300 protein-coding genes, 3 tRNA genes and 2 pseudogenes are annotated in these 326,490 nt (G+C 44.3%); 176 read left to right on the top strand and 129 right to left on the bottom strand.

The window, feature by feature from the left end; translation table 11 throughout:
* Both NX845_RS07420 and galM read left to right on the top strand, forming a co-directional pair.
* A pseudogene (locus NX845_RS07420) lies at nt 1-465 on the top strand (galactokinase); the annotation flags it as partial.
* A 111-nt stretch (nt 466-576) separates the two neighbouring features.
* On the top strand, nt 577-1,656 hold the full coding sequence (gene galM, locus NX845_RS07425) for a galactose-1-epimerase (protein WP_260256749.1): 1,080 nt from the start codon (nt 577-579) through the stop codon (nt 1,654-1,656).
* Nucleotides 1,657-1,875: 219 nt separating this feature from the next.
* Here the strand turns inward: galM and NX845_RS07430 are convergent, their stop codons facing one another.
* Entirely contained in the window at nt 1,876-2,874 is a 999-nt protein-coding gene (locus tag NX845_RS07430; protein ID WP_017080052.1) for a substrate-binding domain-containing protein, read from the bottom strand.
* A gap of 197 nt (nt 2,875-3,071) precedes the next feature.
* On the opposite strand from NX845_RS07430, the gene NX845_RS07435 reads away from it, so the two are divergent.
* The gene (locus tag NX845_RS07435) at nt 3,072-3,404 is read left to right on the top strand and encodes a tRNA-binding protein (RefSeq protein WP_004734420.1); all 333 of its coding nucleotides are present in this window, start codon (nt 3,072-3,074) and stop codon (nt 3,402-3,404) included.
* Nucleotides 3,405-3,450: 46 nt separating this feature from the next.
* On the opposite strand, the gene NX845_RS07440 is transcribed toward NX845_RS07435, so the two are convergent.
* Entirely contained in the window at nt 3,451-4,005 is a 555-nt protein-coding gene (locus tag NX845_RS07440) for a gamma-glutamylcyclotransferase family protein (RefSeq protein ID WP_017080053.1), read from the bottom strand.
* Between the two features lie 308 nt (nt 4,006-4,313).
* On the opposite strand from NX845_RS07440, the gene NX845_RS07445 reads away from it, so the two are divergent.
* A complete protein-coding gene (locus NX845_RS07445; RefSeq protein WP_102447361.1) occupies nt 4,314-5,498 on the top strand; it encodes an NnrS family protein in 1,185 nt (394 codons plus the stop codon).
* A gap of 91 nt (nt 5,499-5,589) precedes the next feature.
* Here the strand turns inward: NX845_RS07445 and NX845_RS07450 are convergent, their stop codons facing one another.
* Complete coding sequence (locus tag NX845_RS07450) at nt 5,590-6,600, bottom strand: adenosine deaminase (RefSeq protein WP_215514804.1); 1,011 nt, start codon at nt 6,598-6,600, stop codon at nt 5,590-5,592.
* Between the two features lie 354 nt (nt 6,601-6,954).
* Between NX845_RS07450 and NX845_RS07455 the strand changes: the two genes are divergently transcribed.
* A complete protein-coding gene (locus NX845_RS07455) occupies nt 6,955-7,272 on the top strand; it encodes a DUF3622 domain-containing protein (protein ID WP_004734416.1) in 318 nt (105 codons plus the stop codon).
* 193 nt (nt 7,273-7,465) lie between these two features.
* Here NX845_RS07455 and NX845_RS07460 read toward each other — a convergent pair whose 3' ends face one another.
* Nucleotides 7,466-8,512: a succinylglutamate desuccinylase/aspartoacylase family protein gene (locus tag NX845_RS07460; protein WP_004734415.1), complete on the bottom strand. Its 1,047-nt coding sequence runs from the start codon at nt 8,510-8,512 to the stop codon at nt 7,466-7,468.
* Nucleotides 8,513-8,783: 271 nt separating this feature from the next.
* Between NX845_RS07460 and NX845_RS07465 the strand changes: the two genes are divergently transcribed.
* On the top strand, nt 8,784-9,323 hold the full coding sequence (locus NX845_RS07465; protein WP_004734414.1) for a DUF3332 family protein: 540 nt from the start codon (nt 8,784-8,786) through the stop codon (nt 9,321-9,323).
* A gap of 171 nt (nt 9,324-9,494) precedes the next feature.
* On the opposite strand, the gene NX845_RS07470 is transcribed toward NX845_RS07465, so the two are convergent.
* Nucleotides 9,495-10,967: an aminoacyl-histidine dipeptidase gene (locus NX845_RS07470; protein WP_108187733.1), complete on the bottom strand. Its 1,473-nt coding sequence runs from the start codon at nt 10,965-10,967 to the stop codon at nt 9,495-9,497.
* A 1,051-nt stretch (nt 10,968-12,018) separates the two neighbouring features.
* On the opposite strand from NX845_RS07470, the gene NX845_RS07475 reads away from it, so the two are divergent.
* The 15 genes from NX845_RS07475 (at nt 12,019) to NX845_RS07545 (ending at nt 25,359) form a co-directional block, all read left to right on the top strand.
* Nucleotides 12,019-13,308, top strand: a complete 1,290-nt coding sequence (locus tag NX845_RS07475; protein WP_017080057.1) for an NCS2 family permease — start codon at nt 12,019-12,021, stop codon at nt 13,306-13,308.
* Between the two features lie 84 nt (nt 13,309-13,392).
* A complete protein-coding gene (gene tet(34), locus NX845_RS07480) occupies nt 13,393-13,857 on the top strand; it encodes an oxytetracycline resistance phosphoribosyltransferase domain-containing protein Tet(34) (RefSeq protein ID WP_017084190.1) in 465 nt (154 codons plus the stop codon).
* Nucleotides 13,858-13,946: 89 nt separating this feature from the next.
* Nucleotides 13,947-15,200 carry an esterase FrsA gene (gene frsA / locus NX845_RS07485; RefSeq protein ID WP_029222300.1) on the top strand — a complete coding sequence of 418 codons (1,254 nt, stop codon included), beginning with the start codon at nt 13,947-13,949 and terminating at the stop codon, nt 15,198-15,200.
* Nucleotides 15,201-15,343: 143 nt separating this feature from the next.
* A complete protein-coding gene (gene crl, locus NX845_RS07490; protein ID WP_004734391.1) occupies nt 15,344-15,733 on the top strand; it encodes a sigma factor-binding protein Crl in 390 nt (129 codons plus the stop codon).
* Between the two features lie 76 nt (nt 15,734-15,809).
* Complete coding sequence (proB, locus tag NX845_RS07495) at nt 15,810-16,994, top strand: glutamate 5-kinase (RefSeq protein ID WP_215514803.1); 1,185 nt, start codon at nt 15,810-15,812, stop codon at nt 16,992-16,994.
* Between the two features lie 160 nt (nt 16,995-17,154).
* Nucleotides 17,155-18,405 (top strand): glutamate-5-semialdehyde dehydrogenase, encoded by a 1,251-nt coding sequence (locus tag NX845_RS07500; RefSeq protein ID WP_108185034.1) that lies wholly within the window; start codon nt 17,155-17,157, stop codon nt 18,403-18,405.
* A gap of 156 nt (nt 18,406-18,561) precedes the next feature.
* Nucleotides 18,562-19,011, top strand: coding sequence for a transcriptional regulator NrdR (nrdR, locus tag NX845_RS07505; RefSeq protein ID WP_004734394.1), 450 nt, complete (start codon nt 18,562-18,564; stop codon nt 19,009-19,011).
* Nucleotides 19,012-19,051: 40 nt separating this feature from the next.
* Nucleotides 19,052-20,176 carry a bifunctional diaminohydroxyphosphoribosylaminopyrimidine deaminase/5-amino-6-(5-phosphoribosylamino)uracil reductase RibD gene (ribD, locus tag NX845_RS07510; protein WP_215514802.1) on the top strand — a complete coding sequence of 375 codons (1,125 nt, stop codon included), beginning with the start codon at nt 19,052-19,054 and terminating at the stop codon, nt 20,174-20,176.
* An 84-nt stretch (nt 20,177-20,260) separates the two neighbouring features.
* Entirely contained in the window at nt 20,261-20,917 is a 657-nt protein-coding gene (locus tag NX845_RS07515) for a riboflavin synthase (protein WP_102291179.1), read from the top strand.
* Between the two features lie 108 nt (nt 20,918-21,025).
* Nucleotides 21,026-22,135: a bifunctional 3,4-dihydroxy-2-butanone-4-phosphate synthase/GTP cyclohydrolase II gene (gene ribBA / locus NX845_RS07520; RefSeq protein WP_004734397.1), complete on the top strand. Its 1,110-nt coding sequence runs from the start codon at nt 21,026-21,028 to the stop codon at nt 22,133-22,135.
* A gap of 280 nt (nt 22,136-22,415) precedes the next feature.
* Entirely contained in the window at nt 22,416-22,886 is a 471-nt protein-coding gene (gene ribE / locus NX845_RS07525; RefSeq protein WP_004734398.1) for a 6,7-dimethyl-8-ribityllumazine synthase, read from the top strand.
* Complete coding sequence (nusB, locus tag NX845_RS07530; RefSeq protein WP_004734399.1) at nt 22,886-23,353, top strand: transcription antitermination factor NusB; 468 nt, start codon at nt 22,886-22,888, stop codon at nt 23,351-23,353. The genes ribE and nusB overlap by 1 nt, the downstream gene beginning before the upstream one ends.
* Before the next feature lie 115 nt (nt 23,354-23,468).
* Nucleotides 23,469-24,443 carry a thiamine-phosphate kinase gene (thiL, locus tag NX845_RS07535; RefSeq protein WP_102455953.1) on the top strand — a complete coding sequence of 325 codons (975 nt, stop codon included), beginning with the start codon at nt 23,469-23,471 and terminating at the stop codon, nt 24,441-24,443.
* Complete coding sequence (pgpA, locus tag NX845_RS07540) at nt 24,443-24,949, top strand: phosphatidylglycerophosphatase A (RefSeq protein ID WP_029222743.1); 507 nt, start codon at nt 24,443-24,445, stop codon at nt 24,947-24,949. Before thiL ends, pgpA begins: the two co-directional genes overlap by 1 nt.
* Before the next feature lie 50 nt (nt 24,950-24,999).
* Nucleotides 25,000-25,359 carry a putative quinol monooxygenase gene (locus NX845_RS07545; protein ID WP_004734402.1) on the top strand — a complete coding sequence of 120 codons (360 nt, stop codon included), beginning with the start codon at nt 25,000-25,002 and terminating at the stop codon, nt 25,357-25,359.
* Between the two features lie 133 nt (nt 25,360-25,492).
* Here the strand turns inward: NX845_RS07545 and dxs are convergent, their stop codons facing one another.
* The 3 genes from dxs to xseB are packed head-to-tail and all read right to left on the bottom strand — an operon-like array spanning nt 25,493 to nt 28,545.
* Nucleotides 25,493-27,376 (bottom strand): 1-deoxy-D-xylulose-5-phosphate synthase, encoded by a 1,884-nt coding sequence (gene dxs, locus NX845_RS07550; RefSeq protein WP_102575305.1) that lies wholly within the window; start codon nt 27,374-27,376, stop codon nt 25,493-25,495.
* A 21-nt stretch (nt 27,377-27,397) separates the two neighbouring features.
* Nucleotides 27,398-28,282 carry a (2E,6E)-farnesyl diphosphate synthase gene (ispA, locus tag NX845_RS07555; RefSeq protein ID WP_004734404.1) on the bottom strand — a complete coding sequence of 295 codons (885 nt, stop codon included), beginning with the start codon at nt 28,280-28,282 and terminating at the stop codon, nt 27,398-27,400.
* A 20-nt stretch (nt 28,283-28,302) separates the two neighbouring features.
* Nucleotides 28,303-28,545 (bottom strand): exodeoxyribonuclease VII small subunit, encoded by a 243-nt coding sequence (gene xseB / locus NX845_RS07560; protein WP_004734405.1) that lies wholly within the window; start codon nt 28,543-28,545, stop codon nt 28,303-28,305.
* A gap of 298 nt (nt 28,546-28,843) precedes the next feature.
* On the opposite strand from xseB, the gene pomA reads away from it, so the two are divergent.
* From pomA to rlmM, 7 genes are all read left to right on the top strand, one after another.
* Complete coding sequence (gene pomA, locus NX845_RS07565; RefSeq protein WP_004734406.1) at nt 28,844-29,608, top strand: flagellar motor protein PomA; 765 nt, start codon at nt 28,844-28,846, stop codon at nt 29,606-29,608.
* A 12-nt stretch (nt 29,609-29,620) separates the two neighbouring features.
* Complete coding sequence (locus NX845_RS07570; protein ID WP_004734407.1) at nt 29,621-30,568, top strand: flagellar motor protein MotB; 948 nt, start codon at nt 29,621-29,623, stop codon at nt 30,566-30,568.
* Between the two features lie 373 nt (nt 30,569-30,941).
* Nucleotides 30,942-32,390 carry a tRNA uracil 4-sulfurtransferase ThiI gene (gene thiI / locus NX845_RS07575; RefSeq protein ID WP_102503209.1) on the top strand — a complete coding sequence of 483 codons (1,449 nt, stop codon included), beginning with the start codon at nt 30,942-30,944 and terminating at the stop codon, nt 32,388-32,390.
* Between the two features lie 663 nt (nt 32,391-33,053).
* The gene (locus NX845_RS07580; RefSeq protein WP_017080068.1) at nt 33,054-33,962 is read left to right on the top strand and encodes a transcriptional regulator GcvA; all 909 of its coding nucleotides are present in this window, start codon (nt 33,054-33,056) and stop codon (nt 33,960-33,962) included.
* On the top strand, nt 33,955-34,578 hold the full coding sequence (locus NX845_RS07585) for an alpha/beta fold hydrolase (RefSeq protein ID WP_102500943.1): 624 nt from the start codon (nt 33,955-33,957) through the stop codon (nt 34,576-34,578). The genes NX845_RS07580 and NX845_RS07585 overlap by 8 nt, the downstream gene beginning before the upstream one ends.
* Nucleotides 34,568-34,966, top strand: coding sequence for a DUF423 domain-containing protein (locus tag NX845_RS07590; RefSeq protein ID WP_004734382.1), 399 nt, complete (start codon nt 34,568-34,570; stop codon nt 34,964-34,966). The genes NX845_RS07585 and NX845_RS07590 overlap by 11 nt, the downstream gene beginning before the upstream one ends.
* Nucleotides 34,963-36,054, top strand: a complete 1,092-nt coding sequence (gene rlmM / locus NX845_RS07595) for a 23S rRNA (cytidine(2498)-2'-O)-methyltransferase RlmM (protein ID WP_004734383.1) — start codon at nt 34,963-34,965, stop codon at nt 36,052-36,054. The genes NX845_RS07590 and rlmM overlap by 4 nt, the downstream gene beginning before the upstream one ends.
* Nucleotides 36,055-36,115: 61 nt before the next feature.
* Here rlmM and NX845_RS07600 read toward each other — a convergent pair whose 3' ends face one another.
* The 6 genes from NX845_RS07600 to queF all read right to left on the bottom strand — a co-directional run bounded on the left by NX845_RS07600 (nt 36,116) and on the right by queF (nt 44,547).
* Entirely contained in the window at nt 36,116-36,877 is a 762-nt protein-coding gene (locus NX845_RS07600) for a DNA/RNA non-specific endonuclease (RefSeq protein WP_061022380.1), read from the bottom strand.
* A gap of 161 nt (nt 36,878-37,038) precedes the next feature.
* Entirely contained in the window at nt 37,039-37,815 is a 777-nt protein-coding gene (gene xni, locus NX845_RS07605; RefSeq protein WP_017080072.1) for a flap endonuclease Xni, read from the bottom strand.
* 141 nt (nt 37,816-37,956) lie between these two features.
* On the bottom strand, nt 37,957-39,324 hold the full coding sequence (gene ppnN, locus NX845_RS07610; RefSeq protein ID WP_004734386.1) for a nucleotide 5'-monophosphate nucleosidase PpnN: 1,368 nt from the start codon (nt 39,322-39,324) through the stop codon (nt 37,957-37,959).
* Between the two features lie 376 nt (nt 39,325-39,700).
* On the bottom strand, nt 39,701-41,266 hold the full coding sequence (locus tag NX845_RS07615; RefSeq protein ID WP_004734387.1) for a GGDEF domain-containing protein: 1,566 nt from the start codon (nt 41,264-41,266) through the stop codon (nt 39,701-39,703).
* A 118-nt stretch (nt 41,267-41,384) separates the two neighbouring features.
* The gene (locus NX845_RS07620) at nt 41,385-43,643 is read right to left on the bottom strand and encodes a lipopolysaccharide assembly protein LapB (RefSeq protein WP_260256750.1); all 2,259 of its coding nucleotides are present in this window, start codon (nt 43,641-43,643) and stop codon (nt 41,385-41,387) included.
* 58 nt (nt 43,644-43,701) lie between these two features.
* On the bottom strand, nt 43,702-44,547 hold the full coding sequence (gene queF, locus NX845_RS07625; RefSeq protein WP_102450315.1) for an NADPH-dependent 7-cyano-7-deazaguanine reductase QueF: 846 nt from the start codon (nt 44,545-44,547) through the stop codon (nt 43,702-43,704).
* A 131-nt stretch (nt 44,548-44,678) separates the two neighbouring features.
* Here queF and syd point away from each other — a divergent pair, with 131 nt between their 5' ends.
* The 3 genes from syd (at nt 44,679) to NX845_RS07640 (ending at nt 47,615) form a co-directional block, all read left to right on the top strand.
* Nucleotides 44,679-45,224 (top strand): SecY-interacting protein, encoded by a 546-nt coding sequence (syd, locus tag NX845_RS07630; RefSeq protein WP_102450314.1) that lies wholly within the window; start codon nt 44,679-44,681, stop codon nt 45,222-45,224.
* 4 nt (nt 45,225-45,228) lie between these two features.
* Entirely contained in the window at nt 45,229-46,005 is a 777-nt protein-coding gene (locus NX845_RS07635) for a Zn-ribbon-containing protein (protein ID WP_004734369.1), read from the top strand.
* A gap of 404 nt (nt 46,006-46,409) precedes the next feature.
* On the top strand, nt 46,410-47,615 hold the full coding sequence (locus NX845_RS07640) for a carbohydrate porin (RefSeq protein WP_260256751.1): 1,206 nt from the start codon (nt 46,410-46,412) through the stop codon (nt 47,613-47,615).
* Nucleotides 47,616-47,706: 91 nt separating this feature from the next.
* On the opposite strand, the gene NX845_RS07645 is transcribed toward NX845_RS07640, so the two are convergent.
* The 3 genes from NX845_RS07645 to metN form a co-directional block, all read right to left on the bottom strand.
* Nucleotides 47,707-48,516 (bottom strand): MetQ/NlpA family lipoprotein, encoded by an 810-nt coding sequence (locus tag NX845_RS07645; protein WP_102444495.1) that lies wholly within the window; start codon nt 48,514-48,516, stop codon nt 47,707-47,709.
* A gap of 81 nt (nt 48,517-48,597) precedes the next feature.
* Nucleotides 48,598-49,281: a methionine ABC transporter permease gene (locus NX845_RS07650; RefSeq protein WP_004734372.1), complete on the bottom strand. Its 684-nt coding sequence runs from the start codon at nt 49,279-49,281 to the stop codon at nt 48,598-48,600.
* The gene (gene metN, locus NX845_RS07655; protein WP_004734373.1) at nt 49,271-50,305 is read right to left on the bottom strand and encodes a methionine ABC transporter ATP-binding protein MetN; all 1,035 of its coding nucleotides are present in this window, start codon (nt 50,303-50,305) and stop codon (nt 49,271-49,273) included. Before metN ends, NX845_RS07650 begins: the two co-directional genes overlap by 11 nt.
* Before the next feature lie 240 nt (nt 50,306-50,545).
* Between metN and gmhB the strand changes: the two genes are divergently transcribed.
* From gmhB to treC, 5 genes are all read left to right on the top strand, one after another.
* Complete coding sequence (gene gmhB / locus NX845_RS07660; protein WP_260256752.1) at nt 50,546-51,097, top strand: D-glycero-beta-D-manno-heptose 1,7-bisphosphate 7-phosphatase; 552 nt, start codon at nt 50,546-50,548, stop codon at nt 51,095-51,097.
* 77 nt (nt 51,098-51,174) lie between these two features.
* The gene (locus NX845_RS07665; protein ID WP_260256753.1) at nt 51,175-51,516 is read left to right on the top strand and encodes an MliC family protein; all 342 of its coding nucleotides are present in this window, start codon (nt 51,175-51,177) and stop codon (nt 51,514-51,516) included.
* Nucleotides 51,517-51,605: 89 nt separating this feature from the next.
* Nucleotides 51,606-52,550, top strand: a complete 945-nt coding sequence (gene treR / locus NX845_RS07670) for a trehalose operon repressor TreR (RefSeq protein ID WP_004734376.1) — start codon at nt 51,606-51,608, stop codon at nt 52,548-52,550.
* A gap of 203 nt (nt 52,551-52,753) precedes the next feature.
* The gene (gene treB / locus NX845_RS07675; protein ID WP_016791314.1) at nt 52,754-54,178 is read left to right on the top strand and encodes a PTS trehalose transporter subunit IIBC; all 1,425 of its coding nucleotides are present in this window, start codon (nt 52,754-52,756) and stop codon (nt 54,176-54,178) included.
* A 139-nt stretch (nt 54,179-54,317) separates the two neighbouring features.
* Nucleotides 54,318-56,003, top strand: coding sequence for an alpha,alpha-phosphotrehalase (gene treC / locus NX845_RS07680; protein ID WP_102482491.1), 1,686 nt, complete (start codon nt 54,318-54,320; stop codon nt 56,001-56,003).
* A gap of 144 nt (nt 56,004-56,147) precedes the next feature.
* On the opposite strand, the gene NX845_RS07685 is transcribed toward treC, so the two are convergent.
* The 3 genes from NX845_RS07685 to NX845_RS07695 all read right to left on the bottom strand — a co-directional run bounded on the left by NX845_RS07685 (nt 56,148) and on the right by NX845_RS07695 (nt 59,409).
* Entirely contained in the window at nt 56,148-57,056 is a 909-nt protein-coding gene (locus NX845_RS07685; protein WP_260256754.1) for a hypothetical protein, read from the bottom strand.
* A gap of 102 nt (nt 57,057-57,158) precedes the next feature.
* A complete protein-coding gene (locus NX845_RS07690; protein ID WP_065681354.1) occupies nt 57,159-58,724 on the bottom strand; it encodes a winged helix-turn-helix domain-containing protein in 1,566 nt (521 codons plus the stop codon).
* A gap of 82 nt (nt 58,725-58,806) precedes the next feature.
* On the bottom strand, nt 58,807-59,409 hold the full coding sequence (locus NX845_RS07695; protein ID WP_016784986.1) for a YitT family protein: 603 nt from the start codon (nt 59,407-59,409) through the stop codon (nt 58,807-58,809).
* Nucleotides 59,410-59,756: 347 nt separating this feature from the next.
* Between NX845_RS07695 and glyA the strand changes: the two genes are divergently transcribed.
* Nucleotides 59,757-61,007 (top strand): serine hydroxymethyltransferase, encoded by a 1,251-nt coding sequence (gene glyA, locus NX845_RS07700; protein ID WP_017095533.1) that lies wholly within the window; start codon nt 59,757-59,759, stop codon nt 61,005-61,007.
* A 358-nt stretch (nt 61,008-61,365) separates the two neighbouring features.
* On the opposite strand, the gene NX845_RS07705 is transcribed toward glyA, so the two are convergent.
* From NX845_RS07705 to tsaA, 6 genes are all read right to left on the bottom strand, one after another.
* Complete coding sequence (locus tag NX845_RS07705) at nt 61,366-61,692, bottom strand: hypothetical protein (protein WP_004736794.1); 327 nt, start codon at nt 61,690-61,692, stop codon at nt 61,366-61,368.
* 232 nt (nt 61,693-61,924) lie between these two features.
* The gene (locus tag NX845_RS07710; protein WP_017095534.1) at nt 61,925-62,116 is read right to left on the bottom strand and encodes a DUF4250 domain-containing protein; all 192 of its coding nucleotides are present in this window, start codon (nt 62,114-62,116) and stop codon (nt 61,925-61,927) included.
* A 1-nt stretch (nt 62,117) separates the two neighbouring features.
* The gene (locus tag NX845_RS07715; protein ID WP_009847436.1) at nt 62,118-62,321 is read right to left on the bottom strand and encodes a YaeP family protein; all 204 of its coding nucleotides are present in this window, start codon (nt 62,319-62,321) and stop codon (nt 62,118-62,120) included.
* Between the two features lie 205 nt (nt 62,322-62,526).
* The gene (locus tag NX845_RS07720) at nt 62,527-63,216 is read right to left on the bottom strand and encodes a tellurite resistance TerB family protein (protein ID WP_065681353.1); all 690 of its coding nucleotides are present in this window, start codon (nt 63,214-63,216) and stop codon (nt 62,527-62,529) included.
* A 224-nt stretch (nt 63,217-63,440) separates the two neighbouring features.
* The gene (locus NX845_RS07725; protein WP_017079392.1) at nt 63,441-65,156 is read right to left on the bottom strand and encodes a proline--tRNA ligase; all 1,716 of its coding nucleotides are present in this window, start codon (nt 65,154-65,156) and stop codon (nt 63,441-63,443) included.
* A gap of 101 nt (nt 65,157-65,257) precedes the next feature.
* Nucleotides 65,258-65,953 carry a tRNA (N6-threonylcarbamoyladenosine(37)-N6)-methyltransferase TrmO gene (gene tsaA / locus NX845_RS07730; RefSeq protein ID WP_065681352.1) on the bottom strand — a complete coding sequence of 232 codons (696 nt, stop codon included), beginning with the start codon at nt 65,951-65,953 and terminating at the stop codon, nt 65,258-65,260.
* Nucleotides 65,954-66,076: 123 nt separating this feature from the next.
* Here tsaA and NX845_RS07735 point away from each other — a divergent pair, with 123 nt between their 5' ends.
* The 3 genes from NX845_RS07735 to NX845_RS07745 all read left to right on the top strand — a co-directional run bounded on the left by NX845_RS07735 (nt 66,077) and on the right by NX845_RS07745 (nt 68,438).
* The gene (locus NX845_RS07735; RefSeq protein ID WP_065681351.1) at nt 66,077-66,337 is read left to right on the top strand and encodes a type B 50S ribosomal protein L31; all 261 of its coding nucleotides are present in this window, start codon (nt 66,077-66,079) and stop codon (nt 66,335-66,337) included.
* 1 nt (nt 66,338) lies between these two features.
* Nucleotides 66,339-66,464, top strand: a complete 126-nt coding sequence (gene ykgO, locus NX845_RS07740; RefSeq protein ID WP_081008126.1) for a type B 50S ribosomal protein L36 — start codon at nt 66,339-66,341, stop codon at nt 66,462-66,464.
* Between the two features lie 387 nt (nt 66,465-66,851).
* A complete protein-coding gene (locus NX845_RS07745; RefSeq protein ID WP_004734363.1) occupies nt 66,852-68,438 on the top strand; it encodes an AbgT family transporter in 1,587 nt (528 codons plus the stop codon).
* Nucleotides 68,439-68,543: 105 nt separating this feature from the next.
* On the opposite strand, the gene NX845_RS07750 is transcribed toward NX845_RS07745, so the two are convergent.
* The 3 genes from NX845_RS07750 to NX845_RS07760 form a co-directional block, all read right to left on the bottom strand.
* Nucleotides 68,544-69,299, bottom strand: coding sequence for a MipA/OmpV family protein (locus tag NX845_RS07750; protein ID WP_017088920.1), 756 nt, complete (start codon nt 69,297-69,299; stop codon nt 68,544-68,546).
* Between the two features lie 117 nt (nt 69,300-69,416).
* On the bottom strand, nt 69,417-69,860 hold the full coding sequence (locus NX845_RS07755; RefSeq protein WP_004734361.1) for a YaiI/YqxD family protein: 444 nt from the start codon (nt 69,858-69,860) through the stop codon (nt 69,417-69,419).
* Between the two features lie 89 nt (nt 69,861-69,949).
* A complete protein-coding gene (locus NX845_RS07760; RefSeq protein ID WP_016800689.1) occupies nt 69,950-70,234 on the bottom strand; it encodes a hypothetical protein in 285 nt (94 codons plus the stop codon).
* A 769-nt stretch (nt 70,235-71,003) separates the two neighbouring features.
* Here NX845_RS07760 and NX845_RS07765 point away from each other — a divergent pair.
* Nucleotides 71,004-71,522 (top strand): GNAT family N-acetyltransferase, encoded by a 519-nt coding sequence (locus tag NX845_RS07765; protein ID WP_004734359.1) that lies wholly within the window; start codon nt 71,004-71,006, stop codon nt 71,520-71,522.
* Here the strand turns inward: NX845_RS07765 and NX845_RS07770 are convergent.
* Together NX845_RS07770 and NX845_RS07775 are read right to left on the bottom strand one after the other, a co-directional pair.
* Entirely contained in the window at nt 71,488-71,796 is a 309-nt protein-coding gene (locus tag NX845_RS07770; protein ID WP_004734358.1) for a DUF3301 domain-containing protein, read from the bottom strand. The two genes, NX845_RS07765 and NX845_RS07770, sit on opposite strands and share 35 nt — an antisense overlap.
* Before the next feature lie 147 nt (nt 71,797-71,943).
* A complete protein-coding gene (locus tag NX845_RS07775; RefSeq protein ID WP_065681350.1) occupies nt 71,944-72,984 on the bottom strand; it encodes a DUF3549 family protein in 1,041 nt (346 codons plus the stop codon).
* A gap of 87 nt (nt 72,985-73,071) precedes the next feature.
* On the opposite strand from NX845_RS07775, the gene NX845_RS07780 reads away from it, so the two are divergent.
* Nucleotides 73,072-73,386: a YqcC family protein gene (locus NX845_RS07780; RefSeq protein WP_065605779.1), complete on the top strand. Its 315-nt coding sequence runs from the start codon at nt 73,072-73,074 to the stop codon at nt 73,384-73,386.
* Nucleotides 73,386-74,135 (top strand): tRNA pseudouridine(65) synthase TruC, encoded by a 750-nt coding sequence (gene truC / locus NX845_RS07785; RefSeq protein ID WP_065605781.1) that lies wholly within the window; start codon nt 73,386-73,388, stop codon nt 74,133-74,135. Before NX845_RS07780 ends, truC begins: the two co-directional genes overlap by 1 nt.
* 125 nt (nt 74,136-74,260) lie before the next feature.
* Here truC and NX845_RS07790 read toward each other — a convergent pair whose 3' ends face one another.
* The 3 genes from NX845_RS07790 to map all read right to left on the bottom strand — a co-directional run bounded on the left by NX845_RS07790 (nt 74,261) and on the right by map (nt 78,501).
* Nucleotides 74,261-74,644: a DUF3461 family protein gene (locus NX845_RS07790; RefSeq protein WP_004734354.1), complete on the bottom strand. Its 384-nt coding sequence runs from the start codon at nt 74,642-74,644 to the stop codon at nt 74,261-74,263.
* A gap of 218 nt (nt 74,645-74,862) precedes the next feature.
* The gene (gene glnD / locus NX845_RS07795) at nt 74,863-77,484 is read right to left on the bottom strand and encodes a bifunctional uridylyltransferase/uridylyl-removing protein GlnD (RefSeq protein WP_004734353.1); all 2,622 of its coding nucleotides are present in this window, start codon (nt 77,482-77,484) and stop codon (nt 74,863-74,865) included.
* Nucleotides 77,485-77,622: 138 nt separating this feature from the next.
* The gene (gene map / locus NX845_RS07800; protein ID WP_004734352.1) at nt 77,623-78,501 is read right to left on the bottom strand and encodes a type I methionyl aminopeptidase; all 879 of its coding nucleotides are present in this window, start codon (nt 78,499-78,501) and stop codon (nt 77,623-77,625) included.
* A 458-nt stretch (nt 78,502-78,959) separates the two neighbouring features.
* On the opposite strand from map, the gene rpsB reads away from it, so the two are divergent.
* From rpsB to NX845_RS07905, 21 genes are all read left to right on the top strand, one after another.
* A complete protein-coding gene (rpsB, locus tag NX845_RS07805) occupies nt 78,960-79,694 on the top strand; it encodes a 30S ribosomal protein S2 (RefSeq protein ID WP_004734351.1) in 735 nt (244 codons plus the stop codon).
* Nucleotides 79,695-79,832: 138 nt separating this feature from the next.
* Nucleotides 79,833-80,678 carry a translation elongation factor Ts gene (gene tsf, locus NX845_RS07810; RefSeq protein ID WP_017072670.1) on the top strand — a complete coding sequence of 282 codons (846 nt, stop codon included), beginning with the start codon at nt 79,833-79,835 and terminating at the stop codon, nt 80,676-80,678.
* Nucleotides 80,679-80,834: 156 nt separating this feature from the next.
* On the top strand, nt 80,835-81,566 hold the full coding sequence (gene pyrH, locus NX845_RS07815) for a UMP kinase (RefSeq protein ID WP_017072669.1): 732 nt from the start codon (nt 80,835-80,837) through the stop codon (nt 81,564-81,566).
* A gap of 98 nt (nt 81,567-81,664) precedes the next feature.
* On the top strand, nt 81,665-82,222 hold the full coding sequence (gene frr / locus NX845_RS07820; protein ID WP_004734349.1) for a ribosome recycling factor: 558 nt from the start codon (nt 81,665-81,667) through the stop codon (nt 82,220-82,222).
* A 98-nt stretch (nt 82,223-82,320) separates the two neighbouring features.
* The gene (locus NX845_RS07825; protein ID WP_029222668.1) at nt 82,321-83,073 is read left to right on the top strand and encodes an isoprenyl transferase; all 753 of its coding nucleotides are present in this window, start codon (nt 82,321-82,323) and stop codon (nt 83,071-83,073) included.
* A gap of 15 nt (nt 83,074-83,088) precedes the next feature.
* Complete coding sequence (locus NX845_RS07830; RefSeq protein WP_017084153.1) at nt 83,089-83,931, top strand: phosphatidate cytidylyltransferase; 843 nt, start codon at nt 83,089-83,091, stop codon at nt 83,929-83,931.
* Nucleotides 83,932-83,982: 51 nt separating this feature from the next.
* Complete coding sequence (ispC, locus tag NX845_RS07835) at nt 83,983-85,191, top strand: 1-deoxy-D-xylulose-5-phosphate reductoisomerase (RefSeq protein ID WP_017086231.1); 1,209 nt, start codon at nt 83,983-83,985, stop codon at nt 85,189-85,191.
* Complete coding sequence (rseP, locus tag NX845_RS07840) at nt 85,188-86,546, top strand: sigma E protease regulator RseP (protein ID WP_017079406.1); 1,359 nt, start codon at nt 85,188-85,190, stop codon at nt 86,544-86,546. The genes ispC and rseP overlap by 4 nt, the downstream gene beginning before the upstream one ends.
* A gap of 48 nt (nt 86,547-86,594) precedes the next feature.
* Nucleotides 86,595-89,000 (top strand): outer membrane protein assembly factor BamA, encoded by a 2,406-nt coding sequence (bamA, locus tag NX845_RS07845; protein WP_017084150.1) that lies wholly within the window; start codon nt 86,595-86,597, stop codon nt 88,998-89,000.
* 27 nt (nt 89,001-89,027) lie between these two features.
* Complete coding sequence (locus NX845_RS07850; RefSeq protein ID WP_004734343.1) at nt 89,028-89,528, top strand: OmpH family outer membrane protein; 501 nt, start codon at nt 89,028-89,030, stop codon at nt 89,526-89,528.
* A 4-nt stretch (nt 89,529-89,532) separates the two neighbouring features.
* The gene (gene lpxD, locus NX845_RS07855) at nt 89,533-90,564 is read left to right on the top strand and encodes a UDP-3-O-(3-hydroxymyristoyl)glucosamine N-acyltransferase (protein WP_017079409.1); all 1,032 of its coding nucleotides are present in this window, start codon (nt 89,533-89,535) and stop codon (nt 90,562-90,564) included.
* A 93-nt stretch (nt 90,565-90,657) separates the two neighbouring features.
* Complete coding sequence (gene fabZ, locus NX845_RS07860; protein ID WP_004734341.1) at nt 90,658-91,110, top strand: 3-hydroxyacyl-ACP dehydratase FabZ; 453 nt, start codon at nt 90,658-90,660, stop codon at nt 91,108-91,110.
* 1 nt (nt 91,111) lies between these two features.
* On the top strand, nt 91,112-91,900 hold the full coding sequence (lpxA, locus tag NX845_RS07865) for an acyl-ACP--UDP-N-acetylglucosamine O-acyltransferase (RefSeq protein WP_004734340.1): 789 nt from the start codon (nt 91,112-91,114) through the stop codon (nt 91,898-91,900).
* Nucleotides 91,901-92,031: 131 nt separating this feature from the next.
* On the top strand, nt 92,032-93,228 hold the full coding sequence (lpxB, locus tag NX845_RS07870; protein WP_004734339.1) for a lipid-A-disaccharide synthase: 1,197 nt from the start codon (nt 92,032-92,034) through the stop codon (nt 93,226-93,228).
* 33 nt (nt 93,229-93,261) lie between these two features.
* Entirely contained in the window at nt 93,262-93,882 is a 621-nt protein-coding gene (gene rnhB, locus NX845_RS07875) for a ribonuclease HII (RefSeq protein WP_102490549.1), read from the top strand.
* A gap of 193 nt (nt 93,883-94,075) precedes the next feature.
* A complete protein-coding gene (gene dnaE, locus NX845_RS07880; protein WP_065681349.1) occupies nt 94,076-97,555 on the top strand; it encodes a DNA polymerase III subunit alpha in 3,480 nt (1,159 codons plus the stop codon).
* 45 nt (nt 97,556-97,600) lie between these two features.
* Nucleotides 97,601-98,560 carry an acetyl-CoA carboxylase carboxyl transferase subunit alpha gene (gene accA, locus NX845_RS07885; RefSeq protein ID WP_004734336.1) on the top strand — a complete coding sequence of 320 codons (960 nt, stop codon included), beginning with the start codon at nt 97,601-97,603 and terminating at the stop codon, nt 98,558-98,560.
* Nucleotides 98,561-98,684: 124 nt separating this feature from the next.
* A complete protein-coding gene (gene tilS, locus NX845_RS07890; RefSeq protein ID WP_065681348.1) occupies nt 98,685-100,019 on the top strand; it encodes a tRNA lysidine(34) synthetase TilS in 1,335 nt (444 codons plus the stop codon).
* Between the two features lie 58 nt (nt 100,020-100,077).
* Nucleotides 100,078-100,389: a cytochrome c gene (locus tag NX845_RS07895; RefSeq protein ID WP_029222103.1), complete on the top strand. Its 312-nt coding sequence runs from the start codon at nt 100,078-100,080 to the stop codon at nt 100,387-100,389.
* A 130-nt stretch (nt 100,390-100,519) separates the two neighbouring features.
* Nucleotides 100,520-100,858: a nitrogen regulatory protein P-II gene (gene glnB / locus NX845_RS07900; protein WP_004738609.1), complete on the top strand. Its 339-nt coding sequence runs from the start codon at nt 100,520-100,522 to the stop codon at nt 100,856-100,858.
* Between the two features lie 61 nt (nt 100,859-100,919).
* Nucleotides 100,920-101,762 carry an endonuclease/exonuclease/phosphatase family protein gene (locus tag NX845_RS07905; protein WP_054541646.1) on the top strand — a complete coding sequence of 281 codons (843 nt, stop codon included), beginning with the start codon at nt 100,920-100,922 and terminating at the stop codon, nt 101,760-101,762.
* Nucleotides 101,763-101,954: 192 nt separating this feature from the next.
* Here NX845_RS07905 and NX845_RS07910 read toward each other — a convergent pair whose 3' ends face one another.
* The 3 genes from NX845_RS07910 to gloB all read right to left on the bottom strand — a co-directional run bounded on the left by NX845_RS07910 (nt 101,955) and on the right by gloB (nt 105,041).
* Nucleotides 101,955-102,641, bottom strand: coding sequence for a YIP1 family protein (locus NX845_RS07910; protein WP_004734331.1), 687 nt, complete (start codon nt 102,639-102,641; stop codon nt 101,955-101,957).
* Nucleotides 102,638-104,212: a LysM peptidoglycan-binding domain-containing protein gene (locus tag NX845_RS07915; protein ID WP_065681347.1), complete on the bottom strand. Its 1,575-nt coding sequence runs from the start codon at nt 104,210-104,212 to the stop codon at nt 102,638-102,640. The genes NX845_RS07910 and NX845_RS07915 overlap by 4 nt, the downstream gene beginning before the upstream one ends.
* Nucleotides 104,213-104,282: 70 nt before the next feature.
* Nucleotides 104,283-105,041: a hydroxyacylglutathione hydrolase gene (gene gloB, locus NX845_RS07920; RefSeq protein WP_004734329.1), complete on the bottom strand. Its 759-nt coding sequence runs from the start codon at nt 105,039-105,041 to the stop codon at nt 104,283-104,285.
* Nucleotides 105,042-105,094: 53 nt separating this feature from the next.
* Between gloB and NX845_RS07925 the strand changes: the two genes are divergently transcribed.
* Nucleotides 105,095-105,877 (top strand): class I SAM-dependent methyltransferase, encoded by a 783-nt coding sequence (locus NX845_RS07925; protein WP_029222670.1) that lies wholly within the window; start codon nt 105,095-105,097, stop codon nt 105,875-105,877.
* Nucleotides 105,878-105,919: 42 nt separating this feature from the next.
* Here the strand turns inward: NX845_RS07925 and rnhA are convergent, their stop codons facing one another.
* Nucleotides 105,920-106,384 carry a ribonuclease HI gene (gene rnhA, locus NX845_RS07930; RefSeq protein ID WP_004734327.1) on the bottom strand — a complete coding sequence of 155 codons (465 nt, stop codon included), beginning with the start codon at nt 106,382-106,384 and terminating at the stop codon, nt 105,920-105,922.
* A gap of 56 nt (nt 106,385-106,440) precedes the next feature.
* Here rnhA and dnaQ point away from each other — a divergent pair, with 56 nt between their 5' ends.
* Both dnaQ and NX845_RS07940 read left to right on the top strand, forming a co-directional pair.
* A complete protein-coding gene (gene dnaQ / locus NX845_RS07935) occupies nt 106,441-107,208 on the top strand; it encodes a DNA polymerase III subunit epsilon (protein ID WP_017084141.1) in 768 nt (255 codons plus the stop codon).
* A 9-nt stretch (nt 107,209-107,217) separates the two neighbouring features.
* Entirely contained in the window at nt 107,218-108,465 is a 1,248-nt protein-coding gene (locus NX845_RS07940; protein ID WP_065681346.1) for a TIGR03503 family protein, read from the top strand.
* A 162-nt stretch (nt 108,466-108,627) separates the two neighbouring features.
* Here the strand turns inward: NX845_RS07940 and fadE are convergent, their stop codons facing one another.
* Complete coding sequence (fadE, locus tag NX845_RS07945) at nt 108,628-111,093, bottom strand: acyl-CoA dehydrogenase FadE (protein ID WP_065681345.1); 2,466 nt, start codon at nt 111,091-111,093, stop codon at nt 108,628-108,630.
* A gap of 327 nt (nt 111,094-111,420) precedes the next feature.
* Between fadE and lpcA the strand changes: the two genes are divergently transcribed.
* Together lpcA and NX845_RS07955 are read left to right on the top strand one after the other, a co-directional pair.
* Nucleotides 111,421-111,996 carry a D-sedoheptulose 7-phosphate isomerase gene (lpcA, locus tag NX845_RS07950; RefSeq protein WP_004734322.1) on the top strand — a complete coding sequence of 192 codons (576 nt, stop codon included), beginning with the start codon at nt 111,421-111,423 and terminating at the stop codon, nt 111,994-111,996.
* Nucleotides 111,997-112,061: 65 nt separating this feature from the next.
* Entirely contained in the window at nt 112,062-112,907 is an 846-nt protein-coding gene (locus NX845_RS07955) for a class II glutamine amidotransferase (protein ID WP_017080724.1), read from the top strand.
* Between the two features lie 140 nt (nt 112,908-113,047).
* On the opposite strand, the gene purN is transcribed toward NX845_RS07955, so the two are convergent.
* Both purN and purM read right to left on the bottom strand, forming a co-directional pair.
* Nucleotides 113,048-113,734, bottom strand: coding sequence for a phosphoribosylglycinamide formyltransferase (gene purN / locus NX845_RS07960; protein ID WP_089024932.1), 687 nt, complete (start codon nt 113,732-113,734; stop codon nt 113,048-113,050).
* Between the two features lie 120 nt (nt 113,735-113,854).
* Complete coding sequence (gene purM / locus NX845_RS07965) at nt 113,855-114,895, bottom strand: phosphoribosylformylglycinamidine cyclo-ligase (protein WP_004734319.1); 1,041 nt, start codon at nt 114,893-114,895, stop codon at nt 113,855-113,857.
* Between the two features lie 169 nt (nt 114,896-115,064).
* Here purM and upp point away from each other — a divergent pair, with 169 nt between their 5' ends.
* Entirely contained in the window at nt 115,065-115,691 is a 627-nt protein-coding gene (upp, locus tag NX845_RS07970; RefSeq protein ID WP_004734318.1) for a uracil phosphoribosyltransferase, read from the top strand.
* A gap of 150 nt (nt 115,692-115,841) precedes the next feature.
* Here the strand turns inward: upp and NX845_RS07975 are convergent, their stop codons facing one another.
* Nucleotides 115,842-117,080: a uracil-xanthine permease family protein gene (locus NX845_RS07975; RefSeq protein WP_004734317.1), complete on the bottom strand. Its 1,239-nt coding sequence runs from the start codon at nt 117,078-117,080 to the stop codon at nt 115,842-115,844.
* A 278-nt stretch (nt 117,081-117,358) separates the two neighbouring features.
* Here NX845_RS07975 and NX845_RS07980 point away from each other — a divergent pair, with 278 nt between their 5' ends.
* Entirely contained in the window at nt 117,359-118,624 is a 1,266-nt protein-coding gene (locus tag NX845_RS07980; protein WP_260256755.1) for a DUF2066 domain-containing protein, read from the top strand.
* 127 nt (nt 118,625-118,751) lie between these two features.
* Here NX845_RS07980 and NX845_RS07985 read toward each other — a convergent pair whose 3' ends face one another.
* The 4 genes from NX845_RS07985 to NX845_RS08000 form a co-directional block, all read right to left on the bottom strand.
* A complete protein-coding gene (locus NX845_RS07985) occupies nt 118,752-119,189 on the bottom strand; it encodes a DUF2069 domain-containing protein (RefSeq protein WP_004734315.1) in 438 nt (145 codons plus the stop codon).
* Nucleotides 119,186-119,779: an NAD(P)H:quinone oxidoreductase gene (gene wrbA / locus NX845_RS07990; protein WP_260256756.1), complete on the bottom strand. Its 594-nt coding sequence runs from the start codon at nt 119,777-119,779 to the stop codon at nt 119,186-119,188. The genes NX845_RS07985 and wrbA overlap by 4 nt, the downstream gene beginning before the upstream one ends.
* 6 nt (nt 119,780-119,785) lie before the next feature.
* Nucleotides 119,786-120,136 carry an arsenate reductase (glutaredoxin) gene (gene arsC, locus NX845_RS07995; protein WP_004734313.1) on the bottom strand — a complete coding sequence of 117 codons (351 nt, stop codon included), beginning with the start codon at nt 120,134-120,136 and terminating at the stop codon, nt 119,786-119,788.
* Between the two features lie 139 nt (nt 120,137-120,275).
* Nucleotides 120,276-121,730 carry a M48 family metallopeptidase gene (locus NX845_RS08000; protein WP_004734312.1) on the bottom strand — a complete coding sequence of 485 codons (1,455 nt, stop codon included), beginning with the start codon at nt 121,728-121,730 and terminating at the stop codon, nt 120,276-120,278.
* A gap of 178 nt (nt 121,731-121,908) precedes the next feature.
* Here NX845_RS08000 and NX845_RS08005 point away from each other — a divergent pair, with 178 nt between their 5' ends.
* Nucleotides 121,909-122,148 carry a sulfurtransferase TusA family protein gene (locus NX845_RS08005; protein ID WP_004734311.1) on the top strand — a complete coding sequence of 80 codons (240 nt, stop codon included), beginning with the start codon at nt 121,909-121,911 and terminating at the stop codon, nt 122,146-122,148.
* Complete coding sequence (locus NX845_RS08010; RefSeq protein WP_017084129.1) at nt 122,141-123,217, top strand: AI-2E family transporter; 1,077 nt, start codon at nt 122,141-122,143, stop codon at nt 123,215-123,217. Before NX845_RS08005 ends, NX845_RS08010 begins: the two co-directional genes overlap by 8 nt.
* 138 nt (nt 123,218-123,355) lie before the next feature.
* On the opposite strand, the gene bcp is transcribed toward NX845_RS08010, so the two are convergent.
* Nucleotides 123,356-123,826, bottom strand: coding sequence for a thioredoxin-dependent thiol peroxidase (gene bcp, locus NX845_RS08015; protein WP_017079430.1), 471 nt, complete (start codon nt 123,824-123,826; stop codon nt 123,356-123,358).
* Nucleotides 123,827-123,838: 12 nt separating this feature from the next.
* Entirely contained in the window at nt 123,839-124,381 is a 543-nt protein-coding gene (locus NX845_RS08020) for a glycine cleavage system protein R (protein WP_260256757.1), read from the bottom strand.
* 374 nt (nt 124,382-124,755) lie between these two features.
* On the opposite strand from NX845_RS08020, the gene dapA reads away from it, so the two are divergent.
* Complete coding sequence (gene dapA, locus NX845_RS08025; RefSeq protein ID WP_004734279.1) at nt 124,756-125,634, top strand: 4-hydroxy-tetrahydrodipicolinate synthase; 879 nt, start codon at nt 124,756-124,758, stop codon at nt 125,632-125,634.
* Nucleotides 125,635-125,683: 49 nt separating this feature from the next.
* A complete protein-coding gene (gene bamC, locus NX845_RS08030; protein ID WP_017084128.1) occupies nt 125,684-126,730 on the top strand; it encodes an outer membrane protein assembly factor BamC in 1,047 nt (348 codons plus the stop codon).
* 168 nt (nt 126,731-126,898) lie between these two features.
* Here the strand turns inward: bamC and NX845_RS08035 are convergent, their stop codons facing one another.
* The 4 genes from NX845_RS08035 to NX845_RS08050 form a co-directional block, all read right to left on the bottom strand.
* Nucleotides 126,899-127,108, bottom strand: a complete 210-nt coding sequence (locus NX845_RS08035; RefSeq protein WP_004734277.1) for a DUF2897 family protein — start codon at nt 127,106-127,108, stop codon at nt 126,899-126,901.
* A gap of 8 nt (nt 127,109-127,116) precedes the next feature.
* The gene (locus NX845_RS08040) at nt 127,117-127,791 is read right to left on the bottom strand and encodes a M15 family metallopeptidase (RefSeq protein WP_017093257.1); all 675 of its coding nucleotides are present in this window, start codon (nt 127,789-127,791) and stop codon (nt 127,117-127,119) included.
* A gap of 46 nt (nt 127,792-127,837) precedes the next feature.
* Nucleotides 127,838-128,974 (bottom strand): succinyl-diaminopimelate desuccinylase, encoded by a 1,137-nt coding sequence (dapE, locus tag NX845_RS08045; RefSeq protein WP_017093258.1) that lies wholly within the window; start codon nt 128,972-128,974, stop codon nt 127,838-127,840.
* A 99-nt stretch (nt 128,975-129,073) separates the two neighbouring features.
* Nucleotides 129,074-129,421, bottom strand: coding sequence for an ArsC family reductase (locus tag NX845_RS08050; protein WP_017079437.1), 348 nt, complete (start codon nt 129,419-129,421; stop codon nt 129,074-129,076).
* 205 nt (nt 129,422-129,626) lie between these two features.
* Here NX845_RS08050 and NX845_RS08055 point away from each other — a divergent pair, with 205 nt between their 5' ends.
* The gene (locus NX845_RS08055) at nt 129,627-129,914 is read left to right on the top strand and encodes a helix-turn-helix domain-containing protein (RefSeq protein WP_029224613.1); all 288 of its coding nucleotides are present in this window, start codon (nt 129,627-129,629) and stop codon (nt 129,912-129,914) included.
* 105 nt (nt 129,915-130,019) lie between these two features.
* Here the strand turns inward: NX845_RS08055 and NX845_RS08060 are convergent, their stop codons facing one another.
* Both NX845_RS08060 and NX845_RS08065 read right to left on the bottom strand, forming a co-directional pair.
* Nucleotides 130,020-130,352, bottom strand: coding sequence for a DUF4156 domain-containing protein (locus NX845_RS08060; protein WP_017093259.1), 333 nt, complete (start codon nt 130,350-130,352; stop codon nt 130,020-130,022).
* A 12-nt stretch (nt 130,353-130,364) separates the two neighbouring features.
* Complete coding sequence (locus tag NX845_RS08065) at nt 130,365-130,709, bottom strand: DUF2956 domain-containing protein (protein WP_017084123.1); 345 nt, start codon at nt 130,707-130,709, stop codon at nt 130,365-130,367.
* Between the two features lie 109 nt (nt 130,710-130,818).
* Between NX845_RS08065 and NX845_RS08070 the strand changes: the two genes are divergently transcribed.
* The 4 genes from NX845_RS08070 to NX845_RS08085 all read left to right on the top strand — a co-directional run bounded on the left by NX845_RS08070 (nt 130,819) and on the right by NX845_RS08085 (nt 134,956).
* A complete protein-coding gene (locus NX845_RS08070) occupies nt 130,819-131,280 on the top strand; it encodes a DUF2919 domain-containing protein (RefSeq protein WP_029222110.1) in 462 nt (153 codons plus the stop codon).
* 65 nt (nt 131,281-131,345) lie between these two features.
* Nucleotides 131,346-132,269, top strand: coding sequence for a Dyp-type peroxidase (locus NX845_RS08075; RefSeq protein ID WP_004734269.1), 924 nt, complete (start codon nt 131,346-131,348; stop codon nt 132,267-132,269).
* Nucleotides 132,270-132,391: 122 nt separating this feature from the next.
* Nucleotides 132,392-133,525 carry a flagellin gene (locus tag NX845_RS08080; protein ID WP_065681338.1) on the top strand — a complete coding sequence of 378 codons (1,134 nt, stop codon included), beginning with the start codon at nt 132,392-132,394 and terminating at the stop codon, nt 133,523-133,525.
* 297 nt (nt 133,526-133,822) lie between these two features.
* On the top strand, nt 133,823-134,956 hold the full coding sequence (locus NX845_RS08085) for a flagellin (protein WP_004736189.1): 1,134 nt from the start codon (nt 133,823-133,825) through the stop codon (nt 134,954-134,956).
* A 578-nt stretch (nt 134,957-135,534) separates the two neighbouring features.
* On the opposite strand, the gene crr is transcribed toward NX845_RS08085, so the two are convergent.
* The 5 genes from crr to cysZ all read right to left on the bottom strand — a co-directional run bounded on the left by crr (nt 135,535) and on the right by cysZ (nt 140,522).
* Nucleotides 135,535-136,044, bottom strand: coding sequence for a PTS glucose transporter subunit IIA (crr, locus tag NX845_RS08090; RefSeq protein WP_004737851.1), 510 nt, complete (start codon nt 136,042-136,044; stop codon nt 135,535-135,537).
* Between the two features lie 106 nt (nt 136,045-136,150).
* Nucleotides 136,151-137,875, bottom strand: a complete 1,725-nt coding sequence (gene ptsI / locus NX845_RS08095; protein ID WP_017079443.1) for a phosphoenolpyruvate-protein phosphotransferase PtsI — start codon at nt 137,873-137,875, stop codon at nt 136,151-136,153.
* Nucleotides 137,876-138,011: 136 nt separating this feature from the next.
* The gene (locus tag NX845_RS08100; RefSeq protein ID WP_004734263.1) at nt 138,012-138,269 is read right to left on the bottom strand and encodes an HPr family phosphocarrier protein; all 258 of its coding nucleotides are present in this window, start codon (nt 138,267-138,269) and stop codon (nt 138,012-138,014) included.
* A gap of 302 nt (nt 138,270-138,571) precedes the next feature.
* Nucleotides 138,572-139,540, bottom strand: a complete 969-nt coding sequence (gene cysK, locus NX845_RS08105; protein ID WP_017079444.1) for a cysteine synthase A — start codon at nt 139,538-139,540, stop codon at nt 138,572-138,574.
* Between the two features lie 223 nt (nt 139,541-139,763).
* On the bottom strand, nt 139,764-140,522 hold the full coding sequence (gene cysZ, locus NX845_RS08110) for a sulfate transporter CysZ (protein WP_004734260.1): 759 nt from the start codon (nt 140,520-140,522) through the stop codon (nt 139,764-139,766).
* A 229-nt stretch (nt 140,523-140,751) separates the two neighbouring features.
* Between cysZ and zipA the strand changes: the two genes are divergently transcribed.
* The 5 genes from zipA to NX845_RS08135 all read left to right on the top strand — a co-directional run bounded on the left by zipA (nt 140,752) and on the right by NX845_RS08135 (nt 146,246).
* Nucleotides 140,752-141,795 carry a cell division protein ZipA gene (zipA, locus tag NX845_RS08115; RefSeq protein ID WP_004734259.1) on the top strand — a complete coding sequence of 348 codons (1,044 nt, stop codon included), beginning with the start codon at nt 140,752-140,754 and terminating at the stop codon, nt 141,793-141,795.
* A 92-nt stretch (nt 141,796-141,887) separates the two neighbouring features.
* Nucleotides 141,888-143,900: an NAD-dependent DNA ligase LigA gene (ligA, locus tag NX845_RS08120; protein WP_065681337.1), complete on the top strand. Its 2,013-nt coding sequence runs from the start codon at nt 141,888-141,890 to the stop codon at nt 143,898-143,900.
* A gap of 389 nt (nt 143,901-144,289) precedes the next feature.
* Complete coding sequence (locus tag NX845_RS08125; RefSeq protein ID WP_017093856.1) at nt 144,290-144,445, top strand: hypothetical protein; 156 nt, start codon at nt 144,290-144,292, stop codon at nt 144,443-144,445.
* Nucleotides 144,426-145,817 carry a hypothetical protein gene (locus tag NX845_RS08130; RefSeq protein WP_004734256.1) on the top strand — a complete coding sequence of 464 codons (1,392 nt, stop codon included), beginning with the start codon at nt 144,426-144,428 and terminating at the stop codon, nt 145,815-145,817. Before NX845_RS08125 ends, NX845_RS08130 begins: the two co-directional genes overlap by 20 nt.
* A gap of 63 nt (nt 145,818-145,880) precedes the next feature.
* Nucleotides 145,881-146,246, top strand: a complete 366-nt coding sequence (locus tag NX845_RS08135; protein ID WP_004734255.1) for a DUF2799 domain-containing protein — start codon at nt 145,881-145,883, stop codon at nt 146,244-146,246.
* Nucleotides 146,247-146,283: 37 nt separating this feature from the next.
* Here NX845_RS08135 and NX845_RS08140 read toward each other — a convergent pair whose 3' ends face one another.
* The gene (locus NX845_RS08140) at nt 146,284-146,460 is read right to left on the bottom strand and encodes a hypothetical protein (RefSeq protein ID WP_004734254.1); all 177 of its coding nucleotides are present in this window, start codon (nt 146,458-146,460) and stop codon (nt 146,284-146,286) included.
* A 360-nt stretch (nt 146,461-146,820) separates the two neighbouring features.
* Between NX845_RS08140 and cueR the strand changes: the two genes are divergently transcribed.
* Nucleotides 146,821-147,216 (top strand): Cu(I)-responsive transcriptional regulator, encoded by a 396-nt coding sequence (cueR, locus tag NX845_RS08145; protein WP_017085964.1) that lies wholly within the window; start codon nt 146,821-146,823, stop codon nt 147,214-147,216.
* A 36-nt stretch (nt 147,217-147,252) separates the two neighbouring features.
* On the opposite strand, the gene NX845_RS08150 is transcribed toward cueR, so the two are convergent.
* From NX845_RS08150 to NX845_RS08170, 5 genes are all read right to left on the bottom strand, one after another.
* A complete protein-coding gene (locus NX845_RS08150; protein WP_004734252.1) occupies nt 147,253-147,708 on the bottom strand; it encodes an NfeD family protein in 456 nt (151 codons plus the stop codon).
* A 3-nt stretch (nt 147,709-147,711) separates the two neighbouring features.
* Nucleotides 147,712-148,641: an SPFH domain-containing protein gene (locus NX845_RS08155; protein ID WP_004734251.1), complete on the bottom strand. Its 930-nt coding sequence runs from the start codon at nt 148,639-148,641 to the stop codon at nt 147,712-147,714.
* A gap of 197 nt (nt 148,642-148,838) precedes the next feature.
* Complete coding sequence (locus NX845_RS08160) at nt 148,839-149,693, bottom strand: co-chaperone YbbN (RefSeq protein WP_065681336.1); 855 nt, start codon at nt 149,691-149,693, stop codon at nt 148,839-148,841.
* 396 nt (nt 149,694-150,089) lie between these two features.
* A complete protein-coding gene (locus tag NX845_RS08165; protein ID WP_065681335.1) occupies nt 150,090-150,917 on the bottom strand; it encodes an SDR family oxidoreductase in 828 nt (275 codons plus the stop codon).
* A gap of 43 nt (nt 150,918-150,960) precedes the next feature.
* Nucleotides 150,961-151,875: a TIGR01777 family oxidoreductase gene (locus NX845_RS08170; RefSeq protein ID WP_017106102.1), complete on the bottom strand. Its 915-nt coding sequence runs from the start codon at nt 151,873-151,875 to the stop codon at nt 150,961-150,963.
* 350 nt (nt 151,876-152,225) lie between these two features.
* On the opposite strand from NX845_RS08170, the gene NX845_RS08175 reads away from it, so the two are divergent.
* Genes NX845_RS08175 through yfcE form a run of 5 tightly spaced genes read left to right on the top strand, consistent with a single transcriptional unit; the run spans nt 152,226 to nt 155,088 of the window.
* Nucleotides 152,226-152,960, top strand: coding sequence for a DUF1538 domain-containing protein (locus NX845_RS08175; protein WP_017079455.1), 735 nt, complete (start codon nt 152,226-152,228; stop codon nt 152,958-152,960).
* A complete protein-coding gene (locus tag NX845_RS08180; RefSeq protein WP_004734246.1) occupies nt 152,957-153,751 on the top strand; it encodes a DUF1538 domain-containing protein in 795 nt (264 codons plus the stop codon). Before NX845_RS08175 ends, NX845_RS08180 begins: the two co-directional genes overlap by 4 nt.
* A complete protein-coding gene (locus NX845_RS08185) occupies nt 153,741-154,091 on the top strand; it encodes a P-II family nitrogen regulator (protein WP_065681334.1) in 351 nt (116 codons plus the stop codon). The genes NX845_RS08180 and NX845_RS08185 overlap by 11 nt, the downstream gene beginning before the upstream one ends.
* Entirely contained in the window at nt 154,088-154,495 is a 408-nt protein-coding gene (locus tag NX845_RS08190; protein ID WP_065681333.1) for a CBS domain-containing protein, read from the top strand. The genes NX845_RS08185 and NX845_RS08190 overlap by 4 nt, the downstream gene beginning before the upstream one ends.
* 47 nt (nt 154,496-154,542) lie before the next feature.
* Nucleotides 154,543-155,088 (top strand): phosphodiesterase, encoded by a 546-nt coding sequence (gene yfcE / locus NX845_RS08195; RefSeq protein WP_065681332.1) that lies wholly within the window; start codon nt 154,543-154,545, stop codon nt 155,086-155,088.
* Nucleotides 155,089-155,118: 30 nt separating this feature from the next.
* On the opposite strand, the gene NX845_RS08200 is transcribed toward yfcE, so the two are convergent.
* The 3 genes from NX845_RS08200 to NX845_RS08210 form a co-directional block, all read right to left on the bottom strand.
* Nucleotides 155,119-155,439 carry a SelT/SelW/SelH family protein gene (locus NX845_RS08200; protein ID WP_004734242.1) on the bottom strand — a complete coding sequence of 107 codons (321 nt, stop codon included), beginning with the start codon at nt 155,437-155,439 and terminating at the stop codon, nt 155,119-155,121.
* 133 nt (nt 155,440-155,572) lie between these two features.
* Nucleotides 155,573-156,088 carry a regulatory protein ToxS gene (locus tag NX845_RS08205; RefSeq protein ID WP_260256758.1) on the bottom strand — a complete coding sequence of 172 codons (516 nt, stop codon included), beginning with the start codon at nt 156,086-156,088 and terminating at the stop codon, nt 155,573-155,575.
* Between the two features lies 1 nt (nt 156,089).
* The gene (locus tag NX845_RS08210) at nt 156,090-157,001 is read right to left on the bottom strand and encodes a transcriptional regulator (protein WP_017084093.1); all 912 of its coding nucleotides are present in this window, start codon (nt 156,999-157,001) and stop codon (nt 156,090-156,092) included.
* Between the two features lie 269 nt (nt 157,002-157,270).
* Here NX845_RS08210 and htpG point away from each other — a divergent pair, with 269 nt between their 5' ends.
* The 3 genes from htpG to hemH all read left to right on the top strand — a co-directional run bounded on the left by htpG (nt 157,271) and on the right by hemH (nt 161,448).
* A complete protein-coding gene (htpG, locus tag NX845_RS08215; protein ID WP_061024464.1) occupies nt 157,271-159,175 on the top strand; it encodes a molecular chaperone HtpG in 1,905 nt (634 codons plus the stop codon).
* Between the two features lie 388 nt (nt 159,176-159,563).
* Nucleotides 159,564-160,208, top strand: a complete 645-nt coding sequence (adk, locus tag NX845_RS08220) for an adenylate kinase (RefSeq protein WP_004734238.1) — start codon at nt 159,564-159,566, stop codon at nt 160,206-160,208.
* A 277-nt stretch (nt 160,209-160,485) separates the two neighbouring features.
* Nucleotides 160,486-161,448 carry a ferrochelatase gene (gene hemH / locus NX845_RS08225; RefSeq protein ID WP_065681331.1) on the top strand — a complete coding sequence of 321 codons (963 nt, stop codon included), beginning with the start codon at nt 160,486-160,488 and terminating at the stop codon, nt 161,446-161,448.
* Between the two features lie 89 nt (nt 161,449-161,537).
* On the opposite strand, the gene NX845_RS08230 is transcribed toward hemH, so the two are convergent.
* Complete coding sequence (locus NX845_RS08230; RefSeq protein ID WP_004734236.1) at nt 161,538-162,923, bottom strand: peptide MFS transporter; 1,386 nt, start codon at nt 162,921-162,923, stop codon at nt 161,538-161,540.
* 502 nt (nt 162,924-163,425) lie between these two features.
* On the opposite strand from NX845_RS08230, the gene rfaH reads away from it, so the two are divergent.
* On the top strand, nt 163,426-163,932 hold the full coding sequence (gene rfaH / locus NX845_RS08235; protein WP_004734235.1) for a transcription/translation regulatory transformer protein RfaH: 507 nt from the start codon (nt 163,426-163,428) through the stop codon (nt 163,930-163,932).
* 87 nt (nt 163,933-164,019) lie between these two features.
* Here the strand turns inward: rfaH and asnB are convergent, their stop codons facing one another.
* The 4 genes from asnB to nagA form a co-directional block, all read right to left on the bottom strand.
* Nucleotides 164,020-165,690 (bottom strand): asparagine synthase B, encoded by a 1,671-nt coding sequence (gene asnB, locus NX845_RS08240; RefSeq protein WP_004734234.1) that lies wholly within the window; start codon nt 165,688-165,690, stop codon nt 164,020-164,022.
* A 234-nt stretch (nt 165,691-165,924) separates the two neighbouring features.
* Nucleotides 165,925-167,511, bottom strand: coding sequence for a cation:proton antiporter family protein (locus NX845_RS08245; RefSeq protein WP_017079462.1), 1,587 nt, complete (start codon nt 167,509-167,511; stop codon nt 165,925-165,927).
* A gap of 84 nt (nt 167,512-167,595) precedes the next feature.
* Nucleotides 167,596-168,810 carry an ROK family protein gene (locus tag NX845_RS08250; RefSeq protein WP_004734232.1) on the bottom strand — a complete coding sequence of 405 codons (1,215 nt, stop codon included), beginning with the start codon at nt 168,808-168,810 and terminating at the stop codon, nt 167,596-167,598.
* Nucleotides 168,811-168,812: 2 nt separating this feature from the next.
* Nucleotides 168,813-169,949: an N-acetylglucosamine-6-phosphate deacetylase gene (gene nagA / locus NX845_RS08255; protein WP_017079464.1), complete on the bottom strand. Its 1,137-nt coding sequence runs from the start codon at nt 169,947-169,949 to the stop codon at nt 168,813-168,815.
* Between the two features lie 475 nt (nt 169,950-170,424).
* Here nagA and nagE point away from each other — a divergent pair, with 475 nt between their 5' ends.
* On the top strand, nt 170,425-171,984 hold the full coding sequence (gene nagE, locus NX845_RS08260; protein ID WP_017079465.1) for an N-acetylglucosamine-specific PTS transporter subunit IIBC: 1,560 nt from the start codon (nt 170,425-170,427) through the stop codon (nt 171,982-171,984).
* Between the two features lie 302 nt (nt 171,985-172,286).
* Entirely contained in the window at nt 172,287-173,954 is a 1,668-nt protein-coding gene (gene glnS, locus NX845_RS08265; protein WP_017084091.1) for a glutamine--tRNA ligase, read from the top strand.
* A 119-nt stretch (nt 173,955-174,073) separates the two neighbouring features.
* Here the strand turns inward: glnS and NX845_RS08270 are convergent, their stop codons facing one another.
* Together NX845_RS08270 and fcrX are read right to left on the bottom strand one after the other, a co-directional pair.
* Nucleotides 174,074-174,691, bottom strand: coding sequence for a prepilin-type N-terminal cleavage/methylation domain-containing protein (locus NX845_RS08270; RefSeq protein WP_065681330.1), 618 nt, complete (start codon nt 174,689-174,691; stop codon nt 174,074-174,076).
* Nucleotides 174,692-174,745: 54 nt separating this feature from the next.
* Nucleotides 174,746-175,195, bottom strand: a complete 450-nt coding sequence (gene fcrX, locus NX845_RS08275; RefSeq protein ID WP_004734226.1) for a ferric iron uptake transcriptional regulator FcrX — start codon at nt 175,193-175,195, stop codon at nt 174,746-174,748.
* 207 nt (nt 175,196-175,402) lie between these two features.
* Here fcrX and NX845_RS08280 point away from each other — a divergent pair, with 207 nt between their 5' ends.
* Nucleotides 175,403-175,909 carry a DUF4442 domain-containing protein gene (locus NX845_RS08280; RefSeq protein WP_017092672.1) on the top strand — a complete coding sequence of 169 codons (507 nt, stop codon included), beginning with the start codon at nt 175,403-175,405 and terminating at the stop codon, nt 175,907-175,909.
* Between the two features lie 96 nt (nt 175,910-176,005).
* Here NX845_RS08280 and fldA read toward each other — a convergent pair whose 3' ends face one another.
* The 3 genes from fldA to NX845_RS08295 form a co-directional block, all read right to left on the bottom strand.
* On the bottom strand, nt 176,006-176,539 hold the full coding sequence (fldA, locus tag NX845_RS08285; RefSeq protein WP_004734224.1) for a flavodoxin FldA: 534 nt from the start codon (nt 176,537-176,539) through the stop codon (nt 176,006-176,008).
* Between the two features lie 57 nt (nt 176,540-176,596).
* Nucleotides 176,597-176,815 (bottom strand): DUF2788 domain-containing protein, encoded by a 219-nt coding sequence (locus NX845_RS08290; RefSeq protein WP_004734223.1) that lies wholly within the window; start codon nt 176,813-176,815, stop codon nt 176,597-176,599.
* Between the two features lie 108 nt (nt 176,816-176,923).
* Entirely contained in the window at nt 176,924-177,685 is a 762-nt protein-coding gene (locus NX845_RS08295) for an alpha/beta fold hydrolase (protein WP_065681329.1), read from the bottom strand.
* 93 nt (nt 177,686-177,778) lie between these two features.
* Here NX845_RS08295 and seqA point away from each other — a divergent pair, with 93 nt between their 5' ends.
* Both seqA and pgm read left to right on the top strand, forming a co-directional pair.
* Nucleotides 177,779-178,318, top strand: a complete 540-nt coding sequence (seqA, locus tag NX845_RS08300) for a replication initiation negative regulator SeqA (protein ID WP_004734221.1) — start codon at nt 177,779-177,781, stop codon at nt 178,316-178,318.
* A gap of 92 nt (nt 178,319-178,410) precedes the next feature.
* Nucleotides 178,411-180,057 carry a phosphoglucomutase (alpha-D-glucose-1,6-bisphosphate-dependent) gene (gene pgm / locus NX845_RS08305; protein ID WP_017080717.1) on the top strand — a complete coding sequence of 549 codons (1,647 nt, stop codon included), beginning with the start codon at nt 178,411-178,413 and terminating at the stop codon, nt 180,055-180,057.
* A 127-nt stretch (nt 180,058-180,184) separates the two neighbouring features.
* Here pgm and NX845_RS08310 read toward each other — a convergent pair whose 3' ends face one another.
* The gene (locus NX845_RS08310; RefSeq protein WP_065681328.1) at nt 180,185-180,943 is read right to left on the bottom strand and encodes a DUF1853 family protein; all 759 of its coding nucleotides are present in this window, start codon (nt 180,941-180,943) and stop codon (nt 180,185-180,187) included.
* 167 nt (nt 180,944-181,110) lie between these two features.
* On the opposite strand from NX845_RS08310, the gene NX845_RS08315 reads away from it, so the two are divergent.
* Entirely contained in the window at nt 181,111-181,869 is a 759-nt protein-coding gene (locus NX845_RS08315; RefSeq protein WP_017084087.1) for a Nif3-like dinuclear metal center hexameric protein, read from the top strand.
* Nucleotides 181,870-182,197: 328 nt separating this feature from the next.
* Here the strand turns inward: NX845_RS08315 and NX845_RS08320 are convergent, their stop codons facing one another.
* Nucleotides 182,198-183,487: a citrate synthase gene (locus NX845_RS08320; protein WP_004734217.1), complete on the bottom strand. Its 1,290-nt coding sequence runs from the start codon at nt 183,485-183,487 to the stop codon at nt 182,198-182,200.
* A gap of 414 nt (nt 183,488-183,901) precedes the next feature.
* On the opposite strand from NX845_RS08320, the gene sdhC reads away from it, so the two are divergent.
* From sdhC to sucD, 8 genes are all read left to right on the top strand, one after another.
* Nucleotides 183,902-184,294, top strand: a complete 393-nt coding sequence (gene sdhC, locus NX845_RS08325; RefSeq protein ID WP_012604532.1) for a succinate dehydrogenase cytochrome b556 subunit — start codon at nt 183,902-183,904, stop codon at nt 184,292-184,294.
* Nucleotides 184,288-184,635: a succinate dehydrogenase, hydrophobic membrane anchor protein gene (gene sdhD / locus NX845_RS08330; RefSeq protein ID WP_004734215.1), complete on the top strand. Its 348-nt coding sequence runs from the start codon at nt 184,288-184,290 to the stop codon at nt 184,633-184,635. The genes sdhC and sdhD overlap by 7 nt, the downstream gene beginning before the upstream one ends.
* Nucleotides 184,636-186,402, top strand: a complete 1,767-nt coding sequence (gene sdhA / locus NX845_RS08335; protein WP_009847321.1) for a succinate dehydrogenase flavoprotein subunit — start codon at nt 184,636-184,638, stop codon at nt 186,400-186,402.
* A gap of 12 nt (nt 186,403-186,414) precedes the next feature.
* Complete coding sequence (locus NX845_RS08340) at nt 186,415-187,128, top strand: succinate dehydrogenase iron-sulfur subunit (protein WP_004734213.1); 714 nt, start codon at nt 186,415-186,417, stop codon at nt 187,126-187,128.
* Between the two features lie 97 nt (nt 187,129-187,225).
* Entirely contained in the window at nt 187,226-190,045 is a 2,820-nt protein-coding gene (gene sucA, locus NX845_RS08345) for a 2-oxoglutarate dehydrogenase E1 component (RefSeq protein WP_017079473.1), read from the top strand.
* A gap of 21 nt (nt 190,046-190,066) precedes the next feature.
* Entirely contained in the window at nt 190,067-191,275 is a 1,209-nt protein-coding gene (gene odhB, locus NX845_RS08350; protein ID WP_004734211.1) for a 2-oxoglutarate dehydrogenase complex dihydrolipoyllysine-residue succinyltransferase, read from the top strand.
* Nucleotides 191,276-191,481: 206 nt separating this feature from the next.
* Nucleotides 191,482-192,648: an ADP-forming succinate--CoA ligase subunit beta gene (gene sucC / locus NX845_RS08355; protein ID WP_004734210.1), complete on the top strand. Its 1,167-nt coding sequence runs from the start codon at nt 191,482-191,484 to the stop codon at nt 192,646-192,648.
* The gene (gene sucD, locus NX845_RS08360) at nt 192,648-193,520 is read left to right on the top strand and encodes a succinate--CoA ligase subunit alpha (protein WP_004734209.1); all 873 of its coding nucleotides are present in this window, start codon (nt 192,648-192,650) and stop codon (nt 193,518-193,520) included. The genes sucC and sucD overlap by 1 nt, the downstream gene beginning before the upstream one ends.
* A 169-nt stretch (nt 193,521-193,689) precedes the next feature.
* On the opposite strand, the gene znuB is transcribed toward sucD, so the two are convergent.
* Nucleotides 193,690-194,475, bottom strand: coding sequence for a zinc ABC transporter permease subunit ZnuB (gene znuB, locus NX845_RS08365; RefSeq protein ID WP_260256759.1), 786 nt, complete (start codon nt 194,473-194,475; stop codon nt 193,690-193,692).
* Nucleotides 194,475-195,254, bottom strand: coding sequence for a zinc ABC transporter ATP-binding protein ZnuC (gene znuC / locus NX845_RS08370; RefSeq protein WP_102445058.1), 780 nt, complete (start codon nt 195,252-195,254; stop codon nt 194,475-194,477). Before znuC ends, znuB begins: the two co-directional genes overlap by 1 nt.
* 83 nt (nt 195,255-195,337) lie before the next feature.
* Here znuC and znuA point away from each other — a divergent pair, with 83 nt between their 5' ends.
* The 5 genes from znuA (at nt 195,338) to NX845_RS08395 (ending at nt 203,202) form a co-directional block, all read left to right on the top strand.
* Nucleotides 195,338-196,222, top strand: a complete 885-nt coding sequence (gene znuA / locus NX845_RS08375) for a zinc ABC transporter substrate-binding protein ZnuA (protein ID WP_017079474.1) — start codon at nt 195,338-195,340, stop codon at nt 196,220-196,222.
* Nucleotides 196,223-196,469: 247 nt separating this feature from the next.
* The gene (locus tag NX845_RS08380) at nt 196,470-199,853 is read left to right on the top strand and encodes an AraC family transcriptional regulator (RefSeq protein ID WP_260256760.1); all 3,384 of its coding nucleotides are present in this window, start codon (nt 196,470-196,472) and stop codon (nt 199,851-199,853) included.
* Between the two features lie 626 nt (nt 199,854-200,479).
* Nucleotides 200,480-200,701: a FeoA family protein gene (locus NX845_RS08385; protein WP_004734203.1), complete on the top strand. Its 222-nt coding sequence runs from the start codon at nt 200,480-200,482 to the stop codon at nt 200,699-200,701.
* Nucleotides 200,702-202,975, top strand: coding sequence for a Fe(2+) transporter permease subunit FeoB (feoB, locus tag NX845_RS08390; RefSeq protein WP_017095143.1), 2,274 nt, complete (start codon nt 200,702-200,704; stop codon nt 202,973-202,975). It begins immediately after the preceding gene.
* Nucleotides 202,972-203,202: a FeoC-like transcriptional regulator gene (locus NX845_RS08395; RefSeq protein ID WP_004734201.1), complete on the top strand. Its 231-nt coding sequence runs from the start codon at nt 202,972-202,974 to the stop codon at nt 203,200-203,202. Before feoB ends, NX845_RS08395 begins: the two co-directional genes overlap by 4 nt.
* A 137-nt stretch (nt 203,203-203,339) precedes the next feature.
* On the opposite strand, the gene NX845_RS08400 is transcribed toward NX845_RS08395, so the two are convergent.
* Complete coding sequence (locus tag NX845_RS08400) at nt 203,340-203,768, bottom strand: HIT domain-containing protein (protein WP_065681325.1); 429 nt, start codon at nt 203,766-203,768, stop codon at nt 203,340-203,342.
* A gap of 269 nt (nt 203,769-204,037) precedes the next feature.
* A complete protein-coding gene (gene argS, locus NX845_RS08405; protein WP_065681324.1) occupies nt 204,038-205,771 on the bottom strand; it encodes an arginine--tRNA ligase in 1,734 nt (577 codons plus the stop codon).
* Nucleotides 205,772-206,121: 350 nt separating this feature from the next.
* Here argS and NX845_RS08410 point away from each other — a divergent pair, with 350 nt between their 5' ends.
* The gene (locus NX845_RS08410) at nt 206,122-206,718 is read left to right on the top strand and encodes a VOC family protein (protein WP_017095142.1); all 597 of its coding nucleotides are present in this window, start codon (nt 206,122-206,124) and stop codon (nt 206,716-206,718) included.
* Nucleotides 206,719-207,002: 284 nt separating this feature from the next.
* Here the strand turns inward: NX845_RS08410 and purU are convergent, their stop codons facing one another.
* On the bottom strand, nt 207,003-207,836 hold the full coding sequence (gene purU, locus NX845_RS08415; protein ID WP_065681364.1) for a formyltetrahydrofolate deformylase: 834 nt from the start codon (nt 207,834-207,836) through the stop codon (nt 207,003-207,005).
* Nucleotides 207,837-208,119: 283 nt separating this feature from the next.
* Between purU and NX845_RS08420 the strand changes: the two genes are divergently transcribed.
* The 8 genes from NX845_RS08420 (at nt 208,120) to rnd (ending at nt 216,241) form a co-directional block, all read left to right on the top strand.
* Entirely contained in the window at nt 208,120-208,320 is a 201-nt protein-coding gene (locus tag NX845_RS08420; RefSeq protein ID WP_017088027.1) for a hypothetical protein, read from the top strand.
* 160 nt (nt 208,321-208,480) lie between these two features.
* Nucleotides 208,481-210,409, top strand: a complete 1,929-nt coding sequence (locus NX845_RS08425) for an ATP-dependent DNA helicase (RefSeq protein ID WP_017079482.1) — start codon at nt 208,481-208,483, stop codon at nt 210,407-210,409.
* Nucleotides 210,410-210,468: 59 nt separating this feature from the next.
* Nucleotides 210,469-211,170 carry a tRNA (adenosine(37)-N6)-threonylcarbamoyltransferase complex dimerization subunit type 1 TsaB gene (gene tsaB, locus NX845_RS08430; protein WP_004734194.1) on the top strand — a complete coding sequence of 234 codons (702 nt, stop codon included), beginning with the start codon at nt 210,469-210,471 and terminating at the stop codon, nt 211,168-211,170.
* Between the two features lie 97 nt (nt 211,171-211,267).
* Nucleotides 211,268-211,573, top strand: a complete 306-nt coding sequence (locus NX845_RS08435) for a hypothetical protein (RefSeq protein WP_004734193.1) — start codon at nt 211,268-211,270, stop codon at nt 211,571-211,573.
* 39 nt (nt 211,574-211,612) lie between these two features.
* Nucleotides 211,613-212,173: a Slp family lipoprotein gene (locus tag NX845_RS08440; RefSeq protein WP_017079484.1), complete on the top strand. Its 561-nt coding sequence runs from the start codon at nt 211,613-211,615 to the stop codon at nt 212,171-212,173.
* A gap of 47 nt (nt 212,174-212,220) precedes the next feature.
* The gene (locus NX845_RS08445; RefSeq protein ID WP_065681323.1) at nt 212,221-213,177 is read left to right on the top strand and encodes an alpha/beta fold hydrolase; all 957 of its coding nucleotides are present in this window, start codon (nt 212,221-212,223) and stop codon (nt 213,175-213,177) included.
* 106 nt (nt 213,178-213,283) lie between these two features.
* Nucleotides 213,284-214,978: a long-chain-fatty-acid--CoA ligase FadD gene (gene fadD, locus NX845_RS08450; RefSeq protein ID WP_004734190.1), complete on the top strand. Its 1,695-nt coding sequence runs from the start codon at nt 213,284-213,286 to the stop codon at nt 214,976-214,978.
* Nucleotides 214,979-215,122: 144 nt separating this feature from the next.
* Nucleotides 215,123-216,241 carry a ribonuclease D gene (gene rnd, locus NX845_RS08455; RefSeq protein ID WP_032500282.1) on the top strand — a complete coding sequence of 373 codons (1,119 nt, stop codon included), beginning with the start codon at nt 215,123-215,125 and terminating at the stop codon, nt 216,239-216,241.
* A 119-nt stretch (nt 216,242-216,360) separates the two neighbouring features.
* On the opposite strand, the gene minE is transcribed toward rnd, so the two are convergent.
* Genes minE through minC form a run of 3 tightly spaced genes read right to left on the bottom strand, consistent with a single transcriptional unit; the run spans nt 216,361 to nt 218,127 of the window.
* On the bottom strand, nt 216,361-216,624 hold the full coding sequence (minE, locus tag NX845_RS08460) for a cell division topological specificity factor MinE (RefSeq protein WP_010436847.1): 264 nt from the start codon (nt 216,622-216,624) through the stop codon (nt 216,361-216,363).
* A gap of 6 nt (nt 216,625-216,630) precedes the next feature.
* Nucleotides 216,631-217,443, bottom strand: coding sequence for a septum site-determining protein MinD (minD, locus tag NX845_RS08465; protein WP_009848498.1), 813 nt, complete (start codon nt 217,441-217,443; stop codon nt 216,631-216,633).
* Nucleotides 217,444-217,464: 21 nt separating this feature from the next.
* Nucleotides 217,465-218,127: a septum site-determining protein MinC gene (gene minC, locus NX845_RS08470; RefSeq protein WP_017084080.1), complete on the bottom strand. Its 663-nt coding sequence runs from the start codon at nt 218,125-218,127 to the stop codon at nt 217,465-217,467.
* Nucleotides 218,128-218,348: 221 nt separating this feature from the next.
* Between minC and NX845_RS08475 the strand changes: the two genes are divergently transcribed.
* The 5 genes from NX845_RS08475 (at nt 218,349) to NX845_RS08495 (ending at nt 224,194) form a co-directional block, all read left to right on the top strand.
* Entirely contained in the window at nt 218,349-218,639 is a 291-nt protein-coding gene (locus NX845_RS08475) for a YcgL domain-containing protein (RefSeq protein ID WP_017084079.1), read from the top strand.
* Nucleotides 218,640-218,669: 30 nt separating this feature from the next.
* Complete coding sequence (locus NX845_RS08480) at nt 218,670-219,668, top strand: lytic transglycosylase domain-containing protein (RefSeq protein WP_017079489.1); 999 nt, start codon at nt 218,670-218,672, stop codon at nt 219,666-219,668.
* A gap of 170 nt (nt 219,669-219,838) precedes the next feature.
* Nucleotides 219,839-220,759: a LysR family transcriptional regulator gene (locus NX845_RS08485; RefSeq protein WP_004734177.1), complete on the top strand. Its 921-nt coding sequence runs from the start codon at nt 219,839-219,841 to the stop codon at nt 220,757-220,759.
* 205 nt (nt 220,760-220,964) lie between these two features.
* Nucleotides 220,965-222,164, top strand: coding sequence for a NupC/NupG family nucleoside CNT transporter (locus NX845_RS08490; protein WP_004734178.1), 1,200 nt, complete (start codon nt 220,965-220,967; stop codon nt 222,162-222,164).
* Nucleotides 222,165-222,379: 215 nt separating this feature from the next.
* A complete protein-coding gene (locus NX845_RS08495; protein WP_260256761.1) occupies nt 222,380-224,194 on the top strand; it encodes a sodium:proton antiporter in 1,815 nt (604 codons plus the stop codon).
* A 157-nt stretch (nt 224,195-224,351) separates the two neighbouring features.
* On the opposite strand, the gene folD is transcribed toward NX845_RS08495, so the two are convergent.
* Nucleotides 224,352-225,209 carry a bifunctional methylenetetrahydrofolate dehydrogenase/methenyltetrahydrofolate cyclohydrolase FolD gene (gene folD / locus NX845_RS08500; RefSeq protein WP_004734180.1) on the bottom strand — a complete coding sequence of 286 codons (858 nt, stop codon included), beginning with the start codon at nt 225,207-225,209 and terminating at the stop codon, nt 224,352-224,354.
* A 210-nt stretch (nt 225,210-225,419) separates the two neighbouring features.
* On the opposite strand from folD, the gene NX845_RS08505 reads away from it, so the two are divergent.
* The 6 genes and pseudogenes from NX845_RS08505 to aroC all read left to right on the top strand — a co-directional run bounded on the left by NX845_RS08505 (nt 225,420) and on the right by aroC (nt 231,973).
* Nucleotides 225,420-225,496 (top strand) — tRNA-Arg (locus NX845_RS08505).
* A gap of 230 nt (nt 225,497-225,726) precedes the next feature.
* The gene (locus NX845_RS08510) at nt 225,727-226,998 is read left to right on the top strand and encodes a serine/threonine-protein kinase (protein ID WP_069595456.1); all 1,272 of its coding nucleotides are present in this window, start codon (nt 225,727-225,729) and stop codon (nt 226,996-226,998) included.
* A gap of 106 nt (nt 226,999-227,104) precedes the next feature.
* Nucleotides 227,105-227,540, top strand: a pseudogene (gene tnpA, locus NX845_RS08515) (IS200/IS605 family transposase).
* A 166-nt stretch (nt 227,541-227,706) separates the two neighbouring features.
* Nucleotides 227,707-228,300: an ECF-type sigma factor gene (locus NX845_RS08520; RefSeq protein WP_017095020.1), complete on the top strand. Its 594-nt coding sequence runs from the start codon at nt 227,707-227,709 to the stop codon at nt 228,298-228,300.
* Nucleotides 228,301-228,466: 166 nt separating this feature from the next.
* A complete protein-coding gene (locus tag NX845_RS08525) occupies nt 228,467-230,647 on the top strand; it encodes an Ig domain-containing protein (RefSeq protein ID WP_017095021.1) in 2,181 nt (726 codons plus the stop codon).
* A gap of 240 nt (nt 230,648-230,887) precedes the next feature.
* Nucleotides 230,888-231,973, top strand: a complete 1,086-nt coding sequence (gene aroC / locus NX845_RS08530) for a chorismate synthase (protein WP_004734182.1) — start codon at nt 230,888-230,890, stop codon at nt 231,971-231,973.
* 108 nt (nt 231,974-232,081) lie between these two features.
* On the opposite strand, the gene NX845_RS08535 is transcribed toward aroC, so the two are convergent.
* Nucleotides 232,082-232,705, bottom strand: a complete 624-nt coding sequence (locus tag NX845_RS08535; RefSeq protein WP_004734183.1) for a trimeric intracellular cation channel family protein — start codon at nt 232,703-232,705, stop codon at nt 232,082-232,084.
* 299 nt (nt 232,706-233,004) lie between these two features.
* Here NX845_RS08535 and NX845_RS08540 point away from each other — a divergent pair, with 299 nt between their 5' ends.
* From NX845_RS08540 to NX845_RS08550, 3 genes are all read left to right on the top strand, one after another.
* A complete protein-coding gene (locus tag NX845_RS08540; RefSeq protein WP_065606275.1) occupies nt 233,005-233,535 on the top strand; it encodes an elongation factor P hydroxylase in 531 nt (176 codons plus the stop codon).
* A 9-nt stretch (nt 233,536-233,544) separates the two neighbouring features.
* The gene (locus NX845_RS08545; protein ID WP_004734185.1) at nt 233,545-233,808 is read left to right on the top strand and encodes a YfcL family protein; all 264 of its coding nucleotides are present in this window, start codon (nt 233,545-233,547) and stop codon (nt 233,806-233,808) included.
* Between the two features lie 188 nt (nt 233,809-233,996).
* On the top strand, nt 233,997-234,518 hold the full coding sequence (locus NX845_RS08550; RefSeq protein WP_017079496.1) for an NADPH-dependent FMN reductase: 522 nt from the start codon (nt 233,997-233,999) through the stop codon (nt 234,516-234,518).
* A gap of 168 nt (nt 234,519-234,686) precedes the next feature.
* On the opposite strand, the gene mnmC is transcribed toward NX845_RS08550, so the two are convergent.
* Nucleotides 234,687-236,834: a bifunctional tRNA (5-methylaminomethyl-2-thiouridine)(34)-methyltransferase MnmD/FAD-dependent 5-carboxymethylaminomethyl-2-thiouridine(34) oxidoreductase MnmC gene (mnmC, locus tag NX845_RS08555; protein WP_065681321.1), complete on the bottom strand. Its 2,148-nt coding sequence runs from the start codon at nt 236,832-236,834 to the stop codon at nt 234,687-234,689.
* A 56-nt stretch (nt 236,835-236,890) separates the two neighbouring features.
* On the opposite strand from mnmC, the gene fabB reads away from it, so the two are divergent.
* From fabB to purF, 10 genes are all read left to right on the top strand, one after another.
* Entirely contained in the window at nt 236,891-238,102 is a 1,212-nt protein-coding gene (gene fabB, locus NX845_RS08560; RefSeq protein WP_010436883.1) for a beta-ketoacyl-ACP synthase I, read from the top strand.
* A gap of 487 nt (nt 238,103-238,589) precedes the next feature.
* The gene (locus tag NX845_RS08565) at nt 238,590-239,723 is read left to right on the top strand and encodes a 4-phosphoerythronate dehydrogenase (RefSeq protein ID WP_054542235.1); all 1,134 of its coding nucleotides are present in this window, start codon (nt 238,590-238,592) and stop codon (nt 239,721-239,723) included.
* Between the two features lie 12 nt (nt 239,724-239,735).
* Nucleotides 239,736-240,749: an aspartate-semialdehyde dehydrogenase gene (locus NX845_RS08570; RefSeq protein ID WP_004734159.1), complete on the top strand. Its 1,014-nt coding sequence runs from the start codon at nt 239,736-239,738 to the stop codon at nt 240,747-240,749.
* Between the two features lie 207 nt (nt 240,750-240,956).
* Nucleotides 240,957-246,284, top strand: coding sequence for a FimV/HubP family polar landmark protein (locus NX845_RS08575; RefSeq protein ID WP_260256762.1), 5,328 nt, complete (start codon nt 240,957-240,959; stop codon nt 246,282-246,284).
* Nucleotides 246,285-246,480: 196 nt separating this feature from the next.
* Nucleotides 246,481-247,275: a tRNA pseudouridine(38-40) synthase TruA gene (truA, locus tag NX845_RS08580; RefSeq protein ID WP_004734161.1), complete on the top strand. Its 795-nt coding sequence runs from the start codon at nt 246,481-246,483 to the stop codon at nt 247,273-247,275.
* Between the two features lie 176 nt (nt 247,276-247,451).
* Nucleotides 247,452-248,378, top strand: a complete 927-nt coding sequence (accD, locus tag NX845_RS08585) for an acetyl-CoA carboxylase, carboxyltransferase subunit beta (RefSeq protein ID WP_004734162.1) — start codon at nt 247,452-247,454, stop codon at nt 248,376-248,378.
* 42 nt (nt 248,379-248,420) lie between these two features.
* Nucleotides 248,421-249,683, top strand: a complete 1,263-nt coding sequence (folC, locus tag NX845_RS08590) for a bifunctional tetrahydrofolate synthase/dihydrofolate synthase (RefSeq protein WP_017095027.1) — start codon at nt 248,421-248,423, stop codon at nt 249,681-249,683.
* The gene (locus NX845_RS08595; RefSeq protein ID WP_017084069.1) at nt 249,684-250,256 is read left to right on the top strand and encodes an SPOR domain-containing protein; all 573 of its coding nucleotides are present in this window, start codon (nt 249,684-249,686) and stop codon (nt 250,254-250,256) included. It begins immediately after the preceding gene.
* 61 nt (nt 250,257-250,317) lie between these two features.
* Nucleotides 250,318-250,809 carry a CvpA family protein gene (locus NX845_RS08600; RefSeq protein WP_004734165.1) on the top strand — a complete coding sequence of 164 codons (492 nt, stop codon included), beginning with the start codon at nt 250,318-250,320 and terminating at the stop codon, nt 250,807-250,809.
* Nucleotides 250,810-250,842: 33 nt separating this feature from the next.
* Nucleotides 250,843-252,357 (top strand): amidophosphoribosyltransferase, encoded by a 1,515-nt coding sequence (gene purF, locus NX845_RS08605; RefSeq protein WP_004734166.1) that lies wholly within the window; start codon nt 250,843-250,845, stop codon nt 252,355-252,357.
* A gap of 78 nt (nt 252,358-252,435) precedes the next feature.
* Here the strand turns inward: purF and NX845_RS08610 are convergent, their stop codons facing one another.
* Entirely contained in the window at nt 252,436-253,311 is an 876-nt protein-coding gene (locus tag NX845_RS08610; RefSeq protein ID WP_004734167.1) for a LysR family transcriptional regulator, read from the bottom strand.
* Nucleotides 253,312-253,539: 228 nt separating this feature from the next.
* Between NX845_RS08610 and NX845_RS08615 the strand changes: the two genes are divergently transcribed.
* From NX845_RS08615 to recR, 7 genes are all read left to right on the top strand, one after another.
* Nucleotides 253,540-254,643, top strand: a complete 1,104-nt coding sequence (locus tag NX845_RS08615; RefSeq protein WP_004734168.1) for a response regulator — start codon at nt 253,540-253,542, stop codon at nt 254,641-254,643.
* Nucleotides 254,644-254,791: 148 nt separating this feature from the next.
* On the top strand, nt 254,792-254,929 hold the full coding sequence (locus NX845_RS08620; protein WP_004734169.1) for a hypothetical protein: 138 nt from the start codon (nt 254,792-254,794) through the stop codon (nt 254,927-254,929).
* 73 nt (nt 254,930-255,002) lie between these two features.
* Entirely contained in the window at nt 255,003-255,374 is a 372-nt protein-coding gene (locus NX845_RS08625) for a YbaN family protein (RefSeq protein ID WP_029222189.1), read from the top strand.
* Nucleotides 255,375-255,535: 161 nt separating this feature from the next.
* Nucleotides 255,536-256,081, top strand: coding sequence for an adenine phosphoribosyltransferase (gene apt / locus NX845_RS08630; protein ID WP_004734171.1), 546 nt, complete (start codon nt 255,536-255,538; stop codon nt 256,079-256,081).
* Nucleotides 256,082-256,099: 18 nt separating this feature from the next.
* Nucleotides 256,100-258,382, top strand: coding sequence for a DNA polymerase III subunit gamma/tau (dnaX, locus tag NX845_RS08635; RefSeq protein WP_260256763.1), 2,283 nt, complete (start codon nt 256,100-256,102; stop codon nt 258,380-258,382).
* 168 nt (nt 258,383-258,550) lie between these two features.
* Nucleotides 258,551-258,880 (top strand): YbaB/EbfC family nucleoid-associated protein, encoded by a 330-nt coding sequence (locus NX845_RS08640; RefSeq protein ID WP_004734156.1) that lies wholly within the window; start codon nt 258,551-258,553, stop codon nt 258,878-258,880.
* Between the two features lie 80 nt (nt 258,881-258,960).
* Entirely contained in the window at nt 258,961-259,560 is a 600-nt protein-coding gene (gene recR, locus NX845_RS08645) for a recombination mediator RecR (protein ID WP_017079504.1), read from the top strand.
* A gap of 94 nt (nt 259,561-259,654) precedes the next feature.
* Here recR and aqpZ read toward each other — a convergent pair whose 3' ends face one another.
* Entirely contained in the window at nt 259,655-260,344 is a 690-nt protein-coding gene (aqpZ, locus tag NX845_RS08650) for an aquaporin Z (RefSeq protein ID WP_017084067.1), read from the bottom strand.
* A 93-nt stretch (nt 260,345-260,437) separates the two neighbouring features.
* Nucleotides 260,438-260,686, bottom strand: a complete 249-nt coding sequence (locus NX845_RS08655; protein WP_004734153.1) for a YkgJ family cysteine cluster protein — start codon at nt 260,684-260,686, stop codon at nt 260,438-260,440.
* Between the two features lie 159 nt (nt 260,687-260,845).
* On the opposite strand from NX845_RS08655, the gene NX845_RS08660 reads away from it, so the two are divergent.
* Nucleotides 260,846-261,283, top strand: a complete 438-nt coding sequence (locus NX845_RS08660; protein ID WP_017067609.1) for a YcgN family cysteine cluster protein — start codon at nt 260,846-260,848, stop codon at nt 261,281-261,283.
* 169 nt (nt 261,284-261,452) lie between these two features.
* On the opposite strand, the gene NX845_RS08665 is transcribed toward NX845_RS08660, so the two are convergent.
* The 8 genes from NX845_RS08665 to gap all read right to left on the bottom strand — a co-directional run bounded on the left by NX845_RS08665 (nt 261,453) and on the right by gap (nt 272,462).
* The gene (locus NX845_RS08665) at nt 261,453-263,030 is read right to left on the bottom strand and encodes an alkaline phosphatase (protein WP_102458365.1); all 1,578 of its coding nucleotides are present in this window, start codon (nt 263,028-263,030) and stop codon (nt 261,453-261,455) included.
* A 193-nt stretch (nt 263,031-263,223) separates the two neighbouring features.
* Complete coding sequence (locus tag NX845_RS08670) at nt 263,224-265,110, bottom strand: BCCT family transporter (RefSeq protein ID WP_017079506.1); 1,887 nt, start codon at nt 265,108-265,110, stop codon at nt 263,224-263,226.
* Between the two features lie 193 nt (nt 265,111-265,303).
* The gene (locus NX845_RS08675) at nt 265,304-265,657 is read right to left on the bottom strand and encodes a hypothetical protein (RefSeq protein WP_004734101.1); all 354 of its coding nucleotides are present in this window, start codon (nt 265,655-265,657) and stop codon (nt 265,304-265,306) included.
* 252 nt (nt 265,658-265,909) lie between these two features.
* Nucleotides 265,910-266,869 (bottom strand): ChaN family lipoprotein, encoded by a 960-nt coding sequence (locus NX845_RS08680; RefSeq protein WP_260256764.1) that lies wholly within the window; start codon nt 266,867-266,869, stop codon nt 265,910-265,912.
* Between the two features lie 71 nt (nt 266,870-266,940).
* Nucleotides 266,941-267,759, bottom strand: a complete 819-nt coding sequence (gene rlmA, locus NX845_RS08685; protein ID WP_102501246.1) for a 23S rRNA (guanine(745)-N(1))-methyltransferase — start codon at nt 267,757-267,759, stop codon at nt 266,941-266,943.
* 193 nt (nt 267,760-267,952) lie between these two features.
* The gene (locus NX845_RS08690; RefSeq protein WP_260256765.1) at nt 267,953-269,989 is read right to left on the bottom strand and encodes a methyl-accepting chemotaxis protein; all 2,037 of its coding nucleotides are present in this window, start codon (nt 269,987-269,989) and stop codon (nt 267,953-267,955) included.
* 298 nt (nt 269,990-270,287) lie between these two features.
* On the bottom strand, nt 270,288-271,172 hold the full coding sequence (locus NX845_RS08695; RefSeq protein ID WP_108175992.1) for a D-hexose-6-phosphate mutarotase: 885 nt from the start codon (nt 271,170-271,172) through the stop codon (nt 270,288-270,290).
* Between the two features lie 294 nt (nt 271,173-271,466).
* The gene (gene gap / locus NX845_RS08700; protein ID WP_026012234.1) at nt 271,467-272,462 is read right to left on the bottom strand and encodes a type I glyceraldehyde-3-phosphate dehydrogenase; all 996 of its coding nucleotides are present in this window, start codon (nt 272,460-272,462) and stop codon (nt 271,467-271,469) included.
* A 319-nt stretch (nt 272,463-272,781) separates the two neighbouring features.
* Here gap and msrB point away from each other — a divergent pair, with 319 nt between their 5' ends.
* Nucleotides 272,782-273,219 carry a peptide-methionine (R)-S-oxide reductase MsrB gene (gene msrB, locus NX845_RS08705; protein ID WP_017079511.1) on the top strand — a complete coding sequence of 146 codons (438 nt, stop codon included), beginning with the start codon at nt 272,782-272,784 and terminating at the stop codon, nt 273,217-273,219.
* Between the two features lie 143 nt (nt 273,220-273,362).
* Here the strand turns inward: msrB and NX845_RS08710 are convergent, their stop codons facing one another.
* Nucleotides 273,363-274,169, bottom strand: coding sequence for a DUF2989 domain-containing protein (locus NX845_RS08710; protein WP_260256766.1), 807 nt, complete (start codon nt 274,167-274,169; stop codon nt 273,363-273,365).
* 113 nt (nt 274,170-274,282) lie between these two features.
* Between NX845_RS08710 and NX845_RS08715 the strand changes: the two genes are divergently transcribed.
* Nucleotides 274,283-274,564 (top strand): YeaC family protein, encoded by a 282-nt coding sequence (locus NX845_RS08715; RefSeq protein ID WP_017089848.1) that lies wholly within the window; start codon nt 274,283-274,285, stop codon nt 274,562-274,564.
* Between the two features lie 215 nt (nt 274,565-274,779).
* Here NX845_RS08715 and ansA read toward each other — a convergent pair whose 3' ends face one another.
* Nucleotides 274,780-275,796: an asparaginase gene (ansA, locus tag NX845_RS08720; RefSeq protein WP_017084059.1), complete on the bottom strand. Its 1,017-nt coding sequence runs from the start codon at nt 275,794-275,796 to the stop codon at nt 274,780-274,782.
* Nucleotides 275,797-275,914: 118 nt separating this feature from the next.
* Entirely contained in the window at nt 275,915-277,765 is a 1,851-nt protein-coding gene (gene sppA / locus NX845_RS08725; protein WP_017079514.1) for a signal peptide peptidase SppA, read from the bottom strand.
* Between the two features lie 279 nt (nt 277,766-278,044).
* Here sppA and NX845_RS08730 point away from each other — a divergent pair, with 279 nt between their 5' ends.
* The 3 genes from NX845_RS08730 to NX845_RS08740 all read left to right on the top strand — a co-directional run bounded on the left by NX845_RS08730 (nt 278,045) and on the right by NX845_RS08740 (nt 282,912).
* Nucleotides 278,045-280,054: an NADPH-dependent 2,4-dienoyl-CoA reductase gene (locus NX845_RS08730; RefSeq protein WP_004734088.1), complete on the top strand. Its 2,010-nt coding sequence runs from the start codon at nt 278,045-278,047 to the stop codon at nt 280,052-280,054.
* Between the two features lie 232 nt (nt 280,055-280,286).
* Nucleotides 280,287-280,835, top strand: coding sequence for an NAD(P)H nitroreductase (locus NX845_RS08735; protein WP_004734087.1), 549 nt, complete (start codon nt 280,287-280,289; stop codon nt 280,833-280,835).
* A 115-nt stretch (nt 280,836-280,950) separates the two neighbouring features.
* Nucleotides 280,951-282,912 carry a DNA topoisomerase III gene (locus tag NX845_RS08740; RefSeq protein ID WP_017080912.1) on the top strand — a complete coding sequence of 654 codons (1,962 nt, stop codon included), beginning with the start codon at nt 280,951-280,953 and terminating at the stop codon, nt 282,910-282,912.
* Between the two features lie 53 nt (nt 282,913-282,965).
* Here the strand turns inward: NX845_RS08740 and NX845_RS08745 are convergent, their stop codons facing one another.
* From NX845_RS08745 to NX845_RS08755, 3 genes are read right to left on the bottom strand one after another with little or no spacing between them, the layout of a single operon-like run.
* A complete protein-coding gene (locus tag NX845_RS08745; RefSeq protein ID WP_102534319.1) occupies nt 282,966-283,967 on the bottom strand; it encodes a DUF3080 domain-containing protein in 1,002 nt (333 codons plus the stop codon).
* Nucleotides 283,968-283,974: 7 nt separating this feature from the next.
* Nucleotides 283,975-284,661: an SDR family oxidoreductase gene (locus NX845_RS08750; RefSeq protein WP_004734083.1), complete on the bottom strand. Its 687-nt coding sequence runs from the start codon at nt 284,659-284,661 to the stop codon at nt 283,975-283,977.
* A gap of 25 nt (nt 284,662-284,686) precedes the next feature.
* Nucleotides 284,687-284,812, bottom strand: coding sequence for a hypothetical protein (locus tag NX845_RS08755; RefSeq protein WP_017063447.1), 126 nt, complete (start codon nt 284,810-284,812; stop codon nt 284,687-284,689).
* Between the two features lie 110 nt (nt 284,813-284,922).
* Between NX845_RS08755 and NX845_RS08760 the strand changes: the two genes are divergently transcribed.
* Complete coding sequence (locus tag NX845_RS08760) at nt 284,923-285,843, top strand: histone deacetylase (protein WP_065681308.1); 921 nt, start codon at nt 284,923-284,925, stop codon at nt 285,841-285,843.
* A 194-nt stretch (nt 285,844-286,037) separates the two neighbouring features.
* Nucleotides 286,038-288,164, top strand: a complete 2,127-nt coding sequence (locus tag NX845_RS08765) for a methyl-accepting chemotaxis protein (RefSeq protein WP_017079520.1) — start codon at nt 286,038-286,040, stop codon at nt 288,162-288,164.
* Nucleotides 288,165-288,239: 75 nt separating this feature from the next.
* On the opposite strand, the gene NX845_RS08770 is transcribed toward NX845_RS08765, so the two are convergent.
* Nucleotides 288,240-288,330 (bottom strand) — tRNA-Ser (locus tag NX845_RS08770).
* Between the two features lie 325 nt (nt 288,331-288,655).
* Between NX845_RS08770 and NX845_RS08775 the strand changes: the two genes are divergently transcribed.
* The 5 genes from NX845_RS08775 (at nt 288,656) to NX845_RS08795 (ending at nt 294,839) form a co-directional block, all read left to right on the top strand.
* Complete coding sequence (locus NX845_RS08775) at nt 288,656-289,099, top strand: Rrf2 family transcriptional regulator (protein ID WP_004734067.1); 444 nt, start codon at nt 288,656-288,658, stop codon at nt 289,097-289,099.
* 38 nt (nt 289,100-289,137) lie between these two features.
* Nucleotides 289,138-290,322 carry an NnrS family protein gene (locus NX845_RS08780; RefSeq protein WP_065681307.1) on the top strand — a complete coding sequence of 395 codons (1,185 nt, stop codon included), beginning with the start codon at nt 289,138-289,140 and terminating at the stop codon, nt 290,320-290,322.
* 974 nt (nt 290,323-291,296) lie between these two features.
* Nucleotides 291,297-291,803 carry a general stress protein gene (locus NX845_RS08785; protein ID WP_065681306.1) on the top strand — a complete coding sequence of 169 codons (507 nt, stop codon included), beginning with the start codon at nt 291,297-291,299 and terminating at the stop codon, nt 291,801-291,803.
* A 108-nt stretch (nt 291,804-291,911) separates the two neighbouring features.
* Complete coding sequence (gene dnaK / locus NX845_RS08790) at nt 291,912-293,801, top strand: molecular chaperone DnaK (RefSeq protein WP_029222009.1); 1,890 nt, start codon at nt 291,912-291,914, stop codon at nt 293,799-293,801.
* Nucleotides 293,802-293,936: 135 nt separating this feature from the next.
* A complete protein-coding gene (locus NX845_RS08795) occupies nt 293,937-294,839 on the top strand; it encodes a DnaJ C-terminal domain-containing protein (RefSeq protein ID WP_017084048.1) in 903 nt (300 codons plus the stop codon).
* Between the two features lie 534 nt (nt 294,840-295,373).
* Here the strand turns inward: NX845_RS08795 and NX845_RS08800 are convergent.
* The 3 genes from NX845_RS08800 to NX845_RS08810 all read right to left on the bottom strand — a co-directional run bounded on the left by NX845_RS08800 (nt 295,374) and on the right by NX845_RS08810 (nt 297,667).
* Nucleotides 295,374-295,464, bottom strand: a tRNA-Ser gene (locus NX845_RS08800).
* Between the two features lie 138 nt (nt 295,465-295,602).
* Nucleotides 295,603-297,411: a DUF3413 domain-containing protein gene (locus tag NX845_RS08805; protein WP_004734064.1), complete on the bottom strand. Its 1,809-nt coding sequence runs from the start codon at nt 297,409-297,411 to the stop codon at nt 295,603-295,605.
* A 28-nt stretch (nt 297,412-297,439) separates the two neighbouring features.
* Complete coding sequence (locus tag NX845_RS08810) at nt 297,440-297,667, bottom strand: YejL family protein (RefSeq protein ID WP_065681305.1); 228 nt, start codon at nt 297,665-297,667, stop codon at nt 297,440-297,442.
* Between the two features lie 84 nt (nt 297,668-297,751).
* Between NX845_RS08810 and yejK the strand changes: the two genes are divergently transcribed.
* From yejK to NX845_RS08825, 3 genes are all read left to right on the top strand, one after another.
* Nucleotides 297,752-298,756 (top strand): nucleoid-associated protein YejK, encoded by a 1,005-nt coding sequence (yejK, locus tag NX845_RS08815; protein ID WP_017079528.1) that lies wholly within the window; start codon nt 297,752-297,754, stop codon nt 298,754-298,756.
* Nucleotides 298,757-298,861: 105 nt separating this feature from the next.
* On the top strand, nt 298,862-300,232 hold the full coding sequence (locus NX845_RS08820) for an Hpt domain-containing protein (protein WP_065681304.1): 1,371 nt from the start codon (nt 298,862-298,864) through the stop codon (nt 300,230-300,232).
* Nucleotides 300,233-300,308: 76 nt separating this feature from the next.
* On the top strand, nt 300,309-301,487 hold the full coding sequence (locus NX845_RS08825; protein ID WP_017085646.1) for a hypothetical protein: 1,179 nt from the start codon (nt 300,309-300,311) through the stop codon (nt 301,485-301,487).
* Between the two features lie 104 nt (nt 301,488-301,591).
* Here the strand turns inward: NX845_RS08825 and nhaC are convergent, their stop codons facing one another.
* Nucleotides 301,592-303,028: a Na+/H+ antiporter NhaC gene (nhaC, locus tag NX845_RS08830; RefSeq protein WP_017079531.1), complete on the bottom strand. Its 1,437-nt coding sequence runs from the start codon at nt 303,026-303,028 to the stop codon at nt 301,592-301,594.
* A gap of 500 nt (nt 303,029-303,528) precedes the next feature.
* On the opposite strand from nhaC, the gene asd reads away from it, so the two are divergent.
* Both asd and NX845_RS08840 read left to right on the top strand, forming a co-directional pair.
* A complete protein-coding gene (gene asd, locus NX845_RS08835; RefSeq protein ID WP_017079532.1) occupies nt 303,529-304,647 on the top strand; it encodes an aspartate-semialdehyde dehydrogenase in 1,119 nt (372 codons plus the stop codon).
* Nucleotides 304,648-304,767: 120 nt separating this feature from the next.
* The gene (locus NX845_RS08840) at nt 304,768-305,289 is read left to right on the top strand and encodes a type II secretion system protein (RefSeq protein ID WP_065681303.1); all 522 of its coding nucleotides are present in this window, start codon (nt 304,768-304,770) and stop codon (nt 305,287-305,289) included.
* 59 nt (nt 305,290-305,348) lie between these two features.
* On the opposite strand, the gene NX845_RS08845 is transcribed toward NX845_RS08840, so the two are convergent.
* Nucleotides 305,349-306,194: an ion transporter gene (locus tag NX845_RS08845; protein ID WP_029224605.1), complete on the bottom strand. Its 846-nt coding sequence runs from the start codon at nt 306,192-306,194 to the stop codon at nt 305,349-305,351.
* A 149-nt stretch (nt 306,195-306,343) separates the two neighbouring features.
* Entirely contained in the window at nt 306,344-306,982 is a 639-nt protein-coding gene (locus tag NX845_RS08850) for a YchE family NAAT transporter (protein WP_004734056.1), read from the bottom strand.
* A gap of 638 nt (nt 306,983-307,620) precedes the next feature.
* Here NX845_RS08850 and adhE point away from each other — a divergent pair.
* Nucleotides 307,621-310,326: a bifunctional acetaldehyde-CoA/alcohol dehydrogenase gene (gene adhE / locus NX845_RS08855; protein WP_017079534.1), complete on the top strand. Its 2,706-nt coding sequence runs from the start codon at nt 307,621-307,623 to the stop codon at nt 310,324-310,326.
* Between the two features lie 190 nt (nt 310,327-310,516).
* On the opposite strand, the gene NX845_RS08860 is transcribed toward adhE, so the two are convergent.
* The 3 genes from NX845_RS08860 to sodB form a co-directional block, all read right to left on the bottom strand.
* Nucleotides 310,517-311,200, bottom strand: coding sequence for an SDR family oxidoreductase (locus NX845_RS08860; protein ID WP_004734052.1), 684 nt, complete (start codon nt 311,198-311,200; stop codon nt 310,517-310,519).
* A 278-nt stretch (nt 311,201-311,478) separates the two neighbouring features.
* The gene (locus NX845_RS08865; RefSeq protein ID WP_302622110.1) at nt 311,479-311,982 is read right to left on the bottom strand and encodes a VC2046/SO_2500 family protein; all 504 of its coding nucleotides are present in this window, start codon (nt 311,980-311,982) and stop codon (nt 311,479-311,481) included.
* A 311-nt stretch (nt 311,983-312,293) separates the two neighbouring features.
* Nucleotides 312,294-312,878: a superoxide dismutase [Fe] gene (sodB, locus tag NX845_RS08870; protein WP_004734050.1), complete on the bottom strand. Its 585-nt coding sequence runs from the start codon at nt 312,876-312,878 to the stop codon at nt 312,294-312,296.
* A 269-nt stretch (nt 312,879-313,147) separates the two neighbouring features.
* On the opposite strand from sodB, the gene NX845_RS08875 reads away from it, so the two are divergent.
* Entirely contained in the window at nt 313,148-313,486 is a 339-nt protein-coding gene (locus NX845_RS08875) for a Grx4 family monothiol glutaredoxin (RefSeq protein WP_017076187.1), read from the top strand.
* A 97-nt stretch (nt 313,487-313,583) separates the two neighbouring features.
* Entirely contained in the window at nt 313,584-314,213 is a 630-nt protein-coding gene (locus NX845_RS08880) for a DsbA family protein (RefSeq protein WP_017079304.1), read from the top strand.
* A gap of 229 nt (nt 314,214-314,442) precedes the next feature.
* On the opposite strand, the gene NX845_RS08885 is transcribed toward NX845_RS08880, so the two are convergent.
* Nucleotides 314,443-315,768 (bottom strand): Na+/H+ antiporter family protein, encoded by a 1,326-nt coding sequence (locus tag NX845_RS08885; RefSeq protein ID WP_017079305.1) that lies wholly within the window; start codon nt 315,766-315,768, stop codon nt 314,443-314,445.
* Nucleotides 315,769-315,833: 65 nt separating this feature from the next.
* Nucleotides 315,834-316,478: a ribonuclease T gene (gene rnt / locus NX845_RS08890; protein ID WP_017061178.1), complete on the bottom strand. Its 645-nt coding sequence runs from the start codon at nt 316,476-316,478 to the stop codon at nt 315,834-315,836.
* A 188-nt stretch (nt 316,479-316,666) separates the two neighbouring features.
* Between rnt and motY the strand changes: the two genes are divergently transcribed.
* Nucleotides 316,667-317,548: a flagellar protein MotY gene (gene motY / locus NX845_RS08895; RefSeq protein ID WP_017080932.1), complete on the top strand. Its 882-nt coding sequence runs from the start codon at nt 316,667-316,669 to the stop codon at nt 317,546-317,548.
* Nucleotides 317,549-317,643: 95 nt separating this feature from the next.
* On the opposite strand, the gene NX845_RS08900 is transcribed toward motY, so the two are convergent.
* The 9 genes from NX845_RS08900 to rsxA form a co-directional block, all read right to left on the bottom strand.
* Nucleotides 317,644-318,078, bottom strand: a complete 435-nt coding sequence (locus tag NX845_RS08900; RefSeq protein ID WP_004734047.1) for a DUF2753 domain-containing protein — start codon at nt 318,076-318,078, stop codon at nt 317,644-317,646.
* 201 nt (nt 318,079-318,279) lie between these two features.
* Nucleotides 318,280-318,696 (bottom strand): lactoylglutathione lyase, encoded by a 417-nt coding sequence (gene gloA, locus NX845_RS08905; protein WP_004734046.1) that lies wholly within the window; start codon nt 318,694-318,696, stop codon nt 318,280-318,282.
* Between the two features lie 125 nt (nt 318,697-318,821).
* Nucleotides 318,822-319,457 carry an endonuclease III gene (gene nth, locus NX845_RS08910; RefSeq protein WP_010437137.1) on the bottom strand — a complete coding sequence of 212 codons (636 nt, stop codon included), beginning with the start codon at nt 319,455-319,457 and terminating at the stop codon, nt 318,822-318,824.
* 206 nt (nt 319,458-319,663) lie between these two features.
* Nucleotides 319,664-320,356: an electron transport complex subunit E gene (locus NX845_RS08915; RefSeq protein WP_017079307.1), complete on the bottom strand. Its 693-nt coding sequence runs from the start codon at nt 320,354-320,356 to the stop codon at nt 319,664-319,666.
* Nucleotides 320,356-320,985, bottom strand: a complete 630-nt coding sequence (gene rsxG / locus NX845_RS08920; RefSeq protein WP_065681301.1) for an electron transport complex subunit RsxG — start codon at nt 320,983-320,985, stop codon at nt 320,356-320,358. Before rsxG ends, NX845_RS08915 begins: the two co-directional genes overlap by 1 nt.
* A 12-nt stretch (nt 320,986-320,997) precedes the next feature.
* Entirely contained in the window at nt 320,998-322,044 is a 1,047-nt protein-coding gene (gene rsxD, locus NX845_RS08925; protein ID WP_060982282.1) for an electron transport complex subunit RsxD, read from the bottom strand.
* Nucleotides 322,044-324,881 (bottom strand): electron transport complex subunit RsxC, encoded by a 2,838-nt coding sequence (gene rsxC, locus NX845_RS08930; RefSeq protein WP_065681300.1) that lies wholly within the window; start codon nt 324,879-324,881, stop codon nt 322,044-322,046. Before rsxC ends, rsxD begins: the two co-directional genes overlap by 1 nt.
* 7 nt (nt 324,882-324,888) lie before the next feature.
* Nucleotides 324,889-325,482 carry an electron transport complex subunit RsxB gene (gene rsxB, locus NX845_RS08935; protein ID WP_004734040.1) on the bottom strand — a complete coding sequence of 198 codons (594 nt, stop codon included), beginning with the start codon at nt 325,480-325,482 and terminating at the stop codon, nt 324,889-324,891.
* Between the two features lie 2 nt (nt 325,483-325,484).
* Complete coding sequence (gene rsxA, locus NX845_RS08940; RefSeq protein ID WP_004734039.1) at nt 325,485-326,063, bottom strand: electron transport complex subunit RsxA; 579 nt, start codon at nt 326,061-326,063, stop codon at nt 325,485-325,487.
* Between the last annotated feature and the right edge of the window lie 427 nt (nt 326,064-326,490).

Here is a 326,490-nt window from a genome sequence, read left to right on the forward strand (position 1 = left end):
GAAGCGGCGCGCATCTTTGGTGTTCCTGCACTTCGTGATGTGACTATTGAACAATTCAAAGCGAAAGAGTCTGAGTTGGATGAAATGGTCGCGAAACGCGCTCGTCACGTGATCACTGAAAATGACCGTACCGTTGAAGCGGCTCAAGCTCTGCGTACTCATGATATGAAACGCATGGGTGAATTGATGGCTGAATCACATGCGTCAATGCGTGATGACTTTGAAATCACAGTCAAAGAAGTCGACACCTTAGTTGAGCTAGTAAAACACGTGATTGGTGATCAAGGTGGCGTGCGTATGACTGGCGGTGGTTTCGGTGGTTGTATTGTGGCATTGGTTCCACCTGCATTGGTTGATGAAATTAAAACAACCGTTGAGCAGAAATATCAAGCGGCGACGGGTCTAAAAGAATCTATTTATGTGTGCCAAGCGAAAGACGGAGCAGGCTTAGTTGAAGTAATCTAAACGCTTCGAGACTTAATATAGAGCTTACCAACTAAAAAGATCATGGTAGGCCAAATGCTAAAGCCTTTATTTCAGGTAGAGGCTTTTTACTGGCACTAGAAGGAATTTAGAATGACACAAGAGCAAAACCTGCATCAATCCATGACACAAACTCCAGCCTATGATGGCCAACCCGCTCAGTTAGTGACGCTATCAAATACGCGTGGCATGGAAGTGACATTCATGGACATTGGTGCAACATGGTTGAGCTGTATCCTGCCAGTAAAGGGAAATAAAAGAGAGGTTTTGTTGGGTGTTAACTCAATGGAGAACTTCGATAAACAAGCCAGCTATATGGGCACAACCGTTGGTCGTTATGCTAACCGCATAGCCAATGGTCGTTTCAAAATTGATGGTCAGAACTACAAGCTGGAAACCAACCAAGCGGGCAATACTTTACATGGTGGTCCGAACGGTTTTGATAAACGTCGTTGGAATATTGCCGAGCAGACTGATACATCTGTATCGTTTACTTTAGAGTCGGCTGATGGCGATCAAGGGTTTCCGGGGAATTTGAATGTGTCGGTGCGTTATGACATTACCGAAGACAATCGAGTTTCCATTCATTACTCTGCGACCACAGACAAGCCAACCGTGGTCAACTTAACGAATCATGCGTACTTCAACCTACTTGGTGCAGAAGCCGGGCACGATTGTTTGTCACACATTGTGAGCATCAACGCCAATCAGTTCTTACCGACCAACTCGGTAGGTATTCCACTAGGCAATCTTAAATCGGTGAAATCGACCAGCTTCGACTTCAATCAGCCTATGATGATCTCAGAGCGTTTGTTGGGTGATGAACAGCAGAAAGCAGCAAAGGGTTACGACCACTCTTTCCTATTGGCTGATGGCTGTAAGCGCACTCAATGCGCTGCGACTGTAACGTCACCGGACGCGCTAGTCTCACTAAAAGTATTTTCAACCAAACCTGCAATGCAGCTATACACCGGAAACTGGCTTGGTGGTACACCAAACCGAAGTGGTGGCAGCTATGAAGACTACGCTGGTTTGGCGTTAGAAACCCAGTTCTTACCTGACTCTCCTAACCACCCAGAGTGGAAGCAGGACAGTTGTATTCTCAAGCCTGAACAAGAATATAACTACCGTACCTGTTACCAGTTTGAATTTTCGGGGGATTCTTCAAACTAGTACGCTCTAGCTCAAAACGGTTATGCCAATTGCTTTTGTTTGTGAATAGAACGATGTGAGTTATCGCGTTGTTCTTGGGGGATGAGCAAAAGTGGCGCTCAACAAGTGTGTGATTTATTAAGCGCGATTGTTGGGTATCCGAGTAAGGTAGGAAAGCCCTAACAGAAGCGATTCTGTTAGGGCTTTTTTTTGTTTGTTGTTTGGTTAGTTGACCAGAACTTAGATTTTCTCTACCGAATTACGGCGCACCAAAGTCGGAGAGAACATCATTGGCTCCGTTGAGGTGTTTTCACCTTTGGCTAAGTGCAACGCGAGTCGTGTCGCTTTCTCTGCCATCATCTGAATCGGGTAGCGAATGGTGGTTAGCTTTGGATGAACATAGCGTGCAATCAAGCCATCATCGAAGCCGATGATCGACATTTTGTCCGGCGCTTGAATACCGTTTTCATCTAGGACAGACAAAGCACCTGCCGCCATGTAATCGTTGTACGCAACAATGCCTGTGATTGGCAGTGATTTAGTCAAAAGGTTAGTCATGGCGTATTCACCCCCTTCACTGGTGGGAGCTGAGTACTCAATATAGCTGTCAGATAACGCTATTTTGTAATCCGAGAGTGCTGACAAGTAACCTTGTACACGCTCATCGGCATCTTCAATGCTGTGCGATGAAGCGATACAGGCAATATTTTTATGACCATGACGAATCAGATATTCAGTCGCAAGATACGCGCCTTTCTTGTTGTCCAAGAAAATACAACGGTTGGCAATCTCAGCAATATAGCGATTGATCAGCACTAAGCCTTTGACTTCTTTTGCATAGGCAATCAGTTCTTCGTCTGTCAGGCCTTTTGAATGGATCACTAGGGCGTCGCAACGGCTATTGATCAGTAACTCAATCGCTTGTCTTTCTTCTTCACGATCGTGTGAGCCATTACCGACGAGGATATGCTTTCCGTTCTCACGAGCGACATTATCGACAGCCTTAACCAGCGTGCCAAAAAAAGGATCGGAGATATCACCAACCAACACACCGACGGTATTGGTGCTCTGGCTTACCAGCGCACGAGCATTGGCATTCGGGCGATAGCCGAGTTTAGACATCGCTTTGGTGACGGATTCAATTGAGTTCGCACTTGCCTTCGGAGACTTATTTACGACTCGAGATACGGTTGCAACAGAAACACCAGCTTCCCTTGCGACATCTTTAATTGTTGCCATTTTTAACCTCTATACATTGCTGCATCTATTTAACACCGACAATGAGTGCAAGGCAACGAAACTCTCATTTTACTTCCAGTAATGAGATCTTTACCGCTTGTAATTATTAGGCTTAATGCTAGTGTAAACATTTACATTTTACTTAATTTTAGTAAATGATTTAATGAGTGAAAATAAATCAATATAGGAAGTGAGAAATGGATACTGTCTCTTATGGTGACTTTGCTAAGTTAGAAATGCGTGTCGGTAAGATCATTGAGGTTGTGCGTCATGAAAACGCAGACAAGCTTTACATCGTGCAAGTGGATATCGGTGAGAAGACGCTACAAACGGTGACCAGCCTAGTGCCTTACTACACCGAAGAAGAGTTGATGGGTAAGCAGGTTGTTGTTTTGTGTAATCTAGCGAAGGCGAAGATGAGAGGCCACACTTCTGAGTGCATGTTGTTATGTGCCGAAACGGAAGATGAATCTGAAAGTGTATTGCTGACCCCGGAACGTGCGATGCCTGCAGGTATTCGTGTCGTTTAAGATCGCTTTAGGTTGGTGAGTCAATGTGTTCACCAACCTAAATCAACTAGCTTCGAACAGTCAGTATCAAGCCATCAATCACACTGTGGTGGTGATCTGAAACCCCAGCAAGATTGCCGTATTTAGGTTGGTGGCGATCATTCTCTAATGGGTGATGCCAACCTTGTGTGTGTTGAACAAAGTGCGCCGCAAAGCTTTCAGACACTTCTAAACATCCTGCTAATACCGTATCGACATAGGTTTGAACGATAGGGCTGTTTTCGCAAGGTGCTTCAATCTCGTCTTTGATGTAAACCCAGATCGATTGATCCTGTTTAAACTCATTTTGGCTTTCTATCTGAGAGGCCTTTAATTCGATTCGGTGATAACCACGCTCACGGCGATCAAACTCAGTCAGCGCAATATCATCCACTTCAAGTAAAACTCCATTCACTTGTCCCTCACCGAGATTGACGATCAAAGGTGACAAAACATAGCTGTCATCGATCTTACTCCAATGACGAACTAGGCCATGCACTATCGCAGGAATCGCTTGTCCTGTTTGACCTGTGAGTTGACGAGAAGAGGAGTTGATCAAGCTACCATAACCAAAAATATACATCGCGTTCCCTGTCTGTTCTTTTGTATTTGAGACTAGTCTTACTATATGTTTGGCTTCATCAAATGTCAGTAGTTTTTTACTTTGCACACTTATGAGTCTAAATGACTTTTATGGGGTGTGTTTAATTGACACTTTTTTGAAGCCTAAAGACTCCTTGTTGCTTGTTTTTATTGGCTTTATACCTTTGGCGCGTTTCATGCATTACGTTAGGTCATATTGCAGTGATGATTACTGCATCATGAATTTGACTATGAAATAGCAATTCCCAGAAGCCACTCTTGGCTTGTTATCTGAAATAAGGAATGAGTTTGTTAAATATCACAGATAAAAGTGTAGAAGATGCGATTCCTGCATATCTTCGATTAGGTTTTAGACCTTTCTTCTTTTTAGGCAGTCTCTATGCTGTGATCGCGATTGTCGCTTGGGTCATCATGTTCCAAAACGGTCAGCCAGAAATGCTAAAAGTACCGGCGCTTTGGTGGCACGTACATGAAATGCTATTTGGCTTTGCCATGGCGATTGTGGTCGGTTTTGTGTTAACTGCGGTGCAAACGTGGACGGGCGTCAATGGAACCAAACACTATCGATTAGCGGTACTGGTTGGTTTGTGGTTAGCACCTCGTATTCTGTTTTGGACCCCCGCACCGTTATGGCTGATCTCATCGGTTGAGGCGTTGTTCTTAATCTTCGCCGCTTACGAAATTGGTTTCCGAGTTGTTAAATCGAAAGGCTGGAAGAATCTATTCTTTGTGCCGCTGTTTATATTGGCTATCGTGGCGAACTTTGCTAGTTACGCAACTATTAAGGGGATGCCTCCATTCCCGTCGTCTGCAGTTTGGCAAGCGATGTTGTGGTGGTTTACCTTGCTGCTATCAGTGATGGGTGGGCGAGTTATTCCGTTCTTCACGGCACGTCGCTTCGATTTTGAAAAAGCACAACCACTGGTTTGGTTAGAATGGTTAGCGAATCTACCTTTGGTTGGCTTATTTGTATTGAGCTTCTTCCCATTGACCTTTGCTCAAGTCGGCAATGAGTTGATGGTATTTGCAGGTGTGACTCAGTTGGTGCGCTTTATCCGCTGGAAGCCTTGGACTACGTTATCTGAGCCCTTGGTGTGGTCGCTGCATGCGGCTTACCTATGCATCCCTTTAAGCTTGCTGCTACGAGGTTTATTAGACAACCCGTTCGCGAGCCACAACATGCTGCACTTGTTTGCGATTGGCGGTTTGAGTGGGTTAATTCTTGCGATGATTACGCGTGTGACAATGGGGCACACGGGTCGTGCAATCTATAAAGGGCCAAGTATGGCGTTAGCGTTCTCGGCTATTTTTATCGCGGCTTTGGTTCGCAGCGTAGGTGTGACTTTCTTCCCTGCGTATTTATTTGAGATGGTGAATATCAGCGCGGGTTTATGGACGTTAGCATTCGGGTTGTTTATCTGGAAGTTCGGCATGATGCTTTTAACGCCAAGAGTGGATGGTCACCCAGGCTAAGCCTATTGATTTTCGAACCCATTTAGAAAGGGAAGCACTGAGCTTCCCTTTTTTGATCGCAGCAAAGCTCCATTCTTAAAGGTCCATTCTCTTAGTGAGTATTTTCGGCAAGATATTGGCGCACTTGTGCAATGAGATCTTCTTTGGCGTGAGGCGAGATGAAACTCGCTTCGACAGCATTAATACTGAATTGCGCTAATTCGTTTTTCGTCAGTGGATGAGCATTGGCGACGGCGAGGAAGTTATCATTCATATAGCCGCCGAAGTAAGCCGGATCATCGGAATTGATGGTGACGCACAGCCCTTTTCTCAGTAACTCGACGATATTGTGTTCTTGCATGGTGTCGAAGACCTTTAGCTTGGTATTCGATAGCGGGCACACGGTTAGCGGTGTGCGTTTAGCGATTAGCTGTTCCATCAAGTCTTCATCTTCAACACAGCGAACGCCATGATCAATACGGGTGATGCCTAACAAGCTCAGTGCGTCACTAATATTTTGCGCTGGGCCTTCTTCTCCGGCGTGCGCGACGGTCAGGAACCCTTGGTTGATCGCCTCTTGAAACACATGCTTAAACTTCTCCGGCGGGTTTCCTTTTTCCGACGAATCCAGCCCGACGGCAATGATCTTATCTTTGTAGGGCAGGGCTTGTTTGAGTGTTTCAAAAGCGCTGTCTTCATCAAGATGGCGCAGAAAGCACATGATCAGCTGGCTGCTGATCCCTAGTTCTTGCGCGGCTTGATTCAAAGCTTGAGTAATCCCACCTATGATGACTTCAAAGGCAATGCCACGTTCGGTGTGGGTTTGAGGGTCAAAAAAGATCTCAGTATGAACCACATTATCTTGTTTGCACTTGAGTAGATAAGCCCAAGTCAGGTCATAGAAATCCTGTTCATGAATCAGTACGTTAGCGCCTTGATAATAGATATCGAGAAAAGACTGAAGATTGTGGAATTGGTACGCGTCTCTTACTTGGTCTGGGTTATCAAAGGGAATCGACACGTTATTGCGCTTGGCCAGTTGGAACATCAGCTCAGGTTCTAGCGTGCCTTCAATATGTAAATGCAGCTCAACCTTGGGTAAATGTTTGATGAAGCTATCCATAGCAACTCCTTAGCTATTTTAATTATGGGCGGAGTAGGCGAGACAGTAGAGTCTGTAAACCTGTGCCTGCAGGTTATCTCTTTCATTTATCTCTGTTTGAGCATAGTTCATTTCATTGTTGTCGATAAAATTGCACAGAAGTTGATGATGAATCGAGAGTTACGAACCCATTGAAATCCGGCGCAAACGATTTGCAGCATGGGAGTGTGATCCGCTGCAAATATTTGCAGCAATATTCATTGATTTGTGCTCTAATACCGCGCTTACCAAGGGATGGTGTTAAAAGATGCTCACTTAGATGGAGTTATCAAAGTGACCGATCCCTTAATGATCTCCCTTAGGAAAAAATAGAACATGTCTAAGAACAAAAAATTTGATATCCGCCTTACAGAAAAACGCAACGGTTGGTGTGCAGAGATTACTCGTCAAGTAACGTCTCGCAGCACAACAGTATCTAAGCGTGAGTCTGGTTTCGAAACTGAAGCTCTAGCACAAGAGTGGGCAGAGAAAGAGCTAGCATCTTTCATCTCAAACCAAGCTGAACGTAACGAGCGTAAATCAGAGCAGCGTAAAGAGCGTGACGAACTACGTCACACTAAAGAGCTTAAAGCTGAGCAAGCACGTGAAGCACGCGCAAAAGCTCGTGAAGAAGAGCAAGAAGACGCTGAGTAATCCAGTGCACAATTAATTTACAGGTCCCTTAATTTTAAGATAAGGGACAAGTAAAAAAAGCCCCGATATAGCTTTTCTCTTTCTAGTTAAAAGTTTATCGGGGCTTTTTCATTTGTGGCGTATTAGTCTGGATCACGTAACCACTCATGGCTGGTGGCTAAGTATCTGATTCACTAATTACCCGAATTCGGTCCTAGTTGTTTAGCGCTGTCAGCCAATCGTCTTCCGCGACTTCTTCAATGTAACTCTCTACAGACTGTCCCACTTCATCATCATCTTGCTTGAAGTAAGCAATGTGGAATACTGCGTCACCTTCGTTTACCAACGGTAGAGTTTGTTGACCAATCACGATACCGCCTTTAGTGGTGATTACTTGGCCTTCTTGGTGACCCAATGGAGAACTGATGTAAGCCAGGGTTTGTCCTGCTTCAACTTGTTCGCCAAGCCTTACCATATTACGCAAAATGCCGTCTGATTCAGCGCGGATCCAACTGGTCGATTTACTCAATACTGGCTCTGGTAACTTCTTACGGTTAGGGCGCAGCATGCCGATTTCTTTCATCACTTGATGTACGCCAAGGTAACCCGCACGAATCGCTAGGTGATCAAAACGCAGCGCTTCACCACCTTCGTAAGTTAATACAGGAATACCTAGCTTTTCCGCTTCGCTGCGCAATGAACCATCACGCAGTGGAGAATCTATGATCACGGGTGTTGCGAACGCTTTTGCGATGCGCAGTGTTTCAGGGTTCGACAGGTTTGCACGGATCTGTGGCAAGTTAGTACGGTGAATCGCACCCGTGTGAAGATCCAGAATGTAATCACAGTGCTTCGCTACGTTCTCAAAGAAGGTGTGAGCGATGCGTGATGTCAGTGATCCTTTCTCACTTCCAGGGAAGCAACGGTTCAGGTCACGACGGTCTGGTAGGTAACGAGACTTATGGATAAAACCAAATACGTTAACGATAGGCACAACAAGTAGTGTTCCTTTCAGTTTTTTTGGATCAATCGCATTGGTCAGTTGTCGTGCAATCTCAACACCGTTTAGTTCATCTCCGTGGATCGCCGCGTTTACCATCAGTGTTGGGCCCGCTTGGCGACCATGAATAATTTCAATCGGGATTGAAAGTGGAGAATGCGTGTAAAGCTGAGCCGCTTGCAGTTCAATCTCCATTCTCTGTCCTGGCTGAACAGTATAACCAAGTAATTCGAAGGGTTGATTAGGTTTTAGTCTTGCCATTTAGGTTGTTCTCAACATGGTGATAATTCGTTAACACGGAATGTATCAATCGTTGATTTTTAGTACGAATCAATCGCTTTACGGTGACGACAAAACTTTTTTATGGAGGCGTTTCTTAATTGGTTTCTGTTTTTGATTTGGCTAGTTAGAAGGGGTTTAGAATTGTGAATTTCCTGACAATACATTGATTTAACGCTGATATTTATTGTTCGGTTGGTTGGTATTATCCATCGCCATTTTTTGGCGGCCAAATTCAAATATCGAGATCAAAATGAAAAAAACAATTTCAAAAGTTGTAGCACTAGCAGTGGTATCTGTTGCTCTATCTGGCTGTGTGGGTAGTAATGCAGTAACCGGTTATCTAATGAAGTTTAACGTGAAGGCTGTTGATAACCGTTACGCTCGTGGTGGTTTGAACATACTACTTGCACCTGCGTATGGTCTAACGGTTGCTGCCGATTACCTAGTATTCAACTCACTAGAGTTCTGGACGGGTAGCAACCCATTAACAGGTGCTCCGCACATCTTTGATACTAAGACTGATACTTACCTTGATATCAACGATCAGCTTGATAAGTCACTGACTGAGGCGCCAGTAGGCCCGATCACGAGTGCCGATATGATTGAGAAAGGTCAAATGCAGCAGATCGACGAAAACACTATCCAAATGGACATCACTTACCAATCTGGTGAGCGTGCGACGTTAATCGGTGTTCGTGAAGGCGAGATGGTGACGTACTTCATCGACGGCGAAGTAGTGGCACAAACTTCAATTGATGAGCTAGAAAGCTACGCGGCTTCACGCGCTTAATTATTTATTTAGTCACAAGTAGCAGTGACAAAGATTAGATACAAAAACAGGTACTCATTGAGTACCTGTTTTATTTTGTTCTTAATAAACGGTGTTTACTGAAAAGTGCTATTTATTGAAGAGCCCATTTCTTGGAAAACACCATTTACTGAAAAACACTAGCGAATCGATTTATGCTTTTTCTGGGATCGCAGCAAGTAATGCAACCATTTGGTTCCAGAACAGCTCAACTGTGTCGATCTTCACTTTCTCATCAGGAGAGTGTGGGAACTTGATCGTTGGGCCGAAAGAAACCATATCCATGTTCGGGTAAGGTTCTTTGAACAGACCACACTCAAGGCCAGCATGGATAACCATGATGTTTGGCTTGTGACCGTAGATACCTTCGTACATGTCGCGGAAGATATGCATGATCTCTGAATCTGCGTCTGGTTTCCAACCTGGGTAAGCACCAGAGAACGCGATGTTAGCGCCTGCTAGTTCAGCAACAGAATGAAGCATACTTTCTACTTGGCTACGACCAGAGTCGATAAGAGAACGGATCAAGCAAAGTACTGTGATTGAATCTTCTTCCGTTGTGATAACACCTACGTTTAGAGACGTTTCAACAACGCCTTCAATCTCGTCACTCATACGAATCACGCCGTTTGGACATGCGTTAAGTGCCGCGATAAAGCGAGCTTGGTCTGCTGACGCTAGTGCGCCCATTTCTACAGAAGCTTCTTCATTGAAAGTCACGATGCTGTCTTCTACTTTACCTAACTCTGTTGAAAGCAGCTCAGTGTAGTAGTTGTATAGCGAAGCTAATTTTTCTTGGTTTGCAGCAGGAACCGCAACCGTTACGAAGCCCTCACGAGGGATCGCATTACGAAGGCTACCACCTTTGAATTCTACGATGCGAAGGTCTAGCTCTTTTGCGTGACCCGCTAGGAAGCGAGCAATCAGTTTGTTTGCGTTTGCACGACCGGTGTGGATGTCACAACCAGAGTGACCGCCTTTTAGGCCTTTTAGCGTTAGCTTGCGTGTTACGAAGTCAGCTGGAATCGCATTACGTGTAATTTCAAATGTCATTGCGCCGTCGATACCGCCCGCACAACCCATGTACACTTCGCCTTCTTGCTCTGAGTCAGTATTAAGAAGGATATCGCCTTCTAACCAACCCGCTTCAAGACCGAACGCGCCAGTCATGCCTGCTTCTTCATCTACAGTGAGTAGAACTTCGATAGGGCCATGTTGGATTTCGTTTGAAGCAAGAACGGCTAAGCAAGAAGCCATACCCATGCCGTTATCAGCACCAAGCGTTGTGCCTTTTGCTGTAACCCATTCGCCATCGATGTATGGCTGGATTGGATCTTTTGTAAAGTCGTGATCAGTGTCTTCGTTCTTTTGTGGAACCATATCGATGTGAGCTTGTAGCACGACACCTTTTTTGTTTTCCATACCCGGCGTTGCTGGCTTTTTGATGAATACGTTGCCCGTTGGGTCGCGACGTACATCTAGGCCTTGCTCTGTTGCCCACGCAATAATGTATTGAGCAAGCTCCTCTTCATGTTTCGAAGGGTGCGGGATTGAACAAATTTTATCGAAAAACTGCCAAATAGGGGCAGGGGACAATTTACTGATCTCAGAATGGAATTCAGACACGGATGACTCCTTTTTTATTTGATAACCATATATTTAGGATTTCTATAGGTAAAAACTTAGAATAAAAATCTAAAATATGGGTCTGTTTTGATGGCAACAGCATACCACTTGAGCGTTTTGACGAGTAGCGGTTATAAACCTCAAATACCTCAAATTTTGAAAGCGATCTTGTCCATCTGATCATAATTAAGAGACTTGATGCTTATAAATGGCGCAAGCAAACGTTTGTTTAATTCCATTTTGTAATTTAATTACAGAAATAAGTTTTCAAAATAACCATAATTGACCAAAAGTGTGACGTATAGCAAATAATGCTTGTAATCTTTTTTCTTTAGGGTATATTAATAACCAACTTCTGAGATGAAGAGTAAATGCTCAAAGGATGAGTCCGTTTTATCGCCTCCAAGGAACCGAGAAATCAAATTCGTTTTTTATTGATTTATTAAGGTGATAGTTATGAAAGGTTTACCATCTGCAATGTTCTGGATTAACAGCTCTGTTTACACTAGCAACTTTGCATACCCTACAAGCTTTGGTTACTAATACCGTAAGCATGTAACTCGAACAGTTTTGTTCACCCCTATATATTGGAATTCTTTTACAGCCCTTTTGGTTGACAGATTCTACCGCCACTCAGTTTTGAGTGGCGTTTTTTTTGCCTGCTACTTTTCCAAACCGCTTTCTTTGCTGTTCTGAGTGGTTGTTTTTTAAACGCCAAAATATCAATTTGCGTCTTATTACTGATCCTGTTGAAAAATACACAACTCTTGTGGGTTTAAATTGAGAATATGATGGCTACATTCTCAATGGAAATAACCGACGGTTGAAAAAACAACCAAGTAATCTCATCGCCTTTATTTCATTTAATCTATTGTTTTTAATAGTTATTATTCTTTTTGTTCCTCATTTGTAATCGCTTTGTTTCATACGGCATTCTGATAAATATCGATTAGAGCCTTAATTCTATCTGGAATTTGTTATTTGATAACTTTATAATCCACAGCCAATCGTTTACGCAACCGTTTACTTTTTACCCTTATAGGATTCGATAATGTTCGAAAAGCTATTCAAACTCAGTGAAAATGGCACCAATGTGCGCACTGAAATCATCGCAGGTCTAACCACCTTCCTAACAATGGCTTACATCATTTTTGTAAACCCAATGATTCTAGCTGATGCTGGTATGGACCATGGCGCTGTATTTGTAGCAACCTGTTTAGCGGCTGCTATTGGCTGTTTCATCATGGGCTTTGTTGCTAACTACCCAATTGCTCAAGCACCAGGTATGGGCTTGAACGCATTCTTTACCTACGCTGTTGTAATGGGTATGGGTTATACGTGGCAAGTTGCTCTGGCAGCGGTTTTCGTATCCGGCGTAATCTTCATCTTCTTAAGTATCTTTAAGATCCGTGAATGGATTATCAACTCGATCCCTATGTCTCTGCGTGTTGGTATCTCTGCGGGTATCGGTCTTTTCCTAGCATTTATCGCGCTTAGCAATGCAGGCATCGTTGTTTCTAATCCAGCGACTAAAGTTTCACTGGGCGATATCACTGCGATTGCGCCAATGTTAGGTGCGCTTGGTTTCTTCATTACTATTGCTCTTGTACACCGTGGTGTGAAAGGCGCAGTAATGATCGCGATTCTCGCTATCACAGCGATTGGCATTGCGATCGGTGACGTTCAATACGGCGGCATCATGTCGACACCACCAAGCCTTGCTCCTACATTCATGCAGCTTGATTTCTCGGCTGTATTTGAAATCGGTATGATTTCAGTGGTATTCGCATTCTTGTTCGTCGATTTGTTCGATACCGCGGGTACCCTGGTTGGTGTTGCAACGAAAGCAAACCTAATCAAAGAAGACGGTAAACTACCGCGCTTGAACAAAGCACTGCTTGCTGACTCTACAGCAACATCTATTGGTGCATTGCTAGGTACATCAAACACAACTTCTTATGTTGAGAGTGTTGCGGGTGTTGCTGAAGGCGGTCGTACCGGTCTAACTGCTGTTGTTGTTGGTATCTTATTCCTACTGGCTCTTTTCTTCTCGCCACTTGCAGGTATGATTCCGGCTTACGCAACATCAGGTGCACTTTTCTATGTAGCAATTCTGATGATGTCTGGCCTAGTTGGCATTGATTGGCGTGATCTTACGGAAGCCGCACCAGTCGTGGTAACATGTCTGCTTATGCCGCTGACGTACTCTATCGCTGAGGGTATCTCACTAGGTTTCATCGCTTACGCTGCAATTAAGCTGCTAAGTGGTAAAGGTCGCGACGTTTCACCTGCTGTGTGGGTAATGTCGGTTATCTTTATTCTTAAATACATTTTCGCTTAATCGTCTAGATTTCTGCTTAATCGCTGAAGAGGCTATGTAAGGCATAGCCTCTAATAACATGACAAAATTATTAGGTTTTATACTATGAGCAACAAATTCGTTATCACTTGGGACAACATGCAGACTTACTGCCGTCAACTTGCTGAAAAGCAAATGCCAGCAGAGCAGTGGAAAGGCATCTGGGCAGTAAGCCGTGGTGGTTTGGTTCCTGGTGCAATCTTGGCTCGCGAACTGGGTATTCGTCACGTAGATACGATTTGTATTTCTAGCTACGACCACGATCACCAACGTGATATGACAGTCGTTAAAGCACCTGAAGGTGACGGCGAAGGCTTCCTAATCGTTGAAGATCTTGTTGATAGTGGTGACACTGCACGCAAGCTTCGCGAAATGTACCCTAAAGCGAAACTGATCGCTGTATGTGCTAAGCCATCTGGTGCTGATTTACTAGACGAGTACATCGTTGATATCGCTCAAGACACATGGATTGAGCAACCTTGGGATACTAGCCTAAGCTTCGTTGAGCCGGTAAATCGCAAGTCAAAATAAGTGTAAACTTAGTTTTTTGAGAAATGACCCTTTATAGGGTCATTTTTTTTTATATGATTAGTAACAACCATTTCTTATTAAGTATCCCAATGTCTGAATCAGAAGAAACGAGCTCGAACCTTTCGGAAACCTTGTTTGTAAAGCACAAGCAGGCCAAAGAGACCTCAATGCTTACTCGCTACATGCCAAGTTCTGAAGAACTGCTGGATAAAAAGCGTGAAGAGCAGAACTCATCTTGGTATCGAAACCTAAGACGTCTTCAGTGGGTATGGCAAGGCGTTAACCCGATAGAGCAAGAAGCGGTATTGGCACGCATCGCGTCATCCGATAATTCTCGTACCACTGATGAGTGGTTAGATACCGTGATGGGCTACCGCAGCGGTAACTGGGCATACGAGTGGACCAAGCTGGGCATGCAGCACCAGAATCGCTCGAATGAAAAGAGCGGCGAAGAGATGGCTGAAGAGTTGTTTTCAGCATCGCTGTGTTTCAGCATTGCGGGCTACCCACATCTAAAGAACGATAACCTTGCTGCTCAGGCACAGGTATTAGCGAATGCGGCGTATTCTGAAGCGATCAAACACACTAAATTGATCGTCAAACAAATCGAAGTGCCGTATCAAAACAAAAAGATTAAGGCGAACTTACATCTAACCAAAACAGACAAACCACAACCTGTCGTGATCGTGAGTGCAGGTTTAGATAGCCTGCAAACTGACATGTGGCGTTTGTTTAGAGATTACCTAGCACCGAAAAATATTGCGATGCTAACGATTGATATGCCGTCGATAGGGCACAGTTCGCACTGGCCACTAACCGAAGACTCTTCTTGCCTGCATCAAGCCGTGTTGAATGAACTGCCTAACATTCCATGGGTGGACCATCATAAAGTCGGTCTGTTTGGGTTCCGATTCGGTGGTAACGCGATGGTGAGGTTGTCCTTCCTTGAGCAACATAAACTCAAAGCCTGTATCTCTTTAGGGGCTCCGATCCACGATATCTTTGTTCATGCCGACAAACTAAAGCAGATGCCTAAGATGCACTTGGATGTATTGGCTTCGCGTCTTGGTAAAGGGGCGGTGGATATCAATAGCCTTTCTGGACAACTGATGGCTTGGTCATTGAAGGTGCAAGGCTTGCTGGCTAACAGTAAAACCAGTGTTCCTATTTTGGCATTGGCTTTGGAAGGTGACCCTGTTTCACCGCATCTGGATAATCAACTGGTTGCTATTTACAGTGATTACGGCAAAGCGAAGAAAATCAAAACCAAATCAATTACACAGGGGTATGAGCAATCCCTCGAATTAGCGATAAAGTGGCTTGAGGATGAATTATTTAGATGACATTTCTCCGAAATTAGTTAAGCATGAAAAGTGTACAAAGTAAGTACCTGATACTCAGAGAAAATTTATAAAATCCAACTGCGTGCTTTCTACGTATTGCAGTCTGAGTAACGTCATTCTTAACATTGAAATGGAGATTCAATATGTCAGAAGTGACACAACAACCTACGCATTATCGCTTGTTAAACGTTTTAAAGGCTATTGGGCCTTACTTGAGGGAGCCGCAATCAGAAGATGGTCACTACATTTTTGATTGCTTGTCTGTGTGTGTGAACGATAAAAAGTCACCAGAAGAGCGTGAGTTCTGGGGCTGGTGGTTAGAGTTGGATAAGTCGGAAGAAGGATTCTCGGCGAAGTACAACACGGGTAAATACAACATTGATGGTAACTGGGATCCTTTGCCATTACCTAAAAAGGCGGTCGCTGAGGTGTCTCGAACTCAAGAAGCCTTTCACCAAAAGCTGGTTGACGAACTTCAAAAGAAATTTGAAATCGGCGTTCAGTTAGACGAAGAGTCTGTCGAATTCGTCTGATTTTGAAGGTTACTCTTCTCTATAAAGCAAAAAGGTGCGATTTCGCACCTTTTCTGCTTGTGAATTCCCCTGTTGATTGCTAAAACATCACCTCTTATTTGTTTTATTCATAAAAGACTTCATGACAACAAATCATCAAAGCGGGACAACAACACAGCGTAAAACTGTCGTTGTTAAACTGGGTACCAGTGTCTTAACTGGTGGAACATTGGCATTAGACCGCGCTCACATGGTTGAGCTGGTTCGTCAATGTGCTGAATTAAAAAAACAAGGCCACTCTGTGGTTATGGTTTCGTCTGGTGCAATTGCGGCCGGACGTGAGCACCTTGGTTACCCCGCACTTCCCAACTCAATGGCGAGCAAACAATTGCTTGCGGCAGTTGGGCAAAGTCAGTTGATTCAAGTTTGGGAGTCTTTGTTTGCTATCTATGGCCTTAAGATTGGCCAGATGCTACTGACTCGTGCTGATCTCGATGATCGCGAGCGTTTTCTGAATGCACGTGACACGATCAACGCGCTCGTTGAGCACGATATTATTCCGGTAGTAAACGAAAACGACGCAGTAGCCACGAATGAAATTAAAGTGGGCGACAACGATAACTTGTCGGCATTGGTTGGTATTTTATGCGGCGCTGATAAGCTTTTGCTATTAACCGACCAAAAAGGCCTGTTTACCGCAGACCCTCGTAAAGACCCAAATGCTGAGCTCATCAAAGAAGTGAAAACTATTGATGACACACTGCGTAAGATCGCAGGCGGCAGCGGTACTACGTTAGGTACTGGCGGCATGGCGACAAAACTGCAGGCAGCTGATATTGCTCGTCGTGCGGGTATTGAAGTGATTATTGCTGCGGGCAGTGCTGAAAATGTGGTGTTTGATTCATTGAGTGACAACCCACAAGGCACACGTTTCTTGCCTTTAGCTGAAGCGCTTGAAAACCGTAAACGTTGGATTCTAGCAGGCCCAGCTTCTGCTGGTGACATCGTAGTCGACGATGGAGCGGTGAACGCAGTTAACACTAAAGGCAGCAGCTTGTTGGCAAAAGGGGTCATTCGAGTTCAAGGCGAATTTTCTCGTGGTGAAGTCACCCAAGTTACCAACAGCAAAGGCAAAGTCATTGCGCGTGGTATCGCCAGTTATTCAAGCCAAGACCTAGCAAAAATCGCAGGCAAGCACAGTAAAGATATTGGCGATATTCTTGGTTACGATTACGGGGCAGAGGTCATTCACCGTGACGACATGGTAGTGATTCAAGAGTAGTTCGTGATGATAAGGCGATTAACTGCGCATCTACTTCTAGCATCTAGCGTTAGTTTCTAGCATTTAGTATCTAGCTTTAGTGCTTAGCATTTAGTTTTAGTAGGTAGTGCGAATCGCTTTTTTACATCCAAAGACAGACAGAATTTAGGGAGAGTTAAACGTGGATTTAACTAATATGGGTATCGCAGCAAAAGACGCTGCTTTTCACCTAGCGACCGCATCAACGGCGCAGAAGAACAAAGCATTGGCGATCATCGCTGATGAGCTAGAAGCAAACGCAGCTACGATTTTAGAAGCGAACGCAAAAGACATCGAACTTGGTCGTGAAGCGGGTCTGACTGATGCACTTTTAGATCGCCTGTTGCTCAACGAAGAGCGCTTAACCGGTATCGCTAACGATGTGCGTAACGTGATTAGCCTTAACGACCCTGTGGGCAGCGAAATGGACAGTAAGGTACTGGAAAACGGTATGTCACTGTCTCGCCGCCGTGTGCCACTTGGTGTGGTTGGTGTTATCTATGAAGCGCGTCCGAACGTAACCATCGATATTGCAGCTCTGTGTTTGAAGACAGGTAACGCAAGTATTCTACGTGGTGGTAAAGAGACGTTCTTCTCGAACATGGAACTGGTTAAAGTTATCCAGTCTGCATTAGAGAAAGCTGAGCTTCCTGCCGCTTCAGTTCAGTACATTGAGAAACCTGATCGTGAACTTGTCTCTCAACTGCTTAAACTGGATGACTACGTGGATATGATTATTCCTCGTGGCGGCGCTGGCCTGCACAAGATGTGTAAAGAGAACAGTACTATTCCAGTTATCATCGGTGGTTTCGGTATCAGCCATATCTTTGTTGATGAGAGCGCTGATCTTGAGAAGTCTGTTGATGTGGTTGAAAACTCGAAAGTTCAACGTCCATCTGCATGTAACTCATTGGATACGCTGCTAGTGCATGAAGCGGTTGCTGAAGCTTTCTTAGCGCAGCTAACACAGCGTTTAGCAGGTAAGGTAACCTTGGTTGCTGACGCCAGTGCAAAATCACTGCTAGCAGGTTTTGAAGACCAACGTGATGCGGTTGAAGGTGACTTTGACACTGAATGGCTAAGCTACACGTTAGGCGTGAAAGTGGTAGCGGATGTGGCAGAAGCGATTGACCACATGCGCGTACATAACGCGAGTCACTCAGATGCGATCATGACTAATAGTCTAGAGAGCTCAGAGCGTTTCATTAACTCTGTCGGTTCTGCGGCGGTTTATGTGAATGCATCAACACGTTTTACTGATGGCGCACAGTTTGGTTTAGGCGCTGAAGTCGCAGTATCAACTCAGAAGCTGCACGCTCGCGGCCCAATGGGCTTAGAAGAACTGACAAGCTACAAATGGGTGGGTAAAGCGAACTATTTGATTCGCGGTTAACGCTGGTCGTTAATTTTACTCCTCAGCTCATTTTTGAAATGGCGATCGAGTAGCAATAATCAATAAATCACCACACAAAAGGGCCTTAATTGGCCCTTTTTCTTTCCTAACGTTTGGCAATTCCGTTACACTGATATTCAATTATTTGGAGGTGATATGCATTGTCCTTTTTGTTCAGAGAACGACACTAAAGTAATCGATTCAAGACTGGTAGCCGATGGCCATCAGGTTCGTCGTCGCCGTCAATGCCTTGCATGTAGTGAACGTTTTACGACTTTCGAATCGGCAGAACTTGTGATGCCGAAAGTCATAAAGTCGAATGGAAACCGCGAACCATTTAATGAAGATAAAATGGTGGGTGGTGTACAGCGCGCCCTAGAAAAACGGCCAGTGAGTGCTGATGCGATTGAACTTGCGATCAGTACGATTAAGTCACAACTCCGTGCAACTGGTGAGCGTGAAGTACCAAGCGAGATGATTGGTAATCTTGTGATGGGTCAATTGAAAGAATTGGATAAAGTGGCGTACATTCGTTTTGCCTCTGTTTACCGCAGCTTTGAAGACATCCGAGAGTTTGGCGAAGAAATCGCTAAATTAGAGGATTAACGCCTCAATCATGTCAAACTTTACTCCCCTAGATTTTCAAATGATGTCGCGTGCTATTCAGTTAGCCAAACGCGGCATTTACACCACTGCGCCAAACCCGAATGTGGGCTGTGTCATTGTACAAACCGATGGTCAGATCGTTGGTGAAGGTTTTCATGCCAAAGCCGGTGAACCTCATGCTGAAGTACATGCCATGCGAATGGCGGGCGACAAAGCAAAAGGTGCGACTGCTTATGTCACGCTAGAACCTTGTTCTCATTACGGTCGAACGCCACCTTGTGCTGAAGGTTTGATTAAGGCTCAAGTAGCCAAAGTGATTTGTGCCATGCAGGACCCAAACCCAAAAGTTGCAGGTCGTGGTATCAAAATGCTACGCGACGCAGGCATTGAGGTTGAAATCGGTTTGCTAGAGCAAGATGCTCTAGACTTGAACCCTGCATTTATCAAGCGTATGCAAACGGGCATGCCATTCGTTCAGTTAAAGATGGCGGCTAGCCTTGATGGGCAAACGGCATTGGAAAATGGTCAAAGCCAGTGGATCACATCGCCAGAAGCGCGTCGTGATGTTCAGAACTACCGAGCAAAGTCAGGCGCTGTGCTATCAACTAGCCAGACGGTGATTGAAGACAACGCGTCGTTGAATGTTCGTTGGACAGAGTTGCCAAGCAGTATCAAAGATCATTACGCTGAAGACGAGCTGCGTCAGCCGATTCGCGTGATTCTTGATCGTCAAAATCAACTGCGTCCTGAGCTCAAGTTATTCCAAACTCCAACATCGGTATTGAGAGTCGCTGAAGCGTCTGCTGATATTGAAGTCGGAACCACAGAGGCAGGTCAGCTCGATTTACACGATCTAATGCGTCAATTGCCTGCGAACCATATTGATCATATTTGGGTAGAAGCGGGCGCGACATTGGCAAAAAGCTTGATTGAAGAACAGCTGGTGGATGAGCTAATCCTCTATTTAGCACCTAAACTTATGGGCAGTGACGGACGAGGTTTGATGGGCGCATTAGGGCTCACTTCAATGTCTGATGTGATTGACCTAGAAATCAAAGATGTTCGACAGGTTGGCGTGGATATTCGCATCGTTGCGAAGCCTATTATTGCGAAATCAATTGTTACGAAACCTACTGTCGCGAAACCAATTGCGGCTAACCAATAGTCGCCAAATAAATCGTGACGAAACCACAGTAGAAATAGTTACTCCAACTGCATACGTGTCGTTGACAACAAAAAGAGTTTTAAAATGTTTACAGGAATTGTAGAAGCCGTAGGTACATTGAGTGCAATCACTCCCCGCGGAGAAGACATCACCGTAACGGTTAATGTTGGTAATCTTGATATGGCTGACGTTAAGTTAGGCGACAGTATCGCAACCAATGGTGTGTGTTTGACGGTCGTTGAGTTCAATGACCACAGCTACAGTGCAGACCTTTCGCTTGAGACCCTGAAAAAAACGGGTTTTGTCGATTACCAAGCGGGCGACAAGGTCAACCTAGAGAAAGCAATGTTACCGACCACGCGTTTCGGTGGTCATATCGTATCGGGTCACGTTGATGGTGTGGGTGAGATTGTTGAGCGTAACCAAGTTGGTCGTGCGATTGAGTTCTGGGTTGAAATGCCTGCAGAGATCTCAAAGTACGTAGCTCAAAAAGGTTCAGTCACTGTTGATGGTATTAGCCTGACTGTGAATGATTTACGCAAGAATGCCTTTAAGTTGACTATCGTTCCTCACACCTCTTCAGAAACCACCATTGATCAATTCAATGTTGGTCGTAAAGTGAATCTAGAAGTCGATGTATTAGCGCGTTATATGGAGCGTCTACTGCAAGGCCAGCAGCAAGAGTCTGAGCCTGAATCTCGATTAACGATGGAATTCTTACAGCAGAATGGTTTTGCCTAATCGTTGGTACAAAGTGTGTTAAGCGAGACTTTGTAAAGCGAAGCAATATCATCAGGTTTAAATAGTGTCGGTTCTAGGAAGCAGAACCATTTCAAAGGATATAGAACAATGCCAATTAGTACTCCTCAAGAAATTATTGAAGACATTCGCCTAGGAAAAATGGTTATCCTGATGGATGATGAAGATCGCGAGAATGAAGGCGATTTGATCATGGCAGCAGAACATGTCACGCCAGAAGCGATTAACTTCATGGCGATGTATGGCCGTGGCTTAATTTGCCTAACGTTGACCAAAGAGCGTTCAAATCGCATGGGTCTAGCGCCTATGGTTCAAGACAACAACGCTCAGTACACGACGAACTTTACGGTTTCAATTGAAGCTGCTGAGGGCGTAACAACGGGTATTTCTGCATCAGACCGCGCTGTTACCGTTCAAGCGGCTGTGGCAAAAGATGCGAAAGCGGCTGACTTAGTTCAACCTGGTCATATCTTCCCACTGACAGCTCAAGAAGGTGGTGTTCTAACACGCGCAGGCCACACTGAAGCAGGCTGTGATCTAGCTCGTCTAGCAGGCTGTGAGCCAGCATCTGTTATCGTTGAGATCCTAAATGACGACGGCACCATGGCACGTCGCCCTGATCTTGAAGTCTTCGCTGAAAAACACGATATCAAACTAGGCACCATTGCTGACTTGATTGAATACCGTAACAACACAGAAACGACGATTGAACGTGTAGCACAATGCCATCTTCCAACAGAGTTTGGTGATTTCGAGCTTGTGACTTACCGTGACACGATCGATAACCAGATCCACTACGCAATGCAAAAGGGCGACTTGTCTGTAGGCGCTCCTTTAGTGCGTGTTCACCTGCATGATACGTTTACCGATCTGCTTCATTCTGATCGCGGTACCGAGCGTAGTTGGTCGCTAGATAAAGCGATGAAGCGCATTGGCGACGAAGGCGGTGTGTTGGTTATTCTGGGTAACGAGGAGTCGTCTGATTCTTTGATCCACAAAGTGAAGACATTCGAAGCTCAAGATAAGAATGAGCAACCAACCATGGCTAAGAAACAAGGTACTTCTCGTCGTGTTGGTGTGGGTTCTCAGATTCTTCAAGACCTAGGCGTTCACGATATGCGTCTGCTTTCTTCAAGCACTAAGCGTTACCACGCATTGGGTGGTTTTGGCCTTAACGTTGTTGAATATGTTTGCGAGTAAGCCGACGTCTGTCCGTTTATAGCGGCATAATTTACCGATGATTTCAGTAGCTCTTTTAGAGGTTAATTTCGATAAAAGAGCAAAGTAGCCAAGCCCGATTCAAAACGTGTTGAATACACAAGCTTGGCTACTTGCTGCTCCAGTAAGGTTGGCAGCAGCGCTGCGTTATCATCTTTACATCTCCGGTGCCTGTTCTTCTAAATTAGCATTAGATATTGCTCACAGTTTTGTGCTAGAATCCGGCGATTCTCACTTGATGAAAATAGTTAAAGGAAGGCTTATGAAAGTGATCGAGGGTGGCTTCCCAGCGCCAAATGCAAAAATTGCTATCGTTATTGCTCGTTTCAACAGTTTTATTAACGAAAGTTTACTTTCTGGTGCAATCGATACTTTAAAGCGTCATGGACAAGTAAGCGAAGACAACATCACTGTTGTTCGTTGCCCTGGTGCAGTAGAACTTCCACTTGTAGCGCAACGCGTTGCAAAAACAGGTAAGTTCGATGCGATTGTATCTCTTGGTACAGTAATCCGTGGCGGTACACCTCACTTTGACTATGTTTGTAGTGAATGTAATAAAGGTTTGGCACAAGTGTCTCTGGAATTTTCTCTTCCAGTAGCGTTTGGTGTTCTTACTGTTGATACGATCGATCAAGCTATTGAACGCGCAGGAACCAAGGCTGGTAATAAGGGTGCAGAAGCCGCACTTAGCGCACTTGAGATGATCAACGTTCTTTCTGAAATCGATTCCTAATGGGGGCCAGTGTGAAACCAGCCGCACGTCGTAACGCACGTCAATTTGCTCTACAAGCAATTTATTCTTGGCAAATTACTAAAGAAAATATTGCTACCGTTGAAGAACAGTTCTTATCTGGTGGTAAGTATGATGAAGAAGAGCATCATGCCGCAGAACCTGCTCTAGCTATGCCAGAAACAGACGTTGCATACTTCCGCGACTTACTAACTGGTGTTGCTCTTAGCCACATGGAACTTGATAGCAAGCTTCGTCCATTCGTATCTCGCCCTATGCAAGATCTGGATTTGATGGAACTAGCGCTTCTACGTTTAGCTATGTACGAGATGACTCGTCGCGAAGATGTACCATACAAAGTGGTTATCAACGAAGCTATCGAGCTTGCAAAAGTATTTGCAGCAGAAGACAGCCATAAGTTTGTTAACGGTGTGCTTGATAAAGCTGCACCACACGTTCGTAAGAAATAAGACGTTCGTATATTGAATCTAAAGGTCAGCTTTTATGCTGGCCTTTTTTGTAACTAAATTTCTGTAATCTCAATAATTACGGTGATTTGTATGAAGACTAAAGATAGGGCATGTGATGTCTGGCGAATTTAACCTGATTGAAAAATATTTTGTAAATCGACAACCACAACGTAAAGACGTACATCTGGCTGCTGGCGATGACTGTGCTTTGGTCAAAGCGCCGGGCAATGTTGAGATAGCGATCAGTACGGACACCTTAGTGGCGGGCACTCACTTCCTAGCGGAAGCAAACCCAGCTTGGGTGGCACACAAAGCCTTGGCTTCGAACATCAGTGATCTTGCGGCTATGGGCGCGACACCTGCTTGGGTTTCATTTGCGTTAACTATGCCAGAAGTCGATGAAGAATGGCTTGCTCCCTTCTGTGATTCCTTCTTCAAGCTCGCTGACTACTTTGGCATTCAGTTAATTGGTGGTGACACAACCAAGGGGCCACTAAGTCTGACATTGACTGTACAAGGCTTTGTACCAGAAGGTCGAGCACTGCGTAGAGATGGCGCTAAAGTGGGCGACTGGATTTACGTCACGGGTAACCTAGGTGATAGCAAAGCCGGCCTAGAGGTATTGCTTGAGCCAGAACAGAACAAAGTCAAACCTTATGCTCTTGAGCTTGAAGAAAGGCACTATATGAGCGTTCCTCGAGTATTGGCTGGTCAAGCGCTCGTGAACCTTGCTTCGTCTGCTATTGATATCTCTGACGGTGTTATTGCTGATTTAAAACATATCCTTAAGCGCTCTCAGGTTGGTGCGAGCATTGATGTGAGTACGCTGCCAATTTCTCCAGAACTACGCCAGTTCGCATCTGATATTGCTTCGGCTCAACAGTATGCGTTGACCAGTGGTGAAGAGTACGAACTGTGTTTTACTGTGCCGGAAGAGAATAAAGGTTCATTGGAAAGTGCTTTGTCACACACTGGAACAAAAGTCACCTGCATTGGCCAGATAAGACCTGTAGAATATTTTGAATTACACAATAATGGTGAACCACTGAGTTGGAACTTAACTGGTTACGATCACTTTAAGGTTAATTGATGACAAACCCACTTTCTCTTATTTCTCTTAAAAATCCTTGGCACTTATTGGCAACGGGTTTTGGTAGTGGCTTATCGCCGATTATTCCCGGCACCATGGGCACGCTTGCGTCGATCCCATTTTATCTATTGCTGGTTCAGTTACCTTTCCCTATTTATGTCATTCTTGTGGTTGTGAGCTGCATTATTGGTATCAAAATATGCCAAGTGACGTCTGATGACATGGGCGTGCACGATCACGGCTCTATTGTATGGGATGAGTTTGCAGGCTTTTGGATCACAATGGGCCTAGTGCCGCTGTTGGGTATTCCTGTTAATGATTGGAAATGGCTATTCGCTGGCTTTGTTCTGTTTCGTTTTTTCGATATGGTAAAGCCTTGGCCAATTGGTTGGTTAGACAAGCGAGTTCACGGCGGCTTAGGTATCATGATTGATGATATCGTGGCGGGTATTATGGCGGCGATTTCGCTGTATGCAGTGGCTCATTTTTCAGGTTGGCTCGTTTAAGAATCAATATCCAAAGAACGAACAATAATAGATAAAAACAAGGAATTACAATGTCTAAGAAGGTTTACTGTGTTGCTCAATTTCAGCCTAAAGAAGGCAAATTGAACGAGTTGTTTGAAGTTCTGAAATCACTAGAGCCAAACACAATGCGTGAAGACGGTTGTATCCAATATACAGTGACTCGTCACATTCAGAGCCCATTTGCAGAGGGTGAGAGTTTCCCTATTGCATTCAATGAGATCTGGGCGGACAACGAAGCATTCGAAGCACACTGTCAACGTCGTGAGATTCAGCAGTTCTTCCAAGAGCAGTGTGTTGAAGAGACAGGCTTGGTTGAGAACTTCAACGTTGCTATCTACTCTGATGAACCAGAGAACTATGATGCACCTGTGCTTAAGCCTTGTTGCTAAGCAGGCTTAATTGCTAATAACTAACAGCTAAACAGCTAAACAGCGAATAGTTTATCAGTTAGCAGATACTAAAAAGGTTGACCCTAGGGCCAACCTTTTTTGTTTTGTCGCTTATGCTGTTTGCTTGTGAAAGCTATTTGGCAAGGTAGTCGGAGATAGACTTCTCAATACCTTTCGCATCTAAGCCAAGCTCTTCATGCAGCTCACCTTGAGTACCTTGAGCAATAAACTTGTCTGGTAGGCCAAGGTTCAATACAGGCATTAGCAGCTTCTCTTGCATCAAGAATTCAATCACACCCGCACCCGCACCACCTGCAATCGCGTTTTCTTCGATAGTCACTAGTACATCGTGGTCAGCAGCAAGTTGCTTGATCAGAGCTTCATCTAGCGGTTTCACAAAACGCATGTCTGCAACTGTCGCATCGATAGCGTCTGCGGTTTGAAGTGCACTTTCAAGGAAAGTACCGAAGCTTAGGATAGCGACCTTCGAGCCATCTTTTGCTTTTTCGCTTTCGCGAACGATACGACCTTTACCAATCTCAAGAGCGGTAAACTTACTTTGAATCTCAGTACCCATGCCATTACCGCGAGGGTAACGAACGGCACTTGGGCCTGTGTGCTGGTGGCCAGTGTATAGCATTTGGCGACATTCGTTTTCGTCGCTTGGTGCCATGATCACCATGTTTGGAATGCAGCGCATAAAGCTTAAGTCGAACGCACCTTGGTGTGTTTGACCATCGGCACCGACAAGACCTGCACGGTCAATAGCGAACATAACTGGTAGATCCATGATTGCAACATCGTGGATCAATTGATCGTAGCCACGTTGTAGGAAAGTTGAGTAGATAGCCACAATCGGTTTATCACCCGCAATCGCCATACCAGTTGCTAGTGTCACAGCGTGTTGCTCAGCAATTGCTACATCGAAGTACTGTTCTGGATATTCTTTAGAGAAACGTACCATGCCAGAACCTTCACGCATTGCTGGCGTGATCGCCATTAGCTTAGGATCTTGAGCGGCCATATCACACAGGAAGTCGCCAAAAATCTTAGAGAAAGTTGGTTTAGAGCTGGTGCTCTTAGGCAGACTTGAATGTGCAGGATCGAATTTCGGTACGCCATGGTAGCCAATTGGATCTTTCTCAGCTGGCTCGTAGCCTTTGCCTTTCTTCGTCATGATATGCAGGAACTGAGGGCCTTTAAGATCTCTCATGTTCTTCAGCGTTTTAATCAGCTCATTGACATCGTGACCATCAATTGGACCAATGTAGTTAAAACCTAACTCTTCAAACATGGTGCCAGGGACAACCATGCCTTTTAAATGTTCTTCTGTACGACGAACGAGCTCTTTAATTGGCGGAACGCCTGATAGCACTTTCTTACCACCCTCACGAATTGACGTGTAAAGACTGCCAGAAAGAACTTGAGCGAGGTGGTTGTTTAGAGCACCGACGTTTTCAGAGATCGACATCTCGTTATCGTTAAGGATAACCAGCATGTCATTGTGAATATCGCCCGCGTGGTTCATGGCTTCGAAGGCCATACCTGCGGTAATCGCGCCATCACCAATCACACTCACGACTTTACGGTTCTTACCTTCTTTCTTCGCACTGATCGCCATACCAAGTCCGGCGCTGATCGATGTTGAAGAGTGACCAACAGATAGAGTGTCGTATTCGCTCTCTTGACGCCATGGGAATGGGTGCAGTCCATCTTTTTGACGGATAGTCGACAAGCGGTCGCGACGACCCGTAAGAATCTTGTGTGGATAGGCTTGGTGGCCAACATCCCAAACCAATTGGTCAAAAGGCGTGTTGTACACATAGTGCAGAGCAACGGTTAGCTCTACTGTACCTAAGCCTGACGCTAAGTGACCACTTGACTGGCTCACCGAGTTAAGAAGATAGGTACGTAATTCATCACAAAGCTGTGTAAGCGTCTCTTTTGGAAGTAGACGCAAATCCTCTGGCTTATCAGCCAAAGCAAGAGTTGGGTACTTTGATATATCAAGAGTCATAGGTAATGCGCGCTTATTGTCTTAGTTCTTGCGCTCGATGACGTATCGGGCGAACTCTTCGAGTGACTGGGTATTGTATGGGATTGCAGCCAAAGCTTGAAGCGCTTCCTGTAGCAGAGTTTGCGCTTTTTCTTGAGCGCCCTCTAAACCTAACAAAGAAGGGTAGGTGCTTTTGTTCAAATCTTGGTCAGAGCCCTGTGGTTTACCCAAAGTTTCGGTATCGCTAATGATATCTAAAATATCATCCTGAACTTGGAAGGCTAACCCGATTGCATCGGCGTACTTATCTAATTGAGGCATCACTTCAAACGCTTTTTCGCCAGCAGCCAGAGCACCCAAACGAATCGCACTCTTCATTAGAGCGCCAGTCTTGTTACGGTGAACTTCTTCTAACTCTTCTAGCGTGACAGAGCGGTTTTCAGCTTCAATATCAAGAGCTTGTCCAATGCACATACCTTGTGCACCAGATGCTTCTGCTAGGCGTTGAATCATTCGAACGCGATTGCTTTCCCCGTCAGCACTTAATGTGCCTTCCGCAAGTATAGTAAACGCGAGAGTTTGTAGGGCATCGCCAGTTAAAATTGCCGTTGCTTCATCGTATTTGATGTGACAAGTCTGATGGCCACGACGAAGTTCATCGTCATCCATTGCTGGAAGGTCGTCGTGAATCAGAGAATAGGCATGAATACATTCGATTGCAGAAGCTGGAGTATCGAGTTCTTCAGCGGTACAGCCGAGCATTTCCCCTGTAATGTAGACAAGAAATGGACGTGCGCGTTTGCCGCCTAAAAGTAACCCATAACGCATCGCGTTGATAAGGTTCTGATTTTGGTGTGGCAGGCGATCAAGCCAAAGGTTCAGCTGCTCGTTATTACGTGCTTGATAAGACAATAAAGTCTCGATCATAGGGGATCTCATACAATTCGTTATTCTGGTTGTGGGTTAAAGTCACTAAGTTCTGCATTTTCATCATTTTGCAGTAAGATGCTAACACGCTGTTCAGCATCGTTTAGTTTACTTTGACCAGCACGAGCGAGGGAGATGCCTCGTTCGAACTTTTTCAGCGCATCATCTAAAGCTAGATCACCATTTTCTAGTTGATCAACCAAGCCATCAAGCTCTTCGATAGCCGCTTCAAAGCTCATATTTTCAGGTTTCTTAGTAGCCATAATAAATCTGCGTTTGGAAATATGAACGAACGTTACCCTAGGCCGCTGAGATGGTCAAATGTAACCAAGAAATTTTGCTAGAAAGTTCGTTTTTAAGGGGCTTGAACTCACTTTGGTTGAATAACCTTAGCTTTATCGAGTTTATGCGCTAAGGATAAGAGCAAAGTAAGCCAATAATTGTGATTCAAAAACGAAAAGTGTGATATTTAGGCCAAGAATTTACTAAAAGATCTTATAGTCTGGCCGATAAAAAGATTATCGTCGACGTAGAGCTACAAAAAAGCATGAGGAGTGCTCAGTGGATTTAGCAACCCTAATAGGTTTGATTGGTGGATTTGCCTTTGTAATCATGGCAATGATCCTAGGTGGAAGCCTCGGGATGTTCTATGACACGACATCCATTTTGATCGTGGTGGGTGGTTCAACGTTTGTTGTTCTAATGAAGTTCACCATGGGACAATTCTTTGGAGCAACCAAAATCGCTGGCAAAGCATTTATGTTTAAGGCCGATGAGCCTGAAGATCTTATCGCTAAAGTGGTAGAGATGGCGGATGCAGCACGTAAGGGTGGCTTCTTGGCACTTGAAGAAATGGAAATCAGCAACAGTTTCATGCAAAAGGGCATCGACCTATTAGTAGATGGCCATGATGGTGATGTGGTGCGTGCTGCACTGCAAAAAGACATCGCATTAACCACAGAGCGTCATGAGCAGGGCGCGAAGGTGTTCTCTGCATTTGGTGATGTAGCACCCGCTATGGGTATGATTGGTACCTTGGTTGGCTTGGTTGCCATGCTTTCTAACATGGATGATCCAAAAGCGATCGGCCCTGCGATGGCGGTAGCACTTTTAACGACCCTGTACGGTGCAATTCTTTCGAACATGGTGTTCTTTCCAATTGCGGACAAGCTTGCGCTGCGTCGTGACCAAGAGACACTCAACCGTCGTTTGGTTATGGATGGTGTATTAGCGATTCAAGATGGCCAGAACCCACGAGTTATCGATGGTTACCTCAAGAGCTACCTCAATGAAGGTAAGCGCACGATTGATGGTGAACCCGCGTAAGAGGATTTGAAGATGGATGAAGAAAATCCATGCAAATGTCCTCCTCCGGGGTTACCTCAATGGATGGGGACATTTGCTGACTTGATGTCACTGCTGATGTGTTTCTTCGTATTGCTGCTCTCATTCTCTGAGATGGACGTACTGAAGTTCAAACAGATCGCTGGCTCGATGAAATTTGCGTTTGGTGTACAAAACCGCTTGGAAGTGAAAGATATTCCTAAAGGGACTAGCATCATTGCACAAGAGTTTCGCCCTGGTCGCCCAGAGCCGACTCCTATCGATGTGATCATGCAGCAGACCATTGATATTACACAGCAAACGCTTGAGTTTCATGAAGGTGAATCTGAGCGTGCTGGCGGCACAATGCGTGACCAAGGCAAGATGACGGGAGGCAAGTCGCCAGAGGTTTCAACTCACGACAATCAAAACTCTGAGTCAGACCAACAGCAACAGCAAGCTGAAGCTCAATCGCAAGAGATGGAAACCTTGATGGAAAGTATCAAGAAAGCGTTGGAGCGAGAGATCGACCAAGGCGCGATTGAGGTGGAAAACCTTGGCCAGCAGATCGTCATTCGAATTCGTGAGAAAGGCGCGTTCCCGTCGGGTTCTGCTTTCCTACAACCTAAGTTTCGACCATTGGTTAGACAGGTGGCTGAATTGGTAAAAGATGTACCAGGTATTGTTCGTATTTCTGGCCACACCGATAATCAGAGACTTGATTCAGAGCTTTATCGTTCTAATTGGGACCTATCATCGCAGCGTGCGGTGTCTGTGGCTCAAGAGATGGAAAAGGTGCGTGGCTTCTCTCATCAACGCTTGAGAGTGCGCGGTATGGCCGACACAGAGCCAGTAGAGCCGAACGATACTGAATGGCAGCGTAGCCTCAACCGCCGTGTTGAAATCAGCATAATGCAGGGTGAGCCGCTTTACAGTGATGAAGTACCTGTTATTGGTCAGTAGTAGGCGGAGAGACAGCGATTAGTCTTCAGGTACACATACGTAAGATATACAGACGTTAGATAGATATACATACATTAGTCAGCAGATAGCATCGAAAGCCCAACCTTATGATGAGGTTGGGCTTTTTGTTTTTTGGTCTTCAATGATGCTCTCAGCGGTATTTATGTCGTTTTGAAACCTGCTACTTTTAGTAACAGGCGGTTTAATTATCGGGTTAAAGCAACCACTCTTTTCCTTGCTTCACTTTCTCATGTATAATTCGCGCCCTTAGATTTAATATTGATCTATTATTGCTTCAATAACTATGTGAAATGACCTTTTACGTGGTGATGAACCTACTAAAATTTGTGAACCTTATTGGCGTGAAAGTACTATGAAATTTATTGTTAAGCCTCATCCGGAAATTTTTATTAAAAGTGAATCGGTGCGTAAGCGCTTCACAAAGATTCTAGAACGTAATATTCGTACTATTCTTCAGCGTCGTACTGAGTCTGTGGCTGTCTTCAACCGCCGTGACTACATCGAAGTGACGTCTGAGAGCGACAAGTACTTTAAAGAAACACTCGAAGTATTGACGCAAACTCCGGGTATTCATCACTCCCTTGAGGTTCAGCAATCAGAATTTAAAGACCTGCACAATATTTACGAGCAAGTTCTTGAACGAAGCGGTGCTCTTATTGAAGGCAAGACTTTCTCTGTGCGAGCCAAGCGTCGTGGTAAACATGACTTTACTTCTATCGAGCTAGAACGCTACGTAGGTGGTGGTTTAAACCAAGCGGTTGAATCAGCAAAAGTAAAACTGAAAAATCCAGATATTACCGTTAAAGTTGAAGTCGAGAACGAAAAGCTAAACCAAGTTATTGAACGTCATAAAGGCCTAGGCGGATTCCCTCTAGGTACTCAAGAAGATCTGCTTAGCTTGATCTCTGGCGGTTTCGATTCTGGCGTTTCAAGCTACTTGCACATCAAACGTGGCTCTAAAGTGCATTACTGCTTCTTTAACCTAGGTGGCCCTGCGCACGAAATTGGTGTTAAGCAAGTTTCTCACTATCTATGGGATAAATACGGCTCATCGGCAAAGGTGAAGTTCATCTCTATCGATTTTGAACCGGTAGTCGCAGAGATTCTTGAGAACGTTGAAGATGGCCAAATGGGCGTGGTTCTTAAGCGTATGTTCATGCGTGCTGGTGGTATGGTTGCAGAACGCTTCGGTATCGAAGCCCTAGTAACCGGTGAAGCATTAGGTCAGGTTTCTAGCCAAACGTTAACTAACCTTCGCCACATTGACAACGTGACCGATACTTTGATCCTTCGTCCGCTTATTAACTGGGACAAAGAAGACATCATCGACCTGTCTCGTAAGATTGGCACCGAAGACTTCGCGAAAGTAATGCCTGAGTACTGTGGTGTTATTTCTAAGAAGCCAACAGTGAAAGCGAAGAAAGGCAAATTAGAAGCAGAAGAAGCTAGGTTTAACTTTGAAGTGCTGGAGCAAGTGATCGAGAACGCTCGAGTTATGGATATCCGTGACATCGAGAAAGAGAGCCAAGAGCAAGCGCCTGAAGTTGAACAAGTTCAAGCTGTTGCTGAGCACGCTATCGTTCTTGATATCCGTAGCCCAGACGAAGAAGACGAAAGCCCACTAGAGATCGATGGTGTTGAAATTAAACATATCCCGTTCTTCAAGCTTTCGACTCAGTTTGGTGACTTGGACCAAGCAAAAGAGTACTTGCTGTACTGTGACCGTGGTGTAATGAGCCGTCTACAGGCACTTTATCTAAAAGAGCAAGGCTTCCATAACGTGAAGGTTTACCGCCCATAGTGGTATAGAGTAGCCGAATATTTTGCAAAGCCGTTTACTGAAAAGTAAGCGGCTTTTTTATTTTCTATTGTGAATGTTTTACAGTAGGCAGTAAGAGGCGTGAGTTTGTCGAGTTATCATCATGCTCTGTCTTGAGGTTCTGAGATTGAAATGATGGGGTTTGAGTTGGCTTGTAGGTGACCGAAGAAGTGTGAGTATCTGAGGAACTCTGTTACTTTTTAGTGCTATTCAATGGTTCTATTTGTATGTGTTCAGTTGATTATTTGAGTGGGTGTCTAATTCTGTGATTAACGATGAAAAATAACAAGGATTAATTAGCACAGCTATTGATAAACTTGTTGTTATTTTTCTTTGCACATAAAAAAACACCGCCCATAAGGCGGTGTAAACAAATTTGACAGACAGGTCAAAATAAATACAGGAAGTACATGTCTCGTTTCAGTATAGAACTGCAACAAAACATTTGGTAGAACTCTACCCAACTCGAAAAGAACGAGTTTGCAAACACAACATCGCAGGAGCTAAACCAATTGATTCTAGAGAGAATCAAGCCGTTCAGGCTAGCTGCTGCGGGATGAAATATAGAATTTCTCTGGCCGCTAGGCAATGGACAAATTATAATGTTTCAGATAAAAAAAACTAATGCTTATTTAGAGAGTACCTATGTCTCGTCGATTACCCCCATTAAACTCGCTAAGAGTGTTTGAAGCCGCTGCTCGACACTTGAGTTTTACGCGCGCTGCAGAAGAGTTGTTTGTTACTCAAGCTGCAGTGAGTCATCAGATTAAAGCGCTTGAAGAATTCTTGTCTTTGAAGCTGTTTCGTCGAAGAAATCGCTCTTTGCTGCTGACTGAAGAAGGTCAGAGCTACTTCTTAGACATCAAAGATATTTTTACATCACTGGCAGAAGCGACGGATAAAGTGCTTGAGCGAAGTGAGAAGGGCGCATTGACCATCAGCTTACCGCCAAGCTTTGCCATTCAATGGTTAGTGCCAAGGCTTGCAGACTTTAATCAGCAAGAGCCTGATATCGACGTACGAATTAAAGCCGTTGATATGGATGAAGGCTCGCTGACCGATGACGTAGACGTAGCTATTTATTATGGTCGAGGCAACTGGTCGGGGCTTAGAGCCGATAAGCTTTATCAAGAATACTTGATCCCTCTTTGCTCACCTTCAGTGTTGCTTGGTACCAAACCATTAGAATCTCTAAGCGATTTAGCATGCCATACGCTATTGCATGATACTTCTCGAAAGGATTGGAAGCAGTTCGCTAAGCAAAATGGGATCGATGGGGTAAACGTCAATCACGGTCCTATCTTTAGCCACTCAACCATGGTGTTGCAGGCGGCAGCTCACGGCCAAGGCATTGCACTGGGTAACAACGTGTTGGCGCAACCTGAAATCGAAGCGGGTCGTTTGATTGCGCCTTTTGATGAAGTGTTGGTGAGCAAGAATGCCTTCTATGTGGTTTGTCATGAAAAACAAGCCGATATGGGCCGTATCGCCACCTTCCGCGATTGGATGCTGGCGAAAGCGCAAAGTGAACAAGAGGATTTACTCGATGAATAACGTCATCATTGATGGTGAAGACAATCCAATCACCTTTGTCTTTGCACATGGTGCTGGCGCAGGTATGGATCATGAATTCATGCAGTCGGTGGCAAAAGGGTTAGCCTTTAAAGGGATACGAGTGATTCGTTTTAATTTCCCTTACATGATTAAACGTGCTGAAGATGGCAAGCGTCGTCCACCTGACAGAGCCCCTAAGCTGCTTGAAGCTTACCAAGACATCATTAAGCAGTGCGATGCCGATAAGCTTGTGATTGGCGGTAAATCGATGGGAGGGCGTATGGCGAGCCATTTGTCTGAAGTTGATAAGGTGGCAGCGATGGCCTGTTTAGGCTTTCCTTTCCACCCTCCAGGTAAGCCAGAGAAGTACAAAGGTGAGCACTTAGCTGAGTTACAAAAGCCATGTCTTATTTTGCAGGGTGAGCGCGATACCTTTGGTAAGCGTGAAGAGTTTACCGATTTCGACCTGTCGGATTCTATTCGTGTTGAATTTATCCCAGACGGTGATCACAGCTTTAAGCCTCGTAAGAGCTCTGGTTACACAGAGCAGCAGAATATTGCCTTAACCGTTGAGAAGCTGTCAGCGTTTATCAAAGAGGTACTCAATGAGAAGTAAGTATTTACTCACGTTTGCAGGTATCTCTGGTGCGATTGCTGTGATGCTTGGTGCCTTCGCGGCTCACGGGTTGAAAGCTATCTTGCCAGAATATCTGCTAGGCGTGTTTGAGACGGGTGTTCAGTATCAGTTTATCCATACTTTGGCGATATTGGCGTGTGGCGCTCTGCTGCAGATGAAACTTGGCGCTAAATCACAAAAATATTTTTTCATTGCGGCAATTTGCTTTATCATCGGCATCCTTTGTTTTAGTGGCAGCCTTTATGGCTTGGCACTGACAGGAATAAAGTGGTTTGGCCCTATCACTCCGTTTGGTGGTCTACTATTTATCATTGGTTGGGGAGTCTTCTCCTTCGCTGCTTTGAATATAAAAGAGGTAACTCAGTGAAACACGTACTACTTTATTGTCGCTCTGGTTTTGAAAAAGAATGTGCTGGCGAAATTCAAGACAAGGCAACACAACTGGAAGTGTTTGGTTTTCCTCGCTTAAAGAACAATACAGGCTTTGTATTGTTTGAATGTTATCAAGCAGGCGAAGCCGATAAATTGGTTAAAGAGATCGACTTCCAATCGCTGATCTTTGCTCGTCAAATGATCGCGGTAGCAGCTGAAATCAAAGATCTTCCGACTGATGATCGTATCTCTCCAATTCTTGAGGCGCTTTCTGAGAAAGAAGGTTTCCCACGTTGTGGCGATATCCGTATTGAAACGCCAGACACCAATGAAGCGAAAGAGCTTTTGAAGTTCTGCCGTAAGTTTACCGTGCCAATGCGTCAAGCTATGCGTGGTAAAGGCCTGATGACTGCGAAAGACAATGTTAAGAAGCCTGTGCTTCACTTATGTTTTATCGCTCCGGGTCATTGCTTGGTCGGTTACTCTTACCCAACCAATAACTCACAGTTCTTTATGGGCATTCCTCGTTTGAAGTTCCCATCAGATGCGCCAAGCCGTTCTACATTGAAGCTAGAAGAAGCGTTCCACGTATTCATCCCTCGTGATGAGTGGGATGAGCGTCTTGCTCCAGGTATGTGGGGCGTAGATTTAGGTGCGTGTCCAGGTGGTTGGACTTACCAGCTGGTTAAGCGTTCTATGTTCGTTCACTGTGTTGACAACGGCATGATGGCGGACAGCCTAATGGAAACGGGTCAAATCAAGCACCATATGGTGGATGGCTTTAAATTTGAACCTGACCGTAAGAACGTGACTTGGATTATCTGTGACATGGTTGAGAAGCCAGCTCGTGTTGCTCACTTAATGGGTGAGTGGATCATCAAAGGCTGGGCGAAAGAAGCATTGTTCAACCTTAAACTGCCAATGAAAGGCCGTTACGATGAAGTACTGCAGGATATCGAGAACCTGAAACAGTTCCTGATTGATAACAAAGTTAAATTCAAGATGCAGGCGAAGCACCTATACCATGATCGCGAAGAGATCACGGTGCATATTCAGTCGCTTTCGAATATCTCACCGTACTAATACGCGGTTAATGAACATACAAAACGCTCCTCATAAGGAGCGTTTTTTTGTTATGAGAGGTTTACTCTGAGGTAGGCCACATTTCCCAAAGCATTGCTTCCATATTGCTTTCGACATCATCGCTAGTGTTTGAGAAAAAATCCAAGTTAGTGCGAGCTTCTACTTCATCAATGGTTGTGACAAAGCTTTCGAGTTCACTGCTTGATACATCACGGTGCGGCACAATAAAAGCAATCGCATCGTTGTAATACGGGTCGAGAATCACTTTGTAGAATGCACTTGGAATCATAACGCCATTGCCAATAAAGGTTTCATTCCCGTCATAAATTGGGCCTGTCACCACATAGAGCTCTTGATATTCATTGGCAAGGTCACGTACATGCTCTTCTAGCAATCGCCAACCAACTCGATTAAACCCTGGAAGCTGTGGTGACATATTGCTTAGTAAGAAACTTTCTTGCATCGATATTTCGCTGAAGTCCATTGCTGCAGACGGAGCAAGGTGGCCACGGTCATAACCGGATTTGGAGTAGTCGCTTAGTGTTGATTGGGCGTATTCGGGGAGTTCTGAATCGGCTTTAAAGCGGTTACTTCGTTTGAACTGTCCATTGACGCTTTCTGCGGTGACATGATAGGCGACCCAATCAGCATTCTTCATGGAATAGTTGTAGCCAATGGCATAACCGGTTCGACAAAGCATTTGATCAGAGAATTCTGAAGGCAAACCTTTGACTAGATGTTCACCACAGGCTTCGGTTGCGACAGCAAGAGGCGCGATATTAAGTAAGAGGGTAGTTAATGATAGTAATAGTATGTTTTTCATTGTGTTTCTCCTTATTGGAGCAATGAAATTAAATACTTATATCAATAAGACTGTGATGAAGGCTAGATGTTAATCAATACTCGATAAGGTATTGATTAACATTATGATTAGGTTGTGAATGTAACGGAGAACACAACAGAAAAGATGAACATCCAGAAGTGTTAAGTTTGGCTGCCAGAGAAGCGAATATCTTGAAGATTGAAGCCCAAATCGATGTCTGTTTTGAGTGCTGAAACGAGCTTGCATACACGAGCCGATTCAATATGCTCATCGAATTTCTTGCGATACTTTTTCGGTAAGTCTTCAGCTAGGAATGCCGTTTCTATATCTGGATACGTGGTTAATATCTCTTTAGCCGCTTTTGGCCCAACTCCAGGAATCCCCGGCACTTGGCTTGAGCTAACGCCCGTTAATCCCCAGTAATCTGCAAGCTGTTCAGGTTTTACGCCAAATTCCGCTTCGATAAAGGGTTTATCTAACCAACGGTGCTGAAAGTAATCACGGATCTGTAGCGTTGGTGATAACAGTTGGCAGTAGCCCTTATCCGTCGAGATGATGGTGACCGTTTCTCCGTGATCGGCCACTTTCTTAGCGAGAGTAGCGACTAGATCATCCGCTTCATCACCATCAGATAGCAGTGAATCAATCCCTAATTCCCACCAAGCTTGTTGGATAGCATCAAGGCCTTTCATTAATGGTTCAGGCATCGGCTTGCGGTTTTGCTTGTAGGCAGGAAGGACTTCAGCGCGCCAGCCTCGATCTTGTAAATGATGATCAAATACTGCAATGATATGGGTTGGCTTTGATTCTTTTAGGATGCGATTAAGAGTACGAGCAGTGGTGGTGATGGTTCTTGCAATATCGGTTGGGTCCGGCTGAACAGAGTGAACGCGTCGGATGAGATTCAAAGCATCGATAATAACAAGATGGATAGACATAAGTTTCCACTAAATAGGCAATAAATAAGGGGCTGCTAGCCCCTTATAGTAACGTATCACTTGGTGAGTTGAAACGTTGGCGACGTAAACGTCATGAGTTGTTTAGCTTTATGCTTGTGGCCTGTTATCAGTCACTTGTCGTTATTCGCTGCTAGGCATAATTTTATAGCAAGGAACGTAGTCAGTGCCACCCGGTAGTTTCATGCGATGTTGTTCAACAAAGTCATTCAGCAGTTGGTCCATTTTGGTCATCAGCTCTTTGTCGCCATCAATCAGGAATGGGCCGTGTTTCTCTATCTCTAGAATACCTTCGGCTTTGACGTTTCCGGCCACAATGCCAGAAAACGCTTTGCGTAAATTAGCCGCAAGGCTTTCTGTTTTCTGGTCCATATGAAGATCAAGTGCCGCCATAGACTCATGTGTCGGATCGAAGGGTAGTTGGAACTCAGGCTCAATATGCAGTGACCAGTTATAGCTATAAGCATCGCCGGTCTCTTTACGGTGAGAGCGTACATCTGGCATCGCTTGTTTCATGATTTTCGCTGCGCGTGCTGGATCATCAATCACGATTTCGTAGTGTTTCTGAGCCTCTTCCCCGAGGGTTTCCCCGATGAACTTATCGATAGAGCGGAAGTAAGCTTCACTCTCTTTTGAACCCGTTAATACAATCGGCATGGGTTGGTCGACGTTATTTGGGTGCATCATGATCCCTAAGATATACAGCAACTCTTCAGCCGTACCGGGGCCACCAGGGAAAATAATGATGCCATGCGCCATACGAACGAATGCCTCAAGACGCTTCTCGATATCTGGCATGATCACCAATTCGTTCACTATCGGATTTGGTGGCTCAGCAGCAATGATTGAAGGCTCGGTAAGCCCTAAGTAACGATGATCAGTATAGCGCTGCTTAGCGTGACCAATCGCAGCGCCTTTCATTGGCCCTTCCATCGCACCTGGTCCACAACCCGTACAGATGTTGAGTTCACGTAGGCCAAGTTCATTACCTACTTCACGAGTGTATTGGTATTCAGTGGCGTTAATTGAGTGGCCACCCCAACACACGATCAGGTTAGGTTCGATGCCCGGCGTAAGTGCGCCTGCATTTCTCAAAATACCAAATACGAGGTTGGTAATATGAGTGGCATTAGTCAGGTTGAGCCTTTGGTTGTCTGCAAGATGCATGTTGACGTAGACAATGTCACGCAGTACTGAGAATAGGTGCTCTTGGATACCCTTGATGATTTCACCATCGACAAAGGCATGCTCTGGTGGGTTGCTCAGTTCGAGCTTGATACCACGCTCACGTCGCACGACTTCAACATCAAACGATTGATACTTGTCGAGCAACTCTTTGGAGTTGTCGGTGTGGCTTCCCGAGTTAAGTACCGCTAACGTACAGTTACGATACAGTTGGTACAGATCACTAGACGCGGTTTTCTTAAGACGCTCAACTTCAAGTTGAGAGAGTAAATCCATGCTACCGGCAGGGCTGATATGAGTGATCATAGTGCCTCCTTGTTGAAAAGAGCAGGGGGACGTTGAAGTGACCCTCTGGCTCGAGAGTGAGAAGCAAACGTTGAAAGTGTTTGGTTAAAGGTGAGAGAGTTAACCAGACGAAACGGTTACGACAGCGTTGCTTAATGGATTATATAATCTTGCTTAACAGTCTATATACAGGTGCTTAACGGTATATACATGGGTGCTTAATAGCAGATGTATAGATGCTTAAGAGCTAATATAAAATAAATTAAGAGCGTATATACAGCATTGCTTGCCAAGAATGCTTGTTAAGCGAATGTTAATCATTAGCTTAGCAAACATTGAGGGAAATGGTATGTGATAAGTATTTGAAAAAATGAAATAAATTAAATCTAAGGCTGGCTTAGTTCCAAACAAGTTGGTTGGTACCGCGTTGCTTTGCTTTGTTTAGCGTCTTATTAAGTCTCTCTAATACTTCTTCAGGCGTATCAGACTCTTTAAACTGAGTACTTGCCGCACACAAGGTAATTGTGATTTGTTGGTCACGGAACTTAAAGGGTAGGCGGCTTACTTGAGCTTGGATGTTTTGAATCACTTGGTGGCAATATTCATCGGTTTGTTCTGGCAACAGCAAGACAAACTCTTCTCCAGAAAAGCGAGCCACGGTATCGGTTGTGCCTGCTTCTTTAGTAATTGTTCTCGCGATGATTTTAAGTGCCTTATCACCCGCGGTATAACCAAAGCTGTCGTTGATGGCTTTGAAGTTGTCGATGTCGAGCAGCACTACGCGCAGTGAGTGTTGTGCTCGAATCCAACGGCGATACTCAAGCTCTAAGCGATCAGTAAAGGCGGTGCGATTGTAAACTTTTGTGAGCGGGTCAAGTAGCATACGCTGAGCCTGATCTTCTAAGCGCTTGCGGTAATCTTGGGTGACTTCATAGAGTGAATCTAACTGAGTCTTCCCATAACTCATTCTCTCTATTAGAGCTTGTTCTTTCTGTTCTGCGTGATTCAGTCTTTCTGAAAGAGAGGCGATTTCAGTGAGTAGCGGATTAATCGTTCGCTTTAAACTATCAATTTCCTTCGCTTTCTCTACAGAGTTCTGGCTCTTAATGACAAGTTCACTTAACTCAGAGTTAAGGCCTTGGCGGTGCTCAAAGTAACTTTGGCTCTGATCGGCATTTTGGTCTGCCGTTTTGATACTGGAGGCCAGCGAAGAGTTTAGCTGATCGATAAATTGTTCAGACTTCTTACGCTCTAGGTTGGTGCCTTCAATTACCAGTTTGAGGATCTGAAGTGTCAGCTCAAGCAGATTTTGTGTGGAAACACCCAGTAGCAGTTTCGCTCGAATATCGGTAAGCAAATCACCCGATTCACCCTCGAAATCGAGTTCAGTGATCAGATGTTGTAATTCGTTTGATAGGTCGGAAAGGAGTTCTTGTTCCGGAGAATGCGTAACGTCGGCAAAATGAGTGCGTGAGTTATTCGCCATAATCTTAATGGCACGCTCATAAATACCGAGAAGTTTCATGGCATGGTCGACTTTCTGACTGCCATTGCATTCGGAGAAGCTAAGTAAGTTTCGTAGGTCGCGTTTAAGCTGTGCTGGAAGGCCTGTTATGCGTTGCAGCGTTTCCCCACTGTGCTTAATGCTATCGTCCAGATATCCGTTCTGTTTATCCATAGCCAACGTTTTCTGCTTAAGCATCCTTTCTAATACTGCCAGCTTTGGGATCATCGAGCTAATGTCTTTTTGCTTTTCTAGCTCTTCCCGAAGGGCAATGAGGTTTTCATCTAAATGGCTGTTACTGCCAACACATGCGTCACTTAAAGATGTGACGATACGCTTTAGAACTTTTTGTTCTCTAATAAATTTGAACGAGGTGTCTCTTTGCGTCAAACGGACCTGCTCCAACTGAAGTTTCAGCTGGTGGAGTTGCGCCTGAATGTCTTTTTCAAGAATGCCCATAGATGTATTAATTAGCGCCGCGTAGACCGAGCTCGATCATTTTGATGAAATTCCGTTGCATCGATAATAACAAAACTAAAAATAAGGTCACGGCTTGCCGCTCTTAACCGCTCGCAAATCAGTCATCTTTTAGCATTTTTTTGATGTTGTCCTCATTCTGGTATGACGATTGTATCTTTATTAACCCTTGATTAATCGCATGTTTACACGCTTCTCTTATGTTACCAGTTGCAAGGCTCGCTGCGGGCGCATTATCGATAGCTTTTAAATATACCCATTGGCTGCTGCGCTCTTTGAGACTGATCTCACGCGCTAGATTGGTCGACATCAATAACACGTCGAGCAGTTCTTGGTCGTTAATTGCAGTGTAAGCACGTGGCAGGAACGGGTAGTCAGCGATGCCCATACGGACTGTTCGGTTGATGTTTCGCTCGGGTTCGAAGTTATTAACCCAAGATTGAATCTTTCTGAACAGGGCTTCAGGTGATAAATCACGGTCAGCGTTGGGCTCGATATAAAGCAGGTTCGCATCCGAGAAATGGTAGACACGAGCTGGGCCTTCAAGCTTAGATTTGAGGAATTCGCCAAAAGCATCTTCAAGTTCTAGACCCGCTTTGTAACCGTTCTGCGTGTACATATTACGTAGGAAAGGTAAGTCAATCATCACGAAGCGTAAACGGTCGTTGAGCGGTTCATGAATCAGTTCACCAAGCTGCCACTGCTCAAAGGTTTGGCTGGTTTGTTCCAATGAATTTGAGAGTTTCGCATTCAGCATTCTTAGATTAGGAAGCTTAGAACGCGAATGCGTAAAGAGGTCGGTACGCAGTGAATCGACCTCTTTGGCTAAGGTTTGAATGAGGTAGCCTCGGCGTAGCACAAAGAAGAATAAGACAATACTGAACAAGAATAGGGCAAACGAAATCTTTTGGAACTTACGATGTTCTAGTTTGTATTTCTCTAGCTCTTGTTCTTGGCCTGCATAGTGCAGGGTTTGTTCGGCAAACTCTTTTTGTTGGCGGAATGCGTCTTCTCCAACACGGTTGAGTTTTTGCTGCTCTAAAGAGACAAGGCTGTTGTATTGCTTGAGATTTGCCAATGCTTGCTGTGGACGACCTGCCTGTTCATAACCCAAAGATAGTAAATAGTATGAGCGTTGCGACAGGCGCATATTTTCTACCTGACGCGATATTTCAAGTGCACGTGTCGCATGCTTGATCACATGTTCGCTCTCTTGCAGGTGGTAAGCCAATCCTGCTGATAATAGCGCAGCACGACCTTCCAGTTTTGGAATGTCGGTGTACTCAAGCAGTTCAAGGGCACGGGTTAAGTACTGCTCAGCTAGAGGGTAGTTATAGAGGCGTAAGTAAGTTGCCGATAGACTTAGACGAATATCGATGACTTGGTGGATATCTCTGTCGGTACTTTCGTGGTCAAGGACGTTGAAAAAATGCACAAGAGCAAGGTTATATTTACCTTGTAAGAAGTACACATCACCCATCTTTTTAAGTACTTGAGCTAATATGGGAGAGTTTTCAAAGTTATCGTAAAAATCAGCAGCTTGAGATAGATGTTCTAATGCCTTGTCTAAGACTTGGCGCTCAAAGAAAAGCTGTGCAAGCAGGCGATTGACCTTAGCTAAGCGTGAACTCAGGTTACCTTCTACTGATTTCCAGTAGCCATACAACAACTCAGAGAGTGCGTGGTTGTACTCTTTATGTGTTAGATAAAATTCACCGACCGAGATGTGGTAGTCGATGGTAACTTTTTCTGAGTAACGCTGATCGAGGTAGGTTTTCGCTTCTTGGTAGAACTTCTCGGCTTCGTCGACCTTATTGTCATAAGAGGCGATATCAGCTTTCAGCATGATCAAACGATAGGTAATACCTTCTGTTAAACGTAAGGTTTTATTCACCGATTCTAGGTTTGCTTCAATACTTGTCAGCTCTGCTGTTGCTGTGGCTGACTTTCTGTCACTTAGCCAAAGTAAGCGAACTTTTAGGATCTGAAGGTCCAACTTTAAGTAATTAAGCTTATAGGTTTTTGCGAGCTCAGAGGCTTTGTCGATGTTTTTAATCGCAATACGAATGTTGCCTAGGTTGTATTCCGCCTTCGCTAAGATTTTGTAGGCATCGATGCTGCTGTTTGGCGTTCGAATAGAAGAGTCCGTCTCTTCGCGAGAAATCGCCGATGGGCTTTTCTCGCGTTGATCAGAAAGGACACGCAGCGTTAGGTAACTGTTGGCCATTTTTTTTGCTTGGCTCGGCTCGATCTCAACCAAGTTATTGGCTTCATTGAGTAGCGCCGACGAATAAACCGACGCATTGACCGATGTGCTTAAGCTTAAAATAAATAGACTAACAACGTATAACCAACGCATTTCAATGTCCCTTTAAAGATTTGGTAGGTTCAAATAAGTGTGGGTGGTTCACGCCTGATTATTGGCGAGCCATACGCTTATTGTGGCTTGGTCTATCTTGCTCTGTTGAACGGTATGGATTGATATCCAGACCACCACGACGCGTGTAACGTGCAAACACGGTTAGCTTCGATGGCGCACAGTATTTCATGATATCAGTGAAGATACGCTCAACGCATTGTTCGTGGAATTCATTGTGCTCACGGAAAGAAACTAAATAGCGTAGCAGAGCTTCACGGTCAATTTGCTTGCCTGAATATGAGATCTCAACGCTGCCCCAATCGGGTTGGTTGGTGATCAAGCAGTTCGACTTCAATAAGTGGCTATGCAGAGTTTCTTCTACTTCTTGTTCGCCAGCAGCACCTTCAAGCAGTGACGCTTCAAAATCATAGCTGGTGATTTGGATATCTTGGTTGTCGATACAGTCACCTTCCATCGTCACGATAGGTTGGTTCGTGTAGTCGGTTACTGAGTTTACATTCACAACCACAGGTTCGCCTGCACATGCAGACAAATCTTGGGTCAGGCGCTCAGTGACTTGAGCCCAGTTTTCAAATTGAGTCTGGTTATAGCTGTTTAGGTACAGCTTGAAAGATTTTGATTCAATTAAATTTTGGCTGGTGGCTGGGATGAAAACTTCGCCCACCGCTACTTGTGGTAGGCCGTTGGTGTTTAGCCACGAAAGCTCGTACATCGTCCAAATATCATGACCAACAAAAGGCAGCTCGCCGTTTAGCGCAAGATCATCGCGATTAAGGCTACGAGGCACTGGTTGCAATAAACTTGCATCGTATTGGTTAGAGTACTCAGTTTTTTGGCCAAGGGTTAAACCCACTAGCTCTTTTGCGTCAGAATATTTGCTCATACTTTCGTTTCAAATTCGATTAGAATGGGGTCGATTTTACTGAATCCCCATTACCCTGTCATTAAGTCATCGCTTAATCGGTGTTGAAAGGGCTCGGATTCTATTTATTATTTTGTGTTTAGGAGATTTTCATGACTCAACGTGCTCAAGACGCACTACTTTCTTTTAGTCAGCGATACGTTGACGCGTGGCAGCAGCAACACCAAAGCTTACCTCGTAATGAGGAGTTGGTGGACATCGTATCGCCATGCGTAGAAGAAAAGAGTGGCGACGCCGTGTTGTGGAAGCACTATCCACGTGAGCAATTCGCGGATTTCACCAACGTTGAAACCGGTATTGAGTTGACTCTGCATGAAGACATTAAGACTTTCTACGGTGCACAATTCAGCGCAGATATGAACGCGACCTTCGATGGTAACGAATTGACTCTGTTACAGATTTGGGGTGATGAAGACTTCGAATGCCTGCAAGAAAATATTTTAGGTCACTTAGTCACTCAGCGTCGTTTAAAGCTAAAGCCAACGGTTTTCATTGCCGCGACCGATGCAGAGCTTGATGTTATCTCTATCTGTAATCTGACGGGTAACGTGATCCTAGAGCGCTTAGGCACCAAAAATCGTGATGTACTAGCCGAGACATTGGCAGAATTTTTAGAAAAGCTACAACCAGCGGTATAAATAGATGTACGTACTAGAGCTTCAATTTGAGTGTTTTGATAACACAACGGTCAGCGCTGTCGATAAGGCAGTTAATGGCTTGATGGATGCACTTCGTTACAACGGACAAGTGCTAGGCCGTGAGTTTCCAATCGTGATGGGCGACGGCGAATTCTATGTTCGCGTTGTGTGCCCAGAGCAAGACAGCTTACACCCACGTAATCATTCAGATTTCGTAAAGGTCTGTTTTGAACGCTTATCAGCTGCGAGTTTATTAGCACCTAAGATGCGTCTGCTTGGTCGAGATCTTAATTCCGAAGAAGTGGCAGAAGATGAAACGCCAAGTTGGCAGGTGTTATACACGACATTCGTGCATACCTGTTCGCCGTTGCGTAGTGGCGATAGCTTGCTACCAATCCCTTTGTATCGCAACCCGCCAACCTTCAATGGTGACCATAAAGCCGTGTTGAAATGGCAGACTGAATGGCAAGCCTGTGATGAAGTACAAATGGGCGGGGGTTGCCGTGCTGAACATGCAACGCTGACCGAGATTAGCGATACCAAAAGCGTATTGTTCAAACGCGGCTGGGGCTTGAGAGGGCGCATTGAGTACCTCACTAAGATCCCAACGTATTACTACTTATACCGTGTGGGCGGCATTAGCTTAAAAGCTGAAAAAGAGCGTAAATGCCCACAATGTGGTGGCGAATGGCTGCTTGATGCGCCTATTCACGATATTTTCTATTTCAAGTGTGATGACTGTCGATTGGTGTCAAACATCTCTTGGGATCACCTGAAGTAACCCTTCTGTGGTTATTTAAACGTCATATTTTAGATATCGGAGTATTGCTTAAGTGCTCCGATATCGATTTCCCCTTTTATATTAATCGTTTACCATCTTTTTTTTACTCGATTTCGCGACTCACAAGCTATCTTTCCCCAATCTTTATTACTCCCTAATTGTTAGCTACTGTTCCCCCTCAAGTAGGTACAGAACGTGATATACCCCTCTTTTTGTAGCTCCAACGTATTCATAGAAATAATCCAACACCCATCAACTTTTAGTTACCTCAATAGTTAGCCTGATCACAATAATCAATCAGTTCTCTTTCAATTTATATTCTTCTCAATATAAATGGGATCGATCCCATGGGAATGTTCCCATATATAAAAATAACCTGATTCTAGATCTGAAAGGAATGGACGATGAAACTGTTACCTATTGCTGCTGCACTCTCTACTGCTTTACTTGCCTCTAATTTATACGCTGATGAAACCACGCCATTGGAGTTCAATGGTTACATGCGCGGAGGCGTTGGCCTGAGTAATGAAGGCGGCTCAAACAGCAAGTGGGAGGTGAGTAAAGTTGGCCGACTCGGCAACGAAAATGACCTGTATGGTGAGTTTGGTTTTAAGAAAGAGGTGTATGCTGAGGACGACGTTTCATTTTTAGTTGATTCCATGTTGTCGTACTGGCAAGGCCAAGATGAAAACGCGGCGGATAAAAGCGTTGATGTGGTGCAATTGAATGTTCAGGCTGTGGGGCTTTTTGAAGATAAGGACATTGGAATTTGGGCGGGTGAACGTTACTACCAGCGTCATGATGTACACATCGTTGACAACTACTACTGGGACGTAAGTGGTATTGGTGCTGGTGTTGAACACATCAATATGGGCCCAGGTAAATTATCGGTAGCTTTGATTCAAGACACCGTTACGGGTGATGTATTTGATGGCAAAGAAACCACAGCCATGATTGCAGACGTGCGCTATGCCGGGATTCCATTGTGGAAAAATGCGGATCTTGAGGTCGGCATTGATATGAACTTCGCCAATGAAAAACAAGGTCAAACGATCGACGCGGATGACAGCGTAATGTTAACGGCAAGTTTGAATCAAAACCTTTCTGGTGGCTTCAACAAAACGATTCTACAGGTTGCTAACTCTGGCTATGCCGAGCAGATGACAACGTTTGGTACCGGTAAGGGCATCGTACGTGATGCAAACAATAATGACGCCGAGGGTTTCCGATTGATTAACTGGGGCGTGCTTGCGGTTGGCGAGAACATCGAGTTTGGCCACACAGTACGTTATGCAGTATCAACCGGTGTTGGCGCCAATAATAGCGATGATGATTCTTTCAGTGCGGTAATTCGCCCGCTTTACAAGTGGGACAAGCGTATGCGCACCATTCTTGAAATTGGTGGCTTTGTTGAAACTATCGATAACAAAGATGGGGCGGGTGGTAAATTCACAATCGCTCAGGCCTGGGTTCCACAAGTGGGCTTCTGGTCTCGTCCTGAATTCCGTATCTTTGCGACTTACCTAAACGATGCTGAAAACGACAATGCCTTCGGTGAAGGTAAAAACAGTGAAGTGAGTGTTGGTATGCAAGTGGAAGCTTGGTGGTAAGTCGAACTTTCTTGTAAATCATAACCAATAAAAAGGGGCTGACGTTATGTCAGCCCCTTCGGGTATCTATACAGTGCTGTCGTTTAGTTGATTACCAACCTTTAACTACGCCACCTTGGAAGATATCAGAAGCTGCGTTGTACACTTCTTCAGTTTGGTAAGCTTTTACGAAGTTCTGTACATTTTCAGCGTTTAGATTGTCTTCACGAGAAACGATTAGGTTTACATATGGAGAGTCTTTGTCTTCAACGAAGATGCCGTCTTTTTGCGGAGTCAGGTTGATAGAGCTCGCATAAGTTGTGTTGATGATAGACAGTGCAACATCATCAAGAGAACGTGGCAGTTGAGCTGCGTCTAGTTCAACAATCGTTAGGTTCTTAGGGTTACCCACAATGTCACGAACGGTTGCTAGAAGACCAGCGCCTTCACGAAGTTCAAGTAGACCTTGTTGCTCAAGAAGCAGTAGAGAACGACCTAGGTTAGTTGGATCGTTTGGTACAGCAATACGAGCACCGTCTTGGATTTCGTCTACCGATTTAACTTCTTTAGAGTAACCCGCAATTGGGTAAACAAACGTGTTACCAGCGATTGTTAGCTTATAACCACGGTCAGCCACTTGCTGATCTAGGTACGGTGCGTGTTGGAATGCATTGATATCGATAGAACCGTCATCTAGCGCTGCGTTTGGTGTTACGTAATCTGTGAACGTCACTAACTCAACATCTAGGCCGTACTGCTCTTTTGCTACTTTAGCTGCTACTTCTGCAACTTGTGCTTCAGCACCTGCCATTACGCCAACTTTGATTTTAGAAGTATCCACTTCTTTCTCGCCACAACCTGCTAGTACTAGCGCTGAAGCTGCCGCTGCGATAGTCAGTAAACCTTTAAGGCTAAATTTCATAATAATCTCCTTTTAATAAATCTATTTAATTTGGTTCAGACGACTCTTGTCTTAGATAGTTTGCGTTTTAACGCTGAGTCTTTATCTGTGGTCAACGCGGCGAACCAATGAATCACCGATTGATTGAATAATTTGTACAAGCACAATCAACATTACTACTGTCACAGCCATGATGGTCACATCGTAGCGGTGGAATCCGTAACGAATCGCGACATCACCTAGGCCACCGCCGCCTACAGTTCCGGCCATTGCTGAGTAGCTCACCAGAGTCACTAACGTAATCGTTACTGAGTTGATGATAGTCGGAAGTGCTTCAGGAAGCAGAACCTTATTGATGATTTGTGTTGGTGTTGCGCCCATTGATTGAGCTGCTTCTACTAGACCTGTTGGTACTTCAAGTAGCGCACTTTCGATAAGTCGAGCCACGAATGGGATAGCGCCAATCGTTAGTGGAACAATCGCTGCGGTTGTACCGATGAAGGTACCAATCAACATCTTAGTCAGTGGGATGATTGCAACCATCAGTACTAAGAAGGGCACGGAACGGCCTACGTTGACAACCGCACCAAGAATTTTGTTTAGCTTGGTGTTCTCTAACAGACCACCTTTTTTAGTCGTGTGTAGAATCACGCCTAATGGGATTCCGACAGCGAAACCAACGATGCCTGCAACAGCAACCATGTAAAGAGTTTCACCTGTTGCGCCTAATAGAAGGTTACCGTTAAGGCTGATCCAGTCAGCAATCTCGTTGAAACTAAAGGACATAGCCAAGCACCTCTACTTTTACATTGTTGTCGCGTAGGAATTGGATAGCAGCATTATCATCTGCTTCATTACCGAACAATTCAGCAACCATCATGCCGAACTTCACGCCGCCGGCGTAATCAAGGTCAGAGCTTAAGATGCTAACGTCGATGTTGAATTTGCGTGCGATTTGCGTCATCAACGGAGCATCGACCGTTGCACCTGTAAACTCAAGGCGTACCAGTGGATAGCTGCTGTTTACGCGAGTATCTTGCAAACGTGCTTGGTAATCTTCAGGAATCGTTAGATCGAGCGTTGAACGAATGAACTGATGTGCCAGCTCTGTTTTAGGGTGTGCGAATATTTCACCCACAGTGCCTTTCTCTACTAGCTCACCATCACCAATGATCGCTACTTCGTGACAGATGCTTTTAACCACATCCATTTCATGAGTAATCAGTAGGATAGTGATACTCAACTTACGGTTAATTTCACGTAGCAGCTCAAGAATAGATTGAGTCGTTGCTGGATCCAACGCACTGGTCGCTTCATCACATAGCAGTACTTTTGGGTCTGACGCTAGCGCACGAGCAATCGCGACACGCTGCTTTTGACCACCACTTAAGTTCGCAGGGTAGGTATCACGCTTATCCGATAGACCAACAAGCTCAAGTAGTTCACTCACTTTCGCTTCAATCGCAGCTTTATCTCTACCAGCAAGCTCTAAAGGCAGTGCTACGTTGTTAAATACAGTACGAGAAGACAGCAGATTGAAGTGTTGGAAGATCATGCCGATGTTACGGCGAGCTTCGCTGAGTTCTGATTTGCTGAGCTTTGTCAGGTCAATACCGTCAACAATCACTTCACCTGAGGTCGGGGCTTCCAACATATTTACACAACGGATCAGGGTACTTTTTCCTGCACCTGAAGAGCCGATAACTCCAAAGATTTGACCTTGAGGTATGTGAAGGTTGATATCGATTAAGGCATTGATTTCTTTAGTGCCTTGATAAAAAACCTTGTTGACTTGATTCACTTTAATCATAGAGAAACCCGTGCAGGTGGAACAGAATAATATGTCGATAGCTCGCTCGATTTACAGACGATGCTATGGTGTTCTATGATCTAAGTCAATAGATATTTTTACGTCTAGACGGCTAAACGTCGATTGTGTTGCTAAGGTAGAAACAAATCGTTAACGAACGCAAAACTAAATAGATAGTGATGAAGCAAATAAAGCGTGTAATAATTAATGATTAATAGAGAGTTGATAGAGAACTGAATTTTGTCTAAACCGGCTGTTTTTTTAGATCGTGATGGTGTGATTAACGTTGATCATGGCTACGTACATGATGAGCATGACTTTGAATACATCGATGGTGTGTTTGAAGCGGCAAAAGCGTTTAAAGATATGGGCTATTTATTGGTACTTGTGACCAACCAATCTGGTATTGCTCGTGGCAAGTTTAGCGAAGATCGTTTTCTTTCTTTGACGCAGTGGATGGATTGGAACTTTGTCGATAATGGTGTTGAGTTAGATGGTATCTATTACTGTCCTCATCACCCTGAACACGGCATTGGCGACTATAAGCAAGATTGTGAATGTCGCAAGCCTAAACCTGGTATGTTCATTTCAGCGCGTGACTTTCTCAAAATTGATATGGCTAACTCTGTCATGATTGGTGATAAAGCTGAAGACATGATGGCCGCAGAAGCCGCTGGTGTTGGTACCAGAGTATTGGTGAGAACCGGTAAACCCGTGACTGAAAAGGGTGAGGTACTTGCCAGTGTCGTGCTAGATAGCATTAAAGATGTACCTGCATATTTAAAAGGCTAAACACAGACCTATCGCTCAGTATGCAAATGAGTGTTGTCCACCATATTTGCCCACTATATAAAGATGAGGAACGAAGTATGAAAGCTATGTTAGTAGCATCTCTATGTTCAGTTGCATTAGTCGGGTGCTCTAAATCAGCAGCTCCTGAGACTGAGAGCGCAGCATCGGATAATCAATTCGTGACTTATCAATGTGAGTCTGACGTTTCGTTTGAAGTGGCTTACCTTGATAATGAAAAAGCGGTATTACGTCTCCCTGAGAATGAATACCGTCTGACTCAAGTTCCAGCAGGTTCAGGAACGAAATACATCTTAGATGATGGAACCTCTGAACTGATTAACAGCGTCACTTTACGCACTAAAGGTGACAACGCACGTCTAGAACTTGGTCGTGTCGTCTATAAAAATTGCCGAAAGTAAGTCATAGTTAACTTCTAGGATTTACAAACAGTTAAGTGAGGGAATATGCCCTCGCTTTTTCCTATCTTCCCTTTAACGTTAGACTTTTTATGAGCAAAAAACTCACTATTCTCGATATTGCTAAGCTGTCCGGTGTTGGTAAGTCAACCGTATCTCGCGTTCTGACCAATGATCCAAAAGTGAAACCTGAAACCCGTGAAAGGGTGGAAAGAGTAATTCAAGAATCTGGGTACTCGCCTTCAAAGTCTGCACAGTCTATGCGCGGTGGCAGTCAAAAAGTCATCGGCGTAATCATTTCTCGTCTGGACTCTCCTTCTGAAAACAAAGCGGTAAGTACGATGCTGGCCGAATTGTATCGAGCGGATTACGATGTGGTGATCATGGAAAGTCAGCTTGATAGAGAAAAAGCCAATGAGCATCTGCAGGTTCTCAAGCGTCGCAATGTAGACGGCATCATTGTATTCGGTTTTACTGACTGTGATATTCCTGCGATTGAAGCTTGGGAACACAAAGCGGTGGTGATTGCTCTGGATACCGAGAACGTGACGTCGATTAACTATGATAACCAACAGGTGATCAATAGTGCGTTAACGCATTTAGCAGATCAGGGGATCTCTGAGGTTGGCTTCATTGGCGTTGATCCTAGTGACAAATCAACCGGTGAACTGCGTCTTAAGGCTTATCTCGAGTGGTGTGAAAATACAGGTTCAATTGCGAACTATCGTACTGGTCAACTTCATCATGAAAGCGCTTATCAGTTGGTGGATGAGGTGCTTGCTCCTGCGACTCAAGCGATTGTCTGTGCGAGTGATACACTGGCTCTTGGCGTAATCAAACGTCTGCAAGAGTTACAACGTGAAGATGTGGTGGTGACTGGCGTTGGTGGCAATGATCTTCTCTCCTTCTTGTTCCCTCGAGTATTTAGCATTGATCCTGGATATCAATCTGCGGGGAAGTTAGCCGCTAATCTATTGATCTCTCAGCTTTTAGGCAATGCAGAGATCTCTCATCACACTCAATCTCCTATCCTATAATCCACTCAATCAAGCGAAATTGAACCGCTTAGATTAAAATTAGAGTGTGATCTCTTTCAATTAATGGGACTGTTCCCATTTTAATTTATTATTCATGAGGGCATTATAATATCCGTAATTGGGAATGTTCCCATTAATCTGAATCGAGTGGTTATAGCTGCATGGTTTAGAAGAGTAATTGAATGAAACCAGGGTGGGGTAGTATGAGTAAGATAGCGAAGCAAGACGTTGCGCGTCTTATCGAGTTAGTCGGTGGCAAAGAGAATATTGCGAGTGTCAGCCATTGTCTAACTCGACTGCGTTTTGTATTGAACGATACGGAACAAGCGAACAAAGCAGAATTAGAGAAGCTTAAACTGGTAAAAGGCTGCTTTACGAACGCAGGTCAATTCCAAGTCGTGATTGGCACCGAGGTTGATGAGGTGTACGCACTTCTGATTGAGCAAACGGGTAAAGATGCATCATCAAAAGATGAGGCGAAGTTGGCTGCTCGTCAAAACATGAATTTCCTTGAGCGTGGTATCTCCCATTTAGCCGAAATTTTCGTACCACTGCTGCCTGCCATTATTACGGGTGGTTTGATTCTTGGTTTCCGTAATGTGATTGGCGACATTCGCATGTTCGACGGCAAAACCTTAGTTGAGATCAGCCAGTTCTGGGCAACCGTTCACTCTTTCTTATGGTTGATTGGCGAAGCGATTTTCTTCTTCCTACCAGTTGGTGTGTGTTGGGCAACGGTTAAGAAACTTGGTGGAACCCCTATTTTGGGCATCACGCTCGGTGTGACCTTGGTTTCCCCACAGTTGATGAACGCTTACATGATAGGTAAATCGGTACCTGAGGTGTGGGACTTTGGCTTGTTCGTGATTGAGAAGGTCGGTTATCAGGCTCAGGTGATCCCTGCGATGTTAGCGGGTGTGGCTCTGGCTTTTATTGAGACCAACCTTAAGCGCATTGTTCCTTCTTATCTGTACCTTGTTGTCGTGCCATTTGTCTCGATCATCTTATCTGTGATTCTAGCGCACGCTTTCATTGGCCCATTCGGTCGTATGTTAGGTGATGGTGTGGCATTCGCTGCCAAAGTGGCAATGACCGGCGACTTCGCGATTCTTGGGTCAGTAGTATTTGGCTTTTTATACGCACCTTTGGTTATCACAGGTATTCACCACACAACCAACGCTGTGGACTTACAACTGATGCAAGACTTAGGTGGCACACCAATCTGGCCTTTGATTGCGCTATCAAACATTGCACAAGCATCTGCTGTAGTTGGCATTATTATTTTGAGTAAGCGTGAAGGCGAGCGAGACATCTCAGTACCAGCTGCAATCTCAGCGTACCTAGGTGTGACGGAACCAGCGATGTACGGCATCAACCTTAAATATAAATTCCCAATGTTGAGCGCAATGATAGGTAGTGCTGCGGCCGCCGCGATTTGTGGCAGCGCAGGGGTGATGGCGAATGGTATCGGTGTCGGCGGCTTGCCGGGCATCCTATCGATTCAACCTCAATATTGGTCGATTTACTTAGTCGCGATGCTGGTGGCGGTTGTACTGCCGATAACGCTGACATTGTTCTTCTATAAACGAGCACAGATGAAAGGCGAGCTAGAAACCGCCAACGCGTAATGCATTTAACAAGCGATGACTTCAAGTAAGTCATCGCTTTTTCTCTTATTTATAGCTTTTTCTTTTAGTTATAACGGCTATTCGACCATGTAAGCATGGTGATTTTTATTTTATATTTTCAGGTAAGTGAGTGTTAGAGATGGCGATGACTGAACATGATGAAAGCTGGTGGAAAACCGCAACCATCTATCAAATCTACCCAAAGAGCTTTTGTGACAGTGGCAGTAAAGGTACTGGCGATATCAAAGGGATCATTTCGAAACTGGATTACCTCAAAAACTTGAGCGTGGATGCGATTTGGCTAACCCCTGTTTACGCATCTCCTATGATCGATAATGGCTACGATATTTCAGACTACTACGCGATTAATCCTCAATTCGGCACCATGGAAGACTTCGACTTATTGCTGTCTGAAGCGCACCAACGTGGCATCCGTATCGTGATGGATATCGTGGTAAACCACACTTCGACAGAGCATGCATGGTTTCAATCTGCTTTGGGCGACAAAAACAGTCCGTACCGCGATTATTACATCTGGAAAGATCCAGTAGCTGGCCAAGCACCAACGAACTGGCAGTCTAAGTTCGGTGGTAATGCATGGGAATTAGATGAGGCGACTGGACAATACTTCCTACACTTATTCGCCAAAGAACAGGCTGACCTTAATTGGGAGAACCCGGTTGTACGTGAAGAAGTGAAAGACGTTATCAGCTTCTGGGCTGAAAAGGGCGTCGATGGTTTCCGCCTTGATGTCATTAACCTGATTTCGAAGCAGCAAGACTTCCCTAATGATGATATCGGTGATGGTCGTCGTTTTTATACCGATGGCCCACGTGTGCACGAATATCTAAAAGAGATCAGCGAAGCGGTATTCGAGAAATACGGTAGCGTGACCGTCGGCGAGATGTCTTCAACCACGTTGGAGCATTGTCAGCAATATTCAAACGTTGATAACAGCGAGCTATCGATGGTGTTTAATTTCCACCACCTTAAGGTCGATTACACCAATGGTGAGAAATGGACCAACGCTCCCTTCGATTTCTTACAGCTCAAGTCGATCTTTAACCACTGGCAAACTGGCTTGAACGGAAAAGGTTGGGGTGCACTATTCTGGTGTAACCACGACCAACCAAGAGTCGTGAGCCGCTTAGGTAACGATCAACAATATCGCGTTGAATCAGCCAAGATGCTTGCTGCGTCAGTCCATATGATGCAAGGCACGCCGTATATCTATCAAGGTGAAGAGATTGGCATGACCAACCCGGGTTACACCGAGATCAGCCAGTATCGTGATGTAGAGAGTACCAATATGTACGACATCATGGTGAATCGTGACGGTGTTACTCATCAAGATATGATGGCGATTTTAGCGCAGAAATCTCGTGATAACTCTCGTACACCAATGCAATGGAACAGTGAGCCTTACGCTGGCTTTTCGCTATCACAGCCATGGTTAGATGTTGCGAATAACTACACTGAGATCAACGCTGAGCAAGCGCTTGAAAATAAAGACTCGGTCTTCTATTTCTATAAGAGTTTGATTGAATTGCGTAAAGAAGTGCCGGTGATTACTCATGGTAGCTATCAAGACCTACTGCCTGAGCATCCATCCATTTTTGCGTATGTTCGTGAGAGTGAAGGACAAACTCTGCTGTGCATTAACAACTATTATGGTGAAGAGGCTGAATGCGTTTTACCTGAACATTTTGAGATGGCGAAGGCTAAGAGCTTGTTGTCTAATTATCAAGTGAGCGAGAGTTTAGTGGCGTCTCATCATCAAGTTTTGCAACCTTACGAGACTCGTATTCTCTTGATCGAAGGTTAGCCTTGTTTTTATTTCAATCGGCTTGATTCTCATTCCCCTTAAAGGATTCGGCTGCTAAAAGGCTTTGGAGTGCTCCCCAAAGCCTTTTTTATTGTTTGCGGTTAGCACACGGTTAAGCTTAGGTTTAGTGAATCTAAGTCAAGGCTAGCTAATTGAGGTCAGTATCGCTGCTGATTCTTCAATAGTAGATTGCTCTACAGATATCAATTCAATCTGTTCAATTAAGCCGATGCTTGGGTTGAACCAGCGCTCTGATGATGTGCCAAATTCTGCGGAATCCATGCCTTCACAGTTGATGTTGTAGGTGTTTTTCTCTGTTAGGTTCGCAGCTTCGATCGATTTATCAGAGATCTTGAAACTCTTACGTACACCTGTTTCTTCAATCTGTTGTTGCCATGTGACTCGGCACGAGGCGTCGGTTGGAAGGCTTGTTACCCACGAGTGATCTTCAAAGTCATTCAGCATGTTAGCGACTGCTTCGCCATCTAACGTGACTTGTAACGAAACGGTTTCCTCACTGATGTCAATGATCGGGTTGCTCTCTCTTACGTCTGTTCCTTTCAAACGGAACATTGGGCTGCTGTACATCATTCTCGTGATGTATTGGCTACCAATGAAGTAAGCGTTGGTGATTTCGTGTAACCCACGGTCGGGGCCTGCAAAATAAATGCTGCCGTCTTCTTGTGTACCTTCAGCATTCGTCATGATGTCTTCAGAAACATAAAATTCGGTGATGCCGTAATTGATCAGGTCATTGATAACTTGAACGACCTCTTCATTGCCGGCCTCTTCTTTTAACCCTGCAATAATGAGTTCACCGCTTACAGGTGTGAAGCTCATTGTCATCACGCCTTCAGCCTGATCATCTTTGGTAAATGAGTAGCCTAATGTTGTTTCTGATTTAGGGGCAAATGCAGAGCTCTCAATAGGGTAATCAACCTGATTGTTTGGACCTTTGCTATCACCTGTTGAACCAGAAGAAGAACCACCCCCGCCGCCACAACCATAGAGAGCAAAGAGAGAGGTCGCTAGCAGCGTCATTGTTTTTTTCATGTTGAACATTCCTAAAGTTGGAAGCCCTTGATGGGCCCTATGTTTTTAGGAATGTTATTGTTCGAAGAGTAAATAGGGCAAAAAACGAAGTCACATAAGATCTTAATTTATGTTTAAGTTGTTTATTTTAAATGGTTTTTTGTTTTGATTTGAGATCTGTTGCCCAACAGCTGTGCAGTAATTCAGCATTAAGCTTTCCCACTGTTTTATGATAAGTGGGTCTTTAACGCTTAGCTTCAAGCTCTTCCAAGGTTGCAGGCAGGTCGATTTTGATTCTGGTTTGGATAGCCGGGCGAATAGATCTTCGGATGGAACCACTCTCAATAAGGCAACTAGAGACTCCATGTAGTTCAGGCGAAACTTCTCCATGTTGTCTTGCTTATAAGCGATATGAGAAACCATCATATAAACCAACGCATTTTCGATCTTAGAGTTGCCTGAGGTATTGGTCAGAAGCTCTTTTGCGGTTTGCAGGTCTCTTAGTTTGAAATGAATGATACCAAGCCACAGCTTCAGTTCGTCTGGTAGTCGGTTAAAACGAGTTTGAACAAGGTTAGTGAACGCGACGAGCTTCTTCTGATCTGTTTCAAATAGCGCAAGTTGACGCGCAATCAGAGTCGACGTCATGGTATTGAGCTTGATGCCATCCAGCGCTATGGCTTTTCCACTTAGCAATTCGCTGACTTCGGCATTGTCGACTGACCATTCTGGTGGTAATGGTGCTGGCAGTGCAAAGTAGTTAGCTAGCTCTCGGTTGATCTCCATAAGGCTGCTGCTGATGTTATTGACATCAATAGAGTAAACACCACCAAATGCGAGCTTCCCTGAGTTTGGGTAAATCAGGCTTATCTTTGTGATAAGGCGTTTGTCCACTTCTTGATCTTTGAGCTGAATGTTAAGCAGGTAATCACTGGTACGCATGTTCTTTGCGCCCGGAAAGAAGGGAGAGCTATCAATAGGGTCAAGGAAGTAGCTTGGCGCATCTTGGTTAGCAAGATCGGTGTAGGCGTATTCAATCTGTTGTTGAAGTAATAGTGCTTTTACGACTTTTCGGTATTTTCTGGAATTCTCACCAATGGCATCCAATCGGTTTAGGAGAAGCTCAACCTTAGGAATCAATCGTTGGTCACGTTCAATTTCTGAAGCGCGAGTGGGAGATTGCCAAAGCATGTAACTCATTACCGCAGTGCTGATCAGTAAAGCCAAAGACACCACGACTAACCAAGGGTTAACTGGATTAGATCTATTCCTTTCTTGACTGACTGGAGATTCCAGTTCTGCATCATTCGTTGCAGTTTCAGGGGAGGTCGCGGCAAAACTAACCGAGTTTGGGTTTAGAAAATAGCCTTTACGTGGGTAAGTCACTAGTATTTTGGTTGCGTCGCTATCAGGCAGGTGTTTTTGAAGTACTGAACGTAAGGTACTGATTCGGTTGGTCAGAACATTTTTGGAAATGAAGTTGCTTTGCCAGACAGATTCAATGATGTGCTCGGCGGCGAGCGGTTGACCAACGCTGGTAAGAAATAACTCTAAGAGCTCGATAGAACGAGGCTCTAAATCAATGACCTGCTCGTCGCAGCTTAAGACTCGTGTGTTGGGGTTGAACTCCAAGCCTTCAATATAAATAGAGGCTTGTTGGTCTTTGGCGCTGGAGAGGTAATCTTGCATAGAAAAGGCAACGGTTTATAAAACCTAAATTCTAGCTGTTTTTGTTACTAAAAACAGCTAGTAATTCATAGGGGGATGGGTATTAAGACGCGTAATTCACCGAGTAACGAGTAGGCTTGTGGTTCATTGCTAATACGATGTTCAATACTGCGGTGCCCAATACCGAAACGGCAATTACCCAAGGCGATACGAAGAAGCAAGACGCAAACAGAATACAGGCATCAATGCCCATCTGAGTTTTACCTACAGAGATGCCATAGCGGTCTTGGATGAACAAACATAATACGTTGAAGCCACCCAAGCTTGAGCGGTGACGGAATAGGATTAACATACCTAAGCCCATTAATAAGCCACCGGCAACAGCACAGTAGATCTCGTTATGAACTTCTAGTGAGATAACGAGGTATAAATGATCGGCAAACACAGAAACTAACGCACCAGCAATTGCACTGCTAATGGCAAAGCTACGGCCAAATCGTTTCCACGCTAATAAATAGAATGGACAGTTGGCCACAAAGTACAAAATACCGAAGGTTACAGGTAAGAATTGACTCAAAAGCAGAGCCAAGCCAGTAGTACCACCGGTAAGCAGGTTCGCTGACTGTAAAAAGAAGACGCCTAACGCCACTAAAAACGTGCCAGTGAGAATAGCTACCCAATCTTCTTTACGTGAGTGTTTTTCCATCGTTTTAATAATTACCTAACCAATAAAGGCGTGCATAGTAGAGAAAAACCTTAGCTTTCGGTAGCTTGAGGGGCAAAATTAAGGTAAACCTATGTAATCTGCGTTTTACAGGGTGTAAAGCGTAAAATTGACAGTAAGCGTCATCTTTGGTTGGATAAGCTTAATAACCATGATGAATCTTATATGTGATTATGAAAAAACTGCATGATAAAATTGCAATTAGCTCTTTATGACCTAGATCAAATTATGTAGAATGCGTCACATCAAAACGGTGACGGAAACGTTTGCTTTCTGTCGTTGTGTGGTTTTTTTGAAACTTTCAGTACAATCTGAGTCAGGAGATACAGATGCTTAAGCGTGACATGAACATTGCTGATTACGATGCGGACCTATTCGCAGCTATCCAAGAAGAAACTCTTCGTCAGGAAGAGCACATCGAACTTATCGCTTCAGAAAACTACACAAGCCCACGTGTAATGGAAGCTCAAGGTTCTCAACTTACAAACAAATACGCTGAAGGCTACCCTGGTAAGCGTTACTACGGTGGTTGTGAGTTCGTAGATAAAGTTGAAACTCTAGCAATCGAACGTGCATGTGAACTGTTTGGCGCTCAATACGCGAACGTACAACCTCACTCAGGTTCTCAAGCAAACAACGCTGTATACATGGCACTACTGAATGCTGGCGATACTGTTCTAGGTATGAGCCTAGCGCACGGTGGTCACCTAACTCACGGTTCTCCAGTAAACTTCTCTGGTAAGCTTTACAACATCATCCCTTACGGTATCGATGAAGCAGGTCAAATCGATTACGAAGAGATGGAAGCGCTAGCTATCGAGCACAAACCTAAGATGATCATCGGTGGTTTCTCAGCTTACTCTCAAGTTTGTGATTGGAAGCGCATGCGTGAAATCGCTGACAAAGTAGGTGCTTACTTCTTCGTAGATATGGCTCACGTTGCCGGTCTAATCGCTGCAGGCGTTTACCCGAACCCAGTTCCACACGCTCACGTTGTAACAACGACAACGCACAAAACGCTTGCTGGTCCTCGTGGTGGTCTTATTCTTTCTAACGAAGGTGAAGATCTTTACAAAAAGCTAAACTCAGCAGTATTCCCTGGCGGCCAAGGCGGTCCTCTAATGCACGTTATCGCTGGTAAAGCAGTAGCGTTCAAAGAAGCTCTAGAGCCAGAGTTCAAGGAATACCAAGCTCGCGTTGTTGCTAACGCAAAAGCAATGGTGGCTGAATTCCTAGCACGCGGTTACAACATCGTTTCAGGTTCTACAGAGAACCACCTGTTCCTAGTTGACCTAATCGACAAAGACATCACAGGTAAAGAAGCAGATGCAGCACTAGGTTCAGCTAACATCACAGTGAACAAGAACTCAGTACCAAACGATCCACGTAGCCCGTTCGTTACTTCAGGTATCCGTATCGGTTCTCCTTCTATTACTCGTCGTGGTTTCTCAGAAGCAGACGCGAAAGAGCTAGCAGGTTGGATGTGTGACATCCTAGATAACATGGGTGATGAGTCTGTTATCGAAGCAACTAAAGCAAAAGTATTAAATATCTGTAAGCGTCTACCGGTTTACGCATAATTTTTTCTGCGTAGAGTGAACGAATTTCTGTGTCGCACATACTTATTTGCTAGCGCAAACTCCGTGTGAGCTCCTTAAACTTCGTTCATCTACTTTGAAAAGAGTTTAAAAGGTCCCTTTGGGGCCTTTTTTGTATACGTAAGTAATAAAGTCGTTGTTGAGCATGCTCACTTACATTCGTAAGCTCCGCGTGCTCTCCTAGAATTTCAAACGACTACTTTGAAAAATACGATTTGAAAGGCTCCTCGATAGGAGCCTTTTTTACGTTTGAAGATTAGCTGTCTGAGTAATAAGGAGCGGGTACTAAAAAAGGGCTGATGTTTGCACATCAACCCTTTGTTGTTTGCTGGTATCGGTTTTACTTTTTGATGCTCAGTAAAGTACCTGACTTACATCTAAACGAGTAGTAGCTACGGCTCTCGTTGAATTTGCCTAAGCCTTCGCCATCACAATAGTCGATGTTGATATCACGCATTACTTCTAGCGTATCTTCGCTGTTCAAAGCGAATTTAGAACCATCAGAACAGACGATACGAATTCGCTCATCATGGCTTACTGAGTAGATATCGACTTCGGTATTACACAGCTCAAAAGAGGCTTCACGAAAGTTGTCTTGCTGAGTATTTGAAGCGCAACCTGCAGTCAGTGTTGCAGCGAAAACTGCCAAAAGTCCGAGTCTTTTCATTGTTAATCCTTCGGTATCATCAGATTGGATGATGAGTTTTATAAGCTATTTGAGGTAGCCTATACAACAATACGCTTAGGTTCAAGGAGCGTTCGTTGACTCTAAGATATAAAAGTATAGATGTAGACAGATAATTTATAACTGACTAACTACATGTTTATCCAATACGTATCACCAATAAAAAAGACCAACACTGAGGTTGGCCTTTCAAAATCAAGCTTGTTCTAAATGACTATCGAAATTGTTTGGCTTCTGGAAGGTACTCAAAACCAGCAGACGCAAGTTTTGCGATCAATGCTGCTTTGTCGATTTCGTAGAAGTTGATTACTCGATCCAAATCACCGCCGAAGTCGTCACGTAGCTTCATGTTGACGATGCTCATCAACATCACTGGATCCATCTTTTCAAAATTAGCGAGGTTCATATTAGTCCTCGAAATCTGAGATCAGCAGATTGGCTGCGGCAAATGCAGCGCGATCACGTGCTTCTTTAGGAAGAGATTCATCTGCAGCAAGGTCATTCAATGTTTTTACCGCGCAGGTGATCGCTTTAGGGATATAGCCTTGGTCGCCACTGCCAATTTGAGAATACAGTTCACGCACCAAATCACAACAATCGTATACTTTCATTTTTATACCTAACCAAATGATAACTGATCTCAATATACACATAGAGATAAGCAAAAACAAAGTGGATCTGATTAAGTTCAGAGTTAGTTTGTTCTTGCTCAATATCTCATTCTGTTAATGCTCAGCGTATCACTTTGCTAGTCTGCTACTTAGCGTGTATTTGCGGCTTAGCATGATATTTATTGATTAGCCTAATATTGACCGCTTAACCAGATATCTGCTGTTCAAGTTGATAAGTAACTTCATCTGCAAGGTTGAGTTGCTTAGCTAACTCTTTGAGGTAGGCCTTCTCCATAAAGTTCTGCTCGTCAGCCACAATCAAAGAGGCTAAGTAGATCTCACTTGCTTGTTGAGGTGAAGTTGCGAGCTGAGCAATCTCACTTGGGTCGAGTGGTTTGTGCAGCTCTTCAGAGACCAATTTAGTCAGTTGATAGTCCGCGCCCATATTTTCGACCGTTTGCTCGATCTTTGCCATCTCCTCCTCATCGACATGACCATCGGCTTTGGACGCAGCAATCATCGATCTTAGAATCAGCACACTATGGTTTGAGTCGTTCTCATCAAATTGAGCTTGTTCGGTATTCGGTGTTTGGCCTTGTTTAGACTGGTAATCGTTATAGACTTTGTAAGCGAGAGCGCCAAGTGCTGCTGCGCCACCAATACCAGCGGCTTTCTTACCCATTTTCTTGGTTTTCTTCGAGCCCATTAACGAACCTAAGAGTCCTCCGCCAACTGCGCCTGCACCGAAGGCTCCGAGCGTGCTTTTGTTGATACTCTTGCCATTGCTGCCTTGAGTTAGGCCACTTAAACTTGAAGACCCTTGTGAAAGTTTCTGAGTGCCTTGTTTAACGAGATCTGATTTAAGTGCTTGGTTCAGTAAGCTTTTGATATCCATCGATACCTCCAATGGTGAGCATGTCCAAAAAGTTGATGACACCAATATACGGATTTAAAGATGAACAGGGGATTAACTTACGTTATTTACTCTACTAATAAATAGAAGGGAGTTTGAAGCGAAATGACAGGCACAAAAAAGGCCACCTAATGGCAGCCTTTCAATGTTTATCTAGCGAGTAACCAATTATTTAGTCAATACAGACTTATTCAGTTACTTAATTACTAAGCTAGTTGAGCTTTAAGGTGCTCGATAACCGTGTCCATTGCGATAACTTCTTTATCACCAGTACGACGGTTTTTGTATTCGAAGTTACCTTCGTCCATGCTGCGATCACCGATAACGATAGTGTGAGGGATACCCACAAGCTCGATATCTTTAAACATAACACCAGGGCGCTCTTTACGGTCATCGAATAAAACTTCGATACCCATAGCTGTTAATTCAGCGTATAGCTTCTCAGCGGCTTCTTTAACGCGCTCAGATTTGTGCATGTTCATTGGTACGATAGCAACTTGGAACGGTGCTAGTGCGTCTGGCCAAGTGATACCGAATTTATCGTGGTTTTGCTCGATAGCCGATGCAACAACACGTGAAACACCGATACCGTAACAACCCATTTCTAGGATTACGCTCTTACCATCAGGACCAAGCACGTTACAGTTCATTGCTTTAGAGTAAGTATTACCTAGTTGGAAGATGTGACCAACTTCGATACCACGCTTAAGTTGGATAGTACCTTGACCACATGGGCTTAGGTCGCCTTCAATAACGTTACGTAGGTCTTCAACTTGAGCAAGCTCTACGTCACGACCCCAGTTGATGCCGAAGTAGTGCTTACCATCTACGTTTGCGCCAGCGCCGAAGTCACTCATTACTGCTACAGAGCGGTCAACGATGAATGGTAGCTCTAGGCCAACAGGACCTAGTGAACCAGGGCCTGCACCAACAAGTGCACGGATTTCTTCTTCAGAAGCCATCTCTAGCGGAGAAGCTACTTGTGGAAGATTTTCAGCTTTCACTTCGTTCAGTTCGTGATCACCACGGATGATCAGTGCGATGATGTCTGCATCTACTTCATCAGAAGCTTTAACGAATAGAGTCTTAACTGTCTTCTCGATTGCTAGACCGTGTTGCTCTACAAGCTCTGCGATTGTTTTTGCGTTTGGCGTATCAACCAGCTCCATCTCTTGAGTAGGCGCTGCAACTTCTTCAGTAGGAGCTAGTGCTTCTGCTTTCTCGATGTTCGCTGCGTAATCAGATTCAGAAGAGAATGCGATTAGGTCTTCGCCGCTTTCGGCAAGAACGTGGAACTCTTGAGAGCCGCTGCCGCCGATTGCGCCAGAGTCTGCTAATACTGGACGGTATTCAAGGCCCATGCGGTCGAATGCTTTACAGTAAGCATCGTGCATCGCTTGGTAAGACTTTTCTAAGCCTTCTTTGTCGATATCAAAGCTGTACGCATCCATCATAGAGAATTCACGTGCACGCATTACGCCAAAACGAGGGCGGCGTTCATCACGGAATTTAGTCTGGATTTGGTACAGGTTTAGAGGTAGCTGTTTGTAAGAGCTGATCTCGTTACGTACTAGGCTCGTCACTACTTCTTCAGCTGTTGGGCTAAGAACAAACGGACGAGAGTGACGGTCTGTGAAACGAAGTAGCTCAGGGCCCATCTTTTCAGAACGGCCAGTCTCTTCCCAAAGCTCAAACGGTTGAACTACGGGCATCAAGATTTCAACGGCACCTGCATTATCGATCTCTTGGCGAACGATATTTTCGACTTTACGCAGTACACGTAGACCAGTAGGTAGCCAAGTATATAAACCTGAAGCTAGCTTACGGATCATACCTGCACGTAGCATCAGCTGGTGGCTGATAACTTCTGCGTCGTTTGGAGTCTCTTTCAGAGTAGAAAGAAGGTAGTTACTGGTACGCATTCTATGGTATCCGTTTCATCATTGATAAAAGAAAATTTGCTGCAGTGAGTGACGACAGCAAATCTGATATAGCCGCATATAATATCAGCCTATTTGGGATCTCAAAAGCGTTCAATGTCAGTTACATTGATGAAAAGCGTTTCAACCACGAATTTCACGTTAAGATCGAACAAATTTACCGCATATTCCTTGTTGTCAGGCTTACCTTTCTTATAGGCAGGGCGAGGATCTTGGCCTAATACTTCTTTGATCACCTGAATGATATGGCGCGCTTGTGGATGGCTTGCGAGCTTACTTTGCGCTTGCTGCGAAAAGTTAACGTCGAGCACTTCTGGTTCATCGGCGGCAAACCCTCCCAATGCATCCGGGATCGAATCTGAGTAGGGGATATAAGGCTTGATGTCGATGATCGGTGTGCCGTCTACTAAGTCGACGCTGCCAAGATCCAACCAAGTCTGCCCTTTCTCTTGAGATACACCTTTGAGTTCAACCGCAGACATGCCAATTCCATTGGGTCTGAATGTGGCACGAGACGCGAAGACACCAATACGTTCATTGCCGCCAAGGCGAGGTGGCCTCACGGTTGGTTTCCAGCCTGCTTCAAGGTTCTTATCGAACAAAAACAACAACCACACATGGCTAAATTGCTCAATATCTCGAACAGACTCAAGGCAGTTTGCTGCGTCAACCAACCTGACTCTTGAGGTGGATGTTGGTACTAACCTAGGCTGTCTTGGCACAGCGAACTTCTCTTTATAAGGAGACTCAATAAAGCCAACAGGTTTAATGGTGTACATAGCAAGGTGTTCTCTGGTTTCAGTTAAGACGGAAAAATATCATAAAATCGCTTGTTTTTCTTTTGATAATAATTATCATTTGATATGTTATAACGTATCAATTTAATTATTTAGGGAAATACAATGAAACCGAATATCCACCCTGACTACCGCACAGTGGTGTTCCATGACACCAGCGTTGATGAGTACTTCTTAATAGGCTCTACGCTGAAAACAGACCGCGCTATCGAATGGGAAGATGGCAATACTTACCCTTATTTCACGATTGAAGTGTCTGCAAAGTCGCACCCTTTCTATACGGGTAAACAGCGAGTGCTACATAAAGAGGGACGTGTTGCTAACTTTACTCGTCGCTTTGGTCAATTAGGTAAGGGAGCGAAATAGAATGAAAGTTATAAAATCACTTAAAAGTGCGAAAAGCCGTCATCCAGATTGCCAAATAGTAAAGCGCAGAGGCCGTCACTATGTCATCTGTAAATCCAACCCGAGATTCAAAGCGGTTCAAAAATAGTCAGTCAAATTGATGTGACACGAGTGTAAAAACGAGGGGAAAGTCAAACTTCATTCATTTGTCTGTTTTTCTTTTCCTTCGAGAGGAACCTTGCAAAATATTGCGTGTTAAATTAGCGTATGCTGTGTTTTATTTTTAAATGAATCAATGAGTTACATCGCCAGTTATTTTTGTAGTGAATGTGTTCCTGTGAATTATAAATCTAGTTTTTGTATTTAATGTAGATTTATTTGCTAATTAATTGTTCTTATAGAGTTAAAAGTAGTCATTTGTTACACATTTTGTAACATTTTGAATTTCTAATTGATAATTTTGTCGCGTACTCTGCGCTGGCAATTTGAACATTTTTGTCACAATTGCACAGGAATCACTACAAGGAGGGAACTGATGAGTTCATCAGCTTCAATAAAAAACAACTCGCCAAAGAAACCAATTTTTACCCGCTTTCTCGATGGCGTTGAATATTTGGGGAACCTTTTACCCCACCCAATCACTCTTTTTGCAATCTTCTGTGTCGCAATCCTAGTATCTTCAGGAATTGCTGGTTACTTCGAAGTATCTGTAATGGATCCTCGCCCAGAAGGTGCTAGCGGTCGTGCTGCTGATGGCATGATCCACGTTGTAAGCTTACTTAATGCTGAAGGCTTACAACTCATCGTAACGAATCTAGTTTCGAACTTTGTTGGCTTTGCGCCACTTGGTACTGTGCTTGTTGCAATGCTAGGTGTTGCGATTGCTGAACACTCAGGTCTATTATCTGCGGCAATGCGCGGCATGGTAATGGGCGCATCTCAGCGCATGGTTACTGTAACCGTGGTATTTGCCGGTATTATCTCTAACACGGCATCTGAGCTGGGTTACGTAGTTCTTATCCCTCTTGCAGCAATGCTTTTCCACTCATTGGGTCGTCACCCATTAGCAGGTCTAGCGGCAGCATTTGCTGGTGTATCTGGTGGTTATTCTGCAAACCTACTTATCGGTACGGTTGATCCACTGCTTTCTGGTATTACAGAAACAGCGGCACAAATGCTTGATCCTTCTTACTCTGTTGGCCCTGAATCAAACTGGTACTTCATGTTTGTTTCGACCTTCTTTATCTCGATTGCAGGTGCATTGGTAACAGAGAAGATTGTTGAACCTAAGTTAGGTAAATACAACGATGAAGACGCATCTGAAGATCTTTCAAATGACTCGATGGGTAAACTTACTGCTATTGAGAAGAAAGGCCTTAAGCTAGCGGGTGTTGCTGTATTAATCGTGAGTGCACTTTTAGCTTGGACTGTGGTTCCTGCTGACGGTGTTCTGCGTTCAGAGGCCGGTACGATTTCAGGTTCTCCATTCCTGAAAAGTATCGTTGCGTTTATCTTTGTATTCTTTGCTATTCCTGGCTTTGTTTACGGCAAAGTTACGGGTTCAATGAAGAATGACCGTGATGTGATTAATGCAATGGCAACGTCTATGTCTTCAATGGGCATGTACATCGTTCTTGTATTCTTTGCTGCACAGTTTGTTGCTTTCTTTAAGTGGACGAACTTCGGTCAAGTGGTCGCTGTAGGCGGCGCAACATTCCTTCAGGATATTGGCCTAACGGGTCCAATGTTGTTCTTCGCATTCATCCTAATGTGTGGCTTCATTAACCTGATGATCGGTTCAGCTTCTGCACAGTGGGCAGTAACAGCGCCAATCTTCGTTCCAATGCTAATGCTAGTAGGCTACGCACCTGAAACGATTCAAGCGGCTTACCGTATCGGTGATTCAACAACGAACATCATTACACCAATGATGAGCTACTTCGGTCTTATCCTTGCCGTAGCAACTCGCTACATGAAGAACCTAGGTATCGGTACACTGATCGCGACCATGTTGCCTTACTCAATGGTATTCATGTTCGGTTGGAGCATCTTGTTCTACTTATGGGTATTCGTATTTGGTCTACCAGTAGGTCCAGGCGCTGCAACGTACTACACGCCTTAGTGAACGGTGATAGGCGAACATTTCGATTCGCTTATCAACTGAATAAAAGACGAGATACCAAAGAGCCTGCATTGATGTAGGCTCTTTTTGTTTGAGTCAGTAAACTTACAATCCCGCAAACCGATAGGTAACGCCTAGTTCGAATGACCAGCCCAAGTCTCGTTGTATCAACGCGCTGTCGCTGTCGTGATGAATCAAGTCTGCGCGTGCGATACCAATCCAAGTTGGCGTAAACTCATAAAGCCCGATTAACCCTGCTTGATAAACAAACGTCGAACCCGCATCAAACTGATTTAACCCTGAGGCAGAAGATTCGGTGTTAGAAATACCATACAGGTGATTGGACAGTTTCTTGTCACGATAATCGACTTCTAGGTAGGGCGTAATGGTGAATTGCTGTGTCCAGGTTTCTAACGTTCTGCCTAAGTGAAGCTGAACTTCGTAGCCGTTATGTTCTGAAGTCACATCGTGTAAGTAGGTGAGGCGTGCGCCTACCGTTCCTAAGGTTATCCCCAGCTCTCCATTGCCATCTCTGTCTTGAATGCCGTTAGGTAGGTCAACGAAGGTGTCTGACACTTCAGCAAAGCGCCAATTTCCAGATAACCCTACGTAAGGCAGCAGTTGCCAATTGGCTAAGCTACCATCGATAAAGCCTTTCGGTCCTGAATAGAATAGGTTGGGTGTCGCGCCAAATTGAGGGGCACTTTTAGTCGAGAAAACACTTTCACCATAGGTGATGCTGCCTCCGATGATTCCGTACTCTTGATCAGTAAAGTGCTCATCGGCAAAGCTTTCATCAGCAAAAGAAAGTTGGGTGTTACCAAAAAGAATGGATAGCGAGAGGGCTATTTGGCGAATCATAAGCAATACTCCGTTATTGTAATAAATATTAAGAACGGAGTATGTCGATTAAAATTTCATCTGGGCTACAGCAGTTAAGAGACGACTTCTAAAGTTGTCGTCATTCAAATACTGCGGTTAGCGTTTAGCTAGCAGGCGATCGAGGTGGTTTGCGAACTCACGACGGTCGGTTTGAGAAAGGGTGCTTGGTCCGCCAGTTTGGATGCCACTTGAACGCATAGTGTCCATAAAGTCTCGAATATTGAGACGCGCTTTGATGGTTTCTTTGGTGTAAAGCTCGCCGCGAGAACTTAAAGCAAGAGCACCTTTGGTGATCACTTCATCCGCTAGAGGAATGTCAGAGGTAATCACCAGATCGCCGGGTTCAGTGCGTTTTACGATTTCATCATCTGCAATATCAAATCCGCTTGGAACTTGAATTGAGTGAATGTTATTACGCTTGGGTACGGGAACCAAATGGTTCGCGACAAAGGTACATTCGACCCCTGTGCGTTCAGCTGCGCGTACGATTGTTTCACGGATAACCTTTGGACAAGCGTCCGCATCAACCCATATCTTCATAGTGTTCTATTTCTCTGTTAGCTTATTTATCGGTCAACTTATTGCTCAGTTGCCTTATTGGCCAGTTAACTTATTGCTCAGTTAACTTATTACTCAGTTAATTTGGCTTCAAGCGTGGCAACGCGAGCGGTAAGTTCAAGGATTTGCTTTTCCAGTTGGCTAACACGATCAAGTGTCGGCTCTTCTTGTGTCGCGACTTCAACTTTAGGGACGCGATTGGCGCTTTTCCAGCTTTTGATAGTCATGATTAAAGCTGGCATCGGAACGGATGTGCTCATACGAGCTTTAACTAAAGCAACTGTCGGCTCTTTCCCTTGTGCTTGCAGTCCTTCAAGCACTGATTTCAACTCTTCAGACACATCTTTTGTCAGCATGTTGACCTCCATTTTTAGTCTTTGGTCATTTTACTCGCTCCGGTGAATGATAGCGAATCATAAAACCGCCCATAGCTTGTGAGAGATCTCTTACAAAGGCTGTGAGATAACACGAATACATCACTAGAGAGATTTAAGTGCATATGGTTAAGCTTTTGAATTTTAATTGTTTTATATAATTAACAACTTTATTGAATTGAAAGTGTGATGCAAATCTATTGTCCAAAATCCTAAATCGCGTAAATTAAACCTTGTCGGAAGGATTCTGACACGGAACAGGAAAGCACCAAGGATTTGGTTATCTTCAGGATGAAGATTTGGTTACTTAGGATTGAGTAGTCAAGCATGGAGCGTAAGGACATTGTAGGGATACAGCCAGTTAACAGGAAGTTAGCTGCAACGGAATGACAATGGACACCTTTAGGATTTAAAGGGTTGGATTAGCATCAGGACGATGTAAAGGACACCGCTCACGGAACAAGTGATGTGCGCTAACTAGGATTGTTAGCTTTCAGGATGATTGGACACCGCTAGGACGGCGAAGTAAAGGAAAGAGCTGAAGGATTACAGCCACTATTATGGATGATGCATGGAGCATTTATTAGTAGCCGGACTGCTGCGAGTAAGACCCTAGCCCTGACACTTCGGTGTCGGGGCTTTTCTTTATCTGAGGCTTTTCTCTATCTAGGGGCTCTTTTTAATCGAGAGCTTTTTCATCTAAGAGCGCAACATCTGCTTTTCTGCTAATGGTCAACACAAGGAGTGTTTTATGACGATAGCAACCTCAAGAACGCTGTTGGTACCTTATACCGAACAGCTACAACACGACTTTATCAAGTTGAATTGCTGCCCCATTAATCGTGCTGAAATGAATGGGCCGCACTCTATCGCCTCTGCAAAACACCTATTTCAAGAAATACTGAACGATAACGTCGGTTTTTGCCGTGCCATTATCCACAACCAAACCCGTGAATACCTTGGGCATTTGTTTGTTTCGTCTGAAGAAGGGAAGCATGAACTAGGATTTATTCTAGACAAGGAGTTTTGGAATCAAGGTCTTGCTAGCGAAGTGCTAAAACCTTTCTTCAGTTTGGTGTGTTTTGAAGAGCACCTAACGAATGTTGTTGCGACCGTTAATGTCGGTCATAACCCATCGATTAAGTTACTCGAAAAGTTAGGCTTTGCATTTAAAGAGACCAAACAAGATCAGTTTGGCCCTTATCATGAATATCGTTATACCGAGTTTTGCGACGTTACATTCTATGAGGCTGTAGCTCAAACCGCATAGAGCGGAAGCCGACCATAGTCAGTTTTCCTTGGTACAGATCATCACCCAATGCTGAAAACTCAAATTGGTACACAGTGTGCCAGCGCCAAATGGTGGTTAGCTCATGGCGCATCTTAAATTTATGACCACTGAAGGCAACGCTTAGTAGCTGCAAGTCGAGCTCTTTACATTTTCTCGCAATGGCAGTTTTCGCAAGCTCTGATTGCCTGCGCTGCTGCCAAAAGAAAAAGCAAAAGAAGCACAGCATCAAAATAGCCAATAAGTTATCTATCATTTAATCCATACTTCCTTTTATCTCTCTATTCCAATCGTGTTTTGAGCATGCTCTTACGAGCTATTGGGCTTGTTTTTACGAGCTATTGAACTGGTCCGTTACTTGAGCCAGCATGTGCTTCAGTTAATCCGGTATTGATTTACCCTACTATTGAGACTTAGCCGCTTGTTGTAACTCAATCAATGCGTTGGCGAGCTCAGGTGATGGGTTCGAATTCAACAAGGGTAAAAATACCATTCTTAGTGTCGGAATCATCACTAAATCTGCAAATAACTGATTGAACAGGTTTTGATTGCCCGTTTGTGCGAGACGTAGCAAGAATTGCTCAGCAATCGCAGGGTCTTGTAGTGCATGCCAGCTGCGACCCGCTAAACCAATCAACACTTCTTGGTGGCTCAAGCGTGGACTAGCCAGAACTTGGTTAATGGTGTTATTCGCGATCCCTTGTTCTGCACCAGAAAGGGCACGAACCAAAGCTGAAAGTAAGAACAAATCAGGCTCTTTGCTTGCGATCTCATTCTCCGCAAGCTCTTGTAAGCGTTGCGCGAGTTTGTCATTGATTTGTGTATGCTCAAGCGCGCCTAACGTGGCGTATAGCGGTTCTGATGGCAGCTTATTGATGGCTTTGCGAATAGAGACACCGTTTTGTTGGCTGCCTAAACGCGCGCACATATCGGTGATGCCTTGTAGTCCAACCGTTTTCCAGTTATCCCAACCAAGCTCACCTGTGAAGTAATGCTGAGCGTGCTCGTAATATTGGCTCGTCGCAAGGTCTAAACCTGCTCTTACTTGGCTATGAAATACAGCCATTTTGTCTTCAGAAGGCTTGAAGGTATAAGGGTTGTTTGACAGCTTTTGCTGTTGCTCTTCGCTGATATCGCCGTTCAAACGCGTGCCCATTGCTTCGATAACAAACTTAAGAAAATTACCCACATCGCCTTGATGCAGTAGGCCTCTTTCGTCTAGCTTGAATTTTAGAAACCAAATCCATGGCTGTTTGTGTTCGTTCCAGTAGCTAATGGCTAAGTGAGCTTGTTTCTGAAGTGGAAACGGGTATGGCTGTTTCCCCTGCTCAACATCAGAGAATAGGGTGTTGTCGATCTTCTGGATACGACGACCTAGGTCGTAGATGTCGTATTGGCAACCGCTATTCTTTAGCAACTGAGTGAGCGTGTGAATGGTTTCCATAGTAATAAAGCTCCTAACTTTCTTTCCTAAATAGATGGTACTCTATGCCCCAATTTCAAGGTCACTAGATAAATAACTTGGTGAAAAATGACAACAGCCACAAAGTTACCTCTTTTACTTCAACAATTAGAACAACAAATGCGCCAATGTTCCCTATGGAGCGATGTTTCACCTTCGGATGAAGCTCTGGCGAGCGTTGAGCCTTTTGCGATTGACTCGCTACAGCCAGAAGAGTGGTTGCAGTGGATCTTTATCGTAAAGATCAACGCAATGATGGATGCACAAATGAGCCTACCGAGAGGCTTTGCGATTCATCCTTATTTTGGTGAAGTATGGAAAAATGAGGCAGAAAAAGCTGAACTGCTAGTGACGATTCAGAGTATTGATGAGGTATGTGCGTAATGTTAGAGATCATTTATCATGATGAGTACTTTGTCGCGGTGAATAAGCCAGCCGGCATGCTAGTACACCGCTCATGGCTCGATAAACACGAGACTCAATTTGTTATGCAGACACTGCGAGATCAAATTGGTCAGCATGTATTTCCATTGCATCGCTTAGACAGACCGACATCTGGTGTGTTGGTGTTTGCGTTGTCGAGCGAGGTTGCTTCACAGGTGATGCCGATGTTCGCTAACCATGAGATGCAAAAAACCTATCATGCGATTGTTCGTGGTTGGATAGAAGAAGGTGATACGCTCGACTACGCACTCAAGGTCGAGTTGGATAAGATCGCAGACAAGTTTGCAAAAGAAGACAAAGAACCACAAGAAGCCGTCACCGTTTACGAGCCGTTAGCGAAAGTCGAAGTGCCGTATTCAACAGGCCGTTTTCCTACCAGTCGTTATTGCTTAGTTGAGATGATGCCTAAGACAGGACGTAAACATCAGCTGCGTCGTCACATGGCTCATCTAAGACATCCAATCGTTGGCGATACTTCACATGGTGATGGTAAGCACAACCGACTGTTCCGCGATGATTTAGACTCACACCGTCTGTTGTTGCACGCTTCTGAGTTGCGTTTCATTCATCCTTTTACAAAGAAAGAATTAGTAATGAAAGCCAGCCTAGATGAAACGTGGCTAAGGTTGTTTGAAACCTTTGAGTGGGATACCAGCTTGGTGAATGCTGAAGCACGGTCGTCTAAGTAAAGACCAGGCGTCTAGTAAACATAGAGAATAGAATAAAAATAAAGGGCTGATAGTGATATCAGCCCTTTTTGTGTCTATGCAATCTTAGCGGTAAAACTAATGTTAGTTAGTCGCTCATCGCGGGATCATTTCAGCTTTTCTAGATCGGCTTCGATCTCTGCGATCTTACTTGATACAACCTTCTCTAAGTGGCGTAAGTCGGTAAGGATCTTCTGCTTCACATCGACCTCAGCGGTTGGCGTCGGTTTGGTGATCTTATTGAGCTCATCAATCACAAGAGTGAGGTTGCGGTTAATCTCAGTCACTTCTTTGTATTGATTATTGCCACCGCTAACAAGCACACTTTTTACTTGTCGTGGGTACTTAAACTTAACGCTTTTCGCGAACAGTTCACCTTTCTGCTTACGAAAGTAAATCTTCAGGATATCTTTATGAGCTTCTTGGCGAAGGGAGTAACGTTCAATCTGTTTAGGTTCGTGGATACCTAAGCCAGTGAGGTTTGGATACATAAGCGACCTCTAGGTTATGAATGTAATACTTTTATGTAATTGACTTGATCAATGTAGCAGCCTAACGACGAGCTAGATAGTTGATATCTGTGAATTGATTGTAAGTTGTGGGCAAGATCGCTCTCTATCTTTGCCCACACTTATTTGGTTATTAAAGCTGTTCCTAGAGCTAAACTTGTTTCCTAGTCATAACTTACTTCTAGCACTAAATTAGCTTTCTAAGGTGCGAGTTCTGAAACATGCTCAGTTAACCTTTCTCTTAGCGCTTGTTCCTGTTCTTCAGACAGTCTGCCTCCCGCGTCACTGGTCAGAATAAACAAATCTTCAGCTCTCTCACCTATGGTGGTGATTTTCGCACCGTGCAAGTTGATGTCTAATTCTGCAAAGGTTGCACCGACTTGAGCCAACAACCCTGGCGTATCAAGAGCTCTTAACTCCATCAAGGTGCGTTTCTTACTCTTGGTTGGTAGGAACTCAACTAAGGTTTTCACCTTGAAATGCTGCAAGTTACGTGGCGTACGACGAGTCTTAATCTTAGTTGGGCGGCCATCAGCCAGAACATGAGTTAGATGCTTAGCGACGGCTTTGTGTCTTGCTTCATCGATCGCTTCGCCGTGCTGATCCAGTACGATAAAGGTATCCAAAACGTGGCCATCTTTACTGACCATGACTTGTGCGTCGTGAACGTTAAAGTTGCGTCTGTCGAGCTCGGCAACGACGGTCGCAAAAAGTGCCGCTTGGTCTTTACAGTAAACGAATACCTCTGTGCCGCCACGTGTCGCTTTTTGGCTGATAAGCACTAAAGGTTGACTCGGATCTTCTAAGCGAAGTAAGTGTTCACAGTGCCATGCGATTTGAGTGTGTGTATGACGCAAGAAATAGTCAGCCTTGAAACGCTGCCACAACACCTCAATCTCACGAGCCGTGAAGCCTTCTTTACGCAGCAGTGCAGATGCCATTTGCTGGTTATGACGAATACGGTCTCTGACATCGACTGGGTTTTCCAAGCCGCGACGCAGTGCGCGCTGCGTAGAATGGAACAGTTCTGCGAGTAGGGTACGTTTCCAGCTGTTCCATAGTTCTGGGTTGGTTGCACAGATATCGGCTACCGTTAGGCACACCAGCAGTTCTAACGACTCTTCGTCGCGAACTTTCTTGGCGAACTCTGTGATTACGTCCGGATCGTAGATATCACGGCGTTGAGCGGTCACTGACATTAACAGGTGGTTTTGTACTAGCCACGCGACTTGTTTGGCTTCTGGCTTTGATAGCCCGTGTTCAATACAGAAAGAGTAAGCTTCTACAGCGCCAATTTCTGAGTGGTCTCCGCCGCGGCCTTTACCGATGTCGTGGAAGATAGCCGCCAGAATCAACAGCTCTTTCTTTTGAACTCGTGGATACACTTCACAACAGATAGGGTGCTTATCGTGGTTCTCGATTTGGCCAAAGCGGTTGATGTGTTTGAGTAGGCGAATACTGTGTTCATCTACGGTGTAAACGTGAAAAAGATCAAACTGCATTTGACCAACAATTTGGCTCCACTGTGGCAAATAGGCCGATAGCACGCCCAATTTGTGCATCAAACTAAAGGCTTTGTGCAGTGCATTTGGGTGGCGAACCAAATCCATGAACTTGTCACGAGCTTCAGGAATGGTATGCAAGAAGCGATTCAATCGGCGACGTGCGGTTCGCAGTTGTCGCAATGTTGGTGGGCTTACCCCTTCGATAGAAGAGTCATTCGCGATATGGATAAACATATCGAGAATCGTTTCTGGTCTCGCTTGGAATAGAGCCGGCTTACGCGCTTCGATCAATGAACCTCGACGTTGGAAGTCGTTGTCGAGAATCTCGGCTTCTTGTGTTTGACCGCCATTGATGATCGCTTGATCGAACAACTTAAGCAGCATCTTATTGAGCTCAGCTACGCGGCGAAGTGTTCGATAGAACTCTTTCATCATCATCTCGACGCCACGGTTGCCTTCACCACTGTAACCTAGGTGTTCCGCTACCTGAGCTTGATGGGCAAATGTGAGACGGTTGTCGTAACGGCGCAGTTCAATGTGTAGTGCAAAGCGAACACGCCACAAGAAATCTTGGCACTCGACCAACTCACGATATTCAGCATCGGTTAGAAAGCCGTATTTGCTCATCTCCAATAAAGACGTTGCACCAAAATGTCGACGCGCAACCCAGCTCAGGGTGTGGATGTCTCTGAGCCCTCCCGGAGTCGATTTGATGTCCGGTTCTAAATTATAGGTTGTGTCGTGGTAGCGAGCATGACGCTCTCTCTGTTCTTGAATCTTGGCTTTGTAAAACGTCTCACTTGGCCAAAATGAATCGGAATGAATCTTTAGCTTCAGCTCTTGGAAGGTGTCTTCACTGCCACACAGTAAGCGCGATTCTTGCAGGTTAGTGGCAACGGTTAAATCATCGGTGCCGATCTCAAGACACTCTGCAATGGTACGCACCGCGTGGCCGACTTCGAGTTTCAAGTCCCAGAGTAGTGTAATGAATTGACTGACTTTTTCACCCAGTGCGGGTGGCAGTGTTTTTTGTGAGACGATGAGGATGTCAATATCGGACAAAGGGTGTAGTTCACCACGGCCATAGCCTCCCACCGCAACAAGTGAAATATGAGGCAGTTTGTTGAATCCAAAATGCTCCCATAAACGATTGAGAAGCAAATCCATGTATTCGGAACGAAGCAGCACCAAATCGGTGACTGGATGATGATTCAGAAATTCATTTTTTTGATACTGCGTGAAGATTTCGAGCTGATTTTTTATTTCGCAGATTTCAATTTGTTCTTCATTGAACGTAAGGGGACATTGATAAGGCATAGTCTGCTATCCGTGCAAGCAAATGAGAATAGTAAACAATTTAACAGAAGCTGATGGAAAATCGAAATTGAGCGGATAAAAAAATATCCTCGATAGGCGAGGATATTTTTAAAAGTCTGAGGTATTCAGCTTGTTGAACTAAGCGTTCTTCATGATACGTGGAATCGTATCGTCGCTGCGTAGTGTTAGTACCTCACAACCAGTATCCGTTACAACCAGAGTGTGTTCCCACTGAGCTGAGTTCTTGCTGTCTGCTGTGTACACTGTCCAGCTATCTTCGTCATCTAGACGACAGCCAAACTTACCCGCATTGATCATTGGCTCGATTGTGAAACACATGCCTGCTTTCAGTACGGTACGGTCGCTGTTTTTGTAGTGAACGACTTGTGGATCTTCGTGGAACTCAGAACCAATACCGTGGCCACAGTAATCTTTAACAATAGAGAATTTAGCGCGTGGGTTGTTCTTGTTGTTTGTTTTGATGTACTTCTCAATAGCAGTACCGATTTGGCCAAGTTGAACACCTGGTTTAACCTGACGCATGCCTTCGTAAAGTGCTTCTTGAGCAACCATACACAGACGTTTGTTTGCTGGAGAAACTTCACCCACAAGGAACATCTTAGATGTGTCACCGTGGTAGCCTTGTGGACGAACACTTAGATCAGCATTTTCGTCATCAGGAACAATCACAGTGATATCAACGTTTAGAATGTCGCCATCTTTTAGTACTGCAGGTTTGAATTGACCTGTGCTACCCGTCTCATCTTGTGATGCTGGAATACCGTGACACACGATGTGGTTGATAGAAGTACAGATTGACTTAGGGAAACCGTGGTAATCAAGTGGTGCTGAGTATGCGCCTCTTTCTAGAGCGTACTCATGACAGATTTGGTTTAGTTCCTCTGTCGTTGTACCCACTTGGATGTGAGGTTCAATCATCTCTAGAATTTCTGAAGCCAGCTTGCCGGCAACGCGCATTTTTTCAATTTCTTCAGCAGTTTTAATTTTTACAGCCATTGCATATCTCTTAAATTTGGTAGCACCTAAGTGTGCATATTGGGGCTATTCTAGCAGTGCAGTATTTTAGCGCAACATTCTGATACCCATATAATGCTGGTGGACATTACTAAGCATGATTGAATAGTGTTCAAATTTAGACAGTTTGTCTCTTGTGTTATTGATACTCTTTATAAGAGAAATACAGTGTCAAAGATCAGTATAGCAGTCGCCATTTTTAGATTTTTTTCTAGCCATAGATAGACAAAATATGGTATAAAGCGCGCCGGACATCAGGACTGTTTTCTCCATTTGGCGAAACAAGCTTTGTGTCCATTAACTTATTTCTTTAAATCACACACATTCCGACACATGTTCCGGGGTGCCTCAACAACACAGATAACGGCTGAAAAGTGGTTAGTTGTTAGGGGTCGGATTCATGGGGAGTGTGGAGGCCTAACCCCATAGAGGATTTTAAAATGGCAACTGTATCAATGCGCGATATGCTTAAAGCTGGTGTTCACTTCGGTCACCAAACTCGTTACTGGAACCCAAAAATGAAGCCATTCATCTTTGGTGCTCGTAGCAAAGTTCATATCATCAACTTAGAAAAAACTGTACCAATGTTCAACGAAGCTCTAGCTGAAATTGCTAAAGTTGGCGAGAAGAAAGGTAAAGTTCTTTTTGTTGGTACTAAGCGTGCTGCATCTGAAGCTGTTAAAGAAGCTGCTATCAACAGCAACCAGTTCTACGTTAACAACCGCTGGTTAGGCGGTATGCTAACGAACTACAAAACTGTTCGTCAGTCTATCAAGCGTCTGAAAGAACTTGAAGCGCAAGCTCAAGACGGTACTTTCGACAAGCTTACTAAGAAAGAAGCTCTAATGCGTACTCGCGAAATGGAGAAGCTAGAGAAATCTCTTGGTGGTATCAAGAACATGGGCGGCCTACCTGACGCTCTATTCGTAATCGATGCTGATCACGAACACATCGCAGTTAAAGAAGCTAACAACCTAGGTATCCCAGTTTACGCTGTAGTTGATACTAACTCTAACCCAGACGGCATTGACTTCATCATTCCTGGTAATGACGATGCAATCCGTGCAGTACAGCTTTACCTTAACGCTGCTGCTGACGCGGTTAAAGAAGGCCGTAACAAAGACGTTGTTATCGCTGCTGCTGCTGAAAAAGACGGTTTCGTAGAAGCTGAATAATAGCGGCTCTGAGCCATATTTAGTTCATATTCAGGTGTCATATTGATATTTGAAGCAAGCTAAATACAGTCAATATCAGGGGCCATTTAATGAGGCCCCTGTTTTTTATCTTTTTTAGAATTTACTGAGGAATAGAGAATGGCAACTGTAACTGCAGCTCTAGTTAAAGAACTTCGTGAACGCACAGCTGCGGGCATGATGGAATGTAAAAAAGCGCTTGTTGCTGCTGAAGGCGACATCGAGCTAGCAATTGAAAATATGCGTAAATCTGGCGCAGCGAAAGCAGCTAAAAAAGCTGGTAACGTTGCTGCAGAAGGCACAATCGTTATTAAAGAAGACGCTGGCGTTGCTGCTCTTCTTGAAGTTAACTGCCAAACTGATTTCGTAGCTAAAGATGCAGGTTTCCTTGCATTCGCTAACGAAGTTGCTGAAGCTGCTCTAGCAGAGCGTTTAGATATCGTTGCACTTCAAGCTAAGTTTGAAGACGCACGTATTGCGCTAGTAACTAAAATCGGTGAAAACATCAGCATCCGTCGCGTTGAGCTAATCGAAGGTGTTGCACTTGCTTCTTACCGTCACGGCGAGAAAATCGGTGTTGTTGTTGCTGGTGAAGGCGAAGCTGAAACGCTTAAGCACATCGCTATGCACGTTGCTGCTTCTAAGCCTGAGTACGTTAACCCATCTGACGTACCTGCAGACGTAGTAGAAAAAGAAAAAGCTGTTCAAGTTGAAATCGCTATGAACGAAGGCAAACCACAAGAGATCGCTGAGAAAATGGTTATCGGCCGTATGAAGAAATTCACGGGCGAAGTATCTCTTACTGGTCAAGCTTTCATCATGGAACCTAAGAAAACTGTTGCTGACATTCTTAAAGAGAAAGGCGCATCAGTTACTACCTTCGTTCGTTTAGAAGTTGGTGAAGGTATCGAGAAAGCGGCTGAAATGAGCTTCGCAGACGAAGTTGCAGCGGTACAACAAGGTTAATCCTTAGTGTATTGATTAAAAAAGACCGTGGCAAATGCTGCGGTCTTTTTATGAATAATGAATTATTTTTCGGCTGTTAGCTGTTATGAATGCAAACTGAGCTCTTCAGTTTTTATCCATGACTGTTAATCATCAACTCTTTGGAAGGTAAACTCCATGACTACGAACCCTAAACCGGCGTATCAACGTATTCTGTTAAAACTTAGCGGCGAAGCACTACAAGGCGAAGAAGGTTTTGGTATTGACGCGACGGTCCTTGATCGTATGGCTCAAGAAGTAAAAGAATTGGTTGAACTAGGTGTTCAAGTAGGCGTTGTTATCGGTGGCGGTAACCTTTTCCGTGGTGCAGGCCTTGCTGAAGCAGGTATGAACCGCGTTGTTGGTGACCACATGGGTATGCTAGCAACGGTAATGAACGGCCTTGCAATGCGTGACGCCCTGCACCGTGCTTACGTAAATGCACGTGTAATGTCAGCTATCCCTCTTAAAGGTGTGTGTGACGACTACAACTGGGCAGATGCAATCAGCCAACTACGTCAAGGTCGTGTTGTGATCTTCTCTGCTGGTACTGGTAACCCATTCTTCACTACAGATTCTGCTGCGTGTCTACGTGGTATCGAAATTGAAGCTGACGTAGTTCTAAAAGCGACAAAGGTAGATGGCGTATTTACTGCTGACCCAGTAGCAAACCCAGACGCAGAGCTGTATGATACGTTGTCTTACAACACTATTCTTGAAAAAGAACTTAAAGTGATGGATTTGGCTGCATTTACGCTAGCACGTGATCACAAAATGCCAATCCGTGTATTTAACATGAATAAACCAGGCGCATTACGTCGCGTGGTTATGGGTGAAACTGAAGGTACATTAATCAGCGACGCTGACTAATTTTTCGGGCTTACTGAGGTGTTATGCTTTGGTAAGCTTATCCTTATCACTCCAAATAAAAAGCTTTCTTGAAGAAAGAACATAATCAAGGTGAAATTGTGATTAACGAAATCAAAAAAGACGCTCAAGAGCGTATGGATAAAAGTGTAGATGCACTTAAAAATAGCCTGCAAAAGATTCGTACAGGCCGTGCTCACCCAAGCCTACTGTCTGGTCTTACTGTAGAGTACTACGGTGCACCAACGCCTTTGGCTCAAGTTGCTAACGTTATTGCAGAAGATGCACGTACACTAGCAATTACAGTGTTTGATAAAACACTGACTCCTTTAGTTGAAAAAGCAATCCTGACATCTGACCTAGGCCTAAACCCTATGTCTGCTGGCACGGTTATTCGTGTACCACTTCCAGCGTTAACGGAAGAGCGTCGTAAAGACCTAGTTAAAATCGTTCGTGGTGAAGCTGAAGGTGGCCGTGTTGCTATCCGTAACATCCGTCGTGACGCGAATGGCGATCTAAAAGCACTACTGAAAGACAAAGAAATCTCTGAAGATGAAGATCGTAGAGCACAAGACGAAATTCAAAAGCTAACTGACATTGCGGTTAAGAACGTAGATGAAGTTCTAGCAACTAAAGAAAAAGAGTTGATGGAAGTTTAATTTTCCATATTCTTTTCTTTCCGGAAAAACGCTGTACTCACGGTTCAGCGTTTTTTTATGCTACTCTGTTCGACTATTAGAATTTGATTCACTCTTTTATGCATAATTCTCAAGCGTTCACAGACTCTCTTCCTAAACACATTGCTATCATTATGGATGGTAATGGCCGCTGGGCAAAAGCTCAGGGCAAGCCTCGCGTCTTTGGTCATAAAAACGGTGTTCAAGCCGTTCGTAAAACCATCTCTTCATCTGCCAGACTTGGCATTAAGGCCGTTACACTTTTTGCGTTTAGTAGCGAAAACTGGCGTCGTCCTGAAGAAGAAGTCGGTATCTTGATGGAACTGTTTATTTCAGTGCTGTCGAGTGAAGTAAAAAAACTTCATAAAAATAATCTACAATTGCGTGTTATTGGTGATAAAAGTCGTTTCAATGATCGACTCCAAAAGAAGATAGAAGAAGCAGAAGCTTTGACTAGCACCAATACGGGTATGGTTATTAATATTGCTGCTAACTATGGCGGCAAGTGGGATATCCAGCAGGCAATGACCTCAATTGCTCAACAGGTAAAGTCTGGCGATATTAATGTAGATGACATTGATGAAGCTATGATTACACAGCACCTGACTATGGCAGATATTCCTGAAGTTGACCTACTTATCCGCACCAGTGGCGAGTGCCGCATTAGTAACTTTATGCTTTGGCAATTGGCTTACGCCGAAATGTATTTCACTGAACAATTCTGGCCAGACTTTAATGAAGACAGCTTAGTAGAAGCTGTGACTTGGTTTGTAAACCGCGAGCGTCGTTTTGGATGCACTGGTGAGCAAATTAAAGCTCTGATGGACAGTTAATAAGGATTTTTTGGTTTGAAACAACGAATTATTACGGCGTTGATTTTAGCTCCCCTAGTTATTCTAGGTATTTTCGAGTTATCACTTCCCACGTTTATTCTTTCACTAGCAGTAATCTCGCTATTGGGCTTTTGGGAGTGGACTCAGTTTGTTGAAAGCAAATCGCGTTATTTAGCGCTGATTCCAACGGTTGTAGTCAGTGCTGCAAGTTTTGCTTTTATCCCTTTTGATGCATTTAGCCTTAATCATTTATCTAGCGCTCACTACACCATTCTAACGATTGGCTCTATTTGGTGGGTAATAGCGAGTGGTATGGCGGTGACTTACCCTAAGTCTATGCCCGCATGGAAAGATTCTTCTCTCCTTCGTCACGCATTTGGCGTGCTGACTCTGCTGCCATTTTTTTGGAGTGTGGTTATTCTGCGCGCTAACGGTATCGATGTTGATCCTTACCACGGTGCAAAATTGGTGATGTTTGTTTGTTTGCTCGTTTGGGCAGCTGACAGCGGTGCTTATTTTTCAGGAAAGAGTTTTGGTAAGCGTAAAATGGCACCAGCGGTAAGCCCTAATAAGACGATTGAAGGTCTTATTGGTGGCATTATTACAGCAGTGATCATAGCTTGGATTTTTGCTGACTTATTTGATATCCAATTCACAAGTCCTCTTCACATGATTGTAATTACCCTTGTGACTGTCGTTATCTCTGTTCTTGGTGACCTTGTTGAAAGCATGTTTAAGCGTGTTTCAGGGGTGAAAGACAGCAGTAATCTGATTCCTGGTCATGGTGGTATACTTGATAGAATAGATAGCTTAACGGCTGCATTCCCTGTCTTTGCTTTGCTTTATTTAGCATTCTAATAATAAAGGGCAGTGATTCTGCCCTTTATTTCATTTCTACGGTCATATGTGATGCGAAATCTAACTATCCTTGGCGCTACCGGCTCAATTGGTGCAAGTACACTAAAAGTCGTTGAACAAAACCCAGATCTCTATTCGGTCGTGGCACTGGCTGCCGGGTCGAATGTCGAAAAGATGTTGGCGTTAGTTGAAAAGTGGCAACCAAGCTATATTGCTATGGCTTGCCCTGATGCAGCATCTCAGCTGACTGAAATACTGTCCGCTAATTACCCTAACGTTACAGTACTTTCAGGCCCAGAAGGCATGTGTCAGGTTGCTTCTCTAGAGGAAGTGGACACGGTAATGGCTGCGATTGTGGGAGCGGCAGGTTTACTTCCTACGATGGCTGCGGTTAAGGCTGGTAAGCGTATTTTGCTTGCTAATAAAGAAGCCTTGGTGATGTCAGGGCAGTTGTTTATAGACGCCGTGGAAAAGTACGGTGCTGAACTACTTCCTGTAGACAGTGAGCATAATGCTATCTTCCAATGCCTACCGCAAAATGTACAAACCCATCTAGGTCGTTGTAATCTGGAAGAGAACGGTATCAACCATATTCTCTTGACGGGTTCTGGCGGTCCTTTCCGCTATACGGATGTTGCTGAGTTAGATTCGGTAACACCAGCTCGCGCTATTGCACACCCTAACTGGTCTATGGGCCCTAAGATCTCTGTTGACTCTGCGACCATGATGAATAAAGGTCTTGAGTATATTGAAGCTAAGTGGCTATTTAATGCTTCTCAAGAACAGTTAAAAGTCATTATTCATCCTCAGTCTGTGATTCATTCTATGGTCCAGTACAAGGATGGCTCGGTGCTTGCTCAAATGGGCGAACCCGATATGGCGACGCCAATCGCTTTAACGATGTCTTATCCTGAGCGTACAGAAGCCGGCGTTAAGCCTCTGGATTTCACCAAAGTGGGCGAGCTTACTTTTCTAGAACCCGATTTTAGCCGTTACCCATGTTTAAGATTAGCAATTGAAGCGTGCTACCTAGGGCAGCATGCAACAACAGCAATTAATGCTGCCAATGAAATTGCAGTCGATGCCTTTTTGAACAATCGGGTTAAGTTTACCGATATTGCTGTCATTAACGAGCATGTTATGAGCAAAGTATGTGAACAATATAGCTCTGAGGGTTTAGATAGCTTGGAAAGCCTTCTTGAGCTAGATAATATGTCTCGTCAAATAGCCATTCAATTTATTAAAGAGCAGCTAGCATGAGTGGAATTCTGTGGAACTTCGCATCTTTTATTGTAGCGCTTGGTATCCTGGTTGCTGTTCATGAGTTTGGACACTTCTGGGTTGCTCGTCGTTGTGGTGTGAAAGTAGAAAAATTCTCGATTGGTTTTGGTAAATCAATCTGGAGCAAGATCGGCCGTGATGGTACTGAATACAGCTTGTCAGTGATTCCGCTGGGCGGCTACGTTAAGATGCTCGATGGGCGTGTTGACGACCTTTCTGAAGAAGAGCAGCAATACGCTTTTGACAAGAAGCCATTGTGGAAACGCACGGCGATAGTCGGTGCAGGCCCAGCATTTAACTTTATCTTTGCGGTGTTTGCGTATTGGCTGGTATTTTTGATTGGCGTGCCTGCGGTTAAACCGGTGATCGGTGAGGTCACCCCGCAATCTATTGTTGCACAAGCCGGAATTGAAACTGGAATGGAACTTAAATCTATTTCAGGAATCAAAACCGCAGATTGGGAATCAGTCAATATGGGTTTGATATCACATATTGGTGACCAATCCATGACAGTAACGGTTTCTTCTCAAGACGATATTGGCTTTGAGCAACAGATGACATTGGATATTTCAGACTGGTCGTTCAACCCAGAAACTGAGTCTGCAATGACAACGCTTGGTTTTAGACCGTACTCTCCAGAGATATCAACAGTGCTTGCTCAAGTTATTGATGATGGCGCTGCATACTCTGCGGGGCTAGAAGCTGGTGACAAAATTGTTGAAATTAATGGGCAGCCAATTGAACAGTGGCAGTCGGTTGTTGAGTTGATTCGCTCGAACCCGATGAAATCCATGAACCTTATTGTACTGCGTAATGGTTTTGAACAGTCGTTGTCTATGACGCCAAAAAGTCGAGAGCTTTCTGATGGTTCAATAATCGGCTATGCGGGTATTGCTCCAGAAGTCGCAGAATGGCCAGAAGATTATCGCTTTGAGTTACAATTTGGTGTAATTGAGTCTGTAGGAAAAGCATTTGATAAAACAGGTCAAATCATTAGTTTGACGCTGACAATGCTCAAGAAGCTCATCGTTGGCGATGTCGGCTTAAACAACTTGAGTGGCCCGATTTCAATTGCTAAAGGCGCAGGTACAACCGCCGATTACGGTTTGGTTTACTTCTTAGGCTTTTTGGCTCTGATTAGTGTCAATTTGGGTATTATTAATTTGGTTCCGCTGCCTATGCTTGATGGCGGACATTTGCTCTTTTTCGCTATTGAGGCCATTACTCGTAAACCTGTCCCTGAAAAAATTCAGGAAATGGGATACAGAGTAGGAGGTGCAATCCTCTTCTCTTTGATGGCTCTGGCAATATTTAATGATTTTACTCGTCTGTGAATGGTTTCTCACAGGCATTGGTAGTAGCAAGGAATAATTAGAATAAGTATGGCGATTAAGCAAATTCTGTTCGCAAGTCTATTGGCCACTAGTGTGGCTGCGAACGGAGCACAAAACTTTGTAGTTCAAGATATCAAGATCGAAGGTTTACAGCGTGTTGCACTTGGTGCAGCTCTACTGAAAATGCCAGTGCGTATTGGCGATGAAGTGGATGAAGGCGATGTATCTGAGATCATTCGTGCACTGTATGCTTCAGGTAACTTTGAGGATGTTAAGGTCCTTCGCGATGAAGGTGTTTTAGTTGTTCAAGTAAAAGAACGACCGACCATCGCAAGCATTTCATTTTCAGGGAACAAAGCGATCAAAGAAGAGCAACTTCAGCAGAACCTAGATGCATCTGGTGTTCGTGAAGGTGAAGCCCTTGACCGCACAACGCTGAGTAACATCGAGAAAGGCCTTGAAGATTTTTACTACAGTGTTGGTAAGTACAACGCGACAGTAAAAGCGGTTGTGACACCTTTGCCACGTAACCGTTCTGACCTTAAGTTTGTATTTACTGAAGGCGTATCCGCTAAGATTCAGCAAATCAACTTTATTGGTAATGAAGTCTTCTCTGATGCTGAGCTACTGAGCCGTTTCAACCTGAATGTTGATGTTGCATGGTGGAATTTCCTTGCGGATGAAAAATACCAGAAGCAAGTATTAGCGGGTGATATCGAAGCGTTGAAATCGTACTACCTTGACCGTGGTTACCTTAAATTTAAGGTGGATTCTACACAAGTAGCGATCTCTCCAGATAAGAAAGGCGTTTACATCACGCTTGGTATTGATGAAGGCGAAGCCTACACCGTTAAAGATGTCGCGTTTCGCGGTGAGCTGATTGGCCGTGAGGCTGATTTTGAAGCATTAGTTCCATTTGAAGACGGCGATACGTACAACGGCTCTTCTGTTACATCACTAGAAGAGGGCGTAAAGCGTATTCTTGGTGAGTCTGGTTATGCGTACCCACAAGTACGTACTATTCCTGAATTTGACGATGAGACCAAAGAAGTATCATTGGTGATTAATGTAGAAGCAGGCAGCCGTATCTACGTTCGTGATATTCGATTTACGGGTAATAACTCGACCAAAGATGAAGTACTACGTCGTGAAATGCGTCAAATGGAAGGCAGCTGGCTTAACTCTAAGTCAATTGACACCGGTAAGAGCCGCCTTAACCGTTTAGGTTTCTTTGAAACGGTTGATGTACAAACAGTGCGTGTTCCTGGCAGTGAAGACCAAGTTGACTTGGTTTACAACGTTAAGGAAGCGAACTCAGGCAGTATCAACTTTGGTGTTGGTTACGGTACCGAATCAGGTGTCAGCTTCCAAGTTGGTTTGCAACAAGATAACTTTGCGGGTTCAGGTAACCGTGTTGGCGTAAGTGCCATGATGAACGATTACCAAAAGAACGTGAGCTTAGACTACCGTGACCCATACTGGAACCTTGATGGTGTGAGCTTAGGCGGTAAGATCTTCTACAACGAATTCGAAGCCTCTGAAGCGGGTATTGTCGACTATACCAACCAAAGTTACGGTACCAGCCTGACATGGGGCTTCCCTATGGATGAGCTGAATCGTATCGAATTTGGTGTTGGCTATACGCACAACAAGATCGGTAACGTTCCGACTTATATCCAAGTGGAACAGTTCGCGAGAAGTATTAACCAATATGGTGACGAAAACATCTTAACCGATGACTTCGATATCAATATCTCTTGGACTCGTAACAACCTTAACCGTGGTTTCTTCCCAACCGAGGGTAACCACCAACGTGCTTTCGCTAAAATGACTGTACCAGGCTCTGACGCTAAGTACTTCAAAGCTCAGTACGATGTAAAACATTACATCCCGCTGACCAAAAAGCATGAGTTCACACTTTTGATGCGTGGCCGATTAGGCTATGGTAATGGTTACGGTCAAACGGATGGTAATGATAACTTGTTCCCATTCTACGAGAACTACTACGCAGGTGGCTTTACAACGTTGCGTGGCTTTGGCTCTAACTCAGCGGGTCCAAAAGCCGTTTACGGGAGCAGTACGGGTAACAACCCAACGTACAGCTCTGCAACCGATGATTCGGTTGGTGGTAATGCGGTTGCCTTGGCAAGTTTAGAGTTAATTGTACCTACGCCGTTTGCTTCTGATGAAGCACGTAGCCAGATTCGAACCAGTGTCTTCTTTGACATGGCAAGTGTATGGGATACCGAGTTCGTAGACCGTGGTGCACCTAACAGTGGCAGCCAGTATTACTACGATTACTCTGATCCAACAAATTACCGTTCATCTTATGGTGCAGCCCTTCAATGGATGTCGCCGATGGGCCCATTGGTTTTCTCTCTAGCGAAACCCGTTAAAATTTACGAAGGTGATGATGAAGAATTCTTCACATTTACCATTGGTAGAACTTTCTAATATTTAAAGGACAATATTTTGAAAAATATGATTAAAGCAGCAGGTTTAGGCCTTGTAGTTCTTAGCTCTTCTTTCTTTGCAACAGCTGCTGAAGCTGCGCAAAAAGTGGGTTATGTAAACACTGCACAAGTATTCCAGGCTCTACCTCAGCGCGAAGTTGTTCTTCAAAAAATGCAGGAAGAGTTCAAAGATAAAGCTGCTGAGCTGCAGAGCATTCAAGCAGAAGCAAAAACTAAGATTGAAAAGCTTAAGCGTGATGGTGAACTACTAGGTCCTGACGAAGTTGAGAAGCTTCGTATCGAAGTCGGTCAACTAGACAGTAAGTACAAAATCAAAGCTCAAGCACTAGAAAAAGCAAGCCAACGTCGTGAAGCACAAGAGAAGCAGAAGCTATTCAAAGTGATTCAAGATGCTGTAACTAAAGTTGCAGAGAAAGAAGGCTACGACATGATTGTTGATATTCAAGCTCTGCAGTACGGCAAGCCGGAATACAACATCTCTGAGCAAGTAATTAAATCACTGAAATAAGTTTATGAAGAACCTGACTTTAGCCGAATTGGCAACGATTACCGGGGGAGAGCTACACGGAGACGGTACGGTTACCGTTTCAGCAGTTGCTCCTATGGATAAAGCGCAAGAAGGAAACATTACGTTCCTTTCGAACGTGAAGTACAGCAAGCACCTTGGTGACTGTAAAGCATCCGCTATTATGGTTAAAGAGAGTGAGCGCGAACTGTGTAAGACCAACGTGATTGTGGTCAGCGACCCTTACGTTGCTTTTGCTAAAGTTGCTCAAGCGCTTGATACTACTCCTGCACCCGCAGCGGCTATCGCTGATTCTGCTTCAATTTCAAGCGATGCAACCATTGGACAAAATGTGTCTATCGGTGCGAACGCTGTGATTGAGTCTGGTGTGGTACTTGGTGATGATGTGATCATCGGAGCTGGTTGTTTTATTGGTAAAAATGCAAATATTGGCACAGGCACTAAGCTATGGGCTAATGTAAGTGTTTACCATGAAGTCGTGATTGGTGACGCGTGTTTGATTCAATCAAGCACTGTCATTGGCTCTGATGGCTTTGGTTATGCGAACGAGAAAGGTGAGTGGGTTAAGATTCCACAAGTCGGTTCAGTTCGCATTGGTAACCGTGTAGAAATTGGCGCGTGTACAACCATCGACCGTGGCGCATTAGATGACACAATCATTGAAGATAACGTTATCTTAGATAACCAGCTTCAAATTGCTCACAATGTTCACATCGGATATGGTTCTGCTATTGCCGGTGGTACTATTATCGCAGGCAGCACGACGATAGGTAAGTACTGTATTATTGGTGGCGGTTGTGTGATTAATGGTCATATTGAAATCGTTGGCGGCGTTACAATCACCGGTATGGGGATGGTAATGCGCAGTATCACTGAGAAAGGCATGTACTCTTCGGGTATTCCTTTACAGCCAAACAAAGATTGGCGTAAAACAGCAACGCGTGTACATCGTATTGATGAAATGAACAAGCGTTTGAAAACCGTTGAAAAACTTATCGAGAAGAGCGCGGAATCATAATTCCAGCATTTCTAATAAAAGGCTCGCGTACAGCGAGTCTTTTTCGTTTATAATCCTTCTAATTAAATAAAGAATATACATAGGAATACGACTTTGACTACTGAACAGACAACGATGAACATTACTGAAATTCAGGAACTATTACCTCATCGCTACCCATTCTTAATGGTTGATCGTGTGACTAGCTTTGAAAAAGAAAAAACACTGACTGCGATTAAGAATGTCTCTGTTAACGAACCTCAGTTCACAGGCCACTTCCCTCAACTGCCTGTATTCCCAGGCGTGTTGATCTTAGAAGCAATGGCGCAAGCAACAGGTCTTCTAGCATTTAAATCATTTGGTGCCCCTTCTGGTAACGAGCTTTACTACTTTGCAAGTGTAGATAAAGCTAAATTCCGCAAGCCAGTAGTGCCAGGTGACCAACTGATTATCGAAGTTGAATTCTTAAAAGAGCGTCGTGGTATTGCATCGTTTAACGGCGTTGCTAAAGTTGACGGCGTAGTTGTATGTTCAGCTGAACTTAAATGTGCTCGTAGAGAGTTTTAATATGATTCATGAAACAGCGAAAATTCACCCGGCAGCAGTAATCGAAGGTGATGTAACTATCGGTGCTAACGTGACGGTTGGGCCTTTCACTTACATTGCTGGTAACGTGACAATTGGTGACGACACTGAAGTGATGTCGCATGTGGTGATCAAAGGTCACACAACCATTGGTAAAGAAAACCGCATCTTCCCACACGCTGTTATCGGTGAAGAGAACCAAGATAAGAAGTACGGTGGCGAAGAGACAACAGTTGTGATCGGTGATCGCAACGTGATTCGTGAGGCGGTTCAAATCCACCGTGGTACAACTCAAGACAAAGCAACCACAGTGATCGGTGATGACAACTTACTTTGTGTTAATGCTCATGTAGCACACGATGTTATTGTTGGTAACCACACTCATATTGGTAACAACGCTATTCTTGGCGGTCACGTAACAGTGGGTGACTACGCTGGTGTAATGGCGCTATCTGCGATTCACCCGTTCTGTTCAATAGGTGCTTACGCCTACATTGGCGGCTGTTCTGCTGTTGTTCAAGATGTACTGCCGTACGTGCTTGCACAGGGTAACCATGCGGCTCCATTTGGTCTTAACCTAGTGGGCCTGAAGCGTAACGGATTTGAGAAACCAGAAATTCGTGCACTACAGAAAGCGTACAAAGAGTTATACCGTTCAGGTAAAACACTTGAAGAAGCGAAAGCGGCTTTAGTTGAAATGGCGAAAGAGTTTACTTCGGTTACTCCTATGCTAGAAATGCTAGAGAACTCTGAGCGCGGTATTATTCGTTAATACTTGATATGATTGTTTACCAATCAGCGCAAGTACGACAATAATGACTTAATCAGATTGGTATAACAAAAAGACCGCTACTCTCATTGGGCGGTCTTTTTTGTTTTAGGCAACAAGGGAATTGGAAAACTATGGCACAGCAAGAAGCAGCAACCAATAGCTCGGACTTTGTTTCGAATGAACCTCTACGCGTAGGTATCGTCGTCGGAGAACTCTCGGGTGACACGCTTGGCGAGGGTTTTATTAAAGCGGTCAAATCACAATATCCGAATGCTGAATTCGTGGGTATTGGCGGACCAAAAATGAAAGCGCTTGGTTGTGAGTCTCTTTTCGAAATGGAAGAGCTTGCCGTGATGGGGCTTGTAGAAGTGCTTGGTCGTTTACCTCGTTTGTTAAAAGTGAAAGCGGAACTGGTTAAGTATTTCACTCAAAACCCGCCAGATGTCTTCGTTGGTATCGATGCGCCAGACTTCAACCTAAGACTTGAATTGGATCTTAAGAACGCGGGTATTAAGACCGTTCATTATGTCAGCCCTTCAGTATGGGCATGGCGTCCAAAGCGTATCTTTAAAATCGACAAAGCAACCGACTTGGTACTGGCTTTCTTGCCGTTCGAAAAGGCATTCTACGATAAATATAATGTTGCTTGTGAATTTGTTGGCCATACATTGGCAGACACCATTCCACTAGAACCGAATAAAAAAGAAGCTCGCGAGCTTTTAGGTTTAGATCAAGATAAGCCTTGGTTAGCCGTATTACCGGGTAGTCGCGGTGGTGAGATGAGTTTGATTGCTCAACCCTTTATTGAGACTTGCCAGCGTATTAAGCAAAAATACCCTGATATCAACTTTGTTGTTGCGCTCGTTAATGAGCAACGTAAAAAGCAGTTCACTGAAATTTGGCAATCGACGGCACCTGAACTTGAATTTACATTGGTAGAAGATACCGCCACCAACGTGATCACCGCTGCTGATTCTGTTCTGTTAGCTTCGGGTACTGTTGCTCTCGAATGCATGTTGTTGAAACGCCCAATGGTCGTTGGCTACAAAGTAAATAAACTGACGGGTTATATTGTTAAGAAATTATCGATTACTGAGTTCGTATCGTTGCCGAACATTTTGGCTGGCGAAGAGATTGTGAAAGAGCATATTCTTGAAGAGTGTCACCCAGACTTCTTGTTTCCGTCTGTCGATAAGATGCTATCCGCTGATAACAGTGCATTAATCGAACGCTTTACCGAGATGCATCATTGGATTCGTAAAGACGCGGATAAACAAGCCGCTAATGCGGTATTGAAATTGATAGATCGACCATGTGTTGAGTCATAAAGTGCTTGTTTACAGAACATTAAGAGAAGAATTATGGCAGTAAAAGAGAAAAAAGAGCTTCCTCCTTTTGAGTATCCTCAAGGCTACCAGTTATTTTCTGGTGTTGATGAGGTAGGGCGCGGGCCGTTAGTTGGCGATGTTGTTACTGCTGCGGTTATCCTCGATCCTAATAATCCAATCGAAGGTTTGAACGACTCAAAGAAACTGTCTGAGAAGAAGCGTCTGGCTCTGTTTCCTGAAATCAAAGAGAAAGCCTTGGCTTGGTCGGTTGGCCGTTGTTCTCCGCAAGAAATTGATGAGTGGAATATTCTGCAAGCGACCATGGTTGCTATGCAGCGAGCTATCGCAGGGCTAAGCGTTCAACCTGATATGGCACTAATCGATGGAAACCGCGTTCCTGAACTGCCGATGGATGGTCTTGCGATTGTAAAAGGGGACTTGCGAGTTGCTGAAATCAGTGCGGCATCTATCATCGCTAAAGTTGTTCGTGACCAAGAGATGGAAGAACTTGATAAACTTCATCCAGAGTTTGGTTTTGCTCAACATAAAGGTTATCCGACCAAAGCGCATTTCGAAGCGATTGAAAAACATGGTGTAACCGAGCATTACCGCAAAAGCTTTAAGCCAGTAAAGCGCATTTTAGGTCTCGATTAAAACTCGTCGGCTAAGGCTGTATATTGATTAGGGCTTAGTATTGGTTAGAGCTTTATAATAATTAGATCTTTATATTGCTTAGACTCATGTTGACCGGAGCAAGGCATCGAATAAAGTTGCTTATTTGCGGTAGAAAAAAATAGAATACACACAGTTGTAATCCTAGGCCTAAACCTAGAACTCAGGAAAAATAATGTCAGATCCAAAATTTGTTCACCTACGCGTACACAGTGATTTTTCGATGGTGGATGGCCTATCTAAGGTGCCACCATTAGTTAAGAAAGTCGCTGAAATGGGTATGCCCGCTCTAGCATTGACCGACTTTACTAACCTATGTGGCTTGGTGAAATTTTACGGTACTGCCCATGGGTGTGGGGTTAAGCCAATTATTGGTGCTGACTTCTTGATGCAGTCTCAGGATTTTGGCGATGAATTGACCAAACTCACTGTTATTGCAACGAATAATAAAGGTTACAACAACCTAACATTATTGATTTCAAAAGCTTACCTTCGTGGTCATGTACAACATCAGCCTGTTATTGATAAAGAGTGGCTGATTGAACATGCCGAAGGCCTGATTCTTCTATCGGGAGCAAAAGAGGGTGAGATTGGTAAGGCGTTGCTGAAAGGCAATCGAGAGTTGGTTGCAAGCAGCGTTGAGTTTTACAAAACACATTTCGCAGACCGTTTTTATCTGGAGCTCATTCGTACTGGGCGCCCGGATGAAGAGTCTTATCTGCACTTTGCGCTAGAGCTTGCTGAACAAGAAGACCTGCCTGTTGTCGCGACCAACGAAGTGGTTTTCATTTCTGAAGACTTATTTGACGCCCATGAAATTCGTGTGGCGATTCACGACGGTTTTACAATGGTTGATCCACGTCGACCGAAAAACTACAGCTCACAACAATACTTGCGTAGTGAAGAAGAGATGTGTGAGTTGTTCTCTGATATCCCTGAAGCACTGGAAAACAGTGTCGAGATTGCTAAGCGTTGTAACGTAACAGTTCGACTGGGCGAATACTTCTTACCTAACTTCCCAACGGAAGGTTTAGCGATTGAAGACTTCCTGATCAAAAAATCAGAAGAAGGCCTTGAGCGTCGTTTAGCGTTTCTATTCCCTGATGAGAAAGTTCGAACTGAACGCAGACCTGAATACGATGAGCGACTTAAGATTGAACTTGAAGTTGTCAACAACATGGGGTTCCCGGGTTACTTCTTGATCGTAATGGAGTTCATCCAGTGGTCAAAAGATAACGACGTACCAGTAGGCCCAGGCCGTGGTTCTGGTGCCGGTTCTTTGGTGGCTTACGCATTGGATATCACCGATCTTGATCCACTTGAATATGACTTGCTGTTCGAACGTTTCTTGAACCCAGAACGTGTATCTATGCCCGATTTCGATATCGACTTCTGCATGGATAAACGCGACCAAGTTATTGATCACGTAGCCGAGATGTACGGTCGTGATGCCGTTTCTCAGATCATCACCTTTGGTACTATGGCGGCAAAAGCGGTAATTCGTGACGTTGGCCGTGTATTGGGCCACCCGTTTGGTTTCGTTGACCGTATTTCTAAGCTGGTTCCGCCAGATCCGGGCATGACGCTAGAGAAGGCCTTCCTTGCTGAGCCAGCATTGCCAGAACTCTACGACGGTGATGAAGAAGTACGCGAACTGATTGATAAGTGTCGTATTCTTGAGGGGTGTACGCGAAATGCCGGTAAGCACGCGGGTGGTGTTGTTATCTCACCCACCACGATTACCGACTTTGCACCTATTTATGCCGATGCAGAAGGTAACTTCCCAGTAACGCAATTCGATAAGAATGACGTTGAAACCGCCGGTTTGGTTAAATTCGACTTCTTGGGTCTACGTACCCTGACTATCATCGATTGGGCGTTAGGCCTCGTAAACCCACGCTTGAAGAAAGAGGGTAAAGAGCCGGTTCGTATTGAATCGATTCCTCTAGATGACCAAGCGTCATTTAACCTATTACAAAATTCTGAAACGACGGCGGTATTCCAACTGGAATCACGCGGTATGAAAGATCTGATCAAGCGTCTACAACCCGACTCTTTTGAAGATATCATCGCATTGGTAGCTTTGTTCCGTCCGGGCCCTCTGCAATCAGGCATGGTAGATAACTTTATCGACCGTAAACACGGCCGAGAAGCTGTATCTTATCCTGATGAAACGTGGCAACACGAATCGTTAAAAGAAACACTAGAACCGACTTACGGCATCATCCTGTATCAAGAACAGGTAATGCAAATCGCTCAGATCCTTGCGGGTTATACGCTTGGTGGAGCCGATATGTTGCGTCGTGCGATGGGTAAGAAAAAGCCTGAAGAGATGGCAAAACAGCGCGGTACCTTTAAAGAAGGTGCTGAAGCCAATGGTGTTGATGGCGAACTGTCCATGAAGATCTTTGACTTGGTAGAGAAGTTTGCGGGCTACGGCTTTAACAAATCTCACTCGGCTGCATACGCACTGGTTTCTTATCAAACGCTGTGGCTGAAAACCCACTACCCAGCGGAGTTTATGGCAGCGGTAATGACCGCAGATATGGATAACACCGAAAAGGTTATTGGCCTTGTCGATGAGTGTTTCCGTATGAAGCTCAAGCTCCTTCCACCCGATATCAACTCGGGTCTATACCGCTTTAATGTCGATGAAGACGGCGCGATTGTTTATGGCATTGGTGCGATTAAAGGGGTGGGTGAAGGCCCTATCGAAGCCATCATTGAAGCGCGAAATAAAGGCGGTTACTTTAAAGATTTATTCGACTTCTGTGCACGTCTTGATCTGAAGAAGGTCAACAAACGTGTTATTGAAAAGTTGATTCTATCCGGCGCGTTAGATAGATTAGGTCCTCACCGAGCGGCGATGATGGCATCATTGAAAGATGCGGTTAAGGCGGCAAGCCAACATCACCACGCTGAGTCTTTTGGTCAATCGGATATGTTTGGCGTGTTGACTGACGCTCCGGAAGAGGTTGAACACAAGTATACCCAAGTACCTAAATGGCCTGAAAAAGTTTGGCTTGAAGGTGAACGTGAAACGCTGGGCTTGTATTTAACAGGTCACCCGGTTAATGCTTACATTAAAGAGTTAGCCAAATACACTAGCTGTCGTTTGAAAGACGCTACGCCAACTCGTCGTGATCAGTCTTTAACGATTGCAGGTTTGGTCATTGCTGCTAGGGTAATGACCACGAAGCGCGGAACTCGAATTGGTTTGATGACCCTCGACGACCGATCGGGACGAATGGAAGTAATGTTGTTCTCGGATGCACTTGATCGTTACGCTGAATTGCTCGAAAAAGATAAAATAGTGGTCGTTTCTGGACAGGTCAGCTTTGATGATTTCAATGGTGGGCTTAAAATGTCCGCGCGCGAGGTCATGGACTTAGGAAGCGCCCGTGAGAAATATGCTCGTGGGGTGTCGATATCTATCGACCAATCCCAAATTAATGGTCAATTTTTTGAACGCTTTAGTCAAATCTTAGAACCTTATAGAGCCGGAACGGTCCCAGTCAATGTATACTACCAGCGTGCCGACGCTAGAGCGCGGTTAACATTGGGCACAGAATGGCGTGTGACGCCAAGTGATACATTACTAGACGAATTAAAACAGCTGCTTGGAAATAGCCAAGTAGAACTCGAATTTAACTAAAATTTAGCTCCATGATTGTGGAGCTGAATCAACAAGGATTCATAGATGAGCCTGAACTTTCTAGAATTTGAAAAGCCTATCGCTGAACTTGAAGCAAAAATCGAAGCGCTACGTGACGTTTCACGTCACGGTGGTGACACAGCGGTAGATCTAGACAAAGAAATTGAACAACTAGAGAAAAAAAGCTTAGAGCTTAAACAGAAAATCTTTAGTGACCTAGGTGCATGGCAAGTAGCTCAACTTGCTCGTCACCCGCAACGTCCGTACACCAAAGATTACCTGGAGCATGCCTTCACAGAATTTGAAGAGATGGCGGGCGATCGCGCTTTCGCTGACGACAAAGCAATTGTGGGTGGTATGGCTCGTCTAAATGGTCGTCCTGTTATGGTTATTGGTCACCAGAAAGGTCGTGAGACTAAAGAAAAAGTGATTCGTAACTTTGGTATGCCAAAGCCAGAAGGCTACCGTAAGGCACTTCGCCTAATGGAAACGGCAGAGCGTTTCAACATGCCAATCATTACTTTCATCGACACCGCAGGTGCATACCCAGGTGTTGGTGCTGAAGAACGTGGTCAATCTGAAGCTATCGCAAAGAACCTTAAAGTTATGGCTGGACTATCTGTGCCAGTTATCTGTAACGTTGTGGGTGAAGGCGGTTCAGGTGGTGCACTGGCGATTGGTGTTGGTGACTACGTGAACATGCTTCAGTACTCTACGTACTCAGTAATATCTCCAGAAGGTTGTGCTTCAATCTTGTGGCGTGATTCAGATAAAGCACCACAAGCTGCTGAAGCGATGGGCCTAGTTGCTCCTCGTCTGAAAGATCTTGAGCTTATCGATGAAATCATTCCTGAGCCTCTAGGTGGCGCGCACCGCGATCCAGTACAAACGGCTCAGAACATGAAAGACATGCTAGTTAAACAGCTAGAAGAGCTAGAGCAGTTTGATAACGAAGCACTACTTGAGCGTCGTTACCAACGCCTAATGAGCTACGGTTACTGCTGATAAGCGTGCCTTGAAATGAGGCAGCTTCAAGTAACAAGATGATGAAAGGGTTGGACTCAGTGCCAACCCTTTTTTATTATTAAAATATTCTCCCTTCAAACCTACTCTTATGGTTCACTCGCTCATGACTCACTTAATCGAAACCTTCACATCTGTACTTCATCAAAGCGCACTCAAGCCTAGTCGATTGATCGTGGCTTTCAGTGGCGGTGTTGATTCTCGAGTCTTATTGGAGTTAGCAGCACAGTACGCACAAACTTATGACATTGAGTGCTGCGCGGTGCACGTTCACCACGGTTTAAGCCAGAATGCTGATCACTGGGCAGAGCAGTGCCAGACATGGTGTGATGCTTTGTCAGTTTCGTTAGCTGTAGAGCGAGTCTCTTTGGATATCAACAGTGGTGAAAGCGTTGAAAAGCTGGCTAGAGATGCTCGATACCAAGCTTTTCAGCAGCACACCAGACAGGGCGATGTGCTTGTTACAGGTCAGCACATTGACGATCAACTTGAGACATTCTTGTTAGCGTTGAAGCGGGGAAGTGGTCCGAAAGGACTCTCTTCAATGGCGAAAGTGATGTCGTTTGGCGAAGCGTTTATCGTTCGACCTCTACTTTCAGTGACTCGATCAGACATTGAAGCGTCGGCGCACGACATGGGTTTAACTTGGGTGGAAGATGAGAGTAATCAGGATCTGCGTTTTGACCGTAACTTTATTCGCCATCAAGTAACGCCAACGCTGACTGAGCGATGGCCTAGTTTCCGAGAGTCGGTCAGTCGTAGTGCTCAGCTATGTGCAGAGCAAGAGTTGCTGCTCGATGAGTTGCTTGAATCACACTTTCAGCAAGCTTTAGGGGATAGCAAAAACTTAAGCATTGAGACGTTATCTCAACACTCAGACTTGTTACGAGCACGCCTGCTAAGAATGTGGCTGAGTCATTGCAATCAACCGATGCCGAGTCAAAAGCAGCTCAAGCTTATTTGGGATGAAGTCGCATGCGCTCAGGCGGACGCCAACCCTAAGCTGGTGTTGAATGATGCCGAAGTTCGACGCTTTAATCATCAGCTCTATTTGGTGAGAGAGACTAAAGACCTATCCGACTGGCAAAGCCATCTTTCAATGGGAGAGAGTGTGACGCTACCCGATGGCTTAGGGGAGCTACGCTTAAATTCAGCACTGAGTGATGACGCATCGAACAACCGTGATGTGCAAAGCTTTAGTTTGTCGGATACAAACGCAACACTAAGAGTGATCTTTAGCCCTGAGGGATTGTCTGCACATCCTGTTGGGCGCGGTCATAGCAGGAAGCTCAAGAAGTTGTTTCAAGAGTACCAAGTACCCAGTTGGTTAAGACGCAGAACGCCGATATTAATGGATGGCGATCGAGTGATCGCTGTTTTAGGCTTATTCGTAGATAAAAACTACGAAGGTCAAGATTGTGAAGCGCTTTGGAGCAAGTAGAAAAAGTTTGTGTCACAATTCACCGTCACTTTAATAAAAATAATTAATGGAATATGCAATGAAGAAAATTACACTAGGATTAGTTCTCGGACTTGGACTATTGAGTGGTAACGCTCTGGCGGGTGATGTTGCTGCGGGCCAAGCTAAAGCAGCAATCTGTGCGGCTTGTCATGGCGCCGATGGTATCGCTATGATCCCAGGTTACCCAAACCTGAAAGGACAAAACGAGCAGTACATCGTTTCATCGATCAACGCTTACAAAACAAAACAGCGTAATGGTGGCTTGGCCGCTGTGATGCAGGCTCAAGCTTCTATGCTGAGTGATGAAGATATCGCGAATCTAGCCGCTTACTACGCAAGCCTTAAGTAAAACCTTCTCAAAGCGCTGATTAAACAAGATGATAAATTTCGAGCCAGAGCTTTAAAGCTCTGGCTTTTTTCATTGAATGTTTACTATAGCTAACCGATAATGAGCTATTCGCACAGTTTAAGGGATGAACATGAAAAAGATTGAAGCCATTATCAAGCCATTCAAACTTGATGATGTACGTGAAGCACTTGCAGAAGTGGGTATTACGGGTATGACAGTATCTGAAGTTAAAGGCTTTGGACGCCAGAAAGGTCATACTGAGCTATATCGCGGCGCAGAGTACATGGTCGACTTTTTACCTAAAGTGAAATTGGAAATCGTTGTGACCGACGAAGTGGCTGACCAGTGTGTTGATACCATTATCGAAACGGCTCAAACCGGTAAAATCGGCGACGGTAAGATCTTCATTACTGACGTTGAACGTGTGGTACGTATTCGTACTGGCGAAGAAGACGAAGACGCCGTATAAAAAAACTATTACCCTAAAAGGAGCGTTTATCGCTCCTTTTTCATTTCTGGTAGGGTGCTGTATGTTTAAGAAAACCATCATTGTTATCGCCGCATTGATAACGCTTGCTGTCGTTAGTTTTCACTTTATCTTCGTGATCCCGAATAAACCCAACCTGATCACTTCCTCTCAAAGTACCAGTAACGACATCTACAGTTGTTACCAAAACTCTGCACCGAAAGCGATTGATGTGTCTGATGGTTTAGACATTACGGTGTGGAATATCTACAAGCAAAACCGAAATAATTGGCAGAGTGAGTTAAATAAGCTGTCGGCAGGTAGCGATTTAGTCTTGCTGCAAGAAGCGAGTATGACAGTAGAGCTTCGCCAATGGGTAACGAGCGGCCAGTGGGGAAGCACTCGTGTGAATGCGTTTGAAGCCTTTGAACAAAGTGCTGGCGTACTTAACTTAGCGACGCATTTACCGATCGAAGCTTGTGCGTATACTCATGAAGAACCTTGGCTTCAATTGCCTAAATCGGCGCTTTGGTCTCGTTACCAACTTAGTAACGGCGAACAACTGGCGGTTATTAATATCCATGCTGTGAACTTTACCTTTGGTACGGAAGATTACGAGGCTCAGCTCAAGAGCTTAACTGACAATCTGCAACAGTATCGTGGGCCTGTTATTTTTGCTGGGGATTTTAATAGCTGGAGTGAGGCTCGCTTTGCGGTATTGAAAGGCGCGTTGGAACAGGTCGGTTTGACGGAGGTTGCCTTTGAACCGGATAACCGAACTCAGTTTATGACAGGATTGGTGCTCGACCATGTGTTCTATCGAGGGCTAGAGGTAGAAAATGCAAAAGCGCCTATTACGGACGCTTCTGATCATAACCCTATGCGAGTGACCTTTAAGGCTAAATAGTTATTAGTCATTGGATCTTAACCATTCACCATTCACACTGTAGTTACTGTAGTTACTGTAGTTACTGTAGTTACTGTAGTTACTGTAGTTACTGTAGTTACTGTAGTTACTGTAGTTACTGTAGTTACTGTAGTTACTGTAGTTACTGTAGGTAATAAGCTAGAGAGTTTTCGCTAGCCTTACCTCTTCAACTTAAAAGATTAAAATGTAGAGCGCCCAGATTAGGTAGTAGCCAACCCATGGTAAGCCTGAAATCACAAGCGCTTGCCCACGTTCAAACTCAGTCCACGTTAATACGGCTGCATAACCCAACACGATATACCATGGTAATAACAGTGGTAAAGAGCTGGCAAACTGCGACCAATCATTGGTCAGTGGTAACTTGATTAAGCCGTTTAAGCTGTTCAAGTCAGCAGCGTAGCTCATCACTTGTCCATGCTTGAGTATCAGGCTTGCGTAGCTTGCTACATCACCTAAAACAGCCGGGAATATCACAACCGATGCCGCTGCAAACCATCGCCAAAAGCTATGTTGATGCTGGCTTGGTTTGGTTGCTAGATTAAACCAGAATGCCAACAGAATGATGGTTAACGTACGGCCAAACACATCGCTGATGATTTCACTCGCGAGTAAGGTATTACTGTCAAGTAACGCCAATTGGTCAGGGTTCGTTTGAGCCAGTTGTTGTGACAATTCTGCACTTAACCATGCAAAATCTACATTCGAAAAATAAGCACCCCAGAATAAAAACGGGCTGAGCATTAATACGACGTAGGGTTGCCACCCCCAAGCACTTCGCTGATAAAGCGCTAAGAAACAAGCTGTTGGTGAACGGAATATATCCAACAGCATGACGAGTGGGTTGCTTGACGGGTTCATACACTTACCTTAGTTACATCAACATACAGCTTCAGTTTTTGTCCTGGCTGTAGGTATTTCTTGTTCTGCAAAGCGTTCCATTTTACAACATCTGCGCTTTTTACTTTGAACTTTGATGCAATACCGCTGACTGTGTCACCTGATCTTACGTTATAAAAGACAGTTCGGATGATGGCACCGTCGGAACTATTCTTCCAAATGACCAGTTCTTGACCAATTCGAAGCGTGTCGCGTGGCCCCATACCATTCCACTTAGCCAGTGATTGGTGAGATACCTTATTTGCGCGTGCAATCGTCCATAGGCTGTCACCACTTTTTACGGTATGACTAAGCTTATATTGACCACGACTCTTCGACTGTGTGCTTGCTAGGCGATTTGAAGCGCTTAGTGCGTATGTCTTGTCGTCTTTGGTGGATGTTGGGATAAGTAAGTGCTGTCCAATACGAATATTGTTGTTGCTCAAACCGTTTGCAGAGCGGATCACTTTGCTGGTGGTGTTATATTTACTTGCTAGCACGCTAATGCTGTCACCAGACTGAACTTTGTAACGCACCAACTTCATGCCTTTGCCTTTATTGGCCGCCACTTCTTTGTTGAACTTTTCAACAGAGCCTAGGGGAAGCAATAATTGCTGATGCTTTTCAGGTGCCGTCGCCCATTGGTTATAAGCGGGGTTGTAGCCTTGCAGTTCTTTGACTGGAATACCTGCGTAGCTTGCAGCAATCGCTAAATCAAGCTGTTCGTTTGGGTTAACCAGGGCCAGTACTGGCTTATTTGGAATCGCAGGGATATCGATGCCATACTTTTCTTGGTTGGCAATCACATCAGCTAGAGCAAGCAGTTTAGGTACGTAGCTGCTGGTCTCTCTTGGTAAGTCCAAAGAGAAGAAGTCGATTGGCTTACCCAGCTTCTTGTTCTTGCGGATAGCACTGTTTACACGACCGCCACCACTATTATAGGCAGCAATGGCATGGTTCCAATCGCCATCGAAACGTCGGTTAAGGTCTGAGAGGAAATCCAATGCGGCGTCAGTAGAGGCAGCCACATCACGACGACCGTCGTACCAGAAGTTCTGTTCAAGCCCGTAGTCTTTGCCTGTGCCAGAAATGAATTGCCATAGACCTGCTGCGCTGCCATGAGAGTAGGCAAACGCATCGAAAGAACTTTCTACAACGGGTAATAGTGCCAATTCTAGTGGTAAGCCTTTTTCTTCAATCTTAGTTGTGATCAGATAAAGGAAAGGTTCAGCACGTTGTGAGACGGTTTTTAGATGACTAGGGTGCTTTAAATACCAAGTTCGGTAGTAATCAACCTTCTTTTGGTCGGGTACTTCCATTTCAAGTTGCATCGCAATACGTTTCCAAACATCTTCTTGTGTTTGTGGAGTAACGACAGGTGCTTCAACTTTTTGATCTTCTTTGGCTGTTGCTTCTGATGAAGCGTTCGCTTGAGAAACTTCTTTAGTAGGAGATGTGTTGGTTTGCTCGGAAGCTTGGTCTGGATTCTCTGACTGAGTTAATTGGCAACCAGAAAGTAGTAATACCAAAGCCCAGCTGTACTTAACTCGCATGTTACAGCCTTTTTAATTAACGGCCGGTGATAATACTTGCCACCCCCTATGAGTGACAAGTCTGTATTTGTTAAAATTCGTTCTTCCACGCACGTAAAGCGGTAAATACCGATAAAGGATCGGTCTGCTCAGTACGATTAGATACTGATTTCACTACACTTGGCTCGGTATAGCGCAAGAAAGGGTTCACAAACTTCTCTTGTCTCAAATTTGTGGGGATGGTCGACTTATTCTGAGCTCGCAGTCGGTTCACTTGGTCGCGATATTGCTGCAAATGTTGGTTGTCAGGCTCAACCGCTAATGCGAAAGCGATGTTCGCGGCGGTGTATTCATGAGCACAGTAAACCTCGGTTTCTTGAGGAAGTGCTGTGATCTTGTTCAGTGCATCAAACATTTGCTGTGGCGTGCCTTCCATGATTCGACCGCAGCCTGCTGAAAACAGCACATCGCCACAAAATAGTTTGGCATCGCCCACATAACCAATGTGACCAGCTGTGTGGCCACTGAGCCCGAGTACTAAAAAGACTTCACCAAACAATTCTAATTGGTCACCATCATCAACGGGGTGAGTTAAGGTCGGGATCGGTTCATTCCTTGGGCCCACAACATCTATGCTTGGAAATTGTCTGACTAGTTCTGGAACGCCACCAATGTGATCATGGTGGTGGTGTGTAATCAAGATTGCATCTAAAGTTAGCTCATGATGTGCTAAGTACTCTAATACTGGAGCCGCATCACCAGGGTCGACGACAGCACAACGACGATCGCTATTTTGAATCAGCCAGATGTAATTGTCGTTAAATGCAGGTATGCTTTTGATATGTAACATTATTGATTCTCCAGTCACTTTTAGTGAGACAGAATAAGTGAGACAGGTTATTGATGAAGCCAGCACGTAGCAGAAAGAAGTTTGAGCGTCCTTACACTTGGGCACAATTGCACAATGGGGACTGGTTGAGAGAATCTATTCAAACTCGACTCGATGAGTGGTGCCCAAAGCTATTTGGTTACCATATGCTCAAGCTTGGCGGTCTCAGTAGTGAGATTTCTAGCTGCACATGCAACATTCAACATCAAGTAAACCTAGATATCCAGAACCCATTACATAATGTGATAGCGGATGTCTATAATTTACCCTTTTTGGAGAAAAGCTTTGATGTTGTGGTGCTGAGTCATCAGTTAGATTATAGCAATGACCCGCATCGATTATTGAGAGAAGTCGACCGAGTGATGATGGACGATGGTTATATCATCATTACTGGCTTCAATCCGTTTAGTATTACCGGACTCGCAAGTTTACTGCCTTGGCGAAAGAACAGCTTGCCTTGGAGTGGACGTATGTACACGCCAAACCGAATTAAAGACTGGTTAGGTGTATTGAACTACGAAGTGATTCATTGCGATACCTATGCACTATTTCCGATGAGTAAGTATCAGGCGATGTGGACGTGGTTGGAGAATAGTTTAGGCGGCTGTGCTTCCTTTGCTGGCAGCCAATACTTTATTGTTGCTCGTAAACGAACTTACCCACTTAAGCCTATCAAGCCACATTGGCACCTTAAGCGACGTTTCTCTCCGGTTGGAGCAAGCTTTAGGACCAATAGCCGTCGCACGCAGCATTCAAACAAGGCTTCATATCCGCTAAAAACAGAAAAAGCCGACTAGTCGTTGGCTTTTCATCTATTAATTAGGCTAAGAAATTATCAATTAGCTTGGTTGATAGCCAGTATCTTCTTGAGTCGGATTCTCCGCTGCATTTCGCGCTAAATCATCACACATTTCATTTTCTCGGTGCCCAGCGTGTCCTTTAACCCAGCGCCAATCAACACTATGACGAGCAGTTTCTTTATCGAGCCTTTGCCACAGGTCTGCGTTTTTAACCGGTTTCTTGTCGGCGGTTTTCCAGTCACGCTTTTTCCAGTTGTGGATCCACTGTGTGATGCCTTGGCGAACGTATTGGCTATCCGTGGTCAGAATCACAGAGCAAGGTTCCTTGAGTGCTTGGAGAGCGATGACAGCTGCGAGCATTTCCATACGGTTGTTGGTCGTTAGTGTAAAGCCTTCTGCTAGTGTCTTTTCTACTTTTTTATAGCGAAGTACGATGCCATAGCCACCAGGACCTGGGTTGCCTAAACAAGAACCGTCAGTGAAAATTTCAACTTGTTTCGTCATGATTTGATACTATTACCTCAAGCACATTATCGGCATAGTCTGACACAGTTATCCTTATGAATACCAGTAGCACTCCAGAACAAAACACGAACGAAAAAAACAGTTCGGACGAAAATAAGCGCATCATTGTACTCGATACCGAAACCACCGGTATGAATACAGAAGGTGGCCCTCACTATATGGGGCATCGCATCGTTGAAATTGGTGCGGTAGAGATCATCAACCGTAGGCTGACCGGGCGTCACTTCCACGTCTATATAAAGCCCGATCGTGCGATTCAAGAAGAGGCGATTGGCGTTCACGGTATTACCGATGAATTCTTGATTGATAAGCCAGAATACCAAGACATACATAAAGAATTTCTCGACTTTATCAAAGGTGCTGAGCTGGTAGCTCATAACGCGCCCTTCGATACGGGCTTTATGGACTATGAATTTGAGAAGCTCAACCCTGCGATAGGTAAAACGGATGACTACTGTAAAGTTACCGATACCTTGGCCATGGCGAAGAAGATATTTCCAGGCAAAAGAAACAACCTAGATATCTTATGTGATCGTTACGGTATTGATAACTCGCACCGTACTCTCCACGGCGCATTGCTCGATGCGGAGATCCTAGCCGACGTCTATTTATTGATGACGGGTGGGCAAACTTCGCTGCAATTTAACGCCGGCCAAAAGGAAGGTGAAGGTGAAAGTATACGAAGAGCAGAAAGTGGTCGAAAATCCCTAAAGGTTTTACGAGCTACGGCCGATGAAGTAGAAGCGCATCAAAGTCGTTTAGATCTCGTCGAGAAAAGCGGAAGCTGCCTCTGGCGTCAGTAGGGAGAAAGTATGTTAAGGGTATTGGCTACCGGTTGCTTATTGTTGTTAAGCTTTAGCTTACATGCGGCAACAGAATCCGTAATGAGTTTATTGGACAACCGTTTTCGAGTTGATCCCAGTATTGAACAAGTCACCTTTGTGATTTATCGAGCCGATAACTCTAAACCTGTCGTTTTGGTTCGTCCGGATGGCAAGAAATACTACTCTTGGCGCAATGCTGATAATGTCCGTTGGTACGAAGAATCGTCCATGGACATTATCTCTATCGACAAACCGATGCCAGGACCTTGGCAAGCGGTTGGTAAAGTCTCACCTAAGAACAATATCAAATTACTATCTCATCTTGTTTTGGATGCCAATGACTTCCCAGACAAACTGTATCAAACCGAACACATTAAATTTACGGCTCGTTTGACCTCTGACGGCAAGCCTCTTGTGCTGCGTGATTTTTTAGATCGCGTGAAACTTAAGGTCACTTTTACTAAGTTCGTTGAAAATGAAGAGTCTTTAGTGAGAGAGGCGCGCCCAATTCCGGTTGTGATGGGCGAGTTTGCCGACGATGGCAGTGGTCTTGATGAACAAGCCGGAGATGGCGTTTTCACTGTGTCGTTGCCGATTGATATTGAGCCCGGTAAATACCGCGCGCGTATTACTTCTGGCAATGGTGTGTTCCTGCGAGCGCAAGAGCAAGAAGTTTTGGTGTACCCAACACCGATCACTACAACCTTCATTCAGTCTCGAAAAGAGGGGCAGCCTCATACGATTGTCGTTTCAGGGGAGCCGGGCATGATTGCGCCTAGTTCGTTAGCGGTTCATGTTCAACACAAGACTCCGGATGAATACCAAATGTATAAGCAGGGCCAAGCTGAGGTCGATGCAATGAAAGTCGCTTTAGAGCTGCCTTATAATGGCGATTTGGGGATTTATAACTGGTCGGGGATGGTTTACGCCACTGATGCCTCAAGCCAACGTCCATTGATCTTTCCCATTACTGAGCACTCGTACAGCGTTGTTGAAGATATCGACTTAGCGGAGTCACGACGCCTGCAAGAACAAGCGCTTGCTGAGCAAAAGCGTATCGCAGCAGAGTTGATGATACTTCAGAAGCGAGAAGATGACAGACAGCGCAGTATGATCATTATTGCGGTGGGTAATGTGGTCGCGATTCTATTAGGTTTATTGATTTGGTTTGTGGTTCGTCGGGTAAAGGCGAAGAAAAAAGCTCAACCAGAGATGCAGCTTAAGGCTCCTAAGTAACTCGCCTATATCATTAGAGTTGTCTTGAGAGAGCAAACTTCGAGAGAACAAATCTCGAGAAAGTAAGCCTCGAGAATGTAAGCATTAAAATTTGTGACAACGATGTCATGACCAAAAAAAACGGGACTCATAGGAGTCCCGTTTTTGTTTCTTTTTCTAACCTTAAGCGACGTTATCAATCGATTGGTCTGGGTACTGAGACTTTGCTGCAAGCTCCTCTGGAGAGAAGTCGTCAACGTTAATCGTGTACAGTCTATGTTCCTCGGCGCTAGTCAGCAGATCTGCCTCTTCTTGCGTTAAGATGCCTTTCTCTAACCCTAATTGAGCAACAAGGTCTAGTCGTAAGAAAGCGCGCTTTTGGTGCGTCTCTTTGCAGACTTTGTTGAATAGAGGTTCTGCTTGAAGAATCACTTCTAACGCTTTTTCAATCTTACCTACTGGGTTGTATTCAGTCGCTTCCAAGTATTGGCCACGGCCGATACGAGAACGTGTTTCGCTTGGCGTTTGTAGAATGTGCGCGACTTGGCTATCCAGTTTGTCGTTTGGTGCACGACGAATGCGACCGAATGGCATCAACACAACACGAAGTAAACGGCCAATCACAGGATTAGGGAAGTTCGCTAGGAACTCATCAATCGCAACTTCAGTCTGACGTAAACTATCTTGCATACCCCAATGTACTAACGGTAAGTCTTCAGCGTGGCTGCCTTCACTTTCGAAGCGCTTAAGTGTTGCGGAACCTAGGTACAGTTGGCTTAGGATATCGCCTAATCTTGCTGATAGGCGCTCTCTGCGTTTCAGTGAACCACCCAAAACGGCCATTGAAATGTCAGAAAGTAGCGCTAAGTTGGCACTGTAGCGGTTCAATTTTTGGTAGTAGCGTTGAGTTTGTTTGTCCGCTTTATTAGATGGTGTTGGCGTGTCTGAGCCTCGACCATCAGTTAAACCAAACCACACACTGCGGACTAGGTTGCTCATCGTAAAGCTAACGTGTCCTGCTAACGCCGAATCAAACTTATCAAGTGCATCGCTGCTTTCAGAATAAGCGGCTTCCATTTCATTCAGTACGTAAGGATGACAACGAATTGCACCTTGACCATAGATGATCATCGAACGAGTTAGGATGTTGGCACCTTCCACGGTAATCGCGATTGGCGCGCCTTGGTAGCTACGAGCTAAGAAGTTTGATGGGCCTAAGCAAATACCTTTACCACCGACTATATCCATCGCATCGATGATGCTGCGTTGGCCACGGTGAGTACAGTGGTACTTCACAATTGCTGAGATAACCGAAGGCTTTTCGCCAAGATCGATACCTGCAACCGTTAGGTTACTCGCCGCATCCATTACGTAGGCATTACCTGCTAGGCGTGCAAGCGGCTCTTCAACCCCTTCCATACGACCAATAGGTTGTTTGAACTGGCGACGAATACGAGCGTAAGCACCGGTTGCAAGCGCGGCCGATTTAATGCCGCCCGTTGAGTTTGAAGGCAGTGTGATACCACGACCAACAGATAGACACTCAACCAGCATACGCCAGCCTTGGCCGGCCATTTTCTGGCCACCAATGATGAAATCGATAGGAACGAAGAGATCATCACCTTGGGTTGGGCCATTTTGGAACGGTACGTTAAGTGGGGAGTGACGATTACCAATCTTCACGCCTTTTAAATCTGTAGGGATAAGCGCGCAAGTGATACCGAGCTCTTGCTTGTCACCAAGTAGGCCGTCTGGATCTCGTAATTTAAACGCAAGTCCCAATACTGTTGCGACAGGTGCAAGGGTAATGTAGCGTTTGTTCCAAGTGAGGCGCATACCTAGAACTTCTTCGCCTTGCCATTGACCTTTGCATACGATGCCGTAATCGGGGATTGAGCCGGCATCTGAGCCTGCTTCTGGGCTGGTTAGGGCAAAACAAGGGATCTCTTTACCTTCCGCTAAGCGGGGTAGGTAGTGGTTTCTTTGTTCTTCTGTACCATAGTGCTGTAATAGCTCACCGGGGCCTAACGAGTTAGGTACGCCAACGGTTGATGACAATACGCTAGAAACGCCCGTTAGCTTCTGTAGCACTAAAGACTGAGCGTAAGCCGAGAACTCTAAACCGCCATACTTTTTCTTGATGATCATTGCGAAGAATTTATGGTCTTTCAGGTATTGCCATACTTCTGGTGGCAAATCAGCCAGCTCATGCGTTACTTGGTAATCATTGACCATTTCACACACTGTATTTACTGGACCATCTAAAAATGCTTGCTCAGCTTCAGACAGCTTAGGGTCAGCGATGTTTTGAAGTTTCTTCCATTCAGGCTTGCCTTTGAACAGCTCTGCTTCCCACCACACAGTACCAGCTTCTAATGCTTCCTTTTCTGTCTGAGACATTGCAGGCAGTACTTTTTTAAACAAAGAAAGTGCTTTTTGACTGATGATGGTCTGACGAATTGCCGGTACAGCAAAAATCGCAATGGCTAAGAGATAGCAAAGCCAGCCAGTGACAGCTACGCCGCCAAACAGTGTTAATGCTACCATTGTGCCGGTTAATACGATTAATGCGCGTACTAGGCTAACTCTATGGTAAAGACAGACGCTTAAGACTGCTGTCATGCCGAGTAGGGAGAGCAATATGTTCATGATCGATTTCCTTTTCAGAGATCACTTATTGTTATTAAGTTTAGGTAAGAGGTCTAACCAGTCAAGTGTAAACAAAATATTAAATATTTGTAAAACTCTAAAGTGGATAAAAAGTGATCTCAATAGAGTTAAAGTTCTAATTGTGAGAGGTTGGTGGCGAATATTTGGGCGGATCGGCAGCGACAGGCTAATAAAGGTGGCAATCTTTGGGCTTAAGTGTCGACACTATTTCATGTTTGTGGGTAAACTCAGTGATAAAGAGGGGGAAACCCCCAGTTCTCATTTCGCGCACTTTAAGTTGCATCAAAAAAATAAGAGATAAGCCTTATGTACCATGACCTAATCAAAAGTGAATTGAACGAAGCTGCTGACGTTCTTAACAAGTTCTTGAGTGATGACCATAACATTGCTCAAATTGAAGCTGCTGCAAAACTGATTGCAGATTCATTTAAGCAAGAGGGTAAAGTACTTTCTTGTGGTAACGGTGGCTCACACTGTGATGCGATGCACTTCGCGGAAGAGCTTACTGGCCGATACCGTGAAAATCGTCCAGGTTACGCTGGTATTGCGATTTCAGATCCTAGCCATTTATCTTGTGTAAGTAACGACTTTGGCTACGACCACGTATTTTCTCGTTATGTAGAAGCGGTAGGTCGTAAGGGGGACGTGTTGTTTGGTTTATCGACTTCAGGTAACTCTGCCAACATTTTGAAAGCGATTGAAGCTGCTCAAGCTAAAGGCATGAAAACCATCGCGCTAACCGGTAAAGATGGCGGTAAAATGGCAGGTTGTGCCGATATCGAAATTCGAGTTCCACATTTTGGTTACGCTGACCGCATCCAAGAGATTCACATTAAGATCATCCACATTGTGATTCAGCTTGTTGAAAAAGAAATGGAATAATAGTTTTAAAGACATTTGGGGCCCAACTTAGGTTCCATTGGTTTTGATAGGGAGTAGATTAAACCATGTGTGAATTGCTCGGTATGAGCGCGAATGTGCCAACTGATATTTGTTTTAGCTTTACTGGTCTTATGCAGCGTGGAGGCAATACTGGCCCGCACCGCGATGGCTGGGGTATTACTTTCTATGAAGGAAAGGGTTTTCGTACGTTTAAAGATCCTAACCCTAGTTGTGAATCCAAGATCGCTGAGTTGGTTCAAAACTACCCAATTAAAAGTCAAGCTGTTGTCAGTCATATCCGTCAAGCCAATCGTGGTGGCGTTAATCTAGAAAATACTCACCCATTTACCCGTGAGCTTTGGGGACGATACTGGACCTTCGCCCATAATGGCCAATTAACGGATTACGATGATCTGGTTAGTGGTCGTTTCAGACCGGTCGGTGAGACGGACAGTGAACTGTCTTTCTGTTGGTTAGTGAAACAACTAGAAGATCGTTTTCCTGAGCCACCTCAAGACATGGAAGGTATGTTTCGCTTTGTCGCTGAGTGTTGTGACCAGCTAAGAGAGAAAGGCGTCTTCAACATGTTACTCAGTGATGGCGAGTACGTGATGACCTACTGTACGAATCATTTGTACTGGATAACAAGACGCGCGCCTTTTGGTAATGCGAGCCTGATTGATGAAGATGTTGAGATAAACTTCCAAGAAGAGACCACGCCGAATGATGTGGTCACGGTGGTAGCAACTCAGCCTCTAACATGCAATGAAGAGTGGTTTAGAATGAAGCCGGGCGAATACGCGTTGTTTCATTTTGGTGAGCTGATCGGCAATAACCACAAAGCATTGGAAGGTGTTGCTTATGCACCTAAAAAGGTTGCAAGCCAAGCACCAACTGAGCCATTGAGCTAAACGTTCCGAATAGTATCATTTTTGATCCGAACAAAAGTAAGGCAGCTTACTGAACTAATAAGTCAGTAAGCGGCCTTTTTGTTTTCTGATTTTTAAGGGCTGCTCTTCAGTGATTTACTTTGCGAGAACCGTTATACGAATTACTCTTCTGCGTAACCGTGATTGCCTAATACTTTACCGTCTAAGACAGCTTGCCCGTTTACCATCGATAAGCGATCTTCGGCAAACCATTTACAGACCATAGGGTAAATGCAGTGTTCTTGAGTCAGCACTCGACTTGCTAACATGTCAGCATCATCATCTCCAAATACTGGCACCTTAGCCTGTAAGATCACAGGGCCACCATCGAGTTCTTCGGTAACAAAGTGAACGCTGGTGCCGTGTTCTTTGTCTTGCGCATCAATGGCACGCTGGTGGGTGTGTAGGCCTGGGTACTTAGGTAACAGAGAAGGGTGGATATTGATCATTTTCCCCGCGTAATGGCGAACAAACTCTGAACTCAGAATACGCATATAGCCAGCGAGTACGATTAGATCGGGTTGGTACGCATCGATCTGAACCATCAATTCATGATCAAACTCTTCACGGGAGTTAAATTCTTTTGGATTCACCGAGTGAGCGTCAACACCTGCTGATTTTGCACGCTCTAGACCAAAAGCATCCGCTTTATTTGAGAAAACGGCCTTAACAGAGGCGTCAATCGTGTGGCTGTTACAGGCATCCAAAATGGCTTGCAAGTTACTTCCGCTTCCTGAGGCTAAAACGACGATGTTTTTCTTAGAGTGACTGTTATTCATAGAATGGCTGTTCTTCATAGAGTGGGTCATGCGATTGGTTAACCGAAGTATTTACAATGTACCTACATAAACTAAGGTTTTCTGCGGGCTAAATAGCAAAATGAGGACCATAAGGTCCTCATTGATTAACTAAGTAAGTGAGCGTATCACTTATTTGATTTCTACTTGCTCTTCGCCAGCTTCAGAGTTTGCGATCTCACCGATAACCCAAGCGTTTTCGCCTTCAGCTTTCAGTAGTTCAACAGCAGCGTCTGCTTGATCTTTAGGTAGAGCAACAACTAGGCCTACACCACAGTTGAAAGTGCGGTACATTTCAAATGTTTCCACGTTCCCTTTCTCTTGTAGCCAGTTGAAGATAGCAGGCCATTCCCAGCTTTTTCCGTCAATCACTGCTTTAGTGCCTTCAGGAAGTACGCGTGGGATGTTTTCCCAGAAACCACCACCTGTGATGTGCGAGATAGCATGAATGTCATGCTCAGCAATCATCTTAAGTGCCGATTTGATGTAAATCTTAGTCGGTTCTAGTAGGTGCTCACCAATAGTACGACCTTCTAGCTCTTCACTTTTATCAGCACCAGAAACTTCTAGAACTTTACGAATTAAAGAGTAACCGTTTGAGTGTGGACCACTTGAACCAACAGCGATAAGTGCGTCACCTGCAGCTACTTTAGTGCCATCGATGATGTCAGCTTTTTCTACGACACCAACACAGAAGCCAGCAACATCGTAGTCATCGCCTTCGTACATGCCAGGCATTTCAGCCGTTTCACCACCGATTAGTGCACAACCTGCTTGAACACAACCTTCAGCAATACCTGAAACAACGTCTGCAGCTGTATCTACATCTAGCTTACCTGTTGCGTAGTAGTCTAGGAAGAATAACGGCTCACCACCTTGAACGATTAAGTCGTTCACACACATTGCCACTAGATCGATACCAATGGTGTCGTGTTTTTTCAGATCCAAAGCAAGGCGAAGTTTAGTACCAACACCATCAGTACCTGAAACAAGTACTGGCTCTTTGTATTTCGTTGGAAGTTCACATAGGGCGCCAAAGCCACCAATACCGCCCATTACTTCAGGGCGACGAGTGCGTTTAACAGCACCTTTGATACGGTCTACTAGTGCATTACCTGCGTCGATATCAACACCAGCGTCTTTGTAGCTTAGAGAAGAAGTATTACCACTCACGGGATAGTCCTCGAACTTAAGTTGGATGTGAAAACGGCGCTATTCTAACAGGGCTTGATTACCAAGAGCAAACGTTTGCGCGGTTTTTTTTATTAGAATAAAGATTCTGAAATAACCCCACAGTTCGTGTATAATCTACAGGTTTGTTTAAATATTGCCGGAGTTGGAAATGAAAGTTGTTGAAGTGAAACACCCGCTAGTAAAACATAAAATTGGCCTGATGCGTGAAGGTGACATTAGCACTAAGCGTTTTCGTGAGCTAGCGACAGAAGTGGGTAGCCTTCTAACATACGAAGCGACATCAGATTTTGAAACTGAGCGTGTGACGATTAACGGTTGGAACGGTCCAGTAGAAGTTGACCAAATTAAAGGTAAAAAAGTAACTGTAGTGCCAATCCTACGTGCTGGTCTAGGCATGATGGACGGCGTTCTTGAGCACATCCCAAGTGCACGTATCAGCGTTGTGGGTATCTACCGTGACGAAGAAACGCTTGAGCCAGTACCATACTTCAACAAGCTTGCATCTAACATCGACGAGCGTATTGCTCTAGTGGTAGATCCAATGCTTGCGACGGGTGGTTCTATGATCGCGACTATCGACCTTATGAAAGAGAAAGGTTGTAAGCACTTTAAGATTCTTGTGCTTGTTGCTGCTCCTGAAGGTATCGCTGCTCTAGAAAAAGCGCACCCAGATGTTGAGCTGTACACGGCTGCAATCGATGAGAAGCTAAACGACAAGGGCTACATTGTTCCTGGTCTTGGCGATGCTGGTGATAAGATCTTCGGTACTAAGTAATTCAGTTTCGGTTTAAGTTAATTTAAAGAGTTTTTAAACTTAACTGAACCTGCTTAATTAGCCGTATAAATAAAAGGGAAAGCATTCGATGCTCTCCCTTTTTTGATCTTGTTAGGTTGTGATTCTTTTGAATCTAGCCTTACCGATAAATTAATCGATTTGAGCTTTGTCTACTACGGTGTTGTCGCCTAATTCTTCTGGAAGGACTAGGTTAAGTAGGATTGCCACGATACCGCATAAGCTTACGCCCTGTAGGCTAAAGTCACCGATGCCAAATGCCATGCCGCCAATACCGAAGACTAACGTAATACCCACAATCACAAGGTTGCGTGATTTATGTAGGTCTACTTTATTCTGAATTAGAGTATTCAAGCCTACGGTTGCGATAGAACCAAACAGTAGAATCATGATGCCGCCCATCACAGGAACTGGGATCGTTTGCAGAAGAGCGCCTAGCTTACCTACTAGAGCCAGAACAATCGCTGTCACTGCTGCCCAAGTCATGATCACTGGGTTGAATGCTTTAGTCAGCATTACAGCACCCGTTACTTCACTGTAGGTTGTATTGGGTGGCGCGCCCAGCATAGAAGCGGCAATCGTTGCCACACCATCACCAGTAATGGTGCGGTGTAAGCCTGGTTTCTTAAGGTAGTCTTTACCGGTTACGTTCGAGATAGCAAGCATGTCGCCCACGTGCTCAACAGCAGGTGCAATTGCCACAAACACCATAAAGAAGATAGCGTTGATGTTGAATTCTGGTGCCGTGAAGTTTGGTAGTGCTAACCAAGCTGCTTGAGCTACGGGGGTAAAATCAACTACGCCGTATACCAAGCTCGTTACGTAACCCGCAACAATGCCACCAAAGATAGGCAATAATTTAAGGAAGCCTTTCGAGAAAACACTGATGACAATCGTCACTAGCAATGAAATAGACGAGATCCATAACGCGGCGTCTGCATCGATAAGTTGAACCGCACCATCGCCGGTTTTGCCTAGCGCCATGTTTACTGCAACAGGCGCAAGACCTAAGCCGATAACCATGATCACAGGGCCAACCACCACGGGTGGAAGCAGTTTATGGATGAAGGCTACGCCACGCACTTTAATTAACGCGCCCATTAAGACATACACAACACCTGCTGCCATTAGGCCGCCCATGGTTGCACCGACACCCCAAGTTTGAATACCAAACATGATAGGCGCGATGAATGCAAAAGAAGACGCTAAGAAGATTGGCACTGAACGGCGTGTAATAAGTTGGAATAAAAGGGTACCGATACCCGCGCCAAAGAGTGCAACGTTGGGATCGAGTCCAGTCAGTAGCGGCACTAATACAAGCGCACCAAAAGCTACAAACAGCATTTGTGCACCTTGCAGAGCATTCTTCATGTTATGTCCTTAAAAATGGTCGTTATATGAAAAGTGAAAAATAAAATTCGCGGGATTCTATCACTTAGCAATCGATTGCCACACCAAATAGATCAAATTTATTTATCTTAGTGATATTTTATAGTCGTCAAAGCTCGAAAAATTCAGTTTATAAGTGAGCGATTTATCATGGCCAGGTGATATTTTGTGGTTATTAAACACAGTGGGCGCTATCGACCTTGCCCCTCAATCCATAGTTGCTTATCATCTAGGCACAAGATTTGAATATTAGGATCAGTATGCGCTACATAGCATTGTTGTTGATGGGACTATTAGCCTCTCCGAGTTATGCATTAACTCAAGTAGATATCTTTAGTGCTGAAGTTGCGATTAACGCTGAAAACAAACAGCCAGAACAAGTGGCAAGAAATACCGGCATGGAGCAGGTTTTGGTACGTGCGACTGGCCAAACTGATGTCGCTTCGAATGAGACGATTCAAAAGGCGATGCGTAAGAGTTCGCAGTACATGTCTCAAATGAGTTTTGGTGAAAGCAATGACCAATCAACATTGCGCATGCGTTTTAACGGCGCTCAAATCCGTTCGCTACTGACTCAAGCGCAACTGCCGTACTGGCCTGATACTCGCTCAAATATCCTTGTTTGGCTGGTGGAAGAACAGAACTACGACAAGAACATTGTGTGGGAACACTCCAACTCACAATTAGCGGCAGGTTTACAAGCCAACGCAAAAGAGCGCGGTTTGCCTCTAACGCTACCAGTGGGTGATTTTGATGACATTACGGGTATTGCGACCTCTGATCTTTGGGGTAGCTTTGTTACACCGATCAGTAAAGCGAGTCAGCGTTACCCGGTTGATGCTGTTCTGGTGATAAAAGCTCAATCTTCAGGTCTACGTTGGACGCTATACGATCAAAAGCCAAACCAATTGACGAGCGCACTAAAATCGCCAGTCAGTGGTTCGCTATCGGGCAACAGCGCGACGACTTCTAAGAAACTTGTCGACCAAATCAGTAACTACTACGCAGGTAAAAGTGCGGTTACAGTAGCAAGTGAATCATCAGAGTCGATTTTAACGCAATTTATTAGCCTGAATAACGCACAAGACTTCTTCCAATTGGAGAATGCACTTAAGCGTTTAAACTCGGTGGCAAGCTTAGATATTCTGAAAATTCAGAATAACGAAGTCACTTTCCGAATTCACTTATTGTCGACTCAACAAGAGTTTGAGCAAGAAGTGGAAAGCATTCGCCAAGTCGCAAAGGTTGAAGAATCTTATATTGAACCTGAAGTGAGCCCTGAATTTGAAACGCAAGACAACACCATGTCTGTAGGCGATGATTCAGCAGCTGTTACTGATACGACCCTGAACGATGGCGCAGAAGCGACGGCTAACGAAGCAGACCCAAGCGTTCAAGTCATCAAAGGTAGTGAGTTATCAACTGAAGCGGATGCTGAGCTAACGAATACGTCTGGCTCGGAAGAGCTAACAGTTGTTGCGCCAGTACATGCTAAGCCAAGCCTAGTATACGAATGGGTTCGCTAGTGATTGTCTTCTGACATGACCGATTGAAATGAATTCATGAAAAAGCCCTGCAAGAGAAATCTCGCAGGGCTTTTTGTTTGTTGTCACTTTTTTCTATTGATACTAGATCAGGACAACCTAATCCAGGTTACTGCTCGAACTTAGCTTTCTCGGTCTTTTCTACTTCAGAAAGGCGCTTAAGTTTGATGCCTAATTCTTTGGCTCGAAAGCGAGTAAATAAGATATTGCCCGCGAAGCCTAGAGTCGTTAGAAGCAGTTCTACAGCCGCTAATAAGCGCTCGCCACCGTCTACATACAAAATAGTTAATGCGTGTAGGAAGTAGAGCATTAAGACAAAGTTCGCCCAAGCATGCGTATAAGGTTTACCTGCTAGAATGCCCGGTAATGGCAGTAACAGCGGTATAGCCCAAGCGATCGCAAGCGTTACATTACTTAGATGAGGGTGCGGCGAAAGTGTCATCTGCCAAGCAATCACCCAGAATAAAAGCGACAAGTTGCCCGCTAAAGCAAGGTAGCGGAATAGCTTGGTTGTGGGAGACATCGCCTTCTCTGGCATATACATCATTGAGAAATTCCCTTCTGGTTTATTGCGATGCGCGTTAGGCGTTTGCCTAGGTTTTGCGCCAACTCAATTTCATCTTTGCTTAATGAAGCGCTCTCTCCGGTACTACTCGCACCATAGGGTGTGCCACCGGTTTGAGTGGTGTGCAGCGCAGGTTCTGAGTAGGGGATACCCACCACTAACATGCCATGGTGAAGCAGTGGCAACATCATGCTTTGTTGTGTGGTCTCTTGCCCGCCATGCAGTGATGAAGAAGAGGTAAACACGCAAGCTGGCTTATCGATCAGATCGCCATTAATCCACAGTGATGTTGTGCTGTCCCAAAAGTGCTTCATTGGCCCGGCCATGTTGCCAAACCAAACCGGACTGCCTAGCGCTAAACCATCGCAAGAACGGAGCTCTTGCAGTGTCGCAATTGGATCGGTCGGCTGATAGCGTGAATCAGGCTGCTCTTCTACCGTGTACACGTCGTTCACCGTTCTTAACATGGCTTCACAGTCCGGGATGGACTCCACCCCTCGTGCAATCTGCCTTGCTAGAGCTTGTGTGTTGCCGTGGCGGCTGTAGTAGAGAACAAGAATGTTGATGCTCATATCGGCTTACAGAATCTCTAGCACTTGCTCTGGTGGACGACCAATCTTTGCTTTGTTGTTCGCAACAACAACAGGGCGTTCAAACAGTTTTGGATTTGTCGCCATTGCTGAGAATAGATCTTCATCGGTAACAGATGCATCGCCAAGATTAGCCTCTTTGTAATCCGCTTCTTTGGTGCGCATCATTTCGCGAACATTGTCAAAACCAAGCTGCGTGAAAAGCACTTTAAGTTGCTCGATAGTTAAAGGCGTATCTAGGTATTTGATAACTTCTGGCTGTACGCCGTTTGCTTCAAGCAGTTCGAGAGTTTGACGGCTCTTTGAGCAGCGTGGGTTATGATAAATCACGACGGACATGGTTCTTCCTCATTATTATTTTTGATTTAATTGTTTAGTTGAAGCAATTGTTCAGTTGAAGCCACTTGAGTGGCTTCTTTACTATGTAACGTTGAGCTTTCTTTTTCATCTGACAACTAACTGCTGCCAATAAATACACTTACTGTAACGACAAGAAGCGTTCACGCTGAATCATTAGTTGATCAATTCGGGCGTCGTAACGTGCTTGTTTTAGGCTGCCGAGCTCTGCGATTTGGCTAGCCTGAGTATAGTACTGAATCGCTTTGTTCCAGTTGGCTTGCAGTGCCAAGATCTCTGCACGAGCAGCCAGTTCTTCGTCGCTATTACCAAGGCTTGTATTTACTTTTGAAAGTAGGTGCCAGCCGTTGGTGTCGTTCGGGTTATCGTGCGTGTAACGTTGCAACACGCGAACGGCTTCCTGTAGGTCTTCATTTTCAATCAGTGCATTGGCGTAGTTAATGGTCAGAACTGGGTTGTTTGGTTGACGAACCAGTGCTGATTCGAGTTCTTTAATCGCAATCTCAGGCTTTTTCTGTTCAATATGGAGGTCTGAAATGGCATCTAGATAAAACAGGTTGGTTGGATCGCTGTTGATGAGCTTGGTCAGAATCGGCTCAGCTTTATCTAATTTTTTAGAATCTAAGTAAACCAGTGCTTGGCCATACTCTAATGACGGAACCAAGGCTTTAGGTGCTTTCTTCAGCTTACGTTCAAACCAGTCCAAGGCCGCATCATTGTTGATTCCCGCATAGCGCGCGACAATGCGAGCTCTTGCTAGATGGTAGTCCAGTGATGGGGCCAGTTTTAGTGGCGGATAGCTGCGAGCGCGAGCGCGTGAATCGGTGATTCGATCTTCTGGTAATGGGTGAGTCAGCAGCATTGGGGGGGGTGTGCTGGCATAACGGTATTCATCAGCCAAACGACCGAAGAAACGCGGCATCGCATTCACATCGAACCCTGCTTTCGCCAGTGTATTGATACCAAAGCGGTCAGCTTCTTTTTCATTACTACGGGTGTAGTTGATCTGGCTTTGCATGTTACCAGCGGTTGTGGCAGTTAGAGCTGCGATACCTGCTTCAGGTGCTGCAATGGCCAATAATACAGAGGCTGCTAGCGCTGCGATGGTTGCTGGAGAACGACGCGCTTGATCTTCCATACTACGCGCTAAGTGACGTTGGGTAACGTGCGCGATTTCGTGCGCTAATACTGAAGCCAACTCACTTTCAGATTGTGCATGCAGGAACAGACCTGAGTGCAAAGCAACATAACCACCAAAGAATGCAAAGGCGTTGATGTTGCGGTCTCGGATCATAAAGAACTGGAAAGGTGTCTTTACATCATTCGCGCTTGCGACAAGACGATGGCCAAGCGTATCAATGTACTGGTTGAGAACCGGGTCGTTTACGATAGGCTGGCTGCTTCTGATGATGCGCATGTAGGCATCACCATAGATAAGTTCTTGGTCGATAGTGAGGGTGCCGCCAGCAGCGGTGCCGATATCGGGTAGCTCCAAACTGTTGGTATTCGCCAACGTTGGGGTGCTTAATGTAGCTGCGATGCATAAGCAAGCAATTGAGCGAGCGCGTTTAAACATATTAGTCAGTAATACTCCGTTTCTTCTGACAGTAAGACAAGTGCAATGCAAATTGGTTCTTTATTTGATGTAACCTTTGCCTAGTGCGTGCGCTATCATGAAGGAAGATGAATGAATGATGGCGCGTTTTCAAAAACAGATTACAATACGACCCTTATAATAAGCATCGAGCTCAAGAATGACACCTAATATTCTAGATTTACGCCAAGAGCGCTGTCCAATGGCACTATTATTAGCCAAGCGTCACAGTGTAAAGTTAGAAGTAGGGCAATCATTGTCAATTTATGTCTCTGATAACAGCTCAATGAAAGATATTGTTACTTTTTTGTCTAAGCAAGCCTATGACGTCATCACTGAGGTTTGCTCTAATTACTATCATCTCCTCGTCACTAAAAAGGAATTGCAGTCAGATGCTTGAAATGGTCAATCGTTGGTATAAACGACGTTTCTCTGATCCCCATGCTGTCAGTTTGGTTGCCATCATTCTCTTCGGCTTTATTACGATCTACTTCTTTGGTCATCTCATCGCGCCATTGTTGGTGGCTATTGTATTGGCTTATTTACTTGAGTGGCCGGTTACCCAACTCCAAAGACTTGGTGTTCCAAGAACGCCATCGGTGATGCTGGTCATCATGATGTTCTTTAGCCTGATGTTACTGGCGCTGTTTGGTTTAGTGCCTACCATTTGGGAGCAAGTGGGTAACCTCATCAATGATATTCCAAGTATGTATGGCGGCTTACAGAAGTTCATCGCGACGATTCCTGAGCGCTATCCTGAGTTAGCAAACTTGCAGATCGTTGAATCGATTGTGTCTAACGCGAAAAACAAAGCATTAGGCTTTGGTGAAAGTGTTGTTAAAGGTTCTTTGGCTTCTCTTGTGAGCTTGGCTACGCTTGCGGTTTACTTGATTCTTGTGCCGCTGCTGATCTTCTTCTTACTAAAAGATAAAGAAGAGATGATCAGCATGGCGAGTGGTGTGTTGCCTAAAAACCGTCGTCTAGCGACCAAGGTTTGGGTTGAGATGAACCAACAAATCTCGAACTATATTCGCGGCAAGGTGCTTGAGATCTTGATCGTCGGTGGTGTCAGCTACGTGACCTTTGCGATTCTAGATTTACGTTATTCAGCTCTGCTGGCTGTCGCGGTTGGCTTCTCGGTACTGATTCCTTATATCGGTGCGGCGGCTGTGACCGTTCCAGTTGCGATTGTCGGTTTGTTCCAGTGGGGATTAGAGCCTCAGTTCTACTGGCTGTTATTGGCTTACGGTATTATCCAAGCGCTAGATGGCAACGTGCTCGTTCCTGTTCTGTTCTCTGAAGCCGTGAACCTGCACCCCGTAGCGATTATTGTAGCGGTATTGGTGTTTGGCGGACTGTGGGGATTCTGGGGCGTGTTCTTTGCTATCCCGCTTGCTACGCTGGTAAAAGCGGTTTGGAATGCTTTACCGAGTCATGCTCTCGACGATGACCCCGAGCATCAATCGTAATTGAAGATCAATACAGTTGAGTAAGTATTAAAAAGGCCGAATATCCATGATATTCGGCCTTTTTGTATTTGGATTAGTCAATTGTAAACTTAGATCATCTAGGTATGAAATTAGGTCATCAATTCACTAGAAACAACATTAAGCTTCTGGATTGAAGTAGTCTAGAACCACTTCGTGGTGAGTCTTAGTCTTGAACTTGTTGAAGACGTGTTCAATCTGACCTTCTTCATCAATTAGGAAGCTAATACGGTGCAGACCGTCGTACACTTTGCCCATGAATTTCTTCTCTCCCCAAACACCAAACTGCTCAGCAACGCTGTGGTCTTCATCTGATAGCAGTGTGAAGTTTAGAGATTTCTTCTCGACGAAATTTGGTAGGCGTTTTACTGGATCAACACTCACACCTAAAACAACCACATTCAGGTCATCAAGCTGTGCTTTGATATCACGCAGGCCTTCAGCTTGCACAATACAACCTGGAGTCATTGCTTTTGGGTAAAAATAGAAAAGGACTTTTTTACCTTTGAAGTCACCAAGAGATACGATATTGCCATCTTGATCAGGAAGAGAAAAAGCAGGTGCTGGAACACCAGCCGTTAGCGTATTCATGATATTTCCTTTTTAAAAACTGTTTTTGATAAAGTTGAGCGAGCCTTGTACGGATAGCCTCTGACACAGCGCGTCAAATTCTTCTTGTAGCTGCATCAAATTACATTCTGATTGCACAGAAGCGGTAATAGAGATATGGAATTGGTCGTTATCGAGCTGAACTTTAGATTTATTGATGGTTCGGGCGCTCAGCGAGTCGAGTCCTATGTTGCGGTCAGCAAAGAACTGAGTGAACTGCTCGGTAAGGCCGATTTTATCGTCTGACTCAACGAACACCTCTACTGTGTAAGAGTTCTCAATAACATCATGAGTTGAGGTTCGCTTCATAATCGTAATCAAGTCGTGCTCTTGTCCAAGCAAGGGCAAGGTGGTTTCAACGCGGGTGATGTTGTTTGCCTTTCCAGACAGCAGCATGATAAGCGTAAATTCTTCGCCAAATAGAGCGATACGGCTATCAATAATGTTACAGCCTGATTGGGTGACTAAATGAACCACTTGGTTGCATACACCTGGGCGATCTGTGCCCACAGCTGTGATTACTAGATGTTGAGTCATAAAATCACGTCTCTTTATATTCCATTGATTCATGCATGTTAGCACAGTTAGCTCGTGGAATAAGCGTGCGTACGGGGCTTTTTATGAGGCACCTTGCTTCTAACATGCAACCAATGATAAGAATATCGAGAGCGTTAAAAAATGAGATTGAGCGGTGAGAGCACAGCTTACTTGTTACTGACATCCAGTGCTGTGCTATCCGCTAGATTGAGCGCAGGTTACCCAAATTCTCGGTAGAACGCCGTTAGAAGTCGTTTTACCTCAAACATACGACAATATTTAATGCAGATGTTGCCGGTAAGCCACTTTAATGTCTTGTGTTTATTGATTGGCTTACAGTAACATGCAAAAAGAATAAATTAAGGGAGATAGACATGTTTTCAGGAAGTATCGTTGCGCTAGTTACGCCATTTAATACAGATGGTGAAGTGGATTTCGACAGCCTTAAAAAGTTAGTTGAGCACCATGTTGCTGCAGGTAGTGATGGTCTGGTTGCGGTTGGCACAACAGGTGAGTCTTCAACACTCACTATTGAAGAGCATGTCAAAGTCGTCAATAAGATCGTTGAATTTGCTGATGGTCGTATTCCCGTTATCGCTGGTACAGGTGCAAATGCAACTCACGAATCTGTTCTATTCAGCCGTTTGCTGAATGGTTCTGGTATTGCTGGTTGCCTGAGCGTAACGCCTTACTACAACAAACCGACTCAAGAAGGTTTGTACCAACACTACAAAGCGATTGCTGAAGTCAGTGACGTTCCACAAATCCTATACAATGTACCAGGTCGTACTGCTGTAGACTTGTTACCTGAAACGGTTGCTCGCCTTGCTGAGATCGAAAACATCGTTGCACTTAAAGATGCGACGGGTGATCTCGACAGAATTGCAATTCACCGTGAACTTTGTGGCGAAGATTTTATCTTACTAAGTGGTGATGACTTAACAGGTCTAGAATTTGTTAAGCGTGGTGGCGATGGCGTGATTTCTGTAACAAACAATGTTGCAGCCGCTGATATGGCAACCATGTTCAAGTTAGCGAAAGAAGGCAAGTTTGAAGAAGCAGAAGCGATCAATGAGCGTTTGATGCCTCTACATAAGAATTTGTTCGTTGAGTCTAACCCTATTCCCGTAAAATGGGCGGTTCATAAAATGGGTCTGATTGCTGAAGGTGGCTTACGTCTACCGTTGACTGAATTGTCAAAGCCAGCTCAACCCGTTGTTGCTCAAGCAATGACTGAAGCGTGCATTTACTAAAAACGTATGAAGTGATGCCGAAGTGAACCTTCGGCATTTAGGAGTATAAATGAAGTATTCTCACCAGCTAGTGATTGGATCACTGGCTGTTTTCGTTCTTACAGCATGTTCTGGCAGCCCGACTCAACGTCGCCAAGCCAAAGATGATTTCGAATACTTAGAAACACCTGAGTTTTCACAATGGCAGTTGCCTGAAGATGCTCAACCTCAGTTCTATCCAAATTTTGACATCCCAAGCGGTGAGTTCAGTGGTGGTACAGGCCGTGAAGTGGATATTCGTCCGCCGCAACAGGTTCTTGAGCTGATCCCTGGTGCTCGAGCTGAACGTCAGAATGGTGAAGTGACACTATGGCTTCTTCGTGCTGAAGAGGCAGACCGCGTGTGGCAAACGGCTGTAGATATGCTGGCACAACGTGGCATTGGTATTCGTGAACAGTCAGAAAACGATATTGAGACCGATTGGGTTACTTGGGTTTCTGAAGATGAAGAAGTAGAGATCGGCAGCCGCTACTCTATCTCTCGTTTCCAAGCGAACAACCGCCATGGCTTCAAGATCAACCTTATCGATTGGCGTGAAGGCTCTGAAGAGAAGCCGGTATCGGCAACCAATAAGGAGCGTTACAACGCGTTCTTAACGAACCTAGTGATGGCTAAGTACGATGAAAACCTTCGTGCTGAAGCAGCGTTGAAAGCACAAGAGCTGGTTAAACGCATTCCAATCTCAATGGGTGCCGACCGTAGTGGCTTCCCAGTGATCATTGCTCGTACTCCATACAATGTATTGTGGCAGCGTTTGCCTACCTTGCTACCGACGATGGGCTTTGAGCTTGAAGAGCGTAACCAGTCTCAAGGTACTGTAAAAGCTAAGTATGCTGCGCCTGATGATGAGTTCTGGGAAACAATTGGCCTACAACCCATTGATTTGGCTCCAGGCACTTACACCTTCTTGTTTGGTGATCTTGGTAACCGTACGTCAATTAACGTAACGGATGCATCAGGTAAGCCAGTAGAAGAAGAGCTACTGAAGTCAATGGTACCGGTATTAGCACATGTTGCTGACCAAACTAAAGATGACAAAGAAGCTGATGCAGAGTAAGTAAAACTGAGTGAGCATAGCTGAAAAACCACAGAGTAAGTCATATCAGCCCTGTGGTTAGCTACAGCCAATAAAAAAGAGGACACATTGTGTCCTCTTTTTTTGTATTCGTTGATTAGTCGTCAGCGGATTATTAGCAAATTAGATTGGCTCCTTAGAGCTACAAAATTAAGCGTCTTTGTTGTCCGTAGACTCATCTTTTTGAGCTTTCTCTTGGTTCTGTTTATCCAATTGATTGAGTTTGTCTAAGTCTTTCTCTGTTTTGTTACGACCAGTCAGGTCCATATTGGCGGTCTGTTTGAGCGCAGCAATATTACCCACCACAACACTAACCACGATGATGATGATCACCCAAGGGTTTGTAAGCCACTCCAACATAAGCGCTCCTAATGACTGATATTCGCCACGAAGCGCGCATAGATCTCGTCTAGCTGCTCCATAATTATCTCATACCCTAATATTGGCTTAGATTGGAGTTGCTTGCCAAGTAAAGAAGGAGATAACTGTGATAAACACAACTCCGATACTTTTCGATGGCTGATATGCCATGGTTCGATCGCGACACCGCCGAGGTCTTGGCTGTAAGGGAAGAAAAACCCATATTGAGATGCATTGGCAACAAGCCATTGGTAAAATGCTTGCTGGTGGCCCGTAAGGTATTCCCATGGTTCCAGTTGCAGCTGTGTGCCTTCAGGTAAGTGATTACGAGCAAAGACATCAAAGTCACATCCCCAATGGTGACGACTCGCCCCAGGCAGTGCAGACCACCTCAGTATCGCTGACAACTTTTGATGTTCACTAAGTGTTGATGCATCAAGTGGTTGGCTTTCTGAGTCTAATATTGGCGCTTCACCAGAAAACTTACGGTTCCAAATCCGAGATTGCCTTTCATAGTCGCGAAAGCCACTGGCAATCTCCATTTTAAAGCCAGCGAGTTGAGCAGCTTCAATCAAACTGTTTAGGTCATCTTTGACATCACAGTGAACCAAGAATGTCTTGGTGCCAATCAGGTTAGGTTCCAGATGAGAATCTGATTGCCCGGTAAGCTGCTCTGGTGTCATAAGGCGTCTCTCAATAATTAGATGCTATCAATCGCTGATGAAAGAGCTATTTAGCGAACAGGTTCACTAGTGTTCTTTCGTACATGTCGGTTAGTTTCTCTAAGTCAGCCACTTTCACGCATTCGTTAACCTTGTGAATGGTTGCATTAACCGGACCTAGTTCTACCACTTGCCCTTTCATGCGCGCGATAAAGCGGCCGTCAGATGTACCACCTGTAGTCAGTAGTGCTGGTTTTACGTCATTAACGTGGCCAACGGCATCAACAATCGCATCAAGCAGTGAGCCTGCGTCGGTTAAGAACGGGTCGCCATTGAATGTCCATTTCAAATCGTATTCGAAATCGTACTTGTCGAGTGTAGTTGTGATTCGTTCAACGATGATGTCGTTGTTTAATTCTGTACTAAAGCGAAGATTAAACTGAACATTAAATTCACCAGGAATGACGTTTGACGCACCCGTGCCCGCACTTACATTTGGGATCTGGAAGCTGGTTGGTGGGAAGTAGTCATTACCTTTGTCCCACTCGGTAGTAGCCAGTTCATTGATCGCAAGCAGAGAGCTGTGTACCGGGTTGTTCGCTAGGTGAGGATAGGCAACATGACCTTGTGTGCCTTTAACTGTTAGATCGCCAGTGATAGAACCACGACGGCCGTTCTTCACAACGTCACCAACATACTCAGTACTTGATGGTTCACCAACAATACACATGTCGATGTTCTCGCCACGAGCCATCAGAGCTTCCACAACACGTACCGTACCGTTGATGAAAGGACCTTCTTCATCTGACGTGATAAGGAAACCGATTGAGCCTGTGTGGTCTGGGTGTTTAGCAATGAATTGCTCGACTGCAACAATCATTGAAGCCAGAGAGCCTTTCATATCCGCAGCGCCACGGCCATGTAGGAAACCGTCTACGATAGTCGGTTCGAATGGCTTGGTGTGCCACTGTTCGATTGGGCCAGCAGGCACTACATCAGTGTGACCAGCAAAAGCAAACAGAGGCGCTTCAGTACCACGGCGAGCCCAGAAGTTCGTCGTATCTTCAAATACCATCACTTCGATTTCGAAGCCGAGTGCTTTTAAGCGTTCAATCATTAAATCTTGGCAGCCTGCATCTTCAGGGGTTACTGATTGGCGGCTAATGAGGTCTTTTGCCAGAGCCAAAGTTGGGCTATCTGTCATCCTTGAATTCCTTGTTTAAATAAAACGTCTAATCATTAATTATTAGGGCGCTGATTTAATGATCAACGTCCAGTAGTCTGTCTATCTAAATACAGTGCTCTAAGCAAAAATAGCAGCGTATTGGTCGGCTTTAAATCCGATATGGAGCTTGCCGTCTACTTTTAGGATTGGTCGCTTAATCATTGCTGGTTGCTCAACAAGCAGAGTCACGGCTTTGTCTTCCGTTAATGTATCTTTCTGTTCTTGTGAAAGTTGGCGATAAGTCGTACCACGTTTGTTCAATACAAGTTCCCAGCCAAGTTCTGAACAGAAGGTCGTAACCAACTCTTCAGTGATGCCTTGTTTACGATAATCGTGAAATTCGAACTTGATCCCTTCAGCTTCGAGCCATTTCTTTGCTTTTTTAATGGTGTCGCAGTTCGGAATGCCAAACATAGTGATAGTCATTGTTCTTCCTTTGGGTGATTTTATTTCGCTGTTATGAGTTGAATCCTATCAGGAAGCTGCAATTCAGACAAAATAGAGTGAGGAATATTTCATAGAGTGAAAAAAAACAGTAAGAAAATGTCACTATTGGAGACTTATTGATCAACCTCAACATGTTGTCAGCGAAAAAAGAAATAATTGAGTTGCACATATATAGGAGGTGTCAATGGAGTTGAGTCCTGTTTTTGCAAGGCGGCTATATTTAGCATTGTTAGTGGAAAGCCTTGATAGGCCAAATGTGCCTAAACTCATCGAAAAAACGGGTTGGCCTCGTCGTACTATTCAAGATGTACTCAAGGCGTTACCGGGGATCGGTATCGAACTTATGTTTGTTCAAGATGGGCGACGTCATAATGATGGCTATTACCAGTTATCCGACTGGGGTCCATTTGACAGTCAATGGGTTATCCAGCGTAAAGGCGATATAGCAATAAGCCTTGGATTTAGTGCATAAGCCAGCGAAAGCTGGCTTTCTTTTTTGCAGTAGAAGTAGAAGCATCTCGCTCATTTGAGCGCTGAGCTATCTAACTATGTTTCTACCTACTTATACAGTTTCTACCTACTTACACAGATAGGCAGTGCCCAACATAGTCACGGAAGTGGAAAAGTCTTGGGGAAGTGTAAATATCACGGTATCTGCACCTAGCTCAATCGTATTTGACTTGAGCTCATTCATGGCGCCCTGAATCAAGGTGTCATTTGGGTAAAACAGGTAACTATACCAATGGCCCTCGCTGCCAGTGACTTCCCCTTTATACTTACATTTATCGATATTAATCACGCCATGGTAATCCATTTGCACGTTGGCAGCTTCGCTATGAGGCGTTGATGTTGGTGTCGTGCAACCGAGTAACACGCTACTCATAGCCAAAGCGATTAATTCCTTTTTCATACGCTTATCCTGTTATTTCATCAAATAAATCGCGAAGCCTATCCAGCTAGCGAACAATAATAACCACGGCAATTTACTGGCGTGATTTGATGTTGTTTCATTATCCGAGTCGACATTCTGTTCTTGGTCTTGGTTCGCTTGTAGAGTCTGCTTCTCTTTCTGTACGCGCTTTTTAGCTTTATCGGCTTGGCGGCCCCGCTCTTTCTGCTGCTTTTTATAGAGTGCGATGCCTTTCTCGATACCTTGAGCAATCAACTTGGTTTGTTCTTTGGTTTGAGCTGGCTTTTGCGTCGCTTTGGCTATCTTCAGTGCTTCTTGTTGAGATTCAACAGATGGTGTATTAGTTTTCTTTTTCATACTGAGTTCGATAATTAAAACGGATTAACCAATAAGATAACGCAAACCTAGTTAAGTATGAATGATTTGCGTTAAAGTGTTGGTTTGAAAATAAGTGAAAGTGAGATTTGTGCGGTACTCCATAGAACAATACGACAAGCACGGCTTTTTAAAAGCCCCAATCCTATTATGGTTAGGTTGGCTATTTCTGGCGAAAGCTTTGGTCGTTTTCATTGTTGCAGGTGCAAGCCGAGAGTCGGGCACTGATATCCTCGAAATCATCTATCCAGATCATCAAATGTTTTATGTTGGGATTGCATTGAGTATTCCGAGCTTGTTACTCATGTGGTTGTTTGGACTCAGATCACCAGATAGAAAGCGCCTTAATAAAGTGGTTTCATGGGGACGTTGGGTCTCCATGATGGCTATCTTGGCACAAGGAACCCATACACTTTATTTAATCTATTTAGATAACGGATGGTTCCGTTGGTCTAATGCTATCACCCTATTGTTGCTCCTATGGTTAGCGCTTTATCTAACCAATAGCCATGCCGCCAGGGATTGCTTTAAAGTGGTTGAGCACGAAGACTGATTTTCATCAAAACATTTGCCCCATTCACAATTATACTTAGAAGCTAAAAATGAAAGGATTAATCTATGCTTAACACCTCAAATGAGCAGCCTAAAATTCAAAGTGCTATCTTGCCAGAAGCAGGGCCTTTCGCTCTTTATGTTCAACTAAAAGTGAATGAGAACGCTGCTAACGTATTAGCGGAACTTCAAAAGCTTCCGAGTTTAATCGACGAACTAAACCAAACTCAACCAGACGCAAACTTAACGGCATCGGTTGCGTTTTCAAAAGCTTTTTGGGATAAGTTCGAGCAAGCTGCTCCCTCTGATTTGATTGATTTCCCTGCGCTTGGTGAAGGTGATGTCACTGCACCGAGCACATTGTCTGATGTTCTGATTCACTGCCATTCAAATCGACATGACCTGCACTTCTTTATCTTACGTAAATTGCTATCTGAAGTAGCTGTGGACGTTGAAGTAGTTGATGAAACCTACGGTTACCGCTTCCTAGATTCTCGTGACATGACTGATTTCGTTGATGGCACTGAAAACCCAAAAGACGCACAGCGCGCTGAAGTAGCGATTGTTCCTGAAGGTGAATTCGCTGGTGGTAGTTATGTGATGGTGCAGCGTTTTGTGCACAACCTGCCGGCTTGGAATCGATTGAATGTCTCAGCGCAAGAGAAAGTGGTTGGCCGCACTAAACCGGACTCTATCGAGCTAGATGATGTTCCAGCGGCGTCTCACGTTGGTCGCGTAGATATCAAAGAAGAAGGCAAGGGTCTTAAGATTGTTCGTCACAGCCTACCTTACGGTACCGCTACGGGCGATCACGGCTTACTGTTCATTGCTTACTGTAATGTTCGTCATAACTTCGATGCGATGCTAGAGAGCATGTACGGCGTAACAGATGGTAAAACAGACCAACTGCTTCGCTTTACTAAAGCAGTGACAGGCGCTTACTACTTTGCGCCTTCGACTGACATGTTGAGTGCATTAACGATTAAGTAAATCACCTCGTATGCCGTAAAGAACGGGAGCCTCAGGGCTCCTTTTTTTATTAAAGCTTTAGATGAACTGGTCGATATAAGAGCAATCGTGAGTTTTATTCATCTTTTTGTAAGTGAAGGTCTATGGCTATAACTGTTAATACAAATGTCTCAGCGCTAGTGGCTCAGAGAAACCTCTCTAATGCTAATAACATGCTGAATCAATCTTTGGAGCGCTTAGCTTCAGGGAGCCGTATTAATAGTGCAAAAGATGATGCGGCTGGCTTACAAATCTCGAATCGATTAGAAGCACAGATGAGTGGCATTGATGTTGCGGTTCGAAATGCTAACGACGGTATCTCCATTATGCAGACAGCAGAAGGAGCGATGAATGAAACCACCAATATCATGCAGCGTATGCGAGATTTGTCACTGCAGGCGAGCAATGGTTCGAATAGCCAGTCGGAAAGGACGGCTATTCAAGAAGAAGTGACAGCTCTAAATGATGAGTTGAATCGAATTGCTGAAACCACCTCGTTTGGTGGTAAAAAACTCCTTAACGGTAGCTTTGGTAGTTCTTCATTTCAAATCGGTGGCAGTTCTGGTGAAGCGGTGCAGATAGGTTTGAAAAATATGCGTACCGATGACATCAACATGGGTGGTTTTAGCTATGTCGCCAATGGCATGGCAAGTGACTCGTGGGCAGTCAAATCCAACCAGAATGATATGACGATGTCGTTTACCGACCGTTCTGGTCAGCCACAAGAGCTCACCATTAATGCTAAAGCAGGTGATGATATTGAAGAGTTGGCGACTTATATTAATGGTCAAACGAATCTCGTCTCTGCTTCCGTCAATGATGAAGGGCAGCTTCAGATCTATATGTCTGGCGAAGACACTGCAGGCACGATCTCTTTCTCAGGTTCGTTAGCCAGTGAGCTTTCGATGTCGGCGGGTTATTACGAATCAGTCGATGACATCAATGTCACTGATGTAGGTGGCGCGCAGCGTGCTGTCTCTATTTTGGATACAGCGATGAAGTATGTTGATAGTCATCGTTCTGAACTAGGGGCAATGCAAAATCGTTTTGATCATGCCATCAATAACCTTGAAAATGTTCATGAGAACTTGGCGACATCCAACAGCCGAATCAAAGATACCGATTACGCCAAAGAAACCACTCAAATGCTTAAGCAACAAATACTACAACAAGTCAGTACTACTATTTTGGCTCAAGCTAAGCAAGCGCCCAATCTAGCTTTAACGCTTCTGGGCTAATAAATTTCCTCAAATTTTATAAAGGTAATTCAGCTTAACTAAAGCCCTTTGGTTAATAAAAGCACAACTTTTCGCTCGACCAACTTATCGACAACTTTAGCGTTTTTCTCATCTTTTTTTGATAATTTTACTGCCAGTCACGCTTTCTTCCCCTTTCTCTCTATTTCGTTAATTTTGTTGTTTTTTTCCTAAAGGTTTCGGCATTCACGCCGTTATTAATAGTAACTTAGAGATAACTACTTGGTTTTCCGAGACGTCGGAAACCGCTATACCGGAAAATCAATTGGAGAAATCACCATGGCAGTGAATGTAAATACAAACGTTTCAGCGATGACAGCGCAACGTTACCTAAACAACGCAAACAGCGCACAACAAACATCAATGGAGCGTCTAGCTTCAGGCTCTAAAATCAACAGCGCGAAAGATGACGCTGCGGGCCTACAAATCTCGAACCGTTTGAACGTTCAGAGCCGCGGCCTTGATGTTGCTGTACGTAACGCGAACGACGGTATCTCAATTGCACAAACTGCTGAAGGTGCAATGAACGAGACAACGAACATCCTGCAACGTATGCGTGATTTGTCTCTACAATCTTCAAACGGCTCAAACTCAAAATCAGAGCGTGTAGCGATTCAAGAAGAAGTAACAGCACTGAACGACGAACTGAACCGTATCGCGGAAACAACGTCTTTCGGTGGCAATAAGCTGCTTAACGGTACTCACGGTACTAAATCATTCCAAATCGGTGCGGACAACGGTGAAGCGGTAATGCTTCAACTGAAAGACATGCGCTCTGATAACGCTCAGATGGGTGGTAAGAGCTACCAAACTGAGAACGCGAAAGACAAAGACTGGAACGTTCAAGCTGGCGCAAACGACCTAAAAATGTCGTTCACTGATAACTTCGGCCAAGCACAAGAAATCGATGTGTCTGCGAAAGCGGGCGACGACATCGAAGAGCTAGCAACGTACATCAACGGTCAACAAGACTCTGTTAAAGCGTCTGTAACTGAAGACGGTAAGCTACAAATGTTTACTGGTAACAACAAAGTTGAAGGCGAAGTAGCATTCTCTGGCAGCCTTGCTGGTGAACTAGGCATGCAACCTGGCAAAGATGTAACCGTTGATACTATCGACGTAACATCAGTTGGCGGCGCGCAAGAATCTGTAGCAGTAATCGATGCGGCACTTAAGTACGTAGACAGCCACCGTGCTGAACTGGGTGCTTTCCAAAACCGTTTCGACCACGCTATCAGCAACTTAGACAACATTAACGAAAACGTTAATGCATCTAAGAGCCGTATTAAAGATACCGATTTCGCGAAAGAAACGACTCAGATGACTAAGTCTCAGATCCTTTCTCAAGCTTCAAGCTCGATCCTTGCTCAAGCGAAGCAAGCTCCGAACTCGGCACTTAGCCTACTAGGTTAATCGATTAAAAAGCCACGTTGACTTATTAAGCGTTATTGAATCATAAGTGTTAACGTAAGGCTTCCACAAATTAGCTCGTGGTGAGAGATGAGCGCTAAACAGACCCAGCTTCGGCTGGGTTTTTTATTGCCTGTAATTTGGCGAAGGTGTATCTAGAAAAGTGCAATGTTGGTAAGCAGGAGTAAAAGCGAGACTCCCTATCACGTTCGTTCCTCGCTGTAGGGAATGACGGCGATAGAGAGGTATTTGACTCATTGCCTACCTGAATCGAAGTCTTTAGTCGTCATCTCAGAATCGAGTAGAACGAGATATCAGAGATCTCTGTTTGTTAAAATTCACAAGTGTAATTTGATGTATAGGCGAAATGCCTTGAATAGCGCTTAACAACGTTTAGTAAAAAACTAGGTCGGATAGCAGGGGACAAACGGTCAGTGTAGTTGTCATTGGTTGAGGGAGCTAGGAGAAGGGTTTCGGTGTGATAGTCAGTAATGCCTATCTGAGGTATTGAACAAATATAGCAGGCACAAAAAACGCCACCCTTAGGTAGCGTTTTAATTAAAGCAGTTAAGTAATCGAGATTACTTAGTTACTTTAAGAACTGGAGTTTCGCCAACAGTTACAGAACCAGAAAGCTTGTTCAGCTCCTTGATTTCGTCCATGTTAGAGATAACAACTGGAGTAAGCGTAGATTTCGCTTTCTCTTCTAGAAGCGCTAGGTCGAAAGTGATGATAGTGTCACCAGCTTTAACAGATTGACCTTCTTCAGCAACACGAGTGAAGCCTTCGCCTTTAAGTTCAACAGTATCGATACCGAAGTGAACGAAAAGCTCAACACCGTCGTCAGACTCGATAGAGAATGCGTGGTTAGTTTCGAAGATCTTACCGATAGTACCGTTAACTGGAGCTACCATTTTATCGCCAGCTGGTTTGATAGCGATGCCGTCACCAACGATTTTTTCAGCGAAAACTACATCTGGCACGTCTTCGATGTTTACGATTTCACCAGAAAGAGGTGCGATGATTTCGATTGCACCAGCATCAGCGCTGTCATCAGATACAAGCTTTTTCAGTTTGTCAAACAGACCCATTGTGTCATGCTCCTAACGTTTAGTTTTATTCTGTAGAATATACTATACCAATCTAACAAATTAGACGACTATTTTTAGCCGTCTAACTTTATTAAGCTCTTGGTGATTACTGAGTTTTCTCAGCGATGAATTTTTCTACGCAAGCTTCAATTTCTGCAGCTGTAGGTAGAGATAGTGCTTCGTCAGCCATAGCTTTAACTTCTGCGAAGTTAGAGTTACGGATTACTTTCTTAACTTTAGGGATAGAGATACCGCTCATAGAGAACTCATCTAGACCCATACCAAGAAGAAGTAGAGTTGCACGCTCATCGCCTGCTAGCTCGCCACACATACCTGTCCATTTGCCTTCTTTATGAGAAGCATCGATTACTTGCTTGATTACAAGAAGAACCGCTGGAGACAGTGGGTTGTAAAGGTGAGAAATCATCTCGTTACCACGGTCAACTGCAAGAGTGTATTGCGTTAGATCGTTAGTACCGATAGAGAAGAAAGCCACTTCTTTAGCAAGGTGGTGTGCGATTGCAGCAGCTGCTGGAGTCTCAACCATTACGCCAATTTCGATGTCTTCATCGAAAGCATGACCTTCAGCGCGAAGTTCAACTTTGTACTCTTCGATTGCTTTTTTCAGTTCACGGATCTCTTCGATAGAAATGATCATTGGGAACATGATACGTAGCTTACCGTGTGCAGATGCACGAAGAATGCCGCGTAGTTGGTCACGTAAGATTTCACGACGATCCAAGCTGATACGTACTGCACGCCAGCCTAGGAAAGGGTTCATCTCTTGTGGAAGATCCATGTATGGAAGATCTTTATCGCCACCGATATCCATAGTACGGATAATCACTGACTCACCGTGCATTGCTTCAGCTACTTCTTTGTAAGCAACGTATTGCTCTTCTTCAGTAGGAAGTGCAGTACGGTCCATGAATAGGAATTCAGTACGGTACAGACCAACACCTTCGCCACCGTTGCGCAGGATACCGTCACAGTCTTTAACTGTACCGATGTTGCCGCAAACTTCTACTTGATGGTTATCAAGTGTGATAGCTGGTAGGTCTTTAAGTTTTGCTAGTTCAGCCGCTTCTGCTTCAAAATCAGATTTGATTTTCTTAGCTTCTGCTAATTCAGCGTCAGAAGGGTTGATGATGATCTTATTGTTCATCGCGTCTAGCACAAGCATGTCGCCGTTCTTAACTTGCTTAGTGATATCGTTAGTACCTACGATAGCTGGAAGCTCAAGTGAACGTGCCATGATTGATGTATGAGATGTACGACCGCCGATGTCACAAGCGAAACCAAGAACGTAGTCTAGGTTGATTTGTGCAGTTTCAGATGGCGTTAGGTCGTAAGCAACTAGGATAACTTGTTCATTGATATCTGCTAGAGACACAATGTTAATGCCCAGTGCATTTTTAACGAAGCGAGTACCGATATCACGGATATCAGTCGCACGTTCTTTTAGGTACTCATCATCAAGTGACTCAAGTGCAACAGCTTGCTCTTCGATCACTGTGTAGATCGCGTTGTCTGCGTGCATTTTGTCTTTCTTGATGAGTGCTAAAATCTCTTCTTCTAGCTCTTCATCTTCAAGCAGCATGATATGGCCTTCAAAGATTGCTTCTTTTTCTTCGCCAAAAGTTTCAAGTGCTTTTTGCTTTACAACTTCAAGTTGTTGAGAAGATTTGTTACGAGCGTCAAAAAAACGCTGAACTTCTGCTTCAACTTGATCGTCTGAGATAGATTGAGTGTTTAGGACAATTTCATCTTCTTGAAGTAGTAGTGCTTTACCGAAAGCAATACCAGGAGATGCTAGGATGCCTGAAATCATAGCCTTACCTTAGTTGTTCAACTGTAAACGGGAGAATGTGTGACTTTAAGTCGTCGACTAATGTCGCGCTTATCGCTATCTATTTCGAACAAAGCCACTTTGCTGTGCAAAATGGCTTTGAAAGAAGGAGACCGTATTAGTGTAGTTGATCCATAAGAGCAACTAGGTGGTCTACTGCTTGCTGAGCTTGAGGGCCTTCAGCAGAAATAGTTACGTTAGTACCTTTTACTAGGCCTAAAGTTTGTAGTTTGAACAGGCTTTTAGCGCTAGCGCTTTTGCCGTTAGAAGTCACTGTGATGTCAGCGTCGAAAGATTTTGCTTCTTTAACGAACTGTGCAGCTGGACGTGTGTGAAGGCCGTTTTCTGCTGTGATTTCTACTTGCTTCTCGTACATTTTATATACCCCAATTAATTTATTTTTTGTAAGTTTGTAACCAGATTAGCTTAACTGCTTTAGCCCAAATGCGCTAGAGGCTAGTACGCCATGTTCGTGTTAGAACTTAGACTGGTTATAAATTTTTATCCAGCCATGGTCGTCTTTTATTGAGTACTCATGACTTTCAGAATTTGTTTATTGCTTCTTTTATTTTGAAGCGAAAAATAAAACAGACCCGATATTACCAAAGGTGGGGCAGGGATCAACAAAAAAGCCCCTAAACGGGGCTTTTTTGGACGAAAAATTGATTTGACCACATATTATTGTTGGTTCTCTTTCTCCGTAAAGATGCCTGCAAATAGGGCTGTACTTAGGTAACGTTCGCCAGAGCTTGGCAGTACGGTGACAATGGTTTTTCCTGCAAATTCAGGTAGTTCCGCGATTCTGTTCGCCGCTACTACCGCTGCGCCAGATGAGATGCCCGCAAGAATACCTTCCTCTTTCATTAGGCGTTGAGCCATCTCAATCGCTTCTTCAGAAGTTACTGGCTCTACACGGTCGATAAGGTCTAAATCTAGGTTTCCAGGGATAAAGCCTGCACCAATACCTTGGATTTTGTGTGGAGCTGGTTTGATTTCTTCGCCAGCAAGCGCTTGTGCAATCACTGGAGACTCTGCTGGTTCAACCGCTACTGAAGTGATCGCTTTACCTTTCTCGCCTTTAATGTAACGGCTTGTACCAGTAAGCGTACCGCCGGTACCTACGCCAGCGACAAATACATCGATTTCGCCATCTGTTGCTTCCCAAATTTCAGGGCCAGTTGTCTTCTCGTGAATTTGTGGGTTAGCTGGGTTGTTGAATTGCTGAAGTAGCAGATACTTTTCTGGGTCTGAAGCGACAATTTCTTCTGCTTTAGCTATCGCGCCGTTCATGCCTTTTGGTGCTTCAGTCAGTACTAAGTTTGCACCTAGTGCTTTAAGCAACTTACGACGCTCTAGGCTCATTGACTCAGGCATCGTTAGCGTTAGCTTGTAACCGCGAGCGGCTGCTACGAATGCAAGAGCAACACCTGTATTACCACTGGTAGGTTCAACAAGCTCGATACCTGGTTTTAAAGTTCCTGCTTTTTCTGCTTCCCAGATCATGTTTGAACCGATACGACACTTAACGCTGAAGCTTGGGTTACGAGCTTCAATCTTAGCTAGAACGTTGCCTTTGCTTACTTTGTTAAGGCGGACTAGCGGTGTGTTACCAATCGTTAGGGTGTTGTCTTCGTAGATCTTGCTCATGCGATATTCCTTCATTTAATGACAGAACTAAACGTAGTATATCAATCACTTTACCGTCTAGTGTCTTTCGATGTTTGTTTAGCTTGAATTTAGATTAAACAAGTTGAAAAAAAGGTAAAAGGATTAAAAAGTTATATCATATAGATATGTAGCAGAGTTCACGCCTATCTTTATTGTGTTCAGAACTTCAAAAAGATAGGCGTTGTTAAAGAGAGAATGAAGGTTATAGACGAGAGCGCAGAGCTTGGTCTTTAAACTCAGCAACCCACATTGCAGTAGCACCGCAGACGGCAACGGGCATGACGATCAGATTTAAAATTGGAATCGTTGTGAAAACAGACACAAGTGCACCGAAGCTATAGCTCTTACCTTGTTTTTGTTTCAAATTGTTTCTCATATCATCAAATTTGATTTTGTGGTTATCAAATGGATAGTCGGCGTACTGGATCGCTAACATCCATGCTGTGAAAATGAACCATAAAAACGGTGCAACGGTTTGTCCCAGTGCTGGAATTAACAAAAGTAGGAATAAACCTATCGCTTTTGGCAGAATGTAGACAAGCTTGCGCCATTCTCTCGCTAAAATACGTGGAGTATCTTTGAGTGCATCCAGCAAACCATCGTCATTCACTTTTTTGCCACTGAGTAGCTCTTCTACCTTTTCTGCGAGCAACCCATTGAAAGGTGCGGCAATGAAGTTAGCTAGCGTACTAAAGAAATATGAAAACGTGGCTAAGACGGTTAACACAAGTAGTGGCCATAGAATGTATGACAACCACGACAAAAAGCTTGGTAATGCGCCAATCCAGCCCTCAATCCAAGTGTTTAGGTTGGAGAAGATATAAAACAAGGCACCACCAACGAGTAACACGTTAGCAATAAGTGGCATTAGTACAAACTTACGAATGCTCGGCGACAAAGCGATTTTTATTCCGAAAATAAAATAGCCAAAGCCTGAGCGGGGAACAGATTCAATAGTCATATTTAAATTGGGTCACATGTGAATTTGGTTAAATAGCAAACATCCCTAGTGTACTAGACCGAAATTAAGAAAAAAAGCGTGGTGAAAATCACACCATGTAAGGAACTAATTGTATTAAGTTGTTCTAAAACAGTGGCTACTTTTGATAGAGTAGTGAGATTAGCCAAATTAACCCAACTTAGTGACAGCGTGTTTGTAGCTAGTCGACTAAGAAAGCTGAGAGCGAAAAATGCAGGAATTGCGATTTGTACTCATTATTGTTGGCGCATTAGCTATCGCCGCATTATTGTTCCATGGTCTATGGACGAGTAAAAAAGAAGGGAAAGCAAAGTTTGGAGATAAGCCGCTTGGTAAGCTTGATAACGACAGCTTAGATGAAGCAGAAACGATCCCAAACCGTTCATTCGCCCCAGAAGATGATTTTGAGATAATCCGAAAAGAGCGTAAAGAGCCGGATTTTGCAGTCTCACCATCTGAGACTGATCCGCTGATTGACTCAGATCCACTTACAGCGCCACAAACGAAAGAAGTTATCGAAGACGACATCGAATTGAATGATCTTCCTTCTTTCAGTGTTAAAGAAGAACCAGTTCAGATCGAGAGTGAACCTGAAGACATACAAGAGGCCACTGAACCAGAGGTTCCAAGCTTTGAATTGACTGATGAGCAAAAAGAAAGTCATGCTGGTTTTCAAGAGCAGTACGGTTCGTTTGAAGAAGCTTCGGATTCGGTTACCGAGCCACTCGTTCCTAGTGAATCATTAACGCCAAGTGAACCGCTTGTTTCGAAAGAGGTCGTTGCTCCACAAAGCGCCGCGCCTGTTGAAGAAGCTAAGCCAGATGAAGAACTTGGCTTAGAAGTGATTGTTCTTAATGTTCACTGTGCAGGAGAAATCCCATTCGTAGGGACTGAACTTTTCCGTAGTATGGAGAATAACGGCCTAACTTATGGTGAGATGTCTATCTACCATTGCTTTGCACAATCTAGCGATGAGCCAAAAGTTATTTTCAGTGTTGCGAACATGATGCAGCCGGGAACTCTAGAACATGATGATCCCGCTGACTTTACAACGAAAGGTATTTCGTTCTTCATGACGCTGCCTTGTTACGGTCAAGCTGATCAGAACTTTAATGTAATGCTGAGTGCAGCTCAGAAAATTGCTGATGATATGGGCGGAAACGTTTTGGACGAGTCACGTAACTTAATGACGCCCAATCGTTTGTCAGACTACCGTAAGCAAATCAGAGACTTTATGACGGCTACGAATGCCTAGCCGTATTGTTTAGCCTTGTAAATAATCTATATTTATAGAAAAGGGCTCCTAAGGGAGCCCTTTTTGATATTTCAATCACGACAGAGAATGATATGAAAGAATCGATTCAAGTTACCTTAGAGCAGTTAAGAGAAACTCTGCACTATCATGCCGTTCGTTATTACGTAGAAGATAGCCCTGAGATCCCTGATGTCGAGTACGATCGATTAATGCAACAGTTGCTAAAGATCGAGGAAGAGAATCCAGAGCTTGTGACGGTGGATTCTCCGAGCCAACGTGTCGGTGGTCAGCCTCTCGATGGTTTCACTCAAGTGACTCATGAGATCCCGATGCTTTCTCTGGACAATGCATTCTCTGATGAAGATTTGGATGCGTTTAATAAGCGTATGTCTGATAGAGCGCCAATGGCCAATCTTAAGACTTTCTGTTGTGAGCCTAAGCTTGATGGCTTAGCGGTAAGCCTACTCTATGTAAATGGCACCTTAGTTCAGGCAGCAACGCGTGGTGATGGAGCTACTGGCGAAAACATCACTGAAAACGTACGAACGATCAGCTCTATTCCACTTAAGTTGCAAGGCGAAGGTTGGCCAGAACGGATTGAAGTTCGTGGTGAAGTGTTTATGCCCAAAGCAGGCTTCGATAAATTGAATGAGATGGCTTTGAAGATGGGCGACAAAGTTTTTGTTAACCCTCGCAATGCCGCAGCAGGTAGTTTACGTCAGCTTGATTCTCGCATTACAGCGAAGCGTCCATTAGCTTTTTACGCTTACAGTGTCGGTGTTGTGCAAGGGGCGGAGCTTTCAAATAGCCACTATCAACGCTTCTTGCAGCTGAAAGGCTGGGGTTTACCAATGTGTCCTGAAACTAAGCAGCTAAGCTCGCTTGAGGACGTAAAAGCGTACTATCAAGATATTATGAATCGTCGTGATGCTCTGGCTTATGAGATTGACGGTGTGGTGATTAAGGTTGATGACATTGCCGCACAAGTGACTCTAGGCTTTGTTGCGCGAGCGCCTCGTTGGGCTATTGCATACAAGTTCCCAGCTCAAGAAGAGATTACCCTGCTCAATGACGTTGAGTTTCAGGTGGGCCGTACTGGCGCTATTACGCCGGTTGCTAAACTGGAACCTATCTTCGTAGGCGGCGTGACGGTTAGTAATGCCACTTTACACAATGCCGATGAGATCGCTCGTTTAGGTGTGAAGGTAGGCGATAGCGTGATTATCCGTCGTGCCGGTGACGTTATCCCTCAAATTGTGGCTGTGGTACTCGATCGTCGTCCTGAGTCGGCAAAAGATATTGTATTCCCTGATGCTTGCCCAGTATGTAACTCTGCAGTAGAGCGCGTTGAAGGCGAGGCTGTAGCGCGTTGTACTGGTGGCTTAGTCTGTCAGGCACAGCGTAAAGAAGCGCTTAAGCACTTTGTGTCACGAAAGGCGCTGGATGTTGATGGTCTTGGCGTAAAGGTGATCGAGCAACTTGTAGACCGTGAAATGGTAGAAACTCCGGCCGATCTCTTTAAGTTAAGCGCTGGCGTGATTACGGTTCTTGATCGTATGGGGCCTAAATCGGCACAGAATGTAGTGAGTGCGCTTAATAAAGCCAAAGACACGACATTAGCCCGTTTTCTTTATTCTTTAGGGATTCGCGAAGTGGGTGAAGCGACGGCTATGAACTTAGCTCAGCACTTTAAGACGTTGGAGTTGGTTCAAGCTGCCACTCATGAGCAGTTGGTTGAAGTGTCAGATATTGGCGACATCGTAGCAAGTCACCTCACGAGCTTCTTCTCGCAGGAGAAAAACAGATCCGTAGTCGAGCAGTTGCTAGAGCTTGGTGTTAACTGGCCTACAATCGAAGCTGTTGCAGATGACCAAGAGCTACCGTTAGAAGGCAAAGTGGTCGTGTTGACGGGCTCACTGTCTAAATTAGGACGCAGTGAAGCGAAAGCCGCTTTGCAGGCTTTAGGTGCAAAAGTAACCGGTAGCGTGTCTAAGAAAACGAATATCTTATTCGCTGGTGAAGCCGCTGGTTCTAAACTGACTAAAGCACAAGATTTAGGTATCGAAATAAGAACAGAAGAAGATCTAATTGCACTTATTTCGTAAGTAAACCAAGGTAAAAAAAGCTCAAAAGCACTCCTTTAAAGGGAGTGCTTTTTTTGTGTCTACTACAAATTAGATGCCTTTTTAATTGTTGAGAATTTTGTTCCTATACGAACTCTAAAACCAGGACAGTGACGCTGCTCAACATTAATGAAATACCATGGTGGTTGTATTGAAAATGCGAGTCACTTCTATGTTTATAAGAATATTGGTGACTTAAGTGTTTGATATTTATTGTTTTTATTGTTTTTGGGTGTGAGCTTTACAATTTATCGATCTGGATCACTAAGTACCTACTAAATTTGCACCAACTCATATTTTTTTAGATGAAAATTAAGTTCTCATTGATCTTTTTGAGGGCGAAGTTAGTCTTAATGCCATGGATGCACACGATGTGCATAACCAGAAAGGAAATAGAGAATTCAGAGTTTAGGGTTCTCAAACAAGAAAAGGTATTTCTCTCTACGGCGGCCAACTTTAGGCGGGAAATATTCAAACAGCTATATCCATTTTTAGGAGTTTTATTCCATGGAAAACAAATTTTTTAAAGTATCTGCGATTACTGCAGCAATGGTAGGTGCACTTTCTGCTGCTCCAGCTATGGCCGAAGATCCAATCGGTCCTGAGTATTCTGGTGAAGTGTCTGAGTTCTTCTCTGAATCTACAATTAGCGGTAATCTTAATTTCATGATGCGTGCTCGTGATCGCGGTAACGTCGATGCGAATGGCAACAATACTAAAAAAGTAACTAACCTAGACCATGGTTCAGTTTTTGCTAATTTAGGTTTTAACTCTGGTTATATTGGTGGTGTTGTTGGTGCAGATGTTGTTATTTATTCAACATTTGACATGTGGAACAATGGTGGTCCAGACCATGAGATGAACTTTTGGGGTGTTGATAACCCATATGATAAGAACCCTTCTGATAGCGGTTGTTCAGGTACTTGGGATTCTGACTGTACTGATAACGGCGTTTCGTTTGCTACAGCAAGTGCTAAATTCAAGTTTGGTGACAGTGCTACAGCTAAACTTGGTTATTTCCAACCATCAGTACCAAGTTCTCTAGGAGTTAACTGGTCTTTTGCCCCTGGTACTTACATGGGTGGTGAAGTTGGTGCGACATTTGGTGATCTATCTCTAGGCTTGGTTGTTGCTGATGAGTACAAAGCTCCTTGGTTCAAAGAAACGTATGAATTCCAAACTACGAATGGCGAAGATGCGGGTACTCTATACTCAATAGGTGGTCGTTATGCTATGCAAAATGGTATCTCAGTTGATGTTGGTTACGGTGCATTGACAGACGGCGATCGTAAGAACTTCCATGTTAAGGTTAAGGGCACCACAGATGGTGGTTTATACTGGTCTCCACAACTTTATGTAGTTGATGATGACGAGCAGTATGACAGCACTGCATTCCAAGCTGCGATGCTAACAGCGTTTTCTTCAGGTCAATACTCTTACCGTGCTGAAGCTACATATACCGCAGCAGAATCAGTTGATTCAGCTCTAGCTGGTAATATGGCTTACCGTCTGACTAGTCAGTATGGTGGCTCAAATGGCGCTTATGACATCTGGTGGAATAACCGTTCTGACTTTAACCATGATGGTGAAATTGCTTTCTTCCTATCAGCAGCTCGTGATTTCTCTGATATCGGTGGTAAAGGCTTTAGTGCTGGTGTGAACGGCGCGTACGGCTTTGGTTCTGAAGCTCAAGGGTTCGAGGATCTAACAGAGTACTCATACAGCTTCTTTGCAAACTACGCAATTCAAGCGGGTGCTTTGAAAGACGCAAACGTTAGTTTCTACTACACTAACTACTACAACGACACCGATGCACCAAACTGGACTGGTTACACGAACTTATTCCAAGATGAAGAAGACTTTAAACTTATGTTAACAATTCCTTTTTCTGTAAAGTAAGTTGATGACATGGTAATTGAAGCTGGGCTAGTGCCCAGCTTTTTTGCTTTTTAGGAGATATTTATGAAACGTATTATTGCCGTTACATTAATCGCTTTTAGTTTAGCCGCATGCACCTCTCCACCGAAAACAGCTTCTGAATTTTGGTATGGTCAAGGTGAGCGCTTTGGCTCTCGCGGGTATACGATAGATAATGACTCGTTGGCAAGTATCAAAGAAAAGGTAGAGTTTGATGAATCGGCTTACCTTGCTGGTTATGAAAAAGGAAAATCAGAGTATTGTGATCCCTTCAAAGCATTTGAAAAAGGGATTACAGGGACAAGGTATACAGATCAATGCGCGGATATGCCTCAAGAGGTGATGATCAAAGCTGAGTGGCAAAGAGGTTGGGATGCATTTATTGGAGCTGATTTTTACCGAGTTAGGTAGGTTGAGGTATTTTAACCCCTACCTACCAAATGAAGCTTTATTGATGAGAACCACCATATGCCTTACATAATTCTCGGGGGAGATGTTTTACTGCCCCGTCACTAAATGTGCACTGGACACCTGCACCAAATACTTTTCCCGCGCTGTTTTGAGCAATCGAGTTAGGGGCTAAAAAAATAAATACTGAGGCTAACGCTAAAGTTAAAAGTTTCATGTTTGCCATCCTTTAAACTTACCAAAATTAAAATAAATCGCATTTAAACGTCATGCTTAATACTCAATTATGTATACGGTTGATGAAAGATCAAAGTTCTATAAAAATTTTCAATGAAAAATAACAAAAGTTAATTTCAACATATCAATCAGTAACTTATTGATTCTTGGTGTCTGGAAGTGTCCGTAAATGGAAGGTATTTTCTTTGTTGAAAGCAAAACGGTTATAAACAGAAGACTTTATTTTCTCAAATTATATTTGTTATGTATTGACGGACTCTAGGCGTATTATTTTTTCTTGCATCAAAGGCAGTAAAGGTTCATAAACGCATAAAGTGCAACTGGTTATTAGAGTAATATCATGAACATAAGTGAAGCGGCTAAGCTTACTAACTTATCAACGAAATCTATTCGTCTTTACGAAGACAAAGGGGTTATCACTGCGCCTTTCCGCTCGGAAAATGGTTATAGAAGTTATGATAAGAAGCAGATTAAAGAGCTTGGGATCGTTGCGAAAGCAAGAAGCGCTGGTTTTTCGCTTGATGAGTGCCGTGCGCTTGTTGAATTAGCTGACAATCCTTGTCGAGAAAGTGCCGACGTTAAAGCAAAAGCGCTTAGTAAATTGGAAGAAGTAAACAAAAAAATTGAAGATCTATTGGCAATTCAGAAGACATTGAAAGAGTGGGTTGAACAATGTCCAGGTGACTCAAATAGCCATTGCCCGATCATTGATTCACTTGTAGAGAAAAAGCCATAATTTGGTTACTTATGGCTTTAATAAGGAATGCTTGAATTACTCTTTAGTTGGAGTAATCGTTAATACTATGCCATCTACAGCAGTGACAATCACCTCTGTGCCTGCTTCTAAGTCCTGAGCACTAACAGCTGACCACGTAGTATCACCTAGACGGATGCGACACTTGCCTTTTTGAATGTCAGTGTCGACTCGAGTTGTTTGCCCTACAAGTTGTTTTTCTCTTTGATTTAGCTCTCGCCCTGCGTCTGACTGCTTGTCATTAGATAGTTGTCTTCTCCACCACAACCAAGTGGTGATAAGTGAAAAACTCGCAAAGGACAACCATTGCATCTGCCAACCGATTGGTAGCGCGCCTAATAGCGCTCCGACCAACATGGCAGATATGCCTATCCACAAAAAGTAACCAGCAGTACCAACCAGCTCTAGGGCTAGCAGCGCTAGACCAAATGCTAACCAATGCCAGTGGTTTACTTGCTCTAGTAACTCGAACATAAGTTAGTCCTTACTACCCTTGTCGTTGCTTTGTGCAAACATCTCTGCGATACCTGCAACAGAACCCATTAGGCCAGTCGCTTCGAGTGGTAGCATGATTATCTTGCCGTTTTCAGCTTGGCCAATAGACTTCAGTGCGTCGGTGTAACCTTGTGCAATAAAGTAATTGACCGCTTGCATGTCACCTTGAGCGATGGCTGTCGAGACCATTTCTGTCGCTTTTGCTTCTGCTTCTGCTGCACGCTCACGAGCTTCTGCTTGCAGGATGGCTGCTTGCTTTTGACCTTCCGCTTTTAAGATTTCTGATTGCTTATGACCTTCCGCTTTTAGGATCTCAGCTTGTCTTACACCTTCAGCCGATAAAATGTCGGCACGTTTGTTTCGCTCAGCTTTCATCTGGGCATTCATTGCGGCGGTTAAATCAGCTGGGGGCTGTACATCTTTGATTTCGATACGAGTAACTTTTACGCCCCATGGGTTAGTTGCTTCATCCACGATATTTAGCAGCTTGGTATTGATCATGTCACGCTGGCTAAGCATTTCATCCAGCTCCATAGAGCCAAGTACAGTACGGATATTGGTGAGGGTTAAATTACGGATCGCATGCTCAAGGTCATTGACTTCATAAGCCGCTTTCGGTGCATCGATAACTTGTACGAAGCAGACAGCATCAATCATGACATTAGCATTATCTTTGGAGATGACTTCTTGAGCTGGGATATCGAGAACTCGTTCCATCATACTGATGCGTTGTCCGACTTTATCGATAAATGGAATGATCAGGTTTAGGCCTGGTTTGAGTGTCTGTGTATAGCGGCCAAAGCGTTCTACGGTCCAGTTATTGCCCTGTGGAACGGTTTTGACACCAGCGAAAATGAACAGTAGTGCGACGACAGTAAAGACGCCAATAGTAATCAATGTATCAATAGCCATACAAAATCCTTTGTAAGTTTAAGTTTTTGATAGTTCACTATTGATACTGGCTCATATTTAAATTCTGAGCAAATTTATAAACGAGAAATGGGCCATAAAATATTGATTTTATGGCCCATTTTATATTGTTTCATTCGATAAACTAATTGATTAAATTGTCAGTTTTCGATGTTTAATCTAACGATTTAAGGGTTTTGTTAGTAAAGCAGAGAGTACAGTTGTCGACGGTACTTACTGGCAACTGGGTTTCCTTGCCCAAGCGCACTTAAGATGTCCATGAACTCTTTTTTCATATCGCCATCGCAAGCATTTAGATCTTTTGCTAGGAAAGACCACAACAGCTCCATCGCTTCTTCGTTGCGGTTCACTTGGTGATATTGTAATGCTAACTCAGAGGCAGTCTTAGCATCATTCGGGTCTTGCTGCAGAGCGGTTTCTAATGCCTGTATTTCAGGGCTGTCTGCTGCTTGCTTGTGAAGTTCAAGTTTCGCGACTAAGCCTTTGTAGTAGTTGTCTTGGTACTCTAGAGGAATGGTGGCTAGTTGAGTTTCAGCAAGATCAAACTGTTGCGTTTCTAACAAACACTCTGCAATCGCCAGTTTTACTTCGCCTTTGTTTGTTAGCGCAGCTGGAAGTTGTTGCATTGCTGCCAGTGCTTGTGTGTGCTCACCTGCTTGCATTTGCTCTAGAGCTTGACGTAATGCAAGTTCATCTTGGCTAGGAAGGTGCTTGTTTAGCATTTCAACAATGGCTTCTAAGCTCTGAGGGCCACCAAGCCCATCGACAGGCTGACCGTTAACAAACAGTGCAATAGTCGGTAGTGCTTGAACCCCAAATTGGCTAGCAATGGCTTGCTCTTGCTCGCAGTTCAATAGGGCTAGGGTGAAAGCGCCATTGTATTGCTGAGTTAATGTTTGCAGTTCAGGAATGACTTGGGCGCTCTCTTGGCTCATTGGTGCCCAAAATTGGATGAGTACAGGGGTCTGCATCGAACCTTCTAATACTTGACGAAAGTTCTGCTCATTAAGTTCAACAATATGCGGAGATTGCATTTACGTTCCTTGAGGTTTGTTTATGGATACGTTGCAAATATGGGGGGATAAGTCGGTAACTTCAAGATCTAACTGGGGTATCTCAGATAAAAAGAGACAAAAATAAAAAAACGCTATGCTTCGATGTTGGTAGGATGTTTATCTCTACATAGAAGGCATAGCGTAATCATTGAGGTGGTCAGTGAGATATTGCGTGAGATACTCAAAACAGAATAAACAACGTAATCGCCACACTCACACCTACCCAATTAAGGCGGTTTAAAGTCATGAAATATCCAGATTAGATTCACCAATTGGGAGTAATTGATGAGATAGGATAAATCATGACATCTTATTGTTACGGAAAAATTACATCGTTACATTAAAGTTTGCGACTGTGCATTCAAAGTTAGAAAATTATGCAGCTTTTCTCAAAATAGGGTCTAGCAAGCGACTCGGTAGAATCCTTTTCAATACCGCGAACACTTTAGTCGGGGTCGTAACTCGGTATCTTAGCTTTGGTTTCTCTGCGGTGAGTGCGTGATAAACTGGCTCAACACAACTTTCAGGCGGAAGAACAAAAGCGTTGTTCGATGATTCTTTTTCGAGTCGGTCTTTTTGTTGTTGATAAGCTTCTTGATGAGCGCTGCCAGCAATGGTGATCCATTTATTGAAGGCTTTCAGGGCATTATTTCTAAATTGGGTTTCTATTGGACCTGGCTGCAATAACGAGATTTGAATACCGCTGCCATGCAGTTCTAAACGTAACGTATCCGTCCAGCCTTCAATCGCGAACTTTGACGCATTATAAGCGCCACGATATTTCATTGCGGCAAAACCTAATACGGAACTGTTTTGCACGATTCGGCCTTCACCACGTTCGCGCATGTGCGGGAGGATCTGACAAACAAGATGATGCCAACCAAAGAAGTTGGTTTCGAATTGCTCCCTGAGACCCTGGGTCGGTAAGTCTTCTAGCGCGCCTGCTTGACCGTAAGCGCCGTTATTGAATAATCCATACAATCCGTTAGGTGCGAGTGCAATCGCAAGCTTGGCGCCATTCTCGATACTTTCTTGGTTGGAAAGATCTAATTGAATACAAGTGAGGCCTTCATCGTGAAGGCGTTGAACATCTTGTGGGTCACGGCAAGATGCAATGACATGAAAGCCGCGTTTTTGAAGTGCATGAGCACATGTATAGCCAATGCCTGTTGAGCAACCAGTGATAAGAATCGACTTGTTCACACTTAATCCTTTATTAGAGTCTCTATCGCTTTAGAGTAAAGAATTAGTCTTGATGTTGTAACAAGTTTTTTAGTGCCGGTTCGATTCTTGAGTAACTAAAGATAAATCCCATTTCAGTGAGCTTCTTTGGTTTGGAACGAATGCTGTCAAAGAGCAGACAAGAAGATTCCCCCATCAGAAGCGACATTGCCCATTTAGGCGTGAACAAGAAATGCGGTCGGCGTAGTTGTTTGGCGAGTGTGCTGCTGAACAGTTTGTTGGTGACAGGGTGCGGGGCACACATATTAAATTCCCCTTGAGCGTGAGGAATCGATAATAAGTGGTTGATGGCTCTCACCATATCTAGCATGTGAATCCAAGGCATGTACTGTTCGCCTGAACCAAGTGGCCCGCCTACTCCGAGTTTGTACGGCATTAGCATCTTCTTTAAAGCACCACCATTTTCACCTAACACAATCCCCGTTCTTAGTAGTATCACACGCGTCTCATCGGATTGGGCTCTCTTGGCTATCTCTTCCCAATGAGCGCAAACTTTATGAGGAAAACTTTCGTCTTCTACTTGTAGTGATTCATCAAATGGGTGTTGCTGTTGATCGCCATAGTAACCTACAGCCGAACCGCTAATGAAAGCCTCCGGAGGGTTGCTACTGGCATGAATTAACTCGACCAGTTTTTCGGTAATGTGCCAGCGGCTATTGCAGATCCTCTCTTTTTGCTCCGCACTCCAACGCTTGTCAGCGATAGGTTCGCCAGCAAGATTGACCACTACATCGAAGTCATTGAGATCGCTGAGTTCATCAAGAGATTGAATGTAATGAAGGTTATTCTGGTTCAGATGATTTAGGTTTTGCTTCGCTTTTTCGGGGCTCCGCGTCAACAATGTCACGTCGTCAGTATTCCAACTTTTGACCAATTCAGAACCAATAAATCCCGTACCACCCGTTAACAATATCTTCATACCAATCTCCCTATTAAACATAATTATAGACATGGCTTGTTTTTGAACGCCAATCAATACGAAAAAATCACTATAACGATCAGTTGGTTTCAATCGTGTGATACCCAAATTACGCCTTATGCAATTTACTCAGGCGTGAAATTAAATCCACCTAGCTCGTTTGCAAACTAGGCAACTCTCGCTGATCCACGCATCTTGAGGTTACTTGGGTATATACCGCTATCACATTTATGCACTTTACTCGGATATGTTACCAACTGCGTAATATTTGTCACATAAGGAATGATAAGGATTTGCCATGATTATTAGTAATTAATAACCAGACACAATTTCAGTCACAAGGAGTTGCGATGACGGCAGTGCTTGCTTTGTTTCGAGCCATGTTAGGTAGCCTAAGGGATCTCTTGCCAATCGTTGCGGTGATTGCTTTCTTCCAACTTGCTGTTTTGCAAGAGCCACTCCCTCATCTTTTGTCTATTCTAACCGGCTTAGTGCTGGTGGTCTTTGGGCTGACTTTCTTTATCTTTGGCCTTGAAATGGGGTTGTTCCCGATTGGCGAATCGATGGCGCAAGCATTTGCCAGAAAAGGGAGCGTGTTCTGGTTATTGACCTTCGCTTTCTGTTTAGGCTTTGGTACCACCATTGCCGAACCCGCGTTAACCGCAGTGGCTGCTGAAGCGGCAGAAGTTGCAGCTGAAGGTGGTGTCATTCCCAACTCTTTAGATGAAAGGGAACAATATGCCGATGGCCTGCGCTTCACCGTGGCGTTATCGGTCGGTATTGCCATTCTATTAGGAGTACTTCGGATCTTAAAAGGTTGGCCAATTCAGTACATGATCATCGGTGGTTATATTGGTGTGGTGGTGCTGACTGCATTTGCCCCGGAAAACATTATTGGGATTGCGTACGACTCTGGCGGTGTCACAACATCGACGATCACCGTTCCGTTAGTGACCGCATTAGGGGTGGGTTTAGCCTCGGCGATTAAAGGACGAAATCCTATGATTGATGGCTTTGGATTGATCGCGTTTGCTTCACTTCTGCCGATGATGTTTGTCATGGTGTACGGGATGGTGGTGACATGATCAGTATGCAGCAATTTATCGACACGTTTCTAGGCACTGTGATGGATGTGATTCCGATTGCGGTGATCATCTTTGGTTTTCAGTTAGCGGTACTGCGTAAGCCTGTCAATAACCTAGCCAAAGTGCTCATCGGTTTCTTTTACGTCATTCTTGGCTTATCACTCTTTTTGATGGGGTTGGAGCTCGCGTTATTCCCTCTAGGGGAGACGATGGCAATGCAACTCACCGAACCAAGCTTTTTGACTGAGTTTAAGATCAGTTCTGGCCTTTCATTGGCTTGGTTTGATTATTACTGGGTTTACTTGTTTGCGTTTTGTATTGGTTTTAGTACCACGATAGCCGAGCCTTCTTTGATTGCTGTAGCGATTAAGGCAAACCAAGTATCCGGTGGCAGTATCAGTGTTAACGGACTGAGAATCGCCGTGGCATTAGGCGTTGCCATCGGTATCTCATTGGGTAGCTACCGTATTGTTGCGGGCGATCCTATCCATTACTACATTATTTGTGGCTATGTAATTGTGGTGATTCAAACCTTTTACGCCCCCAAATTGATCATTCCATTGGCCTACGATTCAGGCGGGGTTACGACATCTACCGTGACTGTGCCTTTAGTGACGGCTCTTGGATTAGGGCTTGCTTCAACTGTACCGGGACGAAATCCAGTAATAGACGGTTTCGGCTTGATCGCCTTTGCGAGTTTGTTCCCCATCATTTCGGTGATGAGCTACGCCCAAATAACCCAATGGTTAAACCGTTTACACACCTCTAAGGAGAGCAAAGATGCGCTTTAAACTTATCCTAGCGTTTGTAGAAGAGAGCAAAACCGACATTGTGCTCGATGCCGCGCGTGATGCGGGCGCAACCGGAGCAACCGTGATTAATAATGCCAGAGGGCAGGGCTTAAACCAAAAGCGCACCTTCTTCGGATTAACATTAGAAGTGCAAAAAGATGTGCTGCTGTTTGTCGTTGAGGAGCATCTAGCAAGGCATATTCTTGAAAGAATTAGTGAAGTGGGGGAGTTTGACCAAGAATCGGGGCAGGGTATTGCAATACAGATAGATGTGGAAGATGCAGTCGGCGTTGCGCATCAAGTTGAGACGTTAACAAAGGTTGTGGAGGATGAGCTATGAGTACCAGTGAAAAGATCCGAGTAGACGATGTCATGGCCAATACGTATGTGATTATCGATGGGCTAACTACGGTGTTAGAAGCGATAGAGATGGCTAAAAAGCACAAAGTGAAGGCAATCATTGTCGATAAACGCCACGAGGATGACGAGTATGGTATCGTGTTGATGAATGATATAGCAAAGAAAGTGTTGGCTAAAAATCGATCTCCGAAGCGAACTAATGTTTATGAAATCATGACCAAGCCAGCGCTAAGCGTGTCTGCTGAGATGAACGTAAAGTATTGCGCTCGCCTGTTTGAACGCTTTGGTATCAGTCGCGCGCCAGTAGTTCGTGATAACAAAATAGTCGGTATGGTTAGTTACAATAATATCGTGATCAACGGTATGGCGAGAGATGACGTGTAGCATTTAGATACGTACAATAGGCTCATAAATTTTATGGAGAAGTACGTGTGAAATTATTTTTTGCTTCAGACCTACACGGTTCGCTGCCAGCAACAGAAAAGGTATTAGAACTCTACCAAGCATCTGGTGCGCAATATTTAGTGCTATTGGGTGACATTCTGAATCATGGGCCAAGAAATCCGATTCCAGAAGGATACAATCCACCGGCGGTTGCAGAGAAGTTGAATGCGTTTTCTCAAGAGATCATCGCCGTTCGTGGTAACTGCGACAGTGAAGTGGATCAAATGCTGTTGTCTTTTCCAATGATGATGGATTACTCATGGGTGTTATTGGAATCAGGTCAGCGTATCTTTCTAACCCATGGTCATTTGTATAACACCACTAAACGACCAGCACTAAAAGCGGGTGATATTATTGCCCATGGGCATACCCATATTCCAGTTGCCGAATACCAAGATGATATCTTTATCTTTAACCCTAGTTCGGTGACATTCCCACGAGGTGGTCACGCAGCGAGCCATGGCATCTATGAAAATAATATCTTTAAAGTCATTAGCCTTGAAGGTGACGTAATTGTGAGTGGCGAGCTTTAAATAAACTCAATCGGCGGCGTTAGAAAAGGCTCACTTTGAGTCTACGTGGCCGAGGTCCCTGTCTGGAGCAATGATGTTTCGCACTCTTTGCTTCAGAACTTTCGCTTCTGGAAAACCTTCATCCGCTTTTCTTTCCCAAATCTGCACACCATTACAAAAGATTTCGAACCTGCCTCCGGTGTCTGGATGCAAGCTCACTTGTTCAATTTCTTCGCTAAAGGTATGCAGCAGCTCTTGGCATAACCAACTAGAACGAAGCATCCAATTACACTGACGGCAATAGTGTATTGCGATTGTCGCTTTTGTTGCTGTCTCTTTAGCTGGCGTCAGATTTGGTTGATCCGTATTCATAGTTAATCCTTAAAATACTACATCCGTAATTTGATACCAACGGCTAACAAAAAAAGGGGCATCATGCCCCTTATCTATTGGTTTACCGTTTAATGGTATTCAGCTATTTTTATACAAAAATAACTGCAGAGTTTTAGTTTGAGAACAAAACGGTAGAATCGTGATTTAGGCTAGTGAGCAGCAGTGCTTTCTGATTAATAATATCAATGCGTCGGCTTTGCTCTGCATCCATCTTAATCACTTGAGTGATAAGCTCGAGTTGCTCTTCCGAAAAGTCTTGGCGCTCAGCCGAAGTTACATCTTTAAACTCCGTTGGCGAAATCAGTAAATAGTTATCGTTAATATCCCACTGACCTGTTTCTGATATGTTGATCACATTCGCAGGTGCAGTTTGAGTGCTGTACAGCCTGACCACTGACATTCTCAGGTACGTACCATTTGGTAGGTATTTCGCATTCGATGATAGTTCAACTCTACGCAGCGGGCCGATTGCATCAGCTTGCTTGTTGTCGCTAATCAGAGTCACCATTTTCGATTGCCACTCATGCTGAGTGAGCAAGCGCTCTACTTTTGCGTCGCTGCCCCAATATAACCAACCACTTAAGAATGCAGATAGAACCAGTAAAATAATCGATACTTTTAATTTCATGTTACTGACCGCCGTTACAAATGTCGTTTACATCCGACTGGTTTGCGTAAATTCTTAGGGTTACATTTTCGCTAGAGTAATCTTGCGGGTGAATGTAGTTGAGGGCAAGGTTGTTGGTTTGTCCGCCTGTTGCAATCACCTCAGTCGGTTTCAACATACCAGTGTGATTGGTGTTGTAACGCATTACACACTTCTCTATCGCTGGTAGCCAACTGCTGAGGTCAGGGTGATTGATTGGGGTTTGAATCTTTACACCATCCACTTCCGTTAATGTACGGAATTCTGACTCTGCTGGGTTAGTAAACGTTAAAACCAGAATTGGCATGATGAAAGCCGCAAGCAATAACGAAAACGCTAACCACTTATTGGTGCTTTTAACCGGGGTAGCAGTTGGTGTTGTTGCTGGTTCCACTTCAACTTTGGTTTCTTGAAACTTTGTAATTGACTCGGGCTCGACAGCTTCAGTCATTGCTTCTTCGGTCATTGTAGGCGTTGCAAACGTTAAGATAGGTTCTACGTCATTTTCTGCAATTTCAGCCGCTGCTGGCTGATCATTTGATGAAAGTGGTGCAGAGCGTTCAACGGTTGCAATAAATTGGTAACCGCGTTTAGGTACCGTTTTTACGAATTCTGGAGATTTGGTTGAGTCCTTGAGCATCTTTCTCAGGGTCGAAACTGCTTGCGTTAAGCTTGAGTCATCAACCTCAAAGCCTTGATCTCGCCAAACATACTCGTGCAATTCATTACGAGTGATAACTTCATTGGGTCTTTCTGACAGCATCAGGAGAATGCGGCTTTCATTGCTGCCAAGGCGCACGACTTCGCCGTCGCTCATTTGGTCAACAAGTGAATTGCTATTTGGATCGAATACGAACCGCTGTGCGAGAATAAACTTTGTGCCGATATTGCTCATTGAATTCTTCTATTTTGGATGATTTTGAGTGCGAAATAGACAAATCTCAGGTGAAGTTCCGTTAATTCTTCACCAAATCATGGCTTCTTTTATGTTCTTTTATATTTATCAGGCTCAAGGATAATAAAAACAGATCAAAAAAACAGTGTTTTTATGATTTTTGACCTTGAATTTACATTTGTCATCCTCATGTTAATGAACATAAGAGTGGCATCAAGTGTTACGCCCCTATGGTATTCAACATAAAGTATAGATGTTTTGGAGTAAAAATGAGCGAAACAGCAACGCAAAATAAAGAGACTCGTGGCTTTCAATCTGAAGTAAAACAACTACTTCACCTAATGATTCACTCACTGTATTCAAATAAAGAAATCTTCCTACGTGAGCTGATCTCTAACGCATCTGACGCGGCTGATAAGCTTCGTTTCCAAGCCTTGTCAAACGGTGACCTTTACCAAGGTGATGCAGACCTAGGCGTAAAATTATCTTTTAGCGCTGAAACCAATACTTTAACGATTTCTGATAACGGCATCGGCATGAGCCGCGACAACGTTATTGAGCATTTAGGTACGATTGCTAAATCGGGTACTGCAGACTTTTTCTCAAAGCTGTCTGAAGACCAAAGCAAAGACTCTCAATTGATTGGTCAATTTGGTGTTGGTTTCTATTCTGCATTCATCGTTGCAGACGCGGTAACGGTTCGCACACGTGCAGCAGGTCTAGCGAGTAATGAAGCTGTTCAGTGGCACTCTGCAGGGGAAGGTGATTACACCATCGAAGACATCACTAAAGAGTCTCGTGGTACTGATATCATTCTTCATATGCGCGAAGACGGTAAAGAATTCCTAAATGAATGGCGTCTGCGTGAAGTCATTGGTAAATACTCTGATCACATCGGTATCCCTGTTTCTATCTTAACTGCGGTTAAAGATGACGAAGGTAAAGACACCGAAGATAAACATTGGGAACAGATTAACAAGGCTCAAGCGCTTTGGACTCGTAACAAGTCTGATATCGAAAAAGAAGAGTACCAAGAGTTTTACAAGCACGTATCTCACGACTTTGCTGATCCACTAACGTGGAGCCATAACAAAGTTGAAGGTAAGAACGACTACACAAGCCTACTTTACATCCCAGCTAAAGCACCTTGGGATATGATGAATCGTGACCATAAGAGCGGCCTTAAGCTTTATGTACAGCGAGTATTCATCATGGATGATGCAGAGCAGTTCATGCCATCTTACATGCGTTTCGTTCGCGGCTTGATTGACTCAAACGATCTACCACTGAACGTGTCTCGTGAAATCTTGCAAGATAATAAGGTAACTCAGTCTCTTCGTGGCGCATGTACCAAGCGTGTCCTGACTATGCTTGAGCGCATGGCGAAGAATGACAATGATAAGTATCTAGAGTTTTGGAAAGAGTTTGGCCTTGTACTGAAAGAAGGCCCAGCGGAAGACATGGCGAACAAAGAAAAAATCGCTGGTTTACTTCGCTTCTCGTCAACGGAAGTTGACTCTGCTGACCAAGCTATCAGCCTAGCTTCTTACGTTGAACGTATGAAGGAAGGCCAAGACAAGATTTATTACCTAACAGCAGATAACTACGCTGCCGCTAAGAACAGCCCGCATTTGGAGCAGTTCAAAGCAAAAGGTATCGAAGTGGTTCTAATGTACGATCGTATTGATGAGTACGTAATGAACTACCTGACTGATTTTGATGGTAAGCAGTTCCAATCGATCACCAAAGCGGGCTTAGACCTAAGCAAATTCGAAGGCGAAGAAGAGAAAGAGAAGCAAAAAGAGGCAGAAGAAGAGTTCAAATCTGTTGTTGAGCGCACTCAATCTTATCTTGGTGATCGTGTTAAAGAGGTTCGCACGACATTCAAGTTAGCAACTACACCTGCTGTTGTTGTTACCGATGATTTCGAGATGGGCACTCAAATGGCTAAACTTCTTGAAGCTGCGGGTCAAGCTGCTCCTGAGGTGAAGTACATCTTTGAGATTAACCCTGAGCACGCACTGGTGAAACAGATGGCTGACGAAGCGGATGAGCAAGCATTCGGCCGTTGGGTTGAGTTACTACTTGGCCAAGCTATGCTGGCTGAAAAAGGCTCAATGGAAGATCCGTCACAATTCTTAGGTGCAATCAACGAGCTACTAACAAAACGTTAGTCTTTCGACTTTGGGCTAAGCCTATAATTATAAATAAAAGCTCGCTAATGCGGGCTTTTTTTATGAACGTCGCTTAAATTCATCGAAATGTAGCTAAAGTCGCTAACAAGACGAACGCAAACGCTGTCGATACATTCTTTAGTCTTAATTTCAGCCAAATTGAATATTAATGTGATAGAATGCTCGACCTAATCAGCTGGTACTATGAACCTATCGTCTCCAGTTGTATGATTTTTAAACGTTATACCGAAACTTACCGTTTTGCTTCTGTTTACAGTTGTGCTTAGCCTCAGTTGTTACCTAACCTCTCTTGTTTGACCTAAATTAAACCAGAAAGGCGGGATAGTGAGCTTCGGTATAAATCATAATTTTTATAAGAGGATTAAACATGCGCATCATTCTTCTAGGTGCTCCTGGCGCGGGTAAAGGTACTCAAGCTAACTTCATCATGAACAAATTTGGTATCCCTCAAATTTCAACTGGTGACATGCTACGTGCTGCTATCAAAGCGGGTACTGAGCTTGGTAAGCAAGCAAAATCAGTAATCGACGCTGGTCAGCTAGTTTCTGATGAAATTATCCTTGGTCTAATCAAAGAGCGTATCGCTCAAGATGACTGTGAGAAAGGTTTCCTACTAGACGGTTTCCCACGCACAATCCCACAAGCGGATGGCCTAAAAGAAATGGGCATTGCTGTTGATTACGTTGTTGAATTCGACGTAGCTGACGATGTGATTGTTGAGCGTATGGCTGGTCGTCGTGCTCACCTTCCTTCTGGTCGTACATACCACAGTGTGTACAACCCACCTAAAGAAGAAGGTAAAGATGACATCACTGGCGAAGAGCTAGTGGTTCGTGATGACGACAAAGAAGAAACAGTTCGTGCACGTCTAGGCGTATACCACGATCAAACGGCTCCGCTTATTTCTTACTACGGTAAGGAAGCAGAAGCAGGTAACACTAAGTACCTTAAATTTGATGGTACTAAGCAAGTTGCTGAAGTTAGTGCAGAACTTGAGAAAGCACTAGCATAATTGGCTAACAGCCAGTTTTAGAATTTGATATATTGGAAGCGACCGTTAAGGTCGCTTTTTTTGTTTCAATTTTTAGTAATATACCAATCTAGATAAACTCGATTGTGCACTGTTTCCGCGGTACGGCTTAGATTCGCGAGGCTAACGCTCAAGGTGATGTTGTGATAACCCAGGTTAAGAACGATTATTCTTAAATTTAGTGGCGCAACAATGATCTTAAACTTATGCCGATTAGTATATTACGTTCCAGAAAATCACACATTGGTCTCAGGTATCTATGGAAAATAATAAAAAGCAGGGCGTTTTACTTGTGAACTTAGGAACACCAGATTCAGCGACCCCGGCTGGCGTTCGTCGATTTTTGAGTGAATTCTTACACGATAAGCGAGTCGTAAATCTAACGCGTTGGCTTTGGTGTCCTATTTTACATGGGGTGATCTTACCGATTCGAGCGCCGAAAGTGGCTAAGCTGTATCAGTCTGTTTGGATGGATGAAGGATCACCACTGCTTGTGTACTCTCAAAGACAAGCCGACAAGCTCCAGAAAAAATTAGAGATGCCCGTAGCGCTGGGTATGACCTATGGCAACCCAAGCCTAAAGACGGGGGTCGAGCAACTGATGGAGCAGGGTGTTGAAGACATTATCGTCCTGCCTTTATATCCTCAGTACTCAGGTACAACCACAGCGGCTGTTTCTGATGGTTTAACCAAAGCCTTTAAGCAAATGCCTGTGATTCCGAGCTATCGCTTTATTCGCGACTACTACGCTCACCCAAGCTACGCAAAAGCATTGGCTGAAAGTGTTCGTAGCCATTGGGATAAAAATGGTAGAGCCGATCATTTAGTGTGTTCCTTCCACGGTATTCCGAAGCGACTCGCTGATGAAGGTGACATCTACCCTCAGCATTGTGAAGCGACGACAAAATTACTTGCTGCTGAGTTAGGCTTATCAGCGGACGATATCACCATGACATACCAATCTCGATTTGGTCGAGAAGAGTGGTTGAAGCCTTATACTGACGAGACACTTGAATCACTGCCGAGTAAGGGCATCAAGAAGATTGATATCATGGCTCCTGCGTTCTCGGTTGACTGTTTGGAAACGTTGGAAGAGATTTCTGACCAATGTAAAGAGACGTTCATTGATGCTGGTGGCTCAGACTTTAGCTACATTATGTGTCTTAATGACAGAGACTCACACATCGATATGATGGCTGAGCTAGTGGCACTTCATCGCTAACTGATATGCCAATAGAATAAATAACAAAAGGGCTGCTCATTGAGCAGCCCTTTTGTTATTTATGTTTCTTCTTGAAATCGATCTAGCTATTAAGCGACCGAAGTTTCTGCTTTTGGTTCTGCTTCAAGCGTCATGTTGGTTTCTACACCATGCATCCATGATACAAGCTTGCCAGCACAAAGAAGCAGTAAGACGCCACTTATTGTCGCTGTAATTGCGATACCACCGAAGATAGACATTGCGCCAAGCTCACCAACGTGAGAACCCACAAGGCCAGCGACGTAGTTTGCGACAGCATTGAAGCCAAACCATGCACCCATCATTAACGATGCTAGACGAAGCGGAGCTAACTTAGTGACCAACGACAGGCCAATAGGAGATAGACAAAGCTCACCAAGAGTATGGAAGAAGAAAGCACCGACTAGCCACAGCATTGATGTTTTCACTGTTAGGTCGCCACCTTGCTCCATTACCGCACCCATCATGCACACAAAGCCTAGTGCTAAGAAAAACAACGCCATCGCAAATTTCACTGGCGAGTTTGGTTCACGCTTACCAAGCTTGACCCAAAATGCAGCAATGATTGGTGCAAGTGTAATGATGAAGAATGGGTTCAGAGATTGGAACCAAGCTGCAGGAACTTCAAAGCCACCAATCATACGATCCGTATATTGTTGAGTGTAGATGTTCATCAAACCGCCAGCTTGTTCAAAGCCAGCCCAGAAAACGATTACGAACAGACCCATAACAAGAATAACTTTTAGTCTGTCGAACTCTTCTTTGGTCAGTGGTGTTTTCTCTTTCGATTTGTTCAGCGCTTTCGCTCGTGCAGCTGCAGGTACTGAGCCAATGTTGCCTAACCATGACTGAGCCATCGTCAATTGCATAACTAAGCTAATAACCATACCGATACCAGCGGCTAGGAAGCCAGCTTTCCAGCCGAATGAATCGACTGCAGCACCTGAAATTAAGCCACCCAGTAGCGCGCCTAAGTTGATGCCCATGTAGAAAATGGTGAAAGCGCCGTCACGTCGGTTATCGCCTTCTTGGTATAGGTCGCCAACCATGGTCGAGATGTTTGGTTTAAACATACCGTTACCACTGATAAGCAGTGCTAAACCTAGATAAAGAGCATTTACTTGGTCTAAGCCAATAGCGCCGTTAGGAAGAGCAAGCGTAAATTGCCCTAATGCCATTAATACACCGCCCACTAGGATCGATTTACGTTGTCCTAAGTAGTTATCGGCAAGCCAGCCGCCGATTAATGGCGTGATATAGACTAAACCAGTATAGATACCATAAAGATCGAGGGCATCTTTTGTTGACCAACCAAGGCCACCATTGATAGTGGTATCGGTAAGAAATAAAACAAGGATCGCACGCATCGCATAGTAGGAGAAACGTTCCCATAGCTCTGTGCTAAAAAGTAGAAATAGGCCTCTAGGGTGGCCAAAGATGTTGTGATTGCTTGGCATAAGTTTTACTAATTTTAGGTATTAAAAGATTTTATAGTTCCTTATGTATACAGAGTGGAATAACCATCTGCAATAGGTGTCTTTTATGGTCACGATAACTATTTTTTTGTAAGTTCATGAAAATATGGGGTTTTATTGGAAATGTTGCCCAGATAATGCGTGCTGCAAACTAATTTTCCAGTTTTGAGTTGAGCGCATAGTGTTCTTTTTATAAGAATTATCGAATGCTAACCGTCCAATTGATTGGTTTGTCGGATGGTTTCTGGATTTAAATGGTATAGTGTTCCTTTTATGTGTAGCATACATAGCCTTACAATAATGCGTCTTTTTATCTGTAAATGTTCCCTGTACAATGCTTAACCACTTTTTGTCCCTATGGCTTTTTGTTGATAAGTTGGCCTGTTACGCATAATTTATTGCTTATCAGGATTCATTTTATTAACGGTGACTAACGGTTTTAGGCTTGTGGTAATATGTCCCAAAATAGAAAATGGCTAGTAAAATGAAACGTTGGTATTTACTTTACTGTAAGCGTGGTGATCAAAAACGCGCTCAACAGCACCTAGAAAACCAGGGGGTAGAGTGCTTTTATCCTCAAATCGATGTCAAGAAGGTCGTGAGAGGGAAAGAGAAGCAGGTCAAAGAACCGCTGTTCCCGTCTTATATCTTTGTTCGCTTTGATTATGAGCAAGGCCCTAGTTTTACGACAGTTCGTTCGACTCGTGGCGTTGTCGACTTTATTAAGTTTGGCGCAAGGCCACATGAAGTCCAAGGCGACTTAGTGTATGAACTGAAAGAGTTTGAGAAGTGTTGCGAAGATGAACCTGAAGAGTGCTGTGTTGAGTTTGAATCAGGGCAAGTGGTCAAGATCAATAGTGGTCAGTTTGCTGGGGTTGAAGCTATTTTCCATCAGAAAGATGGTGAAGCTCGATCTATTATGCTGGTAAAAATGATCAGCAAAGTGGTTCCGATCAGTATTGAGAACGAAGCACTACAAGCTCACGCATAAGTGCAGTAATACAAAGCAAAAAATAGGCTTAAAACAAAAAGGCGCATAATGCGCCTTTTTTAGTCTTTAGGGTTTGTTCAAAACGCGCTAAGCGTTGTAAGCATCGTTGTGAACGGCTTGTACTGCACGGCCTGATGGGTCGACACAGTTTTTGAATGACTCATCCCACTCAATCGCTTTCGCTGATGAACAAGCAACTGAAGGACCACCAGGTACACATTCTGCCGCTGATTCTAGAGGGAATAGCTCCTCAAAAATTTCACGGTAAGCATAACCTTCTTTGGTTGTTGGCGTGTTGTAAGGGAAACGGAACTTCGCAGCTTCCATTTGTTGATCCGTTACTTTTTCTTCAGCCGTTGCTTTTAATGTGTCAATCCAATCGTAGCCAACACCATCAGAGAACTGCTCTTTTTGACGCCATGCAATTGAATCTGGTAGGTAGTCTTCAAAACACTCACGTAGAATGTGTTTCTCCATTTTACCGTTACCACACATCTTATCTTCAGGGTTCAAACGCATTGCTACATCGATGAACTCTTTGTCCAAGAATGGAACACGACCTTCAACACCCCATGCCGCAAGAGATTTGTTGGCGCGAGCACAGTCAAACATGCTTAGAGCAAGAAGTTTACGCACAGTTTCTTCGTGGAACTCTTTTGCGTTTGGCGCTTTATGGAAGTACAGGTAGCCACCAAAGATCTCATCAGCACCTTCACCAGACAGTACCATTTTGATACCCATTGCCTTGATCTTACGAGCAAGCAAGTACATCGGCGTTGAAGCACGAATCGTCGTTACATCGTAAGTTTCAATGTGGTAGATAACATCACGGATTGCATCTAAGCCTTCCTGAATGGTGTAAGTCATCTCGTGGTGTACGGTACCAATCTTATCAGCAACTTCACGAGCAGCGATAAGGTCAGGCGCGTTTTCTAGACCTACTGCGAATGAGTGTAGTTGTGGCCACCAAGCTTCTGATTGCTCATCGTCTTCGATACGCATTGCAGCAAAACGTTTAGCGACTGCTGAAGTGATTGAAGAATCAAGACCACCAGATAGAAGTACACCATAAGGTACATCTGTCATTAGTTGACGTTTAACTGCAGCTTCTAGCGCTTCAGTCAGTTCTTCTTTACTTGTGCTGTTACCTTGTACCGCAGCGTATTCATTCCAATCGCGGATGTAGTAGCGATGAGGCTCTGCATCTTTCGAAGAATAGAAGCTACCAGGAGGGAACTCACTGATCGTCTTGCATACTTCAACGAGTGCTTTCATCTCTGAAGCAACGTAGTAGTTGCCGTGCTCGTCGTAGCCTTGGTAAAGCGGGATGATACCAATATGGTCACGGCCGACTAGGTACTCGTCTTTCTCTTCGTCGTATAAAACGAATGCGAAAATACCGTTAAGTTCTTCTAAAAGGTCCGCACCCATTTCTTGGTATAACGCTAGGATAACTTCACAGTCAGAATCAGTCTGGAACTGGTATTTATCTTCATAGCGTGCACGAAGTTCTTTGTGGTTATAAATTTCGCCGTTCACTGCAAGAATGTGCTTTTTATCTTGGCTGTATAGTGGTTGTGCACCACTATTAAGACCAACGATAGCCAAACGCTCGTGAGCAAGAATTGCTTTTTCACCAGCATAGATACCAGACCAGTCTGGGCCACGGTGACGAAGCTTTTTAGACATTTCTAAAGCAATAGGGCGAAGTGCTGCGGCATCACTTTTAATGTCGAGAATGCCAAATACTGAACACATAGAACTTCCTTTTAAATAATTTCTAAATCAACTGTATTCAATTTGCCATTCTGGCTAAAAAAAGCAACCGAATGTGAGCAAAAAAATAATATAAAGGGGTTTATGTTAGAAATTATCTAATTTTAAGGTGGTTTTGGTGAGTGACGTCTAATTGCGGTTGGTTTTTTAAACAAAAACCTCTCAAAAGTGCAAAAGAACAGCAATTTTGAGAGGTTAACTAGACAATGTTTAGGATTAGATCTTATTGATGTTAGGGTTTAATTGCTCACATACGTGTCGAGCAAAACCACTACCAGCTTCACTGTAGATGTTGAATGCTGCATCGACACCATTCTCTTTCAATGTTTCTAGCTGGTCGGAGTATTCAGCAATGGCTGCGATTTGACCTTTAAAATTACGTGATTTTAGCTGTTCTAAGGCTGTTTGATTACCTTGGTGATGAGGCATCGCCAAGATCACTAGCTTCACGTTTGCTGTATCTAAGATACGCTCCCAGAAATCTGGGTCAGTTGCATCGCCAGAAATAACGTTTCTTCCAAGGCTTCTATGGTTGTGTGCGGCTTCTTCACGAACTTCGACACCTAAGCTAACCTTGCCATAGCGAGAACGCAATTCATCGTAGGCGCCGGTACCAATGCGCCCCATACCAAGAATAAGTACTTGTGCGCGACCAGGATCAATTCGTTTATCACGTTGGTGAAGCTTTTCAGCAGCGTGCTCTTTGAGCCACTTACCTGACTGTTGATAAAGCTTATGACCCGCTTTGTTTAAAGGAGCTGCGATTAAGAACGATAACGAAACCGCAATCGCCACCGCCACTAATATATCGCCAGACATCCACCCCATCTTAAAGGCAAGACCACCGACGATAAGACCAAATTCACTGTAGTTAAACAATGATAGAGAGGCGAGTAGAGAGGTTCGAACACGGAATTTGAAGCGGTTGAGTACCAAGAAGTAAAGCACGCCTTTCACTGGCAGCAACAGCAAGAATAAGATGGCGAGCATAAAGCCTTGAATGGTAGGTTGCTCGGATAATCCAATATTCAAGAAGAAGCAGACAAGGAAAAGCTCTTTGAGGTTAAACAGCGATTTCGACAGCTCTGAAGCTTTTGGGTGACCGGCTAGCAACATACCTAAGATAAGAGCGCCTAGATCTGGTTTAACCCCTACAAACTGGAACAAGCCTGCACCGACGACCAATGCGAAGAAAATGCCGAACAGCACCAACATTTCGCCGTGACCAACCCAGTCGAGGACTTTGTAGAACAACGGACGACAGAATGGCAAAGCGAACAGTGCGATGGCATACCACTCTGGAATTTTGCCTGTCGATGCCGTTAAGAAGACCACGGCAAAGATATCCTGCATGACCAGAATACCGATCGCTAATGTTCCATAGGTCGCATTCATTTCCCCTTTCTCTTGCAGAGACTTAACTGCGAATACGGTACTAGAGAATGAAAGGGCAAAACCGAGTAGAACAATCTGTTCTATTGACATGGCTGCCAACGAGGAAATACCTAGGAATTTAAAACCAAACAGGGCGACCGCAAAAAACAGAGTGGATAAAAGGTTGTGGATTGTTGCGCCAGCCCAGATCTCTTTAGAGAGTAGGGTTTTGATATCGAGCTTTAAGCCAATCGTAAATAGAAGCAGGGTGACACCAAGGTCAGCCAAGGTAATGATGGTGTCATTGGTTTCAAAACCCAGAGCAAATAGCCCAAAACCAGCGACCAAAAAGCCGACTAATGGAGGAAGGTGACACTTTAAAGCAATAAATCCTGCAATAAACGCAGTGGATATTAATATAAGTTCCATAACTTGTAGTAGTAGTTCCCTAGCTTAAAAAAACGGGCCGTGTTTATACAAACACGGCCCGCGGAAAATCAGAGTTGTTTTTCTTTAGTCTTCAAGAAGCTTTTGAAGTAACACACCGTTGAGCATGGCGCGCTTAATCATGGCAAAAGCTCCCATCGTAGGATGTTTATCGATCTGTGATGCTACAATAGGCAGGCCGCTATGGAAAGCCGTTAACGACTGATTCTCTACATTGCGCTTAATTGCAGGGAAAACAATCTCTTGTGCCTTTGTAATATCACCAGCAATGATAACTTTCTGAGGATTAAACAAGTTAATCGTCATTGCGATAGCTTTACCCAGTTGATTACCTACTCGAACCAAACTTTGCTTAGCCAGTTCGTCGCCATTGATAGCATGGTCACATACATCTTGAATAGTAATGTGCTCAATCTCTGTTAGCGAGGACTCATAACCTTGCTTAATTAGCTTTTGGACACGTTCAACTATGGCAGGGTTTGCCGCTACGGTTTCAAGACAACCGAAATTACCGCATTGGCATTGCTCGCCAAGAGGATCAATTTGGATATGACCAATTTCACCCACGTTGCGGTTATGGCCAAGGAAAACCTGACCATTAACAATAATACCAGCACCAGTACCACGGTGAACGCTAACCAAAATAGAATCTTGGCTGTCTTTACTTGCACCGAAGTAGTGCTCAGCAAGCGCCATTCCTCGAACGTCATTACCAACAAAACAAGCAACATGGAATGTGTCGCGAATAATGTCGCTTAACGCAAGGTTATCGATGTCTGTATTTGGCATGTACTCGACGACACCTGTCGTTGGGTTAACCAAGCCTGGAAGAGTGACACCAATGGCAATCAGTTGGTCGATCTTTGGTTGGTGTTCAGCAATGAAAGCCTTCAAATTATTGACCAAGCCTTGGGTGAGGTCTGATTGGTCTGAGTAATTCAGGTCTTGCTGTTGGAAAGCCAGCTCACGACCGCCAAGGTCATGCAGGCTTATTTGAATGTAGTCTCGACCCAAGCGCACAGCGACAGAGTGAAAAGGCTCTACTTCTGTGGTTAGGGAGATAGCGCGTCTACCGCCAGTAGACGCTTGCTGCGCAACCTCTTTAATTAGGCCGCGCTCTAAAAGTTGGCGGGTAATTTTTGTAACACTTGCCGGTGCGAGTTGGCTTACATCAGCCACTTGTATACGACTGATAGGCCCTTGTTGGTCTATTAGTCGGTATACCGCCGCACTGTTTAGTTGTTTAACTAAGTCTACGTTACCTATTTGTCCGCCATTCATACTTAATTGTGCTCGTATTGTCCGTTAACAACAGTCGCTTTAACGTTAAAGTCTCGGTCAAATACAGCTAGGTTTGCAACCATGCCTTTTTTGATTCGACCTAGCTTGCTTTCTACACCGATAGCCGTAGCTGGGTATAGCGTAGCCATGCGAAGAGCTTCGTCTAAAGCGATACCGGCGTGCTCAACTGTATTCTGAACTGCTTCAATCATAGTCAGAGCTGAGCCGCCCAGTGTGCCGTTTTCATCAACACACTTACCATCACGGTAATATACTTTCTTACCGACAAAAATAAAGTATTCCATGTCAGCACCTGCAGGAGCTGTGGCATCCGTCACTAATACCAACTTTTCTCCCTTGATTTTATGCGCAATTCTGATGTTTGCGTAATCAACGTGGAAGCCGTCGGCAATAATGCCAGCATAAACCTCAGGCGTGTCGTAAATCGCGCCAACAACGCCAGGCTCACGACCAACCATAGGAGTCATTGCATTGAATAGATGAGTGGCAAAAGTGATACCTGATTCGAAACCTTGGCGAGCTTCTGCGTACGTTGCATTCGTGTGACCAATCGAAACAACCACACCAGCTTTGCGCAGACGCTCAATGTGTTCTGGGTCGTTGAGTTCTGGAGCCAATGTTACTTTTGCAACAAGGTCATTGTTCTCACAGATAAGCTCAATCATTTCGCTGTCTGATTTACGAATGTGATCGACGCTGTGAATGCCTTTTTTCGCAACGTTTAAATACGGACCTTCAAGGTGTAGGCCAAGAGATTGGTTTTGGTATTGGTTGTGATATTCACGAGCTGCGGTAATAACCGCGCGCATGTCTTCGTCAGAAGAAGTGATTAGCGTTGGCAGGAAGCTAGTACAGCCAGATTTCAGGTTGGCTTTATGCATGATCTGCATTGTGTCTGCAGTGATCTCATCGTTAAGCATTACACCGCCACAACCATTCAATTGTAGGTCAATGAAGCCTGGGCTTAGGTTTGCTCCGTTTAGGTCGCGAACTTCGATTCCTTCTGGTAATTCAGAGATAGGACAGACTTTTTTGATCAGTTCGTTTTCGATTACAACAGCATGATCGGTTAGAACATCACTACCAGTGTAAATTTTACAGTTACTTAGCGCGTACATAGTCAGCTAATCCTTATTTCGTGAGATCTTTAAAATTTGTTCGTTACCTAAATGTGGACTTAGTTTGCGAGCATCATTTACGTAACGATTTATCTTTTATGGGCAAACGGCTTCAAAATAGGAAGCGATTTAAGTTGTTGAAAAATATATGAACAATTGATTATTAATATACATTTAGGTTCACTTTTAATGATTGTTTATTGGACAGCGTAAACCCAGGGACACCATCATTTTGTCTAATGATTAGGTTTAGATTTTATCTATAAACGTTCATTTTTTTGAATGATAAAATAAGTTTTATGATCTCGCTAGCAAAAACCTCTGGATTTGGTAAAAACTGGTGATTACGATCACAAATGGTAAGGTTTTAATTTGCGGAGCAAAATTAATTGAATACACTGAATAGGACTAAATTGAGCGACTAAAATAAGTTTCTCAAACGAATTCTAAAAAATCCTATAGGGGGAAACAACTGGTGAATATTCTAGGATATGCACAGAAGCTTGGTAAGGCGTTAATGCTACCAATCGCAACGCTTCCGATTGCGGCGCTTCTTTTACGTTTAGGTCAAGGCGATCTACTTGATATTCCATTCATGGCAGAAGCTGGTGGTGCTATCTTCGGTAACCTACCATTGCTATTTGGTCTAGGTATCGCGATTGGTCTTTCTAAAGACGGTAACGGCGCAGCGGGTCTTGCTGGTGCAGTTGCTTACTTCGTACTAACAGCAACAGCAACCACAATTAACGCAGACGTTAACATGTCATTCTTCGGCGGTATCTTCGCAGGTATCATCGCAGGTCACTCTTACAACGCTTTCCATGCAACACGCCTTCCTGAGTGGCTGGCTTTCTTCGCGGGTAAACGTTTAGTACCTATCATGGCCGGTCTATTTGCACTTGTTGCAGGTGCAGTGTCTGGTGTGGTTTGGCCTGGTATTCAATCTGGTCTAGATGCACTAGCTCACGCGGTATCAACGTCTGGTGCGGTTGGCCAATTCGTTTACGGTACTCTTAACCGTGCACTAATCCCTGTAGGTCTACACCACGTATTGAACTCATACTTCTGGTTCGGTATGGGTACGTGTCAAGAAATCATCGTTGCTGGTCAAGGCGCATTCGCTAACATCACTCAACTTTGTGTTGACCCTGCACTGGCTAAAACTCTAGTTGTTGGTCAAGAGCATACATTCACATTCGCTAACTCAGTAACTCCAGAGATTACTACTGTTGTTAAAGAAGTGACTGAAACAGTTAAATCAGGCGACCTACACCGTTTCTTCGGTGGCGATAAAGGCGCTGGCGTATTCATGAACGGTTTCTTCCCAGTAATGATGTTCGGTCTACCAGGTGCTGCACTTGCAATGTACCTAGCTGCTCCTGCTGAAAAACGTAGCCAAGTCGGTGGCGCATTGTTCTCAGTTGCATTCTGTTCATTCCTAACAGGTATCACAGAGCCGCTAGAATTCATGTTCGTATTCCTAGCTCCTGCTCTATACGCAATGCACGCGGTATTTACAGGTCTGTCTCTAGTAGTGGCAAACATGTTTGGTACTCTGCACGGTTTCGGTTTCTCTGCTGGTCTAATCGACTTCGTACTGAACTGGGGTCTAGCAACTAAACCATTCACTCTACTATTGATTGGCTTAGCATTCGGTGCTCTATACTTCTTCACTTTCTCTTTCGCAATCCGCGCTTTCAACTTGAAATCGCCAGGTCGTGAAGATGATGACGAAGCTGCAGCAGCTCCTGCTGGTGACGCGCCAAAAGGTGACGTTGCTCGTCAATACCTGAAAGCTCTAGGTGGTCACGAAAACCTGACTTCAATCGATGCTTGTATCACTCGTCTACGTCTAACTCTTAAAGACCGCTCTATCGCTGATGAAGTTGTTCTTAAGAAACTTGGCGCTAAAGGTGTGGTTAAACTAGGTGAGAACAACCTACAGGTTATCCTAGGCCCACTAGCTGAAATCGTCGCTGGCGAAATGAAAGCTATCGGTGCAGGTGAAGACCTATCTGATGTAAAACTTCCATAGTAAGGGAAGTGCTTATTAAGACGTAACAACGGCTCTTAAGTAAGTTTCAAATTGAAAGCCTCCCACACGGGAGGCTTTTTTGTACTTGTCATTTACAGCCAGTGAACAAGGTTCGTTCTATTCTTCATCGAATAGCAGAAATAATCACAATTAACTGATGGTTCTTATTGTGCAAAGGCGAAGAATTGTGGATGATTAGCAACAATGATCTTTCTATCTTTGATAGGCAGCAAAAGCCGCCTTTGTCTCGGGTATGAAAGATAACTTTCTCTGACAATACTAAATACATAGAGGTGCTATAGATGAGTGAAGCTGAGGCTCGTCCATCGAATTTCATTCGCCAAATTATCGATAAAGATTTAGCGGATGGTACACACAGTAGCGTGCATACTCGTTTCCCGCCGGAGCCAAATGGCTACCTGCACATTGGTCACGCTAAATCTATTTGCTTGAACTTTGGTATTGCTCAGGACTACCAGGGACAATGTAATCTTCGTTTCGATGATACAAACCCTGAAAAAGAAGACGTTGAATACGTTGAGTCAATTAAGAATGATGTAAGCTGGTTAGGCTTCGAATGGTCTGGTGATATTTGTTACTCATCAAACTACTTCGATACGCTTTACGCTTATGCTGTGGAATTAATTAATAAAGGCTTAGCGTATGTTGACGAGCTAAGTCCTGAGCAGATCCGTGAATACCGTGGCACGTTAAAAGAGCCTGGTAAAGCGAGCCCATACCGTGATCGCAGCCCTGAAGAAAACCTAGCGTTGTTTGAAAAAATGCGTGACGGTGGCTTTGAAGAAGGCAAAGCATGTCTACGTGCTAAGATCGACATGAGCTCTTCATTCATGGTTATGCGCGATCCAGTTATCTACCGTGTTCGTTTTGCTCACCATCATCAGACTGCTGACAAGTGGTGCATTTACCCAATGTACGACTTCACTCACTGTATCTCTGATGCGCTAGAGGGCATTACGCACTCTATTTGTACGCTTGAATTCCAAGATAACCGTCGTTTGTATGACTGGGTTCTAGACAACATCACGATTGATTGCCAACCTCGTCAGTACGAGTTTAGCCGTCTGAATCTTGAATATACGGTAATGTCGAAGCGTAAGCTGAACCAACTTGTGGTTGAAAACCTAGTTGAAGGTTGGGACGATCCACGTATGCCAACAATCTCTGGTTTGCGTCGTCGTGGCTTCACTTCAAGCTCGATTCGCGAATTCTGTAAACGTATTGGTGTGACTAAACAAGAGAACATGATTGAGTTCGGCTCACTTGAATCTTGTATCCGTGATGATCTGAACGAAAATGCACCTCGTGCAATGGCTGTTCTTGACCCTATCAAGGTCGTGATTGAAAACTACGACGCTGATACAGTAGAAACACTGACAGTGGCAAACCATCCGAACAAGCCAGAAATGGGTACTCGTGAAGTTCCATTTACACGTGAAGTTTGGATTGAGCGTGACGACTTCCGTGAAGAAGCAAACAAGAAATACAAGCGTTTGGTTCTTGGCAAAGAAGTTCGTCTTCGTGGTGCTTACGTGATCAAAGCTGAACGTATCGAAAAAGATGCAGAAGGCAACATTACGACTATCTTCTGTTCTTACGACAATGAAACATTGGGTAAGAACCCTGCAGATGGCCGCAAAGTGAAAGGCGTTATCCACTGGGTATCTGCTGATAAAGCGCTGCCTGCTGAGATTCGTTTGTACGATCGTCTATTCACAGTGCCAAACCCAGCCGCTGCTGATGACTTCGCTGCAACGCTAAACCCTGAATCACTTGTTACGCTAAATGGTTTTGTTGAACCTAGCTTAGCGGAAGGTGTAGCAGAGCAAGCGTACCAGTTTGAACGTACAGGCTACTTCTGTGTGGATTCGAAAGACTCTAAAGCAGACGCACTAGTATTCAACCGCACGGTTGGTCTACGTGACACTTGGGGTAAAACTGAAGCTTAATGCTTGAGTGCTTAGTTTGTTAAAAACGACCCAATAAAAAACCGGCTTAGAGCCGGTTTTTTTGTGTCTGCGGATATTTGTCTGGAGAGGACGTTGCTAATTTACTCTCTTCGCTGAAGTTATATATCATCTGGTCGAGAGTTCGTGATTTCACCAGTGCGGGAGTTATACCAAAATACGTATTCAGCTCTGTCTGGATTTCTATGATGACCTTCAGCTGTGAAGATGTAATAGCAGAGCGCTTGAGCAGTTACAGAATCGCCCTCTTTAGTTAAAAAGGTTAGATTCTGGCGGCGCGACACAAAATCGAATCCATCAAAATTGTCTCGATCGGTTGTAACCGTAAGATCGGTATTCATAATTGCGTCCCAGATAGCGACACAACCTTGATGGCCTTGACCTATATTGTAGGGCGCGCCCATTGGCGAATTTTTATCAACACCTAAAGGGTAACCCTCATCGTTGATATCTAGCTGTGGGTTACCGTTAACATCCTCGCCGAAGCCTGGAAGGTCGTTCATTTCTGAATTACCGCCTCCATTTACTAACCATTTACTGTGCGCGAACGTTATCGCAGTTTGAAATTGAGATTGAGCAGCGTCAAACTGAGCGATACGACTATCAGTTTGAATGTTAAGAAAGCGGGGAAGGGCAACAACAGCAAGTACGGCAATAATCACCACAACAACTAACATCTCAATTAAAGTAAAAGCCTTAACTAGCTGGATTCTTTTCATGGATACTTTATGGAGCCCTATATAAAAAACGCCGGCCTAAGCCAGCGTTCTGTGTTACTTCTTCGCTTTATGTGCGTCTGGGTTGCCTTTGCAATCCCCAGTGATGCTTTTACCATACAGATATAAACTGTGGTTAGTTAACTGTACGTTGTAGCGTTGAGCGATTTCTTTTTGTCTTTCTTCGATAAGATCATCAGAGAATTCGATAACTTCACCGCAGTCTAAACATACTAGGTGATCGTGGTGATGCTGTGTTGAAAGTTCAAATACAGACTTGCCGCCTTCGAAGTGGTGGCGAGTTACAATGCCAGCATCATCGAATTGGTTCAGTACGCGATAAACGGTCGCAAGACCTATCTCTTCACCTAAGTCGATCAGCTTTTTATATAAATCTTCAGCACTAATATGTTGGCAGTCTGGTTGTTGTAATACTTCTAAAATTTTGAGCCGTGGGAGGGTCACTTTAAGACCAGCATCTTTTAGCGCTTGATTATTGTCTGACATATACTTTCCTGTTGATGATCTGCAGCAATTAACAGAATTCAATATTAATACCATTATAGTTTAGTCAGGCATAACAATAAACCACGAACTTCAAAGGGTTACTTACTGACATCACAATCTGTTTTGTAAATTGGAAGTATCTCACTTATAGTGGAGGTACGACCAGTCAAGCTGACGGTGTTTCTGATATGAACATGGAATGTTGTTATGAATAAGCAACTCGCAAAAATATATAAACCCAACATTGTAAAATTTGCTCTCAATATTTGGCCTCCTTTTTGGGGATCGGGAATTCGAATCGCTCACATTAGCCCTGACTTTAGGGTTGTTAAGACGATACTAAAGCTGCGCTGGTGGAATAAGAACGCCAATCGTACTCAATATGGCGGCAGTATCTTTTCTCTTACCGATCCAGTTTACTCTTTGATGTTAATGGGAATTTTAGGTGAGCGATATTATGTTTGGGATAAAGAGGCGAGTATTAACTTTATCAAGCCGGGTCAATCCGACTTGTATGCAGATTTTGAGATAAGCCAAGGGCAACTGGATGATATCTATCGTCAGACGCAGCTTGGTGAGAAGTGTTTCCCCGAATTTATTATCCACGTTAAAGATAAGCAGGGGAATGTAGTGTCAGAAATTCAGCGAACCCTGTATGTGAGAAAGAAGCCACAATTTAGAGATGATGACGAAGCATTAGAAGCTGAGTGTTGATTGGTGAACATTAAATAGCAAAAAACCTCCTATAAGGAGGTTTTTTCATATCTACATATCGGTCATTAATTGTAACAATTAACAATCGGTAGAGAATTAGTCTTCTAGCTCTGCTAGGCACATTTCTTCGTGGATTTGTTTAACCCAGTTAGATACACGCTCATCAGTTAGCTCAGGTTGACGGTCTTCATCGATACATAGACCAACGAATTGGCTGTCATCGCCTTCAACTAAGCCTTTCGATGCTTCGAATTCGTAGCTTTCAGTTGATGTGTGACCTAGGATAGTACCGCCTTTCGCTTCAACGATGTCACGGATAGTACCCATAGCATCACAGAAGTATTCTGCGTAATCTTCTTGGTCGCCACAACCAAAGATAGCAACAAGCTTAGTTGAAAAATCAATAGCTTCTAGCTCAGGGAAAAAGTCGTCCCAATCACATTGTGCTTCGCCGTAGTACCACGTAGGGATACCAAGCAGCAGTAGATCGAAGTTATCGATATCTTCTTTGCTGCTTTTTGCAATGTCTTGAACTTGAACGAGCTGCTTGCCCAATTGCTTTTGAATCATCTTAGCAACAGCTTCAGTGTTACCTGTATCGCTACCAAAGAAGAGACCTACACTTGCCATAGAATCATTACCTTTCATTTTGTCTGTTGTCGGTGTAATAAAGTTCGGAGGAAATCGTTAGATTCCAGTTCCTTCCCAGCTTAGTTGGATTATCCCTTTTGCGATAAAACCTGCGCAGCCAAGGAAAAGTACTAACCATACGATGCGACGACCAAATGCAGGAACATTTCCTTCCTTTAGAACGTCTTTAATTGCCATTCCGATTAGAAAGAAAATCGCGGCAAACAGAAGATCTAAACCAATAGATTCAATGATGTTCATGTAGTCGTAAAGCATGGGAACCTTATATACCAAATTTGCTTGGGCGCACTATATCACTGTTGTGAGATAAAGTTAATCTGCTGTGATTACACAGCTCTCATTTATATCGACTAATCAACCTATCTAAGCGATGAATTTTCTTATTGCACGGAGTACTTCAGCTGGCTTTTCCGCGTGTAACCAGTGTCCCGTGTTAGCGATAACATGAGCTTTTGCGTTGGAAAACTGCTGTTGAACGGCGGTTTGATGCTCAGCCGTGAGGTAATCAGAATCCCCACCTTTTATTAGTAAGGTTTTGACCGAGGTTTTCTCGATCGGTTCCCAACCAATAATTTGTGGATAGTTGCTCAATAACGAAGCAACGTTGAAGCGCCATTCCATGATGCCTTGTTCCGTTTTGAACAAGGATTTGGTCAAGAACTGGCGAACCCCATCAATTTCGATATGTTTTGCGAGGATTTTCAGCGCGTCTGAGCGTGAGGTCGGTTTTTCTTCTATCACAGCTTGTAGGCCGGCGAATACGTTGTCGTGGCGACTTTGGGTGTACGCGACTGGTGCCATATCCAAGACAATCAATTTATGCAGCGTAAGATGTTGTGTCAGCGCCATCGCTACCTTGCCACCCATGGAATGACCAATCACAGTGACATCATTTAACTCAAGAACATTCAGTAGTTGAGCCACATCTTGTGCCATTGCTTTATAGTCGTGAGTGTCACTATGGAAGGATTGGCCGTGGTTGCGTAGATCGATACTAAGTACCTGGTGATCGGCTTTTAGATCCCTAGCGAGCAAGCCAAGGTTGTCCAGATTACCGAATAATCCATGGATCAAAACAATGGTGTGACCCGCACCTTCTAATTTATAGTTGAGCTGTACTGACATTTTTATCTTATTCATGGTGGGTTTGACGTAGAGTATCCGCGCGGATCTCGCTATAATCCCCCTGAGTTTAAACATTGAGATTGTGAAAAGCGAATGAAAACAATTGAGGTTGATGAGGACCTATACCGTTTTATTGCGGGTCAGACAGAACGTATTGGCGAAAGCGCTTCAGATATTCTGCGCCGCTTATTACAGGTTGATAGCCAAGGCATGGTTCCGATCGAAGAGATCGTTGAGCCAAAAGGTATCGTTGTTAGCAAAGAGGTAGGCTTTACTCCAGAGAAGTTCGATGGTGTTAAAGAAATGCGCTCACTACTAATATCAGATGAGTTTGCATCACTGAAGAAAGCCATTGATCGTTTCATGCTTGTGTTATCGACACTGCATAAAATCGACCCTTTAAGCTTTTCAGAAGCAACTCAAGTAAAAGGCCGCAAGCGTGTTTACTTTGCAGACAACGAAGAGACCTTGCTAGCAAACGGCAACACAACTAAGCCTAAAGCCATTCCACAAAGTCCTTTTTGGGTTATAACTAACAATAACACTAGCCGTAAAAGACAAATGGTTGAACAGCTTATGAGCCGCATGAGTTTCCAAGCAGAATTGATAGAAAAAGTAACAGGTTCAATTTAACGAAATCTGATTTAAACCTCATAATATCCATGGATAAGAAGATATTATGAGGTTTTTTTGTTTTTAAATTTTATATATAAGGATGTCGAAAAATGGCTATGCACCCTCGTGCTGGGCAGAAAGCTCAGCAGGAAGATCTTCATAATATTCCGGCTTTAGTGGCTAACTATTTCTTACAGCAACCGGATGCTACTAACCCAGACCACAAAGTGCTGTTCGGTACTTCAGGTCACCGTGGTACAGCAGACAAATCAACATTTAATGAAAACCACATCCTAGCGATCGCACAAGCGGTGGCTGAAGTTCGTGCTGAGCAAGGTACAACAGGGCCTCTTTTCCTAGGTAAAGATACTCACGCTCTCTCTGAGCCTGCGTTTTCTACTGTAATCGAAGTGCTTGTCGCCAACGGTGTTGAAGTTATTATTCAAGAAAACAATGGCTTTACTCCAACACCAGGTATCTCGCACGCGATTCTTACGCATAACCTAGTGAATGACAAAAAAGCAGACGGCATTGTTATCACGCCTTCGCATAACCCACCACAAGACGGTGGTATTAAATACAATCCGACACACGGTGGCCCTGCTGAGGCTGAGCTAACTCAAGCGATTGAAGATCGTGCGAACGTCATCATTGCTGAGCAAATGCAAGGTGTAAAGCGCACTCCTATCGCACAGGCTAAACAGTCTGAGCTAGTGAAAGAAGTTGATTTAGTTGCTCCTTACGTTGCTGACTTGGTTAACGTGGTTGATATGGAAGCGATCCAGAAAGCAAACATCAAGATTGGTGTTGATCCACTGGGTGGCAGCGGTATTGATTACTGGCGTCAAATTGGCAAAGCGTACAACCTAGATCTTACTCTGGTCAGTGAAGCGGTTGATCCTTCGTTCCAATTTATGTCTCTAGACAAAGATGGTGTGGTTCGTATGGATTGTTCTTCTCCGTACGCAATGGCAGGCTTACTGGCGCTTAAAGACGACTATCAACTAGCGTTTGGTAACGACCCTGATTACGATCGCCACGGCATCGTTACGCCAAAAGGCCTGATGAATCCAAACCACTTCCTAGCGGTGTGTATTGACTACCTATACCGTAACCGTGAAGGTTGGGGTAAAGACGTTGCAGTGGGTAAAACACTAGTATCAAGTGCACTAATCGACCGTGTTGTTGCTGACTTAGGCCGTGAACTTTGTGAAGTGCCAGTTGGTTTCAAATGGTTCGTTGATGGCTTATACAACGGTCAGTTTGGTTTCGGTGGTGAAGAGAGTGCTGGTGCATCTTTCTTACGTAAAGACGGAACGCCTTGGTCAACAGATAAAGATGGCCTAATTCTTTGCCTGCTTGCGGCTGAGATCACTGCAGTAACGGGTAAGAATCCACAAGAATACTACGAAGAGCTTGCTGCTAAACACGGCGAATCTAAGTATAACCGTATTCAAGCGGTAGCAAATGGTGCACAAAAAGACGTACTTAAGAAGCTGTCTCCAGAGATGGTTTCTGCTGAGACGCTGGCTGGTGACCCAATTACTGCACGCCTAACGCACGCTCCGGGTAATGGCGCTGCGATTGGTGGCCTAAAAGTGACGACTGAAAACGGTTGGTTTGCTGCTCGTCCATCAGGTACAGAAGACATCTACAAGATCTACTGTGAAAGCTTTAAAGGTGAAGAGCACCTGAAAGCAATCGAAGCAGAAGCTCAAGAGATTGTTAATCAAGTATTTGCAGCCGCTGGCCTATAATCGAATACCGATTAGTAGAGTCATCAAGTAAATAGTGAAAGGGTTGATGTGAAAGCATCAGCCCTTTTTATTTGTCTGTAAGCAAGTGGCTAAGGCTAAGTCTAAGTCTACTTAATGGCTGAATAGATTATCCGTGTGGCCAGCTTTGTGGCATCACAAACCAGAATTGACCAGATTTGGTTTGTCCATGAACGAAGCGATCACCAAACTCAGAAAGAGGTTCACAGCTGAAGTCATCAGTTCCAGCTGCCCACTGCTCTTTGGTGAGAGGGTAGAGCGCTTCAGTGATTAAATGAGCTTGGTTTTGATAGCACCAAAAGCCGTTTACTTGGCTTGAATTAATGTCATAGCCCAAACATTCAGTAGGTACTTTTTGAACTAAGAAGGGGTTGGTATAGAGACGGCCCTGCATGAGGAGATGTTTTGAGTCGACATCGATCTCTGGATATTGCTTAACAAAGGCCGTTGAAGAGGACATGCCAAGTTGATGGGTGAGCATCCTGTCTAACTTCTTATCCAATTGGTCATGAGAGTTAGGACCAAACCATGTCTGTTCATGGAGCAGGTAAAACTTGATCGCGACTTCCCAGTGTTGCAGTTTCTGGCTACTTTCTTCTTCCAAAATAAAGTCGATAGCACCGAGTGTTCTTCCCTCAACATTAATTTGAATCTCATCGTACTTGACCGAATAATCAGGTGAGGCTTCAATGACTTGTTCACATAGATGCTGGTAGAGGAAACCTAACCTTGGGTTTCCGTTATAAGTGTGTGATGAGTCGATGGCTTGGGGGCTTAAGAATGCACCAAGATCGGAAATCGGTGGCTTAATTTTCAGTAACGGCGGTGAGTCGATGACCCATTGGTAAAAACGTTGCAGTGCTGTCATCGGTTCCTCATAAACTTCAGTCATCTGTTCTTCATCAACAGATCAGTTCGTCATAAACATAAGCTCTTTATAAACGTAGCTCTTTATAGACATAGCCCTGGGGCTTTCGACATTCTACCCGTAAATTGATATAACGACGTTATTATAAAGTTAAGCTGGAAAGAAAAATGAATAACTTACAATTAGAAAAGCTACTTAACGAAAAACTTCAGCCACAGCAGATTAAAGATTACTGTCCTAATGGTCTGCAAGTGGAAGGTACTTCTCAAGTAAAGCGGATTGTTACTGGTGTGACAGCTTCTCAAGCATTAATTGATAAAGCGGTAGAACTGAACGCAGACGCTTTATTGGTCCATCACGGTTTCTTTTGGAAAGGTGAGTCAGAAGCCATTCGTGGTATGAAGGGTAAGCGCATTCGTACCTTGATTAAAAATGACATTAACCTTTTGGGTTACCACTTGCCTCTTGATATTCACCCTGAGTTAGGCAACAACGCCAAGCTTGCTGAGTTGCTTGATATCGAAGTTGAAGGCGGTTTAGAAGGGCACCCACAATCAGTTGCGATGTTTGGTAAGTTGAGTTCACCAATAACTGGTGCGGAGTTCGCAGAAAAGATTGGCCAAGCTTTGAACCGCAAGCCATTACATATCGCTCCAGAAAACCAAGATAAAATGATTACGACTGTCGGTTGGTGCACTGGTGGTGGTCAAGATTACATTGAGTTAGCTGCGTCTCAAGGTATTGATGCGTTTATCTCTGGTGAAATTTCAGAGCGCACAACGTACTCAGCACGTGAACAAGACATTCATTACTTTGCCGCAGGCCACCATGCAACAGAACGCTACGGTGTGAAAGCGCTAGGTGAATGGCTAACGAAAGAACATGGCTTAGATGTTGAGTTTATTGATATAGACAACCCAGTGTAAAAACAAATATGTGATTGGGGATAAGAGTTCCCCAATTCACTCGTTTCCCGCTCTTAAGGATGACGGATAACTATAAATTTGTATCCTTTGATGAGGCGGGCTAATTAGAGTTCTACTTAGAGAGTTCATAAGTAATTCGTCATTCCCTAGACTGACGAAGGAAGGAGTAGGGAATCTCTAAAAGCTTGTCGATACAATTAGTGAGATCCCCAATTCGCTCGTCCCTCACTCTTGAGGATGACGAAGTTGAGAGCATATAAAAGAAAAGGGTTGATGTTAATACATCAACCCTTTTTGATTTCAATCGACTAGAAAAGTCGAAACTTTACTATTCGCGCTCGTGTAGAGCTTGGAAATCACGCTGTTCTTCACCAGTGTACAACTGACGAGGACGACCGATACGGTTTGTCGGATCGCTGTGCATTTCGTTCCAGTGTGCAATCCAACCGATAGTACGAGACATCGCGAAGATTACTGTGAACATTGATACTGGAATACCGATCGCTTTCAGAATGATACCTGAGTAGAAATCTACGTTCGGGTATAGCTTCTTAGAAACAAAGTACTCATCAGAAAGAGCGATGCGCTCAAGTTCCATTGCTACGTCTAGTAGAGGATCTTGAATGTTTAGCTCTTTAAGTACTTCGTGACACGCTTCACGCATTACCGTTGCACGTGGATCGTAGTTCTTGTAAACACGGTGACCGAAGCCCATTAGGCGGAATGGGTCATCTTTGTCTTTTGCTTTTGCTACATATTCTTCAATGTTGTCTACGCTACCGATCTCTTCAAGCATCATTAGACAAGCTTCGTTAGCACCACCGTGAGCAGGACCCCACAAAGAAGCGATACCAGCAGCAATACAAGCAAATGGGTTTGCACCCGAAGAACCTGCTAAACGAACCGTTGACGTTGAAGCATTTTGTTCGTGATCAGCATGTAACGTAAAGATTTTGTCCATTGCGCGAGCCACAACAGGATTTACTTCGTATTCTTCACATGGGTTTGCATACATCATGTGTAGGAAGTTTTCTGCGTAGCCTAGGTCATTGCGCGGGTAGATAAACGGTTGACCGATAGAATATTTGTAACACATTGCAGCCAGTGTAGGCATTTTTGAAATTAGGCGGTATGCCGCAATTTCACGGTGTGTGTCGTTATTAACATCTAATGAATCATGATAGAACGCAGCAAGCGCACCTACCACACCACACATAACAGCCATTGGGTGAGCATCACGGCGGAAACCGTGGAAGAAACTAGCAATTTGCTCATGAACCATGGTGTGACGTGTGACTGTCGTCTTGAACTCTTCGTATTGAGCTCGAGAAGGGGCTTCGCCGTATAAAAGAATGTAACAAACTTCTAAGTAATCAGCGTTATTGGCCAGTTGATCAATTGGATAACCACGGTGTAGAAGAATACCTTTTCCACCGTCAATATAAGTTATTTGCGATTCACAAGATGCAGTGGCAAGAAAACCAGGATCAAAAGTGAAAAAACCATTAGAACCCAGTGTACGAACGTCGATGACCGGAGTACCAAGTACACCTTCTGTAATCGGCAATTCGATCGGTGCTTGACCTTCAATATGAAGGGTAGCTTTCTTATCCGCCATAACAATCTCCTTTGTTATTATTAATCCGTCCAGGATGTTTATGTGCCATTTTTTTACTGGTCTTACGTGAGAAAGTCAATTTTTCTGCAGCTTTGTGTGCACTTGTTAGTGTTTTTTACATTAAATTCGTTAAAAATCTGTTCTGTGTAGCATTATTTGTTGCATCAATTGTATTAGAATGTTGCCAGCCGTATAGTGGCGCTGAAAAGTTTGGTTAAAACCTTATAAATGCAAGGCTAAGAAGAAATGTGAGGTGTCTTCAGAAACCTAGCTGTTAACAATTATTTTACAATTATCTAAGGCTCAACTTACGTTATTTGTTAAGTTAATGTTAAATTTTGAAGGTTTGCAATCAAATTTTGTCCATAACAATACATAAGGTTATTTAATGACCATCATGCTCAATGGAGCTGAGTGAGCGAGCCCGTGAAAGAAAGAAAGACAAGACCTGTTAATTTAGATTTACAGACCATCCACTTTCCTATCACAGCAATAGCTTCCATCCTACACCGTGTGTCTGGGGTGATTACTTTTGTTGCGATCGGAATTCTGCTTTGGTTACTATCCATTTCCCTCTCTTCCCCTGTAGGCTTTATGGAAGCTAGCGACATTGTCGACGGTTTCTTCGTGAAGTTTATTCTGTGGGGCATTTTAACCGCTTTGGCTTACCACATTGCTGGTGGTATTCGTCACCTTCTTATGGACCTTGGTCACTTTGAAGAGCTGGAATCTGGCGCTAAGAGCGCGAAGGTTGCATTCGCAGCAACAGCGGTATTGTCTCTACTAGCGGGGATCTTAGTATGGTAAACAACGTTTCTACTTTTGGTCGTAATGGTGTGCATGATTATCTATTGATTCGTGCAACAGCCATCATTATGACGCTTTACACTATCTACCTAGTGAGCTTCTGTGCTTTTTCTGGTGATATTTCTTACGCATCTTGGACGCAATTCTTTGGTGGTACCTTCACTAAAGTCTTCACCATGTTAGCACTTACTTCAATTTTGGTTCACGCGTGGATCGGCTTGTGGCAAGTACTAACTGACTACATCAAATGTGCAAAATTGCGCGTTGGTCTTCAAGTCGGTGTTGTTGCGGTTCTTCTAGGATATTTCTTCTCTGGTCTGTTTATTTTGTGGGGTGCGTAAGTGACTATTCCTGTTCGTGAGTTTGATGCTGTAGTAATTGGCGCTGGTGGTGCTGGTATGCGCGCCGCGCTACAAATTTCTGAGCAAGGCCTATCTTGTGCGTTGCTTTCTAAAGTTTTTCCAACTCGTTCTCATACTGTATCAGCGCAAGGTGGTATCACCGTTGCTCTTGGTAATGCGCATGAAGATCACTGGGAACAACACATGTACGATACGGTTAAAGGTTCCGATTACATCGGCGACCAAGATGCTATCGAATACATGTGTAAAAATGGCCCTGAGTCGGTTATCGAATTAGAAAAAATGGGTCTTCCATTTTCTCGCTTTGATAACGGCAGTATTTACCAACGTCCGTTTGGTGGCCAATCTAAGAATTTTGGTGGTGAGCAAGCGGCTCGTACCGCAGCAGCAGCCGACCGTACTGGTCACGCACTGCTACACACGCTTTACCAACAAAACATTAAACACAAAACGACGGTTTTCTCTGAGTGGTATGCACTGGATCTTGTTAAAAACGAAGATGGTGCAATCTTAGGTACTACCGCGCTTTGCATGGAAACGGGCGAGGTTTGCTACTTCAAAGCGAAGGCAACAATCCTTGCTACTGGTGGTGCTGGTCGTATCTATGCATCAACAACGAATGCACACATTAACACTGGTGACGGTGTTGGCATGGCAATTCGTGCTGGCGTTCCAATGCAAGACATCGAAATGTGGCAGTTCCACCCAACGGGTATCGCTGGCGCAGGTGTTTTGGTAACAGAAGGTTGTCGTGGTGAAGGTGGTTACCTTCTCAATAAAGACGGCGAGCGCTTCATGGAACGTTATGCTCCGAATGCTAAAGATTTAGCAGGTCGTGATGTGGTAGCTCGTTCGATGATGGTTGAGATTCGTGAAGGTCGTGGTTGCGATGGCCCATGGGGTCCTCACATTAAGCTGAAACTTGATCACCTAGGTAAAGAGACGCTTGAGTCTCGTCTACCGGGTGTATGTGAGCTTTCTCGTACGTTTGCTCACGTTGATCCAGTTAAAGAACCAATTCCTGTAATCCCAACGTGTCACTACATGATGGGCGGTGTTCCTACACAGGTTTCTGGTCAAGCAATCAAACAAACTGAAGACGGTACAGACGTTGAAATTCAAGGTCTATTCGCTTGTGGCGAAATCGCTTCAGTATCTGTACATGGTGCAAACCGTCTAGGTGGCAACTCGCTACTTGATTTGGTTGTGTTCGGTCGTGCGACAGGTCTTCACCTTGGTGAGACTCTGAATAAGCAAGCTGAAGCAAAACCTGCAACTGAAGCCGACATTGAACGTTCACTAGAGCGATACAATCGTTGGGAAAACAGTACAGACGGTGAAGACCCTGCGGTAATTCGTAAAGATCTTCAGCAATGTATGCAGAACAACTTCTCTGTATTCCGTGAAGGTAAAGCGATGGCTGATGGCTTAGAAGAGCTTAAAGTGATTCGTGAGCGTCTTAAGAATGCACACCTTTCAGACAAGTCGACAGAGTTCAACACGCAACGTATTGAGTGTTTAGAGCTTGAAAACTTAATGGAAACGGCATTCGCAACTGCGGTTGCAGCAAACTTCCGTACAGAGAGTCGTGGAGCGCATGCTCGTTTTGACTTCCCAGACCGTGATGATGAGCAATGGCTATGCCACTCACTTTACAACCCAGAATCAGAAAGTATGACTAAGCGTGGCGTGAACATGGAACCTATCCATCGTGAAGCATTCCCGCCGAAAGCACGTACGTACTAAGGAGATATGACCATGAAACTGAATTTCTCTTTATACCGTTACAACCCAGATGTGGACCAGAAGCCTTACATGAAAGAGTACACCCTAGAGGTGGAAGAAGGCTCTGACATGATGCTTTTGGATGCGCTTATTCTTTTGAAAGAGCAAGATCCAACGATTTCATTCCGTCGTTCATGCCGTGAAGGTGTATGTGGTTCTGATGGCTTGAACATGAATGGTAAAAACGGATTGGCGTGTATTACGCCTCTGTCTGCTCTTACTGGCCAAGATAAAATCGTAATTCGCCCACTTCCAGGTTTGCCTGTGGTGCGTGATTTAATCGTAGACATGACTCAGTTCTACGATAACTACGAAAAAGTTAAGCCGTTCTTAGTGTCTGATGGCAATGTGCCACCGGCTCGTGAAAACCTACAAAGCCCTGATGAGCGTGCTCATTTAGATGGTTTGTATGAATGTATCATGTGTGCATGTTGTACGACTTCGTGCCCATCATTTTGGTGGAATCCAGATAAGTTCATCGGACCAGCTGGCCTGCTTGCAGCATACCGTTGGCTAATAGATAGCCGAGATACGGCGACAGACGAACGTCTGTCCGATCTTGATGATGCATTTAGCGTTTTTCGTTGCCATGGCATCATGAATTGTGTAAGTGTTTGTCCTAAGGGATTAAATCCGACGAAAGCGATTGGTCACATCAAGACCATGCTTGTGAATCGTTCGGTTTAAGTTATATAAAAATTGCCGCCCTAGAAGTTTTGGGGCGGCCTTTTAATAGCTCGGCATAGACCGCAGCAAACGTGAAAACTACTGGTTAAGGGAAAATATGCACAACGGCGTGATGAAGGCATGGCTCGAGTCTTCACACTTGGCTGGCGCCAATGCAACGTACGTAGAAGAACTCTATGAACTGTATCTAAGTGACCCCGATTCGGTAAGTGACGAATGGAGAAGTGTTTTTGAAGAACTGCCTGTGCAAGCTTCAGAAGCAGTGGAACAACCACACTCTCGTGTTCGTGAATACTTCCGTCGACTCGCTCAAGAAACAAAGCATTACAGTGTCCAAGTTAGTGATCCAGATGTCGATGCGAAACAAGTAAAGGTTCTGCAACTTATTAATGCCTATCGATTCCGAGGGCATCAATCAGCAAATCTAGACCCCCTAGGTTTATGGGAAAGAGATACAGTCGCTGAACTGGATCCTTCTTTTCACACTCTTACCGAAGATGACCTCAATGAGACGTTTAACGTCGGCTCTTACGCCATTGGCCAAGAGACGATGGTGCTTCGAGATTTGTACAAATCTTTAAAGCAAACTTATTGTGGTTCGATTGGTGCTGAATACATGCACATGACTAACACAGAGCAAAAGCGTTGGATCCAACAACGTTTAGAGTCTGTTTCTGGTCAACCCTCTTTCGATAAAGAAGAAAAGCAAGCTTTCCTAGAAGAGCTAACTGCTGCTGAAGGTCTTGAGCGCTATCTTGGTGCTAAATTCCCAGGCGCAAAACGCTTCTCGTTGGAAGGTGGTGATGCGTTGATCCCAATGACGAAGGAAATTATTCGTCATGCTGGTGGACAAGGCATGCGTGAAGTTGTTGTTGGTATGGCTCACCGTGGTCGTCTAAACATGCTGGTCAATGTGCTTGGTAAAAAGCCACAAGACCTGTTTGACGAGTTTGCGGGCAAGCACAGCGATGACTCGTGGGGCACTGGTGATGTGAAATACCACCAAGGTTTCTCTGCGGATTTCGCAACACCAGGCGGCAACGTTCACTTAGCACTTGCATTTAACCCATCTCACTTAGAAATCGTAAACCCGGTAGTTATCGGTTCGGTACGTGCTCGCCAAGATCGTCTAGACGATAAAGATGGCAGCCGCGTACTTCCAATTACTATCCATGGTGATTCAGCTATCGCTGGTCAGGGTGTAGTGCAAGAGACGTTCAACATGTCTCAAGCTCGTGGTTTCTGTGTTGGTGGTACGGTTCGTATCGTTGTAAATAACCAAGTTGGTTTTACGACGTCTAACCCTCGCGATACACGTTCTACGATGTACTGTACAGATATCGCGAAGATGGTTCAGGCTCCGATTTTCCACGTTAACTCTGATGATCCAGAAGCTGTCGCTTTCGTAGCGCGTCTTGCATTAGATTACCGTAATACGTTTAAGCGTGATGTTGTTATTGATTTGGTTTGTTACCGTCGCCACGGTCACAATGAAGCCGATGAGCCGAATGCAACGCAGCCTTTGATGTACCAAAAAATCAAGAAGCATCCAACGCCACGTAAGCTTTATGCTGACGTGCTAATGGAACGCGGTGAGTTTGGTATTGATACGGCAACTCAACTCGTTAATGAATATCGTGATGCACTTGATCACGGTGAAGTTGTGGTTAAAGAGTGGCGCCCAATGGCACTTCACTCAGTGGACTGGTCACCTTACTTAGGTCATGACTGGAACATCGAATGGGACAACAAGATTGATATCGAGCGCCTGAAAGAGCTTGGTAGCAAACTTTGTCAATACCCAGACAGCCATAAGCTGCAAAGCCGAGTAAACAAACTGTACAACGATCGCACTGCCATGGTGAATGGTGAGAAACAAGTCGATTGGGGTATGGCCGAGACTCTGGCTTACGCAACACTTGTTGATGACGGTAAGCGTATTCGTATCTCAGGCCAAGATTCAGGTCGTGGTACGTTCTTCCACCGCCACTCAGTACTGCACAATCAATCAGATGCAAGCACGTATGTTCCTCTTGCGAACATTCATGATAAACAAGGGCCATTCCAAGTATTTGACTCTGTGTTATCTGAAGAAGCGGTACTCGCATTTGAGTATGGTTATGCAACGGCAGAACCAAGCGGTCTAACCCTTTGGGAAGCACAATTTGGTGACTTCGCAAACGGTGCACAAGTTGTAATCGACCAATTCATTTCGTCAGGTGAGCAAAAGTGGGCACGTTTATGTGGTCTAACTATGCTGCTTCCTCACGGCTATGAAGGCCAAGGCCCAGAGCACTCATCTGCTCGTCTTGAACGTTACCTTCAATTATGTGCTGAACAAAACATGCAGGTTGTTGTTCCTTCAACGCCGGCACAGGTTTATCACATGATTCGCCGTCAGGTTGTTCGACCAATGCGTCGTCCACTGATCGTAATGTCACCTAAGTCATTGCTTCGTCACCCTCTATGTACGTCTTCTATGGAAGATCTAGCAGAAGGTACGTTCCAACCAGCTATCGCAGAAATTGATGATCTGGCTCCTGAGAACGTAAAACGCGTCGTGTTCTGTTCAGGTAAGGTTTACTTTGACCTGCTTGATCAAAGACGTAAGAACGAGCAAGACGATGTCGCTATTGTACGTATTGAGCAACTTTACCCGTTCCCTTACGAGGACGTGAGAGCTGCAATCGCACAATACACAAATGTAGTCGATTACGTTTGGTGTCAAGAAGAGCCACAAAACCAAGGTGCTTGGTACAGTAGCCAACATAATTTCCGAGCTGCTATCCCAGTGGGTGCTGATATTCAATATGCAGGTCGTCCTGCATCAGCATCACCAGCTGTTGGCTATATGTCGGTACACTTGAAACAACAAAAAGCGTTAGTTGACGACGCTTTGACCCTACTTAAGAACTAGAAGTAAAAGGAAAATACGCACATGACAATTGAAATTCTGGTTCCAGATTTACCTGAATCTGTGGCTGATGCAACAGTGGCGACTTGGCACAAAAAACCAGGCGAAGCCGTTGCACGTGATGAAGTCATTGTAGACATCGAAACAGATAAAGTAGTTCTAGAAGTACCTGCTCCTGAAGCGGGTGTTCTGGAAGCTATCCTAGAAGAAGAGGGTGCTACGGTACTTTCTAAGCAGCTTCTTGCAAAGATCAAACCTGGTGCTGTCGCTGGTGAACCAACGAAAGATACCACTGAAGATACAGAAGCTTCTCCTGATAAGCGCCACAAAGCGGCACTGACAGAAGAAAGCAACGACGCACTAAGCCCAGCTGTTCGTCGTCTTCTTGCAGAACACAACCTACAACCAGCTGACGTCAAAGGCACTGGTGTTGGTGGTCGTATTACTCGTGAAGACATCGACGCGCACCTAGCAGCAGCGAAAGCGGCTCCGGTAGCAGCATCTGCACCAGCAGTTGAAGCGCCAGCAGCGGCTCGTAGCCAAAAACGCGTGCCTATGACTCGCCTACGTAAGACAGTTGCAAACCGTCTTCTAGAAGCGAAGAACAGCACAGCAATGCTGACTACTTTCAACGAAGTGAACATGAAACCAATCATGGACCTTCGTAAGCAGTACAAAGACCAATTCGAGAAGCGTCACGATACGCGTCTTGGTTTCATGTCTTTCTATGTGAAAGCAGTAACAGAAGCGCTGAAGCGTTTCCCAGAAGTTAACGCTTCGATTGATGGTACAGATATCATTTACCACAACTACTTCGATATCAGCATGGCGGTATCTACGCCACGCGGTCTAGTGACTCCAGTACTGAAAGACTGTGACACACTAGGTTTTGCTGACATCGAAAAAGGCATCAAAGAGCTAGCAATCAAAGGCCGTGACGGCAAGCTAACTGTTGATGAGCTGATGGGTGGTAACTTCACTATCACAAACGGTGGTGTATTTGGTTCTCTAATGTCTACGCCAATCATCAACCCGCCTCAAGCGGCAATTTTGGGTATGCATAAGATCCAAGATCGTCCAATGGCTGTTGATGGCAAGGTAGAAATTCTACCAATGATGTACTTAGCGCTTTCTTATGATCACCGTCTAATCGATGGCCGTGAATCAGTTGGCTTCCTAGTGACTATCAAAGAGCTTCTAGAAGATCCTGCACGTCTGTTATTAGACGTTTAGTATCGCTAAAACGTCTAGTTAACCTCGTTAGCTAGACGTAAAAAGTTTCAAAGGCTAGGCTGCTCAACGTCTGGCCTTCACTTGAACTGTAAAGCCATTAGAAAATGGACAGCAGTTGATTTGAGAAGACCCTACAGACGTACCACAGGAAACTGTGTCGTTATGGAAATAATAATCCCTTAAGGGAAAATAAACGGAATATCAAAATGAATTTGCATGAATACCAAGCCAAACAGCTGTTTGCAGAATTCGGTTTGCCTGTACCAGAAGGTTTCGCATGTGATACAGCACAAGAAGCTTTCGAAGCTGCAGGTCGTATCAGTACAGCCAAGAAAGTTGTTAAGTGTCAAGTACACGCTGGTGGTCGCGGTAAAGCGGGCGGCGTAGAGTTACATGACACTAAAGAAGGCGTTAAAGAGTTTGCACAAAAGTGGCTAGGTAAAAACCTAGTGACTTACCAAACAGACGCTAATGGTCAGCCTGTAACAAAGATCCTAGTTGAAGAAGCATCAAACATTGCTAACGAACTTTACCTAGGCGCTGTTGTTGACCGTGCAACTCGTAAAATTGTATTCATGGCGTCAACTGAAGGCGGCGTGGACATTGAGAAAATCGCTGAAGAAACTCCAGAGTTGATTCACCAATCTGCGATCGATCCTCTAGTTGGCCCTCAAGCTTACCAAGGCCGTGAATTGGCATTCAAACTTGGCTTAGCTGGCGATCAAATTAAACAGTTCGTTAAGATCTTCATGGGTCTTGGTGAAATGTTCGCTCAGTACGACCTAGCTCTACTAGAAATTAACCCGCTTGTTATTACAAATGAAGGTAATCTTCTTTGTCTAGACGGCAAGATCAACATTGACTCAAACGCAATGTACCGTCAGCCAAAGCTTCGTGAAATGCACGATCCTTCACAAGAAGACGAGCGCGAAGCGCACGCAGCTCAGTGGGAACTGAACTACGTAGCACTTGATGGCAACGTTGGCTGTATGGTTAACGGTGCAGGCCTTGCTATGGGTACGATGGATATCGTAAACCTACACGGCGGCAAGCCAGCAAACTTCCTTGATGTAGGCGGCGGCGCAACAAAAGAGCGTGTAGCTGAAGCATTCAAGATCATCCTTTCTGATGACAATGTTAAAGCAGTACTCGTAAACATCTTCGGTGGCATCGTTCGTTGTGACATGATCGCTGAAGGTATTATTGGTGCAGTTAAAGAAGTTGGCGTAACAGTTCCTGTCGTTGTTCGTCTAGAAGGTACAAACGCAGACCTAGGTCGTGAAGTACTTGCTAATTCTGATGTTGATATCATTGCTGCTGTATCTCTAACAGATGCTGCTCAGAAAGTTGTTGCTGCTGCGGAGGCTAAATAATGTCTGTATTAATTAACAAAGACACTAAAGTAATCTGTCAGGGTTTCACTGGCGGTCAAGGTACATTCCACTCAGACCAAGCTATCGCATACGGTACGCAAATGGTTGGTGGTGTTTCACCTGGTAAAGGTGGTCAAACTCACCTAGGCCTTCCAGTATTCAACACAGTACGTGAAGCAGTAGAAGTAACTGGCGCAACAGCAACAGTTATCTACGTACCAGCACCTTTCTGTAAAGATGCAATCCTAGAAGCAATTGATGCAGGTATCGAACTGATCGTAACGATCACTGAAGGTATCCCTACTACAGATATGATCGACGTTAAAGTGAAGCTAGAAGAAACTGGCGTTCGCATGATCGGTCCTAACTGTCCAGGTCTTATCACTCCAGACGAGTGTAAGATTGGTATCATGCCTGGTCATATCCATAAGAAGGGCAAAGTAGGTATCGTATCTCGTTCAGGTACTCTGACGTACGAAGCAGTTAAGCAAACAACAGATGAAGGCTTTGGTCAGTCTACATGTGTTGGTATCGGTGGTGACCCTATCCCAGGTTCAAACTTCATCGATATCCTAAAACTTTTCCAAGAAGACCCAGAAACTGAAGCAATCGTAATGATTGGTGAGATCGGTGGTACTGCGGAAGAAGAAGCTGCTGAGTTCATCAAAGCAAACGTAACTAAGCCAGTTGTATCTTACATCGCTGGTGTTACTGCTCCTCCGGGTAAACGTATGGGCCACGCTGGCGCAATCATCTCTGGCGGTAAAGGTACTGCTGAAGATAAATTCGCAGCGCTAGAAGCAGCAGGCGTTAAGACTGTTAAGTCTCTTGCTGACATCGGTAAAGGCCTACGTGAAATCACGGGTTGGTAATCAGCTAGCTTTTATCTAACGAGATAGAAGCTAACTGAACGATATAAGAAAGGCTTGGTCATTGACCAAGCCTTTTTCTTTTGTGACCGATTTTTTTTTGATCGACTATCGCATCAACCGCATCAATTGTTGTGTTGTTAAAAGCCAGAATGAATCTCGACTTTTCACTTTAGGCGCGGGTTCTGTACATTTGAGACAGCATAAACATTGCTGCAGCACTGATAACAACAGAAGGGCCGGCTGGCGTGTCATAGAACCAAGACAAGCTCAACCCTCCGAACACAGCGATAGAACCAATAACTGAGGCGAGGAATGCCATTTGTTCGGGTGTATTGGCGAATTTTCTTGCCGTTGCCGCTGGGATTATCAGCAATGACGTCATGATCAATGCACCCACAAACTTCATACCGACTGCAATCACGATACCAACCAGCAACATCAGGATTAGGCGCATTAAATCAATGTTGATGCCGTCTACTGCTGCAAGATCTTCATTTACTGTCGTTGAAAGCAGTGGTCGCCAAAATATCGTAAGCACTAAACCAATCACTGCAGCACCCGCGTAGATGAACACCAAATCTGTTGGAGACACCGCAAGCAAGTCACCAAATAGGTAACTCATTAGATCGACACGAACATTGTCTAAGAAGCTGACAGCAACAAGGCCTAGAGAGAGTGCACTGTGCGCCAATATACCCAGTAAAGTATCGGTCGCGACTAGCTTTTGTTTTTGTAAAGTCACTAGCAACACGGCCAGCATCAAACAACAAATCAGCAGCGCGAAATACAAGTTAATGTTGAACAGAAAGCCAAGTGCTAAGCCCATCAAAGAAGCGTGAGCAAGCGTGTCACCAAAGTAAGCCATCTTGCGCCATACCACGAACGACCCTAATGGGCCTGCAATTAGCGCAATACCCAAACCCGCCAGAATAGAGGGAAGAAGAAACTCAAGCATTAGTGATGTCCGTGTTTATGGTTTGAACATTCATGCACGTCGCCTTCGACAGGCTGGCCAGCAAGATCATGATGGTGATGTTCGTGTTGGTGATGATAAAACGCTAGTGTTTCTTGGGTCGCGGTGCCAAAGAGCGCAATATACGAAGGGTGGTGTTTGATGTCTGCAGGTGCGCCTGAACAGCAGATGTGATGGTGCAAACAGATAACATCGTCTGTTTTGGCCATCACTAAATGCAGGTCATGTGAAACCATAAATACGGCACAACCAAAGCGGTGACGAATGGTGTCAATCAGGTCATACAGGTCTATTTGCCCTTGTACATCAACGCCTTGAGCAGGTTCATCAAGAACCAGTAGGTCTGGCCTTCTTAGCAATGAACGAGCAATCAGCACACGTTGGTTTTCACCGCCGGATAGCTGGTGCATGTTACTCTTTTGCAGATGTTCGGCGCCAACGAGCTTCAATGCTTCAAGGATCTCTTGCTGACTGAACTTGCCAGTGAGCTTTAGAAAACGCTCTACGTTGAGCGGTAGTGAATCATTGAGCTTTAGTTTTTGTGGTACATAGCCAATTTTCAGTTTTTTAGCTTTTGTTATTGTGCCTGAAAATTGGGTTTGTAAACCCAGTACCACTTTTACTAATGTCGACTTTCCTGCACCGTTTGGCCCAATGAGGGTGGTGATTCTGCCGCGCTCTATATTTAGAGAGATGTTGTCTAGAACTTTCCGACCGTCAAATTCGACGCTCACAGAATCTAGTTGGATTAAGTTATCCATGAATAGAACTCATTTGCAATTCGCTAATGTTATAATGTAACATTTACCTCAAGCCTAAGCTACTTTTCTATTATCGAGGGATTATGTCACGTTCATCTTTTATACTTGCTACTTTGCTTTTAGCGCCAAGTGTCGCAAGTGCCAATACTATTCTAACAAGCTTTAAACCGATTCAAATGATTGTGACAGAATTAACGCAAGGCGTTAGTGAGCCGGATGTGTTGATGAACAGCAATGCTTCGCCGCATGATTATGCGCTTAAGCCATCGGATGTCAAAAAAGTTCATAGTGCCGATATGGTTATCTGGTTCGGCCCTGACCTAGAAGCCTTTTTGACTAAGGTGATTGGTTCAAAAGAAAACGTTATCAAGATCAGTGAGATTCCTGGAATCAACTTGAGAGAGTTTGGGCATGAAGATCACGATGCTCATGAAGGACATCACCATGGTAGCCATGACCCGCATTTTTGGTTGGGCATCGACCAAGTTGAAGTCGCGGCAAAATATATCTCAGCTAAGTTGATTGAATCTGATCCTGATAACGCAATGGCGTATCAAGAGAACCTAGACTCATTCTTGATTGCTTTGAAAGAGAAGAAGCAGTCAATTAATGAACAACTTGCGCCAGTGAAAGACAAAGGTTACTACGTATTCCATGATGCGTACGGCTACTTCGAACAGGAGTTTGAGTTAAATAACTTAGGTCACTTTACCGTGAGCCCAGAGCGCAAGCCGGGTGCAAAAAGCTTGATAGCTATCAAGAAAACCTTGGTGCGTGAAAATGTTCAATGTGTATTTGCAGAGCCTCAATTTACACCAGCTGTGATCGAATCGGTGACTCGCGGAAGCAATGCTAAGCAGGGGCAACTTGATCCTGTTGGTTCACAAGTTGAAGTGAAGAGTGGAAGTTATTTCGATTTTCTTCAGCAACTTACAGACAGCTACACCAGTTGCTTGAGTGCTAAGTAATCAGTAATCAATATTTCTAACGACACTTTGCTCTCGTTAATTTATGAATCATGCCGCTTTTTGCGGCATTTTCGTGACCGCTAAGATAAAACCTCTCAACAAATAGCAAACCTCCTTTCTCCTTTGTTAATTTCCGCTAAAATAGAAAGATAATAATAAGCACAAAAAAACTGAATTTTTGGTTCAGCAGCGATAAGACGTTGTGGACACCATAATTTCATGTGTTATTGCTGTTCAGGATGAAAAGTTGTATCAAATTATCTTCAGAATGTTCATGTTAATGAGCATTTCATTTAGCGTTCTCGCGGTAAATACATCACCCTCCGTTTTCTATCCTTTGCCCGTTCAAGCGCAAGGGAACTTTCTTGCGGCTAAAAACCTGTACTTAGGTGCCGGTGGCGGGTTATGGGTTCATGATGTCCATGGAAAAGTACTCTTTTATGATGGCCGAACCCTATTCCCGCGAAAGGGCAGCCTTCTGCAATTTTCTTCAGAAAGAGTCGCGTTTCTTAACGATGAGTTTTGGACATTTTTTGATAATGAGGTGTACCGACATAGCCCTGGTATTGGCAATGAGCTTGCGTTTAGTTTAAGCCCCGGCGCTGAGATCGCGAATATCGGCTCATCAGGTGATTATATTTGGGTCACAGATGGCAGTAATTTTTATACTTACAACACTCAATCTTTAGAATTTACCACCTACTCACTACTCAAACTGTATCGATACAACAATAGCAGTGATATTGCGATTAACGATGCGGAGTGGGTGTTGTCAAAATGGGTACTCGCGACCAGTTCTGGTGCTTACCTTTCCGAGGCGCAAGAGTTTACTCACATCACTGCATCAGATAAGCACCATATTGAGACGGTTTATTTTTCTAATGCTAGACGAGAGTTAGTGATTGGCACTTTAAATGGGGCGGTGATTGTTGATCTCGCGAATCCAGATAAAGAGAACAAAATAAAAGGGTCGCACGTTCTCTCGCTTGCTGAAACTTCAGACCAATATTGGATTGGCACAGAGCATGGACTCATTAGTTATAACTTCATTACGGGTCAAATTACACGATTCGAACAAGCCGCTAATCAAGATTTCTCGTTACCGGGAGAGAAAATATATTCGTTAATCAACGACCATGCTGGTGGGATGTGGGTTGCGACAAATAACGGCATCCGATATGTCTCACTGTTCAGTAAGACATTCTCAAGAACGCCATTAACGGGTATGGGGATGCACTCAAGTAGTGTCGTGATAAACAAAGTACAGCCGGTTAGTGAACAATTATCTTGGGTTGCTTCCTCAATGGGCCTCTATTTGGTCGATGCTCAAAGCAAAGCTAGTCCAATTCGTGTTTACTCCAACTCGGTACAGGACTTTGAGGTCTTTGGTTCTTCCATTTGGTTGGCTACTGAAGAAGGTATTATTAGTTTTAATACCGATACGTTAGAGCCTGAAGTGATCGGTTTACCAAGGTCTATCAAAGGGGTACACGTTGAGAACTTTGCGCTTCAAGCTGATAACGTACTTTGGATAACATCGGGGCAAGACCTTTATTCGTTATCTATCGAAACCATGAAGCTGACGGGGTACGGTACTGACTGGTTAGTTGATAAGTTTTTGCCAGCAAAAATCACTGCTCTCAATATAGGGTTACAAGGTCGTATTTATATAGGCACTGACCACGGCTTCTACTCTTTTATTGATAAACGGATTAGCTTTAGTCGCTCAAGCGAACGATTTGGCAAAGTGGTCGATATTGAAAAAGCGAAGGATGGGGCTCAATGGTTTGCGAGTAGTTATGGCGTGTATCGAATCCCTTATGACAGCTCTATTATTCAAGAGGTCACGCTTGTTGAAGACAATATTAGCCCAAATTGCTTAATAAGCGATGACAATGGCGTGTGGTTAGGTTCTTCGAAAGGTATCAGCTATTACGGACTGGATGGGCAACTGCATAAACATATCGGTTCACCATTTGGCTTGATCACCAATGAACTGGCGGCAGGGGCATGTGCCTTGTTTGACAACGAAGGCAGCCAATCTACGAGGCTTATTTTTGGATCAAAGTATGGCGTAGTCAGTGCGTTATCTGATGAGTTATTGGTATCAACAACACCTCATAGTCGAGCATTACTAAGTAAAATCAGTGTTGATCAGCAAACCGTATCACTTGGTGGCAAGACAGCTGATTTAGATGAAATCCCTTATGGTTCATCCATGAGTTTTAAGTTGGGCATCCTACCTGCGACGTTTGCCCCTGCGATGGAGTATCGCCTGAGCGACGATGAACCTTGGAGTGAATTTGAAGGAGGCTTGTTAACGCTCGACCATCTTCTTCCGGGGGACTATACACTGGAAGTTAAACCCGTTAAGGACTCGCATTATCGCTTTGTGTCAACGAATCAAAGCTTCTCAATCGCTGAGCCTTGGTATCTGACCAATTGGGCTGCCGCAAGCTCTCTGGTGCTGCTGATTGGTGTCGTGACTATCTTGGTCTTTTGGCGTTCGCGTTATGTCACTTTTGCCAATAGACACCTAAAAGCGCAAGTTGCATTAAAAACCGATCAACTGAGGCACCAAAGTCGCATTCTGTTGACGACCAATCAACAGCTTAAAAAGCAACTATCAGTTAAGAGTGCGCTTGTATCGCACACAGCAAATGAACTCTCATCTGAAGTTAATCATATTGCTGCGATGCTCCCGAATTGGAATGATGAGCAAGGCAAGTCGCCAATCTTAACGCTGAAAAATGGCTTGGCTCAATTGAGCAATACACCTCAAGGAGAAGGGAAGGTCAGTTACGATATAATTTTGATCTTAGAAGCGGTACTCAAAGCTTGGCAAGATGATTTAGTCAAAGCAGGTATTGAACTGGATATTAGAGTTGATACCAAACAACGATACGTATCCTTACTGTATTTTAATCTCGATATTATTTTCAACAACTTGGTTGCGAGCATCATCAAGAGAAACTTTAAGTCACAAAGCATGGTGGTTCTGGTTGAAGAAGTGAAGGAGCATCTTGTCGTTACGATTCGAGATCATGGGATGCCTTTCCCTAAATTGGCATCAAGCATGGGTGACAACACCGGAAAATCGACTGATCTAAATATCGAAAAATTACCTCTATTGATGAATCAGAGTGGTGGTGAGTTGAACGCGTTTGTTTCTGACTATCAAAATAAGGTTCAGCTTTCGTGGCCGATTGAGTATCAAGTACTGGATAATCTGGAAGCCAGCACAATTGAGCAGATTGAAACCATTAAGCTTGCCGCTTCAACGCCAGAGCAGCAAAGGTTGAGTGCTGAACAAGAGTGGAAAAACAGAGTGTCGCAGCTTGTGAGCGAAAACTACGCCGATGCAGAGTTCAGTACTGCAACTGCTGCTAAGTACTTGTTCATGTCAGAGAGAAGCTTACAGAGACGCTTTAAATCGGCTTATAACAAGACCTTTAAAGAGCACTTGAATGAAGTGCGTTTAGAGCATGCGTGTGAGCGGTTACTTGCGGGAGAGAAAATCTCAGACGTCGCGTTTGATTCTGGTTTCAATGACCCTTCTTATTTCAGTCAAAGGTTTAAGCACCATTTTGGTATGTCGCCATCTAAGTTTGCTGAAAATAGCGAAGAGTAGTGAGCTACGGATTTACTCTACGTCCACATAGATAAAGATACTCTAAGCCTCGACATTCGTGTTGGGGCTTTTTTATGCTTCTACGAGATAGAGATAGAGATAGAGATAGAGATAGAGATAGAGATAGAGATAGAGATAGAGATAGAGATCAGTGGGGAGTTTAAAGGCTGTTGGGATAAAACAAAAGGAAGAAAAAAAATATCGTGGTATAGCCGGGGGGACTATACCACGGGTGCCAAGGACACCTTCGCTTGCTGCCGGAGTGATATGGCAAGCCACATCACCTCTGGAATAAAATTAAAGAGAAGTAGTTTCTCTTCGTTGGAGTAACTATACGTCTGCCCACTTATTTTACTTATAAAATTAACGACAGATGGCCATGAGAAAACCGACATTATTTTAAGTTATTGATAATTAATGATTTGTGTTGGTTTTTCTTGATTGGTACTAGTGAGGTAGTTCTCGTTGTTTGTTGAAAGTAACGTTTTTGACGTAAACGTTTTTAACGAAATTTACGAGTATGTATTTTCGAAAACATTGATTTCACACAATAGAATTGTGGTCATGTATGTGTATCATGGCGGTAATAACAATCTTTCTCATTATCAGTCACGAATTGGGCATTTATGAAACTCTCACAACTCGAGCAAGGAAAAGCGGCTTCTATTGTTGCACTAACAGGCTTAACACCAGACGTTAGAAAAAAACTTATGGTTATGGGCATGTTGCCAAAAACTGAGGTGACGCTAATCCGTCGTGCGCCGATGGGTGATCCGCTTCAAGTGGAGGTGAGAGGTGTTTCTATCGCCATTCGTGAAAGCATTGCAGAACAAATCGAGGTTATCTAAATGGATTATCAAGTTCTTACCGTTGGTAACCCAAATAGTGGTAAAACAACATTATTTAACGCCTTAACTGGTGCTAAGCAGCACGTTGGTAACTGGGTTGGTGTAACCGTAGAAAAGAAGACGGGCTTGTATTCGCATGCTGGTGATCAGTTTCAGCTAACGGATTTACCGGGTATCTACGCACTAGACAGTGGTAATGATGCAAACAGTATCGATGAATCTATCGCGTCTCGTGCTGTGCTAACTCACCCTGCAGATGTCATCATCAATGTTGTAGATGCAAGCTGCTTAGAACGAAGCTTATACATGACATTACAATTACGAGAGTTGGGTCGCCCAATGATCGTTGTATTGAACAAGATGGATGTATTAAAGCGTGAGCGTCAGGTGATTAACCTTAAAGCGCTAGAGAAAGAGCTTGGCTGTCCAGTTTTAAGCTTGTCTGCAAACGACAAAGGCCAAGTTGCACGTTTTAAAGAGCGTCTGCATAAACTGCTTGTTCAAGGTGTGAGTCTTGATCCTATCTCTATTGATTACAATGCCGCGTTAGAAGCTCTTATCCCTTCTGTTGAGTCACAATTTGATGATGCTGACGTATCTCACCGAGCTCTGGCTATTCGAGCTTTAGAAAATGATTACTTAGTATTGAACGGATTGGCTCCTCAAACTCGTACTCAAATCGACAGTGTGCGCCTAGGTGCCGATTTCGATATTGACCTTGCTGTTGCTGACGCTAAATACACTTTCTTACATGACCTTTGTAAACGTGTTCGTCGCAGTGAAGGGAAACTAAGCCGTAACTTTACTGAGAAAGCAGACCAATTCATTTTGAATAAATGGGTCGGTATTCCTTTCTTCTTCGTCATCATGTACCTAATGTTCATGTTCTCTATCAATATCGGTAGTGCGTTTATCGACTTCTTTGATATTGGTGTTGGCGCAATATTAGTTGATGGTGGACACCACTTATTAGATGGCCATTTACCGGTTTGGCTAGTCACCATTCTTGCCGATGGCATCGGCGGTGGTATTCAAACGGTTGCGACCTTTATCCCGGTTATTGCCGCGCTTTACTTGTTCTTAGCGGTATTAGAAAGCTCGGGTTACATGGCTCGTGCAGCATTTGTACTTGATAAAGTGATGCAGAAGATTGGTTTACCGGGCAAAGCGTTTGTTCCGTTAGTACTTGGTTTTGGTTGTAACGTACCTTCAATCATGGCAACTCGTACTCTTGACCAAGAGCGTGAACGTAAACTGGCAGCATCAATGGCTCCGTTTATGTCATGTGGTGCTCGTTTGCCAGTATACGCACTATTCGCAGCTGCGTTTTTCCCTGGTGCGGGACAAAATGTCGTATTCGCTCTGTACATCATGGGTATTGTTGCTTCTGTATTTACGGGCTTATTCCTTAAAAATACTATCTATCCTGGTAGCAGTGATAGCTTGGTTATGGAGATGCCAGATTACGAATTGCCAACCGTGCAAAACGTGATGCTGAAAACTTGGCAGAAGCTGAAGCGTTTCGTGCTTGGCGCCGGTAAAACCATTGTAATGGTTGTGGCTATTCTTAGCTTCCTGAATTCATTAGGTATGGACGGCAGTTTTGGTAACGAAGACAGCGAAAGCTCAGTGCTATCTAAAGCGGCTCAAGTTGTGACTCCAGTGTTCCAACCTATTGGTATTACTGAAGAGAACTGGCCTGCAACGGTTGGTATTATTACGGGTATTTTTGCGAAAGAAGCCGTTGTTGGTACATTAAACAGCTTGTACACCACGCCATCAGACGAAGAAGCGGCTGAATTCGATTTAGCAGCAAGCTTGCAAGAAGCCGTCATGACCATCCCTGAAAACCTAGCTGGCTTGAGCTATTCAGATCCATTAGGCATTGAAGTGGGCGACTTGTCTGACTCAAGCTCTGTGGCTGCAGATCAAGAGGTTGATACTTCGATCTTTGGTAACTTGAAAGACAAGTTTGTATCAGGCCACGCTGCGTTTGCTTACTTGATTCTTATCCTGCTTTACACACCTTGTGTTGCTGCGATGGGCGCTTATGTTCGTGAGTTTGGTCAGACGTTTGCCCGCTTCATAGCGGTATGGACAATGGCTCTTGGTTACTTCGGTGCAACCTTCTACTACCAAGCAGCAAACTTCGCTGTACACCCAGTAAGTAGTGCTGTGTGGATGGTGGCAATTGCTGGTGGCTTTGTGGTGACGTATCGCGTCTTCAAGAAAATTGGCAGTAAGCAAAAAGCGCTAGAGGTGCAAGTAGTATGATTTTAACTGAACTTCATCAATACATTGATAACGAGGGCGTTGCAGCTCGCAGTGAACTTGCGTCTAAGTTTGGTATGAGCGAAGACGGTGTCGATGCGATGCTGAGTGTTTGGGTCAAGAAAGGGAAAGTTTCCCGCTTGGTCGATACCAACAAGCATGGTCATACAACACGTATTCGTTACACCATCAGCAAACAAGATGGTCTGTCACTGAATGTGATGATGTAGTTCAGAGCTTCATACTCTCGTTGAAAACGGCGAGATTAGACAATAAAAAAGCCGCTCACCTATTTTAGATGAGCGGCTTTTTGTCATGTGTCTATTCTGAACAGCCTTGCTTTAAAGCGTAATGAGATGAACTCGAATTACGCTTTATTAAAGATAGAGCTCAGTGATAAAACGTTTTGAATGCGAGTATGGATTGCGGCTTGTTCTTCTTCACTACGATGTTCGCCTTTGGTATTGCCCCATACTGGGCCTGGCCACGCGATGTCGTCTTTGAAACGTGCAATATGGTGAATGTGCAGCTGTGGCACCATGTTACCCAGCGCGCCTAGGTTTAACTTGTCTGGTTGGAACGTCGCTTCTAATGCTTGGCTTACCGCTTGAGACTCAAGCAAGAACTGCTGTTGTTCTTTCATTGGCAGATGGTGCAACTCTTTTAGGTTGGCACGTTTTGGTACCAAGATAACCCAAGGCACAGCACTGTCTTTGCTTAGCAGTGCCAAGCTTAGTGGAAATTCGCCGATAAGCGTGGTGTCTTTTGCTAACTGTGGGTGAAGTTCAAAGCTCATTATTATTATCCATTTCGATTTCTTGAATTCATACCAATCACAGTAAGTAAATGATCAGAAATAGCGCAGGAAAAAGGTTTGAGAACAAGGCAGATTCTTTTGATAAGTAGTTACTCTACAATCAAAATTTCTAACGCAGTTATCGAGCGTTTTAACCAGCTAGGATGATTAGTTATTTACTACGATTGGTATCAGTATACGTTAGATAAAACAAAAGGTTGATGCTCTCACATCAACCTTTGTATTTATTCATTGTAACCCGAAGGGAATTACATGCGCTCTAGAGTTTCGATACCTAGAAGCGACAGACCTTGCTTGATAGTCTTAGCTGTCAGTGCAGCAAGCTTCAGGCGGCTCTGTTTAACGGTTTCATCTTCAGCCACAAGGATAGGGCACGCTTCATAGAAGCTAGAGAATTGACCAGCAAGTTCGAATAGGTAGCTACACATGATGTGCGGTTGACCTTCACGAGCAACAGACTGTACCGCTTCTTCAAATTGTAGAAGTTTCGCGATAAGGGCTTTCTCTTTCTCTTCAGTGATTTTGATTTCACCTTCAAGAGAGTCCATAGAAATGCCTGCTTTCGCAAAGATTGAAGCAACACGAGTGTACGCGTACTGCATGTACGGTGCTGTGTTACCTTCAAATGCCAGCATGTTTTCCCAGTCGAACACGTAATCAGTGGTACGGTGCTTAGAAAGGTCTGCGTATTTAACAGCCGCCATTGCAACTGTGTTTGCGATGGTTTTCTTCTCGTCTTCTGCTAGCTCAGGGTTTTTAGATTCAATCAGCTGAGTTGCACGCACTTCTGCTTCGTCCAGAAGATCAGCAAGACGTACAGTACCGCCTGCACGAGTTTTAAATGGCTTACCATCTTTACCTAGCATCATGCCGAATGCGTGGTGCTCAAGAGAGACAGACTCAGGAACATAACCCGCTTTACGAACGATAGTCCAAGCTTGCATTAGGTGTTGGTGCTGACGAGAGTCAATGAAGTAAAGTACGCGGTCTGCGCCAAGTTCTTCAAAACGGTATTTAGCACAGGCAATATCGGTGGTGGTGTATAGGAAGCCACCGTCACGTTTTTGCACGATAACGCCCATCGGGTCGCCATCTTTGTTTTTGTATTCGTCTAGGAATACAACTTGTGCGCCGTCAGACTCTTTTGCTAGACCTTGTGTTTGTAGGTCAGAAACGATGTTTGAAAGCATATGGTTGTACATACTTTCACCCATTACATCATCACGTGTCAGTGATACGTTCAGGCGATCGTAGTTACGTTGGTTTTGAACCATGGTTACGTCAACCAGCTTTTTCCACATTTCAGCGCAGTATTCGTCGCCGCTTTGCAGTTTCACTACGTAGCCACGTGCTTTCACTGCGAATTCTTCGTCTTCGTCGTAAAGCTTTTTAGATTCACGGTAGAACTGCTCAAGATCTGAAAGTTCCATTGAAACTTCGCCAGTTTCAGCTTGGATGCGCTCAAGGTTTGCGATAAGCATACCGAATTGAGTACCCCAGTCACCAATGTGGTTAGCACGGATAACTTTGTGGCCTAAGAACTCTAGTGTACGAACAACAGCATCACCGATGATCGTTGAACGTAGGTGGCCAACGTGCATTTCTTTTGCAACGTTTGGTGCTGAGTAGTCAGCAACAATTGTTTGCGCTTCAGCCGCTGTAACACCAAGGCGAGAGTCAACCAGTGCTGCGTCTGCTTGTTGTGCTAGGAATGCTTCATCTAGGAAGATGTTTAGGAAACCTGGACCTGCGATTTCAACTTTAGAAGCGATACCGTCTAGGTTTAGAACGTCCAATACTTTTTGAGCAAATTCTCGTGGGTTAGTGCCTAGTCGTTTAGCAACACCCATAACGCCGTTTGCTTGGTAGTCACCAAATTGTGGTTTTGCAGATTGGCGAACAGCCGCAGGAGAGCCTGCAGGTGCGCCAGCGGCTTCTAGAGCCTGAGATACTTTGTCATTAATCAGTGCTTGGATATTCACACGCGTTTCCTTCAATTCAAGGATGAATAAGAGTGGCCGTTATTTCGTGGGTATTAAATTTGGTTAATTATGCTTCGAGTTAACGATTTAATGCCGAAATGAACAACAGACTCTGTTTAAGTTCACAAAAATGGCGTTAATCATACCAATTTTGTGGGGTTTCTTATAGGTCGAATTGATAGAAAATTAACATTTCCTGAGGGGTTTTTGACAATCGACTTTGACCAAGCCAGGTTTGTCTATTTAGGAAAGTAATACACCGTACTTTTTGAACGTTTTTTTGTAAAAGCAACGCTTGTTGCTGAAAGTAAAACTGATACCATGCAGCCATTATTTGGAGAACAAAGACAATGACGATGAGCCTGAAGCAAGCCGAACTAGAACCACAACAAATGATTGCGCGCCTTGATACGTTTATGGAGAAAATTGAGAACCTAGGAAATGCACTGGGTTTAGATTTAAGCTTTGCTCAAGCGGATCATATTGCATTAAGAATCAATGAAACTGAGCTTGCTAAATCAGCACATCTGGCTTGGTCTGAATATGGCTCTACAATTTCAGAAGCGATGATCAATGGCCGTCCAATTGTGGTGTTGGCTTTCGATGAGCCATTGCAAAGCCTTGGTTGGAAGATTGAGTGCTTAGAGTTGCCATATCCAGCAGAAGGTAAAATTTATCCAAGCCAAGATTGGGAACATGTCGAGTTTGTGATTCCTTCTCACGCGCAAACGGCTGATGAGTATCTGGCGGATCTTAAAGAGACTTACCCGCAGTTCGCTGCTAAGTTTGAAACTTTGGCAGAGCAAGGCGTTAAGATAAAACTGTCTAGCCCGAAAGGTGAGGGTGAACGTTTGAATAACCCAACGGTGGCTTTTAAACATCAAGGCATTTGTATTAAGTTGCATCCACACTCTTTGAAGAAGATTGTTGAGTCAGAACAGGCTTAATTTGAGCAGAGAATAGCTGGGATAGATTCCTGATCTCGCCTAGGCTCGTCGGAATGACGAGTTTGGATTTGTGCCTCGCAATGATTCGTGGATTGACGTTTTTGAGAGTAGAAGTTTTGCTATTGAAGAATACCGTCATTCCCGATAGCGACGAAGGAGCGTAGTCGGGAATCTCATAAAGCTAGTCAGATCATCAGATACAAAAAACGCGCAATGGATTAACCCTATTGCGCGTTTTTTATGGGCTTCTAACTGGAAGTCTTACCGGAAATCGAACCTCCGACCTACAGAATCACAGTCTTGTTACCGTAAACAAACACGTGATCATTGATCACTTTGTTTAAAGCCTTACTCAACACGTTCTTCTCTACGTCACGACCGGCTTGAGCCATGTCTTTCGCACTGAAGTTGTGATCCACTGGAATCACGTCTTGCTTGATGATTGGGCCTTCATCGAGATCGTTTGTCACGAAGTGCGCTGTTGCGCCAATGATTTTCACGCCGCGCTCATAAGCTTGTTGGTATGGTTTAGCACCAATGAATGCTGGCAAGAAGCTGTGGTGAATGTTGATGATTTTGTGGTTGTACTTCTCAACAAACCCCGGAGTCAGCACTCGCATGTATTTAGCAAGTACCAGATAGTCCGCCTCGTACAGGTCAATCACTTCAAGCATCTTCTTCTCATGTTCTTCACGGTTTAATCCTTCGTGAGAAACATGATGATAAGGAATATCAAAACGCTCGGTTAAGCTTTGCAGAGTATCGTAGTTGCCAACCACCGCCGCGATTTCGACATCTAAGCTGCCATCAAAGTTCTTCATCAGAATATCGCCAAGGCAGTGAGCTTCTTTAGTCACGAGTATCACGACACGCTTACGAGAAGAGCCCATCAGCTTACGTTTCGCATTCTCTGGCAATGCTTGGTCTAAATCGGCAAGCAAGGTTTCGTCATTGAAGTAACCCTCTAGCTCGGTGCGCATAAAGAAGTGACCACTAGTGTTATCAACGAACTCATTGTTGTGAATAATATTGAGTTGGTGCTTGTAACAAATGTTGGTGATCTTTGAGATGAGGCCTGGGGCGTCAGTACAATGTGTTAATAAAGTTTTTCTTTCCATTTGCATCTTACTTCCATGAATGTTGCACTTTTTTATATGCAATCGGGATTCTTCAAATTTAATGCAGGCCGTCGAACGGTGAACTGAGCCGCAATATCACCGTTATAATTAATCTATTATCAATTTGGTTTCAACAAAATCTACCGTTCATTTAGGGGATTAATAAATTGAGAGGCTTAATAAATTTAGGTAGAGGTTAGATTTCTGACGTTTTTAACCGACATTCTCGGTCAAGTCCCACTAGAGCGAGCCAACATTTTCAGCCATGCATAGGTGATCATTTATGGATAAAGAGTTACTAGCGAAAAAGTTGTATTGTAAGCGTGTAAATTCATTAGTGGGTGATGTTCAGGTGGACGGCAACGTTCTTGATGAAATGTGGGAAAGCAAAGCTTCTCCGACTGATGCTGCTAAAGCTATGCAACCAAGTGATTCCGGTTTTTCTGGTGCGCCTTGGTTATCTCGTTACTTGAATCGCAAGTAGTTAAACAACCCCTTCATTTGTTTTGGGCTAGGTTGGTTAACAAGACTTAGCCTGCTATGTTCTATTCGATAGACACCTCCGGTGTGCAGTCATTTCTGATTCGCACCGGCTCACTAAACCTGCCATAATTCGCCTTCTATTTTTCTAAACCACGTACTCTATGATATCTAAAACGTTTTCTGCTGATGGTGCTCTGGGTAAAGCGATCCCTGGGTTTCAACCACGACAAGCTCAGTTGGACATGGCTGAGGCGGTCTCACAGGCCATTGAGCAACAAAGCCAATTGGTTGTTGAGGCAGGGACGGGTACCGGTAAGACGTTTGCTTACCTAGTACCGGCACTGCTGAGTGGTAAGAAAACTATTATCAGTACGGGGTCTAAAAACCTTCAAGAGCAGTTGTTTCATCGTGATTTACCATTAATGGTCGATGCGCTTGGCTTTTATGGTCAGGTTGCTCTGCTGAAAGGTCGTTCAAACTATTTGTGTTTGGACAGGCTCAGTCGCCAGATGATCGAAAGTCATGGCACTCATACCGATCCAACGCTGTTAGCTCAGTTGGTGAAAGTGCGCAGCTGGTCGTCAGCGACTCAAACTGGCGATTTAGGTGATTGCGATGATATTGCTGAAGATAGCCCAGTTATTCCAACCATTACCTCGACTAACGACAACTGCTTAGGCAAAGAATGCCCAAGTTACACTGATTGCTTTGTGCTTAAGGCGCGTAAAAAAGCGATGGACTCCGATGTTGTTGTAGTGAACCACCACTTGTTCCTCGCGGATTTAGCGATCAAAGAAACCGGGTTTGGTGAGCTGATACCTGAAGCCGATGTGTTTATCTTCGATGAAGCGCATCAACTTCCCGATATCGCCAGTCAGTACTTTGGACAATCGGTTTCCAGCCGACAGATCCAAGAGCTAGCCAAAGACATTGAAATCGCTTACCGCACTGAAGCCAAAGACATGCGTCAGCTGCAAAAGGTTGGCGAGAGGCTAATTCAATCAGCTGCTGACCTACGTATTGTGCTCGGCGACACCGGCTTTCGTGGTAACTGGCGTGAGGCGTTGAAGTCAGAGTCGATTGCGAGAGAGCTAGTGCGTTTACAAGATGCGTTGCAACTGGCTGTGGATGTATTGAAATTAGCATTGGGTCGAAGCCAGTTGTTAGACACGGCTTTTGAGCGTGCAACCATGATTAAGTCGCGTATCGAACGTGTGTGTGATGTGTCGATTACCGGTTATTCTTATTGGTATGACACCACGCCACGCCACTTTGCTTTGCACATCACGCCTCTTTCGGTTGCCGATAAATTCCATGAGCAGATTGAGCTAAAACCGGGTGCTTGGGTGTTTACTTCAGCAACGCTAGCGGTGTCGGACGATTTCGACCATTTCACCTCTCGACTCGGGTTAAAACCGTCAGCACAGTTTTCACTGCCAAGCCCGTTTGACTATCCAAATCAGGCGCGTTTGTGTGTGCCTCGCTATCTTCCCGAACCAAATAGCCCGGGCTTAGCGGATAAGCTAGTAAGAATGTTGACCCCTGTGATTGAGCAAAACCAAGGTCGCTGTTTCTTCTTGTGCACCTCACACAGCATGATGAAAGAGTTGGGGGAGCGATTCCGTGAAACGCTCTCGGTTCCAGTTCTGCTACAAGGTGAGACAAGTAAGCAAAAAACCTTAGCCGAATTCATGGAATTAGGTAACGCATTGCTGGTGGCCACTGGCGCCTTCTGGGAAGGTATAGATGTTAGGGGCGACGCATTAAGCTGTGTTATCATCGATAAATTGCCCTTTACCGCCCCAGACGACCCGTTACTTAAGGCTCGAATCGAGGACTGTAAGCTAAAAGGGGGTGATCCTTTTGCACAAGTACAGTTACCAGACGCAGTGATTACCTTGAAACAAGGTGTTGGCCGATTAATACGTGATAAACGTGATAATGGCGCTTTGATTATTTGCGATAACCGCTTGGTGACCCGCGATTACGGTGGTGTGTTTTTGGCGAGTTTACCGCCTATCCCACGTACCCGTGACTTAGGGATCATTAAAGAATTCTTAGCTAAAGACCATTCAACCGCTGCTGAGTAATTGGCATTGTTGAGCTTAGCCATTATTTTTAGATTAGATAACGAATATTTGAGACACGAATGAGCGCGAAAATTCTTGCAGTAGATACCGCAACTGAAAACTGTTCAGTTGCACTAGTAATGGGTGACCAGGTGTTCGCACGTAGCGAAGAGGCTCCTCGAGACCATACGAAAAAAATTCTACCTATGGTTGATGAAGTACTGAAAGAAGCGAATGTCGCTTTAACCGATATCGACGCAATCGCGTTTGGCCAAGGCCCAGGCAGTTTCACGGGTGTGCGTATTGGTATCGGTATTGCTCAAGGCTTGGCTTTTGGTGCTGATTTACCGATGATCGGTGTGTCTACACTGGCCGCGATGGCGCAAGGCAGCTACCGTAAATTTGGTGAAACTCACGTAGCTACAGCGATTGATGCTCGCATGAGTGAAGTATATTGGGCTCGTTACAGCCGTGAAGATGATGGTCGTTGGACTGCGGTTGATGCGGAATGTGTCACGCCTCCAAGCGAACTAGCTGCGCAGCTTGAAGCGGATTCTGAGACATGGGCAAAAGTCGGTACCGGTTGGGAAGCGTATGCAGAGCACATGGACACACTAGCGATTAACACCAAAGCGTGTGAAGTCCTGTTTCCAGAAGCTCAAGACATGGCGTTCCTTGCTCAATTTGCTTACGCAGAAGGTAAAGCGGTTGCAGCAGAAGAGTCTGAGCCTGTTTATCTTCGCGATAAAGTGACGTGGAAAAAACTGCCAGGTCGAGAGTAAATACGTATTATTTTGGCTTTGCATTCACTTTGCAGAGCCAAAATAAAAACAGATACACATACACAATCATTAACATCAGGTAATAAACTCTTTAAGCATGGTTTCACTAAACGGCTTACCTCCTTCTTCGATAGGCAATACATCCAAAACCAATCGAACCAACAAAAAGAACGAGGTAAAAAAAGGCGATGCAAAAACCTCAGTTGGTCAGCCAACTAAGGTCGCGAATGCTGTCTCGCATTCGATTCGCCAAGTCAAAGAATCTGAGATCCACAAAGCTCAGGTTCAATATGATCTTCCAGAAGGGCGCGGACGACGTGCGATGGAGGAGTATATGGACGTGATGAATCAAGCTAAAAAAGAGGAACTTGCGAAGCTTATTGGGGTCGATATTTATATCTAGCTTTGTGCTTTCATTTATCCTTTTCTAAGGACCAGCATTATGTTTTCTCTCATTTCTAAATCTCGCTTATTTTTCCTTGTCGCCTTCTCTTCGATGGTGATGGGTTGCTCATCTCTACCTGAAGAACTTAATGCAAACTCTGAACAGGTGGTAACTGACTACCAAGAGTGGGTAAACACAGTGCCAGACGCTGGTGATGTTCGTTTAGGTGGTGTGATTGCTAAAGTCACTAACTTACAAGATAAGACTCGTGTTGAAGTGGTTAACTTGCCTATCTCAAGCAACGGTAAGCCAGATATTGATGCCGAGCCAAAAGGGCGTTTTGTTGGTTACATTGATGGTTACGTAGAACCTTTGAGCTTTGCTGAAGGCCGTTTAGTCACCTTGGTTGGAACATCAAGTGGTACTGAAGATGGCACCGTTGGTGATTACCCTTATACCTTCCCAGTAATGAATGTCTACAACCAACGTTTATGGCAGATCACCGAGCGAGTGGTCATCAACGACTTTGCGCCAACCTATTACTCTTGCCGCAGTTTGCATTGTCGCAGCTTTCAAACCATGCCTAAGTCAGGCCGTGTGATTCAAGATGTGGAATAGTCGAACCTGAAATCGACACACTAAACGATAGGGACACCATACAATCAATGATTGAAAAGTCATATTCCCTTGCGAGCGGGACGCTTGCAACACAACAGATTGGCAACTCAAAAACGACCGCAACGACGGTCGTTTTTATTCATGGTTGGCTAGATAATTCTGCAAGTTTCACTCAGGTTATGCCGCAAATAGCCAAGCTTTCTCCAGATACTCACCTCGTTGCTATCGATCTCTTCGGACACGGTTTCTCGTCGCATAAACCGGGGAGTTATTACCCATTTCACGACTATATTGATGATTTGCATCAGTTGGTGACCAAATTATCGCCAAACAGACTGGTACTGGTAGGACATTCACTTGGTGCATTGATCGCAAGTTGCTATAGTGCCGCCTTTCCTGAAAAGGTGTCAGGATTAATTCAAATTGAAGGTCATGGACCTCTTTCAGAAGCTCCCCACGAAACAGTCTCTCGTTTGAGAGATGGGGTACTCAGTCGTCTTCGACAGCGAAGAAAGCCTTCACGTCCTCTGGCAAGTCTTGAGGATGCTATTAAGCTGAGAGCTCACGCCAATCAAATCAAAGCAGAACTCATTGCTCCTATTGTTGAACGAGGAATCGTTGAGCTAAGTAATGTTGATCGGACTGTTGTTGCTAAAGCTGCTTTTGATCAAGCGACTGTAGATCAAGTTGCTCTTAGTCAAGCGACTGTAGATCAAGGTATTGCCGAGTTCGATAATTCTTGGCAATGGAGATGCGACCCTAACCTAAAATGTGACTCGTTATATCGAATGTCACAAGCGCATGCTGAAGCGATCATGGCGGCTATTGAATGCCCTCAATTAATAGTTTTAGGAAATGATGGATTCCGACATTTGCAGCATAATCGCTACAAATCAGCCCATAGTTCTCTGAATATAGAGACTGTTCCTGGCGGACATCATTGCCATTTAGAGAGCCCAGAGCTAGTTTCAGAGCTAATTCTTGGTGTAGTTAACAAAATTTAAACAAGTGTTTGAGCCTTTTAGTGCTCATGCACTAAAGCTGTGCTGTAATACCGCAATGATAAAAAGCGGCGAAGCAGTCGTCAGCTGATAAACGAGGAGTAACATAGTGGACAAACCTTGGCTTTCACGTTATCCAAGTGACGTACCAGAGACGATCAACCCAGATCAGTACCCATCTCTTATTGAAATGTTCGAACAGTCGGTACAGAAGTACGCAGACCAACCAGCATTCGAGAACATGGGGTCTATCATGACATTCCGTAAGCTTGAAGAGCGCAGTCGTGCTTTTGCTGCTTACCTGCAGAATGATCTAAAACTGAAGAAAGGCGATCGTGTCGCGCTGATGATGCCAAACCTGCTGCAATACCCAATTGCACTCTTTGGTGTACTGCGTGCAGGTATGATTGCAGTGAACGTCAACCCACTGTACACGCCTCGTGAGCTTGAACATCAATTGAATGACTCTGGCGCAAAGGCGATTGTTATCGTTTCTAACTTTGCGAGCACGCTAGAAAAAGTCGTTGATAAAACACCGGTTAAACACGTTGTACTAACCAGCCTTGGGCAAATGCTGCCACGAGCGAAAGGTACGATTGTCGACTTCGTAGTGAAATACGTAAAAGGCATGGTGCCTAAGTACGATCTGCCGGGGGCTATTTCATTCAGAAAAGCTCTGCATAAAGGCCGTCGCCTACAGTACGTGAAGCCATTTATGGCTGGCGATGACATCGCATTCCTACAGTACACAGGTGGTACAACGGGCGTAGCGAAGGGCGCAATCCTAACGCACCGCAATATGATTGCGAACGTACTTCAAGCGAAAGGGGCATATAGCCCGGTACTGCAAGAAGGCCGTGAGTTAGTGGTAACGGCATTGCCGCTTTACCACGTGTTCGCACTAACTGTGAACTGCTTACTGTTTGTTGAGATGGGTGGTCGTAACCTTCTGATTACGAACCCTCGTGACATTCCTGGCTTTATTAAAGAGCTACAAAAGGTTCCGTTTACTGCGATTACTGGCGTAAACACTTTGTTCAATGCGTTAGTGAATAACGAAGATTTCCACGAGTTGGATTTCAGTAACATGCGTTTATCTGTTGGCGGCGGTATGGCGGTTCAACGCGCTGTTGCTGAGCAATGGAAGAAAGCGACAGGTGTCCACCTACTTGAAGGCTATGGTTTAACCGAATGTGCTCCTCTGGTAACAGGTAACCCATACGATCTGAAAGACTACACAGGTGCAATCGGCCTACCAGTACCATCAACAGAAGTTCGTATTGTTGATGATGAAGGTAAAGTGGTTGGCAATGACCAAGTGGGTGAATTGCAGGTTCGTGGTCCTCAAGTGATGCAAGGCTACTGGCAGCGTCCAGAAGCGACCAAAGAAGTGATTGACCAAGATGGTTGGTTATCGACGGGTGATATCGTTAAGTTTGATGACGAAGGCTTGTTGTACATCGTAGACCGTAAGAAAGACATGATTCTAGTGTCGGGCTTCAACGTTTACCCGAACGAGATTGAAGACGTAGTGGCTCTGCATGGCAAAGTGTTAGAAGTTGCGGCTATCGGCCAACCTCATGAGGTGTCTGGTGAGCTGGTTAAGATTTACGTTGTGAAACGTGACCCTAGCCTAACCAAAGAAGACATTATCGCGCACTGTCGTGAACACCTAACTGGCTACAAGATCCCTAAATTGATTGAGTTCCGTGAAGAACTACCAAAAACCAATGTAGGCAAAATCTTGCGCCGAGTGCTTCGTGAAGAAAACGACGCAGAGCTTGCCAAACGCGCAAGCGAGTAACGAGCTCATTTACGAGAAGATGATGCACCATAAGCCATAGCAGCGCTTAATCTAAGCGAGCGCTGAAAAATGGTGTTAGAATGCCGACAGTTAATGTCGGCATTTTTGTATCCGGCGATCAAAGTAAAATCAGTGAGAGTTTTTGTGGATTATCAAATCATTACCCAAGTAAAAGACCTTGAGCGAGTTTGCCAACAAGCACGTGAAGCCGATGTTGTTATGCTTGATACAGAGTTCGTTCGTACAAGAACCTATTACCCTCAATTAGGCTTAATTCAGTTATTTGATGGTGAAACGCTGTCACTGATTGATCCTATTGCTCTTGATGAAATGACACCGTTTGTTGGGCTGTTGAAAGACACGTCAGTACTGAAAGTGTTACATGCGTGTGGCGAAGATCTAGAAGTGTTCCAGAACGCATTTGGTTGTACGCCAACGCCAATGGTTGATACGCAGATCATGGCAGCCTTCTTAGGTCATGGTCTTTCAACTGGCTTTGCAGCTCTCGTTTCAGAGTTTGTAGGCGTTGACCTAGATAAGAGTGAATCTCGCACCGACTGGCTAGCGCGTCCGCTTTCTCAAAAGCAACTCGACTACGCAGCAGCAGATGTTCACTACTTGATGCCAATGTACAACAAGCTTCTAGAAAAAGTGATGGAAGCGGGCTGGTGGGAAGCGGCGCAGCAAGAGTCTGATTTACAAGTAGCTAAGCGCATCCGTAAAGCAAACCCAGACAATGCTTATCTTGATATTAAAGGCGCGTGGCAGCTAAAACCTCAACAGCTAGCTATTTTAAGACCGCTAGCAACTTGGCGTTTAAAAGAAGCGATTAAGCGTGATTTAGCATTGAACTTTGTCTTTAAAGAACAAGACCTATGGGCAGTGGCTCGATTCGCAATGAAAGATCCTAAGCATATGGAGCAGGAAGGGTTTGATTACCGTTCTGTACGTCGCCATGGTGCGAAGATCAGCTCAATCGTGAAATTAGCTGAGCATACGCCAGAAGAAGAGTACCCAGCGCCAGTAGAACGTCTAATGGACTACCCAGGTTACAAGCAACTCTTCAAAGTGCTGAAAGATGAAGTGAAAACTGCATCACAACACAGTGGTTTAGCGACTGAGTTTTTGGCATCGAAGAAGCAACTTAACCAAGTGTTAAGCTGGATTTGGAAGTACGATCGTAACCCAGAGAAGCTGCCTGATGTAATGCAAGGTTGGCGCTTAGACGTGGTTGGCGAGAAGTTAAACAAAGCAATTAAGTAACTGTATATCTATATCTGCAGTAAGCAACGAATGCTTTAGAGATAAAAGTTTCAGACACAAAAAAGAGAGCCTAGGCTCTCTTTTTTATTGAATATTGATAAGCACAGCTCAGGCTCTAGTTATCGATCTTCTTCTGGAAGCTTAACGTTCAGCTCTAATACGGAGATGTCGTCATCTTTGTGTTCGAAAGTCAGATCAACCATTGATGGATCGACTTCCACATACTTCGCAATACACTTCAAGATGTCTTCTTTCAGTTGCGGTAAGTATGATGGTGCAGGGTCGTCATGGCTGCGTCGCTCGGCAACAATGATCTGCAAACGCTCTTTGGCTAGGTTTGCGGTTGTCTTTTTCTGTGGTCTAAAAAACTCTAATAATGACATTGCGTATTAGCCCCCGAACAGTCTTTTGAAGATGCCTTTCTTCTGTTCCGTTAAGAAACGGAAGTCCACTTGGCTACCCAGTAGTCGCTCTACAGTATCATTGTAAGCCATACCTGCGTCGGTTGCTTCGTCAAAGATAACTGGTACACCCTTGTTCGATGCGTTCAGTACTGCCTGGCTCTCTGGAATCACGCCCAGTAGAGAGATGTGCAGGATTTCTTCAACGTCTTCCACACTGAGCATCTCACCTTGAGTTACGCGTGCTGGATTGTAGCGAGTCAGTAGAAGGTGCGTTTTCACTGGCTCTAAGCCGTCTTCTGAACGACGAGATTTAGAGTCAAGAATACCTAGAATACGGTCTGAGTCGCGTACAGAAGAGACTTCAGGGTTAGTCGTCACAATCGCTTCATCAGCGAAATACAACGCCATCAGAGCGCCTTGCTCGATACCCGCAGGAGAATCACAGATGATGAAATCAAAGCCCATTTCATCCAATTCATCAAACACACGACGAACGCCATCTTTTGTTAGTGCGTCTTTATCACGAGTTTGAGAAGCAGGAAGAATGAACAGGTTCTCTGTACGCTTGTCTTTGATCATCGCTTGGTTCAGCGTCGCTTCACCATTGATAACATTAACGAAGTCGTACACAACACGACGCTCACAACCCATGATTAAATCTAGGTTACGCAGACCAATATCAAAGTCGATGACTGCGGTTTTCTTCCCTTTTAAAGCCAGACCCGAGGCAATAGCTGCACTGGAGGTCGTTTTGCCTACCCCGCCTTTACCCGACGTTACAACGATAATGCGTGCCATTCTGTTTTCCTTTTATTTCTCTTATATTGCGAGGACATCAACGTGTAATACATCGTTTGCCATACTGAACATGGTTTTCTTCTGCCAGTACTCGCTTTCAATTTGATCGCTGAGCCAGTAATTTCCTGCAATGGAAACCAGCTCGGCTTGTAAATCATTACAAATTATTTTTGCTTCAGTTTGACCACTTGCACCTGCAATTGCACGACCGCGTAGCGTGCCATGAATATGGATGCTGCCATCGGCAATGACTTCTGCGCCCGCGCTTACGTGGCTAAGAATCAGCAAATCACCGTCTTTGGCATACACTTGCTGACCAGAACGTATCGGGGTTCTCACCACCTTTATCGGGGCCATCTTCGCCGGAGCTTGAGAAGGAGATTTACTTGCTGTCATCACGGCAAAACCTGCATCTCTGGCTAGGTTTTGCATGCGTTTATCTGAACAGCCAGCCACACCAACCGGGATCATGCCCGCTTGAGATATACCATTTTTCAGTTGCACGAAATCTATATCGCCCGCGACTTTGCTAATGTTGATAACAACAGGCGCAGCTGCGAAAAAAGTGGGTGCCTGGTCTACCTTCTCTTGAAGAAAAGACACTGCATTTTCGACTTGATCATCGGATAAGTGCAAAACAGATAGCGTGAAACTGCTACCTTTTAGATCTGGGTTACTAGACATCGAAAAACTACAGGACCTCAATAGCGGATTGGTACAATTTCTTTATCAATAAAATAAAGGGCATTGCCTGAAACTAGGTTTATCATGTTATATTCCCAAACCAAGCACAGCAAGTAATCTTGTTGTCAAATGAACGTTTTGTTCCCAATATTTCCCTAACATAAACTATTGATCTCGCAAGTGAGAGTTTTGTAGTCATAAACATTTAAAAAAGGTTTGTCATGCTGTGTTCTATATATAAAAGTTCAAAGAAAGAAGGAACATACCTTTATATCCCTAAGAAGGATGATTTTTCACAAGTTCCTGACGCATTGATGCAAATGTTTGGTAAACCTAGTTTTGTAATGGTAATTAAAATGGACGGTCGTAAACTGGCTCAAGTGAACATCGATAAAGTGAGAGAATCACTGAACACCGATGGTTTCTTTTTGCAGGTTCCGCCACCACCAGTTAACGAACTTGAGCTTCATAAAGAGCGTAAAGCTCAAAAAAAAGGTCAAGACGAAGAGTGATAGCCACCTCAATTCAAGGAGGAGTGATCGTTGAGTAAATTTTCGAAAACCATATTGGCTGTGTCGGCATTACTATTGGGTAATAGCCTGACCATTGGCTCAGTTCAAGCTGAAGAGCTTAGCTTTGAGCAATATGTAGAAAAACTAAAGCAACAAGGTCGTGAAGAAGGTATTTCTGAAGCGATCATTGATGAAGCTTTTGATGGTGTGACGTTTAAGCCAAGAGCGGTAAAAGCCGACAAAAACCAACCTGAAAAGAAACTGACTCTGGATGAATACATTCCACGTGCGGTTCCTGACTGGAAAGTGAAGCAGGCGAGATCACTCTATAAGAAACACTACACAGCGTTAAAGCGTATTGGTGATGAATATGGTGTTCAACCAAGATTCATTGTCGCTCTATGGGGTGTAGAGAGTAATTTTGGTAAGTTCACGGGGAATTACAGTGTTATTGATGCTCTAACAACCATGGCTTATGAAGGTCGCAGAGAAGCCTTCTTCCGTAGCGAAGCGATGGCGGCATTGAAGATTCTTGATCAAGGCCATATTGCACCAAAAGAGATGAAAGGCTCTTGGGCTGGCGCGATGGGGCAACCTCAGTTTATGCCAAGCTCATTCTTAGCTTACGCCGCTGATGGCAGTGGTGATGGCAAGAAAGATATTTGGGGTACCGAAGAAGACGTGTTTGCTTCGGCGGCGAATTATCTCAGCCAATCGGGTTGGGATGACAAATATACTTGGGGGCGTCAGGTTCACGTTCCATCAACCGTGTCTATTGAGATGCAAGGTCGAGACGAAGACAAAGCGAAATACCTAAAAGAGTGGTCTGAACTCGGTATTAAGCGTTATGACGATCGCCCACTGCCTACACTTGATGAAGACATCAAAGCTTGGTTGATAATGCCGGACGATGAAACGGGTCGTTCGTACCTCATTTACAACAACTACAATGTGTTAATGAAGTGGAATCGTTCTTACTACTTTGCTTTGGCTGTCAGCCACCTAGCAGACAGAATTAAGTTTGATTAATTGACCTAATTTGATTAATAGACTTAATCTGATTAATAGAACTAGGTCGCTTTGAATAGCATTTAGCCTACTATAGGCAGAACAGATTAAAGGACTCTTCGGAGTCCTTTTTATTTTATATTTCAGAGAGTTAAGAAGGTGATTTTGTGCTAACAGATAGAGCCGCACAGATGGTGATATTCCATGCGTTAATCAAGCATGAAGGCTTTACCAGTGCAGCAAAAAGCTTGAATGTGTCGGTATCTCACATCAGTAAACAAATTGCTTTGCTCGAGGATTCGATAGGTATCAAGTTAGTGCAAAGAACCACACGCAGCCTTACGTTAACTGAAGCTGGAGAAGTGTTCTATCAGCATTGTGAGCAGCTGTTCAATACGGTGAAAGCGGCTCAAATGGACATGGATAGCCAGCGTGACGACATTTCTGGAATATTTCGTATAGGTTTGTCTCAGTCATTTGGCACACTGCATATCATTCCAGCGATTGACCAGCTTAGACAGCTTTACCCTCAGCTGAGAATTGAAGTGCATTTGTTCGATTACAAAGTGGACATGATTGAGGAGCGTTTGGATCTCTGGATCACTAACAATGAAGACTTGCCTGAAGGTTACATTGCGCAGCGCCTAGCCGACAGCCAGTTTGTGGTAGCCGCATCACCGGATTATCTGATTAAGGCAGGGACTCCACACGTGCCATCTGATCTGATTGACCATAACTGCCTCATCTACCGCAGCCGTGAACGTGATTACACGTCATGGGCATTTGATAACGGCCAAGAAAATCTCAGTGTTAAAGTGGCGGGCGATTATTCGGTGGATTTGGCTGAAGCGGTACGAGACGCGGCAGTATCAGGCTGGGGCGTTGCTTACCTAGCGACTTACTTGGTCAAAGAAGAGTTTAGAACGGGCAAGCTCATCCAAGTTTTACCGGAATGGCGAGCAAGTCAGCTGATGCCATTTTATGCCGTGTATCCGAGCCGAAAGAACATGCCGAAGAAGCTTTCAGCAGTGATTGAGTTCATCAAAGATCATATCGGATCGCCGACTTATTGGGACAAAAACCTCAAAACTTGCGTTGAACTGCACCGCTAACTGTTTCCCAATCTATAAATATAATTTCCATATGGAAAAAGTTTGTTTTTTAATCAAAGTTAATTATTAAAATTCAATGACTTAGTGAAAGATACTATTAAAGAGTGATTCAACCAACATCACATTAACAACCTTAGCTTGCCGCAAACGATTTCCTCTATAGAATGCGTCGCCTTTCCTACCTACAACTTTTAGGTTGACGCACATGGCTTCCCTACTTGGAATTATCACTATTTTAGTAACCGCTTGGTTACTATCTACGGACAGAAAAAATATCCCGCTAAGAACAGTCTCTTTGGCTTTCTTACTGCAAATCTCATTCGCCCTACTGGTTCTGTATGTGCCAATGGGTAAAGAAGTGCTGAATGCAGCCACTGGTGCAGTGTCTAGTTTGATCAACTACGGTCAAGAGGGGATTAACTTCCTATTTGGTGGCCTAACGAATAACGGATTTGTATTCGCTATTAACGTTCTAGGCATCATTATCTTTTTCTCTGCATTGATTTCAGGTTTGTATCACATCGGCTTTATGCCAAAGGTGATCAACCTAATCGGTGGGGCTTTGCAAAAGTTCTTAGGTACAGGTCGTGCGGAATCACTGTCTGCAACTGCGAATATTTTTGTTGGCATGATCGAAGCGCCATTGGTGGTTAAACCTTACTTGAAGCACATGACGGATTCACAGCTGTTTGCTGTGATGGTGTGTGGTTTAGCTTCTGTTGCTGGTGGTACGTTAGTGGGTTATGCATCGCTTGGTGTTGATTTGAACTACCTGATCGCTGCAGCGTTTATGTCGGCACCTGCTGGTCTATTGATGGCCAAGATTTTGGTACCTGGTAGCGCAGATGAGGCTCAAGAAAATATTGAGTCTGACGTTGAAATTCCACGAGCAACAAACGTAGTCGAGGCAATGGCAGATGGGGCTATGTCTGGACTTCGTATTGCCGTTGCAGTGGGTGCGACACTCCTTGCCTTTATCAGTGTGATTGCCATGCTGAATGGCTTGTTAGGTATTGTTGGTGGCTGGTTTGGCGTAAACTTAAGCTTCGAACTTATCCTAGGTTATGTGTTCGCACCCGTTGCATGGCTGATCGGTGTGCCATGGTCTGAGGCTGTGGTTGCAGGCTCGCTGATCGGTAACAAGATCGTTGTGAACGAGTTTGTGGCTTTCATCCAGTTAATGGACGTAAAAGACGCACTGAGTGAGCACTCAAAAGCGATCGTTACTTTCGCGCTATGTGGTTTTGCAAACATCTCTACGATGGCAATTCTGATTGGCGGTTTGGGCAGCTTGGTTCCAGAGCGTCGTTCTTTCATCTCACAATACGGCTTTAAAGCAATTTGTGCGGGTGTGCTTGCCAACCTAATGAGCGCAGCGATTGCGGGCGTGGTGCTTTCTCTATAAGTAATCATTGGTGACTTATAAGCACTTTCTAACTGGGCCATAACCACCCAGTTAGCTCATCATGGCTTTGCTCTCCCTATAGTAAAGTGACTGATTAACCACAATAATATTCGCTTAGTATGATAAAGAGAGCCTATAGTGTAAGAACGTAGGCTTTCTTATTTCAGTGAATAAGTTTGTACCACAGGGTGTGGTACAAATGTTTAGGGGCACAAATGGATTTGTCGATCACTTCTTCTTTGGCGTTAATTGGACTCTTGTCTTTGGCTTGCCAGCTACTTGGTTGGCGTTTGCGTCTTCCCGCTATTCTTCCTTTGCTTATCGTTGGCCTGCTATTAGGTCCCGGTCTAAATATCCTTAATCCTGATGCCATTTTTGGTGATGTACTGTTCCCGTTGATTTCATTAGGGGTCGCCATCATTCTGTTTGAAGGTGCATTGACTCTTAATTTCAAAGAAATCAGAGGCCATGGCCGCATGGTGACTCACTTAGTGAGTTTCGGCATGTTGATTACATGGGCGTGCATCGTGGTGGGGGCTTATTATTTTGTCGATTTCAGTTGGCCATTGGCGGCGCTGTTTGCTGCATTAGTCGTGGTGACTGGCCCAACGGTGATTGTTCCCATGCTGCGCAGCATTCAACCCAAATCTTCGTTAGGCAGTATCTTGCGCTGGGAAGGGATAGTGATTGACCCGATTGGCGCTCTGTTTGCCGTTCTCGTTTACGAATACATTGTTTCTTCAGCCGATCCTACCAGTCATGTACTGTCGGCCTTGGGGCTGACTCTAACCATCGGTTTAGGCTTAGGGATCATCGGTGGCTATTTGATTGCCAAGATGCTGCAAGGGCATTGGGTTCCGCACTATTTGCGTAACATGGCGGTCCTGACATTAATGCTGGCAGCGTTCTCTTTTTCAAATGATCTGAGTGAAGAGTCCGGTTTATTAACCGTGACCATCATGGGTATCTGGCTCGCCAATGTGAAAGGCTTGGATCTCGAAGACATTATTGAATTCAAAGAAACCCTGACTGTGTTACTCATTTCTGCGTTGTTTATTCTGTTAGCGAGCAGGCTTGATTCTGGGACTTTCCTCTCGATAGGTTGGGGCGGTATTGGCTTATTAGCGGTCGTCATGCTGGTGGCTCGTCCTCTGAGTGTGTGGATCAGCGGGATCGGCACGGATCTTACTTCAGCAGATAAATGGTTTTTGAGCTGGATGGCACCTCGCGGGATCGTTGCTGCTGCAGTCTCTTCTCTATTTGCAATCAAGCTTCAAGAGAAGCAATTAATCGAAGGGGCTGACCTACTGGTGCCAATGGTGTTCTTGGTCATCATAGGCACGGTTGTGATTCAGAGCCTAACCGCGAGTTGGTGGGCTAGAAGGCTGGGTGTGACGCAAGAGAAAGCGCAAGGGGTTATCTTCTTTGGCGCGACTCATTTTTCACGTCAGTTTGCCAAAGTGCTGGCGACACACAACATCAACAGTGTGCTTGCTGATACCAACTGGGAGAGTATTCGCTTAGCGCGCATGGACAACTTGAATGTCTATTTCGGTAATCCAGCTTCGAGCCATGCTGAAAATAATCTGGAATTGGACGGAATAGGGCGCGCGATGATTGTATCGCCTTATCGTCAAACCAACCCACTAGTCAGTATGCACTATCAAGATGAGTTTGGTGAGAATAAGGTGTTTGAACTTGAATCCTCAGAAAATAAACATGAAAGGCATCAGGTGAGCCGTGATGGCAATAGAAGCCTGTTTTCAGAAGGGGTTACCTATTCCAAACTTAACTCCTTGATGGCTCAAGGCAGCCAAATTAAGAGCACGGGTTTGACCGAAGCGTTTGACCTTAATGAGTTTAATGCTCTGTACCCTAAAGCGATTCCACTTGGGGTGATTAATGACGGTGATTTCCGCTTAGTGACACAAGGTTCTGATTTGGAAAAACTCATATCAACGGAGTGTCAGGTCATTAGTTTATTGCCGCCTTCGGAAGAAATTGAAGGTATCGATACTCCAGATAAGTAGCGAGTCGCACTGTCTTAAAAGCGAGTATCTTTGTATCACAAACGAATAGCTCAGTATCAAAAAAGCCGCAACGTTTTCACGCTGCGGCTTTTTAATTCTATTTTAGTAACAATCAATTCATGTCAGCGGTATTGCTACCGAGACTGTCGTTTACGGGCTATTTCGAGTGAAATTGCTCACAAGCGATCATAGTATTTTCGATTAGGCTTGCCACTGTCATTGGACCAACACCACCCGGAACTGGTGTGATGAAGCTTGCGCTCTCTTTAGCCACATCGTATTCAACGTCGCCAACGAGCTTGCCAGATTCCAAACGGTTGATACCAACATCGACCACAACAGCACCTTTCTTAATCCAAGCACCAGGAATGAAGTTAGGCTTACCAACGGCAACCACAACAACGTCTGCTTGACGTACGTGGCCTTCAAGGTCTTTGGTGAAGCGGTGGCATGTTGTTGTCGTACAACCTGCTAGAAGCAGTTCTAGAGTCATTGGGCGACCAACAATGTTTGATGCGCCGACAACAACCGCGTGCTTGCCGCGTAAATCGATGTTGTAACGGTCAAGCAGGGTGATGATGCCTTTAGGCGTACAAGAGCGCAGCTTAGGCATGCGCTGAGCCAAACGGCCTACGTTGTATGGGTGGAAGCCATCAACGTCTTTTTCAGGTGTGATACGCTCAAGAACGTGAGTAGTATCGATACCAGCAGGTAAAGGCAGTTGAACTAGAATGCCATCAATCTCTGGGTCTTCGTTGAGTTGATCGACTAGCGTTAGCAATTCATGTTCGGTGGCAGTTGCTGGTAAATCAAAAGATTTCGAGACGAAACCAACTTCTTCACACGCTTTGCGTTTACTGCCAACGTAAACCTGAGATGCCGGGTCTTCACCCACTAAAACAACCGCTAGGCCCGGGGCACGTAATCCAGCTTGAGTACGAGCTTTTACACGTGCCGCTACTTCAGAGCGAACCGTTTGAGAAATTAGCTTTCCATCAATATTTTGAGCAGTCATGAATTTCCTTAGTATTGATATTCAAGTTAGTGGCTGATGTTTTGGCGCATTATTCCAGAAAATCTTTTTGATTACCATCAGGCAAACGTTTGCTTTGTTCTATTTTCCAACACTTATAATCTTATTGCCCTTTTTTTACTCACTTGGATCAGAATGTTAGATAAAGCCGTTGCTTTACTGATTCGAATTCGTATAATCCTTTCCTGTAGCGCGCCCTTAGCTCAGCTGGATAGAGCACCTCCCTTCTAAGGAGGTGGTCGAAGGTTCGAATCCTTCAGGGCGTACCACTATTTAAGAAACCCGATAACTCGCTGAGTTGTCGGGTTTTTTGCATTTCAGAGATCCCTCTTTCTTATCGAACTACGATACATTAATCCCAGAAGTATTTTTACTATCAATATATTTGTGGTTAATTTATCTCTGGTAATTGCGAATTGTATCAATTCATTTCTAGGCTATGTAAGTAGGTTGGTATTGTATTATATAAGATGAGTAGCAATTGTTACTGGCACTAGAAATGAATTCAGACCTCAGTAGTACCCAAGTTTTTTATCGCATGATTGATATGGATCCGAAAGAGTGGCAGTCAAGACTCTCGGAGCTAAGCCATGTTTCACCGCAAATGGCTCGAAGAGTTTCCGATTTACTTCTGTCATATGAACAACAGTGTTTGACTCAATTGTTAGATATCCATTTATCCTCTTCGGTGCCTGCGTTTCAATCATTTGAAAACGAAATAGTTGATGATCGTTACCTTATTGGACATGAACTAGGTAAAGGTGGCTTCGGGATGGTTTATTTTGCTTCACGGCGTGACCATTTGTTTGAGCATAACTACGCAGTTAAGTTTTTTAACGCCGAAGCGTTTAATATTTTAGGCAAAGACAAACTTTTCAACGAAGCTCAAATCATGGCAAACCTCAATCATTCCAATATTACGAAGGTTTATGACGCAGGTCTTCATAAAGGAGTTGCTTATATAGTAATGGAGTACGTTGATGGCTGTTTACTCGATGAGTATCTGTCTACTAATTCACTTTCTTATGACCAAAAGCTTACGTTATTTCGAGATATTTGCCTTGCTATTGAGTATGCGCATGAGTTGAAAGTTCTACATGCTGACCTAAAACCTGAAAATATACTCATAAATGCTCATGGAGAACCTAAGGTTATTGATTTCAATCTTACTCAAACTCTTAGTTGTTCGCCTGATAACTCACTCAACTCCATTAAAGCGGTAAGTCGAATTTATGCTAGTCCAGAACAACTCACAGGTGAAAGTTTGGACGAAAGGTCTGACGTGTTCTCTTTAGGGCGGATCCTACAGAAGATGTTTCCAGATAAAATAGCGTCTAGAGATTTAATTCGAGTACATCAACATGCGACTAACGTAAACCGTTCTCGTCGATATCAAAGTGTTCGTGCTTTAGCAAATGATATCGAAAATGTAAGGCGTTGTTATCCATTAAATTATCGTAACAATAATAACGTTCATAAAGTGATTAAGTTTATTCAACGTTATCCTACCACCTCCGTGTATTTTTCTTTCTTTCTTACGATATTGACCGCATTTTTAGTGGCTTTCTCTATAGAGACACACAATCTTAGTGATCAAAAATTGCAACTTGATTCGGTTATATATGATGTCACATCAATGGCTTACCCATCAAGCCATACCTTACTTGATTGGGATGAAATTATTCACTCTCGAAATCTGAATATCGTTGACCTAGACGTTTACGTTGAAGACGTTAATTCAAATGATCGTGACGGTTTAGTAGTTCCTTAAAACCACAGCCCTAAACGGTGGTGATTGTTGCTTGAGGCTATGGCCTCGAGAAGTGCTCATGTTAGAAGTAATCTCTTATTCATCACAAGTAAGAGGAAACAACCACATGGGCGATTACAGAAATTCATCATATGTCTATTGGCGTTGCAAATACCATATAGTTTTGACCCAAAGTACAGATATAAGATTTTGAAAGATAAGGGTGGAAAGGAGCTTTATCGTTCAATCCATATCTTGTGCAATGTGAAAGACTGCGAGGTTTTAGAGTTAAATGTTCAACCAGATCATGTTCATCTTTCTGTCATTGTTTCTCCCAAGTTATCAGTCTTGAGTTTGTTAGGAGTTTTAAAGGGTCGAATAGCAATTAGACTTTTCAATAAATCCCCACATAAACGTAAGAAACTGTGGGGAAATTACTTTTGGGCTAGAGGTATTTTGCAGATACGGTTGGTGTGAATGAAGAAGTCATTCGGCGATATGTACGACATCAAGATAAACAGGACATAGAGTATGAACAACAACTGCAGTTATTGAAGAATTGATAGCGTGGACGCCCCCTTCTTGGGGGTTATAAAGCAAAACCGGCTTCTAAGAAGGCGGATATTTTTTGGATGAGGAATTATTCGATTCTTGGATTGCCACAGAAGACATGAACCTATTGGTTTACTTGTTGTGACTTCCCATTTAATTGTTTTAAAAGGTTAAATTGTGTCGACCATAAAAAAAATTCAGGAGCACAAGGGGCTTACTACTCTTATTTACCAATGGCAACATGGTTGCAAGCAGTCTGAAGCTGAATTGTATCGTTTTGCTTACTATCGGCTTAAAGAGTTAGCTCAATTACGACGTTATAAATGTGCAGAGGTATTTAATGAGCCTTTGATAGATACGAGCTCTACGACGACATTGACTCATGAGGCTTACTTGAAGATTGGCTCCGTTGGGAAGGGTGAGATAGAAGGGACGCGAGATTTTTTTTTGATGTCCGTTAAAGCTATGCAGCATATTCTCATTAATGACTCTTGGGCGTTGAAGGCTGATAAAAGAAAAAAGGGCAATTTAATGCGCATAGAAAATGCAATTTCGATTGAATACCTGCCCCTTGATAAACGCATTGAGTTAGAGAAGTCATTGATGGATTTTACGGAACGCTATCCACGACAATCTAATGTGCTGAAATTAAAATATTACATTGGCCTAAAGCATCAAGAGATCTGTGAACTATTAGATTGTAGCCACAGCCTGATTGAGAAAGATCTCAAATTTGCTAAGAGCTGGCTCCACAATAAATTGGCGGCTTAACTTTGCATAATTGGAAAAATTTAGAAATTATTTTACGAGTTTTCCATTATCCCCTGTGCCTTGCAAGTTCAAAGTAAACCTCTAAAAATAATGATGTTTTAATTATCACAGCCTACTGAGGTTGGCTGTATGAAGACTCATTGAATAGGTTTAATAAGGAATAATAATGAATAAGCAAGGCTTGCTCGCAGCGTCAATTGCAATGGCTCTGGTTGGGTGTGGTTCAGACAGCGATTCGTCGAGCAACCCAACGGCGTTTTCTATCACTGCTATTGATGGTTATTTAGTGAATGCTAATATTTCGGTAGACAGTACTCAAGATGGCGTGTGTAACTTATCTCAAGGCAAGACTGACGATAAAGGCCAAGCAAGCTTGAGCTTGGAGTATCGTAACGCAGTGGTATGTGTTGATGCGGTCGCTGGGCAAACTGTAGATAGTAACCGAGGCTTGGTTCAGCACGACTTTACTCTGGCAAATTCGGGCAGTGGTACAATCATCAACCCAATGACTAATATGGTGAACAAGCTTCTAGCCGAAGACTCTGAGTTAACGGTAGCTGTGGCCGAAGAGCAAGTGGTTGTCGCGATCACGGGTGATGCGGGCCTAGAGGTGTCACAAGCACTGATCTTTGGTGACTACATTGCAGATACCACGGAGCAGGCTGAGGCTCTAAACCTGATCGGTGAAGTGCTGGTGGATAATTCTGACAAAGATATCGAAACCAAGCTGAAACTGACTCAAGCAATGGCGGAAGCGACTCAAGAAATCATTGATGCTGGCGACCCGCTCGATGACTACTCGCCAATTATTGATATTCCAGAAGGTGGTGGAGACATCATCGTGACTCCAAATACGCGTCCGAAAGTCGTTGGTAGCACTGACCCTGTTGAGTTAACACTAGGTGAAGCATGGTCCCCATACAATGTTAGCGACAAATTCCTAGACTCCGAAGGCGATGAAATGACCTTCTCGATGGGAGCCATAGGAACAACTGGAAGTAATGGTCTGCAAGTTGATTCTTCAACGGGCATTATTAGTGGGGAGCCTGAAGGGGCTGGTGACTTTACTTACCATATTTTTGCGACCGATGAGCACGATGCGCGTTCATACCCACTGACCTTTGAAGTGACGGTTTTAACTGACAACCAACTTCCTGTGGTTGACGAGAACGAGCTTGCAAACCTGCAGTTGACAATGAATACGTGGTTAATCACAGAAGGCGAGTCGCTAACCGATACACTGGATGTAAGTGCACTATTCATAGATCAAGATGGTGACGCCTTAAACTACGAAGTGGAAACGACGCTATCAACGGCTGCACGCACGGGCTTTAACGGTCTAGTAAGCGAGCAGGGCGTAGTGAGCTTCTCTGGTTTGCTTCCACGCCCTGCTGCGGCAGGTGACGAAACACTGACAGTTTTAGTCAATGATGGCGTCAACAGTGAGTGGGTTGCGGCAACTCTGAGCTTCCCTGTTATCGAAGAAGCACCACTACCACCAGTGGATGGCCATCCATTAGAAGACAATACATGGTACTTCCTTGAGCGAGGCTCAAATGGAACGAAATACGCTCAAGTATGGTGTGACACAGTGCGTTTTGAAGATGGTGATATCTTCTACAATGACCGTGACTTGAGTAATAAGACGGAATGTACGACAGAGGCGACTTTGAAAGTCGGTACGTACGCTATTGAAGGTGACACGCTGGTGGGTTCATTTGTCGATGACGAAGAAACGATGACCATGGCTTATGATATCACTAATGATTACGATACCAACCTAGTTTCACAAGGTGCGTTGACTATGCTCTGGACTGAGGAAGGTAAATCAAGTCGTTATATTGGATTTAGCAACAAGGCTGATGCAGAAAAACGAATCCAAGTGAAATCAAGTCACGGCCCTGAGTTGCGAGATGCATACCTATATTGGCCTGGTGAACAAGACCACCAATACGATCTTATCTCTACGTCACTACAGATGAGTACAGCAGAACTTTCAACTGGTAATTCACACGACTATATTAAGGTCTGGATGAATGGTATTAGCTGTGATGGATTGTTGAATTCGCACAATGGCGATGCGGCTATTTTTGAAAGGTTCACTGTGACGTCTGAAGCCATTTCCGCAAGCAACGGTTATACTTTACACCCACAATTTTGTGACGATGTCTTTGAAGATGATACACCGAATGCGGTGCTTTCATTCTTGTTTGGGTTAGATAATAGCTACTCACTTGAATTAGATGAAAACTACAGCATCATTGGCAAAATCAGTGATGAGTGGAGTCAGTACATTACCGATGTGAACTTTAATATGGTGTGGGATGGTTCATCGAACGACGATTAATTTGAACGCTTGAGTTAGTCGCATATTGAATGCCAAGTGAATCAAAGGTAATGAAAGAAGGAAGCCTAGTGATGGGCTTCCTTTTTTATTTTTCGATAAACTGACAATTGTTCGTTTTTTGGGGTTTACATCATTTAGTAATAAAGCCACTATGAATTCACGAAGAATAGACAAGTAAAGCTATTAGCTGGTTGGTTTAGGAATCAAACCTTCTGAGTGATGGCTGATTTAGAGGAAGTAATGGCAGGAAACAGTATCGGACAACATTTCCGCGTGACCACGTTCGGAGAAAGTCACGGTATCGCACTAGGATGTATCGTAGATGGGTGCCCACCAGGATTAGAAATTACCGAAGCAGACCTTCAAAGAGATTTGGATCGTCGTCGCCCTGGTACTTCTCGCTATACAACGGCTCGCCGTGAAGCGGATGAAGTGAAAATCTTATCAGGTGTATTTGAAGGCCAAACTACGGGCACTTCTATTGGTCTATTGATTGAAAATACAGACCAACGCTCTAAAGACTATTCCGAAATTAAAGACAAATTCCGTCCTGGTCATGCTGACTATACCTACCATCAAAAGTACGGTGTACGTGATTACCGTGGCGGCGGTCGCTCTTCAGCTCGTGAAACTGCAATGCGTGTTGCGGCAGGTGCAATTGCGAAGAAATACCTGAAACAAGAATTTGGTGTTGAAATCCAAGCATACCTTTCTCAAATGGGTGATATCTCAATTGATAAAGTGGATTGGAATGAGATCGAAAACAACGCGTTTTTCTGCCCAGATGCCGACAAAGTGCCTGAGTTTGACCAACTGATTCGTGACCTGCTAAAAGAAGGCAACTCGATCGGTGCGAAGATTCAAGTGGTTGCGACTAAAGTGCCTGTAGGCCTTGGTGAGCCAATCTTTGATCGTTTAGATGCTGATATTGCTCACGCTCTAATGAGCATTAATGCGGTGAAAGGTGTTGAGATTGGTGATGGCTTTGATGTCGTAAATCAACGCGGTAGTGAACACCGTGATCCATTAACTCCAGAAGGCTTCAGCAGCAACCATGCTGGCGGTATCTTAGGCGGTATTTCTACTGGCCAAGATATTGTGGCGAGCATTGCGCTTAAACCAACATCAAGCATTACTGTTCCTGGTGACACGATCACTAAAGACGGTGAAGCAACGCAGTTAATCACTAAAGGTCGTCACGATCCATGTGTAGGTATTCGTGCAGTGCCTATCGCAGAAGCGATGTTAGCGATTGTATTGCTTGATCATTTGCTACGTCATCGTGGTCAAAACTTTGGTGTGACAACAGAAACGCCAAAAATCTAGTTCTGCTTCGTTTTATTCAGAACAGATTTGAAACTGATTTGATAGAAACAAAAAAGGGTTGCTTCGTAATGAAGCAACCCTTTTTATATTCTGCGTCATTGAGAATATCTAATGTACAGAGCTTTCCGGATCAAGCTGGAACGAAGGCAAGCGCCATTTGAATCGTACGGCCGCCATACGCAGCAAGTAACCAACCACAAGCGTAACAATCGTTGCGGTTACGTCGTTAATGCCAAGCTCAAGCAAACCTAGGTATAAACCTGAAGCGACAAGGGCGACAGATGCATACAGCTCTTCATGCAGAACCAATGGTGTTTGACGGCAGATAAGATCGCGCAACAGGCCACCGAACACGCCAGTTACCAAGGCAGACACCATACAGATCATTGGGTGCAGACCCATGGTCATCGCGACTTTAGTGCCAATGATACTGAACACGATAAGACCTAGAGCATCTAAACGAATGAACAAGCCTTTTAGCTTGATTACCCATTTAGCCAGTCCTGTTGTGATAACACCCGCGATACAGGTGATCGCCAGATATTGTGGGTTTTCAACCCAACCTAAAGGGTAATGGCCGAGTAAGATATCTCGTACTGTACCGCCGCCAATTGCCGTTGCACTTGCAACCAACATTACACCAAACCAATCCATTTTTTGTTTGCCAGCGCTGAGAGCGCCGGTCATGGCTTCTGCCGTGATGCCAATGATATACAAAACACTTAGTAGCATTGCTGTAGCTCTATAATTTAGGTCTATAAATTGGAGTCTTATAGGCCATAGGGATATAAAAATGAAGCGCGAGTGTAGTAGTAAAAACGCTGATTGACGAATGAATATTTGTACCGTGAATAGGCATTTCAGATTAGCTAAACTAATCATTCACCTCAAAATGGTGTAATCTGGGATCAGCAATCGATTGTCATCGTAAAGTATTATGATGAACCTAATGTCATTGCCAGTGATAGGGCTTTACCGAGCGCTTAAAAAAACGCAAAATGCCCCAGTTCTTTTTATTTAAATTTGATCTTATGACGCACCAATACCCAGATATCATCGACATTTTCAATCAAACCTTTTTCGAGAGCTTCAATACCAAGCTAGAACTGGGAGCGGACGAGCCTATTTACCAGCCAGCCGATGGGGAGGTTTCTCATCACCGTATCGTATTTGCTCGCGGCTTTTACGCGTCAGCACTTCACGAGATAGCACACTGGTGTGTGGCTGGTCCTGAGCGTCGTTTATTGGAAGATTTTGGTTACTGGTATGAGCCTGATGGCCGAACTGAGTCGGTTCAAGCTGAGTTTGAAAAAGTAGAAATTCGCCCACAAGCGTATGAATGGATCATTGCGACCAGTGCAGGCTTTCCTTTTAATGTCAGCTGTGACAATCTACACGGCGATTTTGAGCCAGATCGTTTGGCCTTTATGAATAAAGTACACAGCGAAGTCATGGGTATCTTTGAAGCTGGCCTTCCGCCTCGCGTGAAAATGCTCTCTGAAGCATTACGCAGTTTCTATGATGTTGCACCTTTATGTACTAGCCAATTTATTGTGAAATAAGAGAATATTATGATTATCGAATTTGAAGAAAAACTACTTGAAGTAATTGATGCTCGCATTGAAAACGCATCAGACGATGAACTGTTTGCTGGTGGTTACTTACGTGGTCATATTTCTCTTTCAGTGGCTTCATGTGAAGAAGACGGCATTGAAGACGTAGCAGAAGTTAAATTACGTATTGAGAAGAGCCTAGAAGACGCGCGTTCTGAACTAACGCCAGCAGACCGCACGATCGTTAATGACCTTTGGGTTGAGCTGCAAAACCAAGCGTAACTTTAGTCGTTTAGCATTATTCGTCTACCGTAATTCGCTCATTACTCTTCCTCCTCATTTTTGAGCGAACCAATAATTTGAGACTCATTCGAAATTTTTGAATGAGTCCGTTCATTTCTTGTGATGGTTCCATTTTCTGACTACGTTATTCTAATCCCACTTAACGGAATTACAGAAAAGGTCACATCATGAAAGTTATCGCATTTGGCGCAAGCACAAGCTCTACCTCTATCAATAAAGCACTAGCAACTTACGCAGCAAACTTGATTGAAGGTGCAGAAGTAAAAGTCCTAAACATCACCGATTACAACGTGCCTATGTTCAGTGAAGACACTGAAAAAGAGATTGGCCAAGCGGAAGGCGCTCAAGCATTTTTACGTGACCTAGCTGAAGCCGATGCATTCGTTATCTCGTTTGCTGAGCACAACGGTCACTATCCTGCAGCGTACAAAAACCTATTTGACTGGACGACACGCATTGAGCGTTCAGTATTTGGCGAGAAGCCTGCGGTTTACTTAGCGACCTCACCAGGCCCAGGTGGTGCACAGACGGTACTTGGCGCAGCAACAGGTTCAGCACCATTTTTTGGCGGTAACGTTAAAGCGTCACTTTCAGTACCAAGCTTCTACGATAACTTTGATTTTGAGTCGGGTTCAATTAGCAACGAAGAGATTGCCGCTCAAATTAAAGACGCGATTGCTAAGCTGTAAAAGCGGAAAGTAAAGCGAATAGCTGAAAAATAACGAACTGCTCTAGAATAAAAAGCAGCGACGTAGATAAGATTAGAAAAACAGAGCCCGAGCATTGAGAGATGCTCGGGCTTTTTGTTTGGGTCGTCCCAATACTTATTTGAATATTTAGACCTAGTCTAGAATCGACTATTCCGCACTGGATTGTTTTGTTGAAACCCAACCTTCTGTTAACGCTTTGCCTTTACGTAATCTTCTAATCCACATTCGACTTGGATGAATGGCTTCGAGCACATCAACCGGAAGAGGTAGAGGATCGCCACAAATTTGTGAGGCTAAGACTTCTGCTAAAAGAGGGGTCGAGCTCAAACCACGCGAACCTAAACCAATAAAACAGAACAAGTTCGGATAGCTGGTAACAGGTTCGATACTGTCGATAGCATCACGCTGCGGATTAAAGTTGTGCAGATTCTGATATTGCTCTTTGATGGATTCAAAATCACCAACATTACCGACGAATGGTAGGTGATCTCGACTCACGCTGCGGATGCCTTGGCGCGCTAAGTTACCGCTGGTATCGACATCTTTTGTCCATGCTTGGTCTGGTAGCGACCCATGCAGGCGCTCGCCATTATGTTGCTGAACCTCAATATCAAACTCTTGGTCGATATTGGTTTTATCGTAATTCGCGCCAATACAGTGGTGACCATTATTTGGGTTTTGTGGCGTCAGGTAGCCATCAAAACACAACACGGTTTTTAGCTTGCTGAGATTTTCTGTGGTTGGAATGTGGCTTACTTGGCCTTTAACTGGCGTTAGTGGTACTGGCTGAGTTTGTTCAAATTGGGTGAACTTGTGTCCATTCGCGACAACTACTTGGTCGTGCTTGGTTTTAATCTCACCTTGAGGTGTCTCAATCGTCAGCAACCATTGTTGCTCTGCTTCTAACCATTCAAGTTGCGTAACTTGGTGTTGATAGTGTGCGCTCACTTGGTTTGTGTCTTCTAACTTACCAATCAAACCTTGAGTAAGCTGAAGAGGGCTTAGCCAACCACCCAGAGGAAAGTAAACACTCTCTTTATCGACCGGTAAGCCAATTTTTTCGTTGGCTTGGTCTGGCGATAAACGCTGAATCAGGTCGGTGTGGAAGTTGCCTTCCAACATGCGGTTGAGTTTTTTAGTGGAGCCTTGATCCCACATCAAGATGTTCACGCCACACCAGCTGTGATCAAATTGAACAGACTGAGCTGCTTGATTAATAAATTGACGAGCAAACAGTAACCCTGGGCCAAACACGCGAGACACGTTCGATGTCGCTTCACTCAATAACGGGTAAATCGCACCTTGGTTGTTGCCCGAGGCATTACCCGCAGCTTGTTGGTGTTCACAATAAAGGGTGATGTTTTTACCACGACGGCTTAAGGTTTTTGCAAGTGCAGCACTGGCTACACCACCACCAATAATAGCTATGTCTTGTGAATCATTGTGTTGAGCGAGGCCATACCAAGGTTTGATATTGGTGTGAGCGTGCTTTTCTCCAAGTCGGCCTGCAATCATTTCTCGCTTAGTACCAAAGCCTTTGACTTTTTTCATCGCAAAGCCAGCTTCGATTAAACCACGGCGAACAAAACCCGCGGCGGTGAAAGTGGCGCAGCTACAATCTTGTTTTGCCAGTTTGGCCATGCCGTTGAATAGGTTTTGATTCCACATTTCTGGGTTCTTACTTGGCGCAAAGCCATCTAAGAACCAAGCGTCAACCAAACCTTCATGCGGGGTCGGCACGTTTGGCATACAATCTTTAATATCACCAAACCACAAATCAAGCGTGATCGCACCATCACCGAGCACAATACGGTGACATTCAGGCAGGGCGATAGGGTAGTGTTCTTGGAGTTGTGTCGCATACTCCGCTAATTCTGGCCACGATTGGTGCGCTTTGATGAGATCCTCTTTATTGAGAGGATATTTTTCAAAACTGATGAAATGTAACTCTTTGGTCATCGCTTGTGGGTTATCTTTAATAAAAGCATCGAACCATTGCCAGACTGCGAGAAAGTTCAAACCTGTACCAAAACCGGTTTCAGCAATCACAAAACGGCGTTGTTGATGTTCAACCCAACGCTCTGGAAGGTGGTTTTGTTTTAAAAAGACGTAGCGAGTTTCTTCTAAACCGTTAACATTAGAGAAGTAAACGTCGTCAAATTGGTCTGAAACTGGCGTGCCAGACTCATTCCATTCCAGCTCTGCATTAGTAATTGAAGTCATAAAATCTATCATTTTGTGATTTGAAGCGATATGTTGGTAGGGATTGTACGAATTTCTAGGAAAGCTGACCACTTTTGTTAGGCTTCTTAGTTATCATCTAGCTGAATTTAGAATTATAGGAATGTCACATGAAACGAGTCGTAATCACCGGTATGGGTATTGTTTCAAGTATCGGTAACAACGTCGAAGAAGTTTTAGCATCACTGAAAGAGGGTAAATCTGGTATTACCGCTTCAGAGCAGTTCAAGGAAAATGGCTTGCGCTCTCAAGTTTGGGGTAACCTAAAAATGAACCCTGCTGACCATATCGATCGCAAAAAAATGCGCTTTATGGGTGATGCAGCGGCATTCGCTTATCTTTCAATGGAGCAAGCAATTGCTGATTCTGGTTTAACTGAAGATCAAGTATCTAATGACCGCACGGGTATCGTAGCGGGTTCAGGTGGTGCTTCATCTCTAAACCAAGTTAACGCTGTAGACATCATCCGTGAAAAAGGCGTTAAGCGCGTTGGTCCATACATGGTGCCACGTACAATGGCTTCTACGGTTTCTGCTTGTCTTGCTACACCATTCAAAATCCGTGGCGTGAACTACTCTATGAGTTCTGCATGTGCGACATCTGCACACTGTATTGGTCACGCAATGGAGCTTATCCAACTGGGTAAACAAGACGTTGTATTCGCTGGTGGCGGTGAAGAACTGGATTGGTCTCTGACTATGATGTTCGACGCAATGGGCGCACTTTCTACTAAGTACAACGACACTCCAGAATTGGCTTCTCGTACCTACGATGCTGACCGTGACGGTTTCGTTATCTCTGGTGGCGGCGGCATGCTAGTTATTGAAGAGCTTGAGCACGCTGTTGCTCGTGGCGCAAAAATCTACGGCGAGATCGTGGGTTACGGCGCAACTTCAGATGGTTACGACATGGTTGCTCCTTCTGGTGAAGGCGCGGTTCGTTGTATGAAGATGGCAATGCAAAACGTTGATGGTGTTGACTACGTGAACACTCACGGTACTTCAACTCCTGTTGGTGACGTTAAAGAACTTGGTGCAATCCAAGAAGTCTTTGGCGGCAACAGCCCAGCAATCTCAGCAACTAAAGCGATGACAGGTCACGCTCTAGGTGCGGCTGGTGTACACGAAGCAATTTACTCAACGCTAATGCTTGATAACGGCTTCATCGCACCAAGCATTAACGTTGCAAACCTAGACGAAGCGGGCGCAGGCCTAGACATCGTAACGGAAGCTCGTGAACAAGAGCTAACAACGGTTATGTCTAACAGCTTTGGTTTCGGCGGTACGAACGCAACGCTAGTAATCAAAAAATACCAAGGCTAATTGAAGCTAAGGTTAAATTAATAAAGGTTAATCGTTAATGGGTGACGTGAGTGCAGACTCAAAACGCATAGGTTGCCCACTAACTATGACCAACAGAACAAAGCTTTTTAAATGTAGGTTTTATACGTGTTTTTTTGAACATGACTTTTTAAATCTGGGTTTAGAAATTAAAAGGTTTCCAGAGCTTGACCAGTAGTGACTTTGGTTAGTACTGGTTGAACAGACGCAAGACTCTGTCTCCTGGAGAGCGAGATAGGATCCTTTTGTTCTGGATGTTTGCCCGATTGTTTATTCAATCGGGCATTTTTCGTTTCTGGGCTACACAATCTTCAGTGTTGATTCGGTTTTGGGATATGGTGTGATAAATGCCAACGTAGCCCTTTATATATAATGTATTCCATTTGCTACTCGACACCGAGTGTGGAATTTTGCACAATCATTTCAATTCACATTTAGGTCGATAGACCCCAACTAAAGTACTCGCCAAATGAAAATCTTAATCGACGAAAATATGCCTTATGCTGAAGCGCTATTTAGCCAGCTAGGGGAAGTGACAATGAAGTCTGGTCGCACATTAACGGCTGACGACCTAGTTGACGTAGACGCATTGATGATTCGCTCTGTCACCAAGGTGAATGAGTCATTGATTAGCAAAGCCAATAAGCTGAAGTTTGTCGGCACTGCGACGGCAGGTATGGACCATGTCGACCAAGCATTGATGAAAGAGCGTGGCATTTTCTTTACTGCAGCGCCTGGCTGTAACAAGGTGGGTGTCGCTGAGTATGCCTTCAGCGCAATGATGGTACTTGCGCAGCAACAAGGCTTCTCTGTATTCGATAAAACGGTCGGTATTATCGGTTGTGGTCAGGTAGGTAGCTACTTAGCGAAGTGCCTTGAAGGTATTGGTATCAAAGTTTTGCTGAACGATCCTCTAAAACAACAAGAGGGTGATACTCGTGAGTTTACTGAATTAGAGACACTGCTTGAGCAATCGGACGTGATCACTATGCATACGCCAATTACTAAAACGGGTGAGTTCCCAACACATCACTTGATCAATGAGCAAGTGCTGAACAACTTACGTGCTGATCAAATTTTGATTAATGCAGCTCGTGGCCCAGTTGTTGATAACCAAGCGTTAAAAGCTCGCTTGCAAAAAGCCGATGGTTTTACTGCCGTTCTTGATGTATTTGAGTTTGAGCCTGAAGTCGATTTTGAGCTACTTCCACTGCTTGCTTTTGCAACTCCTCACGTAGCGGGCTACGGTTTAGAGGGTAAAGCACGTGGTACCACGATGATCTTCAACAGTTATTGTGAGTTTTTAGGTACTGAACAGCGTGCTTATGCAAGCGATCTTCTGCCGACAGCCCCAGTGCCTCAAATGAAATTAGATAGAGCTTGGGATGAAGCAACACTGCACAATTTGACTCAGTTGATCTATGATGTGCGCAAAGACGACGCCTTATTCCGTCGCAATATCTCTACGCCAGGTTCTTTTGACAAGATGCGTAAAGAATATTGGGACCGTAGAGAGTACAGTGCAGTCGAGTTAACGGGCGATGAATCTTGTAATTTAACGCCGTTATCTAAACTCGGTTTTATGGTAAAGCCAACTTTATAAAAGAGAGAAACAATGAGCCAAGAATTTAATATTGCTATTTTAGGTGCGACTGGTGCGGTTGGTGAAACCATTCTTGAAGTACTTAAAGAGCGTAAATTCCCTGTCGGTGAAATGCACTTACTAGCAAGTGAACGTAGTGAAGGCAAAACTTCCCGTTTTAACGGCAAAACAATACAAGTACAAAACGTAGAAGACTTCGATTGGTCTCAAGTACATATTGCGTTTTTCTCTGCAGGTAGCGAGCTTTCAGAACGTTGGGCTCCAATCGCCGCTGACGAAGGTGTGGTTGTTATCGATAACACATCACGTTTCCGTTATGAATACGATGTTCCTCTGGTTGTGCCAGAAGTGAACCCTGAAGCGATTGCTGAGTTCCGTAACCGCAACATCATCGCGAACCCTAACTGTTCTACTATTCAGATGGTAGTAGCACTTAAACCTATTCACGATGAAGTAGGTCTTGAGCGTATTAACGTTTCTACTTACCAATCTGTGTCTGGTGCAGGTAAGCCGGGTATCGATGAGCTAGCAGGCCAAACCGCTAAGCTTCTTAATGGCATGCCAGCTGACAAGTCAGCATTCTCTCAGCAGATCGCGTTCAACTGTATTCCTCAGATTGATGAATTTACAGAGAACGGCTACACACGTGAAGAAATGAAGATGGTTTGGGAAACTCAGAAAATCTTTGCTGATTCGTCAATCACGGTGAACCCGACTTGTGTTCGTGTTCCTGTGTTCTACGGTCACGCTGAATCTCTACACGTTGAAACTCGCGCGCCAATCGGTGCAGAGCAAGTTATTCAGCTTCTAGAGAACACGGAAGGTGTTGAAGTATTTCAAGCTTTAGACTTCCCAACTCAAGTTCGTGATGCGGGTGGTAAGGACCACGTAATGGTTGGTCGTATTCGTAGCGACATCAGCCATCACAGCGGCGTGAACATGTGGGTAGTAGCTGATAACGTTCGTAAAGGCGCAGCGACAAACGCAGTTCAAATCGCTGAAGTTCTGATTCGCGATTACTTCTAAGCTTCATTGCTTTGATTATCAAGCCTCACTCTTTAGTGGGGCTTTTTTAATCGATTGAAAATATTGTTAGTCAAATTGTGTGAAATTGCTGCGAATATTGTTGCTGCAACACATTTTTTGTTTTCATCTCTATAGTTTTACGTCATTTATCCGATATATTTAATAGATCATCACTTTTCCGAATTTAAGCACCTAGCTGAGCCTTTTATGTTTCAATTTTTCAAGCCGTGGTTAATGCCTTTTGCCTTTATCATTGCGACTCAGATTTCCGTTGTTCGTGCAGATTCCATTCGAGTTGTAGGGCCTAATGGCCAGATACAATCAGCGCCTACGTTTTCAGAACCTCTTCAAAGAGCGCAATTGAATAGCGCTGAGCCTTCACGTTTCTATGGTCCAACCCGTGGCTCAGAAACGCTATGGTCTATTGCTTCAAGGTTACGCCCTGATAACTCCGTTTCAGTCCAACAAACATTGTTGGCGATTTATCGCTTAAACCCACAAGCGTTTGAAAATCAGAATATCCATAGCCTGCTGCCTGCCAGTAATTTACGTGTGCCTTCTTTAGAGCAAGCACGTGCAAGTTCGACGCAGCAAGCTATCAACATCATGAACTCGCACCTTGCTAAGCTTGATGCTCCTGCGACAAAGCCTACCTCTTCAAAACCTAAAGTAGCGCAAGCGTCAAGTCGACCAGATGTAGCCCCTAAAAATGCACAATCCAAAGCTAAGGTTAGCGAACCTAAAGTTGTCGATAAATCGATAATTGGTAATCAAGAGATAGTGAATAACAAGCCGCTAACCGGTGCCAAGGAAATGAACCACCTTGAGAAGCAGTTAGAGCTTTCAGAAACTGAGTTACTGTCACTCGAAGAAAAAAACCATCAACTTCGTTTGATGCTGTCGAATGTTCAATTGGAAGTGGATGAGCTAAAAACAGAGCTCAGTGATGAAGACCGCATTCGTAGCGAAGTGGAAAAGCTGCTTGATGAAGAGCGTAGAAAGAACGCCGAAATTGAAAAAATGGCACCAAGTGCCATGGATGAACTGTTATCTAATGGTTGGTTAGTTGCGGCTCTTGCGATTATTCCGGGTCTTCTACTTGGTTTGATCATCGTGATGCTGATAGGTCGTCGTTCTAAAAATGAAGAACAACAGCAAAACACTCAAGAACAACCGATGCAGCCTGAACCAAGCAGCGTCGCGCCTATTACACTGGGCGACGAGATGGACGACCTTAACGAGCTGTCTTTAGACGATGACTTGTTTGGCACTGAAGATGACGCCAATAAGTTGTTTGATGACCAAGCTCTTGCTGAAGAAGACGATGTATTTGCAGGATTGGATGAATCTGATCTCGATTTCAATCTCGACGGTGAAGATGATGACCCATTTGCGAGCATTGGCGAAAATGGTGATTTAGACACTAACTTTGATGATCTGGACTTGGACAGCAGCAACGGCATCAGTGTTAATGGTGAAGAGAAAGCGCTTGGTCTTGAAGAGATGGAGCGCGCGCTCGATAAAAGCGCAGAAAGCGCACTTGATACAGATGAAGTCGATTTTGACCTCTCAGATGATAACGCAATGTCTGCTGATGACATTGAAGCACTGCTATCTAAAGAATCCGAGACTGAAGATTTAGGCTCTAACGAATTAGATCAGTCACTATTAGATGACCTGTTTTCTCTTGATGACGAAGATGATGATAGCTTCGACATCGATGCTTTGATTTCGGAAGAGCAAAGTGATTCTACTTCTAGTGCCGACACATCAATAACCGATGATTTTGATATCGATGCGCTTATCTCAGAACAACAAAGCGATGCTACGCCTTCGGACATAAGCAATGACGACTTTGATATTGATGCTCTGATCTCTGAACAACAGACCACTCAATCTGCAGCTCCTAGTGTAGAGGATGATATTGATGACATCTTTGCTCAGGTTGCCGCTCAGAACGAGCAAGCGAATGATCCTTTCAACCTCGATAGCGACGATGAAATAGCGACGAACCTAAACAATGGTTTGGCGTCTGATGATGATATCGAAAACATCCTGTCTCAGTTTGATAAGCCAATCGTTGATGAAGAGACTCAAGACAGCGTTGATCTACTTGATGAGCAGCTGGAAGGGGATGACGTTGACCTAAGCAACTCGACCGAACTCCTTGATGAAATGCTGGGCGATGAATCGGATGATGAGCCTGAAAGTGAGCCTTTAGGTTTTGATGCCTTATCCGAACTTGAAGAGCTTTCTGGTTTATCGACTGATGATGAGCTAAACATTGCAGAAGACAGCACGGAAACTCTGGATGAATTAATCGGAGATTCTGATGATGATTTCGAACTCGATGCAGAGAGCACCGACTTACTTGATGATTTCCTTGATAGTGAACTATCGGATGATGCGCTTTCAGCGGACCAAGCCGATTCACCAAAATCTGAATCTTTAGACCCGTTTGATGATTTACTGACAAGTGGTATTGAAGACGAGCTTGAATCAGAAGAACAGACGTTTGATAAAGAGCTAGATGCTGCCTTTGGTTCTGATAAAGCCAGCGACGACCTTATCAAGGATTCAGAGGTTGAACATACTCAATTAACGTCAGAGCCTTCTGAAGTCGAGCCTGAACAAATAACGGACATTACTGAAACACCACAACCTGAACTTGTTGGTGATGCTTCATTAGATTCAGAACTGATTCAAGACGGTGCTGATGTTAAGCCAGAAAATGATGAAGCCTTTAATCGTGATGACTTTATCGATGACTTGTTTGGTGTAGCGCCTGCAACGGATGCGTTGCTTGATGACGCACTAGAAACAACAGATGAAGCATTGATTGATGAGTTGATGACTTCTGATGACAGCGATTCGTTGCAAGCTACTGAAGAGCCGGATGAAGCATCAATCGAAAGCGCTTTGGAACCAGAACAAACGTCTCTTTCTGATAGTCATGAACTATTACCAGAAGAAGCGGTGTCGTCTGTTCAAGATGATGAACTGGATGTTGACTCGTTGCTCTCTGAGAATTCTGACTTTGACAAACCAGTTTTTGAAGAGCCGACTCAAGAAGATACTGAGCAACAAGAATTAGAACCGAAAGAAGCCGACGTACAACATCAGCGTGAAGACATCGCTGCGAGTACTGAAGATCAAGCTTCGCCAGCGTCTTTAAATGATATCTCTGAAGACGATGAAGAAACGGTAGAAGATTGGTTAGCCGAAGCCATTGATGATGTTGAATCTCCTGCGAATATAGACTCTGATTTTGACTTTGAACCGAAAATTCAAGGTAGCGATGAACTTGAAAATATCGTTGAATCCTTGCCAGAGCCAGAGCCAGAGCCAGAGCCAGAGCCAGAGCCAGAGCCAGAGCCAGAGCCAGAGCCAGAGCCAGAGCCAGTCCGTGCTGCACATATGCCAGAAATCATTCCAAATGAGTTCGGTGTACCAGAAGACAGTGATTGGCTGATTGGAGACGATACAGCTAAAGAAGATGCGTTGGCGGACGCTGAAGCTGATGTTGAAGTAATACCAGACCCAGTTACTCCTGCTGTTGAACCTCAACTAGACGCTGAACCTCAAGCAGAAACGGCACCGCAAGTTGACGCTACGGAACAAGCTGAAGTTCTAGGACAAGACAGCGAAGAAGAGTTCTCGTTTGATGACTTCGAACTTCCTGAGTTTAATGAAGAAGACGCGTTGGCAGAAGCCAATGCTGAAGCTGATGTTGAAGTAATACCAGAACCAATTGCTCCTGCTGTTGATTCTCAACTAGACGCTGAACCTCAAGCAGAAACGGCACCGCAAGTTGACGCTACGGAACAAGCTGAAGTTCCAGGACAAGACAGCGAAGACGAGTTCTCGTTTGATGACTTCGAACTTCCTGAGTTTAATGAAGAAGACGCGTTGGTAGAAGCCGATGCTGAAGCTGATGTTGAAGTAATACCAGAACCAGTTGCTCCTGCGGTTGATTCTCAACTAGACGCTGAACCTCAAGCAGAAACGGTACCGCAAGTTGACGCTACGGAACAAGCTGAAGTTCCAGGACAAGACAGCGAAGAAGAGTTCTCGTTTGATGACTTCGAACTTCCTGAATTTAATGAAGAAGACGCATTGGCAGAAGCCGATGCTGAAGCTGATGTTGAAGTAATACCGGAACCAATTGCTCCTGCTGTTGAACCTCAACTAGACGTTGAACCTCAATCAGTATTAGAACCACAATTAACATCTGAGCCACAAGCAGACGTTGCGCCTCAAGCAGAAACGGCACCGAAAATTGAAGCTACGGAACAAGCTGAAGTTCTAGGACAAGAAGGCGAAGACGAGTTCTCGTTTGATGACTTCGAACTGCCAGAGTTTGGTGAAGAAGATGCATTGGCGGAAGTCGTTAGTGAGCCTGATGAAGCTCAGTTAGAACAAGATCTCGCTCCTGAGGCAGAAAAGTTTGAGTTCGATGATCTTGACCTTCCTGAATATGACGAAGAAAGCGCAAAAGCAGACTCTGTTTTAGATGATATTGAGCAAAGCAGCGCAGAGCCAGTAGCGGAAGAAGAAGGCGTCGAGTTCGATGAGCTTGATTTGCCTGAATACGGTGAAGACGAAGCCATCTCAGATGCGTTTGCAGAGAAGCCGACACCACTGACTTCTTTTAGTCCGCAAGGTGAAGAGCAAGATGCGCTGCATGATTTGTTCTCAAATCCGCAAAGCTTTAGTCACGCTGACGACTTCTCCGATACAGAGGGTTTCTCGGACGAAGCAGGGTTCTCAGATGCAGAAGAACCTGAACTGGCAGCGTTCGCACAACCAGATGATTCACCGAGTTCATCTTCAGGATTAAATTCAACGCCTTTAGAATCAAACTCAGCACCTACAGCGGTTCAAGATGAACCACTAGAAGGCTTTGACGATTTTGATGAAACAGCATTGGCTGAGTTGCTTTCAGAAGATGTACAAGACTCAGTCGACAATATGTTTGAGAAGCCATTAGATGCAACGTCGATTGACAGTGCAGGGCTCGATATCGATGCGATGCTTGAAGTTGGCGGTGAAGATTGGAAAGGCTTTAACTTAGCTCCAGAGCAGCAATCAAGCATGCACAATGGTGTTCCTGACGATCAACAAGAGATTTGGGCATCGGCTGAAAAACAAGCTGAACCTAAAATTAAAGAAGAAAATTGGGGTCAACAAGATAATCTAACAGAGTCAGGTAACAGTCGTGATAAGCAATACATGACGATTGACGAACTGATGGCTCAAGTAGAGCAAGAAGGCGAAGAAGCCATTAATCCAGATGATGAAGAGTTGAAGCTGGATGTTGGTCTCAATGAATTCCCTGATGTTATCGGTGATATCGGCAACTATGATGTCGACAATAATGCAGAAGCTGCTGGCAAGCTCGATTTGGCTAAAATCTATATCGAGATGAGTGATTCGCAAGGTGCAATTAAGCTTCTAGAAGAGGCGATAGTTGACGGGAGCGATGATATTCGTCGAGAGGCAAAGAATCTTATCGATACCTTAAACGGTCGATAAATTTAAAAAAATCATAAAGGGTAGCGTTGGCTACCCTCTATTTTTGGGTGAGCCCAAGCGCCTTTGTTTTATTTGGCTTCTTAAAACCACCGTCTAGGGCGGTAGTGGTTGTTTATTGCAGTTTTAGCCCCATCCTATTTGGGCTAGCAATCATTTCCGTATATACTTCTTGCCCATTTTCAAAGAGAACAAGAACATGAAAATTGCTTTAGGTATTGAATATAACGGTACCCACTACTTTGGTTGGCAGCGCCAACGAGACGTGAAAAGTGTCCAAGAAGAATTGGAAAAGGCTCTTTCAGTTGTCGCGAATCATCCTGTAGAGGTTATGTGCGCAGGTCGTACAGATGCCGGTGTTCACGGTACGGGACAAGTCGTTCACTTTGAAACTAATGTTGATCGTAAAATGGTTGCTTGGACAATGGGCGCGAATGCCAACATGCCAAAAGATATTGCGGTTCGTTGGGCGACAGAGGTGAATGAGGATTTCCACGCTCGTTTTTCTGCAACTGCACGCCGTTATCGCTACATTATCTTTAATCATGCACTACGTCCTGGCATTCTGAATTCAGGCGTGAGCCATTACCATGGTCACCTTGATGAAAAAAAGATGCATGAAGCGGGTCAGTACTTGTTAGGCGAGAACGACTTCACCTCATTCAGAGCGACACATTGTCAATCTCGTAGTCCATGGAGAAACATGATTCACTTAAACGTGACTCGTCATGGACACTACATAGTGATCGATATTAAAGCGAATGCGTTTGTTCACCATATGGTGAGGAATATTACGGGTAGCCTAATTGCAGTAGGTAAAGGTGAGCAAAAACCAGAGTGGATCCAGTGGCTTTTAGAGGCTAAAGATCGAAAAGTGGCTGGCGCAACCGCCAAAGCGGAAGGCTTGTATCTGGTAGATGTTGATTATCCTGAACATTTTGAGTTACCACGAGAGCCAATTGGACCTCTGTTTTTACCGGATAATTTGAACTAAATGTGAGACTTAGGTTCAAAAAATATTACGGTTTCGTGCGTAAAATAGTGCCAGAAAATAGGTACAACCAGTTTTTTATCTACAGTCGCTGTTTTATGTGCTTTAATTCCCACGCATAATTCCCAAATTTATTTCTTTCGCAATCAAGCGTAAGAATCGAAACAAAAAGGTCTTCCATGAGTTGGCTTGAAAAGATTTTAGAAAAAAGCAACATCGTAACATCTCGTAAAGCGTCTATCCCTGAGGGTGTTTGGACTAAATGTACTTCTTGTGAGCAGGTTCTTTACCATGCTGAACTAGAGCGTAACCTAGAAGTGTGTCCAAAATGTGACCATCACATGCGCATGAAGGCACGTCGCCGTCTGGATACATTCCTAGACAAAGGTGAGCGCGTTGAACTAGGTGCTGATCTTGAGCCACAAGACAAACTGAAGTTTAAAGACTCTAAGCGTTACAAAGAGCGTATCTCTACTGCTCAAAAGAACAGTGGTGAAACTGACGCGCTGATCGCAATGAAAGGTGAACTACTAGGTTTACCAATCGTAGCGTGTGCTTTTGAATTCTCATTTATGGGTGGTTCAATGGGCTCTGTTGTTGGTGCTCGTTTTGTGAAAGCGGTAGATGCGGCTATTGAGAACAACTGTGGTTTAGTTTGTTTCTCTGCAAGTGGTGGTGCTCGTATGCAAGAGGCATTGATGTCTCTAATGCAAATGGCAAAAACCAGTGCTGCTCTAGAGCGTTTATCTGCGAAAGGCCTACCGTTTGTTTCAGTAATGACTGATCCAACAATGGGTGGTGTTTCCGCGAGTTTGGCAATGCTTGGCGATATCAACATCGGTGAGCCAAAAGCGCTTATCGGTTTTGCTGGACGTCGTGTAATCGAACAAACTGTACGTGAAGACCTTCCTGAAGGTTTCCAACGCAGTGAGTTCCTACTCGACCACGGCGCTATCGACATGATCGTTGACCGTCGTGAGATGCGTCAGCGCGTTGCAAGCCTTGTTGCTAAAATGACCAACCAGCCTTCACCATTAGTAGTTTCTGTGAACGATTCACCGAATGAAGCTACTTATGAAGTACCAGAAGCGCCAGAAAAAGGGTAAAGTACCTTCTAACAAACCTACTTAATCATGGTTATGAGTTAGATGAGTCAACAACCTATTCCTCAAGCCACATCCTCTTTGGAGATGTGGCTTGATTATTTATCAAACATCCACACAAGTGCTATTGATCTTGGATTAGACCGAGTTCAGGCCGTCGCCTCTAAGGCAAACCTCACCAAACCTGCTCAACACGTTATTACTGTTGCCGGAACTAATGGCAAAGGCTCAACGTGTGCACTAATGGAAGCTATTCTGTTGGATGCTGGTTACTCAGTTGGTGTCTACAGTTCTCCTCACTTAATTCGCTATAACGAACGTGTTCGTATTAACGGCCAAGATCTATCCGATGAAAATATAGTTCAGTCTTTCAATTTCATTGAGAAAGAGCGCGGCGAGATCAGCCTTAGCTTTTTCGAATATGGGACTTTAGCGGCGTTACGTGCTTTTCAAACTGAAGCTGTTGATGTTGTGTTATTAGAAGTGGGTCTAGGTGGACGCCTAGATGCGACGAATATCGTTGAGCATGATGTTTCTGTGATTACCAGTTTGGCTATCGACCATGTTGATTGGCTAGGTGATGACATCAATGTGATTGGTTTTGAGAAAGCCGGTATTTATCGTAGCGGTAAGCCAGCTATCTGTGGTCAACCTAAACCACCAGCTACGGTTGCTGCTCACGCTGATGACATTAAGGCTGAGTTCTATCAGGTGGGTATCCAATACACCTATGATGTAGACGGCGATACTTGGAACTGGCGCAGTGGGGCATTCCAACTAGAATCACTGCCTATTCCAAGCCTACCGCTACCTAACGCAGCAACAGCATTGATGGCATTAGGTACTTCAGAACTTAGCATTAGCGATGTGAACGTCGTTAATGGCATGAAGAACGCACAGCTTCCTGGGCGTATGCAGCAAATTAGCGAACAACCCGTGATTGTGCTTGATGTTGCGCACAACCCGCATTCGGCTAAATACTTTGCGCAGCAAGTAACGAAGAAGTATGCAGGCAAAAATTTACACGTTGTAGTCGCCATGCTTCATGACAAAGATATCCCAGCGACATTGGAAGTATTAGCACCAATCACAACACATTGGTACCCAGCTTCGCTGAACGGCCCACGAGCCGCAACAGCTGCTGAATTGTGTCAAAGCTTACCTCAAGGCGTAGAGCAGCATTCAAACCCTGTAGCAGCGTTTGAAGCGGCTTTAGCTTCTGTTAAAGGTGACGATGTTGTACTGGTGGTCGGTTCTTTCCATACTGTGGGTGAAGTATTGGAGCATTGGCAGAAAAAAGGAAACTAAATGGCAAGTAAATTCCAAAGCCGATTAGTCGGTACCATCATTTTAGTGGCCATTGGTGTGATTGTATTGCCCGATGTGCTAGATGGTAAGAAGCTCCACTATAAAGAAGAGTTTGCAAGCATTCCGATTAAGCCAGAGCTTGATAGTAATGTAGAAGTTTTTGAAGTACTCGACCCTGTTGAAGATCAGATTGCACTGCCGGATTCTCCGGTTGAGCGAGTGGTTGAAAGTGGTGTTGATAATTCAGATAAGCAAACTGCGTCGGCTTCCAGTAACAAAGAAGCGGATAAAGTGGCAGTGGTGGTTAAGCCTGTACCGGAAAAAAATGAATACCAAGACAGTGCTTGGATTATTCAATTGATGGCTTTGAAGAATGCTGACAACGCAAAAAACGTTGTTAAGGATTTACAAAAGCGTGGTTACCAGGCTCACACCAAGCAAGAAAAAACGTTTACGCGAGTAATTATTGGCCCGGATGTCTCTAAATCCAAACTTGAGCGACAAATTAAGGAATTAGAAAAAATTACGGGTTCAAAAGGCCAATTGCTCAAATTTAAACCGTTAAATCCATAAGAAAACGTTTGCGTCAGCATTTTTTCTGTTAAAATGCGCGCCAACTTAAGATGAAGAATTCATGAATTGGTTAGATTTTGTCATTTTAGGCGTGATCGGCTTCTCTGCCGTGATCAGTTTAGTTCGCGGTTTCGCTAAAGAAGCGTTATCACTTGTTATTTGGTTTGGAGCATTTTTTATTGCTAGCCAGTACTACGCTAAATTAGCCATGTACTTCACCAATATCGAAGATGAGATGTTTCGAAACGGAACTGCGATAGCAGCATTATTTGTTGCAACGTTAGTTGTCGGTGCCTTAGTTAACTATGTCATCGGTCAGCTAGTTCAGAAAACAGGCCTGTCGGGTACAGACAGAATCCTCGGTGTCGTCTTTGGCGGCTTACGTGGTGTTCTGATTGTCTCTGCAGTGTTGTTTTTCATGGATGCGTTTACTGCATTCCCAAGTTCTGAGTGGTGGGAGAATTCGCAGTTGGTTCCGGAGTTTAGCCGAATCATTGCGCCGTTCTTTGAGCATTTACAAGCAACATCTAGTTTCTTATCTGGCGCGCTTTAGCGCCAGTTAATGTCGAAAATCGAGGATTAGGACATGTGTGGTATTGTTGGAATCGTGGGTTCAACACCTGTAAACCAGTCTATTTATGACGCTTTAACGGTATTGCAGCATCGTGGCCAAGATGCCGCTGGTATTTGTACCATAGAAAGCAATCGTTTCCGTCTGCGTAAGGCGAACGGTTTAGTTAAAGATGTTTTTGAAGCAAAACACATGCAACGCCTCCAAGGTAACGTGGGTATTGGTCATGTTCGTTATCCTACAGCGGGAAGCTCGAGTGCTTCTGAAGCGCAGCCTTTCTACGTAAACTCTCCTTTTGGTATCACGTTGGCGCACAACGGCAACCTAACGAATGCAAGTGAAGTTCGTGAGAAGTTGTTCGAAAAAGACCGTCGTCATGTCAACACAACCTCTGATTCTGAAGTTCTACTGAACGTATTGGCTCATGAAATCGATACTGTTAAAGGTAATGTGACTTCAGAAGATGTGTTCCGCGCCGTTGCAAACGTGCACCGTACTATTCGTGGTGCTTACGCAGTGACAGCGATGATCATCGGCCACGGTATGATCGCATTCCGTGACCCACATGGTATTCGTCCACTGTGTCTTGGTAAGCGTGAAATTAACGGTAAAACAGAGTACATGGTTGCGTCTGAATCGGTAGCGTTAGACGCTGTTGGCTTTGATTTTATGCGCGATGTTGCCCCTGGTGAAGCTATCTACGCAACATTCAATGGTGAGCTTTTCACTAAACAATGCGCAGATAACCCACAATTAAACCCATGTATTTTCGAGTTTGTTTATTTTGCTCGTCCTGATTCATTCATCGATAAAATTTCGGTTTACAGCGCACGCGTTGAGATGGGTGAGATGTTAGGCAAGCGTATTAAAGAAGAGTACGCAGACCTAGACATTGACGTGGTAATTCCAATCCCTGAAACATCGAATGATATTGCGCTACGAATTGCTCAAGCGATCAATAAGCCATATCGTCAAGGTTTCGTGAAAAACCGCTATGTTGGCCGCACGTTCATCATGCCTGGTCAGCAACAGCGTAAGAAGTCGGTTCGCCGTAAGCTCAACGCAATTCGTTCTGAGTTTAAAGGTAAGAACGTTCTATTGGTTGATGATTCTATTGTTCGTGGCACAACATCAGAGCAGATTATTGAGATGGCTCGTGATTCTGGCGCAAGCAAAGTCTTCATGGTTTCTGCTGCTCCTGAGGTTCGTTTCCCGAACGTTTACGGCATCGATATGCCGAGCGCGACTGAGCTTATTGCTCATGGCCGTGACAACGAAACGATTTGTAAGCAGATTGGTGCCGATGCTTTGATTTTCCAAACGCTACCAGATTTAATCTCTGCTGTAGGTATGGGTAATCAAGACATCTCTCGTTTTGATACATCCGTATTCAACGGCGAGTATGTAACGGGCGATATCGACCAAGCGTACCTAGATTTCCTAGACTCTTTACGTAATGACGATTCAAAGGTTGAGCGTGAGATCCAACAAGATCTCGCGAACCTAGAGTTACATAACGAAGGCGCTTAGCGTACTCATAAAAAATGAGTAATAAAAAACCAGAGCATCGGCTCTGGTTTTTTGTTTGCGGGGGAAGGGGATTGAATCTTAGTGAATGTGGTATGCGATCACAAAATCGATAAACAATCTAACCTTCTCTGGCAGGTGGTCTTTGTGGTTATAAAGCATGTAAATATCACGAGGGTTAGCACTCCAGTCTTCTAAGACTTGCACTAAGCTGCCATCTTCAATGTATTCACGGATCATCACGTCAGGCATTAGGGTGATACCTAGGCCCTCTGAACAGGCTTGTCTCACGACATTAAGCGCATTCGCATTGAAACGACCTTTCTCGCTATTCACGACCGTCTCTTCATTCGAATTACTCAGCTGCCACTTAATCAGTGGGTAACCTTTGAGTAAAGAATGATTCGCGAGCTCTTCTGCATGACTTGGTGCCGGGTTCTTCGCTAAGTAGTCAGGACTCGCGATAAGAATATCCTTCACTTCACTGATCTTTCTTGCGATTAAGCTTGAATCACGCTGCGGGCCGACTCTGAAAATGACATCCCACTCAGTTGGATCAAGCTGATCAGCTTGGTTGTTCATCATCAGCTCAATATTGATATCAGGGTATTGAGTCATGAATTCACTGAACATCGGCATCATCATGCGCTTGGTCAGGTTCGAGGGGGCGGTAATGCGAATCTTCCCTGAAGCCCCCTTACACACGTCAGTGAGTTCTTCTGCAGTAGAAGATAGACGTTGTAGTAACGGTGAGCATTCATTGAAAAAACGTTCGCCAGCCTCTGTTAAAGAGAGTTTACGCGCGTGTCTATTGAGAAGCCTTAGGTTCAAAGAATCTTCTAAGGCTTGGATGCGTCGTGTAATGGTCGCAACCGGAATCATAGTCTTGCGCGATGTTGCGGTGTAGCTCCCATTTTCAACGACAAGTCGAAAGAGGTTTAAATCATCTAATTTCATAAATCCAGACACATTTGTTTACAATCTCATCTAATTTATACGTAATATTGAGATCAATGTTTGCGTTACGTCAACTCGTTGCACTATTTACCAGTATTCCAACCCTTGTCACGAATTACCAGTAAAGAGTGAACATTTGTGTATTTAGTATTTTATTACTAAGTTTTATATTAGTTCTTAGAACAGATAACAATAATAATTCGACTTAGTTTTGTGAGGTTAGAGATTATGTACAAAACTCACAGTCAGCCAGTTATGACCTCGGCTCAGGAAGTTCTCAATCAAAAATGCGTTATGTTGGTTGATGATGATCCTATTTTTCGCCGGATAACCAGCGCGTACTTAGACAAGATTGGTTATAAAGTGGTTGAGGCTGAAAATGGGCTGGACGCTCTGCAAAAGCTTAGAGACTCAGCGCCAGATTTAATTGTGTGTGACTTATCAATGCCGATACTGGATGGCATTGAGCTTGTAGAAGAGCTCAGTTTAGAGTATCCGTCACTGCCTATGATCGTTGTGTCTGGCACTGATGATATGTCTGATGTGGCGAAAGCATTACGATTTGGTATCAAAGACTTTTTAGCGAAACCTCTAGAGGATCACGGTCACTTAGGAAGTGCGATTGCGAATACGTTGACAGATTCGTTCGATAACATTTCAGACCAACGAGATTTTTCAAGCCAATGGTTCTGCGTTGATGACGGTGGCGAGATCCCTGAAGACCAAGAGCTGCATTGGCATCTAAACTACCTGCAAGATAACCCGAGTGCTGCAAGAGATTTATTGCATGCGCTGCTTCCAGAGAAAGACACACGACAAGGCTCATGGCGTTGCAGCTACCGTTTACTGCAATCAACAGAAATGATGCCGCTTGTGTTTGATTATGCGTGGATGATGAACGGGCAGTTTGCTTTCTACCTTGTCGATTCGTCGTCTTCTGATAACGGCGGCTCAGCGGCCACATTGTTGGTGAGAGCGTTATTCCACGATTACATCAGAAATAGAAAAGATTTTAACGTTGATCTCAAAGATATTGCGGAAATTTTGGAGAAGGGGATTCGTTGCTCTAAATGTTCGACCCCTGTGAATGCTTTGTTTGGTGTTGCTGATCTTGCTGTGGGAACTATCTCTATTCTACCTGCGGGTTTAGATGGACAATGGTCGAATGGCGAATTGAATCAACATATTGCGGCGGGCGAGCGCTTGGGTGAGAACTGTAAGAAGAACTTCATTACACGGGATCTTCCGATTGAACAAGGCTGCCAGCTATCATTGAGCCTGCTTGGATCGGCCAGTTTTAGTTTAGACATACACCAAGGGTCCACTGATTAACCCTATATTTCCTCGGTTTTTGTGAATAATTGATTAAGGTATAGTTGCGCAAATGGTGTGGCCATGCCTTTTTTGTTAAATGTCGATTTAGCAAAGCGGGTTTGGTTCGCCAGATACTTACCTTTACTAACAAAAACAAGAAGCAATCATGGCAGATAACAAAGACTTTCAAGACCCGTTTAATGTATTCTATTTTTTAGGATTTTTAGCCGCATTTTTAGCGATTCCATTACTACCAGCAACTCTTACGTTGATCCGAGTATTCAATGGTTACGCAACATTCTAGTTAAGCTATCGTCGCCGATGGTGATAGCTAACTCAAGGAGGCCACAATTAGCGTTCGAGTTTTAAGCCTCAATATTGCTGGTGGCCTTTGTATCATTCTTGCAGTTCTAGGGATCGTTTTACCCGTTCTGCCAACCACGCCTTTTCTCCTTCTTGCCAGTGCATGTTTCATGCGAAGCAACCCCAAAGTTCACAAATGGATGCATGAGCATAAAACGCTCGGCCCGTTATTGAACAATTGGTATCAACACGGTGCTGTGACCAAACAAGTTAAAACGCGTGGCGTGTTCTTTATCTTGTTGAGTTTTGCGTTATCGATCTACTTTGCCCCGATCATTTGGGTCAAGGTTTTCCTAATTTGTGTACTTGTTATTCTTCTCACATGGTTTATGCGACTTCCAACCCATGAGTTGGTTGCTGACAGCAAAGAAAATCACTACCATTAAGCCAGTGTGCCTGCTTGTATAGCGGGCGTTTATTATTTCAGCAATCAGAGTTATGACTCTCGTTGCAATGAATACCAATCGTACCTTTCCTTAATTCCGAGCGTTGATGTTTGATTCGTTAACGAGAGTTTGGAAAGCGGCCTAATGAAGTGCATAAGATTATGAACACAGAAAAAATCTCTCTGATCAAAGCAAGCATCAAAAGCATTCCTGATTACCCTAAAGCGGGTATTTTGTTCCGTGACGTAACAAGCTTGATGGAAGATCCTGCCGCTTACAAAGCGACAATTGACCTGTTAGTGGACACATACAAGGGCATGGGCTTTACTAAGATCGTTGGTACTGAAGCTCGTGGTTTCCTATTTGGTGCGCCTCTTGCTCTTGAGCTAGGTGTCGGCTTTATCCCTGTTCGTAAACCGGGCAAGTTGCCTCGTCAAACTGTGGCACAATCTTATGAGCTTGAGTACGGCACTGATACGCTAGAAATCCATACCGACGCTATCGTCGAAGGCGATAAAGTGCTGATGGTTGATGACTTGCTAGCAACAGGCGGTACGATTGAAGCGACCACAAAGCTGATTCGTCAGCTTGGTGGTGTGGTAGAACACGCTGCATTTGTTATTAACCTTCCAGAAATCGGTGGTGACAAGCGCTTACAAGGCTTAGGTCTAGAAGTGTTTAGCATCTGCGAATTCGACGGTCACTAATCCTTTTCGGAATTATTCATGAGCTATCTTGCGTTAGCGCGAAAATGGCGACCAACCAAATTCAAAGAAGTGGTTGGTCAAGCCCATGTTTTAACAGCATTAGAGAATGCCCTTAGCCAAAATAGGTTGCATCACGCTTACCTATTCAGCGGTACACGAGGTGTCGGTAAAACGACCATCGGCCGTTTGTTTGCGAAGGGACTCAACTGTGAAACAGGCATTACTGCAACCCCTTGTGGTGAGTGTGCAACCTGTAAAGAGATCGATGAAGGTCGTTTTGTTGACCTGCTCGAGATCGATGCTGCCTCACGTACTAAGGTAGAAGATACCCGCGAGCTTCTGGACAATGTTCAGTACAAGCCTGCACGTGGTCGCTTCAAGGTTTACCTAATCGATGAAGTACACATGCTGTCTAGGCACAGCTTTAACGCGCTTCTAAAGACCTTAGAAGAGCCGCCTGAGTATGTGAAGTTCTTGCTCGCAACGACGGATCCGCAAAAGCTTCCTGTGACTATATTGTCGCGTTGTCTGCAATTCCACCTTAAGCCGATTAGCGTTGATAATATCCACGAGCAACTCGATCATATTCTTGAACAAGAAAATGTGACGTATGAATCTCGTGCGCTTGGAATGATTGCTCATGCCGCTGATGGCAGTATGCGTGACGCTCTTAGCCTAACAGACCAAGCTATCGCATTAGGTAATGGTAATGTAGTGACAGACACTGTTGCTCACATGCTTGGTACGCTAGATACAGACCAAGCGATTCATCTACTTGAAGCGATTAGCAGTAAACAACCACAATTAGCGATGGCTTGCATTCAAGCTCTTGCTGAAAATGGCGTTGAGTGGGATGGATTGCTGAGTCAACTTGCGACTCAATTACACCGTTTAGCGATGTATCAAGCTCTGCCGTCGACTTTAGACAAGGCTCAGCCTGATGCTGAAAGGCTAGAACTGCTGAGCAAAGCGTTAAGCCCTCAAGACATCCAACTCTACTACCAGATAGTGTTGAAAGGGCGTCAAGACTTGCCATTATCGCCAACCGCTCGTGTTGGTATCGAGATGGTGGTTCTGCGTATGTTGGCATTCAGACCTGCTGAGCAAACTGTTGCTACGGCTATCTCGACTGAGTCGACTAGCCCAGCGCCTTCAGCTCAGAATCCGGTTCAGAACCAGGTTCAGAATGTTGCTCAGCCAGTGAGACAAGCTGCGCCAATGGCCGCTCCGAGACAGTCAGTTCAGGCTCCTGCGGCTTCGCAGCCTCAAGTGCCTCAGCAAGCTCCTGGTCAGCAGCAGCCTGTGCAACAGCAACCGCCGCAGAATCAGAACCAATATTCAGATTCGCAAGGTTACGCTGATCATTCAGGCAACCAAGGTTATCCAGAACAGGATTACCCGCACAGTCAGTATGACGCGCCACCTGCTTATGATGAGCGTCCAAGCTACGGCACAGAGCAGCCGATGAGTCCCATGACTCAGCAAGCTAATTATCAGAATCAAGAGCAGCCAAATGTTGCTCCCGTTGCACCTTCTGTTACACCTGTTCCTTCTGCTTCGCAAGAGCAACCAGCGCGTGCAACTTCGCCTGTGAGTGGTTTACGTCACCAATTGCGTTCTCAACGTAGAGGTGGTGCAGCAACAGAAAACAAAGGTTCGGCGCCAAAAAAGGCTAAAGCGACACCAGCTAAAACATCAGTTCTTGACCGCGTTGCTCAGCAACACGGTGGTTCTGAGCGGGTGTCGCCAGCTTCTTTAACCGCCTCTTCGACAGAAAATGTGACCAACGATAATGAACCTTATCGCTGGAAACCGTCTAAACCTGTAGTGAAAGAGGTGAGCAAAGAGCTTACACCTACTCAGATCAAGCGTGCGTTAGAGCATATTAAGACACCAGAAATGGTCGATAAATTGCTTCAAGAGTCGATTGTTCAAGATGAATGGTCCGCCACGATTCAAAAGCTAGAGACAGCCAAGCTTGTTGAACAGTTAGCATTGAACTCAGTATTTACTAAGATTGACACATCAATCACCTTAACGTTAAGAGCGAGCCAGGCTCACTTGAATACGGACCGTGCACAGAGTGAGCTATTGCAGTCTCTCAATACTGTGCTTGGAGAAGAGTGTCATTTGAGTGTTGAAATTGGTGATGGTGGAGAAACACCGCTAGAACTGCGAGAAAGATTGTATCAAAGCAAGTTGAAAGACGCGTTTACCAGTTTGGAAAACGATGCCAACGTACAGTTTATCGAAAGACGTTTTGCTGCCGAGTTGGATAGAGACAGCGTTCGTCCAATATAGTGTTCCTCCAATATCGATATGCCTTTCATTTAGTGATGGACATATCATCCTTGGAAAGCAAATCAGAGAACTGAACTCGTGGGGTTGAATCACAGTGTTTTAACCCCCATTTAAGCCCTTAGTAGCTTAAATGATTTTAATAAACCAATTAGACCAGAGAGTAATAACATGTTTGGTAAAGGCGGTATGGGCAACATGATGAAGCAAGCCCAGCAAATGCAAGAACGCATGCAAAAGCTTCAAGAAGAAATCGCAAATATGGAAGTTACAGGTGAGTCAGGAGCTGGCCTTGTAAAAATTACGATTACTGGTAGTCACAGTGTTCGTCGCGTTGATATCGATGAAAGCCTAATGGAAGACGATAAAGAGATGCTTGAAGATCTTATCGCAGCCGCTTTCAACGATGCAGCTCGTCGTGTTGAAGAGACTCAAAAAGAGAAAATGGCTGGCGTAACTGGTGGGATGCAACTTCCACCAGGTATGAAAATGCCTTTCTAAGCGACTTATTTATAAGAGACTTGTCTCTTCCAACGGCTTGTTCTTGAATAAGCCGTTATTTAAAGTTAGAACGGTTAAATATGCGTACCAGTCATATGCTGGAGCATTTGATGGAGGCCTTACGTTGTCTACCTGGGGTTGGCCCCAAGTCGGCGCAGCGTATGGCCTTTCATTTGTTACAGCGCGATAGAAAAGGCGGCCTACAGTTGGCTGAAGCTCTTAGCCAAGCAATGACCGAAATTGGTCATTGTAATGAGTGCCGTACTTTTACTGAAGAAGATACTTGCCACATTTGTACCAATCCTAAACGTCAGGAAAATGGTCAAATTTGTGTAGTAGAGAGCCCTGCAGACATTGCAGCCATTGAAGCAACTGGCCAATATTCAGGTCGTTACTTTGTGCTTATGGGGCATCTTTCACCACTTGATGGTATCGGTCCAAGTGATATCGGTCTCGATGTCTTGGATTACCGTTTACGTCGTGGTGATATCACTGAAGTAATTCTAGCGACTAACCCGACAGTAGAAGGGGAAGCAACAGCGCATTACATTGCTGAGCTATGTAATGCCCATGAAGTGAACGCTAGCCGTATCGCCCATGGTGTTCCCGTCGGTGGTGAGCTAGAGCTGGTGGATGGCACCACGCTTTCGCACTCCTTACTCGGTCGTCATAAGATCTAAAAAAGCCGCTTGGTGAATCATCACTAAGCGGCTTTTTCTTTTTGTTATAAAGCTCTATTCTGAAACGCGTCTACTCTAAAACCTTTTCAAACAATTAATCAGAGCCACGCACGGCTTTGTAAATCGCAGCGCCAATCACGGCACCAATAATCGGTGCAATCCAGAATAGCCATAATTGTGAAACAGCCCAGTCCCCAACAAATACGGCTACACCAGTACTTCGAGCAGGGTTCACAGAGGTATTAGTGACGGGGATACTGATAAGGTGGATCAAGGTTAAACAAAGACCAATCGCGATAGGTGCAAATCCAGCCGGTGCTTTCGAATCGGTTGCCCCCATGATCACGAATAGGAACACCATAGTCATTACTACTTCACACACGAGTGCTGCGGTTAGCGAATAGCCACCCGGTGAGTGTTCACCGTAACCATTGGAAGCAAAGCCAGATGCCGCAGCGTCAAAGCCTGCTTGGCCTGAAGCAATCACAAATAGTACGCCGCCCGCGATAATACCGCCAATCACTTGGGCAATAATATAAGGCGCAACATCTTTGCCATCAAAGCGACCACCACTCCATAGACCGATGGTGACAGCAGGGTTAAGGTGGCAACCGGATATATGGCCAATAGCAAAAGCCATGGTGAGTACGGTTAAACCAAAGGCAAGGGAAACTCCGAGTAGACCAATTCCCACATCAGGGAAAGCCGCGGCTAAGACGGCACTACCACAACCACCTAACACCAACCAAAACGTACCGAACATTTCTGCGATATACTTATTCATAACTATCCTTATTAATCTTTACCAGTATCAATAAGATAGTTTAGATCTATCAAAGTTGTGAAATCTTGGGCATATATAAGAAGAAAAGTATTGTTAGGTTATTGCTTCGAGCTCAATAAGGTTATCAAGCGCTTCTTGGTCTGTTTTACCACAGATGATAGGGCAGGCTTTGAACTGGTGACATACCTTCGGGCGTGAAGGTTGACCAAATAATTTGCATAGATCTTGCTCATTTAATTGAATGCAGCGTACGCCAGCAGGCTTACCATTAGGCATTCCAGGAATAGCAGATGTAATACTTGGAGCGATACAACAAGCTCCACAACCTAGGCGACATTCCATCAAATTAAACTCACTAAATAACAGGGTGCGCGATAGTAGCAAAAAATGATGAGAGTGACAGCTGTTGATTGAATCAAAGAATGAACAATTATTATCCTTGAACTTTTTATGGGCTAGCGGTATAACACGCACCCCAGTAAAAGAGTAAGAAGTAATCCTATGACGAATCCATTTTGGCAAGAAAAGACACTAGAGCAAATGACCGAGAACGAGTGGGAATCACTGTGTGACGGTTGTGGTAAGTGTTGCCTGCATAAACTAATGGATGAAGATAGTGATGAAGTTTACTACACCAACGTGGCGTGCAGCTGGTTAAACGACAAAACATGTTCTTGTAAAGACTACCCGAACCGCTTCACTTCAGGTGAAGAGTGTTTGAAGCTGACTCGTGACAAGATTCATGAATTCCATTGGCTACCAGATACTTGTGCTTACCGTCTTCTATCTGAATCTAAGCCGATTCCTGAGTGGCACCCATTGATTACGGGTTCTAAGTCAGAGATGCATGCTGCAGGTGAAAGTGTTCGTAACAAAGTGGTATACGAAATCGATGTTGTCGATTGGGAAGACCACATCTTGAATCACCCAAATCGCTAAGTATTATAAAAACAGCCTCTCTTTAGCGGCTGTTTTACTATTTGGCGTCGCCTAAATTTAAAACTCAATTACTCACTTACTCACTTACTCACTTAGCTTAAAGGCTTAAAAGCTTAAAACAAAAAACGCCCCGAAGGGCGCTAAGTGAAACGAGCAAAAAAGATTCAGGCTAGTTTACTTGTTGTTTAATGTACTCACCCAGTTCTGAGTGGTGCATGATTTTCGAAACTGGCAGTATCTTTTCAGCAGGACCCCAAGCAAACACGTTCACTGGTGTGTGAGTGTGTGTACCTGTACCCCAAACGATGTTTTGGCCTGTTGCTTGTTCACGAGCAAGCAGGTTGCCACGGTCGTTATAAGGGAAGAATGCATCAAAATCGTTGATAGCAGGCACTTCTTCTGCCGACAAGTATTTGTGCTGAGCCAATCGGTATGGATTCGGCTTACTGGCTAACACGTTTTTTGCTTGTTCAGCAGTGATAGGGAACTCACTATTCTTATTGACGATCTCAGCCAGTTTTTCAGGTGTTTGCAGCGCTTTATCCAGCTTCTGAAATTCGCTGATCATACCGTAGTAGCTTTGCTTCTGATTGTATAAACCATCAAGAATATCGAATGCGCCAAAGTTAAAGTTGGGTGCATAGTCGCGATCAGCAAAGGCTTCACCAGAACGTTTCTGTGGTTTTGGTAGGTCATTAGAAGAGTAGCTGAAACCGAAAGAGCCTGTTTCGTGGTCTGCGGTCACAATCACGATCGTATCTTCACGATCTTTTGCCCATTCATACACCGTTTGGATCGCTTCATCAAACTTGAGCAGTTCATGCAGCATGGTACCTGCATCGTTACTGTGTCCCGCCCAGTCGATTTGGCCACCTTCGACCATTAGGAAAAAGCCATCTTCATCTTTGGATAGGATGTTGAGCGCTTTTTGTGTCATCTCTTTCAGGCTTGGCTGAGTTCGTTCGCCACTCTTTTTCTTGTTGCTGTAAGCGATGCCATCATCCATGCCAGAGTAGGCGAATAGGCCAAGTAGTTTATCGCCCTTAGCATCGTCTAGCATATTGCGATTAAACGCCAGCTGGTAGCCGTCTGTCTCTGCTTCAGTCAGCAGGTTACGGTCGTCTTTACGCTTCGATTTGAGGTAAACATCACCTTGAGTCAGTTTCTCAAGTTGCTTATAGGTTTCACCTTTGTCGTTGGTCGATTTAGGAATCCAATGACGCAGTCCTCCAGAGAGCATCACATCAGCGCCCGTTGCTAACATGTCAGATGCAATTTGATTCTCTAAAGAACGGTGAGGTTGGTGAGCGGCGAAAGAAGCAGGGGTCGCGTGAGTTAAGCGTGTGTCGGAAACTAAGCCGGTCGCTTTGCCTGCTTTTTTCGCTTTCTCAAGTACTGTCTCAACATGGTTACCCTGGGAATCGATACCGATCACTTCTGAACCGCTGTAGATACCCGTTGCAAGCATGGTCGCAGAGCAAGCTGAATCCACTACGATTGCGTCTTCCGGATGCGTTAGGGATGAACCAATAACCCCTTCTTGAGCAAGTTGATAAATGGCCGTTTTGTTCCCTTTATAGATGGAATTTGGCGCTTGGTTTGCGTAGGTTTCCAATAAGCCAACTTGCTGAGGTCCCATGCCGTCGCCGATCATCAGAATGACATTTTTGATTTCTGCTGAAAGTACGTTGAATGAGAGTGTAGAGGTTACCACTGCGGTAACAATTGGTTTCATAAAGTGCTTCATTAGTTATCCCTTTTTATATAAGCGGGATGATTAGAACACCGATTTGTGTCAAAGTCGTTTCATATTTGTTTCATCAATATGAAATTGAGCAATAACTCAAATTTTTAGAAAAACATAAAAAAAGGCTCACATTTCTGTGAGCCTTTGTCGTATTTAGGAGAGTCCAAATAAATGGACTGTGTCATGGCTAATGTCAAGCAAGTGGCAGTTCTGCAACCACCTGATTGAACGCGACTCGAGCTTTCTGAGCTTGCTCTGATAACTCAACTTTTTTCGCTTGAGCTGTACTTAGGTTGTTTTCAGCCTGCTCAAGTGCTTGTTGTAGGTTTTCAGGAAGCTCATGTGTTTCCATTTGTGCACCCTGTTCAAGAACATAAGCGCGGATTTCTTTCTTCACATCAGCAAGGGCTTTATAAGCTTCACGTTCAAGTTCTGCGGCTTCTTGTGCTGCGTCTTTCTCTTTCTCGAACTGTGCCAGTGCCATCCCTTCTGCCGACCATGGATCCATGTCTGGCAGCTCTTCGATGTTAATCGTCGGCTCGATGTAACTCTCTTGGTGACGTAAATCGAGGCTCGTTGCACGAACGGCTGAGATCATCAACATCACAGAGATAGCCAGTAGCGGTAAGCCACCGACAATTGCAGCGGTTTGAAGCGTGCTTAGACCGCCCAAGAACATCAGAATCGTTGGTAAGAACGACAGTGTGAATGCCCAGAACATACGGTTCCAACGCATTGGCTCTTCGGTCACGTTGTTCTGAACCACAGAAGCCAAAATGTAAGATATAGAGTCAAAGGTTGTCGCAGTAAAAATAATACACAACAGTGTAAATACGGCGATCACTAACGTGCTCATTGGCAGTTGTGCCAGCATCGAGAAGATAGCTTTGGTTGCGCCTTCTTCGTTTAAGATTGCAACGACATCTAGCTCACCAGATAACTGTAGGGATAAACCGTAGTTACCTAAGATCATGAAGAATAAGAAACAGCCTAATGAACCAAAGAAGATAGAGCCTGACACCATTTGTTTAATGGTTCTGCCGCGAGAGATACGCGCAACAAACAGGCCCATGCTTGGTGCAAAAACTAGCCACCATGCCCAGTAGAAAATGGTCCAATCTTGTGGGAAATGGGTATTTTCGAACGTACCGTAGCCGCCGAATGGTTCAGCCCACGTTGCCATCACAAAGAAGTTAGACAATAGGCGACCAATCGAGTCTAGACCCGTTTCAAGCATGAAAATCGTTGGGCCAGCGATTAGGACGAATATCAATAAGCCCATTGCGCCCCAGAAGTTGATGTTACTGAGGATCTTGATGCCTTTTTCCAAACCCGCATACGATGAGTATGCGAATATCGCAGTACAAACCAGAAGCACCATAACTTGAGTGACGTTATTTTTTGGTAGGCCGAATAAGTGGTTAAGGCCTTCAGTAATAAGAGGTGCTGCTAAACCTAACGTTGTTGCTGCGCCGCCTAATAGACCAAAGATGAATAGGATATCTACAACTTTACCTGCAACGCCGCGGCTATGGTGTTCACCCAATACTGGCATTAATGCGCTAGAAATTTTTAGTACAGGTTGTTTACGTACATAGAAAAAGTAGGCAATTGGAATAGCAGGGATTAGGTAGATAGACCAAGCAATTGGACCCCAGTGGAATAAACCATAGGTCGCAGCCCAACGAACGGCTTCTTCACTGCCGGGTTCTAGTTGAAAAGGCGGTGATTGGTAGTAGTAAGCCCACTCGATACAACCCCAATACAAGATACTTGCCCCGATACCACCACAGAAAAGCATTGCTGCCCATGAAGCGGTTTTAAATTCAGGTTCTTCATCGGCTTCACCCAGTTTAATTTGTCCCATATCACTGAACACAACGTAGACCATGAAGGCACAAGCTGCGAGTCCAAGCGCTAGGTACAAGAAACCAAGTTGGTCTGTCATAAAGGTTTTAGCGACCGCGATCCAGTCTGCTCCTTGCGTCGGGAACATAATCAGCGGGAAGATGATCGTGAGTAGGAGTGCTATCGCACCAAAAAAGGTTGGCTTATCAATAAGCGCAAAAGAGTTTTTCACGAGTATTATTCCATTAAAATGAGAGCGGAATTATGTCGTGAACTCGTTTTTTAGGACAAATCAGGTGTGTTGTCGTGACGACAAATCGATTTTTTGCAATGAAAGAGGCTCAGAGCAATAGGGACAATGTAAGCAGTGCTGTGCAAACAATGCACGTGGTGCAGTGAAAGGAATGCCGTAAAGGAAAGTAAGGTTATATAAGAGCGAGAAGAATGCCACCAACCGTTGCCGCTGCGGATAAGTATTGCCCTGCTGAATAAGAACCATCGTCCTCTTCTTCAATCTTATCTGGGTGATCCATACCTAATGCGCCGTGAGCAAATGACTCAACCTTATCAGTAACGGTCGCGTTTTCAGCTTCGACTTTCTTGGCTTCTTTATCGATTTCTTTAAGGGCAGATAATAGGGCTTTGCCCTCATCGGAAAGCTTAACGGTATTTTGCTCAACCTTAAGAGGTGCAGGCTTGTCAGCTTCAATGCTTTTAGCTTGTGCGTTCATTTGCGAAGGTGAATACAGCTGAGTGTTACTCGTTCCTACTGGCGTCATATCGCTCTCCTTACCTATCCTTAAATATAGTATCGGCAGAGGTGTGAAAAACTTGTGCATTTAATCACCGTGGTGATGTTTTTTATTCGCACAATATATCTTCGTCTGCTTAATCAAAACTGCTTGGTAATTAAGCAATTCCTATGCCGATATCAATATTTATCTTAGGGCGCGATTGAATAAGCTTTTAGTTTGCCAGACTTATAGCATGCCAGACCTAAACTTGAATAAGATTAAGTCTGGATAGCGATTTTAGTCGCACTTGAGATCGGCTCCGCGCTTAGATAGGTGCTTATATGCCTTCATTCGGTTCTCTTTCTTAACAAAGCGAGCCGGTGGCGAGAGAACTTCAAGCTGATAGTCACTGCTATCCGATGAGATCTCTTCAACTGGGCTGATGATGGCAATTTTCAAATCAGGGTTACGACGTAGAATCGATGCTGCCGTGCCTAAACCACCTTCGGTGTGGAACTTACCGGCCACATGAATCACTTGTTGGTCTGGGTTTGATGCGAGGTAATCAACAATCGACTCTGCCATGGTTTCGTCCCATGTGACTTGAGCCGCAAACTGTTTTTCTGTTTGCTCTGGTGTTCCGTGATGCATCGAAGCCATGAACTTTTCTTTATAAGGGCTATCGCCAGTATCCACTTCTGAAGCAATCCATTGACGTTGTTCCGTCGTTAGCTGATCTAGATAGGATAATCCTTTACGGCCGATACACTGTACAAAGGGTTTTGGTGCGTTTGCCGCAATGATATCGACGTTGTTGGTTTTAGCGAACTCCACTAACGCGCGGTAATCACTTTCGTAATTTGGCCAAGCAGCCGCTTGAGACATAAGAACTTGTTCGCCAATCTCATCATTTAGATATTGGTTTAATGTGTTTTGATGCTCTCGAGTGAATTGTTCCATTGAAAGCGCAATGTTTGATGTGGCATTGCGGCGCGCTTTTAAGAAGTCTGTTTGAAAGCGATGGATTGCCGAGTGAGTGTGCCATTCGCCAATAAGAACCACATCAGCGTTAATCAGCTGTTTAGGTAATGCATTGAGAGAAAGCGCTTCACCTTGTGGAGACGCGAATTGGTAGTCGTAGAATGTGGAAACGGCTTGCGTTTGCGTGTTAGCCACTTTTTGAGAAGTGCTGTTTGAAGGTTGATTAGCACAAGCTGTAAGCAGGGTAGCTAATCCGATAAGAATAATACGTTGCATGAAATGCCTCCTTGAAGAACACGCATACTAAAGGAGGCAAGATGAGATTTCAATGCAAACGATAATCAATATCAATTAAGTTGTTTGCGGTACACTCGTAGCATAAAGTCAGCTTCACAGTTGAATTGCTCTGAATCGGTGAGTTGTTGTTTAAATTCTTCACTCGCTTTCCAAGCAAACGGCGTCATCTGTAGCAGGTCGAATGCGTCTGACCCCGATAGTTCCATCATATAGTTTAGTTGCTCTTGGTGCTCAAGAGTAAAACCTTCGATCATCTCTGGATCTTCATCGTGCAAACGAACGCCATCATAAATCGCATCACGCAGCTGATAAAGGTGTCGGCTAGCAGGTGTCACGGTGATCACCACACCATTGTCTTTGATGGTGCGTTGCAGCTCTTCTGCCTTGCAAGGCGCGTAAATGCGTAGAATGCCATCTAAGCTATTTTCAGCAAAGGGTAGGCGATGACTCGAAGCAACAGAGAAGTCGACCGCTGGGTAGCGTTTAGCGGCATATTTGATAGCAATCTTAGAGATATCTAGGCCAAAAGTAGCGCCATTCTTTTCTTGAAGGTTTACCGCAATTTCATTGGTGTAATAACCTTCACCGCAACCTATATCCAATAGGCTAGGGGCTGTTTCTGGCAGATAGCTAGCGCATAAACCAACAACGGCTTGGCGCATCGGATCGTAGTGGTTGCCTTCAAGGAAGCGGCGACGAGCCTGCATCATCTCTTTGTTGTCACCTGGATCTTTTGAGCGTTTGTGGTGTGCTGGCATCAAATTGACATAGCCTTCTTTCGCTAGGTCGAACTGATGGTTCTTTTCACACTTAAACGTACGATCGTTTTGAGATAAAGGTTGGTGACACAAAGGGCATTGGTAAGTCATTGCGAACTCGAGGTAGAAATTTCAAGTCCAAAATTTTAACAGGAAGCATAGTGGGGCGCTAGAATAAACGCAGCTGTCTTGGCTAACGGCAATCCGTGAATAGGTAGAGCCAGTTAGTGAAGAGATAGAGCCAACGTATGGTTGGCTCTATTGGTTATGAGCAAGTCACTGATAGAAACAGTGAACTCGGCTTCTAGCTAAAGAAGTTAACTTGGTTCTTTAACGACTCAGCTTGTTTTTGAAGTTCATCAGCACTGTGAGAGGTCTTAGCGCTCGTTTCACGGCTCTGCTGGTTGAGGTCGCTGATCGCATGTGCGTTTGCGGCGATTTCTTGAGAAACCTGAGCTTGCTCTTCTGATGTCGCAGCGATGGTTTCAGCTTGAGAAGCAATAGATTCAACTTGAGAGGCAATCGACTCTAGAGCCGTACCGGCTTCTTGCGCTTTATCGAGTACTTGGTTGGCATTCGATTGACTTTGTGTCATCAGGTTCACGGCATTGTTAGTTGAAGATTTCAACTTCTCGATGATGCTCACTACGTCTTGCACTGACGTTTGTGTACGATGAGCCAATGTTCTTACTTCGTCAGCGACAACGGCAAAACCACGCCCCTGATCACCCGCACGTGCTGCTTCTATCGCAGCGTTCAACGCAAGTAAGTTGGTTTGTTCTGCGATGTCATCAATCATCTTAGTGACGGTTTGAATGCTTTCGCTATCAGAACTCACTTGCTCGATGGCCGATGCTGACTTGTCTAATTGATCATTCAGCTGGGCAACATCAATACACACACCTTCAACGACTTCTAAACCTTTCTGGCTGTCTTCATTTGCAAGGCGAACATTTTCAGCAATGCTGTTCACTTGCTGCGCTACAGATTCTGCAGAGGTGGCCATCTCTTCAATGGCCGTAACGACTTGCTCAACCTGTGCTTGCTGGCGATCAGATTGACTCAAGTTGTGGCTGGCATCTTGTGACACACTGCTTGAGCTGTTCTGTACTTGGTCACTGGTCGTACGTATCTCGCCCACGAGTGTATTCAATTGAGCTGCCATGTTCGCAACACCGGTATTTAGGTTGCTGATCTCGTTTTTCGTCTGCTTGCCATTGTTTGGAATATGCAGGCTCACTTCGCCTTTTCCTAAACGCAGCATGTACTCGTTTAACGTCGTTAGTGGCGTCAGTGTACGGTTTAACACGAAGGTTAACGCGACGATGGTAGCGGCAGCAATCAAGGTAGCAATTATAGCGATGAGCTTGAGTAATTCATCACTGCCCTTGGTCACTTCCTTGATAAAAGTACCGCCAAGCAGTTTCCAATCCCACCCGGGAACTTCAGTGTAGACAAGGTACTTCTCACCAACGGTTTCGTTAACCTTGTATGGATATAGAATTAGACCTGATGGCTGTTCAAAGATCTGATAGAAAGGTTTGTTGCCGTCATAGTCAGCAACATCAACAATCGATTTACCACCGCCCACGTTAGTTGGGTGCAGTAAGTACTGGCCTTGATGCTCTTTCTCATTATCAACAATGATGGTGTATCCCGTATCCCCCCAAGAAACAGAGCGTAGAGATTCAAACAGGCTTTGAGTCGCCTCTTCTACTGGCAAACCAATGAAAGAGACACCGTTTACTTTGCCTTGAGCATTGGTCAAAGGCGCATAGTAGGTGATGTAGCGTTGACCGAAGAGCTTAACTTGAGAGTAATAAGGCTGGCCATTTTTGAGCTTGCTATAGCCTGGATGATTTTTCCCTAGCGTGGTCGCAACGACTCGTTCGCCTGAAGGTTTTTTAAGAGACGTAGAGACACGAATAAAGTCGTCGCCAAATGGGGCAAATAGGGTCGCTACGGCGCCGGTGTCGCGAGTAAAGCTATCGACGAGTTTGGTGTCATTGATTAGGCTCTCACCGTATTGAGTCATGTTAGGAATAGAATGACCGTTGAACTCAACGTCATAACTTTCAACATAAACACCTGCTAGGTAGCCGTTACGAAAAGTGGATTCTAAAACTTTAGCGGTATGCAGGTAAGCATCAAACTGACCAGAGATGGTTTTGGCCATCGCTTCTACTTTGGATTGGTGTTCTTTTAACGTGTTGTCTAATAATACCTGTGAGGCATTGCGGTACACGAGTGTTGCAATGGAACCAAAGGCGATAAGCAAGCACAGCAAAATGACCAACTTAAGTTGGAAGCCAACACTTTGATTTTTGTATTTCTCGAACATGAATTCACTATCCTGTCTTCATTGAGGTGTTGTTAAGTGGTTTTAAGGAAGTTTGTTATTGAGCTTTCTATCATAGGTACTTATTTATCGGCAGTAATTGATAATAATTAATGAATTGATAGTTATATTTATAAACTAGAGTGATGAGAACCACGTGGCGTGGGTTTAAACGAAGAGGCGATGGACTACTGGCTTGTGTTAAGACGTTGATTACTGGACGGTACGTGTGAGGTTAGGGGCAATAAAAAATGCAGCTTTATGAGCTGCATTTTTATGTCTAATTGAACTCGCTAGAGGCCTAGTTTGAGGAAATTACCGTAATCAGCTGGTGGTTTTCGCCAGGCTGTAGCGTTTTGCCTGCTTCTAGGCTTGGTGCGTGTAGTGTTGATTCTACACACATCATGGTTAGGTAACCGTCGTCTTGCATGTCGCCCATAGCTGTTGCGCCTTCCGCCCACGGGTTCCACAATACTGCAGAGTTATGACCGTGGTTTTCAACTGTTAGCGTGCGATCCAGCTTTTTGTCAGCAACAAAGATTTGCGCTTCTGGTTGCGTGTAAACTCGGTCAATTGTGTCGGTCAGTACCAGTTCAGAACCACCTTGGCAGATCTTGCCACCTTGCAGGCTATCAATGTACTCAGCACCCATACCGGTTGTGGTTGTGTTGTGAATATCACCAACGTTTAGGTAAGTGTGCAGCGCTCCAGAGAAAGTCCATGGTTGTGAATCTGTGTTTTTCACATCCAAAGTTACTTTTAGTTGGTCACCAATCTCAACATTTAAACGTGCATCGAACTGATGCGGCCATACTGCCAGAGTTTCTTTATTCGGCTTTAGGCCTAGGCTTACAATCACACCCGCTTCGCTTTCACGGTGCTCAACTAATTGCCATTCGCTTGAACGTGCAAAGCCATGTGCCGGTGCTGCAATGCGGCCAAACCAAGGCCAACATACTGGAATACCACCACGTAAGGCTGTTTTTCCATCGAATTTAGCTTGTTGGCTCATCCAAATAAGGTCTTGTTGACCTTGTGGTTGGAATGACACCACATGGCCTCCAAACAATGAAATGGCTGCGTTTGCTTTATCGTGGATAACGCGAACCAATTTTACACCTTCGTGTTCAACGATAGTCACGTTGTCAGAAAGTACTGTCAGTGTAGGCAGAGTAGATAAATCCATTACATGATCCTTCTAAGGAAATTGAATTCAAATGCTGGCTAGAACAGTGCTTGTGATTTTATGAGCGACAAGCAGAGCCAGTATTGGAATTAAATTTTGCGTTTTGACTTAAGGTTTAGGTTTAGGTTTAGCTTCAGTTTTAGTGTGTGACTAGCCAAGGCATTTTGGCGATCGGGGGCGAAGCCGTTTAAAAGATAGCAGGTATTAAAAAGGCGACACTAAGGTCGCCTTTTTTCAAAGTCTGCTCAAAACAGTCTTCGCTAATGCTTATCTAAAGCTATTTCTAAAAAGAAATTACTTAGAGATGTGAGCGATTAGGTCAAGAACTTTGTTTGAGTAACCGATTTCGTTGTCGTACCAAGATACAACTTTAACGAATTTGTCAGTTAGAGCAACACCAGCTTTAGCATCGAATACTGAAGTTTGAACTTCACCGATGAAATCTTGTGATACTACTTGGTCTTCAGTGTAACCAAGAACGCCAGCCATTTCGCCTTCAGAAGCTTCTTTCATTGCAGCACAAATTTCTTCGTAAGATGCAGATGCTTTTAGGTTAACAGTTAGGTCAACTACAGATACGTTAGCAGTTGGTACACGGAAAGCCATACCAGTTAGAAGGCCGTTTAGTTCTGGAAGAACAACGCCTACAGCTTTAGCAGCACCAGTTGAAGATGGGATGATGTTTTGAGAAGCACCACGGCCACCGCGCCAGTCTTTAGCAGAAGGGCCATCTACAGTTTTTTGAGTTGCTGTAGTAGCGTGAACTGTAGTCATAAGACCAGACTCAATGCCCCACTTATCGTTAAGTACTTTAGCGATAGGTGCAAGACAGTTAGTAGTACAAGAAGCGTTAGAAACGATGTCTTGACCAGCGTAAGATGCTTGGTTAACGCCCATTACGAACATTGGAGTTGCATCTTTAGAAGGACCAGTAAGAACTACTTTCTTAGCGCCAGCAGTGATGTGCTTACGTGCAGTCTCGTCAGTTAGGAAAAGACCAGTTGCTTCAGCAACTACGTCTACTTCGATAGCATCCCACTTAAGATCTTCTGGGTTACGCTCAGCTGTAACACGTACAGTTTTACCGTTAACGATTAGGTTACCGCCTTCAACTTCAACAGTACCGTTGAAACGGCCGTGAGTTGAGTCGTACTTAAGCATGTATGCCATGTACTCTACGTCGATTAGATCGTTAATACCTACTACTTCGATGTCTGCACGCTCTTGAGCTGCGCGGAATACGAAACGGCCGATACGGCCAAAACCGTTAATACCTACTTTGATAGTCATTGTAGTTGCTCCACAACTTAATTTCTGATTAAAGATAACTGGTAGTAAAATTACAGAATCCAGTATACATCTGCAATAGATAATCCGACTTAACTTGTTTAATGTCAAAAAAAAGCGACGCTTTTCTTAACAATTGGGCGTAAGTGGTTGAAAATTGACCATTGCAAGTGGCTCTGTACCCTTCCAGTTGGGTAAAATACCCCTAAATGATGATTCACTTATGAGTGTATATGTACAATGTTTCCTGGTGAGAAAGTATGTGCTACAAAACGACTGATATGCAAGCCTTTATAGAAAAAAGTAAATATAATAACAGAGAATGTGGAGAGATATTAACGTGGTTCAAAAGGGAGGAAATATGATAAAGCCTGATGAATACTGGCGTGAGCGCCTAACGGACGACGAATTTGCTGTGTGCCGTGAACGTGGTACTGAAGCCCCATATAGCGGTAAGTTACTGCACAACCATAACACTGGTGTCTATAGCTGCACATGCTGTGAAAGCCCTTTGTTTCTGTCGGATAACAAATATGACTCTGGGTGCGGTTGGCCAAGCTTTGATGCCCCAGTGAATGATGAAGCAGTACGCTATATAGAAGATCTAAGTCACGGAATGAAGCGTGTGGAGATCCGTTGTACTGCTTGTGATAGCCATTTAGGTCACGTTTTTCCTGATGGCCCACAGACAACAGGTGAGCGATTCTGTGTTAATTCTGTGTCGTTAATTTTCAACAAAAATGACAAAAGTACGAAATAACTTGTCACAATTGTTTAATCCTTACAGGTCGTACTTGTCGATTAAGGACTATTGAACAACCCAAGATTTCAGAATTAACTCTAGTACAAATAAAAACAGCTACCATGAAGTAGCTGTTTTTTTTGTGCATGAAGAAATCAAAACTAATAGTTAGGCACTATAGACGCGGTGTAAACGCCGTCTTCAATGGCTTCGACAATCTTTTCAGCATCATCATTGAATTGCTTGTATTGAGGTTTGTCGAAACGATACAGCACAGTGAGCTCTGCTTCAGAAGCAATGGGCACATCAAAGTCTTTGGCAACCATTGCCCACACATACGCTTTTTCCATATGACCAAGGCTGTGGTTGATACTGGCCATCGACTTGAAGATTTCAGTGTTGACGACCGAACCATTTGAAAGCGTTAACGCATTATTGAGTAGCTTAAGCGTTTTTGCATGATCGCGGGTGGTATAGAAGGTGGCTAAGGCATATTGCATTTCTGCCGTATTTAACGCTTCTTTCCCTTCTAGTTGTAGGAAATTGCGTCTGGCGTTGGTGTCCCCGGTTTGTGACCACAAGAAGTAAAGCGTTTCCGGTGTATTGGATTGTGATAGTTCATCTACAATACGCTCAGACTCTTCGATGCTGTGCATTAAAGAAGTAAAGCGACGCTCTTGCAGCTTAGATTGATCAATCGTCTCGATCTGCGCCGCAAGCTCTAGGCACTTTTTGTACGCAGTGACTAACTTGAACTCTTTAATCTTATTGGCTTCGGAGGGTTGCTTCTGAACTTCAAATCGATGCCAGATGAGGTCGGTACGTGCGACGCGACATTGCCCATCGTTCATGTTCAATTCCTCACACTGCAGCCCCGGATTACTTTGACAGAGTTGATCGGTATTTTTATTTCCTTCAAGACACCCAACCAGAGTGAAAGGTAATAGGCTAATCGCCAACCGTTTCATCATTTTCATATTCCTTCACTTGTGATCGAATGCACTTATTATCGGTCAGGTTCTTGACTCAATTCTGTTACGGGTTATTTTCTGGTGAAAATTGTTAAAACTAAGGCTTTATCATGGATGCAGAACAACTTCTTAGCGCAATGACACCCGAGGTCTACGAACGTTTAACTTACGCAGTTGAGACGGGTAAATGGCCAGAAGGTACGGTGCTCTCTAAAGAACAGCGCGACTCGTGTATGCAAGCAGTTATGTTATATCAATCTAAACATAACTCCGAAGCTCAACATATGACAATTGCAGCTGGTGGTGATATTAGCTTTAAATCTAAGTCTGAGCTTAAGAAGCAATTTAAGTCAGACCAAGAAGATATTGTTAGGGTTAACCCGAATCATTAGGCTTAAATTACAACAAAGGGGTGGCACTGTGCCACCCCTTTAGCTGTTAAGCCGTTTATTTATAAGCAATAAAACGATTTAGTTCACGTTAAACGCCTGCGATACCCATGAAACGACTGGGTTAATGCGAAGGTTTTGGTTAAACGTATAGCTAACCCCATAGCTAAACCTCTGAACCTATAGCTCTAAACCTCTAAACCTATAGCTGAACAAGCTTATAAACTCATCTCACCGCGCAACACTTGTTGCATTTGATCCTTCACTTGTTCGTAGCTTAAGTTTTGGCTCAACAGGTAATGTAACTTCGCCAGTGCCGCTTCTGGTGTCATATCGTAACCACTGATAACTCCAGATTCTGCTAGTGCACAACCCGTCGCGTAGCCACCCATATTGACTTTACCGGCCAAACACTGAGTTAGGTTCACTACAATCACACCTCGTTCTGATGCATCTTTTAAGTGCTGAAGTAGCTCTTGATTTTGTGGTGCGTTACCAACACCAAAAGTAAGCAAAATCATTGCGTTAACAGGCTGTAGTAGTGTGTTGCGAATCACCTCATGTGAGATGCCTGGGTACATAGTGATTACGCCGATGGGTTGCGGAGTAATGTTATGAACCTTGAAAGCACCTTCAGGTTGCTCGTTTACCTTAACGTTATTGCTGATCTGGATATTGATACCTGCTTCTAGCAATGGGGTTAGGTTTGGAGAGGTAAACGCATTGAAGCCATCTGCGTGTGATTTTGTGCTGCGGTTACCGCGCATCAACTTGTTGTTGAAGAACAGTGTCACTTCGTTGATCGGGTAGTTCGCTGCAATGTGCAGAGCATTCAGCAGGTTTGCTTGTCCGTCTGAACGTAACTCTGCCAATGGGATCTGAGAGCCCGTAACAATCACAGGTTTGCCGAGGTTTTCCAGCATGAAAGACAGAGCAGAGGCGGTGTAAGCCATTGTGTCTGTACCGTGTAGGATAACGAAACCATCGTACTTATCGTAGTTCGCGCGAATATCATCAGCGATAGTCTGCCAATCAAGTGGCGTCATATCTGAAGAGTCCATCAATGGAGAGTATTCATGAATGGTGTACTCAGGCATTTCTGGGCGATGGAATTCAGGCATGCCAGCTAGCTGCTTATCCATAAAACCTGCGACAGGGACATAGCCGTGGTCCAAAGACTTCTGCATGCCAATTGTGCCGCCGGTATACGCGATATAGATGTGTTTTCTTTCCATGGCGATTAATACTTAGTGTGATATAGGGAACAGGGGGGCGATTATAGCGAATTATCATGCAATAAAAAGAGGCGCCTCACACAGAGGCGCCTCTTGATAACAAAGCGTTGAGCTTATCTTATTGAACTTGGCAGTTTAAGCAAAAAGCGTATCGGCCTTGTGGGTCGTTAAAGTTGCCTAACAGCTGGCTATCTTGAGCTAACTGCTGAGTAACAGGTTGTAAACTGCTTGGAATCATTGATTGGATATCAAAGCCTATCGACATCTGAACTTGATTCATAAACTCTTGAATAAATTGTTCAGTCGTTGAAAGTGGTTCTTCTACCCAGTAGATGTTGTAGGTTTCAAGCTCTGCAAGTGAAGCCGCTGCCGCAATCGCATCATCAAAATCACCAATTTCATCGACTAGACCTTTCTGGATTGCATCTTGGCCAGTCCATACTCGGCCTTGCGCGATCTTGTCGACAGCATCGACTTCCATGCCGCGATTCTCTCCAACTAGGCTAATGAATCGGCGGTAACCGTTTTCAATGCCCATTTGGAACGCATCTTTCGCGCCGTCGCTAAGCCCAGTCGTAATACCAAGACCAGAGAAAGGTGATGTGCCAACGCCATCAGTGTAAACACCAATATCGTTCAACCCTTTTTCGAAAGTTGTGATAACACTAAAGATACCAATCGAACCAGTTAAGGTCGTTGGTTGAGCCAAGATCTTGTCCGCACCCATCGAGATCCAGTAACCACCCGAAGCGGCAAGACTAGACATCGACACAACAACCGGCTTGCCCGCTTGCTTGATCGCTTCAATTTCATTGCGAATCACTTCTGAAGCAAAGGCACTGCCGCCCGGGCTGTCTACACGAAGTACAACGGCTTTTACTTTGTCGTCGTTGCGCGCTTGGCGAAGTAGTGCTGCTGTGGTGTCACCACCAACGGTGCCACGTGGCTGCTTACCATCCATAATTGCGCCGCTAGCAACAATCACAGCAACATCGTGCGATTCACTGGTTAGGTCTGGAAGCATGGTTGTACGGTACTCGTAGTACCCAAACGCGTTATAGCTGTCTTGACCATCACTGCCGAAGACGTCAGCAAGCTCTAGTCGTACTTGCTGGCGAGTCGCCAGTTCGTCAACTAAACCAAGCTTCTCTGCCAGTTTTGCGATATCGCCATCAACCGACTCAAGGTCTTTTAAGAAAGAGTCCATGCTTGGGTTCAAGGTCTTAGCGTCGATCTGACGGTTGTTGCTTACGTCATCAACGTATGCGCCCCATAATTGGCCTAACCAACGAGAAGCAGATTCTTTCGCTGCATCTGACATGTCGTCACGAATGAAAGGCTCGATAGCTGACTTATAGGTACCCACACGGAACACGTGCGTATTGACGTCTAGCTTCTCTAATAACGTTTTGTAGTAAAGCGAATAAGCGCTGTAACCTTTGAGAAGAACCCCACCATCTGGTGATAGGAAGACTTTAGTTGCGTAGCTGGCTAGGTAGTATTGGCTTTGGTTGTAAAAGTCACCCACCGCATAAATTGGTTTGCCTGTTGCTTTGAACTCGTTGAGTGCTTTAGCAATGTAGCGAAGCTTGGTCAGATTGGTTTCTGGCAGTTCTTTGAGTGCTAAAACGATACCAGTAACGTTGTCATCGTCTTTGGCGTAGCGAATCGTTTCAACAATATCAAACAGGACGTTCTCTTTTGGAAGGTCTTTGCCAAGCAGTGAACCCGTGACTGAATCCATCGGATTGATATAGCGACTTTGCTCCACGATAGGACCAGACAGGTTAAGTACTAAAGCCGATTCCTGTGGAACAGTGGGCTGAGCTGTGTCTGAGTGGAAGTATACAAAGTAGATGATGGCGATACTGAGTAAAAAGAAGAGGTTAACGAGCGCAAGACGCACAAACGTTATGAGCTTCCAAATCCCTTTAAAGATCATACCTATAAATTTGAATATCTTTTTCATTATGTCTCCGCAGTGAGATCACGTGGCTTTAACAAGCAACAGTACTATTAATCTCAATAATATGAACTGCTTAGTATCCTACGATAATTCCCTAGCTCAAACTACACCAAGAATTGTTAATCGATATATATTCTCATTAAGTGTAGACAAATTAAGGGTTTCTGAACGATTAATACCTTCAGCATTATGATCAGTGTTACAAAAATGTAAACGGTTGTTTGAAGTTTTGGTGATTGAGTTATATTGTGGTCAGACCACAAGGATATAATAATAGAAGTGATGTCTGCCATGTACCCACATTTACTCGAACCACTCGATCTTGGATTTACTCAGTTACGTAACCGTGTATTGATGGGATCAATGCACACGGGTTTAGAAGAAAATAAAGAAGGCCTCCACAAGCTTGCCGCGTTTTATGAAGAGCGAGCAAAAGGAGGCGTTGGCCTTATTGTTACCGGTGGTTTCTCTCCTAATTTACGTGGCAGATTGACCCCATTTAGTGCTGAGTTCAGTAAAGTTAAGCACGCAAAAGCTCACCAAGTTGTTACCGAGGCCGTGCATAAGCATGGCGGTAAAATTGCCCTTCAGTTGCTGCATGCTGGCCGCTATGCCATGCACCCATTCGCGCAAAGTGCTTCGGGCATCAAAGCGCCAATCGCTAAGTTTGCACCGAGTGAGATGAGCCCTCGTCAAATTAAAAAGACCATCGGTGCTTTTGCCAACAGTGCAGAGCTAGCTCAGGTTGCTGGTTATGACGGCATTGAGATTATGGGCTCTGAAGGCTACTTGATTAACCAATTCATCTGTAAACGTACCAACATGCGTTATGACGAATGGGGCGGTTCTTATGAGAAGCGCATGCGTTTCCCATTAGAGATCGTTAAATCGATTCGCGAAGCGGTGGGTAAAGATTTCATCATTATTTTCCGCTTATCGATGCTGGATTTGGTTGAGCAAGGCAGCACGTTCGAAGATGTTGTACTTCTGGCTCAGAAGCTAGAAGAAGCGGGCGTGACCATTATTAATACCGGCATTGGTTGGCATGAAGCTCGTGTTCCGACTATCGCGACACAAGTTCCAAGAGGGGCATTCTCTTGGGTGACGGAAAAAGTAAAACCATACGTGTCGATCCCAGTGGTGACATGTAACCGAATCAACACGCCTGAAGAGGCCGAACGTATCCTCAGTTCAGGACAGGCCGACATGGTATCAATGGCTCGTCCATTCTTGGCTGACCCTGATTTCGTTAATAAAGCGGCTCAAGACCAAGCTCAGTTCATTAACACCTGTATCGGTTGTAACCAAGCTTGTCTTGATAACGTATTCAAAGGCAAAAGAGCGAGTTGTTTGGTTAACCCTCGAGCTTGTTACGAGACTGAAATTGTTGTTCAGCCTGCCCAAGCGACCAAAACTATTGCCGTGGTTGGGGCTGGGCCTGCTGGTTTAGCCTGCGCGACGACGTTGGCACAGCGTGGTCATAATGTTGATCTGATTGAGAAAAATGACCGTATCGGTGGACAATTTAGATTGGCAATGCAGATTCCGGGTAAAGAAGAGTTCAGAGAAACGATTCGCTACTTTGCTAATCAAATCGATGCATCAGGCGTGAACTTAAAACTGGATACTGAAGCGACGTTTGAGATGTTGTTGAAGTACGATGAAGTCGTTATGGCTGCTGGTGTTGAACCAAGAAAGCTTGATATTGAAGGGATTGACCAAGAAAACGTAATCGATTATCAAACCTTGATTCGTGAAAAGACACCAGTAGGCGAAAAAGTCGCGATTGTTGGTGCCGGTGGTATTGGTATTGATGTGGCAACTATGCTGACAGAGCCGACTTCTCACAGCTTGGATGACTGGCTGCATGAGTGGGGCATTGATAAAAATATGGAACACCCTGGTGGACTTTATCCTTACCCTGATTCGTTCAGTGATAAAACGGTTTGGGTGATGCAGCGTAAAGCGGGTCGTGTCGGTAAAGGTCCGGGTAAGACTACAGGTTGGATTCATAAACGCACATTAGAAAAACGTGGTGTGAACTTACTTGGTGGCGTGAGCTACAACAAGATTGACGACCAAGGTCTGCATATCAGCGTTGGTAAGAAAGATCAGGTACTCGATGCCGATTCCGTTATCGTGTGTGCGGGTCAGGTTTCTGTTCGTCCATTCGAAGACATGTGGCAAGAGTTTGGTGGCAAACTACACGTGATAGGCGGTGCCGATTACGCGGGTGAACTGGATGCCGTGCGTGCGATTCGCCAAGGTGTTGAGTTAGCTATTAAGCTTTAACAACAAACAGAATGTTCTCGTTTGATAAGTTTGAATCAGAAAGTTCAATAAGCTGAACTAGACGGGTAACTAAGCTTGGACTAGACAGATAAATAAGGCTCCTAAGTCATAGATTTAGGGGCCTTTGTTGTTTTTAGTGTCGTTTCAAATAGACAGCCGTTGAGATTTATTATCGTTTGTGTTCTGTGCTACAGTTCAATTATACAAACAATAAAATTAGTAAGGACTTCAAATGGATGCTTTGGATCTATTGCTCAACAGACGCTCAATCGCAAAACTCTCTGATCCGGCACCTGAAGGTGTGGCGTTAGAAAATATCATTAAAGCGGGCTTACGTGCTCCAGACCACGGCGCATTGACACCATGGCGCTTTGTTATCGCACAAGGCTCAGGGTTACAGAAGCTCTCTGATATTTTGGTTCGTGCAGCACAAGCTGACGAGAGCGAAGAAGCGGTCATTGAGAAAGTTAAAAAAGCGCCGTTTCGAGCACCGATGGTGATCACTATCATCGCAAAGGTAACTGAGCACGAAAAAGTGCCCGCGTTCGAACAACACCTATCTGCGGGTTGTGCTGCGCAAGCCATGCAAATGGCTGCCGTTGCACAAGGTTTCCAAGGTTTTTGGCGCTCAGGTAAGTGGATGTTCCACCCTGAAGTTCACCAAGCTTTCGGCCTAGAAGGCGACGACGAAATCGTTGGTTTCCTATATTTGGGTACTCCGGGCTGTACGCCAATGAAAGCGCCAGAACGTGACTTCTCAAAGTTCGTCGAGTTCTTGTAAAGAAAGCTGAAGCTTGAATAGTGGAATGCTAACTGTATAAACAACCAGTTTTCCTTGATTTCTAGGGGCCACATTAGATAATGTGGCCCTAATTGTTTGTAGCATCTGGAAAAACATGTCTCGTCTTATCATTGCTGAAAAACCAAGCCTAGGCCGCGCGATTGCCGCCGCACTACCGAATCCACAGAAGAAAGACCAAGGGTTTATCAAATGTGGTAATGGAGACGTGGTGACTTGGTGTATTGGACACTTATTGGAGCAGGTTGAGCCAGACGCTTATGACGACCGTTATAAGAAGTGGAACTTAGCCGATCTTCCTATCGTGCCAGAGCAATGGCAACTAAGACCTCGTAAGACGTCAAGCAAACAGCTCACGGTGATCCGAAAGCTATTGAAAGACGCGACCCAAATTGTCCATGCGGGTGACCCTGATAGAGAAGGGCAGTTGCTAGTTGATGAAGTTATCGATTACTGCAAGGTGTCTAAGGCCAAGAAAGAGTCGATGGACAGGCTGCTGATCAGCGATTTGAACTTACCAGCGGTGAAGCGTGCGCTCTCTCAGATGCGCAGTAACCGAGATTTTATTCCATTGTCTATTTCTGCTTTAGCACGCTCTAGAGCCGATTGGTTGTATGGCATGAACATGACCCGAGCTTACACCTTGCTTGGTCAAAAGGCGGGTTACCAAGGCGTGTTGTCGGTCGGTCGAGTGCAAACGCCAGTACTTGGTTTGGTCGTAAGGCGTGATGAAGAGATCGAAAACTTCATTCCGAAAGATTACTTCACTCTGCATGCGCTGATCCCTTACCAAAACAACGGCCAGAGCTTTGATATTCGAGCGCGTTGGAAACCAAGCGAAGCATGTAAGCCATGGCAAGATGAAGAAGGCCGGGTGCTCAATCGAAAACTGGTTGAGAACGTGGCTAACCGAATTGCGAATCAACCCGCGACGGTGACGGAATCAGAGCAAAAGCAAAGTAAACAAGCTGCGCCACTGCCTTACTCGCTGTCAGCTTTGCAGATTGATGCGTCTAAACGTTTTGGTATGAGTGCTCAGCAGGTGTTGGACACCTGTCAGTCGTTGTACGAGAAACACAAACTCATCACTTACCCGCGTTCTGACAGTCGCTATCTACCTAAAGATCACTACTCACAAAGAGAGTCGGTCGTGGATGCTATCGCTAACAATGCGAAAGAGCTGCAAAGTGGTGCTCAAGGTGCGGATCTTTCTCTTAAATCCAAAGCATGGAACGACAGCAAGGTCGATGCTCACCACGCGATAATCCCAACACCGAAGAAATCATCGGTGAACGGCCTGTCTGCCAACGAGATGAAAATCTATCAGCAAATCGCTCGCCAGTATCTAATGCAATTCTATCCACCAGCGGTTTTTGCCGATGCTAAGCTGGTTTTTGATATCGCTGGTGGCGTGTTCATCGCTAAAGGACGTCAGCTTATCCACCCGGGCTGGAAGGTGTTGATGGGGAAAACGGACACTGAAGAAAAAGGTGATGGTACGGATACGGTTCCTCCATTGGATAAAGGAACCGTGTTGACGTGTCGTGAAGGTATTATTGGTGATAAGAAAACCGAACCACCAAAGCACTTCACGGAAGCGACCTTGCTACAAGCGATGACAGGTATCGCGCGCTTTGTCGCGAACAAAGACCTTAAAGCCATTTTGAAAGAGACCGATGGCCTTGGAACGGAAGCAACCCGAGCGGGTATCTTAGATACTTTGTTTAAGAGGCAGTTGCTAACTCGACAAGGTAAAAGCATCCATAGTAGCCCTGCAGGTAGAGGTTTGATTAATGCGTTACCTGAGGACTCGACCTTTCCCGACATGACGGCTCACTGGGAGCATCAGTTGCAAGGCATGGCTGAACGAAACCAAGCGTATCAACCCTTCATGCAGGCGCTAGAAAGTAAGATCGATGGCTTAATGGGTAAGGTAAAAACAGGTGAAGTCCCTGAATCCCTGCGTCATCTGCCTAAAGTTGAAAGACCAGCATTCAAGCGCCGTAAAGGTGGTGGGACAAGGAAGAAGACTTACGCGAAGAAAGGCGCTAAAAGTTAATCAGTTAGAAACTGAAAGCTAACAACACCCATTATTGATATTGGGAATCAATATTAACGACCGACCTTGCGCCCACAACGTTTAAACAGCTGCTGCCAATAATCAACATGGCGGCGAGTTGATGCTCGAAAAGCTTGATGTGCATCTTGGATGGGAAAGTAATAACTGTGCAGTTCAGATTGCGCGTCAAACATCCCAAGTTGCGGGGCTAACTGCTGATAATAGCCATCCAGCTGCGCCATGTAAGGCTGAACCTTACCAATGTATTGCTGCTCGAACACATTGTTGAGATAACGAAACTTAGTGGTGTCTCGCTGCTTCCCGCAGATGATGTTGGCATCAAAAGTAGTGAGTTGCTTGGTGATGGTATCAAGCTCAACCGAAGCACGAGCCAGCGAGTAGTATAAATCCCCGAGCGTAGAGCTCTTTTCTAATACTTCTTGAACCTCAGTAGTCTTTCCCGAAACGAGCGGAACGTTTAACGCTTGATTGATATGTTCTAAGGCATCACTGGTTTGTCGTACTTGATCGCCGATATCAGCGTGTAACCACTGACTACCACGCATTTGTGACTGCATCGCATCGCTGGCATAGATTAGATTCCACTGGTGCCGCGGAAACTGTGCGAGCTTCTGCTGCTCGATTTCTCTGAGTAGTTCTACGACCTCAGGGTCTAATTCGCTACCGGATAAGCATCTCCCGACACCTGCAAGTAGGGCGACTTGATAATCGTAATTACGAAACTCATCCGCGACTTTCCCAAGAACCGAATTTCTTTCTGCAATCAGATTGAACAATCCACACTGACGAAGCTGGTAACTGTCGATTAAACCGATAGAAAGCGAGGGCACGTCAAGCAGCAGTTCTCGTTTTCTCGGTAGGCTTTCAAATTCCCGTTCCTCTTTTATCTCGTCAGCATCTTGTACTCTGGCTATCTTTGTTTGGTAGTCGTCGAATAAGTCTCCGGGGCCATCACTGAAACAGCCGGCTAGCATCACCGTCAGACAGAACAGTGTTGAGTGCTTAACTAGGTTTGAGAGAGGGCCATCATTCATCTACGGGTTACCAGTCTATTTCGCTGCCATCGAAATTGAAGAAGTGACCACTTACTTCAGTATTCGCGGACTCGATGACTTTTATAAGACCAGAAGCTGAGGTGTCGGTGTCGATCAAAGCATTAGGGCCGCCCATTTCAGTCTGTACCCAACCTGGATGCAGTGCTAACACCGTAACGCCGTTATCGGTTAAGTCGTTACTTAGGCTCTTCACAACGGAGTTAAGAGCGGCTTTGGAGGAGCGATAGATGTAGCCGCCTCCTGAGGTGTTCTCGGACATGCTACCGACTCTAGAAGACAGGCAGGCGATCTTTTTGACGTCACTAATTTCTATAAGAGGTAATAGAGTCTCGACAAGCTTCAATGGCGCAATGGTGTTGACTTCGAATACACGGCGCCACTCTTCGACATCGGTATTACCCAGACCATAACCTTTTGGACCATAGTAGCCAGCGTTGTTGATCAAGATATCAATCGACTCTATTTGCGATGTGAGGTGGCTCACCGCTTGGTAATCGGTTATCTCTAATTGAATGCAGGTCAGGTTGCTGTTGTGGTCTGCGAGAGAGAGCAGTTCTTTTGCGGAGTTGGCATCACGATAAGTCGCGTACACCTTGTGGCTACCTTCCAAGTATTGTTGAGTCAGGCTTAAGCCAATGCCGCGATTTGCTCCAGTAATGAAAATAACGCTCATGGTGATTCCTTTTCAGTTCAATTAGTTAAGTTTGATGGCTTAACACGAGAAAATCAACGCTCCACCAACTGGCCATTAGCATTCCTACAAAAATCATTACTGCTGCCGCTGAGCCACAGATCACCCCAAAGATGAGTATTACGTTTTTCATTGTTGTCTCTTTTTGAAAATCAAGTTAATGATAACTATTATCATTAATTAAGGTTGTCGCCTAGGCTGAGACTGTTATGATTTTGAGAAAGATACGCAATTAACCTGATTATGATTCCTTTAATTTACCACCCAATCTATTCGCAGTTACCTTTACCAGAAGGTCACCGTTACCCGATTAACAAATATCAGTTGTTACACAGTGCTGTTGAAGCATTAATGGATAGAGAGCCTCTATGGAAGTGTCAGTTTGAAATCTTCCAACCAACGCCGGTTTCGGTTGAACAGGTAAAACAGGTTCACGATAGTGAGTATGTGGATTTGCTTGTTTCTGGTAATTTGCCCGCAGCAAAAATGAGACGTATCGGTTTCCCCTGGAGTGAACAACTTATTGAGAGAACACTCTACTCAAGTGGTGGAACCTGCTTGGCCGCTGAAATGGCAATAGAGAGTGGTTTAGCGATTCATTTGAGTGGTGGTTATCATCACGCGCATCATGATTTTGGTAGTGGCTTTTGTTTGTTGAACGATCTGGTGTTAGCGGCAAAACATGCGCTGACCTTTGAACATATCGATAAAGTGCTTATCGTCGATAGCGACGTTCATCATGGCGATGGCACAGCAACTCTTTGCCAAGAGAATGACGACATCATTACTTTGTCGTTCCACTGCGACAAAAACTTCCCTGCACGAAAACCGCTATCTGATTTAGATGTGCCGTTAAGTCGTGAAACAGAGGATGAAGAGTTCTTACGTTGTTTTGAACAAGTCACTAAGTTAGCGATTGCTCACCATCAACCTGATCTGATTATTTATGATGCGGGGATCGATATCCATCAAGACGATGAATTGGGTTACTTGAATGTCTCGACACAAGGGATATTTGAACGCGACTGTTTCATGATTGAATTAGCGAAATCAGAGTCTATTCCGATGGCCTGCGTAGTCGGTGGCGGATATCGAACTCAACATCAAGATTTGGTGCCGATTCACATGCAGCTGTTAAAAGCGGCTTATCATGTTCACGGTTAGCTCCCTAAATTAGCGACTGAAAGCTCATCAGAAATGATGGTGTTAAATAAGCGCCTTTTGCACCACAAAAGACACGCTTGCACCATTGTGATTCATATAAAGTACTTTTTTATTAATTAGTTACGTATTTGTGTGATTAATTGTGGTCTGTAAATTGCTTTACCCATGTGTATATAAAAACACAAGGGATAAAAATGAACCTGACGGACAAGGAACGTAGTTGGCTTAATTGGTTTGGCGCAACAGGAAAACTGGCTATGCGCAGAGCTTGTTTCCTCAATCGAAGTAGGACGGAGGAGCTTGAACAAGCTTTTGAAAGTATTGCTCACACGCGAGTTCAACTTCTGCATAACTGGGTCAAGAATCAATGGGATTTTTTAGAAGACTCTGCGGTTTATTTAGCAAGTCGAACGGAAGAGCAAGCACAGGGGACGTTAGCTAGCCTTCTTAAACGCAGTACGGATTTTTCTGAGTTGGCGATCGTCGATGCTAAGGGGATCGCACAAGCATCGAGTTATCATGAGCATGTAGGGGTTAATCTTGGAGACAAGAAGGCTTTAGTTGAAGGGGCTTCAAAGCGTTATCTTCATGGGCCGTATATGGATCAACGCACGTTGAACGTAGGAGCGTCGAGTTCATCGTTTCATGACCAAGTGACGCTGATGTTTTATGTCCCATTTTCTCGGGATGAAGGGCCACAACAATTCCTATGTGGTCGTGTTCCAAATGATGTTATTGGTGACATTATTCAAAGAGAAGCGGGGCATATTTATAGCGAGTCGGGTGATAACTATATCTTTATGGTCGACTCCATTCATGATCCTCATACTCAGCCGGGTGTTGCGCTCTCTCGTTCTCGCTTTGAAGATAATACCTTTTCACACGGCGAGAACTTAAAGCAAGGGATTCATACTGATTGGGGAACGGTTAAGATCCAGCAGCACACCGAGTTTGAGATTCGCTTTACGGACCCAGCCACTAACCAGCTTCACCCAGGCGTAAGAGAAACCATTAAAAATGGCAGTAACCTGTTTATAGATTATCCCGGGTATTCCGACTATCGCCACATACCCGTTATTGGCAAAGGTATCACCTTTCAATTGGATGGTTCACCAGATACCTTTGGCATGATGTGTGAGTCCGATTTAGAAGAGGTCTACAGAGACCGAAGCCTAAGTTATACCTTATCTAAACACTTCATCAGCTGCATGCTACTGCCTCTATTTATTCCATTACTGTTTGCCAACCTTTATACACTCACAGCTTTTATGCAGAGTGGCATTATGTTCGCTTGCGCGTTGCTTTCATTGGGCTTATTCCGTTTAGTTAGCGCCAAACCATTAGCTAAGAAGATTCACGAAATGACCGGGGTAATGCAGACCTTAGCCGAAGGTGATGGCAATTTAAGTCGGAGGCTTGATCCCACCACATTCAGTCATAATGAACTTGGCAACTTAGGGCGCTGGACTAACAGTTTTATAGACAATTTAGATAACACGGTGAGTGAGTTGATTCATGCGAGTCACGAAGTCAGAGAGGTTTCGGAATCAATGTTTCGTCGCAGCGTCGTAATGAAACAAACCAGTGATGATGCATCACAAGCGTTAAGCAATATGCTTCAGTTGAGTCAGTATCAACAGAGTGAAATTACTCATGCGAGTGTCTCAGCAACGCAAATGGACACGGTGATGAAACAAGCCGTCCTGAGCGCGGAGAAGGAATACAATCAGTCCGTCGAAGGCATGGAGATTGTTCGGAATATCGTCGAAAGCTCGGCGCATAGTGTGAATGAGGTGAATAATGAAATGACCAAGGTGTCTGACATTATAGATATCATTACTGACATTACCGCGCAGACTAACCTTTTGGCCTTGAATGCGGCCATTGAGTCGGCAAGAGCAGGTGAACACGGGAGAGGGTTCTCTGTCGTCGCTTCTGAAGTAAGAACATTGGCTGACCGCACCTCACAAGCTGCTAACCATATTAGTGACCTAATGAAAGAGCTGCATAGTAAGTCTCGCAGTGCTGTTGAGTCTATGGAGCGAGGCGTGGAGAATGTGAGTAAGGGAAACTTAACAGTAGACTCAAATGCTCGCAGTGAACAAATTCAATCAGCGGTGAGTGACCTCTTTACCACGATGTCTAATCTAGATGAGAACAGTCAGAAAAACGGACAAACGGCAGATAAAGCCCAACGTTCAATATCTGACTTACAACTGTCTACTAAGCAACTTGCCCGTCGAGTGTCTTTGATGGGCAATGCACTGAGCCGTTTAGACCAATTGATCGGGCGCTTTGAAGTGAGCCGAAAGGTGGCGTAGTAGAAACTACGTAAGCTCTTTACGTAAACGCCAGATACAAAAAAGCCGCTGATTTCTCAGCGGCTTTCTTTAATGTGGTGGAGGGATAGGGATTTGAACCCTAGAACCGCTATTAACGGTTGCCGGTTTTCAAGACCGGTGCTTTCGACCACTCAGCCATCCCTCCAGTGCCGCGAATAATATAGGGGTGTGATTCGCTTGTAAATACCCTTATCAACTGACTGCTTTTTTTATGAACAAGTTTGTGCATTTTTATATGGTTAGAGTGAAAACACATCGAAAAATGTTCCTGATCGTTTCGACTTAAGGGATTAGGTATCGTTTGAGGAAGGAAAATGGAGAAAGGATCGAATACAACTGATGTGAGGGACGTAATTAGGACCGAAGCCTTAGCTTTTGGTGTGTAGCCACCATTCCTCATTAGGGTTAACTTGCCTTTGCTGTCTATAAGATTCATAATGAATGCATCTTATAGAGTGAAATATCCCACCATGCATATCACACGTTACACTGATTACTCCCTACGAGTGCTGATCTATTTAGCGATCAACAACCAATCTCTTAGCACCATCGGCGACATTGCTAACAGCTATGGTATTTCTAAAAACCACTTAATGAAGATCGTTCAGCAACTCAACCTCAAAGGACATCTGATCGCCACAAGAGGAAAAAATGGTGGTTTGAAACTCAGTTGCCATCCAAGTCAGATCAACATAGGTACGTTAGTTCGAGAGTTAGAAGACAAACGTAACTTGGTTGAATGTTTTGGCGAGGATAATAGCTGTGTCATTACACCAAATTGCCAATTGAAAACTATCTTTGCTGAAGCTCAAGAGTGTTTTTACAAAAGCTTAGATGCTTATAGCTTGCAAGATCTCCTTGGCGAAGGGCACAGCTACAAGCTAGGGCAACTCTTGGCGGTTGAAGTTATTTAAAAGTAAGCAAGTTTTGTTTACTCACTAGGTTTACGATGATGAAAGATTTAAATCAAAACCCCAACAATGGCGTTTCAATGACGGCATTTTTTGAACTCGCGTTTCGACCATTTTTTTTGTTTGCATCACTTTTTAGTATTGCAGCGTTAGTCGGGTGGGCCGCGTTTTGTAATGGCAGCGCAACCTTAAATGTTTATGGTGGCGCAATGTGGTGGCATATTCATGAAATGTTGTTTGGCTTTGCAGCCACTGTCGTGGTTGGTTTTTTACTGACGGCCGTACAAAATTGGACGGGTGTCCGCAGCATTAACGGACGCGGGTTAATGATACTTCTGGCTATCTGGTTGTGTGCAAGAATAGCCATGTTCCTGCCTGAAGTTCTAAGCCCTTGGCTGGTAGCTGGACTCGATTTACTGTTTTTACCTATCGCTGTAATTTATCTTGCTCACAATATTGTCAGTGTGAAGCTTTGGCGAAACCTGTTGTTCGTCCCCATTTTATTGCTAATGACTTTTGCCAATGCCGCAATGCACTATGGCGTTTTATTTCAGCAGCCACTCTTAATTTCACAAGCTAGCACAAGCATGGTGCTGTTGGTGACCCTAGTCATGTGCATTATGGGTGGGCGAGTTTTTCCTATGTTTACCGCTAATGGCACACAGACACCACGAACCCCTGCATTACCATGGCTTGAAAAGCTGAGCATCGTGAGCACGATTTTCGCCGTTGTGTTGAGCTCTCAGATACTTCCAGTTCCACAAAGTCTCGTTGCTTTCGTGTTTATTGTCAGTGGCTTGGCAAATGCGGTTAGGGCGGTAAGGTGGAAAATATGGGTCGCTTTTAAGACTCCTCTTGTGTGGTCTTTACACTTAAGCTACTGGGCCATTTCGTTAGGATTGGTCTTGTATGGCGTTTCGATCATTTCGTCATTGGTCACGCAATCACAAGCGATTCATGCCTTAACCGTTGGTGGAATGGGAGTGATGATCTTATCAATGATCTCACGTGTCTCTCTTGGACATACAGGTCGAGCTATTGCGATTGGTAAAATAATGACTGCGGCGTTAATCGCCATTGTTTTTGCCTTTATTGTTCGAGTGTTTGGTGGATACTTTACCCATAATATTGTCTCTATCATCACCTTATCCAGTGCTTTGTGGGTTGTCGCGTACAGTTGTTTCGTTGTGTTGTACTTACCAATTTTAATAAAACCAAAAGCTTAAATTACTACAAATTGCGAATGTTCAATATTGACGACTTTAAAGTTGCATTTAAAATGCATCTTTAATATTATGTCTGCAGTGAATGACTTAAATACAATCAAAGAGAGAATGATTATGAGCTGTTGTGGCGGATGTGGTGGTTCAAACCACGAAGAAAAAGCAAAAGAAGCTGAACAAAAGAAGCAAGCAGAGCAGCAAGAAACTAAGCAAGAAAACGCTTAATTAAAGTAGCGCTCAAGCCAAATTTAGAAATCCAGAGACTTAGATGAAGCCTCTGGATTTTTTTATTTGATTACCTGTATTGTTCAAAAGTATGTTTGATTGGGAATAGGTATATTGTGTCTGATGTGACCTTGTATGATGACCTATTTTTCGCCATCGTATAAATTCTCGAAATATATGAGTGATCTGAATCAACGCTTAGATGACATTCATTGCTTAACTGCTTCTTACAATAAATTGAACCATACTTTTTACACCAATATCGTCTCGTAACTGACAACGGGCTTTGTTGCTTCCTCACCGAATTAAACAACAAAATCTGCCACCTCCAATATTTAGGCGAATATCGTCATCTAGAAAATCAATCATCATAAATTATCTTAGCTCATTTCTTGATACTCACTCGAACTTGATAACTTTACCTCTCCTGTTATTCAGAACTCATAAAATAATACTCATGTGACATAAAGTAATTATAAATAATTATTACTAAGCAATTGTTTATTAATATTTTTATTGAGGTTTTATAGGTATTTTACGGTTGTATTATGATTTCCATTTCCCGCTTACTTAAACTTCTCCTCATCAACACAGGGCGATAGGCTGATTTAGGTAACCTTGCTCGCTTAATTACGTAGAGGTACTGCCTCTTTTGTAGTTCGTGTTTTGTGATGAGAAGAATGATGAACCTTCACGAGGTTCATTCATTAGATCTCGATCGTCATTATTAAATAGATTAATTGGGAATAAGCATGAAAAAAAATAAGGTTGTAGCTGTAGTTAATACACACGCAGAAGCGGAAGAAGCGATAACAACTTTAGTCAACAGTGGCTTTGATGTAAATCATATGTCTATTGTTGGCAAGGGGTTAGAAAAAGAAGAACACGCTACTGGCTTTTATAACATGCGTGATCGAGTGAAAACCTGGGGTAAATCTGGCGCATTATGGGGCGGGATATGGGGTGCATTATTGGGATCTGGAATGTTTTTGGTTCCAACGCTTGGTGCACTGCTTGTTGCTGGACCTTTAGTGTCAGCATTTGTAGGAGCTATCGAGGGTGCTGCGATTACGGGTGGCTTTAGTGCTCTAGGTGGTGCATTGGTCAGCGTGGGAATACCGAAAGATAGTGTAGTCAAATATGAAACGGCGGTTAAGATGGACAAGTTTTTGATCGTTTTAGACCTTGATGAAGGAGAGGCTGCGGTAGCTAAAGATATCCTGAGTCATCACTCTGTTGATGTTCACGAAGAGCAATGATTTCATAAGGCATTGTTTTAATTAGATAAGTAGAGTGAAGTTTGATTTTAAGAAATCAAACTTAAAATTTGCACAAGAAATCTTATGCAAATTAATAAGGGTATTATTATGAGTAAAATTATTGGCATCGATTTAGGTACAACTAACTCTTGTGTTTCTGTATTAGATGGAGAAACCCCTCGTATTATCGAGAATGCAGAGGGCGAACGCACAACAGCATCTGTTGTAGGGTATACCGATGGTGAGACATTGGTTGGTCAACCAGCAAAGCGTCAAGCTGTAACCAACCCTGAAAACACATTGTTTGCAATTAAGCGTCTGATTGGACGTCGCTTCAAAGATAAAGAAGTGCAGCGTGATATTGAAATCATGCCTTATAAAATCGTAGAAGCGGAGAATGGTGATGCGTGGGTTGAAGCAAAAGGTCAATCAATGTCTGCATCTCAAGTTTCAGCTGAAATTCTAAAGAAAATGAAGAAATCAGCGGAAGACTTCCTTGGTGAGAAGGTTACTGGCGCGGTTATTACAGTCCCTGCCTATTTTAACGATGCACAGCGTCAAGCAACAAAAGATGCAGGTCGTATCGCTGGTTTAGAAGTTAAGCGTATTATTAACGAGCCAACAGCAGCTGCACTAGCGTACGGTCTTGATAAAAACGAAGGTGACCGCACTGTTGCAGTTTATGACTTGGGCGGTGGTACATTTGATATTTCAATCATTGAGATTGATGAAGCTGATGGTGAAAAAACCTTCGAAGTGCTTGCGACAAATGGTGACACTCATCTAGGTGGTGAAGACTTCGATAACAGAATGATTAATTACTTGGTTAATGAATTCAAAAAACAACAGGGTATTGATCTTAAGAATGATCCTTTAGCCATGCAGCGTGTAAAAGAAGCGGCTGAAAAAGCAAAGATTGAATTGTCTTCAACTCAGCAAACAGATGTGAATCTTCCTTATGTTACTGCAGATGCTTCAGGGCCTAAACATATGAACGTAAAAGTAACACGTTCTAAATTGGAATCACTTGTTGATGACCTTGTACAACGTTCTTTAGAACCATTGAAAGTTGCTTTGGCAGATGCTGAACTTTCTATAACTGATATTGATGATGTCATTTTGGTGGGCGGTCAAACACGCATGCCGATGGTGCAAAAAAAGGTAACAGAATTCTTCGGCAAAGAGCCACGCAAAGATGTTAACCCTGATGAAGCAGTTGCTATGGGTGCAGCTGTACAAGGTGGCATACTTGTAGGTGATGTTAAAGATGTATTGTTACTCGACGTTACGCCACTATCCCTAGGTATAGAAACCATGGGCGGAGTGATGACCAAACTAGTAGAGAAAAATACAACAATTCCAACAAAAGCGAATCAAATATTCTCTACAGCGGAAGATAACCAAAGCGCTGTGACGATTCATGTCTTACAAGGCGAGCGCAAACAAGCTGGGTTAAATCAATCTTTAGGACAATTTAACCTAGAAGGTATTCAATCTGCACCTCGTGGTTTACCTCAAATTGAAGTGACCTTTGATTTGAATGCTGATGGCATTTTAAATGTGTCTGCAACAGATAAGCTTACGGGCAAAGAGCAAAAAATCACTATTCAAGCCTCTGGTGGTTTGAGTGATGTTGAGATTGAGAAAATGGTTCAAGAAGCAGAAGCAAATAAAGAAGCGGATAAAAAGTTCGAAGATTTAGTTGTTGCTCGAAACCAAGCGGACCAATTAATTCATGCTACTCGCAAGCAATTAGAAGAAGTAGGCTCAAGCCTGGCTGCTGATGATAAACATCAGATAGAAACAGCGATATCAGAACTTGAAAATGCATGTACTTTGGATGACAAAGAAGCTATTGATAGCAAAACGCAAGCCCTTGCTACTGCAGTGAAAACGTTAACAGAACATACTCAACAACAAGCACAATCAAATGTGAATGACGCACAGTCAAACGTAGATGATGATGTAGTTGAAGCTGACTTTGAAGAAATGAAATAACAAGGAGCTCAACTGTGAACTTACTTTAAGAAACAGTTGAGCTCTTCATTTTGGAAGAATACCATTGCAGTATTATTTAGCGCGTTAGAGGTCACTCGAGCGCCCTTTTTTCGTTTATTTAGTGAGAAAAAGAGCATGTCCAAAAGAGATTATTATGAAGTGTTAGGTGTCTCTAAGGCTTCCTCGAAAACAGAAATCAAGAAAGCTTATAAGAAACTCGCCATGAAATATCATCCGGATAAAAACCCAGATGATGCGCGTGCAGAAGAAAGCTTTAAAGAAGTTAAAGAAGCATACGAGATTTTAACCAACGTAGAAAAACGTCAAGAGTACGATAGGTTTGGTCATGCTGCGTTTGACAACAGCGGTTCTGGTCAGCGCCAACAACACTCTGCCCAGGGTGGCTTTGAAGATATGTTTAGTGGTGGGTTCCGACAACAAAATCAAGGTTTTGGCGGTGGTGGCTTCGGTGGTTTTGAAGATATCTTTTCACAAGCAAGAGGAGGTGGTCGCGCTCGTCCTAGAAAAGGGCAAGATCTTGAGTTCAATCTGACCGTTGATTTTGTTGACGCGGTAAAAGGGACTGACAAAATCGTTGACCTGCCAATGAATGGGCAGCAAAAGAAGATTAACGTTAAGATACCTGCTGGGATAAAAGACGGAGAAAAAATCCGCTTTTCTGGAAAAGGTGGACTTAGTGCTAACGGTGGACCCGCGGGTGATTTGTTAATCGTCATAAAAACGCGCCCCCACCCAGTATTAAAAAGAGAAGAAAACAATCTAATCTGTACTAGCCATATTGATATAGTAACTGCGGCACTCGGTGGCGAAGTTGAAGTCAAGGTCTTCGATAATAAATTTAAACTTAAAATGCCCGCAGGCACACAGAGCGGACGCAAATTTAAAGTTTCAGGTAGAGGTGTTACTGACCGTAAAGGTGTTACCGGCGATTTATTAGTCAGCATTCACGTAGATACACCGACCCAATTAACGGATCAGCAAAAAGAACTTTTAGAGCAGTTCAAAGCAACACTTTAATCACCTTAAACGTTTGCCTTTGAAGATACAGAAACTCCCCACTTCAAATTAATGGAGTCAACAATACTCGAACGTGTAAATCGTATTAAAGGTGCACCGAAATCAAGGTGTAGCCTACATCTGAGAGTGTTTGTCACAACCCTATAAAATAGGTAGATATTGACTTAGAGTTACAGTTAGAGCACTAGATCGTTAGGTTCGGATAGATTGGATTTAAGCAAAAATCGAGTTTGTTAAAGTAAACAGACACTGGAATGATTCAGCCGTGAACTAGCCAACTCGGTCCTAGATGAAAGTCGTTTAGCTAGATGTCCTGAATTGATGGTATGGATCACAAAGCTCTGAATAAGCTTGCTGGACTTGATATGCCTGAAACTTGCCTCGTTGATTAAAAAACACAGAACTGGGCAGTTCCGTTTCTAAACTTAATTGTGCAACAACGTCCTAGGGATTGTGAAAGATCAGATCTTAGGCGCGATTGATTATACGCTAGACGCAAAAAAGCCGCTGATTTCTCAGCGGCTTTCTTTAATGTGGTGGAGGGATAGGGATTTGAACCCTAGAACCGCTATTAACGGTTGCCGGTTTTCAAGACCGGTGCTTTCGACCACTCAGCCATCCCTCCATTGGCGTGAATAATATAAGGGGGAGACTGCCTTGTAAACCCTTAATTATCATAATCTTGTTTGGTTGCTTGTTTTCTAGTCATTAGCGGCAATAAAAAAGGGAAGCCATTAGCTTCCCTTTTCTGTTTGATGACTATTTAGTCATTTTTTGTGTAGAAACGCTGTAGCTCAGTCAGGCCTTGCATCAATACCGGTAAGCGAGGGCTTACGTTTTTCAGGCGCTTGTAATTCTGATCGTACAATTTGTAGTTACCAAATTTATCTAACACAGTGGTTTGCTGGTCGGTAACAAGGGCAAGTTCACGTGAGTCACCCGCGAGAATCCACTTTCTTTTGCGCTCATTAAACAGGCTGCGACCGCTACTGAAATCTGTTGGGTTTGAAGATACGCCCAATAGCTCTTGCATCAACGTTACGGATACGTCTAAATGACTAGAACGGTGAGTGTATTCAGAAGCAGACTTACCAGGCCAGCTGATAAACAGTGGCACTTGTAATTGATAACGACTGTAGTTGGAGTTTGCGCCCCAGCTGTTGGTCTTAGTTTCGTTAAACTCGCTACCGTGATTAGAGGTAATGATAACCACCGTGTTGTCGGTTAGCTCTAAGCGTTCCAGTTCAGCGTAGATTGTTGCTAGCTGAGCATCGGCTGCTTGAGCAGACTTTTGATAGTCTGCAGCAAAACGTTCTGCTGTCGTTAACGTTGAGTCTGACTCTGAACTTGAATCGTAGCTAGAGAAGTTATCCAGCGTGGTCAGCTCAATGAAGTTAAACCAAGGACGTTTAGCTTGTGGTGATTGAATCCAGTTAGACCAAGCTTGTATCGCGCTTTTGTCATCATAAGTTGCTTGCTCTGGCATAACATCACGGCCTCGGAAGATGATTTCCGAGTAAAGTGCATCGTCAAAGTTGTCGCCACTGAAAGCCGCAAACTTATAATTGTGATTATCTAATACATCTAACAGTACTGCACTTGAACCTTGAGCTTCGATGCTGCTTGCATAGCTGCTTGGAAGGCCATAGAACAAACCGAAGATACCAAACATGTCGTTACTTGAACTGTAGTGATTGGTGAAGTTGATCGATTGTTGTGAGTATGCGTAGCTGTTTGGCATCGCTGTGGCATTAAGTGCATCAGAGCGAAGGTTGTTTACACTCACCATCAGGATATTAAGATCATCACTGCGGCGGTTGTATTGAATTTTTTCGAGCGGGTAGCTAACTAAGTTTACGTTCTCTTTGTTGGCTTCTAAACGCTGTAGATACTCTTCACGGTCTAATAGGCCATGTTTTTCCATAAAGCTTTTCGCTGTCATTGGGTATGACAGTGGGAAGTTCGCTTTCTGGCTAGTAATTGGGTTGTAGAAATATGCATCAGCCCACATGTAGGTCAAGTGGCTGCTGATGAAACACAAGAAGAAGACGGCAGTAATCGGACGGCCAATGTGTTTATGAGACAGTTTACGTTGCTTACGCCAAACCCACTCAGACAGACCTAGCTGCAATAAGAAGATAAGTGGCATAACAATGAAGAGGTGTTGCAAATCAGATGTGAATGCAGACTCCTCTCCACTGAATAAAACCTCCCACACGACAGGTGTCAGGTGGAGGTTTATATTTTGATACGTTTGGGTATCAATCAGTAGGACAGTTAAACCTATGGTTGCAAAGCAAACGGCAACCAAACGTAATAACTTCCTCGACGGAAGAATAAAAGTGAGCGGAAACAGCACTAATAGATAAAGCGCGAATACTAAAAATCCGAAATGACCAACCCAAGATGCAGCCAAATAAAATTGACCCAATAGGGTTTCTGGCCAAGCAGATTGAGTAATATAACGAGTACCAATCAACATCGCAGCAATGATGTTGAAAAATGCAAACCAGTGACCCCAACCAACAAGTCGAGATACGCGATCGCTATATGAGTTTGCGCTGTCTACCATTTATAATTCTTTTATCCGTCAATCAAATTTAGTGAGACTTTTTATCTTCAAGAGAAGAGATTAAAGCTTCGGCAAATTTTTCAGCAATTCCTTTGCGTTGTGAAGCAGCAACATTCTGATTTAAGACATTGGTTGCGATATTTCCAGCGATCATCAGTGAAAGTTCTGGTGAAGATTTGTGCTTAGTGAGTACAGCACCTACTTCAGCTAGGATTTTTTCAACTTGATCATCTGTGTATTTAGATATAATCGGCATAAGGACTCTAATAATGATAGTAAAAGCGGCTTATGATAACCTACTATGCACGACAACTGAAACCTGAACGGTAATATTTTCACTATGAGCCTTCACCTTTCCAACGTAATTTTACACCAGCTGAGCAAGAACGATCAGGATGAACTGATTGTTAACTATCGTGCTGAATCTCTAGAGAACGATGCTTCATCTGAAAGCCTAGTTGCTGAACTTCACCGTGTTTTTAATTCAAAAGCAGGCAAAGGATTTGGTTCTTTCAAATCCGACAGCGAATTCCAGCAGTCGTTGCATGAATTTCGAGCGGGAGAGCAAAGTTTCTATGATTTCTCTCAAAAAAGTGCGCTACGTCTAAAAGATGAGTTATCGAAGTACCCATTTGCTGACGAAGGCACTTTGGTACTCGCTGAATACCAATCACTGGCGACAGACTACCTTTTCATCGGTTTACTGCCTTCAAACCAAAGTTTGAAAGTGACTGAAGGGCTCGACATCAGTGCGACTGATTACCTTGATATCTCAAAGATGGATATTGTGGCGCGCCTTGATCTTTCAACATACGACACAGACAAAGAGTCAAACCGTTACTTAACTTACATTAAAGGACGTGTTGGCCGTAAAGTCGCGGATTTCTTCTTAGATTTCTTACAAGCTGAAGTCGGTTTGGATGCGAAACAGCAAAACCAAGTACTGATGCAAGCGGTAGAAGATTTCGTTTCAGACTCTAAGTTAGAAAAAGAAGAAGCGATCAGCTATAAAAAGCAGGTTGCGGATTACTGTAACGAACAGCTAAAAGCGGGCGATGAAGTTCAAGTTCGTGAACTTTCTGGAGAACTGCCAGCAAGCACTGATGGTACAAGCTTCTTTGACTATACTAGTGAGCAAGGCTACGAGTTAGAAGACAGTTTCCCCGCTGATCGCGCAACTATGCGTAAACTAACAAAATTTGTTGGTGCTGGTGGCGGTTTGAATGTTAGTTTTGATAGTCTGCTTCTAGGCGAACGTATCTTTTACGATCCGGAGACAGACACGCTAACGATTAAAGGCACTCCACCGAACTTACGTGACCAACTGACTCGCAATAAGTCATAGTCCGAAGTGAATGAGTAAAAGCGGCAGCAAGATGTTGTCGCTTGTTTTGTGCTTAGTCTTTTAGCAAGTGTCATGGCTTCAAGTTAACACGCACAAGGAATATAGATGGAACAATCAGTAGCAAAGCCCAAACGCTTTAAAAAACCGGCCACTTTCTTGGTTGTGCTCTTGGCTCTGTGGCTACTTCCTTCATTGGCTCTCCTTAATCTAAGCCGTTCCTACACCAATTCTCTTGCTCAAATTGAAGAACTCGGTATTCGCGTCAATGAATTGAGGCAATCGCTTTATTTCTCTGAGCCGCTGCGAGTTTCTCGTATCAATGAGTTAGCACTTGATGCTCAGTTGGTTTATTCGATCCGACTGCAGATTGAATCTGATTTTCAACACGCCTTGTTTCGCCCTGATGTGAATCAACTGCTTTATGTAGCCGATCAGTTCCTAGAAAAGTTTGATGAGTTCATCCCGATAGAAAGCCAGGTTCAAGACATCGTTGACAATATTAAGATACTGCGCGCTGATAAAGAGCTTTCCCCTAAACTAAAACCGCTACTCAACGAATTCGGCGTTGTTGTCTTTGAAGCGATGTATTCTGACAATCAAAGCTCGTCAGCGACTTATCGTGCGTTTGATTCAATTCTAGAAAAATCATATTCATTAAAAACTGAAGAGCAAGACGCACTGCAACAGTTATTGGCTGATGCCTCAGCGTTGTTGAGTGATTACGCTCAGCTCAATTATTTAGTCGATAAAATCAAGAAAAACTCGGTGAACGAACAGATCATTAAACTTGAAGCTGAGTTCCATGACCATCAGTTTAACCTATTGCTAGTGATGCTAGGTTTAAGCTTGGTAACGATGATCACATTAGTGTTGTGGGGCGTTAGATCGAGAAAATTGATTCAACAAGCTGACAAAGAACTGAGCCCTGAACCAGTTACCGATTCAAGTAAGGAAAATGCTCTCTCTGCGGTGAAACAACCAACTAATGACTCTTCCGTATTGGAGATTATGCCAACGAGCAAACATTCCGACCTTCAACCTCAAGAGGGCGTTAACGTAACAAGCCAGAAAATTGTTCAGAAGAACACTGAGGAAGCTCCAGTGGCAGAGAAACACATCGCAAGTGTCACTGATTCAAAGCCTGCGATTGATATTGAAGACATGCTAGAAACGCTTGATGGTGATGCTGAGTCTGTCGAATTGCTACTTGGTGTTTTTGTACAAGATCACGCTGATGATTACACGAAGTTCAAATCTCTTCTCACTAAAGATGAAACCTCTGCTGCTCGCATTGTACATAGCTTAAAAGGTGTGGCTGGCAGTATCAAAGCATCTCGATTAGCGATCATTGCAGCAACCATTGAAATGACAATGAAACAGTCGAGAGCGATCAGTGAACACGATTTAGAAGAACTAGAGGCGGCAATAAAAGCCTCTATAGATGCTGCGTTTGAATATTTAGATAAGCAGCGTTAACTTTTGTAGGAATTTTGACAATACTCTGACGAAGTGCTCATACAATCCGCGCCCTTAGTCTTTGTCAGAGGTTTACATGTTACGATTTTCGAGTCGACGTTGGATGGTGTTGGTGCTTAGTGTTGTGCTAAGTGGTTGTTCTCTATTAGAAGTTAAGTTAGATACTCAGACGACACCTCTCACTCAACAAGAGCTAAATGCTCGAATCATGACGCGTGAATACGCCAAGATGTTTTTTATGCGAGTAGAAGACTCAGCCGATCTCATTGCTCAATCTTATCCTGCTGATGACACCTTACATCAATCTTACGTCTTGCTTTGGAAGATCCATGCGGAGCAGGGCTTACAGCAAGCGGCTTATCAAACTTCACCTATGTCTGCCTTAATCGACTCGTGGGTGTTCACTGCCCAAATGAATCAGTTTTATCGCCAAGGCGATGGCGCGGATCTGTTCGCGACAGATGATGCGGTAGAGACTGCTCGTTTTCTTGATCAAGAAGCAGAAAAACTGGCAAAGGGTGTATTGAGCTCGAGTGATTTCAAGAACAGCAAAGTGTTCGTTGCGCAGTTTGCTGCTAGCCACCCATTTAAAGACCTCACATTCAGAAGCACACCTGCTTACCGAGAATGGCTGAGCTACCTAGGTAAAGACGAGTCGCAAATTGTCCAGAGCTTAGGCACTATGCCTGAAGCAATGAGTGACGCATCCGATCGTTTAAGTTTGATGGCTGATCAGACGCCTAAACTAATGTCTTGGAAAGCGGAGCTGGTTGCGTTAAACAGTTCGCTAACGGGTGAAGACCTGTCTATGACGCTAGAAAGTCTTCGTCAAACGTCAGCAAGCATGCAAGACTTCATCGAGAACAACCCTGAGTACATGCAAACACTGGCTTCTATTATGTCGACAGAAATGCAGCCTCTACTCAACGATCTTAGCGACAAGACAGACCAGAAATTAGCGATGCTCACTGAAGAGCGTGTGGCGTTAGAAAAAATGGTGACACGTGAAAGAGAAGCTCTGGTAGAGATGATTGCGAAAGAGCGCATTGAGATTGCAGGTATCGTGACTTCAGAAAGGGAGTTGTTTACGCAAGACCTTGACCGCGTATCTCAAGAGGTGGTGGTACTGGCGATTGATAAGCTGATGGAGTTAATCAAAAGTGTGATTATCTACTTCATCCTGTTTATCTTAGTGGTGTTCTTTGCACCGTTAGGCATCGGTTACTGGTTGGGTAAGCGAACCATAAATAGATAAATAGATGAACCAGTAGATCAAAAAAAGAGCGCTCTAGGGCGCTCTTTTTGCATTTATATCATTAACGTTTTTGTACTTACTTTCTAAAGCTCTGAGGCATTAACTTATGCTTGCTGCTTAGTAAGCTCTGCCGCTTCTTCAGTTTCAACGGCTGGTGCTGTTGGTTCACACTTATCAACGAACCAACCCATGTAAGAGGTCACGATAGTCACGATGATACAGATGAAGCTTAGCCACATGAACGGTGCGTAAGATAGCGTTGCAACGCCTAGAATACTCGCCATGTAGATACCGTTATCACTCCAAGGAACCATGCCTGACGTTAACGTGCCACCAAACTCAGCATTACGAGATAGGTTCTTACGTTTGTAGCCCAAACGGTCGTAGTTCTTCGCACAGATTTTTGGCGTAAGGATTAACGATACGTACATCGCAGAACCGAACACGTTACCCATGAAAGCCGTACCAATGGTGCTGGTTGCTAGTGAACCTGCGCTGTTTACGCGGCGCTCAAACACTTTAGCAATTGTCTCTAGTACGCCCACTTTATCCAGCAAGCCACCGAAACCTAAACCAAATACGATAACCGCAACCGAACCAAGCATTGAAGACATGCCGCCACGGTTAAGGATTGAATCAATGAACTCTACGCCAGATGAGATAGAGAACGGTGCCCAAGCAGTGTTGAATGCCGTTAGGAAATCGATCTCTTGGATCATGACCGCCCAGATAATACCTAGCAGAGAACCAAAGCTGATTACTGGGAATGAAGGCATACGGAAAGCCAACAGGCCAAGCACGATAAGTACTGGAACGAATGAGTAAGGCGTGATGTAGAACTGAACTTCCATTGCTTTGATGACAGAATCTACTTGGCTCATGTCAACATTACCTGCGTAGTGGAAACCAAACGCAGTAAACATGATGCCAGTAATAATGTAGCTGATTAGCGCAACAGGCAGCATGCCTTTTATGTGTTCAACCACTTCGACACCAGACATTGAAGAAGCCAGAATCACTGAATCAGAAAGTGGAGACATCTTGTCACCGAAGTAACAACCTGATAGCACCGCACCTGCTGTAATTGGTGCTGGAACACCTAAGCCTTGGCCAATACCCATCATCGCGATGCCTGCAGTACCCGCAGCACCCCAAGACGTACCGGTCGCCAATGCGGTTAGAGAACAGATGATCATGGTCGCTAAAAGGAAGATAGAAGGGTGGATAGCTTTCAGACCATAGTAAATGATAGTAGGTACGATCCCGCCTGAGATCCAAGTACCAACAAGAGCGCCAACGGCTAAAAGTATTAAAACCGCGCCTAAGCCATTGGATATTCCTTTGAGTGCCGCTTTTTCTAAGTCTTTGTATTCGTGGCCAAGACGAATACCAAGAACCATGATAATGAACCAACCAATATACAAGGCAAGTTGAATTGGAAGGTCAAGCTTTGCTGTAAAGGAAAAAGCAAGGGATAGAAATAGTCCTAACGCGATGAATACCTGTAATAGGTTCGGTAGGCGAGTTTTACTCTGCTTCATAAAAGCCTCTTGTTAATTCGAGCATTTATAGTGCTTCGTTATAGTGTGTGGTGCAAAACGGACACTACAGTAATTAGTTTATTATATCGAAAAAATACGCCCAAGTTGTGATATTTGACTGTTAACTCAATCAATTGTGGTTTCATAATCTGAAATTTTGTTAAATTCATGATTGTTACATGTTGAAGTTTGTCGCACGTTGTTTTCGTTTTGTAAAATATAATTCTGATTAACCTTGGTTTAAAAGAGGGATTTACTGTTTGTGATAGGTGTCGATTCAAGCGGTTTTGGCGATGTAAATGTTTGAATTTGACGATAATGGGTGCTTTAACAATGGTGTAGACATTGAATGTCGATACAGAGATAACTGCACGATTCATTACGTTCACTTAAAAGAAACGAAAAAGTTACACTTTTTGACAAAAAGCGCTTGAGTTCTGTTTCTGAAAAACTTATAGATGGGGGAGAGCAATTTTTAATTTATACATGGAGAGTGAGCGATGAGAGTAGGTCTAGTTGGTTGGCGCGGTATGGTTGGTTCTGTACTAATGCAACGTATGGTTGAAGAGAAAGACTTCGACTTGATTGAGCCTGTTTATTACAGCACATCTCAGATTGGTATTCCTGCCCCTGTTCTAGGTGGTAAAGATGCGGGTCTACTTCAAGACGCTTTTGATATTGATAGCCTAAAACAGCTTGATGCTGTGATTACCTGTCAAGGCGGCGATTACACATCAAAAGTATACCCAGCATTGCGTCAAGCAGGTTGGAAAGGTTACTGGATTGATGCGGCTTCTACCTTACGTATGGACGCTGATTCAATCATCACTCTTGATCCTGTTAACTTGGCTCAAATCCAGCAAGGCATTCACGGCGGTACTAACACTTTCGTTGGTGGTAACTGTACTGTGAGCTTAATGCTTATGGCTTTGGGTGGCCTTTACGAGAAAGGCATGGTCGAGTGGATGAGTGCCATGACTTACCAAGCGGCTTCTGGTGCAGGTGCTAAGAACATGCGTGAACTGATCTCACAAATGGGTGTGATCAACGATAGCGTAAGTTCAGAGCTAGCAAACCCTTCAAGTTCCATCCTTGATATTGATAAAAAAGTCGCTGATACCATTCGTTCATCTTCATTCCCAACAGACCAATTTGGTGCTCCGCTTGCGGGCTCACTAATCCCTTGGATCGATGTGAAGCGTGAAAATGGTCAAAGCAAAGAAGAATGGAAAGCAGGTGTTGAAGCGAACAAGATTCTTGGCTTAGATGGTCAGCCAATCCCGATTGATGGTACTTGTGTACGAATCGGTGCAATGCGTTGTCATGCTCAAGCATTAACAATCAAGCTTAAGCAAGACGTGCCAATGGACGAGATCGAAGAGATCATCGCGACGCACAATGATTGGGTTAAAGTGGTTCCTAATGACCGTGACATCACGGCACAGGAGCTAACACCAGCGAAAGTAACAGGCACTATGTCTGTACCAGTAGGTCGTCTGCGTAAGATGTCTATGGGTAACGACTTCCTGAATGCGTTCACTGTCGGTGACCAATTACTTTGGGGTGCTGCAGAACCACTACGTCGTACTTTGCGCATTATCTTAGCTGAGAAAGCGTAACTGACTCATTTTTGAGAATAATTAACGAAGAAGCGCCTTAGGGCGCTTTTTTCGTTTCTGATGACAGAAGCCTGACTTTAAAACCTTACCTTTCGTGCGTCTTAAAGTTGGAGCTAGAAAATGAAAGCAAACCTTAAAGGTTTTACTCTTATCGAGTTGATTGCTGTTATCGTCATTATTGGTGTTTTAGCGGTTGTTGCAGCACCTAGGTTTTTAAACATACAACATGATGCTAGGGCTTCGGTTATGGAAGGATTGGGAGCATCTGTCCATACTGCGGCTGATTTGGCGTTTGAAAAAGCCGCCGTGGAAGGTATGGAAGATCAAGAATCATATTTGATTCCTGAGTATGGGCGAGTGAAGTTTGGTTACCCCGCGGTTGAAAAAGGGGGAATGGAAAACTTTTTAGCGATTGATTCAGGGTTTCATGACCTGACTACTGAGTGGACATGGGCAGCGCATAATAATGGCTCAGTGAGTGACCCAGACCTGTGGCTGATTACCCGGTCGGAATATTTGTCGGACGTTCTTCCTAATGACTTCAATACCGCTATCGAGAAGACCCAATGCTATGTGAAATACACGGCCGCAATGGAAGCAAATGATGACTACCAAGTGGAAGTTTTCACAGACGGCTGTTAGTTACTTTAGTTAGATAGTTAAGAAAAAAAAAGAGCTCTTAGGAGCTCTTTTTTTGGTTTTTATTCGGTCTCGTCGGTGACGACCCGCTTGTCTGGATCTGCTAATTCGCTAGCACAGTGCTTGCAATACATCGCGTCCGAATCATGACCCGCTCGGTTGCAGTTAGGACACTTAACCAACTCTTTGTGTGAGTTCATCTCATTACTGAGTTCTGCGGTAATGATCCCGGTTGGCACCGCTAAGATAGAGTAACCCAACAGCATGGTAAGCGAAGCGATCGCTTTACCTAACGCGGTTTGGGGGATCATGTCACCGTAGCCAACCGTAGTGATGGTTACAATTGCCCAATAAATACTGTGGGGAATACTGGTGAAGCCATTTTCTGGTCCTTCAATAACAAAGATCAGAGCGCCGAAGATAACGACCAAGATACCCACTGTACTGAAGAAGATCAGTATCTTTCGTCGTGCCATCAACAGTGAGCGCAACAAGATATTGGAATCTTGCAGGTAACGAACCAGTTTTAGGATTCGGAAGATACGCATCACACGCAGCAGTCTAACTACCCCCATAAATGAAGCGCCAGGGAAGATGATCGCTAGGTAGGTTGGAAGAATCGCCAATAGGTCAACGACACCATAAAAGCTGGTGGCGTAGGATTTGGGTTTTGGAGAGCAATAAAGTCTCAACAAATACTCGAGAGTAAAGAGGGCTGTAAAGGTGTATTCGATATAACGCAGCTGCTGTGACCATTCGGTCATCACATTAGGGATGGACTCTAAGATCAGAACCAACAGCGAAGCCAAGATTGCAACGATCAGAGAGATATCAAATGCACGTCCGGCTGGCGTGTGAGTACCAAAGATAATGACGTACAAATGATGCTTTAGTGGCTTGCGTGACATAAGGAAAGATTCATCTTCTGTTAAATGCATTAACAATCATTATACAAGCTTCATAATAACGAGGCGAGTGAAAGCCCAATTGCTTTACTCGCCTCATCTATCGTTCAGTAGTGGTTGCCCTTTTAGAGCAACTGAAATGCCGTTAAACGTTATGCCAAACCTGGGAACAGGTTACGTAGGCCATTGGCGATGAACTCGATGCCCAATGCACCAAGAATCAAGCCCATGATACGAGTGATCACGTTGATACCGGTTTGACCTAAAAAGCGAACGATAACCGGCGCTGAACGGAACAGAAGCCAAGAGCATGTTGCAAACGCGATGATACTAATGCCGATGCCTACGGTATCAATGGCTGCTGGATAGCGAGACCCATAAACAATGGTCGAGCTGATTGCACCCGGACCCGCCATTAGCGGCATAGCCAGTGGAACAACTCCGATTTGCTCTTTGCTGATGTATTCAGATTTCTCTTGTTTGTTCTGTTTATCTTCACCGAGCTTACCGCTCATCATCGAAAATGCGATGCTCAGCAATAGCAAACCACCTGCAACACGAAATGAATCTAGCGAGATGCTGAACATATCAAGCAGCATTTGCCCCGCAACAAGCGACACAATCAGGATAACGGCAACAGCAATGTTTGCTTGTAAGGCTGTCCTGTTCCTCTCTTCTGGCGGCATATGAGCAGTAAGAGAAACAAAAACAGGCATGATGCCGATAGGGTTTACGGCAGCAACAAGCCCAAGGAAGAATTGCATAAAAATTGCGAGTTCTAAGCCTTGCATGAGAGCGGTCTCCAGTTAGCGTACTTAAAGTAGAAGTGTTGATCTGTGAATAGTCAGAGCGCGTAATGTAAGGGACAAACTGAATTTGCACGAATGAAAAAAACTAACCTGAAATAGGGGATTTTTTTTAGAAAAACTAATTGAATCTCACTTTTGTATTCGCCTTGTTGAAAGCTAGTTGTTAGTGTTTCATTTTGTAACTTGTTATTGAGTAACTGTTAACCATCGCACGAATTTAATAAAAATTATGTCAGAATCTAGCCGCTGCAACGGTATGGATATACTCTCAGTAGCACGAATATAGCTGTATACATGTAATTTAACGGACTAAAAATGAAACTTTTTTACAGTTTATGACGCTATGTAGAAAAAAGTTGTCTGTTTGCTTGTTTTTTGCGCTAACGAAAAGTGTGATTTTAATCTATGTAAATCATGCTCTTAAGTTGATTTTTGCGATTGCCTTACTACTTTCTGGTTAATTCTTTTTGGGTAACTGATCTGGGTCAATTTTTTTCACACAGTGAAATAATATACTCAGTCCTGAAAGCAATTTACTAAGAACGCTGATGTTTAAGGTTAAAAGCAAGCAGCGAATTTAATAAAAAGTTTTTAATATTTATTATTTTAGGAGATCCACCATGCCTGTAACTAACTTAGCGGAACTTGATGCTCTAGTAGCTCGCGTTAAAGCAGCACAAGAAGAATTTGCTACATTCTCTCAAGAGAAAGTAGACGCAATCTTCCGTGCAGCTTCTCTTGCTGCTAACCACGCTCGTATCCCACTTGCACAACAAGCAGTTGCTGAATCTGGAATGGGTATTGTTGAAGATAAGGTTATCAAAAACCACTTTGCATCTGAATTTATCTACAACAAATACAAAGACGAAAAAACATGTGGCATCTTAGAAGAAGATGACAGCCTAGGCACAATGACCATCGCTGAGCCTGTAGGTATCATCTGTGGTATCGTTCCAACAACGAACCCAACTTCTACAGCAATCTTCAAATCTCTAATCTCTCTTAAGACACGTAACGGCATCATCTTCTCGCCACACCCACGTGCAAAGAACTCTACTAACGACGCTGCTAAACTTGTTTTAGATGCGGCTGTTAAAGCGGGCGCACCAAAAGACATCATCGGTTGGATCGACCAACCATCTGTAGAGCTTTCTAACGCGCTTATGAAGCACGACGGTATCGCGCTTATCCTAGCTACTGGTGGTCCAGGCATGGTTAAAGCAGCATACTCTTCTGGTAAGCCTGCTATCGGTGTTGGCGCTGGTAACGTTCCTGTTGTTATCGATGAAACAGCTGACATCAAACGTGCTGTAGCATCTATTCTTATGTCTAAAACATTCGATAACGGCGTAGTATGTGCTTCTGAGCAAGCTGCAATCGTAGTTAGCGAAGTATATGACGAAGTTAAAGAGCGTTTTGCTTCTCACAAAGCTCACGTTCTATCTAAAACTGACGCAGATAAAGTACGTAAAGTTCTTCTTATCGACGGCAACCTAAACGCTAAAATCGTAGGTCAACCTGCTCCAGCAATCGCTGAAATGGCGGGTGTTAAAGTTCCTGCTGATACTAAAGTTCTTGTAGGTGAAGGTCTTGGTAAAGTTTCTTACGATGACGAATTCGCTCACGAGAAACTGTCTCCAACTCTAGGTCTATTCCGCGCAGACGATTTCGAAGACGCTGTTGCTCAAGCGGTAACGATGGTTGAAATCGGTGGTATCGGTCACACGTCTGGTCTTTACACTAACCAAGACGTAAACGCAGATCGTATCCGTTACTTCGGTGACAAGATGAAGACGGCTCGTATCCTAATCAACATCCCTACTACTCACGGTGGTATCGGTGACCTGTACAACTTCAATGTTGCACCTTCTCTAACTCTTGGTTGTGGTTCATGGGGTGGTAACTCTATCTCTGAGAACGTAGGTCCTAAGCACCTTATCAACAAGAAAACTGTAGCGAAGCGAGCTGAAAATATGTTGTGGCACAAACTACCTAAGTCTATCTACTTCCGTCGTGGCAGCCTTCCAATCGCAATGAGCGACCTAGAAGGTAAGAAACGCGCATTCCTAGTAACTGACCGTTTCTTGTTCAACAACGGTTACGCAGATGACGTAGTACAAATCCTGAAATCGCAAGGTATTGAAGTTCAAGTATTCTTCGATGTAGAAGCGGATCCAACATTGTCTGTTGTTGAGAAAGGCGCTGAAGCAATGAAGAGCTTCCAGCCTGACGTAATCCTTGCTCTAGGTGGCGGTTCTCCAATGGATGCTGCTAAGATCATGTGGGTTATGTACGAGCACCCAGAAACTCACTTCGAAGAACTTGCAATGCGCTTTATGGATATCCGTAAACGTATCTACAAGTTCCCTAAAATGGGTAAAAAAGCTGAGCTTGTATGTATCACTACAACTTCAGGTACGGGTTCAGAAGTTACGCCTTTCGCCGTTGTTACTGACGACAAGACTGGTGCTAAATACCCACTAGCGGATTACGAAATCACGCCAAACATGGCTGTTGTTGATGCTAACCTAGTAATGAACATGCCTAAGTCTCTAACAGCGTTCGGTGGTTACGATGCCGTAACTCACGCTCTTGAAGCTTACGTATCAGTTCTTGCGAACGAATACTCTGATGGTCAAGCTCTACAAGCTCTTAAGATGCTTAAAGAATACCTACCATCAAGCTACAAAAACGGTTCAGCAGACCCAATCGCTCGTGAGAAAGTACATAACGCTGCAACGATTGCTGGTATTGCCTTTGCGAACGCATTCCTAGGTGTGTGTCACTCAATGGCTCACAAAATTGGTGCTGAGTTCCACATACCACACGGTCTTGCTAACGCACTACTTATCTCAAACGTTGTACGTTACAACGCGAACGATAACCCAACTAAGCAAACTGCATTCTCTCAGTACGACCGCCCACAAGCACGTCGTCGTTACGCTGAAGTTGCTGACCACCTAGGCCTAAGCCAAGCTGGTGACCGTACTGCTCAGAAGATTGAACGTCTACTAACTTGGTTAGAAGAGCTTAAGAACGACCTAGACATCCCACTATCAATCCAAGCTGCGGGTGTTAACGAGTCTGACTTCATTGCTAAACTAGACGAGCTAGCTGTTGAAGCGTTCGATGACCAGTGTACAGGTGCTAACCCACGTTACCCACTAATCACTGAGCTAAAAGAAGTACTAACAACGTCTTACTTCGGTACTCCTTACGTTGAAGGTGAAACTTTCGAAGGCACTACAGTGATTCTTAAGAAAGCTGACCAAAAGCCAGCTGACGCGAAAGCGCCAAAAGCTAAAAAAGAAAAAGCTAACGCGTAATAAGTAAGCATTAGTTTTGAGATAAGTTTTCGCTAGCACGAACCTTATCTATCGGGAAAAGATCAAAGCCCTAGTCGAGAGACTGGGGCTTTTTTTATGTTTGTTGCCTGATCTACGCGGCTTGAAAGGCTAGAGTAATGTCACTCGATTAGAAATGAATGGCTCAAATGTGCTTGGCATCGGGGAAGAACTAAACCTCAGCAGCGACCACTCGCCCACTAAAGTAATCATTAGAGACGATGTATTCCGTTGTTCTGGTCAGCTCATCTTGCAGCTGAGCCCAGTGGCATCGGTTGAGCTTGCCATCGGAGTTATGGATTGCCGGGACAACACCGCCGACTCGAATACCAAATGGAGTCAGTTCTTTGGCCCAGCTATGGGTAAAGCCAGTAATCATTGAGTTCGCACTCTCTAAGCCGGACACGTCATGGAAGTCATCGTGAGAGATCACATTCACAATAACGCCTTCTTTATCCTCCTCTCGTAATCTCTCGGCACTGATTTGCCCAAATGCGAAAAGAGTCGTAGCCATAGAAGAAAGATCATTGATAAAGCTACTGACAGGCTGATCGCCAATTAGGCTTGGCATCGGGGAGCTTATCCAATTATTGACCAGTACATCGGGCGTAGTGTTGAAGGTGGTTTGAATAAAATCAAACACGCTGAGAATTGCTTGGTTGTCATTACTTTTGAGCGTGTAGTGGTAAACCGAGTCAGAAAAACGAGCACATTGTAAATAGGTCGCTTGAAGTGCTTCCGTGTCTTTATCACAAAGGATGACTGTGGCTCCAAGGTTAACAAAGTGGTTCGCAATCGTCCCTCCGAGTTGCGAGCCTGCAGATGTCACCAATATGATTGAGCTTTTTATTTCCATCCCAGCACCTAAATAAATCGTCCATGTCGGATAAGGATGGGTTAAATTTCATACAATGGGTGTGAAGAGGTTCAAACTAAGGCGTGCCAATTGATAAGTTTTTATGAACTTAGTGGCAGCTCACATTTCGCAGTAACTTCAAGTAGTAATCGACAACTCGTATTTCATGTTCACCCAAGGCTGGTGGTTCATATCACGCATGTGAATGATTTGAAATGCGCGAACTAATCAAGAATAGCAGTGGATAGAGAACGAAAAAGAGGAAAGGTAAGTGACAGCTATACTTGAGCTTGAATTTGGTACTGACGCTGAGCAGTTGATAGTTCATTGTAGAGCGTAGCAAGTGGCAAATCAGGAACCTGTTTGTTTGCCAATTTACGTCGGTCATGACCAGAAATGTTTTGGTAAACCTCTTCGGGTAAGTCGGCTGTATCTTCAGGCATGAAGGCAAGCGCTTCCGGTTTCAAGTAATGGCTGAGTTTTGCGCTGGCAAGGCTAGCTTGATGAAAATGATTAGATTGCTGAGCTGAAATTTCATACGAAGATTGGTTCGAACGCAGCGGCTGCGGTTCTGCAACGCCGAAGTGTTTACGCAGGCGATCTTCAGTTGTCTCTGTGACTTCAATGGTGTCAATCGGCGTGCAATCACGAACGTCATTAGAAAACATAGATAACAGCAACGCGAAATCTGCACGGCGACCTTGCTCAACCGCTTGGCTGATCCCGATGCCGAACTTCAGTTCGTTGATGATTCCTGCTTTGTCTAAAGTATGTATTTGCATGCTGCCTCTCATTGGATACACCTTTAACGGCATGGAGTCGGCAAACTTTAGTGTTTAATTACAGGCAAATAGAGAATTTATGCAGGGCGGGGAAGAGTGCTAGGAATTGGTCGAGAAGTAAGCTCTCTTGGCTAACTGGCTAACTGGTTAATTGGTTAATTGGTTAATTGGTTAATTGGTTAATTGGTTAATAGGTTAATAGGCTAAGAAAGGTCTAGATTTTGTGGAATACGACAGATACAAAAAAGCTCACGCCGAGGCATGAGCTTTCAATAGATAACTCGCTATAAATAGCGCAGCGTAAGTAATAATTACTTAGCTAGGTTCTCTTCTACGAAAGACCAGTTTACTAGGTTCCAGAATGCAGCCATGTAGTCAGGGCGAACATTGCGGAAATCGATGTAGTAAGCGTGTTCCCATAGGTCAACAGTTAGAAGTGGAGTAACACCTTCTTCTGTTAGAGGAGTAGCAGCGTTAGAAGTGTTAACGATGTCTAGAGAACCGTCAGCTTTCTTAACTAACCAAGTCCAAGAAGAACCGAAGTTGTTGATTGCTGAATCAGTGAATTTCGCTTTGAATTCTTCGAAAGAACCGAATGCAGCATTGATAGCTTCTGCAACAGCGCCAGTTGGTTCGCCGCCTGCTTTAGGAGCAAGACAGTGCCAGTAGAACGTGTGGTTCCAGATTTGAGCAGCGTTATTGAAAACACCACCAGTAGAAGTCTTAACGATCTCTTCTAGTGTTTTGCCTTCAAACTCAGTACCTGGGATAAGACCGTTTAGCTTAACAACGTAAGTGTTGTGGTGCTTACCGTGGTGGAAATCTAGCGTTTCTGCTGAGATGTGTGGTTCTAGCGCGTCTTTCGCGTAAGGAAGAGCCGGTAGTTCAAATGCCATTGCTCAATTCTCCATTGATATGAAAGAGTTAACTCTTTCGATTGCTTCCAGTGATATTATTATTCATGGTTCGCTTTACAGCCAACTATGGTCAATTTGCTGACTTGCGATATAGTTTAGCAAGTTTTTACTTTATTAAAAGCTTAATTCATCACTTTTGTGTGAATTGTTAGCTTAGCTTGTAAACCGCTTTTTTTATATGGTTTTTATTCTTTTGGTTTGGGGTAGAATAAAGGCAATAAAAGCCGTAATCCATTAACGAGGAAGCAATGGAAACTATCGATAAAATCAAACAGCAAATTGAAGAAAACACCATTCTACTTTACATGAAAGGTTCTCCTAAGCTGCCAAGCTGTGGTTTTTCTTCTCAAGCATCTCAAGCTCTAATGGCATGTGGTGAAAAATTTGCTTACGTAGATATCCTACAAAACCCTGACATCCGTGCAGAGCTTCCAGCTTACGCACAATGGCCAACGTTCCCACAACTTTGGGTTGACGGTGAGCTGATCGGTGGTTGTGACATCATTCTTGAGATGTTCCAAAAAGGCGAACTTCAGCCAATCGTTAAAGAAGCGGCTGCAAAAGTAGCTGGCGACGACGCTGAGTAAGCTTTAAGCCTTTGTGCTTAAATATTGAATGGAAGGGGCCCTTAATGAGGCTCCTTTTTTGTTTGAATGGTTTGAAAGACTCGATAAGGAATGAACAATGGACGTAAAACTTCATTATGTGCATGACCCAATGTGCAGTTGGTGCTGGGGTTATAAGCCAACATTAGAACTCTTAAAACAGCAGCTACCTGCGAGTATTGAGTTTAACTACGTAGTCGGTGGTTTGGCCCCTGATTCTGAAGATCCAATGTCAGAAGAGATGAAAGGTAAGCTGCAAGCTATCTGGAAGCAGATTGAAGCTAAGTTGGGTACTGAGTTCAACCACGAATTTTGGACTGAATGCCAACCAGTTCGCAGCACTTACCCTGCTTGTCGTGCTGTGATTGCCGCTGGTTTTCAAGACCACTACGAAGCGATGCTTGAAGCGATTCAACATGCTTACTATCTTCGTGCGATGTTGCCACACAGCCAAGAAACGCATTTGCAGTTAGCTGAAGAGCTAGGGATGAATGTACAACAGTTTGAAAATGATCTTTCTAGTAAGTTATTGGAAAGCGAATTAGATGACCAGTTAGGCTTTAAAGAAGCGATCGGTGTGCATTCTTACCCGACGTTAATGCTTGAAGTAAATGGTATTTTTACGGCAGTAGAACTGGATTACCATTCAACGGAAGCGACGCTTAAGTCGATTCGCGAAGTATTGGTGAATAACGCTCCCGCTGCATAATTCAGCTAGAGCTGTCTGTATTAACGTAAATTATGTCCAAGGCTTACTCATCAGAGTAAGCCTTTTTTGTTTGGCGTCGCTGGTTCATTGAGAGTGAGGAGGAAGGAAGAGTGGAATGAATCCCAGGAACAAAAAAGACCGCACGAGGCGGTCTTTATAATGTCTTTCTTTAGCTTATAGCTTACTACTTACGGTTTATTGCGTATTGATTCTTAGCTAAAGAACCCAATTACAGAACCATAGCCGCAACCCAACCGAATACGATCAGTGGGATGTTGTAGTGTAAGAATGTCGGTACAACGGTTTCCCAAACGTGCTCATGCTGTCCATCAGCATTAAGACCCGATGTTGGACCTAATGTTGAGTCAGAAGCAGGAGAGCCCGCATCACCTAGCGCTGCAGCTGTACCTACTAAAGCGATCGTTGCCATTGGTGAGAAACCAAATGCTGCCGCTAGAGGAACGTAGATAGTCGCAAGGATTGGAATCGTAGAGAACGAAGAGCCGATACCCATTGTTACCAATAGACCAACGATTAGCATAAGCAGTGCCGCTAGAGGTTTGTTGTCACCAATGCTGGTTGAAAGTGCTTCAACCAGAGATTCAACGCCACCCGTTTGCTTCATAACTGCCGCAAAACCTGCCGCTGCGATCATGATGAAACCGATCATTGCCATCATGTGAACGCCTTTAGTGAAGACATCGTGTGTCTCTTTCCAAGCGATTACACCACCGAAGGTGAATACCATGAAACCAGCCAAAGCACCGATGATCATAGAACCTGTCGATAGTTGAACCGTTAGCGCAGCAACAATACCAGCAGCAGCCACTAGGATGTGCTTCTTGTTGATCTCTTTCACTTCGGTTGAAACAACAGTATGAGACGTTTCTTTGTATTGACGCGGCTTACGGTAAGTAAAGAATACAGCCGTAAGAAGGCCGAAGATCATGCCTGCAGCTGGTAACAACATTGCCATTGGTACTTGGCTTGCTACTACGTTTTCAAGACCGTTGTCGTGAAGGTTTTTAAGCAGGATGTTGTTTAGGAAGATGCCACCAAAACCGATAGGTAGAACCATATACGGAGTAATCAGACCAAAAGTAAGTACACACGCAACCAGACGACGGTCTAGGTTCATTTTTGCGAATACGCCTAATAGAGGTGGGATTAAGATTGGGATAAAGGCGATATGTACAGGGATTACATTTTGCGAAGACATGGTCACTAGGATCAAAGACGCTAGGATGCCATATTTTAGACCATTAGATGCAGCACTGTTCTCTTTACCGTGAATACGCTTAATGACGCTTTGAGCAAGCAGATCAGTGATACCAGAACGTGAGATAGCAACAGCAAATGTACCAAGCATAGCGTAGCTAAGTGCGATAGTTGCACCGCCACCTAATCCACTTTCGAAAGCCGCGACTGCGTCGTTCAAGCCCATACCAGAGGCTACGCCACCGATAATTGCGCTGAACGTGAGAGCAACGACTACGTTTACGCGCATCAAAGCTAAAACAAGCATGATGCAAACTGAAATTACAACAGGATTCATATTATTCTCGGGATGTTGTGTTTTTTATGAAGGCAATACGAGTGAACGTTTACCGACTCTATTTTTTATTCTTCGTCAACAAGAGGCCAACCACCAAGGGCTTTCCATTTGTTTACAATGCCGCAAAATAACTCTGTGGTTTTTTGCGTATCATACAAAGCAGAGTGTGCTTCTTTGTTGTCAAATTCCATCCCTGCAGTGCGGCAAGCTTTAGCCAAAACGGTTTGACCGTAGGCAAGACCACTAAGAGCTGCAGTGTCAAAAGTAGCAAATGGATGGAAAGGGACGCGTTTAAGCTTACAGCGCTCACTTGCTGCATTAACGAAGTTCAAATCGAATGTAGCGTTGTGAGCAACCATGATTGCGCGACTGCAATCTGAAGCTTTTTGTTCTTTTCTCACTAGCTTGTAGATTTCTTTAAGGGCTTCTTGTTCCGACACAGCACCACGTAATGGGCTAAATGGGTCTTTAATTCCGTTAAAGTCTAATGCTGCCTGCTCTATATTTGCGCCTTCAAAAGGCTCAATGTGAAAATGAAGCGTTGATGCAGGGTGCAGATCTCCGTTCTCATCCATTTTTAACGTAATGGCACAGATTTCTAATAATGCATCGGTTTCAGCGTTAAACCCTGCGGTTTCCACGTCGATGACCACTGGAAAATAGCCACGAAAGCGTTTTTTTAGGGTCAGAGCTTCGTTTTCTACAGTCATGTTAGCCCAAATAAGTGTGATTAAGGCTGCATTATTGCAGATAATAGCAGTGATAAAAACTAGGGAAGGGCAATAAATCATAAATTACCTAATCCATTGCGGCTTGATAATTGCATATTTAAACGTAAGAGAAAAATGCGGCAATTGGCTGCATTGTTAAACGAATTGCTTAAGAGATACTCCACTTTATGAAGAAACAACTCATAACAGGTTCAATGCTATTTTCGCTACTTATGTCGTTACCAGTAATGGCACAAGAAAAGCGTTATGGAGCATCTCCTCAACAGTCAAAGTGGGAGATGGTGGCCAACACGCCACTCGAATGCCGCTTGGTTCACCCTATCCCAAATTTTGGTGATGCTGAGTTTTCATCTCGCGCGAGTAAAAAAATCATTTTGGACTTTGAGCTTAAAATGCGTCGCCCAATGGGTGCTACGCGTAATGTCAGCTTGATTTCGATGCCGCCACCTTGGCGTCCGGGTGAAAGTGCTGATCGCATGACAACCATTAAGTTCTTCCAACAATTTGATGGCTACGTTGGCGGTCAAACGGCGTGGGGAATCTTGAGTGAGTTGGAGAAAGGGCGCTACCCGACATTCAGTTACCAAGAGTGGCAGAGCCGAGATCAGCGAATCGAAGTGTCGCTGTCGTCGGTGTTATTCCAAGAAAAATACAATGTGTTCAGTGACTGTGTTGCTAACCTGTTGCCTTACAGCTTTGAAGATATCTCTTTCACGATTTTGCACTACGATCGTAATAGTGATCAGCTGAACAAGTCGTCGCGCAAAAGGCTGAGCCAGATCGCCGATTACGTTCGCTATAACCAAGACATCGATCTTGTACTGGTGGCAACGTACACCGATTCTGTCGACAGCAAAGGTATTAGCCAAAACCTTTCAGAGCGCAGAGCGGAATCGTTAAGAGAGTACTTCAAATCTTTAGGCTTGCCAGAAGATCGTATCCAAGTTCAGGGCTATGGTAAACGTCGCCCGATTGCAGACAACAATTCGCCAATTGGTAAAGACAAGAACCGACGCGTTGTTATCTCTTTAGGTCGTACGCAGGTTTAATCAGAATAATTGCTTGTTTTGAAATCAGATAGCCCGTCGTAATGACGGGCTTTTTTGTCTTTAAAATTTGGAGCCATTGTCTAAACGTAACTCGTTTAGTTCAAGCGGAAACGAGCGATCATTTCACAGTTGGTCGCGGTATCGATCTTTTCTACCATAGAAGCAATTTTAGGATTGGGATGGCGTTTCATGAAATCGATCAGCGCTTTCTTACAGCAACCAATAGAATCGATAAAGCTGGAACATTGAGTGTTAGGGCACTGCGGGATCAGTGTCAGCACTTTTTCTGAAGCCAATTGAAGATACTTGAGCTCGTATTCGGTATCACCAGCCCATCGCCAGAATTGTGCGAGATTGTGACAAGAGATCACCGAGATCAGTAGGCGTTCGTCAGCCTGAATATCGGTACGCTCAGTGATTTCTTCGCTTAAGTTCAGTGCTTGCTGATAGTGAAGAATACTTCGTACAGGATCGTCGAGCTGCAATGCAGTATCGGCAAGTAACGTGTGTTTTTCCCATTCGCTAATCATTGTATTACCTCACTAATCAATAGGTGGTCAATTTAAATGATAATCATTATCATGTAAAGTTTCATTGGTGAGATTGTTAATAATAATTGGTGAAGGGTATTGTTCGTGCGTGGAAACATAAAAAAGAAGCGAACACAGTGCTCGCTTCTTTTTTTCATTTCATCAGGCGTTCAAGCCCAACTTCGCAAAGAGGTTGAGGGATTAACCTTCTAGACCTGCGCTTGCTTGTTTGTTCTGAATCAGCTCAATCATGTAGCCATCAGGATCTTTGACGAATGCGATGTGTGTAGAGCCGCCTTTAACAGGGCCAGCTTCACGTGTTACGTTACCGCCTGCTGCTTTAATTGCATCACACGTTGTGTAGATGTCATCAACACCGATAGCAACGTGACCAAAAGCTGAGCCAAGGTCGTATTCAGTCGTGCCCCAGTTGTAAGTCAGCTCAATCACAGCGCCTTGAGATTCGTCACCAAAGCCAACGAAAGCCAGCGTGTATTCGTACTCTTTGTTTTCGTTCTTACGTAATAGCTGCATGCCCATTACATTGGTGTAGAACTCGATAGACTTGTCTAGATCACCAACGCGTAGCATGGTGTGTAAAATACGACCGTTTGACATGATTTGCTCCTAGCTTTAACTATGTATACGTTTTTGTAATTCTGTTTTATGCCGCTAGATAAACGCGGCGCTTTTGGCCAATAGGCTTGTTAGCTTCTTTCGCTTAGGGCTAACAGCTTATGAGCCTAGACGTCCGTCTTCTCTTTGAACTCACATAGGTCTTCTATGATACAGCTGCCACAGCGTGGTTTACGCGCAACACAGGTGTAACGTCCATGAAGAATGAGCCAGTGGTGGACATCCAGTTTGAATTCTTTTGGAATGACTTTGAGCAGCTTAGCTTCAACATCATCGACCGTTTTACCCATTGCTAACTTAGTGCGGTTTGATACACGGTAGATGTGAGTATCAACGGCAATGGTTGGCCAACCGAATGCAGTATTTAACACTACGTTGGCTGTTTTACGACCAACACCTGGAAGGGCTTCTAATGCAGCGCGATCTTCCGGTACTTCACCATTGTGTAGGTCAAGCAGCATACGACACGTTTTGATGGTGTTTTCTGCTTTCGAATTAAACAGACCGATGGTCTTGATGTACTCTTTTAGGCCATCGACACCTAGGTCGAAAATAGCCTGTGGAGTATTAGCCACAGGGTAAAGCTTATCAGTGGCTTTGTTGACGCTGACATCGGTTGCCTGCGCTGATAAGAGCACGGCGATCAGCAACTCGAAAGGGCTGTTCCAGTTAAGCTCAGTTTCTGGCTTGGGATTGTTTTCTCTTAAACGCTCAAGTATTTCTACTCGTTTTACATTGTTCATAGCGACATTACTTTCAAATAGTTAGGGCTTGAGTTCCGGCGGAGTTCTTTCAAACTTACTCGTTTTAAAATAACAAGTTCCGCAATGGTTCAGGCTTTATCATCGGTTACGCGCTCTTATGAGCGTCATTATTATGTGTACTTGGTTAATCTATTTACCTGCTGAGCGGTTGAGTTACTCAGCAGGGTTTAAGCTACTGTAACTTATCAGGCATTGGTAACGCGAGCGCGTTCAATGGCTGGTTTTTCTTGTTTGGGCTGTCTAGCTTTAGCTTGGTTGTCGATGATGTTTTTCAAAGCAATCAAGAAACCAACACCAATGAAAGCACCTGGTGGTAGTAGGGCTAACAAGAAGCTGTTATCAAATTCGAATATCTGGATTCGTAACACTGAAGCCCAATCACCAAGGAGCAAATCTGCGCCATCAAATAGAGTTCCGTTACCAATAACCTCACGCATCGCACCCAATACAACCAGTACTGATGTCATGCCAAGGCCCATCCAGAAACCATCTTGAGCAGCAGGTAAAACTTCGTTTTTAGAAGCGAAGGCTTCAGCTCTGCCAATGATGATACAGTTGGTTACGATCAGTGGGATGAAGATACCCAAAGAGAGGTAAAGGCCATACGCGTAAGCGTTCATCAGAAGTTGAACACAGGTTACCAGTGAAGCAATGATCATCACGAATACTGGAATACGCACTTCTTTTGGCACATGGTTGCGAACCAAAGAGACAGAAACGTTCGAACCGACCAATACAAGCAAGGTAGCAATACCTAAGCCAAGTGCGTTCGTCACTGTCGAAGAGACAGCCAGCAGCGGACATAACCCAAGAAGTTGCACTAGGGCAGGGTTATTGGCCCACATGCCATTTTTGATCAGTGTTTTATGGTCACTCATTATTCACCACCACAATTTAGAGGTTGAGCAAGCAATGCTTGGTTGTTTTGGTTAACGTACAGCACCGCCTGTTTGACGGACTTAACGACAGCTCTTGGTGTGATGGTCGCGCCAGTAAACTGGTCAAAGTCACCACCATCTTTGCGAACTTTCCAGCGATCAAGATTTGACTCGGTTACTTGTTTACCTGCGAAAGAGAGTATCCAATCACTCACTCGAAGGTCTATCTTATCGCCTAACCCCGGAGTTTCCCTGTGGGAAAGCACACGTGTACCCAAAATGGTACCGTCAATTTTCATCCCAACAATTACTTTTATTGCACCATTGTAGCCATCAGGAGCAATGGCTTCGATTGCAATCGCGCTAGGTTCACCGTTGAGTGTAGCAATATAAGCCGGCATTGCTTGTTCAGTGCCCAGCTCTTCTGCTTGAACCAGAGTACAAGCTGAAAATAGTTCATTATCGTGCAGATCGTGCGGGATCACTTGGTTAAGAACAGACAGTAACTGAGCCTGTTCTTGCTGCTTAATCTGGTCTTTGGTCAGGTAGTGAGTTACCGCGACCAAACCTGTTGAAGCACACGCAAAAATCGCGAGTACAAGGCCATTTTTCTTAATTGCGTTTAGCATGGTATCCGCTCCTTAGTGGCCGTAAGTACGAGGTTTGGTGTAGTAGTCAATCAGTGGAACACACATGTTGGCTAACAATACAGCAAACGCCACACCATCAGGGAAGCCACCCCAACTGCGGATAATAAAGACTAACCCGCCAATCAGAGCGCCAAATACCAAGCGACCTTTCACTGTCGTCGAGGCTGAAACCGGATCGGTTGCAATGAAGAATGCACCAAGCATGGTTGCGCCAGACAATAGGTGAATGGTTGGCGAAGCGGTTTCACCTGGCGTTAAGATTAAGAATACCAGGCTAAACAGCGCAAGGCTGCCGATGAAAGCTACCGGAATATGCCATTGAATCACACGTTGCTTAATCAACACTAGGCCCCCAACAAGGTAGGCAAGGTTTACCCATTCCCAACCCACGCCAGCTAACCAGCTGAATTGCGGTTGAGACAGAGCTTCAGAAGCGGTGTTGCCTGCCGTTAATGCGGTTTTGAAGGCATCGAGTGGTGTTGCCATCGTGGTGCCATCAATACCAAGACGCGCTTGTTGAAGAGATAAACCTTCGTTATTGAAACCAGTAAAGATCATCAAGAAGGAGTCCACAAAACTCGTTGCTTCAGCCGTTAAGCTGGCTGGTGCATTCCAGCTGGTCATCTGAACTGGAAATGAGATCAGCAAAACAACGTAAGCGACCATCGCTGGATTAAATGGGTTTTGCCCAAGGCCGCCATAAAGGTGTTTTGCGATGACAATCGCGAAGAACATACCTATCACGAGAATCCACCACGGAGAGTGTGGCGGAATCGCGACACTGAGTAGCCAAGCGGTCACAACAGCGCTGTAATCACGTAATGCCATCACTGGCGGACGTTTTCTTAGCAGCATTACAGCGGCTTCAAAGGTAACAGCAAGTGCAATAGCAAATACTAACTGGATGAGCGTACCCCATCCAAAGAAGTAGGTTTGAGCTAGTAGACCTGGCAATGCACAAATAGCGACCCATTTCATGAGATCTGGGGTGCTTCTACGATTGTGTGCGTGCGGTGAGCTGGCGATAAAGAAGGCCACTACTCTTTCTCCTCATTATTCTTTTTGTCTTGCTCTTGCTGCGCCTTTCTTGCTTTAGCACGAGCAATCGCTGCAGCAACTGCTGCTTTTTTAGGGTCGACTGGTTCTTGTTGAGTCTCAGTCTTAATGTCGGTCACAGGCTTAAGTGTTTCTTCTGTCTCGGACTGTTTCGCTTGCTGTGTTTTCTTCGCTTTAGCGCGAGCTATTGCAGCGGCAACAGCTGCTTTTTTAGGATCGACTGGTTCTGATCGAATCTCAGCTTCCACTTCAATTTCAACTACAGCTTCAGGAGCGGTTGCTTCTGCTTCGACCTGCTTAGCTTGCTGTGCTTTCTTCGCTTTAGCGCGAGCTATTGCAGCGGCAACGGCAGCTTTTTTAGGATCGACTGGTTCCGATTGAATCTCAGCTTCCACTTCAGTTTCAACTACAGGTTCAGGATCGGTTGCTTTTGCTTCGACCTGTTTAGCTTGCTGCGCCTTTCTTGCTTTAGCACGAGCAATAGCCGCAGCGACTGCATCTTTCTTGGCATCGCCAGAGCTTTCAACCGGAGCTTCACTTTCGGTTAGAGTAGCTGACTCCGCTTGTTGAGCTTTCTTGGCTTTAGCGCGAGCAATGGCCGCAGCGACAGCATCTTTCTTAGCATCGCCAGAACTTTTAACCGGTGCTTCACTTTCGGTTTGAGTAGCTGATTCTGCTTGTTGAGCTTTCTTGGCTTTAGCACGAGCAATAGCCGCAGCGACTGCGTCTTTCTTGGCATCGCCAGAGCTTTTAGCTGGAGCTTCACTTTCGGTTTGAGCAGCTGATTCTGCTTGTTGTGCTTTCTTCGCTTTAGCGCGAGCGATAGCTGCAGCAACAGCATCTTTCTTAGCGTCGCCAGTACTTTCAGCTGGAGCTTCACTTTCGGTTTGAGTAGCTGATTCCGCTTGTTGAGCTTTCTTGGCTTTAGCGCGAGCAATAGCGGCAGCGACTGCGTCTTTCTTAGAGTCACCTGATTTTTCAACCGGAACCTCAGAAGCTGATTCTGTTTGTTGTGCTTTCTTGGCTTTAGCGCGAGCAATAGCCGCAGCGACAGCATCTTTCTTGGCATCGCCAGAGCTTTCTGCAGGAGTATCAGCGGCTGCTTGTTGTGCCTTGCGCTCTCGAGCTTGTCGTTTACGTTCTTCACGCAGTTTCGACATTTCAGAATTGTCTGGTTCAGTGCTATCTGCTTTCTGAGCCGCAGCTTGTTTCGCTTTTGCCTTAGCAATCGCAGCGGCTACCGCAGGTTTCACTGCTGGTTCTGCATTAGGTGTTTGGTCTGCTGCTGTTTTTTGAGCTTTAACGCGAGCAATCGCAGCTGCAATCGCATCATCACCATCCGCAGACTTCATGTCTTTACGACGGTTGTCAGCAGCTTTCTTGAAGCGGTTTTCACGCTCGGCTTTATCACGCTCCATACGAGCGTTTTTCTCTTCGAAACGAATCTTGGCACGTTCTGCAGCTGTTGCTTCGTCTTTTCTTGTTTTGATTTCAGCTTTCGCTTGGCGATAGTATTGAACAAGAGGGATTTCACTTGGGCAGACAAACGCACAAGCACCGCATTCAATACAGTCTTTAATATTCAGCTCTTCACACTTATCCAACTCGTTGGCTTTGGCGTGCCATTGCAGTTGTTGAGGAAGTAGAGACGCAGGACAAGCTTCAGCACACGCGCTGCAACGAATACATTCCATCTCGTAAGTGCTTGGTGAGATCTCACGACGCGTTGGCGCTAAAATACAGTTCGACGTTTTGGTGATTGGCACATTGGCATGCGGCAAGGTAAAGCCCATCATCGGGCCGCCCAAAATTAAACGCGGCAGTTTTTTATCTGCTTTGTAGCCAAACTCTTCAAGTAACTCATGTACTGGTGTGCCTAATAGCGCCCAAACGTTACGAGGTTGCTTAAAGGTTTTACCGGTTAATGTCACAACGCGGTTAACCACAGGTTCGCCGTCAATTACCGCTCGCTTAATCGAGTAAAGAGAGCCGACGTTCTGAACCAAAACACCAATATCTGCAGGAATACCGCCAGCTGGGACCTCTTTGTTGGTGAGGATCTTGATAAGTTGCTTCTCACCACCAGAAGGGTATTTAGTTGGGATAACACGAATGACGATATCTTTGTCTTTCGCTGCAATCTCCAGTGCTTTTATCGCATCTGGTTTGTTGTCTTCAATGCCGATAACCGTCAGCTTTGGTTGAAGGATGTGTTCAACCACTTCGATGCCTTTCAATACTTCTTCGGCATGCTCTTGCAGCAACTTGTCATCTGAGGTGATGTAAGGTTCACACTCAGCAGCGTTGACGATCAAAATATCAGTGCGACCTAGACCTGATTGAAGCTTCTTAGCCGTAGGGAAGCCTGCGCCGCCCATGCCTGAGATACCAGCTTGGCGAATCACATCAAGCAGTTCGTCAGAAGTCTTTGTCGAAAAATCTTCAACTGGTTTTTTTTCAATCCAAGTGTCTAAGCCATCAGGTTTAATAACCACGCACACGTCGCTCAAGCCTGAAGGGTGAGCGGTGGTTCGTGGTTCGATAGCGGTAATCACACCCGATGTTGGTGCATGTACTGGCAAAGTGAAACCAGTCTCTAAGGCCGTCAGTTGTTGACCTTTTAGTACGGCATCACCGACAGCAACCAACAAGTTACCAGGCTTACCGATGTGCTGTTTCACCGGAAGAACGATTTCTTCAGGAAGCCTTGCATGCACGATATCAGTAGTATTCGACTGTTTCTTGTTTTCAGCAGGGTGCACACCGCCTGGGAAGTTCCAAATAGAGCCCGTGCGAATTTGTTCAATTAAAGAGATCATACTAACCCTATGCTTTAGGCTCTGACGCGGTCGCATCAGTTGCTTGGTTAGTGATGTCAGTAACAGGGATGATGTTCATCTGCCATTTCCAATTTTCAGTCGTTGTTGCCACTGGAATCATTTCGATACAGTCAGTAGGGCACGGTGCGACACATAGATCACAACCTGTACATTCATCTTTGATTACTGTGTGAAGTGCCTTGGTGCCACCAACAATAGCATCAACAGGGCAGGCTTGAATGCATTTGGTACAGCCAATACACATATCTTCATGAATGAAGGCAACGGTTTTTACTTTGTTATCTAAGTCATGAGCGGAGTCTTCAACTTCTACGCCCATTAAATCTGCAAGCTTCTCAATCGTAGCTTGGCCGCCGGGAGGGCATTTGTTGATCTTATCTCCGTTAGCGATCGCCTCTGCGTATGGGCGACAGCCAGGGTAGCCACACTGACCACATTGAGTTTGCGGCAATATGGTGTCGATTTGATCAACGATCGGATCGGCTTCCACTTTAAAGCGGATAGAAGCAAAGCCTAAGATAGCGCCAAAAACGGCGGCTAAAACGGCGAGTGCAATGATTGCAATTAAGATGGTACTCATGCTTACTTCACCAACCCAGTAAAGCCCATAAATGCCAGAGACATTAGGCCTGCTGTGATCATCGCAATCGATGCGCCTTTGAAGGGCATTGGAACATCAGCAACCGCAATACGCTCACGCATTGCAGCAAATAGGATCAATACAAGCGAGAAACCAACCGCAGCGCCGAAGCCATAGATGATCGACTGAATGAAGTTGTGGTTTTCATTGATGTTCAGAAGTGCCACACCTAATACCGCACAGTTGGTGGTGATAAGCGGCAGAAAGATACCCAACAGGCGATATAGAGTCGGGCTGGTTTTGTGAACGACCATTTCCGTAAATTGAACAACCACCGCGATAACCAAGATAAAGCTCATGGTACGCAGGTATTCAATACCCAGAGGGGTAAGGATGTAGGTTTCTACTAGGTATGCAGATACCGACGCTAACGTCAGAACGAAAGTCGTCGCGAGGCCCATGCCAATCGCAGTCTCCAGTTTCTTGGAGACTCCCATAAATGGACATAGTCCTAAAAACTTCACTAGCACAAAGTTATTGACTAGCACTGTGCCAACCAACAACAAAAGGTATTCGGTCATAATGGATTAATTCTTGAGATTCCGATCCCGATATTATCCTGCTTTGCTTACCTAATAACAACCAAGGATCACTAGGGATTTAGACACTTGGTGAAAAAAACATCAGGTAATCGATTGATTATTAAAGTTACCGTAAGTATAGACGGCCAATTTTTACTTCGTGAGACAAGTTTGTAGGAGTAGTTGAATTGGATCTTTCATAAGATCATTCTTGAATTGAGCTCGATTTGCTTCCTAAGAATAGGGTCATATTTGTGGATTTTGGTGCTCAGAACTATCAAAAAGAGAAGGAAAGCTGCGAGTCGAATACGTTCCCAAACCGCTAAAACGCAAAAAGCCGCATCGAGTGATGAAGTGACCCCGTAAAGTTGGACATTTCTGTTAAGCGGCTTTCAAGGCCTGAGTTCGATATTCTATCGGAGTCAGG

The sequence above is a fragment of the Vibrio sp. NC2 genome (assembly GCF_025195005.1).
Taxonomy (GTDB): Bacteria; Pseudomonadota; Gammaproteobacteria; order Enterobacterales; family Vibrionaceae; genus Vibrio; species Vibrio splendidus.

What these genes read in the sequence shown, in the direction of transcription:
- galM (WP_260256749.1), top strand. Translation starts at nt 577, where the DNA reads ATGACACAAGAGCAAAACCTGCATCAATCCATGACACAAACTCCAGCC.
- NX845_RS07430 (WP_017080052.1), bottom strand. Translation starts at nt 2,874, where the DNA reads ATGGCAACAATTAAAGATGTCGCAAGGGAAGCTGGTGTTTCTGTTGCA.
- NX845_RS07435 (WP_004734420.1), top strand. Translation starts at nt 3,072, where the DNA reads ATGGATACTGTCTCTTATGGTGACTTTGCTAAGTTAGAAATGCGTGTC.
- NX845_RS07440 (WP_017080053.1), bottom strand. Translation starts at nt 4,005, where the DNA reads ATGTATATTTTTGGTTATGGTAGCTTGATCAACTCCTCTTCTCGTCAA.
- NX845_RS07450 (WP_215514804.1), bottom strand. Translation starts at nt 6,600, where the DNA reads ATGGATAGCTTCATCAAACATTTACCCAAGGTTGAGCTGCATTTACAT.
- NX845_RS07455 (WP_004734416.1), top strand. Translation starts at nt 6,955, where the DNA reads ATGTCTAAGAACAAAAAATTTGATATCCGCCTTACAGAAAAACGCAAC.
- NX845_RS07460 (WP_004734415.1), bottom strand. Translation starts at nt 8,512, where the DNA reads ATGGCAAGACTAAAACCTAATCAACCCTTCGAATTACTTGGTTATACT.
- NX845_RS07465 (WP_004734414.1), top strand. Translation starts at nt 8,784, where the DNA reads ATGAAAAAAACAATTTCAAAAGTTGTAGCACTAGCAGTGGTATCTGTT.
- NX845_RS07475 (WP_017080057.1), top strand. Translation starts at nt 12,019, where the DNA reads ATGTTCGAAAAGCTATTCAAACTCAGTGAAAATGGCACCAATGTGCGC.
- frsA (WP_029222300.1), top strand. Translation starts at nt 13,947, where the DNA reads ATGTCTGAATCAGAAGAAACGAGCTCGAACCTTTCGGAAACCTTGTTT.
- crl (WP_004734391.1), top strand. Translation starts at nt 15,344, where the DNA reads ATGTCAGAAGTGACACAACAACCTACGCATTATCGCTTGTTAAACGTT.
- nrdR (WP_004734394.1), top strand. Translation starts at nt 18,562, where the DNA reads ATGCATTGTCCTTTTTGTTCAGAGAACGACACTAAAGTAATCGATTCA.
- ribD (WP_215514802.1), top strand. Translation starts at nt 19,052, where the DNA reads ATGATGTCGCGTGCTATTCAGTTAGCCAAACGCGGCATTTACACCACT.
- NX845_RS07515 (WP_102291179.1), top strand. Translation starts at nt 20,261, where the DNA reads ATGTTTACAGGAATTGTAGAAGCCGTAGGTACATTGAGTGCAATCACT.
- ribBA (WP_004734397.1), top strand. Translation starts at nt 21,026, where the DNA reads ATGCCAATTAGTACTCCTCAAGAAATTATTGAAGACATTCGCCTAGGA.
- ribE (WP_004734398.1), top strand. Translation starts at nt 22,416, where the DNA reads ATGAAAGTGATCGAGGGTGGCTTCCCAGCGCCAAATGCAAAAATTGCT.
- nusB (WP_004734399.1), top strand. Translation starts at nt 22,886, where the DNA reads ATGGGGGCCAGTGTGAAACCAGCCGCACGTCGTAACGCACGTCAATTT.
- thiL (WP_102455953.1), top strand. Translation starts at nt 23,469, where the DNA reads ATGTCTGGCGAATTTAACCTGATTGAAAAATATTTTGTAAATCGACAA.
- pgpA (WP_029222743.1), top strand. Translation starts at nt 24,443, where the DNA reads ATGACAAACCCACTTTCTCTTATTTCTCTTAAAAATCCTTGGCACTTA.
- NX845_RS07545 (WP_004734402.1), top strand. Translation starts at nt 25,000, where the DNA reads ATGTCTAAGAAGGTTTACTGTGTTGCTCAATTTCAGCCTAAAGAAGGC.
- dxs (WP_102575305.1), bottom strand. Translation starts at nt 27,376, where the DNA reads ATGACTCTTGATATATCAAAGTACCCAACTCTTGCTTTGGCTGATAAG.
- ispA (WP_004734404.1), bottom strand. Translation starts at nt 28,282, where the DNA reads ATGATCGAGACTTTATTGTCTTATCAAGCACGTAATAACGAGCAGCTG.
- xseB (WP_004734405.1), bottom strand. Translation starts at nt 28,545, where the DNA reads ATGGCTACTAAGAAACCTGAAAATATGAGCTTTGAAGCGGCTATCGAA.
- NX845_RS07570 (WP_004734407.1), top strand. Translation starts at nt 29,621, where the DNA reads ATGGATGAAGAAAATCCATGCAAATGTCCTCCTCCGGGGTTACCTCAA.
- thiI (WP_102503209.1), top strand. Translation starts at nt 30,942, where the DNA reads ATGAAATTTATTGTTAAGCCTCATCCGGAAATTTTTATTAAAAGTGAA.
- NX845_RS07580 (WP_017080068.1), top strand. Translation starts at nt 33,054, where the DNA reads ATGTCTCGTCGATTACCCCCATTAAACTCGCTAAGAGTGTTTGAAGCC.
- NX845_RS07585 (WP_102500943.1), top strand. Translation starts at nt 33,955, where the DNA reads ATGAATAACGTCATCATTGATGGTGAAGACAATCCAATCACCTTTGTC.
- NX845_RS07590 (WP_004734382.1), top strand. Translation starts at nt 34,568, where the DNA reads ATGAGAAGTAAGTATTTACTCACGTTTGCAGGTATCTCTGGTGCGATT.
- NX845_RS07600 (WP_061022380.1), bottom strand. Translation starts at nt 36,877, where the DNA reads ATGAAAAACATACTATTACTATCATTAACTACCCTCTTACTTAATATC.
- xni (WP_017080072.1), bottom strand. Translation starts at nt 37,815, where the DNA reads ATGTCTATCCATCTTGTTATTATCGATGCTTTGAATCTCATCCGACGC.
- ppnN (WP_004734386.1), bottom strand. Translation starts at nt 39,324, where the DNA reads ATGATCACTCATATCAGCCCTGCCGGTAGCATGGATTTACTCTCTCAA.
- NX845_RS07615 (WP_004734387.1), bottom strand. Translation starts at nt 41,266, where the DNA reads ATGGGCATTCTTGAAAAAGACATTCAGGCGCAACTCCACCAGCTGAAA.
- NX845_RS07620 (WP_260256750.1), bottom strand. Translation starts at nt 43,643, where the DNA reads ATGCGTTGGTTATACGTTGTTAGTCTATTTATTTTAAGCTTAAGCACA.
- queF (WP_102450315.1), bottom strand. Translation starts at nt 44,547, where the DNA reads ATGAGCAAATATTCTGACGCAAAAGAGCTAGTGGGTTTAACCCTTGGC.
- syd (WP_102450314.1), top strand. Translation starts at nt 44,679, where the DNA reads ATGACTCAACGTGCTCAAGACGCACTACTTTCTTTTAGTCAGCGATAC.
- NX845_RS07635 (WP_004734369.1), top strand. Translation starts at nt 45,229, where the DNA reads ATGTACGTACTAGAGCTTCAATTTGAGTGTTTTGATAACACAACGGTC.
- NX845_RS07640 (WP_260256751.1), top strand. Translation starts at nt 46,410, where the DNA reads ATGAAACTGTTACCTATTGCTGCTGCACTCTCTACTGCTTTACTTGCC.
- NX845_RS07645 (WP_102444495.1), bottom strand. Translation starts at nt 48,516, where the DNA reads ATGAAATTTAGCCTTAAAGGTTTACTGACTATCGCAGCGGCAGCTTCA.
- NX845_RS07650 (WP_004734372.1), bottom strand. Translation starts at nt 49,281, where the DNA reads ATGTCCTTTAGTTTCAACGAGATTGCTGACTGGATCAGCCTTAACGGT.
- metN (WP_004734373.1), bottom strand. Translation starts at nt 50,305, where the DNA reads ATGATTAAAGTGAATCAAGTCAACAAGGTTTTTTATCAAGGCACTAAA.
- NX845_RS07665 (WP_260256753.1), top strand. Translation starts at nt 51,175, where the DNA reads ATGAAAGCTATGTTAGTAGCATCTCTATGTTCAGTTGCATTAGTCGGG.
- treR (WP_004734376.1), top strand. Translation starts at nt 51,606, where the DNA reads ATGAGCAAAAAACTCACTATTCTCGATATTGCTAAGCTGTCCGGTGTT.
- treB (WP_016791314.1), top strand. Translation starts at nt 52,754, where the DNA reads ATGAGTAAGATAGCGAAGCAAGACGTTGCGCGTCTTATCGAGTTAGTC.
- treC (WP_102482491.1), top strand. Translation starts at nt 54,318, where the DNA reads ATGGCGATGACTGAACATGATGAAAGCTGGTGGAAAACCGCAACCATC.
- NX845_RS07685 (WP_260256754.1), bottom strand. Translation starts at nt 57,056, where the DNA reads ATGAAAAAAACAATGACGCTGCTAGCGACCTCTCTCTTTGCTCTCTAT.
- NX845_RS07690 (WP_065681354.1), bottom strand. Translation starts at nt 58,724, where the DNA reads ATGCAAGATTACCTCTCCAGCGCCAAAGACCAACAAGCCTCTATTTAT.
- NX845_RS07695 (WP_016784986.1), bottom strand. Translation starts at nt 59,409, where the DNA reads ATGGAAAAACACTCACGTAAAGAAGATTGGGTAGCTATTCTCACTGGC.
- glyA (WP_017095533.1), top strand. Translation starts at nt 59,757, where the DNA reads ATGCTTAAGCGTGACATGAACATTGCTGATTACGATGCGGACCTATTC.
- NX845_RS07705 (WP_004736794.1), bottom strand. Translation starts at nt 61,692, where the DNA reads ATGAAAAGACTCGGACTTTTGGCAGTTTTCGCTGCAACACTGACTGCA.
- NX845_RS07710 (WP_017095534.1), bottom strand. Translation starts at nt 62,116, where the DNA reads ATGAACCTCGCTAATTTTGAAAAGATGGATCCAGTGATGTTGATGAGC.
- NX845_RS07715 (WP_009847436.1), bottom strand. Translation starts at nt 62,321, where the DNA reads ATGAAAGTATACGATTGTTGTGATTTGGTGCGTGAACTGTATTCTCAA.
- NX845_RS07720 (WP_065681353.1), bottom strand. Translation starts at nt 63,216, where the DNA reads ATGGATATCAAAAGCTTACTGAACCAAGCACTTAAATCAGATCTCGTT.
- NX845_RS07725 (WP_017079392.1), bottom strand. Translation starts at nt 65,156, where the DNA reads ATGCGTACCAGTAACTACCTTCTTTCTACTCTGAAAGAGACTCCAAAC.
- tsaA (WP_065681352.1), bottom strand. Translation starts at nt 65,953, where the DNA reads ATGTACACCATTAAACCTGTTGGCTTTATTGAGTCTCCTTATAAAGAG.
- NX845_RS07735 (WP_065681351.1), top strand. Translation starts at nt 66,077, where the DNA reads ATGAAACCGAATATCCACCCTGACTACCGCACAGTGGTGTTCCATGAC.
- ykgO (WP_081008126.1), top strand. Translation starts at nt 66,339, where the DNA reads ATGAAAGTTATAAAATCACTTAAAAGTGCGAAAAGCCGTCATCCAGAT.
- NX845_RS07745 (WP_004734363.1), top strand. Translation starts at nt 66,852, where the DNA reads ATGAGTTCATCAGCTTCAATAAAAAACAACTCGCCAAAGAAACCAATT.
- NX845_RS07750 (WP_017088920.1), bottom strand. Translation starts at nt 69,299, where the DNA reads ATGATTCGCCAAATAGCCCTCTCGCTATCCATTCTTTTTGGTAACACC.
- NX845_RS07755 (WP_004734361.1), bottom strand. Translation starts at nt 69,860, where the DNA reads ATGAAGATATGGGTTGATGCGGACGCTTGTCCAAAGGTTATCCGTGAA.
- NX845_RS07760 (WP_016800689.1), bottom strand. Translation starts at nt 70,234, where the DNA reads ATGCTGACAAAAGATGTGTCTGAAGAGTTGAAATCAGTGCTTGAAGGA.
- NX845_RS07765 (WP_004734359.1), top strand. Translation starts at nt 71,004, where the DNA reads ATGACGATAGCAACCTCAAGAACGCTGTTGGTACCTTATACCGAACAG.
- NX845_RS07770 (WP_004734358.1), bottom strand. Translation starts at nt 71,796, where the DNA reads ATGATAGATAACTTATTGGCTATTTTGATGCTGTGCTTCTTTTGCTTT.
- NX845_RS07775 (WP_065681350.1), bottom strand. Translation starts at nt 72,984, where the DNA reads ATGGAAACCATTCACACGCTCACTCAGTTGCTAAAGAATAGCGGTTGC.
- NX845_RS07780 (WP_065605779.1), top strand. Translation starts at nt 73,072, where the DNA reads ATGACAACAGCCACAAAGTTACCTCTTTTACTTCAACAATTAGAACAA.
- truC (WP_065605781.1), top strand. Translation starts at nt 73,386, where the DNA reads ATGTTAGAGATCATTTATCATGATGAGTACTTTGTCGCGGTGAATAAG.
- NX845_RS07790 (WP_004734354.1), bottom strand. Translation starts at nt 74,644, where the DNA reads ATGTATCCAAACCTCACTGGCTTAGGTATCCACGAACCTAAACAGATT.
- glnD (WP_004734353.1), bottom strand. Translation starts at nt 77,484, where the DNA reads ATGCCTTATCAATGTCCCCTTACGTTCAATGAAGAACAAATTGAAATC.
- map (WP_004734352.1), bottom strand. Translation starts at nt 78,501, where the DNA reads ATGGCTGTAAAAATTAAAACTGCTGAAGAAATTGAAAAAATGCGCGTT.
- rpsB (WP_004734351.1), top strand. Translation starts at nt 78,960, where the DNA reads ATGGCAACTGTATCAATGCGCGATATGCTTAAAGCTGGTGTTCACTTC.
- tsf (WP_017072670.1), top strand. Translation starts at nt 79,833, where the DNA reads ATGGCAACTGTAACTGCAGCTCTAGTTAAAGAACTTCGTGAACGCACA.
- pyrH (WP_017072669.1), top strand. Translation starts at nt 80,835, where the DNA reads ATGACTACGAACCCTAAACCGGCGTATCAACGTATTCTGTTAAAACTT.
- NX845_RS07825 (WP_029222668.1), top strand. Translation starts at nt 82,321, where the DNA reads ATGCATAATTCTCAAGCGTTCACAGACTCTCTTCCTAAACACATTGCT.
- ispC (WP_017086231.1), top strand. Translation starts at nt 83,983, where the DNA reads ATGCGAAATCTAACTATCCTTGGCGCTACCGGCTCAATTGGTGCAAGT.
- rseP (WP_017079406.1), top strand. Translation starts at nt 85,188, where the DNA reads ATGAGTGGAATTCTGTGGAACTTCGCATCTTTTATTGTAGCGCTTGGT.
- bamA (WP_017084150.1), top strand. Translation starts at nt 86,595, where the DNA reads ATGGCGATTAAGCAAATTCTGTTCGCAAGTCTATTGGCCACTAGTGTG.
- NX845_RS07850 (WP_004734343.1), top strand. Translation starts at nt 89,028, where the DNA reads ATGATTAAAGCAGCAGGTTTAGGCCTTGTAGTTCTTAGCTCTTCTTTC.
- lpxD (WP_017079409.1), top strand. Translation starts at nt 89,533, where the DNA reads ATGAAGAACCTGACTTTAGCCGAATTGGCAACGATTACCGGGGGAGAG.
- lpxA (WP_004734340.1), top strand. Translation starts at nt 91,112, where the DNA reads ATGATTCATGAAACAGCGAAAATTCACCCGGCAGCAGTAATCGAAGGT.
- lpxB (WP_004734339.1), top strand. Translation starts at nt 92,032, where the DNA reads ATGGCACAGCAAGAAGCAGCAACCAATAGCTCGGACTTTGTTTCGAAT.
- rnhB (WP_102490549.1), top strand. Translation starts at nt 93,262, where the DNA reads ATGGCAGTAAAAGAGAAAAAAGAGCTTCCTCCTTTTGAGTATCCTCAA.
- dnaE (WP_065681349.1), top strand. Translation starts at nt 94,076, where the DNA reads ATGTCAGATCCAAAATTTGTTCACCTACGCGTACACAGTGATTTTTCG.
- accA (WP_004734336.1), top strand. Translation starts at nt 97,601, where the DNA reads ATGAGCCTGAACTTTCTAGAATTTGAAAAGCCTATCGCTGAACTTGAA.
- tilS (WP_065681348.1), top strand. Translation starts at nt 98,685, where the DNA reads ATGACTCACTTAATCGAAACCTTCACATCTGTACTTCATCAAAGCGCA.
- NX845_RS07895 (WP_029222103.1), top strand. Translation starts at nt 100,078, where the DNA reads ATGAAGAAAATTACACTAGGATTAGTTCTCGGACTTGGACTATTGAGT.
- glnB (WP_004738609.1), top strand. Translation starts at nt 100,520, where the DNA reads ATGAAAAAGATTGAAGCCATTATCAAGCCATTCAAACTTGATGATGTA.
- NX845_RS07905 (WP_054541646.1), top strand. Translation starts at nt 100,920, where the DNA reads ATGTTTAAGAAAACCATCATTGTTATCGCCGCATTGATAACGCTTGCT.
- NX845_RS07910 (WP_004734331.1), bottom strand. Translation starts at nt 102,641, where the DNA reads ATGAACCCGTCAAGCAACCCACTCGTCATGCTGTTGGATATATTCCGT.
- NX845_RS07915 (WP_065681347.1), bottom strand. Translation starts at nt 104,212, where the DNA reads ATGCGAGTTAAGTACAGCTGGGCTTTGGTATTACTACTTTCTGGTTGC.
- gloB (WP_004734329.1), bottom strand. Translation starts at nt 105,041, where the DNA reads ATGTTACATATCAAAAGCATACCTGCATTTAACGACAATTACATCTGG.
- NX845_RS07925 (WP_029222670.1), top strand. Translation starts at nt 105,095, where the DNA reads ATGAAGCCAGCACGTAGCAGAAAGAAGTTTGAGCGTCCTTACACTTGG.
- rnhA (WP_004734327.1), bottom strand. Translation starts at nt 106,384, where the DNA reads ATGACGAAACAAGTTGAAATTTTCACTGACGGTTCTTGTTTAGGCAAC.
- dnaQ (WP_017084141.1), top strand. Translation starts at nt 106,441, where the DNA reads ATGAATACCAGTAGCACTCCAGAACAAAACACGAACGAAAAAAACAGT.
- NX845_RS07940 (WP_065681346.1), top strand. Translation starts at nt 107,218, where the DNA reads ATGTTAAGGGTATTGGCTACCGGTTGCTTATTGTTGTTAAGCTTTAGC.
- fadE (WP_065681345.1), bottom strand. Translation starts at nt 111,093, where the DNA reads ATGAACATATTGCTCTCCCTACTCGGCATGACAGCAGTCTTAAGCGTC.
- lpcA (WP_004734322.1), top strand. Translation starts at nt 111,421, where the DNA reads ATGTACCATGACCTAATCAAAAGTGAATTGAACGAAGCTGCTGACGTT.
- NX845_RS07955 (WP_017080724.1), top strand. Translation starts at nt 112,062, where the DNA reads ATGTGTGAATTGCTCGGTATGAGCGCGAATGTGCCAACTGATATTTGT.
- purN (WP_089024932.1), bottom strand. Translation starts at nt 113,734, where the DNA reads ATGACCCACTCTATGAAGAACAGCCATTCTATGAATAACAGTCACTCT.
- upp (WP_004734318.1), top strand. Translation starts at nt 115,065, where the DNA reads ATGAAAGTTGTTGAAGTGAAACACCCGCTAGTAAAACATAAAATTGGC.
- NX845_RS07975 (WP_004734317.1), bottom strand. Translation starts at nt 117,080, where the DNA reads ATGAAGAATGCTCTGCAAGGTGCACAAATGCTGTTTGTAGCTTTTGGT.
- NX845_RS07980 (WP_260256755.1), top strand. Translation starts at nt 117,359, where the DNA reads ATGCGCTACATAGCATTGTTGTTGATGGGACTATTAGCCTCTCCGAGT.
- NX845_RS07985 (WP_004734315.1), bottom strand. Translation starts at nt 119,189, where the DNA reads ATGATGTATATGCCAGAGAAGGCGATGTCTCCCACAACCAAGCTATTC.
- wrbA (WP_260256756.1), bottom strand. Translation starts at nt 119,779, where the DNA reads ATGAGCATCAACATTCTTGTTCTCTACTACAGCCGCCACGGCAACACA.
- arsC (WP_004734313.1), bottom strand. Translation starts at nt 120,136, where the DNA reads ATGTCCGTCGTGATTTATCATAACCCACGCTGCTCAAAGAGCCGTCAA.
- NX845_RS08000 (WP_004734312.1), bottom strand. Translation starts at nt 121,730, where the DNA reads ATGTTTAAACGCGCTCGCTCAATTGCTTGCTTATGCATCGCAGCTACA.
- NX845_RS08005 (WP_004734311.1), top strand. Translation starts at nt 121,909, where the DNA reads ATGACACCTAATATTCTAGATTTACGCCAAGAGCGCTGTCCAATGGCA.
- NX845_RS08010 (WP_017084129.1), top strand. Translation starts at nt 122,141, where the DNA reads ATGCTTGAAATGGTCAATCGTTGGTATAAACGACGTTTCTCTGATCCC.
- bcp (WP_017079430.1), bottom strand. Translation starts at nt 123,826, where the DNA reads ATGAATACGCTAACGGCTGGTGTTCCAGCACCTGCTTTTTCTCTTCCT.
- NX845_RS08020 (WP_260256757.1), bottom strand. Translation starts at nt 124,381, where the DNA reads ATGACTCAACATCTAGTAATCACAGCTGTGGGCACAGATCGCCCAGGT.
- dapA (WP_004734279.1), top strand. Translation starts at nt 124,756, where the DNA reads ATGTTTTCAGGAAGTATCGTTGCGCTAGTTACGCCATTTAATACAGAT.
- bamC (WP_017084128.1), top strand. Translation starts at nt 125,684, where the DNA reads ATGAAGTATTCTCACCAGCTAGTGATTGGATCACTGGCTGTTTTCGTT.
- NX845_RS08035 (WP_004734277.1), bottom strand. Translation starts at nt 127,108, where the DNA reads ATGTTGGAGTGGCTTACAAACCCTTGGGTGATCATCATCATCGTGGTT.
- NX845_RS08040 (WP_017093257.1), bottom strand. Translation starts at nt 127,791, where the DNA reads ATGACACCAGAGCAGCTTACCGGGCAATCAGATTCTCATCTGGAACCT.
- dapE (WP_017093258.1), bottom strand. Translation starts at nt 128,974, where the DNA reads ATGACAGATAGCCCAACTTTGGCTCTGGCAAAAGACCTCATTAGCCGC.
- NX845_RS08050 (WP_017079437.1), bottom strand. Translation starts at nt 129,421, where the DNA reads ATGACTATCACTATGTTTGGCATTCCGAACTGCGACACCATTAAAAAA.
- NX845_RS08055 (WP_029224613.1), top strand. Translation starts at nt 129,627, where the DNA reads ATGGAGTTGAGTCCTGTTTTTGCAAGGCGGCTATATTTAGCATTGTTA.
- NX845_RS08060 (WP_017093259.1), bottom strand. Translation starts at nt 130,352, where the DNA reads ATGAAAAAGGAATTAATCGCTTTGGCTATGAGTAGCGTGTTACTCGGT.
- NX845_RS08065 (WP_017084123.1), bottom strand. Translation starts at nt 130,709, where the DNA reads ATGAAAAAGAAAACTAATACACCATCTGTTGAATCTCAACAAGAAGCA.
- NX845_RS08075 (WP_004734269.1), top strand. Translation starts at nt 131,346, where the DNA reads ATGCTTAACACCTCAAATGAGCAGCCTAAAATTCAAAGTGCTATCTTG.
- NX845_RS08080 (WP_065681338.1), top strand. Translation starts at nt 132,392, where the DNA reads ATGGCTATAACTGTTAATACAAATGTCTCAGCGCTAGTGGCTCAGAGA.
- NX845_RS08085 (WP_004736189.1), top strand. Translation starts at nt 133,823, where the DNA reads ATGGCAGTGAATGTAAATACAAACGTTTCAGCGATGACAGCGCAACGT.
- crr (WP_004737851.1), bottom strand. Translation starts at nt 136,044, where the DNA reads ATGGGTCTGTTTGACAAACTGAAAAAGCTTGTATCTGATGACAGCGCT.
- ptsI (WP_017079443.1), bottom strand. Translation starts at nt 137,875, where the DNA reads ATGATTTCAGGCATCCTAGCATCTCCTGGTATTGCTTTCGGTAAAGCA.
- NX845_RS08100 (WP_004734263.1), bottom strand. Translation starts at nt 138,269, where the DNA reads ATGTACGAGAAGCAAGTAGAAATCACAGCAGAAAACGGCCTTCACACA.
- cysK (WP_017079444.1), bottom strand. Translation starts at nt 139,540, where the DNA reads ATGAGCAAGATCTACGAAGACAACACCCTAACGATTGGTAACACACCG.
- cysZ (WP_004734260.1), bottom strand. Translation starts at nt 140,522, where the DNA reads ATGACTATTGAATCTGTTCCCCGCTCAGGCTTTGGCTATTTTATTTTC.
- zipA (WP_004734259.1), top strand. Translation starts at nt 140,752, where the DNA reads ATGCAGGAATTGCGATTTGTACTCATTATTGTTGGCGCATTAGCTATC.
- ligA (WP_065681337.1), top strand. Translation starts at nt 141,888, where the DNA reads ATGAAAGAATCGATTCAAGTTACCTTAGAGCAGTTAAGAGAAACTCTG.
- NX845_RS08125 (WP_017093856.1), top strand. Translation starts at nt 144,290, where the DNA reads ATGTGCATAACCAGAAAGGAAATAGAGAATTCAGAGTTTAGGGTTCTC.
- NX845_RS08130 (WP_004734256.1), top strand. Translation starts at nt 144,426, where the DNA reads ATGGAAAACAAATTTTTTAAAGTATCTGCGATTACTGCAGCAATGGTA.
- NX845_RS08135 (WP_004734255.1), top strand. Translation starts at nt 145,881, where the DNA reads ATGAAACGTATTATTGCCGTTACATTAATCGCTTTTAGTTTAGCCGCA.
- NX845_RS08140 (WP_004734254.1), bottom strand. Translation starts at nt 146,460, where the DNA reads ATGAAACTTTTAACTTTAGCGTTAGCCTCAGTATTTATTTTTTTAGCC.
- cueR (WP_017085964.1), top strand. Translation starts at nt 146,821, where the DNA reads ATGAACATAAGTGAAGCGGCTAAGCTTACTAACTTATCAACGAAATCT.
- NX845_RS08150 (WP_004734252.1), bottom strand. Translation starts at nt 147,708, where the DNA reads ATGTTCGAGTTACTAGAGCAAGTAAACCACTGGCATTGGTTAGCATTT.
- NX845_RS08155 (WP_004734251.1), bottom strand. Translation starts at nt 148,641, where the DNA reads ATGGCTATTGATACATTGATTACTATTGGCGTCTTTACTGTCGTCGCA.
- NX845_RS08160 (WP_065681336.1), bottom strand. Translation starts at nt 149,693, where the DNA reads ATGCAATCTCCGCATATTGTTGAACTTAATGAGCAGAACTTTCGTCAA.
- NX845_RS08170 (WP_017106102.1), bottom strand. Translation starts at nt 151,875, where the DNA reads ATGAAGATATTGTTAACGGGTGGTACGGGATTTATTGGTTCTGAATTG.
- NX845_RS08175 (WP_017079455.1), top strand. Translation starts at nt 152,226, where the DNA reads ATGACGGCAGTGCTTGCTTTGTTTCGAGCCATGTTAGGTAGCCTAAGG.
- NX845_RS08180 (WP_004734246.1), top strand. Translation starts at nt 152,957, where the DNA reads ATGATCAGTATGCAGCAATTTATCGACACGTTTCTAGGCACTGTGATG.
- NX845_RS08185 (WP_065681334.1), top strand. Translation starts at nt 153,741, where the DNA reads ATGCGCTTTAAACTTATCCTAGCGTTTGTAGAAGAGAGCAAAACCGAC.
- NX845_RS08190 (WP_065681333.1), top strand. Translation starts at nt 154,088, where the DNA reads ATGAGTACCAGTGAAAAGATCCGAGTAGACGATGTCATGGCCAATACG.
- NX845_RS08200 (WP_004734242.1), bottom strand. Translation starts at nt 155,439, where the DNA reads ATGAATACGGATCAACCAAATCTGACGCCAGCTAAAGAGACAGCAACA.
- NX845_RS08205 (WP_260256758.1), bottom strand. Translation starts at nt 156,088, where the DNA reads ATGAAATTAAAAGTATCGATTATTTTACTGGTTCTATCTGCATTCTTA.
- NX845_RS08210 (WP_017084093.1), bottom strand. Translation starts at nt 157,001, where the DNA reads ATGAGCAATATCGGCACAAAGTTTATTCTCGCACAGCGGTTCGTATTC.
- htpG (WP_061024464.1), top strand. Translation starts at nt 157,271, where the DNA reads ATGAGCGAAACAGCAACGCAAAATAAAGAGACTCGTGGCTTTCAATCT.
- adk (WP_004734238.1), top strand. Translation starts at nt 159,564, where the DNA reads ATGCGCATCATTCTTCTAGGTGCTCCTGGCGCGGGTAAAGGTACTCAA.
- hemH (WP_065681331.1), top strand. Translation starts at nt 160,486, where the DNA reads ATGGAAAATAATAAAAAGCAGGGCGTTTTACTTGTGAACTTAGGAACA.
- NX845_RS08230 (WP_004734236.1), bottom strand. Translation starts at nt 162,923, where the DNA reads ATGCCAAGCAATCACAACATCTTTGGCCACCCTAGAGGCCTATTTCTA.
- rfaH (WP_004734235.1), top strand. Translation starts at nt 163,426, where the DNA reads ATGAAACGTTGGTATTTACTTTACTGTAAGCGTGGTGATCAAAAACGC.
- asnB (WP_004734234.1), bottom strand. Translation starts at nt 165,690, where the DNA reads ATGTGTTCAGTATTTGGCATTCTCGACATTAAAAGTGATGCCGCAGCA.
- NX845_RS08245 (WP_017079462.1), bottom strand. Translation starts at nt 167,511, where the DNA reads ATGGAACTTATATTAATATCCACTGCGTTTATTGCAGGATTTATTGCT.
- NX845_RS08250 (WP_004734232.1), bottom strand. Translation starts at nt 168,810, where the DNA reads ATGAATGGCGGACAAATAGGTAACGTAGACTTAGTTAAACAACTAAAC.
- nagA (WP_017079464.1), bottom strand. Translation starts at nt 169,949, where the DNA reads ATGTACGCGCTAAGTAACTGTAAAATTTACACTGGTAGTGATGTTCTA.
- glnS (WP_017084091.1), top strand. Translation starts at nt 172,287, where the DNA reads ATGAGTGAAGCTGAGGCTCGTCCATCGAATTTCATTCGCCAAATTATC.
- NX845_RS08270 (WP_065681330.1), bottom strand. Translation starts at nt 174,691, where the DNA reads ATGAAAAGAATCCAGCTAGTTAAGGCTTTTACTTTAATTGAGATGTTA.
- fcrX (WP_004734226.1), bottom strand. Translation starts at nt 175,195, where the DNA reads ATGTCAGACAATAATCAAGCGCTAAAAGATGCTGGTCTTAAAGTGACC.
- NX845_RS08280 (WP_017092672.1), top strand. Translation starts at nt 175,403, where the DNA reads ATGAATAAGCAACTCGCAAAAATATATAAACCCAACATTGTAAAATTT.
- fldA (WP_004734224.1), bottom strand. Translation starts at nt 176,539, where the DNA reads ATGGCAAGTGTAGGTCTCTTCTTTGGTAGCGATACAGGTAACACTGAA.
- NX845_RS08290 (WP_004734223.1), bottom strand. Translation starts at nt 176,815, where the DNA reads ATGCTTTACGACTACATGAACATCATTGAATCTATTGGTTTAGATCTT.
- NX845_RS08295 (WP_065681329.1), bottom strand. Translation starts at nt 177,685, where the DNA reads ATGTCAGTACAGCTCAACTATAAATTAGAAGGTGCGGGTCACACCATT.
- seqA (WP_004734221.1), top strand. Translation starts at nt 177,779, where the DNA reads ATGAAAACAATTGAGGTTGATGAGGACCTATACCGTTTTATTGCGGGT.
- pgm (WP_017080717.1), top strand. Translation starts at nt 178,411, where the DNA reads ATGGCTATGCACCCTCGTGCTGGGCAGAAAGCTCAGCAGGAAGATCTT.
- NX845_RS08310 (WP_065681328.1), bottom strand. Translation starts at nt 180,943, where the DNA reads ATGACAGCACTGCAACGTTTTTACCAATGGGTCATCGACTCACCGCCG.
- NX845_RS08315 (WP_017084087.1), top strand. Translation starts at nt 181,111, where the DNA reads ATGAATAACTTACAATTAGAAAAGCTACTTAACGAAAAACTTCAGCCA.
- NX845_RS08320 (WP_004734217.1), bottom strand. Translation starts at nt 183,487, where the DNA reads ATGGCGGATAAGAAAGCTACCCTTCATATTGAAGGTCAAGCACCGATC.
- sdhD (WP_004734215.1), top strand. Translation starts at nt 184,288, where the DNA reads ATGGTAAACAACGTTTCTACTTTTGGTCGTAATGGTGTGCATGATTAT.
- NX845_RS08340 (WP_004734213.1), top strand. Translation starts at nt 186,415, where the DNA reads ATGAAACTGAATTTCTCTTTATACCGTTACAACCCAGATGTGGACCAG.
- sucA (WP_017079473.1), top strand. Translation starts at nt 187,226, where the DNA reads ATGCACAACGGCGTGATGAAGGCATGGCTCGAGTCTTCACACTTGGCT.
- odhB (WP_004734211.1), top strand. Translation starts at nt 190,067, where the DNA reads ATGACAATTGAAATTCTGGTTCCAGATTTACCTGAATCTGTGGCTGAT.
- sucC (WP_004734210.1), top strand. Translation starts at nt 191,482, where the DNA reads ATGAATTTGCATGAATACCAAGCCAAACAGCTGTTTGCAGAATTCGGT.
- sucD (WP_004734209.1), top strand. Translation starts at nt 192,648, where the DNA reads ATGTCTGTATTAATTAACAAAGACACTAAAGTAATCTGTCAGGGTTTC.
- znuB (WP_260256759.1), bottom strand. Translation starts at nt 194,475, where the DNA reads ATGCTTGAGTTTCTTCTTCCCTCTATTCTGGCGGGTTTGGGTATTGCG.
- znuC (WP_102445058.1), bottom strand. Translation starts at nt 195,254, where the DNA reads ATGGATAACTTAATCCAACTAGATTCTGTGAGCGTCGAATTTGACGGT.
- znuA (WP_017079474.1), top strand. Translation starts at nt 195,338, where the DNA reads ATGTCACGTTCATCTTTTATACTTGCTACTTTGCTTTTAGCGCCAAGT.
- NX845_RS08385 (WP_004734203.1), top strand. Translation starts at nt 200,480, where the DNA reads ATGAAACTCTCACAACTCGAGCAAGGAAAAGCGGCTTCTATTGTTGCA.
- feoB (WP_017095143.1), top strand. Translation starts at nt 200,702, where the DNA reads ATGGATTATCAAGTTCTTACCGTTGGTAACCCAAATAGTGGTAAAACA.
- NX845_RS08395 (WP_004734201.1), top strand. Translation starts at nt 202,972, where the DNA reads ATGATTTTAACTGAACTTCATCAATACATTGATAACGAGGGCGTTGCA.
- NX845_RS08400 (WP_065681325.1), bottom strand. Translation starts at nt 203,768, where the DNA reads ATGAGCTTTGAACTTCACCCACAGTTAGCAAAAGACACCACGCTTATC.
- NX845_RS08410 (WP_017095142.1), top strand. Translation starts at nt 206,122, where the DNA reads ATGACGATGAGCCTGAAGCAAGCCGAACTAGAACCACAACAAATGATT.
- purU (WP_065681364.1), bottom strand. Translation starts at nt 207,836, where the DNA reads ATGGAAAGAAAAACTTTATTAACACATTGTACTGACGCCCCAGGCCTC.
- NX845_RS08420 (WP_017088027.1), top strand. Translation starts at nt 208,120, where the DNA reads ATGGATAAAGAGTTACTAGCGAAAAAGTTGTATTGTAAGCGTGTAAAT.
- NX845_RS08425 (WP_017079482.1), top strand. Translation starts at nt 208,481, where the DNA reads ATGATATCTAAAACGTTTTCTGCTGATGGTGCTCTGGGTAAAGCGATC.
- tsaB (WP_004734194.1), top strand. Translation starts at nt 210,469, where the DNA reads ATGAGCGCGAAAATTCTTGCAGTAGATACCGCAACTGAAAACTGTTCA.
- NX845_RS08435 (WP_004734193.1), top strand. Translation starts at nt 211,268, where the DNA reads ATGGTTTCACTAAACGGCTTACCTCCTTCTTCGATAGGCAATACATCC.
- NX845_RS08440 (WP_017079484.1), top strand. Translation starts at nt 211,613, where the DNA reads ATGTTTTCTCTCATTTCTAAATCTCGCTTATTTTTCCTTGTCGCCTTC.
- NX845_RS08445 (WP_065681323.1), top strand. Translation starts at nt 212,221, where the DNA reads ATGATTGAAAAGTCATATTCCCTTGCGAGCGGGACGCTTGCAACACAA.
- minE (WP_010436847.1), bottom strand. Translation starts at nt 216,624, where the DNA reads ATGTCATTATTAGAGTTTTTTAGACCACAGAAAAAGACAACCGCAAAC.
- minD (WP_009848498.1), bottom strand. Translation starts at nt 217,443, where the DNA reads ATGGCACGCATTATCGTTGTAACGTCGGGTAAAGGCGGGGTAGGCAAA.
- minC (WP_017084080.1), bottom strand. Translation starts at nt 218,127, where the DNA reads ATGTCTAGTAACCCAGATCTAAAAGGTAGCAGTTTCACGCTATCTGTT.
- NX845_RS08475 (WP_017084079.1), top strand. Translation starts at nt 218,349, where the DNA reads ATGCTGTGTTCTATATATAAAAGTTCAAAGAAAGAAGGAACATACCTT.
- NX845_RS08485 (WP_004734177.1), top strand. Translation starts at nt 219,839, where the DNA reads ATGGTGATATTCCATGCGTTAATCAAGCATGAAGGCTTTACCAGTGCA.
- NX845_RS08490 (WP_004734178.1), top strand. Translation starts at nt 220,965, where the DNA reads ATGGCTTCCCTACTTGGAATTATCACTATTTTAGTAACCGCTTGGTTA.
- NX845_RS08495 (WP_260256761.1), top strand. Translation starts at nt 222,380, where the DNA reads ATGGATTTGTCGATCACTTCTTCTTTGGCGTTAATTGGACTCTTGTCT.
- folD (WP_004734180.1), bottom strand. Translation starts at nt 225,209, where the DNA reads ATGACTGCTCAAAATATTGATGGAAAGCTAATTTCTCAAACGGTTCGC.
- NX845_RS08510 (WP_069595456.1), top strand. Translation starts at nt 225,727, where the DNA reads ATGAATTCAGACCTCAGTAGTACCCAAGTTTTTTATCGCATGATTGAT.
- NX845_RS08525 (WP_017095021.1), top strand. Translation starts at nt 228,467, where the DNA reads ATGAATAAGCAAGGCTTGCTCGCAGCGTCAATTGCAATGGCTCTGGTT.
- aroC (WP_004734182.1), top strand. Translation starts at nt 230,888, where the DNA reads ATGGCAGGAAACAGTATCGGACAACATTTCCGCGTGACCACGTTCGGA.
- NX845_RS08535 (WP_004734183.1), bottom strand. Translation starts at nt 232,705, where the DNA reads ATGCTACTAAGTGTTTTGTATATCATTGGCATCACGGCAGAAGCCATG.
- NX845_RS08540 (WP_065606275.1), top strand. Translation starts at nt 233,005, where the DNA reads ATGACGCACCAATACCCAGATATCATCGACATTTTCAATCAAACCTTT.
- NX845_RS08545 (WP_004734185.1), top strand. Translation starts at nt 233,545, where the DNA reads ATGATTATCGAATTTGAAGAAAAACTACTTGAAGTAATTGATGCTCGC.
- NX845_RS08550 (WP_017079496.1), top strand. Translation starts at nt 233,997, where the DNA reads ATGAAAGTTATCGCATTTGGCGCAAGCACAAGCTCTACCTCTATCAAT.
- fabB (WP_010436883.1), top strand. Translation starts at nt 236,891, where the DNA reads ATGAAACGAGTCGTAATCACCGGTATGGGTATTGTTTCAAGTATCGGT.
- NX845_RS08565 (WP_054542235.1), top strand. Translation starts at nt 238,590, where the DNA reads ATGAAAATCTTAATCGACGAAAATATGCCTTATGCTGAAGCGCTATTT.
- NX845_RS08570 (WP_004734159.1), top strand. Translation starts at nt 239,736, where the DNA reads ATGAGCCAAGAATTTAATATTGCTATTTTAGGTGCGACTGGTGCGGTT.
- NX845_RS08575 (WP_260256762.1), top strand. Translation starts at nt 240,957, where the DNA reads ATGTTTCAATTTTTCAAGCCGTGGTTAATGCCTTTTGCCTTTATCATT.
- truA (WP_004734161.1), top strand. Translation starts at nt 246,481, where the DNA reads ATGAAAATTGCTTTAGGTATTGAATATAACGGTACCCACTACTTTGGT.
- accD (WP_004734162.1), top strand. Translation starts at nt 247,452, where the DNA reads ATGAGTTGGCTTGAAAAGATTTTAGAAAAAAGCAACATCGTAACATCT.
- folC (WP_017095027.1), top strand. Translation starts at nt 248,421, where the DNA reads ATGAGTCAACAACCTATTCCTCAAGCCACATCCTCTTTGGAGATGTGG.
- NX845_RS08595 (WP_017084069.1), top strand. Translation starts at nt 249,684, where the DNA reads ATGGCAAGTAAATTCCAAAGCCGATTAGTCGGTACCATCATTTTAGTG.
- NX845_RS08600 (WP_004734165.1), top strand. Translation starts at nt 250,318, where the DNA reads ATGAATTGGTTAGATTTTGTCATTTTAGGCGTGATCGGCTTCTCTGCC.
- purF (WP_004734166.1), top strand. Translation starts at nt 250,843, where the DNA reads ATGTGTGGTATTGTTGGAATCGTGGGTTCAACACCTGTAAACCAGTCT.
- NX845_RS08610 (WP_004734167.1), bottom strand. Translation starts at nt 253,311, where the DNA reads ATGAAATTAGATGATTTAAACCTCTTTCGACTTGTCGTTGAAAATGGG.
- NX845_RS08615 (WP_004734168.1), top strand. Translation starts at nt 253,540, where the DNA reads ATGTACAAAACTCACAGTCAGCCAGTTATGACCTCGGCTCAGGAAGTT.
- NX845_RS08620 (WP_004734169.1), top strand. Translation starts at nt 254,792, where the DNA reads ATGGCAGATAACAAAGACTTTCAAGACCCGTTTAATGTATTCTATTTT.
- apt (WP_004734171.1), top strand. Translation starts at nt 255,536, where the DNA reads ATGAACACAGAAAAAATCTCTCTGATCAAAGCAAGCATCAAAAGCATT.
- dnaX (WP_260256763.1), top strand. Translation starts at nt 256,100, where the DNA reads ATGAGCTATCTTGCGTTAGCGCGAAAATGGCGACCAACCAAATTCAAA.
- NX845_RS08640 (WP_004734156.1), top strand. Translation starts at nt 258,551, where the DNA reads ATGTTTGGTAAAGGCGGTATGGGCAACATGATGAAGCAAGCCCAGCAA.
- recR (WP_017079504.1), top strand. Translation starts at nt 258,961, where the DNA reads ATGCGTACCAGTCATATGCTGGAGCATTTGATGGAGGCCTTACGTTGT.
- aqpZ (WP_017084067.1), bottom strand. Translation starts at nt 260,344, where the DNA reads ATGAATAAGTATATCGCAGAAATGTTCGGTACGTTTTGGTTGGTGTTA.
- NX845_RS08655 (WP_004734153.1), bottom strand. Translation starts at nt 260,686, where the DNA reads ATGGAATGTCGCCTAGGTTGTGGAGCTTGTTGTATCGCTCCAAGTATT.
- NX845_RS08660 (WP_017067609.1), top strand. Translation starts at nt 260,846, where the DNA reads ATGACGAATCCATTTTGGCAAGAAAAGACACTAGAGCAAATGACCGAG.
- NX845_RS08665 (WP_102458365.1), bottom strand. Translation starts at nt 263,030, where the DNA reads ATGAAGCACTTTATGAAACCAATTGTTACCGCAGTGGTAACCTCTACA.
- NX845_RS08675 (WP_004734101.1), bottom strand. Translation starts at nt 265,657, where the DNA reads ATGACGCCAGTAGGAACGAGTAACACTCAGCTGTATTCACCTTCGCAA.
- NX845_RS08680 (WP_260256764.1), bottom strand. Translation starts at nt 266,869, where the DNA reads ATGCAACGTATTATTCTTATCGGATTAGCTACCCTGCTTACAGCTTGT.
- rlmA (WP_102501246.1), bottom strand. Translation starts at nt 267,759, where the DNA reads ATGACTTACCAATGCCCTTTGTGTCACCAACCTTTATCTCAAAACGAT.
- NX845_RS08690 (WP_260256765.1), bottom strand. Translation starts at nt 269,989, where the DNA reads ATGTTCGAGAAATACAAAAATCAAAGTGTTGGCTTCCAACTTAAGTTG.
- NX845_RS08695 (WP_108175992.1), bottom strand. Translation starts at nt 271,172, where the DNA reads ATGGATTTATCTACTCTGCCTACACTGACAGTACTTTCTGACAACGTG.
- gap (WP_026012234.1), bottom strand. Translation starts at nt 272,462, where the DNA reads ATGACTATCAAAGTAGGTATTAACGGTTTTGGCCGTATCGGCCGTTTC.
- msrB (WP_017079511.1), top strand. Translation starts at nt 272,782, where the DNA reads ATGTGGAGAGATATTAACGTGGTTCAAAAGGGAGGAAATATGATAAAG.
- NX845_RS08710 (WP_260256766.1), bottom strand. Translation starts at nt 274,169, where the DNA reads ATGAAACGGTTGGCGATTAGCCTATTACCTTTCACTCTGGTTGGGTGT.
- NX845_RS08715 (WP_017089848.1), top strand. Translation starts at nt 274,283, where the DNA reads ATGGATGCAGAACAACTTCTTAGCGCAATGACACCCGAGGTCTACGAA.
- ansA (WP_017084059.1), bottom strand. Translation starts at nt 275,796, where the DNA reads ATGGAAAGAAAACACATCTATATCGCGTATACCGGCGGCACAATTGGC.
- sppA (WP_017079514.1), bottom strand. Translation starts at nt 277,765, where the DNA reads ATGAAAAAGATATTCAAATTTATAGGTATGATCTTTAAAGGGATTTGG.
- NX845_RS08730 (WP_004734088.1), top strand. Translation starts at nt 278,045, where the DNA reads ATGTCTGCCATGTACCCACATTTACTCGAACCACTCGATCTTGGATTT.
- NX845_RS08735 (WP_004734087.1), top strand. Translation starts at nt 280,287, where the DNA reads ATGGATGCTTTGGATCTATTGCTCAACAGACGCTCAATCGCAAAACTC.
- NX845_RS08740 (WP_017080912.1), top strand. Translation starts at nt 280,951, where the DNA reads ATGTCTCGTCTTATCATTGCTGAAAAACCAAGCCTAGGCCGCGCGATT.
- NX845_RS08745 (WP_102534319.1), bottom strand. Translation starts at nt 283,967, where the DNA reads ATGAATGATGGCCCTCTCTCAAACCTAGTTAAGCACTCAACACTGTTC.
- NX845_RS08750 (WP_004734083.1), bottom strand. Translation starts at nt 284,661, where the DNA reads ATGAGCGTTATTTTCATTACTGGAGCAAATCGCGGCATTGGCTTAAGC.
- NX845_RS08755 (WP_017063447.1), bottom strand. Translation starts at nt 284,812, where the DNA reads ATGAAAAACGTAATACTCATCTTTGGGGTGATCTGTGGCTCAGCGGCA.
- NX845_RS08760 (WP_065681308.1), top strand. Translation starts at nt 284,923, where the DNA reads ATGATTCCTTTAATTTACCACCCAATCTATTCGCAGTTACCTTTACCA.
- NX845_RS08765 (WP_017079520.1), top strand. Translation starts at nt 286,038, where the DNA reads ATGAACCTGACGGACAAGGAACGTAGTTGGCTTAATTGGTTTGGCGCA.
- NX845_RS08775 (WP_004734067.1), top strand. Translation starts at nt 288,656, where the DNA reads ATGCATATCACACGTTACACTGATTACTCCCTACGAGTGCTGATCTAT.
- NX845_RS08780 (WP_065681307.1), top strand. Translation starts at nt 289,138, where the DNA reads ATGAAAGATTTAAATCAAAACCCCAACAATGGCGTTTCAATGACGGCA.
- NX845_RS08785 (WP_065681306.1), top strand. Translation starts at nt 291,297, where the DNA reads ATGAAAAAAAATAAGGTTGTAGCTGTAGTTAATACACACGCAGAAGCG.
- dnaK (WP_029222009.1), top strand. Translation starts at nt 291,912, where the DNA reads ATGAGTAAAATTATTGGCATCGATTTAGGTACAACTAACTCTTGTGTT.
- NX845_RS08795 (WP_017084048.1), top strand. Translation starts at nt 293,937, where the DNA reads ATGTCCAAAAGAGATTATTATGAAGTGTTAGGTGTCTCTAAGGCTTCC.
- NX845_RS08805 (WP_004734064.1), bottom strand. Translation starts at nt 297,411, where the DNA reads ATGGTAGACAGCGCAAACTCATATAGCGATCGCGTATCTCGACTTGTT.
- NX845_RS08810 (WP_065681305.1), bottom strand. Translation starts at nt 297,667, where the DNA reads ATGCCGATTATATCTAAATACACAGATGATCAAGTTGAAAAAATCCTA.
- yejK (WP_017079528.1), top strand. Translation starts at nt 297,752, where the DNA reads ATGAGCCTTCACCTTTCCAACGTAATTTTACACCAGCTGAGCAAGAAC.
- NX845_RS08820 (WP_065681304.1), top strand. Translation starts at nt 298,862, where the DNA reads ATGGAACAATCAGTAGCAAAGCCCAAACGCTTTAAAAAACCGGCCACT.
- NX845_RS08825 (WP_017085646.1), top strand. Translation starts at nt 300,309, where the DNA reads ATGTTACGATTTTCGAGTCGACGTTGGATGGTGTTGGTGCTTAGTGTT.
- nhaC (WP_017079531.1), bottom strand. Translation starts at nt 303,028, where the DNA reads ATGAAGCAGAGTAAAACTCGCCTACCGAACCTATTACAGGTATTCATC.
- asd (WP_017079532.1), top strand. Translation starts at nt 303,529, where the DNA reads ATGAGAGTAGGTCTAGTTGGTTGGCGCGGTATGGTTGGTTCTGTACTA.
- NX845_RS08840 (WP_065681303.1), top strand. Translation starts at nt 304,768, where the DNA reads ATGAAAGCAAACCTTAAAGGTTTTACTCTTATCGAGTTGATTGCTGTT.
- NX845_RS08845 (WP_029224605.1), bottom strand. Translation starts at nt 306,194, where the DNA reads ATGTCACGCAAGCCACTAAAGCATCATTTGTACGTCATTATCTTTGGT.
- NX845_RS08850 (WP_004734056.1), bottom strand. Translation starts at nt 306,982, where the DNA reads ATGCAAGGCTTAGAACTCGCAATTTTTATGCAATTCTTCCTTGGGCTT.
- adhE (WP_017079534.1), top strand. Translation starts at nt 307,621, where the DNA reads ATGCCTGTAACTAACTTAGCGGAACTTGATGCTCTAGTAGCTCGCGTT.
- NX845_RS08860 (WP_004734052.1), bottom strand. Translation starts at nt 311,200, where the DNA reads ATGGAAATAAAAAGCTCAATCATATTGGTGACATCTGCAGGCTCGCAA.
- NX845_RS08865 (WP_302622110.1), bottom strand. Translation starts at nt 311,982, where the DNA reads ATGCAAATACATACTTTAGACAAAGCAGGAATCATCAACGAACTGAAG.
- sodB (WP_004734050.1), bottom strand. Translation starts at nt 312,878, where the DNA reads ATGGCATTTGAACTACCGGCTCTTCCTTACGCGAAAGACGCGCTAGAA.
- NX845_RS08875 (WP_017076187.1), top strand. Translation starts at nt 313,148, where the DNA reads ATGGAAACTATCGATAAAATCAAACAGCAAATTGAAGAAAACACCATT.
- NX845_RS08880 (WP_017079304.1), top strand. Translation starts at nt 313,584, where the DNA reads ATGGACGTAAAACTTCATTATGTGCATGACCCAATGTGCAGTTGGTGC.
- NX845_RS08885 (WP_017079305.1), bottom strand. Translation starts at nt 315,768, where the DNA reads ATGAATCCTGTTGTAATTTCAGTTTGCATCATGCTTGTTTTAGCTTTG.
- rnt (WP_017061178.1), bottom strand. Translation starts at nt 316,478, where the DNA reads ATGACTGTAGAAAACGAAGCTCTGACCCTAAAAAAACGCTTTCGTGGC.
- motY (WP_017080932.1), top strand. Translation starts at nt 316,667, where the DNA reads ATGAAGAAACAACTCATAACAGGTTCAATGCTATTTTCGCTACTTATG.
- NX845_RS08900 (WP_004734047.1), bottom strand. Translation starts at nt 318,078, where the DNA reads ATGATTAGCGAATGGGAAAAACACACGTTACTTGCCGATACTGCATTG.
- gloA (WP_004734046.1), bottom strand. Translation starts at nt 318,696, where the DNA reads ATGTCAAACGGTCGTATTTTACACACCATGCTACGCGTTGGTGATCTA.
- nth (WP_010437137.1), bottom strand. Translation starts at nt 319,457, where the DNA reads ATGAACAATGTAAAACGAGTAGAAATACTTGAGCGTTTAAGAGAAAAC.
- NX845_RS08915 (WP_017079307.1), bottom strand. Translation starts at nt 320,356, where the DNA reads ATGAGTGACCATAAAACACTGATCAAAAATGGCATGTGGGCCAATAAC.
- rsxG (WP_065681301.1), bottom strand. Translation starts at nt 320,985, where the DNA reads ATGCTAAACGCAATTAAGAAAAATGGCCTTGTACTCGCGATTTTTGCG.
- rsxC (WP_065681300.1), bottom strand. Translation starts at nt 324,881, where the DNA reads ATGATCTCTTTAATTGAACAAATTCGCACGGGCTCTATTTGGAACTTC.
- rsxB (WP_004734040.1), bottom strand. Translation starts at nt 325,482, where the DNA reads ATGAGTACCATCTTAATTGCAATCATTGCACTCGCCGTTTTAGCCGCC.
- rsxA (WP_004734039.1), bottom strand. Translation starts at nt 326,063, where the DNA reads ATGACCGAATACCTTTTGTTGTTGGTTGGCACAGTGCTAGTCAATAAC.